Below are 461,373 nucleotides of genomic sequence, written 5' to 3'. Positions count from 1 at the left end.
CACGTTTGAGCACGATCACCGCCTTGCTCACCGACGCTTTGGAAACCGATAGCGCGTCGGCTAGGTCAACCGAGCGCACGACGGCCCGCTCGGGACCGCTCAGCTCGACGATAGCCTCCAGGTAATCTTCGCCGGACATGGACATTCGCTCCACGACCCGCCTCCTTCCCCTCCCCCTATGCCCGAATCCAGTCGAAACAAGAAAAGCGGAGGGAAGAAGGGGGGATCTTCCCTCCGCTTGCATGATGCGGCAGTCGGCCAGACGAGAGGAGCCTCTGCCGCCGGGTCAGCGGATTCACAATCGATAAGGCAGCGCCTCGTTCGATGTGAGTTATCTTAGGTGAACTTATACGTGCCGACAAGGGGAGTTAGCCTAGGTATACAATTTCTTCACATCTGGATTCGGAGGCTCTTCGGGAAGGTTCGCGCGTTGCCGTTCGCGGTCGCATCAGCGCGCGCGGTACACGGCGCAGTTGTTCGGAGTCTCGTACATGTCCACCTGCGAAACGGGCAGGCCCTGCTCAGTCAAGCGTTCGCAAACGTAGCGCGCCAGGTTCTCGGCCGTAGTGCGAAACGGCAGCACAGTCAAGCTGAAGCCCTCTGCGGCGAGCGCGGCCAACGTGGCCTCGCCAAGCGAGCCCTCCTCCACGAGGAAGGTGTGGTCGAGCTCTTCCGCCAGATCGCGCACCGCGCGTTTGAACACGCCGAAGTCCAGCACCATGTCGCGCATGGTCCCTTCGGTTTGGAGCTCGCCGGTTTCCAGGTAGACCACCGTGCGCCACCGATGGCCGTGCAGGTTCTCGCACTTGCCATAGTAATCGGTCAGGAAATGGGCGGAATCGAAACTCGCCTCCGTTTTGAGTCCGTACATAGCACGCTCCTCGTCTCATGCAGCCGTCGCCCTTCGATCGGGCGCGGCGAATCATCGTTTTTCGCCATCATAGCAAAGCGCGCGGCGAATCGGCCCCCGCGGCGCGCAAGTACGTCATCGCCGCTCGAAACGTACAGGTTTCGAGCGGCCCGCGCAACCGCCCCCTCGCCCGCCGTCGCCCGCGCCCGCACCCGGCCGCCCGTGCGGATTCGGCCGGGCAAGCGCGGGCGAAGGCGAAGGCTGGCGGGTGCATTCCGGGCGACGATGCGCCGCAGCGATGTGTCGGCTTCGCTCCGAAAGGCCCCGCGCGCGAAGCTTGTGCTACGATGCTCAGACGAACCGACGCGGCGCGCCGCCGCGCCGCCCGATCCGCGCCAACCGCGCCGGGCGGCACCGTCTCCGCGAAAGGACGACGAACCATGCCCATGAACAAGGCCATCCTGGCAGCCTATCGAGCCGCCACGCGGATCAGGCCCGACATCAAAGAGTTCTACAAGGCGCAGCGCGCCGCCGAGGACCTCAGCGCCAAGCTGGCCATACCCAATCCCCGCTGCCGCGTCGACGACGCCTTCGCCGTCATGCCGGACGACTACCGCGTGCCCCTGCGCATCTTCACGCCGCTCGACATCGACTTCTCGCTTGCTTCGGGCTTCAAGGTGTCCGAAGACTGGCGCGGCACCATCCTGTTCTTCCATGGAGGCGGCTGGGTCAACGGCGACGTGGACTTCTACGCCGACGCTTGCTCCACCATGGCGCTCAAACTCGAGCGGCGCGTGGTGTCGGTGGACTACCGGCGCGCGCCCGAGCACCGATTCCCGCAGGCCTCCGAGGACTGCTACGAAGTGACGCGCCAGCTGTTCGCGGGAAAGCTGCTGCCCGACGTCGATCCCCGTCGCATCGTGCTGCTCGGCGACAGCGCAGGGGGAAATCTAGCCGCCGTCGTATCGCTCATGGCGCGCGACCGCGGCGCGTTTCGCCCGCCTACGCAGGTGCTGCTCTACCCCGTCACCTACGACGATCACGACCCGCGAACCTCATGGTTCGACTCGGTGCGCGAAAACGGCGAGGACTACCTGCTCACCTGGCGCGACATACGCGGGTACATGGAGCTGTACCGTTCGTCGCCGACCGATTACGCCAACCCCTACTTCGCGCCGCTGCTCGATCCCGACCTTTCGGACCAGCCGCGCACCCTGGTGGTCACAGCCGAGTACTGCCCGCTGCGCGACGAGGGCGAGGCATACGCGGCGCGCTTGGAGCTGGAGGGCGGCAGCGTGCAGTGCTACCGCGTGCTCGACGCCGTGCACGGGTACCTGCTGTATCCTTCGGTGGTCGGCGCGGTCAGAGACACCTACCGGATCATCGGGCACTTCCTTGACGGCACCGACCTGAAGCGAGAGGACAAACCGGCGTGGCTCGGAATACTTGGTACCGACTAGACAACGTAGGCAAGTTCTACTCATCCCAAGCCGGCAGCTCCGCGCAAACGGTGTTCCGCTACGCAGCCGAGCTGGTCGACGACGTCGACCCGCAGGCGCTGCAGCGCGCGCTCGACAAGACGGTCGACACGTTCCCCGGGTTCAACGTGTGCCTGCGCAGCGGCATGTTTTGGCACTACCTGGAGCAAGCGCCGAAGCCGCCCGAAATCAGCCGCGAGAACCTTCCGATTTGCTTCGGCCTGCACGTCGACGCGAAAAGCGTCCTGTTCCGCGTCAGCTATTATCGAAACCGCATCAACTTGGAGGTTTCCCACATCGTCTCCGACGGGCGCGGCTCCTTGAGCTTCTTCAAGATGCTGCTGCACGTCTACATTCAAAAGCGCTACGGCGTGGAGGGGGTGCCGTTCGAATACGACGGATCTGACCACCAAAAGCACGAGGACAGCTTCGACAAGTACTTTGAGCGGGACAAGGCCGCGGGCACGCGCGCGCCGAAGATCTACCGGCTGTCCGGCTGGCGCGACAAGGCCGACCCCACGTTCATGGAATACCACCTGCCCATGCAGCGCGTGCTCGACCTGGCGCGCTCGCACGGAGTGAGCCTGACGTCGCTTGTGATCGCAGCGGTGATGTGCGCCATTCGCGCGGAGATGCCGCGTCGCGACCGCCATCGCGCCATTCGCATCGACGTGCCCGTGGACCTTCGGAGAATCTTCGAATCGGCCACCACCAAGAACTTCTTCGGCTTGGCTTTCGTGTCCTACACGCCCGGCGATCAGGACGAACCCGTGGAAGTCGTAGCCGCCCGCGTGCAGGACCAGCTGAAGGTGGCGACCGAGGCAGAAAACCTCAAACCGCGGATGAACCGCATGATCGCGCTCGAAAAGCACCCGGCCCTGCGCTTCGCCCCGCTGTTCGTGAAGGACATCGCGCTCGAACTGGCAGACCGCATGGTTGAGCGCGAAACCACGACGACCGTATCAAGCCTGGGAGCTATCGGCGTCGACGAGCGCCTGGCCCCGTTCATCCGCAACGTCAACGTGCTGACCTCCACCGTCGGGCTCAACTTCATGGTGTGCTCGTTCGGAGACGATCTGAGCATCGGCATATCCACCACGTACTCGAACCCCGACGTGATCAAGAACTTCTGCCGGTACTTCTCGGACCAGGGCATCGAAGGGTACGTCAACATCAACAAAACAAGCGAAGAAGTAGCCGAGGATCGCCTGGAAACCAAACTGGAGACTTCGGTCAAACGATGGGGCGGCCAGGTTCCCGCACATGAAGAAGGCGCCGACGACGGCGCACCCGAAGGAGAAAGGGAACGACCGTGAGACGTTGCGAGAAGTGCCGCGTCGAATTCACCGGCGACCTCGATCGCTGTCCCTTGTGCCAAGCCGAGCTTGCCGGAACGGCAACGCCGTCGGCGTTTCCGCGAAACGAAGTGCGCAAGTCGGGAGCCATGGCCCTTGGCGTCTTGGCCTTCGTGAGCGGAGCATGCCTTTTGGTGATGGCGTTTCTGGGACGAATGCTGTCGCTTCCGGGCGACATCGTGGTTTCGGTGTGCGTGGCGTTGGTGGTGAACTACCTGTTCGTACGCAACATCCTTGCGCATTCGCCGGACTTTTTGCGCGTGGTGGTACGCTACTTCCTCATTTTGCTGGGCATTGCGGCAGCATGGTTTCTGGTCACGGGAAACACGCTGGTCACCACGTTCGTCATACCGGGAATATGCCTGGTGGCGCTGGTGTTCGACACGGTGCTCGTGGCCGTGTTCAAAGACACGTTCGTGGCCGGGTACGCGAAGTACCTGCTCTTCGACGTGGTGCTGGGGCTGGTTCCCCTTGCGCTCATCGCGCTGGGGCTTACCACCTGGGAGATCCCCGCGCTTTCGAGCGCGCTCGCAGCAAGCGTGTTCTTGCTGGGACTGCTCGTGTTCATGCGAAAGCAGCTGATGGACGAGGTTCGCAAGCTGTTCCTGGCATAGCGCGGCGGCAAGCCGCGCCTCCGGGCGTCGGCGAACGTCGGCGCATGCCGGCGAACGTCGGGCAAACCCTCCCGAAAGCCAGTGCGCGCCCTACAGGGAAAGCAGCCCCTGCGATGCCAGCAGCCAAACCAGCGAAGCCACCCACAGAACCCCCACGGCCACCCGCGCGACGGTGGGCACGCGCAGGCTTTTCGCCGGCACCATGAACATGGCCACCAGGCCGCCCAGCGCGCCGCCCAAGTGCCCGCTCACGGAGATTCCCGGCACCAAGAACGTGTACGCGACGTTCACCGCGATGATGCCCAGCATGCCCTTGCTGTACTGCGCGAACATCGAGCGATTCCCCTTGTGCAGCAAACCCAGCAGGGCTACGGCCACGAACAGGCCGAACACGCTGGTAGAAGCGCCGGCGCTCACCGTCGAGCCACCGCCTAGGAACACGTCGGCGGCGTAGGACACCGCGTTGCCCGTGATGCCGCCGATGAAGTACAGCGCCAGGAAGTTCCCTTTGCCCAGCACGCGTTCGAGCACTTCGCCCACGCTGTAGAGCGCAACCATGTTGAACCCCAGGTGCATGAGGTCCATGTGCAAGAACATCGGCGTCACGAACCGGTACAGGTCGGCCGCCGACTGCATCCACGGCGCGTACATGGCGCCCATCTGCACGAGCACCGACGTCGACACGTTCACGCGGAACCCCGAAAGCACCGCCTCCACCGCGAACACGATCACGTTGAGGGCGATCAGGATAAGCGTGACCATGCGAAACCGGTTTCGCTCGAAAAAGGACGGCTCGCTTTGATTGAGCATCCGCTTCAACTGCTCGTCGTCGATCACGGTTTTGGTCGGGTTCGGCACGTTGTTCTGGTTTTCCGGCACTGGCTGCTCCTCGCATGCGGCAATTCGATCATGGTTCAGGGGAAATCCTACCACGTCGCTTGCGCGACAACGCAGCCTTCGCGTTTCCGTTGAGGCAAAAACACGGTTTCACCGCTGCGCGCCGCGCGCGGTCCCCGCCCGACCCGCGCCGCCTCCCCGGCACGCGACGAAGCCCGCTCGATCCTCACCGCCTTCCGAGCGCGCGGCCCGCAACCCGCCCGACCCGCGCAGCCCTCCACCGCGCCGCAGAGCCCTCCTCGGCCGAGCAAGGCGCTGCGCGCGCCCGTATTCCCCCTTGTCGTTGTGTTTCCCTCTCCGTTGTGGTAAATGTTAGCCTTAGTAAACTTATAAGCCGCTCACGCGGGGAAACGAGAACCCATGTCCAACCAAGTAGCCTTCTTCCCCCCGAAGAAGCACGACCCCCACGAAAACCGCAAGGCGCAAGACGCCGACTCCGACGAACGCCGCGAACGCCCGGCGATCGACCCCGTCTTCCTGTCGGTCGACGGCCTTTGCAAGCACTACGGAGAAGGCGAAGCGCGCGCCACCGTGCTCTCGGACATTGCCACGACCATCGAACAGGGCGCCGTATGCGCGCTGCTCGGGCCTTCGGGCTCGGGAAAGTCCACGTTCCTCAACCTGGTAGGCGGGCTGGAGCCGGCCGACTCGGGCTCCATCCGCGTGGGAGGCGTTGAGCTGACCGGCCTTTCCGACAAGGAGCTTGGCGAGTACCGCCGACGCGAGCTGGGATTCGTGTTCCAGTTCTACAATCTGATCCCCGACCTGACCGTGCGCGAGAACATCGAGGTGTGCCGCCATCTCAGCGCAAGCCCGCTTCCCCTTGACGACCTGCTGCATTCGCTGGGGCTATGGGACCATCGCGGAAAGTTCCCGCGCCAAATATCGGGCGGGCAGCAGCAGCGTTGCGCGATCGGGCGCGCGCTCGTGAAAAACCCTCGCCTGCTGCTGTGCGACGAGCCGACGGGCGCGTTGGACTATCAAACCTCGAAAGAGATACTTGAGTTGATGGAACGGGTCAACCGCGACTACGGCTGCACCATCGTCATCGTCACGCACAACGACGCTATCAGGCACATGGCCCATCGCGTCCTGCGGCTGCGCGACGGGGTCCTGGCCGAAGACGCGCGCAACCAGCAGGTGCTCGCTGCGCGCGATCTGGAATGGTAGGCGCGCCATGGCAACCCCTCTTGTCCGCCGCCTTCCGCGCGAGCTCAGGCACAACTTCGGCAGGTACCTGGGCATCTTCCTGCTCATGACCATCTCCATCACGCTCGTGTCCGGCTTCCTTGCAGCAGCCAGCAGCATCGAGCGCATCACCGGCGGCATGCGCGACGCCTACGCCGTCGAAGACGGGCGCTTCACAACAAGCCGGGAAGCGCCCGCCGAAGCGCTTGCGGCCGTCGAGGACCTGGGCGCGTCCGTGCACGAGAACTTCAGCTACGACCTGCCGCTCGAGCGCGACGACGCACCGAGCGCCACGGTGCGCGTGCACCTCAACCGCAACGGCTTCAACGAGGCCGCCTACGCGCAGGGCGAAGCCCCGCAGGGAGCCGACGAGATCGCGCTCGATCGGACCTTCGCGGAGCATGCCCGCATCGAAACGGGCGATACGGTGCGCGTGGGCGGGCGGGATCTGACCGTGTCGGGCATCATGACGCTTCCCGACTACGCGGCTCTTTTCGAAAAGAACTCCGATTTCGTCATGAACACGCTCACGTTCGGCACCGCCGTTGTGGACCGAGCCGCGTTCGCGTCCTTCGAAGGCGCGAGCGTCTCCCACGTCTACTCCTTCCTGTTCGACGACCGCGCCTTGCCCCTGCCCGAGCGCATCGACGCCGAGCAGGACATCGCCGATGCGCTGGCCAGCCACGGAGCCCTGCTGACCGATCTGGTGGACGCCGCGTCGAACCAAGGGATCACCTACGCCGCCGAAGACGTGGCGGGCGATCAGGTCACCTGGGAGACCATGCTGTTTCTGCTCATCGTCATCATGGCGTTCGTATTCGTGGTGCTGACCTCGGCCGCCATCGACGAAGAGAGCGCCGTCATCGGCACGCTTCTGGCCTCGGGATACCGCAAACGCGAGCTAATCGCGCATTACCTGGCGCTACCTTGCTTGGTAGGCCTGGCGGCGGCCGTGGCGGGCAACGTACTGGGATACACCGTCATGGTCGACCCCATGAAAGGCCTGTACTACAACAGCTACAGCCTGCCGCCCTACGTTGCCGCCTGGAGCTGGCGCGCCTTCGGATTGACCACCGTCATCCCGTTTCTCCTGCTCATGGCAATCACGTCCGTCGGACTGGCGCGCAAGATGCGCTGCACGCCGCTCATGTTTCTACGGCGCGAAACGGCGAAGGCCGGCATGCGCGCAACCCTGAAGCTTCCCGAGCGCCTTGGCTTTTCGGCGCGGTTCAGGCTGCGCGTGTTCCTGCGCAACCTTTCGCACTTCACCACGCTGTTCGTGGGGATCGCGTTCGCCAGCATGCTGCTGTTGTTCGGGCTGTGCATGATGCCCACCATCGAGCACTACGCCGATTCCCTGCGCAACGATCTGGTGGCCGAGCACCAGTACCTGCTCAAGGCGCCGCTCGAAATCGACGCGACCGACGACGAGCGCGAGGCGTTCGCAGCCGCAACCGCGCTGGCCGCAACCGAGCAGTCCCAACTTGAAGCCATGGACCCGATCGAGCTTGCCGCGCTCGCGCAAAAAGCCTCGACGGTGCAGGAAGGAGCCCACCCCGTCAACGTGAAGTCGAACGACCGCAGCGTCATCGAGCAGGCCGAGAAGTTCGCCGCAGGGCGCCTGGAAACCGCCCGCTTGGCACAGGGGAACGAAGAGGTCGTCGTGTACGGCATCGCGGAAGGATCCCGCTACTGGAACGACGTCGACGTCGGCGAGGGAAAGGTGGCCGTAGGACGCGGATTGGCGCAGAAATGCGGGCTGAAACCCGGAGAGCCGCAAACATTCTCGAACAAGTTCGACGGCGCAGCCTACGAGCTGACCCCCAGCTCGCTTTGGGGCAGCTCCTCGTGCATGGCGGTGTTCTTGAGCATCGAGGACTTCAACGAGCTGTTCGGCAACGATGCCGGCTATTTCAACGGATACGTGTCGAACGATACGTGTCGAACGAAAGCCTCAACCTGGACGAACGCTATCTGGCAAGCGATCTTGCCCCTGCCGACATGGACAAGATCAGCGCCCAGATGCAAGACTCGATGGGCCATGTGATGGACATGATGACGGCAGCGGCCACGCTTGTCTACCTGGTGCTCATGTACCTGCTCACGAAAACGGTACTGGATCGAAGCGCGCGCAGCATTTCGTACATGAAGGTGTTCGGCTACCGAAACCGCGAGATCAACAAGCTGTACCTGCATTCCATCACAACCGTGGTGATCGCCTCGCTCCTTGCATCCCTGCCCCTGGTTGTCCTGGGTATATCGACGCTGATCAGAGCTGCCCTCGCGGGATACGGGGGCAACATGGAGGCGTACGCGCCCGCCGACCGCCTGGCGCTTATCGCGGCAATCGGCGTTGCCACGTACGCCGTCGTGGCGTTTCTGCACACCAGGCGCATCAAGCGCGTCCCGCTTGCCCTGGCGCTCAAAGCGCAGGAGTAAGCCCCGACCGGCGGCGGGGCCTGGATCCCGCCGCCGGTCGCAGGACTGCGGTCAGCCCGGGAAGCCGCGCGTTTCGCAGCCGCTCCTCACACGTAGTAGAGAAACGACCGCAAGCGCTCGTCGATGCCCTGGTCGAGCGCGCCGTCGAACGACACGTGCAGCACGGGAGCCGCAAGGTCGTCGGCATCGTCGAGCAGCTTGAGCACGATGCCGGTGTTCTCGTACATCGACGACACCGCTATCACGCCGTCCGCCTCGCGCGCCGCCAAGCGCGCCTTAGCCGCTCGGTACCTTCCGTTCGCGCCCCGATAGCCCCCCAGCGCCTCGTCAGCCGCAATCCGCAGGTCGTCCAAGCTGGCGCAAAACGGCGAGGCGCAGCCCAACGAACGGTGCACTTCGGCCATCTGCGCGGCGAAGGCCGCCAGCAGCTCGTCGGGCTGACGCGCATCGCGCCACAGAAACCACAGGTACTCGGACAGCGGCATGCGCACCAGGCGATATCCCGCGCGTTCAAGGCCCTCCCAGCGTCCGCCCGTCAGCTGGTCGGCGTACACCAAGGGCCACTCGCCCACCAGCGCAAGCGTTTTGCGGGCGCGGCGCGAACCCCCTTCGGCCGCATCCCCCGCTCGACGGGCCGCGGCGCATACGCGCTCGAACGTCACGCCATCGCACAGGAACCCGTCCAGCACCTCTTGACGATCGTCCTGGTCGGCCGCGTAGGCTACGTCGCCGGCCAAAAGATGCAGGAAGAAGCCCTCGGGATCGGGCATCGACCAAGGCAGCTGATCGAGGATCGGCGCAACCAGCTTCGCGTCGGCCGCCCCTTCCTCGTCCAAGACGGCGCGGATCACGCGGTCGTACTGCCCGTCGGCCTCGGCGCCTTCCGTCGAAGGCAGCAGCAGCTGCAAGCCGCTCGCACCGGCACGTTCCGCCGAGGCTTTCGCAGCCGCCCGCAACGACATCCCCAGCAGCGCCGTGAACGACAGGTACTCCTTCGAAGCGCTACGCGCACGTCCGGCGGCCACAGCCGCGTCGTCGGGTTCCAGCAATTCCACGCGCAGGCCGCGCCCCTCCAACCAGCCGCCCACCAAGGGCCCCCACGCCCCGAACGACGGCAGCGCCACAACCCGCTGCGCGTCGAGCGTCGCGTGCGGCGCCTCGTGCGGACGGCCCGCCAGGGGCAGCGCGCGCTCGTCGCGCGGCTCGTAGTGGTCGATCGCGTTCAAAAACGCCTCGATGCGCGTCACGACCCCCACCTGCGAAGAATGCTCGTCGGTCTCGATATGCAGGTAGGGCTTGTCGCCCATCTCCTCGCGAAACAGGTGGCTCACCATGGTGTCCGGGCCGCACCCGTGATTGGTCAGGTACACCGCGAACAGGCGCGGATCGCGGCGCACCAGCTTCGCGCCCGACACGATATGCTGCCCGAACGGCCAGTACAGCCCCGGATGATCCTGCGACACGTCCACATCATGCGCATGCAGGTGGCTCACCGTGATCACCTTCCGGCCACGGTCCAGGAGCGCATCGGGAATGCCCATGTTGAGCGCCGGATCGACAATGCCGTAGTTGCGGGTGATCAGCACGAGCACGCGCTCGTCGGGGCCGAGCGAACCCAGCAGCTGCTCTCCCAGCTCTTCGGTCTTACGCGTGAACTCCTGCACCGCGAAACCGCCCGCCAGCATGGCGCGGGCGGTTTCACGCGGCTCCTTTCCCAGCTGCGCGCCCACGCCCAGCAGCGCTTCGGCAACGGCCTGCTGCCCGAAATCCATGTCCAGTACCGGGCTCAAAAGGCGAATGCCGCGGCCCTCGAAGTCAAGCTCCTTGGCCGCCAGCATCGGCGCCGACTGCATGTAGGGGCACGCGTAGTTGTGCGCAACCTTGGAAGAGACGTGGCGAATCGTGCGCACCGCCGGCATGAACACGTAGTCCACGCCGCGCCGCGCCAACTGCTCCAGATGACCGTGGACGAGCTTCACGGGATAGCATGTCTCACCTTGAGCCGTCTGCTGGGAGAGGCGCACCGTTTCCTCGTCGGTCGCATCGGACAGCAGCACGTTGTAGCCCAACTGCTTGAAGAACGCGTTTGCCAGGGGAAACAGCTTGTGCAGCATAAGGCAGCGCGGAATGCCCACCGTTTGCTTGGACGGATCGATGCGGGCGTCGTACCCCTCCAAGAACAACTCGTCGACCTTGCGAAAGAACCGACGATTCTCCTCGACGGACGCGCGGTCGACGGCCCTCGAAGCCTGCTGCGCGCGCGTCAGGTCGAACCCGCGAAACGCCGTGGCCTCCGCCCCGGCCTCCTGCGCGAGCAAGGCCGCGCCCACCGCGCCCGACACGGCAAACCACGGCGACACCGAAAGGGCGTCGCCCAGGTGCGCCTTGAACGCGGCCACGATGCCGGGGTTGTAGGCCACGCCGCCCTGCAGCACCACATGGGCGCCCACCGGCTTGGTTCCCACCACGCGATGCAGGTAGTTGCGCACCACCGACAAGCACAGGCCCGCCGCCACATCGGCCGTCGACGCGCCTTTCGCCAAAGCCGCGTTGATGGCTGTTTCCACGAACACCGTACAGCGTTCCCCCAGGTCAATAGGTGCCTTCGAGGACAGCGCCAGCGGCCCGTAGTCGGCAAGCTCGATGCCCAGGCGCGCAGCCTGCTCCTCGACGAACGACCCGGTGCCCGCCGCGCATATCTTGTTCATTTGGAAATCGGCCACCCGCCCGTCCTTCAAGCTGACGTACTTGGAGTCCTGGCCCCCTATCTCGAACACGGTGTCGACCCGCGCGTCGGCAGCCACGGCGGCGCGCGCTTGCGCAGTGATCTCATCGCGTACCGCATCGGCGCCAACCATCTTCCCGATCATGCTGCGCCCCGAACCCGTCACGCCCACGGCCGTCACGCGAACGGCGGAGCCCAGGCGCTTCGCAAGCGAGTCCAAGCCCTCGCGCACCGCCCGTCGCGCGTCGCCGCGCGTGCGCAGGTATTGCGCGTCCAGCAACGCGCCCCGTGCGTCCAGCAGCACCAGGTTCGTTGACGTGGACCCCACGTCGATTCCCAGCGCGCAGCCCACCGGCTCGCCCGTCGAAACCGACCAGGGCCGCGGGCGCAGCCGAAACCCGGGCCTCGCCTCGACCGGCACGGACGGCAGCGCGCGCAGCCGGGGCAGGTCGTCGACGACCGTATGCTCAGCCAACCGCACGGCAAGGTCGCCTATCGCAAGGGGGCGGCAGCCGTCTTTGCCGGAAAGCGTGCGCCCGCCTTGCGCCCGGGCCTCGCGCGCCGCGCCCGCCGCTTGGAAAAACAGATGGTCGGGCGCGTGCAAAAGCTCGCCTTCTCCAAGCTCGAACACCTCGCGCACCGCCCGAACCACCCCGCGGTTCGCCAAAACGCCGCCGGAAAGCGCCACCGGGCGCGCCACGGGCAGCCCGCGCACGATGGTGGCCTTGTAGCTTTTCACCATGGCGAAGCACAGACCCAGCAGAATGTCCTGAACCGACGCGCCCTCCTGCTGGTGATGGATGATGTCGGTTTTTGCGAACACCGCGCAGCGCCCGGAGATGCGCGGCACCGAAACCGCGCCCTCCACCAGATCCGAGTACTCCTCCAGGGCAAGCCCCAATCGCTCCATCTGGTCCTCGAAAAACGACCCCGTGCCCGCCGCGCAGCTTTCGTTCATGGCGAACTGAGGCACCTGCCCCGACCCGACGCCCGTAACGAACAGCGCCGACTGCCCGCCTATCTCGATGACCGAGCGCGCCTCGGGCGCCAGAAGCTGCGCGCCTTGGCACACCGCCGGCACTTCTTCCAGCATAAGGCAAGCGGGATCGATGCCCCGCAGCGCCGCCGCCCCCGATCCGGCGGCGGCCCAGCCCGCGCACTCGCCCTCCGGCAGCTTGGACGCCAAAACGGCCAGCATATCGCGCAGGCACGCGAGCGCGGCCCCGCGATGCAGGCGGCTTTCGCGCCACGCAAGCTCCTCGGCGTCCGTAAGCGCCACGAGTTTCACCGACGATGCGCCGATATCGATGCCAACGGTGTACATGCCCGCCCCCTATTCCCCCTTCGCGCGCACGCGATACCGCTCGTACTCGGCTAGAAACGCGCGCTCGTCCAGCTGGCGCACCTGCACCACGTCGGCAAACGTCACCAGGTCGGCTATAGGGTTGTCCAGCGAAAACGGAAACCCCTTCGACACCAGGAACTCCCCGAACAAAGGCTCGTCCAACACCGTCTGCTTCATGGTCTTCGTCGCGTCTATCATCGCGCAGCCCCCTTCGTTATATCGGCTAACATGATTTTTCGGGCGCCCAGAAGCGCCACGTCCTCGTCGCTGTGCGTTGACGCCAAAAGCGTGCGTCCGCGCCGCTCGGCCAGCAAGAACTCGATGACCGCGCGCTTGGTTTGCCCATCGAGCCCGGTGAACGGCTCGTCCAGCACGATTGCGCTGCCGGGATAGGCAACCGCCCTTGCCAGCGAAACGCGTCGGCGCATGCCGCCCGAAAGCTGCATCACCGGGCGCTTCAGGCAATCCGCGGGAAGGATCTTCTCCAGCATGCAGCGGATCTGGCGTCGGCTGGCCCGCGCGGGCAACACCAACGCCACGTTCTCCACGGCCGTCAGCGTCTCGCACAGGCGGTCCTCCTGAAACATCGCCGAAACCGCGCCGGAAGGCGCGCCCTCGATGCGCCCCGCGTCGGCGCGCTCAAGGCCCAGAAGCACGCGCAGCAAGGTGGTCTTGCCCGCGCCCGAAGGCCCCATCAGGCAGTACACGCCGCCTTCGGAAAGCGTGCACGTCACGCCCGCCAGCACGCGCGCGTCTCCGAACGACTTGTCCACGCGCTCCATCACGATGTCCATGCGGCATCGCCCTTTCCCGCGTCGCTCGCGCCGCCCTCGTCGCGCCGCCCTCGTCGGGCGCGCCCTTCGCGCTCGTCGTCGCGCACGCCCAAAAAGCCGCCCAGCGGACGTCCGGCGCGCTTCAGCAGCGCCATGAACGCCTTCTCGAACGCCAAGCTCAGCACCATGACCATCACCGTCCACGCGAACAGATCGGGCGTGTCCAGGTACGTGCGCGCCAGGCTCATCTCTTTGCCGATAGAGGGCTTGGGCACGGCCAGAACCTCGGCCATGATGCCGCTTTTCCAGCTCATTCCCAGCGATATGCGGGAACTTGCCACCAGAAACGGCATGAACGCAGGGCGGTACACGTACATGAACGTGCGCCATCTGGTCAGCTTGAACACCCGCGCCATCTCCAGCAGGTGCCGGTCCACGCTCTCGAACCCGGCAAGCGTGGACGTGTAGACCAGCGGCAGCACGATCAAGAACGCCAGGTACACGGTCAACGCCTGGTTGCCCACCCAGATAAGCAGCATGATGATGAACGAGATAACGGGAATGGTGCGCAGAAGCGACATCACGGGATCGATGAAGTCGCGTACGATGGCCACACGGTACGCCAATAAAGCCAACAGCAGCCCTACGGAAAACGACAGGAGAAACCCTGCGGCGATACGCGCCGTGGAAGCTCCGCAGATCAGCCAGAAGTCGGGCTTCGCCACCTGCTCCGCCAACGCCTCTAGCACCCGAACAGGACCGGCCAGAACCAGGCGGTTGTCCACCGCCCGATCGAGCACTTCCCATACGACCAGCCAGAACAGCACGATCAGCGCCTTTTTCGCCCCTGCGATGCGCCTTGACGCGCCTCGGGCGGCAACGACGCGCTCCCGCCCGGCGCGTTCCTCCTCCAAAACAAGCTGCGCTTCCTCGTCGTCCATGAGGCTTTGCGCCTGCATGACGCGCACCACCTGCCGGTAAGAAACGCCCATGGAGGTCATCATCTGCATGATCTGATCTCTACCGACGCCGCGGGACACGGCCGTTCTCATCATGAAGCCCATCTGGGCGTCGTCCATGCCGTTTTCCCTGACCATCTGAATAACCTGCGCAACCTTGTCCTCGGGCATACCCAGCTTCTGCGCTATCTGAGCCACCTGCATGCGCGGGGCCTCGCCCGTATCACGCGTTTCGCGCGCCCGCCCGATGCGCACGCCCAGCCGCCTCAGCAGCTCTTTCGCTCGCCGTTCGCCCATAGCCTACGCGCCCGCGCTGCCCGCATCGTCAAGCTGGCCCACGGGAGGCAGGTAGTAGAACCCGTCGTCTGGAACCTTGCCGCCAATCGAGTCGGGGTTCGAGCGGTACAGCTCCTCGAGAAAGCCCGAAAGCGCCGTGCGCATGTCGGTTCCCGTCAAGCTCACCATGCTGATCTGGGGCATAGCGTCCAGCGCCACGGCGTTGTTCAGAAACGTCCCCAGCTCCTCTTGCAGAGCGGCCGCGGCCGACATGTTCTCGAGCGACCACGCCACCGATTGTCCCGCCATCCGCAGGTACTCGATCACGGCTTGCTCGTGCTCTTCGAGAAACTTCCGATTCACGATCGTGGTCGTGGTAACGGCCTGGCTCCCCGTGTCGGCAAACGCCGCATCCCATTCCTTGGTGATGTCGATAGGCGCGTACAGGGGGTCCACCATGAGCTTCGAAAGCGACACGAACGGCTGCGGAAGGATGGCCGCGCAGTTCGGTTCGTCCTGCAAAAGGTTCAGCACTTCGAACGGCGACGACTTGAACTCAAGGTTGAACGACCCCGCCTTGCCCATCTTGCCCAGCAACGCCTCGATCGTGTACTCGGGCGTGCCGCCTTCGCCGTAGCTGTACACCGTGCGACCCGCAAGGTCGTCCACGGCAGCCACCGACGGATCGGTGGTGATGCCGTAGAGCACGCCCAGGTTGTTGACGCTTATTACCTGGTAGTCGTTCTTCAGCTCCTTGTTGTTGTACAGGATGGGGCCGATATTGGACGGCAGCGTGCACATATCGTAGCTGCCCTGGTTGAACGCGGCGGAAAGGCCCACGTAGTCCACGCCGCTCAGTTCGAACTGGAAGTCGTTGAACGTCTTGCCGGCTCGCGCCGCCACGATGAACTGCGAAAGGCCCATGGATGGCGGGCCCATGATCAAGCCGACGCGCGCAGTGCACGCATCGGGACTGCCCATGAGCTCGCGGCTTTCGGGCTGCGCAACCAGGTCGACCGCGCCGAGCGCCGCATCGCCTTGATCGGGGCCGCTCGACGAACAGCCCGCCAAACCCACGGCCGCCGTTGCTACTGCCGTGCTCGCAAACGCGCAGAACGCGCGTCTTGTCAGATTCATGCCTACCTCGTTTCCGGGTCGTTCCTTCAAATAAAGAGCTGCGAACCCGTCCGCACGACGCGACTGGCGGACGGGCTCGAATTCAGTCGTGCACGCTAGAAGCGGGCCTTAGCCTTCGAAGGCACGCGCTTCCTGCGGTAGGCGAACGTGCCCGCCGCCGCTCCGGCCACGGCCAACGTGGCCAGCGCGCCCAAACCAATCGCAAGAGCCGGATCGCCGGTCGAAGCGCTGTCGGCTTCGGCTTGCGCCGGGTTCGACTTCGTCGCAACGCCCTTGGACTTGGCGCGCGCAGCCTTGTCCTCGGCCGCAGCCAGAGCTTCGGCGGTGGCCTTTTCAGCATTGGCCGCCGCATCGCCCGACGCCGAGCCGTTCATCACGGCCAGGGCCGCAGCGGGAATCGAGCCGCCGCCCGAAGCGGGCACGCCGGAGAGGTTCATTTGGAACGTAGCCGGATACGTATGGTTGCGCTCGCCGCCGAAGATGGATCCGCCGATAGCCATGGCCATATCCCCGATGGTAACGTCCACCGTGCACGATCGCGAGACCACCGAAGCGGCGTCTTCCAGCACGCCCAGGTCGACCGTGATCGAAGACAGGCCGCCGCCGTTCGAGCTGGAGTCCACGATACGCAAGCCGCTGATGGCGTTCACCGTCATGATCCTCGACTGAATGACGATGGGAACCTGCACCGCAGCGCGCCCGGCAGCATCGACGGTCAGGACGGCGTTGCGCGCCACCGGGTTCATGGGCGGGAAATCCCCGCTGGTCAGATGCGGATTCAACGGAAGCCCCGTATCTTGCCTGCTCAGCCAGATATTGGCGGACACCGTGTAGGTGCCGGCAGCCAGCGTGCCGCGCCGAACGTCCCCGCTGCTGGCAGCGTTGCCCGAGCCGCTGCTCGCGCTGCCGGAGCCGCCCGCGCTTGCGGATCCGCCGCCATTGCCGGAGGATTCCCCAGCAGAGCCCGCCCCGCCGGAACCGCCTCCTGCAGAGCCTCCGTTGTCGCCCGGAACGGCCAGGTCAGTGCTGTCGGACAGCTTCACGGCGCTGGCGTAGTCCACGGCCAGCGACAGGCCCCACGTTTTATCCAGGCGCAAGGGAGCTGCATACACGTGGCTCCCGGGAAACGTCAAGACGGGATCGTCGCCGTCCAGCTTGACAACGGCTTTGACGATGCGGCCCTGTGCGTTGGCGCCGTACGGCTTGCCGTCGCGCTCGATGCCGAGCACCTGCGCGCCGCTCGCCGGCGTTCCGAAATCGATCAGGGTGAACGCCGGATTCGGCAGCTCCAGTTCGAGCAGCTTCGTACCGTCCTCCTTGACCACGAGCTTCGCGTTGTCGGACATCGGGTCGGTGGGAATCCCGAAGTTCGGGCTTCCCTCGGGCTCCATTGGATTCTTGGGATTGGTCATGTAGGCCGTCAGATGCAAAATGTCGTTTTCAGACGAGGGGACGAACAGGTTCGCCGTCACCGCGTACGTGCCGGGCGCAAGCGCCGGAGCCTGCGCTTCGGCAACCGTCAGCACGCCGCTGCGGTAGGAAAACGCGTAGTTCGCAGCCGCGCCGCCCACAGGCGTCAGGCTGTACGCTACACCCGCTTCCAAAGACGTCGGGGCGGAAACCGTCGGGGCAGCGAAGCCCTTCGCCGAGGCCGCCGTCTCCCCGTTCACGAACCCGGACACGCCCACGGACAGTCGCGGAGCCTCGTTCGCAGCGACCGTTTCACTGCGGTACGCGGCGGTCAGCTGCGCTTTCCCGATGGTCCATGCAAGCGTCGCAGCGCCCTTCGACCCGTCCGCCCACGTATAGCCGTCCTCGAGCGTGACCAGCGCGGTATAGGAGCCGGCATCAACGGCCGAACCCGTCAGGGAAACGCGATAGCCTTCGCCCGGAGCGACGCCTGTTTGCTCCTGCCCGTTGTACACCAGGCCCTGGGCAGGGATCGGCTTCTCGATCTTCGCAGGAGCCTCGGCCACCGCCACGTAGTACGCCACGTTTTCCGAGTTCATCCAGTCCTTGTGCCCGTTCAGAAGGTACGCGCCGTTGAGCAGCCTGCCGTCCAGCCCGTCAAGGTTCGCAACGGCGTTGCCGTCAACGGGAAGGATGTCGAAGAACGCCGTGCCGCCACCGATAGCCGCGTCGACCTTGGTCGCGCTGGTCAGCTTGTCCGCCGTTCCTTCCACCAGATAGATCGCCACGTTCTTGCCGCTTACCGGAAGCGTGCCGCTCAAGCCGCAGTTGCCGTTGCCGGCCGTCGACACGAACCCGGCCGCCAGGGGCACTCGGTTGCTTCCCAAAGAGGTCATGTCGACATGGAGTCCCATCGCGTACAGGCCCTCGATGGCGGGATCGCCGAAGTCGGACGACTCTTTCACCAGCTCCAACGCCTGATCGACCGCGGCTCCGTCATGCGCGCGAGCGCCCACGACGCCCACGAACGGCAAGTACATGCCTTCGTACAAGCCCAGCAAGACGTCCTCTTTGTTCATGTCCGGCACGCCGCTGTTCACGGCTTCGTTGTTGCCGTTGGTCACCCATGTTGCCGACGTGCCCGAAGCGTCGTCGGCGTACGTGTACGACCGAAGCCACCGAGCGTTCGCCTCTCCCGGAGCCGAAGCCACCACGAACGATCCCAGCCGCGCGCTGTCGAACGTCAGGGAGCCGTCCGCCTGCGCAGCCGGAAGAGCAGTCAGGGATGCGCCCTTATGCAAGAACACCTCGGAACCGCTTTCGCCCGGCAGCGAAACGGAGAACCTCACCTTATCGTCAACCGCAATGTCCGCGTCGCCCGAAATCAGGCGCACGTCCAGCAAGCTGAAGTCGGGAGCCTTCTGATACTGCCGACCGAGCGCGGGCTTCACCGCCGAGCGGCGTCCTTCATCTTCGACGAGCTGCGCCGAAAGCTCGGCGGACTGGATCGATTCGAACGCCGACGAACCCTCCTCCACGTTTACCGTCACCGACACGCGCGCCTCGTCGTCGACGAACGTCTTCGAGAAATCTCCCTCGACAACGCGCACGGCGTTGGCAAGATCAACCGTCAAGTCCAGGTCGATGTTGAACGACTTTCTCAACGTGGTGGCGTACTCCGTGCAGCCCTGGAGCGTGTACGTTCCGCTCCAGTCCTTCAGCTCCACCGTAAGCGTGGAAATGCGCGACGTGATGCCGGCGCTAGCCAGATCGTCGTTGTACTGGCTGTCGTCGCTTTTCAGCTCGATGGGAACCCGCGTGGCCTCCACCACGGAAGCACTGGGGGAAGACCCTGCGGCTTGCACCGTGAACACGGGGTTGATCAGCGTGAACGTGAGCGTTCTAGTTCCGTCGGCCGCCACGACCAACGTGCTGCCGTTCGTCACGGCCGCAGCAGGAACGCCCATCTGGCCGCCGATTCCTTCAGGGTTCGCGGGATTGGTCGCATACCCGCGAATGCCCATCGGCGTCATCATGGACACGTTGGCGGAAACCGTATAGGTTCCTGCGACAAGCTCGGCGCTGCTCGCGCCCTGAGGAGCAACGTAGCCTTCGCCTTGCGCGCTGCCGAGCGCGGCCCGCGACGGTTCGGAGCCTTCGCCTTGCGGCCCCGCCTGCGCGCCGGTCCCGCTGCCTGCGACGACGGCAAGGCTCGCACCCCCTTCCCGGGATTCACCTTCCGCGCTTGTCGATGCCGGCTTTTCGACGGCGTCCGGCGCGCGCTCTGCAGAGGAAGACGCAGTCTCCTTCGCAGATGCGCTCCCGTCCGGCGAGTCAACCCGGTCGAGCGACCTGCGCGCCGCATCGTCCGCTTCCCCGCTGCGCTCCGAAAGCGGCGCCGCAGCCGCGTCTTCGCCCTCGCCGCCAGGGACGCTGCTTTCGGCAGCGTCGGCAGCCTCTGCGCTTTGCGCATGCGCCGGCGCGTCCGCCAGCCCGAGCGCAGATGCGTACGCAAAACCGGCCGGCGTCTGCGACAGAACCAACGCAGCGACCAAGAGCACGGCAAGAACGGCGCCCGCAAGCGAATCGCTTGCTCTGTTCACCTTGTTCTTCATGGTTTCATTCCTCGTTTCTGTTTCATGCAACGTGCAATCAACCGCGATGCAGGCCGTTCGCGCAGCGCCTCCAGCGCCAAGCGCACCTGTCACGGAACCTCGAAAAGCCGGCTGCCGCAGATGCAGCAGCCGGCTTCAGCGCATAGGGAACGTTACGCAGCGCCCAAATCGGCAACAAGATGCAGATCCCAAGTCTTGCGTCCCTTGTACAGGGGAAACGATGCGTACTCAGCCGAAGGGCTGAACGTCGCGGTCGCCGAGCCGCCGGCGAAGTTCGTCACGTCGAATGTCAGCGAGACAACGCGCTCGTCGTAAGGAGAAGACCACAGGAAGTTCGGCATGACCCACTTCCCCATCTTCTTCTCGGTGATGCGCACCAGGCCGTCTTGCGAGGCCGAAGCAATCTCCAATACGCCGAACGAGCTGTTCACAATGGGTACGGTCAAGAGCTTCGCACCGCCCTCGGCCACCACGAGCGTCGCATTGTTCGCAACGGGCGAAGTGGGCTTGTTGAAGGGCGGGTTTCCCGGATTCGTGACGTACGCGTTCTTGCCGATAGGCGAATCGCGCTTGTCCACGTACAAGTTCGCCGTCACCGTGTAAGTGCCCGGTGCCGCATAAGCGCCCGACAGCGGCACCGCACTTGCCGCAAACGCCTTGCTCGCGTTGATGTCCGGCAGCGCCACGCCCGCCGCCGCTGCGACAACGGCGGCACCTGCTGCCGCCTTGAGGAAGTCGCGGCGTGACAAGGACGCATCCTGCATGCCTTCGCGTATCTCGGTCATGTTGCCTATCCTTTCACTGAACTGGCTCTATCGCTTCGCGTTCGCAAGCGGGCGGCATGCGCTCCGCCCGCTCCACGGGGGACCTTCATGCGCGGTTGCCGTATTTAATTAGCCAAGGCTAACTTCAGGGTATTTTAAAAGCTGCAAGTTCTCGCCCTGCAGCTCCATCGCACCGCCCGGCCGGAACCATCCCTCGGCGCAGCACGTCAACCCTCGCCCACCTATTGTTGGCAGGCATTCGGCAATCCGCATGAGCGCAGTATACGCAGTGCGAAATCCCCTTGTCAGTGATCTATGTTACCTTTGTATAACTTTTTTTGAGAAGGCATGCCCGCCAAGAATGGGCAAGGCGATTTGCAGCCGACGAGCTGGGGCCGCCACCCCCTCTAGCGAGCTTGCCGCAGCACGCGAACCGTGCGACCGTCCACCTCGATGACGCCGTCATCCTGCATGACCTTGAGCTCGCGGATCAGCGACTTGTCCGCCACGCGCAGGCACGCCGCCCATTCCCTGCGTCCGAACGGAACGGTCACGCTCCCGTCCGCATTGCGCGGCAGCGTGTCCAGATACGCCAGAACGCGATCGGACAGGCGCGGCTCGCTCAAGACCGCAAGGCTGCGACTGAGGACCAGCACCTTCTTCGACATCTCGCTCATGAGGTTTCCATGCAAAGTCGATGCCCACGCATGGGAACAGGCGCGAAGCCCGGCAGCGGGAATGCACAGCAGCACCGTGTCCTCAAGCGCGCGAATGTCAACGGGACAGCGCCGCAAAGACGAAGCGACGGCCTCGGCAAACGAATCGCCTGGGCCGAATAGGGACACGATGCGGTCCAGCCCGCCCTGCGGCAAAGAAGCTTGCACGCGGCCGGACACGACCACCGGGTAGAAATCAAGCCCGTCGCCCGCTCGGCGCACCAAACTGCCGCCAGGATACCGGCGCAGCATGCCCTTCGCATCCGCAATCAAAGACGCACGCTCTTCCATCGGTATGCCGGCAAACACGGGAGACTCGCTCAAAGGTCGCACGTCAATCGGATCCGCCATCTTTCGCCCTCCTTCACCACACGTTCAGCTTGCCTCGCCCCCCATCCGTTCATCATGTCCATGCTCCATCATACCTCAATTGTTAGCTAAAGGTTACTATTTTCGAAACACGTCGAATCGCAGCCGAGCAACAAGGGGTTCCAGGATGCCAGCGAGCGCACCTTCCCGCCCGCAAAGCGGACTTGCGCGCGAAAAACCGCCCTCGCTGGCAGGTTTTGACGGTTTGCGGTCGTTTGATCCAACCGAGCGAACCAGCGCAAACGCACGGCGCAGCAGCCCAGCTTCGTGACCAGGCAAAACGAAAAGCAAGCGAAGCGACGCCCGAAACAACGCCCGACTCAACGACCCCTAAACGCAAAAACCTGCCAGCGAGGGCAGGTTTTTGCGCGCAAGTCATCTCTATCACTATCGGCCGCAGCAAAACTCGGTGCTCGTCGCACGACGCGCCGAATCTTCCGCGCCCGATCAAGCAGAGGCGCCACGAAACAGCAATGACCGAAGCCGAGCGACGTTTTGTCCAACCAGAAGAAAGTCGTCGGTCACTTCCCCGTCGCGCACGTGGATGATCCGATCGCACGCTCCCGCCAAAAACTCGAGATCATGGGAGATTACGAACACGAGCCGCCCCCGAGAAGCAAGGTCGCGCACGATATCGCACACGCTGCGCATGCTGTGGCCGTCAAGCCCGCTTGTCGGTTCGTCGAAAAGCAGAACGCGCGCGGGGCTCACAGCGGCGGATGCAATGGTCACGCGCTGCTTCTGCCCGCCCGAAAGCGCCATCGGATGAACGCCTCGCAGCGACGCCATCCCCAACCGCTCAAGCACGTCGCGCACCCGTTCGTCAAGGGTCCCGTCGTCCTCGTTGCCAAGGCGCAACTCGTCCTCGACGCTTTCGGTGAACAGTTGGTAATCCGCATCTTGCATGACGAAGTACATCGAGCGGGAGCGCGCCCGGCGACGAAGCATGCGCCCGTCAAGCTCTACAGTTCCGCGGCAGCGGCGCGAAAGACCGCAAAGGCAACGCGCGAGCGTGGTCTTTCCCGCCCCGTTGGGCCCGGTTATGCCGATAACCTCCGCCCGCTGCGCGCAGCGGGCGCCCGCATGCCCTCCTGCATCGAATTTTACGCCGCACAACACAGCGCGCTCGCCAAAAGACAGCCGCACGTCGCGCACGTGCAAAAGCGGCGACACGGGCACATCCGCCTGCACCCGCCGATCCGCAGATGCAGGCGCGGCGCCGTCATCGCCCGCCGCACGCCCCGCCCTGCCGTCCGCCGCTGCCGAATCAGCGCGCGCAGGCGCCACATCGTCAAGATCGAACAATCGAAGCCCACGACGCATCAGCTCGTCCCGCGAAAGGGAACGAGCCCGGGAGGGCGTCCATTGGTCCACGATCCTCCCATCCTCCATGAACACCACTCGATCGGCAAGCTCCATAAGGTAGTACAGGCGATGCTCAGACACCACGACGGTGCGCCCGCGCCTCTTCAGTTCCGCCAAAACGTCGGCCAACATGAGCGTAGCCCGAACGTCAAGATTGGCGGACGGCTCGTCAAGGACGAACAGGTTGGGCTCCATTGCGTACGTAGACGCAAGCGCCACCTTCTGCTTCTCGCCGCTTGAAAGATCGAAGATGCTCCGGTTCCTCAAATGCTCGATGGCGAAATCGGCGAAGGCACCCTCGACCTGCGATGCGATCCTGTCGGAAGGTAAGCCCAGGTTCTCGCAGCCAAACGCCACCTCGGACACCGTGTTCGTCGTAAAGAACTGCGATCGAGGATCCTGGAACACCGACCCTACCGTGGCGGCCAATTCGTACGTGGCAAGCTGGCGTACGTCCCTTCCCCCCACCAACACCTTGCCCGACAGGTTGCCCGGGAAGAAATGAGGGATCAAGCCGTTCATCAGCCGCGTAAGCGTGGTTTTTCCGCATCCGCTGCGTCCGGTGGCCAGCACGAACTCGCCTTCGCGAACCGATAGGGCAACATCGTGCAAGGCTGCGCCCTGCGCACCTTGATAGGAAAAGCTCACGTGCTCCATTTCAACGATGTTCATGAAATCATCCTGCTTTCGAAGCATGCTAGAAACGCAGCGCAACCCACCACCGCACCAAGGTACGCGAAATCCCTGAAACGCAGCCGCATCTCAAGCAGGGATCCCCTGACGCCCGGACGTTCGATACCGCGTACGCAAGCCGCGGCAGCAAGCTCCTCGGCCACCTTGACGAACCGCATCATAAGAGGAACCATAACGAACTCCATCATGGTCAAGGGAGCTTTGAGCACGTTGAGAACCGTCAAGGGAATGTTGCGTATCCTCATAGAGTCGCGCATGGCCCCCACTTCCTGCCCGATCGTGGGAAGGAAGCGAAGCGTCACGGCAAGCGTGATGGTAAGGGCGCGCGGCAGCCTGAGCCGTTCGAGCGCGTTCGCCAATTCGCTCGGGCTGACGCTTTTCGTCATCATGAAGTACACGCCGGCAAGGGGCGTGAACTTGAAGAATATGAAAACGGACATGCCCGCCGCAGCCGCAACCGCACCGGGAACGCTCGCAAGCAGAAGCGAAGCCGCCAGCAACGCGCCCGTAACGGCAATCAGCCTCGCGGCGCAGCCGTACAATCCGAAGAACAGCAGCGCGACGACCATGAACGCATCGCTGAGCAAGATTCCCCCGGTAGACCGCACCACGAACAGCAAAACACCGGCAATCGCAACGTGCACGAGCTTCACGCGCGGATCGATGTACCTGATGCAGGCGGGGCTCGCCAAGACGAAAGACTGACCCACCAAACGCTCCTATCTTCGGGATTCCGCAATCGCCCTTTTGGACGAGCGGCTACACCAAGCCGGCCTTTACGAAGTGCTTCCTCAGTATCTTGCGCCCGACAACCACTCCCGCCGCAGCGCCAACGACGCAAGCGATGACCGACGCGATTCCCAACCAGCTTTTCGCGGTACCGATCAGTTCGTTGAGGTACGTCATGTCAACGCCGGCAGCTCCGCCGGTCGCCTGCTGGATGTACCAATCGGTGAATACGTAGATAGGAGCGATGTCCCCTGCGTAGAATCCCAGCATGAGCACGACGTACGCAATCGCTATGCGCTTGAAGTCGCGATACGAGCCGGAATTGGCTATGGCCTCGGCAATCAGGCCGAATACGATCACGGTAATCAGCAGCGTCTGAGCCCCCATGAGCCCCAGGAGAACCCCCATGACCGCCGACGGAACGAGAAACGCCCCGAACGTGCGCACCTTCACCGCGACAAGCATGAAAAGCGGGCCGCTTGCGAACGCGAACACGGCCGGGTAGAACAGGTACACGACAGGGGTCACGCCGGTCACCATCATAAGAACCATGGCCAGGGCGAACATGACCGCCCCGAAAATGCCCATGAGGGCGAAGTCCTTGATTCCAAGTTTTTTCTTTTCCTGCGTCGCGCTCTCCATCGCATTCTCCTATCGTCGATACGCGGACGTGCCGCTTGTTAGTTAACTAAAACTAACAATAACGAAAGGGCCTCCTCGTTTCTCCCCGAAAACGCTTTTTCCGTACTCCGAAACGCTTGAAACGACAGGTTATTCCCGGAAGCGCCGAGCGTACTCGCCCGGCGTCATGCCGCACCTTCGCTTGAACTGGTCGCCGAAGTGGCTGATGTTGCTGTATCCCGCCATCGCGGCGGAGTCCTTGACCCGGTAACCGCGTTCAAGCAGTTCGCACGCTCGAACCATGCGCCGGTCCAGCAGGTACTGATGGACGGACGTCCCGTAACGCAACTTGAACTCGCTGCGAAGCCGTGATTCGCTCATGAGCGACAGCTTGGCCAACTCGGCAACGGAAACATGCTCGAAGCACCGCTCGTCCAACGCGCGGCGCACGCGTTCCAAAGCGTCGACCTCGGCCAACGCCGGCCTGCACGCACCGCCGTCCGATCCTGCTTCGGGCACAACCTCGCTCAGAAGCGCCGAAACGATCTCGAGCACCTTCCCCTCAAGATACAGCGCCTTCAGATCGTGGGAGTACGAACAGCTCAGAAGATCGTGCACGAGAGGCTCGATCGAACGCGAAGGCCGAACCTTCTTCACGCAAGAAGACGGTTCTCGACAATCGGCGACGAAGCCTCTGTCCGCAAGACGGCGCATCACCGACCCGAATCGACCGGGATGCAGGTCTATCCCCATGCCGAACGAACGCCTGCTCGCCTCGTAGCGGTTCTCGAACGCGAATGCGCCGTTGCGGTACACGCAGCAATCGCCGCGCTCGAGTCGCACCCCGCCGCGCTCGCCCACCTTCCGCCACTCGAGTTCGCCCGAAAGACAGAAGGTGAGCGAGAACGTCTCGCGCACTGCGCGCTCAACCAAGGCGACGTCTTCGCGAAACGTCACATCGCCCACGTACACGTCTATCCCCGAGCACGGGGATAGACGCCGATAGTAACCCGACCCTAGGTCGGGGGCTAAAGGCACGACAACGTCCACCGCGCTTCGAGCAAATTGCGAAGACAGCGTCTTCGCGCGGGCGTCCGCTGCGCCGTCTTCGCGCACAAGCCCGTATTCGGTAGCGAGCACGGCCGACCGCCTCCCGCCGTGCGCTACGAGCCCGAAGCAGCCGCAGGCACGCCGCTCGACGCGCTGCCCAGCTTCCAGCCGATCGCCTTCTCGCGCATGCCCACGAAGTCGGCGTAGATGCCCCGCTGGCGAATCAGCTCGTCGTGCGTACCGCGCTGCGCAACACGTCCCCGGTCAAGCACGATGATCTGATCGGCATTGCGAACGGTCTTCAACCGATGGGCGATCATGATAACGGTCCTGTTGCGCGTGAGCGCTTCCACCGCCCGTTGCAAGTCGCGCTCGTTCTCCGGGTCCACGTTGGCCGTAGCCTCGTCCAAGATGACAATGGGAGCGTCCTTCAAGATGGCGCGCGCAATGGAGATGCGCTGCCGCTCGCCGCCCGACACGGTAGCGCCGCCCTCCCCCAGACGCGTCTCGTACCCCTGGGGCAGCTTCTCGATGAACTCGTGGCAGCATGCTTTCCGAGCAGCCTCCTCGACCTCCGCGCGCGAGGCGTTCGGGCGACCGAACCTGATGTTGTTCTCGACGGTATCGTCGAACAGGTACACGCCCTGAAACACCATCGAGAAATTGGCAAGCAGGTCGTCCACCTTCCAATCGCGCACATCGGTGCCGCCAAGCGTGATGCGCCCCTGGTCAACATCCCAGAATCGTGCGATCAACTGGGTGAGCGTGGTCTTGCCCGACCCCGACGGCCCCACGATGGCGCACGTGGTGTTCTGAGGAATGGCCAGGGAGACCCGGTCGATCACCGTACGATCGCCGTACCCGAACGAAACGTCCTGCACCTCGATGTCAAGGTTGCGCGCGCACGAGACGCCCGCGCCTTCGCTCATGGCCGGCGTGGCTATCATGTTGTTCACCTTGTCCATGCAAATGTCGATCTGGCGCAGCAGGCTGGCGAACAAGCCCGAGGCTTCCAGCTTCCCGTACACCATGAACGACGCGACGATGGCCACTAGGCACACGCCTGCATCCATGGTTCCCTGAATCCAGAACCACGCGGATGCCAGGCACATCGCCACGCTTGACGTCTTCGTTACCAGCGCCTGCAAAATGGCGAACCCCATGAAGCGCAGCTCTATCGCCACGTTCATGCGCTCGCATTCGGAGATAGCCGCGTCAAGGCGCCGCTCCGCGTCCCCCGTCAGCGAAAACGCGCGCACCACGCTCATTCCCTGAACGTATTCCAAAACAGCGCCCACGATAGCGCTCTGAGCCGCCACGCGTCGGCCGGACACGTTGCGCGCCGCGCGCTGCATCCAGGCGTTGACCAGCAGAAAAACAGCAATCGTGGCCACGACCACCAGCCCAAGGCGCCAATCGAAGAACACCAGCATCACCGCGACGATCGCCGAGAACACAAATCCCGAAATGACGTTCATGTACACCTGGCCGCCCGCGTTCTGCACGTCGTCGAGCGTGTTGGTCATGGTCGACGCGATGTCGCCCAGGCTGTTCTCGTTGAAGTAGCCCATGGGAAGGTAGCGCATGCGATCGCCGATCTGCGTACGCTTCTCGCCCGTCATGGAGAAGTTCCCCTTGCAGAAATTCCTGCTCTTGAAATGCATCGTGACGAAGCATCCGACGATGCTCCCCAGCATGATGAGCAGCGACGTCCACAGCGTGGACTCCGTCACGGCTCCGTCCGCCAACGCGAGCAGCACCACGGCAAGCGCCATCATCTGCCATGCTTCGAAGAACGAGTTGAGCACCGACCACACCATTCCGCGCTTCAGGTAGGCAACGTAGCTGCCCCCGAAGGCGAAGTACTTCTTAAACGTTGACAACATGCTGATCTCCCTTGTCCGACTCGGCAAGCGTTGCGTCTTTGGCGTCGATATGCGCGTTGTACATGCCGGCGTACAGCGCACATGATTCCATGAGCTGGGCATGCGTTCCCTCGGCCTCGATGCGCCCATCGTTTACCACCACGATTTTGTCTGCGTCGACGATAGTCGAAAGCCGGTGCGCCACAACAACGAGAGTCTTGCCCGCCACAAGCTGGCCTACCGCTTGCTCGATGACGGCTTCGTTTTCGGGATCCGTATACGCCGTCGCTTCATCGAGAATGACCACCGGCGCATCCTTGAGCATCGCGCGCGCAATGGCGATGCGCTGGCGTTCGCCGCCCGACAAGTGGCCGCCCGCACCGCCGACCACGGTTTCGTAGCCGTTCTCAAGGCCCTCGATGAACTCATGGCATCCGCTCGCTTTCGCCACGGCCACCACGTCCGCATCGGTCGCGCCCGGCCGTCCCCTGCGAATGTTGTTCATGACCGTATCGTCGAACAGGTAGCTGTCCTGCTCGACAAACGAAACGCACCCGCTCAACTGGGAAGCCGTCATGTCGTTGATCCGCGCGCCGCCTATTGCAACCCGTCCTTCGCCCGCATCCCAAAAGCCCGCAATCAGGCGCGCGAGCGTCGACTTCCCCGAACCCGACGGCCCAACGAGCGCCGTCACCTGCGCCGGTTCGATAACCAGGCTCGCTCCGCGTATCACCTCTTCGCGACCGTAGGAGAACCGCACGTCGTCAAGCTCGATACGGGAGCCCTCCACACGTGCGGGCGTGTCGCGACGACGCTGTTCGGGCTGGTAGACAACCGAGGAAATCTGTTCGACCACGGTGCCGATTTGCGCAAGCGTATCGATGAAGTTCATGGCCGCGTACAAAGGCGGGAAAATGGACAGCGACAGCACCGCCAGCACGACGAACGTCGCCGGATCGAGCGTGCCCTGCATAACGAACAGGCAACCCACCGGCAGAACCGTCACCAGCGTGGCCGGCCAAATGGAAAGGCCCAGGTCTTGGAATACCTGCACGTGGCTCATCCAATCGATGAACGAGCGAGAGTAGCGGTCCACCGCCTGGGAGAACTTCTCGTACGAGCTGGCCGATTGCCCGAAAGCCTTGATCACCTCGATGCCGTTAACGTACTCGACCGATGCCGAGTTCATATCCTCCCCCGCCTTGACCGTTTTGTTGTACCACACGGCATAATCCTTCATCATGCCCAGGTATCCCACAAGCCCGACCGGCAGCGTAATCAGCGCCACAAGCGCCATGCGCCAATCGAGCACGAACATGAACACGACCACCGCCAACGGAACAAGCAGGTTCGACGTCATCTCCGGGACAAGATGGGCAAGCGTGGGCTCTATGCTGTCGGTTTTCTCCACCATGATGTTCTTGAGCTTGCCCGAAGGAGTGTCCAACACGTAGCCCAACGGCACGCGCGTCAGCTTATCGGCTATCCGACGACGAATCATCGAGATGGTAGAGAACGCCGAAACGTGCGACACCGTGGTCGAGGCGTAGTGGAACACGATATGCAGCGCATAGCCCGCGGCGGCCACGCCGCACCAGCCAAGGTAGAAGCCGAACTCGCGCACGCCGCCCAGCACGCCCACGATCATCTGGCCGGCAGCGTAGTACGGCACGATGCTACCGGCCACGCCCACTACCGCCAACACCACCGATAGCGCAAAGCGCGCTCGATTCACGCCGCCAGCCCAGTCAAGCAGCAGGGAAATCGGGTTCGACCCCTGCAGGCCGCCCTTGCGCTCGCTCGACGCCTTCGAGGCATGATGCTCGGTCGAAACCGCACCGCCCGCTGCGGCCTCGTTCCCAACGTCCATACACAGCCCCTTTCCTAAAAGTTATCTATGGTTTACTTTCAGGAGTATAACACTGTTATATGGCAACGCTACTAGAATTTGAGCCTCTTCGTTCCGTCCGATCTTCGACCCTCGCTCGTTTTGCGGGCGCCCCAGCCAGCATGCACGCCGCAGCAGAAAGCCCGCCGTCCATCCCCGCTTCCTTTCGCGCGCAGCGCACTTGTGAAGAAACGGTGAATCCCTCGCCTATTGAAAGCCGCCGCTCGACTTTTCCTAAAAGTTAGCCTAAACTAACAAATGTCAAATGAAGGTGATGCCTTTCCTGATTCCCGAAAAAGCATCGACGCTCCCTTTGACGACTTCTCCTCTTTGCTTTACCGAGCGATGGTGGTTTTCTCTCGTCTGGCCAGCCATCGCAGCGAAGCCCGCAAGGTCCCCCCTCTTGCGGGCTTTCGTCTTTTCTGGATCTGGAACCAACCCTCTACCCAAGTTCGCGCGTCGCAATGAGCTCGACGTAGCCCGCGTGGAAGAACCGCTCGAGCGACGCGATGAAGGCATGCGCTTCGTCGCGCTTCATGCCGCCGACAAGCGGTTCGAAATAGCCCCGGAAGAACATGCTTGCCAGAATGCGCGCCGTAGCAGGCTCGATGTCCGCGATGGTCTTCCCGCGTGCGCGCATCATGCGAACGTAGCGATGGGTGCTCTCCCGCTCAAGCTCGACGAACCTGTCAAGATATCCCTCCCATGCCGTACCCGCCGCTTTTGTCAGAATCAGCACGAACTCATCTTGATGATCGTACACGTAGTCCAGCATGTCATGGATCAGGACCTGCTCGAACCCCTGCATGCCTTGAAGGGTCTGGCGGTCTTCGGGCAAGGTGTAAAACTGCTCCTGCATGGTTGCGTAGCGCCGATACAGCTCGTTTCCCGCAGGTCCAACCAACGCGTCGAACAACGCCTCTTTGCTGGAAAAGTGCCCGTAGATGGCGCCCGTGGTCACGCTCGCCGCAGCAGCGATCGAGCGAAGCGACGCCTCGGCGAACCCTTTGTCCAAAAACTCCCTCACCGCGCAGTTCAGAATACGCGCGCGAGCAGGCGGTGCGGCATGCTCCGTCGCCTTCGCCGTTGCCCGTCCATCCATCGTCACCATCGGCAGCCCGTCCCATCTTTTCACGTGGCCACCATGATAGCGCATCCGAACCGAACGCACCCGACCGGAGCCGGCTGCCGTCCACGGCGCTCCCAAGCCAGCGCCTGCTTGCCGGGCGCGCCCGAACACCGCGGCAAATCTGCGGTTTTGGCGTGATGGACGCCTGGCGCTTGGGACAACGCCGGCTTTCCTCTATCATGGTCGGGTACCGAAACGAAGGAGCATTCACTATGTGCGGAATCTGCGGGTTCACCGGGGCGAACGAGGCTGACGCGCCCATCCTGAAAGCCATGTGCAACGTCATGGCGCATCGCGGTCCCGACGGCGAGGGCCAGTACCTCGACCAGGGCATCGCGCTCGGGCATCGGCGCTTGTCCCTCATCGACCTTGCGGGGGGCAACCAGCCCATGGTGCGCGCCACCGCCGAGCATGACGCCGCCGTCACGTCCCCCGCCCTTGCAAGCGACGGATCCCCCATCGCCGGGCCCGAAGCCGCCGCGGCGAAGGGCGACTTCGCCATCGTGTTCAACGGCGAAATCTACAACTACCGCGACCTGCGAGCCGAGCTGGAATCCGAAGGCTGGACGTTCAGGACGAACTCCGACACCGAGGTGCTGCTCACCGGCTACCTCGCCTGGGGCGAAAGCGTGCTCGACCGCCTGCGCGGCATGTTCGCGTTCGCCATTTGGAACCGCACGACGCGCGAGCTGTTCTGCGCGCGCGATTTCTTCGGCATCAAGCCGCTTTACTACACCGTGCAAAAAGGCCGGTTCGTCTTCGCGTCCGAGATCAAATGCATCCTCGAGCATCCCGCCTACCAGCGCGAGCTCAACGAAGAGGCGCTTGAGCAGTACCTGTGCTTCCAGTTCTCGGCTCTGGACGAGACGTTCTTCAAGGGAATCTTCAAGCTTCCGCCCGCGCACTGCATGACCGTGCGCGCGGACGGCTCCATCGCCATGCGTCGCTACTGGCGGCCCACCTACGAATTCGACGAAAGCCGCAGCCGACAGGACACCGTGGACGCCATCGACGCCGCCATGCGCGAGTCGGTGCGCTATCACAACGTGGCGGACGTGGAGGTGGGATCGTTCCTGTCCTCCGGCATCGATTCCAGCTACATGGCCGCGTGCCTGGCCAAGGAAAACCCGGACATCAAAACGTTCACCGTAGGCTTCGCCGAATACGAGGGCGAGCGCGACGAGATCACCTGGGCTCGCGAGCTGGCCGACGAGCTCAAGATCGAGAACAACTCGAAGCACATCTCCGAGGAGGAGTACTGGGCAAGCCTTCCGCGCGTGCAATGGCACATGGACGAGCCCTCGGCCGATCCGAGCGCCGTGGCGCTCTACTTCGTCGATCAAGAGGCCGCTAAAAAGGTGAAGGCCGTGCTGTCGGGCGAAGGAGCCGACGAGTTCTTCGGCGGGTACCGCATCTACCAGACCCCGTTCGCCAACGCGAAGCTGTCCTGGGCGCCGAAGGGCCTGCTGCGCGGCGCGTCGAAAGCCGCACGGGCGCTGGGCGTCCGCGGCGCGAACTACCTGGAGCGCGCAAGCGAGACCGTCGAGGACTGGTACTACACCAACGCGAACGGCGTGGCCTTCAGCCCCGAGGAGCGCGAGCGCCTTCTGCGCCGGCCCGTGCAAGCGTGCTCGCCGCAGAAGTTGACCGCCCCGGTGTACGCCGAGGTCGAAAACCTTGACGAGACTACGCGTATGCAATACGTTGACCTGCACTTTTGGCTGGTAGGCGACATCTTGCTGAAAACGGACAAGATGTCGATGGCGCATTCGCTGGAAAGCCGCGTGCCCTTCCTGGACAAGCAGGTGTTCGACGTTTCGCGCACCATTCCCACGCGCCTGAAAGCAAACGGCGAGCAAACGAAGCTCACGCTGCGCGAAGCGTCCGAGCGCGCTATCCCGAAGGACTGGGCGCAGAAGGAGAAGCTGGGCTTCCCCGTGCCCGTGGTGAACTGGCTGCGCCAGGAGCGCTACTACAACCAGATCAAGGAATGGTTCACCGGCGAGCTTGCAAGCACGTTCTTCAACACCGACGAACTGGTGAAGCTGCTCGACGAGCACAAGGCCGGAGCCGACCGCTCCCGCAAGATCTGGATCGTCTACATGTTCCTCATGTGGTACAAGATCTACTTCGTGGATCGGAGCATCCCGGACAAGCCCGCCGCCTAGCGAATCGAAAAAACGTAAGGCCCGCCGAGCACAACCGGCGGGCCTTACGTTTTACACCAGCTTGGACGCATCGACGGCCACCAGATGGCCGTGCTCGTCCTCGAACACGCACAGGCCGCCATCGCGGCTTTCGTACAGACGGCGAAACCGCGCGAACGCATCGTGCCGCGCAGCGGGATCGACCGCCCGGTGCGCCTTTCCCTCGTCGGCAGCGCGCGATGCGGGCGAAGGCTTCTTGTTCTCGAACATGCTGCACCGCCTTGCGACTGAAAGGTTCCCGTACTTCCTTAGTAGATAACGCGCCAGAACACGAGGCCCTGAGCAGGGGCATTCTCCCCCGCCGCACGTCGATCGCACGCCGCTAGAACCTCGCCCACCCAATCGGCATCGCGCTGGCCGCGCCCCACGGTTACCAGCGTGCCCACGATCGTGCGCACCATGGAATGGAGAAACGCGTTTCCCACCACCTTGATGGTGATGATGTTCTCGCCCATGAACGTTTCGGGATGAAACGAGATTTCGCGAACATTGCGATGCGTCGGCTTGTCCACCGCGGAAGCCGCCATGCAGAAGCTCTTGAAGTCGTGCTCCCCCAGCAAATGACGAGCACCCGCCTCCATGGCGGACATGTCCAACCCGCCGGGCACGAACCACGAGAAATCCTTCATGAAGATAGGGGCCGTGCTGTCCACGCACAGATGGTAATGGTACTCGCGCGCTCGCGCGTCGAATCGAGCCGAGAACCCAGGCTTTTTGGGCTCTACCTCGCGCACGGTGATGCCGTCGTGCGTAAGCGCGTTCAGCGACCGGCGCAGCGAGAAGAGCGACCGCCCGTTCAAATCCTCGTCGCTCACGTCGAAGCTCACCACCTGGCCCAGCGCATGCACGCCCGAGTCGGTGCGCCCCGCGCAGGTGGTTTCCACGTCGCGCCTGAACAGCAGACACAACGCCTCCTCCAGATTGCCCTGCACCGTCAGCTTGCCCGGCTGGCGGGCAAACCCGCAAAACGGAGCGCCGTTGTACGACAGCGTCAGCGCCAGCGTATGGTCGAGCTGGGGCTTCACGAACGCACCGGGCACACCGCAGGTCTCTGAAGAACAAGATTGTTGGAAAGAAGTAGTCGTATTCATAGCACCCATCATAAACGAAGGCGGCTGCACAACCAAGCGCAACCGCCCTCCCTTGCCAAATCGTCAATCACCGCCGCGCAGTCGGCCCACAGGGCACGCTGCACGTCAAGCGAGTTCCGCACGAGCCGGACGACCCAGCGGGCTGTCCGTGCGAGCCCAGGGCCGCCGAGCGACTGGGCAACGCGCTCTGCGGCCTTACGACGCCCTCCACACCTGCGCGCCGAACAGCTCTTGCAGCTCCGATTTCATGATGGGGCTGTTCGAGTCCACGGTTATGGGCAGTTCGGCGCGGAACTTGTGCCCGTCGTTTTGCTGAACGAACAGCACCACGCCGTCGCGACCGGGATACGACTTCAAAATGCGGTTTAACCGCAAGGACTTCGACTGGTCGAAGTCGGCCATCGGCACGCGCAGTTCCAGGTGCGAGGGACGCGCGTCGTCCTCGCTCAGCTCCAGCGCCTCCACCTCGAACGCCATGATCTGGTTGCCGCGGTCGCTGTGCTCGAACTTGCCCTTCACCTTGACGATAGCGTCTTCCTGAATCGCCTCGGCATTCTCGTCGTACTTGAAGCAGATGCACTCCACATGGCCCGTCGTATCCTCCAACGAGAACGTGGCCATCTTCGTTCCGCGCTTCGTCAGCTTCGTCACCACGGACGAGATCATGCCGATGAACACGGCCGATTTGATCTCCTTCGTGCGCTCGGCCAGATCGCCCAGTTGGAACTTCGTCATGCGGGCGATGTAGTTCTCGTACGGACGCAGCGGATGGTCCGAGACGTAGATCTTCATGATCTCCTTCTCGAACGTCAACAGCTGGCGCTTCGGCCACTCCACTCCGTCCGGAGCGGGAACCTCTTCCTCGAAGCCCGAATCGGGGTCGTCGCCGAACAGGTCGAACATCGACACCTGCCCGCGCTCGCGGTCCTTCTGACGCTTCGACGCGCTTTCCAGAAGCGGCGTCTCGTCCACGAAGTACATGAGCTGCTTGCGCGTGTAGCCCGTCGAATCGAACGCCCCGCCCTTGATGAGCGCTTCGAGCGTCTTTCGGTTGTAGCACTTCGCGTCCAAACGGTTCACGAAGTCGTGCAGCGACGTGTACGGGCCGTTCGCCTCGCGCTCGGCGATGATCTCGTCGGCAACGTTGCGCCCCACGCCGCGCACGCCGACCAGGCCGAAGCGAATGCCCTCTTCAACCGGCGTGAACTCGGCGTTCGACGAGTTGATGTCGGGAGGCAGCACCGGCGTGCCGTTGTGGTTGCAGCTGGAGATATAGCGAATCAAGCGATCGGTGTTGCCCATGTAGCTGGACAGAACGGCCGCCATGAAGTCGTTCGGATAGTGCGCCTTCAAATACGCGGTGCGCATAACCAAGATAGCGTATGCGGCCGAGTGCGATTTGTTGAACGCGTACTTAGCGAACTTCTCGGCGTCTTCCCAGATCTGCTTGGCGATCTCAAGCGAGTAGCCGTTCTCCACCGCGCCGTTGTTCCAGTCTTCCTGCAACCCGCGCATGACGTCGAGCTTCTTCTTGCCCATTGCCTTGCGCAGCTTGTCGGCTTTACCGGCGGAAAAGCCGCTCATGGCCATGGAGATCTGCATGATCTGCTCTTGGTAGACCATGGTGCCGTACGTTTCCTCCAAGATGGGGCGCAAACGCTCGTCGTAGTAGTGAATCTGCGTCTTGCCGCTTGCCACCTTCACGTAGTCGTCCACCATGCCGGATTCCAACGGGCCCGGACGGTTGAGCGCGATCGAGGCGACGATGTCCGAGAAGCGCTTCGGTGGGAGCCGCGCGAACAAGCCCACGTACAGCGCGCCCTCCACCTGGAACAAGCCGTCCATGTTGCCCGACTGCATGAGCACGAACGCGCGCTCGTCGTCGATGGGGATCTCCTCGGGGATCACCTTGGTGCCGAAGCGCGCCTCGATGTTGCGGCACGCGCGCGACAGCACGCCCAGGGTGCGCAAGCCCAAGAAGTCCATCTTCAGCAAGCCCAGGTCAGGCGTGTAATGACCGTCGTACTGCGTGATGATGCCGCCGCCCTTGGTATCGCGCTTCATGGGCACGTGCTCGCTCATGGGGTCGCGGCAGATGATGGTGGCGCACGCGTGCACGCCCTCGCCGCGCACGTGGCCTTCGATGGACTTGGCCGCGTCGATAACAGCCTTCACGTCCTCTTCGGTCTCGTACGCCTTCTTGAGGTCGGGGTTTGTCTCGAGCGCCTTGTCGATGGTGATGCCCAGCTCGTCGCCGATCATCTTCGTGATCTTGTCGCCCGTGCTGTACGGGTAGTCCAGCACGCGCGCGGCGTCGCGCACGGCGTTTTTCGCCTGCAGCTTGCCGAAGGTGATAACGCCGGCTACGTGATCCTCGCCGTACACTTCCTTGATGTGCTCGATGACCTCTTGGCGACGTTCATCCTCGAAGTCGACGTCGATATCGGGCATCTCCACGCGTTCGGGCGAAAGGAATCGCTCGAACAGCAGGCCGTTGGAAAGCGGGTCCAAGTCGGTGATGCCCATGGCATACGCCACGATGGCGCCTGCGGCCGATCCACGGCCCGGGCCAACGCCGATGCCCTGGCTACGAGCCCACTCGATGTACTCCTGCACGATCAGGAAGTACGCCGGGAATCCCTGCTGGATGATGATGCCCATCTCGTAGTCGGCGCGCTCTTGCGCCTCCTGCGGCACCGGATCCCCGTAGCGCTTGATCAGGCCTTCCTGGACGCGCGTGCGAAACCAGCTGTCCTCGGTTTCCCCTTCGGGCAGCGGGAAGCGCGGCAGAACCGAATCGCGCTCGAGCACCACGTCGCACTTGGCCGCCAGCTCCACCGTGTTGTCGCACGCCTCGGGGAAGTCCTTGAGCGCTTCGCGCATTTCCTCTTCGGTCTTCATGTAGAACTGATCGTTCTCGAAGCGCATGCGGTTCGCATCGTTCATGGCGCTGCCCGTACCGATGCACAGCATGATGTCCTGCGCGCGGGCGTCCTCGCGCGTCAAGTAGTGGAAGTCGTTCGTGGCGATGGTCTTGAGGCCCGCGGCCTGAGCCAGCTTCGTCAGCTGATGGTTGAGCTGCGTCTGCGTAAGGCCGGCGTCGGTCATGATGCCCTGGTTCTGCAGCTCGATGTAGAAGTCGCCCGGATCGAAGCAGCTGGCCAGCTTGTGCGCCCACTCCAGCGCCTCGTCGAACTGGTTGTTGTCGAGCAGCTTGGGGATGATGCCCGCGATACAGGCGGACGAGCCGATGATACCCTTGCCGTACTTCTGCAACATGCTGAAGGTCGTGCGCGGCTTGTAGTAGAAGTTGTCGACGTGCGACTCGCTGACCAGACGAAGCAGGTTATGGTAGCCCTCGTTGGTCTTGGACAGCAGCAGCAGGTGGTAGAGCTTCGGCTTGACGTCTTTGCGCAGCTCTTCGTCGGTTGTGAAGTACACCTCGCAGCCATAGATGGGCTTGACGCGGATGCCCGTTTCCTTCTCGACCGCGTCGCACGCGTCGCACAGCTCGGGCACGCCGGACATCACGCCGTGGTCGGAGATCGCCACGGCAGGCATGCCCAGCTCAGCTGCGCGTTTGACCATGTCCTTCACATGCGTCGCGCCGTCAAGCAGCGAGTATTCGGTGTGGTTGTGCAAGTGGACGAATGCCATAGCTTATGCCTCAAATCAGATAGGGATGCGCTGGATTTATTGGTAGCCATGATACCAGCATTGCGCGAAAAGATGTTCGAACAAACCATGGATTTTCGCAAGGGGCAAGCCGAAGAGCGCCCTCGCATCGCACGGGCACGGCCCGCCCCGCATGCAAAAGCCCCCGACCCTAACGGATCGGGGGCTTGCGTCTTGCTTCGATGGCGGCTTTCAGCCGTTGCGTTGCCAAGCGACCTCAAGCCGCACGTCGCAGGTTCGCCTTGAGCGACCTAGCTGACAGCTTTCAGCTGCACGTCGCACCACGCCTTGTCGGCATGAAGCGTCGTTTTGGCGGCATCCCCCTCGGCCAAGCCCGCAAGCTCGGCCTCGATGGCTGCCAGCTGCTCGCGCACCTGCGCGGCATCGATCTCGGCAACAGGAAGCGCACGGTCAGCCAAGACGATAACCTTATCGTCCGTAACCTCCACGTAGCCGCCCTGCAGCGCGTAGCGCCTAACCTCTTTGTCAGAGGCTCCCGTCACGCGCGCCACGCCGTCGGCGAGCACCGACACGAGCGGCGCATGTCCGCGCAGAAAGCCCATCTCGCCTTCGACGCCGGGCACGACGACGAACTCGGCCTCTTCAGAGACCAGCTTCGCCACCGGCGTCACGATGTCGCACATGAATCCAGCCATTTACGCGTCCTTCTTCATCGCTTCGTACGCAGCGTACACGTCCTCGATGGAGCCCTTCATGCGGAAGCACTGCTCGGGGATCTCGTCGCACTCGCCGTCGAGAATGGCGGCGAAGGAGCGGATGGTGTCCTCAAGCTTGACGTACTTGCCCGGCAGGCCCGTGAACTGCTCGGCCACGTGGAAGCACTGACCGAAGAACTGCTGCGCCTTACGAGCGCGGTTCACGATCTTCTTCTGGTCCTCGGACAGCTCGTCCATACCAAGGATGGCGATGATGTCCTGCAGGTCCTTGTAGTTCTGCAGCAGCTCCTGGATGCCGACGGCTACGCGGTAGTGCTCGTCGCCGACGATCTGCGGGTCGAGCGCGCGGGAGGTGGACTCCAGCGGGTCGACAGCCGGGTAGATGCCCAGCTCGGAGATCGAACGGGACAGAACCGTCTTGGCATCGAGGTGCGTGAACGTCGTGGCCGGCGCGGGGTCGGTCAAGTCGTCAGCGGGCACGTACACGGCCTGCACCGACGTGATGGAGCCGGTGGACGTGGACGTGATGCGCTCCTGCAGGTCGCCCATCTCGGTAGCCAGCGTGGGCTGGTAACCAACGGCGGACGGCATGCGGCCCAGAAGTGCGGACACTTCGGAACCGGCCTGCGTGAAGCGGAAGATGTTGTCCACGAACAGCAGAACGTCCTGGCCCTGGTCGCGGAAGTACTCGGCCTCGGTCAGGCCGGCCAGACCGACGCGCAGACGCGCTCCCGGGGGCTCGTTCATCTGACCGTACACCAGGCAGGTCTTGTTGATAACGCCCGAGTCGCTCATCTCGAGGTACAGGTCGGTACCCTCGCGAGTACGCTCGCCTACGCCCGTGAAGACCGACGTGCCGCCGTGCTCCTGGGCCAGGTTGTTGATGAGCTCCTGGATGATAACGGTCTTGCCGACGCCAGCGCCGCCGAACAGACCCGTCTTGCCGCCCTTGACGAAGGGCTCGACCAGGTCGATGGCCTTGATGCCGGTCTCGAAGATCTCGGTCGTCGTGGAAAGCTCGTCGTAGTCCGGTGCCGGACGGTGAATCGGCATGTAGCCGGACACCTCGGGCATCGGCTTCTCGTCGACGGGCTCGCCCATGACGTTCCAAATGCGACCAAGCGTTTCGGGGCCGACGGGCATCATGATCGGATGGCCCGTATCGGTCACCTCGACGCCGCGGACGAGACCGTCCGTCGAGCTCATAGCCACCGAACGGACAAGGTTGCCCGGCAGGTGGGTTTCGACCTCGAGGACGAGATGGATCTCGCCCGCCGGGGTCTTCGCATCAACCGTCAGCGCGTTGTAAATCGCCGGCAGCTGATCGGGAGGAAATTCGACGTCAACAACAGGACCGACGATACGCACGATGCGTCCGGTAGCGCCTTTGCTGGCTTCGATCTCCTCCTTAGTAAACATGTGTTCAGCCATTTAATCCTCCAAAGCCGCTGCGCCACCGACGATTTCCGAAATCTCGGTCGTGATAGCGCCCTGGCGTACGCGGTTATACAGTCTGGTCAACGTTTCGACCATTTCGGTAGCGTTTTCCGTCGCCGACATCATGGCGTTGCGACGCGCGCCCTGCTCGGCAGCAGCCGAGTCGATAAGCGCATGGTAGAGCGTCGTGCGCACGTAAGCCGGCAGAAGCTGGTCGAGAACGGCCTCGGCGCTCGGCTCGAAGATCACGTCGCCCTCGGGCTTCGCTTCACTGTCGGCCGCTACGCCGTCGTCAGCCAGTTCGGCCTTGAGCTTCTCCGTGTCGACGGGCAGCACGAGCTCCTGGCGAAGCTGCTGCTCGGCAGCGTTCTTCGCGTGGTTGTACACGACGATAACCTCGTCGATGTCACCGTTCACGTAGCCGTCGATGGCGAAAGTGGCAACCGAAGCAGCCTCTTCCACCGTAGGATCGGCGGACAGATCCGCGAACGAAAGCACCGGCTGCACCTTGCGGTAGGTGTAGTACCCGACGGCCTTCTTGCCGCAGGCGACGACCTCGACGGTCGCGCCCGCCGCCTGCTTGTCCTTCATGAGGCGATCGACGTGCCGCAGCACATTGCTGTTGAAGCCGCCGGCCAGACCGCGGTCGGACACGACGACCACTACGAGCACGTTCTTGACCTCGTCGTGCTTGCGCAGCAGCGCGTTTTCAGAGCCACCTACACGCTTGGCAACGTTGGCCAACATTTCGACCATGGAGTCAGCGTAAGGCGTGGAAGCCGCGACGCGCTCTCCGGCGCGACGGATCTTCGCAGCCGCCACCATCTCCATGGTGCGCGTGATCTGCTTCGTCGAGGAGACGGAGCTGATACGCCGTTCTATGTCGTGAAGGTTGGGCATAGTCTACCTGCCTTAGGAAGCCGTGGGTGCGAACTGCAGCTTGAAAGCCTCGATCGCAGCGTTCAGGTCGGTTTCGATGGCATCGGTGAACTTCTGCTCCTTCTCGAGAGCCGCGACGATCTCCGCCTTGGAGGCGTGGATGTAGTCGAGCAGCTCGCCGCGGAAGCGGACGACGTCGCACACCGGGATGTCGTCAAGGTAGCCGCGCGCACCCGAGTAGATGGCGATGGCCTGGTCCATGACGGGCATCGGCACGTAACGACCCTGCTTCAAGAGCTCGGTCATGTGAGCACCGCGGTTCAGCTGGTCCAGCGTGGCCTTGTCCAGGTCGCTGCCGAACTGCGTGAACGCCTGAAGCTCGCGATAGGCGGCCAGGTCGAGACGCAGCGTACCGGCAACCTGCTTCATAGCCTTGACCTGCGCGGAACCACCAACGCGCGACACGGAAATGCCGACGTTGACAGCGGGGCGCTGGCCCTGGAAGAACAGGTCGGTGGACAGGAAGATCTGACCGTCGGTGATGGAGATGACGTTGGTCGGGATGTAGGCGGACACGTCGCCAGCCTGCGTCTCGATCACGGGCAGAGCCGTGAGGGAGCCCGCGCCGTACTCGTCGGACATCTTGACCGCGCGCTCGAGCAAGCGAGAGTGCAGGTAGAAGATGTCGCCCGGGTACGCCTCGCGTCCCGGCGGGCGGCGCAGCGTCAGCGACATCTGACGATAAGCCACAGCCTGCTTGGACAGGTCGTCGTAGATGCACAGCACGTGACGGCCCGGGTTGTCGGCGGAAGCCGGCTTGCCGTCCTCGCCGTTGTACATGAAGTACTCGCCGATGGCGGCACCCGCCATGGGGGCGATGTACTGCAGCGGAGCGGAGTCGGAAGCCGAGGCGTTCACGATGATCGTGTACTCCATGGCGCCGTGGCGCTCCAGCGTCTCCACCAGGCCGGCGACCGTGGACGCCTTCTGGCCGATAGCGACGTAGATGCAGATCATGTCCTTGCCCTTTTGGTTGATGATGGCATCAACCGCAATGGCCGTCTTGCCGGTCTGGCGGTCGCCGATGATCAGCTCGCGCTGGCCGCGGCCAACGGGGATCATCGAGTCGATAGCCAGGATACCGGTCTGCATCGGCTCCTCAACGGGCTGGCGCTGAATAACGCCGGGGGCCTTGAACTCGACCGGGCGCATGCCGTCGGCCTTGATGGGGCCCTTGCCGTCGATAGGCATGCCGAGCGGGTTCACCACGCGGCCGAGCATACCCTTGCCCGACGGGATCTCCACGATACGACCGGTGGTCTTGACCTGGTCGTTTTCCTTGATTGCGGTGACGTCACCAAGCAGCACGGCGCCGACTTCGTCCTCTTCGAGGTTCTGAGCCATACCGTACACGGTCTGGCCGTTGGAACCCACGAATTCGAGGAGCTCGCCCGCCATGGCGTCTTTCAGGCCGTCGACGCGCGCGATGCCGTCGCCCACCTGGATGACGGTACCCACCTCGCGAGATTCGACGCTCGTGTTCAACGCATCAAGCTGCTTGCGCAGTGCATCGTCAATAGACTGTGCGGTGATTTCAGTCACTAGCATTCACCTCCATCTGTTGATAGTTTGAGCACGTTGCGAGCGCTTTCCAACTGCGACTTGACGCTGGCGTCGATTCGCTTGCCGTTTGCACTCATCAATATGCCGCCGAGCAGAGACGGGTCGATGTGCTCTCGCAGCACCACGTTCGTCCCCAGGTCGGCTTGCGTTTTCTTTACAATGACCTCGCGCAGATGATCGTCCAGTTCGACGACGGTCGTGACGTCGACGACGGAGACGTTCAACTTGCGTTCGAGCGCCTCTCCATAGCTAACCCATACGCGCGACAGCAACGCGAAGTCCCCGCGCTCTGCCATAACGGCCAGAACATCGACGAGGACGGGATTCGCCTGCGCAAACACCCTGCGCGCAAGCTCATTCCTCTGCTCGGGCGTATAGGAGCTGTCCTCCAAGGCATCGGAGAGATCCATGTTCGAACGCACGATACGAACAATGCGCTCAGCTTGGTCGCGAACTTCCAGGACGGCGTCTTGGCCGCCTGCAACGTACGCGCCCTCCAAGAGGACCGACGCATACGTCGCGACCTTTTCCCTTTGAACATGGCGGTTAGTTGGCATTGAAACTGCCCGCCTCGTTCACGTAGCGCTCGATGATCTTACGATGCTCGTCGTCGCCCAGATCCTCGCCGATCAGGCGGGACGCAACGGCAACGGACAGATCGGCGACCGAACCCTGAAGCTCGGAGATAGCGGCCTTCTTGTCAGCCTCGATGGCGGCATGCGCCTTCTCGATCATGACGGTGGCCTCGGACTGCGCCTTGGCGGTGATGTCCGCCTTCACAGCCTCGCCGGTCTTCTTCGCGTCGGCAACGATCTGAGCAGCCTGGCTCTTCGCATCTTCCAGCTGGGACTTGTACTCTTCCAGCACGCGTTCGCTCTCGATGCGCGCCTGCTCAGACTTCTCAAGGGACTCCTTGATGGTCTGCTCGCGCTTCTCGAGCATGTCGTTGAACTTCGGCCAGCCGAACTTGGCAAGCACGAACCACAGCACCAGGAAGGCGATGAGCATCGGGACGAATTCCACCATGTTCGGCAGAATCGCGCTGATACCCGCAGCGCTCTCCCCTTCGCTGGCGAACGCGAGCGCAGGGAAAGCAAACGTCATGCTGCCCGCGGCGAGCACGGCAGAACCCGAAAGGGCCGTTGCTTTTTTCGCTCTAACTTTCACTACGTAACCTCCTTTGAGCCCGTATCCGGCTATTGGTTCCGAATAAGGCCTGGTTACATGATGAAGGCGACAACAAGGCCGATGAGGGCAAGAGCCTCGGCGAGAGCTGCACCGATGATGAAGTTCGTAAACATACGACCCTGCAGTTCGGGCTGGCGAGCGGTCGCAACGCAGCAGCCGTAGCAGGCGATGCCGATACCGATGCCAGGGCCGATGGCGCCAAGGCCGTAGCCGACGACTTTAAGAGCCGAGAGTACGAGAGCGATTTCCACTTGGTTCCTCCTTTTACACGGTTTCGAGACCTCCCCGAAACCTCCTGCTTTATTCCCTAGCCGGCCATCCGGGCCGACCAAGTAACCGAATGAGAACGCCGCGCGAACGGGCGGCTTGCGGGCCTAGTGCTCGCTCGTTGCCAGGCTGATGTACACGGCCGACAGCGTGGTGAACACGTACGCCTGCAGAAACGCAACCAGAACCTCGAGCGCGTACATAGCGATGAGCAGCGCCATCCAGCCGACCGGCGGCAAGAAGAACAGGAAGTCGCCCTGCAAGCCGGCGCTGATGAACACGCTCGTAGCCAGCGCGAAGATGCCCAGAACCATGTGACCGGCGAACATGTTGCCGTAGAGTCGCACAGCCAGCGTGAGCACGCGCAGCACGAGGGAGATGAACTCGAAGAACCAGATGACCGGGACCATGACCTTCGGCAGACCGGACGGCGCGATGGACTTGATGTAGCCCCAGCCGCCATGAGCCTTGATGCCCCAGTAGTTGAAGTACACGAACGAAATGGCGGCCAGCGCCCACGTGATGCTGATCGATCCGGTAGCGGCCTTCGATCCCGGGATAAGGCCCACGAAGTTGCAGATCAAGATGAAGAAGAACATCGTAGCCAGGAACGGCAGGTGCTTCTTGTAGCCATGACCGATAGCGCCCTCGCCCATATCCTTCTTCACGAACTCGTAGCCGTACTCGACCATGTTGGCGAACTTGCTCTTGGGAACCAGCGTGAGACGCCTTCCCACCGTCAGCACCACCACCAGGGTGATGATGAAGCACAGGATCATGTACAGGGTGTACTGCGTCACTCCCCCGAACACGAACGTCGAGTCGAACGAGTGCTGAAGGTGGACAGCATCCTGCGCAAGGATTTCAAGTGGATTCACGTAACTAACCTTTCCGTTCTACTTCCGGACCAACTTCACCACACCGAAGCCGATAGCTGCGACGCTCAGCGCCAGCACCTCGGCCAAAGCAAACGAAAGCACAAGCTCGCGAGCGAATACGATGCAGGCCATGACGGTGGCGAACAAGATGAGGAACGAAGCGAATACACTGAGCAGCAGAATGCCCATGTGCCCCAAATTACTGGTTTTGGTGACCCGCTTTGTCATACGAAGTCCGAAGATCAAAGGCAAAAAGCCCGCGATTCCCGACAACGCCCCCAGAACAATCGCTCCTACCATAACCCGCTTTCCCACTCACGCGCACGCTTGCGCATCCTACCAATTAAAACCGCTATGCATGATAACGGAATTTCCTGCTCCTCTTACGATAAGGTAACAGAAACCTACAATTTTTTGGTGGGCGGAAGCATAAACCGGCTAAAAAAATGCATAAATCAAGCGTCAGCGGTAGGCGAAACTGAATATTCTTCAGACGCAGATGAGGAGGATCCCCGACAGCTCAAGCCGCCGGGGATCTTTTAGCCTTCGAAAATGCGAAGCTGCATGCCCGCCTCTTCGAGCATGGACATGGCCAGCTCGTCGGGATACGGATTCTGGTACACGATCTCTTCGATGCCCGCGTTGATGAGCATTTTCGCGCACACCACGCACGGCTGCGTGGTGATGTAGATGGATGCGCCCGTGATGTTGATGCCGTAGCGAGCAGCCTGGATGATGGCGTTCTGCTCGGCATGCAGGCCGCGGCAGATCTCGTGGCGCTGCCCGCTGGGAACGCCGAGCTGCTGGCGCAGGCATCCGGTTTCCGCGCAATGGCGCATGCCGGTGGGGACCCCGTTGTATCCCGTGGCCAGGATGCGGCGATCCTTCACGATGACGGCCCCCACCCCGCGACGCAGGCACGTGGTGCGGGTTGCCACCTCGTTGGCAAGCTTCATGAAGTACTCGTCCCAGCTGGGACGATGATCGAGCGGCTCGGTCATGGTTTTCATCCTTCCTGGTCCAGCAAAGTCAGCGAGAAGCGTCGAGGTGTCCGAGATCGCCCCGTTTTGCGGCCGAGCGTGCTTTTGCACGTGAGGGTAAGCGAAAAAGGGGCGAGGTCGGGCGCATCGGCGCTTCGCAGCGTCGAGCAGTTCCGCCGTCCGGCAGGACGGCGGAACGTTACTTGGTGCCGAAGATGCGGTCGCCCGCGTCTCCAAGACCCGGAACGATGTACGCCGCCTCGTTGAGCTCGGCGTCGACGGCGCACGTGAACACATGCACGTCGTCGTCGGCTGCAAGCAGACACTCGATGCCGACCGGCGCGGCCACGATGACCATGACCTTGATGGTGCCGGTCACGCCGATGGAGCGCAGGTACTCCACCGCCGCCGCGGCCGACCCGCCCGTGGCCAGCATGGGATCGACCACGATGACGTTGCGCTCGGCGATATCCTCCGGCAGCTTCGCGTAATACGCCACCGGCTTGTGGGTCTCCTCGTTGCGGTACATGCCCAAATGCCCCACGCGGGCAGCGGGAACCAGGTCGAGCACGCCGTCGACCATGCCAAGGCCGGCGCGTAGGATGGGAACGATCGCAAGCTTCTTGCCGCTGATAGCATGGCAGGTGGCCGTGCAGATGGGCGTTTCCACCTCCACCTCCGAAAGCGGGAGGTCGCGCGTAGCTTCGTACCCCTCGAACAGGGCCAGCTCCTTGACCAGTTCGCGGAACTGCTTGGACGACGTTTCCTTGTCGCGCAGGATGGACAGCTTATGCTGCACCATCGGATGGTCCACGATGGTGACGCGTTCGTATTCTTTCGCCATGGGTACGTGCTCCTAGTAGGTAAGTTCCGGGTACAGCGGGTGGGCGGCCAGCATGGCCTCCACCTTCGTGCGAATGTCGGCGAGCTTGCCCTCGTCGCCCGCGTTGAACACGGTTGCGGCGATAAGCTGGCCCACCTGATAGAAATCGTCGGCGGTGAAGCCGCGCGTGGTGGCCGCAGCGCTGCCCACGCGGATGCCGCTCGTGACGAAGGGGCTGCGCGGCTCGTTAGGAATGGAGTTCTTGTTCACCGTCAAGCCCACGCCTTCGAGCAGCTTCTCGGCGTCCTTGCCCGTGACGTCGGCCGCGGTCAGATCGACCAGGCACAGATGGTTGTCGGTGCCGCCGGACACCAGGCGCAAGCCGCCGTCCATCATGCCCTGGCCGAGCACGCGCGCGTTCTCCACCACCTGGTCGATGTACGCGGCGAACGAAGGGGCCAGCGCCTCGCCGAAGGCCACGGCCTTGCCGGCGATCACGTGCATGAGCGGACCGCCCTGCGCACCGGGGAACACGGCGCTGTTGATCTTCTTGTACAGCTCTTCGTCGTTGGTCAGGATGAAGCCGCCGCGCGGGCCGCGCAGCGTTTTGTGGCTGGTGGAGGTCACGATGTCGGCATGAGGCACGGGGCTGGGATGCGCGCCCGTGGCAACCAGGCCGGCGATGTGGGCCATGTCCACCATGAAGTACGCCCCCACCTCGTGGGCGATGGCGGCCATGCGCTCGAAATCGATGACGCGCGGATAGGCGCTCGCGCCGCCGACGATCACCTGGGGACGGCATTCCTTGGCCTTGGCCTCAAGGGCGTCGTAGTCAATGGTCTCGGTTTCGGAATCGACGCCGTACGCTTCCACGTGGTACAGGCGACCCGAGAAGTTCACCGGGCTGCCGTGCGTAAGGTGGCCGCCCTGGTCCAAGCTCATGCCCAGGATGGTGTCGCCCGGCTTGATGATGGAGAAGTATGCGGCAAGGTTCGCGTTCGCGCCGGAATGGGGCTGGACGTTGGCGAACCGGCAGCCGAACAACTCGCAGGCGCGGTCGCGCGCCAGGTCCTCGACGATGTCGACCTTCTCGCAGCCGCCGTAGTAGCGCTTGCGCGGGTAGCCTTCGGCGTACTTGTTCGTGAGCACGCTGCCCACGGCCTCCATAACGGCAGGAGACGTGAAGTTCTCCGACGCGATGAGCTCCACGGAATCGCGTTCGCGGGCAAGCTCTTGACGGAGCGCGTCCGCAACGACGGGATCGGTTTGGGATACGTAGGAAAGAGCCATGGTATTCCTTTCGCTGGGCTGTTTCGGGGCTATGCTAGCACAACGGGCGTGCGTAAGATCCAGCCAAGCTAGCCGATCTCGAGAGCGGCGATCTTTTCCACGCGACCCGCATGGCGCCCGCCGCCGAACGCGGTGGACAGGAACGCGTCGAGGATCGCCTGGTTGACGCCCGGCTCGACGAAGCGACCGGACAGCGTGATGACGTTCGCATCGTTGTGCTCGCGGCACAGCGCGGCGAATTCGGGGGACACGATGTTGGCAGCTCGGACGCCCGCCACCTTGTTCGCGGCGACGGCCATGCCGATGCCGGTTCCGCATACGAGCACGCCGCGCTCGGCCAAGCCGTCGACGACGTCATGCGCGACGAGCGCCGCATAATCGGGATAGTCGACGCGGTCGTCGGTGTCGGGGCCGCGGTCGACGACGTCATGGCCCTGCGAGGCCAGGTAGTCCACGAGCTGCTGCTTCTGCTCGAATCCCGCGTGATCGCTTGCGATGCTGATCTTCATGTAGTAAGCCCTTTCGTTAATCCATCATCGTGCGGCGGACGGCCTTGGCCCAGCCCTCCAGCAAAACCGCATGGCGCGCATCCTCGATGCACGGCTCGTAGCGCTTGTCGGACGCGCGCAAGCCGCGCAGCTCTTCAGTTCCGCTCCAGAATCCGACGGCCAAGCCGGCCAGGTAAGCCGCGCCCAACGCCGTCGTCTCCGCATTCTGCGGTCGACGCAGCGGCGTGCGCAACACATCGGACTGGAATTGCATGAGAAAATCGTTCGCAGAGGCCCCGCCGTCCACGTTGAGCACGGAAAGGGGCACGCCCGCGTCGGCCTCCATGGCCACCGCAAGATCGTGCACCTGATAGGCCAGGGATTCGAGCGCGGCACGCACGAAATGGGCCCGCGTGGTTCCGCGCGTAAGCCCGTACACGGCCCCGCGCGCATCGGCGTCCCAGTACGGGGCGCCCAGCCCGGTGAAGGCGGGCACGATGTAGACGCCGCCCGTGCTGTCGACGCTGCGCGCCAAAGCTGCGGTCTCCCCCACGTTCTCGATCAGCCCCAGCTCGTCGCGCAACCACTGCATGAGCGCGCCCGCCATGAACACGCTGCCTTCGAGCGCGTACTCGGGGCCCGGCGCGCCGGGCGCGGACGCTGCAACCGTGGTGATCAGGTTGTGCGAGGACGCGCACGCTTCGCCGCCCGTGTGCATGAGCAGAAAGCACCCGGTGCCGTACGTGTTCTTCGCCTGGCCGGGCTCGAAGCAGCACTGGCCGAAGAGCGCCGCCTGCTGGTCGCCCGCTACGCCGCAGATGGGGATGCCCGGAGCAATGCCGGCGTTGGCCGTGCGGCCGAAGTCGCCCGAAGAGGGACGAACCTCGGGAAGCATCGAGGCCGGCACGTCGAACAGGTCGAGCAGCCAGGGATCCCAGCGCATCTCGTGGATGTCGAAGAGCATGGTGCGGCTGGCGTTCGTCACGTCGGTGGCGTGAACCCGCCCCTGCGTCAGCACCCAGATAAGCCAGCTGTCCACCGTGCCGAAAGCAAGCTTGCCGGCCCGGGCGTCCTCGCGGGCGCCGGGCACGTTGTCCAAGATCCATTTCACCTTGCTTGCAGAGAAGTACGCATCGGGAACCAGGCCGGTCTTGCGCGTGATCTCGCGCGCAACCTCGGCGTCGGCGCACAGCTCGTCGATGATGGGGGCTGTGCGGCGGCATTGCCACACAATGGCGTTGAACACCGGCTCTCCCGTTTCGCGATTCCACACCACCGTGGTTTCACGCTGGTTCGTGATCCCGATGCAGGCGATGTCGCCTGGACCCAAGTTGTTCGACACGAGCAGTTCGGTGAACGCCCCCAGTTGCGACGACAGAATGTCCCGCGGATCGTGCTCCACCCAACCGGGCTGCGGGTACAACTGGGGAAACGAGTTCTGCACCGCATCGACGACGGCGCCCTGCCCGTCGATGAGCATAGCGCGCGACGAGGTGGTTCCCTGATCGAGCGCTACGACGTAGGTTGATCGCATGCGTGCTCCTCCATCCAATCGGCTACTTCGGCATAAACCTGCGCCCGACCGGGCTCGTTCAGTATCTCGTGGCGCATGCCCTCGTACAACGTCGCCGTCACGTCCTCGACGCCCGCGCGGCGCAGCAGGTCGGCGGCCGCCTGCACGCCCTTGCCGCACGCGCCCACCGGGTCCTGCGCGCCAGCGACGAACAGCACGGGCAGATCTTTCGGAACCTTCGACGCGCAGGCCATGGTGACCACCTCGCCCGTGAGGTCGGTGAGCGTGGCGTAGGCGCCGACCGAGAACATGGCGCCGCACAGCTCGTCCGCCAAGAAGGCGTCGACGACGGCGGGATCGGTGGACAGCCAGTCGTAAGGCGTGCGGGGGTTGCGGATCTTCTTGGCGAAGCCGCCCGCCCCCATGCCGTCGAGAAACGCGCTGCGATACTGCGGCCCCTTCGACCGCGCGATCAGCCGGGCCAAAGCGTTGCCGGCTTTCGAGAGAAGGTACGGCTGCTGGCCGGTGCCGCACAGCACGGCGGCCGCCACGCCTTCGCCATGGCGCGCCAGGTAGGCGCGGGCGATGAAGCTGCCCATGGAATGCCCGAACAGGATGTAGGGCGTTTGACGGGAGTAGCGCGCGGTGACGGTTTTGCGCAGCTCGTGCACGTCCTCGATCAGGATTTCCTTGCCGTCAACGGGCATGTGCCCCAGGCTTTCCGCATCGGGAGCGCTTTTGCCGTGCCCGATGTGGTCGGCGGCGCACACCACGTAGCCGCGGCTTACCAGGTAGCGCGCGAACTCGTCGTAGCGCTCCACGTGCTCGGCCATGCCGTGCACGATCTGCACGATGCCGCGCGGAGAGGAGACGACGCGCGCGCTTCCCCTTGTTTCGGAAGCTTTCCAGACCAGGCCCTTGATGGTGGACGTTTCGTCGTTCGAAAGAAAGCCCACGGGCGTGACGGTCGTTTCGATTCCCATGCTGTATCCCCTCCCCAGGAGTTTCCTCCATTATACCCATCCTGCAACAAGAAGGGTGAAGACCGGGTTTCGCGCGGGCGGAAACGAGGACCGAAGCGCACGAGGCGCAAGGTTGCAGACATGCCCGGATTAAAGAAGGCTCCGAACGTCCTTGGCGGTGACGGCCCCTTCGCGCACCACGACGGGCAGATCGCGCGTGCAGTCGAGGACGGTCGAGGCAAGGCCGCTTTTGTCGGCGTCGCTCTCGTCCGCCACGATCACGCGCACGCGCGCGGCCAAGGCAGGGTCGATAGCTTCGTACGAGCACGGCGACGCGCAACCCGACAGATTCGCGGACGTAGTGGCAAGAGGGCATCCGACCTGAGCGATGAGTTCGAGCGCAACCGAGTTGTCGGGCATGCGCAAGCCGATGGTCCCCTCGGCGGATCGGAACGCTTCGGGGACGCACTCGGCCGCCTTCACGATCAGGGTGAGCGGGCCCGGCCAGTACATTCGCGCGAGCGTACGAGCTAGATCGGGAACGCCTTCGCCGTACCGGTCGAGGTCGTCCGCACCGCCGACCAGCCACGCGATGGGCTTGCCGCGATCGCGCTCCTTCAAACGGTAGAGCACCTCCGGCGTGCGCGCCGCATCAACGGCAACGCCCAGCCCGTACACCGTGTCCGTGGGAAAGACGATCGCGTCTGCGCGCCGCAACGCTGCAACCGCATCGTCGAAAGAGCCAGTTCCTCGAGCCATGGAAACACTTCCTTGCTGTTCAGGGTGAAGCCGCCGCTTAGGGAAGCTTGCATTGTATCACGATGGACGAGATGTGCTGAAACCAGCGTCCACCAGGGCGTATTTGCGCTTGATGCGCTCAAGCTTCTTGCGCCAGGGCGCATAGAGCGCCAGCAGAAACACAACCGTGGCAACGCCGTGCGTGACGTCGAAGGGAAGCGCAGCGGCGAAAGCGACCGCCACGGCGGGAAGCGTCACGGGATGGACGAAGCCCACAACGTACCAGCTGTTGAGGATGAGCCCGTACGCCAAAGAGGAAACGAACCCGTAGGCGCACAGCACGGCCGTCCGATCGAGCCAGCCCCGATCGGCCAGCACGCCGGCCACGTACCCGACCAGGCCCCACGCGTACATCTGCCACGGCGTCCACGGTCCTTGCCCGAAGAAGAAGTTGGACACGAGCGCAGCCAGCGCGCCTACCAGAAAGCCGCTGCGCCGACCGAACACGGCCCCTGCAAGGATGCAAATGGCCGAAACCGGCTTGAAGTCGGGAACGGGCGCGAACAGGATGCGGCCCGCAGCCGCCAGCGCAGCCAGCACTACCGTGGGCATGACCTGGCGAAGCGGCGGACGAGACGTCTCGAACCCCGCGAAGAACACCGCGACCGCAACGCAGGCGACCGCCACGGTCAAAAGCGCCCCCTGCTCGATGCCGAAATACGCGCACGCGGCAAGCGCGCAGGGAACGGCAACCAAGGCCGGAACCTCGAGCGCCGCCAACACCCGATGCGCCTTCCCTTTCGAAGCGCTCATCGCGACCCTCCTTCGTACAGGCGCGCGAACGCGTCCTCGGAAGGTCGGTAGAACAGGTTCCCCTCGAAAAACGAACCGGCAGGCTCCGTGCAGGCATCCTCGCCGTTGAACAGCATGGTGACCTCGTCGGCAACAAGGGCCGCAAAGGCCAGATCGTGCGTGGCCACAAGCACCGTCGCGCCCGCCCGAACCCGATCGAGCAGCGCCTCAGCCACCGCGGCCTTCGACGGCGCGTCAAGGCCCTTCGTGGGCTCGTCGAGCAGCAGCAAGTCGGGATCGGTCAGCAAAAGCTTGGCCAGCGCAAGCTTTTGCTGCTGCCCGCCCGACAGGTCGTACGGATGGCTTGCCGCGCAGGACGTCAGGCCGAACCGCTCGAGCGCGGCGGACACGTCGCCGTCGGAGAATCCGCACGAACCTTGCCACTCCCGCAGCTCTTCGTCCACGCTGTCGCACGCGAACAGGGATTTCGGATCCTGCGGAAGAAGCGCCTGACGGGACGACAGGTGGTTGATCACGCTGCCCCGCTCGGGCTTCAGCACGCCGGCGACCAGGCGCAGCAGCGTCGACTTCCCGCTGCCGTTCCCCCCCACCAGCGCATGCACGCGCCCCGGGCGCACGTTCAAGTCCATGCCGCGCAGCACCCAATCGGCGTCGCGCCCGTAGCGGCAGCGCACGTCGCTCAGCGCCACGGCAGAATCGGCCGCGCGCGCCGGGCGCCCCGCTTCGACGGCGCGTCCAGCATCCGGAAGGCGAAGCGGCCGCGCCGCGAAGCGATCGAGCGAAACCTCCTCTATCCGGCCGTCGCGCAGCTCCACGGCATCGGTGGCGTACGAGGCCATGGATTCAGGCGCATGCGTGGCAACCACCACCGTGATTCCCAACTCGCGGTTCACGCGGAAAAGCGCGTGCAGGAAGTTCTTCTCCGCCACCGGGTCAAGCTGGGCCGTCGGCTCGTCGAGCAGCAGCAGCCGGGGCTGCATGGCAAGGACGCTGGCCAGCGTGAGCATCTGCTTCTGGCCTCCCGAAAGCTCGGACACCTGACGCCGGAACCACGGCTCGATGCCGAAGAAATGCGCGACCTCGGCCACGCGACGGCGCATCTGGTCCTGCGAAACGCCCAAGTTTTCCAGCCCGAAGGCAAGCTCGTGCCACACGGCGTCGCACACGATCTGGTTCTCGGGGCTTTGGGCAACGTAGCCCACGCGCGAAGCCGCCGCGAACGCGTCCATGTCCTCGACGGGGATGTCAAACGTTTTGAGCGCCCCGCCCTTCGTCCCAACAGGAGAGATAGCCTGCTTCAAGCAGCGCAACAGCGTGGTCTTTCCGCTGCCGGTCGCTCCGACCAGCAGCTGGAACGCCCCTTCGGACACCCGCCAATCAAGCGGTCCGATCGATGCCGCGGCATCGGGATACGAAAAGGAGAACCCGCGCGCCTCGACGGCGGGCTGATCGGTTACGATCTCCATACAATCCGCTCCCTTGCTTCCATGGCCAGCGGCAAAGCCGCGAACAGTACGTAGGGGACGTAGCTCCACCACGAGGCGAAGCCGACGATGGACGGGTAGAACCTGAATTGAGCGCATGCCGCCCAGGCGGCAACGGCGGCGCTTGCGCCAACCACCGCGAGGAACGCGAGCGCGCATGCGTCAAGGCGCCGGAAGCGAAAGCGCGCGTAGGTGGTGCGCTTCGGGGCGGCGCCCCAACCGCGCGCTTTCATGGCATCGGCGGTTTCAAGCGAGTCCTCCATGCTCCACCCCATAAGAACCGAAGTCAAGCGCATGTGCTCGCGAAAACGAAGGCGGCGGCTCGCGCCTTTCGTCGAATCGGGCGATGTCGCCGCAATCGGACGGGCGGCCGTGCATGCGCGCGCAACGCCTTCGATATCACCTCCGCGGCGAACGAACTGGGGCACCAGGCGCGCCGTCATGGACAGCATGAGCCCGACCGTGGGCACGACGCCGCCGAACAAAGCCATGATCTTGTCGGACGTCAACACGCGCGAAGCATTCGAGAACGTGAGCAGCACGCTTGCCAGCATCACGCCCATGCACGCACCGTACACGAAGCTTTCCAGGTAGAACGCCCGCGCTCCGATGCGAAACAGCTCGGTGGACCCGGAAGCCGAGAACAACGGGTTCGCCAGCGCGACGACCACGACAAGAGGAAGCTGCCATGCAAGGGAGCGAGCGACGGCACGAGAGCCGCGCAGCGACGCGCCAAGAGCGAGCGCGGCCGCAAGCGACACCAGAAGGTACACGGGCTGCATCGCGGCCATGCTCATGACGAGCAGGATAGCGAAGTACGCCAACGCGACCACGGGATGGAACAGGTCGAACGCCGTTCTTTTCACCAGGCTCGCACCCTTACTTGCCCACCGTGAAGAACAGCGAGATGACCAGAAGCACCGCAGAAGCCAATGCGATGATCGCAAGAATGATCGAAACCTTCCGACTGAACAATGCCCCACCTCGCCTTTCGATCGCCGAGCCGCCCTCATCCGAAGCAGCTAGGATAGCACACGAAACCGGACGCCCCTTCAACGAAGAAGGAAAGGCGTCCGGTTGAAACCCATCAACTCAACCCGTCACGTAGAACCACGAAACGGCATCCCCGTCGTTCAGCGCGTACTTGTCGCACGCCATCATGAGAACCTCGCCGTTGACCGAGTACTTCCAGCCGCTTCCTCCTCCATGCTCCTTCTCGGCCAGACCGCCGACGGCGCTCACGTATATGCCGAACGGAGACGTCGACGCATTGACGGAAAAGCCGCATGCCATGAGCGCATCGTACACCGTTGCCCCTTGGGCAAAGGTCGCCGTGGTACCGCCCGATACCGGGCTGCCCACAACCGACGAATCCACATATACCGAAACGGTGACGACCGATTGGCTGGAACCACCTCCAGAAGCTTCTTCCTTGAAAGATCCCGAGAGATCCGAACCTCCCGCCGAAGCCCCTGCCCCCTCTGCAAGAGCAGGTTCTCGAGCAGCAGGGGCCTCGGAGGTTTCACCCGGAGAAGCAGCGTCGCCCTGGCCTTCCCCCGATCCCTCGCTCTGGCGCGCGGAACCCTCCGAACCAGCATCACCGACAAGCCCTGCATTCTGCTCTCTCGATACAGGATCGGAGGAAGGCGCGGACGAATCGACGGGAGATGCGTACAAAAACACCGCCGAGCATCCGATGAGAAGCACCGACAGAATGCCGACGATGCCCGCGATGGTCTTTTGCCGAACAGAAAGGGCAGCTCGACTAGGAGCAACGGACGCTTGAAAACGCGTCTCCTGGCTGTCGTCCGTACGAGCCGCAGTTGTCGCACGTCGCGCGTCCTCGTCGCAAAGCTTATCTTGGTCAAGCATTGCCGTCGCCCTTCGTGCGGCGGCGCGCGACGGCACCGTAAGCCACAGCTCCTACAAGACCGACCATGCCAAGCATAAGGCCTCCTGCAGCCCAAGGGTTCACGCCGTTGCGAGCCGCGCCCGCAGCGTCCTCGCCGTTCGGTTCCGCTACCCGAGCGCTCCCTGAACCGGACGCCCCGTTCAGGGACGAGGTCCCTTCGGCAACCTTGCCGGCCTGCCCGTCAGCTTTGCCAGATGCTTGCCGCATAAGCGGAGCATGAGCCGCACCCGGCGCCCCAAAAGATGCCCGGAAGGAACCCGACGTCCCATTCGGCCCGCTCCCCGATTCGCCAACACCGCCCGGGCGAGCGTTCGCGACCCATCGGGCGTACAACGTCATATCGCCATCGACCGGCGTTTCGAAATCCCAAGCTCGCGTGCACGCCGAATCGACGAACCATCCGCCGAACGAGTACCCGTCGCGCGACGGATCAGCCGGCTGCACGATGGGCTTGTCCTCGACCGCCATGGCGGAAGGCACGAAAGACCCGCCCGTGGAATCGAATGTCACCCGAAAGCCAGCCCGACCCTTGAGCGCGAACAGGACGCCGGCATCGTTGGTGTAGTACAGATTGCCTTCTTCGTCCGCAATGACGGATGCCGTGCAGTAGTTCTGCTGCGGCCCCGCAGGCGTGTACAAAGCGTACGCGGCGGCATCGCCCACCCGGTACGCGTACACGCCGCCCGGCAACCCGTTGCACGTGAAGTACGCGTACGTGCCGTCGCCCTGGACCGACACCAGCGGGGAACCCTGCGCCGCGCCAAGGCCGCCGACCACCGTGCGATCGACGCGCATGCCGGCCAGATCGATCAAGGACAGCGTCCCGTAGCCGTCGGCATCCGCACCGCACACGAACACCGTGCCGTTCGACACGATGGGCGTCGACGTGGAGGATCGAGCAAACGAAACGCGGCCCGCAACCGAGAGCGCATCGCCCTCGCGAACGATCTTATGCAGCACGCCGTCGCTCGTCACGGCCAGCAACGTTCTCCCGTCGCCAGCCGATACAATGGTCGAGCGACACGGGGCGCCAAGCGAGACCGAAGACTTCACCTTGCCCGTATCCCCCTCGATCAAAACGACCGCCCCCGATTCGTCGCCGATCACGATATCCGATCCGGATGCAGCAGCACCCGCCCAATAGTAGCCCTCGGGCTTTCCGCTGTTCGACGAATCGCCTTCGTTTACCCACATCACTCGACCGTCGCTGATGCGAACGCACGCAAGGGCGCCAGCCGTGCCCGTGGAATTCGCGCCGCCCGGCTGCGTAAACCCGGCGTACGCGTAGTCCCCGTTCACCGTGAGCGTGGAAAGAGCTTGGTAGCTTATCTTCCCGCCCTTCGTATCCAATGCTTCGGTCCTCCACACGCACGTCAACGCATCGGCGGTGAACGCAGCCAAGCGACCATCGTCGGTCGGGACGATGATCACGCCGCCCGCATAAGCAGGACGGCAGAAATAGCGATTCGCGCCTCCGACGCTCGCAGATGCCGTCACCTTCCCCGTGGCAACGTCGATCTTCATAAGAGAACCGCCCGACACCACGTACATGAGGCCGTTCACGATAAGGGGATCCGACACCCCCTCGGACGAGGTCGCAGCCTTGTAGTCAAACGACCAGAGCAAATCGGCCGATTCAGCAGGCGTGGCAACGTTGACGATCGCCGACCCGCTTCCGAATTGAGGCCAGGACGAATCGTAGCCAGGTCGAGGCGCATCGGGATTGACGACCACATCCCCGGGAGCAGGCAAGGACGATCCCCGAGCCGAGTAGTACCACACGATCTTGTCATCGGGATCGATCTTGAGACCGTTCGCTCCCACCGAAGCGGCTCTGCCGTTGACGAACAACTGCCAATACTTCCCCGTACCTTGATCCCATCCGAGGGCACGTCCGTCGAATGGCGAGGTCAGATCCTTCAGGTACCAGCCACGTTCGGTATCGACCGTGGCCTTCAACCCCGTCCTGGCAAACAGCTGGTCGGTCAAATCAGCCGCCGTGGCGCCCTCGACCATGGCGTAGCGCGTGGACGACGCCCACACCTGGGGATTCCCGGCAATATCCATACCGACGACCTCGCATGCGGCAGCCACGCGCCCAGGCAGCACGTCCCGATCGGCAGAATAGAACCATGCAACCTGATCGCCCGCATGCAACTCGTACCCGCCGGCGCCCACCGTAGCGGGCGACCCGTTGACGAACAGCTGCCAGAACCTTCCGGTTGCTTCGTCCCAACCGAGGGCCCTGCCATCGTAGGGCGAGGAGATTTCGCTCAGATACCAGCCGTGCGAAGCGTCTACCTTGACCTTCAGCCCCGCATCGGCGAACAATCGATCGGACAGGTTGGACGCCGTCGAACCTTCCGGCATCGCATACGCGACGTCGGCAACCCACGTTTGGACGGCGCCGTCGGCATCGATGCCGATGACCGAGCACGTCGCCGACAGGCGATCGGACGGCGCTTCCTCACCGGAGGCCGAATAGCACCAAGCCACCCTATCGCCGGGCTGCAGCGTCCAGTCGTTGGCGCCGATCGTGACGGGCGACCCGTTGACGAACAGCTGCCAGAACCTTCCGGTTGCCTCATCCCAACCGAGCGTCTGGCCCGCATCGTAAGGAGACGTGACGGATTCGAGGTACCAACCCCATTTTCTATCGATGTTGGCGGAAATCCCCGTCTTAGTCAGCAACGCCTCGGTCAAACCGGACGCCTTCGAGCCGTTGTCCAGCGTGAACGGCTCAGCTGCCGCCCACGTCTGACGATTGCCGTGCTTGTCCATGCCTATGATGGAGCACGTCGCCGTGACGAAGGGATCCGTCTGGCCCTTCGTTCCCGCCACCGTGAACTCCGCCTGAACAGGCCGCTTCACAAGCGACTGCAGGTCACGGTTTTCCGGATGTGCAGCCGCCAGGGATTCGTACGCTTTGTAGGTGAGCACCGAATCGACCGCAACGCGGCGATCGTAGTCAGGACGGTTGACGCGCAGAATCTCATCTTCAAGCACACCGGCGTCCGACGACCTGAACGTACGCCACTTTTGGCTACCCATCGGGTCGTATCCGGGAATATCGTCCGGGACAATGCCCTGGTCCGTCATCTGGTCAATAGAGCGAGCCCATGCAAGAGAGCCGTCGGCTGCACGACTAACCTCCATGAACGTATCGAGGTCGACCGTCACCTGGTCAGCGGAAGCATTCTGCCCCAAAAGCGCCTGGCCGTACGCCGCCGCAACGTCGTTCATGAATCCGACGGCCTGTTCCAGCTCGTCAGAAGACACGGGCTTGAGCGTATAGGCCCCCAGCTCCCTCGAGACGGTCACGCCATCGTAGGTCAAACTCGCTGAAACCTCAACCGTACGGATAGGCTCCCCTTCAAGGGAGCGCGTCACGACGCCTCGGTATCCGTTGACCTTCAAGAAATCCTCGTCGCTTGAAACGTAGGATAGCTTGTACACCTTGCCGTCCACGCCCAGCGAACGCGGTGTCGAAAACTTCACATCGCCGTCAACAGCACTCGCCTGAACGCTGCCGCCCGATGCCGCATCGACAACCTTCGCCCGTTTCAGCACGTTCGCAAGCTGCTTCTTGATATCATCGACTTCAGCGCCCGATTTTTGCTCGACCACCATATCGAAAGTCGTTCGATACGAAACACCGGGGCCGCTTCCGTAACCGGGAACCTGCAACTCGTACGTCGCCGTCAACGTAACCGACCGAGGAACCGCCGTATGCGAGAATACCGCCGTCGCAGTCTGGTTGTAATCGCCGTCAAAACCGTTCGCGATCTTCGCGACCGCCGAATCAGACGACGACCAGCTAATCGTCGCCGTCTTGGCGGATCCGACGCGCACCTCCGTAGGAAGACCTACCTTGAGGACCGACGCGGGTATCGAGCCCGTCTTGATGCCCTCGTCAAGGGAGACGTTAGCAGCTTGGCCTTCCAGATACGCAAGAACCCGAGCATCGTCCCATGCCAAAGACGATGCACGCGAAGGCGTATAGAACCCCGTCGCATCGCCAAACGTCAATGCATAGGTAGGTTTGAACTGCCGCAACACCGAATAATCGAACGAAACCGTCTTTGCATCGGGAGCCAGGAAGAAATACGTGATCGCGCCGTTATCCGAACCTTCGGAAACATCGACGGAGCCTTGCTGCTTCGGGTCGACTCCCGAGAACGCCGCAGCCGAAACGCGCGTCGACACGCCGTCGAACCCGAGTTCGGACAGGCGCGATTCAATCATGCGGTTGAGATTGGAGTCCGTACCGTACTTCGGATTCGGATAGTACCCGCGCAAGCCATCTTTTTCGAGAGCCGTGATCGCAGCGGCCACGCGAGCCTCGTTCTCCGCAGAACCGGCCGCGACCACCGCACCGACCGCTGGAGAGACGACCTCGTTGCGAGACGACGCCTCCACCTTGACGTACTTGCCAACTTCTGACGGTGTAAGCTCGAGCGAAGATCCCCGCGCTCCGGAAAGCTCGTGGAACTCGCCGTCAACCGCATCCCCGACCAACCAACGATACGCGACGCCCGATTCCACGGCAGTTCCGCTCGCGGCATCATGCGCAATGGCCGTAAGGGCGTTACCTTGCTTGGCCGTACCTTCGATCTCGACCGATGCAAGGTCTGCCTTGCCGTCTGTGACCTTGGGAGTTGACGAAGAAGACCACTTTTCGACGCCGTTGGCCAAGGTGACCTTGACGGCGAGGAACGAGCCGGCGTCGGCGTCGGCCAAAAGGTACGTCCGAGCATTTGCCCCATCAATCGGAGCGTAATTCTTGTAGCTTAAAGCGTTTGGTGCATACGAAACCTGCGTACCGCCCCGATACCACTGAAACGAAATACCAGCGTAATCGCTGACTTCAACCTCTTCCGTACCCCAACCCCAAGGATCCTCTTCTTCGACGAACGCCCATGCCTTGATCTCCAAACCCGCGCCCAACTTGGAGGGGAGGTTCATACCCGATGCGGTTTTGACGCGTACGCCGTCGACGTTTGAAACAGCCCGGGAGGAAGAGGGTTCGGAAGAGTCCGACGATGCGGTTTCCTCCAAAGAGTCCAGAGCACTGGGCTGGATGCTTCCATCCTCGTTCGACAACGCGTTCTCGGAGGGAACCGCGTCGCCAGCCAGCCCGCGATCGACCGTCGATCCTCCTCCGATCTCGAAAGGCTCGCCCGCTTCGGCATTCGAAAGGGTCTCGGTGCGGTCCGCCGAGCCCAGCGAATCCATCGGCCCAGTCGAACCGCCCTCGCTCGATTCGCCAGACCCGGCAAGAGCGCGCTCTTCAGCAACCGAAACGTGTGCACCGCCCGGCTGCGCCCAGGCGATGCCGGGAACCAGGGACACGACCAGGGCCACGGCCAGAAGTACAGCTAGAAATCTCTCCGAAACGCTTGCAACCGAAACGGCTGACAAAGGCGTGTTCGACCTCTCTCGAACGGAGCGCGTACCCACGCGCGCCAACTGAAGACCGATCATCGTCGGCACCTCTCTTCCAGGGCTTGCTGCGATGGATGGGTGTTCCGACTTCGCCTCATCTGGCTCGAACGCATGCCTGCATGTCGTCCGGCCATCAACGTTTACGGTTACTGGTATAGCGCAGGATTCTCACCCGCATTTCCCCAAACGAACATGATCCGCACGTTCGCTCGCGCCGCGCTTGGCGCAACCATCTTTGCCAATATATGCTTCGCGGTATTCTACCACGCAGGCGACAGGAGAAGGGGCAGAAGGATTCGTCGGCATTCCTTCGCGAACGCGCAAGCTAGCAGCTTTCCAAAAGCATCCGAGCAAGGCTGCGATAGCGCTCGGCCATTGCCGAGTCGGGAAGCGCCGCCACAACGGTCTTGCGAAGCTCTTCAGCTTGCTGAACCTCCGGACTTCGAGGCAAAGAAGCAACCAGGGAAGTGCCCATCTCCGCACAGGCAGCCTCCACCGTAGCGCGCTCGTCCTTCACGTTTCGCTCGTTCAGGATAACGCCGCGCACCCGAGCGTAGCCCTTGTTCCGGTACGCCGCTACGGCTCGGTTTATGTTGTCCGCAGCATACAAAGCCATCATCTCCCCCGATGTCACGATGTACACGTCTTCGGCATAACCGCCGCGTATGGGCATGGCGAACCCTCCGCACACCACGTCGCCCAACACGTCGTACAGCACGAAATCAGGCTCGTAGGTCTGAAACGCCTTCAGCTCGTCAAGGCGCTCGAACGCCGCGATGATGCCCCGGCCCGCGCACCCGATACCCGGAGGAGGACCGCCCGCCTCAACGCACAGCACCCCCGTATCGCTGCGCACCACGATATCCTCCAGCTTCACGTGCCCGCCTTTTTCCTTGATGGCATCCAAAACCGTAAGGATGCGAACGCCCCCCGTCAGGTTCTTCGTCGAATCCGACTTGGGGTCGCACCCTATCTGCATGACCGTGAAGCCCTGCTCTGCAAGGGCGGCGGAAACGTTCGACGTCGTGGTCGACTTCCCTATACCGCCCTTGCCGTAAAATGCTATCTTCTTCACCGACTCGCCTTCTTCCGCACCATAGTATGCTCTATCGTCGCGAGCGCCGCAGAAAGGGCGTCCGGTCCCACGGCGGGCGCCGGATTCGTCCAATACAAGCGGCTGGAAACCGCAACGTGGGGAACGCCCACGTACGCCACCTCGCAAGGAATGGCCTCCTGAAACAATGGATCGCCGATCACCACGTCGTACCCACGATCAACAACGTGCTCGCAAAATTCACCTTCGCTTGAAAACGACCGGTCGCCCTCGAGCATCAGCTCGTCGTCCATACCGAAGAAGCTGGCCACCGTGCAGTCAGCGCCCGAAACCTCTCGCATCAGGCCGGCGCGAAAGGCGTTGGCCCATACTTGCTGGCCGACAATCAACACCTTCACGCCGCATGCCGGTTCGCACGGATTCCCGACGCCGCCCAAAGGCTTTGCCGAGAACTGCGCTTTCCAAGAATCGGAAGACGCCTGAAAGCCATCGGGAGCCATCCATCCCGCACGGCAAGGCCCCACGGGCAAGGCGCACGTCCAAGGCGTGCCGAACGTTTGCTCAAGCCAGCGGGCCGACGCAAGGGCAGCCACCGAAACAACCACGTTGACGTGCGCCTCCGCAAGACGCTCGACGTCTTCGAACGAATAGTCCATGCCAAGCGTGCAGATCACTCGGTAGCCCTCCCTCTCCACGTCTTCACGTAAAACGACAAGCTGATCGGGTCCCCAAAGATCAAGCGGTATCGCCCCTAAGATGTTCGCAGACGGGGCGACGCTTCGAGGAGCCGGCTTCGCGTGGCGCCTGCACAGTTCCATCATCACCATGCTCGCACCGCGATCGTAGGCGGTCATGCCCGTGGTTTCGAACGCGAAGCAAGGCAAAGACAGCCGATCCTCCAAAGCCGCAGCAACCGCTTTATGATCCGTGCCGATAATCGCCGCTGCCGGGCTGGCGAGCAAGGCGAGGTATCGAGAACCTTGCAGCCCCTCTATGAGGGGAAGCGTTTCCTCCAGGAACTCCTCATCCCCGAATATGGCCCGAACATCCCGCAGCCCGCTCGAAAGCACGAGCGAGGTTTTTTCGAAGTAGCGCGGCTCATCGTAGCCAGCGCAATTGGCAAGACACCCGCTTGCTCCGTTCACCACAATGGTTCCCTGCAAATCGTACAGAACCGACACCGCTCCCGAATAGTCGGGGGCAAAGGCCGGCAGAACGTCGAAATAATGAAGCCCGTCCATGTGCTCTCCTTCTTGGGCGCCCGCCCTGGAACAAACGTCGCCGCGCACGCATTCGCACAATGCGACAAGCATGCCCGACGCTCCTACACCACAAGGCTGCTGCTGGTCAGAGCAGCCTCGAACCCATCGGATACCTCGCAAGGGCGCACCAGCATGCGCAGCAGCTCGACACCGCCCTGAAAGCCGAACAGCGGCAATTCGAATCCTATATCGGCGTACCGCGTGCAATTCGAGTAGTACGCAGCATCCAGTCCCACCGCCACATCCACTTCAGGAGCCGTTTCGTGCATGAACAGAGCGCGTCTCGACTCGGGCGGAAGCACGACGATCTGAGGGGCCTTTTGCTGCAACCACGAAAGCTGCTCCATGCACGTGCGCGAAAGAGCGTTCGCATACACCGACTCGACCCTCATCCCGCACTCCGTCAAAAACCGAGCCAGCTCAAAAGGGCTTGCCAAGTGGGACGAGCCCACGGAAACGCGCAGACCCTTCAAGCGGGAAGCAAGCAACCCGATCTCCGCCATGGCCTGGTCGCGCGCTTGCTGCCAGGAAAGCGCGACCTCCAGCTTCTTCTCAAGGCGTTCGTAGCTTCGAGCCACCAAGGAGGGCAGCACATGAAGAGGAAAGCGAAGGCTCTCCATGCCCAGACGATCGTGCAAGGAATCGCACGCGATCGCCGCCGCGTCATGCGCAACCAAGTTCAAGCGGGACGCCGAAAGCGCCTGGAACTCCTCGTAGGTTGCGCAATCGGCCACGTTCGCCAATCTATAGCCCGCCCGAGCAAGCACAGCATGGGCCTCCGAAGACGGATGCACGTTCGAGAAGATGCCGCACAAGTTCAGAATCGCAGGCTGGCCGTCCGCCCCCGAAGAAGGCAAGGAAACGTCGCCCTGCTTCGAGGGTTCCAAAAAGCTGTAAACCGTGCGCAACGCCCGAGGCAACGGCGGCAGGGATCCTTCGCTTCTGATGGGGTTCATAGCCGAAACCTGCACCGGCAGCCCGCAAGCATCCTGCACGTCCGAAGCGATCAGATCGAAATCCGAACCCAGCAGATCGTCGATGCAGCTGTACACAATGGTAAGGGCACTGGGCGCATATCGATCCACGATGAAGCGCGCGGCATTCGCCACTTGGTCCAGATGCGATCCAAGCGACACCGCCTCATCTTGAACATGCAAGGCATGGATCCTCGCGCGATCGCGCCCGTGAAGATACGCCGCCACCAACCCGTGCCGGCCGCAGCCCTGAGGGGCAACGAACAGAACATGGCTTCCGGGCACCAGGCATGCAACGCGAGGAATGCCGTATCCTCCCGTCGCAGGCGAGTAAAAGCACAGATCGGATCCTTTGTTGAGCAAGAGAGGCTTCCCTTCGGAATCAACCTTGATCTCCGTAATAGGAATACCCTTCGGGGGCAGCGACTGCGCATCGAGGCAAGGGGCTTTCATCATGTCCTCCTCAAGGGAATAACGGCATCGTACGCGCGCCCGTCCTCAACGCAGGAGAGCAACTGCGCGTCGACGCCGTAATACTGGGAAATGCTCCGGCGGTTCAGCATGTCTTTGACCGGCCCGCAAGCATGTCCCTCGCGTCCGATCAGCAAAGCCTGGTCGGCAACGCGCAGGGCATGCGCCGGATAGTGGGTATTCATGACGATGGAAAGGCCGTCCTTTGACGCCAAGCGCTCTACCAGGTCAAGAACGTGGATCTGATTGCGCATGTCCAAGTTCGATTCAGGCTCGTCCATGATCAGCACAGAAGGCTCCTTCACCAACGCCCGAGCAATAAGGACCATCTGCAGCTGCCCGCCCGAAAGCTGATGGCACGAGCGCCGCGCAAGCGAGGCGATGCCCATGCTCTCGAGCAAACCTTCCGCACGAAGGTAGTCGTTCTTCGAAGGCGTTCTTCCGAAAGCAACGTACGACGAGCGCCCCATGACCACAAGATCGAGCACGGTATGGCTGAACACCATGCTGCGAGCTTGCGGGACGTAGCTGATTTCCTTCCAAAAATCAGCCGCAGACACGTCGCGTACCGGCCGATCGCCAAGAAAGAACTCCCCTTCCGTAGGAGAGAGAAACCGCATAAGGCAACGCAAAAGCGTCGTCTTCCCCACGCCGTTCGAACCCAAGACCGCCAAAACGCTGCCAGCCGGAACTTCGAACGAAACATCCTGGAACAAAGGGCTTCCGCCCGCATAGCAAAACGCCACCGATTTAGCCCTAATCACTCCAAGCACCCCCGGTTCGCCGCAAGAGGACCGCGAAGAACGGCGCGCCCACGATAGCCGTCAGAATAGACAGCGGTATCTCGGCCGGCGTTGCCGCACGCGCGCCCGTGTCGATGAGGACCATGAAAACCGCGCCGACCAGAACGCATGCGGGCAAAAGAAACTTATGGTCGTTCCCGGTCAGCATGCGAGCAAAGTGAGGAACGGCCAGCCCCACGAACGTCACTATGCCGCATATCGAAACGGTAAGAGCGGCGATGACCGTAGCCGCCGAAATGACGACAAGGCGCAAACGCTTCACGTTCACCCCCAAAGACACGGCTTCGTCTTCAGGCAAAGAGAGCACGTTGAGTTTCCACCGAAGGCACCACAGAACGCCGATGCCGGCGATGATGGCGGGCCCAACGGTAATCACGTCGGTAACAGACGTTCCCGCAAGACTTCCCATCAGCCAATACGTGATCGCCGGCAGCGTGTTTTGCGGATCGGCCACAAACTTCACCAACGAAACGAGCGCCTGGAACACCGCGCCCACGATAACGCCCGACAGCACCAGCGTGAGAACGGTGCTCCTGCCTCTTCTGCGGCTCATGCCGTACGTGCAGGTTATGCCCGCAAATCCAAACAGGATGGCCATCACCTGGACCGCAAGCGAATCGCCAACCAGCAAGATGCCCAGAGCGGCACCGAAGCCGGCGGCAGCCGATACGCCCAAAATATCGGAGCTAACCAAAGGGTTCCCGAACATCGCCTGCAACGACAATCCGGCAACCGACAGCCCCGCTCCAACGATCATGGCCATAAAAAGCCGCGGGATCCTGATAGAGAACAGCACGGTGTAGGTCGTCTCGTTCGCCACGGGTTGCCCCGCCAAAACGGAGAGCAGTTCGTCAAGCGGAATGCCATAACGCCCGAGGCACAAGGCCAGCGCTGCCGACGCAAGCAAAACGCCGATCAGGGCCCCTTGCATCAATCGCTGGTAGCGAATAGATTTGAACTTCATTGAACTCCTTGCAAACGTTGCGCAAAAAGGGATGCCCTGCATCTGCCGGAAGCATCAGCGGGCATCCCGAATCGCATGGTCAGCTATTTGGTGTTGCTGCTCTTGTACTGCCAATCAGCACCGCGAGCGGCTTCCGGATTGGAGGAAAGAACGCCTTTTACCTGGTCGTCAGATATATCGTAAGAATAGAACTCGTTGTAGTACGCCTTGATCTCGGCTTCCATGTCGTAGTCGAACAGATCCGGGTACAGCGTTTCGGACATCCACTTCAACATGAGCGGAGCGTCACCTGAAGGAGGGAACCAGCGATAGACTCCGATAGGCTCTTTGTACACGCGGCCCTCGCGCACCGCCTTCACGTTGCTCCAATCCTGTCCGGGAACCGTGTTGTTGTATAGATCCTCGGGCATGGTTTGGGAAAACGTGGTGATGATGATAACGTCGGGGTTCCATTCGTAAATCTGCTCCATGCTGATAGCGGGCGTGCCCGACAGCTCCGAGGCAACGTTCACGCCTCCGGCTGCGTCGATCCACCCCTGCCCGTAGTGGCCTTGGGCAGATGTGGTGATCTTCTTGTCATCGTGATTGAACAGGAACAGCGTCCGGGGCTTGTCCTTCTCGTCGATAGAGGCCGTCTTCTGCGCGACCTCCTCCTTCACGCGTTTGCCGTAGTCGACAACGGCATCCGTCTTGCCCGTGCTCCCGAACATGCGGCCCATGATCTCGACCCATGAATCGAAGGTCACCAGGGCGTCTCCGTCGCCTTGGGTCTTCACGCCAACGATGGGGATCCCTGCGGCTTTCATGGCGTCGCGCTGGTTGCCGTACTCGGCCCAATACATCACGGCATCGGGCTTGAGGGCAAGCAGCTCTTCGACGTTGATCTCGTCGCCCTGAACGAAGCTGCTGGGGACGTCAAGCAGGTCGGGGTACATAGCGGCCATCACGGAATCTTTGATGGCGCTCGCTGAACCGGGGTGCATTCCGACCAGCTTGTCAAGCGGCTCGCCCGTAACGGCGTACACGCTGGGAAGCGGCAACGCCGTGGTAACGAAACGATCGATAGATCCGGGCAGTTGCTGCTCTTCCCCGTTTTGGTCAACGACGACTATCGGCTCTTTTTCGCCGCTGTTTTCAGCAGCTGGATCCTGGGGCGCAGAGCACCCCGTAGCGAACAAGCCTACCGCAGCAGCCAGAAGAGACAGCTGCACTATGCGCTTGGGCATACGACAACCTCCTAAAAGTTAGTTATAGTTAACTTCTTGAGATTATCCTAATGTCCGGTCGTTGTCCAGATGCGCTAGTCAATTCTGGGAAAGTGCGTCGATTCGACCCGCAACGCCCCGCGTTACTGGTACCGCAGCGACTCCACGGGATCGAGCTTTGCGGCGCGCCGAGCCGGGTAGTAGCCGAACACCACGCCTATGAGCACGCACACGCCCACCGCGCCCAAAACAACCTGAGGCGCCAGCACGGGCGCAACGGCCATGCCGGGCTGAACCACGCCGATCACGCTTCCCAGGCCCCACGCCGCCAAAAACCCGAATACGATGCCGAACAAGCCGCCCGTAACGCACAGCGCAACGGCTTCCAGCAAGAACTGCATCGTGACGTCGTGGCGACGCGCGCCCAACGATTTGCGCAGCCCGATCTCGCGTATGCGCTCGGTCACGTTCGTCAGCATCATGTTCATGATGCCGATGCCTCCCACGAACAGCGATATCGAAGCAACCGACCCCATGAGCAGCGAAAACGCCGACATCATGGTTTCCATCTGCTTGATGATGGAATCGAGCGAGGTCACGTACACGTCGCTTTTCTGCAAATTGAAGTACCGTGCAACGTAATCTTGGGTAGTCTCGACAAGCCGGTCCATGTCGGTGCCTTCCCGAGCGGCTCCGATAATCTGCGATACCCCGCCGCCCGCGCCGATACGCGTCTGCGCCGTGGTGTACGGCAGGTACATGGTCATGCCGCCCGACATGAACGACGTGGTGTCGAGCACGCCCACCACCGTGTAGTCATCGTTTCCCAGCCGAACGGACTTGCCCACGGCCTGCACGTCGGCGCTGCCGAAAAGATCCCTGATGGAGCTGCTGTCGATCACCACAAGGCGCGCTGCGCCCGCCTCTTCGCTCGCAGTGAAGAAGCGTCCCTCCTTGAGCTTCGAGCCGGTCACCTCGAAGTAGTCGGGCCGCACGCCCACGATGTTCGCGGGAGTCTTCTTGCCGTCCGATTTCGCAACTTCGGTAGACGAGTAAGATGCGCCCGTAATGGTTTCGTATTCCGGCATGCCGGAAGCAAGCTTGTCCAGATCGTCGAAGGTCACGCCCTGAGGCGCATAGGCGCCGATGGAAACCTGCCGGGCCTGGCTGAACCCAAGCTCGCCCATGAGCATGTTCTGGACCCCCGCTATGAGCGAGGTCATGGCGATGACCGCGGCGATGCCGATCACGATGCCCAAGATGGTAAGGAACGAGCGCCCCTTGTTGGCCGACAGGGCATGCCAGGTTTCGTAGAACAAATCCCCGATCTTCATCGTGCACCTCCCGCCAAGCTGACATGCGGGCCGTCGTAGAGCTTGCCGTCCCTGATGTGAACCACGCGGTCCGCATGCGCGGCCACGTCGGGTTCGTGCGTGATGAGGACGATGGTCTTCCCCTGGTCGCGCAGGCTCTTGAACGTCTCGAGCACCATGTCCCCCGTTGCAGTGTCCAGGTTGCCGGTAGGTTCGTCGGCTAAGATGAGCGCCGGGTCGTTCACCAGGGCGCGCGCGATGGCCACGCGCTGCATCTGGCCGCCGGACAACTCGTTGCTGCGATGGTCGTACAGCCTTTGATCAAGCGAAACGCTGCGCAGCGCCGCATGCGCGCGGGCGGCGCGCTCCTTGCGCGGGCAGGCCGTGTACACAAGCGGCAGCATGACGTTGCGCATGACCGTAGCGCGCGGCAGCAGGTTGAACGACTGGAACACGAAGCCCAAACGCGTCGCCCGAATCTCGGCCAGCTCGTCCTCGCGATACGCCGCCACGTCGACGCCTTCCAGCAGATAGCGCCCGCGCGTGGGCGTGTCCAGACAGCCGAGCAGGTTCATGAGCGTCGACTTGCCCGAGCCCGAAGGTCCCATGATGGCAAGGAACTCGCCTTTCTCGACCGAGAGCGACACGCCGCGCAGGGCATGGGTGAGACCCGAAGCGCTCTCGTATATGCGATGCAGGTCAACGGCCTCTACCACGAAGCTCATGGCGCTATCCTATCGCCACGGCGTCGGCGGAAACGCCGGGCGCCGCGCTCGAAGCCCCTTGATCGCCCGCAGGCGCCAAGGATCCGATGACCACGTTTTCCCCAGCTTTGACCCGACCTTTCACCACCGACGTCAACCCGTCGGACGCGACCACTTCCACCGAGCGCTGCTCGACGGCCTGCGTTTCGGGATCGGTGACCACCATCACGAAGCTCTTGCCCGAGCTGTCCGACTGCACGGCCGAAATGGGAACCTTGAGGGCATCCTCGATCGTCGTGGTGGTGATGGTGGCCTTCGCGGTCATGCCCGGCTTCAAGCGAGGATCGGGCTGCGCGATCAGCAGCTTGACCGCGTAGGTGACGGCCCCGCCGCCTCCGTACGAGGCGCCAGCCGACGCGTCGCCCGCGCCCGCCGAGGTGGTAGCGATCTTCACCACGGTTGCAGGCAAGGTGAGGTCGGGTGCCGCCGTGAACGTGACCTGCGCCGTCTGGTCGGCGCTCACCTTGAGGATGTCTATCTCGTTGACGTTGATGGAAACGGTCATCTGCGACAGATCGGCTATCTGCACGGGAGACACGGGGTTCGCCGCCGAAGTGGATCCCAGCGCCTTGCCGGGCTCGATGTTCACGGCTACCACGCTTCCGGCGATCGACGAGGTAACGGTGCGCTTGTCGGCGCGCGCGACGGCTTCGTCATAGGTGGTTTGAGCGCTCTGCAACGCAAGGTTCGCGCTGTTGAGCGCAATCTCGGCCTGCCTGATGGCGGAGTCCGCTCCGCCTTCGTCGAACGTGGGAGCCGCGGCCGGAGCCTGCGGAGAAGACGGAGCGGTCGCGCCCGGCGCCGCGCTGGCCTGGGCATCGGCGAGCGCCTGAGCCTGTGCGCGCGCATCGGCCACCGCCTGCTGTCCGGCCGCTTTCGCGCGGTACGCTTCGTTCACGGCGTTTTGCGCTTGCGCCACGCCGTTGCGCGCTTCCTCGATGCCGCGCGCAGCTTGGGAAACCGCCTTGTCCAGTTCGGCGTTCACTACCGTGAACAGCGTTTGGCCGGCTTCAACGCGATCGCCTTCGGAAACGAACACCTCTCCTACGATACCGTCCACCTCAGGCGTAGCGCTCACAGACGAAATGGGCTGCAGGCTTCCTGAAGCGGTAACGGTATCGACGAACGTCCCCTGCTCGATCGGGACGGTTTGAGGGGCCATGCTCTCAAGCGCCTTGGCCGTTTGATCGGCAACGTACCAAGCAAGCGCGCCCATCAAAACTACGACCGCAAGCACGGCCACCGACACGCCGATGATGATCTTCCGCTTGCGCTGCTTCTTGCGCTTAGCCTTGAGGTCATTGAACGCCTGCATGTCGGAAAGCGCGTCGGCGTCGACGAGAGCATCGGGCAGCGGCGGCAGCACGGCCGTGGTCTGAGGCGAAGCGGGAACGAACGCCGCAGTATCGTCTGCGCCGAACGAACCCGCGGGAACGAAAGCACTGTTCCCGTCTTGGCGATTGCCGTGTTTCATCGCGAACCTCCCTACGCGCGAAGCAAGACGTCTTCGCGCAATACCTTCTCGCTACAGTATAATTTGATACAGAATACGCGATCACCGCGGAAAAAAGAAGCGCGAAACGGCGTCTTGGGCAAAAAGAAAGTGGTTTCATGGGAGATTTCTCCAACAAAGTGTTCGACACGGTGCGCCACATCCCGCGCGGCAAGGTTGCCTCGTACGGCCAAGTGGGTCAGCTGATCGGAGCCCCGCGATCGGCTCGCTACGTAGGTTACGCCTTGCGGGCGAACCCCGAGCCCGGGGCCGATCCTGCGTGCATTCCCTGCCATCGCGTGGTGTTCAAAGACGGAAGCCTGTGCAAGGGCTTCGTTTTCGGAGGCCCCGACGAGCAGCGAAGCATGCTGGCAGCCGAAGGCGTCGAATTCGAAGACGACGGGCGCGTGAACATGAAAGCCTGCCAATGGGACGGCCGCATGCAAGATGCCGGCGCCGACGGAGAGCCCACCCGCCCTCCCGCCGATTTCGACTGGAAAGCCGAGCTGGGAGAATAAAGGCCGCGCTTCGATGCCGAGCAAGCGTCGACCCGACTTGGACGCTCGCTTCGAGCGAGCGGAATGTAGCGGCCTCCGAACGTCTGGGCGCGAATGGGCACCTGCAGTAGCGTCAACGGGCGAACGCCTGAGCCACGAACTGGGCAACTCGCAAACCGTCGCATGCAGCGCTCATGATGCCGCCCGCATAACCCGCGCCCTCTCCGCACGGATAGAGGCCCGTCCCGCCGTCCATAGGGGATTCTTCGGCTAGAAGCGCCTCGCAGCCTTCGCCGCGCACGATGCGAACCGGGCTTGAACTGCGCGTTTCCACGCCGGTCATAACGGCATCCTGGTCTGCGAACCCCGTGAGCTTGCGGTCCAGCACCGGAAGCGCGGACGCAATCGCATCTGCAACGAACTCCGGCAGGCACTCCCGCAAGTCGCACCACGCCACGCCGCGCGCGTACGTGGGGCGCACCGACGAACCGGGACCCGCCGAGCGGCCCGCAAGGAAATCCCCCACGGTTTGAGCGGGCGCCTGATACGGATCGCCGCCCGCTGCGCACGCCGCCCGATACGCCGCGCGCTCCATATCCCGTTGCAGCTTCACGCCCGCAAGGGGATGATCCCCCTCGAAGTCCTGCGGGCCCACGCCCACCAGCAGCGCGCTGTTCGCATTCTCCCCGTCGCGCGCGAACCGGCTCATGCCGTTCACCACCACGCTGTCCGGCTCGCTTGCCGCGCATACCACCTGGCCGCCCGGACACATGCAGAACGTGTAGACGCTGCGTCCGTCGGGCAGATGAACGGCCAGCTTGTAGTCCGCCGGGCCGAGTGCCGGATGAGTTGCGGCATCGCCGTACTGAGCGCGATCCACCGCCACTTGAGGATGCTCGATGCGCACGCCCACCGAAAAGGGCTTCTGCTCCATCTTCACGCCCGCAGCATGCACGACCTCGAAGGTGTCGCGCGCCGAATGCCCGCACGCCAGCACCACGCGCCGCGCAGGCACGCGCGCGCTCCTTCCCGATTCGAGCACGTTCACCGCCGCAAGGGCCCCGTCCTGGAAATGCAAGCCCGTCAGCTGCGCGTGGAAGCGCACCTCGCCGCCCGCCGCGACGATCTGGCTGCGCAGCTCGCGCACCACGTCCACCAGCAGATCGGTACCGATATGGGGTTTGGCCTGCCACAGGATTTCCTCGGGCGCGCCGGCGTCCGCAAACCAGCGAAGCACATGACGCGCCAAGGGATTCTTGATGTTCGTGGTCAGCTTTCCATCGGAAAACGTACCCGCGCCTCCCTCTCCGAACTGGATGTTCGTCTGCGGGTCCAAATCCGCGCCCGCGTCGAACGCCGCGATCGTCGCAAGCCGCTCGTCCACGTCCGCCCCGCGCTCCAGCAGAAGGGGCCGCAAGCCGGCCCGCGCCAGGTACAGCGCGCAGAACAGGCCCGCCGGACCCGCGCCTACCACCACGGGGCGCGGCTCGCCGCTCGCCTCGAACGTCGGCCCGAGTTCCGGAACGGCAAGCGCCGCATAAGGCTCGTGACGCTTCACATGAGTGCCAGGGGAAGCTCCCGCGCCCGCCCGCGAGCAGGCTTGCGCAAGGACGCGCTGCTCCATCGAAGGATCGGAAAGCTCCACGCCAAGCGTCGCCACGAAGTGCACATCCCGCTTCTTGCGCGCATCCACGCTGCGCTTGAGGACGCGAACCGAATCCACGTCCCCCTCCCGCACGCCCAGCGCATCCGCCGCGGCAACGCGAACGAGCGCGTCGCCCTTCGACCCGGCGACACCCGCATCAAGCGGAAGCCTCACGTTCGAAACCTCAAGCACGGCTCGCTCCCTTCGCTCGACCGGCGTCGACCGCCAGTTCGTTGGCTGCCGCGCGGGCTGCCAGCATGCCGCTCGCCCACGCCCAATGCAAGTTGTACCCGCCGCAGGGCGCATCCACGTCCAGCGCCTCTCCCGCCGCGAAGAAGCCCGGTATGCGGCGCGCTCCCATCGTGCACGGATCGAACGCGTCGACGGCAAGCCCCCCGCGCGTCACTTGGCACTGGCGAGCATCGCCAATACCGCGCACCACCAGGGGCAACCCCTTGAGAACGCGCGCCAGCTTCGACGCATCCTTCTTGGCGAACGGGTCTTCAGAGCGCAGTCCCGCCTCCTTCAACACGGCATGGGCCACCGCGGGCAGCAGCATGCCCCGCACAAGCGCATCGGCCGAGCACGAGCGGCCGGCCGAACGCAAGCGGGCGGCGCGATCGAGCAGAAGGCCCTCCGCCTTTTCGGGCGCGATTTGGGGAAGCAGGTCGATGCGCAGCTTGTCACCCGGGCGGGCGAAGCGCGACAGGTTGAACACGGCAATGCCCGACACGCCGTAATCGCGGAACAGCACCTCGCCGGATTCGCGAGCCTTCTCGGCGCCGTCCTTGCCCACCAGCGAAACGCAACAGCGAACGCGAACGTTGTTGAGCGGCTTCACCAGGGCGGTATCCGTGCGCAGCGGGCCCAGCACGGGACGACCGCTCACGCATGACAGCCCTTCCGGCAGCTCGATCTCCTCGATCGCCCTGCCGCCAACGGCCACGATCACGGCATCGGCATGCTGCACCGCGCCGTCCGCAAACCGAATATGGAATCGATCGCCAGCGCGCTGCGGCGCCTCGACGCGTTTGGCAACGCAGTCGCACGCCAGATGCACCTCCGCATCCTGCGCAGCCGAACGCAGCACGTCCAACACGCTGGTCGCCTTGTTCGCCAAAGGATACAGACGCCCCTCGCCCTCTTCGCGCCAGAGCAGGCCCAAGTCGGCGAACAGGTTGTGAACGGGGTCCTCATGCGATTCTAATTCAGGTTCGGGTTCGACCTCAAGCTCGGCCAAAGCCTGCGAGACGAACGTCGGATTGCGGTATGCGGCAACGTCGATGCAAGCATTCGAGAAGTTGCAGCGGCCATTGCCGGTTGCCAGAATGGATCGACCGACGCGGTCGCTGGCTTCGTACACCGTCGTCTCCACGGATCCGGGGGCAACGCCTCGAGCGCGCAGAGCGCGGACGGTTTCAACAGCGGCCGCGAGCCCCGCCGCGCCGCCTCCTATGATGGCAAGTTTCTTCATACCGGCCATGATACCGCAAGGCGAGGCGAGCCCCGCCGCAGCGCAACCGCTTATCGCAGGATCCTCGCAGCAGGTAAACGACGCGGGGACAGCGGTCGGCGCAGCCCCCAGCGCGCTCGGCAGCGCGGCGGCGCGGCGGCAACGGTTAAGAAAGACGCCCGCCGCCGAACCGCCATCGACATGCGCCCGCCTGCGTTGAGGACGGCGATGCGCTTTCTGCTCGATTTTGCACGCAATGTTGCGCTTTTCGAGGCGCAAGCCCTCTTCATCGCCTTCCCTCCAAGAGCCGTATTTCATTATCCCAGTTCACAAGGACGAGGCTTTTGAAGATGCGAGGCGGTGCGCAACATTGCTGTAAAAATCGGGCAGCTAGGGGCGCTGGAGGGCGCTGAGAAAATCCTGACGGCGAACCAGCCGCGCCGCCCGACCACCGGGGGCCCATCACGACCGATCGCAGCCCGACCGCTCGAAAAGACAACGTACGTCAGCATGTGCCGATTCCGGTTCAACATAGAGCCCCCTGCAAAACCGGGAGCGCGGGAAATGGGAGCAGGTGCGCGAGGAGGAACGCGGCGACCCCGGAACGCGAAGGGGTTGTTTCGGGCCTGGAAGCTCGACCGGATCACTCCTTCGGATCCCGAGCGCGCGGGCATGCGGGAGGTTCGCCTCCTGGGAACTCGAGCGCCTTGCGGCTTCGTCATCTGGGCGTTTCGCCTCTTACGCAAACCTTACCGCATGCGTACCCGGTCCTTACCTGCACCGTACCCGCTCTTTTCGCGGCGCTCCTATACTTCCGCTCGGCAACCTTTTCCACGCCGAGCGCACCTGCGCCCCGCCGCCGCGGCCCAACCGGGCAAGCGCCAACCAACCATTCGAGCAGAAGGGCTTTCCATGGAACACGCGTCATCTTTTTTCGAAACGAGCACGATCGGCGTGTCGCGTCGATCGTTCCTCAAGCTAGCAGCCGTAGCCGGCGTGTCCCTTGCGGGAGGCATGCTCGTGTTCCCCGATCAGCGCGCCGACGCAGCGTTCAGCCCGGCCCCCGGCCAAGCTTGGCCCGCGCTGCAGGACGGGCACGTGCGCTTCACCGTGCACAGCGACACGCACGTAGGCGCCGAGGCCCGTAACTCCTACGCGCAGAAGATCCCCGCTGCGTTTTCCGGGATCTACGCCGCCGCGCCCGATGTGGCAGCCCACTTCTTCGTGGGAGATTCGGCGGACACCGGCACGCCCGCGCAGTACGATGAGCTGGCCTCGCTCCTCAACGCGAACGCGCGCAAGCCCGTTGGGATCGTAATGGGCAACCACGAATACTACAGCTGGCAAGGAAACAAGGAGAACGCCCAGGCTGCGTTCAAGGAGTTCCTTTCCTCCAAGCTGGCCGTAGCGGGATCGTTCCAGATTCCGGGAGGCGCGAACGAGGGCCAAACCGACTGCGATTTCATCGTGGGCGGAAGCGGCGGCTACCACGTGCTGGCGCTCTCGTCCCATCCGGGCGGCTACGACAACAACTGGTACGGCGACCGGCAGGACTGGATTCGCGAACGCCTGGCCGCCGCGCAGGCGGAAGACGCGAACAAGCCCATCTTCATGTTGACCCATCATCCCTTCGGCAACACGGTCTGGTACAGCACGGGCGGCAGCTGGAACGGCCAGTTCGGCACCAACAAGTCCGACCGAACGGGCAACGACATGGCCTTTTACCATGAAATCGCAGCGGCGTATCCCCAGATCGTTCACTTTTCAGGGCACACGCACATCCCCATGGCCGACCCGCGGTCGATCTACCAAGACGACGGCTGCACCCTTATTCAAACCGCCACGTTCGCCAACAACTTCTGGACGAAGGGAGGCCAGGACGAAGGGTACAACAACGGCGACTACAGCGGGGGGAGCCTTTTGTACGGGCACCCCGCCGACGGAGACGACGCCAACCAGTGCGAGCTGGTGGACATCGATCCGGCAACCCATGTCGTGACCGTCTACCGCATGGATTTCCGCGAAGGCGCATGCCTTGGCGAGCCGTGGTCGTTCAGCCCGAACGACCAAAGCACCAAGGTCTATACGTCTGCCGCCATGGAAGCGCGCAGCCTTCCCCCTACGGTAGAGGCCGACGCCGCCGTCAGGGTACCGAGCGACGACACCCTGACCTCGTCGGGAGCGTCCTTCGCCATCACCGCGAACAAGGTGCACGCGGACGCGACCGGCTTGGACAACGATATCGTCCTGTGTTATCGCGTCGAGGTTTTCGAGGCGGATTCCGACACGCCCCTGTACGATGCGCGGTTCATGTCCGAGTACTACAAAGCAAGCCAAAACCGCGCAGACGAGTTCGTTCGCCCTCTTATCGGCGCGGCCCTGGCAGAGAACACCGCGTACACGCTCAAGGCCTACGCCCGCAATGCATACGGCAAGGAAGCGCTTATCGGCCAGACCGAGTTCAGGACGAAGGAGCGCGAGGTGACGCCCCTTGAGGACCCGCTCTTGTCCGTGGATTTCGCGCAAGGATCGGCCGACGACCTCTCTGCCGCGCCCCATGCGCTCAAGGAGTTCGGAGCATTGGAGCTAACTTCCGACCCCCTGTTCAACAAGCAGGTCGGCGTATTCGGAGGCGCCGCCGCGGCAGCGTACGCGTTCACGAGCGAGGACTACGCGCGTATCGGCACCGGATGCACCCTGGAAGTGCTGTTCCGGTTCGACGAAGAGCCCTCCAGCTACTTCGAGCTGTTCTCATCGGGGCAATCCCGCGGCCAGAATCTGGAGTACTACCCGTCGAGCAGCTCCGACCCCAACGGCAGCCGTCCCAGCTTGCATTACTACACGTCGCCTGAAGGCGGCGGGTGGAAATCGACCAGCGCCTATGTCGACACGCTTGCCTGGACGCATGTCGTGGCAACGTACGACGGCGTCGAGATGAAGCTGTACGCGAACGGAACGCTTGCTTCGCAGTTCGCCAATCCGGGAACCCTGCCCCCGCCCAGCGTAAGCGGCGGCGCGCCGTTGCGCTGGTTTTTGGGCGCCGACACGAACGCGCAAGGCGAGCCCGAGCATGCGATGGTCGGACGCGTGGCGTTCGCGCGCCTAAGCCCCGGCGTCGCAACCGGGGACCATGTCGCAACGCTGTACGCAGCCTCCGCCGTCCCCGCTTCCCCGATACAAGCCCCAACCGCATCTGACCTGGGGAAAGCCACGGTAGGAGAACCGTACGCCATACCCTCCGTATCGTTCGAGGACGTCAACGGATCGACGATGCAGGCAACGCCCTTCGTGACCGATCCCGACGGCAACCCCGTCGCCCTTGAAAACGTCGAAGCGCAGAAAGCGACCGGCAGCACCGAAGGCTCAGCGCCAACCTGGCAGTTCACGCCCGCTGCGGCAGGGACGTACACGCTAGCCTACGCAGCCGGCTACGCCTCGGCAACGACAACCCTAACCGCGGCGTTCGCCCCCGAAAAGCCGGGCAACGATCCTGAGCCGGAAGGAGGATCCGGCAGCGGCGGAAGCGGCCAGGGCGGCAGCGGCACCGGCGGATCGGGCACCGGCGGATCGGGCACCGGCGGATCGGGCACCGGCAGCGGGTCGGGCGGATCGAGCGGAACCGGCGGCAGCGGCGGCAGCACAACGATCGGCAACCCGGCGAAAACCGTCCGAACCGGCGACGCATCCTGGGGCGCGGTCGCAGGCGCGGCGGCCATCGCGGCCCTCGGCGCGCTCGGCGGCGCGGCGGTAAAGCTCAAGAAAGGCGAGGAAGAAGACGACTAGCCGACGCGCTCTGCGCACAAGGCAAACTCGCGACCCCGTAAAAAAGAACAGCCCGGCGTCAATACGGCACCGGGCTGTTCGGTGCGTTGTCGAGACGAGCACCGTGCAAGCTGCAAGCTACTTGCTCTCGAGCACGGGAATCTCGGTATCGTCCGCCTCGTCGAGGTTTTTCTCCCACACGTAATGTTTGGTCTCGCGAGCGATCAGCCCCGAAAGCAACAGCACGACGATGATGTTCGGAACGGCCATGAGCGCGTTGGTGATGTCCGAGATGGTCCACACCAAATCGCCGATGCCGATGGCGCCCAAGAACGCCACGGCTACGTAGAGCACCTGGTACGGGCGAATGGCGTGCTTGCCGAACAGGTACGTGACGCAGCGGTTGCCGTAGTACGACCAACCCAGGATGGTGGTGTATGCGAACAGGATCATGCCGATCACCAGGATAGGCGTGCCGATGTAGGGAATCGACGCGAACGCCGCGCTTGTCAGGTCGGCGCCAGCGGAAACCTGACCGCTCTCCATGATGCCGGGGTTCGCGATCATCGTGGAAACCAGCACGATGCCCGTCAAAGCGCAGATGACCACCGTATCCCAGAACGTACCGGTCATGGACACGAGCGCCTGGCGTGCCGGGTTGCGCGTGGACGCGGCCGAGGCCACGATGGGCGCGGAACCCAGGCCGGACTCGTTGGAGAACAGGCCGCGCGCGCAACCGAACTGCAGCGCCATCATAAGGCCGCTGCCCACGGCGCCGCCGAACGCAGCCTTCGGCGTGAAGGCGCATTCGAAGATCAAGCAGATGGCAGGCCACACGTATTCCCAGTTCATTCCAATGATCACGATGCAGCCCCATGCGTACGCGATAGCCATGAACGGAACCAGCTTCTCGCATACCTTGGAGATGATCTTGATGCCGCCGAAGATGACGAGCGACACCATGATGACGATAGCCAACCCGATGCCCCACGCGGGAACGCCGGGAGCGTTCGAGGTGATGATGCCCGTCATCGCGCTGGACTGGACCGCGGATCCAATGCCGAACGAAGCCACAGCGGCGAACAGGGCGAAGGCACCCGCCCCCAGCACGCCGTACCAGGGCGTCTTCCCGTCCTTCTCGAACGCACGACGCCACGCGTACATCGCTCCGCCCAGCATGTTGCCGTTATGGTCCTTCACGCGGTACTTCACGGCTGCGTACGTCTCGGAGTACTTGGTAGCCATGCCGAACACGCCCGTAAGCCACATCCACAGCACCGCGCCCGGACCGCCCGCCAGGATGGCGGTGCCCACGCCCACGATGTTGCCCGTGCCGATGGTGGCCGAAAGCGCCGTGGTCAACGCGCCGAACTGGCTGATGTCCCCCGGTGCGTCCGGGTCCTTCGTCACCGACAGCTTGATGGCCGTCGGCAGCTTGCGTTGGATGAATCCCGTGCGAAACGTCAGGAACAGGTGAGAACCCAGCAGCAGAATGATCATCGGCGGGCCCCACACGAACGCATCGATGTCGCTGATAAGCTGAACGATGTCCATACCCCAACCCCTCTCTCTTTCCTTGTGTACGAAAGCAGGCGAAGAGTCTATACCGAAGCAGGTTGCACCGCCGCGGCAAAGCGCTGGGCATCATCGGCGCATGGCGAGAACGATGGAAGCCGTTTCGGTATGGGCACTTTCGCACGCTAAAGTACCCGGATTATAACGAGGCGGCACGTTGCAGCTTGATACCAAATGCGAAATTGTCAGCGAACGGCGCCGCGGGCAGGGGGACGAGCGAAAACGCGGCATCCGCGGACGAGCGGGCGAGCCCTACTTCCCTTCCAGCTGCGGGATAGGCGTGTCGTCAGCTTCGTCGAGATTGCCGTCGTAAATGTAGTGCCGCGTCTCCCGAGCGACCATGCCGGACAGCATGAGAACCACCACGATATTGGGAATGGCCATGAGCGCGTTGCCGATATCGCTGATCAGCCAGACGACGTCGCCTACGCCGATAGCTCCCAAAAACGCCACGGCCACGTACACCACCTGATACGGACGAATAGCGTAGCGCCCGAACAGGTACGTGATGCAGCGGCTACCGTAGTACGACCAACCCAGGATGGTGGTGTAGCTGAACGCCACCATGCCCAGCACCAGAATAGGCGTTCCGATGTAGGGAATCTTCGAGAACGCCTCGCTTGCCAGCTGGGCGCCCGAGTACAACGTGGGATTCTCCAAGATGTCGGAGGCGATGTCGGGATGCGCGAGCATGGTGGACACCAGCACGATGCCGGTCAGCGCGCAGATCACGACAGTGGACCAAAACGTGCCGGTCATGGCAACAAGCGCCTGCTGAGCAGGGTTGCGGGTGGAAGCCGCTGCCGCCACGATGGGCGCGGAGCCCAGGCCGGATTCGTTGGAGAACAGGCCGCGCGCGCAGCCGAACTGCAAGGCAACCATGATGCCGCTGCCCACGGCGCCGCCGAACGCGGCCTTCGGAGTGAACGCGCACTCGAGGATAAGACCGAGCGCCTGACCCAGAAGCGGGCCGTTGAGCACGAGGATGACGATGCATCCGCCGGCATACGCCACGGCCATGAAGGGAACCAGCTTCTCGCAGACTTTGGATATGGATTCCACGCCGCCGAAGATGACCACCGAAACCAGGATCACGATCACCACGCCCACAGCCCATGCGGGAACCGCGACGTTCGAGGTGATGATGCCGGCCATAGCCGACGCCTGCACGGCCGATCCGGTGCCGATGGCGGCAATGGCCGCGAACGCCGCGAACGCGACCGCGCCCAGCTTCGCCCACCACGGGGTACGCCCGCCGGGGCCGGGATCCAGTTCGCCCTTGTCATTGTGACGAAACGCGCGCTCCCAAATGTACATGGCGCCGCCCAGCATGGCACCGTTATGGTCCTTCACGCGGTACTTCACCGCCGCGTACACTTCCGCATACTTGGTGGCGATGCCGAACACGCCCGTGATCCACATCCAGAACACGGCACCTGGGCCGCCCGCCAGGATAGCCGTGGCCACGCCCACGATGGAGCCCGTGCCGATGGTGGCCGCCAGCGCCGTTGCGAGCGCGCCGAAGTGGCTGATGTCGCCTTTGCCCTCGGGATCCGAGGTGAGCGAGAGCTTGATGGCCTGGGGCAGTTTACGCTGGATGAAGCCCGTCTTCACCGTAAAGAACAGATGCGAGCCCAAAAGGAGCGCGATCATGGCCGGGCCCCATACAAAGCTGTCGATGGTGTTGAGAATCTCAAACATAATTTCGCTATTGTACCCCCGCACGAACCGGCGAAGGAAAATTCCCGTCGGGTATACACAAACTGTAACCTAGCGTGCGAAACATCGCATCGATGTCGCGCTTCGCACGCTAGGTTCACGAAACCGGCGATCTGCCGAATCGCCCCAGCTCGTCGGGTACGGGCCTACCGCCGATGGTAGATCAGGTGGCACACATCGTCGCCGCGCGCGATGGTCTTGGGCAGGTCCAGTTCGCAGCCGTACGCCTCGCCGATGCCGCGATCGCCGCACATGGCCCAATCGCACAGGTTGGAAATCTCCTCGTCGGTGCAACCCTGCTTCTGCCACGCCTTCACCAGCGGGCAGTAATGAAATTCCAGCTCGAACCGATCGTCCTGCACGTCTTTGACGTCCATCTCGAACACCATCTGGGCCGGCTTGCCGAACAGCCCCTTCTTGAGGCTCTTCAAACTATGCGTGCCGCCGCCCTTTGCAACCAGCTCCGCCCCCTGAAACAAGCCGCAGCGCTTGACCGCTGCCGGCGCGAACGTCGCCGGATCGGCGCCGGCCTTCGCGGCCTCGTCCGTAAGCAGGTACAGCCAAAGCGCGCGGTGCTCCAGCAACTCCCGAATAGCCTTCACCAGCGGGTTTTTGATCCGCGGCTCGTTCACGACCCCGCTCTGCCCCATTGCTCCCCCTTCGTCTTCCATGGCGTGCGCCATGTCTTCGCGTACCGGCATTATACGGGAGCGGTCCGCCAGCAGGCAAAAGAACGGCCCGGCAGCAGGCCAACCCGCCCCGCCGCGCATTGTCGCCCGAAACGTACGGTTTCTCGGCGAAAACCGTACGTTTCGGGCGACAATGCGTTCACGGAAGCGCTTTCGATCCCGTCCAGCGCCCGGTGTCCAACGCCCAGCGTCCAGCACCCAACGTCGCAACGCCGGGCGCCGCAACGCCACAAAAATTCGATCCTGTCCGCATTCCGTGAGAAACGCTTGCCACAGATCAGCGAGGTGGTTACAATGTGCGCCATGGATTCTGTTTCAGGGCGAGGTGCAATTCCTCACTGGCGGTAATTCGGCCCGCAGCTTCGCGCTGCAGCAAGCCGAGAGTCCGCGACCCTGCGTGGCGCCATGCTGTGCAGGCTGATTCCGGTGAGATCCCGGGACCAACGGTATAGTCCGGATGGAAGAGGCAGAGATCCGCGAACGCAGCGCGCGCGCTTTGCATCGGCGGACCCAACAAGCCTGTATGGAAGGAATTCATACGGGCTTGTTTTCTTTTTTGGCCGGAAAACCTGACCCGCACGCAATCGGCCTGGAAAGAAAGGGGTTGCCATGGCAGCCAACAACAAAGACGCTCACGCGCCCGCATTCACCAACACGAACAAATGGGAAACCCGCCAATTGGTCACGATGGCGCTGCTGTGCGCGATCGGCGTGCTGCTTTCGTTCGTCGAATTTCCGCTGCTGCCCGGCGTGACCTGGCTGAAATACGATGCTTCCGCCATGCCGGCCATGGTATGCGGGTTCGCGTTCGGCCCCGCAGCCGGATTGTCGGTCGGCATCGTGGGCGCCGTGATCCACGGCATCTTGTTCGCCGATTTCTCGGGCGCGCTCATGAACATCCTGGTAGTCACCGGTTTCATCTTGCCCGCAGCCATCGTGTACCGCAAAACGCGGTCATTCAAGGGCGGCGTGCTGGGCCTTGTCCTGTCCGTCCTTGCTGCAACGCTCATGGCCATCGTGGGCAACCTGATCATCACGCCGGCGTGGCTGGGCGTTCCGCTTGATGCGGTGATCGCCATGATCATCCCCATCCTTACCCCGTTCAACTTGGTGAAGGGCGCGCTGAACGCCGTTTTGACCTTGATCGTATACAAAAGCATCTCCAACCTGATCACCCCGAAGAAAAAGCAGGTCAAGGGGCGTTAAACCCTTCTTTTCCCAGGGCTTTTCAGCAGACCAGCCGTCGGCGGCCGCAAGTTTCGACCGCCGACGAGCTCAAGCCGAAGCACGGAAAAGGGCACCGCCCTGCAACCGCACTCGCGACAAAAGGAAAGAAGGACCGCTGCTTATGATCGAGTTCTCCAAGGTGGGATTCACATACGACGGAGAGGCGTTCGTGCTCGACGGCGTAGACGCGCGCATTCAGCAAGGCGAGTTCGTGTGCGTTCTCGGCGGAAACGGGTCGGGCAAATCGACGCTAGCCAAGCACGTGAACGCGCTTCTAACCCCCGACGAGGGCAGCGTCACCGTGCTTGGCCGCGACACGCGCGACGAACATGCAACGTACTTCATCCGAAGCAACGCAGGCATGGTGTTTCAGAACCCCGACGACCAGCTGGTTGCCAGCCTCATCGAAAACGACGTGGCGTTCGGGCCGGAAAACCTGGGCGTGCCCACCGAGGAGCTGCGCCGGCGCGTAGCGGACGCGCTGGCGGACGTGGGTCTGCAGGGCTACGACAAGCGCGAGACCGCGGCGCTGTCGGGCGGGCAGAAGCAGCGCGTAGCCATCGCGGGCGTCTTGGCCATGGAGCCGGACATCCTGGTGCTCGACGAGGCAACTGCCATGCTTGATCCGCGCGGACGCAAGGGCCTTATGCGCGTGTGCCACGAACTGCACGATCGCGGCATGACCATCGTCATGATCACGCATTTCATGGAGGAAGCGGCTCAGGCGGATCGCGTCATCGTGCTGGAGAACGGCCGCGTCGCCTGCGACGGAACCCCTCAAGAAGTACTCGTACGAGCAGAGCTGCTGGAAAGCCTGAACCTCGACGTACCGTTCGCCGCTGCGCTTTCGCTTGCGCTCAAGCAGCGCGGTGTGCCCGTAGGCATGCATGTTGAAACCGAAGCCTTGAAGGAGGAGCTATGCGCATTGCTTTCGAAGGCGTAAGCTACTCGTATTCCGACCCCGACCGTCAAGAAAAGCGCAAGCGCCGCCTGAAAAAGCGACGGGAAGCCGGCGTGATAGAAGAGGCGCCCTCGCTTGAAACCCACGGCAAAGCCACCTGGGGAACGGATCCCAATGCCGTATGGGCGCTTCGCGACATCAACTTCTCCCTGGAAGACGGGGAATTCCTTGGCGTGGCCGGCCACACCGGAAGCGGGAAGAGCACGCTCATCCAGCACATGAACGGGCTGGTGAGTCCCACGCGCGGACGCGTGCTCCTTGATGGGAAAGACCTGGCCGACAAGCGGGAGGCACAGGCGTGCCGCGGCAAGGTGGGCCTGGTGTTCCAGTACCCCGAGCATCAGCTGTTCGCCGCCACCGTCAACGAGGACGTGGCGTTCGGACCGCGAAACCTGGGCGTGACCGACGAAGAGGTGCAGACGCGCGTGCGCGCCGCCCTGGAGAGCGTGCGCTTGGACCCGGACGTCGTGGGAGACAAAAGCCCCTTCGAGCTTTCCGGAGGACAGCAGCGGCGCGTGGCGTTCGCCGGGGTTTTGGCCATGGAGCCGCAGGTGCTGGTGCTCGACGAGCCGGTCGCGGGGCTCGATCCCGTGGCGCGTGAGGAGTTCCTCGCCCTCATAAGCGAATTGCACGCCGGAGGGCTCACCGTTGTGATGGTGTCGCACAACATGGACGACCTGGCCCGTTTCTCCGATCGAATCCTCGTGCTGAACGAAGGCAGGCAGTTCGCGCTAGGCACGCCGGCCGAGGTGTTCGCGCAAGGCGACGAGCTGCGCGCCATCGGGCTGGACGCGCCGGCCCCGCACAAGCTTGCAGCCGAGCTGCGCTCGCTGGGCCTTGACCTGCCCCGCCAGCTGTACAACGTGGAATCGCTTGCCGACGACCTGAGGGCGCTGTACGAAGCGGAGGCTCGCCATGCCTGACATCGCGGTCATCGGACGCTACTGGCCGGGAACAAGCCCCGTTCACCGCATGGACCCGCGCGCCAAACTGCTGCTTTCGCTTGCCCTCATGGCGGTGGCCTTCGTTGCGAACGTGGGAAACTTCTGGGGGCTTGCCGTATGCGCCGCGTTCGTATTCGGATTCTTCGCGTTGGCGGGCATCCCGCTTCGATCGGCGTTCAAGTCCATCGCGCCGCTGGCGTTCATCGTGGTCATCACCGCGCTGCTGAACGTGTTCTTCGTGCAGGGCGGGCAGGTGCTGTTCGAGTGGTGGATCTTCCGCATCAGCGAGGCAGGTATCTGGCAGGCTGCGTTCATCGCGTGCCGGCTCCTCTTGCTGCTGCTGGGCATGAGCCTTCTTACGCTGACCACGACCACGCTCGATATCACCGACGCTTTCGAGTACCTGCTGCACCCTTTCGCACGCATCGGAGTACCGGCCCACGAGCTTTCCATGATGATGGGCATTGCGCTTCGATTCCTGCCGCAGTTCACTTTTGAGCTGCAAACCGTCTACCGCGCGCAGATCAGCCGCGGGGCAACGTTTTCCAAGGGGAAGGTGCGCATGCTGGCCTCCCTTATGGTTCCCCTGTTCACCAGCGCGTTTCGCCATGCGGAAACGCTTTCCTCGGGCATGGACGCGCGCTGCTACCACGGGGGGACCGGGCGGACGCGCCTGCATCCGCTTGCGTACTCGCAGCTTGACGCACGAGGCACGGGGGTAATCCTGCTCATGCTGGCGTGCGTCATTGCATCCAATTTCATACCGAACTAGCCGAACTGGCAACAGCCCCCACTGAAGAGAGGAACGCCCCATGAACGGAAACGAAACCATCGCCGACTACCTAACGAGCGTGCCCGCCTGGTATCTGGCCACGTGCGACGGCGACCAGCCGCACGTGCGGCCCTTCAGCTTCGCCGCCATCCAGGACGGCCGCATTTGGTTCTGCACCGCAACCACCAAAGACGTGTACCGAGAACTGAAGGCCAATCCGAAGTTCGAGCTGAGCGCTTGGAAGCCGGGGAGCGGCTGGGTCATCATGCGCGGGCAAGCCGATTTGGAAGACCGCGCGAACAGCGAGGTGCGCCGTGCCGGGTTCGAGCACATGACCGGACTCGGCGAAAGCTACGATGGACCCGAAGACGAGACGCTCACGTTCTTCACCGTCACGAACCCCGAAGCATGGGTGTGCGACATCGACGGCAGCTGGAATCCCGTCGAGTTCTAAACTCGGCAACGCAAACGAAAGCGGTGCAGCACGCGCGGCGACGACCGGAGGTCCACCCGCCACGCTGCGCCGCTTTCGCGCTTGCTACGCGAATATGCCGGAGCTGTGGCCCTCCTTGCGTTTTTAGTGAAGTATTCCGTACGCCGAAGGAAGGCTAGCGCTGGGTGAAACGAAAGTCGTACACTGTAGTTCACGACCCGTCAATAGAATTGAGTGTTGCGAGGTCAGAGTATAAAAAGCCCCGCTCCCCCGTTAGAGCAAGAGGTTGAGAACCATGGATGTAAACGACTACGATGCGCTCATGGAAGCCATCAAGGGCAGCGCTTCGAAGATCTTCGAGCTTGCAAACACGGAAGAGGAAGTCTGCCGTCTTGAAAAAGCCATCCACCACGAAGTGATGTATCTTGCGGCCATCGCGCAATCCGACCGCATCAAACCACCGCAAGGATGGGATCTGCTCGGACGCTAAACGACGGCACGGGGATTGCTCCCCGCGCCGTTTTTACTTTAATCTGCAAAATCGTACAGGTCCTTCGTCGCCGCCCTGAAGTCCTCGTATACCTCGGAGGCTACCGCCTCGTCCTCGACAAGCTCGAAAGCCGCGGGCTGGCCTTCTTCGTCGAGTTCCGTCACTTCCAGCAAAACAACCTCGCCCGACGAGCCGGCCGGCTCGTCCTCGCTGATCGGGAAAAAGAACCCGTAGCTTCGGCCTTCGTGCAGAATCAGACCCAGAAACTCCAGCTCCGTCTGCTCGCCAGTCTCGTCTTCGAGCACGATGGCGATGCCCTCCTCCACCGGCGGACAAAAGTTAGGGGCGCTTCCTTCACGCATCGCGGACTCCTTGCTCCTCGCATGTTCATTGGCGCTAGGGTACCACAAGCACCTTGCACCGCGCGCGTTCGAGCCGGCAACGACAGACAAGCGCCAGACGGCTGGACGGGCGGCACACCGCAAAGGAAGGTCCCCTGCCAGGGGACCTTCCTTTGCATCGAACGCCCAGGGAGGGAAGGGGACGTCCGTGCAACAAGGGGTTGTTACTTCGTCAAGCTATGCAACGGGCCTGACCCGCGCTCGGCGCTTTGCCATCCTTCGGGCAACGGAGCATCATGGCATTCGTTGCAGGTCATCGTCGACGTGCCGTCCACCGAATGACATGTGACGCAATCCCCGGCAGCCAAGTGCGCTTTATGAGGATTGAACCCTTCGATACCCTGGTAGTTCTCGTTCGCCGCGTTGATGGTGTCGCGCGTATGGCAGCTCAAGCACACCTTGTTGTCGAACGATTCGACTCCGTCCAGCTGGCCTTCCACATGCACGGCTTTCAATGAACCCGTCGGATACGTCGCCTCCGCAGCGCCCTGATCGTCGCCTGCCTTCGGCGCGCATCCCCCTAATGCCACCGCCAGAGAAGCAGCAAGCATCACGGGCGCCAAAACCTTCATCAGCTTCCCTTTTTTCACGTTCAGCACCTTCTCTTCCTAGATGTTTGCATGAATGTAATCGAGGCCCAGAATATCCTTGACGGCCAACCACGCAAAGCACTGGCCATGTCCGATGCCAGAGCCCATCACGTTGGGAGGATACACGTTGCCGTAGAACGATCCGGCGGTGTTGCCGGCAACGTACAAACCCGGAATAGGCATGCCCTTCTTGTCGAGAACGCGCTGCCGCTCGTCGTTCTTGAGTCCGCCACGCGTCGAAGTCATCGACGAACAATGCTTCGAGGCGTAGTACGGCGGCGTGTCAATGGGATTCATCCACAGCGGGTCCTTGTAAAAGTCAAGATCTTCGCCAGCTGCGCACAGCTCGTTGTAGCGCGCGAACGTGGCCATGAAGATGTCCTTGTCGAATCCGCAATGCTCGGCCAACTCTTCGATGGTGTCGAACTTGAACGTAATGCCGTTCGCAACGTTCTTATCCACTTCTTCTTGGGTGTTCGAGGCGGTATAGTCCTCCACCATGTAGCCACCCTCAGGAAACTTCTCTTTCCAAGCGCTATCCCAAATGCTCCACGCGCAGCCATCCGGCGTACACGTCAGCTTGGGAATGGAGGGCGACTGGAACGGCAGATTCTCAGCCATGAGGCGTCGGCCGGCTCCATCGACCATGAGCACAGGCAAGTTGGCAACGCCTGCGTAGAAATGGGTGCCGTCGAACGTAGTGGGCAGCGTCCCGTCCATCATGACAGCTGCAAACGGCCACAGATCGCCGCAAGCGAATTCGTCCATGTCCGCCCCGATCCACATGCCCATCTTCTGGCCGTCGCCCGTGTCGTTGGTATTGATGTTGTAGCGAACGATCTTTTTCAGCGACACGTTGTAATGCGCCATCATTTCCCGGTCAGCCGCCATATCGCCCGTAGCCAGCAGCACGCCCTTCGAAGCGTTGTACTTCACGTACTCGCCCGACTCGTTCTCGGCGATAACGCCCGTGCACCGTCCGTCGCTGTCTCGGACAAGCTGAACGGCAGGAGTGTTGTAATGGAAAGTTGCTCCCTTTTCGGAAGCGTATGCCTCCATAACGCCCGTCCAGTCCACAGGATCACCCGTAGCGAAGAATCCGCCGTCTTTCTGCGCGAAGAAAATCATCTGGGCGAACGCCTGCCACAGGGGGCTTGCGCCCGGCATGCCAATGCCGTCGTTCGTGATCTTGTAGTCGAGCGATGCGGCGGGAATCAGCTGGTAGCCCTTCTCGTTGAAGATCTTCTCGAGCCAGTTGATGTAGGGACCGGAGTTATCGAACCACAGACCGTAAGCCGACGTCCGGCCCTGCACTCCATTGGTGATGGCCCATGTCGAAGTGACGAACTCCTTGCGATCGGTGGTCAACCCCAACTTCGTCTGCACATCGGAGTTGAAGCCGGCAGTGCACAAGCGGAACAAGCCGTACGTGCTTCCTTTTTCCACCACATGCACGTTCGCGCCGCTCTCGGCCGCAAGCATAGCGGCAGGCAACCCGCAGATGCCCGCACCGCAGATAACGATATCGCAATCGATCGTCTCGGCTATCTCGCTTTCGGCAATGGGGTCAGGTGGCGTGAGGAATGCAGGCTGCCCGGCCTCAGGAGCCGCAGCCGCATTCGCATGATCGGCGGGAGCCTTCGATTCGGACTCCGACGCCCCACCGCTGCAGCCGGCAAGCCCGAATGCTGCCCCAGCTCCGACCATCGCAGCTCCGGTTAGAAATCCGCGACGAGACATTCCTTGACCACGCATGCTTTCCCTGTTCAACATGACGTCCCCTTTCCTTGATCCATCCCTTTAACCGACCCCTTGTATCGAGCGATCGGCTCGCAACCGATCCTACGTGTTCAAGGAGAGGTTAAGAAATCGGTAACTTCACAGCACTGCGGGCATTTTGCTAACCTGAACCGCTAACCCTCGCTAACCCTTGAAGGGGTTAGCGATTTATCTCTACCGCGATCGTGCGTTATGGGATACTGTCGTGATGGGGAGCTTTGGGAGGGGAACGCATATGGGAAACGAAAGACGCCTAGACGTCTTCGCGAAAGTGCGGAGCGCCGTAGCGACCACGCGAAAGAAAGCGAGCGCGGACGGGCTGTTTGTCGGAACGTCGTGCATGATCGCCCTGGTGTCGTACACGCACTACACCCCCGCGCTCGCGCACGTTTCCCCCGAAGAGTTATCGTTCTCAGACGTCACCTGCCTTCTGGGCGCAATTACTTCCTTCATACTGCTCGCCCTCTCCAAAAGCGATCGACCCGTCTTTGCAAAGCCTTCCGTCATTTGGATCTCGAGCGCATGCGTGCTAGTCAGCATTCTCGCGTTCGCTCTGTTTCCAACAATGGTACGCGTATCGCCTTTGCTGGTTACCGTAATAGGAGGAGGCCTGTTCGGAATTTACCTTTCCGTCATGGCCGTGTGCTGGCTATGGGTATACGCGCACAACAGCGCGGCTACCGTCATTTGGAACATCATGTTCTCCGCCTTCGCCGGATCGATCATCCTGTGGTTCATCGTCGGCATGGACACGCCACGAGTTGCATGCAGCCTGGTGGCGCTGCTTGGAATAGCCGCTTTCACACTTACAAAGCGCATGGCCCTCTTGCGAAAAGCGCCACCCGATCAGCTCGTGAAGGAGTCGCAGGGTCACGCACCCATCCATATCACCATCTCCACGCTTTTGTTCAGTTACGCGTTCATGGTGTCGCTCTCCTTCGCCGGACTCGAACACTTTTCCCTCGCGTTTTCCGCAATCGCCATATTGATACCCTTTTTGCTGGTAGGCGTATTGATGCTCTCCTTCAAGCGGCTCACCACCTTATCGCTGCTCAACATCGCCGTGCCCATCATCGTGACCGCAACCCTGTCGGCTTCGTTCCTGGATCTCAATCCAGTAGTCACATTCGATCTTGCGCTCGTTGGCATACTGCTGTTTCTCGCATACGCAGTCGTGCTCCTATGCGCCATCACTGAGAAGTTTGATTCCCGCGCATACCAAACGTTCTCCCTTCTCATGATCGGATACTTCGGCGGGTGCATTCTTGGCAGAGCCGTTTCCGCGTGGGCGATGTTCGGCTCTGCGCTTTCGCACGACGTCGTGGTGCTATCCTCGGTGCTAGCCGTCCTTTCAGCCATGCTTCTGTGCATTCGAAATGGGTTCATACCCAAACAGCTGATCGCCTTGTTCGACCCCGATCGGACAAGGCACGAAGGGGATCTGCCAAGCGAGCAGGTTGCACGCATCACGCAGATTTCCGCCCAATGCAATTTGGGCGCTCGCGAACACGAGGTGCTCGAACTGCTCCTGAAGCAAAAGACCGCCAACGAAATAGCCACCGAAATGACTATCGCAAACGGAACTGCGAAATCCCACATCAGGCACGTATACAAAAAGCTTGGAGTGCATAGCCGAGAAGAGCTCTTCGAACTGATGGGACTTTAGGCCCCGCAAGGAAACGGCCCCGGTGTCCGGGGCCGTTTACGTTACTTCTTGTCGGGGCGCTTCTTGCGCTGCGCCTTGGGCGGCTTGTGCTGCGTCTTGCCAGCATTCGAACCGTGATTCGAACCGGCCTTCGCCGTCGAAGCGGAAGCGGCGCCTGCGGCCTTCGCAGCCTTCTTGGGCGAGGCGCCTTCCGCCATGGCGTTCGGGTTGCCGAACTCGTATCGACCGACCTCGGGACCGAACTTCTTTACCAGCTTGGCGTAGCGCGGCTCGCGCGTCTTCCACATGGCGTACAGCGGGGCCGCCACGGCAATCGAGGAGTACGACCCGCAGATCAAGCCGATGGACATGGCGAATGCGAAGTCCTTCAACGTCTCGCCGCCGAAGAAGAGCATGGCCAGCACCGGAATAAGCGAGGTCAGCGTCGTGTTGACGGTACGCACGAGCACCTGATTGATGGAATGGTTCGCCATCGTCATGAACGTGCACTTGACGTCGTCGGACTTCATGTTGTCATTGATGCGGTGGAACACGACCACCGTATCGTAGAGCGAATAGCCCAGAATGGTAAGGAGCGCGGCGATGGTGTTCGGGTTGACCTCGCGCCCGACCAGCGCGTAAATGCCCATGACCAGCACCAGGTCATGCAAAAGGGCCACAATGGCCGTCACGCCCATCTTGTACTCGAAGCGAATGGCGATGTAGATGATGATGAGCACGATGGAAACGAGGAACGCGATGAGCGAAGACTGGATGACGCTCGCGCCCCAGTCCGGCCCGATGGTGGTCACCTCGAAGCTGTCGGTGGAAAGCCCCAGCTTATCGGCAACCTGATTCGCGCGCGACGTGGCTTCTTCGGCGCTCGTGGTGGTAGTGCGCACCAGGAAGCCTTCGTCCCCGTCGGCGTTGGTGGTCTGGATAACGGCATCGGGCTCGCCCGCATCGTTGAAGGCGCCGCGCATCTGGTCGATAGACACCTGCCCGGTATTATGGAATGAAACCGACGTGCCGCCCACGAACTCGATACCGAAGTTGAGGCCCTTCACGCCCACCACGGCAAGCGACGCGCACACCAGCACGGTAGCCACCGTAAGGAACACCTTGCGGTGGCCTAGGAAGTTGACGTCATGCTTGATGAACTTGCCGCGCGGCTTGCGCGCCTTCGCAGCCGCCGCCTCGCCCGCTTCTCCAGCAGCGCGCTCCGCCGCCTTCTCGGAAGCAGCCGGATCGATGGCCTCGCCAATCTCGGCCTCGGCCACGGTCGTCCCCTCCGCAGACGCCAGCGCAGCGTAATCGCTCGCCGCCTGCTGGCTGTCCTTGATGCCCCAGAAACCAGGATGCTTCGCGATAACGCGCGGCGCAAGCACGCGGATAAGCGGCGCCTTGAACAGCAGCATCATGAGAATGTCGCACGCGATGCCCAGGGCAAGCGTCAAGCCGAAGCCCTTGACCGAAGCGCTGGCCAGGAAGAACAGCGAGAGAGCCGACACCAGCGTAACCAGGTCGGCATCGATGGACGTGACGATGGCGTGCTTCACGCCGGTGATGGACGCAGCGCGCACGCTGCGACCCATGCGAATCTCCTCGCGGAAGCGCTCCATGGTAAGAATGGACGAGTCGGCGGCCATGCCGATGGTCAGCACGATGCCCGCAATGCCGGCAAGCGACAGGCTGAACAGGCCGAAATGGGAAAGCGTTGCCAAAATGCCCAGGTACAGCACCGCGAACACCACCATGGCACCCGCCGTGATGAATCCCAGGCCCCGATAGAAGAACAACAGGTACAGCATGACCACGGCCAAGCCGATCAGCGCGACCAGCACGCCGGAATGGAGCGCATCCTGCCCGAGCGTCGGGCCGACTACCTGGCTCTGCGCGTATTCGAAGCTCACCGGCAAGGAGCCGCTTTCGAGCACGGTCTGCATCGATTTGGCTTCCTCAAGGGTGTAGCCGCCCGTGATCTGCACGTTGCCGTCGGGAATCTCGCTTTGCACGGCAGGGGCGGATTGCACCTCGCCGTCAAGGATGATGACGATCTTGCCCTTCGTTGCCGCAAGCTCCTTCGTCGCAGCGGCGAACGCCTGGGCCCCCTGGGAGTTGAGCGTGATGTTGACCGCGTAATCGGTTGCCGTGTCCGAAGGCTTGCCGACGGAAACGTTCGTAATGTCGGCGCCGGTCACGAGCGGCGTGTACGTCCCTTCGGCCACCTTAAGGTGCTCGGTTTTACCCGAGGGGAAGGAGTTTCCCAAAGCGTCGGTCACAGTTCCTTCAGAGCCGTACTGCCCGCTTTCGATTTTCGATTTGACGTCGGCATCCGTAAAGGAATCGAGGCGCGCGAACTCCAACTTGCCGGTCTTGCCGATGGTGTTGAGCGCATCCTCGGTGTTCGTGAGACCCGGAATCTGAACGAGGATCTGGTCGGTTCCCTGTACCTGCACCACCGACTCGGACGCGCCGAGAGCGTTCACGCGGCTTTCGATGATGGCGCGCGACTTCTCCATTTCGTCGGCGGTTACTTGAGCGCCGTCGGCGCCCTTCGCGGTAAGAACCACGGACAGGCCGCCTTGAATGTCCAGGCCTTGGTTGATTTTTTCCTGGGGCGGCGTGAACATAAAGATCGAGCCGACAACCAGCAACGTGGTAACGACCAGCAACCAAACGTTGCGCCGGTTCACCGACCCGGATTGCTTCTTTTTCGCCTTCTGCGCTGCCGCCATGTGACGCTCCCTAGTTCGTAATCTCAGATACGCTGGAACGAGGCTCGATCGCCCCGCACGATAACTGCCCTATTGTGCCACAAAACCAGGGCAAGCGATACCGGAGGCCTTTTATTCCTGATAAAGGTTAAACCGAGAAAACGCAACGTGAAGAACCACGATAGAGTCGGTCGAAAAATCGAGCGGAATTCGAATAAAACCGCTTCGGAAACGTGCTAGATCCGCGCTAGGTTCGCGCTAGATCCGCACCGGAACCGCGAAGAAGCGCGCGAGCTCCGCGCTGGACGCACGCCATCTGCGCGCTAGGCCGAGCCGCTATCATGGAAGGACGGATCACCAGGCGGCGAGGCTCCACGCCCCTTTCCACCCATGCTCCCGACGAAGGGAAAAACGGGAGGAGGTGGACGCCATGACCGATTTGGCTTTGATTACGGCGGCCGTCGAGCTGATCTCCAGCGTTATCGCGCTCGTCGCGGTAATAATAGAGAAGCTCCCAGTCCGAAAGGATAGGGAGCCCTAAACAAAAAGCCAAACCGCCGAAGCGATTCGAGAGCCGTGGGGAGTTAGCAGCTCCCTGCGGCTCGACCCTATTATACGCAAACCGCGCAGCTGGTTCAACGCCAGCGCACGAGCGTCGTACAAAACAACGGAAACGACCGATGCCGAAACTCAGTAGTCTTTCGCCGCCGGGCTTGCCATCCACTCCCCGTAGAATTCCTCGTAGGAATCGGCCAGCACCGCCTCGCGCGCGCGGCGCATGAGATCCAGCAAGTAATGCAGGTTGTGGATGGACAGCAGGATACCGCCCAGCATCTCGTTCTGCTTGACCAGATGACGTATATACGAACGGCTATGGTTCTGGCAGGTCGGACACGTGCACGTGGGATCGAGCGGGCCGAAATCGCGCGTGAACTTCGCATTGCGCATGTTCATGCGGCCCGTGCTAGAGAACGCCGTGCCCATGCGCGCGGTGCGCGTGGGCAGCACGCAATCGAACATGTCCACGCCTTCGCGCACGGCGCGCACGAGCGTGGTGGGATTTCCCACGCCCATAAGATACCGCGGTCGATCTTCAGGACACGCTCGTGCGACGTCGCCTAGCGTCTCGAACATGACTTCGTGGTCCTCGCCCACCGAGTAACCGCCTATCCCGAAGCCCCCGAAGCGACGGCCGCCAGCCGCCAGGCTTTCGTCCTCGATCTCGCGCAGCAGACGAATGGAGTCCAAACGCAAATCCAAGTGCATCCCGCCCTGCACGATGCCGAACAGCGTCTGGTCAGCGCGTTGGTGCGCCACCAGGCAGCGACGCGCCCACTTGGCCGACAGGTCCACTGCCTTCGCTACAAATGCCTTCTCGGCCGGATACGGTGCGCACTGGTCAAGCTGCATCGCGATGTCGGCGCCAAGCTGCTCTTGGATGGCCATGTTCGTCTCGGGCGTCCATCGCACCTTCGACCCGTCGTAGATGGAGCGGAACGTCAGGCCGTCGTCGTCAAGCTTCACCGTGTCGGCCAAGCTGAACACCTGGAACCCGCCCGAATCGGTGAGCATCGGGCCGTCGTAGTGCGAGAACCCGTGCACGCCGCCAGCCTCTTCCACCACGTCCGCACCGGGACGCAAGGACAAATGGTACGTGTTGGCCAGCACCACCTGGGATTTCAGATCGTTCAGCTGGCCAACGGTGACGCCCTTCACTGTAGCGCTCGTACCCACGGGCATGAACATGGGGGTCTGAAACGATCCATGGGCCGTTTCGTACGTAAGCGCGCGAGCGTGGCCGCTCGTCGCTTCGCACGTGCAATCGAACAGCGACACGACTATCCCTCCACTCCGTTGATCGAAAAGCCCGCCGCAGAAACGGCCGCGTCAGCCGCAAGCGCATCGGGGCAACCGTTCGAGGCAAGCGCTTCATCCCGCGCAGCCATCGAAACAAGCCCCGCTTCTATCCCCGTTGCAGGATCGGCGCAAACGGGCAAGGACTCCGCCCAATCGGCGAACGCCTCGAGCGTTCCGTTTCGAACGGAGCTCACGTCGAATCCGATCGGGTCGAGCAGCAGATCGGTCACCAAGAACGCATCGGCCCCCAAGCCCATGAACGCCAAATCCTCTTTCGTGTTGTTGCCCACCATAAGCACATCGTTTCCAGACACCCCAAGAGCGGCCAGGTTCTCGGCGTAGTACGCCAGCTTCGGCTTCACGGACGTCGAGTTCTCGAACGAGGTGATGCGCGAGAACAAGGCGGGATCCACGCCGGCCCATTCCAACCGCCATTCCACCGCGCGGCGGGGAAACATGGGCATGGTAGTCAAAGCCAGCGGGTAGCCCTTGGCCGCAAGCGCGTTCACCGCGCGCGCCGCTGCAGGGCTGGGAATCACGCCGTTGCCGATCGCACCGAACTCGCGATCGTAATACGCCGCCAACTCCCCTTCCCAATCCGCCGCGCCTCGATCGACGCAAGCAAGGAACCCTTCCCAAAACGCATCGGAGTTGGGGCGAGCATCGTCATGAGCGGCCATGGCCTTGATACCGGCCTTCATGCCGGCGGAAAAATCCTGGGGAGCCACGCCGAAGCGCGCCACGTACGCGCCAAGCGACTGAAAGTACGCCTGCATGAACCCGTCAAGCTCCATAGGGAGCAGGGTTCCGTCAAGATCGAAGCAGATCGCACGGTAAAAACGGTTCGCCATTGCGAAATTCCTTTGCTCAAATGATGGATGAATGCCTAGCGTGGTAGTATAAGCCACGTTTGCGAAGGAGCTCTGAAACCCGATGAAACTACTACTTCACGCCTGCTGCGGCCCGTGTTCGCTCGAGCCCGTTCGCTTGCTGCACGAAGCAGGACACGACCTTACCATATATTACGCGAACTCGAACATAGCGCCGGATGCAGAATACAGCCGGCGCTTGGACGCACTGCTCGCATGGGCCAAAGAAGAGGACGTCGCGGTCATGAAGGGTCTTCGCGCGCCGTGCGCATGGGAAGCATCGGCTGGACGGATCGGCGAAGAAGCTCTCTCGGAAGCACGCGAGCGCCTTGCCGCTTCGTCGGACGGAGCCAGGCCCCTTCCCCTTGCCATCGACCCCGCCCGCCGCATGGAGCGCTGCCGCGCATGCTACCGCTTGCGTTTCGAGGAAACCGCGCTTGTTGCCGCAGCGCACGGATTCGACGGCATCGGCACGACGCTTTCCGTAAGCCCGTACCAGTACACCGAGATCATTCACGAAGAGCTTTCGAGCGCCGCCGCACGCTTCGGCGTAAGCGCGGTGTTTCGCGACTTTCGTCCCTATTACGACGAAGCCACGCGCAGAAGCCGCGAGGCGGGCATGTATCGTCAAAACTACTGCGGCTGTCGTTTCTCAGCAGCCGAAGCGGAGGCCGAACGATCCGAACGGAAAGCCGCACGCGAAGCCGCCCGGGAAGCCGATCGCGCAGCGCATGCGGCAGAACGGGAGGCTGCTGAAGCCGAGAGAACGGCAAAACGAGCGGAACGGCTGGCCTACGATGAAAAGCAAGCTCGAAAACGAGCCGTCCTGAAGGCGCTGCGCACGCAGGAAAAGGACGCCTCGCAGTAGCTTGCGCGCAAAAGCGCACCGCATGAACCCTTGGCGAAAGCAGACTGCCAAGCCGGAACAACGCCTATAATAAGATGCTCTGAACCACGCATCGACGCCTACACGAACGCCGCGAAGGAACCGCACGCATGAAAACTTCCGATTTCGACTACAATCTGCCTCCCGAGCTGATCGCTCAAGAACCCGCCGTCGAACGCGACGGATGCCGCATGCTCGTCATGGATCGCGCAACCGGGGCGTTGGAAGACCGCATCTTCCGCGACATCGCCGAATACTTGCGACCGGGCGATTTGCTCGTGGCGAACGAAACGCGCGTCATGCCCGCCCGCCTGCTGGGCGCCAAGCGCGGAACCGGAGGCGCCGCCGAGGTGTTCCTTTTGCGCGAGATAACGGGACGCGAACCACGCACGAACGCGAGCGCGCTTTGGGAGGTCCTGGTGCGCCCGGGAAAGCGTTTGAAACCGGGCACGGGCGCCGTGGTCGACTTCCTTGATCCGGATGGCAACGTCGCGCTTTCCGCAGAAATCGTCGACTGGGCCGAAGGCGCTCAGAAAGGCGAGCGCCTCGCCCGCCTGACCACGACGTTGCCTTCCCTTGACGAGGCGCTGCATGCCGTAGGACACACGCCCCTGCCTCCTTACATCAAGAACTACGCCGGAGACGAAGAGCTGTACCAGACCGTCTACTCCCGCCGCGAGAGCTCGGCAGCCGCCCCTACCGCCGGCCTGCATTTCACGCCGGAGCTCATCAAACGCCTGAAAGAGCAGGGCGTTCGCTGGGAAACCGTCGAACTCGAAGTAGGACTGGACACGTTTCGCACCGTCGACGAGGACGACCCTGCGCAACACGTCATCCATACCGAATTCTACACGATCCCCGAGCGCACGGTAGAGGCTATCGCCGAAACGCGTCGCCAAGGCGGGCGCGTCGTAGCCGTGGGAACCACCAGCGTCCGCAGCTTGGAAAGCGCCTGGAACCCGCAGACCGGTGCCGTTACGCCGCGCGAGCGAGAGGCAACCTCGCTCTACCTGCTGCCGGGATCCGAGTTCCACGTGGTAGACGCCCTGGTCACGAATTTTCACGTACCGAAATCCACGCTCATGATGTTAGTATCCGCCTTCTCCTCGCGCGAAAACGTCATGGCGGCATACGAACACGCCATCGCCGAGCGCTATCGCTTGCTTTCGTTCGGCGACGCTATGTTCATCCAATAACAGGCACGAGTTCGACGGACCGCACGCTCCAGCGACGCGGTCCGTCCTCCATTGGCGGTTCGGGCGCCGCACGCCAGTCTGCAAACGTCGCCCAGTCCGATCAAACGATCGAGTAGGAGGCGCGTCATTAGTTGACGCGCCGTCCTCTCACACCACCGTGCGTACCGTTCGGTACACGGCGGTTCCGTTAACGCGCATGCACTTGCCCGTAGTAGTCCGAGAAGAACAGATAGCCTTTACGACGCAGTTGCTCGGTTCCGACGGCTCGCTGCATGATTGCGCTGCCAGCCGTCCGCCAGTAGCTCTTTCGGGTATTGGCGAACTCCCACGCTTTCCCCTTCTCAATGCCGCATCTCTGCAACATCTTGAAGCGGGTGCGTATACGCCTCCACTGCTTCCAGTAGACCATGCGAATGCGTCTGCGCATCCACTTGTCTATCCCTTGCAACAGCTTTTTTCATGTCCGCCAGCTTGAAGTAGTTGACCCATCCTCGCACGAACCACGTTGCTGCTCGCGGCCGGTACTCGTTGGACATGGCGTTGCTTCTGGCGGTGAGTTCCTTGATGCGCTCTTCCATCGCTTTGACGCTCTTGGGATGCACGCGAAAACGACATTCCCCTTTGCTGCGGTAAAAGGCATACCCTAAGTACTTCACTTCGTTGAAGCGAGCCACATCCGTCTTGTCTCGGTTCACCTTGAGAAAGAGCTTCTTCTCGATAAAGCCGACGATGGATTCGCAGACGCGCTCTGCCGCGCGCTTCGACCTGCAAAAGATCATGCAGTCGTCAGCGTAGCGGACGAAGCGGTGGCCCCGCCGCTCCAGCTCGCGATCAAGCTCGTTGAGCATGATGTTCGACAAAAGCGGCGAGAGCGGTCCTCCTTGCGGCATGCCCGCCCTCGTTTCCTCCAGATCGCCGCCCACCATGACGCCCGCGTTGAGGTACTTGTGCACGAGCGACACCACGCGCCCGTCGGTCACGGTTTCCGACAAGATCTGGATGAGCTTCGATTGGCATACCGTGTCGAAGAACTTTTCCAAGTCCATATCGACCGCCCAGCCATATCCCGCATCAATATGACGCTTGCAAGCGCGAAGCGCATCGTGCGCGCTTCTTTTCGGTCTGAACCCGTAGCTCGAATCGCTGAACTTAGGTTCGAAGAGCGGGGTCAGCTGGGCGACGATAGCCTGCTGCACCACGCGGTCGACCACCGTGGGTATTCCGAGCTTTCTTACCCGTCCTTTCTCCTTCTTGGGGATCTCCACCCGAAGCACCGGGCTTGGGGCGTATTTCCCCTGTTTGATTTGATCGAAGAGTTCATCTGAGTGCTGCTTGAAGCAGTCGCGCATCTCCGCAACGCCCATCTTGTCGATACCGGCTGCACCCTTGTTGGCTTGAACTTTCCCGTAGGCATGCCGCATGTTGCCCTTATCGACGATCCTCTCCAGCAAATCCGCCGGACACTGCACGCTGGCGCTTTCGGCAGGGGTTATCCCTTGAGCGCTCGACGCTTCAGGCCGCTCTCCTTGTTCCGCAAGTACCATCGCCTGCAAGCCCCACAGTGTGAGTTGGCTGTCGTTTACCGCGCCCGTAAGGTAACCTCCCTTCTACTTGCACCGCTAACGGTTCAGCCCTTCCTTGGCGCTGGCAACGCACCGAGTACTATGGCTTCTGCTGACTCCTCATGGCAAGCTTTACTCCACGAGCACGAAGTTCATCGCGTTCGCGTCCATGAGGCCTCCCGAGGTAAGGCACGCTTCTTTCTCTCCACCTACCTGCCACATCTACACTCTAGGTTCCGTGCAGTTTTGGGGCTTTAGCTTGTTTGGCAGCCTTACCCACCTAGAAATGCCTGATGTGATTTCTGTCCGTCAGGCCAGAGATTCGCCATCCGGCTTCCTTCAGATTCCACCTCACGATGGACACCCTTGCCATTGGCTATGCACTTCCCACTGCCGGGCGTGCTAGGGACTTTCACCCATTAGAAAGCGCGCCATGCTCGGCGCACCAAAAAAAATGGCCCCGCATCTTGCGGGGCCATTTCAGCATTCTATAAGTTAGTCTGCTTATGCCTTCGTCACGTTGCTGGCCTGGAGCTTGCCGTTCTGACCGGTCGTGACGTCGAACTGCACTGCAGCACCTTCGTCAAGGGTCTTGAAGCCGTCCATCTTGATCTCAGAGAAATGCACGAAGAGGTCTTCGCCATCATTCTGGGAGATGAAGCCATAGCCTTTTTCGGGGTTGAACCACTTAACAGTACCTTCCGCCATTTTAAATCCTCTTTCCTCTTCCCGATCCCTCGAGAAGGTAACACTGTGTGCTGCATGGCCGCAACACTCGCCCTCACCTCGAGGGCACGTGTCTACTATACGCTATGGAACAGTGAAAAGGTCTGGGAATCTTCTTTTAGCGCCTTTTTTACCGTTTCGTTGATCAAACGAGCAAATACAAGCGCTCCATTCGAATTATTCCCGCTGCCCGTTCGCCTTCTCGACAAGCGGATCCGCCAGCTCGGCAGGACCCTCGAACCCCATGGTGGCCAAAGACGGCTCCGCAGCCTGCGCCAACTCGGCATCGACCTCGTCCATGAGCAACGCCAGATCCTCGGGGCTGGCTGGCAGCTCGAAGCCGTATTCGGCGGCTATGGCGCGCGCCTGCCCCTCGCGCACGGCGGCAAGCTCGAACTCGCCGGCTTCGCGCAGATAGCCCGAAGCCAGAAGCAAGCTGCGGGCGATGTACTCGGTGACCCGCGGGTCGACTCCCGATATCTGCATCACCGACGCAATGGACTCGGGAGCGAGCGAGAGCAAAGCCGCCCCGTCCATATCGGTGGCTTGGCCTGCGGCATCCTCCAACATATCAGCAGCTCGCTTGGGGTCGTGCTCGTCTTTCGCCTTCGTCCAGCTGCGACGGACGATCTCTGCGAACTGCAGGATAATGCGCATCAGATAGTCTTGCTCAAGCATGGCGGCATCCTTTCAAAGCGAAGGGGCAGCGCACCCGACAGGTCGCGTCGGCGGCCCCGTCGATTGCAAACCGGCTTCGCGCTCTAATCCGCATCCGTCAAGCAGTCGGAGCGGGCACTCCAATATGATGATACGCTCGCTCCGTAGCCTGACGGCCTTTCGGCGTGCGGATCATAAGGCCTTGCTGCATAAGAAACGGCTCGTACACGTCTTCAAGCGTATCGGGGTCTTCCGACAACGCCGAGGCCAGCGTGGTGAGTCCCACAGGACGACCTCCGAACTGCACCGCGAGTAACTCCAGAATACGGTTGTCCACCGCATCCAAGCCCAGGGCATCCACCTCGAAAAAGCTTAGAGCCTGCGCAGCGACGTCCTCGTCGATCATGCCGTCGCCGCGAACCTGCGCCCAATCGCGTACGCGCTTGAGCAGGCGGTTCGCCAAACGTGGGGTCCCTCGGCTGCGACGAGCGATTTCCAGCGCACCGTCTTGCGCGATGTCGACCCCCAAAATAGACGCGGAACGCTGCACGATGGAACCCAGTTCTGCGGGCGTGTAATACTGAAGCCGGAACACGATGCCGAAACGATCCCGCAAAGGACCGGTCAGCAGCCCGGTACGCGTGGTAGCGCCCACCAGCGTGAATCGAGGAAGATCCAGGCGAATCGAACGCGCGGCGGGACCCTTCCCCACCACGATGTCGAGCGCGAAGTCCTCCAAAGCAGGGTACAGAACTTCTTCGACCATGCGGTTCAGGCGGTGTATCTCGTCGATGAACAGGACGTCACCCTCTTCGAGGTTCGTCAGTATGGCCGCCAGATCGCCCGTACGTTCGATGGCGGGACCGCTCGTCGTCTTGATATTCGCGCCCAACTCGTTGGCGACCACCGTCGCCAACGTCGTTTTCCCCAAGCCCGGAGGCCCCGAGAACAGGATGTGGTCGACCACGTCACCGCGCGCCTGCGCCGCTTCGATCAAAATGGCAAGAGATTCTTTGACCTTCGTTTGCCCCAGGTAATCACCCAAGCGCTTCGGCCTCAGGCTACGATCGAGCGCCAGATCGTCTTCCGTCAGATCAGGCGCGACCGTGCGCGGCGCACCGTGCGCGGTCGCGTCTTCGGCCGAGAACACCAGGCCCTCTATTTCGATGTCTTCGCGTGTCATGCCGTCCATTCCGCCTTGCACCGGTAGTCGCGCGCTTCTTTACGCGCCCAAACGCTTCAATGCGTATTGTAACAGCCTGCCCTCGTCGGCACCTTCGGGCGATCCCTTCAACGCAAGATCAGCTTCCGCCGCCGTAAAGCCCATGGACAGAAGCGCCTCGTGCGCGCCCTTCAGGCTCTCGGCCTGAACCGGCGCAGCCTCGTTTTCGTCGAAAAGCCCCGCCAATCCCTGATCGAGAGATCCCTTGAGTTCGAGGATGATGCGGGAAGCCGTCTTCTTCCCCACGCCGGGAATCCGCTGAACCGCCACTACGTCCTGTGCCGAAATGGCGGAAACCAACCCGGACGGCGTGAACGACGAAAGAGCCGCCAAGGCGACCTTCGGTCCCACGCCGCTCACGCTGATCAAGCGCTCGAACAGCGCCTTCTCCTCAAGGGAGAGGAATCCGAACAGCGAAAGCCCGTCGTCGCGAACCTGCAGGTACGTATGCACCTCAACCGCAGACCCCGCTTCCGGCAGCTTCGACAAGCTTGCCTGGGACATTCCCACGGCGTATCCAACGCCGCTCACCTCGATATACGCCGTCGTCGTAGTCTTTCCGGCAAGCGTGCCCTTCAAAAATGCGATCATGCCGTCTCCTTTCCGGAAGATGGCACGGAAAACCGTGCCGGGGCAACATCCGCTGCACGCGTCGGGCAGCTTTCGCGATCCTGCCGAAGCGAAGCGATGCGACCCGCCGCCTGCGCGGATCGCGCGCGATCCGCAAAACCCTCATGAGTGGTAAAGCAGATCGCAGCAGCCAGCGCATCGGCTGCGTGGTCGGGACGAGGCACGGCCTCAAGCGCCAAAAGCTGACGCACCATGTACTGCACCTGGTCTTTGTCAGCAGAGCCCGTTCCCACGACGGCAAGCTTTATCTGGCTGGGAGAAAACTCCCCCACCTGAAGATCTCGCTCGGCGCATGCAACCAATGCAGCCCCGCGCGCCTGACCCGTGGCGAACGCGCTTTGGGTGTTCGAGCCGAACCATACCGTTTCCACGCCTGCGCACGTTGGCTCGAAACGGGCGATAACCGCGCCCATCTGGCGATGTATCTTCATGAGGCGATGCGCCAGCGGCATATCCTTCGAAGTGGAGATGCAGCCGTACGCGACGCAGGAAAGACGCGCCCCGCACTGAGACACGATTCCCCAGCCGGTGTTGGCCAAACCGGGATCGATACCGAGAATCGTTCGCTGCACCTGCGTCATTTGACCCTTTCCCACCACGCTTGCGCAGCTACGCGGCCGCAAGCGCATCGTTATATAGTACAAACGTATGTTCGTTCCCATCCTATCACAAAACGAAACGAACCGAGGGAAAATATCAAGCTTGACTCGACAAAGCGCACAACCCGTCGAACGTCGTCGCATCCAAGACGCAGCAGCGTTTCCGCGCGGTCGAACCTCGACCTGGAAAACAAAAAAGCCGCCGCAGATGCTCTGATCGCGGCGGCTTTGATCGTATGCTGCATGCGCTATTCGTCGAGCGCGGCGGCAATCTCTTCGGTGATGTCCATAGCATGGTAGACGTTCTGAAGATCCTCGAGCTCTTCCAGCTTGTCCACCAAGCGCATGACCTTCTTCGCGTCGGACACGCTCACCGCCGCAGGCGTGGTGGGCTCCATGGTCAGCTCGGCGCCCTTCGTGACGACGCCAGCCTCTTCCAAAGCCTTCTTCACGGCCATGAGATCGGTCGGACCCGTGTAGACGATCCACTCGTCCTCGGCATCCTCGTAGTCGTCGCCGCCGGCCTCGGCCACGGCCAACATGAACTCTTCCTCGTCGGCTGCAGCGCCGTTGGGCCTCACGGGATTCTTCTTATCGCCGGTCTCGACCTCTTTCGCCACCATGATCTGGCCCTTGCGCTCGAACATGAACGCCACCGAGCCCGAGGTGCCCAGGTTGCCGCCGGAATGGCTGAACGCCGCGCGCACATCGGCAGCCGTACGGTTGCGGTTGTCGGTCAGCGCTTCGCAGTAGACGGCCACGCCGCACGGGCCGTAGCCCTCGTAGACGACCGTCTCGTAGTTGGCGGAATCTTTGCCCGAACCGAAGGCCTTGTCGATAGCAACCTTGATCTTGTCCTTCGGCAAAGAGTAGCCTTTGGCCTTTTCAATGGCGGCAGCAAGCGACGCGTTGTTGTCGGGGTTCGGGTCGCCACCCTCCTTGGCTGCCACCGTAATGTTGCGCGACAGCTTGGAGAACAAGGCCGAGCGCTTAGCGTCCTGCGCAGCCTTGCGATGCTTTGTAGTTGCCCATTTAGAATGCCCTGACATATGCGTCCCTTCCGATGTTGCAATACCAGCCGCTTATTTTAGCACACACGCCTTATCCCCTGTTCGCATTTGCAGGGTTTTCAAAAACACGGTTGAAAATATCGATCGGTATCAAGATGGCCACAGCACGCCTACGATACCGAACGCATGCCCGCAGACGCTAGCCGAGTCCATACAATCGTTAAAGACGAGGGTTTTCGACGACCCCCGGCAACATCAACGGAAGGAGCACCGCCGTGAAGGGAAACCAAGAACTCATCCAAGCGTTGAATGACTTGCTCGCCGGAGAGCTGACCGCAGTCAACCAGTACATGGTCCATGCCGAAATGTGCGAGGACTGGGGCTACGAAAAGCTGCACGCACGTTTCGAGAAACGAGCCATCGCGGAAATGAAGCATGCGGAAATGCTCATCGGACGCATCCTGTTCCTCGAAGGGACGCCCATCGTGTCCAACCTCAACGAGATCAAGATCGGCGCAACCGTCCCCCAGCAAATCGACAACGACCATGCAGCGGAAATCGACACGGTGCGGGACTACAACGAAGCCATCGTGCTTGCCGGGCAGGTGCTCGACTACGCCACGCGCGACATGCTGATGTCCATTCTGCAGGACGAAGACAGCCACGTTGACGAACTTGAAGACCTTCAAGACCAGATAGAGCAGATGTCCTTGCAGATCTTCCTTTCCACGCAAAACTAGAGCCGCGGGCAAACCGCCAAGCAGTGCGAGCAGCCGCCCATCCCTCGCGGGGTCGGCGGCTGCTCGCGCGAGCGTAGCGTTCCCACCTTGCTGCGCAGGGCTCGAGCGCCCCGCAATCCGAGCCGCGCTGGCTTCCCAGCAACCACTCCACCGGCCTAAAGTGACGTACGCATGGTTTTTGTTGACAACGGCAAACGCCGAACGCAGTATGAAACCGTTGTGCCAAAACTGCGGCGGTCGGGCGATGAAGCCGCCGCGCTTCACCTTTCGAAGGAGACGCCATGCGCCACATCCACTGCCTGAACAACATTTCCGCCTACGGAACCGACCTTTTGACCGACGACTACGCCCTGACCGACGACCTGTCCCAGGCCGCAGGCGTCCTGGTTCGCAGCGCGGCCATGCACGACATGGAGTTCCCGCAAGAGTTGCTGGCAATCGCCCGCGCGGGAGCCGGCGTCAACAACATCCCGCTCGACCGCTGCGCCGAAGAGGGCATCGTGGTGTTCAACACCCCCGGCGCCAATGCGAACGCCGTAAAGGAGCTGGTGCTGTGCGGCATGCTGCTGGGCAGCCGCGGCATTGTGGACGGCATCGCCTGGTGCCGCGACAATGCGGACGATCCCAATATCGGCAAAGCCGCCGAAAAGGCGAAGAAGGCGTTCGCCGGACGCGAGATCCAGGGCAAGAAGCTGGGCGTCATCGGCTTGGGAGCCATCGGCGCTCTGGTGGCGAACGCAGCCATCGACCTGGGAATGGACGTGTACGGATACGACCCGTACGTATCGGTAGGCGCAGCTTGGCGTCTGTCCAGCTCGGTGCGCCACGTAACGAACCTGGACGACCTGCTGCGCGAGTGCGACTACATCACCATCCACGTGCCCGCCATGGAAGGCACCATCGGCATGATCGACGAACGCGCCTGCTCGCTCATGAAAGACGGCGCGGTGTTCCTGAACTTCTCGCGCGACACGCTGGTGAACGACGAGGCCATGGCCGCCGCGCTCGCCGCAGGCAAGGTGGGCGCCTACGTCACCGACTTCGCCAACCCCGCCGTCATGAAGATGGAGCGCGCCATCGTGCTGCCGCACCTGGGCGCCTCGACCGCCGAAGCCGAGGACAACTGCGCCGTCATGGCCGTGCGCCAAACGATGGACTACCTGGAAAACGGCAACATCGTGAACTCGGTGAACTACCCGGCCTGCGACATGGGTCCCTGCCCGGCCGAGGGCGGCCGCGTGGCCGTGCTGCACGCGAACGTGCCGAACATGATCAGCCAGATCACGAACGTGTTCGGCGATGCCGGCGTCAACATCGATAACCTGACGAACAAAGCGCGAGGCGAAGCCGCCTACACCCTGCTCGACCTGAACGCCGCCGCTCCCGACGCCGCCGTCGAGAAGCTGGCCGCCATCGAGGGCGTCCGTCGCGTCCGCGTGGTGAAGTAGCGCCTCGCCTATTCGCCGTCGCATCAAAGAACTCGCCAAAGCGCCATCGGCCGGCTCCGCGAACCTTGCGGGACCGGCCGATCTGATGCTGTGGGCGCGGACCACCCGGCTTCACGCCATGGGCATCAGCACATGCAAGGCGCCTCGGTCCACGGAAATGTCGAACGTGCGCCCGCTCAGGCGCTCGCCGTCCACCTGAGCGGGCGGCGCCTGGTCGAATTCCACGCGCAACGTGCGACAGCGCCGCAGCTCGACCTGCTTGAACCCCACATGCTTGCCATCCTTGGCGCGCATGAAGATGTACAGAGCGCGCGCAACGCTCACGGGAGGATGCGCAATGCAAACGTCCAAGAACCCGTCGTCGACAAGCGCATCCGGGCAAATCTTGAATCCGCTACCGTAATACGGCCCGATCTGCACGGCGAACATGATGGATTGCGAGTCGACAGCCTTGCCTCCGTCGAAAGAAGCGCGATACCGGTATAGATCAAGATGGTGCAGCAGCTGGTCGACGCCGCTTTCCATATAGAGGAGCGCGCCCGTCCGCCCCGTGCGCACGCGACGATCCACCGTATCGTGAGCGATGGCGGCATCCAATCCGAACGAAAGCGTTTCAAGGAACCAATCGTCGTTCACACGCCCCACGTCCACCGGACGAGCCTGCGCCGCCAGCACCTGCGCGCACGCCTCGTCAACCTTGTGCGACATGCCCAACGTGCGCGCGTAGTCGTTGCCCGACCCCACGGGAACGACCCCCAGCGCAGGGCGACGATCGAGCGGCCTTCGAAGCAACCCGCCGGCTACTTCGTGGATAACGCCGTCTCCGCCCAATGCGACCACGGTCGAACAACCCTCGGCACGCTCGGCGATCTCGGACGCATGTCGCGGACCCGCCGTGCGAGCAAGAACCACCCGATCCTCGCCCAGCTGCGCACGCAAGGCGGCGGCCGCTCGGTCGGCAGCCGCCGCTCCGTTGCCGTTTTGCGCCGCAGGATTCGCGATCAGCAGAATTGTTCCCTCGGATGGCGACATGAAGATCCTTCCATTCCCGAAAAGCAGGGGCATAGCGCCCCGATAGGTTTCGCATTATAGGCGAAAGGGATACCTCGGCAAAGAAGCCGCCGGGCAGATGCGTTCAATCTCAAACCCGCCCGACAATCGGGGCCGAGCAGCAATGCTCGACCCCGCCTCCGCGCACCTGGCAAGCCCTGTGCGCCCTATGCGGTCCGCGCGAAACCTCAGCGCTCCCACAGACCGGTTTTTCCGCCGTCTTTCTTGAGCAGGCGCACGTCCATGATCTCCATGCCGCGATCGACGGCCTTGCACATGTCGTAGATCGTAAGGCACGCCACGCTGGCCGCGGTCAGCGCCTCCATCTCGATCCCCGTCTTTCCGGTAACGCCGCAGGTGGTCGTCACGTGAACGCCCACAAGCCCGTCCGCGCGCTCCCCTTCGGCTACGGGGGCGCACTCGACCTTCGCCTTCGTGATGTTGAGCGGATGGCACATGGGAATAAGGTCGCTCGTGCGCTTCGAGGCCATCACGCCGGCCACGCGCGCACACGCCAGCACGTCGCCCTTCGCAGCCTTGCCCTCGACGATGAGCGCAAGCGTTTCAGGCTGCATGGCGATGAACCCCTCCGCCACGGCAACGCGCTCGGTGTCGGCTTTCTGCGACACGTCAACCATGCGCACGGCGCCGTTCTCGTCAATATGGGTGAGGTGCTGATCGGTCATAAGGTGCTCCTTGGTTCGTGAACTCACAGGTTGAAAACCGCAGGCTGGCACTCGCAAGCCTGCAAGAAGGGCGAACGGAAAACACGGCTCGGCAATCCGCGGATTGCCGAAAGCCGCTACCCGCCAATTTGGCTCATGCCCCTTTCGGTGCCCACCTTGTCGTGGTGCTCGTCGGGCTTCGCCCCCAACGCGCGCGCGAACACGGCGCGCTGCTCGGCTTCGCCGCCCTCGCGCAGCGCGGTGCGCAAATCGTACTCGTCGTCCGAGAACAGGCACGGACGAAGCTTGCCATCAGCCGTCAGGCGCAGGCGGTTGCACTCGCTGCAGAAGTGGCGCGACAAGGGGCTGATGAAGCCCACCGTACCCTGCGCGTTCGGAAACTCGAAGTAGCGCGCGGGACCCCATCCAAGCGGGCGATCGGTGCCGGCAGGAACCAATTCGTCCATGCCCGCAGCACGAGCACGCTCGTTGATGATGTCGAACAGCTCTTCGCTTGGAACCACGTCCTCTTTGCCCCAACCGCACCCGTGGCCGCCAGAGCTTTCGCCGACGGGCATGTACTCGATAAAGCGAACGTGCAGCGGCCGATCGATCGAAAGCTTCGCGAAAGCCAGGTAGTCCTGGTCCAAGCTGCGCACGGCCACCGCGTTGATCTTGACGGGATTGAACCCAGCCTCCAAAGCCGCATCGATGCCGTCGAGCGTCTGCTGGAGCTCGCCTCGGCGCGTGACCTGGCGGAACTGGTCGGGATCGAGCGTGTCCAGGGAAATGTTCACGCGCGACAATCCCGCATTCTTCAGCTCGTCCGCCATCTTGGGCAGCAAGACGCCGTTCGTGGTCATGGACACGTTCTCAATGCCGGGCGTATCGGAAATAGCGCGAATCAAATCAGCCACGCCCAGACGAACAAGCGGCTCTCCGCCGGTCAAGCGGATGCTCCTGATGCCCATTCCGGCCGCCACGCGCACCGCCTGCTCTATCTCCTCGATGCGCAGGATGTCCTCGTGGGCAAGCGACTGAACGCCCTTTTCGGGCATGCAGTAAATGCAACGGAAATTACAGCGATCCGTCAGCGATATCCTCAAGTAATCGATGGTACGACCATGGGTATCCTTCATGGAGACCACGCTCCCTTCTCGTCTGAGGATATAGTATAGGACATGATCCAGCATTATGAGTCGAACTTCTTTCGCAATCGCACCACAGAAGCCCGATCGCAACCGATCGCGCGTCCGAGAAAACGAAACCTCCCGCTTCGGGAGGCTCCGTCGTCCTACTTCTCCACCAGGTACACCCTGTCGGACGGAATGCGCATCCATAGCTCGTCGCCTTCGCGCGGCAGCTTGTCCGCGGCAACGGTCAGCTTGTCCACGCGCCAGAACAGGTGCTGGTGCAGGTACTTCATCTCATCGTCGGTACGCTTCACCGTAGGCACGGCCCGATCGTCTCGATCGAGAAATCCCAGCAGCGCCGTTCGCTCGAAGCGCGAATCGCTCACTCGGTCGACCCGCACCCGGTACGCATTGGGGCCCGGCCCCTCCGCCCGTTCGAGGAAGAACGCGCGCACGCCAAGCGTCTCCACGTTTTGCGGCACCTCGTCTTGCGTGTCAACCTCGATGCCCCACTTGGGCAGCCATACCCGATGCGAGCCCGCGCGCTCCGCCGGCGTGGCGTTCTTGCAGCCGGAAAGCTTGATGCCCGCCGTCGATTGTGGACGATTGACCAGGTCGTCGCCCGTCCCCATCTCCACGATGCACCCCGACTCCACCACAGCGATGCGATCGCAGAAGCGCAGCGCCTCGTCGATGTCGTGGCTCACGTACAGCACGGTTCCGTGGAACGCGTCGAACAGGCTGACCAGGTTCTGCTCGAGCACGCTCTTCAGGTGCGCGTCCAAGGCGGAAAACGGCTCGTCCAGCATGAGAATGCCCGGTCGCGCGGCCAGCATGCGGGCCAACGCCACGCGCTGCTGCTGGCCGCCGGACAACTGCGCAGGGTAGCGGGTCTCGAACCCTTCCAGCCCGAAGCGCTTGAGCTCCGAGGCAACGCGCGCCGCCCGATCGGCCTTCGGCACGTCCCGCCCGATGCCCGCGCCCACGTTGCCCGCCACGGTCAGATTGGGAAACAGCATGTAGTTCTGGAACAGCAGGGCCGTTTTGCGCGCCTGAGGCTTCAAATTGATGTTGCGCTCGGAATCGAAGAACACTTGCCCGTTCACCACGATACGTCCCTCATCAGGAGTTTCGATGCCCGCAATGCAGCGCATGGTCAGGCTCTTCCCGCATCCCGACGCCCCCAGAAAGCCCAACGTCTCGTCGCCCGCCTCGAACGCCACGTCCAGCTGAAACGACGAGAACTTCTTCTTGATAGCAACCTCAAGGCTCATAGCGCATCAACTCCTCGCCGATACTTCGTCGTGCGCCGTCCCCACAAGTTGATGAACAGGATGACCACGAAGCTGAATACCAAAATGACGCACGTCCAGAACAGCGCCACGTCCACGTTGCCGCTCATCCACTCGAAGTAGATGGCGATGGGCACCGTGCGCGTAACGCCAACGTAATTGCCGGCCAAGAACAACGTGGCGCCGAACTCGCCCAAAGCGCGGGCGAACGAGAGCACCGTCCCCGCCGCGATGGACGACCATGAAAGCGGCATCATGAGCTTGAAGAATATCTTGCGATTGGACCAGCCGAGCGTGCGCGCGGCATCCAGCATGTTTCGATCAAGGCTTTCGAAGGCACCGCGAGCGCTGCGGTACATCAGGGGAAACGCCACCACGACCGCCGCGATGACCGTTGCCGGCCAGCTGAAGATAAGCGGGAACCCTATGTCGATGAACCACTGTCCCAGCGCCGTGTTCTTTCCAAGCGCCAGCAGCAGGAGAAAGCCGCACACCGTAGGCGGCAGCACCATGGGAATGGTGAACACGGCGTCGGCGATGTCCTGCGCGCGCTTCGGGATGCGCAGGCTGAAGTACGCCGCGACAAGCCCCAGCACGAAGATGAACACGATAGCCGTGCCGGTGGTCTTGAGCGTGACCCACAGCGGCGACAAGTCTATGCCGCGCAGAAACTCGACGAGCGACGCCACGCCCGTTGCGGGCGGAGCTATGTCGACGGCACCGGGTTCGACGATCTTGAGAAAGTCGACGTGCGTCGGGCGAACCAGCCCGTCCACCGCCGTCGACACCACGTCGAAACCGTCCTCGCCGATAGCCGTGACGTAGTACTTTCCCGTGCCGACCTCGACGGCGAAGCTGTACACGATGCCGCCCACCGTGAAGCTGGGCTTGTCCGTGAAATGCCAGGGAACGTCGGCGCTCATCACAACGCCGCCGTTGAGGGCGGCCTTGTCAAGCGCAAGAAAGTACTCCCGCAGCTGACTTTGGGACGTAGGGTCGGCAACGTCGCACAGCCCGTGCGCAGACGGCGGGACGTACACCACGACGTATTCCTCGGAGGCTACGGCGACCGCGTAATCCGCAGAGCTTCCCTGATAGTAGCTGTAGCCCAGGTAGCGTCCGTCCAATTCGCGGTTCGAGCCCTTCTGAGCGCGGGAAAACTGGTCGACGGCGAACGTCGCGCCCTCGATCAGAGCGGACTCGCCTTCAGCCGAAACGACCACGCCTCCAGTATCCGACGACGTTTCGACCGACGAACCGCCATCCGCAGGCTCGTCGCAAAACGCGACGGAAGGGCCTGCAACGCCGAAGGCCAAAGCCGCCGCCAGCAAGAAGGCGCCTATGCGTTTTCCCATCTTGATCCCACTTTCACGTCGCACGGATTTCGCGATCGTACCACAAAGAAGAAGGATGGGAAGACCCGGCCCTCCCATCCTTCTTGTAAAGTTGCATGCGCCCCCAGCTTGGCGAGTCCGCTAGGCTGCCAGCTCGAAGCCCCATTCCTGCCATATCTTGATGGCGCCCTCGTTGGTGAAGGCCCAGTCCAAGAACTCCTGAGCAGCTGCAGGATTCTTGGAATCGGCGCAGATCGCCGCAGGGTACAGGATCTTCTTGTGCGTATCCGCAGGAACCGTGCCCACGATCTTCACGCCGCCGAAGCGGTATACGTCCGAGCTGTACACCATAGCCAGATCCACGTCGCCGGAATTGGCGTACGAGCACACGTTGCCCACCGAGGACCCCTCGGTGACCTTGCCTGCAAGCGGCGTGCCCTCGAAGGTGCCCTCCTTGCCGGAAGATTCCTTGCCGACGGCGCCATCGGCGCTGATCCAGCAAGGCGGTTCGGTGGTGGACAGCGCCTGCTTGGCATAGTTGCCCGCCGGAACGTTGGCGTCGCCTACGGCCAGCGTGTAGGTCCCGGCCGAAAGATCTTCCAGCTTGATGTCGGAGACGGCGGCATTGTTCTCGCCCGTAACCAGCACCAACTCGTTAGTGAACATGTCGAAACGGGTCGCCGCGTCAACGTAGTTGGAATTCACGGCCGTATCCATGGTGGCCTTCGACGCCGTAATCAACACGTCGGCATACGAACCGGCTCCCAGCATTTCGTTCAGCGTACCGGAAGCCTCGTACTGAGTGTCGGCGAAAGAAACCCAGCCGTGGTCCTGCTTGTACAGGGCCTGAACCTCTTCCATGGCCTTCGACAGCGAGTTCGCCGCGAATATCTGCAGCTCCACGGCCTCGTGCGATTCTGCGTTGGATTGGTTTTCCGCGTTCTGAGGCTCTTCGGCCTTCGGCTCGGACGAACAGCCGAAGAGGGCGAATGCGCCCACCATGGCGAACGCGCACGCCGCTGCAAGCATGATGCGGGTATGCTTCTTCATGAAATCCCTTTCTCGCGCCTTCTCTTGACTATCCCCCGGATCCACCGCGCCTGCCAAGCAAGCGGCAGCCGCAGCTACCGTACGGAATCAGTCGCAGACCCGAGACTGTTCCTTATATTATTCTTAAAAGAAGATATAGTCAATTGGAAATGTTCTCTAAAAAGATCAGAGGAAACGATAGGCAAACCAAGCAGGTCACCAGGCTGCATAGCGGCCAAGCCCCCGGACTTTCGGCCGACAGAGCTTTGCCCGACTTATCAACTTCGCCCGGTCAAATCCACCACGCGCGTAGCAATGCGGTCGGTAAGCGCCGGCGAATGGGATACGAACACCAGGCCTATGCCCCGGCGCTTCGTCTCGTTCACCAAAAAGCGCCAGATCTGAGCCTGCGTCACGGCATCGAGCATAGTGGACACCTCGTCGGCGATCAGGTAACGCGGATGCACCGCCAGCGCGCGGGCAATGCAGAACCGCTGCAGCTCCCCACCCGAAAGCTCATGAGGAAACCGGGAAAGCCAACGACGCTGGATGCCCAGGTCGTCAAGGAGATCTTCGGATACAGGACCCGCTTCTTCAAGTGTTTTCCGCATGCGCATGCGCGGGTCCACAGCCGTTTCCGGATGCTGCCAGATCATCTGCACGGGGCTGGCCCCGCGATCGGGCAACGGGTTGCCGTCCACCAAGATCCGGCCAGCCTGCGGTTGCTCGAACCCGGCCAGCAACCGGCACAGCGTCGTCTTCCCGAATCCGGAAGGAGCCGACAAGGCTACGCGCTCATCAGGCGCAACCGCCAAGTCGAACCCCTCGTACAGCAATCGGGCGGTCCCGGGATACGCATAGGAAATGCCGCAGGCCTCTAGCATGGCGCGCCTCCGTCCGTCGCAAGCGTCGCGCATACCGTCGTGCAAACGACGGAGCGAAACCCCGCCGCGCCCTCGGCCTTCCCGTATCGGCACCGGCTCCAGTCCGCATTCGAGCGAATCGCCAGCATCAAACCTCACCCTCTTCAAAACCGTGCTCCAGCAACGCGCGCCAAAGCGCACGGCTGAACTCGTGCTGCAGCAAGTCGGGCGAAGCGAAGTTCGCAACCGCCGTCTCCTCCACCACCGTCCCGTCGCGAAACACCGCCACGCGGTCGGCCACGCGCAAAGCCAGCTCGATGTCGTGCGTGATGAGCATGACGCCGCCGCCCGCATCGGCGAAAGCGCGGAAATCGTCGAGCGCGCGAACGGCTAGGTCCAAATCAAGGCCAGGCGTCGGTTCGTCGGCGATGATGACGCGCGGATCGTCCATGAGCGCGCAGCACAGAAGCACGCGGCGCGCCATGCCCCCGGACAGCTCGAAGGGATACAGGTTCGCAACCTCCGCGGAAAGGCCGTACCGCTCGAACAGCTCTTCGCGCCTGCGGCGGCGCTCGGACCGCGCTGCGCCCGTCCGGGCAAACCCTTCCACCTGCTTGCCCACCTTCATAAGCGGATCCAAGTAATTCACGCTTTGGGGAACCAGGGAAATCCCGCGCCCGCGCACATGCGCGAGCGCGGACGCGCTTTGCAGCTGGCCGTCGAACCAAATGCGGCCGCGCACGGTGGCGTTCGGCTCGAACAGCCCCAACACCGCATCGGCCAAGAGCGTCTTGCCCGACCCCGACGCGCCCACCACGGCAACGATCTCCCCCACGTGCACCGAAATGCTCAGGCTTCGAATGACCTCGACCTCGCGCTGCTTCGCTCGAAAGAACGAAACGTCCTCTTCGTACATCCGAAATCCGATGCTCAGGTCTTCCACTTGCAGCAGGTGGTGCCCGTGATCGTGCCGGGACGCTTCTGCATGCGCGTGATGATGGTGGGTCTGCGCATCGGCATGTTGCGTCAGCTCGTGCTCCATAGTCGCTCGTCGCCCCCTATTCCTGCGAACTGTACGGGTCGACCAGCTTGCGCAGGTTCGAGCCCGCCACGTCGAACAGCAGCACGGTCGCGATCAGCGCCAAGCCCGGAAACACCGCCAGCCACCACATGCCGGCCGAAAGGTAGCCCATCGATTCGCTGAGGATCACGCCGATGGCAGGCTGCTCGGGCGGCAGCCCGAATCCGAGAAACGTAATGGCCGCCTCATGCAGGATGGCATGGGGAAACAAAAGGATAAGCCCCACCAAGAACTGCGGCAGCACGTAGGGAAGCATGTGCTTCACGGCGATGCGCGCAGGGCTTTGCCCCAGCTTGCGCGCTGCGGCCACGAACGTCGATTCCTTGCATTGCAGGATCTCCGCGCGCACGACGCGAGCCAAACTCGGCCAGTGCGTGATCGCGACGCCGATGGTCACGCCCCAAAAGCCCTTGCCGAGCGCAAACGATATCAAGATGAGCAGCACGATGTGCGGCACGCCCATCATCAGGTCGATAAGCCAGGTAACGACAGCGTCCACCTTCTTGCCGCCCAGCGCGGCGGCCGCGCCCAGAACCAGCGCGATCACCGACGAGACGCCCGCGGCCAGCAAGCCCACGAGCACGCTGGTTGACAGGCCCGCCAACGTGCGCAGCAGCATGTCGCGGCCCATCCAATCGGTGCCGAACGGATGCTCCCAGCTAGGCGCAAGGTTCTTGAGCGCGAAATCGGTGTCCATGGCGGAGCCGGTCACCGCAAGACCCGCCGCCACGATGGCCGCAAGCGCAGCCACGGCCACCGCGAACGCCGCCAGCGTCAGCCTCCGATTGCCCACGCGCGCCTTGCGAGGCCGATAGAGCACGGGCGCCGGCGCTTCACCGGCTATGCGAGCCAGATCAGACACGGGACCCCCTTTTCTCCGAACGTCGCATGCGCGGATCGACCACGCCGTACAAGACGTTGGCAATCAAATTGCCGCCGAACACGAACGCCGCCGAGAAAAGCGCGATCCCGGCCAGCAGGGCCACGTCGCCGCCCAGGCCGGCCGTCACGGCCGCCTGGCCCAGCCCCGGATAAGAGAACACCTGCTCCACCAGCACCGACCCGCCGAATATCTCGGAAATCGACGCGAACTGCAAGGTCAGGGCGGGAAGCGCCAGGTTGCGCAAGCCATGCCGGCGAACGGCGCCCCACGTGGAAAGGCCGCGCGCTCGAGCGAAGCGCACGTAATCGCTTTCCAAAACGTCGATGGTCTTCTCGCGCGTGTGCAGCGCGATGTTGGCCACGCCCACCACCGACAGCGTGAGGGCGGGAAGCGCCAGATGATGAAGCGCGTCGGCAAAGGTCACGTCCGCCGCAGACACGCCGATGGGAACCGAGAAGCCGAACGGGAACCACCCCAGCCACACGGAAAACACGATAAGAAACACCAGGCCGAGCCAGAACGTCGGCACGGACGCCAGCAAAAAGCAGTACCCCTTCACCACCCGGTCGACCAGCTTGCCGCGGTTCACGCCCGCCAAAATGCCCAAGGCGAACCCCAGCACCCCGCTGACCGCCCAAGCAGTTGCCATGAGCGCAAGCGAATTCAGCGCGCGCGTGCCGATGACGTCGGCCACCGGCGCGTTGTAGCGCAGGGACGTGCCCATATCGCCGCGCAGGAAGTCGGACGCCCAGTTCGCGTACCGCTCCCACAAAGGCGTGTTCACGCCCCAGTACTCCGCCAGCTGCGCACGCTTCGCCTCGCTCATGTTGATGTAGGCGGCCTGGCCCACGTTCGCCTGCACCGGATCAACCGGCGATACGCTTACCAGGACGAACGTCACCAGGCTCACCGCAATCATGAGCAAGACGAACTTCGCTATGTTCCGAAAGATGAACCGGGGCATGAACGAATACTATACGCTACATCCACGCCCACTGGTCGACGTTGTTCACGAGCGACCATCCATGACCGTGCGGATGCGGCTTCTGCTCGGCCACTTTGAGGTTGTCCTTCGCGAAATACAAGTGGTCGATGTTGGCGAACCACACCCACGGAGCCTCGCCCTGCGGCGCGAAGCCTTCGCTGCCGTCCCATTGGGCTTTCTTCCAGAATTCGTAGGAGTCTTCGACGCGCGGCTGAGCAAGCGCTTCATCCAGATAACGGTCGGTCGTAGCGCTCTGGTAGCAGGCGTAGTTCCCCGTGCCCTTGGAATAGAACAGGTTGTAGATCTCGGTGGGTGCGTTCGTGCCCCATCCCCACACCACGGGGTCGCTGAACTGATGCGGGTACAAATCGTCCCAGCTCACGCCCTTGACAGACACCTCGATGCCCAGCTCCTTCATCTGGTTGGCAAACTCTGACGCGATCGCCTGGCGCACCGTGTCGCTGGCCGAGTAGTACAGATCGAACGCCGCGCGCGTACCGTCCTTCGCGCGTATGCCGTCAGAACCGGCGGCCCAGCCGGCATCGTCGAGCAACTTCTTGGCCTTGTCCCGATCGGTCGCGCACTTCATATCGGGCGACGACCACGGCATGCCGTCGCCGACGCTGTACGCCACCGTGCCGAAGCCTCCGAGCACGGCATCGATCATCTTGTCGCGGTCGACGCCGTAGTTGATGGCCCGACGCACGGCCAGATCGCTCGTGACCGCGTTGCCCACGGCGTACTCGCCCTTCTCGTCCTTCTTCGTGCCGCCCGGAGCCGTTACGGGAAGCGAGATGCCACGGGAATCGACGGACTTGCAGTTCAGCAAATCGTAGCCGCTCGGCTGGTTCGCCGCGAACGTCGCAGAGGTGTACGCCACGTCCACCTGGCCGGACTTGGCAGCGGCAAGCGACGCATCCTCTTCCATGAACACCGCCACCACGCGCTCCATGCGCGGAGCCTCCCCGTAGTAGTCGGGGTTCGCCTTGAGAATGACCTGCTGGCCCTTGTCCCACTGCTCCAGCATGTAGCGGCCGCTGCCAATGGGGTTGGCTCCGTACTCTTTACCGTACGCGTGCTCGGGCACGATGCCGACCACCGCCAGCGTGTACAGCAGCGCATTGAACGGCTTGGCCATGTTGATCACCACGGTGGTGTCATCGGGCGCTTCGGCGGCCTTCACCATGGACAGGTCGCATTCCGACGCATCGGAGTTCAAGATGCCGTTGATGGTGAAGGCGACATCGGACGCCTTGAGCGGCGTGCCGTCGGTGAATTTGATGTCGTCGCGAATCTTGAACGTCCACGTCATGCCGTCCTGGGCGCATTCGTACGACGTGGCTACGTCGTTCACGAACTCCAGATCGGCGTTCGTGGTGATGAGCGTGGATTGGATCAGCGGCTCGTGCACATGCTCGCCGCAGCCCCAGGACACCAGCGGATCGAAACCCGCCGCTGGCTCCGATCCCGTGGTCATGGACACCACCACCTGGTTCTTCGGCGCCGTTGCGCCGTCAGTGCCGGCTTCGGGCTTGGACGCCGCGTTGTTGTCGGATGCACACGAAGCAAGCAAGCCGCCCAGCGAAAGCGCGGCAACGCCAGCCGCCGACGCCTTCGCGAAATCCCTTCGGGTAATACCGTTCATGAAAACCTCCCATGCGAATAAAGCGCGTAGCTTCCCGCACACTTGTAGTGTTACGGTTTCTATTTGCGTAACACACTATAGCATGCAAAACGGGTACCGGGTGTTACGGACTTTCATATCGTAACTTCCTCGGTAGGCGCGCGCTTCCCGCCGCGAACGGCAAGGCGACCCGCAGGACCCTACGCGTCGATCGCGTCGGTTGCGCCGATCGCAGCGGCGGGCGCCTCCCCCGTTTCCAGAATGCGCAGCAGCGCCGCTTCGTCCAAGATGGGAACGCCCAGGGAAACCGCCTTGTCGTACTTGCTGCCAGCCGCCTCGCCAGCCACCACGAAGCTGGTCTTCTTCGACACGCTGCTCGACACCTTGGCGCCGCGCGCTTTCAGGGCGCCGCCCGCCTCGTCGCGCGTCATCCCGCTTTCCACAAGCGACCCCGTCAGCACGAACGTCAAGCCTGCAAGCGTTTGGGGCAGCTGATCGCCAGCAGCAGCGGCTTCGTCCTTCAGCGCCACGCCATGCTTGCGCAAACGCTCGATCACGGCCACGTTGTCAGGCGTGCGCAAAAACAGGTACGCGCTCCGCGCGATCTTCGGGCCCACGCCGTCGATGGCGGCCAGGTCCTCTTCGGTGGCCTTCATAAGCGCATCGGCGCTCGGATACGCAGCAGCCAGCAGCTCGGCGATGGTCTTGCCCACGTGGCGGATGCCCAAGCCGAACAGTGCGCGCGCGAAGGGGCGCGTCCGACTTTCGTCGATGGCGGCCACCAGCTTCTTGGCCACGGTCGATCCCAGCCGAATGGGATCGCCGTCTTTGTTGACGCGACCCATGTCCAAAAGCGAAAGCTCCATTTCGTCCAGCGTGTAGTAATCGGCAACGTCGGTCAAGCGCCCGCTCTCCACCAGGCGCGACACGATCTCCTCGCCCATGCCGTCGATGTCCATAGCCCCGCGGCTCGCCCAATGGAGCAAGCGCTCCAAAGCCTGCGCCGGGCAATCGATGGAAATGCAGCGGAAATCCACCTCGCCCTCTTCGCGAATGACGGGGCTTGCGCAACTCGGGCACGAGCTCGGCATGCACCACGGCGCAGCGTCGGTCGGGCGGAGGGACAGCACGGGACCTAGAACCTCGGGAATGACGTCGCCCGCCTTGCGGATGATAACGGTATCGCCCACGCGCACGTCCTTGCGCTGAACCTCGTCTTCGTTGTGGAGCGTGGCTCGGGCAACGGTCGATCCGGCCACGACCACCGGGTCCAGCTCGGCCACCGGCGTAAGCTTGCCGGTACGCCCCACCTGCACGGTGATGTCGCGCAAAAGCGTGGTCTTTTCCTCGGGCGGGAACTTGAACGCGATAGCCCACCGCGGCGCGCGCGCCGTGTAGCCCATCGATTCCTGCTGCGAGAAGGAGTTCACCTTGACCACCACGCCGTCGATCTCGTACGGCAGCTCCTCGCGCCGTTCGAGCGCGCGTTCGCAGAACGCATGCACCGCCTGGGCCGTCTGGCACAGCTCGACGTCGGGATTGACGTGGAAGCCGGCTTCGCGCAGCCACTGCAGCAGCTCCCATTGCCCTGCGGCGTGCAGTCCGCGCTCGTCGGCAACCGCGTAGACGAACGTCGACAGATCGCGATGAGCCGTGATGGAGGGGTCTTTTTGGCGCAAGCTGCCGGCAGCGGCGTTGCGGGGATTGGCGAACGCCTGCTTGCCGTTAGCCTCGGCCGCCGCGTTCAGGGACTGGAAACTCGACTTCGGCATGTACACCTCTCCGCGCAGCTCGACGGAGCCGTCCGGATCGACCAAGCCCGCCATGCCCTGCTCGCGCAAGCGCAGCGGCACGTCCTTGACCGTGCGCATGTTGGCGGTCACGTCCTCGCCCGTCGTGCCGTCGCCGCGCGTCGCCGCGCGCACCAGACGCGCGCCTTCGTACGTAAGGGCTATGGACGATCCGTCGATCTTGAGCTCGCAGCACACCGGCACCATGCGGCCGAACGCTTCGACCACGCGGTCGAGCCACGCGTCCAACTCTTCCAAATCCATGGCGTTGTCAAGCGAGTACATCCTGCGCGCATGGCGCACGGGAGCGAACTGGTCGCCCACGTAGCCGCCCACGCGCTGCGTGGGGCTTGCGGGGTCGATCAAGTCAGGATGCGCCGCCTCCAGCTCGCGCAGTTCGCGCATGAGCGAGTCGAACGCCGCATCGGATATCTCGGGCGCATCGTTGGCGTAGTATAAATAAGTATGATGCTCGATTTCGCGCCGCAGCGCCTCCACGCGCGCCGCCGGATCGCTGGTCGCTTCCGCGAGCGCACGCTCGTCGAGCAGGGTTTGCTGTTCGTCTGCCATGGTCGCTTCTCCCGCCTTCGCCGCTATTCGGGAAGAAGGCCCCGATGAGTTCGGGGCCTTCGTTGGTATCGATATGAGATTCTACCATGCGCGCCCGCAGCGAACGCCGGCAACCTTATGCCATCATAGCCTTGCCAGCATTCCATCCGTAGAAGATCATCGACACGCCGCGCATCAGGACGAACACGGACAAGAACACGCTGAACGAAGCCGGCGAGAAGAAAAACGTCAAGCCGCACAGCACGCTCACCAGGCCGGAGAACGCCATCCAGCCCCACAGGGGAACGCCGCTTTTGCGGATCTTGAACGCGCCGACAACCTCGAACACGCCAAATGCCAGGAAAAACGCGCCCATGATCCACGGGATGACCGAGGCGAAGGCCAGCGGATGCAGCAAGAACATCAAACCGATCAAGATGTCCAGCACGGCATAGGCAATCACCCACCCCGACAAGTTCATGGCCTTATGGAACCTGATGTAGCTGATGATGTCGAACACGCCGGACACGAGAAACGCCGCACCCGCGATGGCCGTGATGGTCACAAGCGTCAAACCCGGTGCAAGCAGGAAAAAGAACGCACATGCTATGAGCATGATACCTGCGACAACCAGGCCCCAATCATGCTTTTTCGTCGTATCCATGGATGGCTCCTTCACAAGCGTTCCGACGCCCCAACGGCATCGCTCGATTCATTGTAGCGCACTCGCATGCAGCGGAGTCGCTGTCAGAAGACCGTTTTCGCACTGTTGCGCGCCTGATTCGGCGAGCGACGCGACAGCCTGCGGAATGGCCGCGACAACGTCCTGCGCAACAACGCACACCGACGTCAAACGTGCCTCGGCAATCCGGGCGGCGCGGGCATGCAGCGACGCGGCCAGCACGCTTGCGTCGAACGCGTCCAACCCCTGCGCCAGAAGCGCGCCCGCCATGCCTGCCAGCACATCGCCCGTTCCCGCTTTCGCCAAAGCAGGCGTGCCTTCGCGCATGCACGCCACCCGATCGCCGTCTGAAATATAGGTGATCGGGCCTTTCACCAAGGCGATCACGCCGTACGAAAGCGCGATCAAGCGCGCCAGCGCGCACGGATCGTCCGCGGGCAGGTCGAGCGGCGCGGCCAAGCGCGCGGCCTCTCCCGCATGCGGCGTGACCACGGTGGGAAGCCCCCGAACGAAGCGCCGCTTGAGCAGCCGGCGACCCTTCGCAGACGAAAGCGCGTCAAGCCCGCCGCCGTCCACCAGCACGGGCGCCTCCGCGTGCTTGAGCAACAGGTGAACCAAGCGCGTCGATTCCGTGTCCTGCACATCGAACCCGCTGCCCACTGCGTACGCGCACGGCTTCCCCGGACGAGACGACGCCAAGGCTCCCGACTGCAACGCCGCGCGCGAGCGCACGACAAGCGAGTAGCTAGCGGCGCGCACCAGGTTCGCAGCCGACTCGTCGGTGAACGTTTCGGTGTAACCGGCGCCCATGCGCTCGGACGCGCACGACGCCAAACATGCCGCACCGGGATAGCGCGCGCTTCCCACCACGGCCACCAGCTTGCCGCGCGAGTACTTGTTCGCGTCATCGGCCGGCAACGGGAGCAGCGCGGCCAGCTCTTCCGGGGTATAGGTACGCACATCGTCCATAGCGACCGCCTTTCCAAGACGTTTCATGCCGCCAGTATACTCCAAGCGGAAACGACGTCCCGCACGTGCAAGCGCGAGCGACGCCTCTGCGCACAAGTGGCGCTCCATGCCCGCGCGCACAAGCGCGAGCCGCACCCCCGCGCACGAAAAACCGCCTTCGCTGGCAGGTTTTGACGGTTTGAGGTCGTTTGATCCGACCGGACGAACGCCCGCGAAGACGCAGCACAGCAGCCCAACGCTATGACCAGGGAAAATGAGAAACGCGGCGAACGCCAACGAAAGCGAGGCCCGACTCAACGACTTCTAAACGCAAAAACCTGCCAGCGAGGGCGGTTTTTCGTGCGCAGATCGATCCCCGCAGCGCTCGTTGGGCGCAGATCGATCCCAGCGACGCTCGCTGGACCCAAGATCGACCTCGGCAGCGCTCGCTGGACGCGAAATCGAGTCCGACGGCGCGCGCGGCGCCCAACGTCGGCCGCCGCGCGCGAACCCGGTTGCCGCACATCTTCAAGCAAGGCCAGAAGCGCCCGGTCAAGCCGCATGCGACCGCGCCCACGCCCGCATCCGCACCCCAAGCAGCCCGTCTACGAGGCGGGGTCGGCCTTCTTCGGCGCGTCCAGCTCGTCGAGCATGCTGCGCGCTTCCTTGAACTGCTTCGCCAGCTCTTCCATGGGGTTCACGCGCTCCTCTTGCGCGCGCACGGAATCCTCGGTGATGGCCATCGCGCAAGCTACCGCGTCGGTATGCGTGTAGGACAGCGACAACGGAAGCTCGCGAACGCCCTGCTCGCGCGCCACCTCCTTCGCACGACCCGACAGCACCACGTAGGGACGGCCCTTCGCGTTGCGCCGCACCTCGATGTCGCGCACGCCGATGCCCCGGGAGAACCCCGTGCCAAGCGCCTTCACCACGGCCTCCTTGGCCGCGAAGCGCGTGGCGTAATGCACCTCGGGCGCAGCCGTCGCGTCGCAATAGGCGCGCTCGTCCTCAGAGAACACGCGCGTACGGAAGCTGGGAGTGCGCTGCAGGATCGTCCGCATTCGAGCGATCTCCACAATGTCCATGCCCAAACCGACCGCGCCCTCCACGGCATCGAACATGCCGGCGGCATCGGACGAATCCACGCGTTTTCCCTGCTCCACGAACTCCCCTTCCCTATTCAACGGTCACGCTCTTCGCCAAGTTGCGCGGCTGGTCCACATCGCATCCTCGCTCGACGGCGATGGCGCGCGCGAACAGCTGCAGCGGCACGCTGGCGGTGATGGCGGAAAACGCATCGCGCACCTTCGGGATGTAGATGACATGATCGGCGTGTTGCTTGATCTCCTGGTCGCCCTCGGTGGCGATGGCCACCACCATGGCCCCGCGCGCCTTGCTTTCCTGCAAGTTGGAGATCAGCTTGTCGTAGACCGGGCTTTTCGTAGCTACGGCAATAACGGGAAAGCCCTCGTCGAGAAGCGCGATGGGGCCGTGTTTCATCTCGCCCGCCGGATACGCCTCGGCGTGCAGGTAGCTGATCTCCTTGAGCTTGAGCGCGCCTTCGTAGCTGATGGCGGCGCCCATGCCGCGTCCCACGAACAGCGCGCTGGCCGCGTCCTTGCACGCGCGCGCCGCCTCGTCGATGGCGGACGTGTCGGCCAGGATGCGCTCGACCTGATCGGCGGTGTCGGCCAGCTCGCGGAACAGAAGACGCACTTGGTTCATCTTGAGCTTGCCCTTCACCTGGGCCAACAGCATTGCCAGAAGCGTCAGCGACACCACCTGCCCCAAGAAGGACTTCGTGGACGCCACCGCGATCTCCTTGTTCGCCTTCGTGTAGATCACGCCGTCGCTTTCGCGGGCAACGGGCGAACCCACCACGTTGGTAATGCCGAACACGCGCGCGCCCTTCACGCGGGCGTCGCGAATGGCGGCCAGCGTGTCGGCCGTCTCGCCCGACTGCGACACGGCAACCACCAGCGTAGTCGGCGTGATGATGGGGTTGCGATAGCGGAACTCGCTGGCAACCTCGACCTCCGTCGGGATGCGCGCCCAGCCCTCGATCAGGTTCTTCGCGATCAGCCCGGCATGGTACGACGTGCCGCACGCAATGACGTACACGCGGTCGATCAAGTTGAGTTCTTCAACGGACAGATCAAGCTCGTCAATAGCCAGCGCGCCGTTGACCAGGCGGCCCGCCAACGTGTCGCGGATGACGCGCGGCTGCTCGTGGATTTCTTTGAGCATGAAGTCGGGATAGCCGCCCTTTTCCGCCACGTCGACGTCCCAGTCCACATGCGTGATCTCAGGCTGGAATCGCTCGCCGCGAACGTTGAAGAACTCGGAGGATTCCGGCGTAAGCTTGGCGATGTCGCCGTCCGAAAGCACCGCCACGTCGCGCGTCGCGTCGATCACGGCGATGATGTCGCTGGCCACGTACGCGCCGTCGTCGGCAAGCCCCACCACCAGCGGCGAGTCTTTGCGCGACACCACGAGCGTTCCCGGCTCGTCGGAGCTGACCACCGCGATAGCGTACGCGCCGATCAGGCGCTCTGCAGCCTCGCGCACGGCCTGCATGAGGTCGTGGCTTTCGCGATACGCCTCCTCCACTAAATGCGGAATGACCTCGGTATCGGTCTGACTGGTGAAAACGTGGCCCAACCCCTCCAGCTCTTCGCGCAACTCGGCGAAGTTCTCGATAATGCCGTTGTGCACCACCGCGATGCGACCATTGCACGACGTGTGCGGATGCGCGTTCGCTTCGCTCGGACGTCCGTGCGTAGCCCAACGCGTGTGCCCGATACCGCAGGTGCCGGTGAAATCGAAATGCCCGAGCGTGTGGGCCAAACTGCTTACCTTGCCCTTGCGATGAACGACTTCGAGCTTGCCGTCCTGCTCGATGGCCACGCCGGCCGAATCGTAGCCGCGGTACTCGAGCCGCGAAAGCCCCTCGATGAGAATGTCCTGAACGGGACGACGCCCCGTATATCCAACGATTCCGCACATGACGATGCTCCTAACGCACGCGGGTCATTCGGAAAACGCCGCGCGATCGGGATTCGAGCGCGGCTCGAAGACGTTTTTGACGTGCGCTATTGTAATTCAAGGGGTCGGCCCAAAGCTGCGAGCGTCCGGCGTTGTTGCGAATTTGCTCAATAAACGCATCTTTCCCGAAGCGCGCGACACGTCTCCATCGCCGCTTCGCGCGTTCCGTCCGGCCGCTTTGCAACGTCGTTTCGCCTGATGAGAAGCGCGCGCTTGATCCGCGCTAGAATTCTGCTAGGACGGCGGAAGGATCGGGGCGGGAACGCGTTGGATCCGCGCAGGCCCCGCGCAAGAACCGTGCTGCATGCGCGCTGGAGGCAGCGCACAACCGCGTGGTTTTTCGCTAGACGCACGTCATGATCCTGCTAGAACGCCTCGCTATGATGGAGCCACGGCATCGCGCTGGTGCCGCCATCGGCGAGAAAGGGAACGGCCATGGATCGGCGTCGCGCAAACAACCGTGCGGAAAGCGGAAAGGGCTTCGAACAGCTGAAGCCCTTTCGCTCCGAAGCATCCGACCGAGGAGCGCTCATTTGGTTTCTCGCAGCACTGGGCATAACCCTGATCGTAAGCCTTCCCTGCTGCGCGCCGCAACCGGCGCACGCCGCGCCCTCGACCATCAACGGCACCTGCTACGTCGAATGCACGAACCCCGAAATCGACGGGCCGATGGGAGGCAACACGTTCATCGTGCGCTTCCCGCAATACGGAATCGAAGCCACGGGGCACTGCACGTCGGGCCCGATGTACGGAACCCCGCTTCCGGGGCACTACCCGTTCACGGGAACGCGCCTTGGCAACGGCGGCTATGCGATCGCCATCGACTGCTCGGGCGCGGGCATGTACCCGAACCACTACTCGCCCCTAGGCGCGCAGAACGTCGGAGAATTCACTATCTACCTGCACGGATCGGTCGAACTTCAAAAGCACGGAAACCCGACGTACGAAAACGCGGTGCCCGAGGCGTCCGTCGAAGGAGCCCGATACCAACTGGTTGCCGCCGACGGCTCGGCATGCGCCTCCCTGACCACCGACGCCAAGGGGAAAGCGACGGCAGCCGACGTTCCCCTCGGTCGATACCGGCTGGTGGAAACCGCGGCATCGCCCGGCTACGCCCTGGACGAATCGGATCAGACCATCGTTGTCGAAGGGGGCAAAACCTCTTACGCAAACAGCTGGGAGCCTCCTTTGACCGGATCCATCGGCCTGCAAAAGACGTCGTCAGCACCCGCGGTAACGAACGAAAACCCCTGCTACGCCCTTTCCGGCGCCGTGTACGGCGTATACGATGACCCCGCTTGCACCAACCAGGTGCAGACCATCGTAACGGACGCAAACGGTTTCGGGCAAAGCGAAGCAACCCTATGGCCCGGATCATATTGGATCAAAGAGGTTTCGGCACCGAAAGGCTACGCCCTGGATGCGCAAAGCTATCCCGTTGCGCTAAGCGTGAAAAGCTGCCTCGACGGCAAGGCTCCCCTTGCAAGGGTCGTCGACGAACCGCAGCTTGCCCTTGTCGAGCCCGTCGCACTAAAGATCGATGCGGAATCGGGGACCTCGCAGGCACAGGGCGATGCGACCCTTGCCGGAGCGGTTTTCCAAGTTGAGCATTTTGCCGGCGTGTTCGCAACGCCGGAAGAAGCCGCCGCATCGGGGTTCTCGCCCACGCTCACCCTCACGGCCGTCGCCGACGAGCAAGGCGTTGCGCGTATCGACCCCGCTTTGCTTCCGTCGAACGGCGCCGGATCGGGGCTGCCGCTGGGAACCCTCGTGGTTCGCGAGGTCTCGGCACCGCAAGGGTACCTGCTTTCCGAATCGCCGGCCTTCGTCTGCCCGATCACGGCTTTGGGCGACAAGCCGCTCGACGCGCTGCTTCACGCCGCCGAAGTGCCCGATCGGGTAATTCGCGGAGACATCGCCATCCTCAAGGTAGGCACCGGCGAAGGAACCACAGGAGACAAGGCCGAGAAGCGCCCGCTCAAAGGCGTGGCGTTCGACATCGTGCACAAGGCAAGCGGGCAAGTTGCAGCACGCATCGTCACCGACGACCAAGGCCGCGCCGCCACCGCGCACGCGAAAGACCCCGAACAGGCGGGGGCGCTGCCCTTCGGCACGTACCTTGTGCAGGAAGACCCTGCCACCACGCCCGCCGGATACCAGGCCGCCCCCGCGTTCCCCGTCACCGTGGCGGATCACGGGCGCACCTACTCCTACACGGTCGAAAACGATACCGGGACGTTTCTGAAGATGGTGAAACGCGATGCGGATACGGGCCGAACGATAGCCGGACGCACCGTGTTTCGAATCCTGGACCGCTTCGGCAATGCAGTGCCCTTCAATGCCGATAGCGATGGCAACGCGAAGGCCGAAACCGAGTTCGCCACCGACGAATCGGGCAGCTGCCTGCTGCCCGGCAAGCTCAACGGCGGAGAAACGTACTGGGTGCAGGAAATCGCACCGCCGTACGGCTACGTGCTGGACGCAAATCCCGTGCCGTTCTCTCTCGCTGCCGGAAACGGGCACGATCCGAAAGACCCCCTGGTCGTCACGATCGAGAACAAGCCCCAAACGGCTTGCCTGACCCTTCGCAAGACCGATGCCGCAACAGGGCTGCCCCTAGCCCGACCCGACATCAGCTGGGAAGTGCGCGCCGCTCAAGACGTGGTCAGCGCCGACGGAACCACGAGCGTATCCCAAGGAGAAACGGTTGCAACGCTGACCTCGGACGACAGCGGTTCGGCATGCGCAACGGGGCTTCATCTGGGCACGTACGAGATCATCGAAACGCAGGCGCCGCAAGGCTACGTCCGCGCAACCGAGCCCCTGCGGGTCGAGCTTGCCTACGGCGACCCGTCGCAGCCGTGCGTCCATGCAGAAGTCCAGTTCCCGAACCAGTCGGCCCAAGGCTGCATAACCATCGCGAAAACCGATGCCGTCAGCAAAGAGCCGCTTGCCGAAGCGCTGTACGAGATTCGCGCAGCGCACGACATCATCGCCGTCGACGGGTCGGTGCTTTTGCGAGCCGAAGACGTAGCGGCCACGCTGCTCACCGACGATTCGGGAGCGGCAACCACCGCGCCCTTGCCGCTCGGCCGCTACGAAGCGGTCGAAATCCGAGCCCCGAAGGGCTACCAGATTGACGAGGCCAAGCACCCCGTGGAGCTTGCGTACCAAGATCAAGAGACGCCCCTGGTAGAAGCGCGCTTAGACCTTGCCGACAACCCCCTACCTGACGATCAGCCCGAACCCGCTATCGCCGAAACCGGGGACGGTGCGCAATCCGCAGCGCTCTCGATCACGGGCATCATAGCCGCCGCGGCCTTCCTGGCAGTCGCATCGTTCAAAAAAGCTGCAGGACCTTCCGTCCGAGCGGGAACCCGATGCGCCTGATCCCGCAGCCGCCGCACGCGCCCCGGAAGCTGCCAAGCCCAACGTCGAGCAAACCTTGGCGCAGCGCGGGTTCAACACATGAAAAAGCGCGCCGCCCGAACGAACGGGCGGCGCGCCTCAGACCTTGCAAACGCACCTCGCAAACGATGCTAGTTCCCTGCGGCCCTTGCTTCCTGATACGCTTCGACCAGCTTCTTCGTCACTTCGGCGGGCGCGGGCTCGTATCCTTCCAGCTCGATGGAGTACGACCCCGATCCGCGCGTGATCGAGCGCAGATCCTTCGTGTACGTAACCACCTCGGCGTACGGCACGCGCACCATGATGACCGTCTCTCCCGCATCGTTGGAGTCGGTGCCCACGATGCGCCCGCGGCGCGTGGAGATATCGCCCATGACGGGGCCGGCGTACTCCTCCGTCACGGTCACGTCAAGCGTGGCCATCGGCTCGAGCAGAATGGGAGAGGCTTTCTCGCATGCCGCGCGGAAGCCTATGCGCGCTGCGGTCTTGAAAGCCATTTCATTGGAGTCGACCGCATGGTAGGAGCCGTCAAACACGGCGCACTTGACATCGACCATGGGATACCCGGCTAAGAAGCCCTCGGTCATCGCGTCTTGCACGCCCTTGTCGACCGCCGGGATGAACCCGCGCGGAATCTTGCCGCCCACGATCTCGTCCAAGAACTCGTAGCCGCCGCCGGGATTCGGCTCCAAGCGCAGCCAGCAATCGCCGAACTGACCGGCACCGCCCGTTTGCTTCTTGTGACGGCCCTGCGCTTCGGCAACCTTGCAGATGGTCTCGCGATACGGAATGCGGACGGGCACCAGCTTCGCCTCGACGCCCGTCTGCTCCTTGAGTCGGGCCAGCAACGTGTCCACCTGGGCATCGCCCATAGCGGTCACGACGGTCTGGTGCGTCTCCTCGTTGCGGCTCACGCGCAGCGTGGGGTCGTTTTCGACGGCGCGCGTCAGGAACGCGCCCAGCTTGTCCTCATCCTTCTTGTTGACGGCCTCGATGGCAACCGGGTACTGCGGAATGGGAAGCGGCAAGGGATCGATAGCCACGGAGCCCGACTTCGACAGCGTGTCTCCGGCGCGCGTGTCCGTCAGCTTCGGAACCACGATGATGTCGCCCGCCTTCGCGCTCTTCACGTCCGTGGCTTCCTTGCCCATCATGACGTACAGGTGACCCAGCCGATCCTTCTTCCCCGTGCGGGCGTTCACCAGCTCCATGCCCGGCTCGAGCACGCCGGATATGACCTTGAAGAAGCTCAAGCGACCGACGAACGGATCCGATACCGTCTTGAACACGAATCCGGCAGGCTCGCCCGTCTCGTCCACGAACGTTTCCTCGCCGTTGGCCAAGCGGAAGCGGCCATGATGGCGCGGATGGGGAAAGTAGGTGGCGATGTCTTCCATGACGCCCTGTATGCCCTGCTTGATGATGGTGGACCCCACGAACACGGGAATGAACAGCTCTTGCGCGATAGCCTTGTCCAGCAGCTGCTCCAGCTCCGCCTGCGTAAGCTGCTCTTCGCCGTCCAGGTACTTCATCATCAGCTCGTCGTCAGCCTCTGCCACCAGGTCGCACAGCTTGTCGCGCGCCGCCTGGGCCGCATCGGCGTAATCGGCGGGAATGTCCTCGACGCGCTCCGCGTCGCTGCCCTCGTCGAAATAGCGCGCCTTCATGCGAATGACATCGATGACGCCCTTGAAGTCCGCATCGACGCCGATGGGGATGGTCACCGGGCCCAAACGCGACCCGAAGCGCGCATGCAGAAGTGCCATAGCGGTGTCGAAGTCGGCGTTCTCGCGATCGATATGATTGATGAACACGGCGCGGGAAAGACGCATGTCCTCGGCCTCGCGCCACAGTTTGGTGGTCATGACCTGCGGTCCCGCCACGGCATCCACCACGAACAAGGCCATCTCAGCGGCTTGCATGGTAGCCAGCGTATCGCCGATGAAATCCGGGTGCCCCGAAGTGTCCAGCAGGTTGATCTTGTAATCCTTGTACGGAACGGGAGCGATGGACGTGCCGATGGTGAATTTGCGCCGGATCTCCTCATCGTCGTAATCGAGGTAGGATTTCCCGTCGTGCGTCGTGCCCATGCGGGGCGTACGACCGCTGACGTGCAGCATCGCTTCGGCGAGCGACGTCTTGCCGGCGCCGTCTTGGCCCACCAGCACAATGTTGCGCACGTGTTCGGTAGCAGGAGCTGCCATGTTGACCACCAACTTTCGTGTTGCGTGATCCTGCGCCTTCGCCATGAATTCCCAGGCGCGAACCACAGTCGAGCCTTACATGCCTACTTCACTCTCGCGCTCGATGCGCGAAAACCGCTGCCATCAGTGTATCGCATGCAAGCGCCGGTCGCGAGCAGATAATGACCGCAGACCTTTGAAGAAGTCGCAAAGAATTCGTTACCGAACGATGACAATGCCGCGAAGAGAAGCAATATCGGATGCCGAGCGAAAACGCGCCCCGTATAATCGAGGAAACCACACCGCGGGTTCAGCCCGCCGACCGCAAGCGAGGACGTATGAGCAAGCACGCACCCATCATCGACGTCAGCCCCGTTGCCAGCGCACGCGACAACGCAGGTCAGACGCCTTCCAGCCACGATCGCTTCGTGGCACCGTCGTTCGGAAAGCAGGCGGCGAAGAAGCCCGCAGCCCCTGCCGCTTCGGCAACGGTCATAGGCGCAGACGGGACCGCCGCCAGCAAGCCCAACCCCATAGGAGGCGCGGTGCAAACGGTCGTCGGCGGCGCGATCATGCTGCTGGGAGTCCCCATGCTCGTTTTGCCCGGCCCCGGCTTGGTCGCCATAGGAGGCGGAGCCGTCATCGCCGGGAAGGGCATCAAGAAGATCCTGGGCAAATAGCCCCGCACGCAACCGGACGCCCCGACGGCGAGACCGGACGCTCTCACACCGCACGCATGCGCACGCTCATATCGAGCGGCTTCGCCGAAAACGGCGCGGTCGTAGCCAACCCATCAACGCCCGTCGCAGCATACGCGCCGGCGTTGCGGGGATTCACGCCCCCCGCCGCGACGAGTGTGCAGCGCGGGTCGATCCGACGCAGCTCTTGAACCAGCAAGGCCAACTCGTCCGTCGGGATCTTGTCCAGCTGCAGGCCGTCCACCCCGGCGCGCGCCAACATGCGCGCTTGCTCGGCATTCGCCTCTACGAACAGCTTTTTCTCGATGCAGCGGGCTTTGATGGTCGGCAGCTGCTCGACGAACGCGTCGAATCCGCCGAAGAACGTAAGGTGATGCTCGAACACGAGCACCGTTTCGGACAGCCCCAACCGGTGAGGGAACGCGCCGCCCGCCATGACGGCCTCGGTCAACAGATCCTTCGCACCCGGCATGCTCTTGCGCGTGGTCAGCACCTCGCAGCGAGGGTTTCCCGCATGCGCGGCATCCACCATGGCGCGCGTCTTCGTGGCCACGGCCGACAGATGGTCGAACACGTTGAGGCACACCTTCCATGCCGCGTGCAAGTCCGCCGAACGACCGCGCACGGTCATGAACGTCTCGCCAGCCGCCACGCGATCCCCGTCGGCCGCAGCCGAAACCACCTGGCAGCCCAGCTTCGCCATAATGCGCGTCACCACTCCGACGCCGGCCAGCACGCAATCCTCGCGCGTGAAGTAGTCCATCTCCCCCGACTCGTCGCCAATGCCCAGCACGGCGCACGTCAAATCGACGTACGGCACGTCCTCGGCAATGAACCCATCGATTCGCGCATCGGGCATCCTCAGCATAGAACCGGCTCCCTCCATCGACATGTTCGATCACCAGCGCAAACCAAGCCGCACAACGCCCGCGCAGCAGACGACGAGCGACGCGCGGCAGACGGCAGGCGGCTTGACCGCTGCAGAATTATCACCAATCCAGAATAGTGCTTTTCCGCCCGTTCGCCTAGCTGAACTTTCCGCAGCGCCGCGGGGGCTCGCCCGCGCTTGCCGACAAACCAGCATGGATGCGAGGCGTAAAGCAGGCACGCGAAATGCGGGCGCGAATGAAGACCCGTGACGGTTTCGAGCGTAACCGGAGCCACGTGTCGATTCGCGCCCACCTCCTGAGCGCAGGCCGCCAAGCAAGAGTCGACGCGGCTACGCCCGGAACCGCCGAGCGCAGCGACCATGCGCTGCGCTCGGCAACCTCGAAGCAAGCGTTGCCAACCGGCGAACCTTTAAGCGAACGACACGGTCTGCGCCGCATCCGACTCCTCGCGGTATTCACCGAACGCGCTGCGATAGCCGTAGCTCGTCAACCCGCGCAGCTCTTCGTCGCTCGCCGCATAATACGACGTCATCTGCACCAGTTCGCCCGTCAAGTAATCGCGCTTCCTCCACACGATGGCCGAGTGGTAGCCTTGCCCTGTCTCGCCGGTTTCAGGATTCGTCCACGTGCTCACCAGGGGCGTTGCATCTTCTTCGGGAATAAGCTCCATATAGCCGCCCATGGCCTGCCAGCCGTAAGGCTTGAGCGTGATGCTCACCGTCCTATCCTTCACGTCCCAGCCGGCCAGCTCGTAGCCGCCGTATTCGCTCGTGGGCAGCTTCGCGCCTATCTGCGAAACGTCGATCTGCTGCGAGTTCCCGTCGTCGAGCGCCTTGCGCTCGTCAACGGAGAGGGACTCCCAATCCACCGCGTTCAACATAGGCGTGAACGTGACGCTCTTCGCATCGGGGGAAAGGTTCGCGTACTCCACCACGTAGTCCCCCGCCGGATCGATGCCCCCTCCATCGCCCGCTCCCACCGGCACCAATACGTTGCCCCGGTCATCGGCCACCTTGAGCATGCCGGGCGCCAGCGCGCTATCCGGCACGCGGTACAGGGGCCGACCGCTCTCCTCGGTAGTTTCCACCTCGTCGTTGCGAACCACCATCACCGTGCCCAGCTCGGACGACGTGAAGCGCTTGATGCCCATGGTCTTCTCGCCTGCGCTCGTGAAGAACGTCAAATCCTGCGACCCCAGCTCGCGCGGCTGGTCGACCGTGCTCAAATCCAAGCCGGCATCCATCGAGAAGTTCGCCGTACCGCTTTCGGCATCCGCGCTCCAAGGAGCCCAGCCTTTCAGCACGACGTCCACCTGGTCGGGCAGCGTAGACTCCGGCACGATGCGCTGCATGACCTTCACCTTGCCGTCCTCCATGTACGCGTCAAGCTGGTCAACGGAGCCGGTGCCCAAAGTTTCGCCGTTGCTTGTCAGCTCGTATCCAAAACGTGGAGCCAAGTTCTGCAGCTTCGACCAGTCGTTTTCCTGAGAACCCTGGTAGTTCGACAACTCCGACAAGTCGAAGCCGCCGTCTTCTTCAAGCGTGAAGAACAGGTTCACGATGCTGCGATCGCACGACACGGAGTCCAGCGTCGCGCGCACGCCTTCCACTTCCGCCGTCTGCCCCACATCGGCCTGCAAGCTGGAAACCCCCTTCTGCAAGCTGCTGTACACGGGCAGGTTCTTGCCGCCCTGGAAAAACAAGGCGTCGCCCGGCTGCATCTGCAGCAAGCGGGATCCCGCATACGCCGCGCCGCCCAGCATGGCCGCCGCCGCAACAGCGGCCGCAGCCACCACAAAGCCGCGCCTGGTCAGACGCTTTTCCGTAACCGGATGCACGGCCTCGTCCTCGCTTGCCGACGCATTCGAACCCGCAGCCGTCCCGGATACCGCCGACATCTGGGGGATGGAATCGAGCGAGGCGTACGTGCGCTCAAGCTTGGCACGGGCCTCGGGGGGCATCGGGTCGTTCATGCCGCGCGCCAGCAGGCGGCGCAGTTCATCATCGTTGTTCATAGGGTGCGTCATCGGGCCACCTCCGCTTTCTGGTTGTCGTTTCCGCAGTACACGTCCTTGAATCGAGAGCGTGCACGCGCCAGCCGCGCGCGCACCGCGCCAACCGACACGTTCAACATGGTCGCAATCTGCTGCGTGGGAAAATCGTCGAGGTAGAACAGCGTGAGCACCAGGCGATCGTCAGGGGGAAGCTGGGCGATCGCGCGGCGCACGTCCATCGCTTCGTCCCGGTCGGCTCGGTGCTTTCCCCCGGCAATCACGCGAAAGTCGTCAAGAGGAACCGTATCGGCCCCGCCCCTCTCGCGGTCGTCGCGGCTTGAGGGCTCATCGGCCTGAAACGCCTCGGGAGCGTAAGGGGCTTCGCGGCTTCGCTTGTCGCGCATATCGAAGGAAACCCTCAACGCGATGCGCATGAACCAGGTTTCCACGTTGCTGCGCCCTTCGAATCGAGGGATGGCTTGCCAGGCTTTGACGGCCGCCTCTTGCAGCGCATCGGCCGCATCGCACTCGTTCCCAAGCACCGCCAAGACCGCTCGCCATAGCGCAGGCCTGCTTCGCTCGAACAGCGCGACGAACGCCTCGCTGTCGCCTTTTCGGGCTCGTTGCATCAAATCTTCCAAAAGCGCGTCCTCCTCATCTTCGGCCGTTTCATCATTAGACGGCCCGGCCGGCAAAAACGTTACGCGCTTTTGCCCGGTTTCTCGAAAAAGGGCGAATACGCGAAGAATGCGGCGCGCTCGGAACCGGCCCGCAATGAAAAAGGAGGGCCTTCGCACGAAAGCCCTCCCCTATGGATTTCGGAGCCGAACCGTCCGGCCAGCAGCCAGAACCCCTTAAAGCACAAGAAATAGAAGTACCTGATCAGAACCTTTTTCTACAACTCCCCGATGATGCGCTTCGTGCGCGCGGACACCTCGGCCTTGGCGCGCTCGACGTCGATCGTGGGCCACGCGCCGTCGCGGTACACCACGCGCCCGTCGCACATGGTCAGGCACACGTCGGCACCATGGCCCGCGTACACCGCGTTCGAGAGCGGGTCGGTCATGGGCGCCCAGGACGGGCCCGACGCGTCGAGCACGCACAGGTCGGCCCGCGCCCCTTCGGCCACCAGGCCGCAGTCCTCGCGCCCCTGCGAGAGCGCGCCCGCGCGCGTGGCGGCGGCGAGCGCCTGCTTGGGCGAGACCGCCGCCGGGTCCTGCGTCGACCCCTTGTACAGCAGGGCCAGCAGGTACAGGTCCTGGAACATGTCGTGGTTGTTGTTCGAGGCCATACCGTCGGTGCCCAGGCACACGCTCACCCCGCGCTCGAGCATCTTGGGGACGGGGGCGAAGCCGCTGCCCAGCTTCATGTTGGACGCGGGATTGACGGCCACGTGCACGCCCTTGGCCGCCAACACGTCGATGTCCCCGTCGTCCACCCATACGCAGTGGGCCGCGGTCACCGGGCCGTCCAGCACGCCCAGGCTCTCGAAGTAGCGCACGGGCGTCAGGCCGCCGTGGCGCTGCTTGCACTCCTCGTGCTCCAGCTGCGTTTCCGACACATGCACCTGCAAGCGAAGCCCGTGCTCGCGCGCGAACTCGGCCATGTCGGAGACCGCCCGCGGGTTCGACGTATACTCGGCGTGGATGTTGCAATCCACCACGATGCGCCCGTCGGCCGCGCCTTGGAAATTCGCGATCAGGTCGATGAGCTGCGACTGCAGCGGCAAATCGTCCAGCCCCACGTCGCCGAACGCGATCAGCGAGTCGCTCAGGTTCATCTTGATGCCCGCATCAATGGCGGCGCGAGCGCCCTCCTGCATGTGGTAGTACATGTCCGAAAAGCTCACCACGCCGTAGCGCACCATTTCGGCGCATGCCAACAGCGTGCCCCAGTAGCAATCTTGCGGGGTGATCTTGGCCTCGAACGGAAACACCGCGTCGTTGAGCCACGCCTGCAAGGGAAGGTTCTCCGCGTAGCCGCGCAGCAGCGTCATGGGCGCGTGCGCATGCGCATTATACAGCGCGGGAAGCAAGAGCTTTTCGCGGCCGTCATACACTTCGCCGAATGCTTGGGCGGCGGCGGACTCGGGCGGCGTGTCGCCCAAGTAGGTAATGCGCCCGTCCGCAACACCCACCCATTGATTTTCGCGAAAGTCCAGGTTATCGTCGAGTAGATTGATATTTGCAAACAGCATGCGCGCCCTTTCTTTCGCGGACCGCATCGTGCGTAGCCCGCTTTCTATCCGTTTCGTTGCTTCAGCTTATGCTATCATGCGCGGTACGACGAGAGACGCGCCCGCCGCAGACGGGCGTTGAAAACCCAGAAAGAAGGAAGTCATGGCAGAAGAATGTTCGCATGAGTGCGGCAGCTGCGGCGTGTCCGGTTGCGGCGATCGCACGGCCCAAGGTCCCTCCACCATCGAAACCAACTCCCGCAGCAACATCAAGCACGTCATCGGCGTCGTATCCGGCAAAGGCGGCGTGGGCAAGTCGCTCGTGACCAGCCTGCTGGCCAGCCAAATGCAGAAGCGCGGATTCAACGTGGGCATTCTGGACGCAGACGTCACCGGTCCTTCCATTCCCAAGACGTTCGGCATCACCAACCCCCTGGCAGCCGACGCCGACGGCATCCTGCCGTCGCAGACGCAAAGCGGCATCAAGGTCATGTCCACCAACCTCATGCTTCCGAAAGACGATGTGCCGGTAGCATGGCGCGGGCCCGTGGTCAGCAACGCCATCCGCCAGTTCTACAGCGAAACGAACTGGGGCGAGATCGACTACCTGTTCGTCGACATGCCTCCGGGAACCTCCGACGTGCTGCTCACCGTGTTCCAGTCGCTGCCGGTTGACGGTATCGTCACCGTGTCGGCCCCGCAGGAGCTTGTGGCCATGATCGTGGGCAAGGCCGTGAACCTGGCTCACGACATGAACGTCGAGCTGCTGGGCCTGGTGGAGAACATGGCCTACTTCAAGTGCGACAACTGCGACAAGGAGCATCATATCTTCGGCGAGCCCCAGGGCTCCGTCGTGGCAGAGCGCTACAACATCCCCGCCTACGCCACCCTGCCCATCGATCCGGCGTTCGCGCGCCTGTGCGATGCCGGCCGCGTGGAGGATTACGACGTGGACGGAGCGCTCGACCCCATCATCGCCCAAATCGAGCAGGCCTGCGCCGCGGAATAGAGAACCCGGCAAGGCATCGCTAGACACCCCTCCCCAACCTCGACGAAGACCTCCTCGGACGTTGCTGCAAGCGTTCGGGGAGGCCTTCTTGGTTTTGAGGGAGAAGCGCGGCCCATTGGACAGGAGCGACCCAGCCCTGCGCCGCAGCCGCCCCCGGGTCGCGGACGTGCCGTAGTCGCCCCTGAACCGCGGACGTGCTGCAGTCGCTCCCGAGTCGCCGACCCGCGCTGCGGCTCCCCGGGCTGTCGATCCGCGCCGCAACCGCCCTCCGGGTCGCCGTTTCGCCCCATTCCCATCGGCAGCGCGCGAAAAAACGCCTTCGCTGGCAGGTTCTGACGGTTTGAGGTCGTTTGATCCGGCGGGACGGGCGCCCGGGAAAATGCAATTCAGCAGCTAGGATCCATGATCAGGCAAAACGCAAAACGGGTCCGGCGGCGGCGAAGAGTATGGCCGGCTCGGCAACCCCTAACCGTCAAAACCTGCCAGCGAAGGCGGTTTTTCGTGCGCAAGTTCCTTGTAGACGTTAATTCACCAGCAAAACTCGCTCGTTTTGACAGAAGGTCGAGCTTTCGCGGCACCGCGAAAAAACTCGGTTCCATTTCGCAGTCCATACGCATGCGCGACGCGGCGTGCCCCACAGGCCGATCGCCGTATATCGTGCTGTACCCCGTGTCCCGTGCGCATCGCGCCGCTCACGAGAACGTACGGTGAAAATTCATGGGGGGACCCACATTTGTGATATTTCCCCAAACATAAAAAAGCAGGCCAGACAATCACTGCCTGACCTGCGTAATTAATGGTGGAGCCTAGGGGGATCGAACCCCTGACCTCATGGCTGCCAGCCATGCGCTCTCCCAGCTGAGCTAAGGCCCCTTCAAAAGTGCGAGGACTAGTATACCCGAATCAGATCGAGGGTCAAGCGGTTTTTTGAAAAAATTTTTGAGCATGGGCACAAGCACCCTCGAGCACTTTCGAGCGCCCTCAAGCAGCCGCACTGTGCCTCGCGCGCAAAAAAGAAAGGCGGCCGTTCGATCGACCGCCTTTCGGCTTTGCTATTCGGTTTTCTCGGACGCGTAGAATGTCGCTTCGTCAAACAAGTCGGCGATCGATTTCCCGTCCGCAAAAGGAAGCGTCAAGAACTCGCTCACCGTAGGCACCAGGTCGCTCGCGTCGACATAGTGCCCCTTGTCGTTGAGCCGATCGGTAGCCTGAGCGCGCCAGTACCGGTCGTTCACGTCGGTAAGGTAGTACGTTGCGCTGCCGACCTCCATGTACACGGAATGCTTCGCGTGCAGGTAGTTCGGCAGCTCGTCAAAGGATACGTCGAGCGCCTCCGCTGCTTTCGTTCCCATAACAACCCCTTTCGTCCGGGATTACCTTGCGCTTATCATAGCAAGAAGCGCGGGGCGTTTCGTCGAAAAACAAATATTAGCTGTCCGCGAATCGAAGAAACGCCTAGGCTCGCCCGCGCGACGCGCTGCGCGACTTCGCGAAAGACACAAGCATTGGCAGCCCGCCAAGAGCGCAGAGGACCCATACGGCCACAGCCGTCACCGACGACACCTCGAGCACATGCACGCCAACGCCCACCAGAGCCCATAGAAACACCAGCTGAAACGTCACATCGCCAAACTTCGCCCACATGAAAAGACCCAGGGAAACAACGCCCGCCGTCAACACTACGACGGACAACCCGTTCAAAAGCGGAACGCCCCCTCCAACCGCCCGTGTGACCACGATAGCCAGATTCGACAACGTCGCAACCGTCACCCATGCCGTATAGATGGAAACGGGAACCCAGCCAGCAAGAGAATCGGTCCCCCGCCTGACGGTCAAATACAGCGCCGCCAGAACAAACCAGTCGATCAGAATAACGACGAAGGAAGCAGCGATCATCTGGAAATGCCACAGCACCAGCCAGAGCACGTTCAAAACGCTGCTCGCAACGAACAAGCCGGCCGTCGGCGTGAAGAGCCTACGTCGGGCGGAAGCGCCTTTGGTGTAGGAAACCAGCCACACGATCAGCGCCACATAGATCAAGGACCAGATGGAAAACACGTAGCCCGCCGGTGTGAACCAGGCGAACACCCCGTACGCAACCGTCGCCGACGTAACACCCCCAAGCCGCCCGGCCTCTATGGCCACGTTTCCCGCAACGGTAAGCACGTACGCAGTCCACATAACCACTGTCTCGGGCGTTAGGCGGCCGCGATGCCCGCCCGATTCGACGGCGGACGAACGACGCGTGGCGACGGATGCGGTTGAAGCACGATACGCACGACCGGACATGGTGCACCTCGCTTTTCTAGGAGCATTGAAGCTGCTGAGGATCGATACCTCAGCATAGCCCCAAGCAGGCGCGACAAGCGTAACGGGACCCTCTCGATAAGGGATCGCTTCGGTACGCTCAGCTCATGCGGATGCGCAGGAAGTCGCCCGGCCGAAGCTCGGCCTCGACCAAGAACGCATAAGACTCGGCAGCGCGGTTCGCAACGGCCACCGGCACGGGCGCCGGGCAAGGATCGTCCTCGTCGGGCCGAGGAACCCACGCAAGGTTTCGCGCCGACACGAAGCCCACCGGCCGACGAGGCGAGAGGACCTCCAAGCGGTCGCCTTCGCAGAACCGGTTCCGACAGGTCGCGCGCACGCGCCACAGCCCTTCCCCGGCGGGCTCGCACGACTCGACCGTGCCCGCGTGCAGGCATTCCTTCAGGTAGCCGTCGCGGTCGGGCGCCTGCTCGGCGTCGCCGTAGTAGAACCCCGTGCCGTACGGGCGATGGGAAATGGCAAGCAGCTCCGAAGCGACCTCGGCCGGATCGGCCCCGTCGAGCACCGAGCGGTACGCGTGCACCACCGAGGCCACGTAGAACGCCCGCTTGTTGCGCCCCTCGATCTTGAACGAATCCACGCCCGCGGAAGCCAGGTCGTCCAGATGCACCAGCATGTTGAGGTCCTGCGCGTTCATGACGTAGGAGCCGCGCACGTCCTCCTCGATGGGATAGTACTCGCCCGGGCGCTTCTCCTCCACCAACGCGTAGCTCCAGCGACACGGCTGCGTGCAGTGCCCCTTGTTGCCCGAGCGCCCCGCCATGACCGAGCTGATCAGGCAACGACCGGACACCGCCATGCACATGGCCCCGTGTACGAACGCCTCGATCTCCAGCTCGCGCGGCGCATCGGCGCACATGCGGGCAATGTCCTCCACGCTCATTTCCCGCGCGCACACCACGCGCGACGCCCCCAGCTCATGCCAAACGCGCGCCGCTTCGGCATTGGCTACGGAAGCCTGCGTGCTCACGTGCAGCGCCACGCTGGGCGCATGCCTCTGCGCAAGGCGAAACGCCCCCAAGTCGCTCACGATGAACGCGTCCACCTGCGCGGCGGCAAGCGCCTCAAGGTATTCCGGCAGCGCCGCCAAATCGTCTGCATGCATAAGCGTGTTCATGGTCACGAACACGCGAGAACCCGCAGCGTGCGCGAACGCGACCGCGTCGGGGATATCGGATAGCGCGAAGTTCTCGGCACGCTGGCGCATCCCGAACCGATCGGCAGCTAAGTACACCGCGTCCGCGCCGAAGCGCACGGCAGCCTCCAGCTGCGCACGCCCTCCAGCGGGGGCAAGCAGCTCGGGAGTACGATTTTGACCAAGCATAGTCGAAACCTCGTTGTTCGTAAGCGAGCAAAAGGCCGTGCAGCGTCCGAAACCGCCGCGATGCATCGCCGAGCGCACGGCAAGCGCGCGAAAGCGGCGATCAAGCGACGGAACCGTGCTGCACGACCCCGTAACGTCATCCGGCCTCGTCAGCCGGCAAATCTACAGACAGCCTAAGCCAGAGAAACCCGCGGCCCCTGCGGGGTGTCCTCGATAACGAACCCAAGGGCGCACAGGCCGTCTCGAACGGCGTCGGCACGACCCCAGTCCTTGGCCGCACGCGCCTCCGTGCGAGCCGCCAGCAGCGCTTCCACGGCCTCGGACGCATCCGAGCCAACGTAACCGGCCACGTCCGCCGCCAAGGGAACAACCTCGGCGGGATACGCGTCGGACTCGTCGCAGTCGGCAGCCGCCGCCACGTCGATGCCGAACACGCCCACCAGTTCCACGATGGTATCGCGCACCTCGCGCACGATGGGCACATCGGAAAGCGAGAGCGTTTTGCCCGTAACCTGCGCGTTCACGTCGGCCACCAGGTCGAACACCTCGCCCAGGGCGCGGCACGTATTGAAATCGTCGTCCATGGCCAAGATGAACGAGATCTTGGCCTCTTTCGCGCGCTTCATCAGCTCGCGCGTATCGAGCGGCGACGGAACGTCCTCCACGTTCTCAAGCTGCCAATCCAGATTGCGAACCGCGTTCTCGATGCGTCCGAGCGCCGCTTCGGCCTCGGCCAAGCGCTCGTCGGAGAAATCCAAGGGGCTGCGGTAATGCGTCTGCAGCATAAGGAAGCGCAGCACTTCGGGGCGCGTCGTTTCCAGCACGTCGCGCAGCAGCATGAAGTTGCCCAGCGACTTGCTCATCTTCTCGGCGTTGATCTGCAGCATGCCGCCGTGCATCCAGTAGTTCGCGAACGTGCAGCCGCACGCCGCTTCGCTTTGCGCGCATTCGTTCTCGTGATGCGGAAACACCAGATCGGCGCCGCCGCCGTGAATGTCGAACGGCAGTCCTAGGTACCTGCGCGACATGGCCGAGCATTCGATATGCCAACCGGGACGGCCCTGGCCCCAAGGCGACTCCCACGAAGGCTCGCCGGGCTTCGCCGCCTTCCACAGCGCGAAGTCGAGCGGATCGCGCTTGCGGTCCTCGATGCCTTTGCCGTCAGCGCGCAGCTCGCGGTGGCCGCATTCCATCTCGTCGACGTTGCGGCCCGACAGCTGGCCGTACGCGGGGAACGACCGCACGGCGAAGTACACGTCGCCGTCCACTTCGTACGCATGGTCGCCGTCGATCAGCTCCTGGATAAGCTCGATCATGGCCGGGATCTCTTCGGTCGCCTTCGGCCGAATGTCGGGATCGAGCACGTTCGCCTTGCGCATGTCCTCGATGAACGCAGCCGTGTACTCGGCCGCCACGGCAGACGCCTCGCGCCCTTCCTCGTTCGCCTTCGCGATGATCTTGTCGTCGACGTCGGTGACGTTCTGCACGAACGTCACGTCGAAGCCGCGCCACATGAAGTAACGACGGATGACGTCGAAGCTGATGAACGTACGCGCGTTGCCGATGTGGATGTAGTTGTACACCGTGGGCCCGCACACGTACATGCCCACTTTGCCGCGCTCGCGCGATTCGAACGGCACCTTTTCGCGCGCTTTGGTGTTGTAGAGTTTGATCATGAGCGCCCCTTCTGCTCCTCAAGTTCCTTCAGCCTGCGTTCGAGCGCCTCGATACGCTCGCATTGGTTCGCGCACCGCTCCTCGATGGGATCGGGCAGATTCTCCTTGTGCTGCGCCGCATCCTTCGCTTCGCTTTCAACGCGATGCCCGTCGCGCACCACCACGCGACCGGGAATGCCGACCACCGTGGAGTTCGGCGGCACGTCGTTCACCACCACGGCGCCGCCGCCCACTTTCGAGCCGTCGCCTATGGTGATGTTGCCGAGCACCGCCGCACCCACGCCCACCAGCACGTTGTTTCCCAGCGTAGGATGGCGCTTTCCGGTTTCCTTACCGGTACCGCCCAGCGTGACGCCCTGGTACAGCGTGCAATCGTCGCCGATGATCGTGGTTTCACCGATGATGACCCCCATGGCGTGGTCGATGAAGAAGCGTCGGCCTATCACGGCTGCAGGGTGAATTTCCACGCCGGTCATGAAGCGCGTGAACTGCGACGATATGCGAGCGAGGCTTTTCAGCCCGTGGTTCCACAGCCAATGCTCGACCACATGAGACCAGCGGGCATGAAGACCCGGGTACGTCAGCCAGATGACGAACGAGTTCTGAGCTGCGGGGTCGCGGTCCTTGACCGCTCGGATGTCCTCGCCAATGGTTTTGAATATGTTCATGAATACCCTAACTGTCGATGTGGAATTGTAGCATAGCGAAGCGTGCCGGCTGCAATTCGGGGCAGCCGACCCCTAACGACATCGACAGAGCAAACAGACTGCGGTAGCGGATATGCCCTCTTCACGGCCTTCGAAACCCAAACGCTCAGTCGTGGTGGCCTTCACGCCCACGCTGTCGACCGAAACTCCCATAGCCTGCGCAAGGTTCTGACGCATTTGGTCGCGATACGGCGAAAGCTTCGGGGCCTGCGCCGCTATCACGCTGTCCACGTCAAGGATCTCGTAGCCGCGATCGCGCACGAACGCCGCCACGGCTTCCAAAAGCTTGAGGGAATCGGCGTCCTTGAAAGCGGGATCGGTATCGGGGAACAGCTTTCCGATGTCCCCGCCGCGCACGCCGCCCAGAAGCGCGTCAGAGATCGCATGCGCCAGCACGTCGGCATCCGAATGGCCCAAAAGCCCCCGATCATACGGGATGTCCACGCCCCCCAAAATCAGTTTGCGACCCTCGGCGAACGCATGCACGTCGTAGCCCTGCCCGATGCGCAGGTTCGACAACGGATTGTCGCTGCAGGACATGCTCATGAGCGGACCTCCGGAAAAGTCGTCGCGCCCGCCACTATTCTTCCATCCCCTTCATGTACATGGCCCGTACCGCCGCTACCAGCATCAGGTAGTCCTCGGGCACGGTCAGCTTGATGTTGTCGCGCTTTCCTTCGACCACGAGCACCTTGCCGCCCAGACGCTCGATGAGCGACGAATCGTCCGTGCCCATGAACCCGTCGGACAGCGCCGACGCGTGGGCGCGCCGGTAGATGCCCGCGCGGAACACCTGCGGCGTCTGCGCGTTCCAGAACACGCGGCGATCGGGCGTTCCCATGATGACGCCGTTTTCGACCACCTTGAGCGTGTCGACCGCCGGATGCGCCACCACGGCGCCGTCCGACTCGATGTTCCCCTTGAGCGTGTTGATGGTGTGCGAGATGAGCTCCGGCGTGATGAGGGGCCGCGCGCCGTCATGCAGGATGACGTAGCCGTAGTCGTCGGGCACGTACTCCAAGCCCGAAAACGCCGACTCCTGGCGGCTGGGACCCGCAGGGGCCACTACCACGGGCGTCACGAACGGGAACGGGTCGATGGCGCGCTTGAGGTATTCGCTGCAACGTTCCTCCGGGCACACGATAACGATGAGACCGATGTCGCCCACCGCGTCGAACGCCTCGGCCGACCAGGTAAGAATGGGCTTGCCGGCAATCTCCACCAGCTGCTTGCCGCCCTCTTTGCCAAAGCGGTCGCCCGTGCCGCCGGCCAGTATGATGGCTGCGGTTTGCGGGTTCTTGTCGACCTCCCCTTTAAGCCCTCCCATCGCCTGCGAGATCGCATCGAAGTCGAAGTGGTCGAAGGCAAGCTCCGGAGATTTCAGAACCTCCGAGGAGAATACGGGGTCGATGGTCTTGGTCATACCGTTCCTTCTTGTAGGTCGTTCGTGGCATCATACAGTTCCGGCGGCCATTCGACCGCCGGAATCTTGTTAATCAGCTGCACCGCCGGACAGGGACCCGCCGCCGGACACGCCGGCATGGCCCAAGTCGTAGTTCGTCAGCAGCAATTCTGCGTCTCTTGCTATGCTATCACGTTTCCGAGGCGCGGGGATAGACCCGGAACCCGACGTGAACACCAGCTCGCCGTCGACCGCGTCCACGTCGATGACCGAACCGCTGGTCCACTTGCCCTCGAGGATTTCCTCGGACAGGGGGTCTTCCAGCAAGCGCTGGATGGCGCGGCGCAAGGGACGAGCGCCGTACGCCGCGTCGGTCCCCTCTTTCGCGACGAGCCGGCATGCGGCGTCGCTCAAGTTGATGGACATGTTCTGGTCGATCAAGCGCTCGCGCAGGTCGGCCACCATGAGCTTGACGATTTCGGCGATCTGCTCGTCGTTCAAGGACTTGAACACGATGATCTCGTCGATGCGGTTCAGGAATTCAGGCCTGAACAGCTTCTTCATCTCGGCCATGACGCGGCTCTTGATCTCCTTGTCGGACAGGCCCGCCTGCTCTTCGGTGGAGAAGCCCAACGTGGTAGGCTGCGCGATTTCGCGCGCGCCCACGTTCGACGTCATGATGATGACCGTGTTGCGGAAGTCCACCGTGCGGCCCTGCGCGTCGGTCAAGCGACCTTCCTCCAGAATTTGAAGCAGGATGTTGAACACGTCGGGGTGAGCCTTCTCGATCTCGTCGAACAGCACCACCGAGTAGGGACGCTGGCGCACGGCCTTCGTCAGCTGGCCGCCCTCGTCGAAGCCGACGTAGCCCGGAGGGCTGCCCACCAGGCGCGACACGCTGTGCTTCTCCATGTACTCCGACATGTCGAAGGACAGGAGCGCGTCCTCGGAATTGAACAGGAACTCGGCGAGCGCCTTGGAAAGCTCCGTTTTACCCACGCCCGAAGGGCCCAGGAAGATGAACGAGCCGGCCGGACGCTTCGGATCCTTGAGGCCGCTGCGCGAACGGCGGATGGCCTTCGACAGCGCCGTGACCGCTTCCTCCTGGCCGATGACGCGCTCGTGCAGCACGCCTTCCATGCGCAGCAGCTTCTCGGTCTCGGCCTCCGTCAGGTTCGACACGGGCACGCCCGTCGTCATGGAGACCACATCGGCGATATCCTCGACGGTCACCTGATGGACGGACTTCTGCGCGTCTTCCTCCCACTGCTTTTCGGCCTCTTCGCGCTTCTTCTTGAGGTCGGATTCCTGGTCGCGCAGCTGCGCCGCGCGCTCGAAATCCTGCGCGCCGATAGCCGCGTCTTTTTCGCCGCGAAGCTTGCGCAGCTCTTCGTCCAGATCGCGCAGCTCTTTGGGCAGGGTCATGTTGCGGATGCGCATGCGCGCGCCCGCCTCGTCCAGCACGTCGATAGCCTTGTCGGGCAGGTAGCGATCCTGGATGTAGCGGCCCGCCAAGCTGACGGCAGCTTGCAGGGCTTCGTCGGTGAAGTGGACCTGATGGTGCGCTTCGTAGCGATCGCGCAGGCCCTCCATGATGCGCAGCGCCTGCTCCTCGTTCGGCTCGCCCACCGTGATGGGCTGGAAGCGACGCTCCAAAGCGGAGTCCTTCTCCAGGTGCTTGCGGTACTCGTCGATGGTGGTGGCGCCGACAACCTGGATCTCGCCGCGCGACAACGGCGGCTTCAAGATGGCGGCGGCGTCGATGGAGCCCTCGGCCGAACCCGCGCCGATAAGCGTGTGCATCTCGTCGATGAACAGGATGATGTCGCCCGCGTCCATCACTTCCTTGATGCACTTCTTCAGGCGCTCCTCGAACTCGCCGCGGTACTTGGACCCGGCAACGAGCGCGGACACGTCCAGCGTGAACAGGCGCTTGCCGCGCAGGATATCGGGAACTTGATTCGACACGATAAGCTGGGCCAAGCCCTCGACCACAGCGGTCTTGCCCACGCCCGGCTCGCCGATGAGCAACGGGTTGTTCTTCTGGCGACGGCTGAGCACCTGCATCACGCGCTCGATCTCGCCGGCGCGACCGATGACGGGGTCGAGCTTGCCGTCGCGCGCCTTCTGCGTCAAGTCGGTGCCGAACTCCTTGAGCACGCTGTCCGACGTGCCGCCGTTCGGGTCGAAGGGGTTGCGACCGGCGTACACCGGGCTCTGCCCCACCAGGTCGTTGAGGGCTGCGCGCACGTCGTCGCCCGCCACGCCCAGGCGCGTGAGCACTTCGAGCGCCGTGCCGTCGCCTTCGCGAACGATGCCCAGCAGCAAGTGCTCGGTCGATATGTAGGATTGCCCCATCTGCATGGCTTCGCGCAGGGAGTTCTCCAGCACGCGCTTCACGCGCGGCGTGAAGGACAGGTGCCCGGACACGTCGGTGTCCTCGTCGATGGCGACCACCTGGCGGATAGCCTGCACCACGGCGTCGTACTTGACGTTCAGGCGATCGAGCGCCTGAGCAGCCAAGCCGTCTTTCTCCTGGATAAGGCCAAGAAGGATGTGCTCGGTCCCCACATAGGGCTGATGGAGCGAGCGCGCTTCGTCCTGGGCCAGGACGAGCACCTTGCGCGCCTTGTCCGTGAACTTCTCGAATGACATGTAAGCCTCGATTCTCGCGGCGATACTTCAGTGTTACTCGTCCATGTTAGCACTCGCACTGATCGAGTGCCAATTCACCTGGACGCCGCACACGGCGGCTCCACAAGTCGAGCCGTTGAGGCGACGGGATCCATCGTATCACGACCTTTCGCGCCACGTGCACGAACCGCCGGATTATCCCGAGACGCCCGCATTTGCCAAGGCGTCTCGCAGCGCGTTGCGGGCGCGAACAACCGCGGGTGGCGGGTGCGGGCGGGCGTGCGATGCGAGCCGCGAATGTGGGCGGGCGGGCGGGTGACGGCGGCGCGGACGGGCGGGCGATGCGAGCAGGCACCGATGCCGCTGCGGGCGTGCGGGCATGCGTGCGAGGCGCCGCAGCAACGAAGCCACCACGAGCAGGAAGCCCCGCTGCCCTTGCAGGCGGCACGTTGCGCACGAAAAACCGCCTTCGCTGGCAGGTTCTGACGGTTTGAGGTTGCCGAACGCGCGCCTCACGCTGCCCTTCCCCAACTTCATTTTCGATCGGGCTTCTGACCAGGCACGATACTGAAGTGTTTGCGGCTTGCGAAACGAAGGGCCGAAACGACGACCTCAAACCGTCAGAACCTGCCAGCGATCGCGTTTTTTCGTGCGCTGACGGCCCGAACGCAGGCGAAGTCCCGCATAGCCGCCTCGTCGGCCCGAAAGCGCCATCGCCCGGCGCGCGTCCGGCTGTCCAAGCGAGGGGCCGCCAACACGCCAGCGCCTTTGAACCCGCACAAGCAGCGAGGGCGCCCTTTCGGAGCACCCTCGCATGCAGGTTCTACTTCGCTTCGTCCCTCATGTGCGGGAACAGCAGCACGTCGCGAATCGACGGAGCGTCGGACAACAGCATGACCAAGCGGTCGATGCCCACGCCCACGCCGCCCGCCGGCGGCATGCCGTACTCGAGGGCGCGCACGTAGTCGTCGTCGTAGCCCATGGCCTCGTCGTCGCCCAGATCCTTTGCAGCCACCTGCGCCTTGAAACGCTCGGCCTGATCAACCGGGTCGTTCAACTCGCCGAAGGCGTTCGCGTACTCGTGCCCGCAGATGAACAGCTCGAAGCGCTCGGTCAGGTTCTCGTCGTCGGCCTTCTTCTTGGCCAAAGGAGACACCTCGAGCGGGTGATCGATCACGAACGTCGGCTGGATAAGCTTCTCTTCGGCCACGGCCTCGAAGATCTCGGCTATCAGCTTGCCCTTGCCCCAAGCCGCATCGGCGTGCCCGCCGTTCTTCTCCAGAATAGCCACCAGCTCTTCAAGCGTGCGGTCGAAGTTCACCGGCTCGCCCGCCCCTTCGGTGGCAAGCTCGATCATGGACTTGCGCGGCCAGTCGCCCGACAGGTCGATCTCCTGGCCCTGGTACGTCACCTGCATGGTGCCGCATGCGGCCATCGCAGCAGCCTGAATGTAGCCCTGCGTGAGTTCCATCATGCCGTTGAGGTCGGAGAACGCCTGATAGGCCTCCATCGTGGTGAACTCGGGGTTATGAAACGGATCCATGCCCTCGTTGCGGAACTGACGGCCGATCTCGAACACCTTCTCGAATCCGCCCACCAGCAAACGCTTGAGGGGCAGCTCGGTAGCGATGCGCAGATAGTAGTCGCGATCGAGCGCGTTGAAATGCGTGACGAACGGCTTGGCGTTCGCGCCGCCCAGAATGGGATGCAGAAACGGGGTCTCGACCTCGTAGAAGCCCTGGTCCTCCATGTAGCGGCGAATGGCCGCCACGATCTTGAAGCGCTTCTCGAACGTCTCTTTGACCTCGGGATTCATGACCAGGTCGACGTAGCGCTGACGGTAGCGCGTCTCCTTGTCGGCCAGACCGTGGAACTTCTCCGGCAGCGGGCGCAGGCTCTTGCTCAAAAGCTCGAACGACTGCACGGCCACGGACAGCTGCCCGCGCTTGGTGCGCATCATGGTTCCATGCACGCCGATCCAGTCGCCCACGTCCAGATCCTTGAGCTCCGCGAACGCATCCTCGCCCAAGACGTTGATGCGGCAGAACAGCTGGATGTCGCCCGTCGAGTCGCGCAGCTCCAAAAACGCAAGCTTTCCCTGATCGCGCTTGGCCATGACGCGACCGACCACGTCCACCTCGTCCTCGGTGGAAGCGCCGTCTTCAAGGTCGGCGTACTGCTGGACAAGATCGGTCAAATGATGCGTGTACTCGAACGCGTGGCCGTAGGGGTTCTTGCCCGCAGCGATGAGAGCCGCTCGCTTCGCGCGGCGCACTTCAATGGGGTCGTCTTCGATGATCTGGTCGGTGGTGTCGCTCATCTGCGGTTCCTTTATCTTAGTGATCGATCTTCTCAATGGTGATGGTGACCTGGCGGCCGGTCGGACCCGTCGTTTCCACCACATCGCCCTTCTTGCGACCCAGCAAGGCGGCGCCCACGGGAGACTCGTTGCTGATCTTGCCGGCGGCGGCATCGCTTTCCGCGCCGCCGACGATCGTGAACACGCGCTCGCGACCGCCCATGGTGACCGTCACCACCGAGCCGATGTTCACGCGCGAAGAGCGCTTCGGCGTGTTGACCACGGTCGCCTCAGAGAGGATTCGGCTGATCTCGGCGATGCGCGCCTCCATCATGCCCTGCTCGTTCTTCGCGTCGTCGTACTCGGAGTTCTCGGAGATGTCGCCGAACTCGCGAGCAACCTTGATGCGCTCGCCGATCTCGGCGCGCTTCTCGGTCTCAAGGTAGTGCAGCTCTTTTTCGAGGTTGTCCTTGCCTTCTTGTGTAAGAATGAAGTTTCCGTCTGCCATGTTTTCTCACCTGTCCCAATTACAAAAACAGGCACGCTCGTGCTTTCAAGCGTGCTTCCTTATATTTTTCGCTGTGATGAAATGCGCGGCTTCGGTGTTTCCGCACTGATATGAAAAAAGCGGTATGTGCGAGGCCAGACCTGCACATACCGCATACCGAACAAAACTGTTGAGCTATTCGGCCTTTTTCTTAGCGGCGGTGGTGGTCTTCCGAGCCGTCGTCGTCTTCTTGGCCGGCTGCTCTTCCACTACCTCTTCGATGATTTCTTCCTCATCGTCGGCGTCCTCGATGGACTTGCTGCCCATGCCGTCGCGAAGGTTTTTGACGGTTTTGCCAAGCGCGCTGCCAAGCTTCGGAAGGTTCTTCGGGCCGAAGATGAGCAAAATCACCGCAAGGATGATGAGAAGCTCCGGCATCCCCATTCCCAAAATTTTCATACGTTCCTCCAAATTGCTCGTGCAAAGGCCGCGCCTTACGACCCCGCCCCACCCTGCTCGTCAGGGTGATGTACCTATGCAAAAAAGGGATGTTGCAGAAAAGCACATCCCTTCCAAGCTCCATACCTGGGATGACGTGGCTTGGAATCGCGACCCACATCCCAAAGCGGTTCGCAGCCAAGCCAGGCCGTCGTCTGAGGTTCGTATAAGCGATACCGTCGGACAACTCTGGGTATATTACCGCAAATGCACCAGCATGAGAAGCATGCTTCCCGATTTTGCGAGAAATTGCCTTGCAGTCGCCATAGTATGCACTGACGAAGAGGCGCCCCGGCAAAGGGTTCGCAGGTGGCCGCCTTAACGCCCTACCGATCGCCGCGACTCCGAAAACGCGAGGAAGCTGCCCGCGAAGCACCGTTCAAAGACGCACGCAGCCGTTCGGCCTCTGCGGAAGATCGCGAAATCCCCTGGATGCGCTCCAGCCGATCGGCGGCAGTACGGCCCTGCGTCGCGCCCGCATCATCGCCGCGCTTCACGCGCTCGCCGTCGTTGGTGTAGTAAGCGTAATAGTATTCGGAGTCGGTCCCTTCGCAGAACGTAGCGCAGATGCCCAGGATGTTGGCATCGGCTTTTTGCAGCTGCTCGCAAGCTTCCACCAGTTCGGCACGCGTTGCCAGATTCGGCCTTACCACTATCACCGTGCCATCCGCCAACGTGGACAGGATGGCTGCATCGACGAACGTACCCACCGGCGGAGTGTCGAACACCACGTAATCGTAGCTTTCCTCAAGAAGGGACACCAGCTTGGCATAGCGTTTCGACGAGACGATGTCGGCCGGGTTCGGGATGTTCGGCTCGACGTCCAGGAAGTACAGGTTCGGCGTGGGCGTGGCGGCCACGGCCCGCGAAAGCGGCACGGCGTCGGTCAGCACCGCGTACACGCCTGCAGGAGGACGCACCCCAAGAGCGTCGGCCAAGGCCCGCCGGCGCATGTCGGCCTCCACCAGCAGCACGGTCTTGCCCGATGTGGCAATGGCGCGCGCAAGCTCGATCGAGCACGTCGACTTGCCCTCGTTCGGCACCGAGCTGGTAATCACGATGGACCGTATCGGAGAGTCGGGCGACATGAAGCGAATGTTCGCGAAGAGCGTCTTCGCCGCGTTCTGCACTTCGAGCGCGTTGGATGCGGATTTCTTTTTCCTGGCCACAAGTCGCTCCTTTGTTCAGCCGTGCTGCATTGGCCCCGGCTCCTCGCGTCAAGCAGGGCACCGTAAGTTCACTTATTCTAACTTGAGTAGAAGATAGACCCCTCGACGGCTCACGTCAAAGGAAAACCGCTCGGAAGATCTTTGCGACCGTCGGCAGCCCCGACTCTCGCGCTCGACGAGGCGGCGACCCGGACGGGCGGCGGCTCGGCCCCGCGTTGCGGACGGGCAGCAGCTCGGCTCCGAGTTGCGGGACGCGCCCGCAGCCCCAGTTCTACGCCGTCGAAGCCCCCGGGCCGCCGATCCGCCCCATTCCCCCATCGGCAGCGCACGAAAAACCGCCCTCGCTGGCAGGTTTTGACGGTTTGAGGTCGTTCGGCCCGGCAGGATGGGCGCCCGGGGAAACGCAACTCGGCAGCTAGGAGCCATGGCCAGGCGAAACGCAAAACGGGTCCGGCAGCGGCGAAGAGGGCGGCCGGCTCGGCAACCCCTAACCGTCAGAACCTGCCAGCGAGGGCGGTTTTTCGTGCGCAAGGCCTTGGCGGACACCAAGAGCGCTACCAGAATACGGCCTCTCGATGGGAACCCGGCCTTTCGCGACGCCGCAGCGAAAGGCCGGGTCCGTCCCGCGGCTCGATCGCGCGCGTCGCATCGCGCGTGCGCCGCCCCCGGCACCGCACGCCCCCCGCACCGCAAGCCCCCCGCGCACGCCGCGCCCGTGCGCGGGGGGCTTGCGGTGCCGAATTCGCCAACTCCCCCAAGTTGGCATTTCCCCAAATGCAAAAAGGTCAGCCGCGAACGACTGACCTGCAAGTTCTGGTCGGGTTGACAGGATTTGAACCTGCGGCCTCTGCGTCCCGAACGCAGCGCTCTACCAAGCTGAGCCACAACCCGAAGTACTGCTTCAAGCAGCGACGGATATGATAGCACAACGAATCGAAAAGCAAAAGGAAAAATGACCCGAATTTCCGTCAGAATTTTCCCGCCCGTTTCTCGGACTCGCTTTCAGCCGCCTCTCCCGCAGCCTCACGGCCGCTTCGGACAACGACGGCAGCGCGCCGCCCAACGGGAAAAGCCCACGATCGCGGTGCAGACCCCGTCGTCAGCGCGCGGCGGCGCGCTCCTGCTCCTTCTGAGCAAGACGCGCAAGCGGCACGATCTTCGTCATGATCACGCCGTCGGACACCACGTCGCCGTCCTCGTCGTACGCAACCACGTTCCAATACTGCTTGACTCCGCCCGCGCTCGAAGGCTCCTGACGGTCAAGCTCGGCCACGCCGCGCAGCACGCCGTTCTTCCCGCTCTTGCGATGACGCACATGCACGTCGATGCCGAAAGGACGCTCGTTATCGAAATCGGTGTTCTGCTCGGTTCCGATGCTCGCCACCGTTTCAAGCAAGGCGATGGTCGCCCCGCCGTGCAGGTAGCCATGCGGCTGGTACAGGTCCGGCGTGATGGGCATTACCGCTTCAACGCGGGTTTCGCAGACATCGGTCGCCTCGATATGCAGGGTATCGGTCAAGGCCATAAGGCTCCTCCTTACTGATCCGCTCCGCGCGGATCCACCATGTTCGAGCCTTAGTATACCCGTCCAACGCCAAAGCATCCCCGGCCAGTCCCGCGAAGCCGTCCGGCCTTACCGAGCGCCCTCGGAACACGACCTAATGAAGCGCTTGACCTCGTCCGGAATGTCACGAGGATGCGGCTCGGGACGCGCGATCAGGTACCCTTGCAGGTAGTCAACGCCCAGATCGAGCACGGCACGCAGCTCCGTTTCGGTCTCCACCCCTTCGGCAATCACGCGGATGCCGCGGTCATGAGCGTATCCCACCAGATTGCGGGCAATGTCCTGCTGGTCCTTCTGGCAGTCGATTCCTCGAACGATGCATGCGTCAAGCTTCACGAAGTCAACGTGGTAGTCCAGCAGGGACGTCTCCCCGTTGTATCCGCTGCCGAAATCGTCCACGGCAAGGCGGGCGCCCAAACGCCGCGCCAGCGCTTCTTTGTACACGGCCATTTCGCGACTGTAATCGCTTTCGATGATTTCGATGACCAGGTGCCTGAGCATGCCGCCGTAACGCTCGATCAAGAACAGCTCGTCTTCAGAGGACAGGCGCTGCGTGGCGATGCTGTTCACGAACAGCAAAGACCCTTGACCTACGTAGCGCTGCGAGAACGCATCCAAAGCTCCCAGAAACGTCATGCGCTCGACATGGTGAAGCTTCGACTGCGAACGCGCCAGCGCCAACACGCGATCCGGCGTGGAAATGGACTCCAGCTGGGGGCGCATAAGCGCCTCGAAGGCAATGACCTCGCCGGCCCGAGCATCCACGATCGGCTGGAAATGGTAATCCACAAGCTGCTCGTCGAACAGGCGGTTCAAGTCCTCGCCGGTGTTCACGATGAACGACTTCTCGTCGTAGCTGGCGCGATCGAACGTGAACAGCTCGCCTTTTCGGCTGTTCTTCGCCAGGTACATGGCGAAGTCGGCGTACTCGCGAAGGCGCGCGTAGGCAGTGGCGTCATCGGGGCAGAACGCAGCGCCCATGGAGGCGCGCACTTTAAGCGCCTTCCCGTCAGGAGCAACCAGCACGCTCTCGTCGAACGCACGGCACAGGTCGGCGAACAGCGCTTCGACATCGGCTCGGTCCGAACAGACGTCGACGAACGCCAGGAACTCGTCGCCGGACACGCGCGAGCAAGGGCCCTTGTTGCCGAACACCGACTCCACAGCGCGCGCAGCTGCCTTGATGTACTGGTCGCCCCAATCGTGCCCGTACGTGTCGTTAACGAACTTGAGGTTGTCCAAGTCGAGCATGAGCATGGCTCCGAGCCTCTTGCGGCCCCGCAAAAGCTCGGTCACCTGCTGCTCGAACGCGCGGCGGTTCAGCAACCCGGTCAGAATGTCGTGATCGCGTTCATGCTCCAAGCGGCGACGCGTTCGAATCTCGTGCGTCACGTCTTCCACCAGCCCGTACATCACGCCGCGATCCTCATCCATCAAAACGACCAAGCGCACCCACGTGGTGCCGCGCTCGTCGAAGAACAGGTAGCGATCGTCCCCCTCGCGCTCGACGCGCACGCGGTACCAATCCATGAACCGATCGAAATCATCCGCCGACATGGTGCCCGAGCCCGCGCGCCCCACGCAGAAGCGCGTCGCTTCGGGGCACTCCAAGATGGACAGCGTAGAGAACAACCCCTCGGTATAGCTGACCGTTTCCAGGATGGCGTTGTACTCGAACGCGCCGATGCTGCGATCGGAAAGCTGCAGTATCTGGGACAGGCGCGAAGACGCCGAAGCAACCTGGGTTCCCAACGACTCGATCGCGTCGGAAAGCTCGTCCACCTCGACAATGCCGGTAGGCGTGAACGAAATGGGCTCTTCAGGACCGGTTGCGCGAACCTCTTTCATAAGGTTGCGCAAACGCGATGACGACAACCACGCCACCAGCACGGCCACGATCAGGCCCACGACGAAGGCAACGAGAAACGACCGGAACAAGCTTTCGGAAAGCGCATGCGAAGCCGAGAACAGCCCTTCTTCGGGAGCAATCCCCACAAGCACCCATCGGTCGGAGGCGAACGGAGACGTGCTGTCGTACAGCGCCAGCTCCATCGCGGATGCCACGGCGCGCTTGTCCGGGTCTGCCGAGTCGAAAGCCGGATCGACCACCATGCGAGCCTGGTTGTCCAGAAAAGCCTCGATGGAGCCGTTTTCGACGTACAGGCTTTGCGTCGCCCCGCTTGTAGCCAGCACTTCGTACGCGCGCGGTTTGTCCGGCAAGGGCTCCACGCCGGCGCTGCGCTCGGAGTCGGCGGCTTGCACGGTTGTGAGCAGGTACGAGCCGTCGCCTCGCTCGTTCAGGTCGCGATACGGAAAAAACGACTCGATGCGATCCAGGCGTATCTCAACGCCCAGCACTCCGCACAATTCCCCCGAAGCGGTTCGAATCGGCACGCTGTACGTCACCGAAGGCGTGCCCGCCCAGCCAAGATCAACCGGTCGGCCCCAGTACCCCAGATCGCTTGTCTCTGCATCGGGATGCTTTTGGGCGGCACGGAGGGGCTCGTAGTAGAAGGCGCTGCGCTGATTGCCTTCGGCAGCCAGCGGAAACGTTGCCGACCACTGGCTGTCCAGGGCTATCTCCATAGTGCGCCCCACGCTGATCGGACACGATGCAACCATGAGGTCCGAGCCGCCTTCGGCGTTGACCTTCGGGTTCGAATCGCGAATGTAGAGCGCCGTGCGAGCATCGGCGGCCTCTCCCTCCGCCCCGCCGTTCGCCAGCACGAAGTAGGCGCCGCTCACCTCGTTGTGCCGGATGAAAGACACCAGATCGTCGGCCATCGCATCGATAATGGACAAGGCCACGTCCGAACCCGGAACGATATCGGACACCGAAGCTCCGCGCTCAGCCAGCACCTCGTCAACACGATCGGCCACAACGTCGGGCGTCGAGCCGAAGTCCGACCAGCGAAGGACCATGTCGCCTTCGAGGTAGCTTGCCCGACTGGCCACGCGCTCCGAGAACAGATCGTACGCAGCGTCGTCCATCTGGACGAACACGCGACTCCCGGACAGGATCGCAGCGCTCATGACGCCCTGCAAAATAAGCACGATGCAGAAAGGCAGCGCGACAAGGGCCTTGAACGTCAAGCCCTTCCGCGCACCCTTCACCTGTTTCATGCCCAGCGTCATGCCCTCGTAGCTCTATCCTTCAACATCCTCACCCTCGGGCGCTATGCCACGACGGCTTCCAATTGCATCTTCAAATCAGCCAGCCAAGCGTCGAAAACCGATTCGTCCAAAAACGCGGCGACGGCCTGGGCGGGATCGGCGCCCGCCTCGATCTGGGCGCGCACGGCGGCCCGATCCTGCGCTGCCCGGTCGAACAGCGATTTGCCCAGCACCGAACGAGCTTCGTTGCCCTTCGGAGTCGGGAACGTCCGGTACAGCCCCGCGTCCATGGTCTCGAGCGCAGCGGGCAGGGTCTCAGCGTAGTTGCGGGAAGAATCCCCCAGCGACAGAGCGACGTCCTTCAAGAACTCCGGCTCGATCGCCTCTTTGGTCACGGGCAGATACCCCGCTTTCACGGCGAACCCGGCATTCTGCTCCTTGGCCGTGAACCAGGTGAGAAACTCGACGCACGCACACTCCGTACGCTCGTCGGCCTTCGTCACCACGAAGCCCGCACCCTGCTGAGGGGCGCACGGAACGCCGCTTTCGAACGTGGGAGCAGGCAAGGCTATCACCTCGATGGGATAGCTGGTCTGATCATCAACCGTCACGGTCTGGGGAAAATACACGACCGACGAGGACGACCCCACGTAACTGAGCAGGTCGCCGGTCTTGACGGCGTCTGAGCGGAACTTGCCTTCGGAAGAGAACCAACCCTGCACCATGGGCACGTAGTAGTTGTCCCACAACGCCTTCATCGTAGCGCGATCAAGATCGAGCTCGATGCGTCCGTCACGAACGGAAAGCACTTCGTGACCCAACTGCTTCGCACCGGTGACCAGGTAATTCGTCAAAGCATCTCGGCCGAAGAACGCACGTCCGTCGTTCGGCACGTCCGGGGTTTGCGCATCGGTCCATTCGTAATAGCGCTGCGACACCGTCACGATCCCCTCGACGGTGGCAAGCTCGTCGAGCGTGCTGCCCGTTGCATCGGCGAACACCCGCCAATCGGTCAGATTCATCTGAAACGTCTCGGTTGATTTCGCCACGGGAAACACCTTCAGAGAACCCGTGCCGTCCAGATCCCCTTCGGCCAAAAACGCCTCGACGTACCGATCCTTCTGCTCGTCGGTCAGGTATCCGGAAAGATCGGCCACGCGCCCGAAGCTATCGACAAGCGAAGCCGTATCGGGATACGAAAGGAACGCGTCGGGCATATCGGCATACCCGACAAGCTCCTGCGCCGACCCGGTCACCGCTGCGGCCAAATCGTTTACGCCGCCCTGGCTGGAACTGGTAACCACCACGCCCACGCTTTTGCCCTGGGTCGCGTTGAACTCGTCGACAAGCGATTCGAACGCCTGCTGCTGGGTTCCGTTGTAGTACGTCCACAGCTCGATCTGCACGGGGTCGGCGGGATCGAGCAGCGAAGAAGCGTCTTTGCCCGACGCAGCCGCGCCCGGGCCCGAGCAACCCGCCAAGGTCAGCATTCCCGCAAGAGCAAGCGCAGCAGCCTGCCTCAGCGTCTTTTTCGCACTCATCCGCTCCCCCTCTGAATCGCGCACAACCACCCCACACCTATGCGTACGTTTCAGAACATTCTAAGTCATGAAGCGGAGCTGCGGCCGACGAACTTGCGAACGCGCCGAGACGGCAGGAAGCTTTGGGTTGGCGGCAGGCCCTTACGAGTCCCGCGGCGCTTTCGGAGGCTTCGCATCGCGCGGAGCCGCCGAAGCACGGGGAACGGCCGCTTGCTCGTGGTCACGGTCGCACAACGGCTGATCGACGTCCAAAGGAGCCCGCTGCTCGTCAAGGTGCCGCGCCACCGCCGACACTCCCGACAAGCGGCCGGCAGCATCCGGATCGTTGAGCATCTGCTTGGCATCGCGCTTGAACGTCTTGGTTGTTTGAATGAGTATCGCGCCGATAAGGAACGGCATCCAGAACACGATGCCGCGATAGACGAGCGCAATGGACAGCCCCGCCGCCGCAGTCGCCCCGAAAGACGTGAACGCCACCACCACGGCAGCTTCCACCACGCCTACGCCCTGCGGCGTGATCGAGATCATAGCGAACAGCGTTGCCACCACATAGCCGCAGATGAGCGCTTCGGGAACCGTTACGCCGAACCCAACGCCCACCAAGCTGAAGCAGGCAAGCTCGCACGCGCTTGCGGCAATGGAGCACCCGAAGGATTTCGCCGTGGTCTTGGGATTGTGCGCGATAAGGCCCGCCGCGTCGGAAAACGAGCACACCGTACGCTCCACCCACGGGTCGAGCGGCCCTTTCTTGAAGCGGGCGAGAATGCGGTTGACCAACCGTTCGATGGGCCGCAGCACGCGCAGCACGAGCGCCGGACGCTTGCGGCCCAGTACCAAGATGGTGATCATGGCCCCCACCAGCGCGATGACAAGCAGCCCGAGCAGGAACCACAGGGGCGACAAGCCCACCGTGGCGGCCAATATGGCGAAGCCTATCAGCATGATGGTGGCGAATCCCGAATCGATGGTGATCTGCATGAGCAGCGCCGCGCTGGTTGCCTTGCCCGGGGCAATGCCGCGCTGGCGCGCATCGTCCACCACCAGCGTCGTACCGGCCAGGTTGAGCGACGGCGCGATCGTGTTCATGAAAAACGTCCCGAACACCAAAGGCAGCGTCGAGCGCGGATCCATGCGCTCGTCAACCGCTTCGAACGCATACGAATACGCGAAGCTCTGCGCGAAGTACTTTCCCAGCTGGGTGCACAGCGCAGCGATCAACGGGATGGCCGCGCCCTTCTTGATGGTTTCCACCAGCTCGACCAGCTGATCGCCGCGCAAAAGCACCACCGCAAGCACGATGACGATAACAAGCCCGATGAGCAGGTTTCTGATGTTGAGCTTCACAGCCTTGCTCGCGCCCCGAACGCCTCCGCCTAGCGGAGGAATTCCTTGAGGTCGGAGTGCACGAGGAAGTCGAGCTCGTTGGCCGATTCCGCATCCGTTTCCAAGAACAGGAAGCCGTAATTGCCCACGCGCCGAACGTCGAACGGCCGCATCTCGAGCACATGGGAGAAACGGCTGAGGAACGCATCGTAGTCGAACCGCTCGTCCCCTGTAGCGTCGGCCGGCGGATTGAGCAGCGACATCGTGTACACTTTGTCGCCCTTGCCCTCGAACGCGCGATCGAAATCAGGGCGCTCATCTTCCAGGAACGCCTCGTACGTGCGATACCCGTAGCCGTGCCAGCTGACGTCGGTGCCGCCCAAACCCGCGAAACGAAGCGGGTTGAACTCGATGGGGCACACGTGCCCGTCGAGAACGCGCACCTCTACATGCACGGGGAAATTGCGCGCTCCCACAAGCGCGTTCACGCGGTCAAGCCATTGCGTGAACAGCGCGGACGTTTCGCGCACGATAGGCGCGCTCGTCACGTACATGCGGTCGGACGTATCCTCGGCTGAAACGAAGTCGTGGCGCAAGACGTTGAGGATATGCGCCGCGCCGGTGGCGTCGAAGTACGCGTCGAGCGCGTACTCGGTCCCCTCGATGTAGCCCTCCAAGATGAACGATCCGGACCCGATGACGCTTTCGGGGTACATGTCGTGCCAGGTGGACGCGTTGCGCTGAATGTCGGCAAGCGCGCGCTCCCAGTCTTCGCGATCTTGGATGGCGTACACGCCCATGCTGCAGAATCCGACGGACGGCTTCAGCACGAACGGCGCTTCCAGCTTCGAGAAGTCCAGCTTGAACAGCTCGTCAACCGAGCAGGTTTTGAAGAACAGATCAGGGTCGAGGGCAGCCAGAACCTGCCGCATAGCGGCTTTGTCCTTGAACAGCCCGATAGCGCGCGACAGGCTTTCGTTATGCGCGTTCTCGACGATCCACGCCAAGGCGTTTTCGGAATTGGTGTACACGCGCTCGCCTGCATCGATACGGCGCACGGCTTCGTCTGCCGACACCAGGTTCAACGCACGGCCCGCGGCTGTCGTGCGCGCGAATTCGTTGTCGAGCACGGGATGCTGCGAAGACTCCATCCACGCAAGCAGCGGTTCTGATGCATACGGCTCGTCAAGCACTATCATTGCTTCGAATCCTCCTTCATCGGTGCGCTTCGAGCATGCGAAGCGCTTCGCGCATCCGCCGGCGCAAACACCGCGCGGCGACAAACAAACAGTATAGCATGGGCGCGCCCGCGCCCGGCAGCCCTACTCCCGACCGGCGGCACGATAGACGCGCACAAGGTCGCGCGCGTTCGTGATGTCGAAAAGAACCGCAACCGCAAACGCAAGGCCCAGCCCTATCGTCACCGCACCTTGCCGCGGCGCGATCATGAACACGAACGGCGCAAGCACGAGCGCGATAGGAACGAAAAAGCCGATCAAACAGCTGCCCAAACGCTTCCACAGCCCGTAGACGAACGACGCCACCACGTACACGAACAGCCCGGTGGCAGGAGACCCCGCCAAGCTCAACACCGCCAAAGCCGCCGCTTTCGCCGCCACGACGGCGCCTTCCTTCTTGATGCTTTGGCGCGTCTCATCGCGCACCTGTTCCGGCGTTTTCTGAGGAGCCGATGCCCTGAACGGCGCAAACGGGTCGAACGGATCGAACGGCACGCCGCCGGGCGCGCCCTCGCCGGCGGAGCGGGCGCCGTCCCACGAGGTCCATACGTAGGTGGTGCGGCCCTGCCCTTGCGACGAACCCTGCCCGAACGGCCAATCCGCGAACGGGTCCCATTCGACCTGCTGGGGCGATCCGTACGGGTTCGCCGTAGGATGCGCGTACGGGTTGCCCGCATAGGGGCGCGGGTCGCGACGCGGGTCGAACTCCGGCGTCCACGAGCGGTTGAGCAACACGTCGCGCGCTTCGTTGATTTGCTTGGTCAGCTCTTCCGCTTCGGCGCGCTCGGCGGAATCAAGCGGAAATTTGTCCGGGTGATGGGCGATGACCAGCTTGCGATGCGAGGCTTTGACCTCGTCGTCAGTAGCCCCCTCGCTCAGGTTCAGTATGTTCAACGCTTGAGATTTCTTCATGCCGCCCACTATACCGAAGCGCATTGCGCGTTGCGCCCCCGGTGCGAGTATGTTCCTTTTACGACAAGGAAGGAACATAACCATACCCGAAACGCTCACACGTTCGCGGCTACGGCATCGATGCGAAAAGGCGGCCGTTGCCCTTCCTGCAAAAAAAGCTGGACCCGACAAGCGGATCCAGCTTTTCGATCAAGCGTGCTTGGGGGGGGCGCTGCGGGCTTCGGCCGCGCGCCAGCTGCCGGCTTAGTGCCTGAAGTGGCGATGGCCGGTGAACACGAGCGCGATGCCGTGCTCGTCAGCGGCGGCGATCACCTCGTCGTCGCGGATGGATCCGCCCGGCTCGATAATGGCCGTCACGCCGGCCTCGGCCAAAGCGTCAAGGCCGTCGCGGAACGGGAAGAACGCGTCCGACGCGGCCACGGAGCCCTTCGCCTGCTCGCCCGCCTGCTCGACGGCGATGCGCGCGGAGTTCACGCGGTTGGGCTGGCCGCCGCCCACGCCCACCGTGGCATGGTTCTTGGTAAGCGCGATGGCGTTGGACTTGACCGACTTGCACACGTTCCAAGCGAACAGCAGCTCGGCCATTTCCTCGTCGGTAGGCTGGCGCTTCGTGGGAACCGTGAACGCAGCCGGATCCTCCAGCACGCCGTCGGAATCCTGCACGAGCAGGCCGCCCTCGACGGAGCGGTACTCCACTTCCCCGCCGGCCTTGTTCACGCCGCCCGTGGACAGGAGACGCGCGTTCTTCTTGGCACTGTACATGTCCAGCGCGTCGCCCGCGAACTCGGGCGCCACGATGGCCTCGACGAACTGCTTGTTCTCGAAGATGGCAACCACCACGTCGGACGTGACCGGACGGTTGAACGCCATGACGCCGCCGTACGCGCTGACCGGGTCGCACGCATGCGCGCGTTGGTACGCGGCCACCAGGTCGGCGTCCTGGCACACGCCGCACGGCGTAAGGTGCTTCACGATGACGCACGCGGGCTCGTCGAACTCGCGCACGGCCGTCCAGGCGGCGTCCAGGTCCAGGTAGTTGTTGTACGAAAGCTCCTTGCCCTGGTGCTGCTTGGCGTGGGCCAGGCTGTGCTCGGCACCCGCGTAGCTGTCGCGACGGTAGAACGCGGCGGACTGATGCGGGTTCTCGCCGTAGCGCAGGTCCTGCACCTTGGTCAGGTTGAGGGCGCGGGCGGCCGGGTACTTCTGGTCGCCTTCGAGCTGCTCGCCCATCCAGGCGGCGATGGCGCCGTCGTAGGCGGCCGTCGTGCGGAACACGTCGAGCGCCAGCTTCGCGCGCGTATCGCGCGTGGTGGCACCGTCGTTGGCGCGCATCTCGGCCAAGATGTCGTCGTAGGTTTCCGGGCGCGTGACCACGGCCACGCTCTCGAAGTTCTTGGCGGCGGAGCGCAGCATGGACGGGCCGCCGATGTCGATGTTCTCGATGCAGGTTGCGAAGTCGGCGCCGCCGGCCACCGTCTTCTCGAAGGCGTACAGGTTCACGACCACCATATCGATCATCTGGATGCCGTGCTCGGCCGCCTGGGCCATGTGGGCCTCGTTGTCGCGCTTGGCCAGCAGACCGCCGTGCACGCGCGGGTGCAGCGTCTTCACGCGTCCGTCCATCATCTCCGGGAACTGCGTCACGTCGTCGATCGGCGTGACCGGCACGCCGGCCTCCGCGATGACGCGGGCCGTGCCGCCCGTGGAGATGACCTCCGCTCCGAACTCCTCCACGAGGACGCGGGCGAAATCGACGACGCCCGCCTTGTCCGTAACGGACATCAAAACGCGCTTGACCTTCGGATTGCTCATATGGTCTTACATCCTTTCCTTTTGGGTTCCGCCGCCTTGCGAACGACGAAACAACTCGACGCTGCGGGCCCTATTGCCCTGCACCGGCATTGCCTCCGGCGCTCTATCTACCTGCCCAAGCTGCTTTCGTGCTTGGCGCGGGCTTCTTCACTGTACCGTTGCCGGTAGCGTACGTCCACCAGCTCGCCGACGATCGCTATCGCCAATTCGGCGGGCGTCTTCGCCCCGAACTTCAAGCCGATGGGGCGCTTGACGCGCGCCCAGTCGTCCTCGGTGGCGCCCGCCGCCAAAACCAGCTCGTGCACGCGATCGTTCTTGCCAGCGCACCCCATCATGCCCACGTAATGCGCGCCGTGCTTGGCCGCCCACACGCAGGCCTCGGGGTCGAACATGTGGCCGCGCGTGAGCACGCACACGTAGTCCGCCGACGTGCAGGACAACTGGTCCAGCGCATCGAAGCTGCCGCCGGGAAGGACGATGCGCTCGGCGTCCGGGAAGCGGGCTTCGCTCACGTACGCGGGGTCGTAGTCGACCACCGTCACGCGAAAGCCCACGTGCGCGGCCAGCGCCGCGACTTCGCTGGCCGCGTCCGACGCGCCCAGCAACCACACGCGCACCTGCTCGAACAGCGGGACGGAAAGCCAGGTGAGGCCTTCGAACTGCTCGTTGTGCATCGAAGGCCCGCGCGTGACGTCCTTCATCTGAAACGCATCGCGTGCGGAATGCGGGCGCGCCGCCACGATCTCCTTCGCATCGTTGCAGAAGAACACGAGCGGCTCGCCGTCGGCGGAACCTTGGTCGCCGTACTTCTTCGTCACCTCGTTGTCGGTGTTGGCCTGGGCCTGCTGTGCATCGTAGACCACCTTGAAGCCGATCCAGGCAAGGTCGCCTTCGTCGATGGCGCGCACGGCGCGCTCGAACACGACGGCGTCGGCTTCGCCCAAGCTGCGCGCGATCACGTCCGCGTACGACGGGTCGACATGCTGGTTGCCCGCAAGGGCCTCCGCTGAAAAACACGGGAAGTCGTCAGCCGACAGGACGGGCGTGCGGCCCGCCCGCAGATCAGCCGCCACCGCGGCGAGCACGTCCCTCATCATGCGATATGCACCTTCCTGTCCTCGCCCACCGTCACGCGGTCCTCGGCGATCTGGCGCAGCACCTCGGGGTAGATGACGTGCTCCACCTCATGGATGCGCGCCTCCAAATCCTCCAACGCGTCGCCTTCGCGCACTTCGACGGCGCGCTGCGCCACGATGGGTCCCTTGTCGTAGTCCTCGTTCGCGAAATGCACGGTCACGCCCGTCACCTTCACGCCCGCATCGTAGGCGTCCTGGATGGCGTGCGCGCCCTTGAACGCAGGCAGGAGCGCCGGATGCAGGTTGAGCACGCGGTCCGGGAACGCGTCCAGCATGACCGGCGTAACCTTGCGCATGTAGCCGGCCATGACCACGTATTCCGCGCCCGCCGCACGCAGCTCGTCCACGATGCGCGCATCGGCAGCCAGCGGATCGGCGTACACGTCGCGGTTGAGCACGACGGTCGGGATGCCCGCGGCCTTCGCGCGCTCGATGCCGTACGCGTCGGGACGCGACGACACCACGCACGCGACGTTCACCGGCAACCCGTCGCGCACGGCATCGATGATAGCTTGCAGGTTCGTGCCGCTGCCGCTCAGCAGCACGCCTATCGTAAGCGGCGTGGTCATGCGAATTCTCCTATTCCGCTTCGTAGCCGTACAGCGCGCCGTCGTTCGCGTAGCGAACCTCGGCCGCGCCGGACACGACGCGTCCCACGCGATAGGTTTGCTCGCCGGCTTCGGCCAGCGCGGCCTCCACCTCGTCGGCGCGCTCCGGGTCCACGATGAGCACCAGGCCCAGGCCCATGTTGAAGGTCTTGAGCGCCTCGGACTCGTCCAGATGCGCCGCCTCGCACACGAACTTCGCGATGGGAGGCACCGGCCACGTGCCCAGGTCGACCTGCGCGTCCACGTTCTCCGGCAGCGCGCGGTTCAGGTTCTCGGTGATGCCGCCGCCCGTGATGTGCGCAAGCGCGCGCACCGCGTTCGGGCAGGCGTCCAGCACGGCGCGCACCGGCTTCACGTAGATGCGCGTCGGCGCCAAGAGCGCGTCCTGCAGGCTGGCTCCGCCCAACTCATCGCGCTCGATGCGCAGCTCGTAGTGGGTCTTGCCCTCCACGCACACCTTGCGCGCCAGCGAGTAGCCGTTGGAGTGCAGGCCGCTCGACGCCAGGCCGATCAGCACGTCGCCTTCGCGCACGGCCGCCGGATCGAGCATCTTCACGCGGTCCACCACGCCCACGCAGAAGCCGGACAGGTCGTAGTCGTCCGGATCCATCACGCCGGGGTGCTCGGCCATCTCGCCGCCGATGAGCGCGCAGCCGGCCTGCTTGCAGCCTTCGCCGATGCCCGCCACGATCTCGGCCATGTTCTCGGCGTTCAGCTTGCCGATAGCCACGTAGTCCAGGAAGAACAGCGGCTCGGCGCCCGTGGCCAGAATGTCGTTGGCGCACATGGCCACCAAGTCGATGCCCACGGTGTCGTGCTTGCCGGCCAGCTGGGCGACCTTGAGCTTCGTGCCCACGCCGTCGGTGCCGCTCACCAGCAGCGGATCGACCATGTCCTTGGCCGCCGCGATGGAGAACAGGCCGCCGAAGCCGCCGATGTCTCCCACCACCTCGGGACGGTACGTGTCGTGCACGACGCCCTTGATGGCCTCCACGGCGCGCGCGCCTTCCGCCGTATCGACGCCGGCCTGCGCGTACGTGACCGCATCCTCGTCCATCCAGCTGGGCATCTGGGGGCCGTCCTCGTTCTGGTTCGCGTTCACGGTGATTCTCTCGGTCATCTCAAGCTCCTTCTTGCCGCCCTTCAGACGGACGCCTCGTTATCGTACGCTTCTGCGAAATCCTTCTTCGTCATGAAGCTCTTTTTGGACAATGATTCGGGAATGGCCACAGGATAGTCCCCCGAGAAGCACGCTTCGCAGAAACCCTGCTCGCGCACGTCGGGCAACGCGTCCCGCAAACCCTGCAGCGATATGAACGCCAGCGAGTCGGCCCCGATCCAAGAGCGCATCTCGTCAAGCGTCATGTTGGCGGCGATCAGCTGATCGCGCGTGTCGGTGTCGATGCCGTAGAAGCACGGCCACAGAACCTCGGGGCTCACGATGCGCAGGTGCACTTCCGCAGCGCCCGCTTCGCGCAGCATCTCCACCAGCTTCTTCGACGTGTTGCCGCGCACGATGCTGTCGTCGATGACCACCAGGCGCTGACCGCGGATAACCGAGGGCAGCGGGTTCAGCTTCAGGCGAATGCCCAGCTGGCGCATGGCCTGGGTCGGCTCGATGAACGTGCGGCCCACGTAGCGGTTCTTCACGATGCCGTCCGAATACGGGATGCCGCTTTGCTGCGAAAACCCCATGGCGGAAGGCACGCCCGAGTCGGGAACGCCCAGCACCAGATCGGCCTCGACGGGCGCCTCCTGCGCCAGGATGCGCCCCATGCTGCGACGCGCCTGGTAGACGCTCTGCCCGTCGATCACGCTGTCCGGACGCGCGAAGTACACGTACTCGAATATGCAGGATGCGCGCGTGCCCGCGGGTACGCCCTGCTCGGAGTGCATGCCCTCGCGGCTGAAGCGGACGATCTCGCCCGGCTCCACATCGCGCAGGTACGTTGCGCCCACGATGTCCAGCCCGCACGTCTCGCTCGACACCGCCCAACCGCGACCGTCGGGAAGCTGGCCGATGCACAAGGGGCGTATGCCGTTCGGGTCGCGAAACGCGTACAGCGAGTCGGGGCTGGCCAGCACCATGGCGTACGCGCCCTCCAGATGCTCCATCGCGTAGCGGATGCCGTTGCGCAGATGGTGCGTTTCCTGCGTGACCCACCCGATGGCCTTCGCAGCCACTTCGCTGTCGGTACCGGCGCGGAATTGCACGCCCTCGCCCACCAGGCGCGCGCGCAGCGCGTTCGTGTTCACGAGCGTGCCGTTGTGCGCAAGCGCGATCAGCACTTCGTCGATGGCCGAGATATGCGGCTGCGCAGCCTCCCACGACGCCGCGGCGCCGCTTGTGGAGTACCGGGCGTGCCCCACGGCTACGAACCCGTCGAGCGCTGCCAGGCTCGCTTCGTCGAACACCTGCGTGACCAGGCCCAAATCCTTGGCAACCATAACGGTTTCGCCGTCGCCCACCGCAATGCCCGCGCTTTCCTGCCCGCGATGCTGAAGCGCCTGCAGGCCGAAGCACGCCATGCGGGCAACGTCCTCGCCCTCGCCGGGAGCGAACACGCCGAACACCGCGCACTCCTCCTCAAGGCGATCGGGGCGCTCGCCCGGAAACGCAGCCATGCTCATGAGGCGATCTCCTTCGACGCGTCGCCCACGGCGGCCGCAGCGTCGGGGTCGGCCAAGCCGCCTTCGGCCGCGTTGGCGGGCGCAGGCCCGATCGTGGAGTCGGCCACGTAGCCGAACAGCACCCAGCGACCATCGGTCGGCAGGTTGTCGCACGTGGCGAACGTGAAGGTCTGCTTCATGTCCGCAGCGGCGGGAAGGTCGGACACGCTCACCACGGAACGGTCGATCTTGTCCTGGACGTAGGCCACGCGCTCCTCTTCGGACGCGAACGCGGTTTGCGCAAGCGGGTCGTCGGCGGCGCAATGCACGAGCGAGAACGTGGTCAGCTTGACGTTACCCTGCGGCGTGAGGATGTAGACGGTGCGGCTGGCGTTGAACGCCGCCGGGTCGTCCATGCCGGCAATGGCCGCGAACATGGATCCGTCGTTGAGGTGATGCCCGTACACGATGTTGTTCGCATCGGAGAAGTCGCCGGCGTTCTCGGCTGCCAGGAAAATAGCGCCGAACGTGGCGATCCAGCCCTCCGAACCCTTGAAGTCATGCGTCAGATACTTCTCGTTGTCGGTCGTGTGCACGATCGGGTAGTTGATGTTCGTGCCCGGCACGTAGATCCAGCCCACCGTATCGGGGTTGATAGCCTTCAGCGCGTCCCAATCCACCGTGAAGTCGGCAAGCGACGTCCCTTCGACGTCCGCAGGCGGATTGAAGCCGTCTTGGGCCACTTCCTTGTACGTCTGCTGGCCCTGCCAATAGCTGAAGCCGATGGCGCCGAGGGCAGCCAGGGCCACCACGAACACCACGAGCGCGATCCAGAAGACCACGCGCCACGGCCCGCCCTTTTTCTTGCGCCCGTTCGCCCCGGAGCCGTTCGGCCCAGGTCCGTTCGGACCCCTGCCGGCGCCGCCGTATCCGTACGAAGCCGGTGCCGGGCGGTACGCCTGCTGCCCCGCCTGAGGCTGCACGGGGCGATATGCCTGCTGATGAGGTTGAGGTTGGGGCCGATACGCAGCCTGCTGCTGCGTCGGCTGCGCGTAGGGCTGCGCCGGACGCGGCGCCTGCTGACGGGGAGCCTGCTGACGCGGCGCCCGGTACTGCGGCGCCGGCTGCCCCTGGCCAGGCTGCTGGGGGGCCGGGGCCCTTCGGGCACCGGGGCCTGCGGCCTGCTGATGCGCAGCTTCCTGCTGAACCCGGGCACGAGCGTGACGACCGCGCGGCTCGGGATCGGGATACTGTCGATAGTCGGTCATGTTCGCCTTTCGAAGGAACGTCGAACCGCGGGCGTTGTATCGTCCTCGACCGTTTGGCGCGCCCGCTGCTGCCAGACCGTTACCATAATAAGCAAAACGCCCCCGAAACGAGGGCGCGATGTAGTCAAAAACGCAATTTTCACGACTACGGGCGTCGCCCGCGGTCAGCTACTTCTTCATCTCGTCGATAAAGCCCTTCGCAATGAAGACGACGATGATAAGCACGATGATCGCAACGACGACCCAGATGGCCTCCATGGGCACGGTCATTCCAAACAGAGTCATGTCTTCCCCTTAAATCAAGCGCGCGAAAGCGCGCAATCGGCGTTAATGGCTGCAGACCATAGTAACGCGATCTCAGGCTTCGCGCAAGCGAGCTTCCAGAGCGTCGTTGATAATTTTGAGCGCCTTTACGCGCGCATGACGCTTGTCGTCGCTTTCCAGGACGATCCACGGAGCGAAGGGGGTCGAAGTCAGCCGGAACATGTCCTCGACCGCAGCTTGGTACTGCGGATGCTTGTCGCGGTTGCGCCAATCTTCGTCGGTGATCTTCCATTGCTTGGCCGGATCGTTCTGCCTTTCATGGAAGCGGCGCAGCTGCTCTTCCGGGCTCACGTCAACCCAGAACTTGAGCAGGATGGCCCCCCAGCGCACGAGCTCCTGCTCGAACTCGTTGATCTCGTCGTACGCGCGCGTCCATTCGGCAGGCGAAGCGAACCCCTCTACGCGCTCGACCAGCACGCGCCCGTACCAGCTGCGGTCGTAGATGCCCACGTGCCCCGCCTTCGGCAGACGCGTCCAGTACCGCCACAAATGCGGGTGCAGCAGTTCGGGCTTCGTGGGAGCCGGGCTGGGGAAAATGGTGTAGGCGCGCGCATCGAGCGCCTGGGCGACGCGCTTGATGTTGCCGCCCTTGCCCGCCGCATCCCATCCTTCGTACATGAGCATGAGCGGGATGCGCTTTTGGTACATCTCCATTTCCAACCTGTTCAAACGATCTTGCTGGGCTTTGAGCTGCTCCTTATAGGCCGTCGGATCCAGCGCGAGGCCATGGTCGACCCGATCGAGCGCGGGAGGGTCGTCCACCTGGCGAAACCGCGAGGCGCGAGGAGCGCGAGCACGGGCCTCGTCAGCCTCTTTCTGCGCGGCAGCCAAGATGCGGGCCTCATCTTCCGGCGCGCGGCCGAACAGAGGGGCCTCCTCCAAAGCGCCCGCCGAATTGGCTTGCGCCTTCGCTGCCGCCGCCGCAGCTTCGGCGTTGGGCTGCGCGGCAAGCGCGCCGGACAGCGCGTCCGCCAGCGTTTCGGCTATTTGCAGGTTCGCGCGGCGCTTGTCCTCCCCGTTGACCAGATGCCAGGGAGCGTACGCGAAGTCGCTTCCTTCCAGCAAGTTGTCGTACAGGCGGTAGGCTTCCTCGTAGTTTCCTATGCGCGCAAGCTTCTCCTCGCTCACCCGCCAGCGCGTGGCGGGATCGTCGTGCAAGCGCGTCAGGCGCTTCTTCTGCGCCTCCTTGGTCACGTGCACGAAGAACTTCACCACCAGATAGCCGTCGTCCACCAGCTGGCGCTCGAAGTCGGCCGCCGACGTAAGGTGGCGGCGCAGCGCGCTGATGTGACGCTCGTCGCGCGCCTCGGCCATGGCAGCAGCCACGGCCTTGCGCTTGCCCGTGGCCTTTTCAGCCTGAGCCATGGTCAGGCTTCCGTATTCGGCGTACAGCATGTGCTGGACTGCGGCGGTGTACCAGCCGCGGTCGTAGAACGTGGTGGTGCCGCGCATGCCGAGCGATTGCCAGAACTCCTGCATGATCGGGTAGAATCCCGTGACGCCGTACGGCGCGCCCGCAAAGGTCCGCGCAGCCTTGACGTCAAGGTTTTCCGTGACGTGCACGCTGGTCGCGCGTGCGTCCAAATGATAGAGGAGATCGGAGATGCGACTGCCCTTGCCCGCCCCGTCCCAACCCTCGAACAAGACCACGAGGCCCACGCCCTGCGTGCGCGCTTGCTGCTGCAGCACCACAAGCCGGTCCATGAGCTGGTCGCGACGCAGCTTGTACTCGTCCTTCGGCAGGGCTTCCAGCGAGAAATCGACGGTCTCCAGCATGCGCGCATCCTTTCTCCGGGGGTGCACCCCATCATAGCACAGCGGAAAATCGGGCCGTTCCGCTGCATCAACTCAAGGTAAAATCTTGGTGCCGGGTTCGCGAGCGCGCTTTGCGGCCAGCCACGGTTTGCCTACAATGGAATCAATGACCAACCAGCGCGGCGCGGCGCACGACGTCGCTTACGCGGCGCCTGCCGCAGCGGCCGAACGACCCATGAAGAAGCCATCATGCCCAACTACGGAGTAATTGACCTCGGATCGAACTCTATTCGCCTCGTCATATACGAAGTGAAGGACGACCGCCGGGAAACGTACACGAACAAGGATTTCAAAAGCCTCATCAACGACAAGGTGATGGCCGGCCTTTCCGCCTACGTCGTTGACGGCGCGTTCACCCAGGCGGGCATCGACCGGGCCGTCAACGTGCTCAAGGGCCACGCGAAGCGCTCGCGGTACTTCGATTGCAAAAGGCTCGAGGTGTTCGCCACCGCCGTGCTGCGCAACGCCTCGAACTGCAACCAGGCCGTAGCCGAAATCGAGGAGCGCACCGGGCTGCCCATATCTCTGCTTTCCGCGCAAGACGAAGCCCACCTGGGTTTCGTGGGGGCTACCTGCGATCGATCGGTCGTCCGCGGAACCCTGGTGGACATCGGCGGCGGGTCGACCGAGCTCACGCGCATCGAGGACGACCGCGACTTCGACAACGTCAGCTTGGGGCAAGGATCGCTCTCGTCGTTTGCGCGCTACGTGCGCGCCATCCTGCCCGCAGACCCCGAGATGCGCGCCATCGAACGCGCGCTGCGCGACCATCTGGACAAGCTGCCGCACCCTGAGGCGTACCGAGCGGACACCCTGTACGGCATTGGCGGCAGCACGCGCGCCGCCGCCAAGATGCTGCAACAAGCCACAGGCTCGGCAACCCGGCCCAAAACCATGACGCGCGACGATATTCATGCGATACTGAAGTGGTGCCGTATCGACCCCGACGCATTTGCCCATGCCGCGCTCAAAGCCTCTGCCGAGCGCGTGCATACGTTAGTACCGGGCTGCATCATTCTCCATGCGCTGTTCGACGCCTTCGGCGCGCAGCGCCTGGAAATCTGCAAATACGGCGTTCGCGAAGGATACCTGATCGAACGCATGCTGCTCTAAAGGAACCGATTCGCCATCACGCGCATCAGCGCACGCTGACGGAACGTACGGGAAGGGAAGCTCATGGAAGCAAGCAAGAAGCCGTCGATCGAAACCACCCCCAAGCAGGGTGCGGGCCATCCGAAGACAAGCCCGGCCGTTCCCGACCACCAGGAGCCAGCCGCCCATGCATCCGCCGCGGACGGCGTTGCGGACGAACGCATGCAGGCGGCGCCCTACCTGCAGAACCGCGAGCTGTCGTGGCTCACGTTCAACGAGCGCGTGCTCGACCAGGGAGCCGATGAAACGGTGCCGCTGCTCGAGCGGCTGAACTTCATCTCCATCTTCTGGAGCAACCTGCAGGAGTTCTTCATGGTGCGCGTGGGCAGCCTGACCGACCTGGCCCTGGTGAAAAAGCACATCATCGACTCGAAGTCGAACATGACGCCCGCCGAGCAGCTCGACGCGATCTACGCGCGCTGCCGCGAGCTCTACCCCATCCAGGAACGGACCTTCGAGGAGGTTCGCCGCCTGCTGCGCGAGCGCCGCGTATGCCACCTGCGCCCCGAAGACCTCACCGACGACCAGCGCGCCTTCCTGTCGCGCCACGTTCAGCAAAACGTCCTGCCGTTTCTGTCTCCGCAGATCATCAACACGCGTCACCCGTTTCCGCATCTTGAAAACGGAGCCTTGTACGTTGTGGTGCGCCTGAACGAGGAGATCAACCTGGGCAAGAAAACCGCGAAGGCGAAGGGCGCGGACAAGGCGGCCAAGCCCGACAAGGCAAAAAACCTTGGAGCCGAAGGCGTGACGCTGGGGCTGGTGCCCATGCCGAAGCAATGCGCGCGCGTCATCGAGCTGCCGGGCGACGGGCTGCAGTTCATCTTGCTGGAGCACGCCATCGAGATGGTGGCGTCCGAAATTTTCAGCATGTACGCCGTCAAGCACACCAACGTGATCTGCGTGACGCGCAACGCCGACCTTGACGCCACCGAAGGCACCGACGAAAGCGACGAGGACTACCGCGAGCACATGAAGCGCATCCTCAAGAAGCGTGCGCGCCTGGCTCCCGTGCGCCTCGAAAGCGAACGGCCCCTTTCGTCAACCCTGGAAAAGCTGCTGCTCAAGCGCTTGGGACTGAAATCTCACCAGGCATTCGTCACGTCGGTGCCGCTTGACATGAGCTTCACCTGGGGGCTGGGCAGCCGCCTGCCCGAGAAGGAACGCGCCAAGATGACGAACGTGCCCTTCACGCCGCAGTGGCCGGGATGCCTTGACCGCAACCGCCCGGTCATCGACCAGGTAACCGAAAAGGAAGTGCTGCTGTCCTACCCGTACGAGACGATGGACGCGTTCGTGCAACTTCTGCGCGAGGCCGCCAACGACCCAAGCGTCATTTCCATCAAGATCACGCTGTACCGCCTGGCAAGCCAATCCCACCTGGCCGAAGCGCTCATCGCGGCAGCCGAGAACGGCAAGGAGGTGACGGCGCTGTTCGAGCTGCGCGCCCGGTTCGACGAGAGCAACAACATCGAGTGGTCGCAGCGCTTCGAACAGGCCGGATGCAAGGTGATCTACGGGTTCCGCGACTTCAAGGTGCACTCGAAGATCTGCTGCATCACCCGCCAAACCGAGCACGGCCTGCAGCACATCACCCAGCTGGGCACCGGCAACTACAACGAGAAGACGGCGAAGCTCTACACCGACCTGGCGTTCATCACCACCGACGAGACGTTCGGCCGCGACGCCACCGAGTTCTTCCGCAACATGGCGCTTGAGAACACGTCGGACAACTACGACATCATGTGGGTTGCCCCGCTGCAGATCAAGCCGATGATCCTTGCCGGCATCGACCGGGAAATGGAGCGCGCTCGCGCAGGCGAGCCGTGCGGCCTGTTCTTCAAGACCAACTCCGTCACCGACAAAGACGTGATCGAGAAAGTGGTCGAGGCGTCGCAGGCGGGCGTTCCGGTCACCCTGTTCGTGCGCGGCATCTCGTGCATCGTGCCCGGACTTGAGGGATTCACCGAGAACGTGCGCGTGGTGTCCATCGTAGGGCGCCTGCTCGAGCACAGCCGCATCTACGGGTTCGGCCCGCGCGACAACATGAAGCTGTACCTGTCGAGCGCCGACCTCATGACGCGCAACATGGACAAGCGCATCGAGATCGCATGGCCCGTGCTCGACGAAGAGCTGCGCGAGCAGATCCTGGGATACCTGGACGTCAGCATGGCGGACACGGCGAAGCTGCGCGAACTGCTGCCCGATAAAAGCTACACGGCGCTCGGATCGTTTGCCAAGCAGGACGATAACGGCGAGACCGCGCTGTTCGAGTCGCAGGAGTTCTTCATCAAGCAGGCGCAGAAGCGCCGATTGGAAGCGGCCGAGGACGAAGCGGCGCGCGATGCAAGCCGTCGCAGGATGGCGGCGCGGGACGAGTCCGCACCCGATGCGACCCCCAACCGCCAAGCCGCCGCGCTCGCGGAAGACGACGAGCATCCCGCAGTTCCCACCATGCCCGACGCGCAGGCGTCAGCCCGGGAAGCCGAGGTCATCGCAGCTGCCGCGAACAAGGCCGCCGAACTCGCCGCCGAGGCGGCGGCGCGCGCTGCTGCCCAGGCCGCCGAGGCGGTGCGAGCGGTCAAAGCCGAGGAGCAGGTCGAGGCGGCCGCGGCCGCGGCCGACGAAGCAGCACAGGCGGAAGCGCTCGAAGCGGATGCGATAGAGCCGCCCGCAAACGAGGGCGACGAGTCGGCCTCCCATCAGGAGATCGTAGCCGCGACAGCGCCCGACAAGAAGAAGCCGAGCCTGCTCGTGCGCTTCCTCAGCCTGTTCGTGAGAAAGTAGCCGCCTCCCGCTGCCGAGCACGGCGTTAGGGACTTTCACCCGCTAGAAACGCGCGTCATGCTCGGCGCGCTAAAAAAGAAACCCGCCAGGCGGGTTTCTTTTCGCAGCAACAAAAAGCGCTACACCTCGCGCTCGACCACCGCGGCGATCGCCGCCGCATGACGTTCGGCGTCTTCAGCGCTTGCAGCCTCCACCATCACGCGCACCACCGGCTCGGTGCCGGAAGGTCGCAGCAGCACGCGCCCGGAATCGCCCAGGGCGTCTTCGGCAGCGCGGACGGCGGCCTGCACGGCGTCGTTGTCGTCCACGGCATGCTTGTCTTGCACCTTCACGTTGATGAGGGTCTGCGGGAAGCGCGTCATGACGGAGGCGGCCTCTTCGACGGATTTCCCGGCACGCTTGCAGGCAGCCAGGAACTGGAGCGCCGTCACCAAGCCGTCGCCCGTAGAGTTGTGCTCGAGGAAGATCATGTGGCCGCTCTGCTCGCCGCCGACGACGAACCCGCCTTCGCGCATGGCCTCCAACACGTAGCGGTCGCCCACCTTCGTCTGGATAAGCTCGATGCCCGCATCGCGCAGCGCATGCGTGAGGCCCAGGTTGCACATGACCGTGGACACGGCCGTGTTGCCGGGCAGCAGGCCGCGCTGCTTCAGATCGATGGCGCACACCGTTTCCACCACGTCGCCGTCGATCTCGTTGCCCCGCGCGTCCACCAACATGACGCGGTCGGCGTCGCCATCATGCGCGATGCCCACATCGGCTCCGATCTCGGCCACCAGATCGCGCACGGGACCCAGATGCGTCGATCCGCACTGCACGTTGATGTCGGTTCCGTCGAAGTCCTCGTTGACGACCACCACGTCGGCGCCCAAACGGCGCAGCGCCTCGGCGCTGGTCATGCACGAAGCCCCATGCCCCACGTCAAGGGCCACCTTCAAGCCCGCCAGGTCAATCCCGTCGCGCGTCACCGTGGACACGGCGTGGGCGATGTAGAGCTCGCACGCATCCTCGACCGGCAGCGAAACGCCCACGGCATCGCCCGCCGGCAGCTCCTCGGCCGCCGCGCCGCCGCGCACCACGAACGCCTCGATGTCGTCCTCCACCGCATCGGGCAGCTTGAAGCCCTGGGCGTCGAACAGCTTGATGCCGTTGTACTCCGGCGGATTGTGGGAAGCGGAAATGACCACGCCGCCGTCGCAGTGCAGCTCGCGCACCAGCAGCGCGATGGCGGGCGTGGGGATGATCCCCGCTAACAGCGCCGTGCCGCCCATCGACATGACGCCCGCAGCAACGGACGACTCCAGCATGTCGCCCGACAAGCGGGTGTCCTTGCCGATCAAAATGGTCTTCCCCTGAAACGCCACGGCGGCTTGCCCCAGCTTGAAAGCCAGGTCGCACGTGAGTTCCGTATTGGCGATGCCGCGAACGCCATCGGTTCCGAATAGTCGTGCCATGATGATGTCCCTCTCTAGTCCAACAGGTTCAGCAAAGGTCAGCAAGGTCGGAGGTCGGAAGCCCGCGCCGCCGGACCGCTTCGATAGCCGCAAGGCCGTCGGGACCGCTTACTTTCCCCTTTTCACGAACGCTTCGTGCAGGCGAACGCCGCCGCACGGGCGCTCCTCGTCCGTCATGCGGTTGTTGAGTTCGGCTGCAAATTCGTCCAGGTCGATGCCGTAGCGTTCAAGCAGAACGAACAGATGGTACACCACGTCGGCCGCTTCGTAGCGCAGATGGTCGACGGCGTCGGAATACTCCGTCGGAAGGTCCACGTCAAGCGACGTCGCCTCCTCTTCCTGCACCGAATCCGCCTGGCATGCCAGCGCAGCAGCCAGCGACGAGCATGCCCAAGACTCCACGTCTTTGGCCGCGAGCGCAACTTCGCCCGCCTCTTCCATGATCTTTTTCAGCACGTCGTCGACGGAACCGGAAAGCAAGCGGTGCGTGTAGCTTTCCTCCCCCGCCTCGCGCCGCGCGGCGATGGTGCCGCTCAAAGACTCGAGCGTTGCGCCTATAGGGGAAGCCGGCGGCGTTTCGCCAGCCGGAATGTAGGTCTTATGTGACACTGGGCAACCTTTCTCGACGATTCGCCGACATGCTCGGTCGCGGGGCATGCGCAACGCGCTGCAGCGCCGAAACGCTGCATCTCCCAACCCGAGCACGGGCCTATGCAAAAGGGGCGCGCCTGAGCGCGCCCCTTGCAGCTGTTACTCCACGTCGTCCGCGTTGGAGGCTTCCTCTTCCTCCTTGCCCGTCAGGCCGAAGCCCAGCGAGCCCACGGAACCCAGCAGCGCATCCAATTCCTCCAGGTTGCGCTGGTAGGAACGAGGCGGCAAAGCCTCGCCCAGCATGTCCTCGCCTTCGGTGTTGAAGGTGGCAGGCTCGTCGCCGCCGATGAGGACGGTGTCGTCCGGGCTGAACACCATGTCGAGCAGCTGGGACATGTCGTCGCTCGTAGCCGCCAGATCGTCCTCGATCACGTGCGTCAAACCGCGCTCCTCCAAGCCCTCCTTCAGCTCTTCGATGGCCTTCACGCCAATGCCCTCGATGCGCAGCAGGTCCTCTTCGGTGTGGCCCACCAAATCGGCCACCGTCTCGATGCCGGCCTCGCTGAACTTGTTGGCCCAGCGCTGGGACACGCCCAGGTCGTCGTAGATGTACAGGCGCGCATCCTCGTCGGACAGCTGCGGACCGCGATGGCCCAGCGACAGGCCGCTGTAGTAGCTGCCGTAATTCGAGCCCATGTTGAGGTAGCCGTCGCCGTCAAGCGACCAATCCTGCGGCTGCGGCAGCAGCTCCTCGATCTCGCGCAACGCATCCGGAGCGAAGTCGGGAAGCGTCTCGCCCGCCACGCCGGAAACCGGACGGCCCTTGTAGGTGAGGCCCACTTCGCGGTAGCGCGTCAGGCCCGTGCCCGCCGGGATCGGCTTGCCGATGATGACGTTCTCCTTCAGGCCGGCCAAATGGTCGATCTTGCCCTCGATGGCAGCGTCCGTGAGAACCTTCGTGGTCTCCTGGAACGATGCGGCGGACAGGAACGAATCCGTGGCCAGCGAAGCCTTCGTGATGCCCAGCAGCAGCGGCTGGCCCACGGGCGGCTCCTTGCCTTCGGCGATAAGCGCGTTGGCAACGCCTTCGAACTCGAAGCGGTTGACCTGGCGACCCGGCAAAAGCTCGGAATCGCCCGCGTCGAGCACGGCCACCTTGCGCAGCATCTGGCGCGCGATGACCTCGATGTGCTTGTCGTTGATGTCAACGCCCTGGGACACGTACACGCCCTGGACCTGGCTCACGATGTAGCGCAGCGTGGTGTTCGGGTCGGTCAGGCGCAGCAGGTCGTGCGGGTTCACGGAACCCTTCGTCAGCTGCTGGCCCACCTTGACCTGGCAGCCGTCGCTCACGCCCGGAAGCATCTGGGCGCGGGCGCTTACCACGTACTCGCGGAAGTTGCCCTGCTGGTCATGAATGGTCAGCGTCTTGAACTGCTTGTCGCCCGAGATCTGCAACGTACCGGAGATCTCGGCCAGCACGGCAAGACCCTTCGGCTTGCGCGCCTCGAAAAGCTCCTGAACACGAGGCAGACCGTGCGTGATGTCCTCGCCTGCGACGCCGCCGGTGTGGAACGTACGCATGGTAAGCTGGGTGCCCGGCTCGCCAATGGACTGGGCGGCGATGATGCCCACCGCCGTGCCGATGTTCACCGGACGCGCCGTAGCAAGGTCCCAACCGTAGCACTTCTGGCATACGCCCTGGTCGGCATGGCAGGTCATGACCGTGCGGATGATCAGTTCCTCGACACCCGCAGCGTCCATGGCGCGCAGCTGGTCCATGCTGGTCATGTACTCGCCCGCAGCAAGGATAACGGTGCCGTCGGCGCCCTTCACGTCTTCGAGCAGGCAGCGGCCGATCAGGTTCTCGTCCACCTCGCCCTTGTCGTTGTGCAGCGGATAGGGCACGCCGTCGGTGGTGCCGCAGTCGATCTCGCGGATGATGACGTCTTGCGCCACGTCCACCAAACGACGGGTCAGGTAACCCGAGTCGGCGGTACGCAGAGCCGTGTCAGCCAGACCCTTACGAGCACCGTGCGTGGAGATGAAGTACTCCAACACCGACAGGCCCTCGCGGAAGTTCGCCTTAATGGGTCGGTCGATGATCTCGCCCTTCGGGTCGGACATGAGGCCACGCATACCGGCCAGCTGGCGGATCTGCTTGATGTTGCCTCGTGCACCGGAGAACGCCATCATGTAGATGGGGTTGAACTTGTCGAAGTTCTCGGCCATCGCGTCGCCGACCGCCTCGTTGGCTTCGTTCCAGATGTCGACGACCTGCTTGTGGCGCTCGTCGGGGCTCATGAGGCCCATCTCGTAGTCCTCGTCGATAGCCGCGACCTTCGCGTCGGCAGCAGCCAGGATCTCGCCCTTCTGCGGCGGCACGGTGGCGTCGTACACCGAAACGGTAACGCCAGCGCGCGTGGCGTAGTGGAAGCCTGCGTCCTTCAGGCCGTCGAGGATGGCGGGCACCTTCGACAGCTCGTAGCGGTTGCAGACGTCCTCCACCAGACGGCTGATCTCCTTCTTGTTCATTTCGTAGTTCAAGAAGGGGTAGCTGTCGGGCAGCACGTTGTTGAACGTGATACGACCGATGGTGGTTTCGATGCGCTCGCCGGCCTTGTGCTCTTCGAACTTGCCGAAAGCCGTTGCCACCTGGGTGTCCTTGCTCAGGCGCACCCAGATCTTGGCCTGCAGGTCAAGATCGGCGCGAGCGTCGTAGGCGTTCAGCGCGTCAGCGAAGTCGATGAACGCGCGTCCCTCGCCCTCGAAGCCGTCGCGAGCGGCCGTGAGGTAGTACAGGCCGATGATCATGTCCTGCGTCGGCACGGTCAGCGGACGGCCGTGAGCCGGGGATTTGATGTTGTTGGCGGACAGCATGAGCACGCGGGCCTCGGCCTGGGCCTCGGCGCCCAAGGGCACGTGCACGGCCATCTGGTCGCCGTCGAAGTCGGCGTTGAAGGCGGTGCAGACCAGCGGGTGCAGCTTGATGGCCTTGCCCTCGACCAACACCGGCTCGAACGCCTGGATGCCCAGACGGTGCAGGGTTGGCGCGCGGTTCAGCAGCACCGGATGCTCGGTGATGACTTCTTCCAGCACGTCCCACACGTAGCTGGCGCCACGGTCGACAGCGCGCTTCGCAGCCTTGATGTTGGCGGCGTACTCAAGCTCCACCAGGCGCTTCATTACGAAGGGCTTGAACAGCTCGAGCGCCATCTGCGACGGCAGGCCGCACTGGTGCAGCTTGAGCTGCGGGCCGACGACGATAACCGAACGGCCGGAGTAGTCGACGCGCTTGCCCAGCAGGTTCTGACGGAAGCGGCCCTGCTTGCCCTTGAGCATGTCGGACAGCGACTTCAGCGGGCGGTTGCCCGGGCCCGTGACGGGGCGGCCGCGGCGGCCGTTGTCGAACAGGCTGTCGACGGCCTCCTGCAGCATGCGCTTCTCGTTGTTGACGATGATCTCGGGTGCGCCCAGGTCCAGCAGGCGCTTGAGACGGTTGTTGCGGTTGATGACGCGACGGTACAGGTCGTTCAAGTCCGACGTGGCGAAGCGGCCGCCGTCGAGCTGCACCATGGGGCGCAGGTCGGGCGGGATGACCGGGATAACGTCCAGGATCATGTCGGACGGCTTGTTCTCGGACTTGAGGAACGCGTCGACCACCTTGAGGCGCTTGATGGCCTTGGCGCGCTTCTGGCCCTTGCCGTTGGCGATGGTGTCGCGCAGCTCTTCGGACACGGCCGCAAGGTCCATGGCGTCCAGCAGGTCGCGCACGGACTCGGCGCCCATGCCGCCCGTGAAGTAGTCGCGGTAGTTGAGGCGCATCTCGCGATACAGGGCCTCGTCCGGCACGAGCTGCTTCGGCTCGACCTTCATGAAGGCGTCGAAGGCGTCCTGACGCAGCGACTTGCGCTCGTTGAACTCCTCGTAGATGTCGGCGATCTCCTCGTCGACCTCCTCGGCGGTCATGCGCTCGTCCTCGTCGATGTCGTCGACGAAATCGTCGTCCTCGGGCACGTAGTCCACGGACAGGCGGCGCGTGGCCTCGACGAGGCGATCGCGCTCGGCGTCCAGCTCTTCGAGGTCGGCGGCCAGCTCGTCGCGCAGCTCGTCGGCGTCTTCCTCGCGAGCTTCCTTGTCAACCGACGTGATGATGGAGGAGGCGAAGTACAGAACCTTCTCCAGCTCCTTCGGCGGGATGTCCAGCAGGTAGCCCAGACGGCTCGGGCTGCCCTTGAAGTACCAGATATGGCTCACGGGCGCGGCCAGCTCGATGTGGCCCATGCGCTCGCGGCGAACCTTGCTGCGCGTGACTTCCACGCCGCAGCGCTCGCAGACGATGCCCTTGAAGCGGACGCGCTTGTACTTGCCGCACGCGCACTCCCAGTCCTTCGTGGGGCCGAAGATCTTCTCGCAGAACAGGCCGTCTTTCTCCGGCTTGAGCGTGCGGTAGTTGATCGTCTCGGGCTTCTTGACCTCGCCGCGCGACCAGCTGCGCACGTCCTCGGCATTGGCCAGAGAGATACGCAAAGCGTCGAAATTGTTAACGTCGAATTCCGTCGTCATTTATCGCTCCTCTCCTTCACCGATGAGGTCGTTCGTGTCGTTGTTGCTTTCGCCCATCAATTCTCCCAGCTCAGCGGCAATGCTGTCGAGAGCGTTCGCCGCGTCGTCCTCTTCCGTCTTGCGCGCGTCGGCCGCGATGGCCTCGTACAGCGCACGGTCGCCGTCATCCTGGCGATCGATGTCCTTGGTGACGTCGATCGTCTGGTGGTCGTGACCCTCAAGCTCCACGTTCAAGCAGAGCGACTTCATTTCCTTGACCAGAACCTTGAAGCTCTCGGGCACCTCGGCAGCCGGGATGTTCTCACCCTTGACGATGGACTCGTAGGACTTGACGCGGCCGGCGGTGTCGTCGGACTTCACGGTCAAGATCTCCTGGAGCACGTTGGAAGCGCCGTACGCGTACAGCGCCCACACTTCCATCTCGCCGAAGCGCTGGCCGCCGAACTGGGCCTTGCCGCCCAGAGGCTGCTGCGTGATCAGGCTGTAGGGGCCGGTCGAACGCGCGTGGATCTTGTCGTCCACCATGTGGCCCAGCTTCAGGATGTAGCTCTGGCCAACCGTGATGGGCTCGCGGAACTTCTCGCCCGTGCGGCCGTCGTAGAGCCAGGTCTTGCCGGTGCGGGAAAGCTGCGGCACGAACTCGTCGCGGGCCTTCTCGCCGTACTTGTAATGGTTGTAGTTGATGAGGTTGCGGTTCGCCTTCTCGATGGCGTCGGAGATCTCCTTCTCCGTAGCGCCGTCGAATACGGGCGTGGCCACGTGCATCGGGCCCTCCACGACCTCCTCGGTCTCCTCCTCGTCGGACCAGCCCCACTTCGCGGCCCAGCCCAGGTGGTTCTCAAGCAGCTGGCCCACGTTCATTCGGGACGGAACGCCCAGGGGGTTCAGGATGACGTCGATGGGGGTGCCGTCGGCGAGGTACGGCATGTCTTCGACCGGCAGCACGCGGGAGATAACGCCCTTGTTGCCGTGACGGCCGGACAGCTTGTCGCCCTGCTGCACCTTGCGCTTCTGAGCCACGTAGATGCGGACGAGCTCGTTCACGCCCGGAGCCAGCTCGTCGCCGGCGTCGCGGCTGAAGCGGCTCATGCCGATGACGCGGCCGCCGGAGCCGTGAGGCACCTTGAGCGACGTGTCGCGGACTTCGCGGGCTTTCTCGCCGAAGATGGCGCGCAGCAGGCGCTCCTCGGCCGTGAGCTCGGTTTCGCCCTTCGGCGTGACCTTGCCCACCAGCACGTCGCCCGGGAACACCTCGGCGCCCACGCGGATGATGCCGTCGGCGTCCAGGTCGCCGATCATGTCGTCGGAGATGTTCGGGATCTCGCGGGTGATCTCCTCGGGTCCCAGCTTCGTGTCGCGGGCATCCACCTCGTACTCGGAGATGTGGATGGACGTGAGCAGGTCCTCGGCCACCACGCGCTCGGACACGATGATAGCGTCCTCGTAGTTGTAGCCTTCCCACGGCATGTAGGCCACCATGAGGTTCTGGCCCAGCGCCAGCTCGCCGCCGTCGCAGGACGGGCCGTCGGCCAGCACGTCGCCGGCCTGCACCTCGTCGCCCTTGCGCACGATGGGACGATGGTTGATGCAGCCGCTCTGGTTGGAGCGCTGGAACTTCGGCACCAGATACTCGTCGTACTCGCCGTCGTTGTTCAGGATGATGATGGTCTGGCCGTCGACGTAGTCCACGACGCCCGGGTTCTGGGCGACCAGGATCTCGCCGGAGTCGACCGCGATGCGGTGCTCGATGCCGGTGCCCACGAGCGGCGCGCTCGGACGCAGCAAGGGCACGGCCTGGCGCTGCATGTTCGAGCCCATGAGGGCGCGGTTCGCGTCGTCGTGCTCGAGGAACGGGATGAGCGACGTTGCGACCGACGTCATCTGGCGCGGGGACACGTCCATGTAGTCGATCTGCGCGGGCGGCACCTCGTCGGGCTCGCCGAAGACGCCGGCGGCGTCCTTCGTGCGGCAGAGAACCTTCTTGTCGACCGTGAACGAACCGTCCTCGGCGTACGTGACGAACTCGCGCGTTTCGAGGTCGAACGTCTCGTTCGCCTGGGCGATGGTGTAGTTCTCCTCCTCGTCGGCGGTCAGGTAGTCGATCTCGTCGGTCACCTTGCCGTCGACGATGCGGCGATACGGCGTCTCGATGAAGCCGTAGGGGTTGATGCGAGCGTACGTGGCCAGCGAGCCGATAAGGCCGATGTTCGGGCCTTCAGGCGTCTCGATGGGGCACATGCGGCCGTAGTGGGAGGTGTGCACGTCGCGCACCTCGAAGCCGGCGCGCTCGCGGGACAAGCCGCCCGGGCCGAGGGCCGACAGACGACGCTTGTGCGTGATGCCGGCGGCGGGGTTGGTCTGGTCCATGAACTGGGACAGCTGCGAGGAGCCGAAGAACTCCTTGATGGCCGCCACGATGGGACGGATGTTCACAAGCGACTGCGGCGTGATCTCGTCGGGCTCCTGCATGCTCATACGCTCGCGGACGACGCGCTCCATGCGGGACAGGCCGATGCGGAACTGGTTCTGGATCAGCTCGCCCACGGTGCGGATGCGGCGGTTGCCGAAGTGGTCGATGTCGTCGGTCTGCACGCCTTCGACGCCGGCATGCAGCGCGACGATGTACTGCATCGTCTTCACGATGTCGTCGTCGGTCAGCGTGGAAGCCTCGTAGTCGGGATCGAAGCCCAGCTTCTTGTTGATCTTGTAGCGACCGACTTTCGCCAGGTCGTAGCGCTGCGGGTTGAAGAACAGGCCCTCGAGCAGCGTGCGGGCGGAGTCGATGGTGGGAGGCTCGCCGGGACGGAAGCGCTTGTACAGCTCGATGAGCGACTCTTCCTTCGTGGTGGCGGGGTCGCGGTCGAGCGTGCGCAGCACCATTTCGTCGGCGCCCAGAAGCTCGATGATCTCCTCGCGCGTCTCGGCCAGGCCGAGGGCACGCACGAGCAGCGTAGCCGGCTGCTTGCGCTTGCGGTCGATGCGCACGGACAGGATGTCGCGCTTGTCGGTTTCGAATTCGAGCCACGCGCCGCGGCTGGGAATGACCTTGGCGTTGTAGAGCATCTTGTCAGACGCCTTGTCGCGCTCGGAGGCGAAGTACACGCCCGGGGAGCGGACCAGCTGGCTGACGACGACGCGCTCGGTGCCGTTGATGATGAACGTACCGCGCGGGGTCATGAGCGGGAAGTCGCCCATGAACACGTCCTGCTCTTTGATTTCGCCCGTTTCACGGTTGATGAAGCGAATCTCCACGAACAGCGGCGCCTGGTAGGAGACGTCCTTCTCCTTGCACTCGTCAACCGAGTACTTCGGCTCGCCAAACTCGTGCTTGCCGAACTCCACGCACATATCTTTCGTGTTGTTCTCGATGGGGCTGATATCACGGAACGCTTGCGCCAGGCCCTCGCCCTTGAAGAACTCGAAACTATCCGTCTGGATAGCGATCAAGTTGGGGACGTCCATGACGTCCGGAATCTTGGCGAAGTTTCGCCGATCCCTATAAAGGCTGGTCTGATCAGTCGTTTTTCCTTGAGCCACGAGGCTTTTCCTCCTTCATGTGCACCCGCAAAAATGCGAAAAAGTCGCAAGTTCTAAAAATAGTGCGCCCGTCAAGCCATGTCAAGAAAAATTTTTACGAACTGTGGAAATTTATTGTGGATTTGGCTGTTCATCTGGGCGGATGTCGTTGGAATTTTTGGATGCGGAGGGCGATTTTTCGCGCGGCGGGGGGGCGGCTGCGGAGTTGCGCGTGCGGCGTGGGGCGGGAGGCGGAGGCCGAGGGGCTGCGCGCGCGGCGGGGGCTCGGGCGACTCCTCCCCCGGAACCCGCCTGGAGCGATCGCCGCCGGAGCGCACGCATCCGAAGCGGCTTCCAGCCTTGCGCGCGGCGGGGCCGCCGTTCGCCGCCGCTCGCTGCCCGCCGTTCGCTGACTGCCGTTGCCCGCAGCCGCCTGCCGCCTGCCGCCTGCTGTCAAAACGAGCGAGTTTTGCTGGTCCTCAAGCCAGAATAATAACGAACGACAAGCTTATGACCTGGCACGATGCAAAACTGCCTCACGCGGAACCGCCCCGATGCCACAAAAATCGCCGCAAAACTCGTCCGTTTTGACAACAGGGGACGCTTCCGCTGCTGAACGAGGTGGAGCCAGGCAACACGACGCAACCGGATCAATCCTGCCGACGCGACGCGACGCGCCGCCGATGCACCTGGTTGCCCAGCAATTCTGTTTAATTTGTCGTAAAGCCATGGAGAAGACGCCGCCGAACTGGCTTCCTCTCTCGCGCGCGTGAGAAACTTATTATTCCGCTTCGTGCTGATTCCTCCGATCGGCCCCAGCGGATGCGCGCCTTGGCGCGCACTACCACAAACGCAGATGAAACGCACCATACACGCAGAACGGAGGTCCCCATGGGACAACCCAGCGCACCGAAGGCGCTCGCCTTGGGCGTATCGCTTTCCCTTGCATGCAGCATGATGCCAGCAGCAGCCCTTGCCGACGAGCCCATTCCTTCCGAAGCTGCTTCGACGGGCGCATCGGCTTCAAACGCGATGCAGAAGCCCGCGGATTACGACAAGGACGACTTCTACTCCGACAACTCGCCGAAAACCAGGCTTGCTCGCTCTATCGCAATGCCGTACGCGGTGTCGCTCGATCCGGTTGCAGTTTCCAGCGAGATGAAGTACTTCGCCAAATACGAGAGCGGAAGAAACTACGACCAGGGGCTTTCCTATGGCGACGGATACCATGCAATGGGGTATTACCAGTTCGACAACCGCTACACCCTCAAGGGATTTCTGGAGGCATGCTACGCGTACGATCCTGAAACGTACCACATGTTCGAGTGGGTTTCCTCCACGAACATCTCGGGCGATTTGTACGACGAAAGCGCCGGGAAGCTGACCGAGGTCGGCCAGAGACTCGAAGATTCGTGGCACCTTGCATACGCTGCCAACCCGACCGAGTTCTCCGGCCTGCAGGACAGCTACGCGTACAACAACTCGTACATTCCTGCGCAGGAATACCTGGCCAGCAGGGGCATCGACATTTCGAATCGCTCCGATGCCGTGAAGGGCTTGTGCTGGGGTTTGAGCAGCCTGTTCGGATCTTCCGGCTGGAAGAAGTTCGTGGGCGGCGTTTCGGACGGATACGACTGGAACGGCACGTACCACTACCCTAGCGAAAGGTACGACTGGCCGGGAGCCGGGCTCACCAACGACATGACCGACCGCGAGTTCGTCACCAAGCTGTGCAACTACGTGGTGGAGAACGTGAGCGTGTTCTACAAGGGCCAGCCCCAGTACCACCAGGGCTGGGAAAACCGTTACCGCAACGAACTGAACGACTGCCTGGCGTTCATCACCCAGCACGAGCAAGATGCAGAAGCGAACAAGCCGGCGCCGGCGCCCGACCCCGATCCTGCGCCGGAGGCAACGCCCACCCCGAACCCGACTCCGGGCGAGACGCCGGCTCCGAACGAACCTTCGACGCCTGTCGAACCCGCCCCATCCCCCAACGAACCGACGGCTCCTATTGAGCCGCCCACGCCTTCCACTCCCGAGAACGGCGGCTCTGGCGAAGGTGCGCCGGGCAATGCCGATCGACCGGGATCGGAAGATGTCGTCGTGCCTGCTCCCCCGGCAAGCAACGAGAACCCCTCGCCAGAGGAAAGCAAGCCTGGCACGGGAGAACCGAACGCACCCACCCCGCCCGATAACTCGACGGACAACGGGGACCAGTCGGCGGCGGGCAACGGAGGGTCGAACGAAGGGAGCTCGTCGAACGCCCAGGACCAGGGAGCGGAAAACGGCCCGAAGCAGGAAGTCTCCGATTCGGAATCCGGGAGCAAGCTGGAAGAACCCGGTGCAACCTTGACGACAGAAACCTCCGGAACATCCAAGACCGAAGCCAAGCCCTTGCCCGCAGCTGCGAAGGAGTCGAAAACCTCGAACCTGACCCAAACGGGTGACGAGAGCACGAGCACGCCCCTTGTGGTTGCACTCGCTTCGGCGTGTCTCGCCCTTGTGGCAGGCGCCGCGCTGGCCATGAGGAAGCTTCTGGGAAGAGGTTAACCGCGCAGATCAACGCACATGTCGAGACGAGCCCCGAAACGGGGCTCGTCTTTTTTGGGGACGCAAATCGAGAAGGCGAACGGTTAAGCCCGATCAAAGAGCCGACAATTCCGCCCGATGCCACTTCAACAAGCACTGAGTCACCAATAGAATGCGGGAGAAATAACCGTCCGGGCTTTGCTCTTCCACGCAATCTCTAAAGGACCCAATCCAATCAAGCGGGTGATCGTCGATAAAGGAAGCGAGTTTCTGCCGAGCGTCCACGATCTCGACAGGATCGCCCGACAGCCAGCGACATCGATCGGAAAGGTATAGCAGTTCGATGCCCATATGGTCTTCATACTGGCGATTGTCGTTTCGAAGTTCAAGGCCGGCCTCGCGCAACAATTGACGCATTTCGAAAGTAGCTTGACCGAAGCCAACCGTAACGTTCGAAGCTCGATACATCGTTTCCCATGGCGGTGCCAAAGGAGACGGAGGACCAATAAACAGGCGGGTATATTCCACGGCGCAGCGTTCGACCGAGTCTTCCCCGCTCTCCTCTGCGCGTGAGCGAACAGACTGAGTCCAGCAAACGCACGCAGCAACGGCGTCAGTCAAACCTTGATCTCCGAACGTAGGAAACGCCTCCCAAAAGCGCCCGTCAAGACCAACCGACGCCGTCATGGTCATAGGAGCAAGCAGCGAATTGCCCAGGAATCCGTACGCCTCAGACAAAGCCTTCCAAGGAATACCGGCCATAGAGTCGTCCTTTCTTGAAATCAGTCGACGCGCCGAACCTGACAAAAGCGTCCGGCGCATTCTTTCTCTTACTGAACAGATTCCGACGCGGGCTCAACCACGCGACGCGCATCTGCCGAAGAGGTATTCGTCCTATTCGTCGGCATCAGCATACGCGTCAGCGCCACGAACGCCAAAGCCCCCAATGCCACAACGCCCAATACTACAACGACTTCAACCCAAGTAGGAACGTAGGTACCAGCCAGCGCCCACATGTCGGTACCTCCCTGCTGGGCATTAACAGTTCCCAACGACACACCCGGAGCACCCGGCACATTAAAATGGGAGAACGAGGTAAGCAGCAGCCACACGCGCTTGAAGAACACGCCAGCCACCACCAGCACGCTGGAGAAAACAACCAAACCTTGCCGTTGACGGTTTTTCGCAAACGCCAGAATGCAAAACGGAATCAGCAAGCCAACCACAATTTCAAACCAGAAGAAAGGCGCAGTCGCTCCGGTTGTCATGATGGCTAACGTATCGGCTCCGGCAGCACCTGGATAAGCCATGGTCAGAACCTCGCAGCCGATAAAGAACGCGTCGACAGCAACGCATACAGCCAAAAGTCCCGCCAAGTTCGCCAACAGTCTCTTGTCCGTCTTGAACACACCCGACTTGTTCAATCCGTTCAACACCAGAAGCAGCAACGCCAAGCCCGAATCCATAGCCGAAGCCACAAACAACGGCGCCATGATGGCGGAATACCAACCCTCTCGCGCAATCTGCAGACCGAAGATCCACGCGGTCACTGAATGCACCAGAATAGCGATGGGCAAGGCAAAGCGACTAACGACAGCAACCTTATCCTGGGCACCCGGCTTTTTTGACGTCATAAAGTACAGGTACGCCAGGTTGATGACAAGATACATCGTGATAACGCAAATATCCCAGAACAAGGGGGAGATCACGTTCGGTCCCGTAACAATGCGCCACACCCGTTGAATGCCGCCAAGATCGATAAGCACGAACATTCCTGCGCAGCAGATGCACACCGTGGATAGAATAACCGCGGGCAACGCCACCTTCTTGTAATCGGACACATGAAACACGCTAGCCGACGATGCAACGATGAGGCCGCCGGCCGACAAGCCCACAAAGAACATGAAGCACGTGATGTAAAGGCCCCACGACGTGCCGTTATTCATGCCCGTCACGCCAAGACCACCCATCAGCTGATAAATCCAAGCGGCAACACCCGCCACCGTCAGCATTCCCAGCACCCCGATGGCAGCTTTAGTTTTCGTAGAGGTTTGCATGGTTTGCACCTCCTCCCTAGTTGAAGTAATGGACTTGCGGGCGGGTACCTTGCTCCTCAAGGAGGACGCCGGCCTTGCGAGCAACGACGAGCTTCGATATCTCGCTCTCGGGATCATCGAGATCACCGAATGTGCGAGCTTTTGATAGGCAGCATTTCACGCACATAGGCTGCTCGTCGCGGTCGGTGCGCTCTTTGCACAACGTGCACTTTTCAGCAACGCCCTTTCCGCGCACCGGTACGCTTTTGTCTCCATAATTGAAATCAGGATCGCGAACCGGATCACTCCAATTAAACACGCGTGCATTGTACGGACAAGCAGCCATGCACATACGGCAACCGATGCACTTTTCGTAGTCAATTTCCACGCGTCCCTTGTCATCCTTGTACGTAGCCCCCGTCGGACATACGCGCAAGCACGCCGGATTCTCGCAATGCTGGCAGGCAATAGGCAGATACGTGCGCGTAACATCAGGGTAAGTTCCTTGAACTCCGAACTCAGATTCGCATCCCTCATTAATCACTCGGTTCCACGTCATGCCCATGGGCACATTGTTCTGCATCTTGCACGCCATTGCACACGTATTGCAACCAGTGCAGCGATCCAAATTGATAGCTATTCCCAGCCTAGTCATTCGATCACCTATGCTTTCTTAACTTCGATGAGCGTGTCGTTGAAAGGAGTAACACGACCTTTGGCAAGTGCTTTTCCCCTGGGGTTGACGGCATCATTGGTGACATTTTGCAAGTCCCCAGAACCCATGTACTGACTCCAAATGCCCTCGACAATAACAGCCATGCCCGGACGAACCGCCTCAGTGGCGACGCATTCGCAACTGAAGGAACCGCGATCGTTAAACGCTTCGACCATATCACCGGACACCAACCCACGCGAAGATACGTCGCCCGGGTTCATTTCTAGCGTCGGTTTGTAATACTGACGTATCCACGTAGCGTCCATGAGGTTCTGGTGAATGAAGTACTTCGATCGACGCTGGGTCATAACCAAAGGGTATTTCTCTCGCAAGGGATTCTCTTCGTAAGCCTCGCAAGGAGCTTCGTATTGAGGCAAGGCTTGATCATGCTTTACAAGATTCTCGTAATACAGATCTATCTTTCCCGATGTGGTTTTATAGGTTTGGCCACTATAGCTACGCGCAATCTCAGGCTGATTCTTAAGCGCCACCACACCGTTGCTGGCAATAACCTCGTCAAGCGTTATGCCAGCAATCGCTTTGTCGGTGGCACAATCAAGCTGAAAGCGGGCGAGTTCTTCCTGGCTTTTCGGCAAAAAATCTCCGTACCCCAAGCGCTTCGCCATTTCGCAATCGATCCAAAAATCGGTTTTGCTTTCAAACAAAGGATCGAGCACTTTCTGCTGGAGAAGAACATGGCCGCGCAGCGCGCGCAAGAAACCCACTTCTTCGTCGACTTCAAAATGAGAGCAAACAGGAAGGACAATGTCAGCCCAATCAACCGAAGGAGTATGCCAAATGTCCTGAACGACAACGAAATCGAGCGTTTTCGCCCATTCGTTCGTTCGATTCTGGTTTCCCGCAATTTGCTGAAAGCCTCCGTTTTGCACCCACATGAAACGAATGCCGCTCTCTTCATCGCGGTAGTCAACGCTCGCTTTGGGAGCCGGTGCCGTCTTGCATTCATCGGGAAGCGGCCAACTAGCCAGTTTTCCTGCGCCGAATATCTTTTGGTAAGCATTGACGTACGCGCCTGCGCCCCAACCAGGAATGTCAGTTCCAAACGAACCCACAAGGGTCGCAAGCAAAACGGCTGCATGCCCGGCAACATCAGCGTTATAGAACTTCTCACCACCGCCGAATCCAAACGAGAGAATCGAAGGTCCGTGGTTTGCATACTTGTCGGTTATTTCGACAAGAACATCTTCATCTACGCCCGTTGTCCTCGCAGCCCATGAAGCAGGGTATTTTTTCTGGCTTTCTTTTAGCAGTCGAAAAACAGTGACGAACTCTTCGCCATTGATGGACGTTTCGAAATCAAGCACTGGGTCTACGCCATCTGCGCGGTATCCAGCAAGCGAGCCCGTGCGCCCATCCCAAACCATGAACGGATTATCGTCACCTGTTTGCTTGCCGTCGACGGCAGGGCGCTCCCTTAAAAGCGATCCATCGGAACGCTTGACCAAGAAAGGCATGCTGGTATTAGCCTTAAGATACGGCTCGTTATACCATTCATTCTCTAGAATGATTGTAATCATCCCCAGATACAATGCCGGATCAGTACCCGCGATCATAGGTATCCAGCGAGAGCTTTTTGCAGCAGTGGTGCAAAAATTGGGATCCAGCGTGATAATTTCTGCACCCGCTTCCTTTGCCTCAAAGAAGTAAGGAGCCGTCACCATGCAGGTTTCGAGCATATTGCAACCGACGTTGAGAATGGTTTTAGCATTTTTCCAGTCAGCAACTTCATTCGAGGATGCTCCCTGTTGACCAGATTCAGCCAATGCCGGCGAAAACCCATTCCCTAAACCGATATCAATGCCGCGGTGGGGTTTTTCTTGTCCTTTGAGAAGCTTTGGCAAGAACGTGGTTAGGGAATCCACTGCCGTCTGGAAAGCAATGGCCCCTGCGCCGTACTTTTCTTGGGTTTCCTTTACCTTGTCGGCAATGGTGTCAAGAGCCTCTTCCCAAGTTATCTCGATAAAATCTCCCGACCCCCTCTCGCCAACGCGCTTTAGGGGAACCTGCAGCCGCTCAGAGCTGTATGTATGCTGGATCTCAGAGATACCCTTCAAGCATACGGTTTCGTTTCTCTTATCCGGCCAAGTATTCGGCTCGACAAGAACCATGCGACCATCGCGAACGGTGCACTTCAAGTGGCAGTTGCATTGACAATGTCGATAGTGGAATGCATACCCCACTCGCTCCTCAGGCTCGGCGTGGGCCTCCGAGGGCGCAAGCCAACCATCGGGCGTAGTCATGCCAACGGCGCCCGCAAGGCCCAACGCCCCAGCCGCAACGCCGGTTGTTTTCAGGAAACTCCTACGCGTGAGCCCGCTCTGCGAGCTGGTTGTTCCTGACATTTCTCCTCCTCCAAAGATCTCGTCAGGATATCCCCCTGCGAAATGGATCGCGAATCTATTGCCGCGAATCCCAAGCGCAATCCTATCGGATATCCCCCAATACGTTCCTGACAAGAATTGGCCAAATTCCCTTGCCTGCACTATACGAAATTATCCTATGACAATCAATGATTGTCATAGGATAATTTACCGGCAGTATTATTCTATTTTAGAAACAATGTCAGCGGTCGCTTCAGCTCGTACCGTTCAATGCAAAGCGCGGGAACCTTCAAATCCAGCAGATCAATAGCAGGAACGTCGACCCCGCACATCCGAGCAGTCGACAAGCACAAGCATTCAACCAGCATCAAGTCCGACAAGCTTACGCCGCACAATTATCAAGGGCAATCGGACGAGAATTGTTGCGTACGCATGAATTATGTACAAAACAGCCGCGCAACTTGGAAGCACGGCGCCAAGACCTTACGCCTTCCCGCCTTTCCCGCCAAGAGCGTCTTTCGCAGCGTCGCCGAGCACGTCCCCAAAGCCCTCGCTGAAACTGCTTGGCACCACAACCGTGCCGCCGGTTTCTCGAACGCTCTCATACAGAAGATGCATGGAGCGCAACCGCAGCGCAGCATCGTTTCTCGCGTATATATCGCCCATATCGTCCATCATTTCGCAGATATCCTGCTCAGCCTCCATAAGAATGATGCGAGCCTTCTTGCGCTGCTCGGCCTGAGCCTCAAGCGACATAACATCTTGCAACTCCTTCGGCAGCAAGATGTCGCGGATCTCCACCGACAGGATGGTAATGCCCCAAGGCTCCACCTTCTCTTCGAGCGCGCGTTTGAGCTCGCGGTCCAGCTGCTCGCGGCGAATGGCCACCTCGGCCGCGCCTCCCCGACCGATAGCGTCGCGCAAAGCCGTCTGAGCGGCAAGCTCCACCGCGCGCGTGAAGTCCCCCACTTCCATGCACGCCGCCTTTGCATCCCACACGTGCCAGAACAGGACCGCATTCACATCGAGTGGCACCAGGTCGGCCGTCAGGGTTTCTTCGGCTCCGAACGTGGTCACGCGAACGCGATTGTCCACGCGCATGGTGTTCTGCTCGACAATAGGGATGGTCCAGAACAACCCCGGCCCGGAAACTCGATTGAACTTGCCGAAACGCAGCACCACGACCTTTTCCCACTGCTGCGCGATATGCGTCGACATGGCAGCCAGCAGCCCCATAACCAGCGAAAGCGCAAGAGAAACCAGCCCCATACGACCCGTTGCCCCTATCGAGATGCCCATAACCAGGCAAAACGTCACCAGAAACACCGTCGCGGTAAACAACAGCACGCCCGCACTCGAAGCGCGCTCGCCCACCACTTCCGTATTCGCATCGGGAAGCACCCTCCACGAGGAACGCCCTCCGAACGAACGCGACTCGGCTTCAGTCGTCCGCCTGCGCCGAGCATTCCTGCTGTTTTCAAGATTCATGTCGGTTTCTTCCCTCTTCTTATACCAGTTGATCATGCGCCGCGCACTTTGCCGCCAGATGCACCGATCACGTCCACCTTCACGATACGGCCAGATCCCTCCACTGAAGTATCGTCCTCAATCCCCTCGGCCATTTTTGCCTGCTTGATCTTAAGGAGCATGCACCGCTGCACGTCGTCAAGAGACAAGCCCAGGTCGCGACACGCCGCAATGCAATCGTCCATAAGGCTATCGATCTCCTTTGCGAACCCCTCGTCCATCTCCGCGTCCAAGTCGCGCACGAACACGCCGCGCCCACGCGTCGATTCCAGATATCCATCGGACACAAGGCTGAGATACGCCTTGTTCACCGTGTTGTAGTTGATGGAAATGTCGGACGCCAGCCCACGCACCGTCGGCAACCGATCGCCAGGCTTGAAATAACCGGAATTGATCAAATAGATAAGCCGCTGGCGCAGCTGTACCCACAAAGGCACGTCGGTAGTTGCATCAACTTCGAAAGGGAACGTGGACTTATCCATTGGTCGCACTCTCCATCCTTATCACAATCCCATCTGCAAAACAGGCTGCATTCCCACTTCAACCAGGCAATACCGCAAAGCGAGCCCACCGGCTAAAACACCCGCAGCCACAGCTAAAGCCATCATCGGCAAAGGCTTCGCAACCCGCACGATCGCCAAATCAGCCGCAAGCGGAAAGGCAAGTCCGCCCGCCGCGAACACAACCCAAAACAGCCACGCGTCCGGGCCGCCAACCAAAACCTGCGACGAGACGGCCAGCGCCTGTCCGGTGCCGCTCGAACCGGAAAACGCAGGAGCCCCCAGCGCGGTCAGCCCCGAAACCGCAGCTACGTAAGCTGCCGCAACCAGAATCTCGCACGCCACGACCACGGCATCGACAGCCGCCAGCCGCCGAAACACGCCCCCGAACATTCGCGCTGCGCCTGAGAACTGACCGACAGCCAGAACCATAGCGCATCCGCACGAAAGCGACGAAAAGACGAACAGCACCGGAAGCCAAGGCGTCGACCAGAGCGGCACCGAGGGCATGCTCTGCAGCAGTAAGCCCGTATACGCCATGGTCACGACCGATGCCAAAGCCAGCAAAACCTCGGCCACGCGAACCACCGCAACCGAGAGGCGGGCCAAGCCGACCCATGCAACCAGCAAGAAGCACGCCAGCAAGAAGCACGCGGCCAAAGCCCAGGCGCCCGCCGCAACGTACGACAATGAAGGGTTCAGAAGCAGCGACGCCACGCGATCGATGCGCCCGACGTCCGCCAGCAAGCAGACCATGCCAGCTCCAAGCGCCGTCAATCCCGCGGCAAGCCCCGGAGCAAGCAGTCGCCTATACGCTTCAGGCAGGCGAACGATCCTGCAAGGCGAACCCGTGCGACCAGGCATGCGCTGCACGGTCAGAGAAGCAGGAGACAGCAAGCTCAGCGCAGCCGAAACCAGGCAAGCACCGGCTCCCGCGCCGCCCAAGAACAAGTAGCACACGATCAGCGATCCGAACAACGCGCCGCCCCCCTCCCTGGCCGCAAGCCTTCTCCCAAACGCCCGCACATTATCCTAAGACAATTATCGAGAACATTGTACGCGATTTCGGAAAGGTATGCAGCGGAGCGTGACGAAGGGCCTGCCGCACCGCCTCGTTGCAGCTTGAGACTTCTAGCGCAGCGCGTTTCCCGAAGGGCGCTTCGGCATCAGAGGTGATTGATCGAGGAAGCCTCCGCGGGAGGCGGAGACGACGAAAGACGCAGCGCTTGGAGGCGATGGCACGAACTGGCGGGTCTGCGCTGCGTGAAGCGCCCTACGGAGGGCGTCGTTTCGTGCGCTCGCACGAAAACACCAGGCCAGGGAACAGGGGGTCGCGGGCGGCGTGGTGGCGGAGTCGCCCGGGGAGCGCAGACCCGCGATTTTATGCCCGCACACGAGGATGCGGGGCCACCCTAACGAGAAAGACCCCCCACGACACCCCAACCCGCACGAGCAATGAAAGAAATCAGCCTTCGAACACAAGCGAATGAGCCCGGTTCATCCTTCGGGAGGGATGCGCGACCACGACCGAAAGAGCGACCATGGAACAACCATCGCACCGAGGCGTGCTTGCTTGCCCGCTGCAGCAGGCGGCGCTCGGCACACTCACGATAGGAGCCGCAATGTACGAGGAGCTGTACGAAGACATCCCCGATGTTCAAAAGTACTGGGAAAGGCTGGAGATGGAGCAGCCCGAGCTGCCGCTGTCGAAAAGCGACTTGGACCGCATGATCCTTGCGCACCAAAGCCGCATCCCTTTCGAGAACCTGGACGCATGCGACTACCATCGCCCTGTTTCGTTGGGCATACCCGACATATTCGACAAGGTTGTAGTCGGACGGCGCGGCGGCTACTGCTTCGAACTGAACGCCCTGTTCAACGCGTTGCTCAAGCACATGGGCGTTGAAACGTCGCCTTGCTTGGGACGCAGCCTGAAAGACCGGGGCTACGTCTACCCCATCCTGCACCGGGGCACGATCGCACGCGTAGAAGGACGGCGATACATCGCGGAAGTCGGCTACGGCGGGCCTTCGCCGGCATGCGCCATCCCCCTTGTCGATGGCGCGGAGGTCGAATCGTGCGGGCAGGCGTTTCGCGTCGAACTGCACGATTCGTGCTGGTGGCACGTCGTATACTGCGGGAGCGCAGCGAAAAGGCGGCGCGTCGACGCAACGGAAACGCCTGCGTTCGCCCTGCTTGACGCACCGATAGCCCTGACCGATTTCGTGCCGCTTTCCCATTACTGCTCCACGCATCCCGATTCCATGTTCACGCAGCAAAGGATGATCAACCGTCGGACCGAAAACGGGAACGTGTCCATCACCGCAAACACGTTCACCCAGGTGACGCCCGAGGGCAAGGAGACGAAAGCCGTCGATTCCGAAGACATGTTCCGGGCGCTTTTAGAAGAGCACTTCGGCATCGTGCTGCCTAGCTAGCGAAGCGCCTCGCGAGCAACGGCGAATCGAGTCGCCCCTTCGGGAAACAGAGCGCGCCCGCGCCGTCATCGGGAGTCACGAAATTCCCGATGCGGCCCCCAGCGGGCACGAAATCGCGGGTCTGCGCTGCACGAAACGACCTGCGGGGCGCGCCGTGTCGTGCACATGCACGAGAACCCCAGTTCAGAGAGCAAGCAGTCGCGGGCGGCGCGGCAACGAAGCTATCCAGGGAGCGCAGACCCGCGATTTCGTGCCCGCGCGAGGGGAAGGCGGAACGGTCGAAGCCGGACGGGCCGGCAAAAGAGCCGCCGCCACCCGACCGAGAGGGCGGCAAGCCGCCCCTTCCCCGTCCGCAAACCCTCTATCCCTGGAACAACGCCAGGAAGCGATCCCACAGCGTCGGCTCGGCCTTCGACTCCTCTTCTTGCGGCGCCTCGGGCTTCTCGATGGCCGCCGTGGACATCACGAACTGCACGGCAGCAACGTTCTTGTTGTCAGGCGACACGAACGACACCGGGTCGAATTCGGGGAAATCGAATTCCGCGGTCATCTCCTCGATCTGTTTGCGCATGGTTTCCGGCAGCGTGATCGTGGTCGCATTGAGCTGGCCCAACCCGCCGCTCAGCGAGCCCGCGCCTCCCGAAAGCTGGCGTGCGCCACCCGCAAGCGACGACGTTCCGGACTCGAGATCGCCATAGCTGGCAGCCAGAGCCGACACGCCGGAGGTGTACTGCACCAATCCGTCGTGGAACTGGCCGTACGAAGCAGGCAGCTGAGACAACCCCTCGACCACCTGCACCAGCTGGTCAACGCGCCCGTCGGCTACGGCCGCATCCAGCAGCTTGGCAGCGGCGCGCAACGCAGCCACCTGCTGGTCGAGCGCGACCGCGGAGGCAGACAGCGCATTGTCGGCATCGTCGAACGCCGGCTTCCCTTCGACGTACGCCGTTTTGACCGCCTGAGCAGCCTCGTACACCGACAGAAGCTTCTGCACGGTTTCAGCTTGGGAGGAATCGCCCTTGACGTATTCCTTCAACGAATCGATCTGGCCTTGCGTCGGAGCATTCGCCAACAGCCCCCCGATCGCCCCATCGAGCGCCGTCATGGCCTGGGAATACTCCTGCTGCACCGCATGCGCTTGCCGAGCAAGCACCTCGAGCCCGTCCGCTATCTTGTCGATCGCGTCCGGAAGCTGCTTGAGCTGCTCAAGCTGGCCGGGATCGATCTTCGACAACGCCGCGGGCATGGCATCGAACGCGGTCTTGATCTGGCTCGAGGCTTCCACAAGCGCACCCGAAGACGAGTCGAGCTGCGCCAAACCTTGTCCGAACGACGTCGCGCCCGACGAAAGCCCTTGAACGCCGCTCGACAGTGCGCTCGCGCCCGAAGCCAAAGACGACGCTCCCGCCGCAAGCTGGCTCACGGCATCGGACAAACTGGTCATGCCGTCCGCCATGCCGCTCGTGTCCGGCATCTCAATAACCGAGGAATACGGCAGCGCGGCTATTTGCGCACCCGCCATACGGAAATCCTTCACCTGGGCCTTCAACTCGAAGTCACCATCATGGCCAGGCAGAACGGTGAACGCTACCGTAGTGTCTTGGCCCGCGCTTGCCACCGAGGCCCCCTCGGCCGTCACGTCGGATGCCACAGCCCCCGGCAGCGTAAACGTGATCTGCATCATGAAGCTGTCGTAGAACGCCGGGGGAACCGCGTCGTTTCGCGCAGTGCTCACCCGGATGGACAAGGCCCCTGATGCGCCGGCCAGCTGATCGGCCGGCACGGTTTTGCCGTCCAGCTTGTATTCAAGCGACACGCGCCAGGGCAGCGCCGTCCGCGCCGCATCGCCCTGGTAGAAGAACGCGCCCTCGCCCGCCTCGAACACGGTGGCGTTGCCCTGGCGCTTCAGATCCGCCTGGTTGGTCAGGTTCTGCACCGCCGTGTAATCGCCGTAGTCCGCGATCGATCCCGCACCCGTTACGTCGAAGCGATTGACCACGTACACCGCTTCCGGCTTCCCGCTTGCCGTCAGGTTCGCGTACACCACTTCGGACTTTCGATACGTTGCGGTGGAAGCCGGCTGCGCCGATGCGCCGCTCGCCCCGGGTTCTTTCGCCGATTCGTCCTGGGCAAGCGCGAGCGCGCCGGGCACGCACGCCACCGACAAGGCAACGGTCAGCAGGGCCGCAAGGCCCGTGCGCATGCAGGGATGATTCCTCATGATTCGTCTCCTTCACTTGTATGGAGCACGGAAACGGAAGCGCCTCCAAGCGCGACCGAGGGATTCGAACAGCAAGCTTCCGATGCCGCAGACGCGTCGCCCGCCGCGCCCTCTTGCGTTTTGGGCGCGAAGTTCGCACGCCAGGTGGTCCGGCGAATGGGGCCGTCAAGCAGCACGAGCAATGCCGGCAAGAAGCACGTGACCAGCGCAAACGACAGCAACGCACCACGCGCGAGCAGCATGCCCAGGCTGGCAACCGCCGACATGGTGGACGAGAACGCCAGCGCGAACCCGGCTGTGGCCAGAATGCCCGCCGAAACCAGAAGCGACGGGAACGTCTCGCCCAAGGCCCGATACGCCGCTTTGCGCGCAGGAAGATTCTTGCGATGGGTCAGGTAGTGCGTGGTCAGCAGAATGGCGTAGTCAATGGTCGCTCCCAGCTGCACCGTGTTGATGACCAGGTACCCGATGAAGTTCACCGAATCGCCCGTGAAGTACGGGATGGACAGGTTGATCCAGATGCCCGACTCTATGTCCAACAGCAGCACCAGCGGCAGCAGCAGCGAACGGAACGTCACCAGCAGCACCAGCAGGATGGCCGTGAACGCCACCGCAGCAACCACCACGTTGTCAACGGCCACGATGTTCTTCATGTCGTACAAGTTCGCCGACTGCCCCGCCGTGTAGTACGTGTCGTAATGCGCAGCCGCCGTACGCTGAACGGCCTCAACCGTAGCGAAAGCCTCGCTGCTCTCCACGTCGGTGTCCGTATAAGCGATGATGCGCGCCCAATTCTGCGAGTAGAACTGATCCAGCACGCTCGCGCCCACGAAACCCTGCGGGATGGTCGCCCCTACGGTTGCCGCGTACGAGATGACGCTGGCCACGTTGTCGACCTTCGCCAAATCGGCCGAAAGCGCCGCTTCGGCGGCAACGTCGCCGCGCGGGACCAGCACCACTACCGCGTTCTGCTGACCGAACTCGTCTTGGATCATGAGCGTGTCGGCTCCTGCGCGCAAATTCGGATCAGGCTCGCTGTTCTGGTAGGTGAACACGGTATGGGCCTGGCCCAAATACGCCGGCACCACCAGCGCAAGCACCAACACGAGCGCCGGCACGCGCACCTTCGCCAGCACGCGCCCCACGTTGCGAAACGAGGGCAGCAAGGGCCGGTGCGCCGTCTTGTCGATAAGCTTGTACAGTGAAAGCGTGAGGGCCGGCAGGAACACCATGACCGTGAAGAAGCTGAACACGATGCCCTTGACCAGGTTGATGCCCAGATCGGCGCCGATTTGGAACTGCATGAACGACAGCGCCATAAATCCGAAAAGCGTGGTGACGGCGCTTGCGGCGATCGTGGACAGCGACGTGCGCATAGCCACGGCCATCGCACGCTCGGGAGTAGGCTGAAGAGCCCGCTCGGCCGCGAAAGCGTGCAGCAGGAAAATGGCGTAGTCCAGCGAAACCGCCAGCTGCAAGATGGGGCTCACCGAAAACGTGATGAACGACACCTGGCCGAACACGATGTTCGTGCCCATATTGATGATGATGGACACGCCGATGGCCGCAAGAAACAGCACCGGCTCGATCCAAGACCGAGTGGAAAGAACCAGCAGCAGCACGATGATGGGAACCAGGACCAGCGCGGCTTTTCCGGTTTCCTCGCCCGTACTGGCCGTGGTCTGCGCCGTATCGGAGGCTTCGCCCGACACCGCGTTTACCGGCCCCGCCTCGTCCACCAGCGCACGCAGCGCGGGAACGGCCCGACCCTCGAAGCCTTCGGCAACCGCTACCTGGAACAGGGCTGCGCCATTGCGGTAGTACGTTTCGACCAGCGACGGATCGGCCATTTCCAGCGGCGTTGCCACATCCATGACGTCGTCGAGCCACATAACGGACTCCACACCGTCAACAGCGGCGATCTTGCTCTTAAGTTCGAGGGCCTGCGCCACGGACACGTCGTGCACCAGCACGTTCGCATTCGGAACAGCCTGGGCGAATTCCGTGCTCATGATTTCCACGGCGGTGGTCGATTGGGCTTCGTCCGGCAGATAGTCGACCATGTCGTAGTTGACGCCGACGAACGGAATCATGGCCGCACACACGATGGCGACGGTCACGAACGCCGCCACGACCGCTTTTCGGCGCGCGATGACGCCGTCTATGATGCGGTCCGTACAATTCGTGCGTGTCATGAGGGGAATCCCGTTCGCCTTGATGCCGTTTCGTACTTCGAATAATACCCAACACCAGGTGGGGAAACAACCAACAAGCGCGCGACGATGCGCTCGCGCCCCGACGAGCTACCGCACAAGCAGGGCAGCCAGCCGTTCAACCTGGTCAAAACGAAGTCGCAACCCTTCCCGCACGTAGCGGTCGAACGAGCCGAACGCGTTGTCCACTTCCGCGAAGAACGCGTCCAGGTACGCCGGTCGCGCCTCGAGAAACGACTGGAGGATCGCCCGCTCCCCGTCGGTCATGCCCGCGCCGAGCGATGCGGCCTCCGCGCGCATGGACGCGGCGTTCACCTGGTTCGTTGCCAGGTAGTCGGCCATGACGTCGTCGGGATGGACTCCCGATGCGCGCAGCAGCACGGCGCAGAGCACACCGGTGCGGTCCTTGCCGTTCACGCAGTGCACCAGCGCAGGAACGCCCTCCGCGGCAATCGATCGCAGCGCCGTGCCGATGAGCGGATACTCGCTCACGTAGCGGCGGTAGTTGCGCACCATGCGCTCCCCCGGCGCGCCGTATGCATCGATCACGCCTGCCACCAGGCGCTTCCCCGCATCCTTGCGCCTGGTTTCCGCCGAAGGAGCCAGTGCGACGGTTTTCGCGCCCACCAGGTACGGCTCAGGTCGCGCGGCCACCTCGCTCTGGTTGCGAATGTCGTATATGGAACGAACGCCCAGTAACCGAACGATAACGTCGGCTTCCTGAGCGTCGATGGAAGACAGGTCGCACGAGCGAAACAGGCGCGCGCCCGCAAGCGGCCCGCCGCCTATCGCCCGAATGCGCGAAGCTCCGTAGGCTTCGGGCGCGGCGTGCGCGGAATCCGCGCCCAAGCCGTTCGGGCTTGCGACAGCCATCACGGCAGGACCTCGAATGCGAACCCCGACACCAACGAAGACGAGCGACCGTGCGCGTCCCGAGCACGGGCTTTGAGCAGATAGCAGCCCGGACGCTCGGGCGTGTACACGAAGCGCCAGTTCACGCCGCGCTCGGCCACCGCCCCCGTCGTCGCGTACGCCGTCCAGGTCTCACCGTTGTCGAGCGAGAACTCAAGCGCAGACACCCCTTCGGCGAAGTCGTCCACGTAGCCCTCGAACACGACGGGATCGCCCACATGGTAGACGGAACGGCCGGCCTCGGCATGCGCGCTATCGTCCATGAGGTTCGCTCTCCCCGTCGCGCATGGCCTTGAGCTTCGCCAGGACGGCAGGATCGATGCGCGATGCAACGGTGTTCTTCTGCGCCACCTTCGGCGTTTCGTCCAAGCGGGCGTCTTCGTAATGCATGCCCACCTCACGGCTGAAACCGTCGGCGCTCATGCGATCCACGCCGAAGCCGAAGACGGTGTCCTGGATGGTGGCATCGCTTGTGACCACGAGCGTTTCCACCTGACGTTCGCGCGCATCGTGCGCCAGCTTCTCGATCACCTTGTCGGCCGACTGACCGGCCGGACTGAACATGATGCGCACGCCGCCGATGGTTTCCGCCTCGCCGGTGGAAAACGCGTTGCGCGCGCCATCGAACACGATGATGGCGCGCCAGTCGCGCCCCGCGTAGTTGATCACGTCGTTGATGAGCGTTTCGCGCGCGACGTTGAACGTGTCGTCCGTGTAGTCCGGGTCGGTGACCTGACGGTACCGGCTGCCCGAGCGCAACACGTTGTACCCGTCCACGATCAGGAGTTTTTTACGTTGCCGTGCCATAGCGGTGCATCGCCTGCAATCAAGCGCGGTTCTGACGAAGCCACTCGTACATGCACGCCGTGGCCGCCTGCGCCACGTTAAGGGAAGCAACCTCGCCCTCAAGCGGCAGCTTCGCGAACAGGTCGCAGTTTTCCAGCACCAGACGAGAAACGCCCTCGTGCTCGTTGCCCATCACCAGCGCGATCTTGCCCTTGAGGTTGGTGTCCCAGATAAGGTCCTGGGCATGCTCGGTGGCAGCAGCCACCCAAAAGCCCTCTTCCTTGAGGCGGTTGATGGCCTGGACCAGGTTCGACACCTGCGCCACGGGCACGTGCGCGATGGCGCCGGCCGAGCTCTTGTACGTTGAAGCTTCCACGTGCGCGCTGCGCTTGTTGGGGATGATCAGGCCGCACGCGCCCACCGCTTCAGCGCTGCGCGAAATGGCGCCCAGGTTGCCGGCGTCGGTGATGTGATCGAGGATCACCACGAGCGCACGGCCGTCGTTGTTTGCCGCAGAGGCTTCAGCCGCGCCCACGATATCACCGATGCCCGCATAGGGAAACGGCTTCGTCTTGGCCATAACGCCCTGATGGCTGCCACGATCCGACTTGTCGTCGAGGATCTTGCGCGGAACCATCTCCACCGTTGCGCCAGCGCGCTTCGCCTTGCGCAAGATGTCCTCGATAAGGCCGTCGCGCTTGACGTTGTCGGCCATGAGGATGCTCTTGACGGGCACGCCCGTGCGCAGCGCCTCGATGATGGGGCGCTTGCCTTCTATGTAGTCAGCCATGTGGTTGCCTTTCGTGGAGGATCGCGCGATCATCTGCGCCGATCCTGGAGAATTCGATCGCTCGAAAGTGTACCACGCCGCACATGCGCCGGGAAACGAGGGGACGAAAAGCGCACAGGGCGAACGCGGAGGGCGCAGGATGTAGGCGGCGAGGTGCGAGGCGGGCGGGGCGCATGGGGGCGCGGGGCGCGGGACTGGGACCGGAAGCGCACAGCGGGGCGGGGCACAGGGTGCATGCAGCGGGCCGTGCGAACGGGGCGCCCGGGCCGCGCGAACGGGTTCCCACCCCGCTTGCGCGCGAAAAACCGCGTTCGCTGGCAGGTTTTGACGGTTGGGGGTCGTCGATTCGCTTTCGCCGCCCTTCCAGCTGAAAAGCGCTTTGCATCGTGCCTGTTCAGGAGCGCGTGGCGAATCCGGGTTGAAAACGGCCGACTTGTAGCGGGCGTCAAACGACCGCAAACCGTCAAAACCTGCCAGCGGGAGCCGTTTTTCGTGCGCAAGACGCTACCTTAGGTAGCGCTGGCAGACGGCACGCATGGCGAAAGCGCTCGCAAGCGAAACGTTCCTGCACCCCCGCCGCGCAGCCGACGCCGACAGCCTCGCGCCCGCTACTCGTCGTCGCGACGGCGCCGCAGCACGCGACGCAGGCTGCGCTTCTGTGCCGCCGTCGTGTCGCCGCCGTGCAGGAACACGCCCGACACCACGCGCTTCACCTTGCCGACGCCGCGCGCTACATGGGGCGTAAGGTCCGCCTCGCTACGCGTCTTCCAATCGTAGTACACGCTCCAGTAGCGCAGAAACACGACCGCGAACACGCAGGCAACGCCCGCGATGGGCAACGGAGCGCCCGCGTACGCCAGCACGACGAACGCAAGCGAGCCGCCCAAGCCCGCCACCGCGTAGAAGTTGCTCTGCTTGAAGATGCCGGGCGTCTCCCCCACGCAGATGTCGCGCACCGCGCCGCCACCCACCGCCGTGATGGCGCCCAGGATGATCGACAGCACAACGCCCTGCTCGCACGCATACGCCTTGCTGGCCCCGGCCAGCGCGAACAGCCCCACCGACAGCGCGTCCGCGAAGAACACCGTGGCATCCAAATGCCGGAACAATCCGCGGAAGTAGAACACGAACACGCAGATGGCAATGCAGATGACGATAAGGTCGGGGTGCGAGGTGAAGTACACGCCGTGATCCTGCATGAGCACATCGCGGATGATACCGCCGCCGTACCCGGTGACCAGGCCCAGCACAACGGTGCCGATGATGTCGAGCTTGCGGTCGCATGCGAACAGCGCGCCCGTCAGCACGCCGACGACCACGGAAAAATAATCGATGCTCCACGGCACGGTAAGCACCTGCGAGTCGGAGAGCATTTGCTGAAAAAAGGAGGTATCCATAAGCCCCTTATCGGTCGATGCGCCTATGAAACCACAACGAGCGGCGGCGCGCTAGAGGAAGAAAAGCAAAAAAGCGCGACGTGCACCCGCAAGCGCTCCCCATCCACGCGCCGCAAAGGTCAAAAGCAACAAAACCGCAAAGACGAGAAGAAACTATTGGCTAAGTGCAAATATTCATGAGATGATATCATTTGCAATTTTACCGAAAGCGCGCACGACCGAGAACATGCGAAGGCGCGCCGAATCCCAAAGCAAACCGCGTAGTGAAAAAGAGGTTTCCCATGTGGAGCAGTTGTCATCCTAAGTCCGACGAAGACATGCGAGAGTGCGCGGAGCTCGGCAAGTCGCTCAACCGTTTGTCGCAGCCCACCATCCTTACGCTGCTCGCATGCTCCGACGAGCCGTTGCACGGCTACGTCATCGTGCAACAGGCAGCATCCTCGCCCATGTTCGGCGGAAAGAAGCCCGACGCCACCGGCATCTACCGCGCGCTCAAGCGCATGGAGGAAGCCGAGCTGGTCACGTCGGAATGGGACGTACCCGAAGAGGGATCCGCCAAGCGCCTGTTCTCGCTGACCGACAAGGGTCGCTGCTGCCTGCGCCGCTGGATCGACGCCCTTGCCTGCTACGAGCTCACGCTCGAAGAGCTGCGCGGCCTGGCCGCGTCGGCCCTTGGAATCGACCTGCCCGACGCCCCTCGTTGTTCCCACTAGCAACAAGTTCCGAAAACGCGCCGCAAAACCACGCTAGGGCCGCCGCCTCTTTCGCATAGGCTGCGGCCCGCATTCGTCGCGCATGGTGCAGTGGTCGCAATCGTCGACCAAGCTCATTTCGATAAGATCCCACCCGATAGGCTCGTAGCCAAGAGCGTCGTAGAACGCGCGACTCGAACCGCGCGAGACAAGCCTGAGCTCGCCGTGTCGGGAAAGCGCTTCGTCCATGAGGGCGCGCCCGACGCCGAAGCCCTGCCACGTTCGGTACGTGACAACCGGGTTCACGAACGCCACGCCCTCCTTGGACGTGACAACGCGAATGAACCCCACGACCTCGTCGTCTTCGTTCACCGCCACGCGCACGCCCTCGATGGAGGGAATGGCATCCATCCCCTCGGCGTTCGCGTACGAATCGAGCACCGTCTTGTCTTCTTGCCGCGCATCGCGGATAGAGAACAAATCGCAAACCACGACAACCCCCTTGTTCGTACGTACGCGGCAGGCGAGGCGAACGAACGCGCCGCACGCTCCGCCTACCGGAAAAGCCCCGCCTAGAACGGCGGCAAGTATATTTTATCCCGCGACTGAGGGATGGCCTTCTTCCCCAGCTCTTTCAACCCTTTCACCACGTCGGGCATCAAGTCCACGGGAATGCCCATCATCATCATGGAATCGTCCACATCAGACGAAGCGCGGCACCCGTAGCACCCGAACGATATGTTGATCTCGCCCGACGTCAGAGGCAGCAGCGTGGTTTCAACGCACTGGGCATTATAGCCGCTTGCATGGAAATCATGGCGATGCCCCGTGTAGTACGATGTTGCCATAGACAGCCACATCATCTGCTCGGGCTTCGCGATCACGGCCACCACGTCGGCTGCGCACTTCGCGTCGTCGAGGGGGCACACCACCGTCGCGTCCACCGTGCGAGGCTCCAAGCAGGGGCGCTCGTGAACCATGCGCTTCGCCGCCTCTACGGAATCCAGCTTATGGAACAGGATGTACAGTTCCCCCGACGCAAGCTTCTCCGGCATGGGCGTAAGACCCAGAATGGACGTTCCGTCTGGGCACGCATGGCGGTTCGCGGGCATCATGATCGACGCCCCGCGGCGGGCGGCCATGAGCGACTGGCAATAACGCAGACGCTGCTCGGGAAGCGGCACGTCGGGAAGCGGTTCCCCCGCCTTGATAAGGGAGATGGCCACAGGATGCCAGCGCAATCCCAGGATCTCGCGCATCGTATCGGCCCATTCCTTGTACTGGGCTTTCACGGCCTCGTCAAGAGGCGGCGCCATCTCCCGATCGGCCTGGGCCGCACGCGCAGCGGCCGAGGCTTCGATGCGGATCGCGTGCGCCGGGCACTGTCCCGCACACGTCTCGCAGCCCCAGCAGTCGTCCAAGCGCAACGCCTGAGGAACGCCTTCCACCAGCTCGAACACGTTCACCGGGCAAAACGCCTCGCACAAGCCGCACTGCGTGCACAGCCTTTGGTCAACATGGATAGCGTAAGCCACCTCGTTGCTATTCGTCATATCAGCATCCCTTCCATAACCTCCGCGCGAAACCGAAAACCGGCCTTCGAGCCCGTCGCGCAACCTTACCGCAGCGATTCCTTGCACCAAGGCGGATACACCCTTCGCCCGCACGAGTCCGTCAAGTGATACGAGCAGAACGGAATCGCGCGACCATCGGGAACCGTGACCATCATGGAGCATTCGCGCAGCCGCTGCGTGTCCATGGACACCGCGTCCATGTAGTTCATGACGATCACCGAAAGCCCACTTGTCACCTCGACGCCCTTCTGAGCCAGGATGTCCAAGAACACCGAGCCCTGCGGGCTGTCTGGCGAGTACCCTTTGCGGTACTCTTCCATCGTCATCGCCCTGGTAGCCGGGTAGAAGCCCGACGGATGCGGCGCCACGCCCCGGGGAGGCTCGCCGTGCACGAAGAACACGCCGGTGTCGCACAGCGGGTTCGAGCATCCGAGCGGCCATACGTCGCGCGGGCCGATGAGCCCTTCCGACTGCTCGGCCAGCTTGAATATCACGTCCCCCGAGCTCATGGGCAGGGCGCGCTCCGCGTCGAAGCGCCCCGAGGTGAACGCCGGTTGAAGTGCCAAGCCCGCCACCACGTCCGCGTTGTCCAGGCAGAAGCGCAGCAGGTCCCCCAATTGCCCATCGTTCAGGCCGGCAACCACGGCCACCGACAGCACCACCTGAACGCCCACCTGGCGGCACCGCTCGATGACCTTCAGCTTGACGTCGAGGATGTCCCGGCCGCACGTCCCCTCGTACACATTGCCCGTCAAGCCGTCGAACGACAGGTACACCCCGGTGAGCCCCGCCTGCACCAGTTCTTCCAAATAGCCGTCGCGCGCGGCGATGACCAGGCCGTTGGTGTTGACCTCGATGCCCCAGAAGCCCTTTTCGCGACCCATGCGGATGATCTCGGGCAGATCCTTGCGGCACGTCGGCTCGCCGCCCGTGATCTGCACGGCACCGTCTGCGCCCACCGCGTTCACGATCACGTCGTACATGGCCTCGATCTCGTCCATCGTAGGATCGCCCTCGCCCGTTTCCGCGCTCATGAAGCACACGGGGCAATGCAGGTTGCAGTTGCGCGTGACCTCGATTTCCATGAGCGTTGCGCGACGCTCATGGCGAGAGCACGTGCCGCAGCCAAGCGGGCACGGCCCTGAAGGGGGAATGGCACCGCACGGCGACGTCCTGGGAAACGCGAGCGAGCGCAGCCATTCGTAGTGCGCGGCATCGGGCCACATGCGCGTAGCAAGCCTGCCGTGATCGGGACAGGTGCGCTCCATCCACACGACGCCCTCGGCGTCGGCGTACACGTCCGCGGGTAGCTCGCGCAAACAGTCCGGGCACAGCGCCGTGGTCTTGTGCAGCGGCACATGCTCGCTTCCTCTTGTTTTTTGCTCGCTCATCAGGTCTTCTTACTCGTCGATGTACTGACGGGGATCGTGCTCGTCGTTCGGAGGCGTGGCAACCCGGATGCCCATGAAGTCGACCCAGTCGAGCACGCGCTGCGGCACGAACAAGCCGGGCTGGTACGCGGCCGACTGCTTGATGGCGCGTATGCACGAGATGGCGTGCGCAAGGTCGGTCGATTCGTCGATGTCGGACACGGGGGACAAATAGGCGCAGGGCACGTCGCGGTCCTGAAGCTTGGCCATGTAGCCGTCAAGCGCCGGAACCCCGTCGGTGTTGTAATAGACGCTTTGATGGTTCACGGGCGTGTTGTGGCTGTACCCCACCAGCGACGTTCCGCACTCCTGGCAGGGCGCTTGCACGAAACCGGGCTTGCCGAGCGCCTGGAAATAGTCGAGCCATTGAAACGACTGGATCACGTGGGATTTGGGCAAGGTGGGAATGTCGCCGCCCACGGACACCACGTGCTCGTAGCCCAGATCGAAAAGCTGGCGAAACGCGTCGTCGAAATGGTCGTCGAACGTCGCGCCCTTGTCCGTGAGGTAATGCACCTCCATCGGCCACGGACCGATGGCGTCGTACGTCTCCTTCATAAGCTCCACGTTCGACGCCGGCGTCGTGGACACGAAGAAGTCGTAGGTGATCTTGTCGACGCTTGGGTCGGCCTCGACGGCAGCGTCGTTTTCAAGCTGCATCTCGATGAGCGCGTGCATCGAAAGCTCGCTCACGTCGTACAGGCTGCGCTTGAAGAACTCGGCAGCCTGCTCGGGGGTGAGAAACCCGCCTCGCTCGGTGGTCAAGCGCGTCTTTACCATACCCGGCACCGGAGGCTTGCTGAACAACAGCAATGCTTGCTTCTTCTCCGCCATGGGGACATTCTCCTTCTCGTCGTGTTTCTTTTCGTTATAAAGCAGCTGTTCACGACCGTCCGATCAATCGGACTTGCCGACGCTTTCCCCCGTCGGCCGCTCCCAGCTTAGAACTCTGTCGACCTTTCGCACTACGCAGTCGACGGCGTTGTAGCACCATGTGCCGATCATCGGCTCTTCCGGCTTGCACGATGTGAGGCAGTTCACGTTCGACTCCCAGATGCCCCCGAACGCAGGAGCGCCCGGCTCCCATTCGGGATGCCACCAGCCGTAGTCGACGTTCACAAGATCGTCGCGCATGCGCGCGACGGCCAGCACGAAGCAAGCGGAGCCGTTGTCGGTGGCAACCTCCACGCAATCGCCCGGAGACAGCCTCAGGCGCTCGGCCGTAGCCGCGCTCATCTCGGCCACCGGGTACGGCGACTTCTCCCTGAACGATGCGTTGTTGAAGTACATCGACGCGTTGTAGGGCTGCTTGCGCGAGCCGGTTATCATCGCCACGTGCGCCGCCCCCTTCGCCCGGGCGTCGTCGAGCAGTTCCTGCGAGCACAAGGTGATCGGCCTGGCCGGCGTAGGCAAGCGGGGGCCGCCCAGCCGCGGCAACAGCTCGCTCGCCAGCTCCACCTTGCCCGTCGTGGTTGCGAAGCCCTGAGGACGACCATCGGGGCCGAGCAGCTCGTGCTTGGCGTACGCGGGCTGCTGCCAGTACGTGCCCAGATCGCAGAACGTATCCCAGTCCACGCCCGCGCGCGCAAGCTGCGCCGCGAAGGCGTCGGCCAGCGTCTCTTCGGGCCACGCGTCCTTTTGCCCCAAGCGCAAGCCCAACTCCCGAAACACGTCGTAGTCGCACCGTCGTTCGTAGTAGGGAGGCACCGCGGCGGGACCGCCGTAGCCCATGTTCGCCACGCCGCCGTGCACCTGCAGCACGGGCCGCTCGATGGCGCCGGCAATCGGCAGCACGTAGTCGGCGATGCTCGCGGTGGGCGTCATGTAGTAGTCCAGAACCACCAGCAAGTCCAGCCCCATGAACGCCTCGAAGACGCGATGCGTGTCGGCGTACGTCAGAAGCGGGTTCGTGGCGTTCACGATAAGAGCGCGCACCGGGTACGGGTCGCCGACCTCCATGGCGCGCAGCACCAGATGCGGATGCGCCGAGGTCAGGTAGCGCTCCGGAAGCGTGCGTCCCAACCGCTCCGTAAGAGGGCGAACCAGATCGTAGCCGTCGAAGCACTGAAGCGGGGTGTGCGGCGTGTTCAAGCAGCGCGCGCGATGCTCCGGCTTCAGAGCGTCGGTCATCTCGAGCTCCATCTCGGAAACGAAGTCGGGGGCGTCGGCAAGAACGCAGGATCCCGGCTTGTCCACATTGCCCGTGACGGCGCGCAAGCAGCAGATCGCGCGGTGCGTCGGCGCGACGTTCGCGCCCGCCTGGTCGATGCCGCGGCCCGAAACGAGGGCGGCGGCTCCGGCCTGCGCGAACAGACGCGCGGCGCGCACGATGTCGTCAGCCGGCACATCGCACACGCTGGCCACGTATTCGGGCGTGTAGTGCCGTACGCATGCGGCCAACTCGTCGTAGCCGAAGCACCAAGCGTCCACGAACGCGCGATCGACCAGGTTCTCGGCAATGATCACCTGCAGCAAGCCCAAGGCCAGCGTGCAATCGGTTCCCGGGCGAACGGGCAGCCACAGATCGGCGACGGCTGCGGCTTGCGTGCGCCGCGGATCGACGACCACCAGCGGCGCGTCGGACTTCGCGAACCGCAGCACGGAGCGCCAGAATGCCGAGTTGTCGGATTCCGCCGGATTCGTGCCCCAAAGAAACAGGCATTCCGTAACACCCGGAACAATGTCGGCCTCCACCGTCCACCCGAACGTCAGAGCGTCCATCCAGATGCGTGGGTTCCAGCAGATCTGCCCGATGCCCATGTTGTTCGGGCTTCCGAACAGGTTCATGAAACGATGCAGCGGCCAAAACGAAGCGTGCGGGCCGCCGATGGCGCTGGCAAGCGTTTCCGGGCCGTGCTCGGCAGCAAGCTCCTGCAACCGCGCCGCAATATCGTCGAGCGCATCGTCCCAGCTCACGCGCTCCCACTTCCCGCTGCCGCGCGACCCTGCGCGCCGCAACGGGTAGTTCACCCGATCGGCGCCGTCGAGGGCGTCCAGGTTCATGCGCCAGCGGCGACATCCCGCAAGAACGCGAGCATCGTAGGGATAGCGCGCAGGATCGGGGTCGATCTTCACCACGCGCCCGTCCTCGACCGTGGCGAGAAGCGCACAGCAGTATCCGCAGTAATGGCAGTTCGTAGGCTTGATTTCCGTGGTCACGAGATCACCTCCGGACTCGTTTCGACGCGCTGGCCAGCGCCGACGGCGCAAGCAGCCTCGGGCGCACCGAGAGACGCGAACGCCCGCGAACTCGATGCGCCCTCCACGGCATCAAGAGCGTCGTCGAAAAGAAACCGGAGTTTCATGTACGAATCGGCTCGACTCCAATCGATGCGCCAATCGTACAAAAGCTCCAGGTAGTGAAACGCCGAGATCGGCGCCGCAAACGTTTCCAACTGCAGCGCGCAGCTCATGCACGCCACCACGAACGCGCTCGATCCGGCCGCACGAGCTTCCTGGCCATGACGGCGCGCGGCGTCGTCGGCGCGATCGAACTTCCCAACCGCCCGCAGCAACGACCCGCAGCAGTACGAGCGCTTGCGAATATGAGCCAGCTCAACCACAAGGTCGGCGGGCATGAGCGCGCGCACGCCATCGGCGGATTCCCCGGTATCCCGATCAGGGCACGAGTCGTGCACGCTCGCGCGCACCTCGGAAGCCGCGACTCCCGTCTCTTGCGCCAGCAGGCGCCGAGCAACGCCTTCGTCGATACGGTAGCCCAGATCGGCCAGCACCGCAGGCAGCGCGACAACCTGGATGCCGGCCGTACGCTCGTCGGCCGCAAGCGCGGCGCGCAGGGCCTGCACGCAATTGGGGCAGGCAGCCACGATGCGCTCGACTTCGGAGGAACGCAAACTTGCGCGCAGCTGCTCTTCGAACGAAGCGCGCACGGCGTCTCCGTCGGGTTCGTACGACAGTATCTTCCCGCAGCACAAAAGCGAGACGCCGTCGACGCAACCCGCATCCGAAAGAGTGTCGTACATGGCGTTGACCAGCGGCAATCCGTAGTTGATCAGCGAACAACCGGGGAAGAACACCGAAGAGCACGGGCGCGGATCGCCCGGGACGCGCTCAACCGCGATCTCAAGTTGCGGGAACCCACACGAAACAATGCTTCGCGCCAGGGCGTCTTCAAACACGTACTCGCTCATGCAACCCTCCCCCGTCCTCTCCATCGTCTATCCCCTCCGGTCAAAACCGCGCATCCGGGCTGCAGGCATCCTTGGAAGCCCGCAGCCCGGCGCGGGCGAATTTAGAATTGGTTATCGCCGTACGTCCACTTGGAAATGAACTCCGCGTCCTTTTTGGCAACGCGATTGTAGTAGCGGTTCTCGCCCGGAATCTCGGCACGATCGTCGGTGTTGACCACCATGAAGCGCAGCAGGCAGCCGCCGCACAGCACCAGGATGGGAGCCACAACCTGAGCAGCCGGCGAATGGCCGCCGCCCAGGTACATAAGCAGCGGCACCACCAGGCCCAGACCCACCATGCCAACCCAGAACAGGCCCGCATACGATCCGCGCACCCACCGACGAGCCGCCGCCTTTGCGGTCACGTTGCCGGCACCCGCGAACGACAGGATCATGGTCAGCAGCACGATGAGCTCGGCAATGACCAGCACGATGTCGGCCACGTGCAGGATTTCCAGCACAACTTCGGACACGACGAACGACTCCAGCGAAAAAGCCGCAGGCCAACCGCCGATGGACAAGACGATGGCGGCGCAGCCCGTCGAGATGGCCGAAATGGTGAACAGCACGGGAAGCGCCGGGGTCGCCCAAAACGCATGGGCTTTCAGCGTGGACAGCATGATGCCCGTGTACATCATGATGCACAGCCCGAAGAACCCGGCAACCAGCAAGGAGAAGTCGGCGGCGGGCTTCAGAAGATCGGACAGGCCGGCGAGCACGGGCAGCGCGTCGCCGACGAAGGCGAGGAAGAACACCAGCGCGAACACCGAGGCGATGACCAGGAACGTCGCGCCCCATTTGATGATGGACTTCGACGTTGTCCACACCCTCCAGAACACGCCCGGCTGGCCAAGGTCGACGATCAGGAACACGCAGCCCAGGGCCACGCAGCCCAGGGCCACGAGCACCGGAAGCGCGAACACTTCCGCATGACCCGGAACCACGAAGCTGTTGAAGATAGCAGCCAGGAACAAAACGCCGCCAGCCAAGCCGCCCAGGAACAGGTAGAGGGCGATGGGGGGCTCCCAGTAATGATGCTTCATTATGCCTTACCTCCCAAATCAGGAATATAGTAGATCTGAGGCTCGGTGCCCAGCTCTTCGAAGAGACGCTCGGTCTTCACCGATCCGATAAGCTTGGAAACTTCGCTGTTCGGATCATCGAGATCGCCGAAAATGCGGGCCTTCTGATGGCAGGTCAGCACGCAGTACGGCTGCGCGGAGGGATCGAGCTGGCGCTTGTCGCGGCAGAACGTGCACTTGCGTACGAAGCGGTGCATGCGATCCTCCAGGTGCGAGGCGTCACGCATGCCGTAGGGGCAGGCGTTCACGCACACCTTGCACGACAGGCACTTTTTGGGGTCGACCCACACGGTTCCGTCTTCGTCTTGCTGGCTTGCGCCCGACGGGCAGCAGGGAACGCACTCGGGGTTCTCGCAGTGCATGCACAGCAGCGGCTGCCAGCTCTTATGGACGTTGGGCCAGGTGCCCTGCGCGCCCTCGGTAACCACCGGGTTGTAAATGATGTCAAGCGGAAGCTTGTTCCACGTACGACAAGCAACCGTGCAGGAATGGCAACCGATGCAACGACGTTGGTCGATGACCATAACGTAACGAGTCATGTATCTATCCTTTCTTCCCGCTCGGCAACTAGTCTTCGACGGGGGCATACGACATGTCGTAGCGCTTGCCCGTCGCCTCGTCGATCAGATTTCCCGTGGCCGCGTCGTAGAGCCACCCGTAGTACGCATCGTGGAACGCGCCGCTTTCAGGATCCAGCAACCAGCCGCTGTTCGGATCGTAGACGTACGGAAGGTCGCCAAGGACGGCGCAGCCCGCCTCCGCGTTCCAGGTCAAGTTCTCGGGAACCTCGAACGGGGCAGCCGCCGCACCGGGATAGCAACGGACGCCCGCCACGACCACGATTTCCTCGCGATCCATCGTGTACAGCTTGCCGGTCGCGTCGTCCACAAGGCACTCGCCCGCCGCGTCGTAGCGCCAGCCGGTGTACGCGTCGTGGTACGCCTTCGTGCGGGGGTTGACGAGCCAACCCGATTCGTCAAGACGGAAATGCGTGTCCTTCTGGTACAGGGCGTTGTTCTGCCACACCCATTCGTATCCCTCGGGAACGTCCTCGGGAGGCTGCGGCTTCTCGAACGGAATAGGCTCGCGTGCAAGCTTCTGGTCGCTTGGCATGACCGTGACGCCCGGCTTAACCGAAGATCCGGGGATGGAGAACTGGGTATCCTCCGGCTTGTACTCCTTGTCGAAATCGCCGCACTTGTACACCTTGCACATCAGGCCGCGGTTCGCCCACGATCCGCCCATCGGATCGCAGTGCTCGTCATCGACCGAGGTCAGCACGTTGACGTTCGACTCAAGGCACCCGAAGGGGTTGTTCAGATCGGCGGAGCCGTCGCGCTCGGGGAACCACCAGCCGCGCGGCGCGAACACCACGTTCGGATGGACTTCCGCCTCCACGTTGGCGCGCATCTTGATGCGGCCGCGACGCGTTTCTATCCAGCACCATTCCCCGTACTCGATGTTGAGCTTCGCAGCCAGTTCCGGGTTGATGGAGAAGTACGGATCGGGATACAGGTAGCGAATGCCCTGCATCTGGAAGTGCTCCGAATGGTGGTACGGCATGAAGCCGCCGCCCGTGGTGAGCACGATAGGGTATTCCGCAGCGATCTCCGGGGTGTCGATCTCGTTTTCGATACAGCCGATGTAGGTGGGCATGCCCGCGTAGCCAAGCTCGCGCAGGATGGACGAGTTGCACTCGACCTTGCCCGAAGGCGTCCAGAAGCCGCCGTTGGTCTTGAACTTGTTCTGATGCAGCGGCGGATAGTACATGCGATAGTAGTCGACGAAATCGTCGTAGCATTCCACGCCGGGCAGGCCCAAAGGCTGGAGAATGTGGAAGTAGGCTTCTTCCTCGGTCTCCCAAGGCCAGTTGGCGGGATCCTGGCCGCACGCAAGTCCCAGCTTGCGCCAGAACGTCATGTCGGTGTGGCGGTCGTACTTGGGCTGCATGGCGCGCTTCCCGCCCATGATCGAGTCGGTTGCGCCGTAATGGGTGACGATGGTGGGCCGCTCGAGCGCGCCCGCCGCCGGGAACACGTAGTCGGACAGCAGCGCCGTGGGGGTCATCCAGTAGTCCACGGTGACCAGGAACTCGCATTTCTTCAGCGCTTCGAGCGTCATCTTGGCGTCGCCGTACGAGTTGACGGGGTTGCTGGCGTTCACGATGAGCGCGCGCACCTGGTACGGGTCGCCCGTGATGATGGCCTTGAAAACGCTGGGGCCGTGCGCCTCGCAGAACCACTCGGTGGGCAGCGTCTTGCCCCACGTGCGCTTCGCGTTATCGGAGATAAGCTGGTAACCGGGCCACGAGGTGAGCTTGAACTTGTTGGAGCCGATCTGCTTGCCCTTCTGCTCTTCGGGCAGGCACTCGTTAAGCTCCATCTCCTCGTCGGTAAGGTAGTTCAAAGCGGGGCCGGGCATGCCGTCGCCGCCGGGAACGTCCAGGTTTCCGCAGATCGCACGTATAAGGGCGATAGCGTGGCTGCCGGTGGTGGAAGCGCGACCGATCTGGTCCCACGTGCAGCCCCACTGGATGCAGCCCGGCGTGTTCATGGCGTACAGGCGCGCGGCCTCGCGAATCTTGTCAGGCTCGAGCCAGGTGATGGGGGCGGCCCATTCCGGCGTGTACTCGGCGACGTGCTCTTGAAGCTCGTCGAAGCCGTCGCACCACTCGCCCACGAAATCGTAGTCGACAAGGCCCTCGTAGATGATGGTGTGGAGCATGGCAAGCGCGAGCGCCGCATCGGAGCCGGGACGCAGCGGCAGCCACAGGTCGGCTTTGGAGGCCGTTTCGGAATACCGAGGATCCACGACCACGATCTTCAAGCCGGCTTTCTGTAGGTCCGTGTAGCCGTTCATGCCGCCTAGCGTGGAGGCACCTGGGTTCATGCCCCAGAGGATGAGGCACTTCGCGCCCATGAGGTCGGTTTCGAACGGCGACCAACCCGCCACGCAGGTTTCGGCCATGAACGTGGGGATCCAGCACAGCAGCGCGTTGTGGAACCCGTTCGGCGTGCCGAACTGATTCAGGAAGCGGCGACGCGCCCAGTCGTCGGTGCGCGTGGTGCCGCCCGCGGAAGCTACCGCTTCGGCGCCGCTTTCCTTCTTTATCTGGTTCAGCCGATCGGCAACTTCTTGGATGGCCTGGTCGTACGGGATCTTCTCCCAGTTGCCCTCGCCCTTGCCGCCCACGCGCTTCAACGCATGGTTGATGCGGGCGGGGTGGTTGACGTGCAGCAACGCGCTGGTGCCGCGACAGCACAATCCGCCTTGGTTCGAGTAATCGGGATCGCCCTCGATCTTGATTACGTCGCCGTCTTTGACGTAAGCGAGCACGCCGCAGTTGGCATGGCAGAAATAGCAGAGCGACTTGACCATGGTGACACCCTCTTGATGGATGTCCACCTCGGTCGATTCGGTATCCGGGCACACAAGGCCCTTGAGACCGCTCGACGTCTTGGAAATCTCCGTCATCTACCTTCCCCTCTTCTTCTCGTCCGTTTTCCTCACCGTTTAACCCTGTCGTACCGTTCGCATGATTATGCGCGGGAGCTCCGCTTGGCATGAACGCTCTCGCTCGCGCGGATCATCCACGCCAGTGTATAAAACGCCCGTTCCATCCACATCACCCCGGAAGCTCTAAATTCCTCCAGCGAGTAAGCCCGCTAGTATTAGTTGATCGGACCTCGATTTCCGCGCCGACCGCTCGCCTGGGCATTCCGCGCGCTCCCGGGGACATGGCACGGCTCCCCTGGATCGAACCGGCGCAGCAGCAGCTCGTCTTCTTCAACCGCCAATCGGCATCGTGCTTCTCGTCTTCTTTAGTTGCTCGATGCCAACAAGTAGTAGATTAGATCTGCTAATTGATTATAACCATGCATAAAAGCATGTGCTACCCCGATAATGGATTTTTGCGCCCCCGACGATCCAAAAAAGAGGATAACGATGCAATGAGTCCGCCCATATCGGGTACGGCTCGTCGCGGGACCCGAGGAAAGCCCGCCGCAAAAGCGATATCATGAAGCAGTGGGCACGACAAACAATCAAGGAGCAGCGATGGAAAAAGGGACGCATACGTTCACGTTCATGGGCACCGCCGCCGGGTGCGGCATACCGGCCTTCTTCTGCGACTGCCCCGCCTGCAACGAGGCTCGTCGGAACCCGCGCGCGCGGCGCGGCGATTGCGGCGTCATGGTGCGGGGCGCGAACGCCGACGGCTCGCCAGGCAGGACCGTGCTCATCGACACGCCGCCCGACGTGCGCCATCAACTCATCCGAGAGGACGTGCGCACCGTGGACGAACTGCTGTTCACGCACGCGCACTTCGACCACATGGGCGGCCTGGGAGAGCTGGAGTACCTTGTGCAGCTTGTGCGCAAGGCGGCGCTGCCCACGTACGGCAGCGCCGCGACGCTCGAAGGCATCGGCCGGGAGTTCCACTACATGACGGGCTGCCTGGACATGCGCGAGATTCAGCCCCACCAGCGCATCGAGCTGGACGGCGCGCGCTACACGGCCCTGCCGGTGACGCACGCGCCCGGCACGTACGGATACCTTATCGAAACCGAGGAGACCCGCCTGCTCTACGCGTCGGACACCGGCAAGCTGCCCCCTGAAACGGCCGAGCGCGTGAGAGGTGTGGACATCATGGCCATGGACGCCACGTTCTGGAAGCGAAACTGGTCGCCCGACGACCACCACAGCGTGCAGGAGTGCATCGAAGAGGGGTTGGGGCTTGGCGCCAAGACGCTGTACCTCACGCATTTGGCCATGCACTACGACGAGCCCGTCACGCTTGAAGAGCTGGAGAACTACCTCGAACAGTACGACGGTCGCGTGAAACCCGCTGCCGACGGGCTGTCGCTTTCGATCTGACCCCGCCGTTTCCAAATCACTGCCCCGAAGGAGCACGCATGACGAACCAACCTCTTCCCCGCCCCGCGAAAACCATGAAAGCCGTCGTTTGGGACGGCGAGAGCCTGCAGCTGGCCGATCGGCCCCGACCGCGTGTAGAGGCGGCCACCGATGCTGTGGTACGCGTTACGCGATCGAGCATTTGCACGAGCGACCTGCACATACTCCACCATGCGGTTCCGCGGGCCGTGCCCGGCACCGTGCTGGGGCACGAATTCGTGGGCGTGGTGGAATCGGTGGGCGCGAACGTTGCGCGCGTGAAGCCCGGAGACCGCGTGGCCGTGAACGTGGAGACGTTTTGCGGAGAGTGCTTCTTCTGCAAGCGCGGCTACGTGAACAATTGCGAACGGGGCGGCTGGGAGCTGGGATGCCGCATCGATGGCTGCCAGGCCGAGCACGTGCGCGTTCCGTTCGCGGACAACGGCTGCACGCCCATCCCCGACAACGTGACCGACGAAGACGCGCTGTTTCTGGGAGACATTTTGGCCACGGGCTATTTCGGGGCCGAAATAGCCGAGATCGAACCGGGCGACACGGTGGCGGTCATAGGCGCCGGACCGGTGGGACTGTGCGCCATGATGTGCGCGCGATTGTACGGCGCCGCGCAGGTGATCGCGCTGGAAGTGGATGCCGAACGCAGGACGTTGGCCGTGGAGCGCGGGCTGGCGGATGCGGCGATCGACCCCGCCGATGCAGCGACGGACCCCGAGCAGGCCGTGCGCGCGTTGACCGAAGGGCGCGGCGCGGACGCTGTCATCGAGTGCGCCGGCGCATCGGGAACGTTCGAGCTTGCTTGGCGCGTGGCCAGGCCCAACGCCGTGGTGTCGGTCATGGCGCTGTACGAGGAGGACCAGGTGCTGCCACTTCCCCGCATGTACGGCAAGAACCTGGTGTTCAAGACCGGCGGCGTGGACGCGCATTGCCTTGACCGCGTGATGAACTTGATCGCTGCGGGGCGGTTGGACACCGGGCTTTTGATCTCGAAGCGCTTCCCGCTAAACGAGGCGCTTGAGGCGTACCGCGCGTTCGAGGCTCACGAAGACGGCTGCCTGAAGGTGGTGCTGACTCCTTACGAGGAGTAGGGCGGCCTTCCCCGAGCGCTTCGCGTTTCCCTCGTTCAGCATCGCAGCAAGTAAAACAAACCATCCGATAGCATATCGGCGTCGAAACCACATGGGCTAATCAAGGGCAAGGAAGTTCATGACCAGCGCCACCATGGCGTCTTTTTCCTCTGGTTTTGATTCGGCGATCATAATAGTGACAGCCACAAGCGTGCTGTCTTCGATGATTTTTCCGGACTTCGTGAAAAGAGATTTGTTGCAATCGAGAAAATATAGGAACATGGTTGCCGCTATACGCTTGTTTCCATCAAGGAAACTGTGGTTCTTGACCACCAAGTACAGCAGGTTGGCGGCTTTCTCCTGAAGAGATGGATAGATTTCTTGGCCACCGAAGCTCTGGTATATGCTTCCGATGGTGCCTTTGAACGAATCGTCTTTCTCGACACCGAACAGGTCGCTTTCATCTCCAAAGCGCATCCCGTCGATAACACCACGACATTCTTCGTAACTAAGCACGCGGACGTCTCTGCTCCCTTGCGGAAGCGAAATCCGTTGATGATCATAGTCATCGAGCAAGTCCAGTGCGACAGTGTAGCTTCTTACGATATCAAGCACTTGGCGGGTTTCAAGACTGTCGGGGATGCGCGCCATGACGTGCGCAACATCTGCAAGCTGCTCGAGACGGCGAGCATTGACCGCCTGGCCTTCTATAATGTACTTCCGAAGGACGCCCGTCGCCCAACGGCGGAACTCGACGCCGCGCTGCGACTTCACGCGGTAGCCGACCGAGATGATGACGTCGAGGTTATAGAGGGCAACCGGGCGGTCTGAACTGGGAATATGCAAATTTTGCATATTGCTTTTACGGTCGACCTCGCCTTCTTTGAACGCGTTGTTGATATGTCGCGAGATAACGGATTGATCTTTCTCGAAAAGCTCTACCATCTGTGCCTGGGTAAGCCAAACGGTGTCTTCCTCTATTTGCACCGGGAGCGAAATCGACCCGTCGTCAGATTCGAACAACTTTAATTCTTCCACGCCCACCTATTTCTCCTCCCCTTTCAAAGCATCAGAGTTGCCCAAATCCGCAAGAAACTGCTCGATACGCTCATCAAGCTTCGCCTTGACCTCGTTCCATACAACCGCCAAAGCTGATTGTGCGGCAATAGGCCGCGTAGAACGCATCGCGGCTGCACTTTCGCAGCGCAAACAATGCCATGATTCCCTTCCTAAATAGAACCATGGATCCATTATAGGGGCCTACAAATAATTTGATAAGCCGTTCACCAATGATGTCAGCCTGCTGTCGAGCGCTTACGAAACGAGCGCGGAGCGAAACATCCTGGCCGATGATGCGAACGTCAACCACGAGGCGATCTGCAAAAAGCGTCTTGGCTCAAGAGCCGTTGGATCACGGGGTGGACGCAGGATCCTTCACAATCGGAATACGGACGAGCGCGCTTGACTACGACACGGTCCACGTGCCCAGCAAGGCCAGGTGATCGGTGCCGCTCACGTTGACGGTCTGCAGGGAGCCAACGGACATGCCGCTGTTCTTGGAGTAGACGATGTGGTCGATCTCGATCATGGGAGGTACCGGGAACATGGCGTAATCCGGCTCGGACGGGTACGTCATGTGGAAGCCCTCCCCCGCTTGCTGCGAGGCGTCCACCAGCGTGTCGCCGAGCATCTTGCGATAGCGCGAATGATCCCATGTGGAGTTGAAGTCGCCCATGATCAGGTATTCGTCGTCGTACTGGCGAAGCGAGCTCAAGTTGCGCAGGCTTTCGTTCCAGAATCCCCGCGTGCCCGACTTGGGCGACGTGGGATGCGTACTGACCAGGCGCACCGTATGCGACCCGGCGGTTACCGTGGCGGCGGGGGCGGCAGACCCCGTGATGGGCAGAATGCTCGAAGACGCGTCACTCATGGGAGCGAGCACGTAGAGGACGTTGACGCCGCCGTTGTCGTAGGGGCCGGGATCGCCGAACACGTGGTACGGAAGCAGCTCGTCGATGCCGGCCGCAGAGAGTCGCTCGATCAGCGAGGCGCTGACTTCCTGGAGCGCCAGGACCTCGACGCGCTGGTCGCGGACGATCGAGACGATCTGGTCGGCATCGGCCAAGCCGTTCTTGGTGTTGAGGGTCATGATGCGCATGACGGTATCGGCAGACGTCTGAACGGGAACGGGCTCCACCGCCTTCGGCGCTATGCGCGAAGCGGGCAGGAAGAACCCTACGTGCCAGAAAACCTGGCAGACCAGGCAGAGCGCCGTAAGCACCGAGAGAGCTTTTCGCCTGGTGAAAGTCGCAACAAGAAGCATGGCCGCGCTGGGAATGGCGAACCACGGAACGAACGCCGCCACTTCGGGAATGAGCCTCCCGTTGCTGAGGACAGAAGGCGCGTACCGCGAAGCCATGCCGACGACGAGGAAGGCCGTCAACGCCCACAAGAGAACGCTTGCGATCGTGCGCCCAATAGAGTGCCTGGGTCGTGCGTTACGAGCAGCGTGCTGTCCTTCGTTCGGCTCCATAGATCCCTCGCTTTCGAATGGCGTGCGCGGAAAGGCCAATCTATCACACTTCGACAAACGACACAGCATCGGAGACATCATGGCTCCCATCGTCTCGAACGACCTTAGACCTCCGTAGAAAGACTCGAAACTCGTACGATGCATTTGTTCATATGACGGGTTGTTATCAAATAATGGGATCAGTATAGTAACGCCCTTGGAGAATGTCGGAGATGATGTCCGCGACAGCACCATCGGAAAGAGGATCGTCGTCCACAACCCAAGCAAGAAGCAGGTTCGTCAACCCACCCGCGAGAAAGGCATCGGCATATCCGCGCGTACGTCGAGGGTGCTTTCCTTGCACTTTCTCCGTTGCGAGAGAAATAGCACACAGAAGTTCATCATATACGAGCGCATCAAGGCCGTTACGATACAGCATGCAAAGAAACGTGCGATCTCGTTCGAACGGAAGCAGCAGATCGCGAACGACATCGGACAAATCTACGATTTCACGCTTGTCGATGTTCTCGAACCCACGCCTTAGCTTGATGCGCAAGAACATGCGTATCACCTCGTCTTTTCCATTAAAAAGCTGGTAGAAGGTCTGCCGCGATACTCCAGCTTGCGCGCAAAGCCCCGTAATGGTGATCTTTTGATAAGGTCTAGATTTCATAAGCTCGTATAACGCCCAAGCTAATGCATGTTGAGATTTGAGCGCCGATGGATTTTTTCCAGAATACATGACGGATTTCTTTCTTTGTCAGGTTAGTGACACCGCGTGCTTTGACGCGGGAGAAAGCATCCGATAAAGTCTAACAAATGTCAATGTTACGACTTGTTGATGGCGCCCTAGAAGGCGCCATTACTGCCGAAAGGAGAAGCTCACTACATGCATCAAAAAGTTCAGCCTCGTTTCATGGCCACTTTGGCGGTTTTGCTATGCGTAAGCATAGTGGGATATTTAGCCCAAACCATCTTCGCTACTGGATTGCCTATTTTCATGGACGAATTTGGCGTAGACTCCGGTATGGCGCAATGGGCGTCCACCTCTTACTCGATCGTCTTGGCAGTCATGATTCCCCCCACTGCCTACATTACCCATCGGTTCACAACCCGCCAGGTTCTTCTCAGCTCTCTCGTACTGCTTACCGTCGGTTCGGTAGCGGGTTTTTTCGCGCAAAGCTTTGCAATGCTCGTATTAGCACGCGTATTGCAAGCAGCCGGTACAGGAGTTTTATACCCTTACCTCCAAATTGCCATTTTCAAGGTGCTCCCGCAACATCGCTGGCAGCTTGCCATGGGCGTTGTTGGATTGGTTATCTGCGTAGCACCCACCATAGGGCCAACGCTAGGCGGCGTGCTGATAGACTCGCACGGCTGGCGTTTCGTGTTCGCCATGCTGGCTGTTGCAAGTTGCGTTATGACCGTAGTGGCTTTCATAGTCGCACGCAACCTTACAGACAGCGAAAAGAGCGCTCTTGATTTCGTCTCTCTTGCACAATCGGCCATACTCTGCGTGGGCATTATCGTCTCGTTTTCCAATATAAGTTCATTTGGCGTGACGAGCCTATTCGTATGGGCGCCTCTCGCGATCGGCGTGTTGACTGCCGTCCTGTTTGTTCGTCGCCAGAATAGGCTTTCACATCCTTTTTTGAACTTAACAGTATTCAAAAATCAGCGCTTCAACATGGGAACGCTCATCAACGCTCTTATGAACTTTGTCAACTTGGGAGTCACGTTAGTTGTTCCCATTTACGCACAAAGCATGTGTGGGTATTCTGCAACACTTTCCGGCATGCTCTCGCTTCCGTCAGCCATTGCGATGGCAGTGTGCAGCTTGTTAGGCGGAGTTCTCGCAGAAAAAGTGGGTGTACGACGTTTGACCTTGATTAGTAGCGCAGTTCTTTGTGCGGGACTTGCCGGTATGGCATTCTTTGATTTCGAAACACCCGTTTGGGCTATCATGTTCTTCCAAGTGCTGCGCGGCGTGGGCATTGGCCTTTCGATGCAGGTCTTGACGACATGGTCTCTCGAAGCCGTAGATGATCTAGTAGAAGACGCTGCTGCGGTAAACAACACCCTCAAGCAAATAATCGGCGCTATGGGGTCTGCCGTCATGGCGGTGCTGCTCTCGCTGTTCGCAGGCGGAGCCGTCCAGGCGAACGAAACGTCCATTGCGGCTTTCCAGATGACGAACTGGGTTGGCTTCGGCTTGGCCGCCGTCTGCTTGGCTCTTTCGTTCATATTCGTGCGAACTCGAGCAAACAACGAAAATACAGCTTCGAAATCGCCTTCCCCAATTGAGGTTCTGATAGACAGAAACCCTTTGTTTATCTCGGAAAACGCACCTGTATCCGATCTTGTTGAACTCCTGGTTGCCAATAAAATCAACGGTGTTCCCGTACTGGGATCTGAAAGGCGCGTAACGGGATTCGTAACCGACGGCGACCTGCTTAGCTTCACGGGCGCGCATACTGCACTCACGGTCGACGCAACGTACGAAGTACGCGAAATACAGGATACTAAAACATTTGCCGAACGATGCAGCGCACTCATGCAGCTGCAGGTAAAAGATATTGCAACGAAAAACGTGATTTCGGTAGAATCGAATGCCACTATAGACGAAGTGTTCGCAGTCCTCAGTAAACGCAAAATCAAGAAAATTCCCGTCATAGACGAAAATCTGCTAATTGGCACCATCAGTCGTGACGAGGCGGTACGACACCTTATGGATGTTATGGTTGATCTAGGCGCAAAGCAGCAAGCCCCGATCAAAACCGAAAACAAGTGTTAAAACAGCTTCCGCACTAATGCACGAAACGACTCAGTCAGACCACCCTGCGCATCATCGACGCTGCTGCCCCCATTTCAAGTCGCCTAAGAACGAGGTAAACCTCAAGGAGGCCTACCTCGTTCTTCACAAATTCTGGCAATCTTTGCATTTTGAAGTGGAGAGAACTTAGAAACCTCGAACGAGCCTCTAAAAGCTCTTAACATACTGGCAAACGCATTGCCAATGAAGACCATAACGATACGCATGCCAACATCGTGTTTCGAGCATCATCCCCAGAGATCGCGCTCAGAGTGTTGACGTCAGGAAAATATGTTGGCGACGGCAGTAGCCTCGCAATGGGCGCTGCAGATGCAAGCTAACCACGAGCGTCAGCGAAATTGCAATGCCGAGGCACTCCATGCCCTCGTCAACAGGAACATAGTCGATGCTGGCCTTTCGCAGTACCAAATCGAGATTCAGCTCGCAAGCCTTAACGCGAGTGATGGCGATTCTTGCCGTTGCCGCAAAGCACGCACACGAAAATACCATGCCCCTCGTGCTGATTCCTAGAACTTTTTGTATGATGGATTTTTTGTTTTACCACATCTTTCTTCCATCCTCTTCATGGTCAAAAACAGCAGTCGCAGCCATTAAGCCGCTCTAAAGAATGCCTATCCCTTGCAAAGTTTGTGGCTATTTTTCGCCATAATTCTCCTAGCATAGAGCAGCGTAACGGTGTTCCACCGAGCGGTCCTTGCACAAAGGCTGCCAACAGAGACGTGAACTACAGCCTGTATGGAAACAGGAAAAATCTTGCCACCAATCATCTATCCATGCGACCATTGAGCAAAACGATACATCGACCATGCAAGCCACCAGCCCAAGAGGAAAGAAACAGTAGCCACTGCGTTTGGCGACTTATTGCTCACAAGTTTCGCACCATGTCGCGATATATAACCGAAAGCTCATGCGCCTTCGTTCTACTCTCGTAACCGTGGTTGCAAAAACGCGAAACCGGCATGATTCCCAGCAAAGAATTAGTGACGAACATTTCGTCTGCCGATATTGCATCATCCACGGTGACGACAGCCTCCTCAACATCTGCGTGTTCCATCACAAAGCCCCGCATGATGCCGGGAAGAATACCCTCCGCAACTGAGGGCGTTATAACTCGACCGTCGCGAACGATGAACAGATTCGTAGTTGCCCCTTCGCAGAGATGGCCTTGGATATTACAGAACAGAGGCTCGTCTATACATTGTTCGCGAGCCCTACGCCTTTCATAGACGCAATCGGCATAGTTCAGCGTTTTGTGAAAAGTAAACGGAGAAGTCTCGTTGCGGCGCACAGAACTTACGCTGCAGGAAAACCCCTTACGATAATCCTCTCCGACATACGTGTTGGAGCGCAAGGCCACCACGAGATTATGAGACGTGACCGTGACTTTCAATGCCTGTCGCTCCGGCGCATCGACTGGCCGAGAATCAAGAGCCTGCCGTACGCGCTCGAGTACACGCTCCTTGGGCACATCAATGCAGAGAAAGCGCAAGGCCTTGTCTAGACGATTCAGATGCTCCTCGAGCAAAACAGGACGGCCGTTCTCCACCGCCACAGTCTCAAAAGCGCCGAAACCGAAAAAGAAGCCGTCGTCGGCCGCCACCATATCGCTCATCTCGTTTCCCGTTCTTCAATAGCCAATGCTTCCAGCACCGCCTTGGCCTTTTGCAAGGTTTCCTCGTATTCGAAATCGAAATCAGATTCCACGGTGATCCCCCCGCCGACGCCTAGATACGCTGTTCCGTTTTGACATACCGCCGTACGGATAGCAATATTGAGATCGCAGTCTCCGTTTGCAGAAAAGTATCCAATAGAGCCCGTGTAGAGGCCGCGGGCATCTCGCTCAAGCTCGTCGATGATCTCCATAGCGCGAATTTTCGGCGCACCCGTGATGGACCCTCCCGGAAACGCCGATTGTACGAAACGCAACGCGCTTTTGCCAGGCGCCAGCACTCCTTCCACAGTCGCCACAAGCTGAAACACTGTCGGGTAGGCCTCGACGACAAACTCCGGATGCGCGACGATAGTTCCCGGTGCGCATGCGCGAGCCAAATCGTTACGCTCCAAATCGACAACCATGAGAAGCTCGGCATTATCTTTGGAACTTTCGGCAAGATCGGCCTTAAGCGCCTCATCTTCTTGAAGCGTTCCCCCCCTCTTGCGCGTTCCTTTGATAGGACGAGCAAGAACGTGCCCGCCCCGTACCTGCAGGAAGCGCTCCATGCTCGCACAGCAAATCTGATAATCCGTCGCGGCATCGCCCCCCTGCCCGCATAGATACGCTGAAAAGGGAGCAGGATTATGACAGCGTAGGTAACGATATGCATCGTAGGGGTCTGCCGGGGCCGAGGACCTCAACAATTGCGTCATGTTGGCAACGTATATGTGCCCGTCAACCATATAGCGCACCATGCGGTCAAGGGCGGCGCAATAATCGCCGGCACTGAAAGAAGCATCAAAGCTCGCCTGGCGCTCGTGCTTTAACGGCGTAGGCGCCGGCGTGACCTTATGCAACAATCCAGTCGCCCATGCAAGGGCATCACCATGGCTCATGCGAACGCCCTGTGTGCACAAATACAGCTTCTCGTTCGCAATATCTTCCACAAACAGCAGGTCATAGAAAGAAAAGGAAGCCTCAGGAATGCGCTCGCGCGGCAAGTGTCGCGACGCAATCTTGCACGCCTGAAGCCCCATGCTATACCCGAGATAGCCTAAAGCGCCGGAGATGAGAGGGAGCCCGGTGGTATTGGGCGCCGCAGCATCATCGAGGTAGGCGCCCAATTGTTCAAAGAACGAGAGGGGGGACGCAGCGCCATTGACGTAGCAACTCCCCCCGACTTGCTCGACGGTGGCATACGGCATCAGCCCCACCAAAGAGAACCGTCCCTGATCGCTCTTCTCGGAGGAGTCAAGGAAAAGCGCTTGAGGCATAGCCTTAACCAACTCGAACAGGTCAGAAAGCGGTTTATAGAAGCGAAATACATGAACAGCCGTGGCCACGAGTCCCCCTATCGCGCCGTCTCGCAGCACACCACAAAACGAGACAGAAGCTCATGCCCATACTGGGTTCGCGCCGCTTCGGGATGGAACTGCACACCGTACAGCGGCAGTTCTCTATGCCGCAAGGCCATGATCGCGCCGTCTTCGGAGCGCGCGTCAACGGAGAAAAAATGGGGAAGCTCGTCGTCGTCAACCACTAGAGAGTGGTAACGAACAACCTCGAACGTCTCGGGCAAAGCCTTGAACAATCCTTGGTTGTTGTGTCGAATCGCGGTAACCTTTCCGTGCATGGGACGCTTGCCCCGAGTCACGCGCGCGCCGAACACGTCAGCAATTACCTGATGGCCTAGGCACACTCCCAACAAGGGGATGCGACGACGCGCAGCCAGCCTCACGATATCGCCGCAGTTGCCGCATTCTTTGGGGCTTTTGGGCCCAGGGGAAACCACGATGCCCCGAAGAAGGCCCGCATCATCCATGTCGCGCACGGTCTTGGCGTCGATACCGTCATTCTCGTACGTGTCCATGCGAACGCCCAGCTCACGAAAATAGCTTACGAGCATCTGCGTGAACGAATCGTAATTATCCAGCATCAAATACACTGCTTGCCTCCTACGCTCCTCCGGCAAAAAACACTGCCGCAAAAGAAAAACTGCCACCCATCCGCCGTCACCGGCGAATAAATGGCAGTTTTCCCACTTGTTGCTTTGGGACACACCCTCTGTTTCAACAGATTGTACCCGTTTAACAAGTGCTTGCAAGAAAATACTAGGAGTTCCCCTCGCAACGCCCGCCATACACGAAACGTCCACACTCCCCCATGGAGCTTGTCTTGCTTGATTCGCGTCGACAGTTATGGTCGCAGCTTTCCCTTATATCGCTCCGTCTTTTTCAAGCTGATCGAGGCAACCGGCTTCTAAGATTCAAGATACGTTATTCGCTAGCCCACCGTTTTGGTTGCTAGATTCGTTTGAGAGTGCCTCCATTTGCATCCCGAACCCACCTGACCGATCATCAATTCACCACTTCTCCGGATGAATTGAATTTGCTTCGGCCCCAATGACCCCATTCAACCCAAAGGCGTCAAAGCCATCTTTTTTGTCCCTGCTCGCGAAACGCCTTAGCCCATAAACCCACTAAAGCCGCGATCGAGTTCATTAAACCCAGCTCAGCTTTAGGGGGGTCGCTTCGCGCGGTTCTCTTTATTTGGCCGTCAAAAAAACAATCAGACCTCCGCCTTGACTGCCTCGGCCATGATGTAGCCGTAGTTCATGGCAGCATCGAATCCCATCGCGTAGACGCGGCCGTCCTTCTCTTCGATCGAGCCGCAAACGTCGCCGGCTGCGTAAAGGCCCGGAACGGCGGTGCCGTCTTCCTTCTGCACATGGCAGCTCGTGTCGATCGCCAGACCGCCGGTGGTGAGGTAGAGCGTCGGCTCGCAGGAAACCACCCAGATGCCGTTGTAGGTGTCAAGGTAGGGAAGGTTCTTGCGCCCGAACTCGTCGGGCTCGCCGGCGAGCGCATGCTGGTTGTGCGCGTCGATCGTCGCCTTGAGCTCGGGCAGCTCGAGCGCTTCGGCGGCTGCTTCGACGGAATCGTAGTGAACCATGTCGCCGCGGTCGACGAGGCACTTGTAGATGTCCATCGCGTACGTCTCGTTCTTCATCGTGGTGATGTAGCCCGACTCGTCGGTGATATGGAAGAACCGGCCGCCGTTGTCGGGGTTGCGCAGCGCCTTGCTCATGACGCCGTGGTTGTCCGACATGATGTTGCCGAACTGTTTGCCGCTTCCGTTGACCATGATGCCGGGCGTGGTCTGGTACAGGAAGGCGATCTCGAAACGAGAGCCCGCCTGCGCGGTCGTGGAAAGATAGGCGCCGAGATCGCGCCCCATGCACTCGACGGCTGCGCCCGCCTCGATTCCGAGCTTGATCCCATCGCCGGTGGAACCCGGCGCGCAGTTGAACTTGTACTCTTCGTAGCCAGGGTAGTATTCGGCGATCATCTCGTTGTTCGCCGCGAAGCCGCCCGAGGTGAGGCAGACGGCCTTTGCCGAGACCTCCCAGGTGCTGCCGTCTTTGCCCTTGGCCTTCACTCCCGTGACGCGGCCTTCGGCGTTCTTCACGAGTTCGGTCACCGGCGTGGCGTACACGATTTTTCCGCCAAGCGCCCCGACGCGATCGACGAGGTACTGCATGGCGTACCCGCAGCCGCCCATGTAACAGCCAGGCGCCAGGTAGGGCGTGATGCCGTAAGCCTTGTTCACGCCGAGGCTGTAGAAGCCCACGCCGATTTTGTGCATCCAGTCGACGAGCTTGCCGGAATTGTCGTACATGGCGGTCTGGTAGGGCATCTCGCCGTTGAAGCGATCGTTTTCGGGGACGATGTACTTCTTCATGACGGCGAGCATGGCGTCTTTGTTGAACATGGGGCTGTCGTCGAAGCGGCCCAGGCCGTAGTTGGCCTGCAGCTCGGAGCCTGCGGCGGCGACGCCCGAGTAGGTCATGGACATCGAACCGCCGGGGATGTCCTGCTTCTCGAACAGGATGACGCTCTTGCCCTCTTCGAGCAGGCGGCACGCGCTGACGAGCCCGGCGGTGCCGGCGCCCATGAACACGACGTCGACGTCGGCGGTCTGCGCGGCGCCGCCCGTCCGTTCGACGGGACCCTTTTTGAAGTCGGAAGCGGAGCCGCCCGCGCTTTCGATGGCGTCTTTGACGGCCATGGTGACGGCCATCGACGTGGTGGTTGCACCCGTCACGGCGTCGACGTCGAGGTTCTTGGTTTCGAGCAGCCTTGCGGCCATCATCGGGGCGGCTACCGAGCCGACGCCGATGGTATCGTCGCAACGCAGGACTTTGATGTTGGCGATGTCGCCGCCGGACACGGTGACTTCGGTGATCAGCTCGTTGTCGTGGCCCATGGCCTTCCCGATCCATTTGCCATCGGTGAAGCTGTCGGGCACCTTCTTCTTGCCGGCTTCCCCACCCTCGGGCTTATCTTCGGGTTTCTTCGGTGCAGAGCACCCGGCAAGTCCGCCAAGCGCGGCGAGCGAGCCGACTGCAAGGGACCCCTTGATAAAATTCCTGCGATCGATTTCCATGGCATTCTCCCTCCTTGAGGCGTATACGTGTAGGCGTCGTCCATATTCTCTGGATCGCTTGCCTCTGGGTAGAATACGTCCGTTTTCAAGAGCCGGCATCACCGAATGTCGGTGCATTTGCGAATGAGGAAAATTCATTGATTTTGGGTTAGATGCTACCTTTTCCCCAGTTCGGAGCGGTCATACAAAAAACGCGGTACAGCTTGTTCCCAGCTGCTTAACCATTTTTTCGAGAACGAATCATGCCAGTAGCATTAAAATACTGCACGGAGGTGGCCGATGGGTACTACGCGAGAGACGAGGGTTCTGTCCGCTGTTGGATTTGGATTGGCCAAAGCTGCCACATCACTTGCCTACATGACCGCAATGGGATCGGTTGCATCCAGCATCGGATTTGTGTCCGAGCTTGATTTCATGATTGCCATGAATCTTGTTGCTTGCGCGACCGGCCTTGCCATAGCATGGCTTGCTGGCAAAGGAAAGCTTGCTGGGAAAAGCCTTTCCCAGGTTCCTGCCGTCATCATATTCGTTGCAGGCTTGTCGCTGAATTTTATCTCGGGCCCATTCGCACTGCCCCCGGTCTTCTTGGCAAAACTGCTTGGTGCATTATGCGGGTTTTCAATAACAATAGCTTGCGCATGCTGGCTTGAAGTGCTCTCCGCTCAAGACAGCCTCCAGCATTCGATCAACCAAATCGTCTGCGCGCTGATCATCCAGGGAGTACTGGTCGCGTGTCTTTCCTTTGCGCCAGCAACTGTCGTGAGGATAGCGGAGATTGCCTTTTTCCTTGTTTCTTCCTTTCTGCTTCGAGCAGTCCGGCGAAATATCCCGGCAACAGAGCACAAAACACCCCCCGAAACACGGCCAGACCTGCGTTTCGAGTTGTTCCAATCTTACATTTGCCTGTTCGTGCTCGTCGGCGTCGTGGGGATTCTGCACACCTCGGTTCTTGGCTCTTCGACGGAGCACATCGTGGGAGATGTGAACATGTGGTTACCGCTTGGGGTTGCAACGTTTATTACGGCCATTCTCGCTTTCGCAACCGCTCGGCGCCCCAATCCTACAAGCGTCTATAAAGGCTGTTTTCCTTGCATGCTTGTGATTTTGTCGTTGTTACCTTTCATGGGAAACTTTCTTAGCTCTTTCACGGGGTTTGTCATGATCGCCTGCTATGACGTTTGTGGCATGATGTTCCTTGTCTTCATCGTCGAACGATCGCGTACCTTGTCTTACCCCAGCTATATTCTGTCTGGACTTTACTTAGGAGGTTCAAGCCTATCTCTTTTCGTCGGCTTGTCCATCGGGCTTTTGCTTGGGGCCTTAAGCGCCGATTACGGCTTGTCGCTTCTCACCCTTCTGGCGTTTGCAACCATCTACCCGCTGGTAACCGTGCTCATGATCGCAGTCCGAAAAAGCCGGGGATCAAGCGACAGGAACCAAAGCATGCACATCGCAGAAGCGGTAACAATGAAGAGCGTCGATGCCTCAGAAGCGCGTGCCGAGCACGCGTCTGAACTAGACCCCGCCGAAAGCGAAACGAGCATCGAGCAAAGGCTTGCCGTCATCGCCGAAGAAGTGGCACTCACGAAACGCGAGCGAGAAATCATGGCGTTTCTAGCTCGCGGACGCTCTGCCAGATACATTGCCGAAGCGCTTGTCATATCGGAAAACACCGTGTGGTCCCACATCAAGCGCGTGTATTCGAAAACGGGAGTCACCTGCAAACAAGAGCTTATCGACCTTGTGGAAGCCCCAACGGAAACAAGCCATAGCAGCTAAAACGCACGAACCCGGAATGCGACCACAGGCGACCGGCCCATGGTCGCGACCGATTTCCTGCCTGCCTACCCCAACAACGTAAAAGCCAAAGGTTACGAATCGTATTCGAGGAGAGACGCCTTTGCGCCTTCCCTCGAAGCGAGTGCTATTATCGAGCTGCGCACGACCTCTCGCCTCCATACTGCATGCATGGCAGGAAAAAAGCACGCACAAACACGGCGCGCAGACAAGGGCTTGCCGGATTGTCTCGAGAGAATAGAAAGGATTGCCATGTGCTCGGGTATCAGGTTCACGGATGCGTCGGGAAACATGTACTTCGGTCGTAACTTGGATTGGAGCTGCTCATACGGAGAGCATGTATGCATTACGCCCATTGGATATGCACCCGCATCCCCTTTCGACGCCATCGAGGAAACCCTCTACCCTGTTATAGGAATGGGGATCGTCGCCGACGACACGCCACTCTATTTCGATTGCGCCAACGACCAAGGTCTTGCCATAGCAGGCTTGAACTTCCCTGGCTTCGCACAGTACGAACCCGCCTCCGTCGACGGCAAGGTCAATGTTGCGTCCTACGAGTTTCCCCTTTGGGTAACAAGCTTGCACAAAACCGTCGACGAAGTTGAGGCGGCGCTGCAAAACGTCGCGATCGTCGACAAGCCCCTTAACGCCGATTTTCAGTCGTCCCTGCTCCACTGGATCATTGGAGATGCAGCCCGATCGATCGTCGTCGAATACACCGATCAAGGCATGCAAGTGTTCCACGACGATGTCGACGTCCTCACTAACCAACCAGGATTCGCCTGGCAGTTCGAGAACCTACGGGGCTATCTCAACGTCACCAGCGACGTCCCCCCTACGCGCACGTGGCGCGCGGCAACGCTTGAGCCCTATGGATCGGGCGCTGGCATGCGCGGCATCCCGGGTGACTACTACTCCCCCTCGCGCTTCGTGCGGCTTGCATACCTGAACGCAAATTACCCGCAGAAAAACTCCGAGAAGGAGAACGTTTCCCGCTTGTTCCGTTCCCTTGCGGGAGTCTCCATGGTGGAAGGCGCTGCGCGCATGTCGAACGGCGACTTCGAAATCACCGTGTTCAGCGGGGGTTTCTCGTCGCGCACGAACACGTACTACTACTCCACATACGACGACCCAGCCATCCGCTCTGTATCGCTCGATAATTACGATTGGCGCGGCCCGAGCCTCATCTCAATCGAACAATAGAAAAACATGCGGGGTGCTCTGCATAACGCGCCAATGCGTCGCCCCGAGGGCTCTTGAACGAATCGCTTTTTTTGGGGCGTGCGCCAGAGCGCAGGCGCACGCATTCGCATGGCAGGCATTCGGGATCAAGCCCCTAGGCTTTGTCCATGCCGAAGCCGTAATTTCGTTCAAGCAGGTCTGCGAGAGGCTCCCGCATCAGGTTTTCCTGCACATGCTTCTTGTCGCGAAGCGATCGCATGAGTAGACGGTTCCGTTCTTTTCAACGCTTGCCGCAAGCCATGTTGCACTGCGACTCCAAGATGCGCGAGATAGACTTGGCCATCCAGGACGGGTACGTGCTTCATCCCGTAAAGACCAAGACGAACGCGCTGGTGAAGAAGGATGCAACCAAGAACTTCACCTACCTTGGGGCATGACCGACTACGAGGTAGGGTTCGACCATGTCATCTGCCAGGCGCAAGGGTCCTATCTGCTGGCGAAAAATATGGAGGCTGCGCCTGTTTGGACGATATCGCTCTCCAGGCTTACATGACCCATCCACGAGCTATTTTAGACACCCGAGTGTTTTTCTCATGCCTCGTTCTTGCCGCTGATCCCAAGACTTTTCGCCATCCCCGTCACTGCCGCGATACCTCCTGCGATGGCGGAGCCGGCCAACGTGGCAAGCTCCTCCATGGGGAGCTCGGAATCGCTGTCCGCCCATTGATGGTAGAGCGCCAGCAGCCCCGAGCAGAAAAACGAAACGAAAAGCTCGAAGTACGGCCCCAGGTCCTCAGCCAACCCAAGAGCGTCCCTTTCCGCAAGAACATCTGCCATAGCGGGCCTGAGCCTCGATATGAGAGCATCGGTATCCACATGTTGCACCACAGCTGCCCTCTGATCGAACGTGGCAATGAGCTCGGCACTGAGCTCCCGGAAGACAACAGGAACGTTTACGGAGCCGTCCTCGTCTGCTGCGGCAGTGGTCAGAACTTCGGCCAGGCGTCTCATCTCCTCGCGCAGAAGGCTGTCAACAAGGCCGTCTATCGAGCTGTACCTCAGATAAAAGGTCTTGCGATCAATGTCAGCACGCTCGGCTAGCTCCTTGACGGTGACGTTTTTTAGACCTTTCTCAGCCAAAAGCTCCCCAAAGGCCGTCCTAATGGCTTCGTCGACCTTCCTCCTGCGCCTGTCGCTTCTGCTGCTCCCCGGCATATCGCTCCTTTCATTTCTTGATACAAGTCTACATTAAGGCTAGTTATGTAGATAAATGCTCACTGCGGCGCAGTGTGACCATTGTTAGTACTCGCAAATCTCAATACAATCCACAGTGTTGATAGCTCCACACTGTGGATTGTATCATGGAAAGAGGTTGGCATGAGGGCTGCTGATCAGATCAAGCGCGCGGCGATGATGAAGACCGTGGGGTACCTGCTCGAGGACCCGGATAAGAACATAACCAAGATCATGGACATGATCGACAAGGTGGCCCCCGAGGACCTCTTTCGCAACCAGCGCAATGCCTTCCGCACTGCCATCGACTCGAAGAACAACTGGTACCAGCTCATCATGCGCATTCTGGAGAAGATGAACCCCGAGGTTCGCGACGCACTGGTCAAGAACCTTGTCGTGGACGGTAATCTAATGGCCTGGCCCATCCAGGAGGAGATGCGCAAGAAGCACCGGTGCAACATTCCCTGGGCTATCCTGCTGGACCCTACCAGCGCCTGCAACCTGAGCTGCACCGGTTGCTGGGCGGCCGAGTACGGCCACAAACTCAACCTCACCTACGACGACATCGACTCCATCGTTCGCCAGGGCAAAGAGCTTGGCTGCCACATCTACATCTACACCGGAGGCGAGCCTCTGGTGCGCAAGAAGGATCTGATCAGGCTCTGCAAGGCGCATTCTGACTGCAGTTTCTTGTGCTTCACCAACGCCACCCTCATCGACGAGGACTTCTGTCAGGATCTGCTGCGCGTTAAGAATTTCGTGCCCTCCATCAGCGCCGAGGGAACCCGGGAGACCACCGACGCCCGTCGCGGCAAGGGCACCTACGACAAGGTGGTCGCCGCCATGGCGCTGCTGAAGTCCCACGGACTTCCCTTCGGCATCTCGGCCTGCATCACGTCCCAGAACGCCGACGCCATCGGGTCCGAAGAATTTGTGGACTGGATGATCGAGCAGGGTGCCTTGTTCTGCTGGATCTTCAACTACATGCCGGTGGGCATGGACGCCCCGGCCGAGCTCATGCTCACCGTGGAGCAGCGCAAGCGGATGTACGGTTTCGTGCGCAGGATGCGCGAGGAGAAGCCGCTTTTCCTCATGGACTTCCAAAACGACGGTGAGTTCGTAGGAGGCTGCATCGCAGGAGGCCGCCGTTACCTGCATATCAACGCCGCAGGCGACGTAGAACCTTGCGTGTTCATTCACTACTCCAACGCCAACATTCACGACATGAGCCTTCTGGAGTGCCTGAAATCCCCGCTGTTCATGCAGTACTACGAAGGCCAGCCCTTCAATGACAACCTCCTTCGCCCCTGTCCGATGCTGGAGAACCCTGGATGCCTCGAGGCCATGGTCGAGGCATCCGGTGCGCACCCCACCGACCTGCACCAGTTTGAGAGCGCGGAGCACCTGTGCGGCAAGTGCCGCGACTTCGCGCGCGCCTGGGAGCCGGTAGCCGAGGAGCTGTGGACTGATCAGGACGACGCGCGCTACCCCTACCGCAAGGACATCTCGGTCCTCATGTCTTCGGAGGAACTGAACAAGTTCGCCAAACAGGGTCGTGAGCTGAGGAAACTGTAAGCCGAGGGATCTGCCCCTGTCGAGTTAACGTGTCCCAAACGTGTCATAAACCCGCACCGAAGATTCGTTCGATGTGGGTTTATGACAGACGCTCTATGATAAAGCGAAAACCACCTTGCCGGAACGAAGTTCACCGTGCTTGAGTATTTGCTCGCTTGAGCAGTGCCAGTATTCACTTTGAGCAACCGAAATGATTATTACAAGTAAATCGGTACATCGTTCCAAATTTCACCGGCACCCGTTACGGGGCTACCGGTACATCATTACGCTCTATCGGTACACCACAACATATTGATTTGACTCGCATACTCGTCATTCTCCAAAATCATCGCTAACGCAGCAAAGATGACTGCGTCGCAAAACGATGATTGGAGAAAATTAATGAGTAGTGTTAGCTACCGCGATGCGCTCCGCCATCGTGCCAGCGGTTTGAGTTTGCAGAAAACTGCAGACGCTTGCGGCTGTGCCCGATCGACGGTGCAAGACATCGTGCAACTCGCGAAGAAGCGCGATGTTGGATGGAAGGATGTTGAGGATCTTGCCGACGCCGAAGCGTATGAGCTGGTAAGAGGAAAGCCTGAGCAAGTCGAGCTCTACGCGCCCATCGACTACAAAAAGATCTACGACGAAATGACGCGCGACAGAACCATGAAGATGACCATTCTGTGGGAAGAATACGTCATCGAGGCGGTTGAATCCGATAAGCGCCCCTACCAATACTCGCGCTTCTGCGAGAAATACCATGTCTGGTGCGATGCCAACGATATTGCCGTCATCAGGCGATACATCGCCGCTGACATTGGAGAGTTTGATTGGGCCGGCAAGAAGCTGACCATCTGCAATCCCGATACTGGCGAGCTCGCTGATGTGCCGGTATTCGTGGCCTGCCTGCCGTATTCGCAATACGTATTCGTCCGCGCATACCCCGATATGACGATGGAAAGCTGGCTTCAAGCAGCGGCCGACAGCTTCGCATTCTTCGGCGGGTGTCCCCGCATCGTCGTTATCGACAATCTTCGAACTGGCGTAACGAAGCATACCTCCGAAGAGATCGTGCTTAACCGGACGTTCAGGGAATTTGCCGAGCATTACAACGTTGCGGCAATTCCGCACGCACCTCGCCGACCACGCGGTAAGAACAGCGTCGAGTCGTCTGTTGACAAGTTCGCCAACAAGATACGCCTTGAACTGCGAAAACAGCGCTTCTTCGATATTGACGAACTCAATGAAGCCGTTGCCGCAAAGGCAGCGGAGCTAAACGCAAAGCCCTTTCAAAAGCGCGCTTCATCTCGGGCTGAAGTGTTCTTGGAACGCGAGAAGCCATGTTTGCAGCCGTTGCCCGAACGCCCTTGGGAACGCGCGATTTGGTCGCCAAAAGTCAAAGTGGGAAAGAACTATCACGTTTTATGCGCAGCCGATAAGGTTCTCTACTCGGTTCCCCATCGCTTCGTCGGCAAAGAGGTCGAGGTCCGCACTACGCCGCATGCCGTCGAGGTTTATCGCGAGGGCGAGCGTATTGCCATTCATGCTCGTCAGCGCACGCATATGCCCGAAGACGGACCGATCACCAATCCTGAGCACCGCGCAAAGCATCATGCCGACTACCTCGATCACGACAGCGAGTGGTATCGCCATGAGGCAGCTAAGACAGGCCCTGCTACGACAAAGGTAATCGAAGGTTTCCTAAGCGAAGGACTCGCCGAAGAGCAAGGATGGGGCTGGTGCGAAAAGCTTTTAAAGCAGCGTGCATCTCATTCATCAGCAGCAATCGAGAGCGCGTGCGAAAAAGCGCTCTCGATTCTGGCGAACCCGAGCTACAAAGCCATCAACACCCTGATAAAGAATACAGCCAAAAGCACTGAGCTCGATGATCCCGCGGGCGGCAACCCGTGGGCTATTCGCCGCTACTAGCTGGAAGGATACAGCAAAATTATGCTAAAGCAGCAAACGATAGAACAACTAAAGAAACTGAAGCTTACTGCCATAATTGAAGCCGCAGAGGCGCTTGAGAGAAGTGGGCAGGCGAAGGGTCTGACCGCGCAGGAATACGCGGCAATACTCATTGACAATCTCTACACGGTGAAGATGACAGAGAAAATCGAAAGGCTCATATCGGGCGCGCATCTTGAAGAGCCCGATGCCCACCTCGAAGACCTTTGCATGGATTCAGACCGCGAACTCGACGCTGGGTTGATATCGCGCCTTGCCACAGGCGATTACATCTCTAAGGGCCACAACATCATCATACAAGCAGCGGCTGGTGGCGGAAAATCTTTCATGGAGTCGGCACTCGCCAATGCAGCGTGCCGTCAATTTGTTAAGGTGGAGTATCTGAACTACCGCGACATGGTTGACGAGCTGCTCGTACTTCGTACGGATCCATTGAAGCACAAAAAGAAGATTGCCTCGCTGAAGCGACTTCCGCTTCTTATCGTGGATGACTGGTTGCTTTCCGATTCGATTACCATCCAAGAAGTAAACGAGCTGTTAGCTGTCGTCGATGCACGCACGCGAGCCAAGAAGTCCACTATCATCTGCACGCAGTATCTTGTTGATGGCTGGCCGGTTCTTTTAGGCAATTGCCTTGCGGGAGACTCGGTGGTCGACCGTATAAAGAACAATGCGTACATCATCGAAATCAAGGGTGGGATCTCGATGCGCGAGCGCTTCAAGGATGACGATCTGAAAGAAAGCAACCATGCTGTCGCGTGAGGCCGTGCGGCAGATATTGCAGCAGGCATGCAGCAGGAATCTTTGGATGGCTGTTCCGATCGAGCTGGAAGACTACATCGCGGACTTCGCTGCAAAGAACATGCGGGCCGAGGACGTCAACGACTCAGTATGCGGAGAGTTGTTTGAGCTTGCGGCAACCTGCACGTTATGATGGCACGCCGGGGTTCTAGATCTCAGTAATCCTAATCCGTACTCACAGGGAAACGAATTGCCTGCCGACGTAAAGCCGTTTACCGCGACAACGATATACGACACACGCATTGAAACGAGCTGTATCTAGTAGCTGAAAGGGCCCGATTGCTTTCGATTGCAGTCGGGCCCTTGGAATCAATATCTTGTGGGTGTGCACTGCTAGGCAGAATCACTGTGCCGATGCTGCGGAATGCCGTACCGATGGTCTGGAACGATGTACCGATACGGGTGCAATAACCAGTGGGCGATCGGGCGCCGCCGGGAGCTCTCCGGCGAGCCCGACCCCGCCGCCGAGGACCGCGAGCTGCGCGAGGCCCGGAGGCGGATCCGCGAGCTCGAGACGGAGAAGGCCTTCCTGAAAAAAGCCGCGGCCTTCTTCGCCAGAAGCCAGGCGTGACCGAGCGCTACCGCCCGATGCGGCGGAGAAGGCCGACTTCCCCGTGAAGACGATGGCAGGGCTGCTCGGCGTGAGCAGGTCGGGCTTCTACGACTGGGCCCGGCGTGAGCCGCCCGGGGGCCCTGCGCGGCTCACCCGGTCGGCCGTCGAGCGCTGCTGGTTCGAGTCGGACCGGCGCTTCGGCGCCCGCAGCGTGCGCGCCGTGCTGGCGGCGCGCGGGCCGGCCCTGACCCTTTACCGCGTGCGCGCCCTCATGCGCGACCTGGGGATACGCGGCGTCGCCCCGAACTCCCGCAAGCGCACGACGGTGCCCGACCCGGGCGCCCCGGCCAGGCCCGGCCTGGTGCGCAGGAGCTTCGAGCCCCCGGTCCCGACGACCGTGCTCTGCGGCGCATCGCGTACCTGCGCACGGGCCGGGGGCGGCTCTGCCCGGCGACCGTCATCGACCTGCGCACGTGCATGGCGGTCGCCTGGCCGCTCTCCGAGCGCGTGGCCGCCGAAGTCGCCGCGTCGACGCTCTCCATGGCGAAGGCGCGCGGCTACGTGGCCGGCAACGCGATCTTCCGCTCCAACCGCGGGGGCCGGTACGCGAGCCGGCTGATGGCCGAGTGGGTCGCCGCCAACGACGCGAGGCTGTCCGTGGGGCGGACGGGCTCCTGCCACGACGACGCGGCGGCGGAGTCCTTCTTCGCGACGCTCAAGAACGAGATGCGCTCGCTCAGGAGCTGGCCGACCCGCGCCGAGGCGAGGAGCGCCGTGGTCGGCTGCATCGAGGGCTTCTACAACCGGGCGAGGCCGCACTCGATGATCGGCTACTAGACGCCCGCGGGCGAGATGGAGGCGTTCTTCGAGCGGACCGTCCCGAAGCCCGAGGGGCTGCCGCTCGCCGCGTAATCCCTGCCGTATCCGTGTCCGAAATCTTGAAACAGATCGGATCGGCGCCATCGACCGGGACCGGGCGGATCGGAGGCTGCCCCCGCTGATCTAGCCTCCCCTCAAATACGGCCTTCCCGATCATAGGGAGAAGCAACCGTTCGGATGACTTCGCAATTCAATCGGAAATGAAAGTCCTCGACCCCAAAGGGCGAACGTAGCCCATCTGTTCACTCACTGAAGCAGGAATGAGAAGCCCCGCAACAGAAGAAAGATCTGGAAGTAAGTAATAGCCCACCGTTCGGACGCTTTGCTAAGTACATAGCAAAGCGAAATCACCGAATGCCAATCATAACTCACGTCTACGGGTCTTTGCAGGATCTAAAGGCTGCCTATTATATCGTTTTCACTTTCATGATCATGCTGCTTACTACCGTGCTACCGCCCAACGCTCACTGCGGAATCTTAAAGGCCAATCTCCTACGATCCCGTCCTGGCGCATCTCGATCTTCTAAGTACCGCGCGAGGTCGCACTTAATATCGCGTCTCGAAAAGCCCGTCCGTTCCGTTACCGAAGCGCGGGACGCGTGATTAATAGAAACGACGCCTTTTTCAACACCTCTCAAAATAACCGCATAGTCCTAGACCAAACTTCTGACTAAGTATACGGTATCACCGTTGTCACCATCGAATATAAAGTCTTTTGACTTGTAAAATGCCATTGCCCGCTTGTTGTTTTTTCTGACTTCCAGCTTAATCGATGTCATTCCCTTAGCTTTTGAATAATCACAGGCACGAGCAATCAAAACCGTGCCGATTCCCTTTCTTCTAAAACCAGGCATGGTGGCGAGTTGCGTCACGAATGCGGTCTTTGAGGCGGTATCGTTTGCATAGACAGCAATGCCTCCTGCAAGATAGCCCCCTTCTTTACAGACAAATGTAGTTCCGTTTTGAGCGATTCTCTCTACGTAGCTTTCAAAATCCTCTAGACGCGTTGATAACGGAGGCTGATAAGCATCCGAAAGATGGTTCCATGTGTTTACGATAGATTCTCTTTGTGTCAGCTCTTCTACAAGCATGATCGCCCTTTTCGACTTAAGCAAGCCTATAGATCAATGTTGCACACAGTCATGCGAAACTTTCCGCTGCGAAGTTTAGGAATGTCATCCACGTATTCAAAAGAATAGAGACTGTCTTGTCCAAATAGTTTTCTGCACTCCGAAGTAATCATTTCTTCATAACTATGATTCTTGGTGTTTAGCTTCCATGTAAAATGAAAATAATCTTCTTGTATTATCTGGAATTGCTTAATATCCATAAGAGGCTCCAAGAAAGAGATTGCGTTAAAGAAATGAACGAGTCGGCCATCCGTGGTGTATAGCGCATCAACTCTTCTTCCCGCAATATCGGTGATATACACTCGTCCATCTGGAGTTGTCTTCTTAGCTACGAGGTCGCCGTTTTCATATCGAATCACAGGAAACGCCTTGTTGAAGTAATCTGTAATTACAAGACGACCTATCTCACCATCCTTTGCAGGCATATCAGAGTTCATTGACAACACTTCCAGAAAGAAATCTGCAGTATTGGCCCTGCAACCAAATCCAGACCCGTCTTCAACTGCTAGAACTCCATTTTCTTCATTGGCATACAGTACATATACCGGGCAATGAAAGTACTCTGCCAATGTGCTTCTCGTGAAGTCCTTAAGCGTTTCGGACACGGAAAACACCGCTTTGAACTCTCCTGTCCAAGCAGGGGCTTTACCGCTAATTACATAGCGGGCAAATCGCTCCAGCAAAGAGGACAAGGCTGTTATTGTTTGGACGTTATTGCTCCGCAAATAAGCTAGGACTTTCCCGAATTCCTCGTCATCGAAATACTTGCAGTCAATGTAATAGACATTATCCCTGTCCATACGTTCTTGAGGGATATTCTTGTCTGCCACCGTCTCGCTGATAAAAACGGTTTTCGTATGGGAAGGAACCCCGACATTGCTCCGAAAGACTTTATTCCCCGCGATCCATCTGCAGTGCTTATACCGATCCATGACCATTTTGAACGGAGTTCCTGTTGAACCGCTTGTGTATTTTATGCAACTATCCGGAAGATCAGCGTAGTCATTGACTACTATCTCGTCCCAATGATCTTTTAGGGTCTGCTTGTCGACAATTGGAAAATCGCTTAAACTTTTGCATTTGTTGAATTTTTTATAAAACTGGCTATGGGATGTGGCGTGACTCAGTATCTCGTTCAGATAATGTTTCTCGAATATTCTCGCCTCATCAGGATGAGATAGCAGAAACGACAACTCATCACAACAATTAACCAAACGTCCCCTGTTATTCTCCAAATCATCCCTCACAAATGCATCATATTTTATATCGCGATCGCTTCGCATCTTGTCCTCCTTAGAACAGTTGAACTGAATGCAACCTACTCCAGCACGATCCTTACTTCTTCGCTTATAGATTTCATTACCTGCTTCAATCTGGTCTCGCTATTGCAGAGCGCAATGTAGTAACCAACGCGCGAAGCGTCATTTGATGCTTCATCTATGCGATCACCTGGTTTGAAATTGAATGCATACACCGAAACGTCTGGCAAGGAATTCAAAAGTTCGATCCCTTCGATTCTCGCCACTTTTCCTCCCCCATGAGGGCATTCGAAAAACTTCAGGACTGCACATCTTGGCGACAATGTCGCTGCTTGTTCGACATCAAAAGACTTTGCGCCATTGACACTGCAGTCTATTAGATAGCTATAATTGTCAAACCTTGAAAGGAACGGCACAATATGCGAGGAGATAAGATTTCCTCCTCCTCTAGCAGCCATTTCAATTAAGTAATAGCGATCATTTTCGTACTTGTACTCAACATGCGTTAAGCCAAATTCTAAAGGGGTTCCTGCGAGAAGCTTATCGTTTATAGATCGGAGTTCATCATAGTCATACCGTGCATCAGATGCAGTGAAATACAATTCAGAAGCTATGCTTTTATTGTGAGCAAAATGCTTCTTTTTCGATATTGCAAGCGTGGCATGACCATTAGGCCCCTTGACTCCGTCCACCGTAAACTCAGGTCCTTCTATGAATCGTTCAACGAGTACCGCTTTCTTGACGCGAGAATAAGAGAGCGAATCCGCGAAGCAGGATTCCAAGTCTTCCACATTGCCGACAATGTGAACACCTCTGCTGCTGTTGCTGTCAATTGGCTTCAGAACAACCGGATGATTCAATTTAATCATAAATTCTCTGGCATGATCGAGAGTATTGCATAAACGATATTCTGGATAAGCAAACCCATTTGCTTGACAATGCATCCTCATAGCATATTTATCCGTAAATAAGCGAGCGGCGGCTGTACTTAATGTTGGATAACCTAAAGCTGCTCCCAGCTCAGCCACGACAGGCATCGCAATGTCGCATTCTTCAGTGATTAGCGCACAAGCATGCTCTTCTTCGCAGTATTGCTTGATGGATTTTATATCGAAAATATCCGCCTGCAGATGACCGTCAGCATATGGGAAAGACGGAGACTCGTCGTATGGATTTACAACCAAAACCCGATAGCCGTACATTTTAAGCTTATTGATGAGCGGAATTTGCCATTTAGCGCCGGGGAGAACCACGACGGTTTTATTATCGCTCACAATGCCTCCCTATTGATAATTGCTCTTCATACTGTTAAATGGGTGTGCATTCAACCTGTCTAGCTCTGTATCTATGAGAGTCGCATCGTATTCTCCCTCGTCCACAACTCTCTTTATGACATCTAGCGCAGTCTTTACATCTTTTTCGGTCTCCGCGCCAACTCCTATCCGGATAAAACCGTCGGTGCTTTCGCCATATGCTGATCCGGGAACAACTCCAATGTGATACTTCATAAGCAAGTGCATTGCTAGGTCGAGCGAGGAACGACCATATTTGGAGATATCAATAAATAAGTAGAACGTCGAACATCCCCCTAGCGTGGCGAGTCCGATATCACGAGCATAACCAACAATCTCCTGCCTGAAGCGTACCACCTCCCTCGCTTGAGGCAAGGTAGATTCAAGTATCTCGTCAAAGTGCTTGGCGAGATACATTAGAAGAATAGTCGAGGCGCATGTAATCAGATGTTGGTTTAGTTTAAGAATACCATAAATAATCTCGGGGCTTGAAATAGCATAGCCGACACGCCAGCCAGAAATCCCCAAGTTCTTCGATAGGGAATTTACAATGATTACGCCGTCTTTGTCAGGGGCAATCTTGGCCATGGATACGAATTCATCCCCAGACACAAAATCGCTATAAGCTTCGTCAACAATGATGTATGAGCCATTTTTTCTCAAAAGATCATATAGGTACCGTAACTCGCTTTCTGCATACGCCTTTCCAGCGGGATTGTTGGGGTTATTCAGAATCAGAGCCTTGGTTTTCGTGTTGATATAGCTTTTAAAATCTGAAGGGCTGCAGTTGTAAGGAATAAAAATGGGAATACCCCCTGCAAGTCGAATCTGCTCAGGATAGCTAAGCCATGCTGGCTCATGAATCAAGACCTCGTCTCCGTCTTCAAGAATCGTTTGCAGAGCCATGTAAATCAACGGCTTAGAGCCTGCTGAGATTATGATCTCATTATGGCTATCAACTTTTGCTTCGTATTGCTCTTCGTAAAAGGCAGAAATTTTCTTACGTAAATCGAGCAGACCTAGGCTCTCCGAATAATGGTAACCCGATTTAAAGTCTATATCCTCAAAACCAAAATACGGCAAATCGAAATAAGCTTCTCCGAGAGACAAAGTCGTAATCCTATCGCCCCTCCTTTTCATTCCGTATATGAGATTGTTTACATAGACAGACAGCGCTTCGGGAATGGATTCCACCTTCGAACTTAGGGACAAGGCCGGGTAGGGTTTAACGGACATGATTAATTCTCTCCTTCTTGGATTGCGCTTTTGACAATATGGCAAATCGCTTCAACATTCTCTAAAGACAAATCGGCGTACATAGGCAAAGTCAAAATATGATTAGCCACGTATTTCGCATTCGGAGTTTTATTTGAATCGAACTTACCTCGATAGCATTCAAGATCGCTTGTAAGCGGGTAGAAATACTTTCGGGCCCCAATGCAGCGCTTGGATAACGCTTCAAACACCTTATCTCGGACGAAGGTACCCGAGCCGTTGAAAACAACTGGCAAATAAGCGTAATTATGCTCGGTCTCATCCGGCGGCACGCACGCCCGAATGCCAGGCACAGATTCGAGAAGTCTCCAGTAACAATGGGCAACGGTTTTTCGCTTGTCGATTTCTTCCTGAATGTGTCGAAGATTGCAGAGCCCCATAGCAGCGCAAAATTCGTTCATTTTTGCATTTCCACCGATGTACTCTGCGGATTCAGGCCCGGTGATACCGAAGTTTTTCCACTGATTCAAAATGGTAGACAGCCTGCAGTCCCTGTAGCACAGGGCACCGCCTTCTATGGTGTTAAACACTTTCGTTGCGTGAAAGCTAAACATAGAAATATCGCCGAATTTAGCAACGGAATCTCCCGAGGTTCGAACGCCGAATGCATGAGCAGCGTCGTATATCACCTTGAGGTTATGTCTCTTTGCAATATTTGAAATAGAATCGACATCGCATATATTCCCGTAAACATGCACGGGGAGAATCGCGCAAGTTTTATCGTCGACTAGTTTCTCAATTTCTTTGGGATCGATCGTAAAATCATTAAGCTTTATATCTGCAAATACCGGAGTCAGCCCCTTTCTTGCAATTGCATGTGTGGTCGAGGCGAAAGTAAATGGCGTCGTTATCACCTTGTACCGACCATCGGCCCCCAACTGCAATGCCTCAATGGCGCATTCAAGAGCCGAATGACCGTTGGTGTACAACGCTACGCCTTCAACATCCAAATAAGACCGCAGCTGAGCTTCAAATTCTCGGTGCTTTACCCCCATATTGGTTAGCCAATGGCTATCCCAAAGTGAAGAAATCTCTGCGACGTACTCATCCAAAGGTGGCATAGACGACCGGGTGACCGATATGCTGCTCACGTATTAACCTTTCTTGTGCATAATTTTTAACTAAACAGTAATTTGATTATTGGCAAAGAGCCACTCTGTTTCAACCGACTGTTGGTTTACTTTTGCCAAGCAAAGCCTCAATGTAATCAGAAAGCTCATGTCCAGATATCTTTCTCCCGGCCGCAACCAGCCCCTTGTCATCAATGAAGCCTCGTCGCCATGCGATTTCCTCAACGCATCTCAATTTCATTCCCGAAAGCCTTTGATGCAGCTCTACATACTCCGATGCTGACGCAAGATGGTTTTTATTGGTGATTAACACTGAAAGATACCCTCGATCGGCAAGCACTACATCAATATCCTTGCTCTCGATGAGCGAAAGTAGAGCTTTGGAAAAAGAAGCGGCATCATCGATTTCGGATACTGCACTTTCGACTATATCCCTAGAGCAGAAGATTATAGGAAGAGACGTGTACGCATACCTCTCCATCATTAGCGCACGATGGCTTTTCCGTGCTACCTCTTGATCTGTTTGGCGACCGTGCGCTATGCAGTTTTGACCATAAGGTAATAAAGGATATGCAATAGACGCCAGATTCGAGCAGTGCGCCATCGCACGTTCGAGCAATCTGGTTAAATCAACTCCGTCAAAAAGAAGATAATCAAATATTGAGAAGACCTTTTTAACCGAAGACCTATTGGAGACCGATTTCCGATTGAATCGAAAATCACTCTCGCTGATTATTTTCAAGTTTATTCCGAGTATTGAGCCATCACCAAAAAGTTTATAAATATAATCACTGTTATCGCCCTGAATTATGGTTATATCCCTAATGCCAGAAAGGAGAAAATAGCTCAGTAAATAGCATATCGCAGGCTTGTCGTGTATCAATGTCCAAGGGCGAATGCCATTCTCTCTTAGAGGCAAAACCAGAAGCCCGCACCATTGAGCCCTTTCCTCTGGAGCTGCCGAGGCCACCAACAACTCTATATCCATATCGAGCAATACCGCCAGCTTACTCAAACATGAGACATCGGGAACAGAAAGACCGCGTTCCCATTTAGAAACCGCCTTATCAGTAATTCCAATGCTAGCTGCAACATCCTTTTGAGTGAGTCCGACATTCCTGCGAGCCTTGCGTATTGCATCGCCCATGCAGATTGCTGGAGTATATATTCCGGACGACTGTTGATTGGAATCTGTTTTAGGCTGCAATACATCTACCTCATTTACAAATTGATGATCGATTGCAACGATTTCATCGAACTCTTGTGTAAATGAGTAAATCAGGCGAGATGGCATTAAGACTATTTTGTGTTTCGGATGGTCTGCATTAGATAGTCGAAGACCTCGAGATGAAATACTTTTGCAAGCAATAGGTATATTCCAACCATGCTGAAACCCTGAGTAACAATCAATAGTAATTTGTTATCTATAATCAAGTTCAACGGAAATGTGGCGGAAGCGGACAATAATGTGATAAGGGCAATGGGCGCAAGATCGGCTAATTGTTCCCTGTATGAGTACCCAATGATTATTTTGTTTGGACTAGCGTTGACGAACGTAGATAGTACTGCCGAAATCATCACCATGCCAACCATTGCATATGCATTTCCGAAAACAAAAGCGGCGAGCAGTAGCAGCATGATGCCGTATGATTTTTTGATTACTTCTAGTTTGAAAAACACATCACTACGTCCCATGCCATTCAATGCTTGTAAATTTGCGGTCTGCACGGGCAGTAAGGCGAAGATAAAGCAATACATCTGCATAAACGGGACACTGGGCAGCCATTTGTCTCCCAATAAAAGAATTACCAACGGCTCAGACTCTAGAGCGAACAAGCACATTGCAGGAAAGACTAAAAATGAAGATGTTTTCAAGGCCCTACGAACAAGGCGTTTGACAAGCGTAATGTCATCTTGAACTCTAGAAACAGCTGACATCATTACAGGCTGGATCGCGCTATCCAGCATCGTCCCCAAGGTTGTAGGATACTTTTCTCCTTGTGAAACATATCCTAGCGTAGCGGTTGAAAACTTCTTTCCGATTATTAAATCAGAAAGACTTCGATAGCCAACATCAAGTAGGCCCGAAAACAAAAGTTTCCAGCCATAGGAAAGAAACCCTCGCGCTCTTGCTCGATTGAACGCCATCCTTGGTCTCCACGACACTTGGGATGACAACGCTAAGCAATTAACTGCCTGGTAGCATATTTGCTGAAAAACTAAAGCCCAGAGGCCAAACCCTTCCAAGGCCAAAGCAATACCAAGTATTCCAGAAGCAATTACTGACAGAATCGTCGGCATGAAAAACTTTTTAAACTGCAGTTCTCGTTGAATTATTGAACATTGGACTCCATTATAAGCATTTATGATCAACACGAGCGACAGAAATCTAAGAGGATTAGATAGCGATGCGCAGCCGAAAAAAGCAGAAATTTGATCCGCAAACAATGCAATCAGAAAGCAAATTAAACTAGCCGCAAATAGATTCATCCAGAATACAGTGGAGCAATCTTCATCGCTCATTGTATTTGCTTGAACCAGCGCTATGTTTAATCCATATTGTACAATTATGTTGCCAAAATTCACGAATACAACAAGGATCGCCAAATTCCCAAATTGTTCTGGAGCCAGCAGCCTTGCCATAACGATCTGGACAATAAGAGCTATCGCTTGATTACCGACACGTTCCAGCCCCTTCCAGAATAACGAGGTAATAGTTTTTGCCTTTAATTCATCCATTATTTTAAGATTCTAATGATTGCAAGCATGTCGTTTGACAAAATTAATTAGCGCAAAAGGATAGGATCCCTTTATTGAAGCAAAGACTCCGATCCCTTTTTTAACCATTGGGGCAGCGATGTGGCTCGGATTGCAATAAGAGCAACTTGCCGAAGAAGCCTCGATGTATTTCATATGGTCAATGAAATCTGGCAATTCATCGGCAACGCCGATGCGCCTGTACCGATTGTCTACGTGCCTCTGATCAACGAGGATCGCACGCATCAGGGACTGCGGCTCCACCTTGCTTTGCACCTTGCCGGGGATGGTTTCGAAATCATGCAAAACTAGCCCCGCAATTACATCTTCCTCGACAGCAAAACACAGAGTGGGAACTCCATGCTCGGCACACAACAACGCTCCCCCTGCTTTTCCGATCGCCATGTCAAAACGCCTAATTAATGACAGCGGAATGGGGCACATCGTTCCCATGAAATAAGTTTCAAGATTTGCGGCTTCTTCAACCAGTGCTTGCAGCTTTGCTTTACAGGCTGCAATATCGGCGTCACCGATTACTACAAATGCGATACTTGTTTCTGGGTTATTCTTCGCAAATAATACTACTGCTTCAAAAGCGTCCACCACGTAGGTCTTTTCGAGACGGGAGATCATTCCAATTACGCAATCGTGTCTATCCAGGAAGCCAATGTCGAAATCTAGCTCAACTGCAGCGGGGTTAGCCCTTGCAACAAGAACGTTCTTTTCGTAGTCGATACACCTCGACTCTCCGAATAATTCCCACATAGTTCCTGCGTGAATAGCAGCAAATTCTCCTCTGGCGTGCTTGAAAGCAAGAAAATCACGCTCTTCTTGTGTCATCATCGGCAAAACTTCCATAAGAGAAAATATGAAGTGTTTGGCGCCAAGTCTCTCTGCGAGCAACTCACCCCACAGACTTGCCTCCAGATTCCCCGACTCAATTACTATTTCATCATACTTTTCTATATACGCCGCTATATTCTCAATAACTCGATTGGTAAGAGACTTCTTGAGTGTTGAGGGACGCGACAGAACAAGAGAATCGTAGACAATTCGAGCGCGCCCATAGTTAATATCATATTTCTCGCCGCACCCATGAACGGCAATTACGTCCCACGAATGACGAGCAAGCCAAAGAGATTTTGCGGATACGTACAGCTGGGCACCACCCATACCTGATAGACAGGCTTGGATAAAAACATAGACTTTGCAGTTCGTAGGGTCGTTCTCTTGTTTTTTCATTGTGCATCCTCCAGCAATATAAAACTTGTTATCCAGTTTTCCCTTGGAGTTGATCTTCGACAGAAAGCAGCACGGTTGGAAAAATGGCAAAAGCAATAGCAAAGCACGTGTATGTATACGCCATATTGAAGCAGGCATTGAAGAGCCATATGAACGTAACCATGATTAGAAGCTTGCTCTTTTCCCGACTATCTGACTGCTTGCAGTACTGCAGCAACACCGCAACGCCTGAAAACAGATAAATAAGCAAGCCAATATATCCGTTCGACATCAGAATATTTATGAAATCATTATGCGCCCATATGTATGAATGCGCCGCCACGATATTGACTAGGTATACCCAATCGTAGCCACCGCCAAAAAGACGGGTGATGAAGTCCGACTCCATGAAAGCATTCAAATCTGCTTGCCAAAACACAGTTCGCCCATTAGAGATTGTTCCCCATAAATCCAGATAAGAAGTATCGGTATATCGCGTTGCAGCAATCTTGGATCCGAGTCCAGTTGCTCCAAGTATTACAACTGAAAATACAATTAAAAAGAAAACTATCATTTTAAGAGTATCGACGTTGTTAATATAGTATTTTAGGAAAATAATGTAGAGCACAAATAGCACTACAAAATACGTACGCGAACCACCCATGAAAGCAATATACAATGGAATCAAGCTAGACAATAAGTACAGCAATTTTGACTTTTTATCAAATACAACGCACTGAGTCAGCAATACCATAATCAAACAAGCCGTCGGCGCTAATCTGAAAATATCTCCCGGTAAAGAACCGAAGTAGACTCCGCCACCCCAGCCTAATCCGTATGACGAAGGTATGAATATCGAAATCCCCACAATAAGCGACCAGATAACCACTATTGTTTTTGCAAATCGAAAACTGTTAGTTATTATTCTTTTAAGTTGTTTCGAATTACTCGAGAATACCATCATGATCAAGTACCAAAAAGGTAGGTATACAAAATCGTTCAACCCGCCGATAAATTCATTGGTTTTCGAGATTGAATATAGTACCGAAAACAGTACCATCAGTAGCGTCAGCCAATTAATGGGATGATATTTCGTTAAAAAGAACGACCAGAGAAACGCGCCCATGAGAACAAAAGCGACAAATTGGTTAATCGAGTTAAAACCCGGATACGCTTGGAAGAGCGTCGTAACTGGTAAAACTAACATTAGTTTATAAGCGATCGAATTTACCTTAAATGAACTGAGCGCGCCTTTGACCATGCCCGTTTTTACCACTTTGCAGCCCTCCTCAATAGCCGGGCGTTTGCACTGCTCTTTGCATGCTCAATAGCTTTTGCGCTACTACCCACAATCATAACTTGTTAGAATCTCCTGCTCATTCTTTTGTACAGCGAACGAAGAGCGATGCCAGCACTAGGGTGTTTTTTCCAGAAATCATGAGTGACATAGACGAAACGTATAAATAATTTCTTATATATATTGATGCGGTAGACATCGTTTATTGCTTCGAATGTTTCCTTTTCGTAAAATTGCGGAATGCTATCGAATATCTCTTCGCTTATGCTTCCCCGTTTATCCATCACAACACTATTCATGCCGAATTTATCGACGCTTCCACTATTCAATCCCGAACCATCGCTGCCATAGTTTTTCGTCTTGCTGATTTTTGGATAGACACAATATTTCCCATTATCACGAGCGAAAACAGACATGAACGTATCGTTCAACGCCTTGTTCCCTGTCATTACATACCAGGCCATCGCGCCGCAGTCGTTCATGCTGCCCGTTAGAATTCTTCTTGTCCTTTCCTTATCTGCCAGAATGGAATGGTAGTAATCAGTAGCACAAAGTGCGGACATCTGCATGTAACGATCGCGCCATATGCCAAATCCCCATGTATTCGCATTCGAGTTTAGAAGAACAATCTCCTCGTTTCCATCATTCTTCCATTTAGCAGGAATTGCAAAACCTCCGACCAGCAGAAATCGACTATCATTTTCGAATCTAGCTAATCCGTAATCGACAAACTGTAGAAAAGTGTTGGCAAAAATATTATCGTCTTCACTAAGAATCACTCGATCATATCTGTCCCATATCTCACTAGACAAAAGACAATTTACGTTTTCAGCTGGTCCATAGTTTCTGTTCCTGGTAATAACCGTAAAGCTTCTAAACGCAAATGAGGCTTGGGCGAGATAGTCTTTCACTTCCTCATATCCTGCTTCGTATTCTGACGATGGGGGGTAATCTAGCGCGACATACACGTCAGTATGATCGGACAACACACACCGAGATAAAGACTCCAGGCAGTTCTTCAGGTGGTTTACCCTGTTTAAAGTGGGTATTACAACTGGTGCGTATTTCATTCAATTAACCATTCCGTTCTTCTAGCGTCATTCCAATTATTCCGACTCTTCTGCGGTGGACGCACGAGTATCAGAACGGGAAGACTCCGACAATCCATCCTTTACTTCTGCATCGGAGTCGTAAGTTGACTTTTCATCGAGTTGCGATTTCGAGATTTTCCCAGATTCATGCTCGCAGACAATCTTTAGCTCATGCATGTCGTATTTTTTGCCGGGCTTCAACTTGTGCATCACGGCCCATAAACCAGTTTTTACAATATGCTTTTTCATTGCGGGGCTAACGCTGCCAATCATCCAACAATTTCTATCGCAATGGCGAACCTTGCAACGGACTCGTTCTGCTTCTAAGCTATTCCAAAGTTCATCCCAGCTTTGCGTATTAAGGTTTCCCATAACTTCTTTATCCTTGGTTCCATTGCAGGGCATTACGTCCCCGTACGGATCAATAAAGAAAGTATCGAATGCCATATCGCAGGGCAAAAGCCTAGGTTGTCCATAAATGTAATTAATAAGACCGTGATTGAAATATGCACGCATCCATTTTTTCGGACTGTTCGACTTTAATAGCTCATTGCATAAGTTCTCAATGTTTTGAGCCACCATCGGTCGATCATCGATAATGTTCTTCGCCTCCACAAAATAAAAACTATTGTGGAGACTTGCGGTCGCAAACTCCATGCCCAGCTCATCGCTAATCTTATAAAGGGGAACCACATCGTTTGCGTTTCGGTCCTGAATGGTCATCCCAAAGCCAACGTCAGGATGGTTAAGCTCGACAAGTCTTTTCAGTGTCTGATATCCACGATTGTAGCCATTATCCAAACCACGAATTTCATCGTTGGTCTCTTGAAGGCCTTCTATTGAAATGCGTATCCCTACTTCAGGAAATTCTTCACAAAGATCCAAGATTCGATCGGTGAAGTAGCCGTTTGTGCTGATTACAATACGATCGCTTTTTTTATATATCTCTCGAACAATATCCTTCAGGTCAGAGCGAATGAACGGCTCGCCACCCGTTATGTTTGTAAAATACATAGGTGGAAGTTTCTTTATCGTTTCAAGCGTTATCTCTTCTTCCGGTCGGCTCGGCGCTTTATATCGACTGCACATATTGCAGCGGGCATTGCAGCGGTACGTCACAATGACTGTTCCGTTTAATTTCTTCTCAGCCATTTAGTGCGTCTCCTTTTTCTTCTCTATAAGCTGTTCGTACAATCCGATTAGATTGCTGACATATTCGTCTTCCAAGCAGTGAGAGAGGACATACTTGCGGCAACTCGACTGCATCAGCTGGTACCCTTCTTTGCGACTGCAAAACTCGACAGCCTCCACAATACTTCCAGAAAGCGATTCTGCATCGTTCGGGTTACATAGAAACCCCGTGCCCCCTGGTTGCACGAGCTCGGGGATACCTCCAATATGCGTCCCAATGACCGGTGTCCCTAGTGCAAATGACTCGATAATCGAATAGGGCATGTTCTCTCTCCATCGCGAGCACACGATGGAGAGGGACGCTCTTTCGACGTACTCTTGCAAGTTGACGCCCGTCTGAAAACCTACGAATTCAACGCGCCTCTTCGCATCGGAGCCCGACCTCAAGACGACATCTCCAAGAACGTCCCTTTCGGGCCCGTCGCCAGCTATTACAAGATTCCAGTTCGACGGGAGCTTGTTCAGAGCCTGCATAAACGCCTCTACAAGTACGTCAACGCCTTTTTCTTTAGAAAGGCGGCCAAAAAAGAAAAGATACGGGTTCTCTTTATCGGTACAATCCTTGTCGTCTTTTGCATACTCAAGCACTTCGCGTTTCGCGAAATTCTGCATAAAGTCGATTTGTTTCGATGGGAACCCTCCCGCAACAAGTTTTTTCTTTATAAACTCTGAAGGGGCGATTATTCGATCGATTTTCTGATAGCTGCCATGTTTGCGTAAAAAGGCAGCCTCTGCCGTAGCGAGCATGCTCTTGGCCTTTGATCCCTTGACACAACGTTTTTTAATGCATGGTTTGAAGCTTCCCGCCAAGCAGTCATCGCAGACTTGTCCTTCGCCATCAAGCATCGTGCAGTTAGGGCATACTGGAATATAATCATGCGCTGTATAAACCACGGGAATTTTATGCGCCTTAAGCCATGGAGCATCTAAGATGGAAAATGTAAGTTGCCGGTGCACTAAGTTCATGTGAATAATATCAGGCTGGAAATCTTCAAGAAGTGCTTCAAACTTTTTTTTCGCTTCAAAAGAGTAAATTAGCGAAAGACCGTCTTTAGCTTTTTTGATCAATCCCGTCTTGCCATTGTAGTCAGCAGCAGAAACAAAATAACGAGACTGCTTGCTCGGCAGATTGCTAGGATCTTCCATAGAGAAAAAGCCAACTTCGCAACCCATCCGTTCGAGGCTCTCGGCAACTGCGAAATGATAGGTTTCTGAGCCACCCTTGAAATAGTGAAACTTATTTACCATCAATACGCGCAAAGTGTCTACTCCCCACGCTTTTTCAGTATTTTGGCAGGAACCCCACCTACTACACAGAAATCAGGTACATCTTTGTTGACTACCGCGTTGGCGGCAATTATGCATCCGTCTCCGACGTTTACGCCATCAAGGATTACCGCTCCCTCGCCAACCCAGCAATCGCAACCGATAGTGACTCCCTGGCGCGTTGCTCCTTGAAGACGAATAGGCGCATCAAGATTGGTGAAAACATGGTTTTCGGTATGTATGCTGATATTGGGCCCGAAGATGCAATCATCTCCAATTTCAAGGGAGCCGCGCACCGCGATGAAAGCATTTTGAGCGAACCCCACATGGCTGCCAATCTTCACTGATTCGCCTAGCTCGCGAATCACGCCGGTACATTCAATAATCGAACCGGCACCGATAGAAACGTTATCTCCGAATTCGATGCCACCCTTAGAAAGCGCGTTGATATAAACGCCATCACCTAAAGTGAGGCCACCTTTGGTTTTAACGTGGGATGCATGGCGAACCTTAACCCTCTTGCCAACGAATATGATGCCCTGCTTCTCGCCGAAGAAAATGCCTTTCCAAACGCCGCGTACGAACTGAAAAAGCTTGTCCTTTAAAATGATCAACAAATCCATGCTGGTTATGGCCGGATCCAAGCTGTATGGTTCACGTTTAATTTTAGTAATTACTTTTTCAACGGTTTTTTTCATTCAGCAACTCCCAGATATGCGTCGAGCGTTCGGCGCACCACATCGTTCCAGTTGTAATTAGCTTCTACGCGGAGCTTTGCCGCCGACCCCAACTCATCTAGCTTTGTTTTGTTGGCAAACAGGAAAGCCAAGCTCTCCCTCAATGCTGCGACGTCCCCTCTTGGAAATGTCAGTCCTGCATTTTCCAAAACCGTAGAGCATTCTTCAATATCGCTAGTTAAGCAACAGCATCCATATGACATGGCCTCCAACAGGCTCATGGGCATGCCCTCGAGGTCGCTCGGCAGGATATACACTGCAGCGTTGCTATAAAGCTCTTCAAGTAACTGCCCTTGAATAAATCCCGTGAACAGGATACGGGGATCGCTAGAAGACTCCTTCCTTACTTCCTCGAAGTATCCCCGGCTGTCGCTCGACCCACCTGCGACCACGAGTTTCATATTCGTTTCTAGCCCTTTAAATGCCTTGATTAGATAATGCAGCCCTTTCTCGGGCACGATGCGCCCGAGAAATAACGCATACCCGTTTTTCTCAAGGTCGTATTCTCTCTTGATAATGTCCGGCAAAACGGAAGTGTGACTCTCTATTCCATTGGGAATAAAAATCGTATTGCGTCCGTACTCGGTTTTAAAGTAGTTTTGCACATTGCGACTCAGCACGATTATTTCATCGGCATGTCGAGCCGCCATCTTTTCCCCAAATTTGATATACGCACTAGCAAGCTTTCCCCATTTTGCACGCTGCCAATCCAAGCCATGAATGGTCGCAACGGTTCTGAATCCACGACGCTTTGCCAATGGAATCATTGCGCAAGGACCCTCAGCGTGGAAATGGATCAGATCTGGGCTATCTTCCATCGCAGCCTTAGTGGCAAAGTAGCTGCTTGTAAGGGCTGCAAGACCCTTGATGTCAAATGTTGCAACTTGTTTAACTGCAACGCCCTTGTATTCGCAGGTTTTTTCTTGGTCGTATTCCTTTCCAGCTGCGTTGTGGCCCTTCCTGCTATATACCGTCACTTCGTGACCTAAAGCGACCATTCTTGTCGACAATTCTTTGACAACAACCTCAACTCCGCCTTCGCGCGATGGCATTCTTTTATGTCCTAGCATGGCAATTTTCATCGCCATACCTAGTTTCCTTGAGCCGTCAACACGACGCCGACAGTCTTTGCGACCTGTTTTAAATCGGTCCATATACCGCATTGCTTGATGTACAGAAGATCGAGCTCCACCCACTCGTCGAACGTGATCTTGTCGCGATCCAAGCGCGTTTGCCAATAGCACGTAATTCCGGGCTTGACCAGGAGCCTCTGCTTTTGGCGCTCGGTGTACTGCGTCACTTCCCTCGGCAGGCAGGGGCGCGGGCCCACGATGGAGATCTTCGATGAGAACACGTTGATGAACTGGGGCAGCTCGTCCAGCGAGAGTTTGCGTATCACCCTTCCCACGCGCGTGATGCGCGGGTCCTTGGAGATCTTGAACACCGGACCCGTCTTCTCGTTGAGCTGCAGCAGGTCGTCCAGCTGCCCTTCCGCGTTCACGTACATGCTGCGGAACTTCCACATCATGAAGCGCTCGCCGTTCTTGCCGACGCGCTCCTGCTTGAAGAAGACGGGGCCGGACGGGTCGTCGATCTTGATCGCCATCGCGATCAAGGCGTAAAGCCAGCAGAACAGGACGAGGACCGTCGCGCTGAACACGATGTCGAACGCGCGCTTGGCGAACCGGTAGGCCCAGCGCTCCTCGTCGATGCGGCGCGCGGCTTCGTAGACCTCCGGGTCGGGCAGGCCCTCATCCCCAACCCCCGCGCTCGTCCTTACATAACCGCGATTATCAGACTTTTCGTCGAGCGGTTTGCTCGTATTCGCGTCGGAAGCCCCCGCTTCCGTCACCTCGACGCACCCGGCGACAATCCCCTCGCTTGCAAGCACAGCCACTCCCCCATCGGCTAGCGTCTCTATTGATTTGTCAGGATCGTTTTTGAACAATTTCCAATCCAACTTTGACGGTTTTCGTTCTGCCCATAATCTCGATGTCCAAGTAGGCCAGCCGCTTGTGGCGGTCTATCTTCTTGATCAAACCCGTCTGATGCATAAGCGGGCCGTTGAGGATCACGATTTGGTCGCCTTCTATCACACCGCTCGAAAACTCGATCACGCGCTGATCGGGTTTCGTGAATGCGTTGATGAAGGCAACTTCCTGATCATTCAGGGGAATGAACACATCGTTGTTGGAAAGAAGTCGCGTGAACTTGGGGATATCCCGTAAAGCGACTTTCAACTTGTTAGGTTTATCGCTTACTACAAATATATACCCAGGGAGCAGCACCTCTTGCGATGTGCGCCACTCCCCTTTGATGCGTTTCTTCACCTCATAGCGAGGTATGAACGATTCTTCGATAAGGCCCGGCTCGACCAGCTTTTGCATCAAGTCAAGCACGTGCTTTTCCTGGCCGCCGATGGTTTGCACAACATACCACATGCCACCACCTCCCCGGTCAAAACGGTAAAGACATAGCTTCGCCCCGACCTTTCGACCGAAGGCTACAACAACGATATGTTCTCCTGATTGATCCGGAACGCGCTCCCAGCGACGATCCCGCTTTCCTCAAGATATGGCAGCCGCATCAGCACCCAAGCGCTTCGCAGCCGGTTGCCGCTTTCGCGGCGGTTGCAGTTTCCTGCTGTTAGACCTCCCTTTTCAGGAGAGCTAGCAGAAGGAAGCTGCTTCTAAATACGGGCGTGAGCTCCACGCGTCCGGTAGTTCTTCCTGGCCTCCGCCAAATACCCGTAATGCTCAACGCGGTGAGCGTCACTGGCAATGTACGAGTACAGGTTCTCGTCGAACAGCCGCTTCGCGGGCTTTCGTTCGGCGCCCATCCTGCCGCCAGCAACGAAGTCCGCAGAAGCTTGCAGCTTACAGCCCTTCTTCACCAGCCTTCGCGCCACCTCGACATCCTCCTGAATGGCCTTGTAGCGCTCGGGATGCGCGATGATCACCTGAAAGCCCTTGCCCTGCAGCTCGTAGATGGTTCGCTCGTACACCTCGAAGTCGGGCTTGCGAGCCCGCGTGGAAAGCTCCAGCAGAAACTCGTTGGTCCCATCGAAGCACAGACGGTCGGCCCACTCCATGCCCAAATCCATGAGCTTGGCATGGTTCACTTCGAAGCCCATGGTCAGCGGAAAGCCGCCCGCGTGCGCCACCAGCAGCTCGTAAGCATCCCACATGGCGTCGTAGTCGAAATACGGATCGCGGCAATGAGGCGTGCATACGATAGACGTAACGCCCGCAGCTTGAGCGGCGTCCAACATGGCAAGCGACTCGTTCAGGTCGCGCGCACCGTCGTCAACGCCGGGAAGGATATGGCAGTGCATGTCCCTCATCGACCGTTACGCCCCTTCCCTGCCGGGTTGGACGATACGTATGCGGCACGATTGGCTGCTTGGCTTGCCTCTACGCCATGACGAGAGACCCCGCGGTTCACTTGAGGAGAATTTTGAACACGAGAAGAACGACCGGGCACAACTTGCGCCTGCGGGATAACCTTATCCGCGCCGTCCTTCAATCGACTGCCGTCTTGAGTGTAGTACGCGTAGTAGTATTCGGAGCCGGTTCCCTCGCAGAACGTGGCGCAGATGCCCAGGATATTGGCGTCGGCCTTCTTCAACTGCTCGCACGCATCCAAAAGCTCGGTGCGCTTGGTCGAATTCGGCTTCACCACCATCACGGTGCCGTCCACCAGCGTGGACAGAATAGCCGCGTCGATGAACGTTCCAACCGGCGGAGTGTCGAACACCACGTAATCGTAATTCTCTTCCAAAAGCGTCACCAGCTTGGCATAGCGCTTCGACGAGATGATGTCGGCCGGGTTCGGGATGTTCGGCTCGACGTCCAGGAAGTACATGTTGGGCGTAGACGTGGCGACAACCGCCTGGGAAAGCGGAGCGGCGTCGGTCAGCACCGAATACACGCCTGCGGGAGGGCGCACGTTCAAGGCATCGGCCAACGTACGGCGACGCATGTCGGCCTCCACCAGCAGCACGGTCTTGCCCGACGTAGCGATGGCGCGCGCAAGCTCCACCGAGCAGGTCGACTTGCCCTCGTTCGGCACCGAACTGGTAATCACGATGGTGCGAATAGGATTGTCGGGTGACATGAAGCGAATGTTCGCGAAGAGGGTCTTCGCCGCGTTCTGCACTTCGAGCGCGTTGGATGCAGACTTCTTTTTCTTGGCCACGACTCTCTCCTCCCTAGTTCTTGATGGTGGGTATGCGGCCGATAACCGGCAAGCCCAGCAACTCTTCGGCTTCTTCAGGATTGCGGACGCGCGTGTTCACCATGTCCAGCACTACTACGATGGCAACAGCCAAAAAGATGCCGGCCAAAAACGCGACTGCCGTGTACATAGCGCGCGACGGGCCCGACGGCTCTACGGGAACCTTGGCCTGGTCAACCACGTTCACGCTTTCCACGCCCATGACCTGCTGGGCAACCGTGGACAGCACCTTGGCAATCTCGTTCGCCACGATGGACGCCGCCTCGGCCTTCTCCGCCGTAACGGATATGTCGATGACGCGCGTGGTCGTGCTCGACTCGACCGAGATCTTGTAACCCTTCAACGACTCCATGCCCAACGACTGAGCTGTCTTCTCCTGTACAGTGTCCGACTTCGCCAGGGTGGCGATGTCGTTGGCCATGAGCTGGCTAGCAGTCAGGTCGTTGTAGACAGTGGTATTAGCCGTACCTTCTTTTTCCTTGGAGTTCAGGACGTACACGGACACCTTGGCCGTGTACTGGTTGTCAAGAAGGCCCCAGCTCACGCCCGCCGTTGCTACGGCAAGGACGATCGGGAGCACAATGACCAAGGCCAAGTGCTTGCGAAGCAGTTTGAACAGTTCGAGCAGTGTCATGCGATCATCTTTCTATTATCAGCGGCGTCCCGCTACTTACCTTCAACCTTCAGTCCCACGGACTCCGGATCCTTGCCCGCATCGACGGCCTCCATCAACGCCTTCCAGCCTTCGGGATTCTCATAGCACAGCCAAAGTCCCGTATCCGGATCGATATCGCCCTTGTAAGGGCCGGTGCAGGTATAGATGGAAGGGCTTCCCGACTGAGCGAAATCCATAGCCAGAGAGATCATGGTCTGCAGCTCCATGTTGGTGGTCACGCACGCGGAAAGGCGCTGCACCAGGCCGGGGATCTCTGCCGGCGGCGCCTGGAGCACGCTCTTCAGCAAAGCCATAACCATAGCGCGCACGTTGGACTGGCGTATGGCGTCCTGATCGTCGCCGTACGCGGTGCGCATGCGCGCGAGGGCGACGCATTCGCTGCCGTCGAGCAGCTGGTTGCCGGCCTCGATATGAACAGCGGGCTGGTCCTTGGTGTACACCTCGTAATCAATGGTGTACGGAACATCCACGTAGATGCCGCCCATGGAGTCGACGAACTCGGCCAGACCAGCGAACTCGATCTCGGCATAGTAGGTGATGGGAGCGCCGGTCAACTGCCGCACAGCCGTAACCGCGCCCACGGCACCGCCTTCGGCGAACGCCTGGTTGATCTTGGTTTTACCGCCATTGAGCATGTAGGGCGTGTCGCGCGGCACGGACACCATGGTAATGGCGTGGTTGACGGGGTCGACGCGCGTCAACACGAGCGCGTCGGAGCGCTCGCCGTACGTTTCCCAGTTATCCGAACCCACCAGCAGCACATAGAAGGGCTTCTGCTGGTTGTCGGCAGGGGTCAAAACGGTATCGAGCTGGGATTTCTCTTGAGCATCCATGGCCATGTTGTTGGCAAGCGTGCTGGTGTACCAGCCCGCATACGCAGCGGCGCCTCCAACGAGAACCACCAGCACAACGGCGATGATGAGCAGTGCGCGCTTGAGCTTCTTATGCTTGCGGCGCTTTTTGCGGACGCGAATGATGTCATCGTTCGAGGAAGGGTATCCGGAAGGCTGGCCGGCATGAACGCCCGCTGGCTGATAGCCGCCCTGCACGGGCCGGGCCGGGGCCCCGTAAGGGCGCTGACCTCCTTGAGGCATGCTGTGGCCCACTTCAGGAACAGGCGCAGCACCGTTCGCCCTACGAGCTTGGTCGTAAGGGCGGCCAGGCTGCTCGGGGGTGCCGTGTCTGCCGGGCGTCATGCGATTGTAGTTATCACGCGGTTCCATAAAAGGTTCAGCTGTTCCGTTCTCGCTTGTCGTTAAAAGAGCGCTTTCGCGCTCTTGCCTCCCCGATGCACGCTACATTCGATAGGTTTATAGCATGAATCGGTTTGATATGTATTAATCATCTCAACTTTTCTCCCAATCATACTGGCAAGATATCGCTTTAGCAACAAGAATTTGGCATATGGCAAAAAGCACCCCCCCCCCCCGATTTTTTGTTTTCGCAGATCAACTGCATATTTGTAAAATTATCATTTATCGTTTTGCGTAAATTTTTTTCGAGATCAACACAGCTCCTACATCCATCGAAAAACCTATCATTTCGGCAGGAAATTTTGCTTCCTTTGGCAATACGACGCTTGTGTACCGCAGACGGTAGGCAAACCACCGCGAGCGTCTTCCATGCGCCCGTCACTACTAAACGGGCAAGGCCAAACGTGCAGTCGCCAGACCCGGCTTCCGTGGAGATTCGCACACATTCAACGTGTTTCTGGGCGTTCTCTCTTCCTATATGAAGCCGCAAGGGCCATACTAGATGGTCGCTTCACACGAAATTCTTTCTCGTTTCTTTTCGCGCGTTCGCATAGTTTCGCCAAACAGATTGAGATAAGCGGCTCGGGTCAAGCGCAATGCACGCCGCAGGAGCGGGTGCGAACAGGGCAGCGCTTAGAGCCGTCCCCTTCTTGCAGGGGGAGCTGAGGGCGCATGCGAACAACCAGCGCGCATGAAGGCGCGCATGAAGAGAACGGAACAGAATATGTCCAAATTTGCCGACCTCGGCCTTTCCGAAGCTGCGCTTGCCGCAGTTGAGCGTCTGGGCTACGAGAACCCCACCCCCGTACAAGAGCAGTCCATTCCGCTGATCATGGAAGGCCGCGACCTGATTGCCGCCGCCAGCACCGGCACCGGCAAGACCGCCGCGTTCCTGCTGCCCACGCTGTCCACCCTGCCCCGCCTCAAGGGCCGCAACCGCGCGCCTCGCGTGCTGGTAGTCAGCCCCACCCGCGAGCTTGCGCAGCAGATCGCTCGCACCTGCATGCAGATCTCGCGCAAGACCGGCCACTTCGTGACCACGGTCTTCGGCGGCACGCCCTACGGCCCGCAGATCAAGGAGCTGCGCGGCGGCACCGACGTGCTCATCGCCACCCCGGGCCGCTTGAAGGACCTCATGTCGCGTGGCGTAGTGGACCTGAAGAGCGTCGAAACGCTGGTGCTTGACGAAGCCGACCGCATGCTTGACATGGGCTTTTTGCCCGACGTCACCACCATTGTGGACGCTACGCCAGAATGCCGCCAGACGCTTCTGTTCTCGGCCACCATCGATCAGTCGATCCAGAAGAACCTGGGTTCGCTTTTGAACGACCCCGCGATTGTCGAGATCGCCCGCAACGGCGAGACCGCCAAAACGGTCGAGCAGTTCATGATGCCCATCAAGAACCACGAGAAGCCCGAACTGCTGCAGGCCGTGCTGAACGAAAAGGGCTCCGAGCGCGTCATCGTGTTCGCCCGCACCAAGAACCGCACCGAGGATTGCGCCGAGGCGCTGTGCGACGCCGGCTTCCGCGCCGAGTCCATCCACTCCGACAAAAGCCAGGGCCAGCGTCGCCGCGCGCTCGAGAACTTCCGTCGCGGCAAGACGTCCATCCTGGTGGCTACCGACGTTTTGGCGCGCGGCATCGACGTGCCCGACGTGGACCACGTCATCAACTTCGACCTGCCCGACATGCCCGAGGACTACGTGCACCGCATCGGCCGCACGGGCCGCGCGGGCGAGCAGGGCTACGCCATCTCCTTCGTCACCCGCGAGTCCAGCCGCACCATGCGCGACATCGAGAAGCTGATCGGCAAGGATATCCCGCTTATGGAGCTGGAAACCTACGAGCTGAGCCTTTCCGTGCTCGAGAAGCCGAAAAAGGGCGCGGGTCAGCGCAGCGGCGGCTACAAGGGCAAGGGCGGCAAGAGCAGCGGCCGCTCCTATAACGGCAACCGCTCCTCCGCAAGCGGACGTGACGGCAACCGCGACAACAAGCGCCCCGCCGGCAAGAGCTTCGATGGGAAGCGCTCGGAAGGCAAGAGCTTTGCGGGCAAGCGCGACCAGGACAACCGTCCCGGACGCAGCAACCGCCCTGAAGGCAAGCGCAGCGAGGGACCGAAGCGCGAGGGATGCTTCGACCGCAAGTTCGAGGGCCAAAAGCGCGAGAACGTTTCCAAGAACTACTCCAACGCGGCCAAGCGCGTCTCGAAGAAGAGCAACGCCGAGCATCAGGCGAACGAGAAGGCCAAGAAGCAGCGTAGCAAGCACAACAAGCCCGCTACGTACGACTACAGCCGCTTCGTCTAAGCCGCCCGAAACGTACAATCTACGATAAAGCGCCCCGGTTGTTAACGACCGGGGCGCTTTTACATACAGGGAAGAAATAACGGCTGAAAAAGAGGCAAATCCATCCCGCACCTTCCCCCTGCACGTCGATAGGGGCGCTCTGAGCAGCGGCTTTGCGACGCTTGCGATCGCGCCACCAATGGGAAAGGCTGAACACAAGCCACTCCACCAACGGGATGGTCAGAAACGCCACCCAAGCCGGATGCGGCTGGCTCAAGACGAACGCCATGTAGAAAAACCAAGCCGTCACTCCCAGCGGATACGCTCCGGCAATAAGCGGAGCGATGCGCCGACGCCCCACGGCATGGCCCACCATATAGTACAGCGGCACGGTGAAGAACAGGAACAAGCCCATCCCCCATTGCCCGTTCATGATGCCGATCAGCAGGTACGCCAGAATAACCACGAGCGGATAGGGAAACTTCAGCCACGACCGCTCGAACTCGCGCAGATAATGCTTGCGAACCGGGATGCTCTTCCCCACCTCGTCACCGTACTTCGCACGGGCATCGTCAAGCGTCTCGAAGCGCTCGCCCTGCACGGTGTAGCCGCACGGATCGTCCCACCGGCCACCGCCCCGATGGCCGTACTTGGCGTGAGCGTCGTGCCAGCTATCGAACTGCTCGCCGTTAATGACCACGTTATCGCCGTCGATGAAGACCTCGTCGTCATCCGGGCCGTTCTTGGGGCTTTTCACATGCACGCCGTTCCACCAGACATGCACCTCTTCGCCCTTCTCTCCATCGATTACGTGAATTCCTTCGCGCCAGGAAATATGAACTTTCTCCGCGCCGTCCTCCACGTGGATGCCCCCGACGCCTATGCGCACTTTGGAAGGGTTCTCCGTATTCGGGACCTCGTCGTCCGCAGGCGCTTCCTTCGCACTGGGCTCATCGCGATTCTCGCAGGCCGTCGCCTCGCGCTCGGAAGCCCGGTCGGCCGCCTCGAATATCACGTCATCTTGCATGCCTTCGTCCACGTACAGCAAATCGTCCAGAGACACCCCGTACAACTGCGCGAGCGCGATCAGGTTATCGGTGTCGGGGGAAGACTCGGACCGCTCCCATTTCGACACGGCCTGACGCGACACGCCCAGCCTCTCGGCCAAAGCCTCCTGAGACAACCCGGCTTGTTTGCGACGCTCGGCCAGACGCTGCGCGATCTCTACGTTCATCGTGCTCCCTTTCTCGTTTCGCTCATCATAGCGTATTGAAAAGAGTACGGTTGCAACGCTTCGAGCGCGACCAATTTCAGTTGGAATCTTGCGCAACTTTTGGTTGCGCTCCCGGGAGCAACGCAGGTCGCACAATCGCAAGCTGCGGCTTCACGCTCGCACTGCCCATTCGCGCGTTCGCGCCGAATGCAAACGCACACCATGCGGAAACCGTCGACACAGCCGCTTCCACAGGGCGTTGAACAAGGCTCCCTACCACGAGCGATCCATCTGAAACCCGCCGCGAAGCGAACGCCCGGCCGCGTGGTCGCAGGGCCCACCGGGCGCTCGGGCAAACGATCGCGCCAAACGCGATTTTGCGCACGAAAAGCCGCCCTTGCTGGCAGGTTCTTGCGGTTTGAGGTCGTTTGATCGCCCGTGAAGAGCGCTCGCGAAAGTGCAGCGCGCCAAGCCGAAGCTGTGAGCAGGCAAAACGAAAATCGGGTTGAGCGCCAACAAGAGCAGCACTCGACTCGACGACCTCAAACCGTCAAAAGCTGCCAGCGGGAGCGGTTTTTCGTGCGTAAGCCCGACCCCTCCGTTGGATAGCGTCTTCGCAGCGGAAGCCAGGGGCCTCCCTCCCGCATCGCGCGGCCGCGCTGCGAGACCGCTGAACCCGCGAACGCCCGCCCACACCGCGAGACCCATCGGCCCATCCGGTCGCGCATCCCTCGGCGAAAAGCCTCAAACTCTACGGCGTCGAATGTCGACGATCACCCAGATAGACAAAATGGCAGCACCCAGATAGCCGAAGAACGCCAGGACGGGCACGCCCAGAAGCCGGGGCTCCATTGTGGACAGCGACAGCATGGACGAGCCGATGAACAACCCGGCGATGATGATTCCCATGGTCAAGCGGTTGATGATCTTGGCCAGCTTGGACAGCGGCGCTTCAGATCCAAGCACCTCCATGTTCATCTTCAGCTGCCCGCGCGTGAGCATCTTGAGCGCTTCACCTGAGTACTGGGCCGCGCCGAGCGCGCCGTTCGCGGACGAGCGCAGCGCAAGCACCAGATCCTCGACGGCCGAAATCAGCTTGCCTTGCGGGTCCTTCGAACGCTGGATATGCGCGTTGATGATGCCGACGACGCTTTCATTGGGAATGAACGGCGCAATGGTTCCTTCCAGCGTCACGATGCCGCGCGACACGCTGGTGATAGAGGACGGCAGCGTGACCTTGCAAGAACGCGTGAGCATAAGAATATCGGCAAGAAACTCGCCAATGTCGATATCGGCCACATCGCATGACCCGTAGTCTCTCAGCAGCAAATCAAGGTCGGCCAGGAAACGCGTATGGTCGATCACCCCGTTGTCCTTCGAGGCGGCGAACGACATGAGAGCATCTTTAAGCTCTGCGGAATCCTGCATGCCCACCGCTTCTATGATGCTGCCGAAGCCCGCACGGTCGCGCGGCGACAGGCGACCCATGTTGCCCAGGTCGATATACACCACCTTGCCGTTGCGGATAAGCAGGTTGCCCGGATGCGGGTCGGCATGGAAAAACCCGTGATCGAGAATCTGGGTGGCATAGTTGTCGAGGATCTTCTCGCCGATCTCTTCAAGCTGATACCCAGCGGCGTGCAACCGGTCGACCGCCAAGATGGGAATGCCGTCGATATATTCCATGACCAGCACGTATTCGCTGCAAAGCTCCGGGTACACCCGAGGGCTGTCGACGAACGCCACGTTCGCGTTCAAGCGCGCGAACTCTTCAAGGTTCGCCGCCTCACGCTGGAAGTCGGTTTCCTCAAGAAACGTGGCCCACAGCTCCTCGACCACGTCGCGCAGATCGAGCATCTGCTCGTCTTTCATGAAGCGAGACGCCTGGCGCGCCATCGTGCGCATGATGTCGATATCCTGCGCCATCGTGGCCTTCACGCCCGGCCGCTGTATCTTGATGGCCACGACGTCCCCCGTCGCAAGGCGAGCTTTGTGCACCTGCGCAAGCGACGCGCTGCCAAGCGGCGTGGGGTCGATGGCGTCGAACAAATCCCCTTGCGCATCGCCGTACATGTCATTGAGCGCAGCGAGTATCTGGTCGAACGGCAGAGGGTCGCACTCCATCTGCAGCTTTGCAAGCTCGTCGCAGTAAGCCTTCGGAAGAATCTCCGAGCGCGTGGAAAGGGTCTGCCCGATTTTGACGAAGCTCGGGCCCAGATCTTCCAGCATGGCTCGGAAGCCTTCGGGCGTGAAGCCGTGCAGCACGCGATGCTTCTGAAGGATCGAATATATCTCCTTCAGCCGGCGCGCCCTCGTCTTCCGGTTGAGATTGAAGCGCCCTTCCGGATCGATGTCCGCGCCGGTGCTGAAGAAGTGCTTGAGTACGGTGTTGTCGATCATGCGTTCATTCGCACGCTATGCGCCGGAAACCTGCTGGTCAGCACGCTCTTCGCTCTTGGCAGGATCGTCCACCTCGACGCAAGACGCATCGCCCACTTCGACGTCGGCCGGCTTGGAATCCGCCTTCGCAGCGAACTCCGCGGCTTTGGCGGCGAACTCGGCTCGCTCTTCGGGCGTCATAGCGACCATGCGCGCCTCGAGCATGTCGTAGCGCATGGCGGACACGGCGTCCTCGGCCTTGTGCTTGAGCTCGGTGTTGATCTCCTTGCCTTGATCAACCGTGAGTTCGCCCTTTGCGATCAGCTGATCGACAAGCTCCTTGGTCTTCTCCCCGGTAATAGCCATAGCGCCGATACCGGCCAAGAAAATGTCTTTGAATCCGTCGCTGAGGTTAGCCATGGATGCCTCCTTCGCCTGCGATTCGCCGGGCAATCGAAAACCCAGCCCTTGCAATCATGATGCACTAAATCGGCGAAAAGGGCAATGCGCGCAAGGAAACCGTCATGTGAATGCAAATGCAGAGAAGCGAAGCCCCGAACTGAATGCGAACCGCCGCTATGCAGCGTTCTCGCGGGCGAGCGCCAGTTGGTCGGGCAGCGCCGCGTGCGAGGCTTCCGCCCCAAGAGCCGCCACGCGTGCGGAAGCCACGCCCTCGAGCGCGCCTCGCGCAGCCAGCGCATGCTCGCGCGCGCCGGAGGCTTGACGGCCCTCTACGTACGTGGCGGCCATCACGGCGCACACGATAACGACGGCCCCGGCAAAACCGGCAGCGGAAAGCACCTCGCCAAGCAGGACGAACGAAAACACGGCGGTAAACACGGGCTCTCCCGTCAAAAGCAGCGACACCGACGACGACGGCAGCGCCGTCAACGCCAAGTTCTGCAGCAAAAACGTCAGGCACGTAGAAAGCAGGGCCAAAAACGCGATAGTGCCCCACGCGATCGGCTGCACGGCAGCCAGATTAACCGGCGCTTCGAACGCAAGCGCGCAAACCAGGGACACGACGAACGACATGGCTATTTGCGTGCCGGCCACGGCAACCGCGTCAAGCTCGGCCAACCCCCGCTCGCCGAACACGAGCGCCCCCGCCAACGCAACGGAGGACAGAAGCCCCAGGACCTCGCCCCATCCGAAAGTCAGAGCCCCGCCGTTGTTGCACAGCAGATACAGCCCCACGACGACGGCAACTTGAAACGGGATGAAGGCCAGAGGGTACCGGCGCCGATTCACCACTGAAAAGAGCAGCGGCGCGAACACCACAGGCAAAGCAACCAGAAAGCCCACGTTGGTGGCCGTGGTCAAATCGAGCGCCACGTTGCAGGTGAGGTACGCAAGCGCCATGCATACGGCCGAAGGCACCCAAACGCGCAAGCGCACGCCCTTGACCTGGCGCACGATACGCGGACCGAAGAACAGCGCGAACACGAGCAGCGCCAAGCCGAAGCGAATGGCCAGGCACCACAGCGGCGTGATGCTGTCGTACGCCATCTTCGTGATGGCGTTGCCCGACCCGAAGATAACGGTCTGCAAAACGACAAGAGCCACGTAAGGCCAACGCTTGATCGAACGATTCGCCACAACTCCTCCTTCCACGTGCGCGACGGTGCGACAGACAGCGTACGAAATAAAAGACTTCTATCAAGAAGCCTTGCACGACTACGATTGAATTTCCGACATACTACGGGTTCGGCTATAAAAAGTAAAACGAGACTATCTTTTCAAAAATTAAAGTAATTCTTGTAAAGCCATGTCATACCCCTTGTTCGTTTGCGCAATAAACGCGAGAATCACGATATCGACGCGAAAGGCGAACGGTATGGGCAATCAGAAATACGAGGCGCTTCTCAAAGTAGCCGAAACGGGCAGCTTCAAACAGGCGGCGCACGACCTTGGATACACCCAAGCCGGCATAAGCTACCTTGTAAACTCGCTCGAACGAGATCTGGGCGTCACCTTGCTGGTAAGGGAGTACGGCGGCACGCGCCTCACGGCGGAGGGCCAGGACCTGCTGCCCTGGATGCAAAACGTCTGCAACAGCGAACGACAGCTGGAAGCGCGTTTGGCCGAACTCAAGCATCTGGAAAGCGGCATCGTCCGCGTAGCGGCTTTCACCAGCACGGCAACCCAGTGGTTTCCAGGCATAGCGAAAACGTTTCTGGCCCAGCATCCCGGCATCGACCTCCAGCTCATCTGCATGGACGACGAGGATGCGCTGGAAGAAGCCGTATATCGCGGCGACGCCGACTGCGGCTTTTTCGTCTATCCCATCAAAATGGAAATGGATTCCCTGCCCCTGCGCCACGATCCCCTGCTCGTGGCGCTTCCCCCGGATCATCCGCTGGCCGACGCGCCGCGTTTCCCCACACGCTCCCTTGCAGGCGAGCCCTACATACGGCTGCTCAGCGGAACGTCGTCGGAGATGGAAGCGCTCTTCCGCAACAACGGCGTGGAAGCCAACGTGCGCTTCACCGTCGACAGCGACTATGCGGTGATGAGTATGGTGAGCGCAGGGCTGGGGTTCAGCGTGCTGCCCGACCTCATCCTGCGCAACGCTCCCTTCCCCATAGCCGTGGTGCCTCCCGAAGTGGAAACGAGTCGCGAAATCGGCATCGCCGTCCGCTCGATGAAAACAACCTCGGCCGCGACAAAAGCGTTCTTGGACGTTACCGAGCAATGGGTGGCTAAAACGTACGGCCAGCCGAATCAGACTCGGTAGGAAGAGGAACCGATCCCGAGCAACGGGGGAACGTCCGAGCAGCGCCCGCACACGTACGTAGGGCTTTCGCCAAGCAGCATGCCCCGCGAGAACATGCCCCAGAGCGCTGCCGCCGTCGCGCATCCCGCGGCGTTGCCCGCCTGCATGTCGAAGGGGCTATCGCCCACGTACAGGCACGCTTCGGGACGAAGGTCGAGCAGCCGGCACCCGTGGGCAACGGGACCGGGGCTCGGCTTGTGCTCCGGCCAGTCGTCGGATCCCACCACGAAATCGAAGTAGCCGGCCAGGTTGAAGCAATCGAGGCCGCGCATCGCCGGATCGTGCCGCTTCGAAGTGACCACGCCAAGCGGGACTCCTTCGTCTTTCAGGCGGTTCAGCATGTCGATCGTATCGGGAAAGAGCCTGATGAGGTCGTCGTGGATCACGGCGTTGTGCTCCCGGTACACGCGGCACAGCTCCTCGTGCACGGAATCGTCGTCCGTGAAATCCCGCATCTGCGTGTTGAGCGGCTGCCCCACCTTGGCCATAAGCGCCTCATCGGGAACGACTTCGCCCAGCACCGTGCGCGTGGCATAGCGAAACGTGGCCAGCAAAAGATCGTACGTATCGAGCAACGTACCGTCGAGATCGAACAGAACTGCCTGGATGTCGCGTTGCACAACGTCTCTCTTCCTCAATACACGAGCGCGCAAGCAATGTCCCGGGTGAAACGGACGAGGCAAGGGAAGCGTGCCCCCTTGCCTCGTCTCGACCTACCCTATCCTTGGACCTGCGCGCGTCTTTTATTCGAACAAGCTGCCGAAGAGCGAAACCTCGGAGCCCCACACCTTCGAGTTGCGCTGCGCGAACGCAAGCGCATCGGTCAGCGCGGTCAAGGGGATGTCGCGGCGCGCACCGGTGCTACGGCGCTTGATCTCCACCTTCTGCTCCGCCAGGCCGCGCTTGCCCACGATGATCTGCAGCGGCCAGCCGATCAGGTCCGCGTCGGCGAACTTCACGCCCGCGCGCTCCTTGCGATCGTCGATAGCCACCTCAAGGCCCATCCGCGACAGGTCGGCCGCCAGCTTCTCGGCCGCAGGCTGCACCTCGTCATCGCCCACCGTCAGCGGAATGACGCACACATGAGCAGGGGCGACGGTCAGCGGCCAGCTGATGCCGTTCTCGTCGTTGTGCTGCTCGACAATGGCGGCCATGGTGCGCGAAACGCCCACGCCGTAGCAGCCCATGAGGAAGGGCTGCTCGGAGCCGTCCTCCGTCATGAAGGTGGCGCCCATGGAGCGCGAGTACTTGTCGCCTAGCTGGAACACCTGGGAAACCTCGATGCCGCGCGCGCCCTCCAACGGAAGCCCGCAGGTCGGGCAGCTGTCGCCGGGACGCACGATGCACAGGTCGGCCCATTCGTCCACCTTGAAGTCAACGCCCAGCTGCGCTCCCACGTAGTGATAGCCGTCCTCGTTCGCGCCCACGACCCACTTCGGAACCGCCTGCAAGCTGCGCGCGGCGATCACGTACGCACCCTCGGGCAGACCCACCGGGCCCATCGAGCCCTTGTGCAGGCCGAAGGACTCCATGTCCTCGTCGGTCAGCAGCGTGAACCCGCCAGCCGCACGGGCAGCCTTGATCTCGTTGAGCTCGTGATCGCCGGGCACGAACATGACCACCAGCTTGCCCTCGTCGTTCTTGCCGGAAAGCGCCTTCACCGTCGAGGACTCGGGAATGTCCAGGAACGCAGCCAGCTCGGCGATGGTATGGACGTCGGGCGTCGCAACCTTTTCCATGGCCGGAACGTCGTAGACGGTCGGGCGAGCCAGGCAGTCGCCGGCTTCGGTGTTCGCGGCGTACCCGCACGAGCAATGGACAAGCTCCGCTTCGCCAGCCTCGGCAAGCGCCATGAACTCGCAGGTCACGCTGCCGCCGATCTGACCCGGATCGGCCTCGACCGGACGGTAGTCAAGGCCCATGCGATCGCAGATGCGGCCGTACGCCTCGCTCATCTCGTCATACGTTTGCTGCAGCGACTCCTGGTCGGCATGGAAGCTGTACGCGTCCTTCATGATGAATTCACGGCTGCGCAGAAGGCCGAAGCGCGGGCGGATCTCGTCGCGGAACTTCACCTGGATCTGGTACAGCGAAAGGGGCAGCTGCTTGTACGAGCGCAGCTCGTTGCGAACCAGCGCGGTGAGCAGCTCTTCATGGGTGGGCCCCAAGCAGAATTCATGGTCGTGGCGATCCTTCAGGCGCATGAGCTCGGGGCCGTAATCGTTCCAACGGCCGGACTCGTGCCAAAGCTCCGCCGGCTGCAGCGCGGGCATCATGATCTCCTGAGCGCCGATAGCGTCCATCTCCTCGCGGACGATGCCCTCCACCTTGGACAGGACGCGCTTGCCCAACGGCAGGAACGTGTACACGCCCGACGCCGTTTTGCGAATGAAGCCAGCGCGCAGCAGCAGTTTATGGCTGGCGATCTCCGCATCGGTGGGATCTTCCTTGAGCGTGGGGGCGTAGAGCTGGCTCATACGCATGATATTCGAATTCGTCATAGCTTTCCAATCTCCTCCATCAAAGCGTCCACGATGGCTTCTTCCTCCACCTTGCGGACGACCTTTCCCTGTAAAAACACCACGCCCGACCCCTTGCCGCACGCAACGCCGATATCGGCGTCGGCAGCTTCGCCGGGTCCGTTCACCACGCATCCCATGACCGCTACCTTGAGCGGCTTGTCCAGCCCCGCGATGCGATCCTCAACCTGCCGCGCCATGCCGATAAGGTCGACCTGGCAGCGACCGCACGTCGGGCAGCTGATGAGCTCGGGGGCGCGCCGGCGCAGGTCGAGCGCCGCAAGCAGCGTCCAACATGCGCGAATTTCCTGCACGGGATCGTCGGTAAGCGAGATGCGCAGCGTGTCGCCGATCCCCTCTTCAAGAAGAATCCCCAGGCCGCACGCGCTCTTGATGACGCCTTGGAACGTGGTGCCTGCCTCCGTGACGCCAATGTGCAGCGCAACGCCCGGAAGCTTTTCGCTGAGCAGGCGGTACGTGCGCACCGTGGTCATCACGTCGTGAGCCTTCGCGCTTACCACCAGGTCCCGAAAGCCGCGGCTTTCACAGTAGCGCGCGTAGTCGACGGCCGAAAGCGCCAGCTTCTCCGGCTGCGAAAGATCCTCGCGGGCCGCAATGGCATCGTCAAGCGAACCGGCGTTCACGCCGATGCGAATGGGAATACCCGCCTCGCCTGCAGCGTCGAGCACGGCATCGGTCTTGGCCAGCCCGCCGATATTGCCGGGGTTGATGCGCAGCTTCGCCGCGCCGCGTCGCGCCGCCTCGACCGCGATGCCCGCGTCGAAGTGAATGTCGGCCACCACGGGCAGCGGAGATTCCTCGCACACGGCCTGGAATGCGTCAAGGCAAGCGCGCCGGGGAATGGCCATGCGCACGACCTCGCACCCCGCGTCGGCCAGCGCTCGGATCTGGGCCAGGTTCGCAGCCACGTCGTCGGCCGGCGCGTTGAGCATCGACTGCACGACAACGGGCGCGCCGCCGCCCAGCGGCACGTCGCCGACCATCACCCGACGGGTGCGTTCGTTCGGTTTGGCGTCGATCGCCATCGTTTCTCCGTTTCTGATCCCCGCCGATCGCGAACGCGATGCGGCAGAACCGCGCCCGGCTCCAAAGGGCACAGGGCGCACGAGTGCATTGCAGGTTATTCTACCGCTGATTGACCGCTCGGCGAAGCAAATGCACAGGGATTTCGCGGAGCGCGTGCTTTACGCGCCGAAGCCGACGCCCGATATGATCCTTTGGATGTCTTGATTCGCCATCACCAAGAAGAAGCACACGAACAGCGCCATGCCCGCCATCGAAAGGTAGTTGAGGGCCTTCATGGACACCGTGCGACGCGCAAGCTTCTGGAACAGCTCGATGACCAAACGGCCTCCGTCAAGCGGCGGGATGGGCAGCAGGTTCATGATGCCGAGCGACACCGAAATAGCCGCAAAGAATTGGAGGATGTTGACCAGACCCCCCTCGAACGCGTCTTTCGACATGACCGCGATGCCGATAACGGACGAGGAATTGGACATGGTTTCGGCCGCAGTCGCCGGATTGAACAGGCCCGCGATCAGCTGGATCACCATGCCGATGTACGAAAATCCCATCTGGATAGCCTGAATCGGCCCCACGACGACATGCTGCAGAACGCCCGTGGTGGGGTTTTGCATGTCGATCCCGACCACCGAGAACAAGACGATGAACAGCAGCACGGCGAACAACAGGTTCACGGCAACGCCCGCTACCAGAATGATCGCGCGCTTCCAAAACGGCAGGCTGCGATACTGCTGCCGGTACTCGGATTCGAAGAACGCATGCGGATCCGAAACCGGACGCGCTTCGCCGAGCGCCCCCGCAACCGGTTCGGGAAGGCCGGCGGCGCGGGCGGACTTGATCTGCTTCTTGGATGGGACGTACTCCGGCGTTCGATACGTGTTGTACTGGTCCTTCTTCGAGGGGCCCACGATAGACCCCCACTCCGTCAGCTCTTCGAGCGCTTCGTAGGCCTCGTCGTCGGTAATGCCGCAGTCCGCAGCAATGTCCTCCATGTTGGCGGTGCCGCGCCGGTACAGGGCGGCCAGAACCTGCTCCAGATGCGGGCTCATCTCGCCCGGCTCCATGCCGCACACCTTTGCGTATCCGCCCAGGAGAATGGGCGTGACGCCGAACTTCGTGCCCCATTTGGTGAAACCGATGCTGGGGCCAGGCAAGCCCAGCATGAACTCGGTCACGCGCACGCCGAACGCGCGCGCCGCCAGGTAATGGCCGCCCTCGTGAATGAACACGAGAAAGCCCAGCACCAGCGTGGCGTACACGATCATGAGGATTACGTCCATATACACAGCTCCTATGCGCTAACGGCCTCGCTCCTGCAGCATGCAGCGCTGCATCCGAGAGCCGGCAATGTGTCATGCCCCAGTATAAAGTGAAACCGCGAAGGAACCATTTTCAAACGAGAAACCCACGAACCTGCCGCGAAATCTTCGCGAGCAAACCCGACGCCAGTACGCCGCATTGCTCCCACGGCAGCGTTCGCGCATTCCCGACGCAACCTCCAACCCGGCAAAAAGAGCCGGTTCGAGACAACTCCAGGATAGCGCCGACAGATCCGCGCGGTCACATGCACGCTCGAGCGATTCGACAACCGCAGCGACATCGGCTATCGCTTCGATTTCGGCAAGGCGAGTCGCCCGAACGAAGAAGCCTACGAAGTCAGTGTCGGCATGCTGGAGTGGATGGCGGAGGCGCTTGGCTCGACGCCCGCTCGCAGCCGCCTTGACGGTGCGCCCGGCGCGGCCATGCCCGCACTTGCGCGCCCGAGCGCTCGCGGACCCGTGCGCTCGCGGGCTCGCACGCTTGCGGGCTCGCGCGCTTGCGGACCCGTGCACTTGCGGGCTCGTGCGCTCGCGGGCTCGTGCGCTTGCGGGCTCGCACGCTCGATTCTTCTCGAAATGTTGCGGTCGAAGGGTACGTCAAGACCCGCCCGTTAACAGTGGGCATCTGCGACCAGGCAAAACTCACGACCGTATTCAACGCCGCCTTTCTGCATGTCCTTCGAACGCAACATTTGGGAAAGAATCGCACAGAGAGCAAGCTCGGCCCGATCAACCTTCGCCGACCGCAGGCAAGGCAACTATCGACTTCGGCGCGCTACATCGTTTTCCACTGCGGCGCGCATGCGTACCCATTGCGGTTTCCACCGTGGCGGGCGCACGTGCACACGCTGCAGATCCGGGTTGACAAAGGGAGCGTTTCAGCGCTTTGACCTGGCTTGTTGCGCTCAACGGCCAATATCCGGGCAACGCGCGCTGGATTCCTGCTAGGTTTTGGCTATATTCCGAACAGGTTTCTGCTAGATGCGCGTTGGAACCGCGCTAGATCCGCGCTGGAACCAGCCAAGAAACGAGCAAGCTCCACGATAGATCGCGCAAGCATTTCGCTGGACGCACGTCATCTACGCGCAAGATGCCGCAGCTAAGATAGTACCAGCGGATCCGCACAACGAAATACAAGCCTCCATCGAGAAATCGAAAGGGCAACACATGCCTGAGATCAGCTTTTTCTACGGGATCAAAATTATGATTTACCACGAATCGAACGCCCCGCATCACAAGCCGCACTTTCACGCTTCCTACGGCGAATACGAAGCGGTATACTCGACCGAAGGGGACCTGCTTGCAGGTTGCCTTCCCCCGCGCCAGGCGAAACTCGTCGTAGCTTGGGCGGCTCTTCACATGCAGGAGCTTGATGACAATTGGTATTTAGCCAGCTCAAACAGCACCTGCTTCCGCATCGATCCGTTGGTTTGAGGAGGACGCGATGAAGTGGCATCTCGACAAGCACATCATTGACTTCGGGTTACTCGAAAACGGCTCGATCGTCATCGACTGGAACGATGGGAGGCGAAGCGTATTCGATCCAAGCCCTTATCTTAAGAATGATTTTATGGGCGAGTTGACCAACCGGGAGTATTTCGAAACCGCTTACGCACTAGGCCACGGACGGGGCATAGCCTGGCCAAGAAGCCAAGACTTCGGGGCCGGTTTTCTATACAACGAGTCTTCGACCGTCGAACGAGAAGAACCGCTGCCCCCGCGAGGACGGCAAATGGTGTGGAATCCCGATAAACGTATCGAACAGGTACGGCCTTGCCCTGAAGGCGACAAGATCCTTACTAGCTGGAACGACGGAAGTTCGCGCATTTTCAGCACATGGGCCCATGCATCCAGCGATAGCATAGGCAAGCTTGTCGATCGAGATTACTTCGCGCAAGCAAAGGTGTCGCCCAAGCAAGATGCGGTGATCTGGCCCGATGGGATGGATTTTCCCGCCAAAACGCTATACGAACAGGCTGCGTTGGCGGACTAGCGAGCTTCGATCCATCGACGCGCTTCCTGGCGAGCCCAAGCATCCACGGCCTCCAGCTGATCAAGGCTCTCGACCCGTTGAACGCCGTTGCGCTCGTGCACGTCCATGACGGCTTCGACGCATTCCGCAATGCCCAAATAGGTTCCCTCTTCGGCCAAGAACGCGGCGACTGCAACTTCGTTCGCGGCGTTCATGACGCACGGCAGCGTACCGCCCGTACGCCCCGCATGATACGCCAGGTCAAGGCAACAGAACGTATCGGTGTCGGGCGCGGCGAACTCCAGCGTGCCCAGCGTGCGGAAGTCGAGCGGCGCAACCGGAGCGTCCCAGCGCTCAGGATACGACAGCGCGAACTGGATGGGAATGCGCATGTCGGTGGTGCCGAGGTGCGCCTTCACGCTGCCGTCGGAAAACTCCACCATGGAATGGATGGCGCTTTGAGGCTGCACCACCACTTCGATCTTGTCATAGGGCATCGCGAACAAATGATGGGCCTCTATGACCTCGAGCCCCTTGTTCATAAGCGTGGACGAGTCGATTGATATTTTCGCGCCCATGTTCCAGGTGGGGTGAGCCAGGGCTTGAGCAGGCGTGATGCAAGCCAGATCGGCACGCGTGCGTCCGCGGAACGGGCCGCCCGAAGCGGTCACCCACAGCTTCGACACCTCGCGCGCGTCCTCGCCGAGCAGGCACTGGTAGATTGCCCCATGCTCGGAATCGATGGGCATGAGCGCCCCCGCAGGACCCTGCGCAGGTGCCGTTCCCGCAGCTCGACGTTGGGCGTCAACCTGCGCAGCCAGGGGCATGATGAGGTCGCCGCCCACTACAAGGGACTCCTTGTTCGCCAGAGCAAGAACCTTGCCTGCCGCCAACGCTTCATGGCTTGCGCGCAAACCGGCTGCTCCCACCAGGGCGTTCACCACGATATCCGCCTCGGGAAGACTCGCCAAGCGCGCAACGGCCTGGGCACCGAACCCCAGCGCTCCTTCGCCGCCGGCTTCGCGGCGCGCAACGGCCTGGGCAAGCGTAGACGATGCGCTCGGTGCGGGCTGCGCGCTCTCGCGCACCAGGGCCGCCAGGTCGTCGGCAACCGCCTCGCCTTTCAAACGCTCGTCGCCTACCGCCACGTGACGCACCCCGAACTCCCGAGCCTGAGCCAAAAGCTCGTCCGCTCGCGAATGCACCGCCAACGCAATAACCTCAAGCTGGTCCGCATGCCTGCGCACCACGTCGAGCGTTTGCGTGCCGATAGAACCCGTAGAGCCCAGAACAACGATGCGTTTCACGTACGCCTCCTATCAGAGCGTTCAGTCACCAAGTCGTTCGCGGTGCCAGCAAAGGCGGCCGCGTCGCCCGCCCCTAGAAAAGAGGAACGGGAAACGGAATGCAGCCTCCCCCGACCAAAAGGATGGCCGAAGTCACGGCCACCAAGAACAGCGAGTCGCATCGATCGAGCAAGCCGCCGTGGCCCGGCATGATGCTCCCGGAGTCCTTGAAGCCAGAATTGCGCTTGATGCGGCTTTCAGCCAAATCGCCAAGCACGCCCATCAATCCGCTGATCAGGCCAAACACGATAGCTTGAGGAATGGACATGACCACGCCCGGAATAAACGTCATCAAGCACCAGAACACGGCCGATCCCACCAAGCCGGCAATGAAGCCCTCCCAGCTTTTCTTGGGGCTGGTCCGCGGAGCCAGCTTGTGCTTGCCGAACTTGCTGCCCACCAAATAAGCGAACGAGTCGTTGGCCCACACGCTCAAGAACACGCCCAGGGCCAGCACGCCGCCCCACGGCTGGGGAAGCGCCGTGCGGATGACCACCAGACCGGACAGCAGCATGCCGCAGTACGCCGCGCCGAAAAAGCTCACGCCCACGTCGGGAACGCGCGCCCGCATCCAGAACACGTACCACACGATCAACGCCAGAAGCAGCGCCATGCTGACGTACAGCGCCCCGTTCAATCCCAAGAAAAACACGCTGAGCGGGTACAGCATGGCCGCGATGATGCCAAGCATCTCATTGGGAAGCTTCGCATCGGAACGCAGCATATAGTAGAACTCGCCCGCCGTGATGCCGGCCGTGGCGACCAAGAACGCAACCGTGGTCCACTCGCTTGCCAAAATGCACACCACGGACAGTGCCACGTACACGAAGCCCGTGCGAAACCGCACCTGGAGGTCCGTGGCGTTCTTCAGCTTCTTGGGCGTCTTTCCGTACGCGAAGTCCTTGATGCGCTCGGTGCGCTTGCGATCATCGTTGGCCGACTGATCGCCGGGCCGCTCGTCCACTTACTTCACCGCCCCGAACCGTCGATCGCGCCCCTGGTACTCAAGCAGCGAACGCAGCAACTCGTACCGGTTGAAGTCGGGCCACAGAACGTCGGTGCACACGAATTCCGAATACGCGATCTGCCACAGCAGGAAGTTCGATACGCGCATTTCGCCGCTCGTGCGAATAAGCAGGTCGGGATCGGGAATGTCGGCGGTATACAGATGGCGAGCGAACGACTCCTCGGTAAGCTCCTCGGGCGCGCGACCGTCGCGCATCGCGTCATGAGCCTCGTCCATGTACGAGCGGACGGCGTCGAGCAGCTCCTGACGACCGCCGTAGTTCACCGCCACGACCAGGGTCATGCCGTCGTTGTCCTTCGTTTTCTCCCATGCTTTCGCGAACGCGTCACGCGTCTTCTTCGGAAGCGCATCGGTCTGCCCGATGGTCATGACCCGAACGTGCTCTTCGTGCAAGCCGTCCACTTCAGCCAGCATAGTGGTTGCGAACAGGTTCATCAGGCCGATGACCTCTTCCTGCGGACGGCGCCAGTTCTCGGACGAGAACGAATAGATGGTTAGGTAGCGAACGCCCACGTCGGACGCGCAGCGGATGGTCTCGCGCACCGCCTCGATGCCGGCTTTGTGGCCGAACAGGCGATTCTTGCCGCGCTCTTTCGCCCATCGACCGTTGCCGTCCATGATGACGGCCACGTGCTGGGGAACCGCCGCAGGGTCAAGCTGCGTCGGATCCAGGTCCGCCGGCGGATGGGGAAATATGTAATCCAAGGGCTTATTCACGCTACCACCTCACAAAAGACGAGAAAGCCGACGATCGCGCGATCGTCGGCTTCGGAGATTTATCCCAGCTTGCGCCGAGTTAAATCTCCATCACCTCGGCTTCTTTCTTCTTGAAAGCCTCGTCCACCTCGGCGACGTACTTGTCGGTGAGCTTCTGGACTTCAGCCTGGGCACGACGCTCGTCGTCTTCGGGAAGGTTGTCCTCTTTGACCGAGCGCTCGATGGCGGCATTGGCGTCCTGACGGGCCTTGCGCACGCCGACGCGCGCCTCCTCGGCGTAGCCCTTGCACTGCTTCACCAGATCGCGGCGACGTTCCTCGGTAAGCGTGGGGAACGGCAGGCGAATGACCGAGCCGTCGTTCGAGGGCGTCACGCCCAGATCGCTGGCCAGGATGGCCTGCTCGATGGCGCCCAGCACGCCTTTGTCCCACGGCTCGATGACCAGCATGTGCGCGTCGGGAGCCTTGACGCCCGCCATCTGGTTGACCGGCGTCGGCACGCCGTAGTAGTCCACCCTGATGCGATCGAGCACCATGGCGTTCGCGCGTCCCGTGCGCACAGCGGAGAAGTTGTTGCCCAGCGAATGGAGCACGCCTTGCATGCGCTCCTCAGCTTGCAGCATGATATCGTCGATCATTCCGATTCCTTTCAACCTGCTTCTTGCAATACGCTCGTCGCGCGAGCGCTACGTGCGTTCGTTCGTTCGTTCGTTCGTTGACCTTATTCTACCGTGGTTCCGACGTTTTCGCCCTTCAAAGCCCGCGAAATGTTTCCGCTTACCGTCAGGTCGAACACGATCATGGGCACGCTGTTGTCCATGCACAGCGAAGTCGCCGTGGAATCCATGACGTTGAGGCCCTGCGACAGCACGTCCATGTAGCTGATGCGATCGTAGCGCTTGGCATCCGGATTCTTCTTGGGATCGCTGTCGTACACGCCGTCGACCTTCGTAGCCTTCATGAGCACGTCCACGTCCAGTTCGCACGCGCGCAGGGCGGCCGTGGTGTCAGTGGTGAAGTACGGGTTGCCCGTGCCGGCGGCCAAAATGACCACGCGGCCCTTCTCCATGTGGCGGATGGCGCGACGGCGAATGTAGGGCTCGGAAACTTCCTGCATGTTGATGGCGCTTTGCACGCGCGAGAAAATGCCGTGGCGCTCGAACGCGTCCTGCAGGGCCAGCGAGTTCATGACCGTGGCCAGCATGCCGATGTAGTCGGCCTGCGCGCGGTCCATGCCCTCGGCCGATCCGGCCAGGCCGCGGAAGATGTTGCCGCCGCCCACCACCACGGCAAGCTGCACGCCGTCGCGCACGATGTCGGCAATCTGGTCGGCCAGGTCGTCGACCACCTTGGGATCGATACCGTAGCCAACATCCCCCGCCAGCGCTTCGCCGGACAGTTTGAGCAGCACGCGCTTGTACCGATACTCTTCAGACATAGACTCTATCCTCTCGGTGGTCGTTCATTGCTTTGAATTTAGCCTATCTATAGTACCTGAAAAAGAAACGGCCGCGTAGTCAACGCGGCCGTTTTCAGGCATTTCACGCAAAGGACAAACCAAAAAACACCGCCGAGAAGCCTTGCCCTCGCGCGTTTCGGCACTCGGTTTCGCAGAAGCGACCGCACGAGCCTCGACGGAAAAGCGGCCCCCGCTTCACATGCAGGGGCCGCTAGAAACCGCCGTCAGCTCTTAGGCCGCGCTTTGCTGCGACTCGCCGCTACTGCCGCCGAACAGGCGCTCAAGCATGGACTCCTTCGAAGTGGAGCTGTTCTGCTGCGTGGTGGCAGCCTGCGAGGACTCGTCGGATCCCAGCGTGACCTCGATCTGCTTCGTCTCGCCGTTGCGGTTCACGTCAAGCGAAACCTTGTCGCCGGGGTTCTTGGCGCGAACGGCCAGCATGAGATCGCTTGCCGAGGCAACGTCCTTGCCGTCGAACTTGGTGATGATGTCGCCCGCTTGCAAGCCAGCCTCCGCCGCGCCGGAGCCGGGATTCACGGCGGCAACGTACGCGCCGCTGTCAACCGACAGGCCGTAACGCTTGGCGTTCTGCGAGTTCACCGTGGACATGGACACACCAAGCTGCGCATGGGTCGGGGTCTTGCCATCGATGATCTGCTGGGCGATGTTGACCGCGTAGTTCACCGGGATGGCGAACCCGACGCCGGAGTAGTTGCCGGAGTTCGACGTGATCAGGGTGTTGATGCCGATCAGCTTGCCCTCGGCGTCAACAAGCGCGCCGCCGGAGTTGCCAGGGTTGATGGCCGCATCGGTTTGGATCATGTTCGGGTAGATGGTCACTTCGCCCGACCCACCCTGCTGGGCGCTGCTGTTCATGATCTGAGAGCGGCTGGTGGCCGACACGATGCCCGTGGCAACGGACTGCTCCAAACCGAAGGGGCTGCCGATGGTCATAACCCATTCGCCGATAGTCAGGTTGTCGGAGTCGCCAATTGCCATCGGCGTCAGGTCGGTTGCATCCTTAGCCTTGACAACGGCCAGGTCGGAGCTGGGATCGCTCCCAACAACTTGGGCATCGTACGTGTTGCCGCCTACGGTCACCTTGAGCGCGTCGGCGCCCTGGACCACGTGGTAGTTCGTCACGATGTAGCCGTCCTTGGTCAGCACGACGCCGCTGCCCAGCGACGACTGCGTCAGCGTGGACTCGGAAGACCCGCTCACGCCGTAGCCGTACAGCCCCATGCCGGACTGGCTGGTGTACACGTCGATGGCCGCTACGGAAGGCAGGGATTTGCTGGCCACGGCCTCGGCCAGGGTCACGCTTTCCCCTTCGGCGTTGATGACGCTGCCGCTCGACGATCCGATTTGGGCAGAAGAGCTCCCGTCACCGGAAGACGAGCCTGCGGTCGAGGCTTGCCAGATGCCGAACCCGCCCAACCCGATGACGCAGGCAAGGGCCGCTCCGGCAAATGCAACGCCGAACGTCCGGCCGGCGCTGGACTTGGCCTGAGGCGTCGACGGCACGGCGGTGTGCTGCGCCGCGGCATACCCATGACCCGGCTGCTGGTAGTAAGGTTGCTGTCCCGCAGGAGCAACGTGCTGGGCGCGCTCGTCGCCCGGCTTCGGCGGCAAGGGGCTGCCGCTCGGGGTGGTTCCATTGGTTTCGCTCATATGCTTCACGCTCCTTTATTTCGTATCGCGATCGCTCGTCTTACGTACTGCTTGTAACGCGGTCACCTTAGCACGCCAAGCTTCTGATCTGGGTCGCTTGCACTCAATCGTCATCTTCGCGTCATGGAATTACACCGATTGGTGTACGTACCGAAACCAAGCCGTACACTGGCGGGTGCAAAGGCGCCAACGAAGCGGGAGCCGACCGCGCCGCGCCCGCAGCGCAAGCGCCAACCGCCCGATCGCACGGTGCGGCGCGCCCCGAAAAGCACTCTTCCCTCCGCATTCGGCAACGGCGCGGTATGATACGAGCAACGCCGGCAAACCCCTATCGAAGGAGCGCGTATGGATCGACCCTCCCAACCGCATCGCACCCTGGCCCAGCGCGTGCAAGAGCTGTACATCCGCATCCTGTTGCGCCTGCTCCCCTTGCTGATTTCGCTGTTTCGCCGCGTATCGAAGCGCATCCAAGCAGAAATAGACTACCTGGAGCCCGGCTGCACCTTCATGTTGACCGTCGACGGAACCGAGCTGGCATGCGCGTGCCGGCGCACCGACAGCGGATCGTTCAAGCGCGTGTCGCCGAGCGCCCTTGCGCGGGACGTGGAACCGGGAAGCGGCCTGGCCAGCGCGAACGAGCAGGCCGTCACCGTGGATTACGTGATCGCGTTTCGGTCGTCGGCCTACGCGTTCGCCTGCTTCTCCGGCGGCATGACGCTGCAGGACGCGCTTGCGCAGCGCGCGTTCTCGACTCGCGGCCCCAACAGCACGGGCGTGGCCCTGACCTACCTGTTCACCGCGCTGCTGAAAATGTTCTTCGGCTGGCGCGCAGCCTACCGAATCTCAAAGCCCGCCGTCAAACCGCTCCCCCGCCCGGCGGAGCCTTGGAAAGGATAGCCATGCAAGGTTTCGAATTCAGCTGCCCCACCAAAATCGTCTGCGGCCAGCACGCGTTGGACAAGCTTCCCGGGGAACTCTCCGACCGCGGCGTCAAGCACCCGCTGGTCATGACCGACGCCGGGCTGGTGAAGCTGGGCGTTTCCGCGAAGCTCACCGACGTGCTGGACGCCGCCGGCGTAGCCTACGACGTGTTCGACCAGGTGCCGCCCGACTCGTCGATGGACGTGGTGAACCAGGTGGCGCAGCTGTACGCGCAACGCGGATGCGACGGGTTCGTGGCCATCGGCGGCGGATCGGTCATCGACACCACGAAGGGCGCCGCAGCCTCGCTTGCCTGCGAGGGCGTCGACTTCGCCACCTTGCAAGGCGCGGAGATCCTGCAAAACGACATGCCGCCTTTCATCGCCGTTCCCACCACGGCCGGCACCGGCAGCGAAGTGACGCTGGTGGCCGTGGTGGCCGACACGCGCAAGCACGCGAAGCTGTCGTTCACGTCCTACAAGCTGGTGCCGCACGTAGCCGTGCTGGATCCCGCGCTGACCGCGTCGCTGCCACCGAAGCTGACCGCGACCACGGGCATGGACGCGCTCACGCACGCCGTCGAAGCGTACACGTCCATCCAAAAGAACCCCGTGTCCGACGCGTTCGCCGTGAAGGCGATCGAGCTGATCTCGCAGAACCTGCCAACAGCGTGCCGCGACGGCGGCAACGTGGAAGCGCGCACCAACCTTGCGCTCGGATCGCTCATGGCCGGCGCCGCGTTCAGCAACGCCATGGTGGGCATCGTGCATGCCATCGGGCATTCGCTGGGCGGACTGTGCCATATCCCTCATGGGCAGGCCATGATGATGCTGCTTCCCCACTGCGTTGCGTACAACCTGGACACGGGCACGCACGCCGGCCTGTACGGGGAGCTGCTGCCGTACCTGGCGCCGGCCCGCGCGGCGTCCTTAGGCGCGAACGCGTCGAGCGACGCTCGCGACGGGGCCTTCTGCGAGCACCTGTTCGCGCTTAACGACCTGTACCACGACTCCTACGGCGTACCGCTCAAGCTGTCTGAAATGGGCGTGGAACGCGACCAGCTGGAAGCGGTGGCGAAGCAGGCGCGCTACGACGGCGCCGCGCTTTACAACAAGACCGAGATCACCGTGGATGTTGCGATGCGCATCCTGGAAGCCGCCTACTAAGAGGAAAGCGAAGGACCCCATGACCAGCACACCCGCCTTCCAAAACGTTGCCGACGTCGAAGCTCAAGCGCGCAGGATGCACGACTTCTTCCAAACGGGAGCCACGCTGCAGGTGGAATACCGCCGCCAAGCGCTCGTCAAGCTGAAAAGCTACCTCAAGGAAAACGAGGAGCGCATTTTGGACGCGCTTCACGCCGACCTGGGAAAAGCCCCGTTCGAAGGCTACGCAACCGAGCTGGGCATCGTCTACGACGAGATCAACACCTGTCTGAAGCACCTGAGCTCATGGGCGCGGCCGCGCCGCGTGCGCACCCCTATCGTGCACTTCCACTCCACTTCGAAAGTGTATCCGAGCCCCTTGGGCGTGGTGCTGGTGCTGTCGCCGTGGAACTACCCCGTGCAACTGGCGCTTGTGCCGCTGGTGGACGCCATCGCGGCCGGCAACTGCGTGGCGCTCAAGCCTTCCCGCACGTCAAAGGCCACAAGCGAGCTTTTGATCGACCTGTTGGCCAACGTGTTCCCGCCCGAGTTCGTGTGCGGGTTCCCCGGTTCGGGAGCCATGAACGACTGGCTTCTGGAGGTGCGCTGGGACCAGATATTCTTCACCGGCAGCCCGAACGTGGGGCACACTATTATGGAAGCGGCGGCCAAGCACCTGACGCCCGTCGTGCTGGAGCTGGGCGGCAAGAGCCCCTGCATCGTGGACGAAACGGCCAACGTGAAGCGAGCGGCGCAGCGCATCGCTTGGGGCAAGGGGATCAACAGCGGGCAAACTTGCGTGGCGCCCGACTACTTCCTGGTGCACGAACACGTGGCGGACGACTTCGTGGCCCAGCTGGACGCATGCTTCCATCAATACTACGGCCAGGACATCCTCGCATGCGACGAATGGCCGCACATGATATCGCAGCGCCACTTCGAACGCGTCATGGGGCTGATCGAGAACCGCAATCCGGACGCATCCGTGGCGTTCGGCGGCAACGGCGATGCCGCCACGCTGCGCATAGAGCCCACGTGCCTGCGCGGGGTGACGCTCGACGATCCCGTCATGAACGAGGAAATCTTCGGACCCGTGCTGCCCATTCTTACGTACCGCTCGCTTGACCAGGCCTTCGACATCGTGCGCACGTTCGAGAAACCGCTGGCCTGCTACGTGTTCTCCGACGATAAGCAGGTGCAGCACCGCGTGCTTACCCGTCTGCAATTCGGCGGTGCCACGGTGAACGACGTGGTTGTTCACCTGGCGAACAACCACATGGGCTTCGGCGGCGTGGGCAACTCCGGCATGGGCGCGTATCACGGCAAAGTGGGCTTCGACTGCTTCACGCACTACAAGTCCACCCTCAAGAAGGGCACGTGGCTCGAGCTTCCCATCCGCAACCCACCCTTCGGTGACAAGATAAAGCTGCTGAGAATGCTGATGAGGTAAGCCCTCCAAGGCTCCAAGAGGGTGCGTCGAGAAAGCGCGACGCACCCTGCACGACGCGCTGTTCGACAAAACAACGAGCCTTCCGGCGAATAACCTGGGCGAACGCATCCCGCGCAAGCCGCAAAAAAGCCGAGGGGGGGGGTCGCAGCCCGGTCAGCCGAATCCCAGCAAGAACCTCAAGCGTCCAACCCCGCAAGCTCGCGAAGCATGCCTACTTATTCTCTACCGGCACCTGAATCTCGGTGAGCCAATCGGACTCGTTTTCGCAGTTCCAGATGCCATCGATGTAACTCTCGCGGGCAAGACCGGTCACGCGGTAGCCATTGCGCTCGACCCATTCCATCGCGAACGCATAGGCGCGCGACAGATCGGCGTAGGGCCCGCGATGCATCACGGACGCAACGGTGACGGCCGGTGCCTCCTCGAACACGATGCCGTTGCCTTCCACGTCGAACTCCTCGACGGCCTCGCTGTACTTGATGGTGATGTCGCGCTCCTTGTACTCACCGTCGAGGTACGTGATGAAGCAGTACTCGGGCGAGGCGCACTTGAGGTTCGGGTTCGCCGCCATCACGGCACGACCGAGGGCCGGAATCACCTCGAAGTACGCGGAAAAGTCCGGAACGGTCATTGTTTTCGAGAACACGATGCAGCTAGGAATGTCTTTGATCGTTGCCTGATAGTCCATGGTGAACCCCTTTTCTTCGTCTGAAAGCATGAATGCGATGCGCGCAAGACGATCCTTGCGCGCGTTGAGTTCCCGCTCGATCCGATCGCGGCGCCGCGCGAGTATGGGACGAGGATCGGCGCCGCCCACGATAGCGGCCACCTCGTCGATGCTCAGACCCGCTTGCCTGAGCGCCTGGATCCGATGCAGATCGGCAAGCTGGCCCGTGGCGTACAAACGGTAGCCTGTCACCCCATCCACCGCAGCCGGACGCAGCAGTCCAATACGATCGTAATGATGCAGCGTCTTGATAGTGGTTTTGCCCATCTTCGAGAACTCTCCGATGTAGAACATGTATGTCACCTCCTTCTCATCGCATTCAACAGCCTCCTGCAAGGGGAGGGTCAAGGGGCTGATTCGAAATGGTATCACGCACGCCGAAGCGAAAGACAGCCCGCAACGCTCGGCACAGGATTGAAGGGGTTTCGCGACGAGCGAAACGATTCGGCATCGCGCAACGTGTTCGAGGTGAAGAGGTTCCGCGAACGTCTTTCAGGCTGTTTCAATATGGATCGATAAGCCAGCAGCTTGCCAACTCAAGAGAAAGGTGCCGCATGATCGCCGAACAGCCTCGCAAACGCGCATTGCGCGCCCGCCGCGCCGCATGCCGCCGTCGACCGCTCGTCCGGCAGGCCCTCCCTCGCGCACGGCGCGAACGCCCGATATTCAATCGGCAGCGCAGCCGCCGGACAGCCGCGCGCCTATGCGCTTTTGCGACGGCGCTGCTGATCGCGGGCGCGGTATCGTTCTCCCTGCTGACCTCTTCGCGCGCAGCCGCCAACGTCCACTCCGAAGAGCGAGCCGCGCAGGACGTGGCCGCCTTGCAAGCAGGCCCCTCCCCGATACCGAGGGCCGCATCGTTCGACGTGCCCGCGCTCCAGCAGAACCCCGAGCTTCCCACCGGCTGCGAGTCGGTTGCGCTGACGAACGCGCTGCTGTCGCTTGGGTTCGAACTCGACAAAACCGAGATCGCCGATGCATGGCTGCCCCGTAGCGACAGCGACTTCGTAACCGCGTTCATGGGCGATCCGCATGCAACCGACGGCCACAGCTGCATGGCCCCGGCCATCGTCCAGACCGCAAACGCTTACCTCTCCGCCCAGGGATCCCCTTTGGAGGCATTCGACCTTACCGGATCGACCATCGAAGGGGTGCTCGACGAAGTTGCCGCCGGAAATCCCGTCATCGTCTGGTGCACGATAGGGCTTGAAAGCCCGGGCGACGCCTATCGGGTCGAACAGGCGAACGGCCGCGTCTATCGGCTCTACCCGAACAGCCACTGCGTTGTAGTGAGCGGCTACGATCTGCATGAGGGCACGGCGCTGATCAGCGACTCGCTCGTCGGGAAAACGAAGTGCAGCTTGCAGCAGCTGACCGCACGCTACTACGAGCTAGGCGCCCAAGCTGTAGTCATCAAGTAGCAGAATCGCGCCGCCTTGCCCTCCCCTTCGCACGCCGCAAACGGCGTTCGGCGCTACAAGCGAGCCGCATCCTCCTTGCGCCCCGCGCGCAGCTTCGCGATCTCCTCCGCGTAGCCGGCAAGGTCGGGGTTGGGAGTTTCCAGGTAAAACGGCAGGTCGCGCAGCAGCGGATGGTTCGTGACAGCCGAAAGCGCCTCGAAGCCGATCCGTCCCTCGCCAATGCGCGCGTGACGGTCCTTGTGCGAACCGCACGGGTTCAAGCTGTCGTTCAGATGGATGGCGCGCAGGCGATCGAGCCCGACGAACCGATCGAACTCCTCCAGAACCCCGTCCAGGTTGTCGGCAATGTCGTACCCCGCATCCCACACGTGGCAGGTGTCCAGGCATACGCCCACATGGTCTTGCAGCTCGATCTGCGCGATAATGGCGGCCAGCTCCTCGAACGTACCGCCGACTTCGCTGCCCTTGCCCGCCATCGTTTCAAGCAGAAGCGTAGTGGTCTGGTGCGGCAGCAGTGACTGGTTGAGCGCGTCGGCTATCTTGTTGACAGCAACCTCTACGGGTTGGCCTACCGCACTGCCAGGGTGCATGTTGTACAGCTGACCGGGCGTTTCCTCCATGCGAGCCAGGTCCTCGGCCAATACCATACGCGCGAAGTCCTGCGTCTGCTGCTTGTCGGATGCCGGGTTCAAGGTGTAGGGAGCATGCGCCAGTATGCGCACGATACCATGTTCGCCCGCATAGGCGGCATAAGCCGCAACGTCCTTCGGATCGATGGCCTTCGCCTTACCGCCGCGCGGATTGCGCGTGAAGAACTGGAACGTGTTGGCATCGATGGACACGGCCGATTCGGCCATGTTGAGGTAACCCTTGGCGCTCGACAGATGACACCCGATGGTAAACATATATGATTCCTTCCAAGCAACAATTTCGAATGCCATGGTACCAGAAGCCGACGATCTTGCGGTACGCTCCGCAAGATCGCAACGAAACGGAAGCCTTGCCGAATACGGCGGCCTTGCCAAGCGCCGCGCTCTCGGATGCGCCGCGTGCGATCCGGCTACCAAACAATGCCCAGCGCCAAAGCGCTCGCCACCAAAGCCGCGCACACCGCCAGCGCGGCTGCATCCCCTCCCGCAAAGGGGTACTCCTTGTATCCGCTGGCCACCGTGCGCAGGTTGAAGCCGCGCACCTCGGCCGCAATGGCGGAGCTGTTCGTCTTGCGCACCGACGACACCAGCAAAGGCACGCACAGCGGAACCATAAGGCGCACTTTCTTGACGATGCCCCCGGCGTCGAACTCCACGCCGCGCGCCGTCTGCGCCTCCATGATGCCCTTCATGTCGTTCATGAACACCGGAATGAAATGAATGGTCGAGGTGAACGTGAACGCATAGCGATACGGAACGCGCAGGACCTTCACCACCGCATTCGACAGATCGGTGAGCTTCGTTACGTACAGGACCAGGAACAAGGGAACCGCTGCGGCGATAAGCCGCACGATGGTGGTCAGCGCCGCCATCAGCTCGTCGGTTCCAACGTAGCCCCACGGCAGCGGCAGCACGACCGCGCCCGTCGACGTGGTGAGCACCTGGATAACGGCCAGGATAAGCGAGAAGAAAAACACCGCCTTGGCCAAGCCGAGCGCCGGGCGAAGCATGCCGCACGAAGCGGCTAACACCAGGTCAAATACAAGAACTGCAACCAAGAACACCAGGTTCCCCGTGCAGAAGCACGCCACCGACACCAAAAGCGCGCATGCCAGCTTCGCCACGGGGTTCATACGATGCAGAAAGCTGTCCCCCGGCACGAACTCCAAAAAACCGCCCATCATCGGCTCCCTTCCGCCGTCGCAGCGCCGATCGCGAGGTTTCCGGCAGCGCCCGCCAGCGCCACCACCGCGGCCTCCATCTCATCCAACGTGTTGGCGCGCGCCACGGCAACGGCAGCCAAGTCCTTGCGACGATCCGCCAAGTCCAAGGACACCGCCGTCACCTGGGGCGGCACGAGCGACGCCCGCTCAAGCGTGGCCCGGTTGCGCAGCACGTCGAACGTGGGGCCGTCGTCGACCACGCGCCCATCGCTCATCACGATCACGCGCTCGGCGTAATCGGCCACCACCTCCATGTCGTGGCACACCATGATCACCGTAGCGCCGCGTTCGTGCAGGTCGCGCACGGCTTCCATCACCTTCACGCACTCGCGATAGTCCAAGCCCGTCGTGGGCTCGTCCAAAACCAGCACCCGCGGCTTGAGCACGATCACCGACGCGAGCGCCAGCAGCTGGCGAGCGCCGCGATTCAGCAAGAACGGATCGTCGTCGGCATGAAAGCCGAACGCGTCCATCGCCTCGTCGACGCGCTCTTGCGCGGCAGGGCCGTCCTCCCCCAGCGCCTTGAAGCCGAACAGCAGCTCGTCGCGCACCGTTCCCGAACATATCTGACGGTCGGGGTTCTGGAACAGGAAGCCCACGGTACGCGCAAGCTGGCTGGTCTTGAGGTCCGTCGTGGGCGCGCCGTCGATGAGCACTTCTCCTGCATCGGGCTTCAGCAGCCCGTTCATCAGGCGCATCGTGGTCGACTTGCCCGCGCCGTTCGTTCCGGCAAACGCCACGAACTCGCCTTCTCGGATAGAAAAACTCACGCCCTTGAGAATAGGCAGCGTCTCATCGTACGACGCATGCACATTGCGAAACTCGATCATGCCGTCGCCTCCTTTTCAGCAACCGGTTCCGAATCCGTCCTTGGCAGCAGCTCGGCTAGCGCTGCGGCCGCTTGCTCCACGTTGCGGCAGAGCGCCCCGTCGTACAGGCCGTCTTTGCGCAGCCGATTCATAAGCGAGGTCGAACGCGGGCAGTTCACGCCTATGGCCAGCAGCTCGTCGCTGTGCTCGAGCACGTCGGCAGGCGGCGCGGCGAACCGCACGGATCCTTCGTCCATGATGACCAGCAGGTCGGCGTATTCGGACAGAAGCGCGATCTTCTGCTCGACCACCACCACGGTGGTGCCGTGCTCGGACGCATAGCGCGCCAACAGGTCGAACACGGCAAGGGAGCTGGCCGGATCCAACTCGGCCGTCGGCTCGTCCAAAACCAGCACGCGCGGCCTGAGCGCCAGAATGGAAGCGATGGCCACCTTCTGCTTCTGCCCGCCGGAAAGCGTGGAGATCACGCGATCGCGCAGAGACGAGATGCCCATCGCCCCAAGCGCCTCGGTCATGCGAAGCTCGATCTGGTCGCGGGGAACGCCGAAATTCTCAAGCCCGTACAGCATTTCGTCTTCCACCACCGACGACACCATCTGACTGTCGATATCCTGGCACACGCTTCCCACCAGGCGCGATAGCTCGGTCAGGTCGGTGTCCACCGTATCCAGCCCGTCGATGAGCACTTCGCCGTAGAAGTCGCCGGGGTAGCAATGCGGAATGATGCCGTTCAGCGCGTACGTGAGCGTGGACTTGCCCGACCCCGCCGCGCCCGTAATGCCCACGAACGCACCGTCGGGGATGGTCAGGTTCACGTCGAGGACCGTGGGGGCGGTGCCCTCTCGATAGCGGAAACTGAAATCTCGTAGCTCTATCATGATGGGGATTCCTTTATCTTCTCAACCTGGATCCAGGCTATTTCTTCAGGACTTTTTGCAGGGGAAGGACCAGGATCTGCACGAGCACCGCGTTGAACGCCGCCGTACCGAACACCATGATCGCGTAGCTGGCCACGGCCACCACCAGATCGATGCCGTTCATGGCGGCCAGCAGCAGCACGAACGTGTAGCCCGACACCACCGTGGACACGAACGCCGCGACCGCGGTTCCCACGTTGAGGCGGCCCACCTTCATGGGAATGAGCACCAGCAACCCCATGGTCAGAGCGCCCAGCGCCTCGGAGGGGATGTTCAGCCAAGGCGTTGCGCTCAGCAGGGGAATCTGGCAGATAAGGCCCGCCAGCAACCCCACCACCAGCGCTTGCGAGGGCTTTGGCCGCGTAAGCGCGATGGCCAGGCAGTACATGGCAATGATGAAGTTGGGCTTCATGCCCGCGAACGTCAGCACGCTGCCCACCGTCAACTTCAGCACCGCGCCCGCCGCAAGCAGCACGGCGATCAGGATAAGATCCTGCGTCGTCAGGCCCGCCTTCTTCTTCGGAGCCGGCATTTCGCGCAACCGGCCCTTCGGCACCGCCGCTGCAACCGTTGCTCCCTGCTTCACATGCTGCTTCATCCCGCTTCCTTTCCTGATGCGCCGCGCACAAAAAAAAGACCTGTCCTTTACGAATAAAGGACAGGTCTTCAACCTGCGGTGCCACCTTTATTGACCTCGGTTTCGAGGCCCTCTCATGAACATGCCATCACATGCTCTGCCTTTAACGCAGGCTCACGGTCCGGATACTCGGTCGGCCGAGCCGTTTGCGGCAAGCCTTCCTTTCCCCTTTCCCTCGGCGATCCATTTACCATCCAGCTTACTGCGGGAATCTCAGCTGCGCCCGCTCTCTGTGAGTGCTCATGATGGCTTGATCTTCGCCTCATCGGTTTCAAGGTATTCAGTTGTGGCGCAAACTATAGCATAACGTTAGAGAAAGGTGTCAAGCGGTTTTCGAAATCAGGGACAAAACGGGATTGCGAACGTCGACATCGGCACGGCGAAACGGGACGCCACCGCACCGCTTCGTTTTCGCACGAGAAATTGTCACAGACCCCGATTTGCGCCCGATTTCCAAAAACCCGCTTCCGAACCCTGGCGCCGCACGTCGGCGAGCGCACCGCGCCAACCGCCTCTGCTTTTAGCGCCCGACGCGGCGCCGTCGCACGGCGAGCGTCAGAGCGCAAACTAACCCCGCTGCCGAAAGCGCCACGACCGCCTCCGCAGCAAACGCCCCATCGCCGGTTGACACGAGCGGCTTCGGGTCGGGCTGCGCCTGCGGCGTCGTCGGCAGCGTCGGCTCGGAGCCACCGCCCGGCGCAGGACCAGGGCCGGGGCCAGGGCCAGGCTCGACGGCGACGAACCGAGCGATCAGAGACACATCGGCCGTCACAGGCTGCCGATGAACGGCCTCTTCGTCAACGAGTGCGCCGTCTTGGCCGTACCATCCGGCAAACGCGTAGCCCTCGTCGGGCACGGCCGTCCAAGTGACGGCATCGCCTAGAGCAACGTGTTCCACGCGCGCGGATGCGGCGGATCCCGCAGCTCCGCCCGCCGTGCGCGCCGCGGGCGCGGCCAATGCATCGTACGATACCTTCACCTTGCCGCCTTCGGCAGCTTGAGCGCTGGCCACGTGATCGTTCGGCATCAACTCCACTTCATCGGGCAAGCGGTACAGCGACGTGGTCGGCCGGCCATCCGGGCCCTCGCTTGCAGCCAACACGTAGTACTCGCCCCGGTAGAAGCATGCCGTGGCAACCGCCGCCGATCCGTCGCCCGGAGCCTTCACGCCAAGCGAGCGCCACGCACCGGTAGCCGCATCGACCGCATAGGTATCGCCCAGGCCGTCGGCCGACGCCCCTGTGAACACGATCGAATCTCCCGTTGCAGCTGCAGCCTGTCGCGCGTACCCTTCCAGCGCATCGAGTTCGTCGGAACCGAACCTCGGCGCATCTGCGCCCGGCTCCACAATGCCGAACGTTTCACCGTCGAACGTTCCCAGGGCCATCGCGTAGCCGTCCCCCTCCGGAACGAAGCCGACGAAGCGCACCTGGTCCCCTATCGCAACAAGCGGCGCCGTGCGCCCGGACGCAAGCGAGCCGAACATCCCTGCAGGATTGGCCGCGGCGATGTCGACAACTCCCCCGTCGCCCGTTGCGGGGTCGTACTCTACGACATGTCGTTGCATCCGGGAATTAACGCTAACGTAGATGAGACCGTCGCACGAGGCCAAGCCAACCGGCGCAAAATGCCTGCCGGCGCCGCCGGGATCCGACGATAGGAAATCGACCACCTCGTCGCTCCAGGCGTCGGCTGCTATATCGTAGGAAACCATGCCCAAGAACAGCACATACGGCTTTTCGGGGTCGCCCGTTTCCCCATCGTGGAGCACCGTGAGGTACAGCTTTCCATCGGCGTAGGCGGCAGCGCCGTTTGCACGGAAGTACGACCCGTCAAACCCCGCTCCGCTCGGCGGCGCGCACGCCGTCCACCCGTCCGCGCTATCGGGATCGTACGAGTACAGGTAACGCCCCTTTGAGTCGAGGCAGAACAGCCGGTCGGACGCAGCAATCAACAAGCCCGAGTCGAACCCGGCCTCGCCGGGAATCCCCGGGTCGGGCAAGTCGGCCACTCGCTCGAAGGAAAGGCGCTGCTCGGCTTTCGGGAACGTATAGACGGCCTGATGCTTGGCCGCGCCATCCCCCACCACCACGCTGTGCCGGGCGCCGTCGAGCAGCGATGCGTCGCGAACGACCACGTGCGAGCCGTCGGCGGATGCCTCCCAACGGTCTCCATCCACGGCAACACCGTCGATGGCAAGCTGCGTGGCCCGGTCAAGGGCATACCCCTCTATCACCAGCGCTGGCGAACCTTGTGCGTCAACCCCCTCGCGGGCGTCCCACGTGTTCGGGTTCACGGCATCCCCGTTCGCCACCGACAGATCGAGCGTGCCGTTCGAAGCCGTCTGCTTGACCTGGTCGCTTGCTAGATTGCTCGCCTTCGTGCCGCCGACGATGCGACCACGCAGGTCGAGCGCCGAATCCTCAGGATGAAGCGACGCCAGCAAGCCGATGGCCCCCGCCACGAGCGGACACGCCATGGACGTGCCGGAGCGATAGTCGTATGCCTGATCGTCGACAACGAACCCCATGCCGAAATCGGTGACGGTAAGGGAAGTCGATCCTTCACCTGAAGTATCCGTGAGCAAGAGCAGGTCGACGCCCACGCGCACCGTGTCCTGATCCTTGATGCGGTTGAACGACTCTTCATCCGTGAAACGCGCGTACCCCAGGCTCTGATTGTCGAACGAGCCATAGGATGCCTCGCCACTGGTCAGGGCGTTGCCGCGTTCGTCGATCACGGAGGCCGCGGCGAAAACCATCGGCTCCCCGTCTCCACCCCCCGCAAAAGCCGAAAGCCCCGGCAGGGCGGACACGCGCACCTCCCGGGCCCTTTCCCAAGACATGTCGCGGAAGGGATTGGCAATGCGCCAGGTGACAGCGGCTCCCTCGTACTTGGTCATGCCGTCGACGGTGATTTTGAGCGCACGTCTTCCATCGAGGCCCGAGCCCGTCGACGCCGAAAGCCTGCTCTGATCAGCTGCGGGCATCCTGTCTTGGCCGTAAAGGACAAGGTGGGCGCCGCTATCAGCCTGCGCGAAGTCGGTCATGTTGTGGTAGTAAAGAGACCGCACGCCCGCAGCGCCGTCCGCCTTGTCCTGCAGCTTCGCCGCAGCAGGCAGGAACGATTGCGCGCCCCGAGCAACCGTTGAGAGGATGACCGAGCCAGGAGCCGCCACGTCCACGATGGATTTGTTGTAGTTGGTGTATGTCGCGTACTTCCCCTGCGGCAGCGTTGCCGCAACCGAAAGGATATACGGACTGCCAGACAAACCGTACGTTATGCGGTTGTTGTCCACCGACCCCGCATCGACGTCGTTGTTACCGGCAGCAAACACGGTAAGCACTCCCGCGCGACCGGCCTGGTTCATGGCGTACTCCGTCACCGGCGAGATAGCGCCACTCCATGAGTTGTTGGCAGCCACCACATTCTGGCCTGCCAGCTTCGCATGCAGCAGGTACTCGTACGCGGCCAGCACAGAGCTGTCGTAGGTGTTACCGCCAGTAGAAGCCCCGTTCGTCCTGAGCGCCATGATCTTCGTCTTCGGCGAGACGCCTGCAATCCCGGTCTCATTATCGCTGGTCGCCGCCACGATGCCAGCACAATGCGTGCCGTGGGACTCTTCGAAGCTGTTATTTTCCGGAAGCGGCTCGTCGTCGCCATCGATGAAGTCGAAGCCGTGCGTGCCCGCGCGGCCCGGTACACCGGGAATATCACCGGGGTTCTCCCACATCGCACCACGCAGGTCCTCGTTGCCGTAATCGACGCCGCTGTCGAGTACGGCAACGATGTTCTCCACCCCTTGCGTTGCCTGCGCGCACACCGAGGAAAACGATACGTCTGAATTTGCCGCGATCCCGGAATCGGAAACTATGTCGTTATCGAGCGCCCACTGCAAAGCGGACAGCGGATCGTTCGTCGTGCTCGCTTGCGTCCCCTCGTTCACCGAAAGCACCTCGGTACCTGCAAGGACCGGCTGCTCGGAAGCATGCGTTTCGCCAACCGGCGCAACCGGGGGAATGCTCGGCAAGCCCGCTTCGTATCCGTCGGGCTCCACGGCCCCGATGCTCTCGTGCACGTAGTTCGGCGCCGCCGCCAGCACGCCGTCCATCGCCCGCAGCTCTTCGAGCAACGCAGCCGTGGTTGCACCCGGCTTCGTCACGCGCGCCACCACGGCGGCATCGTCCTGGTCGGCGCCTTCTCCCGTGCTCTCGTCAAGCGAGAACGTGCTCACGGCCGCAGCCGCGCCGGCTCCGGAAAAATCCCACGACTCGGCAACCGAGAAGCCCGCAGAGGCAAGCGGGTCGGCCGCGTCGAGCGAGCGGGAGCGCGCAGGCCCCTCGTCGGCGCGGTACACCACAAGCGCCTCGCCTTCGCGGTACGCGCCGGCATTCAGCAGCTCCTCAACAGAAGCGGCGGCAGGTTCGCCCCTTTGCTCTTCGGCAGCAGCGGAAGCGGGCGCGAGGGGCACAAGCCCCAACACCAGCACCAGCGCGCACAATGCGGCGGCGAGTCGGTCGAACAGCGTGCGGGCGGAGCGAGCATGCATGAGGCGCCTCTTTTCGAAACGTGATCGATCGCGCGCGACAACACGTCGCGCATCGCATCGTTTCAGTATACCGAGCGAATGCGACAAGGAGCGTCAGGTTTCCGCTCAAGCGACGCCTCAAGACGATGCGGCGTCCCCTGCCAGCAGGTAGTTCGCAATCATACGGCGCGTGTCGACGGCGGAAGGCTCGTCGTCGCCGCGCACATGCAGGATCGCGCGCGTGCGCGCAAGACTGATCGCCGTCGACGAGGCGACCAGCGCCTCTTCCTCGATCGGGCGGCTTCCGAGCATGCGCCGTTCGGGATGTTCCACCAGCAAAAGGCGCAGCGCCTGCGCGATGGAGTGCTGAACAGCCAGGATGTCGCGCTGCCCCTGGAAGAACAGCTGGGGCATCAGGCACAATGCCTCTCGGCGCAGCTCCATGACCGATTCGTCCGCCCCCGACGACAGCCGCGCCCCCACCACGTCCACCAGCACGTCGAGGTAGCAGGTCTGCGCGTGCTCTTCAAGGATCTCCACGATTCGCGTTTCATCGGGAAACGCGTCCATCCACCCCATGACGGCGGAAGCTTTGGACGAAAAGTAGTTGAAGAACGTCTTTTTCGATATCTCGGCACGAGCGCAGATATCCTCCACGGTCACGCCGTCGAACCCATGCTCGATAACCAGCTCCAACGCCGCGCGCTCCACCGCGAGGCGCGCTTTGAGTTTCTTGCGGTACCGTAAACCTTCCGATGCTGCTCCATCCACGACGGACGCAACCTCCCATCACCAACGATGTGCCGTTTCCGTGCAGGGTACCACAACTTTGCCGCTAGGCACTTTTCATCTACCGAATGAATATTTATACTGAGTGTAAATCGGTTCCACGACGCGCAAAAGGCGTCTGCGAGGCCGGGTCGCGCACCCGTTTCGCAGGCGCCTTCGTGCGCGAAGCGGAGCGCATGCATCGTACGCAAGGGAAGCACATCGGAAGGAATCAGCTTATGGGTCTATCGCGCAAGCAAATCGCTATGCTGGCCGTATTGGTGTTCGGCACGTTCGTCACGGTTTTGAACCAGACGGTCGTAGCCCCGGCCCTACCATCGGTCATGGCGGAAATGAACGTGGGCGCGGCAACAGCGCAATGGCTTACTACCGGATTCACCCTGGTCAACGCCATTATGATTCCCATTACGGCGTTTCTGACCGACCGGTTCACCACCCGTCGCCTGTTCCTTGTGTCCATGGTCATCTTCGCCGCAGGCAGCGCGCTTGCAGGATGGGGACCCAACTTTCTGGTACTGCTGCTGGGCCGCTTAGTGCAAGCGGCGGGCGCAGGCATCCTCATGCCCCTGGTCATGACCGTGCTCATGTGGACGTTCCCCATCGAGAAGCGCGGAACGGCCATGGGCCTGTTCGGCATCGTGATCGCGTTCGGCCCGGCCATCGGCCCCACCGCTGCCGGCGTCATCATCGACCGCTACACCTGGCACGACATGTTCTACATCATCACCGCGCTTTCGGTTTTGGTGACTGCGATCGCCGCCTTCGTGCTGCAGAAGGGCGGGGACACGAACAAGAACGTGACCCTCGACGTCCCCTCCGTCATCCTGTCGAGCATCGGCTTCGGCGCCCTGCTTTACGGGCTGTCCGCCATCGGGTCGTACGGCGTGAGCGCAAGCGCGGTCATCGGCACTTTGGCAGGCGTTGCGGCGCTCGTGCTGTTCTTCCGCCGCCAGCTGAAGATGGAGCATCCCATGCTGCAGGTTCGCGTGCTGGCCAATCGCAAGTTCCTGGTGGCAACCGTCATCGGGATGCTGGTGCAGGGAGCGCTTCTGGCCGCTGGCATCCTGGTGCCCATCTACTTGCAATCGCTCATGGGCTACTCCGCCACGGTGTCCGGCCTGGTGCTGCTGCCCGGCGCCATCATCATGGGAGCCATGGGCCCTATTGCCGGGCGGCTTTTCGACAAGCACGGGCCGCGCGCGTTGAGCCTGGTGGGCATGGGCATGCTGACGGCTACCTCGTTCTGCTTCGTGTTCTTGGGCCCGGACATGGGCATCATCACGCTTACGCTTATATATACCGTGCGCATGTTCTCGCTGTCGCTGGTGAACATGCCCATCACCACATGGGGCATGAACGCGCTTGACAACGATCTGGTGAACCACGGCACCTCCGTGAACAACACGCTGCGCCAGGTGGCAGGGTCGCTTGGCACCGCCATCATCATTTCGACGTCTACCATAGCCACGAACATGAGCGCGCCCAACATGGGACAGCCCGCGGCCAGCTTCTTCGGCATTGACATGGCGTTCGCCGTAGCCAGCCTCATGTGCTTGGCAGGGTTTGTCATGGTAGTGTTCCTGGTAAAGAACAAGCCTGGAGAAACCGCAGCTCAGGACAAAGGAAACGTACGCCGGACGGTGCTTGAGTCCATCATGAAGCGCGAGGTGTACACACTGCCCGAAACCGCCACGGTAGCCGAGGCCATGCAGCTGCTTGTGGACAAGCACATCAGCGCCGTGCCCCTGGTGGACGAACGCGGGAAAGCGGTCGGGTTCATATCGGACGGCGACATCATGAGGTTCCTGTCGAAGCGCAGCGCCATGGTCATGGATCCCGTGGTCATGATCATCCAGACCATCCGCTCGGATTCGGACGACTTCAAGAAGAAACTCGACGACCTTATGTCGATGTCCGCTCGAAGCATCGGCGCGAAGGGCATCATCGGCGTGGACGCCCACGACAACTTGACCGAGGTTTGCCGCGTTCTAGGCGAGAACCACCTGAAGAAAGTGCCCGTGCTAGACGACGGGCATGTGGTCGGCGTCATCAACCGATCCGACATCACGCAGCACACCATGGGCATGTATTTGGCCGAACGCGGAGAAGAAGCCGCGAAACAAGAGCAAACTGACCGGATGATCTAGCTTTTGAGATAAGGAAGCGAAAGCCATTGTCGATCCAAAAACACGTTTTCTGGCGCTAAAACGTGTTTTTGGATCGACAATGGCCCCGCCGTTGCAATCGCAATCGCAACGGCATCGTTCGCTCTATGGCGTTTGCGCAAACGCCATAGAGCCCGCAAGATAACGCAAATACTTACAGTGCCATCATCGCTCCAACCCCTTCGTGCTACCATGAAACGATCAGCGCATCCGAAAGGGGTTCTTATGGGAAAACGCCTGCTCGCTATGGTCACAGCACTGGTTCTGGCCTGCTCGCTCGTTCCGAGCGTCGCATTTGCTGACGAAGGGGGCGGAACGCCCATTCCCGTCACGATCCAGATCGGCGAGAACGGTGCGCCAGTGGACACATCGGGCACCGGATGGACATACGAGAGCAACAAGCTCATCCTCCAAGCGGGATACGCGTTCACGCTCACGGGCCGCGCGTTCGACGCTTCCGGCGAAAACCGCGTCCGGAACAGCGGCGTCATCGTGGACGGTATCTTCGCCAACGGATCGAAGGGAAGCGGCTTCGCCGTGCGCAACGAAACGGGCGGCGTCATCCAGGGCGGCACGTTCAACGCGCGCGTCGGCAACGCCGGTACCATCCAAGGCGGCACGTTCGGCAGCAATCCGAACGACCCCAACGGCCCCTACGTGAGCACCTCCGGCGGCACCATCACGGGCGGAGAGTTCAACTGCCTGGTGATGGGATTCCGCAGCGGTTCTATCGAGGGAGGCACGTTCGAGGAAAGAGTCGACAATCACGGAACCATCGCAGGAGGCGCGTTCGCCGACATCACCAGGACAAAACCGTTTTGCTATACCGTGAATAACTACGGGTCCATCAAGAGTGGTGCGTTTTCGGTGGACGTCAACAACGACGAAGGCGGATCAATCTCCGGCGGCACGTTCGATGCGGATGCGTCGGAGCACGGCTATAGCAACAGCGTGACCAACTCCGGAACGATCGGCGGCGGCATGTTCAACGTCGACGTCAACAATAGCGGCGCCATTGAAGGCGCAGGCACGTTCAACGCCTACGTGCAGAACGGCAACGCGCGATTCGACGCTGACAGGAATAAATCCTGCATTATCTCAGGAGGCACGTTCAACTCGGAGGAGATGGACAACTTCGGAACCATCGAGGGAGGAACGTTCAGCGGCGTGCTCTCCAACAATGGAACCATTTCCGGAGGCGCGTTCCGGGGGCAGGTGGAGAACGACGAAGGCATCATCAAAAACGGCCTTGATGCTGCGGGCGATCCCGTCATCCCCTGCTTCAGCAACCCGGTAACCAACGGAACGGGTGGATCGATCGAGGGCGGCCTCTTCGAACAGGGCATCAACGTTCAAGGCGGAACGACCACCTCGTGCACCTTCCCCGTAAGAGCGAGCCTGACCGGGCTTTCCCTTGCGGAAACCGGCGCCGAGCAGCTGGTCGCAACGTATCAAAAGGATAGCCAGGAGAGCAACCACTTCACGCTCGCAGCCGACACCGGCTACACGCTGCCCACCTCGGTGAGCGTGCGCCTGGGAAGCGCCGATGGGCAAGAGCTGGTCGCGGGCGCGGACTACACCTACGATGCAGCCACCGGCGTCGTAGCCATCAAGAAGAGCGCCGTCACCGGCCCGCTCCACCTTGCGGCAAGCGGCGTTCCCGTAGCCACGCCCCCGACGCCCGCGCCAACGAATCCCGAGAACCCGGCAACCCCCGCCCCGCTGCCCGAACCGCCGTCGAACGCGAAGGCGCTGGCATCAACCGACGATAGCCTGCTTCCGTCCATCGTGCTGAGCGTCGTCCTTATCGCGGGAACAACGACGGCATGCGCAGCGGTTCGCCGCAGGAAGCGCTCACACCAGCGCTAACGCTTCAAGGCAAGGGGACGGAGCCCGGCTCATTTCGTCCCCTTGCCTTGCTCCACGGGCATGGGCGGATACTCCATACCGTCCTCGTAACGAGCCACGCAGTTTTTCCCATGCGCCTTTGCCCAGTACAGCGCGATATCGGCACGGCGATACACCTCTTCGAAAGAGGGAACGTCGAACGCAACAACCTCCCCCACGCTCAAACCGACTTCCGGCGGAGCACCGCATGCACAGGTAAGATCGCCGAAATACTCGATAAGCGCGGCTGATTTCTCGCTCACGATAGCGGGATCGTACACATCGGCCATGAACACCATGAACTCATCGCCGCCCAATCGGGCAACAACGTCGGATTCGCGAAAAAGCAGCTTCGCAATGCCAACGAGCCCCACCAGCACATCGTCGCCGATCAAATGGCCCAAATTGTCGTTAACGGCCTTGAAGCAGTCGACGTCAACCAAAAGGAAGGCGAAAGCGACGTCGGGCTGCTTCGCTCGGGTCAAATCGGCAAGCCGCGACAGCAGGTACGTCCTATTGCATGCTCCGGTCAACGCGTCGGTCTGAAGCTGCTGCACCAGTTTGACCTCTTCGGTTACGTCCATGATCTTCCCGACGTGCTTGACAGGACGACCGTCCGACCCCAAAAAGCGTCGACCGACCACGCGCCGATGCGCATACGAATCAGCCTCGACGAAAGACCCGTCACCACCGCAGGGACGCAGTCGGTATTCAAGCGAGTAAGGCCGCTCCTCCCATCCGGGAGCGCCGCCGGGCAGCTCCAGCATGCTGCGATCAGAACGATATCGTCCCAGATCATCAGGATGCACGAACTCTTCTTCGCGAACGGAACCACCGTACTGCTCAATAACAAGACGATCGCGCACCATGCCCCGGTCCCGGTCGAAGCAAGCGCTCGCCAAGGTGAGCCTGTCCTCAAGAACGTCGTATTCGAACACGACGTCATCGGTCAGCTCAGCCACAATCTTGTATCGATCGCGCTCAAGGCTCTCGCGCCGCACTTGTTCCATCGATTGCGCCGACGTTCGATGCAGCCCGATCACCGGCCCCTGAAGTCCGTCGCAAACGGAAATATGCACATGCTCGATAAGCCAGGAATTTTCGACCAAAGCGAATGCAATCGTAAGCTGGTGCTCTCGCTCGAGAAAAAAGCCGTCCGAATACGCACGATTCCGGACATTCAAGCGAATACGCGACACCGCAAGAGCATGGTCGCAAGACGCATGTGCCATACGGCACTCGCAAAAGACCAGCCGGGCATCGGCGGCGCGAACCAGGCCGCACACCTCTTCGAGCGCACGATGCGCACGCAATTCGCCCGAAGCGGCCGACGTTTCAAAACCGCACATCGAAAAGGAATCCGTCACATAGGCGTTCGCAGCAGCCTCATCGCACCGCCCAAAGCAGGCATCGATGAAGCTCCTTGCCTTCGTAAGCAAATCAAACGCCTGGTCAGCCATCGCCCCAACCTTCAAATCACCAGACCGCAAAGCGCGAACGCGTACGTGTAGCTGGTCTCTCCCCTTGAAATCATAAAGGGTTTCGCGACGAACGGCGAAAGAACCCGAGGCAATCCTAGCACAGGGCAAAGAAGGAAATACCCCCCCCCCCCCGAAAATTTCCACGAGCAATGCAAAGTTTTAGGAGAGAGGCGAATCCAACAAAAGCGCGCGCAACCTTCGCGGGGGCTTGCGCGCACTTTTCGCTAACACGTCTTTCGAGGGCTACCCCTGAACGGCATCGATCATTTCGCGCGCATGGGCAAGCGAGGCGTCCGTAGCATCGCCCGATAGCATGCGAGCGATCTCAGCCGGCCGATCCTCTGCGGAAAGGCGGCGCAGCTCGGTCTCGGGCATGCCGGATGCGCCGTCGACCTTCCGAACCACGTAATGAGCATGGCCGCGCACGGCCACCTGGGCAAGATGCGTCACCACGAGCACCTGATGCGTGCGGGCAAGATCGGCCAGCACATCGGCCAGGGCAACCGCCGTCGACCCGCCCACGCCGGCATCCACCTCGTCGAACACGAGCGTATCAACGTCGTCGGACTCGCCTAGGACCACCTTGATCGCCAACATCACGCGGCTGACCTCGCCGCCAGACGCGATGCGCGCCAGCGGTCGAGCCTGCATGCCGGAACCGGGACGGAACAAAAACTCGACGCTCGACGGCCCCGCTTTCGTCCAAGCGCTTCGATCGAGCGCCTGAATCGAGCAGACCAGCTGCGCTCCACCCATTTTCAAACGTCCCATGTGCTGCGTCACGGCAGCCGCGAAGCGAGGGGCGGCGTCGGCGCGAGCGGCATCCAGAGCAGACGCCGCATCGGCAAGCGCCTGCTCGGCGCGATCGACGGCCTGCTGGGCCGCGCGCTCCCGCTCGGCGGCGTCGTCTACTAAAGATACCAGGTCAGCGGCTTCTTCACGACATGCCAGCACGTCTTCCATACGCGGGCCGTGCGCGCGCAGCAAGCCTTGAAGCGCAGCCATGCGCTCCTGCTGCTGGGAAAGAACCTCGGGGTCGAACTCCACGCTGTCACGATAATCGCGCGTTTCACGGGCGATGTCCTCCAGAACGTATCCCGCCTCCCGCAGGGCGTCGGCGTACTCGCCCAGCTTGCCGTCATGACGGGCAGCGGCATCCAGAGCGCTTACGGCAACGCCGAGCGCGTCGACGGCCCCGCCTTCGCTCGCCAATGCTCCGTGGGCCGCATTTGCCGCCATTGCCAATGCCTCGGCATGCTCCACTCTTGCCAAATCGGCCGCCAGCTCTTCATACTCCCCCTCGCGCGGCGACACCGCGTCGATGCGCTGGAGCACGAACCGCGCTTCATCGAGCTTCGCGGATGTCGAAGCCCCCGCCTCGCGAACGCGAGCAAGCTCAGCCGCCGCGGCGTCAGCCTGGGAAAACGCAGCTTCGTACGCGGCAAGCGCGTCCGCCACGGCTTCGCCCGCCCACGCATCGAGCATGCGAACATGGCTGACGGGGCGCATGAGCCGTTGATGCTCGTGCTGTCCGCACAGGTCTATCGTGGGCGCAACCACGCGCGCAAGCTCCCCGACGCTGGCCATGCGCCCGTCGATGCTCACGCGCGACCGACCGTCCGACGTAACCCGGCGCGAAACCACCAGATCATCGGCAACCGCATCATCTTGGCCATCGCCCAGAGCCGCAATCCCGAAGAACCGACCCGATACAGCCAGCGCGTCCTCGCCGTCGCGCACGGAATCTTTATCGGCGCGCGCGCCCATGAGCAGCTTCAACGCCGAAAGCAGCGCCGTCTTGCCCGCGCCCGTCTCGCCCGTGAGCACGGTCAACCCGCGCGCGGGCTCAAGCGCGGCTTCGCGTATCAGCGCAAGGTTCTCAACCTGTATCTCATCGATCATCGCGCACCTCTTGCAGCGTTGGTTCCATTCGGGCTCCCAGTATACCAGCCCTCGTCGCGTCGAAGCCGGATCGCCCGGCAGGGACAGAACCGGCAAGACAGGGAAGCGAGGTCCCCCTTCGCGCGCTTCCTTACAGCGCGAACCGATCGCGCAACGAAGAGGGCGCGCTCGCCTCCGAGGCGCGCTGCTCGCGACGCCATTCCATCAGGTACGCCACGCAATCGGTGCGGTTGCACGAGCGCAAAAGCTCGATCTGACGGTCGAACGAGGCCTCGTCGATGAACCCGGCTTCCACCAACGCCTCAACCATGTCGCGATCGCCCTCGCGCGCGACGCGCTCCCACGCCTCCTTCCCGCATCCCCGCAGATGGGAGACGAGAACGGCGCGCACGCTGTCAGACAGTCGGTAGGGCGACGCAAGCCGATGCAGAAGCGCGCCCAAACGATCCGGCAAGTTCTTCCCCGATCGCAACAGCTCGTCGTAGCGCGCGAAGTCGAACGGAACGCCGTCGGGAGCGTCCACCAGAAAACAGCTGAGCAGCTGGTCGGCGGAAACATGCACGATAGTTCCCGTATGCAACAGCCGGCACACCGAATACTCGAAGCTGCCCTCGCCCACCGAGCGGCAACTTGCCGGAATGGGAACGGGGCCTTCCAGTTTGCGCGACCAGAAGCAATGCGCGCCGATGGAGCGCAAACCTTCGGGCAAGACCAGGCGCTTCGTTCCGCGGCACGCGTTGTCGCGCTCGATGACGCGCACCGTGTCGGGAACCACCACCGAGGCCGGGGCGAACGGCAGAGCCCTCACGCCGATGCGCACCAGCGGACGCCCTTCGACCTGTCGCGGAAGCGCAAGGATGTCGCTCGCGCTGGCCGACACGTAGTCCACCGTCGAACCGGCCTCGCCCGACGCCGCGAACTCCGTAGCCGCTTCGGCCGCTGCCGCAGACGGCGAAAGCTCGCGCGCGGCAGCGGCGGCAGCCTCGTCCGCGCCGCGCACAGCTACGGCGCGCACGGCAGCCTGCTCAGCGAAACGACGCGACACCGAAACGGGCTTCGGCGGACCCGCCACCAGCACGGCGCCCTCGTCACCGAAATCGTACCAGCATCCGTCAAGCTCCACGGCAAAAGGCCCGGCCAAACGCACGCCGCGCTTGCGCAGGGCGCGGTACGCAGGAGCTTCGGCCGGACACTTCCAAACCGCATCGTCCCAACCGCGCGCATCCACGCGCGCGAGCGCGGCCGAGCAGTCCACCACCGCAGGCGGCTCGCATCCGTCCGCAAACGCCGCAGCGGCCACGCGCTCCACGCCCTGCGGCAAGCTCACGCGCTCGCCGTAGGGCGAAGCCAGAAACACCAGCTCTTTGCCATTGTCGGAAAACAGGCTTCCCTCGCGCGCGCAATAGCGCGCATTGGCCGCATCGACCGAATACTCCCGCCGCGCCAAGCGCGGGGAAACGCCTGCAAGGTCGCAACGCTGCTCGCCCAGCTGGCTTACGCCGCGCCCAAGGTGAATCCGCTGTGCAGACATCGCCGCGAACGCGTTCGCCGCAACGTGCTCCACCGTATCGGGCACCACCAGCAGCCGCACGCCCACGCCCTGCACGAACCGCCGGGCAAACGCCTCGACCGCCACGCGCACCACGGCGACGCCGTCCACGAACGCAGGAAGCGCAACCACTAGATCCTCGCTGCGCCCGACCGCGGCAGCAAAACGATGCAAGTCGAAAGCCGTTAGAGCATAGCCGCCCGGAACCTGCCGCACGCTTATCGCACCGCGCAGGCCTTCCTCCATGCGAGCCCGCATCGGCGAAGGCTCGACGGAATCGCCGGCATCCTGCTCGGCCGCTTGGGCCAGCAGCTCATCGAACTCCCCCATCCACAGCGCGCCGGCCGAGAACAAATCCCCCTCGCGGCCCTCGCCCGAAGCAGCATCGTCGGCGCCGTCGTTCGCCACCCATGCGCGGTACGCCGGAAGCTGGGGGGACCACACCTCGCCTTCCACCGCCCGAGCAGCTTCCACCACGTCTACGTCGCGCGCGTCAAGACGGGGTGGATTTTTGATCACTTGATCAATAAGATCATCGATGGGCGCCTGCGCACCATGATAGACCAGCGTGTTTTCCATCATAGTATTGTGCTACCTCCCAAAAACCTCTTGGTAACAGGTTTGTTTACCCTTGGCCTGCCCCATGCTACACTGCGGGAAGCGACGAAGGCAAGAGCCACCGCGAAGCCAGCACGTGCTTCGCACACGCACGTCCGTTCAAAGGAGCAACATGGCCGTCGAAGCCGTAGGTCCGCTTGCGCGGCAAGCGCTCGACCTCGCGAGAACCGAGCTGCTCGTGAACCTGAGGTTCATGAACGCTGCGTTCGCGCGCCTTACGTACCTCCCCGTGCCCGGTTCCACGTTCGCCACCGACGGCGCCCGCATACGGTACAGCCCCGCCAGCATCGCGCGCGCCTACGCGGACGAGCCGGCCTCGATTGCACGGGCGTACCTGCACATCGTGCTGCACAACGTGTTTCTGCATCCGTACCCGTCTGCGCGCGTGAACGCCGCATGCTGGGACGCCGCCTGCGACATCGTGGTCGAGCGCGCCATCAACGAGCTTGACCTGCCCGTCACGCGCACCGAGCGCGCCGATCGCCAACGAGCCGCCCTCGCGCGCATCGATGCCGACGTCCCCCTGGCAACCGCCGAAACCGTCTACCGTTACCTGATCGAGCAGCAGCTGGAAGACGACGACCTGGAAGCCCTGCGCGCGCCCTTCTACGTGGACGACCACGAACCCTGGCATCGCATGGCCGCGCAAGAGGCCGCGCGCAGCAAGGCCGATTCCGAGGAGGGCCGGCGCGACGAAGGGCCGGACGCACCGGATGGCGCAGCTTCCTCGCAGGCCGCGAAAAGCGGTACCGACATGGACCTGCCTCCCGATGCCGATCAGGCGAAACGCAACCATACGTCCCACCAAGCCGTCAGCCAGGACGACATCGTGCAAAAGGAAGCGCCCGAGAAAGCCGGCCGATCCATCGACGACCGATTCGCCGACACCGTGAACCTGGACCGATCGAAAGAGCAATGGAAGAGCGCGGCCTACGAGATGGGCGTGCAGCTAGACGCGTACGCGAAGCTCTGGGGAGTCGAGGGCGCGAACCTGGCCATGAATCTGAAGGCGGTCACGCGCGAGCGCCAGGACTATCGCGAGTTCTTGCGCAAGTTCGCGCGCATGGGCGAGCAGATTCGCGTGAACGACGACGAATTCGACTACGTGTACTATTGCTATGGGTTGGAGCGCTACGGCAATCTGCCCCTGATCGAACCGCTCGAATACGTGGAAGAGCGCCGCATCAGGGATTTCGTCATCGCCATCGACACCTCGGCCTCCACGAAAGACGGCCTGGTGCGCCGCTTCATCGAAAAGACCTACGCCATCCTGGCGAACGAAACCAGCTTCTTCGCCGACATGAACGTGCTCATCGTGCAGTGCGACGCCGCCGTCACGAGCGCCGTGCGCATCGGATCGCTGGCGGAGCTGGAGGATTATCTGGAGAACCTGGAGATCAAGGGGCTTGGCGGCACGGACTTCAGGCCCGTGTTCGCCCTAGTGGATAGCGAGATCGAGCGCGGCGATCTAACGAACCTGGGCGGCCTCATCTACTTCACCGACGGACAGGGCACCTACCCCGCCCGCAAGCCCGATTACGACACCGCCTTCGTATTCGTAGACGACGTATCCGCCGCAGCCGCCCCGCCCGTTGCCTCTTGGGCCATGAAAGTAGTACTGGACGAAACCTTCGTTTTGGAAGAGGAAGAGGACATCCGATGAACATTCGGCAAGCGAAAGACCAGATCAAAAACGCAATGATAGCCTACTTCGCAAAGGATGCGTTCGGTAACTACCGCCTTCCCACCGAACGCCAGCGCCCGGTGTTCCTGCTGGGAGCGCCCGGCATCGGCAAGACGGCCATCATGGAGCAGATCGCGCAGGAGCTTGACGTAGGCTTCGTGTCCTACTCGATGACGCACCACACGCGCCAAAGCGCGCTCGGCCTGCCGTTCATCGCGAAGAAAACCTACGACGGCATCGAGTACGACGTATCCGAGTACACGATGAGCGAGATCATCGCCGCCGTATACGACGCGATGGAGGCGACCGGACGACGCGAAGGCATCCTATTCCTCGACGAGATCAACTGCGTGTCCGAAACGCTGACGCCCGCCATGCTGCAGTTCTTGCAGTACAAGGTGTTCGGCCGCCATCGCGTGCCCGACGGCTGGATCGTGGTCACGGCCGGAAACCCGACCGAATACAACCGCACCGCGCACGATTTCGACATCGCCACCTGGGACCGCCTCAAGCGCATCGACGTGGACCCCGATTTCGCGGTTTGGCGCGACTACGCCGTCGAGCAGGGAGTTCACCCCGCTGTGCTAACGTATTTGGACATCGAGCGCGATCACTTCTACCACATGGAAACCACGGTGGACGGCAAATCGTTCGTCACTGCGCGCGGATGGGACGACCTCTCGTCCATGATGAAGCTTTACGAAGAGCAGGGCCTCCCCGTAGACGAACTGCTGGTCAGCCAGTACGTGCAGAACGCCGAGATATCGAAGCGCTTTTCCGTGTACTACGACCTGTTCACCAAGTACCGGGCCGACTATCAAATTGACCGCATCCTGTTGGGCGAAGAAGACGAAACCGTGCTCGAGCGCGCGCAGGAAGCAGCCTTCGACGAACGCGTTTCGCTCATGGGCCTGATCACCGACGCTTTGGGCGGACGCGTGCGCGATGCCGTGCTGGAAGAGCGCGCCGTTGCGTTCGCGCATCGCGAGCTGACGGCCATCCGCGACGAAGCGGGAGCGAATGCAGAAGACGCGGACGAATGCGATGTGCTGCCCCAGCTGCGTGACCGATCCGCGGCCTTGCAGCGCCAGCTGGAAACGGAACGCAAGAACGGCCTGCTATCGGACGAGAAGTACGTAGCGTACGAGCGCACGTTGGCCCTGTTCGACCAAGCCATGCGCAACGCGGGTAGCTCGGTGCCGTTCTCCCAGGTAAAGCTGCTGTTCGGCGAATCGGTGAGCGCGCTTGACCAACATGTGGGCACTGCCGGGCAGGCGCTCGACAACGCGTTTGAGTTCGTGGAGCGGGCGTTCGGGGAAAGCCAGGAAATGCTGCTGCTGGTCACCGACCTGTCGGTCAACCGCTACAGCATGGCCTTCATCAACGACCACGGCTGCGATCGGTACTTCGAACACAACAAGAGCCTGCTGTTCTACGAGCGCGGCGCCGACCTGGCCGACCGCATCAACCGACTGGATTTGACGGAAGAAAACGCTTGATACACGAACTTTTGTTCTATATAATGGAACACACAATATACGTTGGTTGGGTGCTACCCTAACTTTCTCGCAAAGGACAGCCGCCTTCTTGAAAGGGGGCTGTCCATGGAACAGCTTTACGATTCCGCCTCGGATGAAACGGTTTACCAATCCGTTCGCTCAACGCTTGCGTCAGCACGCACGAAAGCCGCTGCCGCCGTGAACGACGCGATGGTTTCCGCCTATTGGGAAATCGGGCGACAAATCGCCGAGGCGCAGGGAGATCGCGCCGAATACGGAAAGCACCTCATGAAATACCTGTCCGAGCGGCTGACCGCCGAGTTCGGCAAAGGGTTCACGGAGCGAAATCTCCGCGCCATGCGTCAGCTGTACCTTGCATACCCAATTCGGCACACACTGTGTGCCGAATTGAGCTGGTCACACTATCGCCTGATCATCCGCATAGAAGACCCTGTTCGACGCGACTTCTACGTCCGCTCCGCCGTCGAGGAGCGCTGGACGGTACGACAGCTTGATCGACAGATTCACTCGTTCTACTACGAACGCCTGCTGGCCACCCGTGCGGAGGGAAAAGACAAGGTTCGGCAAGAGATCCAACAGCTTGAGCCTCCGACCAAGGCAGACGACGTCCTCAAAGACCCGTACGTTCTTGACTTCCTCGAACTGAACGGAAATTCAGACTTCCTGGAAACGGACTTGGAACAAGCGCTCATGGACAAGCTTCAGCAATTCCTGCTGGAACTGGGAAAGGGATTCTCGTTTGTCGCCCGTCAACAACGCATCAGCGCCGACGGCGACCATTACTACATCGATCTTGTGTTTTACCATTACATCCTCAAGTGCTTCGTGCTGATCGATCTGAAAACAGGGAAGCTCACGCCGCAGGACATCGGCCAGATGGACTTCTACGTTCGCCTGTTCGACGATCAATGCACCCGAGCCGACGATAACCCCACGATCGGGATCGTCCTCTGCGCCAATCGCAACAAAACGGTAGCCAAGTACTCCGCGCTCGCCGATGGGAGAGGAATATTTGCCTCGCAGTACGTGCTCTGCCTACCGACCGAGGAAGAGCTGTCGCAAGCCCTCGAAACAACCTGCCTGCTCGCAAAAGAAGATGACGACCATACCAGTCCCACGGCAGAAAAGAGCTAACCGAGGGGCACGCCAGCCGCGCGCGAGCTTCGGCTGGACGCCGCTCCTATGGCGTCCAGCCGAAGCGCCAACGCGCCCCCGGCACCACTACGAGCAGTACGCCTTGATGGCGTCGCGAAGAAACACGGTCGCACCGGGAGCCCATGCTTCGTAGTACGCCTCGAAGCGTTCGTCGGCCACATAGCCCTCGGCCAAGCAAGCATGCGCCTGCTTCGAGTACGTGCCGTCCTTCCAGAATGCGCACAGCCATTGGCGATGCAGGTCAGCGGCACGCTGGGCGTCTTCGCCCGCCGGGTCGCCCGCAGCCATGCCGGCCAGCAACGAGTCCTTGATCTGGGCCTCGAGCTCCTGCACGACAAGGTACCGCTCCTCGCTCATGCCCATAAGCTTCGCGTTGCTGGCGTCGGCGGCCTCATCGCCCCAACGTTCGCGCACCTCCGCGCCGTACTTCTTCTCGTTTTCCTCGACGAGTCCCTTCTTGAACGCCTCGAACTTATCCTTGTCCTTCATGGTTTCTTGTCCTTCCAAGCTGGCGAGCGTTCTCTGAACGCTCGCGATCAGTCCATCTATGCGAGCACGCCGAGACCGCAACTCGCGCAAATGCCCGGCCAAAGCCTCCCGCGCATCGAACGCCGGATCGTCAAGCAGTCGCTTTATGTCGCCAAGCGACATGTCGGCCTCGCGATACAGCAGAACCTGCTGCAGCCGATCCACCTCTGCAGGGCCGTACAGCCGATACCCGTTCGCAGCGCGCTGCGCCCGAACCAGCCCCGTTTCGTCGTAATGATGCAGCGCGCGCACGGTTGCGCCCGACAACTCGGCAAGCTGGTGAACCGTATAGGTTTTCTCATGCGGCATGCTGGCCTCCTTCGCCTCCGGCGCTCGTCGATCGCCCGAGCACCGGAATACAGCATAAACCCTCCCGTAACGAGAGGGTCAAGCAAGAATACCCGAATATTTCGCCTTCTTTCATATACTTTATTTCAGATAGCATTATGTACTTAACAAAGCACATTGAAAGGAGCGCTATGCCCTCCCCGATTGCACCGCTTCCCGTCATCAGGCCTATAACCGACCTGCGCACGCAGCCCAACAACGTATGCACGCAAGCAGCCGAACGGCGCAACCGGGCATACCTGGCTCTGCGCGAAGCGGAAATCGAGGAGCAGTACCGCCCCGAAACTCTGTCCGCCGAAGAGTCCGACGCGAGGTTGCGCGAGATATTCGCACTCCGGAATCTCGACTACGCACCGGTCGGAAACCGATCATGCTCGATCTCGCATGGAGGCAGCGCGCTCATCTCGACCGGAAGTCGATAGCCATCCACCTGGGGCTCGAATGCAAAAACCCACAAGCCGCCTTTGCGACGATACGGCGCATCGACGCCGCAACGCTCACCGTATGCCGTATACTCCGCCAACGTCAAAGCATCGACACGTATTCTCTCGTCGACCTGCCGGAATGAATCCGCCCACAGCGCGGGCGCCGCATCGGCGGCCCCGGCTACTCCGCGCGCAGCAGATCGCGCGGCTTCAAGCCGTTCTTTTTCGCCTGCGCATTCCAAGAGCGATGCCCCGCCATCCGGTAGAACAGGCGGGGGAAGTTAGGTTCCACGAACATCGTCTCGCCCGATCGCCCCTGCCCGATATCGTTCGCCAGCTCGTCCAAAGCGCGTCCCAGGTTCTTAAGCGGACCGACGCCCATCTTCGCAACTTGCGACATCTCGCCCGCTCCGACCGCCAAAGCCCGACCGCGGCGCATGCCGCAAGCAGCGCACCAGTTCCACAACATCTCGATGGCCAATTCGTTCTGACGCGCCTCGTAGAATCCGCTGTTAACGATCAGGTAGAGCATCGGCGCCGTCTGCGCCCTTGAAACATGCTCGCGGATTCGATCGAGCGCCTCGTACAAAGCGGAAGGTATCGCATCCGCGTACAACGGCAAGGCGATCACCAAAACATCGCTTGCAGCCACCGACTCGGCAAGGCGCTCGTTCGCGTCCGAGATCGCAGCTGCAGCTTGGCGCACCTCCGCATGCGCATCCTTTTCCATGCGATCCTTCAGCTGCTCAAGCAAGTACGCCGAATTGCTTTTCTTTGCTCGCGGGCTTCCACACAACAGCACTGCATTCATAGCGCAGCCTCCTTCGCTTGGTTTACGCCCTCGTGAAAATGCACATCAACCTCTGAAACGTTGAAGTTGACCGCGTTCGCCCGGACGAAGCGACGCGCCAGATCGCGTTCCTCGTGCGTGCTGGGCCCATAGAAATGAACCTCCTGGCGATACGCATGATCGTAGCGCATGGCATGATGCATCTGACCATCGACCATGCGGAAGTACGGCAGCAGGTACCCGATAGACCGATCGAACACAGCCTTGACGGAACGGGAATAGCCCCCGTACACCAAGGGGCTCACAACCACCACCGCATCGTTTTGCCGCAAAAGCTGCGGCATCTGCTGACACCGGTCGCGCAGCACGCACATACCCGGGGTTTTCAGCCAACAGCCGAAGCAGCCGATGCACATCCGAACCTCGGGCGTGGCCGAGAACAGCACGTCCCCGTCGGAAAAACCCTGCGCGAACGCCTCTTCCCCCATATCGCCCGCGTCGAAAATAACCAACCGCCTGCTCATAGCGTAGACCCCTTCTTGTTGGAAGTCGCAGCAAGAACGCGCTCGCCGCCCGCGAGCGACGACATGCCTCTGAATGCCTCGTCAAGCCGTTCGTACAGTTCTTCGTCGTCGAACCGCGCACCCGAAGCGAGCATGGTTGCCATACCGTGGGTATAGACGATCATGTGCAGGTACAACGTCCGCGCCGCAACGGAATCAAGCCCGCTCAGCTCCTCCACGCACCTCTCCACGTTTGGCAGTGCAACGCTGCGGTACACGTCCTCGAAGCTGGCAGCATCCATGTGCGCGGTCAGGTACAGGAACCGGAACAGGTTGCCTTCGGTGCGCGCCAAGCGCAAATGGGAAAGCCCGTTTGCCGCAAACGCGTTCGGAGCGCGATGCTCGTGCTCGCGGTTGTACGCGGCAACCCAGGCGCGCGCATGGTCGTATAGGGCTTTCACCAGGTTTTTCATGTCGCCGAACAGGCTGTATATAGGCTGCACCGAACAACCCGCGCGATCCGCGATAGCCCGCGCGCTCAGTGCGCCCTCCCCCTGTTCGCGCACAAGGGAAAGAGCTGCCTCGAGCACCGTCTCGCGCGTTACCTTCCGTTCCGGCATAACCGTACCTCCAAAATAACAACTGTTATATAACGATTGTAATATACAGCACGCGCGAAGGTCGTAAAGCAGCAACCCTCCTAAATAAGGAAAACCCCTATCTGAACAAGGCAAGAAAACCGGCGCCTCGCGCGCCCCGGCCCATTCAACGCTTCAGCATCAGCGCGAGCACGTCTCGGTCCCATCTTTTTACCGCCCGGGACGCGAAAACCGGGCCGTCCTACAATCTGCGCGAATCGTATCCGCAACGAAAGGACCTTCATGAAGAACATCGAAGAACGCCGCAACCGCACCATCGCCCGCACGCCCAGCCTTCACGCGACCATGCGCGCGCCGCACATCGACAAGACCGCCATCAGCCCGTACGACGACTACTGCGACGGCTACGGCATGCCGGGCGCCTACGGCAACGGATACGTATCGGTCCTCAAAGTGTCCGCCGGAACGGTCGAGAAAACCAACGACATGCTGATCGACGGCATCGTTACCTACGACAAAGCCGAAACGGCCGATGCCTACGTCGGTCAGATCAACATGCTGACCGCCTCGTCGTTCTGCGGCATGGCCGGGCAGGTTTGGGGCTACGACCTGGCCCGACATGACGACATCGCATCGGGCGCAAGCACACCGCTGTTCACCGAGAAGCAGTTCGATGGCAGCGAGCTCAAGGTGTTCGACGCGCAGCCCTTGCTTAATGCCGGCATCGAACTGTTCGGAACGGCCGAGAACCGTCGCTACCACCCCATCCCCGGTGCGCACACCATCTGCGCCAACAAGGGAATCACGGCGTACCGCCCCAAGGAAGACCGCCCGCTCAAGGAAGGCGAAGCGTACGGCGTATGGTCGTTCATCGCCATCTCGCTTTCCGCGGACCGCGATTTCGCAGCCGACCTCTTCATCGAAGACGCCGGCGTCTGGACCGAAAACGACAACGAGCAGGACATGCTGGCTTACCTGGAGCAGCATCGCAAGGAGATCGTCTGGTCCGTGGTCGAATGCGGACGCGACTCCAGCGTGCTGTTCGACCGCACGTACGTGAGCTTCGCCTACCGCATGATGAAACCCAACGAGATCGGCAACGCCATTACCGTAGGACCCTACGTCACGCTCGCGCGCAACGCCGTGCCCGCAACCGGCTTCGCATCCCTCAACAGCCTGCACCTGTCCGACTGGCTCAAGCAGATGGACTTCGAACCGCTTACGGTCCTGGCAAACTAGCGCATCGCGCACCCCATTCGCACCCTGGCGCGTCCGCTCTGGCGGGCGCGCCCTCATTCGACAAGGATTGGAATCATGGCAGACAACACCGCACCCGGTTCCAACGGAAGCAGCGCACCGGCACAGGACAGCTCCAAAAAAGTTGGCCTGATCGGCCTGGTAGGCATCGTCATCAGCGCGATGATCGGCGGAGGCATCTACAACCTCCCCCAGAACATGGCGCAGGACGCTTCCGCCGGAGCCATCATTATCGCCTGGGTGGTCACGGGCATCGGCATCTGGTTCATCGCGAACACGTTCCGCATCCTGTCGGCCGCGCGCCCCGAACTAACGAACGGCCTGTACACGTACGCCGAAAAGGGCTTCGGCAAGCTCATCGGCTTTTTCGTGGCGTACGGATACTGGATATGCAACTGTTTCGCGTTGGTGGCCTACTCCGTTTTGGTCATGGCCACGCTCAATTACTTCGTGCCCGACTTCGCCGGCGGCAACAACATCCCGTCCATCATCGGCGGCTCCATCATCACCTGGGCAATGTATTTGCTTGCGCTGCAAGGCGCGAAGCAAACCAGCTTCCTGAACATCATCGGCACGATCGGCAAGCTGCTGCCGGTTGCCGTCTTCATCTTGGCCGTTGCCACCGTATTCAAGCTCTCGGTGTTCATGGAGGGTTTCTGGGGCATGAAGGGCGGCATCGACCTTAGCTTCACCTGGGACAACGTCATGCCGCAAGTGCAGGCGACCATGCTGGTGACCCTGTGGCTGTTCCTGGGAATCGAAGGCGCCGTGGTCGTGTCGGGCAAGGCCAAGTCGCAAACGGCAGTGCGCAAGGCCACGACCATCGGCTTTTTGGTCACCCTGCTGCTCTACGTCATCGTATCGCTTCTGCCCTTGGGCGTGTACTCCCAGGCCGACATCGGGAACATGGCCGACCCGTCCATGGCCGCCATCATGCTGGACAAGTTCGGCAAATGGGGCGAGATCCTCATCAACGCCGGCGTTATCATATCGGTCCTCAGCTCTTGGCTGGTATGGATGCTCATGCTGGGCGAGATGCCGCTGGCCGCCTCCAAAAGCGGCATTTTCCCGAAGGCGTTCGTCAAGGAAAACAAGAAGGGATCGCCTTCGACCTCGCTTCTGTGGACCACCATCGTCGTGCAGATCGTGCTGATCGTGTCCTACTTCATCGGCAACAACGCCTGGACCACCATGATCAGCATCACCAGCGTCATGGCGCTGCCGTGCTACCTGTTCTGCACGCTGTTCTTGTTCAAGATCGCGCTCGACGAAAGCTACCCGAAAGGAATCTTCGCCAGCCGCGGAATGGCCCTGTTCACGGGCGCGGCGGGATCGCTGTACGGGCTATGGCTCATCTACGCAGCCGGCTTGAACTACCTCATGGTCGCGTGCATCGTGTACGCCGTCGGCCTGCCGCTTTACGTCGTGGGCATTCGGCAGCACGACCCGAAGGCCCGGGTGTTCGAGAAAACCTCGGACAAGGTCATCGTCGCCGTGGTGATAGCCTTGGGCATCGCGGGGCTCGTCTACTCGATCATCACGTTCGGACACGTGGCGCTGTAAGGAACAACCGCAACCTCTCGCAAGTGCAGGTCGGAGCGCTTCCCCATGCGCTCCGACCCCGACACAAGGCTCGGAGCGCATTCTTCCACCACGTTGACGCTTTCACCTAGGAAGATCGACGAACAGGCACGCTTCAACAATGCCGCATCCTCAACCGAGAAAGCTATGCTGGGAATATCCGGCTCGTAGCCGTAACCGACCGATCCCATCGTATCGGCCCACGTCTTCGCTTTGAGAGCATCTTGGCCAAAAGCCTTGACGCATTTCAAGAACCGGTCGCCTTCGTCTTGCCTCATCCACGGATGCGCGCTTCTGAGCGCTTCGTCGGCAAAGAACGCCTTGTTCTGCTGGTATATCTGCCCTGTGTTCTTATTGTCGGAGCTGCAATAATGAACCCCCAGCTTCAAGTCCTCAAGCTGCGCGAACCTCAAAAGTTCCAATGCTTCGCCCTCGCTGCCAGCAACGGGAACCCCGCCGCCGTACCAATAATTGTAAAGATACTTGAAAGGACGCCTGCGCAGCGCAAATCCCCGCTTCTTGAATTCCGAAGCGTTATGCAGCGGAAAGCAGAATTCCAGCAGGTTGATTCCGCGAATGCCGATGGCGTCGGATCGGACAAGAAGCTCCTTCATCTGCGAAAGCGAGCCTGGTATGACGGGCATCTCCACCATCACGTCAGGAATGCTGCGAACCGCTTGCTCCATAAGCCCGTAAACACCGGCCCGACCATGATCCAGATCAAACGGCTTTATGCTGAACCTGATTTCCGTCAACCCGCTTTCGGCCAGATCGCGAAGACCCTCGCCGTCAAGCAGGTCCCCGCTTGTATACAAACGAGTATGCACCCCCGGATACAGCACCGAAGCGCGCTTCAAAAAGTCCAGCACCTGTCGCTTGTGCAAGAGAGGCTCGCCTCCAGTGATGGCAAGGTGCCGGAACTCAGCGCCGGCAGCATGCGCTTGCTCAAGCTCGGCCACGATATCGCGCGTATGGCTAAGGAAGTACTCGTAGCCGTCCTGGTTCGGATTGAAGCAGAAATAACAGCTCTTGGTACAGCGCAGATCCACGAAGAACGTCGCAGTTTCGTCACCGGTACGACACGCCAAGCACGCTGGCGAAATCCAATTGCTCCATAACGAAGAAGAGCCGTTCTCGCAATGACACCCGCACGACCGCGCCGTGCTTTCGCGTTGTTCGCGAGCCGCGGTCTCCACCGACTCGAACGCTACGCCGTACGACTCGACCGCGGATTCAAAATCCCGCTCGGCCTCGTCGAACGCCTGCGCATACTCCCTGAGATCCACTGCACTCCTTCCGTACGACGCTGCGCGCTACCCAGCCAGCTCTCGCTCGACCCTCGTCAATAGCACCTCGTCAAGGTGGGCGAACGCCGCCATCGCACCGGCAAGCGCACCATAGCACGCATGCTCGTCGTTCTCGATAACCGTATTCGCGAACTGGTCGACCCAAGTTGTTATATGGGAGATCAAGAACCGACGCTGTTCTGCGAGTACCTGAACGGCATCTTCATCGCACCCGTCAGCATACGCCTCGTACGCACGATGTCCCATGCGACCCATGTAGTCCATCATGGCCGCAATGTGGTCATCGGGAAAGCTTCCCTCGGTCTGCAACTTGAACCCTGCGTTGCGATAAAACGACCGAACATCGAGCGTGCTTTCTTGAAACACCATGGACTCTTTACCGATATGAGGAGACTCCCAAGGATGGACGTACAGCTCTCCCGGAACCTGAAACAGCATGTCGTAGTCTGATCGCAAGCTTTCGACGAATGCCTCAACGCAAGCCGGATCTTCGATCTGAACTGCATGACGCTCAATACATGCGACAGCTTCGCCAACCCACTCGCCAAGGCTTCGTCCGCACGAGCCAACCGACAGCGCGGCAATGCAACCGCAATCTTCTTGAGACAGCGTCTCATCTACAAACCTCAGCATGTCCCGCGCCTCCTTCGAAAACGCCGCAGAGACGACGTCTCGGGTCGGTCGGCTGCCAAAGACGACGTGGCACAAACTGTACAGGTACGCGCGGCGAGCAAGAAGCATTGCGAGTGCAGCTTCGTGGTCACGGTTGGACATTGCGGCTCCCATCTTTACCATGGCGGCCGGGCCAGGCCGGCGCAACAACAAGCAAACGCGTCGTCGCACCGCATCCCTCCTGCGGTGCGACGACGGCGAACATCACCAAGCGAGAGGACGATAATCTTCGTCGAAGGCACACTCTTTCGCCTTGATCAAAATATGCGGCTGAGTTTCGTCCGGAGAGGGAAGCACGGCGATGCTTCCCTCGTCCAGGCTGCCGCCGAACTCAGCACGAAGCTCATCCACGTCGCCGAACTTCAGCGCGCGATTAGGACAGCCCGCAACGCACGCCGGGTCGCTGCCGCTTTGGCGAAGGCCGTAGCAGCCGTCGCACTTGCCGGACACCCCCGAGTCGGGGAAGTACTTCGGCTGCCCATACGGGCACGACATAACGCACATGCGGCACCCGATGCACTTGCTTTGATCCTGGATAACCGTTCCGTCAGGAGCTTTGTAAATGGCACCCGTCGGGCAGTTGTGCAGGCAAACAGGCTCTTCGCAGTGATTGCAGCCGAACGAGTAGCTGTAGCCGTCCACATCGGGAAACTTCCCCACCGTGTAGCTATGCACTTCGCGATACAGCGTGCCCACTTCAAGGCGATTCTTGTCCTTGCATGCGACCTGGCACGCACGGCAGCCAATGCAGCGCGTCACGTCAAGATAAAATCCAACAGCCATGATGCATCCCCCTTCCCTAGCCAAGCTCGACGATACGCCTGTCGGTATCGCAATCGTTTTCCAGCGACGCTCCGACGTACTTTTCAAAATTGCAGTTATTGTTGTTATAGCTGGTCACACCGCAACCGGAAATATCATCGCCGATAAGATAGTTGTCCGCACCGCCGTGGTCGATCCCCGTGCTCTCGTCGACGCGCACCCACGATCCGTGGGGAATCCCGACTTCGCCCGGACGCATGTTCTCCATACAGCAAGCTTTGCGAAGCACCTCTCCGTACTTCGTCCATACCCGAACGGTGTCTCCGTCCACGATGCCCTTCTCTTCGGCATCGCTCGCGTTGAGGAACACCGGATTCGGCCACGCCTCGCGCAGCCACGGGCAGTTGTCGAACACGCTGTGGGAGCGCCTGAAGTAATGCGGATTGAACATCAAGTACGGGTACTCGCCTGCTTCGCCGTCGATCTTCCCGTCTTTGAACGTGGTCTCGTAGCCAACCGTCGGCACAATGTACTCGGGGTACGGCTTGTATTCGCGATCCGTTAAACCGATGCTGTTGAACAAATCGGCCTTGGCCTGGCACGTGATCTCGAACTTACCGCTCGCGGTCTTCAGCGGATTGGCGTCAGGGTCTTTTATGAAATCCGCATAGCCTATGAACGAACTGTACCGATCGCCCAGCTTACGCTCCACCTGATAACCGCCGTTGCTGACAAACTCTTGAAGGGTCACACGACCGGCTTGAGGCTCTCCCGTGACGCCCCATTCCCGAATGTCCGCCTCCGTGATGGTCACCAACGGCTCGTACTTGCCCGATCCGTCTTCCGCGACGACGGTGGCGCCGGCGATCTGATTGAAGAACGCCTGCGTCTCGCTGATGGGGTAAACCTTCGACGGATCAAGCCCGAGAGCCTCCATGATCAGCGTGTTGATCTGGGCGTCGGTCTTAGCCTCGTACAGCGGCTCGGTAACCTGCGAGAAGCAGTACAGGAATTCGCGGTTAGAGGACGACAGGCCGCCTGGAACCTCCCACTGCGTGGTCACGGGCAGAACGATGTCCGAATAAAGCGCTTGCGTGGTCAAGAACTGCGCCTTGGACAGAACGAAATCCATCTTGCGGTGGGCTTCGATGCCGCGCTTCATGTTGGGGCCCGTCTGCAAGTAGGCGTTCTCGTCATGGATGATGCAATGGATGTCGCACGTCTCGTCCACGCCCGCCTGGGCACCGGCGCCGGCGTACCAATCCCCGACGTTGCGGTATTCTCCTGTCAAGCACGCCTCCCACACCTGAGGACCGGGAATGACCCCCTTGATGGGGTTGTCCAAAGCAGGAAGACCGGATTTGCCCGCCTTCACGAGAGCAGGGCCGCCGTTGCCAGCATTGGCGTGGTAGTTGTTCGCGGAGCAATTGCCCGGCTTGCCGTAGTGGCCGCCCATGGCAGAAAGCGTCATGAACAGCTGAGGAACGTTCTCCGACCCGTTGCAGCGGGCGGCGGCGAAGTTGTGCAGCATCCATACGTCGTGGGTCTTGCCGATCTCTCGGGCGAAGTACGTTATCTTTTCCACTGGAACGCCGCAAATCTCGGATGCCCACTGCGCGGTCTTAGGCTCGCCGTCGTAGACGCCGTTCAGGTAATCCAAGAAGTTCACGTCTTCGGACAGATCAGCCGGCTTGTGCTCGGCATCGAACCCCACCGTGTACTTGTTCAGGAACTCCCAATCGACAACGTCGCCCTCTTCCTTGTCGAGGCGAAGCATCTCGGAGGCGACGCCCAGCATGAACGCCGTATCCGTACCGGTCCGAATCGGAATCCAATACGCATCGAGAATTTGAGCGGAAGCCGTGTAGATGGGATCGACCGTAATGAACTTCACGCCCGCTTCTTTAGCTCGGATGTAGTGGTAGCTGGGAGTGCCGGCGGCAGACCAGGCAGGATTCGAGGCGTAGAGCACGATGGTCTCGGCATTGAGCATGTCGGTTCGGTCGTTGCAGACGCCTGCATCGGTTTTCGGCACGCCGATGGTGGTTTGCGTGTTCAGCAGATACGATCCATGGGAGGTGGAGTCGGCAACGGACGTATGGCCCCCGAACGCCAAAAGAGGGGCGAACGCGTAGCGAGAGCCGTAGCTGCCGATCAGGAAAGCCTGGTTGCCGTACTTTTCCTTGATCGTCTTGAACTGGTCGGCAATGTAGCCGATGGCCTCGTCCCAGCTAATGCGCTCCCACTCGTCGACACCGCGCGCTTGACCGTTCGGGTTCTCGGGAGACCAGCTTTTTCGCTTCATGGGGTACTTAAGCCGATCGGCGCCAAAGCACTGCTGCTGCTGGGCCTTGCCGCGCACGCACCCGCGCTGCTGCGGATAATCAGGCGAGTCCTCATGCGTGTCGTCGGTCTTCTGGCGAATGACCGAGCCGTCCTTCACCATGACCTTGTTCATGCATCGGCCGCCGCAGTTGTGCCAGCATGCCGCAGCCACCCAGGTACCGCTGTCGGCCGGATCGGTCGGCAGATCGTGCTTGTCGCTTGGTTCAAGGCTCGCTTCCGCAGAGCATCCCGTGCTCGAAAGCACCGCGACGCTCGCAGCTACCGCCGCCGAGATGCCGAGAAAGCTGCGGCGAGACATGTTCTTAGATTCAATGCTCACGATAATCCCCCTTGCTTCCTTACGCTACCGTGCAGGTCGCGTAAAACGCGTAGCGCGAGATGGCAATGCCGACAATTGAAGCAGCGCAAACGGCAACCGCGAGCGCCTTCTTGTTTTCAACCTTCGACGAAAAGGCCACCAACACGCTAGAAACCACCGGCGCGATGCCAATCGCCGCAATCTGGGCAACAGGGCTAAAGCCCTCGGCCACGAACGCAGCCGCTTCCAAGCACAGGCCCACGGCAAGCACCGCGTTTGCGGAAAACGCAGCCAAGCGGATCTGCTTTTTGCCGTAATCAGCGGAATCGAGCAAAGCGAACAGCGCTAAGCCCATTGCAAGATCGCCGGAAAGAAACGTCAGAATCGTTGCAGGGGCGTTGCACCACACGGCATTGCCGTAAATGTCGATGTAGGCGACCCCCATCATGATCATGCAGGCAACCCCGGCCACGGCGCCAGCAGCGCGCAACCCGTAAGGGCTATCCTTTTTAACCACCGTGATTACCAGATCGACAACAGCCAGAAGCAGGAAAACTCCCGCGACGGCCACTTCCTGAATCATGCCGGATCCCAAGTTGACCGTGCCGCCCAGCACCGATTGAAGCGCACGCGGAATGCTATGGACATGCGTCGTCGCAGCCAGCATCCCTATTGCGAACAGCACCACGACGGCCAAAGGAACCAGCCACGGTCGCGTGCCTTCGCGCGTGCGGCGTAGGCACGTTTCAAACGCATATGCGCCGGCAGCCAACCCCCCTAGCATAGTGAATAGATACAAGGATTCAAGCCCCATGCTTAAGCCTCCTCTTCCTATAGCCCGCCTTTGCGGGCACTCGACTTGCGGCAGCGCAGCAGAGCAGAGCCACAGATATGTTTTCGTAGGAAATCGGCCGATCCCTTCGGTGCCTATTATGAGAAATTGTCGTGCGACAATCAATACTGTCGCACGACAATTTCTCGGTGTTTTTATTCTATTTTAAGGATAATAGCGTGTTAGCTTTTGGAGGATTCTCTATCTGATTCCGCCGTAAAACCCTCGCTGTAAGCGCTCGGAACCACAACAGTACCCTCGCTTTCCTGCATCCCCTCGTACACCAAATGCATTTTACGAAGCGAAAGGGCAATCTCGTCATGCGTGTACGTTTCCGCAACCTCTTGAAGGATGGCGGACACATCCCGTTCTGCCTCCATGAGCGTGATGCGCGCGTTCTTTCGACACTCAGCCTGCGCCTCGAGCGACATGACTCCCTGCAGTTCTTTAGGGATGATGATGTCGCGAATCTCCACCGAAAGCACGGTGATGCCCCAGTCTGTAACCTTCGCTTCGACGGCCTCCTGCAATTCCTGATCAAGCTGATGCCGGCGCATCACCACATTGGAAACCGACGCACGGCCGATAGCGTCGCGCAACGCCGTTTGGGCGGTCAGGGCGACGGCAAAATGACAGTCCTGGACCTCCGTGCAGGCTTTTTCGGGATCCCATATCATCCAGAACAACACAGCGTCAACATCGAGAGGCACCAGATCACTCGTCAAAGCCTCCTCCGCCCCGAAGGGAGTGGCGATCGTGCGCTGGTCAACACGCAGCGTACAGAATTCCGCCAAAGGAATACTCAGAAAGATGCCTGGGCCCGCCAAGCGGCTGAAGCGTCCAAATCGCATGATCACCGCGCGTTCCCATTCTAGGCACACATGCACCGAGGACAGAACCGCAAGCCCGACGATAAGAGCCACGACGATGCCAGCGAAGCTGAGAACGCCGGAAATCACATACCACAAAGCGAGCACCGCAAGAAAAGCCATTATCGAAAGCGAAACGGTTATCATCACGGCTCCGTTTCGCGTAGCCTTCCTACTAGGATCGGAGCGATATGCATCGGCGGCAACGCCGAATTCCATTTCGGAACGGCGATACGAATCGCGCTCATCGCGAATAGCGCGCTCATCATTGCTTCTCTTCATGGCTCCTCTTCACCTTCCGAATATGCTTAGACACCAGTTTGGGTATATCGTCGTACGTCATACCTTCCTCAAGGCAGCTTTTAACAAATGATTCGACCAGAGCACCTACATGATCGTCTTCTCGCGGGAGCGCGCCCAAATCGTTAACGAACACGCCGCTACCACGAACTGTTGTAACGTAACCGTCCCGCTCAAGGCCCATGTACGCCTTGCTGACGGTATTGTAAGCTATGTGCAAGTCAGCTGCATATTTGCGCACAGTTGGAAGCTTTTCGCCAGGTTTGTAGAAACCCGAATTGATAAGAAACGCCATGCGGTCGCGCAACTGCACCCAAAGAGGCAGATCGCTTTGGTCACAAAACGTGAATATCGGTGTATCTTTTGCCACGATCGATTGGAGCCGCTTTCCTCTAGACTGCCGTTTGGACGCCGGCGCTCACCAGGACAAACCGCAAACAGAATCCACCCACGAGAAGAAGCACCGCCATGGCGGCGACGACTCCGCTCGAATGGTTCTTCCGAGCGGTCAACGCAGATGCTTCGATAACCAGCGGAATAAGTATACCGCACCCCACAAACCCGAACCAAAAAGCGCAAAGCTGGTCACCCACCAGCAGCGCGTCGAACGGCCGCTCGACGCTCGCTGCGTTCACCGTTGCCGCACATGCTACGGCAACCACAGCCTCAAACACAACTATGACCAGGTCAACAACGGAAAGACCCTTCACCCATGAAGACGTGCCCGCGTAGCCCTCGGAAAAGCAAGTGCTCAGCAGCACGACCCCGCAACCGCACGAAAGCGCCGAGAGCAAAAAGAGCACGGGAAGCCACGCAGATCGCCAAAGACCCACCGCCACGACGTTTTCTAAAAGCATCCCCGTATAAACCATGACTGCAACCGCAAGCACCATTCCGACAGCTTTCGCTGCAAGGGCGATCCTTTCCCATACAGGAGGAAGGGCGAGAACGGATTGCGCAAGCGCGACGGCCAGGCATGCCGAGAAAAGCGTAAGCGCGAATGTTCCTATGGAAACAAAGCTGCCTGTCGGGTACAAGAAGAGCAAGTAGAACGCTTCCGGTCGTCCCAGATCAGCTAGCAGGCACAGCATGCCTACGACGACCATTGAAAAAGAAATCGAATAGCCTGTTTTGGTGATGCGTTCCTGCGTCGCACTTAAAGCGCGATGCCCTGAATACCCGACCGGGACCCCGACGAACCCGAAGCGCAGGCGAAAGGAAAAGGCAGCGTACAGATCGACCGCGGACAGCACGGCAAAACTTCCGGCAGCCGTGCCCCCAAGGAACAGGTACAACACGATAAGATCGCTAAACGCCACCTTGCCCCCTTCGCCGTTTCAAAGTCGATTTTCACGCGCACCAGCACAGGATACCATTTTGCCGCACGACAATCAGCCTACCCTTCGAAAGAAGAGTCGCCGGCGAGCCAGAAGAGCGTTCTTTTCCCGACCCGACAACCGCCCCGGCCTTTGTGCATGGAGGATCTGTATATCTTGCAGGAACAACGGGAATCGCTGGACGTTTGCAAGATCGTGAGCCATGCTATACGTTCTGACGATGCGCGCCGAAGAGGGTCGGCTGCGCACAATCGATGCGGGAGGTTCCCTTACTATGTCCATTGCCGGCGTTATCATCAACTTCGTGCGCGGATTCTGCATGGCCCTTGCCGACAGCGTCCCCGGCGTTTCAGGCGGCACCATCGCCTTTCTGCTGGGATTCTACGACCGGTTCATCGGCTCGCTCGACGACTTGTTCCACGGTCCGAAAGCCGCCAAGATCGATGCCGTCAAGTTCCTGCTCAAGCTAGGATTCGGCTGGATAATTGGATTCGGGCTTTCGGCGCTTGTGCTGACCAGTTTCTTCGACTCGCATATCTACCAGGTCAGCTCGCTGTTCATGGGATTCATCGTGTTCGCCATCCCCATTGTCGTCCTTGAAGAAAAAAGCACGCTGAAAGGCCATGCCGCAAGCCTGGTCTTCGTTACAATCGGCGCCGCCGCAGTCGTGGCCATCACCCTGCTCAGCCCCGTATCGGACGAAGGCGTAAACGTGGCCGTCGGCAGCCTGAACCCCGGGATGGTGGCCTACGTGTTCTTCGCCGCCATGGTTGCCATTTCCGCCATGGTGCTGCCCGGCATCTCCGGCTCCACCCTGCTGCTGATCTTCGGCCTGTACGTGCCCATCATGGGGGCCGTGCGCGCGGTTATGGGATTGGATTTGGCCTATCTGCCCATCTTGCTGGTGTTCATCGCGGGCGTTGCCTGCGGCGTCCTCTTGTTCGTGCGCCTGATCAGGATGTGCCTCAAGAAGTTCCGACCGCAGACCATGTACGCCATCGTGGGCATGATGCTCGGTTCGCTGTTCTCCATTACGCAAGGACCGCTCACCTTGACCGAGCCCTTGCCCGCCATGAGCTTGGATACGTTCAGCCTGCTGTTCTTCGTGATCGGCGGCGTGGTGGTCGGCGGTTTGCAGCTGTTGAAAACGCGCCTGGAAGACCCGGCGGAAGCACGCAAGGACAAGGAAGCGTAACGAAGCGCGCGCCGACCCCTCGCGACGCTCGTCCAGGGTCGGCGCGCAATCTACAAACGGCGTCAGACCTGCTTGACCGCCGCCTGCAATCGCGCAACGTCGGCATCGTCCGGATGGCCGACGGCCGCGTCGAAGTTCTCGATAAGCTGCTGCATGCGCGCGGCTTGGGCTGGCTGGGCCTGGGCCGTACGCTCGTAGCGAGTGCGCACGCTTTCGTTCATCTGCCCTTGGCACATGAACGATCCCGCGATGCGGGCAGATTCGGGAACATGCCGAGCAACGCGTGCCATTACGCCCGCAAAGTACGTCTGATCTGCGCCGAAGCCCGCGGTTCCGAACAGGAACACGTCCTTGTCCTCCAGCTGGGACAGAACTTCGGCCATCTCGTCGGTGCAGTCGCCCCGATTCGTCCAGAATCCCGCGTACACGCGATCCGCCGCCGCCAGATCCTCCGAAGCCACGTCTCCAACGCGTCCGAACGCCACAATTTCTTCCGCAGGCAGCGCTTCCTTCACCGCGCAAGCCAATCGTTGCGTATTCCCCGTGCTGCTGTCGTACACGATTGCGTAGCTCATGGAAGTCCTTTCGCCAACGCGCGATTGCGCCTCAACACCCGATCGTCTTATGCCCGATACGTTATAACGCTCGGGAGCGTTTTTGCAAACGCGCGGCCAGCGGCCCCATGAAAGCCACGCATAAACATCCCGCGTGCATCCTTGCCCCCGAAGCCCTTCTTGCCGTAGGATTCTTGCAGCAAGCAAATCTCGCAAGCGAAGGAGCCTCCATGAGGGCAGTCGTTCAACGCGTAAGCCGTGCGCAGGTGGAAATCGACGGCAGCACGGTAGGATTCATCGGAAAAGGCCTGGTCATTCTTTTGGGCGTGGGCCATGAAGACACCGAAGACCAAGCGGAGCGCCTCTGGAGCAAGATAAGCCGCCTGCGCATATTCGAGGACGAAAACGGCAAGACGAACCTGTCGCTTGCCGACGTGCACGGCGACGTGCTGGTGGTTTCGCAGTTCACGCTGTTCGCGAACTGCAAGAAGGGAAACCGCCCTTCCTTTACGCAAGCGGGCGCACCCGACGAGGCGAACCGATTGTACGAATGGTTCGTCGAACGGGCGCGCCGCGACGTGCCGCGCGTGGAAACGGGGCGCTTCGGAGCCTACATGGACGTAAGCCTGACGAACGACGGCCCCTTCACCCTTTGGCTCGATACCGACGCGCTCTAAACCGCTACAGAAGAGCCTGCTCCCACTCGGCTTCCTTGAAGCCCACCAGCACGAAGTCCTCGCCCACCACAAGCGGGCGCTTCACCAGCATGCCGTTCTCGGCAAGCAAGGCGTAGGCGTCCGCATCGCTCAGCCCTGCATCGAGCAGCGCCTTGATATCGCGCTCGCGGTACACCATGCCGCTCGTGTTGAAGAAGCGGCGCAAAGGCAGCCCGCTTCTCTCATGCCAAGCGGCAAGCTCTGCAGCCGTCGGGTTGTCCTCCACGATATGCCGATCCTCGTACGTAACTCCCTGCTGGTCGAGCCACGCCTTGGCCTTTTTGCACGTTGTGCATTTCGGGTACTCCAAAAACAGCACGCTTGCCATACGCTCCTCCTATCACCGGAAACGCTCCGTCAAAGACTTGTTGCGCTCATGATACCAAAGGCCGCAAGCGCAGGCTCCCTCCCCTTGCTATACTGGGGATATGTGCCAACTACAGGGCAGGGGCAAACCGAAAGGCGGCTACTATGATCTTCTATTTCACTGGAACCGGCAACTCTCTTGCAGCCGCGAAGATCGTAGCCAAAACAACCGACGACCTGCTGGTCGACATGGGCAAAGCCTACAAGTACAAGGACTTCGACTTCACCTTGGAGCAGGGAGAAGCGCTCGGCTTCGTCTTTCCCACGTACGCCTGGACCACGCCTCCTCTCGTGGACGAATTCATACGCCGCGCGAACTTCCGCACCGGCAACAAAGAGGTGTTCGCCCCTTGCTACTGCTACGCCGTTGTCAGCTGCGGCGCGTTCGTCGGAAACACCGCGCGCATCTTTGCGGATCGACTGCGACGCTGGCAGGGAATCAATCTGGACGCCTCGTTCAGCGTGAAATCGGTCGGAAACTGCACGTACCTGTACGCGCCCGCTCAGGGAGAGAAACGCGAGCGGCTTTTAGCCCATGCGGAAGTCGAGGCCCATCGCACGGCCCTGCGCATCAAAGCGCGCGAATGCGTGCACGCCGAGCGACGCAACCCCTTGGGCATCCTGCTTTCCCAGGTCACCGAACAAGACGAGAAGCCGCGCTCGACCAAGGATTTCCACACGCTTCCCACCTGCATCAGCTGCGGCCGCTGCGCCGATATATGCCCGACGAACACCATCACGCTCATCGACGGCACGCCGCGCTGGGCTGAGCTGGGCTGCACGCAATGCCTTGCCTGCCTGCACCGATGCCCCGTGAACGCCATCCAGTACGGCAGCAAGACCGAAGCGCGCGGGCGCTACGTGAACCCCGTGCTCGGACCGGCGAAGCGCGCCTAGTCCTCCCCTGAAAACTTCGAACCCTCCGCCAGGCCAAGCCGGGCGCTTGCAAAAGGGTTGCTGCCCCATGGACCGCCCGGGTTGCACGAGCCGCGAACGGGGCTGTCGTCGCGCAGGCTACCTGGAGCACGCAAACCGAAAACGGGGTCGCAGCCACACTGGCTGCACGACAGCACGAGCCGAAAACGGGACCGTCACCGCCCAAGCCGCGTCTGAGCGGCAAAACCACCTAGCTGCGCACGAAAATCCAGCTTCGCTGGCAGGTTCTGACGGTTTGAGGTCCTTTGACGCCCGCTGCAAGTCAGCCGTTTTCAAACCGGATTCGCCACGCGCTTCTGACCAGGTACGATGCAAAGCGTCCTTCAGCCGAAAGGGTGACGAAAGCAAATCGACGACCTCAAACCGTCAAAACCTACCAACGGTGGCCGTTTTTCGCGCGCACGCTTCCATTCGCCAATCCTGAGCACCGTCGAACCCTGTCCCTTGCTTGGAGCATCACCGTCACGGGCACGCGGAGCAAGCTGAACGGCGGCAGCCCAAGCCAGGAAGCAAGATGTCCAACTGAAAAAGATGCTCGCTCGCATCTTGACGCGATCTCGTCAACTGATTATAGTGTGCATATCGGGTATATACACACTGTACAGTTCGCTATGCACACCATCGAACATGCAGAGGCGAAGCCCGACGGAGCCAGCAAGGAACGTGCTTGCGACCTCCCGGCGCGCGACAGGACGCTGCAGCGCGCCACCCGGATGCTCCGGGGACGCCCGAGCATCCGCGCACCACTTCGCTGCAGGCAATCCCGCGGCGAATACGAACTGGAACAGGAGCGATGTTGGACATTATCATCTCGAACGCAAGCGACAAGCCCATCTACGAGCAGATCACCAGTCAGCTGAAAAATCTCATCCTGACAGGCGAGCTCGCAGAGGGTCAGCAGCTTCCCTCGATCCGCGCGCTGGCGAACGACCTGCACATCAGCGTCATCACCACGAAGCGCGCCTATGCCGACCTCGAAGCGCAAGGATTCGTCGAAACGGTGCAGGGCAAGGGCAGCTTCGTAGCCGGCGGCAACATGGAACTGCTGCGCGAGGAGCGTCTTCGCCATATAGAAGACCTGCTGACGAAGGCCGCGAACGAGGCACGGAGCTCTGGCGTGAGCCTTGCAGAGCTGCACGACATGCTCGACCTGGTAGCAAACGACAACATCTAGACGCATCCGAAACGAACGAGCACCGCACACGACCGAAAGTGACGACTGATGAACGACCTTCTGAACATACGAGGCCTCTCGAAGCACTACGACGGTTTCGACCTGCAGGACGTGAGCCTGCGCGTGCCTTCGGGCAGCGTAGTGGGATTCATCGGCAGCAATGGAGCCGGAAAAACCACCACCATTAAATCCATCCTTGGCTTGACCAGGCCCGACAGCGGCCAGATTGCCCTGTTCGGCGAAGAAACCGTAGGGGCTCCCCCCAAACGCCTCGCAGAGCTGAAGCAGCGCGTCGGCGTGGTCTTCGACACCTGCTCCTTCCCCGAGGAGCTGACGGTCGAAGCCGTGGGCAAGCTCATGTCCGTAAGCTACCGCGCATGGGATGCCGCAGGCTTTCGCGAGCGCATCAAGCAGTTCGAGCTTCCTCCGAGCAAGACGGTGAAGGACCTCTCGCGCGGCATGAGCATGAAGCTGTCTTTGGCATGCGCGCTCTCCCACGACGCCGATCTGCTCATCTTGGACGAAGCAACCGCCGGCCTGGATCCGATGGCGCGCGACGAAACGCTCGACACCTTGCGCGATTTCATGACCGACGAGAACCACGGCATCCTGATGTCCAGCCATATCACCAGCGATCTGGAGAAGATTGCCGATTACATCGTGTGCATCGACGAGGGGCGCATCGTGTTCTCCATCGAGAAGGACGCCATCGTCCATCAGGCGGGCATCGCTCAGTGCCGCGCGTCCGAGTTCGCCGCCCTGGCGGACAGCGGGCTGTACGCACCGGGGAGCCTGCACTACGCCCGCAACGCGTACGGCACCTCGGTGCTGGTGCCCGATCGGTTCGCCTTCGCCGAGAATTTCCGCGACGTCGTGGTGGAACGCGCCGACATCGATTCGTACATGAGCCTCATGCTGAAGGGAGAAGTACTGTGAACGCCATGCTCCTGTCCGATCTTCTGATCGCGAAGAAATACTTGATGCCGCAGGTGGGGCTCGGTATCGTCGTGGGTATATTCATGTGCATCATGATGGAGAACATCTACGTGATCGCGCCCGCCATCGCGGCAATGACCCCGTTTTCCGTAGCGTTCACCATACTGGCTTTCGACGAACGCGGGGGCTGGGAGCAGTTTAGGCTGGCGCTGCCGCTATCCCGCAAACACGTCATCACCGGGCGCTACGCAAGCTTCGCGGTGATCGCCATAGTCGGATTCATGACGGGCATCGTTGCCACGGGCCTGGTCATCATTGCAGCAACACTGTTCTCGAACGTGCCGCAGCTAGCCGCGCTCATGGTGAACTTCTCGTGGCAGGCTATCGTCTTGGCAAGCATCACGGGCGTTGCGGTCATCGTGGTCATGCTATCCGTCGTGCTGCCGATGGTCGCGCGTTTCGGCATGACGAAAGCGGTTCGATTCGCGCCCCTGATCATTTTCTTCGGCGTGTTCTTCCTGTTCACGGCAGGCGGCAACGGCGAGGTTCCCCAATTCCTCGCCAACCTTGCAAGCTGGGTGCAAACGCCCGAGGGAACGCTGGGAATGGCCGGTATCGTGGTGGCCGCCGCCGCAGCCCTCTACGCGGCATCGTGCGCACTGTCCATCAAGTTGTACGAACGACGCGAATTGTAAAGCGGGAACCGTACCGGGGCTGCCGTTCGAGCAGCCCCCTTCGGAAAGGAGCCGCGCTTATGAAGCGCAGCGATGCTATCCGATCTCATCGTCATGAAAGATAGGCTGGTTCGCATGACCGCGTGCTGGATGCTGATCACCTTCGCCACTTCGGTCATCGTGGGAAACATTCCCCTGATTGTCATATACGTTGCAATCGCCAACCCAATCATGACATGCAGCGCCCTTTTCCTCACGGAGAGCGCATCAGGATGGGAAGGACCGCGCCTCGCCCTTCCGCTATCGCGCAAAAACGTCGTAGACGGCCGCTACGCCGCCCTTGCAGCAGTCATGGCGGCAAGCGTCGTCACCGGCGCGCTCGCGTATGCAGCGGGATGTTTAGCCACCAGCATATTTCCCGGGCTTTCCCTGCTAAGGGAGGCCGCATCGTTCGATTTCGCCTCCCTCGCGCCCTGCTGCGCAAGCGCTGTTGCGTTCGCCGCCTTCGCTCTGGGCGTGATGATGCCACTCAACCTGCGCTTCGGTTACGAGGGAGCGCTGAAGTACGCACCCGCGATCTTCGTACTGGCGCTCGCATTGATTCCACAGGCTTTGGGTCCGTCCGGCCTGAACCTGCTCGCTGCCGGCGCGCCCGCCCTTGAGGCATCTTCAAGCCAAATCCTGCTGCTTTCGGCAAGCCTTGTTGCCCTAGGAGCCACGTGGTACGTCGGATCGGCTTCGGTTGCGGTACAGCTCTACGAGCGGCGCAGCTTCTAGCGGATCCGCCGACTTTACGGGCGCTTCGCCAAAGTCGACAGCTTCACGCTGTCGGCGTACGACTCGATCGCGCGATCCAGCCCGATCCAAAATTCCCGCGCCGAGCAACCGCTGCTCCGCTCGCAATGCTCCGAGTCTTCAACGCAGGCAACGGGAGCCGAGCTTCCCTCGGTGGCCCGCAAGATGTCTCCAACGGTAATCTCATCCGCCGGACGCGCAAGCAGGTAGCCGCCGCTCACGCCTCGCACGCTTTTGAGCACGTCGGCCTTCACCAAAGCGCCACCTAGCTGCTCAAGATACTTGACGGACAAACCCTCGCGCTCCGCCGCCTGCCTCATGGTTACGAGCGACCCGACTTCTCCCTGTTTCGCTATATCGATCATAAGACGCAGAGCGTAGCGTCCCTTCGTCGAAACCATCATGTTCGCTCCACCGTCCTTTACTCGAGTCCCCCCGACGTACCACTGCCAAGGACTAGCTGGCACGCCGCCTCCGTAAATACATGCAATGAGGTAAGTATAGCCTATGCCCCTGAATTTAAGGCAGACCTCCCCTTTCAGGAATGTAAGGGAGGGGCAAGCGGTCGGTAAGAAAGCCTTAAGAGTTGGCTGGTATAAAGAATGGAGTCCCGATCACCGCATCGAAAGGAGCCGGGCATGACCGCTGGAACGCTCTTCAAACGATCGCTCGCTCTCGCGCTTATCCTAGGAGTACTTGCAACCGCATTCTTCGCGGCACGAGGATTCAACCTGTACCGAACCGCACTCGAGTCTCAAAGCCTCGACGATATGGCGACGGCTATCGAGAGCGAGCAGGGATTCACTTCCCTCGATAAACTTCCCGATCTGTACCTGCAGGCCGTTGTTGCAGTGGAGGATCATCGCTTTTACGCGCATCCCGGCTTCGACGTTATAGCCACCGGGCGAGCGCTGGTCAACAACATCAAGGCGCGATCCGTAGTGGAAGGCGGCAGCACCATCACGCAGCAGCTGGCTAAAAACCAGTACTTCACGCAGGAGCAAACGCTCGAGCGCAAGCTGGCCGAAACGCTCATGGCCTTCACCATGGAAAGCCATTTTTCCAAACGGAAGATCTTGGAACTGTACGTAAACTCGATTTACTTCGGCAACGGGTACGAGGGAATCGGGAACGCAAGCATGGGATACTTCGGAAAACAGCCCAGTCAGCTAACCGAAGACGAGTGCGCCATGCTGGCAGGCATACCGAACGCTCCCTCCGTCTACTCCCCCGCCAAAAACCCCGACCTTGCGCGCCAGCGCCAACAGGAAGTGCTGCGCAAGCTGGTCAGATACGACTACCTGGACCAAGCGCGCGCCCAACACCTGTCCGCGCGGCCCACGCTGTCAGCCGTAACGCCGAAAGCAATGACGATCCCCGCATAGCCAGGCCCGCGCCCGCGGCAACAACAGCAAGTTCTGTAGTCGTCGCGCGATCGTCGCTGCGCGCGCAATGCTCGCAACAGCCTCTGGTAGGATACCCGCATGAAACCTCGAACCAACAAGCGCCGCAGCCACGGCAAGCCTCGTCACGCCGCAACGTACGCGCCTGCGCCCCGCAGCTCTTCTCGGCATGCAAGGAAAAGCCCCCTGGTCGGCGTCCTGCTCGTCATGCTTGCAGGGCTTCTGTTCGTAGGGATGCTTGTGGGCCTGGGACAATGCACGGCTCCAGAAAGCGCCCCGAAAAACGCAGAGTACGTAAGCCCCTACGATTGGAGCAGCCTTGAACGTACCGGCGACCGCCTGGCGTATCGTCCGGGAGGATCGTTGAAATCCCAGGTTGGCGTCGATGTCTCCGATCATCAAGGCTTCATAGATTGGAATGCGGTAGCCGCAGACGGCATCGATTTCGCTTTCGTGCGCATAGGAAACCGCGGGTACACCCAAGGGGGCTTGTCCGCCGATGCCCGCTTCGACGAGAACGTGCGCGGCGCGCAAGCCGCAGGGCTCCAAACGGGAGCATACTTCTTCTCGCAAGCAGTGAACGCTGCCGAAGCCGTCGAAGAAGCGGAGTTCGTGCTGGCCCAACTCAACGGGCGCGCCCTTGAACTTCCCGTTGCCTTCGACCATGAGCCCGTGGCGGATCCCAACGGACGCGCCAACAACCTGGACAAAGGCACGCTCACTGCCGCGGCGATCGCGTTTTGCGAGCGCCTTGAAGCCGCTGGGTACAAGACCATGATCTACGGAAACAACGGGGATATGGCGCGCTACGACCGAGCTGCGCTGGGAAACCGGCCCATCTGGTTTGCGGAATACGACGCCGCCGTGCCGCGGGCGCGTTTCGACTTCGCCCTGTGGCAGTACACCAACGGCGGCACCGTCGCAGGAATCAGCACGTCGGTCGACCTCAACCTGCGCATGACCGAAGCGCTGTAGCTTCAAACGCGCCAGCGCGGCGTGAGCGAAAAGCACAGGGAAGCCGTAAAGGCAGGTCGCTCGGCACCTTTCGCCCGCAAACGCCCTTGTTGGCCAATCACGTCACGTATGTTACACTGGTCGCCGCGATTCTGATCAAATTTCTAGGAGCTCTGTTTTGATGGCGGGACAAATCTACTAGCAAATCGCCTTGCGATTCCTGCATCGTTCTCATGATGCGTGCAAGCGCAACTTGTCGTTGCGCTCGTTTCGTCCCGATTCCATGCAAAATTGGTAGCGCAACCGCATGCGCAACCGCATCATCAATTCAGCACACCACTATCAAGGAGCATCCTTATGACCGAATCAACCGCGCTCATGAGCGCAGGCGGGCAACCGCTTCCTAAACGATGGCTTGCCATCATCGCCACCATCTGGGCCGGGCAGGCCGCCTCGATGATCACCAGCTACGCCGCAGGATACGCGGTGATCTGGTACATCACCGAAACCACCGGCAGCGCCATCATGCTGTCCGCCGCAGCCATCTGCGCCTACCTGCCGCAAGGGCTTCTTTCGCCTTTCGGCGGCGTGATAGCAGACAAGTACAACCGGAAAACCGTCATGATCGCAGCCGATCTGGGCATCGGCATCATATCGCTTGGCCTGGGCTTCGTCATTTTGTTCGGCCAGGTTTCGTTCGGCCTGCTCATGGTGCTGGTCATCGCGCGCAGCGTCGGGCAGGCGTTCCACGGGCCGGCCATGATGGCGGCCATGCCGCTGCTCGTGCCGGAGAAGCACCTGCTGCGCATCAACACGCTTGACCAGCTGCTCATTTCCGTAGCGTCCATCGGCGCGCCTGCGTTCGGCATCTTCCTGTACACCACGTTCGGATTCCACTCGGTCATGTTCCTGGACTTCCTGGGAGCGCTTTTGGCCGTTGCCGGCCTGGCCCTGGTGAAGATACCCACGGTTGTCGACGAGTCCGCAAAGGACCAGCACGTGCTCGCGAACATGCGCGACGGATGGAAAGCCCTGTCGGCCAATCGCGGCCTGGTCATCCTGATTGCCGGCGTCACGATCGGCATGGTCACCTTCGCCCCGCTCGGTGCGATCTTCCCGCTTATGACGTTCGACCATTTCGGCGGAGACGGCTACGCGGCGTCCATCGTGGAAGCATCGTTCGGCGTGGGCATGATCATAGGGTCGGCCATCCTCATGATCTGGGGCGGCGGCAAGCGGCTTGCCCTTTTGATCGGGATCGCGGCCTTCATCGTGGGCGCGACCACCATGGCATGCGGATTCCTTGCACCCACCATGTTCTGGGCGTTCGTCGTGCTGTGCGCCGCAATGGCGGTCGCGTGCGCCTGGTTCAACGGCCCGCTCATCACGCTCATCCAGCGCAACACCCCTGAAGAGAAAACCGGTCGCGTGCTGGGTCTGGCCATGGCGGCCATGGGCCTGGCCTCTCCTGTGGGAATCGCGTTCGGCGGCGTGCTGGCCGAATCCATCGGAGTTGCACCGTTCTTCGTGGTGGACGGCCTGATCTGCCTGGTTCTGGGCCTGGCGATCTACCTGCCCAAAAGCGTGCGAGCGCTCGACAGCGACAAGCCGACCATCGTGCGCGACAGCGGTGCGGCGCAGAACGCAGAAGCCGCCGAATAGCACATGCCGCGACCGTGGGCGAAGGCGATCCCTCGCCCACGGTCGACACCCCGCATCGAACGTGCGGCTCGCTAGGACCTTCGGCTTGAACCGTACGCTGCGTTCTTGCGATTGCCGAAAGCGCTTCCCTTGCGCGCGCTCTTCTTGAGATCCTTGAGCACGTCCTCTTCGCTCGATCCCTCAACCTGCGCGCGCAGCTTCACCACCTGATCGCGCAAGCGAGCGGCTTCCTCGAAGTCCATGCTCTTGGACGCCGCCGCCATGTCGTCTTCCATAGACGATATGATGCGCAGGACCTCCTCGCGCGACAGCTCGGCCAGCTCCTTGTTGACCTGCTCCGCCGTGGTGTTGCCCATCTCGTCGGTCACGTAGCTCATGATGTCGTTGATGGCCTTGCGAATGGTCTGCGGCTCGATGCCGTGATCCTCGTTGTACTGCATCTGGATAGCGCGACGGCGCTTCGTCTCGTCGATGGCGCGCGCCATGGAGTCGGTGATCTTGTCGGCGTACATGATCACCTGGCCCGACACGTTGCGGGCGGCGCGCCCGATGGTCTGGATCAGGGAGCGATGGTTGCGCAGGAATCCCTCTTTGTCGGCATCCAGGATGGCGACAAGCGACACTTCCGGCAGGTCCAAGCCCTCGCGCAGCAAGTTGATGCCCACCAGCACGTCGAATTCGCCGCGGCGCAGGTCGCGCAGGATCTCCACGCGCTCAAGCGTAGCGATGTCCGAGTGCATGTACCGCGTGTTCACGCCCTGGTCGAGCAAGTGATCGGTCAGATCTTCCGCCATCTTCTTCGTAAGCGTGGTAATGAGCACGCGCTCGTCGCGGGCAGCGCGTTCCTTCGCCTCGTCGATGATGTCGTCGATCTGCGAAGCTGATCCGCGCACGATGATCTCCGGATCGAGCAGCCCCGTCGGTCGAATGATCTGCTCGACCTGCTGCTGCGTGACCTTCTCTTCGTAGTCGCCCGGCGTAGCCGATACGTACACGAACTGGGGAACGCGGTCCTCGAACTCGTCGAATCGCAAAGGACGGTTGTCCAAGCAGCTAGGCAGACGGAACCCATGCTCGGTCAAGGTGATCTTGCGCGAGCGGTCGCCTTCGTGCATGCCGCGAATCTGAGGCACGGTCACATGGCTCTCGTCGATAATGCAGAGGAAGTCTTTCGGGAAGTAATCGATCAGGGTGTACGGCGGCTCGCCCGGCTGGCGGCCGTCCATGTGGCGGGAATAGTTCTCGATGCCCGAGCAGAACCCCATGGTTTCGAGCATCTCCAAATCGTACGCCACGCGCATCTCCAAGCGTTGAGCCTCCAGCAGCTTGCCTTCCTCCTTGAACTGTTGCAAGCGCTCGCGCAGCTCGTCGCGGATCGTGCCCAGCGCGCGGTCCATCTTGGGGCGCGCGGTCACGTAATGCGACGCCGGCCAGATGGGCAGCGCTTCGAATTCGTTGACGACCTCGCCCGTCACGTTGTCGATCTCGGCGATGGCCTCTATCTCGTCGCCCCAGAACTCGATGCGGATGGGATTGTCCGCGTACGGCGGAAACACGTCGAGGGCGTCGCCGCGCACGCGGAACGTACCGCGCTTCAAATCGTAATCGTTGCGATCGTACTGGATGTCGATAAGCTCGTGGATCACCTGGTCGCGATCCATTTCCTTCTGCTTGCCCACGAATACGGCCATCCCCGCGTAATCCATCGGGCTGCCAATGCCGTAGATGCACGACACCGAGGCGACCACGATGCAGTCGCGCCGCGACAGCAGCGCGGACGTTGCCGCATGCCGCAGCTTCTCCACCTCTTCGTTGATAGAGGCGTCTTTCTCGATGAACGTGTCCGACGAAGGAACGTACGCTTCCGGCTGGTAGTAATCGTAGTAGCTGACGAAGTACACCACGGAGTTGTTGGGGAAGAACTCTTTGAGCTCGCTTGCCAATTGGGCGGCCAGCGTCTTGTTCGGCGCCATGACCAGCGTGGGCTTCTGCACGGCCTCGATGGTCTTGGCCATGGTGAACGTCTTGCCCGATCCGGTCACGCCGAGAAGCGTTTGGTAACGAAGGCCGTCGTTCACGCCTTTGGCCAACTTCTCGATCGCTTGGGGTTGGTCGCCCGACGGCTCGAAGGGAGACACCACTTCGAACGGGGTGGTGGACAATCTCACTTCCGGCAGTTTGCCTTCCATTTCGATGCCCTCGATATTCGTAAGATGCGCCATCTATGATCCCTTCGAACAAGCAGGCGAGGTGGAAGGCCGGCGAGTCATCAACCCCTCTGTCTCACCGTCTTTCCACCTCACCCTCGGTCCCGCTTTAGTTAAAGGCTTACAGCTCCTGGGAATATTCCCCCCACCACGCAAGCACCTTGTTGCGCATCTCGTCGGGAGTGCCGTCGTTGTTGAACACCACGTCGGCAGCTTCGATGCGGTCGGCATCGGTGATCTGCTGAGCTATGCGACGGCGAACGTCGGCCTCGTCCCAACCGCTTTTCACCGCCCGCTCGATGCGCATATCAATGGGAGCCAGAACGGCCATGACCACGTCGGCGTCGTACGCCAGAGAGGTTTGGCGATTCTTGAACACGGAATACTCCACGACCACCGCCTTGTGGCCCTCTTGTTCCAGCTCGGCAATACGGTCGGTGAACGCTTCCTCGATACGCGGCAGCGTGATGCGGTTAAGCTTGCGCGTCTCGGCAGGATTCACGAAAGCCTTCGCCGCCAAAGCACGGCGATCGATCTCGCCGTCTTCTCCCAAGATGTCAGCGCCGAACGTGTCGGTCAGCTCGGCCTTCACCGTATCCCACAGAAGCACGTCGTGGCCAACCTTGTCGAGGTCGACGTTCGGCAGCCCCTGTTCTACAAGAGCTTTGCGAGCGGTTGACTTTCCGGCTCCCATTCCACCGATGATGAACAGCTTTTTCATGCTTGCTCTACCTCCTCGATCATGCCGCCTCCCAGCACGGTATCACCCTCATAGAGAACAGCGTACTGCCCCGGCGCCGTCGTTGGCTGCGGGCTTCGCAGCGCAATGCGCGCACGCGCGCCATCTTCGAATTCTATGATACACGGTACCGCTCGGCTTCGGTAGCGCAGTTTGACCATCGCGCTACGCGGTTCGCCGAACGTTTCGAGCGCCTGCCAGTTCGCATCGCGAATGCGGACCGCGCGAATAAGCGTCTCCGCCGCGAACCCCACGACCAGCTGGCCGGATGCGGCGCGCTTTTCCACCACGTAGTACGGCTCTTCAGCGGCCAGGCCAATTCCCTTTCGCTGTCCAACCGTATAGTTCGACAGCCCTTCGTGCTGCCCCAGCACCGTGCCCGTTCGGTCGACGATGTCGCCGGGGGCGTCCTTCACCCCGCGCTGGCGAAGAAAGTCCCGGTAATCGCCCTCCACGAAGCAGTTGTCTTGGCTTTCCGGCTTTTCTGCAACATGAAGCCCCAGATCGGAAGCGATAAGGCGAACGTCGATCTTCGTCATGGCGCCCAGAGGAAGAACCAGGCGGGAAAGCTGCTCTTGGGAAAGCATCGACAGCATGTAACTTTGGTCTTTGCGCGCGTCAAGCGCGGTCTTCACCACGAAGCGGTCGTTGCTCGTCAAACGCGCGATGCGCGCGTAATGGCCCGTGGCCACGCTGTCGCAGCCGTGGCTGTCGGCAGCCTCCAGCAACGCGGGAATCTTGCAGCGCGCATTGCAGCACACGCAAGGGCTGGGGGTGAGCCCGCGCGCGTACGCGTCGACGAACGGCTCCACCACGCAACGCTCGAACGTCGCCACGCTATCGTGAACAACATGGGGAATGCCCAGCAAAGCGCACACCGCAGCCGCATCGGCCTCAGCCTGTGCGCTGGCTTCGTCATCATGGAACCGACACGTTACGCCCAGCACCTGGCATCCCGCCCTCAGCAGCAACGCCGCCGATACAGCGCTGTCCACGCCGCCGCTCATGCCGAGCGCCACCTTCGCACCTGCCTGCATGCAACCGCCTCTCAACCAACGATACGCGTAGTTAACCATATTTTGAAACCTTGCAGCCCGGCCATTATAGAGCAAGCGCGCTGCTATACTAAGTCGTTACGCTGCATCCTAAGAAAGACCAGGAGGGTGCCGGAATGCCGGCTGAAAAATCTACCACGAAATCGCGCTACATCCCTGCTCTCGACGGCCTGCGCGCCTTCGCCGTACTTGCGGTTATCGCCTATCACATGGGCATGTTCTGGGCACCGGGCGGCCTTCTGGGCGTCACCGTGTTCTTCGTGCTGTCAGGTTATCTTATCACGAGCCTGCTGCTTATCGAATGGGACAGCACCCGTCGCATCAACCTGCCGCAATTCTGGCTTCGACGCATCCGGCGGCTCATGCCGGCCATCGTGTTCGTTATCATCTGCTCCGCGGTGCTTTTCACCGTGTTCGACCACAGCTTGCTCACCAAGCTGCGCGACGATATGTGGGCAGCGCTTCTCTGGGTCACGAACTGGTGGTACATCTTCCATGACGTATCGTATTTCGACGCGCTGGGCGCACCGTCGCCCCTCACCCACTTCTGGTCGCTCGCCATCGAAGAGCAGTTCTATCTCATTTGGCCTGTCCTGCTGTTCGCCGCGCACAAAGCCGGCCTCAAGCGCACCACCATGCGCAACGCCACGCTGGTGCTCGCGCTGCTCTCCGCTGCCGAGATGGCTCTCCTCTACAATCCTGCGGCAGACCCCAGCCGCGTGTACTACGGCACCGACACGCGCGCGTTCTCGCTGCTCATTGGAGCCTGGCTGGCGTTCGTTTGGCCTTCGCACCTCCTCGGGGCCAAAGGAGAGATCCATCTGACCAAGCAGGTGCGCAAGGCTCTTGACGGCGTGGGCATCGTCGCGTTCGTCGGACTGCTGGCGATGGCCGTGTTCGTAGACGGGTTCTCGCCGTTCTGGTATTACGGCGGAACGCTGCTGGCCTCCGTGCTCACCGCCATCCTCATAGCCGTCATGGTGCATCCCGCCAGCCTGCTGGGACGAGCCGCGAGCGCGAAACCGCTTGTATGGGTGGGTTTGCGATCGTACGGCATCTACCTGTGGCACTACCCGCTTTTGCTGCTCATGAACCCCCGCAACTTCACCGGCGAAACCCCCTGGTGGATGTACCTGATTCAACTTGCAGTCATCTTCGCTTGCGCTGCGTTCTCGTACCGATTCGTAGAGAATCCCATTCGCCGTGGAGCCATAGGATCCTTTATCAAGGACGTTCGTTCGAAAGAACTCGACGCTCCCTCCTGGCTGCGCACGCACGCCATACCGACCGTTGCCGCCGTAGGCGTAACGGTCGTTGCCGTAGGCGGCCTGGTACTCGTACCCCCTACGTCGGCACTCGAAGGCGCTAATCTGCTCAAAGACGAAAGCGCGCAAACCTCCGGCATTCCGGAAACGCTCCCTGAGGGAGAAGATGCTCCTGCCGAACAGCCGAAACTCGACATCATGATGATCGGCGATTCGGTTTCCGTGCGCACTATCCCCTACTTCAAGGAGCAGTTCCCTTACGGGGCCATCGATGCAGCCGTGAATCGGCAGCTTCCCATTGGCGCCGAGGTGTACAAGGGCTACGAACAACAAGGCATTATCGGAGGCGTGGTGGTGTTCGCGCTGGGCACCAACGGCCGGGCAACCGACGAGCAGATCGACAGCCTTGTCGACTCCATAGGCCCCGATAAGCAGGTGTTCCTGGTGAACACGCGCAGCCCGCAATCATGGGTGGCCGACACCAACGACGCACTCGCCCGAGCTGCCGAGCGCCACGCCAACGTGCACGTGATCGATTGGTACTCCGCAAGCGCCAACCAAGACAGCTACTTCGACGGCGACGGAACGCACCTGACCGAAGAGGGTGCTCAAGCCTACGTCGATCTTATCTACCAGGCCGTTGCGCCGCTGCTGCCCAAGCATGAAGAAGGTGCCGAAGCAGCGAAGGTGGAAACGCCGCTTGAGGCGTCCGCCACGAAGGCGAACGCCTCCGCGTCGGACGCCGTGCGATCGTTGGCGCACACGATGGTGCAGGGCATGGCGAAGCAGAAGTAGCACGCATCGGGAGGTCGGGGCGCCCCGACCTCCCGAAGAACGGTGCGCTGGCTTGCGCGCTCCTTTCCCCAAGCATCGTCGGGAAATCCTGCATGGTTCGCACCGACTGATTCCCGCTTGCGTCGCCCCATGGTCGCCCATAGTCGCCCCATAAAGAAAGGGTCCCATCGCTGGGACCCTTTCGCATACACTCGGTGCTGAGAAGTTTTATTCAGCAGCCTCGGGAGCAGCAGCTTCCTCGGCAGGAGCATCCTTCTTCTCGGCCTTCTTCTTAGCCGGCTTCTCCTCGACGACGATGGACTCGTCCACCTCGATCTCGAAGCCCAGGTCAGCCGCAGCGGCCTTCATGGACAGGGAGATGCGACGACGCTCGGGGTTGATCTCCATGACCTTGACCTTGACCTCGTCGCCGGCCTTGACAACCTGCGCCGGGGTGTCGATGTGACGCTGAGCCATCTCGGAGATGTGCACCAGGCCCTCGATGGACTGGCCAAGCTCGATGAACGCGCCGAACGGCACGATCTTCGTCACCTTGCCGTCGACGATGGAGCCAACCGGATAGCTCTCGACGAGCTTGATCCAGGGATCCTCCGTCGTCTGCTTGAGGCCGAGCGAGATGCGCTCGCGCTGCAGATCGACATCCAGAACCTCGACCTCGACCTCGTCGCCAACCTTGACGACTTCGGACGGATGGTTGACGTGGTTCCAGGAAAGCTCGGAGATGTGCACCAGGCCGTCGATGCCGCCCAGGTCGACGAATGCGCCGAAGTCGACGATCGAGGAAACGGTGCCCTTGAGGCGCATGCCCTTGCTGAGCTTCGCGAGGATCTCGGCGCGCTCGTTCTTGCGGCCTTCCTCGAGCAGCACGCGGCGGGACAGCACGACGTTGTTGCGGTTGCGATCCATCTCGATGACGCGGGCTTCGATCTCGGTGCCCAGGTACATGTCCAGATCCTTGACGCGACGAAGGTCGACCAGCGACGCCGGCAGGAAGCCGCGCAGGCCGATGTCCAGGATGAGACCGCCCTTGACCACTTCGATAACCTCGCCCGTGACCACTTCGCCGGCCTTGAACTTCTCTTCGACACGGATCCAAGCACGCTCGTACTCGGCACGCTTCTTGGAGAGGATCAGACGACCGTCCTTGTCCTCCTTCTGGAGAACCAGAGCCTCGATCTTCTCGCCCAGCTCCACGATGTCGGACGGATCGGCGTCCTTGCGGATGGAGAGCTCGCGGGACGGGATAACGCCCTCGCTCTTGAAGCCGATGTCAACGAGCACTTCGTCGTGCTCGATCTTGACGACCGTGCCGTCGACCAGGTCGCCCTCGTCGAACTCGGTCAGCGTGCCGTCGATCATCTCGTTCATGAGTTCGTCGGAGATGTCTTCGAAGTCGATGACGGACGTGTTCTTGATGTCGGTCAAAACGGACCCCTTTCAATTCTTCTAATCGGGGACCCTTCGTCATGATTGATTGCTACGTGCACCATGTCCGCTCTGCACGAAAACGCGTGTGCCGAGCTGTGTAACAAAACATGTCTCGGGGGCCTACATTGCTATGCGCTTACAGGACTGCCCTATAAGCTGAATTAGTATAGCATAGGCTTATGAACGCACTACGTTCTTTTTAGCGTCTTACGCGATATTTACGAGCAAAACACGCTTCTTGCCCGCAAGCGGCACGCTCAGTTCGCGTGCGCCGCCCGACACGTTGCGCATACGCCGTCGAAGATGATCTCGTGGCCCTCGATAGCAAAGCCATGAGCGTCTTGCACCTGGGCGGCCAAGTCGTCAAGATGCGGCATCTCGATGTCGAATACGCCGCCGCACACGCGACACTTCGCATGGTAATGGGGCTTGTTGCGGAAATCATAGCGATCAGCGCCGTTGGGAACCTCCACCCGCAACACTTCGCCGCGATTCGCCAGTACGCCCAAGTTGCGATACACCGTGGCGCGCGAGATATTGGGGTGCTTTTCGCGGACGACCTCGTACACGTCGGCCGACGTGGGATGATTGCACAGCGACTGCACCGCTTCTAAAACAAGCGCTCGCTGAATGGTGTTGCGCGTAGTCGCGCGTTCCTGCTTTTCGACAGTCGAAGAAGACATGATGCGTACCTGCCGTTTCATGGTAACTATACGTTTGATTAAATAGGATTATATATCGTTAGCATCAAAACGCAAGCGTGCTGCTAGGATGTCGCCCGTCCTTCGACGAACATCCATATCTTCATCGGCTCAACCGCCGCAGCAAGGACGCCGCCGTCGACGAATTCGAAGAGGTCTTTCAACAAAGGAGAAGCATCAGCGTTACAATGCAAACCAGCCTACATGAACACCGCGAGCATACCGTCGCGCAGAAAGGAACGCCATGGGAGCAACGAACGTCGCATTCGCACCGGTAACGTCAGACGAAGATCGCGCCCAGCTAGCAACCCTGGCAGATGAGATCTGGCACGAGTACTGGCCCGCCATCATCGGCCCCGAGCAGACGGATTACATGGTGGAGCAGTTCCAAAGCCTCAGCGCCATCGAGCGGGACATGCGCGAGCATGCCTATGAATACTGGTTCCTGCATGCAGAAGACGACGGACGCATCGTGGGGTACACGGGAGGCCGCGTGGAAGCGGAAACGAACCGCTACTTCATATCAAAAATCTACCTGCTTGCCAAGGAGCGCGGTTGCGGATTCGCGTCGCGCACCATCGCGTTCTATGATCAGCTGGCGCGCGAACGCGGGTTGAGCGCGTTGTACCTGACGGTCAACAAGCATAACGACCTGGGCGTCCGAGCTTATCTGGGCAAAGGGTTCAAAACGATCGACGCCGTGGAAACCGATATCGGCAACGGGTTCGTCATGGACGATTACATCATGGAACGCGCGGTTCTCCCCGCCTGACGTCGCTGCGAGCGCGAAACAAGGCAAGGGAGCGCAGACGGCGCCCTGCCAACCCGCTTCCTTGCCTTGTCTTACCTGCCGTTTAGAAGACCATCAGGAACAGATGCGTAAAGCCGAAGGCAAGCAGGCCGCAGCCGGGGAACGTGAGCACCCAGGTGAGCACCATCTTGCCGGCAAGGCCCCACTTCACCGTGCGCAGGCTTTTCTCGGCGCCAACGCCCATGATGGCCGTAGTCTTGGTGTGCGTGGTGGATACGGGCAAGCCGGTGAACGTAGCCAGCCCAATGCAGAAGCATGCGGACAGGCAAGCCGAGAATCCCTGGTACTGCTCCATCTTCACCATGTTCATGCCAACCGATTTGATGATCTTCTTGCCCCCTACGGCCGTTCCGAGAGCCATGGTCATGGAAACAAGAAGAATCAGCCACATGGGGAATTCCACATCGGAGTACGCCACGCCGTCCATCGCCAGCATGATGCCGAGCATGCACAGCGACAAGAACTTCTGCCCATCTTGTGCGCCGTGCAAAACGGCCACGCCCGCGCCAGAAACAATCTGGGCCCACTTGAAGAACGAATTCGCCTTGGTGCGTTCGGCGCCCCTGCAGGCCACTTTTATCAAGCGCGTGAACAGCCAGCCGGTTCCAAAACCCAAAACGGTGGATATGACCAGGCCGTACACCACCTTCATCCACTCGTCGCCGTTAACGCCGGCCAAGCCTCCCTGCAGCGCGATGGCCGCGCCAGTAATGCCGGCGATGAGCGAATGGCTCTGCGACGTAGGTATGCCGAAGTACCACGCGGCCACGCCCCAGACGATAATGGCCACCATAGCGGCCGCAAGCGCAACGAGCGCCGCATGGTTGTTGCCTCCAAAATCGACCATTTTGAAAATGGTCATGGCAACCGCAGAGGAAATCATCGTGATGGCGGCCAAGCCGATGAAGTTGCATACGGCGGCCATCGCGATAGCCGGAGTCGGCTTCATCGCCTTCGTTCCCACGACCGTGGCGATGGCGTTCGGCGCGTCGGTCGCGCCGTTGACCACCGTGGCGCCCAACGTCAGAAGCACGATGAGCGCAAGGACGGGATCGCTGCAAAACGCGGCGATGAACGCCCCAAAATCGTAGTTCATGAAAAGCCCTTTCACCTGAAAACGCCATGCAGAAACGCCACAAAAACGATATCAGGACTTTGCAAAGAAAAGATCAAATGCAGGTAAAGTTTCCCTACCCCTGCAAACGCTTCTCGATAGAGTCCGCGATACCTTCCGGATCCAAGCCCAAATCGTGCAGAAGCGCGTTGGATCCGCCTTGCTGGATATAGCGATCGGGGATTCCCAGGTTAAGGGTGGGGGCGATGCGGCCCATGCGCGCCATCTCGCCCAACACGCCTTCGCCGACGCCGCCCGCAAGCACGCCGCCCTCAACCGTGACCACCAGCTTCGTGTCTGCAGCGCGCGCGATTTCGTCGACATCGAGCGGCTTGGCCCAGCGCATGTCCACCACGCGCGCGTCGATGCCCCGGTCCGCCAGCAAATCGGCGGCCCCGAGCGCGCGCGAAACCATGCGCCCGAACGCAAGGATGGCCACGTCGCGGCCTTCGCGAATAACGCGGGCCTTGCCCTCTTCAAGCACCAGAGGCTCTTCGGGAAGCTCGACGCCCTCGGCTGCGCCGCGCGGATAGCGAATGGCGAAGGGACCGCCCAGTGCCAGTGCCGTATGAAGCGCATGAACCAACTCGGCCTCGTCCGAAGGCGCAAGCACCCTCATGTTGGGGACCATGCGGGTGTACACCAGATCGAACATGCCGTGGTGCGTGGGGCCATCCTCCCCCACCACGCCGGCGCGGTCGATGGCGAACACCACATCGAGGTTCGGCAGAGCGTTGTTGATGATCATCTGATCGATTGCGCGCTGCAAAAAAGTCGAGTACACGGCAATAACGGGCTTCTGGCCGCCAAGCGCCAAACCGCTGGCCAGACCCACCGCATGCTCTTCTGCTATGCCGGCGTCCACGAAACGATCGGGGAACTCCTGAGCGAACCCGTCCAGACCCGTCCCCCCCTGCATGGCGGCCGTGATGGCGACGATGCGATCGTCGCGGCGAGCTTCCTTCACAAGCGCCTTGCCGAACACGCTCGTATACGACGGAGCGGAAGCGGGCTTCTTCTTCACTTCGCCCGTGGCAATGTCGAACGGCGCGATGCCGTGGAACTTCTCGGGGTTGCGAACCGCGGGCTCGTAGCCCGCGCCCTTGCGCGTGACCACGTGGATGAGCGCCGGACCGTCGGTGGCGAGCACCGCGGCCAGCGTTTCCTTGAGCAGCCCGATGTCGTGCCCGTCGATGGGAGCGGTGCACAAGATGCCCAGCTGCTCGAACATCATCGAACGAGGGATGATGAACTGCTTCATGGACTCTTTCACGTTGCGGCCGAACTTAGCCAAGGCGTTGCTGAACGGGCCGCCGCTTTCCAGCACCTCCTGCACGCTGTCGCGCGTTTGACGATACTGCGTGGACGCACGCATGTACCCCAGGTGTTTCATGAGCGCGCCCACGTTGCGAGAAATGGACATCTCGTTGTCGTTCAAGATGATGACCAGGGGCGTTTGCGCTTGCCCAATGTTGTTGAGCGCCTCGAAGGCCATGCCGCCGGCAAGCGCCGCATCGCCGATGACCGCCACGATCTTCTCGGTTCCGCCCGCCAGATCGCGCGCCTCGGCCAAGCCCAACGCTACGGAAAGCGAGTCGGAAGCATGACCGGACGGATGCACGTCGTACGGGCTTTCACCCGGCTTCGGGAAGCCGGACAGGCCCCCGTACGTACGCAGGGTGCCGAACTCCTCAAGCCGACCCGTCACCAATTTGTGCGCATACGCCTGATGCCCCACGTCGAAAACCAGCTTGTCATGAGGGCAGTCCAACATGCTGTGCGCCGCCAAAATGATCTCCACCGCGCCCAACGACGAAGCCACGTGACCGCCGGTATCCGACGTCACCGTGATGATCTCCTCGCGGATCTCCTGCGCAAGAATAGAAAGCTCCTCGTTATTCAGGAGCTTCAAATCTGCAGGAGACGATACTATGTCCAGAATACGCTTCTCGTTCATGCAGCGTGCCTTTCAAGCATCAAGCCGTAGCAGGATCGCTCGGACTTGCGTCAGAGGGATCGGCGACAGGTTCGGCGGGAGCGGCTGCTCCCGCCGTTTCGGCTGCATCGCCTTCGGCCTGGTCGGCCGCGCGCTGCGCCTCTATATTCTCTTCAAGCAAGTCGCTTGCGCGCAAGCCCAAGCCCACTGCTTCTTCGTACAGGGCCAGAGCTTCGTCAAGCGGCAGCGACTCGTCGCTCACCGCATCGACGATCTGATCGAGGCGAGACTTCACGTCCTCGAACGTCTGGTAGCCTTCGTTAGGCATTCGAAGCCTCCGAAGCAACGCACGGTGCAGCCACCTCTTCAACAGGCGCTTCGAAAACGGGAGCCGGCACGGCTTCCGCATCAGCGGGCACCGTTGCGGAAGCCTTCGAGGACGGCTCCTCCTCCGCAGGCTCGCCTGCGGAACCGCCCGCCGCGTCCTCCACGCCGTCAAGACGCTTTGCAATGCGGCCGAGCACACCGTTGACGAAACGCGGAGATTCGTCTTCGCCGCCGAAGTCTTTAGCCAGCTCAACGGCCTCGTTAATGCTGACCGAAGTCGGCACGTCTTCCACGTACATCATCTCGTACGTCGCAAGACGCAGAATGGAGCGGTCGACGATGGGCATGCGGTTGAGCGACCAGTTCTCGGACGTTGCCACCAGATGGTCGTCGATTGCACAGCGATGCGCTTCCACCCCCCTGATAAGGGACAGCGCGTAATCGGGCAAGAACCCGTCGTCGGTCAAGCGCGCGTCACCTTCGGCGATAGCCGCCGGCGACTCGTCGGTAATTTCGCTTGTGTAGAGCACCTGCAGCGCAACGCGGCGTGCGTGCGTGCGTTCATGTCGTTTGGCAGCCATAAATGTACCTGAAACCTCCGCTGCTTAGCGAGCGAACTGGATGCCGTCGATGTACACGTCAACGGAAGCCACGCTTGCTCCCACCTGGCTGGACACCGCATCAGCGATGGCCTTGCGCAAGTTGACGGCAAGATCGGGCAGCACGTAGCCGTAGTACACGTCGACACGCACGGAAACCTGCAGTTTGTCGTCTTCGTCGATCGCGACCTCGATGCCTTGCGTCGAGGGCTTGCCCGCGAACACCGAGCGAAGGCTGCTCGTTGCCGAAGGACCGACCGAGGCAACGCCGTCAACCTCGTTGGCGGCTATGGACACGATGGTCTCGACGACGCCCGGCGCAAGCGCCATGCCATCAAGATTCAATTCCGTCATAGCACATCTCCCATCTGGGTTTCGATAAAATCGGTTGTCGCATCGCCCGCGCAGAATACAGCGTTCTCCAAAACGCGGCGATGGAACGGTATGGTGGTTTGAATGCCCTCGATGACGAACTCGTCAAGGGCGCGACGACCGCGCGCCAAAGCCTCCTCGCGGTCCTGCCCATGCACGATAAGCTTGGCAACAAGCGAATCGTAGTACGGGGAGATGCGAGAGCCCGTGCGAACGTAGCTTTCCACGCGAACGCCGGGGCCCGAAGGAGCCTCGAACTTCGTCACGTTGCCCGGGCACGGACGGAAGCCGTGCTCCGGATCCTCCGCGTTGATGCGGAACTCGATCGCATGGCCTTGCGGCGTGAACGGCGCACGGGAAGCGCAGCTCATAGGCTCGCCCGACGCAATGCGCAACTGCTCTTTGATGATGTCGGTACCGGTGATCTCCTCCGTGACGGGATGCTCCACCTGCACGCGCGTGTTCATCTCCATGAAGTAGAAGCGACCGTCGGTGTCGAGCAAAAACTCGATGGTGCCCGCGTTGCGGTAGTCCACGGCGCGCACGGCCTTGATGGCCGCAACGCCCATGGCGCGACGCAGATCTTCGGTCAGCGCCGGAGAGGGCGCTTCCTCGATGAGCTTCTGGTGACGGCGCTGCACGGAGCAGTCTCGCTCGCACAGCGCAATGTGGTTGCCGAAGTCGTCGGCCAGCACCTGCACCTCGACGTGGCGCGGACGCAGCACCAGCTTCTCCAGGTACACGCCGTCGTTGCCGAACGCAGCGCCCGCTTCGGTACGAGCGGCCTGGTACTGGGCTTCCAGTTCGGCGGGGTCGTGCACCTCGCGCATGCCCTTGCCGCCGCCGCCGGCCGTTGCCTTGATGAGCACGGGGTAGCCCACGGAGTCGGCGAAAGCCTTGGCTTCGGTCGCCGTATCGATGCAGCCATCCGAGCCGGGAACGGTGGGCACGCCGCACGACTTCATGGTCTCGCGCGCGGAGCTCTTGTCGCCCATGCGCTCGATGCAATCGGCCGCAGGGCCGATGAACACCAGGTCGTTGTCGACGCAGGCGCGAGCAAAATCGGCGTTTTCGGCCAAGAATCCGTAACCGGGGTGGATAGCCTCGGCTCCGGTGTTTTTTGCAGCAGCGATGATGCTGGGCATCACCAGGTAGCTCTTGTTCGCTTGAGCAGGGCCGATGCATACGGCTTCGTCAGCGTATTGCACGGGATAGGTGTCGGCGTCCTCGGTCGAGTAGACCGCAACCGTCTTCACCCCCAGCTCCTTGCAAGCGCGCATGACGCGCAGCGCCACCTCGCCGCGGTTTGCTATGAGGATCTTCTTGAACATTACACGGTCTCCGGAATCTTGGACTGCTCGCTGACGGGCTCGACGTAGAACAGCACCGTGCCGAACTCGACCGGCGAGGCGTCTTCAAGGCAGATCTCGCGAACGGTGCCCATTTCCTCGGCCGTGATCTCGTTCATCAGCTTCATGGCTTCGACGATGCACAGCGTCTGGTTGGCAGTCACCTCGTCGCCCACCTGGACGAAAGGCGGCTCGCCCGGCGCGGGAGACGTGTAGAACGTACCTACCATGGGAGCCGTAACGGCGTACCAGTCGGCCGGACGGCTGTTCTCGGCAGGAGCCTCGGCCGGAGCGGCTGCGGGCGCAGCCGGAGCGGCGGCAACCTGCGGGACAGCCTGAGGCTGCACGGCCACGGCGGACATGGCGCTTGGCATGCGCACGGCAATGCGGGCGCCCTCTTCCTCCACGATGATCTCGCCGACGCCGCTTTCCTCGGCAACGCGAACCAGCTCGCGAATCTGATTGATATCCACGTAATCGTCCTCCTTGGTCTGGCTCGACTCCTGCTCCATGAGGAAATCGACTTTCTCGGATGTGCGGTGCTTGCTCAGGAACGTGCGCGCCTCGTTCGGGAACAGGGCGTACATGAGCACGTCCTCCTCCGTCTTCGCAAGATCGCCGATTTCCGCGGCAACCTCGTCGAACGTGGTCGTCACAAGGGAACCGGGCGCCACGTCGGGCGGAAGCATCGCCGAGTTGCCGACAACCTTCGCCACGATATCCTTGTCCATGCGGCCCGGCGCCTTGCCGTAGTAGCCGCAGATGTAATCCTTCATTTCCTTGGAAACCACGCCCCAGCGCTTGCCGGTCAGCACGTTGAACACCGCCTGCGTGCCCACGATTTGCGACATCGGGGTAACCAGCGGCGGATAGCCCACTTCGGCGCGCACCTTGGGGATCTCGCGCATGACTTCCGGCAAGCGGTCGCTGGCGTTTTGCACCTCGAGCTGCGAAAGCAGGTTCGACATCATGCCGCCCGGAACCTGGTGCGAGTACACCTGCATGTGAATGAGCGAGGAAACGCCGCGCTTGTAGTGGCCGCGCTTGCGCACCTCTTCCCAGTATTCGGCGATCTCGAACAGCAGGTCAAGATCAAGACCCGTATCGTAGCGGCTTTCCTGCAGCGCGGCTGCGATCATCTCTACCGCCGGATGGCTGTTGCCGAACGCAAGCGGCGCATGCGCGGTATCCGCAATAGCGGCTCCGGCTTCGGCGGCCTTGAGGATGTTGGCAGGCGCCATGCCGCCGACATAGTGGCAGTGGATATGCACCGGCAGGCCGATTTCAGCGTTGAACGCCTTGACCATGCGCTCGGTGCGGTACGGCGTGAGCATGCCGGCCATGTCCTTGATGCAGATGGAGTCCGCACCCAGGTCCTTGAGCTGCTGACCGTAGTCGAGGAAGCTGTCGAGAGTGTGAACCGGCGACATCGTGTACGAGATGGCGCCTTCGAAATGCGCGCCGCACTCCTTGATGGCTTCGGCGTTGTCTATCACGTTGCGAATATCGTTCAACGCGTCGAACACGCGAAACACGTGGATGCCGTTGCGGTTGGCAGCCTTAATGAAGCGATTGACGATTTCGCGCGAGTAATGCTTGTAGCCCACCAGGTTCTGGCCGCGAGAAAGCATCGCGAGCGGCGTGTTGGGCGTATTGGCCTTGATGGAGCGCAGGCGGTCCCACGGGTTCTCGTCGAGGAAGCGCAGGCACGTATCGAACGTCGCGCCGCCCCACGACTCGATAGCCCAGTATCCGACACGGTCCATTTTAGGCAGGATCGGCAGCATGTCGCCAATCTGCATACGCGTGGCCCATAGGCTTTGCTGGCCGTCACGGATGGTGGTATCCATGATTTGAAGCCTTGGCATGAACTCACACCCCCTTCGGTTTGCAGTTAGTCAAAGATCGAATTAAGCATTATAGAAGAAGGTTACACCCTACGGGCTCCCAGGGGAAAAATTCACCGGTAAGCAACAGAATACGAAGGCGGGAGGAGGCGCGCGCGGGTTCGAAGGGCGAAACGAGCGCGTCGATCGAGCCTTTTTGGCGATGCCGTTGTTTCGAAGGGAAATAGCAAAATGTAATCAACCGATTACAGCACTATGTAATTGCGTGATTACGCTGTGCCCATGAACGGCTCGAGCAAACAGAAGCGGACGGCGTACAAGGATCCCCTTGTGCAGCTTTACGCGTTCCGTTTGGGCAAGAGCCTTCGCGATCTGCGCAAAAAGCAAGGGCTTACGCAAGAGCGGCTTGCACTGATGATCGGCACCAAGCATTCGCGTATCAGCAACATCGAACGAGGCTGCGCGATACCAAGCTTCCCCGACGTGGTGAAGCTGTGCCGAGCGCTTGAGGTCGATCCGAAAGATCTGGCGGACGTCTCGACGCTCAAATGCTCCGAGCATCCCCTGCCTTCCGACGATCACGCACCCGTATGAGAAAAAGGGCGAGGTCATTGACCTCGCCCTTTTTCTCATACGGGGAGCTGAGATCCGAATCGGAATCTCAGCTCCTTCGCGAAAGACGCTTTAGACGCGCTTAATGAAGCGGCCGTCGCGCGTGTCGATCTGCAGGATGTCGCCAGGCTCGACGAACATGGGAACCTGCACCGTAGCGCCGGTTTCGAGCGTAGCGGGCTTAGAGCCGCCCTGCACGGTGTCGCCCTTGAAGCCGGGGTCGGTTTCGGCCACTTCAAGCTCCACGAACATCTGCGGCTCGATGCTGATCAGCTCGTCACCGGCATACAGCAGGCTGGCCTCGTCGTTTTCCTTGAGCCACTGCGCCGCGTCGCCCACGGTCTCGGCCGGGATGGCCATCTGCTCGAACGTGTCGTTGTCCATGAAGTTGAAGTCCGCACCATCGTTGTACAGGTACTGCAGCTTCTTCGTCTCAAGACGCACGGACTCAACCTTAACGCCAGCGTTGAAGGTGTTGTCGATAACGCGTCCGGTCTTGATGTCGCGCAGCTTCGTGCGGACGAAGGCGCCGCCCTTGCCGGGCTTCACGTGCTGGAATTCAACGATCGTGCACAGCTTGCCGTTGTACTCGATGCACATGCCGTTCTTGAAGTCGGCGGTAGAGATAGCCATTCTCGGTATTCCTTTCGTTCACGGGTCTCCGCTGCGTGCCGCGGGGCCCGATCAGCGTTCAAACTGGTTTATTATACTCATAGCATGCGTTCTTGGCATGCGCGTATCGCTCCCGTCAGAAAAAAATCAGGAGTTGCGCGGCAACGCGACCAGCATGCGCATCGGAGCGCTTTAAGGCCCTTGCGCGGCGGGACTTTGTCAAAACGAACGAGTTTTGCTGGTCCTCGAACAAGGATAAAACGCACCGTCTAGCCTGTGACCTGGGATATTAAAAAGAGCCTCGCGAAAAGCCTGCTTCAAAGGGTCGTCTGGACCCGCAAAACTCGCCTGTTTTGACAAGCCGGCACCCGGCCTGCCAAAACGGGAGACTGCGTCGGGGTCCACGCGCACGCTCGCACCCGATTCCAACCGTCCGGCTAGAGCACCACCGGATCGTGCGAAGAGCGCGTGAACACCTCGAACCCGGTTTCGGTGATCACGCCGAAATCCTCCAAACGCATGCCGAACTCGCCCGGCAGGTACACGCCCGGCTCCACCGTGACCACGTTGCCCGCCGCGAGCGGACGCTCATTGCGGGGAGACAGCACGGGTTCTTCATGCACGTCGATGCCCACGCCATGACCCAAGCCGTGACCCATCTTGCCAGCGAAGCCCGCTTCCGCCAAAACGCGCTCGGCAAGTTCGTGCGCCTCCTTGCCGGTAACGCCCGGCCCGAGAAGCGCCTCCACCTGCTCGTTCGCAGCACGAATAGCCTCGTAAGCGCTGCGCATGCGGGCATCCGGCTGCCCCAGGAACACCGTGCGCGTCATATCGGAGCAGTACCCGTAAGCCCGCGCGCCGAAGTCGAGCACCACGCACTGGCCCGCCTCGAGGCGGGTTGCTCCCGGTATCGCGTGCGGGCTGGCACCGTTCGGGCCCGTGGCGACGATCGACGAGAACGCCAAGCCGTCGGCACCGTGGCGACGCATGAAGTCCTCCAGCTCGATTTGAACCTCGCGCTCGGTCATGCCCACGCGCATGAACCCGACGATATGGGCAAACGCCGCATCGGTGACGGCCTGCGCGGCCTTCATGCGGGCAATCTCGGAAGCGTCCTTCACGGCGCGCAAGCCCAACACGAAACCGGACGTTTCACGCAGATCGACCGCGCTTTCCGCGAACGCCGATTCGAGCGCGCGGTAATTCGAAAGAGTCAGGGAATCCTCGATGCCCAGATCGAAACGGGGCGCTTGCTCGCATGCGCCTTCCTGCGATGCTCGGCCGCGACCCTTCTCCCGCAAAGCAGCTACGGATTTCGCCGCGAACTCGGCGTGCGTCGCACGCTGGGCGTCCACGACAATCGAGCCCTCGGGCAAAGCGGCGGCACGGGCAGCTTCACTGTAGCGCGAATCGGTATGAAGGACTGCGGCCTGCGGATCGACCAGCAGCGCATGGGCGCTCTCGTCGTCGAAAACGCCGTCGAACGCCGTCAGCCACGCGATGTTGGACGTATCGCGAACCAGAAACGCCCCCATGCGCTGGTCAGCGCACGCCTTGCGCAAGCGCTCGAGACGTCGCGCGGCGGCCCCTGGCTGCATCGGCGCGGCCGCGTCGGAAGCAGCCTGATCGGCCGCAGCCCGCTCCGTCCGGCCGCCCACGATCACCTGTCCGGCAGCGTAGCGATCCTGGTACCCTTCGCCCAGACGCTCGCACGCGCCTTCAAGCAGCACGTCGATGGCGTCGCAGTACCCCTTGAAGCCGCGACCCTTCACCTGAGCAACGCAAACGGGCGCGATCACCGACACGCGGCGAAACGGCTCGCGCGCATCCACGTCCGAGATATGCACCTCGACGCATGGAACGTCGATGCCGCCAACGGCATCGCGCAGCGCGTAGGAGTAATGGGTATGCGCGCCGGGGTTGTACACAATGCCGTCGTACGCGTCGCGGGCCGCATGAATCTTGCGAATGAGCTTGCCTTCGCTGTTCGATTGAAAGCAAGCAACCTCCACGTTGCGCTTCTTGCCGTACGCCTTCACTTCGCGCTCCAGGTCGTTGAGGGTATCGCGCCCGTACACCGACGGCTCGCGCACCCCCAGCATGTCCAGGTTCGGCCCGTTAACCACCAGTATCTTCTTCATGGTCTACCCCTTGCTTTTCGCCCAGGCGTTCAAATGCTCCAAGATCACGCTATCGGAAACGTCCATCAGTTCCCACGAACCCACATCGCGAGGCAGCACGAAGCGAACCTGTCCATGGCGCGCTTTCTTGTCCCGCTTCATAGCGGCCAGCATATCGCCAGGCTCGGCCGACCACGCAAGAGCCGGCAATCCCAACGCGTCAAGCAGATCATCTTGCGCTTGCACGAATTCCAAAGAAGCGCCCGCTAGATCCACCGCCAGGCGCGCGGCGAACCGCATGCCCTCCGCCACGGCCGCACCGTGCGAATACGTGCCGTACCCGGCTAAAGCCTCCACGGCATGACCCAACGTGTGCCCGTAGTTCAAGCACTCGCGCACGCCCTTGCTCTCCTGCTTGTCCGCGGCCACCACGTTGGCCTTGAACACCACCGATCGAGCGATGGCCTCTTCAACCGTGGCCTGATCGCGCGCAGCCAGCGCCTGCGCCGATTCGACAAGCCAGAAAAAGAACTCGTCGGACTCGATGACGGCCGACTTTGCGATCTCGGCGCATCCGCACGCCCATTCACGATCGTCGAGCGTGGACAGCACGGCGGTATCCGCGCACACGTACGCAGGCTGGTTGAACGTGCCGACCAGATTCTTGCCCGCCGCGAGGTTGACGCCGGTCTTGCCGCCCACGGACGAATCCACCATGGAGAGCAACGTCGTGGGAACCTGCACCACCGACACGCCGCGCATGTACGTCGAGCCGACGAAGCCGGCCAGATCGCCCACCACGCCGCCGCCAAGGGCAACCACCAGGCAATCGCGCCCCAAGGACAGCTGGGCCATGGCTTCCCAGATTTCAGCAGCCACCTCGACGGACTTCGAACCCTCGCCCGCCGCAACCGTCACGTCGCTCACGCGAAAACCCGCTTGGGCAAGCGCAGCCTTCGCATCGGCAAGGTAGAGCGGAGCCACGTTGTCATCGGTGACGACGAGCACGCGCTCCACGCGCTCGAGTTCCGGATGCTTCCGCACATGGACGCCCAGCTTGGCAAGCACCCCCGCACCGATGCGCACGTCGTACGGGCTTTCATCCGCAAGGTTGACCACTACTTTCGTTGCAGGCACAAGACGCCCTCCTTCTCAAGCGCAGCTTGCACCTCGCGGGCGATAGCTGCAACGCTTTTCCCAGCAGTGTCGATGGTAATGTCGGCGACTTCAGCGTACAGGGGCACGCGCTCCTCCGCCGTTTGGCGAGCGGACTCGATGTTTTGGAACAGCGGGCGGGTGGACGTGTCGCTGATGCGCGATTTCGCCTCGTCGGCCGTCACCTTGAGGTACACGACAAACCCTGCATCGTGCAAGATGGCGCGATTTTCCGAGCGCTTCACCACCCCGCCGCCGCATGAAACCAGCAGGGGGTCTTTGGCGGCAAGCTCGCGAAGCACGTCGGTCTCGATGTCGCGGAAGCCGTCCTCGCCCGATTCGGCGAAGATCTCCTTGACGCGCTTTCCTTCCCGACGCTCGAGGTACGTGTCCATATCCACCGACGCGACACCGCAGGTTCGCGCAAGGCGCCGTGCCACCGACGTTTTACCTGCGCCCATGAATCCCACGAAAAACACCGGACGGCAAAGCTGCCCCGCAACCCGGGGCCGCGAAGCAGCCGGACGCGAGCCGCCGGACGCGACGTGCGCATGCTCCCTATTGGTGCTCGATCCCCCGCCGGTCATCGGGACATCGTCCTCAGTCGCTGCCGATACGCCTTCACGGCAGCCTTGATGTCGGCCATGTTGTCGCAGCCGAACTTTTGCAGGTAGGCGTCGGCCAGCACGAACGACACCTCGCTTTCGGCCACCACCGCGCAAGCGGGAACGGCGCAGGTGTCGCTGCGCTCTTTCGACGCCTCCTCAACCTCGAGCGTGTCCAGGTTCACCGTCTCAAGCGGGGTCATAAGCGTGGGGATGGGCTTCATGGCGGCCGTCACGATAAGCGGCATTCCCGTGGTCATCCCGCCTTCCAAACCGCCTGCGTTGTTCGAGGTTCGCACGAATCCCGCCTTGCCGTCCAGCGCGATGGGATCGTGCACCTGCGATCCAACGCGGCGCGCCGCCTCGAAACCCAGGCCGAACTCGACGCCCTTGATGGCGGGGATCGAGAACAGCGAAGCTCCCAAGCGCGAGGTCAGGCGATCCTCCGCCGTCGCATAGCCCCCTACGCCGGGAAGCAGTCCGCGAACCACCACGCGAAACGTCCCGCCCAAGCTTTCGCCCGCGTCCTTCGCGCGATCTATCTCGGCCTTCATGGCCTGGGTGGCCACCTCGTCAGGACAGCGAACCTCGCTGGTCTCGATGGCGAGCGGCTTGTAATCCGCTGCGCTCATGAGCGGATCCGGCTCTTCGAAAACGGCGGATCCGATGGAGGTGACGTACGAGAACACCTCCACGCCCAAATCGGCCAAGAACTCGCGCGCAATGCCGGCGGCGGCCACGCGAGCCGCCGTCTCGCGCGCGCTTGCACGCTCCAAGATATTGCGACAGTCGTCGGTGTTGGTTTTGAGAGCGCCCACCAGATCCGCATGACCGGGGCGCGGGCACACTTCGCGCACCAGGTCAGACGGGGTGTCACCGAACGCAGCCATGCGGTCGGTCCAGTTCTGCCAGTCGCGGTTGCGCACCACGAGCGCGATGGGGGTTCCCAACGTGCGCCCGAAACGCACGCCCGACGTCACCTCGACGGTGTCGGTTTCGATCTTCTGACGCCCGCCGCGGCCGTAGCCCGCCTGACGCCGAGCCAAGTCGATGTTGATCTGCTTTTCGGAAATCTTAAGGCCGGCCGGCACGCCCTCCACGATAGCCGTGAGGCACGGCCCGTGGCTTTCGCCTGCTGTGAGGTATCTCATGGTGGTTCGCTTTCCGCGTTATTCTAAGTACGTTCATAGAATATTGTAGCGCACCAGTTCAGCAAGGCCGGCGAAAAGCGGGCGCACGTCGAGAAACGCCACGGCAAGGGAGCGAGTCCTTCGCGAAAGCCGCCTTCTCGGCCAAACGCTCGCTAGCAGTCAAACTCCGCGGCCTGCGCCATGATGTCGAACAGCTCGGCTTCTTCCAGCTTCACCTCGACGTCTGCAAGATCGCACACGGTCAGCACCGTGGCCACTGCCTGGGCCACCAGCATGCCCGACCCGTCGAGCACCGTGCACCCCGCTTCGCGCGCCGCAGCTACGAGCGCGGTTTCGCCATGCCCGTACACGGCGTCGAACACGGTTTGGGAGGGGCGCAGCAACGCGGTATCGAACGGCGCCGTATCGCCCGCCTTCATGCCCAAGGGCGTGGCGTTCACCACCAGATCGGCCGACGCAAGCGCCTTTTCCGACGTAGCGTAGCTACCGAATTTGAACGTGGTGCGCTCGTATGCCGTGCGGAAACTGCGATGATGCGGACGCGCGGGCGGCAGGTCGATCGTTGCCGTGGCCATAAGGCCAAACCGCTCGACGTACGCTTCGAGAGCCCGGCGCGTGCGCTCTTTATCGCGACCGACCAACAGCGCCACGTCCGCACCGGCCAACGAGCTTGCATGCAGGATCGACAGCGCCGTAGGGCCGGTGCCGCACACGGCCACGCGCTTGCCCGCAAAGCTGAAACCCGTGCGCTCCAGATAGGACACGCAGCCCTGACCATCGGTGTTGAAGCCGATCAGAGCGTCGCCTTTCCGCACCAGCACGTTGGCGCCCAGCGCCAGCTTGGCCGTTGCCGCCTGAGCCGTTGCCGCTTGGAAGGCAAGGGGCTTGTACGGCGTGGTGATATTGACGGAAAGGAAGTCGCGCGCATCCAGGAACGCCCGCGCTTCGTCGTCGGTGGCGCAGTCTTTCGGGAAGTACGTCCACGGCAGGCCCAGCCGTTCGTAGACGGCGTTGTACATGACCGGCGATTTCGAATGCGCGATAGGATGTCCCAACAGGTACAAGCTTTGCGGTTTCGTGGCCTCGGTCATGGCTATCCTTCCTTGTTCGCCGACTCTATGTTCGTTGGAACGTGCGCCCCGTTCGCCTTTTCGGCGGGATGCGCGGTCGAGGTCGAAGGCGTGCAGGCGCCCTCCGGCTTGCGATCCCCCATAACCAGACGCTCGAAATTGCGCAGCATAAGCGTGTGCGGCAGGTCCTGCTCCACCAAAGGAGCCAGCAAATACGCTTTCATGCCCATGAAGTGAGCCCCCAGCACGTCGGTGACCAGCTGATCCCCGATCACCACGGTTTGCGCACGCTTGGCTCCCAGCTTCGAAAGCGCGATCATGAACGCGGGCGGCAAGGGCTTGACCGCCTTCGCCACGATGGGCAGCGACAACCGCTGCGCCAGGTGATACACGCCCTCGTGCCAATTGTTCGACACCAGGCAAAACGAGATGCCCGCATCGCGCGCCTGGCCAAGCCACAGCCCCACGTCGCGCGGAACCTCGTGCGTATCGCGCGTGAGTATGGTGTTGTCAACGTCCAAAAAGACGTTGCGGTACCCCAACGCCAGAAGATCGCGATCGATATCGACCTTTGAAAGGCGCGAGAAGTATCTGTCGGGTTTCAAAAACGGCATGGTGGCGAATTCGTTTCAGCGGGCCGCAGCCTACGAGAACGTCTTTATGTGTTCGTCGTAGGTTTTGCTGAAGAAGTAGTTGCCGTCCTTGTCGAAGTAGAAGAAGAAATAGGTGCCCAGCGCCTCCTTATCAGGAGCCGTTACCGCCGTAAGGCAGTCAAGGCCCGGAGAGCAGATGGGCGTAGGCGGCAACCCCTTGTTGGCGTACGTGCTGTACGGCGTTTGGGCATGCACTTCTTCGGCCGTGGGATCGTGGCCCACCTCGTACGCAGTGGTGGCGTCGGACTGAAGGAAGCCGTAGCTGGGGTCTCCCTGCGTGGCCAAGCGGTTGTAGAACACGGCGGCAACCTGGGCGCGCACATGCTCGTCTCCACTGGATTCCTTCTCTACGATAGAGGCCAGCTTGACCGCATCGTAGATGGACAAGCCCTGCGACTGAGGATAGGACCAGTCGAGGTTGGCCGTTTCGGTTTGGAACTGGGTGAGCATCATGCGAACGATAGAGTCGGCCGTAGCGTCATCTCCCAAGCTGTACGTCTTAGGGAACAAGAAGCCTTCCAAGCTGTTCGTTCCGGCATCGGCCAAGAAACTGTAATCGGCAGCGTAAACGCTTGCGTTGGACGCAGCCGCCGTGAAGTCCTCCGCCGAAACGCGGCCTTCGGTTGCCGTCGCAACGGCGTTGGCGATGTCGGCAAGCTTAAAGCCTTCGGGAATGGTCAGGCCGCCGGTCATGACAGGCCCGGTTTCCAGGGCCTTGATGATGCTGTCAAGCGATGCGCCGCCCGCGAACGTGTACGTGCCCGGCTTAAGCTGGGACGCCGCGTTCAACTCGTTCACGCGCTTGGTGAACTCGCTTGCGCTCGACACCAAGCGAGCCTGAACCAGCTGGTCGGCGATAGCGGAAGCGCCTGATCCGTCGGCAACGGTGATCGTAGCTTCTTCGCCTTCGGCCAGCAGCTCGACCTGCGGACCCGAGCAGCTGTTGAACAGGGTGAGCACGCCCCATCCCAAACCGCCGAGCACGATGATAGCGAGGATGATCGCAAAGACGATGGGCGCTTTGCTTTTCTTCGGTCGGATATAGCTGGTATCGTACGTTCTAAATTGACGTTCGCCGCGAGCGTGCGCAGAACGAGCTGCATGGTTCGGTCGCTGCGAATACGTGACTTGCCTTTTCCGTGAGGGCATGGGCTGTCCTTCACCTTTCCCCGTTGCGGCGAGCATCGAGCCACGCCTGCAAGAACAAACTCGCGGCTATCATATCTATTTTGCCGCGCATGTCGCGTTCGCTCAAGCCCTTTTCACGCAAACTCCGTTTGGCTTCCTGGGAGCTAAGACGTTCGTCGGCGAACTCAACGGGAAGATCGCACGCCCTTCCGATGCGAGCGGCCGTCTCGCGGATGCGCGCCGCCTGCGGCCCCTCTGCCCCCGCCATCGTGTAGGGAAGCCCGCACAGCAACAGCTCCGGCTCCCAGTCCTCGAGCACGCGCTTGAACGACTTCGCTCCTCCAAGCACCTCGCTTGCCGGAAGCACGCACACCGGCGACGCAACCCGCTCACCCGGATCGCACACAGCGATTCCGATCCGCGTTTCTCCGATATCCAAGCCCATGATGCGCACAAGCGCTCCTATCCGTCGTTGAAGACCCTTTCGACTACGCGCCTGCGGCGCTCCGTCCATGATAGCGCCCCAAGCCGCAGCTCACGCGCAGGATGAAAAGGGCTTCTCCGGTTCGGGATGCGCCCCCGCCGCCACCGCGACCCTCGCCCCGCCCCGAGCGGCAGGCAAGACGCCTCGGACGCGAGCGGAAGGGACCGAGGCGCCCCTGCACGAGCACGGGCGCCCGTGCAGGGGCGCCCGTGCGAGCCAAGACTGGCTGAGCATCGGGCTCTTCCACCCGCGCCCAGCCAGAAAGCGTTTTACAGCAGCATCTCGCGCGCGGCATCGAGGGCCGCGTCGATGCCGGAAGCGTCCTTGCCGCCGGCCTGAGCCATGGCGGCCTTTCCGCCGCCGCCGCCCTTGATGTTCGAAGAGATAGCCTTGATCACAGCGCCAGCGTCGAATCCGGCAGCCACCGCTTCGGGAGTGCCGGCAGCCAGCAGAATGGGAGTGCCGTCCTTTTCGCCAGCGAGCACCGCAGCGCCCGGCGCAGCCATGCGCGCACGCAGAACATCCCAGCCGTTGCGCATCTGACCTGCGTCGGCTTCGCCCAGACGCCCGATGATAACCGGGTATCCGCCCTTGGCCGCAGCCGCGCTGTCGACCAGCTTCGTGATGCCGTCGTCGGCCACGGTCTGGCGATTGCGCTTGAGCTTGCCCTGCAGCTCCTTGAGCTGCTTCATGTTCGCAGCCGTACGCTCGCCCACGTCGAACAGTGGAACGCGCAGCTCTTCCGCCGTTTCCTTGAGCTCGGCCTCCACGCGGTTCATGTACGCCAAGGCATCGAAGCTGGTTACTGCTTCGATGCGGCGCAGGTTCGCACCCACGCTCGATTCGCTGGTCACCTTGATGAAGCCGATCTCGCTGGTAGCGGACACGTGCGTGCCGCCGCACAGCTCCTGGGAGAAGCCCTCGATATCGAGCACGCGCACGAACTCGCCGTACTTCTCGCCGAACAGCGCCATAACGCCCGCTTCGCGAGCCGAAGCCAGCGACGTCTCGTATGCGCGCACGGCGTGGTTCTCCATGACCTTCTGGTTGGCCAAGCGCTCGACTTCGGCGATCTGCTCGGCCGTCATGGCCTCGAAGTGCGTGAAGTCGAAGCGCAGGCGGTTTTCAGCCACCAGGCTGCCAGCTTGCTTGACGTGATCGCCCAGCACCTCGCGCAGCGCCCAATGTAGGATATGCGTAGCCGTATGGTTGCGACGGATGCGCTCGCGGCGCGGCACGTCGATGGCGGCGCGAACGGTGTCGCCCACCTGAATACGACCCTCCGGCGCGTCTTCCAGCATTTTCACACTATGCGCGATCAGGCCCTTTTCGGGCTCTTTCGTATCGAGGACCGCCGCCAGGGCATCGTTTTTCGCTAGCACGCCCGTATCGCCGATCTGACCGCCCTTCTCGGCGTAGAACGGCGTGACGTCCAACACCACGCGACCTTCCTCGCCTGCGGCGAGCGCATCCACTTGCTGCCCGTCCTTCACGATGGCCAGCACGCGCGCGTCGGCGTCGTTCTTCGTATAGCCCACGAACTCGGTGGGGCCTACGGCCTCCAAGATCTCGGCCATCACGCCGCCGTACGTGGACCATGCCGCCTCGGCGTCTTTCGTGTTGGCTGCACGGGCGCGGTTGCGCTGCTCTTCCATGCACACGCCGAACCCGTCCATGTCAACCTGAATGCCGCGCTCTTCGCACAGCTCGCGCGTAACCTCCACCGGGAAACCGTACGTGTCGTGCAGCGTAAACGCCTGATCGCCCGGCAAAACCGTACCCTCAAGCTCAGCAAGGGCGTCATCGAGGAAGGCACGGCCCTGACGCAGGTTCGCGCCGAAGCGCTCCTCTTCGGAGAGGATGATGCGGCCCATGAGCTGGCGGTTATCCACGATCTCGGGATACACGTGACCCATAAGGTTCACAATCTCGTCAACGTAATCGTTCAAGAAGGGCTTGTCCAGGCCCAGCAGGTGGCCCTTCATGACGGCGCGACGCAGCAAGCGACGCAAAACGTAGCCGCGGCCCTCGTTGGAAGGCAGGATGCCGTCGGCGATCATGAACGCCACGGCACGGCTGTGGTCTGCCATGATGCGCAAAGACAGGTCCGCCGCCGGATCCTCGCCGTACACGGTGCCGGTCAGCTTCTCGCCCACGGCCACCAAGCTGCGAAGCACATCGGTCTCGTAGTTGGACTGGACGCCCTGCATGATGGCGGCCATGCGCTCAAGGCCCATGCCGGTATCGATGTTTTTCTTGGGCAGCGGCTTGAGCGTGCCGTCTTCCTGGCCGTCGTACTGGGTGAACACGCAGTTCCAGTACTCAAGGAAGCGATCGCAATCGCAGCCCGGCGCGCAATCGGGGCTGCCGCAGCCGAACTCCTCGCCCTGGTCGAAGTAGATTTCCGAGCACGGGCCGCACGGGCCGGTAGGCCCAGCGCGCCAGAAGTTGTCCTCTTCGCCCAAGCGCGAGATATGGTCGTCGGGAACCCCGAGCTTTTTCCAGATCTCGATGGTCTCGTCGTCGTCCAAGAACACCGTGAAGTACAGACGATCGGCCGGAAGCCCCAGCACTTCGGTGGAAAACTCGTAAGCCCAGGCGCACATTTCCTCTTTGAAGTACTCGCCGAAGCTGAAGTTGCCCAGCATTTCGAAGAAGCTCTGGTGACGACCCGTGGTGCCGATGATCTCGATGTCGTTGGTGCGCACGCACTTCTGCACGGTCGTGGTGCCGATGTACGGAGCCTCCAGATGCTTCTGCTGCAGGAAGTAAGGCTTGAACTGCACCATGCCGGCACTCGTCAGCAGAAGGGACGGATCGTCCGGGATCAGGGACGACGAGGGCCAGCGCTTGCAGCCCTTTTCCTCGAAAAAGCTCAGGTACTTTTCACGGATCTCCGCGCTGGTCATGTACTTCATAGGGTTGTCTGTCTTTCTATCTTCGCCTGTCTTAAAGCCTGGCGCCGCGTACGGCCGACGCTCAGTGTTTCCTGTGGTGGCGAGCCCGATTGGAGGACTCGGCCTTGCGCTGCTCAACGCGTTCGAACGCCGCCGACACATCGGGGTGCGGCGAGGTTGCATCGGCAATGGGATCCAGCTTGCCGTCCAATGCGGGCGTTCCTTGGAAGAACACGCCGTCCTGGCTCACCAACGGGCGTCCCGTGCGCTTCTCGAAATAATACACGAAAACGGACTTCGCAACGGCCACGGCGGGAATTGAAGCTAGCATGCCCACGAGCGATCCCATGAATCCGCTCATGGCCCCGCCGATGGCGGAACCCGCCATCAACGCGATCAAGGTGAGTGCCGGGTGCACGTCCACGGAGTTCGCCATGATCTTGGGAGAGACGAACGTGTAGACGACCTGCTGGATGACGATAGTCGCCACCAGGGCGAACAGCGCGATCCACGGGCTGACGAACACGCCGACGATGGCGGCCAGGGCACCGCCCAGCCACGGACCCACGATGGGGATGATGTTGAGCAGACCGGTGATGCCGCCAAGAGCCGCGTAGTTGGGAACGCCCAGCACGCCGAACACGACGCCGCAGCCCGCGCCAATAATGGAGCACTGCAAAAGCGTGCCCTTGATGTAGCCGCCCATAACGCGGGTAAAGGTGACGTGAAGCATCTCAATGGTTTCCGCGTGCTTCGGACCAGCAAGGCGCATGCTCTCGCGACCGAGCGCCGGCAGCTCCATGAGGATCCAAAACGCAACGACCAGCGAAAAGCCGATGGCCACCAAGCTGTTGACCACGCCCGTGCCCACGGCCACCACGCCGGTTGCGCTGCTTTTCGCGAAGTCGGAGGCCCAGGTGCCCAGCGCATTGAGCGCATCTTCGAGGTAACGCTGGACATCGGCATTCGCAAGGATGTCGGAATACTGCGTGTACACGACGTTGCCCCAGGCGATGATGTCGTTGACGTACGTGGGGATGCTCTCGATAAGGTTGACGAACTGGTCGCCCACGCCGAACACCGGCGAGAACATGAGCAGGCACACCACGGCAAGCACCGCGAACATGAGGACGTAGGCGATCGTGGTCCCCCACATGCGCGGAACGCCCAGCTTCTCCAACTTGTTCACCGGGCCGCGCAGGCAGAACACAATGATGACCGACCAGAGAACAATGCCCACCGGCACGCTCAAGACGTTGAACAGGTACACGGCCACGCCGGTTAGCAGAATAGCACCGACCGCCGTCCATACCATAAGAAAGCTTCGTTTCGCTTTCTCGGTTTTCACGGCGGAATCAGCCGCTTCCAACTCGATCTTGGGTATATCCACAGGGCATGCTCCTTCGCGCGTCTGCCGATCCTAGCGATCCTGAGCGGACGCACCTTGAGAATCCGCAGACTGAGGGGCGCCGTCGTAAGTGAAGTACTTGGAAGCAGCTGCAGCATCCTCGTCGACGGAAGCGGTCACCGCATCGGCCATGGTGGCGGCGGTTTCGGCCGTCTTCTCGGCAACCGCCCTCTTGGCGGCCGCCTTCTCCTCGCGCTGGACGCGCTGCTCAGCCCGCTGTTCGCGCTGCTCGGCCACCGCTTCCTGCGTGGCTTTGGCTGCCGTGACGGCCGCTTCCTTGACCACCTGGGTTGCAGCGGCGGCGGTTTGCGTCACGGACGCGTTCGACGCCTGCTCGAACCGCGCGTCTTGCTCGGCCTTCGCCTGACCGAGCGCAACGGATTCGTCGCTGGCGCGGCGCGGCTTGAAGGCGCTGCGCACGCGGTTGGTAACGGAGTTCACCAGCTCCATAGGGGCGTTCGTCACCGTATCGACAGCCTCGACGGCAGAGGACACGGTGTCGGTGATCTCGTTTACGTCTTCGAGAATCTGATCGACTCGCATAAGCTCAAGGTTTGCGGCATCCACCGTCAGCGACACGCGGTCAACCAGCGGATCGACCTTCGCCGCCACCGGCTCCAAAGACGCGGTTATGCGCTCGACGCTTGCAAGGGTGGGCTCGACCTGCTTGTGCAGGTCCTCGACCGTCTGGCGCGCTTTGCGCACCGTCATAATCAACTCGACGGCCAGCCATACGAGAACCGCCCCGACGATCACGTAGACAACCGGCAACGCCACGTTGATAAGTTCGCTGAATTCCACGAGAAGCCTCCTGTTTCCGAAGCCTACACTATAGCACGATCGGTTTTGATTCTAACGAGACCACTCCGCCTTTCCACCCCTCGTTCACAGGAGTTGGAAATCGGTTACCTTTCGCGCGACGTGGGGTTTTCTCCTGAAGAAAGGCGATCCCGAGCAGCGGCTTCGCTGCGATACGCCTCCCATCCGCGGTCGCTGGAACGATAGAAGCACCCCCGCTCCAAGCCGTCGGGCAGGTAGCGCTGGGCAACCCACCCGCTTGGATAGCTGTGCGGGTACTTGTACACGCCGTACTGCTCCGATCCCGGACGGTGCCGATCGCGCAAATGGTCCGGCACGTTGCGCAGAGGGCCGTTGCGCACTTCGGCCAGCGCGGCGTCGATGCCAGCCTCGGCCGCGTTGCTTTTCGGGGCGAGGGCCAAGTAGATCGCCGCCTGAGCCAGGTTGATGCGGCATTCGGGATAGCCGATCACCTCGGCCGATTTGAACGCCGCCTCGGCAATAAGCAGCGCTTGAGGATCGGCGTTTCCAATGTCTTCGGAAGCAGCGATGAACATGCGGCGCGCAATGAACTTGGGGTCTTCTCCCCCGTCGATCATGCGGGCAAGCCAATACAGGGCGGCATCGGGGTCGCTTCCGCGCATGGATTTGATGAACGCGGAAATAACGTCGTAGTGCATGTCCTTGTTCTTGTCGTAAGGAAGCGCGCGATGCGGCGTGGCGGCACGCACAGCTTCCTCCGAAACGGTGGCCGGAGCCTTCGAGGTTCCCGGCTCCACCATGCCCGCCGCAAGCTCGAGCGTGGTGAGCGCAGTGCGCCCGTCCCCTCCCGCCAGGAGCACGATCGCCTGCAGCGCCTTGGCATCGAGCCGGTAAAGACCTGCCAGGCCCCGTTCGTCCGCAACGGCACGGTTCACCAGACGAACGATCTCCTCGTCGGACAGCCCGTGCAGCTCGACCACCCGGGAACGGCTGATCAGCGCCGAGTTCACCTCGAAAAACGGGTTTTCCGTGGTAGCGCCCACCAACACCACCACACGATCCTCCACCGCGTGCAGCAAGGTGTCTTGCTGGCTGCGGTTGAAACGATGGATCTCGTCGACGAAGAGGATGGTGCGCAGACCGCTCATGGACAAGCGCTTTTCGGCTGCGTCGATCTCGCGCCTGAGGTCCGAAACGGTTCCGCCGATGGCCGACACCTCCACAAACGTTGCCTTTGTGGTTTCCGCGATGACGTGGGCAAGCGACGTTTTGCCCGTTCCCGCAGGTCCGAACAGGATAACCGAGCTCAGGCGATCCTGCTCGATCGCGTTGCGCAGCCAGCTTCCCGGACCGACGGCCTCTTCTTGCCCGACCACTTCTTCGAGTGTGCGCGGACGCATGCGCACCGCCAGAGGCGCCACTTGGGACTTCCGTTCGTTCTCCATTGCTGTAAATAAGGTATCCATGGTTCGTATGGTACCATGCGAACGCTTGTTTGCCTAGAAGCTGCTTTTCGAATCAGGCTCTGCTGTTTTCGAGATCCTTTTCATGAAAATATATGTCAAGACTTTATTTTGCATTCGATGCCCATATACTCAAGTACAGGTCCTGCCCTCGAAGCCATACTTTGCGATGGACCGATGCTAATACACGAGGGAGCTCAAGATAGTGCGTGGAATGGAGATTCGCATCCGTCGATGCGAAAGCCAGGAAGCGAACTGCGAGCACCCACCTTTTGAGGTGGGTTCATCCTTCTGGCCGGGGGTAGGGCTTTCTTCTTGCAAAATCACTGACTCGGCAATCTTCTCGAGCGCGGAACCGCCCGCATCCTCGTGCGCCCCGCACGAGGATCAGTTCGACTTCCCCGCCCCGGCGCCAACCCCTTCAGCGTCGCCACCGGCCGCCTTCGACGCTATTCCGCCGGGAACCGAAGCACAAAGGTAGTCCCCTTGCCTTCGGCGCTTTCCACCGTGATCGTTCCCCCGTGGTGGATGACCGCGTGCTTGACGATGGCAAGGCCCAGGCCCGTGCCGCCCGTCTCCTTGGACCGGCTTTTGTCCACGCGGAAGAACCGCTCGAAGATCTTGTCGTGCATCTCCTCGGGAATGCCCGGACCCGTATCCGTCACCCGAACAACCGCCTGTTTCTGGACCAGGGGCTGGCCTTCGCTTGCAGCGTGGCGCTGAGAAGGGCTTTCGATCCGCCCCGTCCGCTCCGAAACGCGGGGAGCCTTCACCATTTCCAGCCCGACCGACATGGTCACGCTTCCGCCCTCATGGTTGTAACGAATACCGTTCTCGATCAGGTTGTAGAGCATTTCCTCTGCGAGCGTCTCGCTTCCGGCAATGCACGCGCGACCGCCCTCAACGCTCACGCTCACGTTCTGGTCGGCGGCAAAGCTGGACAAGCGCCCCGCCACGCGCTGCGCCACGCCGTGCAGGTCGATCACGGACGCGCCTTCTTTGCCGAACGCCGATTCGTCAAGCTTCGACAAGGTCAGCACGTCGTTGATGAGCGAGCGCATGGCCTGAGCCTCGTCGTAGATGAGCGCGGCGAACTTCTGGCGATCAGCCGGCTGCACCATGTCGTTCTTCATGAGCTCGGCGTAGCCGGAGATAACCTGCAAGGGAGTTTTCATCTCGTGGCTCACGTTGCTCGAGAAATCACGGCGCATGTTCTCCGCCTCGGCAAGCTCGCGGTTTTGCTGCTTGAGCTGGCGCTGCTGCTCGTCGATGCGAATAAGCAACGGGTCCATCTCTTCGTAGATCTCGTTTTCGAGCGGGCTGGAGAAATCGAGCGCATCGATAGGCTTCATGATGCGCTTCGTAAGCTCTTTGGACAGCAAGAACACCAAGGCCACGGCGATGACGAGCGCCACCAGAACCGGCATGAGCATGTCGCCCAGAAACGACAACAGCGAATGACGCGTCTCGGACAGGCGCACGAACGTGCCGTCGTCAAGCTTCACGGCCGCGTACACGGTGTCGGTTCCAAGCGTTTCCGAATAACGCATGGTCACGGCCTCGCCCGACTTCGCAGCCTCCTGCACTTCGGGGCGGTCGGCATGGTTGTCCATGTGCGACGTGTCGGCAGCGCTGTCGAAGAGCACCGTTCCGTCCGCGCTGATCAGCGTGTAGCGGGTCAGCCCCGAGAACTGCTCCTCGAGCGCAGGAAGGTTGGCCGACGTAGGCGTGGCGTTCAGATACGTGGCGGCGTTCTGCGCGTTCGCGGCGATTTCCGCCTCGGCGTCGTGCTCGTAGGACAAGTAATAAATGGTGGTCATGACCACGGCCAGCACCAAGATAATGCCCAACGTGAACGCAAGGACGCTCGAGAAGATTTTCCCTGAAAGGCTCTTCACCGTAAAATGCGTGGGACTCATAGCTTAAGAAGGCTGCTTGATGCAATAGCCAACGCCACGCACCGTTTTAATGCAGGAATCGGCGCCTTCGCGAACCGCCGAGAGCTTCTGGCGCAGCGTTTGGATATGAACGTCCACCGTGCGCGTCTCGCCCACGTACGTCATGCCCCACACGTCCTCGAGCAGCTGCCGACGCGACAGCACGTGCCCCGCGTTCTTCATGAGCGTATGCAGCAGGTCGAACTCCTTGAGCGTGAGCGTGACCGGCTGACCGTCCACCGACACCGTATGGGCCGAAACGCACAGCTCGATCGGGCCGCATGCCATGTCGTCATCGGGAATGACCGCCGGCGCGGAGGCGCGACGCATAAGCGCGTTCACGCGCGACACCAGTTCCATCATGCCGAAAGGCTTCGCCAGGTAATCGTCGGCGCCGGCATCGAGCCCACACACGGTATCGAACTCCGTTCCCTTGGCGGTAAGCATCATGACGGGCAGATGCTTCGTGCTGGCGTCCTCGCGCAGCATGTGCAGGATTTCCAACCCGTCGATCTCGGGCAGCATGATGTCCAAAAGAACCAGCTCCGGCACGCGCTCGCGGCAGGCTGCGAAGAACTCGCCGGCCGCAGCGAACCCCTCGGCCTCGAATCCCGCCTGCTTGAGCGCGTACACCGTAAGGTCGCGGATGTTGGTATCGTCTTCTACGTAGTAAATCATTGATGGCTCCCGGGTGGCAGCTTCGGTCGTTTCGGCCCATTGTAAAGCAGCGTGCTTGCCAACGGGGCAACGAGCGAGTCAAATTTGCGTAAAGTGGTGCAGGGGTCATGCCCTCGGCAGCTCGCCGAACCCCAAGGTCGCCCCACGGCGTCCGCGCAGCCGAGCGGGACGAGGTTTGCGAACGGGCAGGAGGCTCTTCTGGCGGCGGAAACCTCCGAACTTGGCGCGGAATCGCGGGTCTGCGCTCTTGGATAAGCGCCTTCAGCAACCGCCGAATCCGTCGAGCTTCGATGACCTGGCCTGTTGATGCAAGCGCTCAAAATAACCGCAAGTAATGGGCTGCTCAAGGAGCGCAGGCCCGTGATTCTGTACCAAGTTTTGCGGCATCCGCTGTCGAAACGGCCGAGCAGCCCGAGGGTCCCGGCGCAAAAAGCTCGCGGCGTCCACGGCAGAGCCGACGCCGGGACCCGCGCAGGGGCGAGACGGTCCTTGCGATCGAAAGCGGAGTAGCCGCACGCGGGTCACCTCCGCACGAGGCAGCCCCGCAAGGGCGGCCCCTCCGCACGCGGGTCGCCTCCGCACGAGACGCCCTCGCGCGGGCGTCTCGCCCCCACGCGAAAGGCGGCCGGAACGCCCAATCGCCGGCCGCCTCGCACGCCGCTCGGCCTAGCCGAACCGCCCAGCGACGTAGTCGGCAGTGCGAGGATCGTTCGGGTTGGTGAAGATGTCGTCGGTATCGCCAGCCTCCACCATCTCGCCCAGCAGGAAAAACGCCGTTTTGTCGGACACGCGCAGCGCTTGCAGCATATTGTGCGTAACCATGATGACGGTGTACTTGCTTTTGAGCTCGCCTACCAAGTCCTCGATCTTGGCCGTGGAGATGGGGTCGAGCGCGCTGGTGGACTCGTCCATGAGCAGCACCTCGGGACGAACGGCGAGCGCACGGGCGATGCACAGGCGCTGCTGCTGTCCGCCGGACAAGCCCAGCGCGTTCTTCTTCAGGCGATCTTTGAGTTCGTCCCAGATGGCGGCGTCGCGCAGGCTCTGCTCGACGATCTCGTCCAGGTCGGCACGGTTTTTGACGCCGTGCGTGCGCGGCCCGAACGCCACGTTGTCGTACACGCTCATAGGAAAGGGATTGGGCTGCTGGAACACCATGCCCACGCGGCGGCGCAGGTTGTTCACGTCGATGGAACGGTACGCGTCCTCGCCGTCGAGGGCGATCTCGCCTTCAACGCGACAGCCCTCCACCAGATCGTTCATGCGATTGAGCGACTTGAGCAGCGTGGACTTGCCGCAGCCGGACGGCCCGATAAGAGCCGTCACCTGGTTCTTGGGAAAATCCAGGTTGATGCTTTTCAGCGCATGGAAGTCCTTGTAGTACAGGTCAAGGTCGCGCACGCTCATTTTGGCGGGAGCGTTGGACGGCGCCTTGGCCTTCGCGCGACGGTCCGCAGCCTGACCTTGAGCGGTGGGCATGTAGGTGGGGTTGACGATCACCTGATCGGCGGTCTTTTCGAGCGTGGCATTAATCATCTTTGCCTCCCTTGTTCATCTTCTTCGCGGCGAAGGTGGCCATCAAGTTGAGCAGCACCACCATGATCAGCAAGACCACCGCCGTAGCGTACGTTTCGTTCACGTGCAGGCCCTCGCTGGCAAGCACGTACATGTGCACGGCCAGCGTGCGCGTTGAATCGAACACGGCCATGGCGCCCGCATCCAGGAAATTGGGGATCTGAGCAATGGAGCCCGCCGTGAAGATAAGAGCCGCCACCTCGCCGACGCAGCGGCCGAGCGCCAAAATAACGCCGCCCAGAATACCCGGAACGGCCGTGGGCAGCACGCAGCGAAACACCGTGCGCAGGCGACCGGCCCCTAAGCCGAAACCGCCTTCGCGATAGGCGTCGGGAACGGCCAGCAGCGCCTCTTCGGTGGTGCGCATGACCACGGGAAGCACCATGATGGCCAGCGTGCACGCGCCCGCCATAAGGGACAGCCCCCATTGCAGGGCCGTCACGAAGAACAGCATGCCGAACAAGCCGTAGATAATGGAGGGAATGCCCTGCAACGTTTCGGTGGTCGTGCGCACGATCTGCACGAACCTGCTGCCGCGCTTCGCGTATTCCACCAAATAGATTGCCGACCCCACGCCGACAGGCACCGCCATGACCAGCGAAAGACCAGCCATGACCAGGGTGTTCACCAGCGCCGGCATAAGCGAGACGTTATCGGACGTGTACTCCCATGCGAACAGGCTCGGCGTGAGGTACGGTACGCCGTTCACCAGAATATAGCCCACCAGGAACAAGAGCACCGCGGCTGTGACCAACGCGCCCAAGTACACCACCCAACGCAGAAGGGCGGATACGATGCGGCGGGTTTTGCCATGGCGGGTTTCCGCGGCTGCGAACAAGGCGTCGATGCGGTCGTTTGGATTGGACGGCGCAACGGGGCTCGCATCGCCGGATTCGTAGGCAATAGTCAATTTCGGTGCCATTACCTCATCTCACCCCGCTTCTTGATGACGTTGAACAACATGGTGATGAGCAAGACGAACACGAACAGCACCACGCCGGTGGCAACAAGCGCACCGCGGTGCAGATCGGCGGCGTAGCCCATCTCCAGCACGATATTCGCCGTCATGGTGCGCACGCCGCTGAATATGCTCTCGGGAATGAGCGTTTGGTTGCCGGCGACCATGATGACGGCCATGGTCTCGCCGATGGCGCGGCCCACACCCAGCACCACCGCGGCCATGATGCCGGACACGGCGGCGGGCACGATAACGCGAAACACCGTACGTTCATGGTCCGCGCCCAGAGCAAGCGCCCCTTCGTAGTACTTCTTGGGAACGGCGTCGAGCGCGCTTTGCGCGACGGTGATGATAGTGGGCAGGATCATGATGCCCAGAAGCACGGCAGCCGCCAGCAAGGACAAACCGTTGCCCGGAGCGTCGGCCGGGGCGTTAGCGCGAATGAACGGCACGATGATCACCAGGCCGAAGAAGCCGTACACGACCGACGGAATGCCCGCCAAAAGCTCCACGCCCGGCTTGAGCACCGCCGCGATCTTGCCGCTGGCGAAGCGGGACAGGAAGATGGCGCACAGAAGCCCCGTAGGGACGCCCACCACCATAGCGCCCGCCGTTACGTATACGCTGCCCACGATCATGGGGAAGATGCCGTAGATATCGTTGGCCGGACGCCACGTTGTACCGAAGAGAAATTCCGGAAGGCCGATCTGCGCGATAGCCGGTACGCCGTTCGCAAAAAGGAAGACGCAGATAAGGGCCACCGCGAGGATCGAGATCCCCGCGGCAGCTACGAACAGCGCCTTCGCAATGCCTTCTTTGATGTGTACGCGAGACATGCGAGTCCTACTCGATTACGTCGCTCGCCCTTAGGCCAGCGCGTCTTCCCACGTGGTCAGCTGGCCGGTGTAGATGCCCTTCACCTGATCGGAAGTAAGGCCGTCCACCGTAGAGCCGTTGTTCACGATGATGGCGATGCCGTCCTGCGCGATGACCGTCGCCTTGACGCCGGTCTCGGAGTCCTTCAGCTCACGGGAGACCATGCCGATGTCGCAGGTGCCTTCCGTAGCCATGTTGACGCCGGTGGTGGAATCGGACTGGTTCACCTCGATGGTCACGCCGGAGTTGAGCGCCTTGTAAGCCTCGGCCAGCTTCTCCATGACCGGAGTCACCGAAGAAGAGCCCGCGATGACGATCTTGCCGGACTTGCCGGAAGCCTTGTAGGCGGAAGCGCTGTCGGCAACCGAGATAAAGCCGTTCTCTTCGACGACCTTCTGGCCGTCAGCGCTCATGATGTAAGCCACGAAATCCTGAGCCACGTCGGACAGGCCGTCCTTCGTCACGATGTTGAAGGGACGGGCAACCTTGTACTCGCCGCTCTTCACGTTTTCGGCCGTGGGCTGGGCGCCATCGATGTCAAGGGCCTTCACCGTGTCGTTCAGGGAACCCAGAGAAATGTACCCGATGCCGTTCTTGTCGCCGGACACGGAAGTCATCATGACGGACGTGGAGTTCGTGATGGCCGCCGAAGGCGTGGTCATGTCAACCTTCTTGCCGCTCGAGTCCTTCTCCTCGATGCCAAGCAGCTCGACGAACGCGCCGCGCGTGCCAGAGCCGTCCTCGCGCGAGTACACGGAAACCGCGCCCGACGGAGACGACGAGCTTTCGCCGTCAGCCGCACCGCCGTCGCCCGACGCGCAGCCGAACAACCCGAACAGACCCAGCGCCAGCGCCGCCGCGCTCACCGCCATAACCAAACGCTTCTTCATGCTCTTCCTTCCTTCGATGCGCCCCTCGAGCGCATTGCTCGTTGCAGTAGTACGGGCCTTCCGGCCCGTTGCAAAGAACATGATGAAGTTGAAGCATCAAAGGAATGTCGGATGCGGGTTAAAACTCTGTAAAGTTTATCGTTTGCCCAGTTCAGAATTACAATTACTTAATTACGCACCAAAGCCGACATCCAGGTGAACCGGCGCGCCCGCCCGCCTGCCAGAAGGCCGACGAGCACGGCGCGCGCCTGGATACGCCAGCAACGCCGCGCGCCAAAGCAAGCTAACGACGCACGATGTGCAAGATTCTCGGCTGCGTCTCGATCAGGCGAAGCATGCAATCGACCACGGAGGGATCGAACTGGGTGCCCGCGCCGTCGCGCAGCTGCTGCACCGCATCTTCGAACGAAAGATGCGCCCGATACTGGCGATCCGAGGTCATGGCATCGAACGCATCCGCCACCGCGATAATGCGCGCGTTCAGCTCGATGTCCTGACCGGCGATGCCGTCAGGATAGCCCCGTCCGTCGTAACGCTCGTGATGGTGCCTGATCACGGGCACAATGCTCTCGAACATCGACACGGCCGACAAGATCATGGCTCCCTTCATGGGATGACGCTTGATCTCTTCGTACTCGGCATCGTCGAGCGTGTCGGTTTTGAGCAGGATATCGTCGGCGGTCCCGATCTTGCCGATGTCGTGGAACAGGCCGGCCACCCGCAGCTCTTCGAGCGCATCGGCGTCGAACCCGTACGCTCGACCGATCTCCACCGCCAAGGCCGCCACGCGATCGGAGTGGCCGCGCGTGTACTCGTCTTTCGCGTCGACCGCCAGGCGCAGCACCTCGACCGTATCCATGTACCGCTGCTTGAGCTGCGCGTACGTGTCATGCAGTTCTTCGTTTTTGATATTGACGAGCGAATGCAGAAACGCGTTGCTGATAGACGATGCAGCTTGATGGGCGTAAATCTCCAAAAGCTTGATGCCGTACTCGCTCGACACGTTGCGCGCGTAAATCACCCCGAGCGAGCGCTTCTGCTCGTCGCACAGCGGCAGCACCACGCCCTCGGGAGCATGCACGAGCGCGCAATCCGTGCGCGCGCGGCCGACGGCCTCCATGAGATCGTGATCCAAAAGGCTGGTGAACGAATCCACCGAGCCGCGGTACGCGCCGATGCCGCAGAAGATGCTCTTGCGCTCTTGAGAGCCCGTGCCCGCCGCAGGATCGAACGACTCGGGCAGCTCGTCTATGAGAATGAACGCGTCCTCGCCGTTGACCAAGGGCAGGATCTGACGAAGAATCTCCTCGAGTATGTTGCCGATGGGCTGAAGCTGGTAGATTTTGGGGACGGCGCCCAAAATGCTGTTGAGCCCTTCCTGGAACTGCTTTATGGTGCGCATCTGGCTGATGGACTTGACGCCGGATTCCACCAACAGCTGCAGCTGGTCGGTGCGGTCGCTTTTCTCGCAATACGCCTGAATAGCCAAAGACTTGAGCGTGCTCACCGGCGGCGCAAGCTCTTTATGCCCGGTCAGAAGAAGTATGTACAGCTCGTAATCGGTCTTGCGAATGCGCTCGACCACCTCGTCGCCGTGAATGGGCTGCATAAAATAGTCGAGGATGAGCAGGTCGTAGTGCTCGCGCTCAAGCTCCTCGAGCGCTTCAAGCGGATTGGTGAACCCCTTGCACCAGTATCCGCTGCGATTCACCATGGCAACAACGGTGTCGATGATCCCCTCTTCGTCATCGACGACCATAATACGGTATTCCTCGGAAACCTCCCGACTACGCCGCTTGCGCATACAATGCTACCCTCGCTTTCCTGCCAAAGGAATCTGAATGAAGAACGTGGTGCCCGCGCCCGGCTGTGTTTCGAACCACATGCTGCCGCGGAACATGCCTTTTACCGTACTGTAGGACATGTACAGGCCAAGCCCGGTCCCATGCTTGCCCCTTGTTGTCGTCATCTCTTTGAACAGGAGCTTTTGAACGTCGGGCGCAATGCCCGCCCCTTGATCGGAAACGGAGAACCGCACGCCGTCCTCGACCGGCTCCACGTTCAGCTTAATCGTGCCACCGTCCCCATTATACGCATGGATGGCATTGTCGATGACGTTATCTAGAATCTGGACAAGACTGTTCACGTCGCCGAACACCACCTGCTCACGATTGACGTTCACCTCGGTTTCCAGCGTGCATCCGCCCTTCACGAGCGAATGCTGCATGAGTATCTGCGTTCGCTTCAGCACCTCGCCAACGGTGAACGGATGCGAGGAGTCCTCGCTGAATTGGGCTGCCTGCCCCTTGACGGTGGATATGATGTCGGACATGTACGAAAGCTGGATCTTCATCTTCGCAAGCCACTCGTCCATATCGCGAGCGATCTCGCGATGGTCGTCGTCGGTAACCTCTTGGTCCCCTACCGAGTCGCGATACTCCGACACCAGCCATTGCACCTGGTCGATTCCTCCCGAAATAGCCAAAATGGGGCTTTTGAGATTGTGCGCGATCCCGCCGATCATCTGCCCGAGCGAAGCCAAGCGCTCCCGCTCAAGCAGGATGTCTTGATTGTCGCGCAGCGCCTGCAGGTCAAGCACGTGCTGCGTGACGTTTTTGAACAACAGCACGAGCGCCGGATACGACAAGCTCTCCGACAAAGGCGTGTACTCAACCGTGTAGAACAAAGGACCTTCGCCCGTTTCGACGGCAAGGTCGGCCGTTTGCAAACGGCCGGACTCGAAGGCAACCGCAGTGTTCCAACGAACGGAGACAACCTGGTCGGCGGACAATCCCATGCCGATCAGCAAATCGTCGAGCTTCGCTTTTTTCTGGGCGCTCGATCGATCGTAGAACTGGCGCGTGAACGATTCGTTGCAATCGAGCATGCGGAGTTCGCGATCGATGACCACGAAACAGTCCGAAATGCGATTGATGACGGTTTGCGTGGCAATGGGAACGGTTTTAAGGAAGCCGAATCGAAACAGCGACACAATGTAGAGCAGCACGGTGATGGTGAACGCAACCGGCGTAGTGTACACGTAGAAGCCGGGGACGTGCAGCGTGTAGCAGATGTTCGTGACCGTGGGAATAAGCGCAGCCGCAACGTTGAGCAGCGCCTGAAGCGAAAGCACGCCCGAGGTTTTGATGGCGGTATAGCACAGCAGCCCCATGCCGGTGAACAGGCACGCGTACGAATACAGGGCGTAGAACACGAAGTACGGTCCCTGCACGTACCCCACGCCCGGCGTGTACGAAAGGTAGAAAAGATGGTGGAAGTCGTTCGTGAATATCACAACCATCGTGATAACGGGAAACACGAACAGCAGCCCGTAAGCCCTCGAAAAGCCTTTGAAGCTTTTCTGGTACGCCAAACCCAGCAGCAGCATGGTGACCGGCACAAATGCGGCCCCAAAGTAGGCGAAGTTGTCAACGAACACGGAAAGCCCCGGATCGGCGGCAACGTACTTGCCGCCGAGCACCGCCGTATTCCACACGATCAGCTCGATGATGATGGTGATGAACAGGTAGTGAAGCGTTTTCTTCTCTTTGGCGAACGCCACGTAGCACAGCATGGCGACCAACGCGATGAGAACCACCGTCAACACGATTGCGGAAGCAGCGTCCACGTTAGCTCCTTTCTCGAACGGGGCCCGAAGCCTCGACGGCGGCTTGAATCTGAGCGAAGTAAGGGGCGAAGTACGCCGCATCGGGGTCCGGCCAGGAAAAGCCCTTCGCCTGCAACGCAGCGCACGTGGCCGCCACCGACGCCTCGGTGGGTTGGGCGGCAGGGTGTTCCACAACATCCCGAACGATGCCGAACAAGCTTTTGAACTCGCTGTTCAGGCGTTCGGAAACGCGCTGGGCAAACGCTTGGTCGGACACCGGCTCAACAGGGTGGCCGCAACGCCGCAAAAGCGCAGAAAGCTCCTTGACGTCGATCTGCCGATCGCTGCATACGTGCGCAATGCAATGCGAGTCGCACGTTGCCAAAAGCACGATGGAGCGCGCGCATGAGTCGACGGGCGTCATCTCGAACCGTTCGGCCAGGCTTTCAGGATAGCATCCCAAACGGGCGTAAGCGGCAAGGCGCATCGCGAAGGCGTTGCGATGAACGTCGCGCTGAAACGCCCCGTCACGAGCGCGGCCCGTCAGATTCCCCACGCGAAACACGCGACCCGCAGCGCCCTTCGCGAAAGCGTCGAGCACGACGGCCTCAGCCCGGTACTTGCTTCGAGCATATTCGTTGAAATCGACGTCTTGCCCCACGTCGAACGATCGCTCGTCGAACAGCGCACCGCCCCTGCCGGCCACGCTCATCGTCGACACGTGCATGAACTGCGCTTCCAGCATAGCGGCCAGCTCCAGCATGCGACGCGTGCCCTCGACGTTGACGCGTTCGTACTCCTCGCGCCGACCAACATGGTCGGTGATGGCCGCGCAGTGAAACACCGCGTCGATCGCACCGAGCGACGCGGCCAAACCGCGATCGTCTTTCGCCACGTCTCCACGCACGGCGCGGACCACAGGGGCAAAGTCCATCCCGTAAGCTGCCAGTGCATGATCGAGGCGCACCTGCGCCTCGACGTCGTCAGCGGCGCGCACCAGGCAAAGCACCTCCCCCGCGCCCGCAGCTAAAAGCTCCGCCACCACATGGGCGCCCAGAAACCCGGTTGCTCCCGTTACGAGCACACGGTCGAGAGAACATGCGGCAACGGGCTTTTCGCAAGCCGCTGCCGCATTGCGCGCAACCGATGCCGCCGCTTCGCTTCGATCGGCCAAACGACGATCCGATGCGCTTCCGCCCGTGTTCTGCTGATGCTCGGAAACGCTCTTCGCGCCAGGCATGTGCGCACGTGCGAGCAGATCCCCGATGGTATCGGCATCGTAGAAATCCTGCGTGCGCAGCGTCCACCCGTGCGGGGCGAGCCGCGCCTGGATGGAGATGACCGCCAAGGAGTCGCCTCCCAGATCGAACACGTTGTCGGTCAGGCTGACGCCGCGCACTCCCAGGACGTGCTCGATCGCGCGCAGGAGCCGTCGTTCCTCGGCCGAATACGCCCGCTTCGCAGGCGCGCCGGAAAGCGGGCGGGAAGGCTCGGCCGTCGTCGCGCAAGCGCTCGCGTCCGGATCGGGAAGGCGCCCGCGATCCACCTTTCCGTTTGCCGTTTCGGGCAGAGCCTCGAGATAAACGAAGCGCGCGGGCACCAAAAACGAAGGGAGCTGCGCCGCAAGCGCAGACCGCAACCGCGAAACCTCATGCGACTCGGACGCCGTATAGTACGCAACCAGCTGCTTGCGCTCTCCCGCCCCGTGCGCCACCACCACGGCTTCGGCGATGCCGTCAAGAGCGCACAGGGCCGCTTCGATCTCGCCGGGCTCGATGCGCAAACCGCGCACCTTCACCTGATGATCGACGCGCCCCGCAATGAACAGCTCGCCGTGCTCGTCGTAACGGCACACGTCTCCCGATCGGTACATAACGCCTCCCTCGTGAAACGGATCAGGGAGAAAGCGCGACTCGTTCAGATCGGGGCGGCCGATGTAGCCCGGCGACACTCCCGCTCCGGCAATGTAGGCTTCCCCGTACGTTCCCACGGGAACAGGCCGCAGCGCCTCGTCGAGCACGTAGACGCGCGTGTTCGCGATAGGTCGCCCAATGCTCACGTACGCGCAGTCGGTCATATCCTGAAACGAAGTGTACACGGTCACCTCGGTCGGGCCGTACCCGTTTTTAAGACGTGCGCCAGGCATGATGCGCTTGCACGTTCGAACCAACGGAAGCGGCGGCTTCTCTCCTGCCAGCACCACGGTCGAAAGCCGCGAAGCCGCTTGGACGAACGCCTGGTCGCGCACCATGATTTGCATGCGCGAGGGCGTCGCCTGCAAAAAATCGACCCGTTCGCGCTCGATAAGACCGGCCAGCAAACGAGGCTGTCGAAGTTCCTCTTCGTCGGCGAGCACGGTACGGCAGCCGTACGTCAAGGGAAGCAGCGCGTCCGCAACGAAGATATCGAACGACATCGTGGTCACCGAGACCGCGGTCCATGCAGGACGGTAACCGATGCACGAAGCCATAGCATCGCGCAGGTTCGCCACGCCCGCACGCGTAAGAAGGCTTCCCTTCGGCACCCCGGTCGACCCGCTTGTGTAGATGACGTACGCAGGGTCGTCCGGCTTCGCCTCGGAGCACCTGCGCATACGCTCGTTGCGAGCCTGCGCCGAATCCAACGAGGCGCGCGCAAGAAGCGCATCCTCGACGACCACCCTTGCCGCGGCGGACGGGACCTCCGGGCAGGCGTCGCACGTCTGGCGATCGACCAGCACAAGGCGCGCCCCGCTATCGGCCAGCATGAGCGCCTTGCGATCAGCCGGATACGTCGGGTCGACGGGAACGTAAGCAGCGCCCGCTTTCATAACGCCGAACAAAGCCGGAAGCAGCGCCGCGCTGCGACGCATCATGACAGCCACCAGTGCTCCGGGCCCTGCCCCTGCTTCGGCAAGAGCGCATGCGATGCAGTCAGCTTGCCGATCCAACTCGGAAAACGTCAGCCGACCGTCCGAGGCCACAACGGCTTCGTCGCACGGGCGCTGGTCGGCAAGGTCTTCCACCCACGCGCAGAGAGGCCGGTTGCGAACGGGCACCTTATCTCCCGCAAACCCGCTTGTCACCAGCTGATATTCTTCCAAGGGCAGCACGCTCACGCGCGCGACGCCCTCGTCGGGAGCCTCGAACAGCGTTGCTGCGGTATGGACGAAACGATCGAGCATGCGCCGCGCTGCTGCAGCGGAAAACAGGTTTCGATCGTACTCCAATCTGCACGTCAGGCCGTCCGCCGCTTCGTAGGCGAACAGCGTCACGTCGAGCTTCGCCGTTGCAACGTCCACGAACCGAGGCGTTGCGGATACGCCTTCAAGCGTCAAGTTCACCTGGTCTTTCCCGAACACGAGCATTGCATCGAACAAGGGGTTGCGCCCGCGCTGACGCGCGGCCCCCGCATCGGTCACGATGCGCTCGAACGGATAATCCTGATGGAAAACGGCTTCGCTCAAAGCGCGATGCACCGCGTTGAAGCATGCGCGGACGGTCTGCCCGTCCGAAAACGCGCACCGCACCGGAACCGTGTTGATGAAAGCGCCCGCCGTATGCTGCATCGCGGGTTGCATCCTGTTTTCCACGGGCATGCCGATCACCACCTCGTCTTGCAAGGCGGTACGGGAAAGCACCAGCCCGAACACGGTCATGAGCGCCGTAGCCATCGTTGCCTTTTGGGAGCGGACAAGGGCATGCAACGATGCGAGCGCGCTCGCGGCGATGCGCGCCTCGCACGTTGCCCCCTTCCGTTCGCCCGTTCGAGGGCGCTCGGTGGGCAGGGCCAGCACGGGAAGGTCACCGGAAAGCCGTTCGCGCCAATACGCCGCATGTTGCTCCAAAGCGTCCGAGGCAAGGCGCCCCTCCAGCCAAACAGCGCAATCTTTGTAATCGACGGCAAGAGGAGGCAACGCGTCCCCCTGGTACAAAGCGGCGAAGTCGTCGAGCACGATCCGAAGCCCCGCCTGGTCGCAAACGGCATGATGGAAGTCGAACAGCAACGCATGCCGCCGGGGCGTTCGAATGGAGACAAGCCGCATGAGCGGAGCGCTTGAGACGTCGAAGGGCCGAACGCGCCGCTTCGCGCATGCCGCGATGCGGGCGTCGGCGCACGCAACCGACTCGTACGGCACCTCGACCGAACGATGAACCCGTTGCACGATCGCGCCGTCGCGCACGTGCAGCGACGTGCGCAGAACGGCATGCCGAGCGAGCAGCTTTTCCAAGGCGGCCTTGAGCCGGTCCTCGTCGAGCATGCCTTCGAACACGAACAACGCCGGCACGTTGTAAGCAACGGAATCGGGGGCCTCGCTTGCCGCCAAAACCATGCGCTGCTGCGTTGACGTGGCCGGATAGTAACGGCGCGCTGCCACGGGCTTCACCGGCTTGCAGTAGCTGGCCTCCGCCCGATCGATCAGCGCGGCACAGGCGGCAAGCGTCGGGTCGCGGTACACGTCCACCAAATCGATGTTCGCATCGAAGGCATCGGCCACTGCGGCTATCATGCGCACGATGGACAGCGAATCCCCGCCGATTTCGAAAAAGTGATCGTCGGGACGAACGCAACCCATCCCCAGGATGCCCTCCCACAGCTCCGCGAGCTTTCGCTGAGTATTGGTTTCGAACGAGCGCGCGCCCACCGCCTCCCGTTGAGGCTTGGGGAGACGACGCACGTCAAGCTTTTCGCTTGTCGTAAGAGGAAGCTCGTCGAGCTCCACGAAGCACGAGGGAACCATGTAGAACGGCAGCGATTCGGACAGGTGCGCCTTCATCCGCGCAGCAGGGGGCACGCAGTCCCCCGCCACGTACGCGCACAGCGATTTGCGTCCGTCCTGCTCGTCGTGCGCCACCACCGCCGCCGAACGGATCCCCTCCAACTGCAGCAGCCTGTTCTGGATCTCTCCCAGCTCAACGCGGTACCCGCGAATCTTCACCTGGCGGTCGATGCGCCCGAGAAACTGGATTTCGCCAAGCGGATACCAGCGGCCCACGTCGCCCGTGCGGTAAAGACGCTCCCCTTCCACGAAGGGAGACGGCACGAAGCGCTCGGCCGTCAACTCGGCACGCGCAACGTATCCCCTGCTCACGCCAGCGCCTCCAACGTACAGCTCACCTGGAACGCCAATCGGAACCGGATTGAGGTGCGGGTCCAGAATGTAGACGCGCACGCCGTTCATGGGCCGACCTATGTTGACGTCGACACGGCCGGTCACGTCGCAGCACGTGGCCGCAATCGTCACTTCGGTAGGTCCGTAGAAGTTCGTGACGCACGACGACGTAACCTGCTGGATGCGCCGCAGCAGCTCGGGCGGAAGCACGTCGGCCCCCAATCCGATCTCCCGAACCCCTCGCAGCGCATGAGCGCCCGCCTGGGCCGAAAGGATCATCTCCATGCGTCCCGGCGTGACCATCATAAGGTCCACGCGCTCTTTCCCCATAAGCGCGCACAGGTCGTCGGGGTAGTCGGCCTGCCGATCGTCGGCCACCACGAGCGTACGGTTCGAGAACAAGCCGACAGCCGCCTCCATGATGTTGATGTCGAACGACACTGGCCCCACGCACAGCATCCTGCCGCCGGGGGTGCGACCCCACACCGCGCGCATCGACAGCACGAAGTGGGCAATCTGCGCATGTTCGACCACCACGCCCTTCGGCGTGCCGGTCGAGCCCGACGTGTAGATGAGGTACGCCGCCTGGCCGGGATCGGGAAAGCGCCGTGCAGCGCAGATCCCCTCTGAGGCAGCACCCTCCAAGCAGCGGCTCTTCCCCGCGGCCGCCTCCGATCGCACGCAAGAAACGCGCCGCACAAGCTCCTCGGCGCGCAGCGAGGCCACGGGGACCGACAGGAGCGCCCCCTTCTGTCGGTCCTCCAAATCCCCTGGTCCAACCAGCGCGAACCGCGTGCCTGACTCGTTCAGCATATAGCGAACGCGCTCCTCGGGAAGCGAGGGATCAATGGGCATGAACGCCGCGCCCGCCTTGAGGGCGCCCAGCATGGCCGCATAGTAGACGTCGCTTCGCGGCAACGCAAGCGCGACCACATCGCCCGGCGCAACCCCCGCGTTCGCGAGCACGTTGCCAACCTCGTCGGAGGCCCGGTCCAAATCGGCCGCCGTCCAACTTCGACCGCGATAGGTCAACGCCGGTTCGCAAGGGCCCTCGGCAACGCGGCGCTTCCACAGACTGACCAGGTCGGTTCGCTCGAAGCCGTCATCGGTGTCGTTGAACCGGTACAGCACCTTGTCTCGCTCTTCCGCAGAAACCATGGCAAGCTCGAAAAGCCGCTTTTCGGGATGAGCAACGGCATCGGCTACGATGTTGCACAAATGCTCGTGGATGAAATCAACTTCCTTCGCCGCGAACAGGGGCGAGAGGTAATCGTAATCCAGCACGAAACGCCCGTTGTTCTCGCGATCGTTCCAGTGAATGTTGAGCGAGGATGCCTGATGCCCGCTGAAATGCCAACGCCCTTCGTAGGAGAAGCAGCGCTTCTTCGTTTCGAACGTCCCCACCTGGTACGACAAGGAAATATCGTACAGCTGGTCGATGTCGGGACGACGTTCGCGAATCTTCTCCATGAGCACGTCGTACGGATACCGCTGATGCTTGAGAACGGAAAACCATTCGTTGGACACCCCTTCGGCAAAATCCAAAAACGCACGCTCGTTGTCGACCGCCACCCGCACGGGCACCGTGCTCACGTACATACCGAAACGCTCACTGGACCCCGCGAACGTGCGGTTCGATACAGGAGCGCTTATGACCAGGTCTTCTTTCCCCAACACGCGATTCAGATACACGGAAAACGCGGACAGCAGCAACGCGAACACCGACACGCGATGCTCTTTGCAAAAGCCCCGCACCGCCGTGGAAAGCTCAGCTGAAAGCACGCACGCCTTGCGCTTCGCTTTCGTTGCAAAGCAGTCCGACGTTCGAGGCTTGAGCAGCGTGGCATCGGAGAAGTCGGAGAACCGCTTGAGCCAGTACGCCTCGTCGTAAGCGAATCGCTTGGATTCCCGATAGAGACGTTCCTCCTCGACGTAATCGAGATACGAAATTGCAGGCCGGGGCACGGGAGTTTCCCCGCGCAAAAGCATGTCGTACCAGTCCATGACCTCGTTTGCGAACACCACGAACGACACGCCGTCGGAGATGATATGGTGCATCTTCGCGTACAGGTACCCCTCGTCGGGGGCGGTTTTCGCCAAAGCGAAGTAATAGAGGGGGCTGTCGATCAGCGACATGGGCGCCTGCGTTTGACGAACATCCCACTCATACAGCCCCTTCACGCCCGTGGAGCTGAAATCCAGTCGATCGATATGTACGGGCCGATGTGCAGCCACATACTGCATGGGCTGGCCGTCGACAAGGCAGATGCGCAAGCGAAGAGACTCGTTCGCCTCCAAAAACAGCTGAATGGCCTTGTCCAGCAAATCGAAATCAAGACGCCCGCGAATCTTGAGCGTACCGGCGTTGTTCCACATGCTGGTTCCCGGATGCGATTGCTCGACATGCCAAATGCGGCTCTGCGGGTGAGTCAACGGATACCGACCTGCCATAAGGGACGCTCCTTCGTTTCTGCTTGCGCGCGCCGGCGCATCGGGCAACGGCAACGCGCTACGGGTATCCTCGTTTTGCTTCACGATCACAGCCCTTCCCTTTCGGCAAAAGCAAGCAACTCCTCAATCTGCACGGTTCGAGGAGACGCCCGCAACGGGGCGGGTTTCGGCAACGCAGCGCACACGGAAGCCGAATACCCGGCAGGAGCATCAACCGCGCATGACGACACGCCTTCCGGAAGAATAAGATCGGCCCTTCCAAGACCCGCGATTCCAACTCCCCACCACTTCAGCTCGCTTTCCATGCGAGCCCAGCAATCGCAGAAGAGCGTTGCTTTGTCGGAAGATTCCAGCCATGCTTCGAACGAGGCCGCGTCCATAACCTTGCGCGCAAGCCGCTCGTCCGCCTGGCGCCGTTGCTGGATATCCACGCCAATGGGGACATCATCGATCCCGACCAGGACGTACGATCCGGAATGGCTCAAACTGAATTCGACCGAGCCGTCAGCGTAGCGCACGAACGGCTTTCCGTAATCGCCCTCGAAGCGCTCAACGGCGCGCAAGTTCACGCCCCGCTTTTCATGCAGCGCCCACGCAAGCAGAACCTCGGCGAGCGCCATGCCCGCGCGCTGCTGCGCAACGCGGCAACGCTCCATGCGGGCGCGCTTCGCCGGCGTCGCAAAGGGAAGCGCCGCTTTGGCGAGCAGCTTCTCGTCAGCGGCGGGCACGGATGCAAGGAACAGGTCCATGGCGCTTCAGCCTACGCTTCGATCGCTTCCAGATAACGCACGATGTCTTCGACCGTCACGAACTGGCGAATGTCTTTTTCCGGTATCTCCCGGTCGAATTCCATCTCGAACGCGCACACCAGCTCCACCAACTCAAGCGAGTTGATGCCCAGGTCGCTCAGCACGTCGGTATCAAGCGTGATCTCCAGGTCGTCGCGCTGGATGTAGCCCTGGATGATGCTTCGAACGCGATCAAACATGTACCATTCCCTTCGTATCCTCAACAAGCAAAAACCGCTTTACCTTGCGCGTTGTCGTTTTCTCGAACGGCTCGGCGCGCACCGCAAACGTTGCTATGCGCTTGTAAAACGCCAGGCCCCTGTTAACGCGCCTGATATCGGCGCGCACCCGATCCCGAGCGGCCGCCGCAGCTTCTGGAGACTTCGCATCCAACCCGATAGCTTCAAAGTCCGGGTAGATGTGCGCCGCCAAGCACTCGGAACCGTTGCCTGTTCCAGGCCCGCCGATAACCACCGCTTCGGCTACGGAATCGCACGCCGTCAAAGCACGCTCGATTTCCTGGGGCATAACGTTCTTGCCGTTGCTCAGGACGATGATGTCTTTGCACCGACCCGTGATGTGCAGAAACCCATCCGCGTCCAAACATCCCAGATCGCCCGTTGGAAACCAACCGTCGACCAGCGTTTCGGCTTCTTCATCCAAGTACCCCGCCATGACCGACGGGCCGTTGACCCAAATCTGCCCGCTTTCGTCGAACCGCACGCGCGCGCACGAAATCACTCGGCCAACGGAATCGTCTTTGAACTCGTTGTTGCGGTTGACCGAAACAATGGGAGAACATTCGGAAATGCCGTACCCTTGAATAAGATTGATGCCGAGAGAGCGGTAAAACGGCGCATAGGCTGGATCGAGCGGCGCTCCTCCGCAGATGACAAGTCGCAGACGGCCGCCGAACGCCTCCCGGGGCTGCGCGAGCAACTTGTCCGAAACGTCGACGCCAATGCGCCGAAGCAGCGAGCTTGCTTTGCAGGCGAAAGCAAGTTGTCGTTCGCGGCCGCCCTCTTTTGCGGCGCGAAGAATCTTGCTTCTGAACGTTTCGACGTACAAGGGGACCAAGCACAGAATGGTAGGCTTGAACGCGTCGAGGCATTTCGGGAGCATTTTCAAACCGGAGCAGAGCCCCACGGTGCACCCATAGTACAACGGACAGAAGATGCCCGCCATGTCCTCGTAGGCGTGATGGATGGGGAGAACGGAGACCAGCGTATCCTGCGGGCCGAAAAGCACCAGCTCGCAAGCCCCTTTTATATTGGATGCGAAGTTTCGATGGCTCAGCAAAACGCCCTTGCTCACGCCCGTGGTTCCCGATGTGAACAAAATCGAGCACACCGCATCCGGATCCAGTTCAACCCGCGCGTACCGATCGTTGCCGAGCGCGATCTGATCTCGCCCGCAAGAAAGCAGGTCACATGCCAATTCGCCCGCAGACAACGACCCCATGTCAAAAAGCTCCACATCGAGCCCGCGGCGCTCCTTCAACGCATCGGCCGCGCGACGCGCCTCGGGCGCGTACGATGCAGTATGGCACAGCGCATCAACGTTCGCCCTTGCCATTTGGTCGACGATCTCAGAGCAGGAAAGCTCTTTATCGAAGGGAACCACCGTCATCCCGCTGTTGACGATCGCGAAGTACGCAAGAATCCACGCGTAGGAGTTTTCCCCGATGAGCGCGATGCGCTTGCCGGCGTACCCGCGCTCCAAAAGCGCGGTGCCCAGGGCCCGCACGTCCTCGAGAAAGCAAGCGTAGCTCACTTCGCGCAGCCCCGAAGAACGCGACAGCTCGGCAAATGCGGTTTTACCCGAAAAGAGCCGCGCGCTGCGTTCGAGCAGATGACGCAGGTCGGGTAATTCCTCGATGTCGTTAAGTCGATAGCTCCTCATACGAGAATCACAACCATTCTACTTGCAATTAAACGTTCAAAAGCCTACCAGGCCCTGCAAGCAAGAGAAGCGTCTACCCAACTTGCACCGCAGGACTCACGCGGTCGAACCATGATCAAACGACGATGTCGCGTAAGCTAAGAAGCAGCCCTTCCAGAAACTTCGCCGGAAGGGCTGTCGATGCAAGCGCGACCAGAAAGGCGGCTTTTAAGCCGCAGCTCCTAGCGTGGTCAAAATAGCAGCCAATTCTTCGGGCGTTCCAAACGGCTTTTCCTCGCCAGTGGCCGCAACGACCACTTCGCCCGTCCATGCGCGGCGCGCGGACGCAGAGGAATCCAATGCGGTCTGAGCAGATTCCATCGACTGGTCCTTTACGGCCTCGGGGTTTTCTTCCGTCCGGAATTCCTTCGTGCGCACGAAATACTTCGCTTGAAACGCTTCCTTATCGGGAAACTCCTCGCGCGTGAAGTCGTACTTCAAGTTTTCAACAATGGAAGCTACCACGTCTTGCATGGGCTCCCCCTCCGAAAAGCGCATAAGCCCCTTTTCGCTGTTGAACGTGGCATTGTCGCCCACGTACACGGTTCTAATGCGCCGACGGCGAACCCGCTCCGCGCGAACGATGACCGCGATGGAAACCGCGATAACCGCCCACCATACGATGGACAAAACCAGGTCAAGCGGATCGTCGACCCTGTTAAAGCCCAAGAAGTACCACAGCCACAGCAGAAATACCGAGATTGCCGCAAGCAGGGCAAAGACGATGACGTTGCTCTTTTTCATGCGTATCCTCCCTTCCCTACTCGTTCAACCCGGCAGCTGCAACCGTCCCCGCAGGAGCACCCTGAGAAACGTTTGCCGCGGAGGCCTCGTCGTCGAACCGAGAAGGCGCGCCGGGAGCGGGGTCACCGCCCCCGGTCAGGTTGTCTTCGTACTGCTTCAGCTTACGAGAGAACAGGCTGCGACGCAGCGTCACGCAAGCGGAATATATGGCCGTGACAATGATGCCCAGTATGATGTACCAGTGCACCCAGCACGACGCATGATCGTGACCAGCAAGCGGCGTTTCCCCATCGGAGATTTCGGTTTCGCGCTGAGCAAGCGGGGTCTCGTTGTCGCCGATGACCGCTTCGGCAGCGCCCCCGAGCACGTCCACGATGGGCGCCGGCGGGGTCGGCCGTGCCGTTGCCGTCGGTGGCGTAGCTCACCGCGTAGGTCTGGCCGTCGTCGGGGACGAACTTGGCCGTGAAGGTGGTCGCCTTGTACAGGTCGCCGTCGCGGTCGACGTTGGCGGCGGCCAGCTCGGCGCTCAGCGCCGCCCCGGCCCCCTCGATGCGCGCGTCGCCCTTGTACCAGCCCTCGAACTTGTAGCCGGGGGCGGGCGCGGCGGTCGAGCCGGTCACGCCGGAGGTGCCGAGCACCTGGATGCCCCGGTTGTCGGCGGGGTCGGCCGTGCCGTTGCCGTCGGTGGCGTAGCTCACCGCGTAGGTCTGGCCGTCGTCGGGGACGAACTTGGCCGTGAAGGTGGTCGCCTTGTACAGGTCGCCGTCGCGGTCGACGTTGGCGGCGGCCAGCTCGGCGCTCAGCGCCGCCCCGGCCCCCTCGATGCGCGCGTCGCCCTTGTACCAGCCCTCGAACTTGTAGCCGGGGGCGGGCGCGGCGGTCGAGCCGGTCACGCCGGAGGTGCCGAGCACCTGGATGCCCCGGTTGTCGGCGGGGTCGGCCGTGCCGTTGCCGTCGGTGGCGTAGCTCACCGCGTAGGTCTGGCCGTCGTCGGGGACGAACTTGGCCGTGAAGGTGGTCGCCTTGTACAGGTCGCCGTCGCGGTCGACGTTGGCGGCGGCCAGCTCGGCGCTCAGCGCCGCCCCGGCCCCCTCGATGCGCGCGTCGCCCTTGTACCAGCCCTCGAACTTGTAGCCGGGGGCGGGCGCGGCGGTCGAGCCGGTCACGCCGGAGGTGCCGAGCACCTGGATGCCCCGGTTGTCGGCGGGGTCGGCCGTGCCGTTGCCGTCGGTGGCGTAGCTCACCGCGTAGGTCTGGCCGTCGTCGGGGACGAACTTGGCCGTGAAGGTGGTCGCCTTGTACAGGTCGCCGTCGCGGTCGACGTTGGCGGCGGCCAGCTCGGCGCTCAGCGCCGCCCCGGCCCCCTCGATGCGCGCGTCGCCCTTGTACCAGCCCTCGAACTTGTAGCCGGGGGCGGGCGCGGCGGTCGAGCCGGTCACGCCGGAGGTGCCGAGCACCTGGATGCCCCGGTTGTCGGCGGGGTCGGCCGTGCCGTTGCCGTCGGTGGCGTAGCTCACCGCGTAGGTCTGGCCGTCGTCGGGGACGAACTTGGCCGTGAAGGTGGTCGCCTTGTACAGGTCGCCGTCGCGGTCGACGTTGGCGGCGGCCAGCTCGGCGCTCAGCGCCGCCCCGGCCCCCTCGATGCGCGCGTCGCCCTTGTACCAGCCCTCGAACTTGTAGCCGGGGGCGGGCGCGGCGGTCGAGCCGGTCACGCCGGAGGTGCCGAGCACCTGGATGCCCCGGTTGTCGGCGGGGTCGGCCGTGCCGTTGCCGTCGGTGGCGTAGCTCACCGCGTAGGTCTGGCCGTCGTCGGGGACGAACTTGGCCGTGAAGGTGGTCGCCTTGTACAGGTCGCCGTCGCGGTCGACGTTGGCGGCGGCCAGCTCGGCGCTCAGCGCCGCCCCGGCCCCCTCGATGCGCGCGTCGCCCTTGTACCAGCCCTCGAACTTGTAGCCGGGGGCGGGCGCGGCGGTCGAGCCGGTCACGCCGGAGGTGCCGAGCACCTGGATGCCCCGGTTGTCGGCGGGGTCGGCCGTGCCGTTGCCGTCGGTGGCGTAGCTCACCGCGTAGGTCTGGCCGTCGTCGGGGACGAACTTGGCCGTGAAGGTGGTCGCCTTGTACAGGTCGCCGTCGCGGTCGACGTTGGCGGCGGCCAGCTCGGCGCTCAGCGCCGCCCCGGCCCCCTCGATGCGCGCGTCGCCCTTGTACCAGCCCTCGAACTTGTAGCCGGGGGCGGGCGCGGCGGTCGAGCCGGTCACGCCGGAGGTGCCGAGCACCTGGATGCCCCGGTTGTCGGCGGGGTCGGCCGTGCCGTTGCCGTCGGTGGCGTAGCTCACCGCGTAGGTCTGGCCGTCGTCGGGGACGAACTTGGCCGTGAAGGTGGTCGCCTTGTACAGGTCGCCGTCGCGGTCGACGTTGGCGGCGGCCAGCTCGGCGCTCAGCGCCGCCCCGGCCCCCTCGATGCGCGCGTCGCCCTTGTACCAGCCCTCGAACTTGTAGCCGGGGGCGGGCGCGGCGGTCGAGCCGGTCACGCCGGAGGTGCCGAGCACCTGGATGCCCCGGTTGTCGGCGGGGTCGGCCGTGCCGTTGCCGTCGGTGGCGTAGCTCACCGCGTAGGTCTGGCCGTCGTCGGGGACGAACTTGGCCGTGAAGGTGGTCGCCTTGTACAGGTCGCCGTCGCGGTCGACGTTGGCGGCGGCCAGCTCGGCGCTCAGCGCCGCCCCGGCCCCCTCGATGCGCGCGTCGCCCTTGTACCAGCCCTCGAACTTGTAGCCGGGGGCGGGCGCGGCGGTCGAGCCGGTCACGCCGGAGGTGCCGAGCACCTGGATGCCCCGGTTGTCGGCGGGGTCGGCCGTGCCGTTGCCGTCGGTGGCGTAGCTCACCGCGTAGGTCTGGCCGTCGTCGGGGACGAACTTGGCCGTGAAGGTGGTCGCCTTGTACAGGTCGCCGTCGCGGTCGACGTTGGCGGCGGCCAGCTCGGCGCTCAGCGCCGCCCCGGCCCCCTCGATGCGCGCGTCGCCCTTGTACCAGCCCTCGAACTTGTAGCCGGGGGCGGGCGCGGCGGTCGAGCCGGTCACGCCGGAGGTGCCGAGCACCTGGATGCCCCGGTTGTCGGCGGGGTCGGCCGTGCCGTTGCCGTCGGTGGCGTAGCTCACCGCGTAGGTCTGGCCGTCGTCGGGGACGAACTTGGCCGTGAAGGTGGTCGCCTTGTACAGGTCGCCGTCGCGGTCGACGTTGGCGGCGGCCAGCTCGGCGCTCAGCGCCGCCCCGGCCCCCTCGATGCGCGCGTCGCCCTTGTACCAGCCCTCGAACTTGTAGCCGGGGGCGGGCGCGGCGGTCGAGCCGGTCACGCCGGAGGTGCCGAGCACCTGGATGCCCCGGTTGTCGGCGGGGTCGGCCGTGCCGTTGCCGTCGGTGGCGTAGCTCACCGCGTAGGTCTGGCCGTCGTCGGGGACGAACTTGGCCGTGAAGGTGGTCGCCTTGTACAGGTCGCCGTCGCGGTCGACGTTGGCGGCGGCCAGCTCGGCGCTCAGCGCCGCCCCGGCCCCCTCGATGCGCGCGTCGCCCTTGTACCAGCCCTCGAACTTGTAGCCGGGGGCGGGCGCGGCGGTCGAGCCGGTCACGCCGGAGGTGCCGAGCACCTGGATGCCCCGGTTGTCGGCGGGGTCGGCCGTGCCGTTGCCGTCGGTGGCGTAGCTCACCGCGTAGGTCTGGCCGTCGTCGGGGACGAACTTGGCCGTGAAGGTGGTCGCCTTGTACAGGTCGCCGTCGCGGTCGACGTTGGCGGCGGCCAGCTCGGCGCTCAGCGCCGCCCCGGCCCCCTCGATGCGCGCGTCGCCCTTGTACCAGCCCTCGAACTTGTAGCCGGGGGCGGGCGCGGCGGTCGAGCCGGTCACGCCGGAGGTGCCGAGCACCTGGATGCCCCGGTTGTCGGCGGGGTCGGCCGTGCCGTTGCCGTCGGTGGCGTAGCTCACCGCGTAGGTCTGGCCGTCGTCGGGGACGAACTTGGCCGTGAAGGTGGTCGCCTTGTACAGGTCGCCGTCGCGGTCGACGTTGGCGGCGGCCAGCTCGGCGCTCAGCGCCGCCCCGGCCCCCTCGATGCGCGCGTCGCCCTTGTACCAGCCCTCGAACTTGTAGCCGGGGGCGGGCGCGGCGGTCGAGCCGGTCACGCCGGAGGTGCCGAGCACCTGGATGCCCCGGTTGTCGGCGGGGTCGGCCGTGCCGTTGCCGTCGGTGGCGTAGCTCACCGCGTAGGTCTGGCCGTCGTCGGGGACGAACTTGGCCGTGAAGGTGGTCGCCTTGTACAGGTCGCCGTCGCGGTCGACGTTGGCGGCGGCCAGCTCGGCGCTCAGCGCCGCCCCGGCCCCCTCGATGCGCGCGTCGCCCTTGTACCAGCCCTCGAACTTGTAGCCGGGGGCGGGCGCGGCGGTCGAGCCGGTCACGCCGGAGGTGCCGAGCACCTGGATGCCCCGGTTGTCGGCGGGGTCGGCCGTGCCGTTGCCGTCGGTGGCGTAGCTCACCGCGTAGGTCTGGCCGTCGTCGGGGACGAACTTGGCCGTGAAGGTGGTCGCCTTGTACAGGTCGCCGTCGCGGTCGACGTTGGCGGCGGCCAGCTCGGCGCTCAGCGCCGCCCCGGCCCCCTCGATGCGCGCGTCGCCCTTGTACCAGCCCTCGAACTTGTAGCCGGGGGCGGGCGCGGCGGTCGAGCCGGTCACGCCGGAGGTGCCGAGCACCTGGATGCCCCGGTTGTCGGCGGGGTCGGCCGTGCCGTTGCCGTCGGTGGCGTAGCTCACCGCGTAGGTCTGGCCGTCGTCGGGGACGAACTTGGCCGTGAAGGTGGTCGCCTTGTACAGGTCGCCGTCGCGGTCGACGTTGGCGGCGGCCAGCTCGGCGCTCAGCGCCGCCCCGGCCCCCTCGATGCGCGCGTCGCCCTTGTACCAGCCCTCGAACTTGTAGCCGGGGGCGGGCGCGGCGGTCGAGCCGGTCACGCCGGAGGTGCCGAGCACCTGGATGCCCCGGTTGTCGGCGGGGTCGGCCGTGCCGTTGCCGTCGGTGGCGTAGCTCACCGCGTAGGTCTGGCCGTCGTCGGGGACGAACTTGGCCGTGAAGGTGGTCGCCTTGTACAGGTCGCCGTCGCGGTCGACGTTGGCGGCGGCCAGCTCGGCGCTCAGCGCCGCCCCGGCCCCCTCGATGCGCGCGTCGCCCTTGTACCAGCCCTCGAACTTGTAGCCGGGGGCGGGCGCGGCGGTCGAGCCGGTCACGCCGGAGGTGCCGAGCACCTGGATGCCCCGGTTGTCGGCGGGGTCGGCCGTGCCGTTGCCGTCGGTGGCGTAGCTCACCGCGTAGGTCTGGCCGTCGTCGGGGACGAACTTGGCCGTGAAGGTGGTCGCCTTGTACAGGTCGCCGTCGCGGTCGACGTTGGCGGCGGCCAGCTCGGCGCTCAGCGCCGCCCCGGCCCCCTCGATGCGCGCGTCGCCCTTGTACCAGCCCTCGAACTTGTAGCCGGGGGCGGGCGCGGCGGTCGAGCCGGTCACGCCGGAGGTGCCGAGCACCTGGATGCCCCGGTTGTCGGCGGGGTCGGCCGTGCCGTTGCCGTCGGTGGCGTAGCTCACCGCGTAGGTCTGGCCGTCGTCGGGGACGAACTTGGCCGTGAAGGTGGTCGCCTTGTACAGGTCGCCGTCGCGGTCGACGTTGGCGGCGGCCAGCTCGGCGCTCAGCGCCGCCCCGGCCCCCTCGATGCGCGCGTCGCCCTTGTACCAGCCCTCGAACTTGTAGCCGGGGGCGGGCGCGGCGGTCGAGCCGGTCACGCCGGAGGTGCCGAGCACCTGGATGCCCCGGTTGTCGGCGGGGTCGGCCGTGCCGTTGCCGTCGGTGGCGTAGCTCACCGCGTAGGTCTGGCCGTCGTCGGGGACGAACTTGGCCGTGAAGGTGGTCGCCTTGTACAGGTCGCCGTCGCGGTCGACGTTGGCGGCGGCCAGCTCGGCGCTCAGCGCCGCCCCGGCCCCCTCGATGCGCGCGTCGCCCTTGTACCAGCCCTCGAACTTGTAGCCGGGGGCGGGCGCGGCGGTCGAGCCGGTCACGCCGGAGGTGCCGAGCACCTGGATGCCCCGGTTGTCGGCGGGGTCGGCCGTGCCGTTGCCGTCGGTGGCGTAGCTCACCGCGTAGGTCTGGCCGTCGTCGGGGACGAACTTGGCCGTGAAGGTGGTCGCCTTGTACAGGTCGCCGTCGCGGTCGACGTTGGCGGCGGCCAGCTCGGCGCTCAGCGCCGCCCCGGCCCCCTCGATGCGCGCGTCGCCCTTGTACCAGCCCTCGAACTTGTAGCCGGGGGCGGGCGCGGCGGTCGAGCCGGTCACGCCGGAGGTGCCGAGCACCTGGATGCCCCGGTTGTCGGCGGGGTCGGCCGTGCCGTTGCCGTCGGTGGCGTAGCTCACCGCGTAGGTCTGGCCGTCGTCGGGGACGAAGCGGGCCCAATAGCTGCCCCCGGCATAAACGCCGTCTACCTTAGAAGGAACGAAACGCGCGTCACGGGAAATCGGATTTCCCGATGCCTCCGCGTTGTCATACCAGCCGTCAAATCTATACCCAGAATCTGGCGAAGCCGTCGAGCCAGAAGCGATGCCCGTTACAGGAGCGATCGTTTCGGAAGCACTGCTTACCGACCCGCCCGTCAAAGCGGTATACGTGTAAGTTACAGGCTTGCTTTCCTTCCATTGAGCGTACAGCGTGGTGTTGCCCGTCAGCGAAAGAACTTCGCTGACGGAGTAAGACCTGCCCGAACCATCAGGTTTCGTGTTCCAAACCGCGAAAGAATACCCTGCCCTGTCAAACATACTGTCAGGCAGCGTTACATAATCGTTCTTTTCAGCCGTCCATGTTTCCGTAGCAGGGTTGCTCCCGTAGTTAGCATTGAAGACAAGGCTCACCGCCAAACTAGGATTCACGTAACGAGCAACGAGCTTTGTATCGCCGTTCATCTTGATAGTGTTCCCCGGATAGTACGTGCGACCAGATCCGTCAACCTGCCAACCGACGAATGTCTTGCCGGACGCAGAAAGCAAAGCGTCTTTTACAGGAGCCTTTACGCCAAGCGCGTAGCTGTTAGTATCGACAGGCACGCTTCCGAAACCGATCCCCTTGTCGTACGTCAAAGAAAACCCATCGGTTTTCCAGCGCCCGTACAAGGTCACATCACCGGATACAGGCGTCTCCCAGCTATAGGCAACCAGGCGATCGGTTCCCGGAAGATACCAGTACCATCCAAGAAACTCGCCCAGACCCTCATAGCCCTGACCCACAATGTACACCCCAGGATCTTTGATGTACTCGCCCTGAGCAATACCCTGCGTCTTTACCGGGGTCCCATCTCCCTCGTGCGTGTAGAACTTGGCGGAGTATTGGGAGGACTCCCATTTCGCATATAATTGGACGTTGCTGCCCGGCATAGTGGCTGTACCGAAATCGTAGGGCAGCATATAGTCGCTATCCAGATACCATCCCTTGAATACGTAATGTTCGCGAGTGGGGTCGTCAGGTTCGTGCTGAGCCATAGGAGCTTCGTACAAGACCGTTTTAGAGAGAACAAAGCTTCCGCCCATGGAGTTGAAGGACAAGGTGTATGCATTGCGATCATAATAGAAGTTGTAGGTAGACACCCACTGGCTCCCGTCCCATTCCCAGACAGGATCTGTATTGTAGTCCGATTTTTTGGAAAACCCGCCGATGGTCTTCGCGCTTAGGCTTCCGCTGTGAAGCAGCTCTTGCGTATATTCGTTAAGAGCGCTGTAGTATTTGCCGTTCGGCATTTGTTTCGCATCCGCAGGAAGATTAGAGGGATCCGCCACCTCAAGCCAGTAGTTTACCTGGCTTCGCGACACCGTGTTCCACGACGCTGTCGCCGTTATCACCTTATCGTTGTTGGCGCTCGCTATGATATCTTCGGTCATCGTAAAACGATGGCTCACGAACGTGCTGTAGCCGAAGCCGGTCCACCCGGCAAAGCCCTGATTCCGGTTGCTCCAAAACGTCGCATTCTTAGATGACACCCAAAGGCTTCCGATAGACTGCTCGTATTTTGCTGCAAACGAATACTTGCTGGAGTTCCAGCCTCCACTGTACAGAACACCGTCAAAGCTCATCCAACGAGAACTGCTACTGCCCAGATCGAATTGCACCGTATACAGCGTACGCTTGTAATACACGTTTATTACCGTGGAGCCCGTGCCGGAAATCTGGGTCGTATCGCCGAACGCGTAGTATCCGTACTTAGCCAGGTCGCTGTATTGATTGGGATTCAAAAGACCTGAAGCCCGCAAGCTATCGCCCGACACCGTGCTCCCCGCTTGAGCGCGCATGGTAACTTGCTGGCTAAACGAGTAATTGCTCGTATTCGTGCCGGCATCGCCGGCAATATTCGCATGCTCGAAGTTGTACACAAGCGTGTAATCGACGGTCGCGCCCTTCCATACGCCGTACAAGACCGTATCGGCCTTGATCTGCGTATCGAAGTTGAACGCCCCCGAGCTTCCATCCTCGCTCGTCGACCAATACTGGAAGTCGTACCCCTCGCGAGTCGGATCGTTGGGCTTGGGGACGGTGCCGCCATCGCGCACGATCGCAGAAGGCACAGCCGACCCCTTGGAAACGAAGTGCACATAGTGCGTATCGGCGAAGTGCGGAACGAGCGTAATATTGCCCGTCACCGGGGTATTGAAGTTGTAAGGCTTCCCGTCAAGATACCAGGCATCGAACTCCTGCCCAGAAGGGGCAACGGGAGTATGCTCGGGCTGCTTTGCCTTTTGATTGTTCGAGACCTCTTGCGTCTCGACAACCTTGCCCGCAGCATCCTGGAACAGAACGACCCATTTGTCGCTGAATTTGGCAACAAGCTCGATATCGGCCACAACGGGCGAGGCGAAATCAAAGCGATTGGAAGACAGCGAACCGTCCTCCATCTTTTGATACCAACCGAGAAACGCAACGTAACCTGCAGGAATGACAGGCGTCGCAGGCTCGGGGCACATTTCGCCCTCTACCACGTTTTTCGAAATGGGATCGTTTCCTTCAGCAGTGAACGTGACCGTATGCAACGCAGCGCTCACCGCATCGACGGCAAGAACGGGCGACAAATGGCTCAACGTCGCCCGAGTTCCATCGGAAACCTTCTCAACGTCTGCTATATTGCCCTCGGAGTGATACAAAGACGTGGACCCGGCCTTCAAATCAGCGTTCGCCAACGTCAGGGAAACGTCGCCTTTAGGCTGGATCTGATTCCCCGCGGCGTCGAACAGCGTCACATCCACGGCGACAAAGCCGACCAGCTTCTTTCCTTCGGCCGAAGCTTTCTCCTCGGCAACTTGGCGAACGTCCTCGCCCCCAAGCGGAACGACCTTCATGGCAACGCCCGCAGGGAGCACGCCAGCGGGCGCCTCCAAAGAGACCGTGGTCGCACCGACCGTTTGGGAGAGAGAAACAGCCGGAGCATTGGAATTCCCAGTCGTATCAACCTTCGAGTCGCCGGTAATAGGCGTGGTCTCGGGCGCCGGCGCAGGCTGCTCGGCCTCCACGGCCTCGGCGTTCACGGTAACCACCAGCGTGCTGTCCACGTGCTCGGCGGCAATGGCGTAGCCGCCGTCAATCTCTTGAACCGGTACGTTCTCGCTCGCGGAGTTGCGTGCAACAACCTGGGAAACCCTGTAGCCCGTATCGGCCGAAGCGGCGAACTTCAGCTCTTTGTGCAGCTTGGTTGTAAGCGTCTTGGCATAAAGAATCTGGTCCTTCACGGACACGTAGGCATGCTCGGCCTCAAACGTGACCACCGCTTCGTCAACCTCGGGCGCAACGATAGGCCCGGCCTGCGATGCGGACGAGTCAGATCCAGCGGCATCGGCACCGTGCTGCACGGCGTCTTGAACCGCCTGCTGATCCTGAGAGGCCTCAATGGTCTCCGCCGATTTCTGCGCAGAAGAACCAGCCGACGCTCCGTCGGCGCCGCCTTCGGCAAAAGCCGCGAAATTCGTCATGGTCAAAACCATGACAACCGCCATGAACACGGCCAGGCATTTGCCTTCAAACGTGTTTTTGAGATCGAGCATCTTCTCTAGCATACGTATCACCCACACTTCTACCGGATCGCCATTCCGGATTGACGCTTGCGCCGGGCAACTAGCCCGCACGATGCGAAGCGCGACGAGCGCTTCCCCTGTCAGTGTGCCGTTACGTTATCGAGCATGCTCGTGTTCGTGACTCCCGTGGTAGGCTTGCCCGAGCTTCCGTTCATGCGAAAACCGTACAAACCCTTAATTAGTTTACCATGCAAGCGTTCAAATGTCTCTTTGTCGGGTGCATTTTTCGGCTGTTTACCCAACTGTTGAATAAGCGGTAAAACCTGATGAACGTACATAAACAAGCAAATCGAGCCCTGGGGCGCCCTTCGAAACAACACATCCTCCATGCCTTTCCCGCAGCTTGGCGTACCCTGCGATCCACGCTGCAGCATAGCGGTATAATGCCCAATACGGCTCAACCCCAGAAAGGCGTGCATGCAGGAAGACGCTGCGATAGTCGTCCCTTGTCGACAGTCTGCGAAATCGGCGGCTTCCATGCCCCGGAGAATTCGCGCGCACCGCATCTTCCGCTGCCTGCGCGCGGCCGCGTTCGCCTGCGCGCTCCTGGTTCTTTTGACAAGCTGCAGCGAAAGCGGCCGAGGAACCGACTCTCCGTCAAGCGGCAACCAGGGGCAAACCTCCGGGCCAGCCTTCACGCAGACCGAACCCGCCCTCTCCCCCTTCGACGCATCGGCCGCGACCAACCTCGACGGAGCGCTCATAGACGCTTCCCATCTTTCGGAGGGTTACGTTTCGGTCAGCGCCACATCGCAATCTCGATTGAAGTTCCAAGTGAAAAGCGGGGGTCTGGAGTACAACTACGACCTCCCCAACGACGGTACGCCCATATCGTGCCCGCTCAGCGAGGGCAACGCAACCTACTCTTTCACCGTATGGGAGAACACGTCGGGAAACCGCTATGTCGAACTGGCCAGCCTGCCCGATCAAAACGTGGCCCTTTCCGACGAGTTCCAACCGTTCATCAGGCCCAGCGTCTATTGCAACTACGGACCGGACAGCGCCGCGGCAAAACTGGCGAACGAGCTATGCGCCAACGCGCAGAACCAAGGCGACGTGGTGCGCGCCGTTTACACTTGGATCGTGGACAATGTAGCGTACGACGAGGAGAAAGCCGCTGCACTTGCCGACGCAACCGGATACGTTCCCTCCCCCGACGCAACCATCAACGCCAAAACCGGCATCTGCTTCGACTACGCATCCCTCGCAGCGGCTATGCTTCGTAGCCAAGGCGTTCCCTGCAAGATAATCACCGGAAACGTCTCGCCTGATAATATATACCATGCATGGAACATGATATATATTGATGGCACGTGGATCGGCGCCGGTATCGACGTCAGGCAGAACACCTGGACGCGCATCGATACCACGTTTGCCGCAGGGGGCGCGTCAAGCTACGTCGGAGACGGAACCGGCTACACCGATCGTTACACGTACTGACATGCTAGTTTGCGCATGAGGGCAAGATAAGGAGCGAGTAGGGACATGGCCACGAAGATGCTCGAAAGCAGTGCGATCGCCGCATTTTGCGAAAGCGCCGCCGTCATGCACTCAGCCGGCATTCAGATGGACGAAGCCGTCTACCTGCTAGGCGAAAACATGCAGGACGCCGCGTTCAAGAACGCCTGCGACAGCGTATATGCAGAGCTGATCTCAGGGAAATCACTGGCTGAGGCTTTGGAAAAGTCAGAGAGCTTCCCCCATCACGTGGTGGACATGGTTGCCGCCGGCGAACACTCGGGACGCTTGGAGAACGTGCTGTGGAGCCTGGCGAAGTACTACGACGAAGAAGACCGCCTGTACGCTAAAACCAAAAGCGCCGTTGCCTACCCCGCCGCGCTCCTGTCCGTGATGACGGTGATCCTGCTGTTCACCGTAGCCGTCATCCTGCCCGTGTTCGTTGACGTTTACACCGGCTTGACTGGCAACCTGACCAGCGGATCTTTCGCTTACGTGAACGCGTCCATCATCATCGGATGGACCGCTTTGGGCATTACGCTGCTTTGCACGGTGCTGGTGCTTGTTGGCATCGTCGCCAGCCGCTCGCCCCAAGGCCGCAGCAAGCTTGTCCGACTGCTCGAACGCATGCCGCTCACGCGCGAACCGCTGCGTCAAATGGCCGTCGGGCGGTTCACGGCCGCACTCGCCACGTTCGTCGCAGCCGGCGTAAACACCGACACCGCTATGGAGCGCGCCGTTGCCATGGTCGACCATCCCGCCTTGAAATCCCAGCTTGAGAACGTGCGCGGCCAAATGACCGACCCGTCGCTCGGCAAAAGCCTGGCGCAAGCAGTATTCGACAACAACGTGTTCGAGCCCGTCTATGCGCGCATGCTCGTGGTAGGCACACGCTCGGGAAGCCTGGAAACCGTGCTGGCCAGCTTGTCGGACACGTTCTTCGACGACTCCTCCATCCGCCTCGATCGCCTCATCGACAGCGTGGAGCCCACCTTGGCGGCCTTTTTGACCGTCAGCGTGGGAGCAACGCTGATAGCCGTCATGCTGCCCCTTATCGGCATCATGGGATCGATCGGATAACGCCATGTACCGCGAGATGACAAAACAGGAGATCAGAAAGCGAACGCGCAAACGTATGTCGATATTTTTCGCCATCGTTGCCGCAGCGGCGCTCATTTGGGTCGCCTACGGTTTCGTCAGCGCAACCCTACGCGAGCAAGGCGAGCTTTCGGTGCGAAACGCCATACTGAACAGCGCGAAGCAATGCTGCGCGATCGAGGGCACCTATCCGCCGTCCTTGGCGTATCTCGAGAAAAACTACGGGCTTGTCGTAAACCGGAGCGACTACGCAATCACCTACGAGGTGTTCGCCGACAACGTCATGCCCAACGTCGTGGTGCTGGCAAAATGAACGGCAACCACAACATAGCACAGGCGCTTGTCCAGGCAACGCACCCGGGTCAAGCCGCAAGCCGCCCGAGCCAAAGTCGCGACCGCGTGTTCATCACGATCTTGTTCGCGGTGCTTTCGCTGTTTCTCCTGATCTCGCTGCTTGTAGGAACGAACGCGTACAAGTCCATCAACGCCGTGCGCACCGCCTCCGACGAAACACGTCTGGGATTGTCGCTCATAGGAAACTCCATTCGCGCAAACGATGCGACCGACGCTGTAGGAGTGGCCGAAGGACCGGAGGGGTCGGCGCTCGTGCTGACCGAGCGCCTGGAAAGCGGCGTGTACGAAACAAGACTGTACGCCTACCAAGGATCGATCGTCGAAGAATACGCTCGCGCCGACGCCGCCTTCACGCCGGAAAAAGCGCGTGAAATCGTGAAATCGAAGCGATTCGACTTCGCATACGAGAACGGCCTGCTAACCGTGTACACCGACCAGGGCTCGACCTCCGTCGCCTTGCGCAGCGTCCGAGGGGGTTCATGATGGTCGTGCAGATTCCGCGCCACAGGCGCGCACGCGAAGAGAACCGCCGTTCATGGCATGGCGGCGCGTTCATCGTTGAATCGCTTGTGCTTCTTGCATTTCTGATGGCCGCGCTTGCCGTGGTGGTTCAGCTTACGGGAATCGCGCACGAGCGCGGAACGGAAGCCGACCACCTTTCAAACGCCGTCACGATTGCTGCGAACAACGCCGAAGCGTTCGCAGCCGACCCAGCATCGGGGAACATGACCGCATCGTTCACCATTGCAAACGGTAGCCTGGTGGAAGTCGACGGTACGCCGGATGCAGGAAACGAAAGCACGACATACCAGGTCAACCGCACGGTAGAGCAACATGACAAGGGCGGCGGAACCCTGTATACCGCCCATATCGCAGTAACGCAAGGTGCCGAAACCGTATACACGTTGGACACGTCCCGCTACTCGACCAGCGCAGAGGAGGCTTGATGAGCAGATCGAAAGGATCGGTACGCATCGGACCCATCAGCCTGTTTACCCTGATGACCGTCTTGTGTTTGGCCGTACTGGGAGTTTTGTCCATCAGCACGGCTCAGGCAACGTACGCGGCAGCGGAGAAGCAGGCGGCGTTCACCGCAGACACCTACGTCAACGAAAGCGCGGCACAGAATCTGCTCGCAAACGTCGACGAAACGCTGGCAAGCGTACGGAAAGCAGGCGGCAGCCTCGACGCCGCCCTCGTTGCGGTGGACGGCATGCTGCCGAGCAACGCCAAGCGCGAAGGAACGACCGTTTCGGCGAAGTTCAGCACCGAAAGCGGCCGAGCGTTGGACATCGAACTAACCGTGCGCGCCAACGCAACGTACGAGATAACGGCATGGAAAGCAACGACGCAGTGGACGAACGCGAGCTCGGGCGAAACGCTCTGGTCGGGCGCCGCTCAAACACGATAGGAGACACCATGAAACTGGAACAGCTTTTGCAGGAGATGGTTGACGCGAAGGCGTCCGACGTCTTCATCATAGCAGGGCTTCCCCTGGCCTACGAAGCGAGCGGTCAGCAAGTTCGGCTGGACACGCCCCCGTTCAAGCCCGCCGACACCGAAGCGTTCGTACGCGCGATCTACGAAGTATCCGGGCGCAACATGGATCGATTCCTCGACAACGGCAATCACGACGAGGATTTCTCATTCGCCATTTCCGGAATCGGGCGTTTCCGCGCGAATATCTTCCGTCAACGCGGGTCGCTCGGCGCCGTGATCCGCGTCATCCCCTTTGGGCTGCCCGACCCCGCAGCGATGGGAATACCGGAGGAAGTCCTGCGCCTTTCGCAGCTGCAAAAGGGACTGGTGCTGGTCACCGGCCCTGCCGGCGTAGGCAAATCAACCACGCTTGCCTGCATCGTCGATCGGCTGAACCACGAGCGCAGCGGCCATATCATCACCATGGAAGACCCCATCGAATACGTGCACAAGCACGGCAGCTGCATCGTGACGCAGCGCGAGGTGCCCACCGACGTGGCCAGCTATTCCGAAGCGCTGCGGTCGGCTATGCGCGAGGCGCCCGACGTGATCCTGCTTGGCGAGATGCGCGACCACGACACGATCGGCACCGCCGTGACCGCTGCCGAAATGGCGCAGCTTTTGCTGTCGACGCTGCACACCACGGGCGCAGCCAGCACGGTCGATCGCATCATCGACGCCTTCCCCGCTTCGCAGCAGCGCCAGATCCGCATCCAGCTGTCCATGGTGCTGCAAGCTATCGTCAGCCAGCAGCTGGTTCCCGCAATCGACGGCGGCGCGGTGCCTGCATTCGAGATCATGTTCGCGAACACCGCCATTCGCAACCTTATCCGCGAAGAGAAAACGCACCAGATCGACAGCGTGATAGCTGCCAGCGGCGCGGAAGGCATGCGCACCATGGATCAAAGTTTGTTCGACCTGGTAAAAGAAGGCCGCGTGACAAAGGATATGGCCCTGCAGTACAGCATCCACCAGGAAGCTCTCAAGCGCCGCTTCGAAGCAGCGAGCTTGTAACAGCTCCCAACCGCATGGCAGAACGAAGGCGAGGTCGATGACCCCGCCTTCGTTTTATTGGGGGGACTGGCGGGGTGTTGCCGGGCGACGACGGGCGGCGGGCGCTGCCCGGCATCCTGTTGGCCCCGATCGACAGCGTCCCGCTACCAATCGGAGCGCCGTTGGCAGCTTGTCGGCAGCGCGCCGTTGGCAGCTTGTCGGGAGCGCGTCGTTGGCCGGCTTGTCGGGAGCGCGTCGTTGTCGACAAGCGCCCCCTTACCTGGCGGGGCCCCGCCAGCCGGCAGCGCGCCCCTCGTCGCTACCCCAATCAAGAGGTTGCGCGCGAAAAACCGCTCCCGCTGGCAGGTTTTGACGGTTTGAGGTCGTCGAGATGAACTCCGCTTGTCTCACCCCTTTGCTCACTTTTTATTTTACCTGATCAGAGCGTTGTGATGTCGGATGAGGTTCCCAAGGGCGCTCGTCCCGCCGGACCAAACGACCTCAAGCCGTCAAAACCTGCCAGCGGGAGCGGTTTTTCGCGCGCAAGTCGTATGCAAGCCTCATTCCGGGGGACGGAGAACATGGGCGCCCCGTCCCGACCGCCGCATCGCATCGAGCGCCAAGCCTGAAGCACCCACCAACGACAAAAAGGGGCGCAGTTCAGTTCGCCTTGAACTGCGCCCCTTGCTCTAATACACGTTGTGGATGACCTCGGCCGACCCTAACAGGTTCGCCACTTCGAACACGGTGCCGTCGTCGAGCGTCACCGTACCGTCGAACCTTCCGAATACCTGGTGCTGGTCGGTGCGAATCACCTTGAAGTCCATCCAGTCAACGCGATCGAGCATCGGCGTGAACACCATATCCAAACGACCCTCGTCGTCGGTCACGTGCCAAGGCTGGTCAAGCTGGTAGCGATCCTCGGTCTTTTTCGCAACCGCAGCCCCCGCTTTCTCGGGAATGCCGAAGTCGACGCGATGCAGCTTGTGGGCAACGCCGTCCACGAACACCATGTTCTCGGACGCAGCGGACGTGTCGCCGAAACCGTACCCCAGGTTGAGTCCGAACCGATGAGCACCGGGCTGCGCCCCTCCGTGCCCATCCTGCCAACCTTGCGCGACGGCCCAGTACCACGTGTTGTCGCGCGTCCACACGCCGCGGCCCCAATCGAGCAAGCCAAACGAACGCTCCGGCGAAAAGCCATGTACGAGCAGGCCCTTCTTGAAGCTGCCCTGCGCTCGCATGGCAACGATCTTCTGGTTGTAGTAGAACGCGAGCGGGTCTTCGGCCCACGGCGTGGCAATCACCATCGTGTCGCGCGGCTCTTCGTCAAGCACCGCCTCAAACGTCAGATCGTCGCGCCCGTCGAATCGAGCGAACTGGGCCTTTATGCGACGGCACCCGTCCTTCACCTCGAAGTCGAACGACACGCGCCCGTTCTGGAACCGCGACACGCCGGAAGACGACGAGGACGGCAGCCGGAACCGGCCCAGGGTCAAGGGAACCATGGTGCTGGCCGTATGCGAAACGCCCTCGGCAAAGTCCATGACAGACGCCGAAATGAGCCCGCCGTACCCCAAATCGCCCAAGGTGAGCGCCACGGCGTACTCATCGTCGTTCACCAGGTAGTAGTCCCATTCCTTGATGCGCAGAGCCGGCGCCTTCACACGCGCGCGGTCGTAGGAACGAACGAGCGCGGTAGCCCAACCGCATTGGGCCAGAGATCCATCGTCGTTATGCAAAGGACCTTCGGTCAATCGCGTTTCAGCCATTCGTCCTCCCTCCCTCGTTTGCGGAATCCTCGGCCGCTTGCTGCCTCCCCGCCAAAACACCGTCGATCAAATTAATGCCGTCCTCCCTGGTCAATGGAGCAATGGCACGTAGTACGGCATCGCCTGCCCGAGCACCCGTGCGGCTATCCGCCACGCGAAACACAATGGATCCCTTGAACCCCGCATCTTCGACAGCCGAAAAGGAAAGGGCCGGCTGCTTCGTCAGCTTCGCCACTTCGGATGCGGCCTCGGCGGCAACCCGCTCGATGGCCTCCGCCAAGTCGTCAAGACGGGATCCGTCGGTTGCCACGACAACGGGAATCGATACCTGGTTGGTGGGAGGAAGGTGCACGAGCGCCGTCTTGTTGATGATGGAGTTGGGAATGATGACCTCTGCGCCAGCGCTGTTCCTAATGGTGGTATGGCGCCACGTCACGTCCTTGACCACGCCCGAAGACGAGCCAACTTCTATGTTGTCGCCCGGCTTGACAATGCGCATGAGGCTCACCTGCAAGCCGCCGATCAGGTTGGATATCGTGTCCTGAAAGCCAAGCGAGATGGCGATACCGCCAATGCCCATGGCCGTTATAGCGGCGCTCACGTCTACGTTGAAGCAGGTGGACAGCATGATGCAGATGCCCAAGACCCACACTGAAGCACGTGCGATGTTGACGAAGATGGAACTTGAGGGGAGGTTCTTCTCTTCGTTGAAATGCAGCAGCTTGCGCATGAACCGCATCACCAACCGCGCGCACACCGCCGTCAAGGAAAGAATCACCACAACCGTTATCGCCGTGATAACCCAATCGCTTCGCACAAAGCCTTCGATGGCTTGTTCGAGTTGTCCCATGCCGCCGTCCTACCCTCTTGCAATCCTCATCGCCCTGAAAAGCGAACGCCTCACCATGACGGAGGCTTTTGAAACACGTCTTCCTGAGTTTCCCACAAAACGATACGCCCCTGGCTCCTTGTTGCGGGAACGTCAATCAACCGTTGGTTGGAAGAACCGCGCCACGGCAGATCGAAGGAGTGAAGCGCCTGCACGAACGGACCGTCCACCAGCACGTCGGTCTGGTCGAGCAAATCGCGTGCAGCGGCATCGGGAAAGCCGTCCTCCAGCTGCTCGTAGCGATAGCCGGAATACGTCCATACGTTCAAGCCTCGTTTTCGCAGCTGACGAGCAAGTTCGGCGCATGCGGCGGCCTGCTCGAACGGCTCGCCGCCCGAAATGGTCACGCCCCGCGCCAGCTTGTTGGCCGCAATCTCGGCCACCAGCTCGTCGATGCGGCGAACCTCGCCGCCCGCGCACGGCTGGCTGTCGGGGTTGTGGCAACCCGGACAAGCGTGCGTGCATCCTTGCACGAACACGGCGAAGCGCAGCCCCGGACCATCGACGATGGAGTCCGGGGCCGTACCGTACAAACGAATGGTGGCGGGAGTAGTCACGAGGGGGTCTCCTTATGCGCCCGAAGGGCGCATATTGCACTCACAGGTTGGCGTAGTAAGTCAGTGAGGCCAGCCACGGCGCCCTGAATTCGCGGGATCGCGGAGGCGAAGCGTACTGCGTACGCAAGCTTCCGGGATCGCACGAAGGCAGGGCGCCGTGGCTGGCCGCGGCGGCGGTGCGCTCCGGCGGCCGGCAAAAGCCGCCGGAGCCGCCCGCGTCTGGCTACATCTGATGCTTGACGCGATCGTTCTCCTCGGCGCGCTTGGCGTCGTTGAAGCGATCGAGCGTGCCCACCAGGTAGCCCGTGATGCGGCGAATGCGCTCGAACGACGTGCCATGCTCGGCCTCGGTGCGGCCGCACTTGGGGCACACGTCGCCGATGATGCCGTTGTAGCCGCACACCGGGTCGCGATCCACCGGATGGTTCACGGAACCGTAGCCGATACCGCTGTCCTTCATGTGACGAATAACCGCCTCGAACGCCTCCAGGTTGTCGGACGGGTCGCCGTCAAGCTCCACATAGGAAATGTGGCCCGCATTCGTGAGCGCATGATAGGGCGCCTCGATCTCGATCTTGTCGAACGCGCTGATGGGATAGTACACCGGCACGTGGAATCCGTTCGTATAGTAATCGCGATCGGTCACGCCCTCGATGGAGCCGTAGCGCGCACGGTCCATGCGCACGAACCGACCCGACAAGCCCTCGGCCGGCGTAGCGATCAAGCCGTAGTTCATCCCGCGCTCCTGCGACAGCTTGTCCAGGTATCCGCGCATGTGCCCGATGATCTCCAGGCCCAGGTTCTGCGACGACTTCGACTGGCCGTGATGCTGGCCGGTCAACGCCACCAGCGCTTCAGCCAGGCCGATGAAGCCCAGCGACAGCGTGCCGTGCTTGAGCACCTCGCGCTGCTCGTCGTCGGGCGAAAGCTTCTCGGAATCGATCCACACGCCCTGGCCCATCAAGAACGGCGCGTTGTACACGCGCTTGCGCGCCTGGATTTCGAAGCGCTCGTCCAGCTGCCCCACCACCAGCGCAAGCTTCGCGTCCAGAAGGTCGAAGAACAGATCCAGATCGCCCTTGGCGCGAATGGCCAAGCGCGGCAGGTTGATGGACGTGAAGCTGAGATTGCCGCGACCGGGCGTCACTTCGCGATCGGGATCGAACACGTTGCCCATAACGCGCGTGCGGCAGCCCATGTACGCCACCTCGGTCTCGGGCGTGCCCTTGTAGTACTGAATGTTGAACGGCGCGTCCAGGAAGCTGAAGTTGGGGAACAGGCGCTTCGCAGAGCAATGCATGGCAAGCTTGAACAGGTCGTAGTTCGGATCTTCAGGGTTGTAGTTCACGCCTTCCTTCACGCGGAAGATTTGCACGGGGAAGATGGGAGTCTCGCCCGAACCCAAGCCTCCTTCGGTTGCCAACAGCATGTTCTTGACCACCATGCGCCCCTCGGGGGACGTATCCATGCCGTAGTTGACCGAGCTGAACGGCGTCTGCGCACCGGCGCGGCTGTGCATGGTGTTCAGATTGTGCACAAGCGCCTCCATAGCCTGGAACGTCGTGCGATCGGTATCGGCCGTGGCGTTCTTCGCGGCATACGCAAGCGCGCGATCAGCCGTAGCGTCGTCGGCGCCCGCCTGTGCAAGGGCGGCGCGCACGGCGGCCTCGAACTGCTCGTCCATGTGCAGACTGGCGATCGTGCCCGTCTGGGCTTCCACCGCGTCAAGCGTGTCCTGCGCGAACGCGCGGGCGTCCTCTGCGTTCATCAGCAGATCGACGGCCTCGGCCAAGTGCTTTTTGTACAGGCGACGATACGTCTTGCGCACGCCGTCCGCCAAACCGTAGTCGAAGTCGCAGATAGCCTGGCCACCATGCTGGTCGTTTTGGTTCGACTGAATGGCAATGCAGGCAAGCGCCGCGTAGCTGGCGATGTCGTTCGGCTCGCGCAGCACGCCGTGACCCGTGGAAAAGCCACCCTTGAACAGCTTCTTCAACTCGATCTGGCAGCACGTGGTGGTCAGCGTGTAGAAGTCCATGTCGTGAATATGGATGTCGCCGTCCCGGTGAGCACGCGCAAATTTCGGATCGATGACGCACATTTCGTAGAACTGCTTGGCCGATTCTGACCCGTATTTGAGCATGGTGCCCATAGCCGTGTCGGCGTCGATGTTGGCGTTTTCGCGCTTCATGTCGGAATCGGATGCCTTGGAAAACGTGATGTCCTTGAGCGTTTGGATAAGGCGGCTGTTCACGTCGCGAGCACGGTTGCGCTCGGCACGATAGAGAATGTAGGATTTGGCGGTCTGAACGAATCCGTCCTCGATGAGCGTTTCCTCCACCAGGTCCTGCACGCCTTCCACCGTGGGAACGCCCTCGATGGCGCCGGCTTCAAGCTTGTCCACGACAGCCTGTGCGATGCCGTCGGCAACCGAACGATCCTGCATGGCGCCGCATGCCTGGAACGCCCGCTCCACCGCCTCGGCAATCTTGTCCGCCTTGAACTCCGCCGTGCGGCCGTCGCGCTTTACTATGGTCGTGACCATGCGCCTGATCCTCTCTTCGCCAGTCTTATTCAATCGCTTCCAAATGCGTGCTTTTAAGGGCGCGATCTGTGGTTTCGCTTGGTTTATGCGCAATCTTTCCACAGGATCTACCCAAGATTTTCCACAACATATAGTGGGTGAATGCGTTTCAAATGTTCAGATATAGTACCGGCCCGCCTACGGACGCGCAAGGCGTACACAGTTATTACACGCAGCAAACAGGCCCGGTCGCCGCTATTCGACGGTTCCGTACACCTGCCCCCACGCGTGCCCGCCGATAGCCGAGTTCAGCTGATCGCACAGACGCTGGCGAGTGTACGTGCCCGGAGGCAGCAGCGCGATGATCTCGGCCAGATCTTCGGGAAGATCCGCCGATTCCGCCGCGACAACCACATCGAGCCGTCGCACGGACTTCACGTCCCGATCCGCGAACAAAGACTCGACCACGCTCTGCAATGCGCCGTAGTGGGGACTGCGCACCGTGTTCGTCCGAAAAGAGTCAGCCATGGACTACGCCTCCACGTCCGGACGAACGACGTCGAACCCCTCGCTTGCAGCAACAAGGGCGCCCGTGTACGCCGGCGTGGCAGCGCCGCCAGCGCGCAGGAACTGAGCGCCCGCACCGCGCAGCTGCGTACCGGCCGCCACCAGAACATCCGGGCAGAAATACGGATTGGACTCCGTGGCGCCGCCCTGCTTCGGGTCGTGCGCCCCCACGATCAGCTGAGCCAGAACCGGCAGGGAGCCGGCTGCGCATGCCTGTCGCGCCAAACTCGTTGCGGCCTCAAGGGGAGCGCGCGTCGCAAAGCCCGCCACCGACGCCTCGAAGTCCACCATAACCTCCAACGCCTCCGCGAACGTATGGCGGCCGCCGGAAAGCACGCCGTCAGCATCCACGTCGACCGAAGCGAACACCAGCGCATCGCTCACCTGGCGAACGCCCATGAGTGCGCACTTGAGATCCGACGGGTTCGCGAAACCGTTCAGGAAGAACGCGTCGAACGTCGCCCCTGCGCATGCGCGCGCGGCGTCGGCATACTGGCTGCGATTCTCGTTCAGCGACGCTTTGCTGGAGGGATCGAGCGGCAGCCCGCACGGGCCCACCTCCACCAGCACGTGCTGGGGCTTCAGCTGGCAAGCGATATCCAGTCCGGCCTTCACGACCTCTTGCGCGCGCTCCTCCAGACCGTGGTGCGCCAGACGAGCAGCCGTGATGCCCGCCGTGCTAGTCACCAGGCACTGAGCGCCGGCAACCTTGTTGAGCCGCAGCGCTTCGCGCACAGCCTCGGGCTCCACCAGCGTGGCGTACTCCAGATCTCGGTCGATGTCGAAGCCCTGGCGCTGCAGCACGGCAGCAACCGGAGCGGACAGAACCAGCATATCCCGGTGGAAGCGAAGATCGATATCAGGCATGGAAGATTCCTTTCGTCGAGTGCTTATGATAGCAAAAGAACGGTGCCGCATGGGGCGAGTTGACGTTCACCGATCGTCCGCACCCGTTACACAAGACGAACACGCGCCGGTCACATGTTTTTCAAGGCTGACTTTTATACTGGGTATCGCAAACGAAAGACTCCCCTCCTTTCCGTTTGCACTGCGTAGAAGCAGTAGCGACGCCATCGAGCGTCGCATCATCCCCCTCCTTGTGGGCCGCGAAGTTCCCCTCTTCGCGGCCCGATCTTTTTTCGCGACAACCCCGAATTCCGCTGCTGAACCGCCGTCGACGCGCGTCGCGCTTTCGCCGCTGCGCCGAGCGCTTGCGACGATTTGCCAAGAAATTTGCTTATTTGTTACTTATAAGACCACCAATTCACAAAACGCGCACGTGCGTCACATATCATCTGCAACCTCGGCACGTATACTAGGCTCCAGCAAATGAAAGGCTCCCCTCCTTTTCAGTTTGCTTCTGCTTACCCCTTAAAGCAGAGTCGGTGCCCAAGAGGCACCGTACATCCCCTCCTTGTGGCCCGGCGGAGTTCCCCTCTCCCCGGGCCGATCTTTTTCCAGGGAAGGAATGCGTCCGCAAACCGCGATGAAGGACTCCTCATGAAGTACCTCAAAGACAAGGTTTCACGGCTCCCGCTTCCCGTAGTGCCCGCCACCTTGGGCCTGCTTGTACTGGGAGGGTTTTACGAAACGATCGGATACCCGTTCGTCCATGCGATAACCGCCGTAATCTCGACCGTTGTAGCGCTGGCGTACTGCCTGAAGATCGCCTTCCATCTCAAAAGCGTGATAGCCGCGGAATACGCGAACCCCATGCTTGCCGCGCTATACCCCACCCTCCCCATGCTGATCATGGTGCTGTGCGTATACTACGCAGGCCTCGCGCCCGTCCTGCACGACGGCGCTCGGGCGGTGTTCTTCGCGATGCTCGGGTTGCTGATCGTGCACGTTGCGGTGTTCTTCGTCCGCTTTTTCCTACGGCGATTCGAATGGAAGACGTTCATGCCCAGCTGGTACGTCACCACTAACGGCGTCATGGTGGCCACGGTCGTCGGCATGCCGTTCATGCCCGAGCCGCTGGCACTAGGCATAGTGGTTTGGGGCATCGCGGCGTACGTTGCGCTTACGCCCTTCATGCTTTGGCGCATGAAGCGCTGCGAAGTCGCCGAAGCCACCATGCATTCGCAAGCGATCATGCTCGGTCCGTGCAGCATGTGCCTGGTGTCGTACGTCAACGTTGCAAGCGAGCCGAACCTCATCGTGCTCGCGGCGCTGTTCGCCTGCGTGGCGGTATCGCTTGCGTACGTGGTGGCAAAGCTGCCGAAGTTTTTCAGCGTGCAGTTTCACCCCGGATTTGCCGGCATGACGTTTCCCATGGCCGTAGGGCTGCTGGCAACCCACGGGTTCGCTTCGACGCTCGCCGCCGCCGGATTCGCCAGCGCCGCGTCCATGATTCAGCAAGTGGAGGGCATCCAGCTGCTGCTGGCCACATCCATCGTGGCCATAGTGTACGCACGCTTCCTCGGCATGTTTGCGGCAGGCTTGAAGAACGATCGCGTCAACGGAAAGCTGGCTCCCGAGCAAACCGCAGCGCTGCGCGCGCTCAGAGCGTACCTCAAGCGCGGATCGGACGCGCTTGAGCACCCCGCGAAAGCCGAAGCCTTCGTCCCCGTAGCTGCGGGAATCGATTGCAACGCAGCGTGCGAAGAACCGGGCAAAGCCGAAGAGCGCTAGCATTTGCCGCGTTTTCCTCTCATGGTTACCTTCTTGTTACTTTCAGAAGCATCGATTCACAAAACGCGCACGGTCGACACATACGTTTTTCAAGGTCAACTTTTATACTGGGTATCAGCAAATGAAAGGCTCCCCTCCTTTTCAATTTGCTTCTGCTTACCCCTTAAAGCAGAGTCGGTGCCCAAGAGGCACCGTACACCCCCTCCTTGCGGCCCGGCGGAGCTCCCCTCTCCCCGGGCCGATCCTTTTCCGGGCAAAAAGCAAGCAAGGCAGGACGGGGCATCAGCCTCGTTTCCCGCCTTGCTAGTCCTGCTCCCTTGCCCAGCCCGCCAACGCCTACTTTCCCGCGTTCTTTCGCTCGAACAGAATGTTGTTCGTTTCTAGCCAGCTTTCCACGGTACCGGTGTCGAACCCGTCGGCCGGGTCGATGACCAGCGCGTACATCTCCTCTTCGCGCAGCACGGCGTCGAGCGCGTCGGTCAGCTGGATCTCGCCGCCCACGCCCGGCTCCACGTCGGCCAAAAGCTCCATCACCCGCGCGGACAGCAAGTAGCGGCCGAACACCGCCAAGTTCGACGGCGCGTCTTCAAGCGCCGGCTTCTCCACCAGCGCGTCGATCTTCCACACGTCGTCGGCCACGGGAGCTCCCGCGATCACGCCGAAGCGGCTCACCTGGTCATCGGGCACCGGCATGACCGCGATCACGCTGGCTCCGCCGTGAGCGTCGGACACCTCCTGCATGCTCGGCAGCATCTTGTTGTCCGGCACCAGCACATCGCCCAGCAGCACGTAGAACGGCTCGTTGCCGGTCTTCTCGTGGGCGCAGCGCACCGCATGCCCCAGGCCCAGCGCCTCGTCCTGGTACACGTAGCTCACGTTGTAGTTGCCCACCTGCTCCACCACGTCGGCGTACGCATCCTTGCCGCGGGCGCGCAGCGTGGCAACCAGCTCCGGGTTCGGGCTGAAGTGATCTTCGATAGCCTGCTTCTCGCGGCTGTTGATGATGACCACCTCGTCGGCGGCGGATGCAAGGCCCTCTTCGACAACGTACTGGATGGCCGGACGATCAACAACCAGCAGCATTTCCTTCGGCTGCGCCTTCGTGGCAGGAAGGAAGCGCGTGCCCAAACCGGCGGCGGGAATCAGAGCTTTCATGGCTTCGGGACCTTTCTTGAGTCGCATTTCATACGCGAAGCGCCGCAAGAGCGGCGCTTCGTCTCATTCGTTTCGCTATTGTAGCACGGACGCAAGACGCGTCGAACGTCCCGCTATTTCGCCGCGGTCTTCTCGGCCAGGGCCTCCTCGAGTACGGCCATGTGCGCTTCGGTCTTCTTCAGACCACGCACGATAATGAACACGTACACCAGAATTGCAGCCCACATCAGGGCATACGCCGCGATGATATACGGGGCCGACGGAATGATGGTGCTGTAGATTTCAACAAGAACCGGATTCATGGATGCTCCTTCTCAACGACTCGTTCGTCATGTTCGCGCAATTCCCCGCTGTCGCATCGCCTATCGTGCAGACGCGGCAGCCGAGCGCGTTAGTCTTCCAGCTGCTCCTTGACGGCCTCCACGCGCTGCGCCAAGCGAACCTGACGAAAGCGCAAGCGGTACAAGGCGAATCCCACCATGATCATGCCCAGCATGACCACGCCCACCGTCATGCCCATATCCGGCGACATGCCGCCCTCGCGCAGCACCACGGGATGGATGCTCGAGGGAATAAGGCGCGTCACCATGTAGCAGATGGGCACGTCCACGCATGCGATGATGCCCAGAACCGACGAGTACGTGGCACGTCGCTCCGGCTCGTCGATGGCGTTGCGCAGCACGAAGTACGCAATGATGATCAGCATCAGGATAAGGTACGTGGTCAAGCGCGGATCCCACGTCCACCACACGCCCCACTCGAAGCGCGTCCACAAATCGCCCGTGATCATGGTGCACGTCACGAACAAAAGCGCAATTTCCATGCACACCTTCGCGCACGTGTCGAAACGCTGGTTCTTCGTCATGAGGAACCGAACGCAGTAGTAGCCCGCAAACGCCAGCGCGCCGAACGAAACCAGGGCGACCGGCATGTGGAAATAGAAGATCTTCTGGGACAGCAGCAGCTTCGACGACACCATTTGGCCGCCGATCAGCTCCACGCCGTTCACGGCGGCGCCGTTCACCGGCCCTGCGTAAAGAAACGCCATAAGGAAGCCGACCGTGGTCAGCACGGCCCCTGCCAGCAACGCCCATGGCGCCACCCGGTCGGGCCACTGCCCCGCCTCCGGCAGCTTGAGCGGCTTTTTCTCGTCAGTCATAAACCCTCCTTTTGTCGAGCGCCCCAACACCTTGCAGCGTTGAGCGGCTTCAGCGACCATCAGGCCGGCGAAGCGCCTACACGCTGATAACGAAATCGTACAGCACCCAGCTCAGCAGCAGCATGATCACATCGTAGCCACCCGCCAGCATAAGCGACAGCGAAAACACGTCCATATACCCCTCGGCCCCCACGATCACGGCCGTCGTGGCCGACGCGCACGCGTACAGCAGCGGGAAGATGAGCGGCACGAACAGCACCGCCAGCATGACGTCCTTGCCGCGCGTGTTGATGGTGATGGTGGACAAAAGCGTGCCGATGCCCGCCATGCCCACGGTTCCCACCAGCAACGGCACTACGAGCAGCCAAAAATGCTCCGATGGCGAAACCGTTGTCAGGAAGAAGAAGTAGAACAGCGGCACGGCCAGCACTTCCACCACCAGCAAGAACAGGAGGTTCGACGTAGCCTTCGCCAGAAAGATGACTGATCGATCCAAGGGCACCAGCAAAATGCCCTCCATGCAGCCCTGCTCCTTCTCGTGCGAAAACGAACGGTTCAAACCCAGCAGCGACGTGAACACGATCAGCGCCCACAGAAGGCCGCCGCTGATCTGGAGCACGTCCAAAGCGCTCGTGGTCTGGCCGAGTGCCGCGCCGTACACGATAAGCACCAACAGTGCGTAGATGCCCATGGACGTGAGCATCTCCTTGGTGCGAAACTCCTGCTCCAAGTCCTTGCGCAAAAGCGTCTTGTACTGCTGGAACGTCGAGGGCTTCTTCAAAACCACGGACATGTTACGCCACCCCCATGCCGACGGTCTGGCGGTACAAGCCGGAAAACTCGTCGAAGTCCAGCGCGTCCTTCTGATCGAACGCGACCACCTTGCCCTTCGCCAGCACCAGCGCGTGCGTGCACATGGCAAAGCCCTTCTGCAGATCATGGCTGACCATGACGAAGGTGCGGCCCTCGCGCTGCTGCTCGATCAGCTCATCGAATATCTCCACGGCATGCGGGTCCAATCCCGAGTACGGCTCGTCCAGAAACACCACGTCAGGATCGTGAATCAGAGCGCGCGCAATGCTCAAGCGCTGCGTCATGCCGCGCGAGAACGTGCGCACGACGTCCAAGCGGCGATGTTTCAGCTCAACCGACTCCAGCAGTTCGAGGACGCGCGCCTCGGGGTTTTCCACCCCGTAGAGACGCGCGTAGATAAGCAGGTTCTGCTCGGCCGTCAAATCCGGGTACAACATGGAGTTGTGCGAAATGAGCCCGATGTGGTCGCGCGCTTTGTCGGGTTCCTCCTTGATGTCGATGCCCATGAGCGTAGCCGATCCCGACGACGCGCGGGCAAGCGTGGACAGCACGCGCAGAAACGTCGTCTTGCCCGCACCGTTCGGCCCGAAGATGGACAGGAACGCGCCTTGGGGAACTTCGATGGACACGTTGTCCACCGCGCGACGGTTGCCGAACACCTTGGAGAGCTTCTTGGTCTTGATAGCCGCTTGCGCATCGGTCATGACGATTACGCCTCCGCTTTCGCAGATGCAGGTTCGCAGCCCTCGCTCTTCGAATCTTCCATCGACGCAGCAGCATCCGCACCCGTCAGCTTGCGGCTGGCGCCGCGCTTGCCTGCCGTGGCAATCAACACGCCTGCCATCAGCAGGAAGAAGCCGATCCAAACCTGGGAGATCAGCGGGTTCACGCGCACGTCCATCGAGAAGTCGCCGTTTTCGTTCACGCCGCGATACACCACGAACAAGTCCTCGGTCGGGAACGAAATAACGCTGGCCACCAGCTTCTGCTGCTGAGTGGACTGCACGAACTGCACGGTCGGATCAACCGAGCCGACGAACTGGCCGTCCTTGTACGCATCGAAATGCACCGTGTACAGGATGTCGTCCTTGTTGTCCTGCGGCACGATTTCGTTGCCGGTGTACTTGAGCGTGTAATCCTTGACGACGAAGTCCTCGGAAGCGGTATCGGTGGCCTCGTCGTAGCCGACGTAGGCAACCTTCTCCGTCACGTACATGGACGAGCCGATCAAGCCCACCAGGATGACCGCCATGCCGAAGTGCGCGACGAAACCGCCGAACGTGGAAGCGCGATTCACCAGCATGCCGAAGGCAGCCGACACCGGATTGCCGCCATGCCCCTTTTGGTAGCCGCGAACCGCGCGGCCCAGCATGAACAGCGAGTTGAAGAACAGCAAGCTGGCCACCAGCAGACCCACGGCCGCCAAGCCGTTGTAGTACCACGCCGGACCTTCTTCCATCAGGCCCTCGGCATTGATGCCGCCTGCCGCGATCACCGCGTTGTAGCTGGGAACCAGATACGTCACGAAGTACACCATGAGCACGGCGAACAGCACGAGCGCGCACACGGCCGGCACGCGCGCGCGCTTCCAGAACTGCTTGCCGTCGGTCTTGCCCCACGAAAGCAGAGGGCAAATAGCCAAAATGGCAAGGTAGACAATGCCCAAAGGACGGGCGATGGCATTGTACGTGCCAGCGGAAATAGCCTGGCCGCCAAACGGCATCCAACCCGGCAGCGCAGAAGCGATGGTCAGGTACGCCAGCAACGTGGCGAACACCACCATGATCACGTTGTTGAAGTAGTAGGCCGCATCCTTCGAGAGCATGTTCTCAACATCGTCGGAACCCGAAGCGCCCGGACCGAAGCTCTTCCAACGGATGACCAGCCCAACGATACCGGCCACGACGGACAGCACGATCAGCGCCCCAAACAGCACAAGCGAAACCGGGTCGCCCTCGAACGCGTGAACCGACTGAACCAAGCCGGAGCGCGCGATGAACGTGCCCACGATTACGAACGCGAACGTCAGGCACGCGCACATCACGCTCCAGCGCTTGAACGCGCCGCGTTGACGATACACGGTGAAGCTGTGGATGAGGGCCACGCCCACAAGCCACGACAAAAGGCTTGCGTTCTCCACGGGGTCCCAGCCCCAGTAGCCGCCCCAACCCAGCACGACGTACGCCCAAACCGCTCCCAGGCCGATGCCCACGCCCAGGAAGAACCACGAGAACAGGGTGTAGCGCTGCGAACGGACCACCCACTCTTTAGAGGAGTCGTTCACGATGAGCGCGGCAATGGCGTACGCGAACGGGATGGTCAAACCTGCGTAGCCGATGAACAGCGTGGGCGGGTGAATGGCCATAGCCCAGTGCTCCAGCAGCGTGTTCATGCCCAGCATGGAAGCCGAGCTTGTCAGCGTGCCGTCAGAATTGAAGTACTTGAGCGGCGTAGCCGTGAACGGCATGTTGCTTTCGGAAAGCAGCAGCACGCCCACGAACGCGGCCAGCACCAGCTGGCTGACCAGCAAGGCCATGGAGTCCAGCTTGCGCGGGCTTTTCAAATTGCGCACGGCCACCACCGCGTTGAACGCGGCGATGAGCCACGCCCAGAACAGAAGAGAGCCCTCGCGACCGGCCCACAAGCCGGACAGTTTGTACAGCCAGGCCAGCTCGCCCGAAGCGTCGCTGTGCTGGCGCAAAACGTATTCGATGCTCATGTCGCCCGTCATGAAGCAGAAGACCAGGATGCCGCAGCAGAACGTCAGCGCCACCGCCGACAGGATCACGCCGATATGGCCGCCCCAGGTCAGCGTCTCGCCTATACCGCCTGAGCGCTTGCGCGCAAGCAGCGCGCCCGCAAGCAGGCACACGACGGACACCGCCACGCCCGCAAAAGCGACCAGAAGCCCGATCACACCAATAGTTGCCATGTAGTTTCCTTCCGAAGCGGCGGCCGAAGCCGCCGCCTATCGTCTTAAGATTCGCGTTTCCGCTAGCCCTGCAAAGCCACCTCGGTCGCGGCGAACTTGCCGCCAGCGTTGATGGAGCCCGTCAGCACCAGTTGGGTGCCGTCCTTGATCTCGTCGGAGATGGCGCCGTCGAACAGAACCGGCAGCTCTTCCCCGCTTTCCGCGTCAACGAGCACGAAGCGGTCGCCCGACCCGGCCGCGACCAGCGTGCCGGTCTTCACCGAGCCAGCCACCTTGACCGGCTTGTCAAGCACCTCGTCGCCGTAGCCCACCAACTGGGCGACCGTAAGCGCGTCGGCCGAGTTCTCGTACTTCGACGGGCACTTCGTAACCAGCTCGGACGCGTTCAGAATGCCTTCTTCGGTCATCTTGCCCGTGCAGATTGCCGTCACGTCATTGCCGAACGTAGCCGAAACGCCGCCCTCGAAGCGCACTTTGACCTGCTGGGACTTGTCGCCTTCGGGGTCGTAAATGGCAAACGTCAGCACGTTGTCCTTCGTTTCGAAAGAATTCTCCACCACGTTGCCGCTCACCTGGATCTTCTGGTCAGCGTATCCCCCGGTTGCAGCTTCTGCAATCGAAACGCTCTTGGCAGAGCTCGATCCCCCGACCACGGCCAAGACCACGACCAGCACCATAACGATAATCCCCGTCACCACGACCATACGACGTTTCGTTTTCGCGTTCACGCTCGCCTCCTCATGCTGTTTCCCGTACTGTTTTCTGCAATGTCTCAAAGTTCCGAAGAGCGCCATGGCAAAATCCAAGAGCTTGCCATGCGAACCGTCCACGGCGTGCGCGCTCGCGATGCGAAGCGTACTTCGCACGTGCCGCGACCAGCCATTTCGTTCTTCGGACCTTTGACAAAAGGAGCCCGTCCAAGCGCATTGCGCTTAAGGCGGGCTCCCTCGTGCTATTCAATTGTTCGCTCGAAACGCGAGCGTACGAAGCAAAGCTTTACGCCGTCTGGAGCTTCTTCGCCTCAGCGACCGTCAGCCAGCCCTCGGGCACCTCGGCCTCGCTGTGGCACGACGTGCAGTACATCACCGACGCACGGTGTGCCTTATGGCACTCGGTGCACTCGATCTCGCCATGCTGCGGCACGTGCGGGTTGAACTCCATGCCGCTCGTAGCCTTCACCAGATCGTCGCGCGTCAGGTTGTGGCAGCTCTCGTTCAGGCAGAACTGGTCAGCCTCAAGACCGCGAGCCTCAACCAGATCGGCGCCCGTGCGCTCCTCAAGCGGATACACGTAGTTGCCGGTAACCCAGTTGATGCCTTCGGACATCTGCTCCGACATAGTCGGAATGTGGCAGCTCATGCACGTTGCGCCAGCGCCGCCCTGATCGGTCGGCATCTTGTGCGACACGCACAGCATAGAGCTGGTGTTCTTCACTTCGTTGCCCCACTTGTCAACGCCTGCCGTGTTCGGCTCCTGGTCGTACGTAGCGTTGTACTGATCCATCGGCGTATGGCAAATGGCGTTGCAGAAGCTCGGCTGCTCATGCCAAACCCAGAAGCCGGCACCGGCTGCAATCAAAACAACCGCGACGACACCCACAACGATCGGCCACTTCTTTCCCTTTTTCTTAGGAGCGGCTTCCTTGGTCGTGGAGTTATCAGCCTCAGTTGCCTCGGTGGCGGCTTCCACTTTGGTTTCCTCTTCGCTCATACTCTTTAACCCCCTTTCAAACATACTCGTCTCTTGCATCCCGTCTGCATCCGTTTAGGGAAGCATCGTTTCGATGCCAAACGGAAACACAAGAACTTTACCACATGCATACTACCGGTCAACCGGGAAAAAACCTATCACCCATTTGGGGGGAATTAGCCCGGATTGCCCCCATTTTTCGTGTGATTCGGCTTTTTTCGCTCAATTTTTTGCATAACCTCGCGTAACCCCGCACGACCGAAATCCGGCTCCCCTGGAACAGGGGAAGGAAGCATGCGCCCCCTTCCCCTGCCCTCAGAAACGTTGGAGAGAACGTCCCTGTCGCGTTATGCGAGTTTCGCAAGCCCCTCGTCGACAGCTTTCTCGGCCTTGTCAAGCGTCTCGAACGTCAGCGTGGGGTTATGGGCGCCCTCGCTGTTTTCGACCATCACGAAATCCCAGTAGAACTGAGCGTTGCGCTGAAGCTTCTGCAAGGAGGCCAGTTCCTCGGAAGCGGCGGGAACCTCGGTGCCTGCTTCCTTGGCAGCCTTCATGGCGGCGATCTCGTCAGCGTACTTCTCGGCGATGCCCTTGGTCAGAGCCTCGATCTTCTCGCTGATAGCCGTCACGCGAGTTTCTTCTTCAGCCTGCCAATCGGCAACCTGCTTCTTGAGATCCTTGTGGCAGCTGTTGCAGTCGTTCTCGAGCAGCTGCTTGTTCTCGAGCGGGCTGGTCCAGTTGTGAGACGTGTACTCGCCGTTCTCGCCCTCGACGGTGCCCATGTGGCAATCGCCGCAGCTGTAGCCGTTCTTGGCCATCGTGGTCTGCTTGCCGCCGTAGATGGTCTCGAACTCAGGATGCTGCACCTTCAGCATGGGGGCCAGCGTGTCAGCATGCTCCCAATCTTTGAAGTTGCGCTCGTCGTAGTACGCCAGAATAGCGTCGGGGGTCATCTGCTCGAGGCCCGTGTACGGGTTCGTGGTGGCCTTGGTCTCGCCATCGAAGTAGTACTCGTTGTGGCACTGGCCGCACGCCTGGGCGCCCAGCGGGGCAGCCTTGTCGTCGTTGGCGGCGTTGCCCAGCGAGTCAACCCAGTACGAATGCGTCAACTTGATCTGAGACGGATCGTTCTCGTGGCAGTTGTAGCAGCTGATCGGCTCGGTGAACTGACCGATCATGTCGTTGAACTTCTCCTTGTAGACGCCCTCGCCCTTTTCGTTCACCATGGCGGTGAACTGCGGCGTCTTGCACGTGATGCAGCCGGCAAGCTGCTCTTTCTTGATGGTACGAGGAGTTTCCTTCACGCTCTTCAGCGAATACACGTGGCTGGAAGCCTCGTCGTAGCCCAATGCGAACGCATAACCTTTGTACATGGTGTTCAGAGCCGGGTACAGCTCCAGATAGTTATGCTTGCCGGAATCCGGCGAGTTGGCATCGTTTTCCTTGTACGTCTTGTACTGATCGGGATAGATGTCCTTCCACGAATCAGCAACGACAACCCCGAACTCGTCTGCAGCGGGCGTTTCCACCTTCTGCGTCTTGCTCTCTTCTTTCTGGTCCGCTTTGCCGTCGGTAGCAGCCTGGGGCGCACATGCAACCAGCCCCATGACCATACCAAACGCGCATAGCGATGCGGTCCAGAGAGCGAGTTTGTTCTTCTTGACCTTAGTCATACAAATCTCCTCCCTTTGACTGACGATCTCTCCTCCACAAAATATACAAGCTTTCTCAACATAAAGCGAGCATACCAAGATCAACTGCGGGGATTTCACCTTGCGCATTAGGGAAAAACCCTTACATGCTGCGTCAGCCTCATGCCGATGCGGTTTCGATCCTCAATGTCGCAACCCGTTTATGCGGTATCATGGACTTATGAGTGACGCGCATATCTTTCTCATGTCTAAGGAGTTTGCGCCCGAGCGGGTCTTGCTTCAACTATAGGAGCCCCATGCGTGCAGGAATCAGAAACTCGACAGCTTCGCTGGTTGCCATGCTGGCCATCGACATCTTGGTCGTGCTTATCTTGTCCCTCGGATTCCTAAACAGGGACCAGGGCGACCTGGGAACGTTCCTGCAATTTGGCAGCGGCCGCATAGAGAGTACCCTTGGCCAAGCCTACTTGGGGATCGAGCTTGCGGAAGCCGTAGTGGAATCCGGCTACGATACGCTTTCCGACGACGAACTGGAAATCCTGCTCGACCCCATAGCCCGTCAACCGGAAGTGCGCAATATCTCGTTTCTCCCCCATGGCATCGTCGAGCACGTATTCCCCCGCGAAGGGAACGAAAGCGCTATCGGCGACAACATTTTCGAAATGCCCGAGCGCAAAAAAGAAGCGGAGATCGCTCTGGAAACCCGCGAGCCCGTGCTATCCGGACCCTACGAGCTTACCCAAGGGGGGTCGGGGTTGATTTTGAGAAAGGCAGTGTTTCTGCCGGACGAAAACGGAACGGAAGAGTTCTGGGGCATGGTGTCTCTTGTGATGGACACTCGGAGCGTGCTTGAAACCATCGACCTGGAAACGGTCGACATGCTGGGATGCGAGTACGAGTTGAGCGCCACGGTCAATGGAGGAGAAAAGACGCTCATGGAGGCCAGCAGCAACTATACGGGGCGCGGCGCCGTGTCCGTCAAGATTCCCCTGGCGAACGGATTTTGGCAGCTTGACATCGAAAAGCGTCCGGACAGCTTGGAAGGCGCCATCGTTTTGACCGTGTTCCTATCGGGCCTGCTTATGTCCATCATGCGATTCAGGTACCTGAGAAGAAAGGAAGACGAGCTAGACCGCGCGCGCAACGAAGCGTTCGTCGACAACCTGACCGGGCTTGGCAACAGGAGCAAGCTCAAGGAATTCGAATCCTTGACAGCCGAAGGCTCCGGTTCCTATACGATTTTCTACCTGGACCTCGACAACTTCAAGAACATCAACGACACCTACGGCCACGATGCCGGCGACAGGCTGCTGATCAGCGTTGCCGACAGGATACAGTCGATGATACGCAGCGACGATCTGGCTATCCGACTGGGCGGAGACGAGCTTGCGATCGTGCTTCGAGACGTGTCCGGCGAAAACGGGATTCGCGCGTTCTGCTTCAAGCTGGAAAGCCTGAACAGCGAACGCGTCGACATCGGGCAGACCGAATTGCCGATTGCCTTGAGTTTCGGCTACGCCACCTTCCCGACCGAAGGATCGAACTTCGAAGAAGTCCTTCGACTGGCCGATTCCAGGATGTACGAGCAGAAGAGAAGCTAAAGCGACGGGCGCCGCATCGGGCAAGCCGTATGCGACGTGGTTGCGCTGCGAGTGCGTATGCACTCGCAGCTTCGCACCCTCCCTGTCCAGAAAATCAAAAATGCAGGCCGGTTTCCCGACCTGCATTTACTTTCCGTGGTGGAGATGATGGGATTCGAACCCGCGACCCCCACGTTGCGAACGTGATGCTCTCCCAAAAGGTACGTATACCATCACAATTCAGTAACTTAATTGGTAATTCGTTCTTTGACTTGAAAACGACCCACCATATCCCTCGAACAAGAAGGGGCTCGAGGCACTCTTGATTGCGCTGTTGTTTTTAAGCATACTCGTTTTACCGGCTTCTGAAAGGAACGGCCTTGGAAAACGACGGCGTTGAGATGAGCAGCGGAACTAAAGCGACCAACGATATCGCTTTGACTTCATTCGACCCCATCGATGTCAAGAGCCTCATCTACGTTATGCGAAACCAGCAGGTCATGCTAGATAGTGATCTGGCAATGCTGTATGACGTGGAAACCAAGGTTTTCAATCAAGCAGTGAGGCGTAACGAAAACCGCTTTCCCGAGAGATTCCGATTCCGGCTTACCTCAGAAGAGCACGAACGTTTGAGGTCACAAACTGTGACCTCAAACGGAAGAGGAGGAAGGCGCTATCTTCCATATGTGTTCACCGAACAAGGGATCGCGATGCTTTCTACAGTTCTCCGTAGCGACATCGCAGTCGAGACGAGCATTCGCATCATGGACGCCTTTGTGGAGACCCGTCGATTCCTCGCAAACAATGCGGCTCTTTTCGAACGTATCGGACAAGTAGAACTGAGGCAGCTTGAATATCAGAAGGAGACCGACAAAAAGCTCGACCAGGTTTTTGCCTGTATAGATAGCGTGCCTGAAACAACCCAGAGAGCTTTCTTCGATGGTCAGTTATTCGATGCTTTCAGTCTTCTGGTCGAACTCATTCAGAAAGCCCAGTACAAGATCGTGCTCATAGACAGCTATGTCGACGTTTCGACGCTCAACATCTTGGCTAAGAAAGCGACGGGGGCGACTGTGACCATCCATACGTTGCCCAATACAAGGTCGACACAAACCGACATCGACACGTTCAACTTTCAGTATCCCGCATTGAAAGTGCACCACACTCGGGCCTTCCACGACCGATTCTTGATTATCGACGATTCAATCGGATATCACATCGGGGCATCGCTCAAGGACGCCGGCAGGAAGTGCTTCGCTATAACGAAAATCCAAGATGCCAAAATAGTGGAAGACATCCTGGACCGACTGAAGAAAGCTTAAAGGCGGGGATCCTTAATTAAGCCGAAAGCCGACGATTCCCCACTATGCGGAAAGAGAAAAAATCGGGGCGAAGCCATTGGGCTCGCCCCGATCAAAATTCCGTGGTGGAGATGATGGGATTCGAACCCACGACCCCCACGTTGCGAACGTGATGCTCTCCCAGCTGAGCTACATCCCCACGGCATGTGCGCTTATCGCGCGAGGCAACATTTTGCCCGTATCGGGCCCATTTGTCAAATGGCATTTTGCGGCACTCTGCAAAATGCACACGAACGGAGCCGCGCCCGACCCCATCAAGGCTCCGCGTACCCGTCCTCGAAGGGATCAACGCCGAATTCGGCCCGATATTCCTCATCCGACATATACGAAAGGATATCGCCAGGTTGGCACTGCAGCACCTCGCACAACATCCCCAACGTCGAAAACCGCATGGCCTTCACCTTGCCCGTCTTGATGCGAGACAAGTTCACGTTAGTAATGCCGACCTTATCCGCCAGATCGTTCAGCGAAATGCCCCGGTCCGCCATAACGCTATTAAGTGTAAGGACAACTGGCATGTATCCACCTATATGGTTTCGTCCGAGAATTCCTGAAGAAGTACGCCGTATTTGAACACAAACGAAAAAGCGAAGATGACCGCCGAAGCAACAAAGGGAAAGAGGTTCAACGTGGGAACAAAGCCTTCGTCAACGCCGCCTGCCATGAACGGGACAACGCTGGTAAGCACAACCTCAAGCACGGCGTATACCAGGAAGAACGCCGACACAACCCTCAGACGGCGAACCTGAAGCATGGTAAAAGGAGACCGACCTTTCGATGCGTCCGAAAACACCTTGATAAGCGTCACGCAAACCGTGGCCATCGCCGCCGAAGAGGCAATGTACACCAGAAAAAACGGGAGGGTGACCGCGTAATCGTAAAAGCCCGGAACGATCAGCGAGAAAGCCATCACGCTCGCAGAAGCTAGCCACCACGCGCAAAGCAACACGAAAACAACCTTCATGAGCAAGCTGATCGTCTTGCACACCCTGCCCGTCTTGGCCAAAGACTCTTCCACCGATAGAGGCTCACCGCCGAACATGCCCACATCCCCTTCCGAAAACAAATCACGACGGCGCAAGATCTGCGCCGACCGCACATCGCGATCGCGGCAACTTAAGAAGGCGGGGAGAATCCTCCCCGCCAACTGATCTAGATGCCTATTGCAAAGCAAGAACCGTTAATACCAATAGGATAGCAGATCGCTTTCGGATCGACATCGCTATAGAACAGCATGGGCCTACCTCCTTCCCTGAATGGATTCGGACATGGCTCGACCCAAGGCATCGTAAAACGCCTGGGTCATCAGGCAATAGGAATCCCTCGATTCCAAATTGCCCGATTCGAACAGCGAGCGGGCCCGACAGCCACCCCCGCAGATTCGCACATAGCGGCACGCTCCGCAGTCCTCGAACTCCGCCGCGTCGAGCATGCGGAACATCCGCGACACGTTTGACTTGAGCGCCTCGGCCACCGATCCGGAAAACGCATTGCCCATCGCATATTTGCCACGATGCAGCATGTGGCAAGGGTATATCGTCCCATCGGCGGCAATGCTCAGCGTATTGTAGCCAGCCCCGCAGTTTCGACGAACCGACAGGCTCATCCCCACCGGCGCGTCCATGGCGGGAATCGGCTTGCCTTCTCCGAGCGTCAGCAAAGAGCGACCCAGCATGCGCAGTTCTTCATCCCCCGGCAGCAAACCTCCCAAAACCTCGTCGGATGGCTCGCAAGTAAGCAGGCTGAAGTTGAGCGTTGCTCCCAAATCCTTGGACAGCCTCACGTAATCGGCAAGATCGTTCACGTTGCGCGCATGAACCGTCGGGATAATATGCGCGGCGATGCCCGCTTCGCGCACCATGCGCACCGCTTCGACCAGCTCGGAAAAACGCTGCTTTCCACGAATGTACGCCCGCGAGCCCTCAGAACATCCATCGAACGATACGGACACGCAGTCGACAAAAGGCGCCATGCGCTCCAAAGCGGCACAGGACATGCACGTTCCGTTGGAAAGCACCGTCACCGACGCCATGCCGCATGTTCGCTTCGCATGCTCGACAATAGAGGGAAGATCGTCGCGCAAAAACGGTTCGCCACCCGAAACAACCAACCTCGATGCGCCGGCGACAGCCAGCTCGTCCACGCCGCGCAAAACATCGGCAAGAGGAGCGTCGTCAAGCGCATTGCGCTGATCATCCAAGGAATAGCACCCAGCGCACGTCAAATTGCAGCGTTGCGTAACGTGAAGATAGGCGGAAAGCACGCGCTCGGACGCAACGGCCTCCTGAAAGAACCCTCCCTTGACCAAGTGCTCAAGCAGCAGAGGATCGACAGCGGAAACGTCTTCCACCGGCACGTTTTCCTTGAACATGCGCGCGCAAACGCCCGCACCCGCCTCGTCCAGGCCAATCACGTACCCCGTCGAAAGACACCCCACAAGCGTCACTCCCGCAAACTCGAACGAAACAACACCCTCGGCGAATTTCATACACGCTCCTCGTCGCAGTCGAATCGCTTACGTCAAGCATTATGGTGGCGGCCCCCTTGCCCCAAAAAAACAAAACGTACCAACGATCAATCAAATGTTGCAAGCAAAACAATTGATATATGATAGTTAGCTTCAATATGTAATCCAGGGATTACGTATTGAAATTACGGCTATCATCTGGGGCTTTATTCAATCCATTTACTCGCAAAACTACACAGCAATTTAATGTTTTATGATAAATTTATACCTGAGCGAACCAGAGAGGCCAACCCTTCGAAAGAACGACGTCCATGAACATCAGTCAGCTGGAATACTTCGTAACCACCGTGCGATACGGCAGTTTCTCCATGGCTGCAAAGAAGCTTTTCGTGACGCCGCAAGCAATCTCCAAAGCCGTTGGCGACCTAGAGCGCGAACTCCACGTATGTCTTTGCGAAAAGACGGGACGTGCCGTCGAGCCCACCGAGTTCGGCCGCCTGTTCTGTATACGCGCATCGGAAGTGCTCTGCTGCTTGGCGGACCTGGAATCGCTCGCGAAAGACCACGCAGCCGGGCAATCGAAAGAAGGCCGGGCAGCGGTGTCCGTGGCGTGCTCGCCCTGCCGAGGGAACGTGCTGCACGTCCAAGACTTTTCGGCATTCAACGCGTCGTACCCTCAGATAAAGATGTCTTTGTCGTTCAACGCGGGCAGCACGGGATTGTCCGCCGTCGAAGAAGGACTCATCGACGGCGCCGTCATCCTCGGCCGCGTGACCAAGCCGAACATCACTTGCATAAAGCTGCATTCCGTTCAGCCGTCCCTGATGGTGTCGCAAAACCATCCGCTTGCATCAAGAAGCGCGATTCACCTTGAGGACCTTCGGAAAACCCCTTTAGCGGCCCCGGAAGACATCAGGTACTGCCAAGGCGTCATAGCCGACCACCTTCGCGCGAAGAACGTCGAGCCAAGCTACACTATGCTCGAACCGTTTGTTGAGGCCCATCGGCGCTTTCTCGACAAAGAGCACGGTGCGGTGTTCGTCATCGACGATCCAGCCTTGCAAGAACTCTATCCGAACGCCGTTGCGCTGCCCCTTGCACCCGAAGATCTTATCTCCATCCCACTTTGCTTCGTGCACGCAAGCGGCAATGCCAACAAAGCGATGCTCCAAGTAGAGCGCTACCTGCTTGGCATCGTCACGCGCCTAAGAAGAAAACCGCAAGCCATGCCCGAGCACCATTGACGACAAGCCAAGCGAAAGAAGGAAGGAAACGATCATGGGAACATCTTCAGATCGCGAGCTGAACCTCCGCATCATCGAACTCTCGCAAGCCATCGCGTCGCTTTTCGACACCGCGGACTCGACCGACGACGTGCCCTCGCTGAGAGACGACGTGGTGCGCGCCATCAGCGAGCAATCCAGCATTGCCCGCCAGAACGTTTCCACCTCAGAGCCGCAAGACTAGCCCCAAGGCGAGTCGCAGTCGCAACCGCACAGGAAAGTTCCGCTTGCTGTTCCTATCAGGCAGCAGTCTGCAAAAAGTCCGGGAATATCCTTGCCGCAGGAAGCGAACGTCCCGGTGAAGGGCTTTGCCGTATACTGTGCGCATGGATACTTTCGAAACAGGCGCCCCCAAGCGCGACGCGATACCGCTCGAGCATGAGCACGAAACTCACGGCCCCAGCGACACCGGAATGATGACGCATCGGTTCTATGCGTTCAACACCGTCGTCACGTTGCAAGCCTACGCCGACCCCGATCGATGCCGCGCCGCGTTCGAAGACGCGCGCGCTGCCTGCCGCTCGTTCGAGCGATCGCTGTCGCGCACGCTTCCCCATTCGGACATAGCGCGCCTCAACGCTGCCGAGGGGGCGTCGACGCCCATTGGAGCCGATACTGCCCAACTTCTGAACGAAGCTTTGCGCTACTGCGCGGACAGCGAAGGGCGGTTCGACATCACCATGGGGGCCGCAGTGCGCCTCTGGAACTTCCACAAGGGCGTCATACCTGATCAAATAACCTTGGAGGAAGCCCTTTCCCATGTGAATTGGCGCGGCGTGCACGTGGAGCAAACGGGCGGCGGCTGGGAAGCACGGCTCGACGACCCGCAAGCGGCAGTGGACGTAGGCGGAATAGCCAAGGGATGGATAGCCGATCGCCTGGCGGAACTCCTAGCATCACACGGCCTTGAATCGTCCATCGTGAATTTAGGCGGCAACGTGGTTGCGCACGGGCAAAAGCCGGACGGAAGCCCTTGGCACATCGGGTTGCAAGACCCGCGCGACAAGCATGCACTGGTAGGAGCTGTTGCGATCAGGGAAGCTTCCGCAGTAACAAGCGGCGTGTACGAGCGGTGCTTCACCCGGAACGGCGCGTTGTACCATCATATCCTGGACCCGGAAACAGGGTACCCCGTCCAAACCGACGCAGCGGGCGCAACCGTGCTCGCGCGCCGATCGATTGACGCCGAAGGATACTCGACCACGCTGCTGGCGCTGGGCATAGAGCGCGGATGCGCTTTCGCTCGCAAGCATCCCGCCATCCTTGCCGCGTACTTCGTCAACGCCGAAGGCAACGTGATCGAAGCGTAGGCCAAGCGTCAAGCGACTCGAAACGAAAGGCGGGCCCGTTCGCACGGTGCCCGCCTTCTCTATAAGTATGCCAAAAGGCTAGGAAAGTACTTTCTCTCCCTCAGCGGGGCTAACCTCGGAAACGGCGCCTTCGGCCTCGGGCACGAAGGGCTCGAACAGCGGCTCGCCGTTCTGGGAAAGCTCAACCATGCCGGTCAGAACGTCAACGTACTGGTAGGACTGACGAGCGGTGCGCCCGCGCTTGCGATCGACCTCCAGGATGAACAACTGAGGGTGCACCTGCATGAGCACGCCTTCGCTCTCAACAATCTTGGAGCGGCCCATGTTGGCACGCACTTTTAGGCGTTGACCGACGAAGTCATGTAACGTATCATGAATGGAGTCGACGATTTTGGCTTGTTTCGCTAAATCCATGCTCACTCTTTCTCGCTTATGCTATATACAGAGATAACAAATTAAAATTATACCATTACAGTCAATACAGAGGGAAATCTGCACGAATCCCCCTTAATTCGCATGTTTTCAGCCCCTTACAACCTTTTTCATGCAGAATCGCTCGCGTGATCTATGCAATGTTTTCTTAGGTAAACTATGTCGCTTTCGTTTTGCTCGTTCACAAGCTTCGTCCTTATATGCTACTTTATTGGCATCATATAAGGACGAGGACGAGCAGGAAGCACCATGGGAAAGAAACGCGATCAGGAGAAGAAAGCCGCCAAGAAGAAAAAGTCCGCGAAGGCCGTCGAGAAAAGCAAGAAGGCTTCCGCGAAAAAGAGCGGAAGCCCGATTGAGAGGCGGACATGCCCCTGTTGCAAAAAGTCATGTCCGCTCGCAAACCCCAAATGCGGAAAAGGCAAGGCGCTCAGAAAAAAGCTGCTGCAAGCTTTCGAGAACGCAGCCTAAGACGCGTGAAATGGGCGGGTCGTTGACCCGCCCGCAACAAGGCAAGAGCGCTGCGCCGGCGAGGCGCCTCCCCTGGCTCACGGGCTCCGCCTCCCCGCTTCGCCCCTAAACGATTTGCTGCAAAGCAGCTCCCAGCTTGATGAACTCGGGCAGGTCAAGGGTTTCTCCACGACGCTTGGGGTCGATGCCGGCGTGATCAAGCAGTTCGGGCAGGCGCTCGATCACGCGCGCGCCCTCGGCACCGCGCCCGCCGAAATACGTCTTGCACGAATTCGCTATGGTCTTGCGGCGCGTCGCGAACGATGCGTCCGCCATCACGGCAGCAGCCTTGAGGGCGGCGGCGTCAAGCGGATCGCCGGCCTCGTCGAACACGGGACAACGATCGAGCCGCAGGACCGCGCTTTCCACGCGCGGAGGCGGGAAGAAGTTGCCCGGTCCCACCGCAAAACGACCCGCCGGCTCCGCGTACAGGCGCAGCTTGACGGTGTACGCGCCGTACGTTTTGGTGCCGGGCTGCGCTGCCATACGGTCGGCAACTTCCTTCTGCACCATAACGGTGGCGCTTTCCAGCGATGCAAAGCCCTCGAAGTAATCGAGCACCACGGTGGCGGCAACCGCATACGGAAGATTCGCTACCAGCTTGGTCGGGGAAAACGGCAAGTCCTCGGTGCACAAATCAAGCGCATCCTTGCTGATCAGCGTAAAGCGGTCCGCCCAGGGCGCAAGCGTTTCCGCCAGCACGGCAGGCAGATCCGCATCGCGCTCGACCGACGCGACGCGCCCCGCATGCTTCAGCAAAGCGATGGTAAGCGTCCCGATTCCGGGGCCCACCTCCAACACGTCGTCGCTTTCGGACACCTGGGACAGCGCGACGATCTTTTGCAGGATAGCGTCGTTGATGAGGAAGTTCTGGCCAAGCGAGTACTTGGTCGTCAAGCCGTGCGCTTCCAGAACCGCACGCGTTTCAGCCACGCTCGCCAAAGGCGAAAGCTTGGTCATAGCGAATCTCCTGTCGCAGTTTCGGCGCGCGGCTCGACCGCACGCGGATGGACGCCATCGGGGCCCGAGCACGTGTAAGCCGAAGCGGGGTGCACGCGCCCGCCCGTCAAAACGTCAGTACCTTCGGGCACGCTACCATCAGGCGGAATAAGGCCCACCCAATCATGCACCGTATCCAGCCGAAGCCCCGCCACGGCCAAAGCCGATCGCACGGTGCCCACAAGCGGGCCGAATCCGTGCGGATCGCCGCCCTCCCCCACCACGTGCAGGTCAGCGGGGCGCTTCCGCTCTTGACGGCGATTCGTCCAAAAGTAAGGTTGCAGCCGATCGAGAAACGCCTTGAACTGCGCGGGGACCCCGGCAAAGTACACCGGCGTCACCACGACAAGCTGATCGCACTCGTTGAGCAGCCGGCGAACGCGCACCATGTCGTCGGCGATGATGCAGTACAGCTCGTCGCGCCCGGGCACGTTTCGCCTGCACACATCGCACCCCGTGCACGGCGCGATATGCACGTCGGACAGCATGACCACGTCGACGCGATCGTCGGGACACGCATCCTCGTACGCCCACCGAATCGCCTCGCACAAGGCCGCGCTACGACCTCGCGCGCGCGGAGACCCGCATATAATCAGGCGATTCACGTGCATCACAACCCTTCGCGCGACAAGGCAGCACCTGCGGAACCAGCTGCTCGAGCTTCGGACGCCGCCTTCTGCCACGCCGTTGCAGGGCGATCCAGCAGATCGCGCGCGTTTTCCATCATGCGCTCAAGAAGCGTCGCGCGGTCTTGCCCCGGCTCGCACCCGCGCACCTGCGCCATGCGCTCTGCGGTGAAGATGACGTGCTCGGGACCGCAGGTCATGCCGCGCATGGGCTCAGGCGTCATGTACGGAGCGTCCGTTTCGGTGACCAGGCGATTCTCCGGAACGCGAGAGGCGGCATCGCGCACGTCGTCGGCGTTCTTGAACGTGAGCGGCCCGCCAAAGGCCACATAGCACCCCTCTTCGACCCACGGCTCCAGCACGTCCCACCCCAAATTGAAGCAGTGGAGCAGCGTCCCCGCCGCAGGGAAGCCCTCTTCGCGCATGAGGGCAAGCGCCTCGTCGTGAGCCTCGCGCACGTGCAGCACAACGGGAAGCCCCGCCTCTTTCGCCAGGCGAACCTGACGGCGAAACGCACGGCGCTGATCTTCGCGCGGCGAGAAATCGTAATGGAAGTCCAGCCCTATCTCGCCGACGGCGCACACGCGAGGATCGGCCAGTCGCGCGCGCAGATCGGCTTCCAACCCGTCGTCGTAGTACCGCGCGTTATGGGGATGGCATCCCGTTGCAATGCGAATCCGCGGCACGCGCGGAAACGGATCGCTTCAAGTCCATCCCGTGAAACGCTTCGCAGCGGCAGCCGCTTCGAAGCGCCACGAATTCAGACGATCGAACGTGGTCGACCCGTCCTCGAACGCATCGACGATCGTGCAAAGGAAGCCCACCTTGTGCGCGGCGCAGCGCGCGATCGCAAGCGACGGGCTGGGCAACAGCTGCAAATGCACGTGCGTATCGGCCACCTCGGCCTCCAGCTGCGGCGCTTCTACCACGCGGTACGTTCCATGCTTGCGCTTCTGGCGAAACAGCGGGTCATCGAAAACGGGTTCTTTTCGTTCGTCGGTCATGGGCAGGCCCTTTCTTTCTTGCAGGTTCTCCCCAGGTCAGCGAGGTACGCTCCCGCGCGTGATCTTCGTGCGAGAACGTACCGCAGCGTCGGGTGGTTCCGCCGACCCGGCGGCCGGCGAAACGCGCTTATTCCATATTCAGATCGATAGAGTCCATATCCAAGCGCGGGAACAGCGGATCGCCGATCTCCACCTGGTTGCCGGCGGGAAGCTGGCCCCATGCCGTAGCGGCTTCGATATCGGTCACGGCCGTGATGTCACCCAAGCTCAAGCGACGGAACACCTCGGCCGACGTGTTCGGCATGAACGGAGCCATGTACAGCGCGATGATGCGAATGGCCTCGAGCGCATTGTAGATAACGGCTTTCAGCTGGTCAGCCGTCTCTTCGGACTTCGCCAGGTTCCACGGCGCGGACTCCTCCACGTACAGGTTCACGCGACCGGCAAGCTTCTGCACCGCAGCCGCCGCACCGGTGAAGTCAACCTGGGACATGCACGCGTCGTATTCGGCATACAGCTCGTCGGAGATCTCGCGCAGCGGGTTTTCCGCAGCGAACGCCGGCGCCTCCGGAACCTTCGAGTCGAAGTACTTCTTCGTCATGTTGAACACGCGGCTGCACAGGTTGCCCCACGTGTTCGCCAGATCGGCGTTGTACACCTGCACCATGCGCTCCATGGAAATGGAGCCGTCGCTGCCGAACTGGACGTCGCTCATGAAATAGTAGCGGTACGCGTCCACACCGAACACCTTTACCAGATCGGCCGGCTTGAGGGCGTTGCCGCGAGACTTCGACATCTTCTCGCCCTTGGTCAGCAGGAAGCCGTGCCCGAACACGGTATGCGTGATGGGCAGTCCTGCGGCCATGAGCATAGCGGGCCAGATCACGCAGTGGAATCGCGTGATGTCCTTCCCCACGAAATGGTACTGCATGGGCCAGCGCTGCTCGAACTCGTCGGAGCGTTCGTCGTCGGCGTACCCGATGCCCGTAAGGTACGCGATCAGCGCGTCGGCCCACACGTACGCCACGTGGCTTTCGTCAAACGGCAGCGGCACGCCCCAATCGAACGTGGAACGGCTGATGGACAGGTCTTTCAGGCCGCCGGCCACGAACGACACGATCTCGTTCCTGCGCGTTTCGGGGCGGATGAAATCCGGATGCTCCTCGTAGAACTTGAGCAGCGGCTCCTGGAATTCGGACAGCTTGAAGAACCAGTTCTCCTCGCCGCCCGCCTTCTGCACGGGGCGCTTGCAATCGGGGCAGACGAACGCGCCTTCCTCGTTCTTCTCAAGATCGCTCTCGGCGTAGTACGTTTCCTCGTGCACGCAGTACCAGCCCTCGTAGCTGCCCTTGTAGCACCAGCCCTTGTCGAAAAGCTCCTGCCAGAACTTCTTGACGGAACGCGCATGGCGCGGCTCGGTGGTGCGCACGAAATCGGTGTACGTGATATCCAGCATATCCCACGCATCGCGAAACGCCGGCTCCATGGAGTCGCACCAGTCCTGCGGGGTCATGCCCTTGGCCGCCGCCGTATCGGCCACCTTCTGGCCATGCTCGTCCATGCCCGTCACGAACGCCACGTCGTAGCCGTTCATGCGCTGATAGCGCGCAACGGTGTCCGGCGCGATGGTGGCGTAAGCCGTGCCCAGATGCGGGGCTGCGTTTACGTAGTAGATCGGAGTGGTGAACGAGTAGGTTCCCTTTGACATGGTGCTTCCTTTGTTCTCGGGGCCGCGTGGCGCATGATGCCTCGTCGGCCGGATGGTCGGCGCGCTCCGCGGATGATGCGGGCGCCTGCATGTGCCGTCTGCGCGAGCAAGGCTGCGGCGCAACAGCAACTGGTTATTTTAACACGGTCGTTTGCCGCCGCCGCAAAGCACGTCGAAAACGCACGGCACGACGATCCCGCGCGTAAGCGCGCGGGCGCGGGATGGGGGGCACACACGTTGGGAGGGATGCGGCACCCCGTGCGGAGAGGGGCGCTCGGCTGCGTTGTTGCGTGCGTCCGCGGGGCGGGCTGCGGCGCCCCATGTGTCCGCAGGGGGGGTTGCGGCGCCCCATGCGTCCGCGCGGCGGGTTGCGCTCGAAAACTTGCGATTCTTGGCAGGTTTCGACGGTTTGAGGTTGCTGCACGGACGCATGGCCTCGGCACTGATGGGCTTGCTTTTCGTTTCCCCAGTTCAAAGCGGTGCGTCAATACGCTTGGCACTTAGGTTGCTTCCGCAAGCCCGAAACAACAACCCCTAACCGTCAAAACCTGCCAGCAAACGCGATTTCGCGAGCGCAAGCTGGCAGCGACAGCGCGCAAGTCGCCGCAGGCATCACGCAAGCCGTTGCGGGCGTCGCGCAAACTGCCGCAAGCGCCGCGCAAACCGCTGCAGTCGTATCGCAAACCGCTACAGACGCCAACCGCGCAAGCCGAAAACGCATGGGGCGGCGCTTTTTGCGGAAACCCCTTCAAACCCAATCGCCGAAAGCGTACGCTGGAAGTGTCGCTTCGCGCCGTTTCCGCGAAGCGCGCCAACCCGCTCTCGAAGGAGGCATCTCATGGCAAAGCAGGCGTACGAAGGCCGTTTCGACGGAAAAGTCATGATCATAACCGGAGCCGCGCGTGGCATCGGACGTGCCACCGCTCTGCGCGCAGCCGCAGAAGGCGCGAAGCTCGTGCTGGTCGACCGCCTTGAAGACGAGGGCGAGAAAACGCTTGCCGAGGTTCGCGCCGTAGCTCCCGATGCGCTGTTCCTGCCCCTCGACCTCTCCATAGAAGAGAACGCCCAGGCTATGGTGGCCAGAACGATCGAAGCGTTCGGACGTCTGGACATCGCCGTGAACAACGCCGGCGTGATGGGCCAGCCCGACAACGTGCACGAGCTGACCAAGGAGCAGATGGACTACACCATGGCGAACAACCTCTACACGGTGTTTTTCTGCGCAAAGCACGAGCTTCGGCAGTTCATCGCGCAGGGCGGCGGCGGGTCCATCGTCAACGTAGCGTCCATCGCCGGCATGACCGGCTTGCCGGGCAACCCCGCCTACGTTGCATCGAAGCACGCCGTCAACGGCCTGACCAAGAACCTCGCGCTGGATTACGCACGCTACGGCGTGCGCGTCAACTCGGTCAATCCCGCCGGAACCGCCACGCCCATGGTCGAAGAGGCGTACGCATACGTGATGGAGAAGCAGCAGGCGGCCGTAGCCGCTGGGGCGGATCCGGCCGACGCCGCATCGATGGCCGGGCAAAAGACCGAGTCCATGCTGAAACGAGACGCCGAAGCCGAAGAGCAAGCCGCCTCGATCCTGTTTTTGGCCTCGGACGATGCCTCTCACATGACCGGCGAAGTCGTCGCAACCGACGGCGGTTGGACGTCGTTCTAGCTTCAACCGCACGTGAGGCGCGCGAAACCTTAAGGAAAGTTAACAACGTGCGCCGGAAAGGTCTTCTTTGCGTGAAGACGCGTGGCTGCCTGCAAGGCTGCCCCTATACTGAAGCCTCTCGCAAGCAGCCGCGCCGTTCGCATTGACAGGAGGCCCATGCGCACCACGCCCGCACGCCGCGTCGCGTCCACCGCCGCGGCCATCTTCGTCAGTCTTATGTTCTTGGGAATGTTCCTGATCCCCCTTCGCTATCTGGGCGCCACGATGGGCATTGTGCCCACGGCACGCGTGACCGCCGAAGCGTCTGCGCCTGCACCAACCCCCTCGGCAACAGGCAAGACCATCACGGCCGAATACTGCAGCGAGGCCGTAACGGCAAGCAATCCATCGAACCTTGCGGGACGGACGTCAACGAACTTGGTCTTCAACGACTCTTGGTTGCTTCAAGATGCCGATTCCTACCACCACGATCTAGCCACGGCTTGCGCAGTGCTCGCAGCGGTGTGCAATTCGGAATCGCAATACTACAGCAATGTCGAAGGAGCGGCCCCCTACGCCGAGCAATCGCTTTGGGCCCTGGGCTTCGCCGACGTGCGCACGGAATCCTACGCGCTGCGCAGCAACATCCTTGACGAGCTGGGAGCGCTTTTCATAGGATCCCACGACGTTGCCGCCTACACCTTCGCCAGCAAAACCATTCCCGACCCGCAAGGAGGAACGCCCCTCACACTGGTGTTCGTGGGCGTGCGCGGAAGCTACGGCATCGAATGGATCAGCAACTTCAACCTGCACGACGCACAGGGAGACAGCGACGACCACCACGGGTTCGGAAAAGCCGAAACCGAAGTGGAGCGCGCGCTCGCCCGCTACGCGCATGAAATAGGAGCAAGCCCAGAACGCACCCGCATTCTGATCACTGGTCACAGTCGCGGAGGCGCCATCGCGAATCTGCTGGCTGCAAGGCTGAACAACCTTGGCGAAACATCGAACAAGATTGCTCCCGCTTCGGGCATCTACGCCTACACGTTCGCAGCTCCCGGGTGCACGCGCGAGTCCGACCGGCAAAGCCCCGCGTACGACAACATCTTCAACATCGTGAACGAATCCGACATCGTGCCGAAGCTTCCGCTTTCAACCTGGGGATACGGGCGATACGGAACCACCGTTGCACTGCCAAGCGTTTCCAGCGACCAGTTCTCGACGCTGTTCGACCGCATGCGAGAGGCATTCCAGCGCAATACGGGAATCATGCCGACCTACGACAAGGCGGGGCTGGCGTCGATCGATACGTTCGAGAACAACATGGACGAAGTGCTGACCTCGATCGGAAGCCCGGTCAACCCCGCACGCATCGTCGCGGCAGCCGGATCGCTGCTGGGAGTGGACTTCGGCGCGGCTCTGGCCTCGCACTTCCCCGATACGTACATCGCTTGGATGCAAAGCACCGACGACAACAGCCTCTCGTTCGACGCGCCCGCCAAGCGCACGGCGATCGCCTCGTAAGCAGGCGGGTCGTCAACGTCCACCAAGACGCGAAACGCGTTTCGCTCAAACGCATCGTCGCCGGCAAAGCAGCAGCGAAAGCGTCACTCGAAATAGAACAAGTCTTCGAACTTCTTATCCAGCGCAATGCAGAGCACGAGCGCAAGCTTCGCCGTTGGGTTGAACAAACCCGTCTCGATAGATGAAATGGTCTGACGCGACACGCCCACCAATCGAGCAAGCTCCAACTGAGAAAGCCCCGCTTCGGCTCGCGCCGCTTTCAGGCGGTTCTTCAGTTCCAACTCGCCATCGTTTCGATGAACGTCGTCAAAGCCGAACGAGGGCATCTTAATCACGAACGATCCCCTTACATCGTGATCAACACATGCTGGACAGCCCAGATCACGGCGGCAACAGCAGCGAAAGCGCCCAGGAACAGCGCCCCTTTCATGCGCAGTTTGGAGTACTGCGCAAACCCCATGCTGGCAACCCCCGCCATGAAAACCGCGTTGATCCCGTTCGTTTCAAGACCGTGCGACCGATCCCACACCTGCAAGATTGCCAACCCCAGCATCAGCGTACTTCCCACGATCACGAGCATACGCTGCTCCATAGACCGGAAGCGCTCGTCGACCAGCCCATTGTCCTCACGGCTTTTCTCAAGAATCTCATGCTTGTCCATACCGAATCCTTTCCGGCAGTCCCGAAGGAGAACCCGCGCACAACCCATAATCCCAGCCCAACCGTGTTCCGATCCAACGGTAATGTCAAGTACACTTGACATTACGATAAGTTTACTTGACATCATGCAAGAATACAAGCTGCGTGCCCCAAATCAGAAACCCTGCATCGCTTTCTTTTGCTACCATAACGATCATGAAAGCTAACGACGAAACACCCCAAGCCAAGAAGGCGCACAAGCCGCGCGCGAAGTGGCCTCGCCGCCTTGCAATCGCCCTAGCGATTGCGCTGGTCGCAGCGTGCTTGGCAGCAGGCACCTTTCTCGTGTACGCCAGCTCGTACTACCACGACGCAGACGCGCATCACGAAACCCTCGCGTCCACCGCGCAGCTTCCCGTTGAGCAGGGCGACGGATACCTGGCATTCGGAGACCCGAACGCCAGCGTCGGCTTGGTGTTCTACCCGGGAGCGAAGGTCGAGTACAGCGCCTACGCCCCGCTCATGCGCGACCTAGCCGAACGCGGCGTTTTCTCCGTGGTGGTGCAGATGCCGTTCAACTTCGCGTTCTTCGACATCAACGCAGCCGACCGCGTTCGCGCCGCATACCCTGCGATCACCTCATGGTGGGTGGGCGGTCACTCCCTCGGCGGATCCATGGCCGCACAATACGCCGTCGATCACGCAGACGACCCCAGCATGAAGGGCGTCGTTTTGGCGGCCTCCTACTCCGCGAGCGACCTTTCGCACGCCAACCTGGGAGCCGTTTCCGTATACGGCTCGAACGACCAGGTGCTCAACCGCTCGAAACTCGAAGAAAACGCGGGGCTTCTGCCTTCCGAGTCATCCACCGTGGAGATAGCGGGTGGAAACCACGCAGGTTTCGGCGACTACGGCCCGCAAGACGGCGACGGCTCCGCGTCGATCTCCCCCGAACAGCAGCGTGACCAGGCGGCGGACATCATTGCAGCCTACCTGCTCGATCGCGAGCAGGCGGCAACGCCCCAAAGCGCAAGCCTGCCCCAAGCAGCTTAAAACGAACGAGCCGCTTTTCCGCACCAACAAGCAAGCCGCCGCACGTTACGCCGCCTTCCGAGCTTTTCCACGCGGAAGCAAGAGCATCCCCGCCACGAACCCGGCCACGATGACGCCCGCCTGCACCTCGAAGCTCACGCCGAAGCCGAACGCATCGATGCCCAGGTCGTTCGAAGACGCCTGCGCCATGATGGCAATGAGTACCGAGGAGGCAAGCGCCCGAAGATCTGCCGAAACGACGTGATGATGGCCGTTCCTTGAGCCAGGTCCTCGGCAGGAAGCGACGCGCACGCGTACGCCGTCATGGGCATCATCAGGCACGCCACGCCCACGGTGCGCACGCCGAACAGCGCGGTCACCGCCCACTCAGGCGTACTGGCATCGCACGCCGCGAAGGCAAGCGTCCCAACAGCCAGCACCGCGGATCCAACAACGATCAAAGGGCGCGGACCGTATCGGTCCAGCAACCGGCCCGTCACGGGGTTCAGCACCCCCAGCAGCAACGCCCCGGGAAGAATGGCCAGGCCGGACGACGTGGCGCTCAGCCCCTGCACATCCTGCACGAACAGCGGGACCATGATCGACCCCGCCATGAACGCAATCTGCGCGATCATGACCAAGCCGGTAGCCACGGCGAAGGTTCGGTTGCGAAAGCACGCAAGCTTGAGAAGGGGTTGATCGATGCGCGCCTGCCTTCGAGCGAACACCGCCAAAGCCGCCACGCCGCTCACAAGCGCAAGGACGGGCGGCGCGCTCAAGCTCCCGTCCGCCTCCATGAACGTAGTCCCCGCCATGATGGCGCAGAACCCAAGCGCATAGAGCAGACCCGAGGGAACATCGAAACGCTCGCGCTTCCCTTCGCGCTTCATCACATCGGTCAGCAGGGGAAGCGACAGCGCTATCACAACAATGGTCACGGCGCCCAACACGATGAACACCGAGCGCCACCCCCAGAAGTCTATGAGGAAGCCCGATACGGTGGGGCCGATAGCCGGCGCGAACCCGATGATCAAGCCCACCAGGCCCATAGCGCGTCCGTACTCGTTGCGCGGATACACCGAAAGCGCCACCACCTGAATGAGCGGCAACGCGATGCCGGCACCGCCCGCCTGCAACAAGCGCGACGCCAGCAGCAGCGGGTAGTTCGGTGCGAACAGGACGGCAGCGCACCCCGCCACGAAGCACAGCATGGCGGCAACGAACAGCTTCTTCGCATCAACGCGATTCACCAGGTAAGCCGTCATGGCCGAAATAAGGCCCAGCATGAAAATGTAGGATGTGGTAAGCAGCTGACCAAGAGCGGCGTTCACCGCGAACTCGTGCATGATGGTGGGCAGCGCCGCTATCATCATGCTTTGGGAAATGCACGCGGCAGTGGTGCCGGCCATCATGATGGACAGCACGACGGTTCGCTGTCTGCGCGGCAGTCCGTCGTGCGCGGCAAGCGCATCGTCGCCCGCAGCCCGGTGTTTCGCTCTGTCCGTTTGCTGTCCCATAAGGCCATGGTAGCACCGGCACTTTGGGAGCCCTCACCCTTCGGCAAACGTGCACATTACAGTTCGGCAACGTATCGCATGCGAACTAATTTGCCTTCTAACCAGGCTTTATCGCAGCTTGTCGCGCCGTTCGCACCAATCGGGCATGAAGGTATCCATAAGCTCTTTGAAGCGCGGGCCGTGGCCCCGTTCCAAAAGATGGCACAGTTCGTGAACCACCACGTACTCCAGGCATTCCGGGGGATACAGCGCCAGGCGCACGTTCAGGCAGATGCGGCCCGTCGAAGGCTGGCAGCTGCCCCAGCGACTGGTCATGTTCCGGTACGCCAGCTTGCCCGCCTTCACGCCCATGATGGGCTCCCAAGCTTCCACCAGCACCGGAGCGCACGCCTCCACCACGGCGCGCCATGCGGCAACCTGCTCCGGCGAAGCCTGAGCCGCCCGAGCCGCAGGCGACGACGCAGCCTGCGCGCGCTTCTGGTCGATCCACGTCCGCTTCTCCCGAACGAAGCGCTCCACATCCTGGTCGCGCACATGCAGCGGAGCGGAAACCTCCACGCAGCCGCCCGTGCGCGCGATGCGCAGGTTGAGGTTCTTCACGCGCTTGCGCGTCAAGCGTACGGGCAGACCGTCCACAAGAAGCTCTACCGCAGCATCGCCCGCACGACGCCCGCGCGCCGAACGACCTGCGGGTGCAAGAGCGCCGCTCCCGCGCTGCGCATCGCGAAAACCCTGGGACATGCGGCTCCCTACGCCTCGAGCGCGATGTCGTAGGCCGCGTTGCGCGCAATGCCGAACTCGTCGGCTATGGTGCGAGCTACGTCCTTGTTGCGCGCGCCGGCAGCCTTCAGCTCTGCCGCTCGAGTCCGAGCGGCAGACTCGGCGTCTTCCTCGGCCGCAGCACCCTCCGCCACGCTGGGACCATCGATCACCAGCACGATCTCGCCCTTGATGCCGCCGCCTTCCGCACGAGCGGCAAACATGTCGCGCAGGCGCGGCAGGGAGTCGCGCGCCACTTCCTCGTGCAGCTTCGTCAACTCGCGGCATACGGCGCCCTCGCGGTAAGGGTACGCCTCGGCAAGCGATTCAAGTGCGCTGACCAGGCGATTAGGACTTTCGTAGAAGATGAGCGCGGCGTCGAGGGCACGCAACGACTCCAGCGTGGCGCGGCGCTCCGCATCCTTGCGCGGGAAGAAGCCGCCGAAATAGAACCGCGGGTTCGTGCTGCCGCTGGCCACGTACGCCGTAGCCGCAGCAGTCGGACCGGGCAGCACCTCCACGGGCACGCCGGCCTCATGCGCGGCGCGCACCAAACGCAAGCCGGGATCCGACACGCCGGGCATGCCGGCATCGGAGCAGTACGCGATCACCTCTCCGGCCGCCACGCGATCGACGATGGCCGACGCGCGCTCGCCCATGAGCGCTTCGTCAAGGCGCTCGATACGCTTCTCGATGCGATACGCCGCCAAAAGCCTGCCCGTGACGCGCGTGTCTTCGGCACATACCGCATCGGCGGACTGCAAGGCCGCAAGCGCACGCTGCGGCATGTCCCCCAAGTTGCCGATAGGCGTCGGGCATATAACCAGCTTTCCAGCTGCGCGAGTTCCGGCTGCACAAGATTCCACTGGCTACCCCGCTACTTTCGACGCATAAGAACGAACGCCACCACCAGCACGACAAGCGCGAGCGCCACCACGCCGCCCACGATGAACGGTAGCGGATTGTCTCCCGTACAGGCCAGGCAGCCATACGCAAGCTCCATGCAACTCCCCTTTCGTCGTGCCGGCGCCTCGGTGCGCAACGGCGTTTCAACCGGTCTCCATTGTCGGGCATGACGAGCCCAATGGCAAACGCAACCCGCCAACCATCGCTCACAAAACGCAAGTCGGCGGGTTGCGCGCGAACGCTAGCGCGGCCGACAGGCTGCGCGCGAGGCTAGCGCATCTTCTGAGCTCGGGCAACCCACGCGTCGCCCAAAAACTGTATCGCCTGTACAAGCACGATCAGCACCGCAATGCACGACACCATGACATCGGCCTGATAGCGCTGGTAGCCGTACCGGTACGCCAGATCGCCCAGGCCCCCGCCGCCCACGATGCCGGCCATCGCGGAAAAGCCCAGGATGGAAATGGCCGTGATGGTAATGCCCTTGATCAGCGGAACACGCGCCTCTGGCAGCAGCACGAACAGCACGACCGCGGTTTTGCTGGCGCCGGCGGCGAACGCGGCCTCCAGCATACCCCGGTCAACCTCCGCGAACGAGGTTTCCGACAACCGCGCGAAAAACGCGATCGCGGCAATGGACAGGGGAACCACCACGGCCTCGCTGCCGATCTTCGTGCCCACGATCAAAGACGACAGCGGAAGCAAGAAGATGAGCAGGATGAGAAACGGAATGGAGCGCACCACGTTCAGCACGGCCCCCACCAGCCTGTTGACCCAGACGTTCTTCACGAACAAGCGCGTGCCGGTGACGTACAGAAGAATTCCCAGAGCGCCCCCGACCACCACGGCGGCCGCCAGCGCAACCGAGCACATGAACGCGGTCTGACCCAACGCAACGCCAAGCTCCGGCGCAATTCGCACGATGTTATCCAGCATGGCGCACCACCTCCAAACGCTCCACGCGCGCCCTCAAGTGCGCCGCGACTTTCTCTATTTCCGCAGGCTCGCCGTTCACCAGCACGTACAGAATCCCGTAAGGCTGTTGGGCAAGGTACTCTATCCGCCCGTGCACGATCGATATCGTCACGTCGAACGAAGACCCCGCTTCGAACAGAACCGGCTCGGTTGCGGCAGGGCCCGCGTACGTTAATTTGAACAGCGCTCCGCTTTGCTGCAGCACCTCTTCAGGCAGGTCGAAGCGCTGCGTTTGCTCGACAAGGCCCTTCGCCACCTCCGACTGGGGATTCGAAAGCACGTCGAACGTGTTGCCATGCTCCACGATGCGGCCCTTGCCCATAACCGCCACCCGATGGCAGATGCGCTTCACCACGTCCAGCTCGTGCGTGATGACCACCATAGTGACGCCCAGCTCCTCGTTCGCGCGCCTAAGCACGTCTAGGACCGATGCGGTGGTCTCCAGGTCGAGCGCGCTCGTAGGCTCGTCGCACAGCAGGATGCGCGAACTGGGGGCAAGCGCCCGCGCGATCGCCACGCGCTGCTTCTGCCCGCCACTGAGCGTGCGCGGGTAGACGTCCTTCTTGTCCAGCAGGTTCACGAACCTCAGCACCTCGTCAACGCGCTCGTCCGTCTGCCGCTTGCTCCACCCGGCCTGCTTGAGCGGAAACGCAACGTTTTGGCCGACGGTCTTCGCGTTCCACAGATTGAAGTGCTGGAAGATCATGCCGATGCCCGCGCGGGTTTCGCGCAGCTGCCTGCCCCTTTGCCCCACGATGGAAACGCCATCGACGATCACCTCCCCGGCGGTGGGCGCTTGCAGCAGGTTGATCGTTCTGACAAGGGTGGACTTCCCAGCGCCGCTCGACCCGACGATGCCGAGCACCTCCCCTTCGCGCACGGCCAGGCTCACCCCGTCAACGGCCGGCGCCTTGGATTGCCCCGAGGGAAATTCGACGCGCACGTTTTTCAACTCGATCATGATGCTCCTCACGTGGACGAATCCTCTTAGTAACCGCTCGGCCTACTGAAGGCGGAGAAGGGGCGGCTGGGGTCCTCGATGGCGCGTCGGAAGGCGTCCGAGCCCACAATGGCAACGATGTCCTGGGCAAAAGGAGCGGCAGCATCCTCTCCGCGCACCGCGATCACGTTGTAATAGCCCTCGGAAAGCTGCTCTACGTAGGCCGCGTCGGCAAGGTCGAGGCCCGCGCCGATGGCGTAGTTGCCGTTGACCACGGCTGCGTCCACGCTATCGAGCACCGTGGGCAGAATCTCGGCGTTGACCTGCTTGATAACGATGTTCTTGGGGTTGGACGCGATATCGTCGACCGTCGCCTTGGCGGGGTCCACCGCCGAATCAAGAAAGACAAGACCAGCCTGTTGCAACACGCGCAACGAACGCGACAGGTTGGTGTCATCATTGGGAACGGCCACCGTCGCCCCTTCGCTCAACTGGTCGAGCGAACCCACCTTGTTGGAGAAAACGCCCATGGCCGCCGTAGGAATTTCGGCGAGAGCGGCCAGATCAAGGCCATGCTGCTGGGCAAAGCTGTTCAGATACGTGGAATGTTGGAACACGTTAAGCGAAATGTCTCCGTTGACAAGGGCGTTGTTGGGCTGGACGTAATCCGAGAACTCAACGTAGCTCACGGAATACCCCCGTTCCCTCAACGACGGCTCGACGGCTTCGCGAAACAGATCCTGATACGGACCGGCGACCACGCCCACTTTGAGCGACTTCGCGCCGGAATCATCCGTTCCAGGGGCCGAACAGCCCGAAAACAGGACCAGCGCGGCGCACAGGCTCGCAACGATCGAGAGCAGAGCAACAAGCTTGCATTTCATGACAAGTACCTTTCTTTTGCAGGAGGACGACCCGAGTTCGGGCATAAAAAAAGAAGCCTGAGGCTTCCGAGAATCGCGACACGGTATGTACGTTCACCCTAAGAAACAAGGATAGCGTTGCGACAATTCTCGAAGCACGACATGCGCATGCGCGGACGCATGCCCATCAGCACGGACAGAGCGCGGGGCATCATCATGTTCATGTACGAGAAAACAGCTATCATGGCCAACCTCCTTCCGGGTGCAAAAAGCCGATCCGAATACTACAGCAAATCACTAGGTGTTCAGTATAGGGAAGGAATCCGCGCCGTCAAGACCCCAATAAGAATCGATGCAACGGGCGACGGCGCGGGGCTCGCGAGGTCCGTGGGGTTCGCGGACGACGCGGGGTTCGCGGGGTTCGCGGACGACGACGCAGGACTTGCGAGGTCCGTGGGGTTCGCGGACGACAGCGTGGGACCCGCGGGGTTCGCAGGGCTCGCGGACGGCGCGGAACCCGCGAACGACAGCGCGGGGTCCGTGGGAGCAGGAAACGCACATGGAGCACGGGCGGTTGGGGATGGCGTGCATCGCGGGCCCGTGATGCGCCCGGAAGCCGGGTCGCGCGCGGCACGCAGGCGCGGATGCGCAATGCGCCCGTGTCTGCGCATCGAGCGTCGCCGCCGCGCAGCCGGCCCCGCTTCCCCCTGCGCAACGCGCTACAATGGAACCAACGTCGTACCCGATAGAGAGAAGGTCCCATGCACCAGGAACTCACGAAGAAGGCAGCAGAAGGATTCCTGCTGGTCGGACGCATCGACGCGCCCGAAAACCCGAAGGCGTGCGCGGTCATCGTCCATGGCCTGTGCGAGCACTACGGCCGCTACGATTACGTGGTGGAGCAGCTGCTGGCGGCCGGTTACGCCGTGGTGCGCTTCGACCATCGCGGGCATGGCCGGTCGATGGGCAAAGCGGTCTGGTACGACAACCGCCAGCAGATCGTGGCCGACACGGATCTGTTCGTGGAAGAGGCTCGCGCGCACTTCCCCGACCTGCCGCTGTTCATGATCGGGCATTCCATGGGCGGGTTCGGCGCAGCCAGCTACGCAACGACGTACCCCGGGAAGCTGGACGGCTACGTGCTGTCGGGAGCCTGGACCCGCGATCATGCCGGCTTGGCAGCGGGCGTGGTCGAGCAGGGGCTCGACCCGCAAACCTACCTCCCCAACGAGCTGGGCGACGGCGTATGCTCGGACCCCGCCGTGGGCGAAGCGTACCTGGCCGATCCGTTCGTCGTCAAAGAGTTCTCCGTTGCGCTGCTGCGCGCCGTGCACGACGGCCACGTATGGCTCCGCGAGCACGCTGCGAATTTCTCCGACCCGGTGCTTTTGCTGCACGGCGGCGATGACGGCCTAGTCAGCCCGCAAGACAGCATCGACATGTACAAGGAGGTGTCGGCCACGGACAAGTCTTTGCGCATCTACGCCGGCCTCTACCACGAGATATTCAACGAGTTCAAGCGCGACCGCGTTATCCGCGACGCCATCGAATGGCTGGACGACCGCGCACGGTAAGCGCTCCTCGCCGAAAAAACGCCGCCGAGCATTCCCCCTGAGAGATCGAACGGGTACAGTTCCACGAAACCGCTCGACAATCAGGGGGATTATCATGTCGCAAGGAGCCTTTGCTTCCTTTCTCGCGCGCAAGGACATCGAGATCTCGCCGCAGCGCTACGCTATCGACGCGCTGTCGGCCATGGCGCAAGGCTTGTTCGCCTCGCTTTTGATCGGAACCATCCTCGCCACCGTGGGAGACCTTACGGGAATCGCGTTCTTCAACGAGGTAGGCAGCTTCGCCAAAAGCGTTGCCGGGCCCGCCATGGCCATCGCCATCGGGTACGCCCTGAAAACGCCGCCGCTCGTTCTGTTCTCGCTTGCCGCCGTGGGCTACGCCGCGAACGCTGCGGGCGGCGCGGGCGGACCGCTGGCCGTGCTGGTGGTTGCCATCGTGGCATCGGAGTGCGGCAAGGCCGTGTCGAAGGAGACGAAGGTCGACATCCTGGCAACGCCCGCCGTCACCATCCTGGCGGGCTGCGGGCTGTCGATCGCCGTCGCCCCGGCCATCGGCGCCCTGGCGTCGTCCGTGGGCGGGTTCATCATGTGGGCAACCGAGTTGCAGCCGTTCTTCATGGGCGTCATCGTGTCGGTGGTCATCGGCATCGCCTTGACGCTGCCCATCTCGTCGGCCGCCATCTGCGCCGCCCTCAGCTTGACGGGGCTGGCAGGCGGCGCGGCCGTAGCTGGATGCTGCGCCCAGATGGTGGGGTTCGCCGTCATGAGCTTCAAAGAGAACAGCTGGGGCGGATTGGTGTCGCAAGGCCTGGGCACGTCTATGCTGCAAATGGGCAACATCGTGCGCAAGCCGATCATCTGGCTGCCGCCCATTCTGGCATCGGCCATTACCGGCCCCATCGCCACCTGCGTCTTTCAACTCCAGCAAAACGGCAGCGCAATCGCATCGGGCATGGGAACGTGCGGGCTGGTAGGCCCCATCGGCGTGTACGCGGGATGGGTTGCAGACGCCATGGCGGGCGCACCGGCAGCCGGGCCCCTCGACTGGCTGGGGCTAGCGCTGATCTGCTTCATCCTGCCCGCCCTTCTCAGCTGGGGAATATGCACCGGCATGAGAAAAGCGGGGCTCATCAAGGACGGCGACCTCAAACTGGAGGCGTAAAGGCGCGCAGGTGCAAAACGGGGTGCCCAAGCGTTGCTCGGCACCCCAGTCGGAAAGCAACTTGGCCCGCAACCGACTACAGCAGCTCTTCCACGGCGGGCGCGACCGCATCGGGAATGCTTGCCGTGGGCTCGAAGCGGCGAACGACGTTCCCGTCGCGATCGACCAGGAACTTGGTGAAGTTCCACTTGATGGAGGGCTTCTGGGCGTATCCGGGATCGGCCTTTGCCAGCAGGTCCTCCAGAACAGGCGTCAGCTCATGGCCCTGGTCGAACCCCTCGAAGCCCTTTTGCTCTTGCAGGTACGCGAACAGCGGGTCAGCTCCTTCGCCGTTGACCTCGATCTTCGCGAACTGAGGAAACGTCACGCCGAAGCGGGAGGTGCAAAACGCCGCGATCTCCTCATTCGTTCCCGGAGCCTGATGGCCGAACTGGTCGCACGGAAAGTCCAAAACGTCCAGCCCGCGCTCGCGCAGGACGCGATACAGTTCTTCGAGCTGGGCATACGTCGGCGTAAAGCCGCATTCGGTGGCGGTGTTCACAATAAGCAGGACGCGTCCGCGGTAATCGGCAAGCGAAACGGCGTTGCCCTGCTGGTCTTTCACGGTGAAATCGTAGATGCTCATGAGCGCCTTCTTTCGAGAGGTTTCCAAGAGGGTCCGATGGACGACCTTAGTGTACGCCCAATTGATACTTTGTTGATTACAGTTTACGAAACCGTTGCCGTCGCCCTTGGCGTCCGCTCCTCCACTGCCGCAAACGGCTTGCTCGCGCGGGCGGCGATGCGCTTCGAAGCCTTTGCCCACACCCCGTCCGTCGCCCGCTCCCTCAAGGCGTCCCCGCAACCAACCTGGTATCATGAGTCCAACAAGGAGCTAAAGCGTACGGCGATCTCGCCGCTTTCCAAGGAGACTCATGAACTTCATTCGCAGCACCTGGAGGCTGTTCGCGTACAACCTGCGAACCGTTTTCCTGTTCGAAGCAGGATTCCAGATTGCATTCGCCATTTTGTTCGTGCCGCTCAGTTTAGGGCTCATAGACTTCGCGCTGTACGCCGCCGGCCTTTCCTACCTGTGCGACGCGAATCTGGCGACATTCCTTGGCAGCCCCGTAACCTGGCCGTGCGCCTTGTTCGCCATACTCTTGCTAAGCCTGGGATCGCTGTTCGAAATGTGCGCGCTCGTGCTGCTGATGCAGGCCGGAAGGATGCGGCGAAAGATTGGGGTGCGCGAGCTGGCGAACCGCACGTTCGAGCAAGCCGTGCGCATCGTCCATCCACGCAACTGGCTGCTGATCCCCTTCGTGCTGCTGCTTGTTCCGCTCACGAACCTGGCCGTGACCTCGTCGGTCTTGACCGATTTCAGGCCTCCCGAATTCATCATGGACTTCATCTGGGAAAACAACGTGCTTTCCTGCGCGTTGATCGCGTTGTTCGTTGCCCTGTACATCCACGCTTTCTTCCTTGCGTTCGGCGTGCACTTCTTCACGCTGCGCAACGAGGACTGGATGCAGGCGCGCGTTTCGAGCAAGCGCCTGCTGCACGGCGCTCGCTGGATGCTGGCTCGCCGCATCTTGGCGCTTGTCGGCCTGTTCGCCGCAGAAGCGGCGGCGGTAGCGCTCATTGGGATATTCACGCTAACGGTGCTAATCGAGGGAGACGCCTCCCCGGTTGCCTCGATAGGGCTTGCCGTCATTTCGCTCGGGTTCTTGATAATCACGCAATGCCTGCTCACCCCGTTCAGCTACGCTGCGCTGAGCTGCACATTCTACGAACTCACCGACAAAAAGAACCTCCCCGTCGACTACCGCTTCGAGCCATCGGGCCCAACCGGGCGCACGCCGTTTGCCAAGAGGGCAACGGCAGCAGCGCTCGTCCTGATCGCGTTTGCATCCTCGACTTCGTACATAACTTCCCACGGCCTGTTCGAGCCTTCGCAGGAACCGCCCGCCCGCGTAGAGATCACCGCGCATCGTGGAGGAGCCCGCACCGCCCCGGAGAACACGCTTGCCGCCTTTCAGCAGGCTATCGACGAAGGCGCTGATTGGGTGGAGCTCGACGTGCAGCAAACCGCCGACGGCGTGCTCATGGTCATGCACGACGCCAACCTCAAGCGAACGACGGGGCTGGACAAGAACTTTTGGGAAGTCACGTACAACGAGATTAAAGATCTGGACAACGGATCCTGGTTCGATCCCGCGTTCGCCGATCAGCGCGTATGCACGCTCGAGGAAGCACTTGCCCTCTGCAAAGGCAAAATCAAGATGAACATCGAGGTCAAACCCGACGGTCACGGCACCGACCTAGAGCGGAAGACGGTCGACCTCATCAACGCTTACGGCATGCGCGACCACGTGGCGGTTGCCAGCATCTCCTACGACGCGCTCGTACGCGTAAAGCAAGCCGACCCGCTCATGCCCACCATGTATGATATGACGCTGGCGTACGGCTACCTTTCCCACATACCGTACGTCGACTACTTCAGCGTTGACGACTTCTTCGTTACGCAGCAGCTTGTCGACGACGCGCACCGCGAAGGGAAAATCGTCTACGCTTGGACCGTGAACGACCCCGCCAACATGGCGCGTTTGCTCAGCTACGGCATAGACGGTCTGGTCACAGACGATGTGACCGCCGCACGCGAAATGGCCGAGGACTTCCATCCCGCCGACTAGGCCCCGTGCGAACGGCGAGAGACGCTCCCGCATCCGCGCGGCCTTCGAAGGGAACGACCGACTCTGCGCTGCAAGGGAGCGCTACCCGTCCGCGAGCCGGATCGCGTCCCATCCCGAATCGTATCCCATCCCGCCACGCCCTCTTCGTCGAGGTTCTGTCAAAACGGACGAGTTTTGCTGGTCCTCAAACCAGGATAAATGCAACGAGCAAGTCTCTGAACAGGAATGATGAAAAACGCCCCTTGGCAACCTGTCGGCGAGAGGCGAAAAACCCCCGCAAAACTCGTCCGTTTTGACAGAGCCCGGAAACCGCGCGCGAAAAAACAGGGGGGCTTTTCAGCCCCATTACAGTAGAAACCAGCCTGATCGAGCCATGTTCAAGGGGCTTGGCGGCCCCGGTTGGATTAGCGACCCAGCCAGTCCTTAATCTAATATTGACTTGGCCCTCTGGGCTGCTGGCCGGCCGC

Annotated in this window: 374 protein-coding genes, 3 tRNA genes, 2 pseudogenes and 2 riboswitches (1 of these 381 only partly in view); of the genes and pseudogenes, 90 read left to right on the top strand and 289 right to left on the bottom strand. The window is 61.3% G+C overall.

Annotated features, from left to right (window positions below; all coding sequences use genetic code 11):
- Positions 1-145, bottom strand: the beginning of a protein-coding gene (locus LG373_RS01880) for a metal-dependent transcriptional regulator (protein WP_181792559.1). 251 nt of this gene lie to the left of the window's left edge; only the first 145 of its 396 coding nucleotides appear in the window; the start codon lies at positions 143-145; its stop codon lies off the left edge, out of view.
- 303 nt (positions 146-448) lie between these two features.
- Positions 449-871: a 6-carboxytetrahydropterin synthase gene (locus tag LG373_RS01875; protein WP_114566826.1), complete on the bottom strand. Its 423-nt coding sequence runs from the start codon at positions 869-871 to the stop codon at positions 449-451.
- A gap of 419 nt (positions 872-1,290) precedes the next feature.
- Between LG373_RS01875 and LG373_RS01870 the strand changes: the two genes are divergently transcribed.
- Genes LG373_RS01870 through LG373_RS01860 form a run of 3 tightly spaced genes read left to right on the top strand, consistent with a single transcriptional unit; the run spans position 1,291 to position 4,297 of the window.
- Positions 1,291-2,310 carry an alpha/beta hydrolase gene (locus tag LG373_RS01870; RefSeq protein ID WP_225748824.1) on the top strand — a complete coding sequence of 340 codons (1,020 nt, stop codon included), beginning with the start codon at positions 1,291-1,293 and terminating at the stop codon, positions 2,308-2,310.
- Positions 2,283-3,644, top strand: coding sequence for an alcohol acetyltransferase (locus LG373_RS01865; protein WP_114566825.1), 1,362 nt, complete (start codon positions 2,283-2,285; stop codon positions 3,642-3,644). The genes LG373_RS01870 and LG373_RS01865 overlap by 28 nt, the downstream gene beginning before the upstream one ends.
- Positions 3,641-4,297 (top strand): DUF6320 domain-containing protein, encoded by a 657-nt coding sequence (locus LG373_RS01860; protein ID WP_114566824.1) that lies wholly within the window; start codon positions 3,641-3,643, stop codon positions 4,295-4,297. Before LG373_RS01865 ends, LG373_RS01860 begins: the two co-directional genes overlap by 4 nt.
- Positions 4,298-4,387: 90 nt before the next feature.
- Here the strand turns inward: LG373_RS01860 and LG373_RS01855 are convergent, their stop codons facing one another.
- Complete coding sequence (locus LG373_RS01855) at positions 4,388-5,176, bottom strand: rhomboid family intramembrane serine protease (RefSeq protein ID WP_225748823.1); 789 nt, start codon at positions 5,174-5,176, stop codon at positions 4,388-4,390.
- Between the two features lie 378 nt (positions 5,177-5,554).
- On the opposite strand from LG373_RS01855, the gene LG373_RS01850 reads away from it, so the two are divergent.
- Genes LG373_RS01850 through LG373_RS01840 form a run of 3 tightly spaced genes read left to right on the top strand, consistent with a single transcriptional unit; the run spans position 5,555 to position 8,821 of the window.
- Entirely contained in the window at positions 5,555-6,364 is an 810-nt protein-coding gene (locus LG373_RS01850) for an ABC transporter ATP-binding protein (protein ID WP_225748822.1), read from the top strand.
- 7 nt (positions 6,365-6,371) lie between these two features.
- Entirely contained in the window at positions 6,372-8,429 is a 2,058-nt protein-coding gene (locus tag LG373_RS01845; protein WP_225748821.1) for an FtsX-like permease family protein, read from the top strand.
- Positions 8,321-8,821 (top strand): FtsX-like permease family protein, encoded by a 501-nt coding sequence (locus tag LG373_RS01840; protein WP_225748820.1) that lies wholly within the window; start codon positions 8,321-8,323, stop codon positions 8,819-8,821. The genes LG373_RS01845 and LG373_RS01840 overlap by 109 nt, the downstream gene beginning before the upstream one ends.
- Positions 8,822-8,907: 86 nt before the next feature.
- Here the strand turns inward: LG373_RS01840 and LG373_RS01835 are convergent, their stop codons facing one another.
- From LG373_RS01835 to LG373_RS12225, 15 genes are all read right to left on the bottom strand, one after another.
- Positions 8,908-12,870, bottom strand: coding sequence for an acyl-CoA dehydratase activase (locus LG373_RS01835; protein WP_225748819.1), 3,963 nt, complete (start codon positions 12,868-12,870; stop codon positions 8,908-8,910).
- Positions 12,871-12,879: 9 nt separating this feature from the next.
- Positions 12,880-13,089, bottom strand: coding sequence for a nitrate ABC transporter ATPase (locus tag LG373_RS01830; RefSeq protein WP_114566820.1), 210 nt, complete (start codon positions 13,087-13,089; stop codon positions 12,880-12,882).
- Complete coding sequence (locus LG373_RS01825; RefSeq protein ID WP_216528868.1) at positions 13,086-13,685, bottom strand: ATP-binding cassette domain-containing protein; 600 nt, start codon at positions 13,683-13,685, stop codon at positions 13,086-13,088. The genes LG373_RS01830 and LG373_RS01825 overlap by 4 nt, the downstream gene beginning before the upstream one ends.
- A complete protein-coding gene (locus LG373_RS01820; protein WP_225748818.1) occupies positions 13,673-14,920 on the bottom strand; it encodes an ABC transporter permease subunit in 1,248 nt (415 codons plus the stop codon). The genes LG373_RS01825 and LG373_RS01820 overlap by 13 nt, the downstream gene beginning before the upstream one ends.
- 3 nt (positions 14,921-14,923) lie before the next feature.
- Entirely contained in the window at positions 14,924-16,036 is a 1,113-nt protein-coding gene (locus LG373_RS01815; RefSeq protein ID WP_225748817.1) for a Tat pathway signal sequence, read from the bottom strand.
- 95 nt (positions 16,037-16,131) lie between these two features.
- Entirely contained in the window at positions 16,132-20,061 is a 3,930-nt protein-coding gene (locus LG373_RS01810; protein WP_225748816.1) for an MBG domain-containing protein, read from the bottom strand.
- A 152-nt stretch (positions 20,062-20,213) separates the two neighbouring features.
- The gene (locus LG373_RS01805; protein WP_225748815.1) at positions 20,214-20,846 is read right to left on the bottom strand and encodes a twin-arginine translocation signal domain-containing protein; all 633 of its coding nucleotides are present in this window, start codon (positions 20,844-20,846) and stop codon (positions 20,214-20,216) included.
- Positions 20,847-21,232: 386 nt separating this feature from the next.
- Positions 21,233-21,892 carry a Crp/Fnr family transcriptional regulator gene (locus tag LG373_RS01800; protein ID WP_114566814.1) on the bottom strand — a complete coding sequence of 220 codons (660 nt, stop codon included), beginning with the start codon at positions 21,890-21,892 and terminating at the stop codon, positions 21,233-21,235.
- 465 nt (positions 21,893-22,357) lie between these two features.
- On the bottom strand, positions 22,358-23,947 hold the full coding sequence (locus LG373_RS01795; protein ID WP_225748814.1) for an ABC transporter ATP-binding protein: 1,590 nt from the start codon (positions 23,945-23,947) through the stop codon (positions 22,358-22,360).
- Entirely contained in the window at positions 23,944-24,678 is a 735-nt protein-coding gene (locus LG373_RS01790; RefSeq protein ID WP_225748813.1) for an energy-coupling factor transporter transmembrane component T, read from the bottom strand. The genes LG373_RS01795 and LG373_RS01790 overlap by 4 nt, the downstream gene beginning before the upstream one ends.
- A 49-nt stretch (positions 24,679-24,727) precedes the next feature.
- Complete coding sequence (locus tag LG373_RS01785) at positions 24,728-25,339, bottom strand: MptD family putative ECF transporter S component (RefSeq protein WP_114566811.1); 612 nt, start codon at positions 25,337-25,339, stop codon at positions 24,728-24,730.
- A 129-nt stretch (positions 25,340-25,468) separates the two neighbouring features.
- Entirely contained in the window at positions 25,469-26,458 is a 990-nt protein-coding gene (locus LG373_RS01780; protein ID WP_216528877.1) for an AraC family transcriptional regulator, read from the bottom strand.
- Between the two features lie 23 nt (positions 26,459-26,481).
- Positions 26,482-28,254 carry an ABC transporter ATP-binding protein gene (locus LG373_RS01775; protein ID WP_225748812.1) on the bottom strand — a complete coding sequence of 591 codons (1,773 nt, stop codon included), beginning with the start codon at positions 28,252-28,254 and terminating at the stop codon, positions 26,482-26,484.
- The gene (locus tag LG373_RS01770; RefSeq protein ID WP_114566808.1) at positions 28,238-30,103 is read right to left on the bottom strand and encodes an ABC transporter ATP-binding protein; all 1,866 of its coding nucleotides are present in this window, start codon (positions 30,101-30,103) and stop codon (positions 28,238-28,240) included. Before LG373_RS01770 ends, LG373_RS01775 begins: the two co-directional genes overlap by 17 nt.
- A gap of 460 nt (positions 30,104-30,563) precedes the next feature.
- Entirely contained in the window at positions 30,564-31,256 is a 693-nt protein-coding gene (locus LG373_RS12225) for a TetR/AcrR family transcriptional regulator (RefSeq protein ID WP_305072021.1), read from the bottom strand.
- 206 nt (positions 31,257-31,462) lie between these two features.
- On the opposite strand from LG373_RS12225, the gene asnB reads away from it, so the two are divergent.
- Positions 31,463-33,418, top strand: coding sequence for an asparagine synthase (glutamine-hydrolyzing) (gene asnB / locus LG373_RS01760; RefSeq protein ID WP_225748811.1), 1,956 nt, complete (start codon positions 31,463-31,465; stop codon positions 33,416-33,418).
- Positions 33,419-33,469: 51 nt separating this feature from the next.
- Here the strand turns inward: asnB and LG373_RS01755 are convergent, their stop codons facing one another.
- The 33 genes from LG373_RS01755 to LG373_RS01595 all read right to left on the bottom strand — a co-directional run bounded on the left by LG373_RS01755 (position 33,470) and on the right by LG373_RS01595 (position 71,904).
- On the bottom strand, positions 33,470-33,667 hold the full coding sequence (locus tag LG373_RS01755) for a hypothetical protein (RefSeq protein ID WP_225748810.1): 198 nt from the start codon (positions 33,665-33,667) through the stop codon (positions 33,470-33,472).
- 38 nt (positions 33,668-33,705) lie between these two features.
- The gene (gene truA / locus LG373_RS01750; protein ID WP_225748809.1) at positions 33,706-34,497 is read right to left on the bottom strand and encodes a tRNA pseudouridine(38-40) synthase TruA; all 792 of its coding nucleotides are present in this window, start codon (positions 34,495-34,497) and stop codon (positions 33,706-33,708) included.
- A gap of 246 nt (positions 34,498-34,743) precedes the next feature.
- On the bottom strand, positions 34,744-38,205 hold the full coding sequence (dnaE, locus tag LG373_RS01745; protein ID WP_114566804.1) for a DNA polymerase III subunit alpha: 3,462 nt from the start codon (positions 38,203-38,205) through the stop codon (positions 34,744-34,746).
- A gap of 269 nt (positions 38,206-38,474) precedes the next feature.
- Complete coding sequence (gene atpC / locus LG373_RS01740; RefSeq protein ID WP_225748808.1) at positions 38,475-38,879, bottom strand: ATP synthase F1 subunit epsilon; 405 nt, start codon at positions 38,877-38,879, stop codon at positions 38,475-38,477.
- The gene (gene atpD / locus LG373_RS01735) at positions 38,880-40,319 is read right to left on the bottom strand and encodes a F0F1 ATP synthase subunit beta (RefSeq protein ID WP_369412403.1); all 1,440 of its coding nucleotides are present in this window, start codon (positions 40,317-40,319) and stop codon (positions 38,880-38,882) included.
- A 12-nt stretch (positions 40,320-40,331) separates the two neighbouring features.
- Positions 40,332-41,237 (bottom strand): ATP synthase F1 subunit gamma, encoded by a 906-nt coding sequence (atpG, locus tag LG373_RS01730; protein WP_114566801.1) that lies wholly within the window; start codon positions 41,235-41,237, stop codon positions 40,332-40,334.
- Positions 41,238-41,249: 12 nt separating this feature from the next.
- Positions 41,250-42,824: a F0F1 ATP synthase subunit alpha gene (gene atpA, locus LG373_RS01725; RefSeq protein ID WP_181792552.1), complete on the bottom strand. Its 1,575-nt coding sequence runs from the start codon at positions 42,822-42,824 to the stop codon at positions 41,250-41,252.
- Positions 42,818-43,396 carry an ATP synthase F1 subunit delta gene (atpH, locus tag LG373_RS01720; RefSeq protein WP_114566799.1) on the bottom strand — a complete coding sequence of 193 codons (579 nt, stop codon included), beginning with the start codon at positions 43,394-43,396 and terminating at the stop codon, positions 42,818-42,820. The genes atpA and atpH overlap by 7 nt, the downstream gene beginning before the upstream one ends.
- Positions 43,386-43,943, bottom strand: coding sequence for a F0F1 ATP synthase subunit B (gene atpF, locus LG373_RS01715; protein ID WP_253288144.1), 558 nt, complete (start codon positions 43,941-43,943; stop codon positions 43,386-43,388). The genes atpH and atpF overlap by 11 nt, the downstream gene beginning before the upstream one ends.
- A gap of 116 nt (positions 43,944-44,059) precedes the next feature.
- Complete coding sequence (gene atpE / locus LG373_RS01710; RefSeq protein ID WP_114566797.1) at positions 44,060-44,278, bottom strand: ATP synthase F0 subunit C; 219 nt, start codon at positions 44,276-44,278, stop codon at positions 44,060-44,062.
- Between the two features lie 123 nt (positions 44,279-44,401).
- Positions 44,402-45,172, bottom strand: a complete 771-nt coding sequence (atpB, locus tag LG373_RS01705) for a F0F1 ATP synthase subunit A (RefSeq protein ID WP_114566796.1) — start codon at positions 45,170-45,172, stop codon at positions 44,402-44,404.
- 18 nt (positions 45,173-45,190) lie between these two features.
- Positions 45,191-45,472, bottom strand: coding sequence for a hypothetical protein (locus LG373_RS01700; protein ID WP_114566795.1), 282 nt, complete (start codon positions 45,470-45,472; stop codon positions 45,191-45,193).
- Positions 45,473-45,711: 239 nt separating this feature from the next.
- Positions 45,712-46,173, bottom strand: coding sequence for a cytidine/deoxycytidylate deaminase family protein (locus tag LG373_RS01695; RefSeq protein WP_114566794.1), 462 nt, complete (start codon positions 46,171-46,173; stop codon positions 45,712-45,714).
- A gap of 178 nt (positions 46,174-46,351) precedes the next feature.
- Complete coding sequence (gene upp / locus LG373_RS01690) at positions 46,352-46,996, bottom strand: uracil phosphoribosyltransferase (RefSeq protein ID WP_114566793.1); 645 nt, start codon at positions 46,994-46,996, stop codon at positions 46,352-46,354.
- 12 nt (positions 46,997-47,008) lie between these two features.
- Positions 47,009-48,265, bottom strand: coding sequence for a serine hydroxymethyltransferase (glyA, locus tag LG373_RS01685; RefSeq protein ID WP_114566792.1), 1,257 nt, complete (start codon positions 48,263-48,265; stop codon positions 47,009-47,011).
- 68 nt (positions 48,266-48,333) lie between these two features.
- A complete protein-coding gene (gene rpiB, locus LG373_RS01680) occupies positions 48,334-48,774 on the bottom strand; it encodes a ribose 5-phosphate isomerase B (protein WP_114566791.1) in 441 nt (146 codons plus the stop codon).
- A gap of 16 nt (positions 48,775-48,790) precedes the next feature.
- Positions 48,791-50,287 carry a glycerol kinase GlpK gene (glpK, locus tag LG373_RS01675; protein ID WP_114566790.1) on the bottom strand — a complete coding sequence of 499 codons (1,497 nt, stop codon included), beginning with the start codon at positions 50,285-50,287 and terminating at the stop codon, positions 48,791-48,793.
- A complete protein-coding gene (locus LG373_RS01670) occupies positions 50,266-51,249 on the bottom strand; it encodes an alpha/beta hydrolase (protein ID WP_114566789.1) in 984 nt (327 codons plus the stop codon). Before LG373_RS01670 ends, glpK begins: the two co-directional genes overlap by 22 nt.
- 129 nt (positions 51,250-51,378) lie before the next feature.
- Entirely contained in the window at positions 51,379-51,987 is a 609-nt protein-coding gene (locus LG373_RS01665) for an L-threonylcarbamoyladenylate synthase (RefSeq protein WP_114566788.1), read from the bottom strand.
- Positions 51,988-52,044: 57 nt separating this feature from the next.
- Complete coding sequence (locus tag LG373_RS01660; protein WP_114566787.1) at positions 52,045-52,779, bottom strand: ECF transporter S component; 735 nt, start codon at positions 52,777-52,779, stop codon at positions 52,045-52,047.
- Complete coding sequence (locus tag LG373_RS01655; protein ID WP_114566786.1) at positions 52,776-54,245, bottom strand: ABC transporter ATP-binding protein; 1,470 nt, start codon at positions 54,243-54,245, stop codon at positions 52,776-52,778. The genes LG373_RS01660 and LG373_RS01655 overlap by 4 nt, the downstream gene beginning before the upstream one ends.
- Positions 54,233-55,129 carry an energy-coupling factor transporter transmembrane component T gene (locus LG373_RS01650; RefSeq protein WP_114566785.1) on the bottom strand — a complete coding sequence of 299 codons (897 nt, stop codon included), beginning with the start codon at positions 55,127-55,129 and terminating at the stop codon, positions 54,233-54,235. Before LG373_RS01650 ends, LG373_RS01655 begins: the two co-directional genes overlap by 13 nt.
- Positions 55,130-55,355: 226 nt before the next feature.
- Positions 55,356-56,135 (bottom strand): DUF4430 domain-containing protein, encoded by a 780-nt coding sequence (locus tag LG373_RS01645; protein WP_114566784.1) that lies wholly within the window; start codon positions 56,133-56,135, stop codon positions 55,356-55,358.
- Positions 56,128-61,659 carry a DUF4430 domain-containing protein gene (locus tag LG373_RS01640; protein ID WP_225748807.1) on the bottom strand — a complete coding sequence of 1,844 codons (5,532 nt, stop codon included), beginning with the start codon at positions 61,657-61,659 and terminating at the stop codon, positions 56,128-56,130. The genes LG373_RS01645 and LG373_RS01640 overlap by 8 nt, the downstream gene beginning before the upstream one ends.
- A 15-nt stretch (positions 61,660-61,674) precedes the next feature.
- A riboswitch (cobalamin riboswitch) is annotated at positions 61,675-61,869 on the bottom strand.
- Positions 61,870-61,945: 76 nt separating this feature from the next.
- Positions 61,946-62,695, bottom strand: coding sequence for an AAA family ATPase (locus LG373_RS01635; RefSeq protein WP_225748806.1), 750 nt, complete (start codon positions 62,693-62,695; stop codon positions 61,946-61,948).
- The gene (locus LG373_RS01630; RefSeq protein ID WP_225748805.1) at positions 62,692-63,915 is read right to left on the bottom strand and encodes a nitrogenase component 1; all 1,224 of its coding nucleotides are present in this window, start codon (positions 63,913-63,915) and stop codon (positions 62,692-62,694) included. Before LG373_RS01630 ends, LG373_RS01635 begins: the two co-directional genes overlap by 4 nt.
- 83 nt (positions 63,916-63,998) lie before the next feature.
- Positions 63,999-65,366 (bottom strand): nitrogenase component 1, encoded by a 1,368-nt coding sequence (locus LG373_RS01625; RefSeq protein ID WP_225748804.1) that lies wholly within the window; start codon positions 65,364-65,366, stop codon positions 63,999-64,001.
- Positions 65,363-66,145: an ABC transporter ATP-binding protein gene (locus LG373_RS01620; RefSeq protein WP_181792550.1), complete on the bottom strand. Its 783-nt coding sequence runs from the start codon at positions 66,143-66,145 to the stop codon at positions 65,363-65,365. The genes LG373_RS01625 and LG373_RS01620 overlap by 4 nt, the downstream gene beginning before the upstream one ends.
- A complete protein-coding gene (locus tag LG373_RS01615) occupies positions 66,138-67,148 on the bottom strand; it encodes an iron ABC transporter permease (RefSeq protein WP_216528892.1) in 1,011 nt (336 codons plus the stop codon). Before LG373_RS01615 ends, LG373_RS01620 begins: the two co-directional genes overlap by 8 nt.
- A gap of 83 nt (positions 67,149-67,231) precedes the next feature.
- The gene (locus LG373_RS01610) at positions 67,232-68,374 is read right to left on the bottom strand and encodes an ABC transporter substrate-binding protein (RefSeq protein WP_114566779.1); all 1,143 of its coding nucleotides are present in this window, start codon (positions 68,372-68,374) and stop codon (positions 67,232-67,234) included.
- Between the two features lie 122 nt (positions 68,375-68,496).
- Positions 68,497-69,687: an ABC transporter permease gene (locus tag LG373_RS01605; RefSeq protein ID WP_114566778.1), complete on the bottom strand. Its 1,191-nt coding sequence runs from the start codon at positions 69,685-69,687 to the stop codon at positions 68,497-68,499.
- Positions 69,684-70,391 (bottom strand): ABC transporter ATP-binding protein, encoded by a 708-nt coding sequence (locus LG373_RS01600; protein WP_114566777.1) that lies wholly within the window; start codon positions 70,389-70,391, stop codon positions 69,684-69,686. Before LG373_RS01600 ends, LG373_RS01605 begins: the two co-directional genes overlap by 4 nt.
- Positions 70,392-70,395: 4 nt before the next feature.
- A complete protein-coding gene (locus tag LG373_RS01595; RefSeq protein WP_216528894.1) occupies positions 70,396-71,904 on the bottom strand; it encodes an efflux RND transporter periplasmic adaptor subunit in 1,509 nt (502 codons plus the stop codon).
- 137 nt (positions 71,905-72,041) lie between these two features.
- On the opposite strand from LG373_RS01595, the gene LG373_RS01590 reads away from it, so the two are divergent.
- Positions 72,042-72,440: an MGMT family protein gene (locus LG373_RS01590; RefSeq protein ID WP_216528895.1), complete on the top strand. Its 399-nt coding sequence runs from the start codon at positions 72,042-72,044 to the stop codon at positions 72,438-72,440.
- A 112-nt stretch (positions 72,441-72,552) separates the two neighbouring features.
- On the opposite strand, the gene LG373_RS01585 is transcribed toward LG373_RS01590, so the two are convergent.
- Together LG373_RS01585 and LG373_RS01580 are read right to left on the bottom strand one after the other, a co-directional pair.
- The gene (locus LG373_RS01585) at positions 72,553-74,256 is read right to left on the bottom strand and encodes an NAD(P)/FAD-dependent oxidoreductase (RefSeq protein ID WP_225748803.1); all 1,704 of its coding nucleotides are present in this window, start codon (positions 74,254-74,256) and stop codon (positions 72,553-72,555) included.
- Positions 74,249-75,538 (bottom strand): aminoacetone oxidase family FAD-binding enzyme, encoded by a 1,290-nt coding sequence (locus LG373_RS01580; RefSeq protein WP_225748802.1) that lies wholly within the window; start codon positions 75,536-75,538, stop codon positions 74,249-74,251. The genes LG373_RS01585 and LG373_RS01580 overlap by 8 nt, the downstream gene beginning before the upstream one ends.
- 891 nt (positions 75,539-76,429) lie before the next feature.
- Here LG373_RS01580 and LG373_RS01575 point away from each other — a divergent pair.
- Positions 76,430-79,300: a metallophosphoesterase gene (locus LG373_RS01575; protein WP_225748801.1), complete on the top strand. Its 2,871-nt coding sequence runs from the start codon at positions 76,430-76,432 to the stop codon at positions 79,298-79,300.
- Positions 79,301-79,417: 117 nt separating this feature from the next.
- Here the strand turns inward: LG373_RS01575 and LG373_RS01570 are convergent, their stop codons facing one another.
- The 3 genes from LG373_RS01570 to LG373_RS01560 all read right to left on the bottom strand — a co-directional run bounded on the left by LG373_RS01570 (position 79,418) and on the right by LG373_RS01560 (position 83,223).
- Complete coding sequence (locus LG373_RS01570; protein WP_216528898.1) at positions 79,418-80,833, bottom strand: sodium:alanine symporter family protein; 1,416 nt, start codon at positions 80,831-80,833, stop codon at positions 79,418-79,420.
- A 273-nt stretch (positions 80,834-81,106) separates the two neighbouring features.
- Positions 81,107-82,555 (bottom strand): sodium:alanine symporter family protein, encoded by a 1,449-nt coding sequence (locus LG373_RS01565; protein ID WP_225748800.1) that lies wholly within the window; start codon positions 82,553-82,555, stop codon positions 81,107-81,109.
- A 164-nt stretch (positions 82,556-82,719) separates the two neighbouring features.
- A complete protein-coding gene (locus LG373_RS01560) occupies positions 82,720-83,223 on the bottom strand; it encodes an L-2-amino-thiazoline-4-carboxylic acid hydrolase (RefSeq protein ID WP_114566770.1) in 504 nt (167 codons plus the stop codon).
- 346 nt (positions 83,224-83,569) lie between these two features.
- Positions 83,570-83,735: riboswitch (FMN riboswitch) on the top strand.
- Positions 83,736-83,871: 136 nt separating this feature from the next.
- Here LG373_RS01560 and LG373_RS01555 point away from each other — a divergent pair.
- From LG373_RS01555 to LG373_RS01530, 6 genes are all read left to right on the top strand, one after another.
- Positions 83,872-84,468 carry an ECF transporter S component gene (locus tag LG373_RS01555; protein ID WP_114566769.1) on the top strand — a complete coding sequence of 199 codons (597 nt, stop codon included), beginning with the start codon at positions 83,872-83,874 and terminating at the stop codon, positions 84,466-84,468.
- A gap of 142 nt (positions 84,469-84,610) precedes the next feature.
- Positions 84,611-85,432, top strand: coding sequence for an energy-coupling factor transporter ATPase (locus tag LG373_RS01550; protein WP_216528903.1), 822 nt, complete (start codon positions 84,611-84,613; stop codon positions 85,430-85,432).
- A complete protein-coding gene (locus LG373_RS01545) occupies positions 85,408-86,373 on the top strand; it encodes an energy-coupling factor transporter ATPase (protein ID WP_114566767.1) in 966 nt (321 codons plus the stop codon). The genes LG373_RS01550 and LG373_RS01545 overlap by 25 nt, the downstream gene beginning before the upstream one ends.
- On the top strand, positions 86,366-87,166 hold the full coding sequence (locus LG373_RS01540; protein ID WP_114566766.1) for an energy-coupling factor transporter transmembrane protein EcfT: 801 nt from the start codon (positions 86,366-86,368) through the stop codon (positions 87,164-87,166). Before LG373_RS01545 ends, LG373_RS01540 begins: the two co-directional genes overlap by 8 nt.
- A 40-nt stretch (positions 87,167-87,206) precedes the next feature.
- Complete coding sequence (locus LG373_RS01535) at positions 87,207-87,620, top strand: pyridoxamine 5'-phosphate oxidase family protein (protein ID WP_114566765.1); 414 nt, start codon at positions 87,207-87,209, stop codon at positions 87,618-87,620.
- Positions 87,621-87,894: 274 nt separating this feature from the next.
- Positions 87,895-88,089 carry a hypothetical protein gene (locus LG373_RS01530; RefSeq protein WP_114566764.1) on the top strand — a complete coding sequence of 65 codons (195 nt, stop codon included), beginning with the start codon at positions 87,895-87,897 and terminating at the stop codon, positions 88,087-88,089.
- 38 nt (positions 88,090-88,127) lie between these two features.
- On the opposite strand, the gene LG373_RS01525 is transcribed toward LG373_RS01530, so the two are convergent.
- From LG373_RS01525 to LG373_RS01515, 3 genes are all read right to left on the bottom strand, one after another.
- The gene (locus tag LG373_RS01525) at positions 88,128-88,451 is read right to left on the bottom strand and encodes a DUF1292 domain-containing protein (RefSeq protein WP_114566763.1); all 324 of its coding nucleotides are present in this window, start codon (positions 88,449-88,451) and stop codon (positions 88,128-88,130) included.
- A 203-nt stretch (positions 88,452-88,654) separates the two neighbouring features.
- Positions 88,655-89,080 (bottom strand): cytochrome c3 family protein, encoded by a 426-nt coding sequence (locus LG373_RS01520; RefSeq protein WP_225748799.1) that lies wholly within the window; start codon positions 89,078-89,080, stop codon positions 88,655-88,657.
- 18 nt (positions 89,081-89,098) lie between these two features.
- Entirely contained in the window at positions 89,099-90,853 is a 1,755-nt protein-coding gene (locus LG373_RS01515; protein ID WP_114566761.1) for an FAD-binding protein, read from the bottom strand.
- Positions 90,854-91,094: 241 nt separating this feature from the next.
- Between LG373_RS01515 and LG373_RS01510 the strand changes: the two genes are divergently transcribed.
- Positions 91,095-92,525: a helix-turn-helix transcriptional regulator gene (locus LG373_RS01510; RefSeq protein ID WP_225748798.1), complete on the top strand. Its 1,431-nt coding sequence runs from the start codon at positions 91,095-91,097 to the stop codon at positions 92,523-92,525.
- Between the two features lie 41 nt (positions 92,526-92,566).
- Here the strand turns inward: LG373_RS01510 and secD are convergent, their stop codons facing one another.
- The 3 genes from secD to LG373_RS01495 all read right to left on the bottom strand — a co-directional run bounded on the left by secD (position 92,567) and on the right by LG373_RS01495 (position 97,929).
- Positions 92,567-95,242, bottom strand: coding sequence for a protein translocase subunit SecD (gene secD, locus LG373_RS01505; protein ID WP_114566760.1), 2,676 nt, complete (start codon positions 95,240-95,242; stop codon positions 92,567-92,569).
- 669 nt (positions 95,243-95,911) lie between these two features.
- The gene (gene tgt / locus LG373_RS01500) at positions 95,912-97,057 is read right to left on the bottom strand and encodes a tRNA guanosine(34) transglycosylase Tgt (RefSeq protein ID WP_114566759.1); all 1,146 of its coding nucleotides are present in this window, start codon (positions 97,055-97,057) and stop codon (positions 95,912-95,914) included.
- 2 nt (positions 97,058-97,059) lie between these two features.
- Entirely contained in the window at positions 97,060-97,929 is an 870-nt protein-coding gene (locus LG373_RS01495) for an HAD family hydrolase (RefSeq protein WP_114566758.1), read from the bottom strand.
- A gap of 82 nt (positions 97,930-98,011) precedes the next feature.
- Here LG373_RS01495 and LG373_RS01490 point away from each other — a divergent pair, with 82 nt between their 5' ends.
- Both LG373_RS01490 and queA read left to right on the top strand, forming a co-directional pair.
- Positions 98,012-98,815, top strand: a complete 804-nt coding sequence (locus LG373_RS01490; RefSeq protein WP_225748797.1) for an epoxyqueuosine reductase QueH — start codon at positions 98,012-98,014, stop codon at positions 98,813-98,815.
- A gap of 128 nt (positions 98,816-98,943) precedes the next feature.
- Positions 98,944-100,029 (top strand): tRNA preQ1(34) S-adenosylmethionine ribosyltransferase-isomerase QueA, encoded by a 1,086-nt coding sequence (queA, locus tag LG373_RS01485; RefSeq protein WP_225748796.1) that lies wholly within the window; start codon positions 98,944-98,946, stop codon positions 100,027-100,029.
- Between the two features lie 341 nt (positions 100,030-100,370).
- Here queA and ltrA read toward each other — a convergent pair whose 3' ends face one another.
- The 7 genes from ltrA to LG373_RS01450 form a co-directional block, all read right to left on the bottom strand.
- Complete coding sequence (gene ltrA / locus LG373_RS01480) at positions 100,371-101,573, bottom strand: group II intron reverse transcriptase/maturase (protein WP_225748795.1); 1,203 nt, start codon at positions 101,571-101,573, stop codon at positions 100,371-100,373.
- A gap of 522 nt (positions 101,574-102,095) precedes the next feature.
- Complete coding sequence (locus LG373_RS01475; RefSeq protein WP_102375198.1) at positions 102,096-102,299, bottom strand: cold-shock protein; 204 nt, start codon at positions 102,297-102,299, stop codon at positions 102,096-102,098.
- A 195-nt stretch (positions 102,300-102,494) separates the two neighbouring features.
- Positions 102,495-102,995, bottom strand: a complete 501-nt coding sequence (locus LG373_RS01470) for a hypothetical protein (RefSeq protein WP_225748794.1) — start codon at positions 102,993-102,995, stop codon at positions 102,495-102,497.
- A gap of 97 nt (positions 102,996-103,092) precedes the next feature.
- On the bottom strand, positions 103,093-104,157 hold the full coding sequence (ruvB, locus tag LG373_RS01465; protein WP_216528915.1) for a Holliday junction branch migration DNA helicase RuvB: 1,065 nt from the start codon (positions 104,155-104,157) through the stop codon (positions 103,093-103,095).
- Between the two features lie 39 nt (positions 104,158-104,196).
- Entirely contained in the window at positions 104,197-104,787 is a 591-nt protein-coding gene (ruvA, locus tag LG373_RS01460) for a Holliday junction branch migration protein RuvA (RefSeq protein WP_225748793.1), read from the bottom strand.
- Positions 104,784-105,407 carry a crossover junction endodeoxyribonuclease RuvC gene (gene ruvC, locus LG373_RS01455; protein ID WP_225748792.1) on the bottom strand — a complete coding sequence of 208 codons (624 nt, stop codon included), beginning with the start codon at positions 105,405-105,407 and terminating at the stop codon, positions 104,784-104,786. The genes ruvA and ruvC overlap by 4 nt, the downstream gene beginning before the upstream one ends.
- Before the next feature lie 266 nt (positions 105,408-105,673).
- On the bottom strand, positions 105,674-106,474 hold the full coding sequence (locus LG373_RS01450; RefSeq protein WP_114567778.1) for a YebC/PmpR family DNA-binding transcriptional regulator: 801 nt from the start codon (positions 106,472-106,474) through the stop codon (positions 105,674-105,676).
- Between the two features lie 236 nt (positions 106,475-106,710).
- On the opposite strand from LG373_RS01450, the gene bfr reads away from it, so the two are divergent.
- On the top strand, positions 106,711-107,175 hold the full coding sequence (bfr, locus tag LG373_RS01445; protein WP_114567779.1) for a bacterioferritin: 465 nt from the start codon (positions 106,711-106,713) through the stop codon (positions 107,173-107,175).
- Positions 107,176-107,456: 281 nt separating this feature from the next.
- Positions 107,457-108,623 (top strand): phosphoglycerate dehydrogenase, encoded by a 1,167-nt coding sequence (locus LG373_RS01440; RefSeq protein ID WP_225748791.1) that lies wholly within the window; start codon positions 107,457-107,459, stop codon positions 108,621-108,623.
- Between the two features lie 111 nt (positions 108,624-108,734).
- Here the strand turns inward: LG373_RS01440 and LG373_RS01435 are convergent, their stop codons facing one another.
- From LG373_RS01435 to glmS, 16 genes are all read right to left on the bottom strand, one after another.
- Positions 108,735-109,655, bottom strand: a complete 921-nt coding sequence (locus LG373_RS01435) for a diacylglycerol kinase family protein (protein WP_225748790.1) — start codon at positions 109,653-109,655, stop codon at positions 108,735-108,737.
- A gap of 206 nt (positions 109,656-109,861) precedes the next feature.
- A complete protein-coding gene (gene moaC / locus LG373_RS01430) occupies positions 109,862-110,359 on the bottom strand; it encodes a cyclic pyranopterin monophosphate synthase MoaC (RefSeq protein WP_114567782.1) in 498 nt (165 codons plus the stop codon).
- Positions 110,360-110,475: 116 nt separating this feature from the next.
- Positions 110,476-111,477 carry a GTP 3',8-cyclase MoaA gene (gene moaA, locus LG373_RS01425; RefSeq protein WP_216528919.1) on the bottom strand — a complete coding sequence of 334 codons (1,002 nt, stop codon included), beginning with the start codon at positions 111,475-111,477 and terminating at the stop codon, positions 110,476-110,478.
- 155 nt (positions 111,478-111,632) lie between these two features.
- Positions 111,633-112,745: a sulfate/molybdate ABC transporter ATP-binding protein gene (locus LG373_RS01420; protein WP_225748789.1), complete on the bottom strand. Its 1,113-nt coding sequence runs from the start codon at positions 112,743-112,745 to the stop codon at positions 111,633-111,635.
- Complete coding sequence (gene modB / locus LG373_RS01415; RefSeq protein WP_225748788.1) at positions 112,742-114,118, bottom strand: molybdate ABC transporter permease subunit; 1,377 nt, start codon at positions 114,116-114,118, stop codon at positions 112,742-112,744. Before modB ends, LG373_RS01420 begins: the two co-directional genes overlap by 4 nt.
- A gap of 120 nt (positions 114,119-114,238) precedes the next feature.
- The gene (locus tag LG373_RS01410; protein WP_114567786.1) at positions 114,239-115,147 is read right to left on the bottom strand and encodes an extracellular solute-binding protein; all 909 of its coding nucleotides are present in this window, start codon (positions 115,145-115,147) and stop codon (positions 114,239-114,241) included.
- Positions 115,148-115,404: 257 nt separating this feature from the next.
- A complete protein-coding gene (locus tag LG373_RS01405; protein WP_225748787.1) occupies positions 115,405-116,010 on the bottom strand; it encodes an ABC transporter ATP-binding protein in 606 nt (201 codons plus the stop codon).
- Between the two features lie 127 nt (positions 116,011-116,137).
- Positions 116,138-117,031, bottom strand: a complete 894-nt coding sequence (locus tag LG373_RS01400) for an ATP-binding cassette domain-containing protein (RefSeq protein ID WP_225748786.1) — start codon at positions 117,029-117,031, stop codon at positions 116,138-116,140.
- Between the two features lie 16 nt (positions 117,032-117,047).
- A complete protein-coding gene (locus LG373_RS01395; protein WP_225748785.1) occupies positions 117,048-117,932 on the bottom strand; it encodes an ABC transporter permease in 885 nt (294 codons plus the stop codon).
- Positions 117,925-118,917, bottom strand: coding sequence for an ABC transporter permease (locus tag LG373_RS01390; protein WP_114567789.1), 993 nt, complete (start codon positions 118,915-118,917; stop codon positions 117,925-117,927). The genes LG373_RS01395 and LG373_RS01390 overlap by 8 nt, the downstream gene beginning before the upstream one ends.
- 16 nt (positions 118,918-118,933) lie before the next feature.
- Positions 118,934-120,583, bottom strand: a complete 1,650-nt coding sequence (locus LG373_RS01385) for an ABC transporter substrate-binding protein (protein ID WP_225748784.1) — start codon at positions 120,581-120,583, stop codon at positions 118,934-118,936.
- A 179-nt stretch (positions 120,584-120,762) separates the two neighbouring features.
- Positions 120,763-122,922, bottom strand: a complete 2,160-nt coding sequence (ligA, locus tag LG373_RS01380; protein ID WP_225748783.1) for an NAD-dependent DNA ligase LigA — start codon at positions 122,920-122,922, stop codon at positions 120,763-120,765.
- A 115-nt stretch (positions 122,923-123,037) separates the two neighbouring features.
- Complete coding sequence (locus tag LG373_RS01375) at positions 123,038-123,565, bottom strand: HdeD family acid-resistance protein (RefSeq protein ID WP_114567792.1); 528 nt, start codon at positions 123,563-123,565, stop codon at positions 123,038-123,040.
- Positions 123,566-123,613: 48 nt separating this feature from the next.
- Positions 123,614-124,552 (bottom strand): NAD(P)H-hydrate dehydratase, encoded by a 939-nt coding sequence (locus LG373_RS01370; protein WP_225748782.1) that lies wholly within the window; start codon positions 124,550-124,552, stop codon positions 123,614-123,616.
- Positions 124,553-125,136: 584 nt separating this feature from the next.
- Positions 125,137-125,694, bottom strand: a complete 558-nt coding sequence (acpS, locus tag LG373_RS01365) for a holo-ACP synthase (RefSeq protein WP_225748781.1) — start codon at positions 125,692-125,694, stop codon at positions 125,137-125,139.
- Positions 125,695-125,707: 13 nt separating this feature from the next.
- The gene (gene glmS, locus LG373_RS01360; protein ID WP_225748780.1) at positions 125,708-127,537 is read right to left on the bottom strand and encodes a glutamine--fructose-6-phosphate transaminase (isomerizing); all 1,830 of its coding nucleotides are present in this window, start codon (positions 127,535-127,537) and stop codon (positions 125,708-125,710) included.
- Positions 127,538-128,011: 474 nt separating this feature from the next.
- Between glmS and LG373_RS01355 the strand changes: the two genes are divergently transcribed.
- A complete protein-coding gene (locus LG373_RS01355; RefSeq protein ID WP_225748779.1) occupies positions 128,012-130,966 on the top strand; it encodes a prealbumin-like fold domain-containing protein in 2,955 nt (984 codons plus the stop codon).
- A 149-nt stretch (positions 130,967-131,115) separates the two neighbouring features.
- Here LG373_RS01355 and LG373_RS01350 read toward each other — a convergent pair whose 3' ends face one another.
- A complete protein-coding gene (locus LG373_RS01350; RefSeq protein WP_225748986.1) occupies positions 131,116-133,188 on the bottom strand; it encodes a translation factor GTPase family protein in 2,073 nt (690 codons plus the stop codon).
- A gap of 317 nt (positions 133,189-133,505) precedes the next feature.
- On the opposite strand from LG373_RS01350, the gene LG373_RS01345 reads away from it, so the two are divergent.
- Positions 133,506-133,847, top strand: coding sequence for a hypothetical protein (locus LG373_RS01345; RefSeq protein ID WP_225748778.1), 342 nt, complete (start codon positions 133,506-133,508; stop codon positions 133,845-133,847).
- Between the two features lie 43 nt (positions 133,848-133,890).
- On the opposite strand, the gene modD is transcribed toward LG373_RS01345, so the two are convergent.
- The 4 genes from modD to LG373_RS01325 all read right to left on the bottom strand — a co-directional run bounded on the left by modD (position 133,891) and on the right by LG373_RS01325 (position 138,945).
- Entirely contained in the window at positions 133,891-134,733 is an 843-nt protein-coding gene (modD, locus tag LG373_RS01340) for a ModD protein (RefSeq protein ID WP_225748777.1), read from the bottom strand.
- A 431-nt stretch (positions 134,734-135,164) separates the two neighbouring features.
- On the bottom strand, positions 135,165-136,781 hold the full coding sequence (locus tag LG373_RS01335; protein ID WP_225748776.1) for a DUF4179 domain-containing protein: 1,617 nt from the start codon (positions 136,779-136,781) through the stop codon (positions 135,165-135,167).
- A complete protein-coding gene (locus LG373_RS01330) occupies positions 136,778-137,389 on the bottom strand; it encodes an RNA polymerase sigma factor (protein WP_225748775.1) in 612 nt (203 codons plus the stop codon). The genes LG373_RS01335 and LG373_RS01330 overlap by 4 nt, the downstream gene beginning before the upstream one ends.
- Positions 137,390-137,643: 254 nt before the next feature.
- Positions 137,644-138,945: an amidohydrolase family protein gene (locus LG373_RS01325; RefSeq protein ID WP_216528933.1), complete on the bottom strand. Its 1,302-nt coding sequence runs from the start codon at positions 138,943-138,945 to the stop codon at positions 137,644-137,646.
- A 142-nt stretch (positions 138,946-139,087) separates the two neighbouring features.
- Here LG373_RS01325 and LG373_RS01320 point away from each other — a divergent pair, with 142 nt between their 5' ends.
- The gene (locus tag LG373_RS01320; protein ID WP_114567800.1) at positions 139,088-139,933 is read left to right on the top strand and encodes an Mrp/NBP35 family ATP-binding protein; all 846 of its coding nucleotides are present in this window, start codon (positions 139,088-139,090) and stop codon (positions 139,931-139,933) included.
- 797 nt (positions 139,934-140,730) lie between these two features.
- Here LG373_RS01320 and LG373_RS01315 read toward each other — a convergent pair.
- The 27 genes from LG373_RS01315 to LG373_RS01185 form a co-directional block, all read right to left on the bottom strand.
- Positions 140,731-140,806 (bottom strand) — tRNA-Ala (locus LG373_RS01315).
- A 179-nt stretch (positions 140,807-140,985) separates the two neighbouring features.
- A complete protein-coding gene (locus LG373_RS01310) occupies positions 140,986-141,285 on the bottom strand; it encodes a CDP-alcohol phosphatidyltransferase (RefSeq protein ID WP_114567804.1) in 300 nt (99 codons plus the stop codon).
- A gap of 103 nt (positions 141,286-141,388) precedes the next feature.
- Positions 141,389-142,222 carry a TspO/MBR family protein gene (locus LG373_RS01305; protein WP_216528935.1) on the bottom strand — a complete coding sequence of 278 codons (834 nt, stop codon included), beginning with the start codon at positions 142,220-142,222 and terminating at the stop codon, positions 141,389-141,391.
- Between the two features lie 118 nt (positions 142,223-142,340).
- Positions 142,341-143,585 carry a U32 family peptidase gene (locus LG373_RS01300; RefSeq protein ID WP_225748774.1) on the bottom strand — a complete coding sequence of 415 codons (1,245 nt, stop codon included), beginning with the start codon at positions 143,583-143,585 and terminating at the stop codon, positions 142,341-142,343.
- Positions 143,586-143,758: 173 nt separating this feature from the next.
- The gene (gene cysS, locus LG373_RS01295) at positions 143,759-145,261 is read right to left on the bottom strand and encodes a cysteine--tRNA ligase (protein ID WP_216528937.1); all 1,503 of its coding nucleotides are present in this window, start codon (positions 145,259-145,261) and stop codon (positions 143,759-143,761) included.
- The gene (cysE, locus tag LG373_RS01290) at positions 145,258-145,929 is read right to left on the bottom strand and encodes a serine O-acetyltransferase (protein WP_225748773.1); all 672 of its coding nucleotides are present in this window, start codon (positions 145,927-145,929) and stop codon (positions 145,258-145,260) included. The genes cysS and cysE overlap by 4 nt, the downstream gene beginning before the upstream one ends.
- Positions 145,930-146,001: 72 nt before the next feature.
- Complete coding sequence (ispF, locus tag LG373_RS01285) at positions 146,002-146,508, bottom strand: 2-C-methyl-D-erythritol 2,4-cyclodiphosphate synthase (RefSeq protein ID WP_225748985.1); 507 nt, start codon at positions 146,506-146,508, stop codon at positions 146,002-146,004.
- Positions 146,509-146,548: 40 nt separating this feature from the next.
- Positions 146,549-147,391, bottom strand: coding sequence for a 2-C-methyl-D-erythritol 4-phosphate cytidylyltransferase (gene ispD / locus LG373_RS01280; protein ID WP_114567809.1), 843 nt, complete (start codon positions 147,389-147,391; stop codon positions 146,549-146,551).
- Positions 147,392-147,460: 69 nt separating this feature from the next.
- Complete coding sequence (locus LG373_RS01275; protein WP_225748772.1) at positions 147,461-150,025, bottom strand: ATP-dependent Clp protease ATP-binding subunit; 2,565 nt, start codon at positions 150,023-150,025, stop codon at positions 147,461-147,463.
- 802 nt (positions 150,026-150,827) lie between these two features.
- Positions 150,828-152,324, bottom strand: a complete 1,497-nt coding sequence (gene lysS, locus LG373_RS01270) for a lysine--tRNA ligase (RefSeq protein WP_225748771.1) — start codon at positions 152,322-152,324, stop codon at positions 150,828-150,830.
- 16 nt (positions 152,325-152,340) lie between these two features.
- Positions 152,341-152,811, bottom strand: a complete 471-nt coding sequence (gene greA, locus LG373_RS01265) for a transcription elongation factor GreA (RefSeq protein ID WP_114567913.1) — start codon at positions 152,809-152,811, stop codon at positions 152,341-152,343.
- Positions 152,812-152,985: 174 nt separating this feature from the next.
- Positions 152,986-153,249, bottom strand: a complete 264-nt coding sequence (gene tatA / locus LG373_RS01260; RefSeq protein ID WP_114567912.1) for a twin-arginine translocase TatA/TatE family subunit — start codon at positions 153,247-153,249, stop codon at positions 152,986-152,988.
- A 365-nt stretch (positions 153,250-153,614) separates the two neighbouring features.
- Positions 153,615-154,457 (bottom strand): CpsD/CapB family tyrosine-protein kinase, encoded by an 843-nt coding sequence (locus LG373_RS01255; RefSeq protein ID WP_216528941.1) that lies wholly within the window; start codon positions 154,455-154,457, stop codon positions 153,615-153,617.
- An 814-nt stretch (positions 154,458-155,271) separates the two neighbouring features.
- A tRNA-Pro gene (locus LG373_RS01250) sits at positions 155,272-155,348 on the bottom strand.
- Between the two features lie 208 nt (positions 155,349-155,556).
- On the bottom strand, positions 155,557-155,982 hold the full coding sequence (locus tag LG373_RS01245) for a PaaI family thioesterase (RefSeq protein ID WP_114567910.1): 426 nt from the start codon (positions 155,980-155,982) through the stop codon (positions 155,557-155,559).
- A 108-nt stretch (positions 155,983-156,090) separates the two neighbouring features.
- Positions 156,091-159,156, bottom strand: coding sequence for an EAL domain-containing protein (locus LG373_RS01240; protein WP_225748770.1), 3,066 nt, complete (start codon positions 159,154-159,156; stop codon positions 156,091-156,093).
- Positions 159,157-159,197: 41 nt separating this feature from the next.
- Positions 159,198-160,676, bottom strand: coding sequence for an extracellular solute-binding protein (locus LG373_RS01235; protein ID WP_225748769.1), 1,479 nt, complete (start codon positions 160,674-160,676; stop codon positions 159,198-159,200).
- 141 nt (positions 160,677-160,817) lie between these two features.
- Positions 160,818-162,020 carry a lysylphosphatidylglycerol synthase transmembrane domain-containing protein gene (locus LG373_RS01230; protein ID WP_225748768.1) on the bottom strand — a complete coding sequence of 401 codons (1,203 nt, stop codon included), beginning with the start codon at positions 162,018-162,020 and terminating at the stop codon, positions 160,818-160,820.
- A gap of 29 nt (positions 162,021-162,049) precedes the next feature.
- Complete coding sequence (locus LG373_RS01225; protein ID WP_225748767.1) at positions 162,050-163,198, bottom strand: ATP-grasp domain-containing protein; 1,149 nt, start codon at positions 163,196-163,198, stop codon at positions 162,050-162,052.
- Positions 163,199-163,321: 123 nt separating this feature from the next.
- Positions 163,322-164,149: a J domain-containing protein gene (locus LG373_RS01220; RefSeq protein ID WP_114567916.1), complete on the bottom strand. Its 828-nt coding sequence runs from the start codon at positions 164,147-164,149 to the stop codon at positions 163,322-163,324.
- Positions 164,150-164,392: 243 nt separating this feature from the next.
- Positions 164,393-165,961: a bifunctional phosphoribosylaminoimidazolecarboxamide formyltransferase/IMP cyclohydrolase gene (gene purH, locus LG373_RS01215; protein WP_216528945.1), complete on the bottom strand. Its 1,569-nt coding sequence runs from the start codon at positions 165,959-165,961 to the stop codon at positions 164,393-164,395.
- A gap of 107 nt (positions 165,962-166,068) precedes the next feature.
- Complete coding sequence (locus LG373_RS01210) at positions 166,069-167,058, bottom strand: XdhC family protein (protein ID WP_225748766.1); 990 nt, start codon at positions 167,056-167,058, stop codon at positions 166,069-166,071.
- Positions 167,055-167,666 carry a phosphoribosylglycinamide formyltransferase gene (gene purN, locus LG373_RS01205; protein ID WP_225748765.1) on the bottom strand — a complete coding sequence of 204 codons (612 nt, stop codon included), beginning with the start codon at positions 167,664-167,666 and terminating at the stop codon, positions 167,055-167,057. The genes LG373_RS01210 and purN overlap by 4 nt, the downstream gene beginning before the upstream one ends.
- A gap of 10 nt (positions 167,667-167,676) precedes the next feature.
- Positions 167,677-168,825, bottom strand: a complete 1,149-nt coding sequence (purM, locus tag LG373_RS01200; protein ID WP_114567904.1) for a phosphoribosylformylglycinamidine cyclo-ligase — start codon at positions 168,823-168,825, stop codon at positions 167,677-167,679.
- Positions 168,826-168,848: 23 nt separating this feature from the next.
- Positions 168,849-170,336 carry an amidophosphoribosyltransferase gene (purF, locus tag LG373_RS01195; RefSeq protein ID WP_225748764.1) on the bottom strand — a complete coding sequence of 496 codons (1,488 nt, stop codon included), beginning with the start codon at positions 170,334-170,336 and terminating at the stop codon, positions 168,849-168,851.
- Positions 170,333-171,583: a class B sortase gene (gene srtB, locus LG373_RS01190; protein WP_225748763.1), complete on the bottom strand. Its 1,251-nt coding sequence runs from the start codon at positions 171,581-171,583 to the stop codon at positions 170,333-170,335. The genes purF and srtB overlap by 4 nt, the downstream gene beginning before the upstream one ends.
- Positions 171,584-171,940: 357 nt before the next feature.
- Positions 171,941-173,683, bottom strand: coding sequence for a polyphosphate--AMP phosphotransferase (locus tag LG373_RS01185; protein WP_225748762.1), 1,743 nt, complete (start codon positions 173,681-173,683; stop codon positions 171,941-171,943).
- Between the two features lie 228 nt (positions 173,684-173,911).
- On the opposite strand from LG373_RS01185, the gene LG373_RS01180 reads away from it, so the two are divergent.
- Both LG373_RS01180 and ppk1 read left to right on the top strand, forming a co-directional pair.
- The gene (locus LG373_RS01180) at positions 173,912-174,835 is read left to right on the top strand and encodes an exopolyphosphatase (RefSeq protein ID WP_225748761.1); all 924 of its coding nucleotides are present in this window, start codon (positions 173,912-173,914) and stop codon (positions 174,833-174,835) included.
- Between the two features lie 201 nt (positions 174,836-175,036).
- Positions 175,037-177,661 carry a polyphosphate kinase 1 gene (gene ppk1 / locus LG373_RS01175; protein ID WP_370632836.1) on the top strand — a complete coding sequence of 875 codons (2,625 nt, stop codon included), beginning with the start codon at positions 175,037-175,039 and terminating at the stop codon, positions 177,659-177,661.
- A 119-nt stretch (positions 177,662-177,780) separates the two neighbouring features.
- Here ppk1 and glmM read toward each other — a convergent pair whose 3' ends face one another.
- The 4 genes from glmM to LG373_RS01155 all read right to left on the bottom strand — a co-directional run bounded on the left by glmM (position 177,781) and on the right by LG373_RS01155 (position 187,809).
- Positions 177,781-179,115 (bottom strand): phosphoglucosamine mutase, encoded by a 1,335-nt coding sequence (gene glmM, locus LG373_RS01170; RefSeq protein WP_216528954.1) that lies wholly within the window; start codon positions 179,113-179,115, stop codon positions 177,781-177,783.
- Positions 179,116-179,223: 108 nt separating this feature from the next.
- Positions 179,224-179,724 carry a phosphoribosyl-ATP pyrophosphatase gene (locus tag LG373_RS01165; RefSeq protein ID WP_225748759.1) on the bottom strand — a complete coding sequence of 167 codons (501 nt, stop codon included), beginning with the start codon at positions 179,722-179,724 and terminating at the stop codon, positions 179,224-179,226.
- A gap of 141 nt (positions 179,725-179,865) precedes the next feature.
- A complete protein-coding gene (locus tag LG373_RS01160; protein WP_225748758.1) occupies positions 179,866-184,272 on the bottom strand; it encodes a DNA-directed RNA polymerase subunit beta' in 4,407 nt (1,468 codons plus the stop codon).
- Positions 184,273-187,809, bottom strand: coding sequence for a DNA-directed RNA polymerase subunit beta (locus LG373_RS01155; RefSeq protein WP_114567895.1), 3,537 nt, complete (start codon positions 187,807-187,809; stop codon positions 184,273-184,275).
- A gap of 870 nt (positions 187,810-188,679) precedes the next feature.
- On the opposite strand from LG373_RS01155, the gene LG373_RS01150 reads away from it, so the two are divergent.
- Entirely contained in the window at positions 188,680-190,341 is a 1,662-nt protein-coding gene (locus LG373_RS01150) for a hypothetical protein (RefSeq protein ID WP_225748757.1), read from the top strand.
- A gap of 93 nt (positions 190,342-190,434) precedes the next feature.
- Here LG373_RS01150 and LG373_RS01145 read toward each other — a convergent pair whose 3' ends face one another.
- The 7 genes from LG373_RS01145 to nrfD (LG373_RS01115) all read right to left on the bottom strand — a co-directional run bounded on the left by LG373_RS01145 (position 190,435) and on the right by nrfD (LG373_RS01115) (position 198,418).
- Entirely contained in the window at positions 190,435-191,082 is a 648-nt protein-coding gene (locus tag LG373_RS01145) for a molecular chaperone (protein WP_114567003.1), read from the bottom strand.
- Positions 191,083-191,150: 68 nt separating this feature from the next.
- Complete coding sequence (gene nrfD / locus LG373_RS01140; RefSeq protein ID WP_114567004.1) at positions 191,151-192,377, bottom strand: NrfD/PsrC family molybdoenzyme membrane anchor subunit; 1,227 nt, start codon at positions 192,375-192,377, stop codon at positions 191,151-191,153.
- A 16-nt stretch (positions 192,378-192,393) separates the two neighbouring features.
- A complete protein-coding gene (locus tag LG373_RS01135; protein ID WP_114567005.1) occupies positions 192,394-193,011 on the bottom strand; it encodes a 4Fe-4S dicluster domain-containing protein in 618 nt (205 codons plus the stop codon).
- 8 nt (positions 193,012-193,019) lie between these two features.
- The gene (locus tag LG373_RS01130) at positions 193,020-195,434 is read right to left on the bottom strand and encodes a molybdopterin-dependent oxidoreductase (RefSeq protein ID WP_225748756.1); all 2,415 of its coding nucleotides are present in this window, start codon (positions 195,432-195,434) and stop codon (positions 193,020-193,022) included.
- A gap of 462 nt (positions 195,435-195,896) precedes the next feature.
- Positions 195,897-196,937 carry a slipin family protein gene (locus LG373_RS01125; protein ID WP_225748755.1) on the bottom strand — a complete coding sequence of 347 codons (1,041 nt, stop codon included), beginning with the start codon at positions 196,935-196,937 and terminating at the stop codon, positions 195,897-195,899.
- Entirely contained in the window at positions 196,934-197,422 is a 489-nt protein-coding gene (locus tag LG373_RS01120) for a GntR family transcriptional regulator (protein WP_114567008.1), read from the bottom strand. The genes LG373_RS01125 and LG373_RS01120 overlap by 4 nt, the downstream gene beginning before the upstream one ends.
- Positions 197,423-197,443: 21 nt before the next feature.
- On the bottom strand, positions 197,444-198,418 hold the full coding sequence (gene nrfD, locus LG373_RS01115) for an NrfD/PsrC family molybdoenzyme membrane anchor subunit (RefSeq protein ID WP_216528959.1): 975 nt from the start codon (positions 198,416-198,418) through the stop codon (positions 197,444-197,446).
- A 563-nt stretch (positions 198,419-198,981) separates the two neighbouring features.
- On the opposite strand from nrfD (LG373_RS01115), the gene LG373_RS01110 reads away from it, so the two are divergent.
- Positions 198,982-199,878: an arylamine N-acetyltransferase gene (locus LG373_RS01110; protein ID WP_225748753.1), complete on the top strand. Its 897-nt coding sequence runs from the start codon at positions 198,982-198,984 to the stop codon at positions 199,876-199,878.
- A 361-nt stretch (positions 199,879-200,239) separates the two neighbouring features.
- Here LG373_RS01110 and LG373_RS01105 read toward each other — a convergent pair whose 3' ends face one another.
- From LG373_RS01105 to LG373_RS01075, 7 genes are all read right to left on the bottom strand, one after another.
- On the bottom strand, positions 200,240-202,099 hold the full coding sequence (locus LG373_RS01105) for a hypothetical protein (RefSeq protein WP_225748752.1): 1,860 nt from the start codon (positions 202,097-202,099) through the stop codon (positions 200,240-200,242).
- Positions 202,096-204,294: an RND family transporter gene (locus LG373_RS01100; protein ID WP_225748751.1), complete on the bottom strand. Its 2,199-nt coding sequence runs from the start codon at positions 204,292-204,294 to the stop codon at positions 202,096-202,098. The genes LG373_RS01105 and LG373_RS01100 overlap by 4 nt, the downstream gene beginning before the upstream one ends.
- A gap of 108 nt (positions 204,295-204,402) precedes the next feature.
- Positions 204,403-205,185: a tyrosine-protein phosphatase gene (locus LG373_RS01095; protein WP_225748984.1), complete on the bottom strand. Its 783-nt coding sequence runs from the start codon at positions 205,183-205,185 to the stop codon at positions 204,403-204,405.
- The gene (locus LG373_RS01090) at positions 205,185-205,487 is read right to left on the bottom strand and encodes a hypothetical protein (protein WP_216528962.1); all 303 of its coding nucleotides are present in this window, start codon (positions 205,485-205,487) and stop codon (positions 205,185-205,187) included. The genes LG373_RS01095 and LG373_RS01090 overlap by 1 nt, the downstream gene beginning before the upstream one ends.
- The gene (locus LG373_RS01085; RefSeq protein ID WP_225748750.1) at positions 205,477-206,031 is read right to left on the bottom strand and encodes an NYN domain-containing protein; all 555 of its coding nucleotides are present in this window, start codon (positions 206,029-206,031) and stop codon (positions 205,477-205,479) included. The genes LG373_RS01090 and LG373_RS01085 overlap by 11 nt, the downstream gene beginning before the upstream one ends.
- 19 nt (positions 206,032-206,050) lie before the next feature.
- Positions 206,051-206,800: a 23S rRNA (guanosine(2251)-2'-O)-methyltransferase RlmB gene (gene rlmB / locus LG373_RS01080; protein ID WP_114567023.1), complete on the bottom strand. Its 750-nt coding sequence runs from the start codon at positions 206,798-206,800 to the stop codon at positions 206,051-206,053.
- A 608-nt stretch (positions 206,801-207,408) separates the two neighbouring features.
- A complete protein-coding gene (locus tag LG373_RS01075) occupies positions 207,409-208,197 on the bottom strand; it encodes a trimeric intracellular cation channel family protein (RefSeq protein ID WP_114567024.1) in 789 nt (262 codons plus the stop codon).
- 281 nt (positions 208,198-208,478) lie between these two features.
- On the opposite strand from LG373_RS01075, the gene LG373_RS01070 reads away from it, so the two are divergent.
- A complete protein-coding gene (locus LG373_RS01070; protein ID WP_114567025.1) occupies positions 208,479-208,910 on the top strand; it encodes a PadR family transcriptional regulator in 432 nt (143 codons plus the stop codon).
- Between the two features lie 33 nt (positions 208,911-208,943).
- Here LG373_RS01070 and LG373_RS01065 read toward each other — a convergent pair whose 3' ends face one another.
- From LG373_RS01065 to LG373_RS01025, 9 genes are all read right to left on the bottom strand, one after another.
- Positions 208,944-209,381, bottom strand: coding sequence for a GNAT family N-acetyltransferase (locus tag LG373_RS01065; RefSeq protein WP_225748749.1), 438 nt, complete (start codon positions 209,379-209,381; stop codon positions 208,944-208,946).
- An 80-nt stretch (positions 209,382-209,461) separates the two neighbouring features.
- On the bottom strand, positions 209,462-210,442 hold the full coding sequence (locus tag LG373_RS01060; RefSeq protein ID WP_225748748.1) for a DUF169 domain-containing protein: 981 nt from the start codon (positions 210,440-210,442) through the stop codon (positions 209,462-209,464).
- A gap of 65 nt (positions 210,443-210,507) precedes the next feature.
- Positions 210,508-211,854 (bottom strand): radical SAM protein, encoded by a 1,347-nt coding sequence (locus LG373_RS01055; RefSeq protein WP_225748747.1) that lies wholly within the window; start codon positions 211,852-211,854, stop codon positions 210,508-210,510.
- Positions 211,855-211,863: 9 nt separating this feature from the next.
- Complete coding sequence (locus tag LG373_RS01050; protein WP_114567029.1) at positions 211,864-212,727, bottom strand: DUF2064 domain-containing protein; 864 nt, start codon at positions 212,725-212,727, stop codon at positions 211,864-211,866.
- Positions 212,728-212,790: 63 nt separating this feature from the next.
- The gene (locus LG373_RS01045) at positions 212,791-215,052 is read right to left on the bottom strand and encodes a molybdopterin-dependent oxidoreductase (RefSeq protein ID WP_225748746.1); all 2,262 of its coding nucleotides are present in this window, start codon (positions 215,050-215,052) and stop codon (positions 212,791-212,793) included.
- Positions 215,049-216,068, bottom strand: coding sequence for a (Fe-S)-binding protein (locus tag LG373_RS01040; protein WP_225748745.1), 1,020 nt, complete (start codon positions 216,066-216,068; stop codon positions 215,049-215,051). The genes LG373_RS01045 and LG373_RS01040 overlap by 4 nt, the downstream gene beginning before the upstream one ends.
- A gap of 77 nt (positions 216,069-216,145) precedes the next feature.
- On the bottom strand, positions 216,146-217,126 hold the full coding sequence (nrfD, locus tag LG373_RS01035; RefSeq protein WP_216528968.1) for an NrfD/PsrC family molybdoenzyme membrane anchor subunit: 981 nt from the start codon (positions 217,124-217,126) through the stop codon (positions 216,146-216,148).
- Entirely contained in the window at positions 217,126-217,704 is a 579-nt protein-coding gene (locus LG373_RS01030; protein WP_225748744.1) for a 4Fe-4S dicluster domain-containing protein, read from the bottom strand. Before LG373_RS01030 ends, nrfD (LG373_RS01035) begins: the two co-directional genes overlap by 1 nt.
- A 28-nt stretch (positions 217,705-217,732) precedes the next feature.
- Positions 217,733-220,639: a molybdopterin-dependent oxidoreductase gene (locus LG373_RS01025; protein ID WP_114567034.1), complete on the bottom strand. Its 2,907-nt coding sequence runs from the start codon at positions 220,637-220,639 to the stop codon at positions 217,733-217,735.
- Between the two features lie 582 nt (positions 220,640-221,221).
- On the opposite strand from LG373_RS01025, the gene LG373_RS01020 reads away from it, so the two are divergent.
- Positions 221,222-222,040 (top strand): MBL fold metallo-hydrolase, encoded by an 819-nt coding sequence (locus tag LG373_RS01020; protein WP_225748743.1) that lies wholly within the window; start codon positions 221,222-221,224, stop codon positions 222,038-222,040.
- A 38-nt stretch (positions 222,041-222,078) separates the two neighbouring features.
- Positions 222,079-223,161 (top strand): alcohol dehydrogenase, encoded by a 1,083-nt coding sequence (locus LG373_RS01015; protein WP_225748742.1) that lies wholly within the window; start codon positions 222,079-222,081, stop codon positions 223,159-223,161.
- A gap of 96 nt (positions 223,162-223,257) precedes the next feature.
- On the opposite strand, the gene rhuM is transcribed toward LG373_RS01015, so the two are convergent.
- The 4 genes from rhuM to LG373_RS00995 all read right to left on the bottom strand — a co-directional run bounded on the left by rhuM (position 223,258) and on the right by LG373_RS00995 (position 226,394).
- Complete coding sequence (gene rhuM / locus LG373_RS01010) at positions 223,258-224,184, bottom strand: virulence protein RhuM/Fic/DOC family protein (protein ID WP_225748741.1); 927 nt, start codon at positions 224,182-224,184, stop codon at positions 223,258-223,260.
- On the bottom strand, positions 224,185-224,391 hold the full coding sequence (locus LG373_RS01005; RefSeq protein ID WP_225748740.1) for a hypothetical protein: 207 nt from the start codon (positions 224,389-224,391) through the stop codon (positions 224,185-224,187).
- Positions 224,392-224,605: 214 nt separating this feature from the next.
- The gene (locus LG373_RS01000; protein WP_114567036.1) at positions 224,606-225,673 is read right to left on the bottom strand and encodes an endonuclease/exonuclease/phosphatase family protein; all 1,068 of its coding nucleotides are present in this window, start codon (positions 225,671-225,673) and stop codon (positions 224,606-224,608) included.
- Positions 225,674-225,839: 166 nt separating this feature from the next.
- On the bottom strand, positions 225,840-226,394 hold the full coding sequence (locus LG373_RS00995) for a TetR/AcrR family transcriptional regulator (protein ID WP_114567037.1): 555 nt from the start codon (positions 226,392-226,394) through the stop codon (positions 225,840-225,842).
- A gap of 147 nt (positions 226,395-226,541) precedes the next feature.
- Here LG373_RS00995 and LG373_RS00990 point away from each other — a divergent pair, with 147 nt between their 5' ends.
- Positions 226,542-228,446: a DHA2 family efflux MFS transporter permease subunit gene (locus LG373_RS00990; RefSeq protein ID WP_114567038.1), complete on the top strand. Its 1,905-nt coding sequence runs from the start codon at positions 226,542-226,544 to the stop codon at positions 228,444-228,446.
- 904 nt (positions 228,447-229,350) lie between these two features.
- On the opposite strand, the gene LG373_RS00985 is transcribed toward LG373_RS00990, so the two are convergent.
- The 4 genes from LG373_RS00985 to LG373_RS00970 form a co-directional block, all read right to left on the bottom strand.
- Complete coding sequence (locus tag LG373_RS00985) at positions 229,351-230,097, bottom strand: aminotransferase class IV (RefSeq protein ID WP_114567040.1); 747 nt, start codon at positions 230,095-230,097, stop codon at positions 229,351-229,353.
- Complete coding sequence (locus LG373_RS00980; RefSeq protein WP_216528972.1) at positions 230,094-231,482, bottom strand: anthranilate synthase component I family protein; 1,389 nt, start codon at positions 231,480-231,482, stop codon at positions 230,094-230,096. Before LG373_RS00980 ends, LG373_RS00985 begins: the two co-directional genes overlap by 4 nt.
- Before the next feature lie 8 nt (positions 231,483-231,490).
- Complete coding sequence (locus tag LG373_RS00975; RefSeq protein WP_216528973.1) at positions 231,491-232,075, bottom strand: aminodeoxychorismate/anthranilate synthase component II; 585 nt, start codon at positions 232,073-232,075, stop codon at positions 231,491-231,493.
- Between the two features lie 632 nt (positions 232,076-232,707).
- Positions 232,708-234,585, bottom strand: a complete 1,878-nt coding sequence (locus LG373_RS00970) for an FAD-dependent oxidoreductase (RefSeq protein WP_216528974.1) — start codon at positions 234,583-234,585, stop codon at positions 232,708-232,710.
- 279 nt (positions 234,586-234,864) lie between these two features.
- Between LG373_RS00970 and LG373_RS00965 the strand changes: the two genes are divergently transcribed.
- The 3 genes from LG373_RS00965 to LG373_RS00955 all read left to right on the top strand — a co-directional run bounded on the left by LG373_RS00965 (position 234,865) and on the right by LG373_RS00955 (position 238,004).
- On the top strand, positions 234,865-236,364 hold the full coding sequence (locus LG373_RS00965; RefSeq protein ID WP_225748739.1) for a helix-turn-helix transcriptional regulator: 1,500 nt from the start codon (positions 234,865-234,867) through the stop codon (positions 236,362-236,364).
- Positions 236,365-236,634: 270 nt separating this feature from the next.
- Complete coding sequence (bsh, locus tag LG373_RS00960) at positions 236,635-237,588, top strand: choloylglycine hydrolase (protein ID WP_114567044.1); 954 nt, start codon at positions 236,635-236,637, stop codon at positions 237,586-237,588.
- 236 nt (positions 237,589-237,824) lie between these two features.
- Positions 237,825-238,004 (top strand): hypothetical protein, encoded by a 180-nt coding sequence (locus tag LG373_RS00955; protein ID WP_147269867.1) that lies wholly within the window; start codon positions 237,825-237,827, stop codon positions 238,002-238,004.
- 154 nt (positions 238,005-238,158) lie between these two features.
- Here LG373_RS00955 and LG373_RS00950 read toward each other — a convergent pair whose 3' ends face one another.
- Positions 238,159-238,782 carry a TetR/AcrR family transcriptional regulator gene (locus LG373_RS00950; protein WP_225748738.1) on the bottom strand — a complete coding sequence of 208 codons (624 nt, stop codon included), beginning with the start codon at positions 238,780-238,782 and terminating at the stop codon, positions 238,159-238,161.
- Between the two features lie 162 nt (positions 238,783-238,944).
- Here LG373_RS00950 and LG373_RS00945 point away from each other — a divergent pair, with 162 nt between their 5' ends.
- The 7 genes and pseudogenes from LG373_RS00945 to LG373_RS00920 all read left to right on the top strand — a co-directional run bounded on the left by LG373_RS00945 (position 238,945) and on the right by LG373_RS00920 (position 244,516).
- Positions 238,945-240,375: a radical SAM protein gene (locus LG373_RS00945; protein ID WP_114567046.1), complete on the top strand. Its 1,431-nt coding sequence runs from the start codon at positions 238,945-238,947 to the stop codon at positions 240,373-240,375.
- A 381-nt stretch (positions 240,376-240,756) separates the two neighbouring features.
- Positions 240,757-242,286, top strand: a complete 1,530-nt coding sequence (istA, locus tag LG373_RS00940) for an IS21 family transposase (protein WP_225748737.1) — start codon at positions 240,757-240,759, stop codon at positions 242,284-242,286.
- Positions 242,287-242,307: 21 nt separating this feature from the next.
- The gene (locus LG373_RS00935; protein WP_225748736.1) at positions 242,308-243,087 is read left to right on the top strand and encodes an ATP-binding protein; all 780 of its coding nucleotides are present in this window, start codon (positions 242,308-242,310) and stop codon (positions 243,085-243,087) included.
- A 46-nt stretch (positions 243,088-243,133) separates the two neighbouring features.
- Positions 243,134-243,259: a hypothetical protein gene (locus LG373_RS12220; protein WP_255616263.1), complete on the top strand. Its 126-nt coding sequence runs from the start codon at positions 243,134-243,136 to the stop codon at positions 243,257-243,259.
- Between the two features lie 255 nt (positions 243,260-243,514).
- Positions 243,515-243,697, top strand: a complete 183-nt coding sequence (locus tag LG373_RS00930) for a hypothetical protein (RefSeq protein ID WP_225748735.1) — start codon at positions 243,515-243,517, stop codon at positions 243,695-243,697.
- 52 nt (positions 243,698-243,749) lie between these two features.
- Positions 243,750-243,971, top strand: a pseudogene (locus LG373_RS12290) (IS3 family transposase); the annotation flags it as partial.
- Positions 243,972-244,081: 110 nt separating this feature from the next.
- Entirely contained in the window at positions 244,082-244,516 is a 435-nt protein-coding gene (locus LG373_RS00920) for a DDE-type integrase/transposase/recombinase (RefSeq protein ID WP_370632834.1), read from the top strand.
- A gap of 695 nt (positions 244,517-245,211) precedes the next feature.
- Here LG373_RS00920 and LG373_RS00915 read toward each other — a convergent pair.
- The 20 genes from LG373_RS00915 to LG373_RS00820 all read right to left on the bottom strand — a co-directional run bounded on the left by LG373_RS00915 (position 245,212) and on the right by LG373_RS00820 (position 266,279).
- Positions 245,212-245,649, bottom strand: coding sequence for a GNAT family N-acetyltransferase (locus LG373_RS00915; RefSeq protein WP_225748734.1), 438 nt, complete (start codon positions 245,647-245,649; stop codon positions 245,212-245,214).
- A 26-nt stretch (positions 245,650-245,675) separates the two neighbouring features.
- Positions 245,676-246,971 (bottom strand): hypothetical protein, encoded by a 1,296-nt coding sequence (locus LG373_RS00910; RefSeq protein ID WP_225748733.1) that lies wholly within the window; start codon positions 246,969-246,971, stop codon positions 245,676-245,678.
- A gap of 35 nt (positions 246,972-247,006) precedes the next feature.
- On the bottom strand, positions 247,007-248,221 hold the full coding sequence (locus tag LG373_RS00905; protein WP_225748732.1) for an ATP-grasp domain-containing protein: 1,215 nt from the start codon (positions 248,219-248,221) through the stop codon (positions 247,007-247,009).
- Positions 248,222-248,230: 9 nt separating this feature from the next.
- On the bottom strand, positions 248,231-249,475 hold the full coding sequence (locus LG373_RS00900; RefSeq protein ID WP_225748731.1) for a pyridoxal phosphate-dependent aminotransferase: 1,245 nt from the start codon (positions 249,473-249,475) through the stop codon (positions 248,231-248,233).
- A gap of 2 nt (positions 249,476-249,477) precedes the next feature.
- The gene (locus LG373_RS00895) at positions 249,478-250,605 is read right to left on the bottom strand and encodes a DegT/DnrJ/EryC1/StrS aminotransferase family protein (protein ID WP_225748730.1); all 1,128 of its coding nucleotides are present in this window, start codon (positions 250,603-250,605) and stop codon (positions 249,478-249,480) included.
- Positions 250,606-250,675: 70 nt separating this feature from the next.
- Entirely contained in the window at positions 250,676-251,878 is a 1,203-nt protein-coding gene (locus tag LG373_RS00890) for a helix-turn-helix domain-containing protein (protein ID WP_225748729.1), read from the bottom strand.
- Positions 251,879-251,883: 5 nt separating this feature from the next.
- Positions 251,884-253,323, bottom strand: a complete 1,440-nt coding sequence (locus LG373_RS00885; RefSeq protein ID WP_225748728.1) for a lipopolysaccharide biosynthesis protein — start codon at positions 253,321-253,323, stop codon at positions 251,884-251,886.
- Between the two features lie 12 nt (positions 253,324-253,335).
- A complete protein-coding gene (locus LG373_RS00880) occupies positions 253,336-254,583 on the bottom strand; it encodes a hypothetical protein (protein WP_225748727.1) in 1,248 nt (415 codons plus the stop codon).
- Positions 254,584-254,611: 28 nt separating this feature from the next.
- Positions 254,612-255,838 carry an O-antigen ligase gene (locus LG373_RS00875; RefSeq protein WP_225748726.1) on the bottom strand — a complete coding sequence of 409 codons (1,227 nt, stop codon included), beginning with the start codon at positions 255,836-255,838 and terminating at the stop codon, positions 254,612-254,614.
- Between the two features lie 86 nt (positions 255,839-255,924).
- Positions 255,925-256,770, bottom strand: coding sequence for a hypothetical protein (locus LG373_RS00870; RefSeq protein ID WP_225748725.1), 846 nt, complete (start codon positions 256,768-256,770; stop codon positions 255,925-255,927).
- A 195-nt stretch (positions 256,771-256,965) separates the two neighbouring features.
- A complete protein-coding gene (locus tag LG373_RS00865) occupies positions 256,966-258,102 on the bottom strand; it encodes a radical SAM protein (protein ID WP_225748724.1) in 1,137 nt (378 codons plus the stop codon).
- Positions 258,103-259,401: a glycosyltransferase gene (locus LG373_RS00860; RefSeq protein ID WP_225748723.1), complete on the bottom strand. Its 1,299-nt coding sequence runs from the start codon at positions 259,399-259,401 to the stop codon at positions 258,103-258,105. It lies immediately after the preceding gene.
- Positions 259,402-259,406: 5 nt separating this feature from the next.
- Complete coding sequence (locus LG373_RS00855; protein ID WP_225748722.1) at positions 259,407-260,105, bottom strand: acyltransferase; 699 nt, start codon at positions 260,103-260,105, stop codon at positions 259,407-259,409.
- Positions 260,102-261,232, bottom strand: coding sequence for a glycosyltransferase family 4 protein (locus LG373_RS00850; RefSeq protein WP_225748721.1), 1,131 nt, complete (start codon positions 261,230-261,232; stop codon positions 260,102-260,104). The genes LG373_RS00855 and LG373_RS00850 overlap by 4 nt, the downstream gene beginning before the upstream one ends.
- Positions 261,233-261,234: 2 nt before the next feature.
- A complete protein-coding gene (locus LG373_RS00845; RefSeq protein ID WP_225748720.1) occupies positions 261,235-262,041 on the bottom strand; it encodes a sugar transferase in 807 nt (268 codons plus the stop codon).
- A 31-nt stretch (positions 262,042-262,072) separates the two neighbouring features.
- On the bottom strand, positions 262,073-262,585 hold the full coding sequence (gene loaP, locus LG373_RS00840) for an antiterminator LoaP (protein WP_216529108.1): 513 nt from the start codon (positions 262,583-262,585) through the stop codon (positions 262,073-262,075).
- A 248-nt stretch (positions 262,586-262,833) separates the two neighbouring features.
- Positions 262,834-263,487: a CpsB/CapC family capsule biosynthesis tyrosine phosphatase gene (locus LG373_RS00835; protein ID WP_123191195.1), complete on the bottom strand. Its 654-nt coding sequence runs from the start codon at positions 263,485-263,487 to the stop codon at positions 262,834-262,836.
- Positions 263,484-264,341 (bottom strand): CpsD/CapB family tyrosine-protein kinase, encoded by an 858-nt coding sequence (locus LG373_RS00830; protein ID WP_225748719.1) that lies wholly within the window; start codon positions 264,339-264,341, stop codon positions 263,484-263,486. The genes LG373_RS00835 and LG373_RS00830 overlap by 4 nt, the downstream gene beginning before the upstream one ends.
- A gap of 13 nt (positions 264,342-264,354) precedes the next feature.
- A complete protein-coding gene (locus tag LG373_RS00825) occupies positions 264,355-265,014 on the bottom strand; it encodes a YveK family protein (protein WP_225748718.1) in 660 nt (219 codons plus the stop codon).
- 32 nt (positions 265,015-265,046) lie between these two features.
- Positions 265,047-266,279, bottom strand: coding sequence for an LCP family protein (locus tag LG373_RS00820; RefSeq protein ID WP_225748717.1), 1,233 nt, complete (start codon positions 266,277-266,279; stop codon positions 265,047-265,049).
- A gap of 754 nt (positions 266,280-267,033) precedes the next feature.
- Between LG373_RS00820 and LG373_RS00815 the strand changes: the two genes are divergently transcribed.
- Complete coding sequence (locus LG373_RS00815) at positions 267,034-268,617, top strand: DEAD/DEAH box helicase (RefSeq protein WP_216529104.1); 1,584 nt, start codon at positions 267,034-267,036, stop codon at positions 268,615-268,617.
- A 19-nt stretch (positions 268,618-268,636) separates the two neighbouring features.
- Here LG373_RS00815 and LG373_RS00810 read toward each other — a convergent pair whose 3' ends face one another.
- The 4 genes from LG373_RS00810 to LG373_RS00795 form a co-directional block, all read right to left on the bottom strand.
- Entirely contained in the window at positions 268,637-269,830 is a 1,194-nt protein-coding gene (locus LG373_RS00810) for a helix-turn-helix transcriptional regulator (protein WP_225748716.1), read from the bottom strand.
- 723 nt (positions 269,831-270,553) lie between these two features.
- A complete protein-coding gene (locus LG373_RS00805; protein WP_225748715.1) occupies positions 270,554-272,209 on the bottom strand; it encodes an AarF/ABC1/UbiB kinase family protein in 1,656 nt (551 codons plus the stop codon).
- Positions 272,210-272,224: 15 nt separating this feature from the next.
- Positions 272,225-272,608 carry a phasin family protein gene (locus tag LG373_RS00800; protein ID WP_216529101.1) on the bottom strand — a complete coding sequence of 128 codons (384 nt, stop codon included), beginning with the start codon at positions 272,606-272,608 and terminating at the stop codon, positions 272,225-272,227.
- Between the two features lie 156 nt (positions 272,609-272,764).
- On the bottom strand, positions 272,765-273,787 hold the full coding sequence (locus LG373_RS00795) for a DMT family transporter (protein WP_225748714.1): 1,023 nt from the start codon (positions 273,785-273,787) through the stop codon (positions 272,765-272,767).
- Positions 273,788-274,025: 238 nt separating this feature from the next.
- Here LG373_RS00795 and LG373_RS00790 point away from each other — a divergent pair, with 238 nt between their 5' ends.
- Positions 274,026-274,925 (top strand): LysR family transcriptional regulator, encoded by a 900-nt coding sequence (locus tag LG373_RS00790; RefSeq protein WP_225748713.1) that lies wholly within the window; start codon positions 274,026-274,028, stop codon positions 274,923-274,925.
- On the opposite strand, the gene LG373_RS00785 is transcribed toward LG373_RS00790, so the two are convergent.
- The 4 genes from LG373_RS00785 to LG373_RS00770 form a co-directional block, all read right to left on the bottom strand.
- Positions 274,913-275,584 (bottom strand): HAD family hydrolase, encoded by a 672-nt coding sequence (locus tag LG373_RS00785; protein ID WP_225748712.1) that lies wholly within the window; start codon positions 275,582-275,584, stop codon positions 274,913-274,915. The genes LG373_RS00790 and LG373_RS00785 overlap by 13 nt on opposite strands.
- 123 nt (positions 275,585-275,707) lie before the next feature.
- Positions 275,708-277,465, bottom strand: coding sequence for a proline--tRNA ligase (locus LG373_RS00780; RefSeq protein ID WP_114567088.1), 1,758 nt, complete (start codon positions 277,463-277,465; stop codon positions 275,708-275,710).
- A complete protein-coding gene (gene ispG, locus LG373_RS00775; RefSeq protein ID WP_216529098.1) occupies positions 277,462-278,529 on the bottom strand; it encodes a flavodoxin-dependent (E)-4-hydroxy-3-methylbut-2-enyl-diphosphate synthase in 1,068 nt (355 codons plus the stop codon). The genes LG373_RS00780 and ispG overlap by 4 nt, the downstream gene beginning before the upstream one ends.
- Positions 278,530-278,688: 159 nt before the next feature.
- Entirely contained in the window at positions 278,689-279,807 is a 1,119-nt protein-coding gene (locus LG373_RS00770) for a site-2 protease family protein (protein WP_225748711.1), read from the bottom strand.
- A 1,206-nt stretch (positions 279,808-281,013) separates the two neighbouring features.
- Here LG373_RS00770 and LG373_RS00765 point away from each other — a divergent pair.
- Both LG373_RS00765 and LG373_RS00760 read left to right on the top strand, forming a co-directional pair.
- Positions 281,014-281,280 (top strand): DUF4160 domain-containing protein, encoded by a 267-nt coding sequence (locus LG373_RS00765; protein WP_216529096.1) that lies wholly within the window; start codon positions 281,014-281,016, stop codon positions 281,278-281,280.
- Positions 281,281-281,290: 10 nt separating this feature from the next.
- Positions 281,291-281,839 carry a DUF2442 domain-containing protein gene (locus tag LG373_RS00760; protein WP_225748710.1) on the top strand — a complete coding sequence of 183 codons (549 nt, stop codon included), beginning with the start codon at positions 281,291-281,293 and terminating at the stop codon, positions 281,837-281,839.
- Here LG373_RS00760 and dxr read toward each other — a convergent pair.
- The 6 genes from dxr to LG373_RS00730 all read right to left on the bottom strand — a co-directional run bounded on the left by dxr (position 281,836) and on the right by LG373_RS00730 (position 288,037).
- Positions 281,836-283,125, bottom strand: coding sequence for a 1-deoxy-D-xylulose-5-phosphate reductoisomerase (gene dxr, locus LG373_RS00755; RefSeq protein ID WP_225748709.1), 1,290 nt, complete (start codon positions 283,123-283,125; stop codon positions 281,836-281,838). The two genes, LG373_RS00760 and dxr, sit on opposite strands and share 4 nt — an antisense overlap.
- A gap of 73 nt (positions 283,126-283,198) precedes the next feature.
- Complete coding sequence (locus LG373_RS00750; RefSeq protein WP_114567094.1) at positions 283,199-284,128, bottom strand: phosphatidate cytidylyltransferase; 930 nt, start codon at positions 284,126-284,128, stop codon at positions 283,199-283,201.
- Positions 284,129-284,908, bottom strand: coding sequence for an isoprenyl transferase (locus tag LG373_RS00745; RefSeq protein WP_114567095.1), 780 nt, complete (start codon positions 284,906-284,908; stop codon positions 284,129-284,131). It lies immediately after the preceding gene.
- A gap of 79 nt (positions 284,909-284,987) precedes the next feature.
- The gene (gene frr / locus LG373_RS00740; protein WP_114567096.1) at positions 284,988-285,545 is read right to left on the bottom strand and encodes a ribosome recycling factor; all 558 of its coding nucleotides are present in this window, start codon (positions 285,543-285,545) and stop codon (positions 284,988-284,990) included.
- Positions 285,546-285,628: 83 nt separating this feature from the next.
- The gene (gene pyrH, locus LG373_RS00735; RefSeq protein ID WP_114567097.1) at positions 285,629-286,345 is read right to left on the bottom strand and encodes a UMP kinase; all 717 of its coding nucleotides are present in this window, start codon (positions 286,343-286,345) and stop codon (positions 285,629-285,631) included.
- A gap of 252 nt (positions 286,346-286,597) precedes the next feature.
- On the bottom strand, positions 286,598-288,037 hold the full coding sequence (locus tag LG373_RS00730; protein WP_216529094.1) for a S1C family serine protease: 1,440 nt from the start codon (positions 288,035-288,037) through the stop codon (positions 286,598-286,600).
- Between the two features lie 345 nt (positions 288,038-288,382).
- Between LG373_RS00730 and LG373_RS00725 the strand changes: the two genes are divergently transcribed.
- Genes LG373_RS00725 through LG373_RS00715 form a run of 3 tightly spaced genes read left to right on the top strand, consistent with a single transcriptional unit; the run spans position 288,383 to position 291,553 of the window.
- On the top strand, positions 288,383-288,934 hold the full coding sequence (locus LG373_RS00725) for a D-alanyl-D-alanine carboxypeptidase (protein WP_216529093.1): 552 nt from the start codon (positions 288,383-288,385) through the stop codon (positions 288,932-288,934).
- Between the two features lie 2 nt (positions 288,935-288,936).
- The gene (locus LG373_RS00720; protein ID WP_216529092.1) at positions 288,937-290,124 is read left to right on the top strand and encodes an iron-containing alcohol dehydrogenase; all 1,188 of its coding nucleotides are present in this window, start codon (positions 288,937-288,939) and stop codon (positions 290,122-290,124) included.
- A gap of 19 nt (positions 290,125-290,143) precedes the next feature.
- The gene (locus LG373_RS00715) at positions 290,144-291,553 is read left to right on the top strand and encodes an aldehyde dehydrogenase (RefSeq protein WP_216529091.1); all 1,410 of its coding nucleotides are present in this window, start codon (positions 290,144-290,146) and stop codon (positions 291,551-291,553) included.
- Positions 291,554-291,764: 211 nt separating this feature from the next.
- Here LG373_RS00715 and LG373_RS00710 read toward each other — a convergent pair whose 3' ends face one another.
- Positions 291,765-292,574, bottom strand: a complete 810-nt coding sequence (locus LG373_RS00710) for a MerR family transcriptional regulator (RefSeq protein WP_216529090.1) — start codon at positions 292,572-292,574, stop codon at positions 291,765-291,767.
- Positions 292,575-292,834: 260 nt separating this feature from the next.
- On the opposite strand from LG373_RS00710, the gene LG373_RS00705 reads away from it, so the two are divergent.
- Positions 292,835-293,701 carry a C39 family peptidase gene (locus tag LG373_RS00705; RefSeq protein ID WP_225748708.1) on the top strand — a complete coding sequence of 289 codons (867 nt, stop codon included), beginning with the start codon at positions 292,835-292,837 and terminating at the stop codon, positions 293,699-293,701.
- Between the two features lie 53 nt (positions 293,702-293,754).
- Here LG373_RS00705 and LG373_RS00700 read toward each other — a convergent pair whose 3' ends face one another.
- The 7 genes from LG373_RS00700 to LG373_RS00670 form a co-directional block, all read right to left on the bottom strand.
- Entirely contained in the window at positions 293,755-294,606 is an 852-nt protein-coding gene (locus tag LG373_RS00700; protein ID WP_225748707.1) for a deoxyribonuclease IV, read from the bottom strand.
- A 155-nt stretch (positions 294,607-294,761) separates the two neighbouring features.
- Positions 294,762-295,535 carry an energy-coupling factor transporter transmembrane protein EcfT gene (locus LG373_RS00695; protein WP_225748706.1) on the bottom strand — a complete coding sequence of 258 codons (774 nt, stop codon included), beginning with the start codon at positions 295,533-295,535 and terminating at the stop codon, positions 294,762-294,764.
- The gene (locus tag LG373_RS00690) at positions 295,532-296,404 is read right to left on the bottom strand and encodes an energy-coupling factor ABC transporter ATP-binding protein (RefSeq protein WP_225748705.1); all 873 of its coding nucleotides are present in this window, start codon (positions 296,402-296,404) and stop codon (positions 295,532-295,534) included. The genes LG373_RS00695 and LG373_RS00690 overlap by 4 nt, the downstream gene beginning before the upstream one ends.
- Positions 296,401-297,282, bottom strand: a complete 882-nt coding sequence (locus LG373_RS00685) for an energy-coupling factor ABC transporter ATP-binding protein (RefSeq protein WP_225748704.1) — start codon at positions 297,280-297,282, stop codon at positions 296,401-296,403. The genes LG373_RS00690 and LG373_RS00685 overlap by 4 nt, the downstream gene beginning before the upstream one ends.
- Before the next feature lie 37 nt (positions 297,283-297,319).
- On the bottom strand, positions 297,320-297,919 hold the full coding sequence (locus LG373_RS00680) for a hypothetical protein (RefSeq protein ID WP_225748703.1): 600 nt from the start codon (positions 297,917-297,919) through the stop codon (positions 297,320-297,322).
- Between the two features lie 559 nt (positions 297,920-298,478).
- Entirely contained in the window at positions 298,479-302,507 is a 4,029-nt protein-coding gene (locus tag LG373_RS00675; protein ID WP_225748702.1) for a S8 family serine peptidase, read from the bottom strand.
- A 117-nt stretch (positions 302,508-302,624) separates the two neighbouring features.
- Positions 302,625-303,257 (bottom strand): TetR family transcriptional regulator, encoded by a 633-nt coding sequence (locus LG373_RS00670; protein ID WP_225748701.1) that lies wholly within the window; start codon positions 303,255-303,257, stop codon positions 302,625-302,627.
- A gap of 236 nt (positions 303,258-303,493) precedes the next feature.
- On the opposite strand from LG373_RS00670, the gene LG373_RS00665 reads away from it, so the two are divergent.
- A complete protein-coding gene (locus LG373_RS00665; protein WP_225748700.1) occupies positions 303,494-305,422 on the top strand; it encodes an MDR family MFS transporter in 1,929 nt (642 codons plus the stop codon).
- Positions 305,423-305,665: 243 nt separating this feature from the next.
- Positions 305,666-307,309: a hypothetical protein gene (locus tag LG373_RS00660; RefSeq protein WP_225748699.1), complete on the top strand. Its 1,644-nt coding sequence runs from the start codon at positions 305,666-305,668 to the stop codon at positions 307,307-307,309.
- 29 nt (positions 307,310-307,338) lie between these two features.
- On the opposite strand, the gene LG373_RS00655 is transcribed toward LG373_RS00660, so the two are convergent.
- Complete coding sequence (locus LG373_RS00655; RefSeq protein ID WP_181792576.1) at positions 307,339-308,337, bottom strand: diguanylate cyclase; 999 nt, start codon at positions 308,335-308,337, stop codon at positions 307,339-307,341.
- A gap of 69 nt (positions 308,338-308,406) precedes the next feature.
- Here LG373_RS00655 and LG373_RS00650 point away from each other — a divergent pair, with 69 nt between their 5' ends.
- Complete coding sequence (locus tag LG373_RS00650) at positions 308,407-308,838, top strand: hypothetical protein (protein ID WP_181792577.1); 432 nt, start codon at positions 308,407-308,409, stop codon at positions 308,836-308,838.
- A 213-nt stretch (positions 308,839-309,051) separates the two neighbouring features.
- Here the strand turns inward: LG373_RS00650 and recN are convergent, their stop codons facing one another.
- A complete protein-coding gene (gene recN / locus LG373_RS00645; RefSeq protein WP_225748698.1) occupies positions 309,052-310,710 on the bottom strand; it encodes a DNA repair protein RecN in 1,659 nt (552 codons plus the stop codon).
- A gap of 130 nt (positions 310,711-310,840) precedes the next feature.
- Positions 310,841-312,841, bottom strand: a complete 2,001-nt coding sequence (locus LG373_RS00640) for a leucine-rich repeat domain-containing protein (protein WP_225748697.1) — start codon at positions 312,839-312,841, stop codon at positions 310,841-310,843.
- 148 nt (positions 312,842-312,989) lie between these two features.
- Between LG373_RS00640 and LG373_RS00635 the strand changes: the two genes are divergently transcribed.
- The 3 genes from LG373_RS00635 (at position 312,990) to LG373_RS00625 (ending at position 317,215) form a co-directional block, all read left to right on the top strand.
- The gene (locus LG373_RS00635; RefSeq protein ID WP_225748696.1) at positions 312,990-314,540 is read left to right on the top strand and encodes a VWA-like domain-containing protein; all 1,551 of its coding nucleotides are present in this window, start codon (positions 312,990-312,992) and stop codon (positions 314,538-314,540) included.
- Complete coding sequence (locus LG373_RS00630) at positions 314,537-316,060, top strand: ATP-binding protein (protein ID WP_225748695.1); 1,524 nt, start codon at positions 314,537-314,539, stop codon at positions 316,058-316,060. Before LG373_RS00635 ends, LG373_RS00630 begins: the two co-directional genes overlap by 4 nt.
- Positions 316,061-316,165: 105 nt before the next feature.
- Entirely contained in the window at positions 316,166-317,215 is a 1,050-nt protein-coding gene (locus LG373_RS00625; protein WP_225748694.1) for a YhcG family protein, read from the top strand.
- Positions 317,216-317,302: 87 nt separating this feature from the next.
- Here the strand turns inward: LG373_RS00625 and LG373_RS00620 are convergent, their stop codons facing one another.
- On the bottom strand, positions 317,303-318,073 hold the full coding sequence (locus LG373_RS00620) for a MerR family transcriptional regulator (protein ID WP_225748693.1): 771 nt from the start codon (positions 318,071-318,073) through the stop codon (positions 317,303-317,305).
- A gap of 170 nt (positions 318,074-318,243) precedes the next feature.
- Between LG373_RS00620 and LG373_RS00615 the strand changes: the two genes are divergently transcribed.
- Positions 318,244-318,534, top strand: a complete 291-nt coding sequence (locus tag LG373_RS00615) for a type II toxin-antitoxin system Phd/YefM family antitoxin (protein ID WP_216529074.1) — start codon at positions 318,244-318,246, stop codon at positions 318,532-318,534.
- Between the two features lie 184 nt (positions 318,535-318,718).
- Here the strand turns inward: LG373_RS00615 and LG373_RS00610 are convergent, their stop codons facing one another.
- Genes LG373_RS00610 through LG373_RS00600 form a run of 3 tightly spaced genes read right to left on the bottom strand, consistent with a single transcriptional unit; the run spans position 318,719 to position 320,450 of the window.
- Positions 318,719-319,348 (bottom strand): NAD(P)H-dependent oxidoreductase, encoded by a 630-nt coding sequence (locus LG373_RS00610; RefSeq protein WP_216529073.1) that lies wholly within the window; start codon positions 319,346-319,348, stop codon positions 318,719-318,721.
- Positions 319,345-319,851, bottom strand: coding sequence for a hypothetical protein (locus LG373_RS00605; RefSeq protein ID WP_216529072.1), 507 nt, complete (start codon positions 319,849-319,851; stop codon positions 319,345-319,347). The genes LG373_RS00610 and LG373_RS00605 overlap by 4 nt, the downstream gene beginning before the upstream one ends.
- The gene (locus LG373_RS00600) at positions 319,848-320,450 is read right to left on the bottom strand and encodes a TetR/AcrR family transcriptional regulator (protein ID WP_216529071.1); all 603 of its coding nucleotides are present in this window, start codon (positions 320,448-320,450) and stop codon (positions 319,848-319,850) included. The genes LG373_RS00605 and LG373_RS00600 overlap by 4 nt, the downstream gene beginning before the upstream one ends.
- Before the next feature lie 261 nt (positions 320,451-320,711).
- On the opposite strand from LG373_RS00600, the gene hdcA reads away from it, so the two are divergent.
- Positions 320,712-321,668 (top strand): histidine decarboxylase, pyruvoyl type, encoded by a 957-nt coding sequence (hdcA, locus tag LG373_RS00595; RefSeq protein ID WP_225748692.1) that lies wholly within the window; start codon positions 320,712-320,714, stop codon positions 321,666-321,668.
- Between the two features lie 75 nt (positions 321,669-321,743).
- Positions 321,744-323,249: a basic amino acid/polyamine antiporter gene (locus LG373_RS00590; RefSeq protein ID WP_114566572.1), complete on the top strand. Its 1,506-nt coding sequence runs from the start codon at positions 321,744-321,746 to the stop codon at positions 323,247-323,249.
- Here the strand turns inward: LG373_RS00590 and LG373_RS00585 are convergent.
- The 8 genes from LG373_RS00585 to nrfD (LG373_RS00550) form a co-directional block, all read right to left on the bottom strand.
- Positions 323,213-324,553 carry a radical SAM protein gene (locus tag LG373_RS00585; RefSeq protein ID WP_225748691.1) on the bottom strand — a complete coding sequence of 447 codons (1,341 nt, stop codon included), beginning with the start codon at positions 324,551-324,553 and terminating at the stop codon, positions 323,213-323,215. The genes LG373_RS00590 and LG373_RS00585 overlap by 37 nt on opposite strands.
- A gap of 27 nt (positions 324,554-324,580) precedes the next feature.
- Positions 324,581-325,207 carry a molecular chaperone gene (locus tag LG373_RS00580; protein WP_225748690.1) on the bottom strand — a complete coding sequence of 209 codons (627 nt, stop codon included), beginning with the start codon at positions 325,205-325,207 and terminating at the stop codon, positions 324,581-324,583.
- A 243-nt stretch (positions 325,208-325,450) separates the two neighbouring features.
- A complete protein-coding gene (locus LG373_RS00575) occupies positions 325,451-326,029 on the bottom strand; it encodes a 4Fe-4S dicluster domain-containing protein (RefSeq protein WP_225748689.1) in 579 nt (192 codons plus the stop codon).
- A 16-nt stretch (positions 326,030-326,045) separates the two neighbouring features.
- Positions 326,046-328,673, bottom strand: a complete 2,628-nt coding sequence (locus tag LG373_RS00570; RefSeq protein WP_225748688.1) for a molybdopterin-dependent oxidoreductase — start codon at positions 328,671-328,673, stop codon at positions 326,046-326,048.
- A gap of 19 nt (positions 328,674-328,692) precedes the next feature.
- Positions 328,693-329,466, bottom strand: a complete 774-nt coding sequence (locus LG373_RS00565; protein WP_225748687.1) for a DMSO reductase — start codon at positions 329,464-329,466, stop codon at positions 328,693-328,695.
- Between the two features lie 200 nt (positions 329,467-329,666).
- Entirely contained in the window at positions 329,667-330,635 is a 969-nt protein-coding gene (locus LG373_RS00560; protein ID WP_225748686.1) for an SPFH domain-containing protein, read from the bottom strand.
- A complete protein-coding gene (locus LG373_RS00555; protein ID WP_225748685.1) occupies positions 330,619-331,023 on the bottom strand; it encodes a GntR family transcriptional regulator in 405 nt (134 codons plus the stop codon). The genes LG373_RS00560 and LG373_RS00555 overlap by 17 nt, the downstream gene beginning before the upstream one ends.
- A 22-nt stretch (positions 331,024-331,045) precedes the next feature.
- Entirely contained in the window at positions 331,046-331,972 is a 927-nt protein-coding gene (nrfD, locus tag LG373_RS00550; RefSeq protein WP_225748684.1) for an NrfD/PsrC family molybdoenzyme membrane anchor subunit, read from the bottom strand.
- 220 nt (positions 331,973-332,192) lie between these two features.
- Between nrfD (LG373_RS00550) and LG373_RS00545 the strand changes: the two genes are divergently transcribed.
- Positions 332,193-333,185 carry a DUF368 domain-containing protein gene (locus LG373_RS00545; protein ID WP_225748683.1) on the top strand — a complete coding sequence of 331 codons (993 nt, stop codon included), beginning with the start codon at positions 332,193-332,195 and terminating at the stop codon, positions 333,183-333,185.
- A gap of 62 nt (positions 333,186-333,247) precedes the next feature.
- On the opposite strand, the gene bilS is transcribed toward LG373_RS00545, so the two are convergent.
- The gene (gene bilS / locus LG373_RS00540) at positions 333,248-333,760 is read right to left on the bottom strand and encodes a flavodoxin family protein BilS (RefSeq protein WP_225748682.1); all 513 of its coding nucleotides are present in this window, start codon (positions 333,758-333,760) and stop codon (positions 333,248-333,250) included.
- A gap of 209 nt (positions 333,761-333,969) precedes the next feature.
- Between bilS and dtd the strand changes: the two genes are divergently transcribed.
- On the top strand, positions 333,970-334,416 hold the full coding sequence (gene dtd, locus LG373_RS00535; RefSeq protein WP_114566570.1) for a D-aminoacyl-tRNA deacylase: 447 nt from the start codon (positions 333,970-333,972) through the stop codon (positions 334,414-334,416).
- A gap of 4 nt (positions 334,417-334,420) precedes the next feature.
- Here dtd and LG373_RS00530 read toward each other — a convergent pair whose 3' ends face one another.
- Entirely contained in the window at positions 334,421-334,783 is a 363-nt protein-coding gene (locus tag LG373_RS00530; RefSeq protein ID WP_225748681.1) for an arsenate reductase family protein, read from the bottom strand.
- A 143-nt stretch (positions 334,784-334,926) separates the two neighbouring features.
- Between LG373_RS00530 and LG373_RS00525 the strand changes: the two genes are divergently transcribed.
- The 5 genes from LG373_RS00525 (at position 334,927) to LG373_RS00505 (ending at position 339,318) form a co-directional block, all read left to right on the top strand.
- Entirely contained in the window at positions 334,927-335,718 is a 792-nt protein-coding gene (locus tag LG373_RS00525) for an EFR1 family ferrodoxin (protein WP_225748680.1), read from the top strand.
- Positions 335,719-336,553: 835 nt separating this feature from the next.
- Positions 336,554-336,931 carry a GntR family transcriptional regulator gene (locus LG373_RS00520; RefSeq protein ID WP_370632832.1) on the top strand — a complete coding sequence of 126 codons (378 nt, stop codon included), beginning with the start codon at positions 336,554-336,556 and terminating at the stop codon, positions 336,929-336,931.
- A 48-nt stretch (positions 336,932-336,979) separates the two neighbouring features.
- Positions 336,980-337,867 (top strand): ABC transporter ATP-binding protein, encoded by an 888-nt coding sequence (locus LG373_RS00515; RefSeq protein WP_225748678.1) that lies wholly within the window; start codon positions 336,980-336,982, stop codon positions 337,865-337,867.
- A gap of 5 nt (positions 337,868-337,872) precedes the next feature.
- The gene (locus LG373_RS00510; RefSeq protein ID WP_225748982.1) at positions 337,873-338,562 is read left to right on the top strand and encodes an ABC-2 transporter permease; all 690 of its coding nucleotides are present in this window, start codon (positions 337,873-337,875) and stop codon (positions 338,560-338,562) included.
- A gap of 72 nt (positions 338,563-338,634) precedes the next feature.
- Positions 338,635-339,318 carry an ABC-2 transporter permease gene (locus LG373_RS00505; protein WP_225748677.1) on the top strand — a complete coding sequence of 228 codons (684 nt, stop codon included), beginning with the start codon at positions 338,635-338,637 and terminating at the stop codon, positions 339,316-339,318.
- A gap of 14 nt (positions 339,319-339,332) precedes the next feature.
- Here LG373_RS00505 and LG373_RS00500 read toward each other — a convergent pair whose 3' ends face one another.
- Positions 339,333-339,740, bottom strand: a complete 408-nt coding sequence (locus tag LG373_RS00500; RefSeq protein ID WP_114566564.1) for an Rrf2 family transcriptional regulator — start codon at positions 339,738-339,740, stop codon at positions 339,333-339,335.
- Positions 339,741-339,974: 234 nt separating this feature from the next.
- Here LG373_RS00500 and LG373_RS00495 point away from each other — a divergent pair, with 234 nt between their 5' ends.
- From LG373_RS00495 to LG373_RS00485, 3 genes are all read left to right on the top strand, one after another.
- On the top strand, positions 339,975-340,721 hold the full coding sequence (locus LG373_RS00495) for a transglycosylase domain-containing protein (protein WP_225748676.1): 747 nt from the start codon (positions 339,975-339,977) through the stop codon (positions 340,719-340,721).
- A gap of 99 nt (positions 340,722-340,820) precedes the next feature.
- Positions 340,821-341,714 carry a glycoside hydrolase family 25 protein gene (locus LG373_RS00490; protein WP_225748675.1) on the top strand — a complete coding sequence of 298 codons (894 nt, stop codon included), beginning with the start codon at positions 340,821-340,823 and terminating at the stop codon, positions 341,712-341,714.
- 336 nt (positions 341,715-342,050) lie between these two features.
- Positions 342,051-343,355: an MFS transporter gene (locus LG373_RS00485; RefSeq protein ID WP_225748674.1), complete on the top strand. Its 1,305-nt coding sequence runs from the start codon at positions 342,051-342,053 to the stop codon at positions 343,353-343,355.
- Between the two features lie 71 nt (positions 343,356-343,426).
- On the opposite strand, the gene uvrB is transcribed toward LG373_RS00485, so the two are convergent.
- The 3 genes from uvrB to mnmA all read right to left on the bottom strand — a co-directional run bounded on the left by uvrB (position 343,427) and on the right by mnmA (position 347,377).
- Positions 343,427-345,577: an excinuclease ABC subunit UvrB gene (gene uvrB / locus LG373_RS00480; RefSeq protein WP_305072020.1), complete on the bottom strand. Its 2,151-nt coding sequence runs from the start codon at positions 345,575-345,577 to the stop codon at positions 343,427-343,429.
- 106 nt (positions 345,578-345,683) lie between these two features.
- Entirely contained in the window at positions 345,684-346,283 is a 600-nt protein-coding gene (coaE, locus tag LG373_RS00475; RefSeq protein ID WP_114566559.1) for a dephospho-CoA kinase, read from the bottom strand.
- The gene (gene mnmA / locus LG373_RS00470; protein ID WP_114566558.1) at positions 346,280-347,377 is read right to left on the bottom strand and encodes a tRNA 2-thiouridine(34) synthase MnmA; all 1,098 of its coding nucleotides are present in this window, start codon (positions 347,375-347,377) and stop codon (positions 346,280-346,282) included. Before mnmA ends, coaE begins: the two co-directional genes overlap by 4 nt.
- 95 nt (positions 347,378-347,472) lie before the next feature.
- Here mnmA and LG373_RS00465 point away from each other — a divergent pair, with 95 nt between their 5' ends.
- Positions 347,473-349,416 (top strand): acyltransferase family protein, encoded by a 1,944-nt coding sequence (locus LG373_RS00465; RefSeq protein ID WP_216529060.1) that lies wholly within the window; start codon positions 347,473-347,475, stop codon positions 349,414-349,416.
- Positions 349,417-349,623: 207 nt separating this feature from the next.
- Here LG373_RS00465 and rpsA read toward each other — a convergent pair whose 3' ends face one another.
- Together rpsA and LG373_RS00455 are read right to left on the bottom strand one after the other, a co-directional pair.
- Entirely contained in the window at positions 349,624-350,841 is a 1,218-nt protein-coding gene (gene rpsA, locus LG373_RS00460) for a 30S ribosomal protein S1 (RefSeq protein WP_114566556.1), read from the bottom strand.
- A 260-nt stretch (positions 350,842-351,101) separates the two neighbouring features.
- A complete protein-coding gene (locus tag LG373_RS00455) occupies positions 351,102-351,548 on the bottom strand; it encodes a Fur family transcriptional regulator (RefSeq protein WP_225748673.1) in 447 nt (148 codons plus the stop codon).
- A gap of 241 nt (positions 351,549-351,789) precedes the next feature.
- Between LG373_RS00455 and LG373_RS00450 the strand changes: the two genes are divergently transcribed.
- Positions 351,790-352,317 carry a GNAT family N-acetyltransferase gene (locus tag LG373_RS00450; protein WP_216529059.1) on the top strand — a complete coding sequence of 176 codons (528 nt, stop codon included), beginning with the start codon at positions 351,790-351,792 and terminating at the stop codon, positions 352,315-352,317.
- Between the two features lie 82 nt (positions 352,318-352,399).
- On the opposite strand, the gene LG373_RS00445 is transcribed toward LG373_RS00450, so the two are convergent.
- The 7 genes from LG373_RS00445 to accB all read right to left on the bottom strand — a co-directional run bounded on the left by LG373_RS00445 (position 352,400) and on the right by accB (position 359,921).
- Positions 352,400-353,452, bottom strand: a complete 1,053-nt coding sequence (locus LG373_RS00445; RefSeq protein WP_114566554.1) for an inorganic phosphate transporter — start codon at positions 353,450-353,452, stop codon at positions 352,400-352,402.
- A gap of 94 nt (positions 353,453-353,546) precedes the next feature.
- A complete protein-coding gene (gene dxs, locus LG373_RS00440) occupies positions 353,547-355,427 on the bottom strand; it encodes a 1-deoxy-D-xylulose-5-phosphate synthase (protein WP_216529058.1) in 1,881 nt (626 codons plus the stop codon).
- 19 nt (positions 355,428-355,446) lie between these two features.
- Complete coding sequence (locus LG373_RS00435; protein ID WP_114566552.1) at positions 355,447-355,734, bottom strand: exodeoxyribonuclease VII small subunit; 288 nt, start codon at positions 355,732-355,734, stop codon at positions 355,447-355,449.
- Complete coding sequence (gene nusB / locus LG373_RS00430; protein WP_216529057.1) at positions 355,727-356,314, bottom strand: transcription antitermination factor NusB; 588 nt, start codon at positions 356,312-356,314, stop codon at positions 355,727-355,729. The genes LG373_RS00435 and nusB overlap by 8 nt, the downstream gene beginning before the upstream one ends.
- Before the next feature lie 24 nt (positions 356,315-356,338).
- Positions 356,339-356,686 carry an Asp23/Gls24 family envelope stress response protein gene (locus LG373_RS00425; protein ID WP_225748672.1) on the bottom strand — a complete coding sequence of 116 codons (348 nt, stop codon included), beginning with the start codon at positions 356,684-356,686 and terminating at the stop codon, positions 356,339-356,341.
- Positions 356,683-358,035 carry an acetyl-CoA carboxylase biotin carboxylase subunit gene (gene accC / locus LG373_RS00420; RefSeq protein ID WP_114566549.1) on the bottom strand — a complete coding sequence of 451 codons (1,353 nt, stop codon included), beginning with the start codon at positions 358,033-358,035 and terminating at the stop codon, positions 356,683-356,685. Before accC ends, LG373_RS00425 begins: the two co-directional genes overlap by 4 nt.
- The gene (gene accB, locus LG373_RS00415) at positions 358,035-359,921 is read right to left on the bottom strand and encodes an acetyl-CoA carboxylase biotin carboxyl carrier protein (protein WP_114566548.1); all 1,887 of its coding nucleotides are present in this window, start codon (positions 359,919-359,921) and stop codon (positions 358,035-358,037) included. Before accB ends, accC begins: the two co-directional genes overlap by 1 nt.
- Positions 359,922-360,230: 309 nt before the next feature.
- Here accB and LG373_RS00410 point away from each other — a divergent pair, with 309 nt between their 5' ends.
- Entirely contained in the window at positions 360,231-360,494 is a 264-nt protein-coding gene (locus LG373_RS00410; RefSeq protein WP_225748671.1) for a helix-turn-helix domain-containing protein, read from the top strand.
- Positions 360,495-360,584: 90 nt separating this feature from the next.
- On the opposite strand, the gene efp is transcribed toward LG373_RS00410, so the two are convergent.
- The 28 genes and pseudogenes from efp to LG373_RS00270 form a co-directional block, all read right to left on the bottom strand.
- Positions 360,585-361,145 (bottom strand): elongation factor P, encoded by a 561-nt coding sequence (efp, locus tag LG373_RS00405; RefSeq protein ID WP_114566546.1) that lies wholly within the window; start codon positions 361,143-361,145, stop codon positions 360,585-360,587.
- Positions 361,146-361,561: 416 nt separating this feature from the next.
- Positions 361,562-362,722, bottom strand: a complete 1,161-nt coding sequence (locus tag LG373_RS00400) for a Xaa-Pro peptidase family protein (protein ID WP_225748980.1) — start codon at positions 362,720-362,722, stop codon at positions 361,562-361,564.
- Between the two features lie 132 nt (positions 362,723-362,854).
- Positions 362,855-363,265: pseudogene (gene aroQ, locus LG373_RS00395) on the bottom strand (type II 3-dehydroquinate dehydratase); the annotation flags it as partial.
- A gap of 3 nt (positions 363,266-363,268) precedes the next feature.
- On the bottom strand, positions 363,269-364,381 hold the full coding sequence (gene aroB / locus LG373_RS00390; RefSeq protein ID WP_225748670.1) for a 3-dehydroquinate synthase: 1,113 nt from the start codon (positions 364,379-364,381) through the stop codon (positions 363,269-363,271).
- Positions 364,363-364,986, bottom strand: coding sequence for a shikimate kinase (locus LG373_RS00385; protein ID WP_225748669.1), 624 nt, complete (start codon positions 364,984-364,986; stop codon positions 364,363-364,365). Before LG373_RS00385 ends, aroB begins: the two co-directional genes overlap by 19 nt.
- Positions 364,983-366,155, bottom strand: a complete 1,173-nt coding sequence (gene aroC / locus LG373_RS00380; protein ID WP_114566543.1) for a chorismate synthase — start codon at positions 366,153-366,155, stop codon at positions 364,983-364,985. The genes LG373_RS00385 and aroC overlap by 4 nt, the downstream gene beginning before the upstream one ends.
- A gap of 152 nt (positions 366,156-366,307) precedes the next feature.
- Positions 366,308-367,246 (bottom strand): shikimate dehydrogenase, encoded by a 939-nt coding sequence (locus tag LG373_RS00375; RefSeq protein WP_225748668.1) that lies wholly within the window; start codon positions 367,244-367,246, stop codon positions 366,308-366,310.
- A gap of 2 nt (positions 367,247-367,248) precedes the next feature.
- A complete protein-coding gene (locus LG373_RS00370) occupies positions 367,249-367,839 on the bottom strand; it encodes a YqeG family HAD IIIA-type phosphatase (protein WP_114566596.1) in 591 nt (196 codons plus the stop codon).
- A gap of 30 nt (positions 367,840-367,869) precedes the next feature.
- Entirely contained in the window at positions 367,870-369,027 is a 1,158-nt protein-coding gene (gene mltG, locus LG373_RS00365) for an endolytic transglycosylase MltG (protein WP_114566542.1), read from the bottom strand.
- A 10-nt stretch (positions 369,028-369,037) separates the two neighbouring features.
- Complete coding sequence (gene ruvX, locus LG373_RS00360) at positions 369,038-369,460, bottom strand: Holliday junction resolvase RuvX (protein WP_114566541.1); 423 nt, start codon at positions 369,458-369,460, stop codon at positions 369,038-369,040.
- Positions 369,461-369,759: 299 nt separating this feature from the next.
- On the bottom strand, positions 369,760-372,408 hold the full coding sequence (gene alaS, locus LG373_RS00355; RefSeq protein ID WP_216529052.1) for an alanine--tRNA ligase: 2,649 nt from the start codon (positions 372,406-372,408) through the stop codon (positions 369,760-369,762).
- Positions 372,409-372,469: 61 nt separating this feature from the next.
- Entirely contained in the window at positions 372,470-373,777 is a 1,308-nt protein-coding gene (locus LG373_RS00350; protein WP_225748667.1) for an AI-2E family transporter, read from the bottom strand.
- Between the two features lie 30 nt (positions 373,778-373,807).
- The gene (locus tag LG373_RS00345; protein WP_114566539.1) at positions 373,808-374,596 is read right to left on the bottom strand and encodes a DUF948 domain-containing protein; all 789 of its coding nucleotides are present in this window, start codon (positions 374,594-374,596) and stop codon (positions 373,808-373,810) included.
- A gap of 104 nt (positions 374,597-374,700) precedes the next feature.
- Positions 374,701-376,041 carry a replication-associated recombination protein A gene (locus LG373_RS00340; protein ID WP_114566538.1) on the bottom strand — a complete coding sequence of 447 codons (1,341 nt, stop codon included), beginning with the start codon at positions 376,039-376,041 and terminating at the stop codon, positions 374,701-374,703.
- A gap of 446 nt (positions 376,042-376,487) precedes the next feature.
- A complete protein-coding gene (locus tag LG373_RS00335; RefSeq protein ID WP_114566537.1) occupies positions 376,488-377,957 on the bottom strand; it encodes an ATP-binding protein in 1,470 nt (489 codons plus the stop codon).
- Positions 377,958-377,960: 3 nt separating this feature from the next.
- Complete coding sequence (locus LG373_RS00330) at positions 377,961-378,653, bottom strand: winged helix-turn-helix domain-containing protein (RefSeq protein WP_114566536.1); 693 nt, start codon at positions 378,651-378,653, stop codon at positions 377,961-377,963.
- A 666-nt stretch (positions 378,654-379,319) separates the two neighbouring features.
- Complete coding sequence (gene pstB / locus LG373_RS00325) at positions 379,320-380,060, bottom strand: phosphate ABC transporter ATP-binding protein PstB (RefSeq protein ID WP_225748979.1); 741 nt, start codon at positions 380,058-380,060, stop codon at positions 379,320-379,322.
- 121 nt (positions 380,061-380,181) lie between these two features.
- Positions 380,182-381,150 (bottom strand): phosphate ABC transporter permease PstA, encoded by a 969-nt coding sequence (gene pstA, locus LG373_RS00320; RefSeq protein WP_216529049.1) that lies wholly within the window; start codon positions 381,148-381,150, stop codon positions 380,182-380,184.
- The gene (gene pstC / locus LG373_RS00315) at positions 381,150-382,022 is read right to left on the bottom strand and encodes a phosphate ABC transporter permease subunit PstC (protein WP_114566533.1); all 873 of its coding nucleotides are present in this window, start codon (positions 382,020-382,022) and stop codon (positions 381,150-381,152) included. Before pstC ends, pstA begins: the two co-directional genes overlap by 1 nt.
- 30 nt (positions 382,023-382,052) lie before the next feature.
- The gene (locus LG373_RS00310; RefSeq protein WP_114566532.1) at positions 382,053-382,952 is read right to left on the bottom strand and encodes a substrate-binding domain-containing protein; all 900 of its coding nucleotides are present in this window, start codon (positions 382,950-382,952) and stop codon (positions 382,053-382,055) included.
- Positions 382,953-383,235: 283 nt separating this feature from the next.
- Positions 383,236-384,711 (bottom strand): HD domain-containing response regulator, encoded by a 1,476-nt coding sequence (locus tag LG373_RS00305; RefSeq protein WP_220149557.1) that lies wholly within the window; start codon positions 384,709-384,711, stop codon positions 383,236-383,238.
- 51 nt (positions 384,712-384,762) lie between these two features.
- The gene (locus LG373_RS00300) at positions 384,763-386,580 is read right to left on the bottom strand and encodes a histidine kinase N-terminal 7TM domain-containing protein (RefSeq protein ID WP_216529047.1); all 1,818 of its coding nucleotides are present in this window, start codon (positions 386,578-386,580) and stop codon (positions 384,763-384,765) included.
- A gap of 1 nt (position 386,581) precedes the next feature.
- On the bottom strand, positions 386,582-394,102 hold the full coding sequence (locus tag LG373_RS00295; protein WP_225748666.1) for a non-ribosomal peptide synthetase: 7,521 nt from the start codon (positions 394,100-394,102) through the stop codon (positions 386,582-386,584).
- A gap of 86 nt (positions 394,103-394,188) precedes the next feature.
- Positions 394,189-394,851 carry a 4'-phosphopantetheinyl transferase superfamily protein gene (locus LG373_RS00290; protein WP_225748665.1) on the bottom strand — a complete coding sequence of 221 codons (663 nt, stop codon included), beginning with the start codon at positions 394,849-394,851 and terminating at the stop codon, positions 394,189-394,191.
- 11 nt (positions 394,852-394,862) lie between these two features.
- Complete coding sequence (locus LG373_RS00285) at positions 394,863-395,090, bottom strand: acyl carrier protein (RefSeq protein ID WP_114566527.1); 228 nt, start codon at positions 395,088-395,090, stop codon at positions 394,863-394,865.
- On the bottom strand, positions 395,083-396,792 hold the full coding sequence (locus LG373_RS00280; protein WP_114566526.1) for a long-chain fatty acid--CoA ligase: 1,710 nt from the start codon (positions 396,790-396,792) through the stop codon (positions 395,083-395,085). The genes LG373_RS00285 and LG373_RS00280 overlap by 8 nt, the downstream gene beginning before the upstream one ends.
- Positions 396,793-396,999: 207 nt before the next feature.
- Complete coding sequence (locus LG373_RS00275; protein ID WP_216529042.1) at positions 397,000-397,575, bottom strand: hypothetical protein; 576 nt, start codon at positions 397,573-397,575, stop codon at positions 397,000-397,002.
- Between the two features lie 161 nt (positions 397,576-397,736).
- A complete protein-coding gene (locus LG373_RS00270) occupies positions 397,737-407,678 on the bottom strand; it encodes an InlB B-repeat-containing protein (protein WP_225748664.1) in 9,942 nt (3,313 codons plus the stop codon).
- Positions 407,679-408,173: 495 nt separating this feature from the next.
- Between LG373_RS00270 and LG373_RS00265 the strand changes: the two genes are divergently transcribed.
- The 7 genes from LG373_RS00265 (at position 408,174) to LG373_RS00235 (ending at position 413,099) form a co-directional block, all read left to right on the top strand.
- Positions 408,174-409,136, top strand: a complete 963-nt coding sequence (locus LG373_RS00265) for a transglutaminase-like domain-containing protein (protein WP_225748663.1) — start codon at positions 408,174-408,176, stop codon at positions 409,134-409,136.
- 45 nt (positions 409,137-409,181) lie between these two features.
- The gene (locus LG373_RS00260) at positions 409,182-410,234 is read left to right on the top strand and encodes a type II secretion system F family protein (protein ID WP_114566522.1); all 1,053 of its coding nucleotides are present in this window, start codon (positions 409,182-409,184) and stop codon (positions 410,232-410,234) included.
- A 55-nt stretch (positions 410,235-410,289) separates the two neighbouring features.
- Positions 410,290-410,565: a hypothetical protein gene (locus LG373_RS00255; protein ID WP_225748662.1), complete on the top strand. Its 276-nt coding sequence runs from the start codon at positions 410,290-410,292 to the stop codon at positions 410,563-410,565.
- A gap of 86 nt (positions 410,566-410,651) precedes the next feature.
- A complete protein-coding gene (locus tag LG373_RS00250) occupies positions 410,652-411,089 on the top strand; it encodes a DUF4860 domain-containing protein (RefSeq protein WP_225748661.1) in 438 nt (145 codons plus the stop codon).
- Complete coding sequence (locus LG373_RS00245; protein WP_225748660.1) at positions 411,086-411,553, top strand: hypothetical protein; 468 nt, start codon at positions 411,086-411,088, stop codon at positions 411,551-411,553. The genes LG373_RS00250 and LG373_RS00245 overlap by 4 nt, the downstream gene beginning before the upstream one ends.
- The gene (locus LG373_RS00240) at positions 411,553-412,017 is read left to right on the top strand and encodes a S4A5 electrogenic sodium bicarbonate cotransporter 4 (RefSeq protein WP_114566519.1); all 465 of its coding nucleotides are present in this window, start codon (positions 411,553-411,555) and stop codon (positions 412,015-412,017) included. The genes LG373_RS00245 and LG373_RS00240 overlap by 1 nt, the downstream gene beginning before the upstream one ends.
- Positions 412,018-412,025: 8 nt before the next feature.
- Positions 412,026-413,099: a type IV pilus twitching motility protein PilT gene (locus tag LG373_RS00235; RefSeq protein WP_114566518.1), complete on the top strand. Its 1,074-nt coding sequence runs from the start codon at positions 412,026-412,028 to the stop codon at positions 413,097-413,099.
- 668 nt (positions 413,100-413,767) lie between these two features.
- Here the strand turns inward: LG373_RS00235 and LG373_RS00230 are convergent.
- From LG373_RS00230 to LG373_RS00205, 6 genes are all read right to left on the bottom strand, one after another.
- Positions 413,768-414,850 (bottom strand): DUF2804 domain-containing protein, encoded by a 1,083-nt coding sequence (locus LG373_RS00230; RefSeq protein WP_216529039.1) that lies wholly within the window; start codon positions 414,848-414,850, stop codon positions 413,768-413,770.
- On the bottom strand, positions 414,843-415,700 hold the full coding sequence (locus LG373_RS00225) for a mechanosensitive ion channel family protein (RefSeq protein WP_225748659.1): 858 nt from the start codon (positions 415,698-415,700) through the stop codon (positions 414,843-414,845). The genes LG373_RS00230 and LG373_RS00225 overlap by 8 nt, the downstream gene beginning before the upstream one ends.
- Before the next feature lie 50 nt (positions 415,701-415,750).
- Positions 415,751-416,296, bottom strand: coding sequence for an anaerobic ribonucleoside-triphosphate reductase activating protein (gene nrdG / locus LG373_RS00220; RefSeq protein WP_114566515.1), 546 nt, complete (start codon positions 416,294-416,296; stop codon positions 415,751-415,753).
- 223 nt (positions 416,297-416,519) lie between these two features.
- On the bottom strand, positions 416,520-418,841 hold the full coding sequence (locus tag LG373_RS00215) for an anaerobic ribonucleoside triphosphate reductase (RefSeq protein ID WP_216529036.1): 2,322 nt from the start codon (positions 418,839-418,841) through the stop codon (positions 416,520-416,522).
- 234 nt (positions 418,842-419,075) lie between these two features.
- Positions 419,076-419,348: a hypothetical protein gene (locus LG373_RS00210; RefSeq protein WP_114566513.1), complete on the bottom strand. Its 273-nt coding sequence runs from the start codon at positions 419,346-419,348 to the stop codon at positions 419,076-419,078.
- Positions 419,349-419,351: 3 nt separating this feature from the next.
- The gene (locus LG373_RS00205) at positions 419,352-420,254 is read right to left on the bottom strand and encodes a homocysteine S-methyltransferase family protein (RefSeq protein ID WP_216529035.1); all 903 of its coding nucleotides are present in this window, start codon (positions 420,252-420,254) and stop codon (positions 419,352-419,354) included.
- Positions 420,255-420,887: 633 nt separating this feature from the next.
- On the opposite strand from LG373_RS00205, the gene LG373_RS00200 reads away from it, so the two are divergent.
- Positions 420,888-422,021, top strand: a complete 1,134-nt coding sequence (locus LG373_RS00200) for a TDT family transporter (protein WP_216529034.1) — start codon at positions 420,888-420,890, stop codon at positions 422,019-422,021.
- 336 nt (positions 422,022-422,357) lie between these two features.
- On the opposite strand, the gene LG373_RS00195 is transcribed toward LG373_RS00200, so the two are convergent.
- The 9 genes from LG373_RS00195 to LG373_RS00155 form a co-directional block, all read right to left on the bottom strand.
- Complete coding sequence (locus LG373_RS00195) at positions 422,358-423,176, bottom strand: UTP--glucose-1-phosphate uridylyltransferase (protein ID WP_216529033.1); 819 nt, start codon at positions 423,174-423,176, stop codon at positions 422,358-422,360.
- Positions 423,177-423,289: 113 nt separating this feature from the next.
- Positions 423,290-423,478, bottom strand: coding sequence for a hypothetical protein (locus tag LG373_RS00190; protein WP_114566510.1), 189 nt, complete (start codon positions 423,476-423,478; stop codon positions 423,290-423,292).
- Positions 423,479-423,567: 89 nt separating this feature from the next.
- A complete protein-coding gene (locus LG373_RS00185) occupies positions 423,568-424,335 on the bottom strand; it encodes a cytochrome c biogenesis protein (RefSeq protein WP_114566509.1) in 768 nt (255 codons plus the stop codon).
- Positions 424,336-424,411: 76 nt separating this feature from the next.
- A complete protein-coding gene (locus LG373_RS00180; protein WP_216529032.1) occupies positions 424,412-425,128 on the bottom strand; it encodes a heme exporter protein CcmB in 717 nt (238 codons plus the stop codon).
- A gap of 1 nt (position 425,129) precedes the next feature.
- Entirely contained in the window at positions 425,130-425,852 is a 723-nt protein-coding gene (locus LG373_RS00175; protein ID WP_114566507.1) for an ABC transporter ATP-binding protein, read from the bottom strand.
- A gap of 5 nt (positions 425,853-425,857) precedes the next feature.
- Positions 425,858-428,080, bottom strand: coding sequence for a heme lyase CcmF/NrfE family subunit (locus LG373_RS00170; protein WP_225748658.1), 2,223 nt, complete (start codon positions 428,078-428,080; stop codon positions 425,858-425,860).
- Positions 428,081-428,142: 62 nt separating this feature from the next.
- Positions 428,143-428,808 carry a cytochrome c maturation protein CcmE gene (locus LG373_RS00165; RefSeq protein WP_216529030.1) on the bottom strand — a complete coding sequence of 222 codons (666 nt, stop codon included), beginning with the start codon at positions 428,806-428,808 and terminating at the stop codon, positions 428,143-428,145.
- Positions 428,809-429,076: 268 nt separating this feature from the next.
- Positions 429,077-429,790, bottom strand: coding sequence for a cytochrome c3 family protein (locus LG373_RS00160; protein WP_114566505.1), 714 nt, complete (start codon positions 429,788-429,790; stop codon positions 429,077-429,079).
- Positions 429,791-430,116: 326 nt separating this feature from the next.
- Entirely contained in the window at positions 430,117-431,442 is a 1,326-nt protein-coding gene (locus LG373_RS00155; RefSeq protein ID WP_216529029.1) for an ammonia-forming cytochrome c nitrite reductase subunit c552, read from the bottom strand.
- A 275-nt stretch (positions 431,443-431,717) separates the two neighbouring features.
- Between LG373_RS00155 and LG373_RS00150 the strand changes: the two genes are divergently transcribed.
- Positions 431,718-433,022 carry a sensor domain-containing diguanylate cyclase gene (locus tag LG373_RS00150; RefSeq protein ID WP_225748657.1) on the top strand — a complete coding sequence of 435 codons (1,305 nt, stop codon included), beginning with the start codon at positions 431,718-431,720 and terminating at the stop codon, positions 433,020-433,022.
- 359 nt (positions 433,023-433,381) lie between these two features.
- Positions 433,382-434,323: an ORF6N domain-containing protein gene (locus LG373_RS00145; protein ID WP_225748656.1), complete on the top strand. Its 942-nt coding sequence runs from the start codon at positions 433,382-433,384 to the stop codon at positions 434,321-434,323.
- Positions 434,324-434,425: 102 nt separating this feature from the next.
- Here LG373_RS00145 and LG373_RS00140 read toward each other — a convergent pair.
- The 4 genes from LG373_RS00140 to LG373_RS00125 all read right to left on the bottom strand — a co-directional run bounded on the left by LG373_RS00140 (position 434,426) and on the right by LG373_RS00125 (position 436,850).
- Positions 434,426-434,501, bottom strand: a tRNA-Ala gene (locus LG373_RS00140).
- Positions 434,502-434,616: 115 nt separating this feature from the next.
- A complete protein-coding gene (locus LG373_RS00135) occupies positions 434,617-434,880 on the bottom strand; it encodes a helix-turn-helix transcriptional regulator (RefSeq protein WP_225748655.1) in 264 nt (87 codons plus the stop codon).
- An 8-nt stretch (positions 434,881-434,888) separates the two neighbouring features.
- The gene (locus tag LG373_RS00130) at positions 434,889-435,404 is read right to left on the bottom strand and encodes a DUF2975 domain-containing protein (protein WP_225748654.1); all 516 of its coding nucleotides are present in this window, start codon (positions 435,402-435,404) and stop codon (positions 434,889-434,891) included.
- Between the two features lie 198 nt (positions 435,405-435,602).
- On the bottom strand, positions 435,603-436,850 hold the full coding sequence (locus LG373_RS00125) for a radical SAM/SPASM domain-containing protein (protein ID WP_225748653.1): 1,248 nt from the start codon (positions 436,848-436,850) through the stop codon (positions 435,603-435,605).
- 290 nt (positions 436,851-437,140) lie between these two features.
- Here LG373_RS00125 and LG373_RS00120 point away from each other — a divergent pair, with 290 nt between their 5' ends.
- From LG373_RS00120 to LG373_RS00110, 3 genes are all read left to right on the top strand, one after another.
- Entirely contained in the window at positions 437,141-438,073 is a 933-nt protein-coding gene (locus LG373_RS00120) for a LysR family transcriptional regulator (RefSeq protein ID WP_114566491.1), read from the top strand.
- Positions 438,074-438,107: 34 nt separating this feature from the next.
- Positions 438,108-438,296, top strand: a complete 189-nt coding sequence (locus LG373_RS00115; RefSeq protein WP_114566490.1) for a phenylalanyl-tRNA synthetase subunit alpha — start codon at positions 438,108-438,110, stop codon at positions 438,294-438,296.
- A 142-nt stretch (positions 438,297-438,438) separates the two neighbouring features.
- Positions 438,439-439,422, top strand: coding sequence for an FAD:protein FMN transferase (locus tag LG373_RS00110; RefSeq protein ID WP_225748652.1), 984 nt, complete (start codon positions 438,439-438,441; stop codon positions 439,420-439,422).
- Positions 439,423-439,500: 78 nt separating this feature from the next.
- On the opposite strand, the gene LG373_RS00105 is transcribed toward LG373_RS00110, so the two are convergent.
- From LG373_RS00105 to metG, 6 genes are all read right to left on the bottom strand, one after another.
- Positions 439,501-439,836, bottom strand: a complete 336-nt coding sequence (locus tag LG373_RS00105) for a Veg family protein (protein ID WP_114566488.1) — start codon at positions 439,834-439,836, stop codon at positions 439,501-439,503.
- 594 nt (positions 439,837-440,430) lie between these two features.
- On the bottom strand, positions 440,431-441,324 hold the full coding sequence (rsmA, locus tag LG373_RS00100) for a 16S rRNA (adenine(1518)-N(6)/adenine(1519)-N(6))-dimethyltransferase RsmA (RefSeq protein ID WP_225748651.1): 894 nt from the start codon (positions 441,322-441,324) through the stop codon (positions 440,431-440,433).
- Entirely contained in the window at positions 441,321-441,974 is a 654-nt protein-coding gene (locus LG373_RS00095) for a flavodoxin family protein (protein ID WP_225748650.1), read from the bottom strand. Before LG373_RS00095 ends, rsmA begins: the two co-directional genes overlap by 4 nt.
- Positions 441,974-442,675, bottom strand: a complete 702-nt coding sequence (locus LG373_RS00090; protein WP_216529019.1) for a TatD family hydrolase — start codon at positions 442,673-442,675, stop codon at positions 441,974-441,976. The genes LG373_RS00095 and LG373_RS00090 overlap by 1 nt, the downstream gene beginning before the upstream one ends.
- Before the next feature lie 18 nt (positions 442,676-442,693).
- Positions 442,694-442,993, bottom strand: a complete 300-nt coding sequence (locus LG373_RS00085; RefSeq protein ID WP_225748649.1) for a nitrate ABC transporter substrate-binding protein — start codon at positions 442,991-442,993, stop codon at positions 442,694-442,696.
- Positions 442,994-443,120: 127 nt separating this feature from the next.
- Positions 443,121-444,701: a methionine--tRNA ligase gene (gene metG / locus LG373_RS00080; RefSeq protein ID WP_216529018.1), complete on the bottom strand. Its 1,581-nt coding sequence runs from the start codon at positions 444,699-444,701 to the stop codon at positions 443,121-443,123.
- An 838-nt stretch (positions 444,702-445,539) separates the two neighbouring features.
- Between metG and LG373_RS00075 the strand changes: the two genes are divergently transcribed.
- Together LG373_RS00075 and LG373_RS00070 are read left to right on the top strand one after the other, a co-directional pair.
- Complete coding sequence (locus LG373_RS00075) at positions 445,540-446,367, top strand: SDR family NAD(P)-dependent oxidoreductase (protein ID WP_216529017.1); 828 nt, start codon at positions 445,540-445,542, stop codon at positions 446,365-446,367.
- A 156-nt stretch (positions 446,368-446,523) separates the two neighbouring features.
- Complete coding sequence (locus LG373_RS00070; protein WP_225748648.1) at positions 446,524-447,870, top strand: lipase family protein; 1,347 nt, start codon at positions 446,524-446,526, stop codon at positions 447,868-447,870.
- An 83-nt stretch (positions 447,871-447,953) separates the two neighbouring features.
- Here LG373_RS00070 and LG373_RS00065 read toward each other — a convergent pair whose 3' ends face one another.
- Positions 447,954-448,196: a helix-turn-helix transcriptional regulator gene (locus LG373_RS00065; RefSeq protein ID WP_225748978.1), complete on the bottom strand. Its 243-nt coding sequence runs from the start codon at positions 448,194-448,196 to the stop codon at positions 447,954-447,956.
- Between the two features lie 20 nt (positions 448,197-448,216).
- Entirely contained in the window at positions 448,217-448,531 is a 315-nt protein-coding gene (locus tag LG373_RS00060; RefSeq protein ID WP_216529014.1) for a DUF6442 family protein, read from the bottom strand.
- 194 nt (positions 448,532-448,725) lie between these two features.
- On the opposite strand from LG373_RS00060, the gene LG373_RS00055 reads away from it, so the two are divergent.
- Positions 448,726-449,562, top strand: a complete 837-nt coding sequence (locus LG373_RS00055; RefSeq protein WP_225748647.1) for an alpha/beta hydrolase — start codon at positions 448,726-448,728, stop codon at positions 449,560-449,562.
- A gap of 134 nt (positions 449,563-449,696) precedes the next feature.
- On the opposite strand, the gene LG373_RS00050 is transcribed toward LG373_RS00055, so the two are convergent.
- The 8 genes from LG373_RS00050 to LG373_RS12210 all read right to left on the bottom strand — a co-directional run bounded on the left by LG373_RS00050 (position 449,697) and on the right by LG373_RS12210 (position 455,746).
- Entirely contained in the window at positions 449,697-451,058 is a 1,362-nt protein-coding gene (locus LG373_RS00050; protein ID WP_225748646.1) for a DHA2 family efflux MFS transporter permease subunit, read from the bottom strand.
- Between the two features lie 108 nt (positions 451,059-451,166).
- The gene (locus LG373_RS00045; RefSeq protein WP_225748645.1) at positions 451,167-451,799 is read right to left on the bottom strand and encodes a M48 family metallopeptidase; all 633 of its coding nucleotides are present in this window, start codon (positions 451,797-451,799) and stop codon (positions 451,167-451,169) included.
- Positions 451,800-451,807: 8 nt separating this feature from the next.
- Positions 451,808-452,683, bottom strand: a complete 876-nt coding sequence (gene rsmI / locus LG373_RS00040; RefSeq protein ID WP_225748644.1) for a 16S rRNA (cytidine(1402)-2'-O)-methyltransferase — start codon at positions 452,681-452,683, stop codon at positions 451,808-451,810.
- An 11-nt stretch (positions 452,684-452,694) separates the two neighbouring features.
- The gene (locus tag LG373_RS12215) at positions 452,695-452,820 is read right to left on the bottom strand and encodes a hypothetical protein (protein ID WP_255616261.1); all 126 of its coding nucleotides are present in this window, start codon (positions 452,818-452,820) and stop codon (positions 452,695-452,697) included.
- Between the two features lie 173 nt (positions 452,821-452,993).
- Positions 452,994-453,659 (bottom strand): methionine ABC transporter permease, encoded by a 666-nt coding sequence (locus LG373_RS00035; RefSeq protein ID WP_225748643.1) that lies wholly within the window; start codon positions 453,657-453,659, stop codon positions 452,994-452,996.
- Positions 453,649-454,659: a methionine ABC transporter ATP-binding protein gene (locus LG373_RS00030; RefSeq protein WP_225748642.1), complete on the bottom strand. Its 1,011-nt coding sequence runs from the start codon at positions 454,657-454,659 to the stop codon at positions 453,649-453,651. The genes LG373_RS00035 and LG373_RS00030 overlap by 11 nt, the downstream gene beginning before the upstream one ends.
- A gap of 26 nt (positions 454,660-454,685) precedes the next feature.
- Positions 454,686-455,522, bottom strand: a complete 837-nt coding sequence (locus LG373_RS00025; RefSeq protein ID WP_225748641.1) for a MetQ/NlpA family ABC transporter substrate-binding protein — start codon at positions 455,520-455,522, stop codon at positions 454,686-454,688.
- Positions 455,523-455,620: 98 nt separating this feature from the next.
- Positions 455,621-455,746 (bottom strand): hypothetical protein, encoded by a 126-nt coding sequence (locus tag LG373_RS12210; RefSeq protein WP_255616260.1) that lies wholly within the window; start codon positions 455,744-455,746, stop codon positions 455,621-455,623.
- Between the two features lie 516 nt (positions 455,747-456,262).
- Between LG373_RS12210 and LG373_RS00020 the strand changes: the two genes are divergently transcribed.
- Together LG373_RS00020 and LG373_RS00015 are read left to right on the top strand one after the other, a co-directional pair.
- Positions 456,263-457,075: an alpha/beta hydrolase gene (locus LG373_RS00020; protein ID WP_225748640.1), complete on the top strand. Its 813-nt coding sequence runs from the start codon at positions 456,263-456,265 to the stop codon at positions 457,073-457,075.
- 94 nt (positions 457,076-457,169) lie between these two features.
- Positions 457,170-458,234, top strand: a complete 1,065-nt coding sequence (locus tag LG373_RS00015) for a PTS transporter subunit IIC (protein ID WP_225748639.1) — start codon at positions 457,170-457,172, stop codon at positions 458,232-458,234.
- Positions 458,235-458,310: 76 nt separating this feature from the next.
- Here the strand turns inward: LG373_RS00015 and LG373_RS00010 are convergent, their stop codons facing one another.
- On the bottom strand, positions 458,311-458,859 hold the full coding sequence (locus LG373_RS00010) for a glutathione peroxidase (protein ID WP_114566472.1): 549 nt from the start codon (positions 458,857-458,859) through the stop codon (positions 458,311-458,313).
- Between the two features lie 289 nt (positions 458,860-459,148).
- On the opposite strand from LG373_RS00010, the gene LG373_RS00005 reads away from it, so the two are divergent.
- The gene (locus tag LG373_RS00005) at positions 459,149-460,906 is read left to right on the top strand and encodes a glycerophosphodiester phosphodiesterase family protein (RefSeq protein ID WP_114566471.1); all 1,758 of its coding nucleotides are present in this window, start codon (positions 459,149-459,151) and stop codon (positions 460,904-460,906) included.
- Positions 460,907-461,373: the final 467 nt, after the last annotated feature.

The sequence above is a fragment of the Paraeggerthella sp. Marseille-Q4926 genome (assembly GCF_916618935.1).
GTDB lineage: Bacteria > Actinomycetota > Coriobacteriia > Coriobacteriales > Eggerthellaceae > Paraeggerthella > Paraeggerthella hominis.
Note: the sequence above shows the minus strand (reverse complement) of the source record. Positions and strands in the feature narration are given on the sequence as shown.

What these genes read in the sequence shown, in the direction of transcription:
- LG373_RS00650 (WP_181792577.1), top strand. Translation starts at nt 308,407, where the DNA reads ATGCTCGATAAGCCAGGAATTTTCGACCAAAGCGAATGCAATCGTAAG.
- LG373_RS01495 (WP_114566758.1), bottom strand. Translation starts at nt 97,929, where the DNA reads ATGGCGAACCGTTTTTACCGTGCGATCTGCTTCGATCTTGACGGAACC.
- LG373_RS01090 (WP_216528962.1), bottom strand. Translation starts at nt 205,487, where the DNA reads ATGGACGATAGCGCGCATGCCGAGGCCGGCCGTTCCGTCTACCATGTG.
- LG373_RS00450 (WP_216529059.1), top strand. Translation starts at nt 351,790, where the DNA reads ATGGGAGCAACGAACGTCGCATTCGCACCGGTAACGTCAGACGAAGAT.
- LG373_RS00885 (WP_225748728.1), bottom strand. Translation starts at nt 253,323, where the DNA reads ATGGATGAATTAAAGGCAAAAACTATTACCTCGTTATTCTGGAAGGGG.
- dtd (WP_114566570.1), top strand. Translation starts at nt 333,970, where the DNA reads ATGAGGGCAGTCGTTCAACGCGTAAGCCGTGCGCAGGTGGAAATCGAC.
- moaC (WP_114567782.1), bottom strand. Translation starts at nt 110,359, where the DNA reads ATGACCGATCAGCACCTCACCCATATTGACGAGAACGGCGCCGTGCGC.
- LG373_RS00935 (WP_225748736.1), top strand. Translation starts at nt 242,308, where the DNA reads ATGCTAAAGCAGCAAACGATAGAACAACTAAAGAAACTGAAGCTTACT.
- LG373_RS01665 (WP_114566788.1), bottom strand. Translation starts at nt 51,987, where the DNA reads ATGGCTCGAGGAACTGGCTCTTTCGACGATGCGGTTGCAGCGTTGCGG.
- LG373_RS00400 (WP_225748980.1), bottom strand. Translation starts at nt 362,722, where the DNA reads ATGCAGCCAGGGGCCGCCGCGCGACGTCTCGAGCGCTTGCGCAAGGCG.
- ligA (WP_225748783.1), bottom strand. Translation starts at nt 122,922, where the DNA reads ATGGCAGACGAACAGCAAACCCTGCTCGACGAGCGTGCGCTCGCGGAA.
- LG373_RS01225 (WP_225748767.1), bottom strand. Translation starts at nt 163,198, where the DNA reads ATGATAGTGCTTGACGAGCCGTATGCATCAGAACCGCTGCTTGCGTGG.
- LG373_RS00955 (WP_147269867.1), top strand. Translation starts at nt 237,825, where the DNA reads ATGAGTAGACGGTTCCGTTCTTTTCAACGCTTGCCGCAAGCCATGTTG.
- modB (WP_225748788.1), bottom strand. Translation starts at nt 114,118, where the DNA reads ATGGGAAAACGCATAGGCGCCTTCTTGCTGGCGGCGGCTTTGGCCTTC.
- purN (WP_225748765.1), bottom strand. Translation starts at nt 167,666, where the DNA reads ATGACCACGCCGCTTACGATAGGCGTGCTGCTGAGCGGCAGCGGCACG.
- LG373_RS00120 (WP_114566491.1), top strand. Translation starts at nt 437,141, where the DNA reads ATGAACATCAGTCAGCTGGAATACTTCGTAACCACCGTGCGATACGGC.
- efp (WP_114566546.1), bottom strand. Translation starts at nt 361,145, where the DNA reads ATGGCTATCTCTACCGCCGACTTCAAGAACGGCATGTGCATCGAGTAC.
- LG373_RS00985 (WP_114567040.1), bottom strand. Translation starts at nt 230,097, where the DNA reads ATGAGCGATATGGTGGCGGCCGACGACGGCTTCTTTTTCGGTTTCGGC.
- LG373_RS01655 (WP_114566786.1), bottom strand. Translation starts at nt 54,245, where the DNA reads ATGGAGATCGTAACCGATCAGCCCGCCGTCGAGGCGCGCGGGTTCTCC.
- LG373_RS00505 (WP_225748677.1), top strand. Translation starts at nt 338,635, where the DNA reads ATGCTATCCGATCTCATCGTCATGAAAGATAGGCTGGTTCGCATGACC.
- pstB (WP_225748979.1), bottom strand. Translation starts at nt 380,060, where the DNA reads ATGAGCGTGCGCGACCTTGACCTGTACTACAAGGACTTCCATGCGCTG.
- atpF (WP_253288144.1), bottom strand. Translation starts at nt 43,943, where the DNA reads ATGACGTTTGCTTTCCCTGCGCTCGCGTTCGCCAGCGAAGGGGAGAGC.
- LG373_RS01580 (WP_225748802.1), bottom strand. Translation starts at nt 75,538, where the DNA reads ATGAAGAAACTTGCCATCATAGGAGGCGGCGCGGCGGGGCTCGCGGCC.
- LG373_RS00445 (WP_114566554.1), bottom strand. Translation starts at nt 353,452, where the DNA reads ATGAACTACGATTTTGGGGCGTTCATCGCCGCGTTTTGCAGCGATCCC.
- LG373_RS00800 (WP_216529101.1), bottom strand. Translation starts at nt 272,608, where the DNA reads ATGGCTAACCTCAGCGACGGATTCAAAGACATTTTCTTGGCCGGTATC.
- atpA (WP_181792552.1), bottom strand. Translation starts at nt 42,824, where the DNA reads ATGCTAGTGACTGAAATCACCGCACAGTCTATTGACGATGCACTGCGC.
- LG373_RS00375 (WP_225748668.1), bottom strand. Translation starts at nt 367,246, where the DNA reads ATGACCGAGGCCACGAAACCGCAAAGCTTGTACCTGTTGGGACATCCT.
- LG373_RS01545 (WP_114566767.1), top strand. Translation starts at nt 85,408, where the DNA reads ATGCGCATTGCTTTCGAAGGCGTAAGCTACTCGTATTCCGACCCCGAC.
- LG373_RS01605 (WP_114566778.1), bottom strand. Translation starts at nt 69,687, where the DNA reads ATGAAGATCGGGGATTTGTTCTACGAAACCTGGCATGCCCTGTCGGCC.
- LG373_RS00880 (WP_225748727.1), bottom strand. Translation starts at nt 254,583, where the DNA reads ATGAAAAAACAAGAGAACGACCCTACGAACTGCAAAGTCTATGTTTTT.
- atpH (WP_114566799.1), bottom strand. Translation starts at nt 43,396, where the DNA reads ATGCCAACTAACCGCCATGTTCAAAGGGAAAAGGTCGCGACGTATGCG.
- LG373_RS01030 (WP_225748744.1), bottom strand. Translation starts at nt 217,704, where the DNA reads ATGACTCGTTACGTTATGGTCATCGACCAACGTCGTTGCATCGGTTGC.
- LG373_RS00995 (WP_114567037.1), bottom strand. Translation starts at nt 226,394, where the DNA reads ATGTATTCTGGAAAAAATCCATCGGCGCTCAAATCTCAACATGCATTA.
- metG (WP_216529018.1), bottom strand. Translation starts at nt 444,701, where the DNA reads ATGTCAAAGGGAACCTACTCGTTCACCACTCCGATCTACTACGTAAAC.
- LG373_RS01555 (WP_114566769.1), top strand. Translation starts at nt 83,872, where the DNA reads ATGGCAGCCAACAACAAAGACGCTCACGCGCCCGCATTCACCAACACG.
- LG373_RS01490 (WP_225748797.1), top strand. Translation starts at nt 98,012, where the DNA reads ATGAAACTACTACTTCACGCCTGCTGCGGCCCGTGTTCGCTCGAGCCC.
- ispF (WP_225748985.1), bottom strand. Translation starts at nt 146,508, where the DNA reads ATGTCCTGCAGCGACAATCCGTTGTCGAACCTGCGCATCGGGCAGGGC.
- LG373_RS01440 (WP_225748791.1), top strand. Translation starts at nt 107,457, where the DNA reads ATGCGCCACATCCACTGCCTGAACAACATTTCCGCCTACGGAACCGAC.
- LG373_RS01570 (WP_216528898.1), bottom strand. Translation starts at nt 80,833, where the DNA reads ATGGACATCGTTCAGCTTATCAGCGACATCGATGCGTTCGTGTGGGGC.
- glyA (WP_114566792.1), bottom strand. Translation starts at nt 48,265, where the DNA reads ATGGCTCTTTCCTACGTATCCCAAACCGATCCCGTCGTTGCGGACGCG.
- LG373_RS00030 (WP_225748642.1), bottom strand. Translation starts at nt 454,659, where the DNA reads ATGATCGAGTTGAAAAACGTGCGCGTCGAATTTCCCTCGGGGCAATCC.
- ispD (WP_114567809.1), bottom strand. Translation starts at nt 147,391, where the DNA reads ATGACCAAGACCATCGACCCCGTATTCTCCTCGGAGGTTCTGAAATCT.
- LG373_RS00975 (WP_216528973.1), bottom strand. Translation starts at nt 232,075, where the DNA reads ATGCTGGATAATTACGATTCGTTCACGCAGATGCTCGTAAGCTATTTT.
- LG373_RS01525 (WP_114566763.1), bottom strand. Translation starts at nt 88,451, where the DNA reads ATGCGTGAAGGAAGCGCCCCTAACTTTTGTCCGCCGGTGGAGGAGGGC.
- LG373_RS00810 (WP_225748716.1), bottom strand. Translation starts at nt 269,830, where the DNA reads ATGAACGTAGAGATCGCGCAGCGTCTGGCCGAGCGTCGCAAACAAGCC.
- LG373_RS01320 (WP_114567800.1), top strand. Translation starts at nt 139,088, where the DNA reads ATGGCAGAAGAATGTTCGCATGAGTGCGGCAGCTGCGGCGTGTCCGGT.
- LG373_RS00890 (WP_225748729.1), bottom strand. Translation starts at nt 251,878, where the DNA reads ATGCCATCTCGCCTGATTTACTCATTTACACAAGAGTTCGATGAAATC.
- LG373_RS01785 (WP_114566811.1), bottom strand. Translation starts at nt 25,339, where the DNA reads ATGGAGAGCGCGACGCAGGAAAAGAAAAAACTTGGAATCAAGGACTTC.
- LG373_RS00765 (WP_216529096.1), top strand. Translation starts at nt 281,014, where the DNA reads ATGCCTGAGATCAGCTTTTTCTACGGGATCAAAATTATGATTTACCAC.
- asnB (WP_225748811.1), top strand. Translation starts at nt 31,463, where the DNA reads ATGTGCGGAATCTGCGGGTTCACCGGGGCGAACGAGGCTGACGCGCCC.
- glmS (WP_225748780.1), bottom strand. Translation starts at nt 127,537, where the DNA reads ATGTGCGGAATCGTTGGATATACGGGGCGTCGTCCCGTTCAGGACATT.
- LG373_RS01025 (WP_114567034.1), bottom strand. Translation starts at nt 220,639, where the DNA reads ATGACGGAGATTTCCAAGACGTCGAGCGGTCTCAAGGGCCTTGTGTGC.
- LG373_RS01110 (WP_225748753.1), top strand. Translation starts at nt 198,982, where the DNA reads ATGGAACAACCATCGCACCGAGGCGTGCTTGCTTGCCCGCTGCAGCAG.
- LG373_RS01040 (WP_225748745.1), bottom strand. Translation starts at nt 216,068, where the DNA reads ATGGAGAGGACGGGGGAGGGTTGCATGAGCGAGTACGTGTTTGAAGAC.
- LG373_RS00855 (WP_225748722.1), bottom strand. Translation starts at nt 260,105, where the DNA reads ATGAAAAAAACCGTTGAAAAAGTAATTACTAAAATTAAACGTGAACCA.
- LG373_RS01055 (WP_225748747.1), bottom strand. Translation starts at nt 211,854, where the DNA reads ATGAGCGAGCAAAAAACAAGAGGAAGCGAGCATGTGCCGCTGCACAAG.
- LG373_RS01540 (WP_114566766.1), top strand. Translation starts at nt 86,366, where the DNA reads ATGCCTGACATCGCGGTCATCGGACGCTACTGGCCGGGAACAAGCCCC.
- LG373_RS00185 (WP_114566509.1), bottom strand. Translation starts at nt 424,335, where the DNA reads ATGACTGACGAGAAAAAGCCGCTCAAGCTGCCGGAGGCGGGGCAGTGG.
- LG373_RS01755 (WP_225748810.1), bottom strand. Translation starts at nt 33,667, where the DNA reads ATGTTCGAGAACAAGAAGCCTTCGCCCGCATCGCGCGCTGCCGACGAG.
- LG373_RS00655 (WP_181792576.1), bottom strand. Translation starts at nt 308,337, where the DNA reads ATGGAACAAGTGCGGCGCGAGAGCCTTGAGCGCGATCGATACAAGATT.
- LG373_RS01800 (WP_114566814.1), bottom strand. Translation starts at nt 21,892, where the DNA reads ATGGCGGATCCGATTGACGTGCGACCTTTGAGCGAGTCTCCCGTGTTT.
- purH (WP_216528945.1), bottom strand. Translation starts at nt 165,961, where the DNA reads ATGAGCAATCCGAAGGTCAAGCGCGTTTTGATGTCCGTTACGGACAAG.
- LG373_RS01275 (WP_225748772.1), bottom strand. Translation starts at nt 150,025, where the DNA reads ATGTCATTCGAGAAGTTCACGGACAAGGCGCGCAAGGTGCTCGTCCTG.
- LG373_RS01405 (WP_225748787.1), bottom strand. Translation starts at nt 116,010, where the DNA reads ATGCTAGAGGCCTGCGGCATTTCCTATGCGTATCCCGGGACCGCCCGA.
- pstC (WP_114566533.1), bottom strand. Translation starts at nt 382,022, where the DNA reads ATGTCTCGCGTACACATCAAAGAAGGCATTGCGAAGGCGCTGTTCGTA.
- LG373_RS01000 (WP_114567036.1), bottom strand. Translation starts at nt 225,673, where the DNA reads ATGGAGCCGAACGAAGGACAGCACGCTGCTCGTAACGCACGACCCAGG.
- ltrA (WP_225748795.1), bottom strand. Translation starts at nt 101,573, where the DNA reads ATGGTACTTGCGGAACAAGGAGAGCGGCCTGAAGCGTCGAGCGCTCAA.
- LG373_RS00175 (WP_114566507.1), bottom strand. Translation starts at nt 425,852, where the DNA reads ATGACCGATGCGCAAGCGGCTATCAAGACCAAGAAGCTCTCCAAGGTG.
- LG373_RS00170 (WP_225748658.1), bottom strand. Translation starts at nt 428,080, where the DNA reads ATGGCAACTATTGGTGTGATCGGGCTTCTGGTCGCTTTTGCGGGCGTG.
- LG373_RS00260 (WP_114566522.1), top strand. Translation starts at nt 409,182, where the DNA reads ATGGCCACGAAGATGCTCGAAAGCAGTGCGATCGCCGCATTTTGCGAA.
- loaP (WP_216529108.1), bottom strand. Translation starts at nt 262,585, where the DNA reads ATGTGGTATGTTGTGCAAACCATCGGCGGCCAGGAAAAGCACGTGCTT.
- LG373_RS00915 (WP_225748734.1), bottom strand. Translation starts at nt 245,649, where the DNA reads ATGCTTGTAGAAGAGCTGACACAAAGAGAATCTATCGTAAACACATGG.
- LG373_RS01450 (WP_114567778.1), bottom strand. Translation starts at nt 106,474, where the DNA reads ATGTCAGGGCATTCTAAATGGGCAACTACAAAGCATCGCAAGGCTGCG.
- LG373_RS01350 (WP_225748986.1), bottom strand. Translation starts at nt 133,188, where the DNA reads ATGGCAGCTCCTGCTACCGAACACGTGCGCAACATTGTGCTGGTGGGC.
- LG373_RS00635 (WP_225748696.1), top strand. Translation starts at nt 312,990, where the DNA reads ATGGCCGTCGAAGCCGTAGGTCCGCTTGCGCGGCAAGCGCTCGACCTC.
- ppk1 (WP_370632836.1), top strand. Translation starts at nt 175,037, where the DNA reads ATGCAGGCGGCGCCCTACCTGCAGAACCGCGAGCTGTCGTGGCTCACG.
- LG373_RS00760 (WP_225748710.1), top strand. Translation starts at nt 281,291, where the DNA reads ATGAAGTGGCATCTCGACAAGCACATCATTGACTTCGGGTTACTCGAA.
- LG373_RS00235 (WP_114566518.1), top strand. Translation starts at nt 412,026, where the DNA reads ATGAAACTGGAACAGCTTTTGCAGGAGATGGTTGACGCGAAGGCGTCC.
- LG373_RS00590 (WP_114566572.1), top strand. Translation starts at nt 321,744, where the DNA reads ATGGCAGACAACACCGCACCCGGTTCCAACGGAAGCAGCGCACCGGCA.
- LG373_RS01830 (WP_114566820.1), bottom strand. Translation starts at nt 13,089, where the DNA reads ATGATAGACGCGACGAAGACCATGAAGCAGACGGTGTTGGACGAGCCT.
- LG373_RS01435 (WP_225748790.1), bottom strand. Translation starts at nt 109,655, where the DNA reads ATGTCGCCATCCGAGGGAACAATTCTGCTGATCGCGAATCCTGCGGCG.
- atpD (WP_369412403.1), bottom strand. Translation starts at nt 40,319, where the DNA reads ATGTTTACTAAGGAGGAGATCGAAGCCAGCAAAGGCGCTACCGGACGC.
- LG373_RS01390 (WP_114567789.1), bottom strand. Translation starts at nt 118,917, where the DNA reads ATGCCCCGGTTCATCTTTCGGAACATAGCGAAGTTCGTCTTGCTCATG.
- LG373_RS00615 (WP_216529074.1), top strand. Translation starts at nt 318,244, where the DNA reads ATGCCCTCCCCGATTGCACCGCTTCCCGTCATCAGGCCTATAACCGAC.
- LG373_RS01410 (WP_114567786.1), bottom strand. Translation starts at nt 115,147, where the DNA reads ATGAAGAAGCATACCCGCATCATGCTTGCAGCGGCGTGCGCGTTCGCC.
- LG373_RS01850 (WP_225748822.1), top strand. Translation starts at nt 5,555, where the DNA reads ATGTCCAACCAAGTAGCCTTCTTCCCCCCGAAGAAGCACGACCCCCAC.
- LG373_RS00290 (WP_225748665.1), bottom strand. Translation starts at nt 394,851, where the DNA reads ATGGACCTGTTCCTTGCATCCGTGCCCGCCGCTGACGAGAAGCTGCTC.
- LG373_RS01020 (WP_225748743.1), top strand. Translation starts at nt 221,222, where the DNA reads ATGGAAAAAGGGACGCATACGTTCACGTTCATGGGCACCGCCGCCGGG.
- LG373_RS00050 (WP_225748646.1), bottom strand. Translation starts at nt 451,058, where the DNA reads ATGGGACAGCAAACGGACAGAGCGAAACACCGGGCTGCGGGCGACGAT.
- LG373_RS00620 (WP_225748693.1), bottom strand. Translation starts at nt 318,073, where the DNA reads ATGCCGCATGAGAAAACCTATACGGTTCACCAGCTTGCCGAGTTGTCG.
- LG373_RS01700 (WP_114566795.1), bottom strand. Translation starts at nt 45,472, where the DNA reads ATGGTAGGAGCGATTGTTCTGGGGGCGTTGTCGGGAATCGCGGGCTTT.
- LG373_RS00180 (WP_216529032.1), bottom strand. Translation starts at nt 425,128, where the DNA reads ATGTCCGTGGTTTTGAAGAAGCCCTCGACGTTCCAGCAGTACAAGACG.
- LG373_RS01345 (WP_225748778.1), top strand. Translation starts at nt 133,506, where the DNA reads ATGAGCAAGCACGCACCCATCATCGACGTCAGCCCCGTTGCCAGCGCA.
- nrfD (WP_216528968.1), bottom strand. Translation starts at nt 217,126, where the DNA reads ATGAAGCATCATTACTGGGAGCCCCCCATCGCCCTCTACCTGTTCCTG.
- LG373_RS00525 (WP_225748680.1), top strand. Translation starts at nt 334,927, where the DNA reads ATGATCTTCTATTTCACTGGAACCGGCAACTCTCTTGCAGCCGCGAAG.
- LG373_RS01130 (WP_225748756.1), bottom strand. Translation starts at nt 195,434, where the DNA reads ATGTCAGGAACAACCAGCTCGCAGAGCGGGCTCACGCGTAGGAGTTTC.
- queA (WP_225748796.1), top strand. Translation starts at nt 98,944, where the DNA reads ATGAAAACTTCCGATTTCGACTACAATCTGCCTCCCGAGCTGATCGCT.
- LG373_RS01530 (WP_114566764.1), top strand. Translation starts at nt 87,895, where the DNA reads ATGGATGTAAACGACTACGATGCGCTCATGGAAGCCATCAAGGGCAGC.
- LG373_RS00600 (WP_216529071.1), bottom strand. Translation starts at nt 320,450, where the DNA reads ATGCCGGAACGGAAGGTAACGCGCGAGACGGTGCTCGAGGCAGCTCTT.
- LG373_RS01375 (WP_114567792.1), bottom strand. Translation starts at nt 123,565, where the DNA reads ATGGATACGACGAAAAAGCATGATTGGGGCCTGGTTGTCGCAGGTATC.
- LG373_RS00605 (WP_216529072.1), bottom strand. Translation starts at nt 319,851, where the DNA reads ATGAGCAGGCGGTTGGTTATTTTCGACGCGGGCGATATGGGGGAAGAG.
- LG373_RS00580 (WP_225748690.1), bottom strand. Translation starts at nt 325,207, where the DNA reads ATGCTGAGGTTTGTAGATGAGACGCTGTCTCAAGAAGATTGCGGTTGC.
- LG373_RS01625 (WP_225748804.1), bottom strand. Translation starts at nt 65,366, where the DNA reads ATGATGAAAGCCCCTTGCCTCGATGCGCAGTCGCTGCCCCCGAAGGGT.
- accC (WP_114566549.1), bottom strand. Translation starts at nt 358,035, where the DNA reads ATGTTCAAGAAGATCCTCATAGCAAACCGCGGCGAGGTGGCGCTGCGC.
- nusB (WP_216529057.1), bottom strand. Translation starts at nt 356,314, where the DNA reads ATGGCTGCCAAACGACATGAACGCACGCACGCACGCCGCGTTGCGCTG.
- LG373_RS00155 (WP_216529029.1), bottom strand. Translation starts at nt 431,442, where the DNA reads ATGACTAAGGTCAAGAAGAACAAACTCGCTCTCTGGACCGCATCGCTA.
- recN (WP_225748698.1), bottom strand. Translation starts at nt 310,710, where the DNA reads ATGATCGATGAGATACAGGTTGAGAACCTTGCGCTGATACGCGAAGCC.
- LG373_RS00005 (WP_114566471.1), top strand. Translation starts at nt 459,149, where the DNA reads ATGAACTTCATTCGCAGCACCTGGAGGCTGTTCGCGTACAACCTGCGA.
- LG373_RS00455 (WP_225748673.1), bottom strand. Translation starts at nt 351,548, where the DNA reads ATGAAACGGCAGGTACGCATCATGTCTTCTTCGACTGTCGAAAAGCAG.
- LG373_RS12215 (WP_255616261.1), bottom strand. Translation starts at nt 452,820, where the DNA reads ATGGAGCTTGCGTATGGCTGCCTGGCCTGTACGGGAGACAATCCGCTA.
- LG373_RS00285 (WP_114566527.1), bottom strand. Translation starts at nt 395,090, where the DNA reads ATGTTTGATCGCGTTCGAAGCATCATCCAGGGCTACATCCAGCGCGAC.
- LG373_RS01075 (WP_114567024.1), bottom strand. Translation starts at nt 208,197, where the DNA reads ATGGATACCTCCTTTTTTCAGCAAATGCTCTCCGACTCGCAGGTGCTT.
- LG373_RS00790 (WP_225748713.1), top strand. Translation starts at nt 274,026, where the DNA reads ATGGGCAATCAGAAATACGAGGCGCTTCTCAAAGTAGCCGAAACGGGC.
- LG373_RS01005 (WP_225748740.1), bottom strand. Translation starts at nt 224,391, where the DNA reads ATGGATCCATGGTTCTATTTAGGAAGGGAATCATGGCATTGTTTGCGC.
- LG373_RS01120 (WP_114567008.1), bottom strand. Translation starts at nt 197,422, where the DNA reads ATGGATAAGTCCACGTTCCCTTTCGAAGTTGATGCAACTACCGACGTG.
- LG373_RS00575 (WP_225748689.1), bottom strand. Translation starts at nt 326,029, where the DNA reads ATGGCTGTTGGATTTTATCTTGACGTGACGCGCTGCATTGGCTGCCGT.
- mltG (WP_114566542.1), bottom strand. Translation starts at nt 369,027, where the DNA reads ATGCCCTCACGGAAAAGGCAAGTCACGTATTCGCAGCGACCGAACCAT.
- ruvB (WP_216528915.1), bottom strand. Translation starts at nt 104,157, where the DNA reads ATGACACGCGAAGACATCGAAATAGAGGGCCTGGTGTTCTCGGCCGAA.
- LG373_RS01695 (WP_114566794.1), bottom strand. Translation starts at nt 46,173, where the DNA reads ATGACCGAGCCGCTCGATCATCGTCCCAGCTGGGACGAGTACTTCATG.
- LG373_RS00465 (WP_216529060.1), top strand. Translation starts at nt 347,473, where the DNA reads ATGCCGGCTGAAAAATCTACCACGAAATCGCGCTACATCCCTGCTCTC.
- LG373_RS01595 (WP_216528894.1), bottom strand. Translation starts at nt 71,904, where the DNA reads ATGAAACACGGCAATCGCCAAGACGGGAACAGTGCTTTCGTTCCCGCG.
- cysS (WP_216528937.1), bottom strand. Translation starts at nt 145,261, where the DNA reads ATGATCAAACTCTACAACACCAAAGCGCGCGAAAAGGTGCCGTTCGAA.
- lysS (WP_225748771.1), bottom strand. Translation starts at nt 152,324, where the DNA reads ATGAGCGACACCACCGACCAGATCATCGAAGACGACCCCATTGAAGTG.
- LG373_RS00910 (WP_225748733.1), bottom strand. Translation starts at nt 246,971, where the DNA reads ATGCGAAGCGATCGCGATATAAAATATGATGCATTTGTGAGGGATGAT.
- LG373_RS00335 (WP_114566537.1), bottom strand. Translation starts at nt 377,957, where the DNA reads ATGAGTCCCACGCATTTTACGGTGAAGAGCCTTTCAGGGAAAATCTTC.
- LG373_RS00295 (WP_225748666.1), bottom strand. Translation starts at nt 394,102, where the DNA reads ATGGCAGGTCGGTATCCGTTGACTCACCCGCAGAGCCGCATTTGGCAT.
- LG373_RS00310 (WP_114566532.1), bottom strand. Translation starts at nt 382,952, where the DNA reads ATGAAGAAGCGTTTGGTTATGGCGGTGAGCGCGGCGGCGCTGGCGCTG.
- ispG (WP_216529098.1), bottom strand. Translation starts at nt 278,529, where the DNA reads ATGGCGATCGACGCCAAACCGAACGAACGCACCCGTCGGGTGATGGTC.
- LG373_RS00075 (WP_216529017.1), top strand. Translation starts at nt 445,540, where the DNA reads ATGGCAAAGCAGGCGTACGAAGGCCGTTTCGACGGAAAAGTCATGATC.
- LG373_RS00025 (WP_225748641.1), bottom strand. Translation starts at nt 455,522, where the DNA reads ATGAAATGCAAGCTTGTTGCTCTGCTCTCGATCGTTGCGAGCCTGTGC.
- LG373_RS00500 (WP_114566564.1), bottom strand. Translation starts at nt 339,740, where the DNA reads ATGATGGTTTCGACGAAGGGACGCTACGCTCTGCGTCTTATGATCGAT.
- mnmA (WP_114566558.1), bottom strand. Translation starts at nt 347,377, where the DNA reads ATGGTTAACTACGCGTATCGTTGGTTGAGAGGCGGTTGCATGCAGGCA.
- LG373_RS00045 (WP_225748645.1), bottom strand. Translation starts at nt 451,799, where the DNA reads ATGTCCCAGGGTTTTCGCGATGCGCAGCGCGGGAGCGGCGCTCTTGCA.
- LG373_RS00710 (WP_216529090.1), bottom strand. Translation starts at nt 292,574, where the DNA reads ATGTTCTACATCGGAGAGTTCTCGAAGATGGGCAAAACCACTATCAAG.
- LG373_RS01135 (WP_114567005.1), bottom strand. Translation starts at nt 193,011, where the DNA reads ATGACTAGGCTGGGAATAGCTATCAATTTGGATCGCTGCACTGGTTGC.
- LG373_RS00675 (WP_225748702.1), bottom strand. Translation starts at nt 302,507, where the DNA reads ATGCATGCTCGCTCCGCCCGCACGCTGTTCGACCGACTCGCCGCCGCA.
- LG373_RS00485 (WP_225748674.1), top strand. Translation starts at nt 342,051, where the DNA reads ATGACCGAATCAACCGCGCTCATGAGCGCAGGCGGGCAACCGCTTCCT.
- LG373_RS00115 (WP_114566490.1), top strand. Translation starts at nt 438,108, where the DNA reads ATGGGAACATCTTCAGATCGCGAGCTGAACCTCCGCATCATCGAACTC.
- LG373_RS01875 (WP_114566826.1), bottom strand. Translation starts at nt 871, where the DNA reads ATGTACGGACTCAAAACGGAGGCGAGTTTCGATTCCGCCCATTTCCTG.
- accB (WP_114566548.1), bottom strand. Translation starts at nt 359,921, where the DNA reads ATGCCAAGGCTTCAAATCATGGATACCACCATCCGTGACGGCCAGCAA.
- LG373_RS00970 (WP_216528974.1), bottom strand. Translation starts at nt 234,585, where the DNA reads ATGGAAATCGATCGCAGGAATTTTATCAAGGGGTCCCTTGCAGTCGGC.
- LG373_RS01845 (WP_225748821.1), top strand. Translation starts at nt 6,372, where the DNA reads ATGGCAACCCCTCTTGTCCGCCGCCTTCCGCGCGAGCTCAGGCACAAC.
- LG373_RS01235 (WP_225748769.1), bottom strand. Translation starts at nt 160,676, where the DNA reads ATGAGTGCGAAAAAGACGCTGAGGCAGGCTGCTGCGCTTGCTCTTGCG.
- LG373_RS00700 (WP_225748707.1), bottom strand. Translation starts at nt 294,606, where the DNA reads ATGTTTACCATCGGGTGTCATCTGTCGAGCGCCAAGGGTTACCTCAAC.
- LG373_RS01300 (WP_225748774.1), bottom strand. Translation starts at nt 143,585, where the DNA reads ATGCTTGGTCAAAATCGTACTCCCGAGCTGCTTGCCCCCGCTGGAGGG.
- LG373_RS01515 (WP_114566761.1), bottom strand. Translation starts at nt 90,853, where the DNA reads ATGTTGAACAGGGAAAGCATGCGTGGTCAAGGAATGTCTCGTCGCGGA.
- LG373_RS01180 (WP_225748761.1), top strand. Translation starts at nt 173,912, where the DNA reads ATGCCCAACTACGGAGTAATTGACCTCGGATCGAACTCTATTCGCCTC.
- LG373_RS00545 (WP_225748683.1), top strand. Translation starts at nt 332,193, where the DNA reads ATGCTATACGTTCTGACGATGCGCGCCGAAGAGGGTCGGCTGCGCACA.
- istA (WP_225748737.1), top strand. Translation starts at nt 240,757, where the DNA reads ATGAGTAGTGTTAGCTACCGCGATGCGCTCCGCCATCGTGCCAGCGGT.
- rsmA (WP_225748651.1), bottom strand. Translation starts at nt 441,324, where the DNA reads ATGACCAAGCTTTCGCCTTTGGCGAGCGTGGCTGAAACGCGTGCGGTT.
- LG373_RS00095 (WP_225748650.1), bottom strand. Translation starts at nt 441,974, where the DNA reads ATGCACGTGAATCGCCTGATTATATGCGGGTCTCCGCGCGCGCGAGGT.
- LG373_RS00690 (WP_225748705.1), bottom strand. Translation starts at nt 296,404, where the DNA reads ATGATCGAGTTTCGCAATGTGCATGCGTCGTACGATGAGACGCTGCCT.
- LG373_RS01510 (WP_225748798.1), top strand. Translation starts at nt 91,095, where the DNA reads ATGGGAAACGAAAGACGCCTAGACGTCTTCGCGAAAGTGCGGAGCGCC.
- LG373_RS01150 (WP_225748757.1), top strand. Translation starts at nt 188,680, where the DNA reads ATGGGACAACCCAGCGCACCGAAGGCGCTCGCCTTGGGCGTATCGCTT.
- LG373_RS01630 (WP_225748805.1), bottom strand. Translation starts at nt 63,915, where the DNA reads ATGGACGGGCTTCATTATTTCGACGTTCTGCCGGCCTTTGCCCCCGAC.
- LG373_RS00945 (WP_114567046.1), top strand. Translation starts at nt 238,945, where the DNA reads ATGAGGGCTGCTGATCAGATCAAGCGCGCGGCGATGATGAAGACCGTG.
- LG373_RS00435 (WP_114566552.1), bottom strand. Translation starts at nt 355,734, where the DNA reads ATGCCTAACGAAGGCTACCAGACGTTCGAGGACGTGAAGTCTCGCCTC.
- LG373_RS01670 (WP_114566789.1), bottom strand. Translation starts at nt 51,249, where the DNA reads ATGGGAATCGAAACGACCGTCACGCCCGTGGGCTTTCTTTCGAACGAC.
- LG373_RS01420 (WP_225748789.1), bottom strand. Translation starts at nt 112,745, where the DNA reads ATGAGCCTTGAGGTTGCTATCAAGAAGAAGTTCTCGTCGTTTCAGCTG.
- LG373_RS00560 (WP_225748686.1), bottom strand. Translation starts at nt 330,635, where the DNA reads ATGAAGAGAAGCAATGATGAGCGCGCTATTCGCGATGAGCGCGATTCG.
- LG373_RS00105 (WP_114566488.1), bottom strand. Translation starts at nt 439,836, where the DNA reads ATGGATTTAGCGAAACAAGCCAAAATCGTCGACTCCATTCATGATACG.
- LG373_RS00495 (WP_225748676.1), top strand. Translation starts at nt 339,975, where the DNA reads ATGACCGCTGGAACGCTCTTCAAACGATCGCTCGCTCTCGCGCTTATC.
- LG373_RS00695 (WP_225748706.1), bottom strand. Translation starts at nt 295,535, where the DNA reads ATGATGGGCGGTTTTTTGGAGTTCGTGCCGGGGGACAGCTTTCTGCAT.
- LG373_RS01795 (WP_225748814.1), bottom strand. Translation starts at nt 23,947, where the DNA reads ATGAACATCGTTGAAATGGAGCACGTGAGCTTTTCCTATCAAGGTGCG.
- cysE (WP_225748773.1), bottom strand. Translation starts at nt 145,929, where the DNA reads ATGAACATATTCAAAACCATTGGCGAGGACATCCGAGCGGTCAAGGAC.
- LG373_RS01245 (WP_114567910.1), bottom strand. Translation starts at nt 155,982, where the DNA reads ATGGCCTTGACCGATACCCTGCATATCGAGGCGACCGATGTCTGCGAA.
- LG373_RS00780 (WP_114567088.1), bottom strand. Translation starts at nt 277,465, where the DNA reads ATGACGAATTCGAATATCATGCGTATGAGCCAGCTCTACGCCCCCACG.
- LG373_RS00065 (WP_225748978.1), bottom strand. Translation starts at nt 448,196, where the DNA reads ATGCCCTCGTTCGGCTTTGACGACGTTCATCGAAACGATGGCGAGTTG.
- LG373_RS01550 (WP_216528903.1), top strand. Translation starts at nt 84,611, where the DNA reads ATGATCGAGTTCTCCAAGGTGGGATTCACATACGACGGAGAGGCGTTC.
- LG373_RS00135 (WP_225748655.1), bottom strand. Translation starts at nt 434,880, where the DNA reads ATGCCAGTTGTCCTTACACTTAATAGCGTTATGGCGGACCGGGGCATT.
- LG373_RS00815 (WP_216529104.1), top strand. Translation starts at nt 267,034, where the DNA reads ATGTCCAAATTTGCCGACCTCGGCCTTTCCGAAGCTGCGCTTGCCGCA.
- LG373_RS01870 (WP_225748824.1), top strand. Translation starts at nt 1,291, where the DNA reads ATGCCCATGAACAAGGCCATCCTGGCAGCCTATCGAGCCGCCACGCGG.
- LG373_RS01095 (WP_225748984.1), bottom strand. Translation starts at nt 205,185, where the DNA reads ATGGCTGTCGCAAGCCCGAACGGCTTGGGCGCGGATTCCGCGCACGCC.
- LG373_RS00665 (WP_225748700.1), top strand. Translation starts at nt 303,494, where the DNA reads ATGGGTCTATCGCGCAAGCAAATCGCTATGCTGGCCGTATTGGTGTTC.
- LG373_RS01535 (WP_114566765.1), top strand. Translation starts at nt 87,207, where the DNA reads ATGAACGGAAACGAAACCATCGCCGACTACCTAACGAGCGTGCCCGCC.
- LG373_RS01610 (WP_114566779.1), bottom strand. Translation starts at nt 68,374, where the DNA reads ATGCCCAAGCGCATAGTGCAGCTGTCTCTTCTGGCTGCTGCGGTAGGC.
- LG373_RS00385 (WP_225748669.1), bottom strand. Translation starts at nt 364,986, where the DNA reads ATGACCGGCGGGGGATCGAGCACCAATAGGGAGCATGCGCACGTCGCG.
- LG373_RS00660 (WP_225748699.1), top strand. Translation starts at nt 305,666, where the DNA reads ATGGGAAAACGCCTGCTCGCTATGGTCACAGCACTGGTTCTGGCCTGC.
- LG373_RS00275 (WP_216529042.1), bottom strand. Translation starts at nt 397,575, where the DNA reads ATGAAAAAGAGCAACGTCATCGTCTTTGCCCTGCTTGCGGCAATCTCG.
- LG373_RS00850 (WP_225748721.1), bottom strand. Translation starts at nt 261,232, where the DNA reads ATGGCGATGAAAATTGCCATGCTAGGACATAAAAGAATGCCATCGCGC.
- LG373_RS01100 (WP_225748751.1), bottom strand. Translation starts at nt 204,294, where the DNA reads ATGACACGCACGAATTGTACGGACCGCATCATAGACGGCGTCATCGCG.
- LG373_RS00715 (WP_216529091.1), top strand. Translation starts at nt 290,144, where the DNA reads ATGACCAGCACACCCGCCTTCCAAAACGTTGCCGACGTCGAAGCTCAA.
- dxs (WP_216529058.1), bottom strand. Translation starts at nt 355,427, where the DNA reads ATGAACGAGAAGCGTATTCTGGACATAGTATCGTCTCCTGCAGATTTG.
- LG373_RS00630 (WP_225748695.1), top strand. Translation starts at nt 314,537, where the DNA reads ATGAACATTCGGCAAGCGAAAGACCAGATCAAAAACGCAATGATAGCC.
- LG373_RS01325 (WP_216528933.1), bottom strand. Translation starts at nt 138,945, where the DNA reads ATGCTGTTTGCAAATATCAATCTACTCGACGATAACCTGGACTTTCGC.
- glpK (WP_114566790.1), bottom strand. Translation starts at nt 50,287, where the DNA reads ATGCGATCAACCTACGTCGTAGCGCTCGATCAGGGAACCACCTCGTCG.
- LG373_RS00625 (WP_225748694.1), top strand. Translation starts at nt 316,166, where the DNA reads ATGGAACAGCTTTACGATTCCGCCTCGGATGAAACGGTTTACCAATCC.
- alaS (WP_216529052.1), bottom strand. Translation starts at nt 372,408, where the DNA reads ATGAAGTACATGACCAGCGCGGAGATCCGTGAAAAGTACCTGAGCTTT.
- LG373_RS00990 (WP_114567038.1), top strand. Translation starts at nt 226,542, where the DNA reads ATGCATCAAAAAGTTCAGCCTCGTTTCATGGCCACTTTGGCGGTTTTG.
- LG373_RS00490 (WP_225748675.1), top strand. Translation starts at nt 340,821, where the DNA reads ATGAAACCTCGAACCAACAAGCGCCGCAGCCACGGCAAGCCTCGTCAC.
- rlmB (WP_114567023.1), bottom strand. Translation starts at nt 206,800, where the DNA reads ATGGCTGACTACATAGAAGGCAAGCGCCCCATCATCGAGGCGCTGCGC.
- upp (WP_114566793.1), bottom strand. Translation starts at nt 46,996, where the DNA reads ATGGCGAAAGAATACGAACGCGTCACCATCGTGGACCATCCGATGGTG.
- LG373_RS01105 (WP_225748752.1), bottom strand. Translation starts at nt 202,099, where the DNA reads ATGAGGAATCATCCCTGCATGCGCACGGGCCTTGCGGCCCTGCTGACC.
- LG373_RS01070 (WP_114567025.1), top strand. Translation starts at nt 208,479, where the DNA reads ATGTGGAGCAGTTGTCATCCTAAGTCCGACGAAGACATGCGAGAGTGC.
- frr (WP_114567096.1), bottom strand. Translation starts at nt 285,545, where the DNA reads ATGATCGACGATATCATGCTGCAAGCTGAGGAGCGCATGCAAGGCGTG.
- bilS (WP_225748682.1), bottom strand. Translation starts at nt 333,760, where the DNA reads ATGAGCTACGCAATCGTGTACGACAGCAGCACGGGGAATACGCAACGA.
- dnaE (WP_114566804.1), bottom strand. Translation starts at nt 38,205, where the DNA reads ATGGCATTCGTCCACTTGCACAACCACACCGAATACTCGCTGCTTGAC.
- LG373_RS00425 (WP_225748672.1), bottom strand. Translation starts at nt 356,686, where the DNA reads ATGACGGAATTGAATCTTGATGGCATGGCGCTTGCGCCGGGCGTCGTC.
- LG373_RS00270 (WP_225748664.1), bottom strand. Translation starts at nt 407,678, where the DNA reads ATGCTAGAGAAGATGCTCGATCTCAAAAACACGTTTGAAGGCAAATGC.
- LG373_RS00060 (WP_216529014.1), bottom strand. Translation starts at nt 448,531, where the DNA reads ATGGACAAGCATGAGATTCTTGAGAAAAGCCGTGAGGACAATGGGCTG.
- LG373_RS00530 (WP_225748681.1), bottom strand. Translation starts at nt 334,783, where the DNA reads ATGGCAAGCGTGCTGTTTTTGGAGTACCCGAAATGCACAACGTGCAAA.
- LG373_RS00720 (WP_216529092.1), top strand. Translation starts at nt 288,937, where the DNA reads ATGCAAGGTTTCGAATTCAGCTGCCCCACCAAAATCGTCTGCGGCCAG.
- LG373_RS00190 (WP_114566510.1), bottom strand. Translation starts at nt 423,478, where the DNA reads ATGAATCCGGTTCTTGTTGAAATCTACAGCACCATCATTCCGTCGGCC.
- purM (WP_114567904.1), bottom strand. Translation starts at nt 168,825, where the DNA reads ATGACCGAGAGAATCACCGTGAACGCGAACCAGAACGAGGACGGCCCC.
- LG373_RS01835 (WP_225748819.1), bottom strand. Translation starts at nt 12,870, where the DNA reads ATGTACACCGTTGGCATCGATATCGGCGCATCGTCGGTGAAACTCGTG.
- LG373_RS00160 (WP_114566505.1), bottom strand. Translation starts at nt 429,790, where the DNA reads ATGAGCGAAGAGGAAACCAAAGTGGAAGCCGCCACCGAGGCAACTGAG.
- LG373_RS00085 (WP_225748649.1), bottom strand. Translation starts at nt 442,993, where the DNA reads ATGACCGACGAACGAAAAGAACCCGTTTTCGATGACCCGCTGTTTCGC.
- LG373_RS00225 (WP_225748659.1), bottom strand. Translation starts at nt 415,700, where the DNA reads ATGGGACAACTCGAACAAGCCATCGAAGGCTTTGTGCGAAGCGATTGG.
- LG373_RS01775 (WP_225748812.1), bottom strand. Translation starts at nt 28,254, where the DNA reads ATGTTGTCAACGTTTAAGAAGTACTTCGCCTTCGGGGGCAGCTACGTT.
- LG373_RS00240 (WP_114566519.1), top strand. Translation starts at nt 411,553, where the DNA reads ATGAGCAGATCGAAAGGATCGGTACGCATCGGACCCATCAGCCTGTTT.
- LG373_RS00110 (WP_225748652.1), top strand. Translation starts at nt 438,439, where the DNA reads ATGGATACTTTCGAAACAGGCGCCCCCAAGCGCGACGCGATACCGCTC.
- LG373_RS01815 (WP_225748817.1), bottom strand. Translation starts at nt 16,036, where the DNA reads ATGAATCTGACAAGACGCGCGTTCTGCGCGTTTGCGAGCACGGCAGTA.
- LG373_RS00610 (WP_216529073.1), bottom strand. Translation starts at nt 319,348, where the DNA reads ATGAATGCAGTGCTGTTGTGTGGAAGCCCGCGAGCAAAGAAAAGCAAT.
- LG373_RS01475 (WP_102375198.1), bottom strand. Translation starts at nt 102,299, where the DNA reads ATGGCGGAAGGTACTGTTAAGTGGTTCAACCCCGAAAAAGGCTATGGC.
- LG373_RS00510 (WP_225748982.1), top strand. Translation starts at nt 337,873, where the DNA reads ATGCTCCTGTCCGATCTTCTGATCGCGAAGAAATACTTGATGCCGCAG.
- tatA (WP_114567912.1), bottom strand. Translation starts at nt 153,249, where the DNA reads ATGAAAATTTTGGGAATGGGGATGCCGGAGCTTCTCATCATCCTTGCG.
- LG373_RS00200 (WP_216529034.1), top strand. Translation starts at nt 420,888, where the DNA reads ATGAAGTACCTCAAAGACAAGGTTTCACGGCTCCCGCTTCCCGTAGTG.
- LG373_RS00825 (WP_225748718.1), bottom strand. Translation starts at nt 265,014, where the DNA reads ATGACACTGCTCGAACTGTTCAAACTGCTTCGCAAGCACTTGGCCTTG.
- LG373_RS01660 (WP_114566787.1), bottom strand. Translation starts at nt 52,779, where the DNA reads ATGAGCGCTTCGAAAGGGAAGGCGCATCGGGTGTTGGCGGCGCTCGAG.
- LG373_RS01335 (WP_225748776.1), bottom strand. Translation starts at nt 136,781, where the DNA reads ATGACGCACCCTATGAACAACGATGATGAACTGCGCCGCCTGCTGGCG.
- LG373_RS00305 (WP_220149557.1), bottom strand. Translation starts at nt 384,711, where the DNA reads ATGGTCGTCGATGACGAAGAGGGGATCATCGACACCGTTGTTGCCATG.
- pstA (WP_216529049.1), bottom strand. Translation starts at nt 381,150, where the DNA reads ATGGCACCGAAATTGACTATTGCCTACGAATCCGGCGATGCGAGCCCC.
- uvrB (WP_305072020.1), bottom strand. Translation starts at nt 345,577, where the DNA reads ATGGCGCATCTTACGAATATCGAGGGCATCGAAATGGAAGGCAAACTG.
- LG373_RS00010 (WP_114566472.1), bottom strand. Translation starts at nt 458,859, where the DNA reads ATGAGCATCTACGATTTCACCGTGAAAGACCAGCAGGGCAACGCCGTT.
- LG373_RS01050 (WP_114567029.1), bottom strand. Translation starts at nt 212,727, where the DNA reads ATGGCGGAGAAGAAGCAAGCATTGCTGTTGTTCAGCAAGCCTCCGGTG.
- LG373_RS00965 (WP_225748739.1), top strand. Translation starts at nt 234,865, where the DNA reads ATGGGTACTACGCGAGAGACGAGGGTTCTGTCCGCTGTTGGATTTGGA.
- LG373_RS00195 (WP_216529033.1), bottom strand. Translation starts at nt 423,176, where the DNA reads ATGAAAGCTCTGATTCCCGCCGCCGGTTTGGGCACGCGCTTCCTTCCT.
- LG373_RS00370 (WP_114566596.1), bottom strand. Translation starts at nt 367,839, where the DNA reads ATGCCGTTTTTGAAACCCGACAGATACTTCTCGCGCCTTTCAAAGGTC.
- greA (WP_114567913.1), bottom strand. Translation starts at nt 152,811, where the DNA reads ATGGCAGACGGAAACTTCATTCTTACACAAGAAGGCAAGGACAACCTC.
- LG373_RS01370 (WP_225748782.1), bottom strand. Translation starts at nt 124,552, where the DNA reads ATGGACGATGTGCGTACCTATACCCCGGAAGAGCTGGCCGCGCTGCTC.
- LG373_RS00340 (WP_114566538.1), bottom strand. Translation starts at nt 376,041, where the DNA reads ATGGATACCTTATTTACAGCAATGGAGAACGAACGGAAGTCCCAAGTG.
- LG373_RS00015 (WP_225748639.1), top strand. Translation starts at nt 457,170, where the DNA reads ATGTCGCAAGGAGCCTTTGCTTCCTTTCTCGCGCGCAAGGACATCGAG.
- LG373_RS01470 (WP_225748794.1), bottom strand. Translation starts at nt 102,995, where the DNA reads ATGCTTGAGCAAGACTATCTGATGCGCATTATCCTGCAGTTCGCAGAG.
- LG373_RS01220 (WP_114567916.1), bottom strand. Translation starts at nt 164,149, where the DNA reads ATGAAGAAATCTCAAGCGTTGAACATACTGAACCTGAGCGAGGGGGCT.
- LG373_RS01565 (WP_225748800.1), bottom strand. Translation starts at nt 82,555, where the DNA reads ATGTTTGAGATTCTCAACACCATCGACAGCTTTGTATGGGGCCCGGCC.
- LG373_RS01240 (WP_225748770.1), bottom strand. Translation starts at nt 159,156, where the DNA reads ATGACGCTGGGCATGAAACAGGTGAAGGGTGCGCGGAAGGGCTTGACG.
- LG373_RS00820 (WP_225748717.1), bottom strand. Translation starts at nt 266,279, where the DNA reads ATGGAACCGCGTGATAACTACAATCGCATGACGCCCGGCAGACACGGC.
- LG373_RS01125 (WP_225748755.1), bottom strand. Translation starts at nt 196,937, where the DNA reads ATGATCAACTGGTATAAGAAGAGGGAAGAAACCGACATGAATCTTGAA.
- LG373_RS00865 (WP_225748724.1), bottom strand. Translation starts at nt 258,102, where the DNA reads ATGGCTGAGAAGAAATTAAACGGAACAGTCATTGTGACGTACCGCTGC.
- LG373_RS01810 (WP_225748816.1), bottom strand. Translation starts at nt 20,061, where the DNA reads ATGAAGAACAAGGTGAACAGAGCAAGCGATTCGCTTGCGGGCGCCGTT.
- LG373_RS01385 (WP_225748784.1), bottom strand. Translation starts at nt 120,583, where the DNA reads ATGAACGGTATTACCCGAAGGGATTTCGCGAAGGCGTCGGCGGCTGGC.
- LG373_RS00680 (WP_225748703.1), bottom strand. Translation starts at nt 297,919, where the DNA reads ATGAAGCAGCATGTGAAGCAGGGAGCAACGGTTGCAGCGGCGGTGCCG.
- LG373_RS00150 (WP_225748657.1), top strand. Translation starts at nt 431,718, where the DNA reads ATGCGTGCAGGAATCAGAAACTCGACAGCTTCGCTGGTTGCCATGCTG.
- LG373_RS01015 (WP_225748742.1), top strand. Translation starts at nt 222,079, where the DNA reads ATGACGAACCAACCTCTTCCCCGCCCCGCGAAAACCATGAAAGCCGTC.
- LG373_RS01210 (WP_225748766.1), bottom strand. Translation starts at nt 167,058, where the DNA reads ATGATGAGGGACGTGCTCGCCGCGGTGGCGGCTGATCTGCGGGCGGGC.
- LG373_RS01640 (WP_225748807.1), bottom strand. Translation starts at nt 61,659, where the DNA reads ATGATCGGTCTTCAGTTGGCGCGCGTGGGTACGCGCTCCGTTCGAGAG.
- LG373_RS01185 (WP_225748762.1), bottom strand. Translation starts at nt 173,683, where the DNA reads ATGCTGGAGACCGTCGATTTCTCGCTGGAAGCCCTGCCGAAGGACGAG.
- hdcA (WP_225748692.1), top strand. Translation starts at nt 320,712, where the DNA reads ATGAAGAACATCGAAGAACGCCGCAACCGCACCATCGCCCGCACGCCC.
- LG373_RS01575 (WP_225748801.1), top strand. Translation starts at nt 76,430, where the DNA reads ATGGAACACGCGTCATCTTTTTTCGAAACGAGCACGATCGGCGTGTCG.
- LG373_RS00245 (WP_225748660.1), top strand. Translation starts at nt 411,086, where the DNA reads ATGATGGTCGTGCAGATTCCGCGCCACAGGCGCGCACGCGAAGAGAAC.
- LG373_RS00205 (WP_216529035.1), bottom strand. Translation starts at nt 420,254, where the DNA reads ATGCCTGATATCGATCTTCGCTTCCACCGGGATATGCTGGTTCTGTCC.
- LG373_RS00055 (WP_225748647.1), top strand. Translation starts at nt 448,726, where the DNA reads ATGAAAGCTAACGACGAAACACCCCAAGCCAAGAAGGCGCACAAGCCG.
- LG373_RS01310 (WP_114567804.1), bottom strand. Translation starts at nt 141,285, where the DNA reads ATGGGAACGAAAGCAGCGGAGGCGCTCGACGTATCCTTTGACGAGCTG.
- LG373_RS01825 (WP_216528868.1), bottom strand. Translation starts at nt 13,685, where the DNA reads ATGGACATCGTGATGGAGCGCGTGGACAAGTCGTTCGGAGACGCGCGC.
- LG373_RS01770 (WP_114566808.1), bottom strand. Translation starts at nt 30,103, where the DNA reads ATGGACGTTGGGAACGAGGCCGCAGCGGGCGGTGCGGTTTCGACCGAG.
- LG373_RS00930 (WP_225748735.1), top strand. Translation starts at nt 243,515, where the DNA reads ATGTACCGATACGGGTGCAATAACCAGTGGGCGATCGGGCGCCGCCGG.
- srtB (WP_225748763.1), bottom strand. Translation starts at nt 171,583, where the DNA reads ATGACCGACTATCGACAGTATCCCGATCCCGAGCCGCGCGGTCGTCAC.
- atpG (WP_114566801.1), bottom strand. Translation starts at nt 41,237, where the DNA reads ATGCCCAACCTTCACGACATAGAACGGCGTATCAGCTCCGTCTCCTCG.
- LG373_RS00950 (WP_225748738.1), bottom strand. Translation starts at nt 238,782, where the DNA reads ATGCCGGGGAGCAGCAGAAGCGACAGGCGCAGGAGGAAGGTCGACGAA.
- LG373_RS01590 (WP_216528895.1), top strand. Translation starts at nt 72,042, where the DNA reads ATGGGAGATTTCTCCAACAAAGTGTTCGACACGGTGCGCCACATCCCG.
- secD (WP_114566760.1), bottom strand. Translation starts at nt 95,242, where the DNA reads ATGGCGGCAGCGCAGAAGGCGAAAAAGAAGCAATCCGGGTCGGTGAAC.
- LG373_RS01645 (WP_114566784.1), bottom strand. Translation starts at nt 56,135, where the DNA reads ATGCTTGACCAAGATAAGCTTTGCGACGAGGACGCGCGACGTGCGACA.
- atpC (WP_225748808.1), bottom strand. Translation starts at nt 38,879, where the DNA reads ATGGCTGGATTCATGTGCGACATCGTGACGCCGGTGGCGAAGCTGGTC.
- glmM (WP_216528954.1), bottom strand. Translation starts at nt 179,115, where the DNA reads ATGGCACGACTATTCGGAACCGATGGCGTTCGCGGCATCGCCAATACG.
- LG373_RS00685 (WP_225748704.1), bottom strand. Translation starts at nt 297,282, where the DNA reads ATGATAGAGCTACGAGATTTCAGTTTCCGCTATCGAGAGGGCACCGCC.
- LG373_RS01615 (WP_216528892.1), bottom strand. Translation starts at nt 67,148, where the DNA reads ATGAAGTTCAAATCTATTCGCTACCAGCGATTGATGCAAGGGGCCCTG.
- LG373_RS00125 (WP_225748653.1), bottom strand. Translation starts at nt 436,850, where the DNA reads ATGAAATTCGCCGAGGGTGTTGTTTCGTTCGAGTTTGCGGGAGTGACG.
- LG373_RS00070 (WP_225748648.1), top strand. Translation starts at nt 446,524, where the DNA reads ATGCGCACCACGCCCGCACGCCGCGTCGCGTCCACCGCCGCGGCCATC.
- LG373_RS00640 (WP_225748697.1), bottom strand. Translation starts at nt 312,841, where the DNA reads ATGATGGAAAACACGCTGGTCTATCATGGTGCGCAGGCGCCCATCGAT.
- coaE (WP_114566559.1), bottom strand. Translation starts at nt 346,283, where the DNA reads ATGAAAAAGCTGTTCATCATCGGTGGAATGGGAGCCGGAAAGTCAACC.
- LG373_RS00515 (WP_225748678.1), top strand. Translation starts at nt 336,980, where the DNA reads ATGAACGACCTTCTGAACATACGAGGCCTCTCGAAGCACTACGACGGT.
- aroC (WP_114566543.1), bottom strand. Translation starts at nt 366,155, where the DNA reads ATGAGATACCTCACAGCAGGCGAAAGCCACGGGCCGTGCCTCACGGCT.
- LG373_RS00725 (WP_216529093.1), top strand. Translation starts at nt 288,383, where the DNA reads ATGGATCGACCCTCCCAACCGCATCGCACCCTGGCCCAGCGCGTGCAA.
- LG373_RS01145 (WP_114567003.1), bottom strand. Translation starts at nt 191,082, where the DNA reads ATGGCCGGTATTCCTTGGAAGGCTTTGTCTGAGGCGTACGGATTCCTG.
- LG373_RS12220 (WP_255616263.1), top strand. Translation starts at nt 243,134, where the DNA reads ATGGCTGTTCCGATCGAGCTGGAAGACTACATCGCGGACTTCGCTGCA.
- LG373_RS00230 (WP_216529039.1), bottom strand. Translation starts at nt 414,850, where the DNA reads ATGGCTGAAACGCGATTGACCGAAGGTCCTTTGCATAACGACGATGGA.
- nrfD (WP_114567004.1), bottom strand. Translation starts at nt 192,377, where the DNA reads ATGCAAACCTCTACGAAAACTAAAGCTGCCATCGGGGTGCTGGGAATG.
- LG373_RS00130 (WP_225748654.1), bottom strand. Translation starts at nt 435,404, where the DNA reads ATGTTCGGCGGTGAGCCTCTATCGGTGGAAGAGTCTTTGGCCAAGACG.
- pyrH (WP_114567097.1), bottom strand. Translation starts at nt 286,345, where the DNA reads ATGTCTGAAGAGTATCGGTACAAGCGCGTGCTGCTCAAACTGTCCGGC.
- bsh (WP_114567044.1), top strand. Translation starts at nt 236,635, where the DNA reads ATGTGCTCGGGTATCAGGTTCACGGATGCGTCGGGAAACATGTACTTC.
- LG373_RS12210 (WP_255616260.1), bottom strand. Translation starts at nt 455,746, where the DNA reads ATGATAGCTGTTTTCTCGTACATGAACATGATGATGCCCCGCGCTCTG.
- moaA (WP_216528919.1), bottom strand. Translation starts at nt 111,477, where the DNA reads ATGAAGGATACCCATGGTCGTACCATCGATTACTTGAGGATATCGCTG.
- purF (WP_225748764.1), bottom strand. Translation starts at nt 170,336, where the DNA reads ATGAGCATGGCTGCGTTTCCGGGCGAGCGCCCCGATCGCCTTGAGGAG.
- LG373_RS00035 (WP_225748643.1), bottom strand. Translation starts at nt 453,659, where the DNA reads ATGCTGGATAACATCGTGCGAATTGCGCCGGAGCTTGGCGTTGCGTTG.
- LG373_RS01600 (WP_114566777.1), bottom strand. Translation starts at nt 70,391, where the DNA reads ATGAGCTTCGTGGTAGAGGCCGTTGACCTGCATCGCATATACGAGAGC.
- LG373_RS00255 (WP_225748662.1), top strand. Translation starts at nt 410,290, where the DNA reads ATGTCGATATTTTTCGCCATCGTTGCCGCAGCGGCGCTCATTTGGGTC.
- ruvA (WP_225748793.1), bottom strand. Translation starts at nt 104,787, where the DNA reads ATGATCGCATTTTTGAAGGGCACGCTTGCCGGAAAGACTACGACGACG.
- rpiB (WP_114566791.1), bottom strand. Translation starts at nt 48,774, where the DNA reads ATGAAGATCAGCATCGCAAGCGATCACGCGGGATTCGAGCAGAAGCAG.
- LG373_RS00210 (WP_114566513.1), bottom strand. Translation starts at nt 419,348, where the DNA reads ATGGCTGACTCTTTTCGGACGAACACGGTGCGCAGTCCCCACTACGGC.
- LG373_RS00565 (WP_225748687.1), bottom strand. Translation starts at nt 329,466, where the DNA reads ATGGGGCTTGAATCCTTGTATCTATTCACTATGCTAGGGGGGTTGGCT.
- LG373_RS00805 (WP_225748715.1), bottom strand. Translation starts at nt 272,209, where the DNA reads ATGATCGACAACACCGTACTCAAGCACTTCTTCAGCACCGGCGCGGAC.
- LG373_RS01085 (WP_225748750.1), bottom strand. Translation starts at nt 206,031, where the DNA reads ATGGCACGGCAACGTAAAAAACTCCTGATCGTGGACGGGTACAACGTG.
- LG373_RS00330 (WP_114566536.1), bottom strand. Translation starts at nt 378,653, where the DNA reads ATGATTTACTACGTAGAAGACGATACCAACATCCGCGACCTTACGGTG.
- LG373_RS01805 (WP_225748815.1), bottom strand. Translation starts at nt 20,846, where the DNA reads ATGACCGAGATACGCGAAGGCATGCAGGATGCGTCCTTGTCACGCCGC.
- LG373_RS01560 (WP_114566770.1), bottom strand. Translation starts at nt 83,223, where the DNA reads ATGGGGCAGAGCGGGGTCGTGAACGAGCCGCGGATCAAAAACCCGCTG.
- LG373_RS00020 (WP_225748640.1), top strand. Translation starts at nt 456,263, where the DNA reads ATGCACCAGGAACTCACGAAGAAGGCAGCAGAAGGATTCCTGCTGGTC.
- LG373_RS00215 (WP_216529036.1), bottom strand. Translation starts at nt 418,841, where the DNA reads ATGGTCACGACCATAGTAAAGCGCGACGGCCGCACGGCGGAGTTCAAG.
- LG373_RS00280 (WP_114566526.1), bottom strand. Translation starts at nt 396,792, where the DNA reads ATGAGGAGCTATCGACTTAACGACATCGAGGAATTACCCGACCTGCGT.
- LG373_RS00265 (WP_225748663.1), top strand. Translation starts at nt 408,174, where the DNA reads ATGCCCCGGAGAATTCGCGCGCACCGCATCTTCCGCTGCCTGCGCGCG.
- LG373_RS01305 (WP_216528935.1), bottom strand. Translation starts at nt 142,222, where the DNA reads ATGTCCGGTCGTGCGTATCGTGCTTCAACCGCATCCGTCGCCACGCGT.
- LG373_RS00900 (WP_225748731.1), bottom strand. Translation starts at nt 249,475, where the DNA reads ATGTCCGTTAAACCCTACCCGGCCTTGTCCCTAAGTTCGAAGGTGGAA.
- LG373_RS00730 (WP_216529094.1), bottom strand. Translation starts at nt 288,037, where the DNA reads ATGAGCGAAACCAATGGAACCACCCCGAGCGGCAGCCCCTTGCCGCCG.
- LG373_RS01160 (WP_225748758.1), bottom strand. Translation starts at nt 184,272, where the DNA reads ATGACGACGGAATTCGACGTTAACAATTTCGACGCTTTGCGTATCTCT.
- LG373_RS01400 (WP_225748786.1), bottom strand. Translation starts at nt 117,031, where the DNA reads ATGGAGCACGAGCTGACGCAACATGCCGATGCGCAGACCCACCATCAT.
- LG373_RS00770 (WP_225748711.1), bottom strand. Translation starts at nt 279,807, where the DNA reads ATGGACGTAATCCTCATGATCGTGTACGCCACGCTGGTGCTGGGCTTT.
- LG373_RS01820 (WP_225748818.1), bottom strand. Translation starts at nt 14,920, where the DNA reads ATGGGCGAACGGCGAGCGAAAGAGCTGCTGAGGCGGCTGGGCGTGCGC.
- ruvC (WP_225748792.1), bottom strand. Translation starts at nt 105,407, where the DNA reads ATGACGCAGGTGCAGCGAACGATTCTCGGTATCGATCCCGGTTTGGCC.
- LG373_RS01355 (WP_225748779.1), top strand. Translation starts at nt 128,012, where the DNA reads ATGGATCGGCGTCGCGCAAACAACCGTGCGGAAAGCGGAAAGGGCTTC.
- LG373_RS01060 (WP_225748748.1), bottom strand. Translation starts at nt 210,442, where the DNA reads ATGACGAATAGCAACGAGGTGGCTTACGCTATCCATGTTGACCAAAGG.
- LG373_RS00835 (WP_123191195.1), bottom strand. Translation starts at nt 263,487, where the DNA reads ATGAGGGACATGCACTGCCATATCCTTCCCGGCGTTGACGACGGTGCG.
- LG373_RS00705 (WP_225748708.1), top strand. Translation starts at nt 292,835, where the DNA reads ATGATCGCCGAACAGCCTCGCAAACGCGCATTGCGCGCCCGCCGCGCC.
- modD (WP_225748777.1), bottom strand. Translation starts at nt 134,733, where the DNA reads ATGCTGAGGATGCCCGATGCGCGAATCGATGGGTTCATTGCCGAGGAC.